Annotated in this window: 370 protein-coding genes, 1 tRNA gene, 29 pseudogenes and 1 other annotated feature (2 of these 401 running past the window's edge); of the genes and pseudogenes, 194 read left to right on the forward strand and 206 right to left on the reverse strand. The window is 42.7% G+C overall.

Annotation, left to right across the window (positions count from 1 at the left end):
• The 3 genes and pseudogenes from AC5JQI_RS07835 to AC5JQI_RS07845 all read left to right on the forward strand — a co-directional run.
• Window positions 1-155, forward strand: a pseudogene (locus tag AC5JQI_RS07835) (phage terminase large subunit family protein); its annotated part reaches 952 nt to the left of the window's first position; the annotation flags it as partial.
• A complete protein-coding gene (locus tag AC5JQI_RS07840; RefSeq protein WP_013184818.1) occupies window positions 155-1,183 on the forward strand; it encodes a phage portal protein in 1,029 nt (342 codons plus the stop codon). The pseudogene AC5JQI_RS07835 and the gene AC5JQI_RS07840, both read left to right, overlap by 1 nt.
• 527 nt (window positions 1,184-1,710) lie before the next feature.
• A complete protein-coding gene (locus AC5JQI_RS07845) occupies window positions 1,711-2,214 on the forward strand; it encodes a DUF4760 domain-containing protein (protein ID WP_493914294.1) in 504 nt (167 codons plus the stop codon).
• Between the two features lie 56 nt (window positions 2,215-2,270).
• Here AC5JQI_RS07845 and AC5JQI_RS07850 read toward each other — a convergent pair whose 3' ends face one another.
• From AC5JQI_RS07850 to AC5JQI_RS07875, 6 genes and pseudogenes are all read right to left on the reverse strand, one after another.
• Window positions 2,271-2,603, reverse strand: a complete 333-nt coding sequence (locus AC5JQI_RS07850) for a hypothetical protein (RefSeq protein WP_493914295.1) — start codon at window positions 2,601-2,603, stop codon at window positions 2,271-2,273.
• Between the two features lie 17 nt (window positions 2,604-2,620).
• The gene (locus AC5JQI_RS07855; protein WP_493914296.1) at window positions 2,621-3,316 is read right to left on the reverse strand and encodes a terminase large subunit domain-containing protein; all 696 of its coding nucleotides are present in this window, start codon (window positions 3,314-3,316) and stop codon (window positions 2,621-2,623) included.
• 5 nt (window positions 3,317-3,321) lie between these two features.
• Window positions 3,322-3,522 (reverse strand): DUF7301 family protein, encoded by a 201-nt coding sequence (locus AC5JQI_RS07860; RefSeq protein WP_493914297.1) that lies wholly within the window; start codon window positions 3,520-3,522, stop codon window positions 3,322-3,324.
• Window positions 3,523-3,542: 20 nt separating this feature from the next.
• Window positions 3,543-4,688, reverse strand: a pseudogene (locus tag AC5JQI_RS07865) (DNA cytosine methyltransferase); the annotation flags it as partial.
• A complete protein-coding gene (locus AC5JQI_RS07870) occupies window positions 4,682-4,942 on the reverse strand; it encodes a hypothetical protein (RefSeq protein ID WP_493914298.1) in 261 nt (86 codons plus the stop codon). The gene AC5JQI_RS07870 and the pseudogene AC5JQI_RS07865, both read right to left, overlap by 7 nt.
• The gene (locus tag AC5JQI_RS07875; protein WP_493914299.1) at window positions 4,939-5,499 is read right to left on the reverse strand and encodes a hypothetical protein; all 561 of its coding nucleotides are present in this window, start codon (window positions 5,497-5,499) and stop codon (window positions 4,939-4,941) included. The genes AC5JQI_RS07870 and AC5JQI_RS07875 overlap by 4 nt, the downstream gene beginning before the upstream one ends.
• Before the next feature lie 130 nt (window positions 5,500-5,629).
• Between AC5JQI_RS07875 and AC5JQI_RS07880 the strand changes: the two genes are divergently transcribed.
• Both AC5JQI_RS07880 and AC5JQI_RS07885 read left to right on the forward strand, forming a co-directional pair.
• Window positions 5,630-6,040, forward strand: coding sequence for a hypothetical protein (locus AC5JQI_RS07880; RefSeq protein ID WP_493914300.1), 411 nt, complete (start codon window positions 5,630-5,632; stop codon window positions 6,038-6,040).
• Window positions 6,041-6,043: 3 nt separating this feature from the next.
• The gene (locus tag AC5JQI_RS07885; RefSeq protein WP_493914301.1) at window positions 6,044-8,458 is read left to right on the forward strand and encodes a primase-like DNA-binding domain-containing protein; all 2,415 of its coding nucleotides are present in this window, start codon (window positions 6,044-6,046) and stop codon (window positions 8,456-8,458) included.
• A gap of 352 nt (window positions 8,459-8,810) precedes the next feature.
• Here AC5JQI_RS07885 and AC5JQI_RS07890 read toward each other — a convergent pair whose 3' ends face one another.
• The gene (locus AC5JQI_RS07890; RefSeq protein ID WP_493914302.1) at window positions 8,811-9,500 is read right to left on the reverse strand and encodes a DarT1-associated NADAR antitoxin family protein; all 690 of its coding nucleotides are present in this window, start codon (window positions 9,498-9,500) and stop codon (window positions 8,811-8,813) included.
• Between the two features lie 3 nt (window positions 9,501-9,503).
• Entirely contained in the window at window positions 9,504-10,151 is a 648-nt protein-coding gene (locus AC5JQI_RS07895) for a DarT ssDNA thymidine ADP-ribosyltransferase family protein (protein WP_493914303.1), read from the reverse strand.
• 623 nt (window positions 10,152-10,774) lie between these two features.
• Here AC5JQI_RS07895 and AC5JQI_RS07900 point away from each other — a divergent pair.
• The 9 genes and pseudogenes from AC5JQI_RS07900 to AC5JQI_RS07940 all read left to right on the forward strand — a co-directional run bounded on the left by AC5JQI_RS07900 (window position 10,775) and on the right by AC5JQI_RS07940 (window position 16,937).
• Window positions 10,775-11,926: a phage major capsid protein gene (locus tag AC5JQI_RS07900; protein WP_493914304.1), complete on the forward strand. Its 1,152-nt coding sequence runs from the start codon at window positions 10,775-10,777 to the stop codon at window positions 11,924-11,926.
• Between the two features lie 44 nt (window positions 11,927-11,970).
• Window positions 11,971-12,366, forward strand: a pseudogene (locus AC5JQI_RS07905) (HK97 family phage prohead protease); the annotation flags it as partial.
• A pseudogene (locus tag AC5JQI_RS07910) lies at window positions 12,360-13,184 on the forward strand (phage portal protein); the annotation flags it as partial. The pseudogenes AC5JQI_RS07905 and AC5JQI_RS07910, both read left to right, overlap by 7 nt.
• Window positions 13,181-13,519, forward strand: a complete 339-nt coding sequence (locus AC5JQI_RS07915) for a phage head closure protein (protein WP_493914305.1) — start codon at window positions 13,181-13,183, stop codon at window positions 13,517-13,519. The pseudogene AC5JQI_RS07910 and the gene AC5JQI_RS07915, both read left to right, overlap by 4 nt.
• Window positions 13,512-13,814, forward strand: coding sequence for a head-tail connector protein (locus tag AC5JQI_RS07920; protein WP_493914306.1), 303 nt, complete (start codon window positions 13,512-13,514; stop codon window positions 13,812-13,814). Before AC5JQI_RS07915 ends, AC5JQI_RS07920 begins: the two co-directional genes overlap by 8 nt.
• Entirely contained in the window at window positions 13,814-14,248 is a 435-nt protein-coding gene (locus AC5JQI_RS07925; protein WP_493914307.1) for an HNH endonuclease signature motif containing protein, read from the forward strand. Before AC5JQI_RS07920 ends, AC5JQI_RS07925 begins: the two co-directional genes overlap by 1 nt.
• A gap of 125 nt (window positions 14,249-14,373) precedes the next feature.
• Entirely contained in the window at window positions 14,374-14,727 is a 354-nt protein-coding gene (locus AC5JQI_RS07930; protein ID WP_275383977.1) for a phage terminase small subunit P27 family, read from the forward strand.
• Complete coding sequence (locus AC5JQI_RS07935) at window positions 14,724-16,385, forward strand: terminase large subunit (RefSeq protein ID WP_493914308.1); 1,662 nt, start codon at window positions 14,724-14,726, stop codon at window positions 16,383-16,385. The genes AC5JQI_RS07930 and AC5JQI_RS07935 overlap by 4 nt, the downstream gene beginning before the upstream one ends.
• 279 nt (window positions 16,386-16,664) lie before the next feature.
• Window positions 16,665-16,937 carry a helix-turn-helix domain-containing protein gene (locus AC5JQI_RS07940; protein WP_493914309.1) on the forward strand — a complete coding sequence of 91 codons (273 nt, stop codon included), beginning with the start codon at window positions 16,665-16,667 and terminating at the stop codon, window positions 16,935-16,937.
• 66 nt (window positions 16,938-17,003) lie between these two features.
• On the opposite strand, the gene AC5JQI_RS07945 is transcribed toward AC5JQI_RS07940, so the two are convergent.
• The 17 genes from AC5JQI_RS07945 to AC5JQI_RS08025 form a co-directional block, all read right to left on the reverse strand.
• On the reverse strand, window positions 17,004-17,837 hold the full coding sequence (locus tag AC5JQI_RS07945) for an HNH endonuclease (RefSeq protein ID WP_493914310.1): 834 nt from the start codon (window positions 17,835-17,837) through the stop codon (window positions 17,004-17,006).
• A 604-nt stretch (window positions 17,838-18,441) separates the two neighbouring features.
• The gene (locus tag AC5JQI_RS07950; RefSeq protein ID WP_493914311.1) at window positions 18,442-19,458 is read right to left on the reverse strand and encodes a tyrosine-type recombinase/integrase; all 1,017 of its coding nucleotides are present in this window, start codon (window positions 19,456-19,458) and stop codon (window positions 18,442-18,444) included.
• A 2-nt stretch (window positions 19,459-19,460) separates the two neighbouring features.
• Window positions 19,461-19,682, reverse strand: a complete 222-nt coding sequence (locus AC5JQI_RS07955) for a DUF4224 domain-containing protein (RefSeq protein ID WP_275364624.1) — start codon at window positions 19,680-19,682, stop codon at window positions 19,461-19,463.
• Between the two features lie 307 nt (window positions 19,683-19,989).
• Window positions 19,990-20,169: a hypothetical protein gene (locus AC5JQI_RS07960; RefSeq protein ID WP_493914312.1), complete on the reverse strand. Its 180-nt coding sequence runs from the start codon at window positions 20,167-20,169 to the stop codon at window positions 19,990-19,992.
• The gene (locus tag AC5JQI_RS07965) at window positions 20,166-20,702 is read right to left on the reverse strand and encodes a phage N-6-adenine-methyltransferase (RefSeq protein ID WP_493914313.1); all 537 of its coding nucleotides are present in this window, start codon (window positions 20,700-20,702) and stop codon (window positions 20,166-20,168) included. The genes AC5JQI_RS07960 and AC5JQI_RS07965 overlap by 4 nt, the downstream gene beginning before the upstream one ends.
• Entirely contained in the window at window positions 20,680-20,865 is a 186-nt protein-coding gene (locus tag AC5JQI_RS07970) for a hypothetical protein (protein WP_493914314.1), read from the reverse strand. Before AC5JQI_RS07970 ends, AC5JQI_RS07965 begins: the two co-directional genes overlap by 23 nt.
• A 9-nt stretch (window positions 20,866-20,874) precedes the next feature.
• On the reverse strand, window positions 20,875-21,123 hold the full coding sequence (locus tag AC5JQI_RS07975; RefSeq protein WP_493914315.1) for a hypothetical protein: 249 nt from the start codon (window positions 21,121-21,123) through the stop codon (window positions 20,875-20,877).
• Between the two features lie 13 nt (window positions 21,124-21,136).
• On the reverse strand, window positions 21,137-21,430 hold the full coding sequence (locus AC5JQI_RS07980; RefSeq protein ID WP_493914316.1) for a hypothetical protein: 294 nt from the start codon (window positions 21,428-21,430) through the stop codon (window positions 21,137-21,139).
• Complete coding sequence (locus AC5JQI_RS07985) at window positions 21,420-21,644, reverse strand: hypothetical protein (RefSeq protein WP_493914317.1); 225 nt, start codon at window positions 21,642-21,644, stop codon at window positions 21,420-21,422. Before AC5JQI_RS07985 ends, AC5JQI_RS07980 begins: the two co-directional genes overlap by 11 nt.
• 161 nt (window positions 21,645-21,805) lie before the next feature.
• Window positions 21,806-22,237: a zinc-finger-containing protein gene (locus AC5JQI_RS07990; RefSeq protein ID WP_493914318.1), complete on the reverse strand. Its 432-nt coding sequence runs from the start codon at window positions 22,235-22,237 to the stop codon at window positions 21,806-21,808.
• A gap of 91 nt (window positions 22,238-22,328) precedes the next feature.
• Window positions 22,329-23,471, reverse strand: coding sequence for a phosphoadenosine phosphosulfate reductase domain-containing protein (locus tag AC5JQI_RS07995; protein ID WP_493914638.1), 1,143 nt, complete (start codon window positions 23,469-23,471; stop codon window positions 22,329-22,331).
• On the reverse strand, window positions 23,360-23,680 hold the full coding sequence (locus tag AC5JQI_RS08000; protein ID WP_493914319.1) for a hypothetical protein: 321 nt from the start codon (window positions 23,678-23,680) through the stop codon (window positions 23,360-23,362). Before AC5JQI_RS08000 ends, AC5JQI_RS07995 begins: the two co-directional genes overlap by 112 nt.
• 456 nt (window positions 23,681-24,136) lie before the next feature.
• Window positions 24,137-24,289, reverse strand: a complete 153-nt coding sequence (locus tag AC5JQI_RS08005; protein WP_493914320.1) for a hypothetical protein — start codon at window positions 24,287-24,289, stop codon at window positions 24,137-24,139.
• 2 nt (window positions 24,290-24,291) lie between these two features.
• Window positions 24,292-24,492: a DUF551 domain-containing protein gene (locus AC5JQI_RS08010; RefSeq protein ID WP_493914321.1), complete on the reverse strand. Its 201-nt coding sequence runs from the start codon at window positions 24,490-24,492 to the stop codon at window positions 24,292-24,294.
• A gap of 53 nt (window positions 24,493-24,545) precedes the next feature.
• A complete protein-coding gene (locus AC5JQI_RS08015; protein ID WP_493914322.1) occupies window positions 24,546-24,773 on the reverse strand; it encodes a hypothetical protein in 228 nt (75 codons plus the stop codon).
• A gap of 56 nt (window positions 24,774-24,829) precedes the next feature.
• Window positions 24,830-25,129 carry a regulator gene (locus AC5JQI_RS08020; RefSeq protein ID WP_493914323.1) on the reverse strand — a complete coding sequence of 100 codons (300 nt, stop codon included), beginning with the start codon at window positions 25,127-25,129 and terminating at the stop codon, window positions 24,830-24,832.
• Between the two features lies 1 nt (window position 25,130).
• Window positions 25,131-25,406 carry a hypothetical protein gene (locus tag AC5JQI_RS08025; RefSeq protein ID WP_493914324.1) on the reverse strand — a complete coding sequence of 92 codons (276 nt, stop codon included), beginning with the start codon at window positions 25,404-25,406 and terminating at the stop codon, window positions 25,131-25,133.
• A gap of 266 nt (window positions 25,407-25,672) precedes the next feature.
• On the opposite strand from AC5JQI_RS08025, the gene AC5JQI_RS08030 reads away from it, so the two are divergent.
• Window positions 25,673-25,927: a hypothetical protein gene (locus AC5JQI_RS08030; protein ID WP_493914325.1), complete on the forward strand. Its 255-nt coding sequence runs from the start codon at window positions 25,673-25,675 to the stop codon at window positions 25,925-25,927.
• A 375-nt stretch (window positions 25,928-26,302) separates the two neighbouring features.
• The gene (locus AC5JQI_RS08035; RefSeq protein WP_493914326.1) at window positions 26,303-26,551 is read left to right on the forward strand and encodes an Rrf2 family transcriptional regulator; all 249 of its coding nucleotides are present in this window, start codon (window positions 26,303-26,305) and stop codon (window positions 26,549-26,551) included.
• Here the strand turns inward: AC5JQI_RS08035 and AC5JQI_RS08040 are convergent.
• Window positions 26,511-26,780 carry a hypothetical protein gene (locus AC5JQI_RS08040; protein ID WP_493914327.1) on the reverse strand — a complete coding sequence of 90 codons (270 nt, stop codon included), beginning with the start codon at window positions 26,778-26,780 and terminating at the stop codon, window positions 26,511-26,513. The two genes, AC5JQI_RS08035 and AC5JQI_RS08040, sit on opposite strands and share 41 nt — an antisense overlap.
• 163 nt (window positions 26,781-26,943) lie before the next feature.
• Between AC5JQI_RS08040 and AC5JQI_RS08045 the strand changes: the two genes are divergently transcribed.
• The 4 genes from AC5JQI_RS08045 to AC5JQI_RS08060 are packed head-to-tail and all read left to right on the forward strand — an operon-like array spanning window position 26,944 to window position 28,418.
• Window positions 26,944-27,273, forward strand: a complete 330-nt coding sequence (locus tag AC5JQI_RS08045) for a phage holin, lambda family (RefSeq protein ID WP_275384524.1) — start codon at window positions 26,944-26,946, stop codon at window positions 27,271-27,273.
• Window positions 27,270-27,671, forward strand: coding sequence for a structural protein (locus AC5JQI_RS08050; protein ID WP_493914328.1), 402 nt, complete (start codon window positions 27,270-27,272; stop codon window positions 27,669-27,671). The genes AC5JQI_RS08045 and AC5JQI_RS08050 overlap by 4 nt, the downstream gene beginning before the upstream one ends.
• Window positions 27,668-28,135 carry a lysis protein gene (locus AC5JQI_RS08055; RefSeq protein WP_493914329.1) on the forward strand — a complete coding sequence of 156 codons (468 nt, stop codon included), beginning with the start codon at window positions 27,668-27,670 and terminating at the stop codon, window positions 28,133-28,135. Before AC5JQI_RS08050 ends, AC5JQI_RS08055 begins: the two co-directional genes overlap by 4 nt.
• The gene (locus AC5JQI_RS08060; protein WP_493914330.1) at window positions 28,119-28,418 is read left to right on the forward strand and encodes a hypothetical protein; all 300 of its coding nucleotides are present in this window, start codon (window positions 28,119-28,121) and stop codon (window positions 28,416-28,418) included. Before AC5JQI_RS08055 ends, AC5JQI_RS08060 begins: the two co-directional genes overlap by 17 nt.
• Window positions 28,419-28,447: 29 nt before the next feature.
• Here AC5JQI_RS08060 and AC5JQI_RS08065 read toward each other — a convergent pair whose 3' ends face one another.
• A complete protein-coding gene (locus tag AC5JQI_RS08065) occupies window positions 28,448-29,569 on the reverse strand; it encodes an ISAs1 family transposase (protein WP_493913926.1) in 1,122 nt (373 codons plus the stop codon).
• A 144-nt stretch (window positions 29,570-29,713) separates the two neighbouring features.
• Window positions 29,714-30,091, reverse strand: a complete 378-nt coding sequence (locus AC5JQI_RS08070; RefSeq protein WP_493914331.1) for a hypothetical protein — start codon at window positions 30,089-30,091, stop codon at window positions 29,714-29,716.
• A 484-nt stretch (window positions 30,092-30,575) separates the two neighbouring features.
• On the opposite strand from AC5JQI_RS08070, the gene AC5JQI_RS08075 reads away from it, so the two are divergent.
• From AC5JQI_RS08075 to AC5JQI_RS08170, 20 genes and pseudogenes are all read left to right on the forward strand, one after another.
• A complete protein-coding gene (locus tag AC5JQI_RS08075; protein WP_010848889.1) occupies window positions 30,576-31,595 on the forward strand; it encodes an IS110 family RNA-guided transposase in 1,020 nt (339 codons plus the stop codon).
• 283 nt (window positions 31,596-31,878) lie between these two features.
• Window positions 31,879-32,486 (forward strand): annotated as a pseudogene (locus tag AC5JQI_RS08080) (Rha family transcriptional regulator).
• The gene (locus tag AC5JQI_RS08085) at window positions 32,483-32,704 is read left to right on the forward strand and encodes a hypothetical protein (protein WP_493914332.1); all 222 of its coding nucleotides are present in this window, start codon (window positions 32,483-32,485) and stop codon (window positions 32,702-32,704) included. Before AC5JQI_RS08080 ends, AC5JQI_RS08085 begins: the two are co-directional and overlap by 4 nt.
• Window positions 32,704-33,051, forward strand: coding sequence for a hypothetical protein (locus AC5JQI_RS08090; RefSeq protein WP_493914333.1), 348 nt, complete (start codon window positions 32,704-32,706; stop codon window positions 33,049-33,051). The genes AC5JQI_RS08085 and AC5JQI_RS08090 overlap by 1 nt, the downstream gene beginning before the upstream one ends.
• Before the next feature lie 142 nt (window positions 33,052-33,193).
• Window positions 33,194-33,607: a DNA-packaging protein gene (locus AC5JQI_RS08095; RefSeq protein ID WP_493914334.1), complete on the forward strand. Its 414-nt coding sequence runs from the start codon at window positions 33,194-33,196 to the stop codon at window positions 33,605-33,607.
• On the forward strand, window positions 33,588-34,811 hold the full coding sequence (locus AC5JQI_RS08100; RefSeq protein ID WP_493914335.1) for a PBSX family phage terminase large subunit: 1,224 nt from the start codon (window positions 33,588-33,590) through the stop codon (window positions 34,809-34,811). Before AC5JQI_RS08095 ends, AC5JQI_RS08100 begins: the two co-directional genes overlap by 20 nt.
• 9 nt (window positions 34,812-34,820) lie before the next feature.
• Window positions 34,821-36,248 carry an anti-CBASS protein Acb1 family protein gene (locus AC5JQI_RS08105; RefSeq protein ID WP_493914336.1) on the forward strand — a complete coding sequence of 476 codons (1,428 nt, stop codon included), beginning with the start codon at window positions 34,821-34,823 and terminating at the stop codon, window positions 36,246-36,248.
• Window positions 36,205-37,188 carry a phage minor head protein gene (locus AC5JQI_RS08110; protein ID WP_493914337.1) on the forward strand — a complete coding sequence of 328 codons (984 nt, stop codon included), beginning with the start codon at window positions 36,205-36,207 and terminating at the stop codon, window positions 37,186-37,188. The genes AC5JQI_RS08105 and AC5JQI_RS08110 overlap by 44 nt, the downstream gene beginning before the upstream one ends.
• Window positions 37,189-37,208: 20 nt before the next feature.
• On the forward strand, window positions 37,209-38,594 hold the full coding sequence (locus tag AC5JQI_RS08115; protein WP_493914338.1) for a DUF2213 domain-containing protein: 1,386 nt from the start codon (window positions 37,209-37,211) through the stop codon (window positions 38,592-38,594).
• A 5-nt stretch (window positions 38,595-38,599) separates the two neighbouring features.
• On the forward strand, window positions 38,600-39,034 hold the full coding sequence (locus AC5JQI_RS08120; RefSeq protein WP_493914339.1) for a hypothetical protein: 435 nt from the start codon (window positions 38,600-38,602) through the stop codon (window positions 39,032-39,034).
• Window positions 39,035-39,044: 10 nt separating this feature from the next.
• Entirely contained in the window at window positions 39,045-40,121 is a 1,077-nt protein-coding gene (locus AC5JQI_RS08125; protein ID WP_493914340.1) for a major capsid protein, read from the forward strand.
• 9 nt (window positions 40,122-40,130) lie between these two features.
• Window positions 40,131-40,343: a hypothetical protein gene (locus AC5JQI_RS08130; RefSeq protein WP_493914341.1), complete on the forward strand. Its 213-nt coding sequence runs from the start codon at window positions 40,131-40,133 to the stop codon at window positions 40,341-40,343.
• On the forward strand, window positions 40,324-40,500 hold the full coding sequence (locus tag AC5JQI_RS08135; RefSeq protein ID WP_493914342.1) for a DUF7370 family protein: 177 nt from the start codon (window positions 40,324-40,326) through the stop codon (window positions 40,498-40,500). Before AC5JQI_RS08130 ends, AC5JQI_RS08135 begins: the two co-directional genes overlap by 20 nt.
• Window positions 40,501-40,724: 224 nt before the next feature.
• Window positions 40,725-41,096 (forward strand): Ig-like domain-containing protein, encoded by a 372-nt coding sequence (locus AC5JQI_RS08140; protein ID WP_493914343.1) that lies wholly within the window; start codon window positions 40,725-40,727, stop codon window positions 41,094-41,096.
• A gap of 45 nt (window positions 41,097-41,141) precedes the next feature.
• Window positions 41,142-41,831 carry a DUF6246 family protein gene (locus AC5JQI_RS08145; protein WP_493914344.1) on the forward strand — a complete coding sequence of 230 codons (690 nt, stop codon included), beginning with the start codon at window positions 41,142-41,144 and terminating at the stop codon, window positions 41,829-41,831.
• Window positions 41,832-41,972: 141 nt separating this feature from the next.
• Entirely contained in the window at window positions 41,973-42,605 is a 633-nt protein-coding gene (locus tag AC5JQI_RS08150) for a hypothetical protein (RefSeq protein WP_493914345.1), read from the forward strand.
• A gap of 116 nt (window positions 42,606-42,721) precedes the next feature.
• Window positions 42,722-43,114, forward strand: coding sequence for a hypothetical protein (locus tag AC5JQI_RS08155; RefSeq protein ID WP_493914346.1), 393 nt, complete (start codon window positions 42,722-42,724; stop codon window positions 43,112-43,114).
• Between the two features lie 11 nt (window positions 43,115-43,125).
• Window positions 43,126-43,674 (forward strand): hypothetical protein, encoded by a 549-nt coding sequence (locus AC5JQI_RS08160; protein ID WP_493914347.1) that lies wholly within the window; start codon window positions 43,126-43,128, stop codon window positions 43,672-43,674.
• A gap of 97 nt (window positions 43,675-43,771) precedes the next feature.
• Complete coding sequence (locus AC5JQI_RS08165) at window positions 43,772-44,437, forward strand: tape measure protein (protein WP_493914348.1); 666 nt, start codon at window positions 43,772-43,774, stop codon at window positions 44,435-44,437.
• The gene (locus AC5JQI_RS08170) at window positions 44,424-44,819 is read left to right on the forward strand and encodes a hypothetical protein (protein ID WP_493914349.1); all 396 of its coding nucleotides are present in this window, start codon (window positions 44,424-44,426) and stop codon (window positions 44,817-44,819) included. Before AC5JQI_RS08165 ends, AC5JQI_RS08170 begins: the two co-directional genes overlap by 14 nt.
• Here AC5JQI_RS08170 and AC5JQI_RS08175 read toward each other — a convergent pair.
• The 4 genes from AC5JQI_RS08175 to AC5JQI_RS08190 form a co-directional block, all read right to left on the reverse strand.
• Window positions 44,734-45,267 (reverse strand): IS3 family transposase, encoded by a 534-nt coding sequence (locus tag AC5JQI_RS08175; protein WP_493914639.1) that lies wholly within the window; start codon window positions 45,265-45,267, stop codon window positions 44,734-44,736. The genes AC5JQI_RS08170 and AC5JQI_RS08175 overlap by 86 nt on opposite strands.
• Window positions 45,267-45,425: a hypothetical protein gene (locus AC5JQI_RS08180; RefSeq protein WP_493914350.1), complete on the reverse strand. Its 159-nt coding sequence runs from the start codon at window positions 45,423-45,425 to the stop codon at window positions 45,267-45,269. Before AC5JQI_RS08180 ends, AC5JQI_RS08175 begins: the two co-directional genes overlap by 1 nt.
• 12 nt (window positions 45,426-45,437) lie before the next feature.
• A complete protein-coding gene (locus tag AC5JQI_RS08185; RefSeq protein WP_493914351.1) occupies window positions 45,438-45,773 on the reverse strand; it encodes a helix-turn-helix domain-containing protein in 336 nt (111 codons plus the stop codon).
• 139 nt (window positions 45,774-45,912) lie between these two features.
• Entirely contained in the window at window positions 45,913-46,824 is a 912-nt protein-coding gene (locus tag AC5JQI_RS08190; RefSeq protein WP_493914640.1) for a tyrosine-type recombinase/integrase, read from the reverse strand.
• A 206-nt stretch (window positions 46,825-47,030) separates the two neighbouring features.
• On the opposite strand from AC5JQI_RS08190, the gene AC5JQI_RS08195 reads away from it, so the two are divergent.
• A complete protein-coding gene (locus AC5JQI_RS08195) occupies window positions 47,031-48,119 on the forward strand; it encodes a DNA-methyltransferase (RefSeq protein ID WP_493914352.1) in 1,089 nt (362 codons plus the stop codon).
• A 115-nt stretch (window positions 48,120-48,234) separates the two neighbouring features.
• Here AC5JQI_RS08195 and AC5JQI_RS08200 read toward each other — a convergent pair whose 3' ends face one another.
• Complete coding sequence (locus AC5JQI_RS08200; protein ID WP_493914353.1) at window positions 48,235-48,645, reverse strand: hypothetical protein; 411 nt, start codon at window positions 48,643-48,645, stop codon at window positions 48,235-48,237.
• A 303-nt stretch (window positions 48,646-48,948) separates the two neighbouring features.
• Between AC5JQI_RS08200 and AC5JQI_RS08205 the strand changes: the two genes are divergently transcribed.
• A complete protein-coding gene (locus AC5JQI_RS08205) occupies window positions 48,949-49,122 on the forward strand; it encodes an Rrf2 family transcriptional regulator (protein ID WP_493914354.1) in 174 nt (57 codons plus the stop codon).
• Here the strand turns inward: AC5JQI_RS08205 and AC5JQI_RS08210 are convergent.
• Window positions 49,105-49,371 carry a DUF1883 domain-containing protein gene (locus tag AC5JQI_RS08210; protein WP_275384523.1) on the reverse strand — a complete coding sequence of 89 codons (267 nt, stop codon included), beginning with the start codon at window positions 49,369-49,371 and terminating at the stop codon, window positions 49,105-49,107. The genes AC5JQI_RS08205 and AC5JQI_RS08210 overlap by 18 nt on opposite strands.
• A gap of 164 nt (window positions 49,372-49,535) precedes the next feature.
• On the opposite strand from AC5JQI_RS08210, the gene AC5JQI_RS08215 reads away from it, so the two are divergent.
• The 13 genes and pseudogenes from AC5JQI_RS08215 to AC5JQI_RS08275 all read left to right on the forward strand — a co-directional run.
• Entirely contained in the window at window positions 49,536-49,865 is a 330-nt protein-coding gene (locus tag AC5JQI_RS08215) for a phage holin, lambda family (protein WP_275384524.1), read from the forward strand.
• Entirely contained in the window at window positions 49,862-50,194 is a 333-nt protein-coding gene (locus AC5JQI_RS08220; protein ID WP_493914355.1) for a hypothetical protein, read from the forward strand. The genes AC5JQI_RS08215 and AC5JQI_RS08220 overlap by 4 nt, the downstream gene beginning before the upstream one ends.
• Complete coding sequence (locus AC5JQI_RS08225) at window positions 50,191-50,394, forward strand: hypothetical protein (protein ID WP_493914356.1); 204 nt, start codon at window positions 50,191-50,193, stop codon at window positions 50,392-50,394. Before AC5JQI_RS08220 ends, AC5JQI_RS08225 begins: the two co-directional genes overlap by 4 nt.
• Window positions 50,394-50,540 (forward strand): annotated as a pseudogene (locus AC5JQI_RS08230) (structural protein); the annotation flags it as partial. The gene AC5JQI_RS08225 and the pseudogene AC5JQI_RS08230, both read left to right, overlap by 1 nt.
• Before the next feature lie 43 nt (window positions 50,541-50,583).
• Window positions 50,584-51,018, forward strand: a complete 435-nt coding sequence (locus AC5JQI_RS08235; protein ID WP_493914357.1) for a lysozyme — start codon at window positions 50,584-50,586, stop codon at window positions 51,016-51,018.
• A complete protein-coding gene (locus AC5JQI_RS08240) occupies window positions 51,015-51,470 on the forward strand; it encodes a lysis protein (RefSeq protein ID WP_493914358.1) in 456 nt (151 codons plus the stop codon). Before AC5JQI_RS08235 ends, AC5JQI_RS08240 begins: the two co-directional genes overlap by 4 nt.
• A 95-nt stretch (window positions 51,471-51,565) precedes the next feature.
• Window positions 51,566-52,339, forward strand: coding sequence for a protein kinase domain-containing protein (locus AC5JQI_RS08245; RefSeq protein WP_493914359.1), 774 nt, complete (start codon window positions 51,566-51,568; stop codon window positions 52,337-52,339).
• On the forward strand, window positions 52,336-53,073 hold the full coding sequence (locus tag AC5JQI_RS08250) for a PP2C family protein-serine/threonine phosphatase (RefSeq protein ID WP_493914360.1): 738 nt from the start codon (window positions 52,336-52,338) through the stop codon (window positions 53,071-53,073). Before AC5JQI_RS08245 ends, AC5JQI_RS08250 begins: the two co-directional genes overlap by 4 nt.
• 912 nt (window positions 53,074-53,985) lie before the next feature.
• Window positions 53,986-55,005 (forward strand): IS110 family RNA-guided transposase, encoded by a 1,020-nt coding sequence (locus AC5JQI_RS08255; protein ID WP_010848889.1) that lies wholly within the window; start codon window positions 53,986-53,988, stop codon window positions 55,003-55,005.
• Between the two features lie 283 nt (window positions 55,006-55,288).
• Window positions 55,289-55,870 carry a Rha family transcriptional regulator gene (locus tag AC5JQI_RS08260; protein WP_493914641.1) on the forward strand — a complete coding sequence of 194 codons (582 nt, stop codon included), beginning with the start codon at window positions 55,289-55,291 and terminating at the stop codon, window positions 55,868-55,870.
• 150 nt (window positions 55,871-56,020) lie between these two features.
• On the forward strand, window positions 56,021-56,371 hold the full coding sequence (locus tag AC5JQI_RS08265; RefSeq protein WP_493914361.1) for an HNH endonuclease: 351 nt from the start codon (window positions 56,021-56,023) through the stop codon (window positions 56,369-56,371).
• A complete protein-coding gene (locus tag AC5JQI_RS08270) occupies window positions 56,368-56,574 on the forward strand; it encodes a hypothetical protein (protein WP_493914362.1) in 207 nt (68 codons plus the stop codon). Before AC5JQI_RS08265 ends, AC5JQI_RS08270 begins: the two co-directional genes overlap by 4 nt.
• Before the next feature lie 233 nt (window positions 56,575-56,807).
• A pseudogene (locus AC5JQI_RS08275) lies at window positions 56,808-57,218 on the forward strand (phage terminase small subunit P27 family); the annotation flags it as partial.
• A gap of 17 nt (window positions 57,219-57,235) precedes the next feature.
• On the opposite strand, the gene AC5JQI_RS08280 reads toward AC5JQI_RS08275, so the two are convergent.
• Window positions 57,236-57,415 (reverse strand): YlcI/YnfO family protein, encoded by a 180-nt coding sequence (locus AC5JQI_RS08280; protein WP_038190434.1) that lies wholly within the window; start codon window positions 57,413-57,415, stop codon window positions 57,236-57,238.
• A 132-nt stretch (window positions 57,416-57,547) separates the two neighbouring features.
• On the opposite strand from AC5JQI_RS08280, the gene AC5JQI_RS08285 reads away from it, so the two are divergent.
• Together AC5JQI_RS08285 and AC5JQI_RS08290 are read left to right on the forward strand one after the other, a co-directional pair.
• A complete protein-coding gene (locus tag AC5JQI_RS08285; protein WP_493914363.1) occupies window positions 57,548-58,066 on the forward strand; it encodes a hypothetical protein in 519 nt (172 codons plus the stop codon).
• Window positions 58,002-59,162: an IS30 family transposase gene (locus AC5JQI_RS08290; protein WP_493914364.1), complete on the forward strand. Its 1,161-nt coding sequence runs from the start codon at window positions 58,002-58,004 to the stop codon at window positions 59,160-59,162. Before AC5JQI_RS08285 ends, AC5JQI_RS08290 begins: the two co-directional genes overlap by 65 nt.
• Window positions 59,163-59,172: 10 nt before the next feature.
• Here AC5JQI_RS08290 and AC5JQI_RS08295 read toward each other — a convergent pair.
• Window positions 59,173-59,833: pseudogene (locus AC5JQI_RS08295) on the reverse strand (IS630 family transposase); the annotation flags it as partial.
• Between the two features lie 42 nt (window positions 59,834-59,875).
• Complete coding sequence (locus AC5JQI_RS08300; protein WP_493914365.1) at window positions 59,876-60,775, reverse strand: IS982 family transposase; 900 nt, start codon at window positions 60,773-60,775, stop codon at window positions 59,876-59,878.
• Between the two features lie 417 nt (window positions 60,776-61,192).
• Here AC5JQI_RS08300 and AC5JQI_RS08305 point away from each other — a divergent pair, with 417 nt between their 5' ends.
• The 6 genes from AC5JQI_RS08305 to AC5JQI_RS08330 all read left to right on the forward strand — a co-directional run bounded on the left by AC5JQI_RS08305 (window position 61,193) and on the right by AC5JQI_RS08330 (window position 68,783).
• Window positions 61,193-62,890 (forward strand): ShlB/FhaC/HecB family hemolysin secretion/activation protein, encoded by a 1,698-nt coding sequence (locus AC5JQI_RS08305; protein WP_493914366.1) that lies wholly within the window; start codon window positions 61,193-61,195, stop codon window positions 62,888-62,890.
• A gap of 48 nt (window positions 62,891-62,938) precedes the next feature.
• The gene (locus AC5JQI_RS08310) at window positions 62,939-63,856 is read left to right on the forward strand and encodes a filamentous hemagglutinin N-terminal domain-containing protein (RefSeq protein WP_493914367.1); all 918 of its coding nucleotides are present in this window, start codon (window positions 62,939-62,941) and stop codon (window positions 63,854-63,856) included.
• Window positions 63,857-63,925: 69 nt separating this feature from the next.
• The gene (locus AC5JQI_RS08315) at window positions 63,926-64,585 is read left to right on the forward strand and encodes a hypothetical protein (RefSeq protein ID WP_493914368.1); all 660 of its coding nucleotides are present in this window, start codon (window positions 63,926-63,928) and stop codon (window positions 64,583-64,585) included.
• On the forward strand, window positions 64,528-67,626 hold the full coding sequence (locus AC5JQI_RS08320) for a DUF637 domain-containing protein (RefSeq protein WP_493914369.1): 3,099 nt from the start codon (window positions 64,528-64,530) through the stop codon (window positions 67,624-67,626). Before AC5JQI_RS08315 ends, AC5JQI_RS08320 begins: the two co-directional genes overlap by 58 nt.
• A gap of 39 nt (window positions 67,627-67,665) precedes the next feature.
• A complete protein-coding gene (locus AC5JQI_RS08325; protein WP_493914370.1) occupies window positions 67,666-68,451 on the forward strand; it encodes a DNA/RNA non-specific endonuclease in 786 nt (261 codons plus the stop codon).
• Between the two features lie 2 nt (window positions 68,452-68,453).
• Window positions 68,454-68,783, forward strand: coding sequence for a hypothetical protein (locus AC5JQI_RS08330; protein ID WP_493914371.1), 330 nt, complete (start codon window positions 68,454-68,456; stop codon window positions 68,781-68,783).
• Between the two features lie 86 nt (window positions 68,784-68,869).
• On the opposite strand, the gene AC5JQI_RS08335 is transcribed toward AC5JQI_RS08330, so the two are convergent.
• The 3 genes from AC5JQI_RS08335 to AC5JQI_RS08345 all read right to left on the reverse strand — a co-directional run bounded on the left by AC5JQI_RS08335 (window position 68,870) and on the right by AC5JQI_RS08345 (window position 71,389).
• The gene (locus AC5JQI_RS08335) at window positions 68,870-69,688 is read right to left on the reverse strand and encodes an IS5 family transposase (protein ID WP_493914372.1); all 819 of its coding nucleotides are present in this window, start codon (window positions 69,686-69,688) and stop codon (window positions 68,870-68,872) included.
• Between the two features lie 727 nt (window positions 69,689-70,415).
• A complete protein-coding gene (locus AC5JQI_RS08340; RefSeq protein WP_493914373.1) occupies window positions 70,416-71,015 on the reverse strand; it encodes a DDE-type integrase/transposase/recombinase in 600 nt (199 codons plus the stop codon).
• A 167-nt stretch (window positions 71,016-71,182) separates the two neighbouring features.
• The gene (locus AC5JQI_RS08345; protein WP_493914374.1) at window positions 71,183-71,389 is read right to left on the reverse strand and encodes a transposase; all 207 of its coding nucleotides are present in this window, start codon (window positions 71,387-71,389) and stop codon (window positions 71,183-71,185) included.
• A gap of 59 nt (window positions 71,390-71,448) precedes the next feature.
• Here AC5JQI_RS08345 and AC5JQI_RS08350 point away from each other — a divergent pair.
• Window positions 71,449-71,963, forward strand: a pseudogene (locus AC5JQI_RS08350) (transposase family protein); the annotation flags it as partial.
• Between the two features lie 222 nt (window positions 71,964-72,185).
• Here the strand turns inward: AC5JQI_RS08350 and AC5JQI_RS08355 are convergent.
• Window positions 72,186-72,839 carry a Crp/Fnr family transcriptional regulator gene (locus tag AC5JQI_RS08355; protein ID WP_493914375.1) on the reverse strand — a complete coding sequence of 218 codons (654 nt, stop codon included), beginning with the start codon at window positions 72,837-72,839 and terminating at the stop codon, window positions 72,186-72,188.
• 948 nt (window positions 72,840-73,787) lie between these two features.
• Here AC5JQI_RS08355 and AC5JQI_RS08360 point away from each other — a divergent pair.
• From AC5JQI_RS08360 to AC5JQI_RS08440, 17 genes are all read left to right on the forward strand, one after another.
• A complete protein-coding gene (locus tag AC5JQI_RS08360; RefSeq protein ID WP_493914376.1) occupies window positions 73,788-78,908 on the forward strand; it encodes an SDR family NAD(P)-dependent oxidoreductase in 5,121 nt (1,706 codons plus the stop codon).
• A gap of 54 nt (window positions 78,909-78,962) precedes the next feature.
• Window positions 78,963-79,226: a hypothetical protein gene (locus AC5JQI_RS08365; protein WP_493914377.1), complete on the forward strand. Its 264-nt coding sequence runs from the start codon at window positions 78,963-78,965 to the stop codon at window positions 79,224-79,226.
• A gap of 1 nt (window position 79,227) precedes the next feature.
• On the forward strand, window positions 79,228-79,482 hold the full coding sequence (locus tag AC5JQI_RS08370; RefSeq protein WP_493914378.1) for an acyl carrier protein: 255 nt from the start codon (window positions 79,228-79,230) through the stop codon (window positions 79,480-79,482).
• Complete coding sequence (locus tag AC5JQI_RS08375) at window positions 79,479-80,546, forward strand: cupin-like domain-containing protein (RefSeq protein ID WP_493914379.1); 1,068 nt, start codon at window positions 79,479-79,481, stop codon at window positions 80,544-80,546. The genes AC5JQI_RS08370 and AC5JQI_RS08375 overlap by 4 nt, the downstream gene beginning before the upstream one ends.
• A 172-nt stretch (window positions 80,547-80,718) precedes the next feature.
• A complete protein-coding gene (locus AC5JQI_RS08380) occupies window positions 80,719-81,135 on the forward strand; it encodes a DUF1801 domain-containing protein (RefSeq protein ID WP_493914380.1) in 417 nt (138 codons plus the stop codon).
• Between the two features lie 17 nt (window positions 81,136-81,152).
• Window positions 81,153-82,028, forward strand: a complete 876-nt coding sequence (locus AC5JQI_RS08385; RefSeq protein WP_493914381.1) for an ACP S-malonyltransferase — start codon at window positions 81,153-81,155, stop codon at window positions 82,026-82,028.
• A 250-nt stretch (window positions 82,029-82,278) separates the two neighbouring features.
• Window positions 82,279-92,409, forward strand: coding sequence for an SDR family NAD(P)-dependent oxidoreductase (locus AC5JQI_RS08390; protein ID WP_493914382.1), 10,131 nt, complete (start codon window positions 82,279-82,281; stop codon window positions 92,407-92,409).
• 23 nt (window positions 92,410-92,432) lie between these two features.
• Entirely contained in the window at window positions 92,433-94,151 is a 1,719-nt protein-coding gene (locus AC5JQI_RS08395; protein ID WP_493914383.1) for a phosphopantetheine-binding protein, read from the forward strand.
• A gap of 21 nt (window positions 94,152-94,172) precedes the next feature.
• Window positions 94,173-103,208 (forward strand): beta-ketoacyl synthase N-terminal-like domain-containing protein, encoded by a 9,036-nt coding sequence (locus tag AC5JQI_RS08400; protein ID WP_493914384.1) that lies wholly within the window; start codon window positions 94,173-94,175, stop codon window positions 103,206-103,208.
• Between the two features lie 106 nt (window positions 103,209-103,314).
• Window positions 103,315-110,673: an amino acid adenylation domain-containing protein gene (locus AC5JQI_RS08405; RefSeq protein ID WP_493914385.1), complete on the forward strand. Its 7,359-nt coding sequence runs from the start codon at window positions 103,315-103,317 to the stop codon at window positions 110,671-110,673.
• Between the two features lie 36 nt (window positions 110,674-110,709).
• Window positions 110,710-111,447, forward strand: coding sequence for a DUF2306 domain-containing protein (locus tag AC5JQI_RS08410; RefSeq protein ID WP_493914386.1), 738 nt, complete (start codon window positions 110,710-110,712; stop codon window positions 111,445-111,447).
• 107 nt (window positions 111,448-111,554) lie between these two features.
• A complete protein-coding gene (locus AC5JQI_RS08415) occupies window positions 111,555-113,912 on the forward strand; it encodes an efflux RND transporter permease subunit (RefSeq protein ID WP_493914387.1) in 2,358 nt (785 codons plus the stop codon).
• Window positions 113,913-113,967: 55 nt separating this feature from the next.
• Entirely contained in the window at window positions 113,968-114,780 is an 813-nt protein-coding gene (locus AC5JQI_RS08420) for an outer membrane lipoprotein-sorting protein (RefSeq protein WP_493914388.1), read from the forward strand.
• Between the two features lie 18 nt (window positions 114,781-114,798).
• Complete coding sequence (locus AC5JQI_RS08425; RefSeq protein ID WP_493914389.1) at window positions 114,799-116,028, forward strand: hypothetical protein; 1,230 nt, start codon at window positions 114,799-114,801, stop codon at window positions 116,026-116,028.
• A gap of 20 nt (window positions 116,029-116,048) precedes the next feature.
• A complete protein-coding gene (locus AC5JQI_RS08430) occupies window positions 116,049-117,746 on the forward strand; it encodes an amino acid adenylation domain-containing protein (protein WP_493914390.1) in 1,698 nt (565 codons plus the stop codon).
• 157 nt (window positions 117,747-117,903) lie between these two features.
• Window positions 117,904-118,281: a VOC family protein gene (locus AC5JQI_RS08435; RefSeq protein ID WP_493914391.1), complete on the forward strand. Its 378-nt coding sequence runs from the start codon at window positions 117,904-117,906 to the stop codon at window positions 118,279-118,281.
• Window positions 118,282-118,765: 484 nt separating this feature from the next.
• A complete protein-coding gene (locus AC5JQI_RS08440) occupies window positions 118,766-120,067 on the forward strand; it encodes a cation:proton antiporter (RefSeq protein WP_493914392.1) in 1,302 nt (433 codons plus the stop codon).
• Between the two features lie 506 nt (window positions 120,068-120,573).
• Here the strand turns inward: AC5JQI_RS08440 and AC5JQI_RS08445 are convergent.
• Window positions 120,574-121,482 carry a LysR family transcriptional regulator gene (locus AC5JQI_RS08445; protein WP_493914393.1) on the reverse strand — a complete coding sequence of 303 codons (909 nt, stop codon included), beginning with the start codon at window positions 121,480-121,482 and terminating at the stop codon, window positions 120,574-120,576.
• A 100-nt stretch (window positions 121,483-121,582) separates the two neighbouring features.
• Here AC5JQI_RS08445 and AC5JQI_RS08450 point away from each other — a divergent pair, with 100 nt between their 5' ends.
• The 5 genes from AC5JQI_RS08450 (at window position 121,583) to AC5JQI_RS08470 (ending at window position 125,750) form a co-directional block, all read left to right on the forward strand.
• Window positions 121,583-122,581 carry an aldo/keto reductase gene (locus AC5JQI_RS08450; RefSeq protein ID WP_493914394.1) on the forward strand — a complete coding sequence of 333 codons (999 nt, stop codon included), beginning with the start codon at window positions 121,583-121,585 and terminating at the stop codon, window positions 122,579-122,581.
• A 53-nt stretch (window positions 122,582-122,634) separates the two neighbouring features.
• Window positions 122,635-123,624 (forward strand): MFS transporter, encoded by a 990-nt coding sequence (locus tag AC5JQI_RS08455; RefSeq protein WP_493914395.1) that lies wholly within the window; start codon window positions 122,635-122,637, stop codon window positions 123,622-123,624.
• 209 nt (window positions 123,625-123,833) lie between these two features.
• Window positions 123,834-124,646 (forward strand): aldo/keto reductase, encoded by an 813-nt coding sequence (locus AC5JQI_RS08460; protein ID WP_493914396.1) that lies wholly within the window; start codon window positions 123,834-123,836, stop codon window positions 124,644-124,646.
• Between the two features lie 39 nt (window positions 124,647-124,685).
• Complete coding sequence (locus AC5JQI_RS08465; protein ID WP_493914397.1) at window positions 124,686-125,438, forward strand: AfsA-related hotdog domain-containing protein; 753 nt, start codon at window positions 124,686-124,688, stop codon at window positions 125,436-125,438.
• Between the two features lie 15 nt (window positions 125,439-125,453).
• Window positions 125,454-125,750 (forward strand): HAD family hydrolase, encoded by a 297-nt coding sequence (locus AC5JQI_RS08470; protein ID WP_493914398.1) that lies wholly within the window; start codon window positions 125,454-125,456, stop codon window positions 125,748-125,750.
• A 171-nt stretch (window positions 125,751-125,921) separates the two neighbouring features.
• Here the strand turns inward: AC5JQI_RS08470 and AC5JQI_RS08475 are convergent.
• Both AC5JQI_RS08475 and AC5JQI_RS08480 read right to left on the reverse strand, forming a co-directional pair.
• Window positions 125,922-126,401, reverse strand: a pseudogene (locus AC5JQI_RS08475) (IS630 family transposase); the annotation flags it as partial.
• A gap of 28 nt (window positions 126,402-126,429) precedes the next feature.
• Window positions 126,430-126,627: pseudogene (locus tag AC5JQI_RS08480) on the reverse strand (IS630 transposase-related protein); the annotation flags it as partial.
• A gap of 427 nt (window positions 126,628-127,054) precedes the next feature.
• Here AC5JQI_RS08480 and AC5JQI_RS08485 point away from each other — a divergent pair.
• Window positions 127,055-127,447, forward strand: a complete 393-nt coding sequence (locus AC5JQI_RS08485; RefSeq protein ID WP_493914399.1) for a MarR family transcriptional regulator — start codon at window positions 127,055-127,057, stop codon at window positions 127,445-127,447.
• A 22-nt stretch (window positions 127,448-127,469) separates the two neighbouring features.
• Here AC5JQI_RS08485 and AC5JQI_RS08490 read toward each other — a convergent pair.
• Window positions 127,470-129,310, reverse strand: a pseudogene (locus AC5JQI_RS08490) (Tn3 family transposase); the annotation flags it as partial.
• Between the two features lie 111 nt (window positions 129,311-129,421).
• Here AC5JQI_RS08490 and AC5JQI_RS08495 point away from each other — a divergent pair.
• From AC5JQI_RS08495 to AC5JQI_RS08510, 4 genes and pseudogenes are all read left to right on the forward strand, one after another.
• Window positions 129,422-129,502: pseudogene (locus tag AC5JQI_RS08495) on the forward strand (CopG family transcriptional regulator); the annotation flags it as partial.
• Window positions 129,502-129,777: a type II toxin-antitoxin system RelE/ParE family toxin gene (locus AC5JQI_RS08500; RefSeq protein WP_493914400.1), complete on the forward strand. Its 276-nt coding sequence runs from the start codon at window positions 129,502-129,504 to the stop codon at window positions 129,775-129,777. The pseudogene AC5JQI_RS08495 and the gene AC5JQI_RS08500, both read left to right, overlap by 1 nt.
• Window positions 129,778-129,860: 83 nt before the next feature.
• Window positions 129,861-130,583: a Tn3 family transposase gene (locus AC5JQI_RS08505; protein WP_493914642.1), complete on the forward strand. Its 723-nt coding sequence runs from the start codon at window positions 129,861-129,863 to the stop codon at window positions 130,581-130,583.
• A gap of 308 nt (window positions 130,584-130,891) precedes the next feature.
• Window positions 130,892-131,770, forward strand: a complete 879-nt coding sequence (locus AC5JQI_RS08510; RefSeq protein ID WP_493914401.1) for a hypothetical protein — start codon at window positions 130,892-130,894, stop codon at window positions 131,768-131,770.
• Window positions 131,771-131,943: 173 nt separating this feature from the next.
• Here the strand turns inward: AC5JQI_RS08510 and AC5JQI_RS08515 are convergent, their stop codons facing one another.
• Window positions 131,944-132,252: a hypothetical protein gene (locus AC5JQI_RS08515; protein WP_493914402.1), complete on the reverse strand. Its 309-nt coding sequence runs from the start codon at window positions 132,250-132,252 to the stop codon at window positions 131,944-131,946.
• Between the two features lie 245 nt (window positions 132,253-132,497).
• Here AC5JQI_RS08515 and AC5JQI_RS08520 point away from each other — a divergent pair, with 245 nt between their 5' ends.
• From AC5JQI_RS08520 to AC5JQI_RS08530, 3 genes are all read left to right on the forward strand, one after another.
• A complete protein-coding gene (locus AC5JQI_RS08520) occupies window positions 132,498-132,764 on the forward strand; it encodes an IS1096 element passenger TnpR family protein (protein ID WP_493914403.1) in 267 nt (88 codons plus the stop codon).
• The gene (locus AC5JQI_RS08525; RefSeq protein ID WP_493914404.1) at window positions 132,761-133,231 is read left to right on the forward strand and encodes a hypothetical protein; all 471 of its coding nucleotides are present in this window, start codon (window positions 132,761-132,763) and stop codon (window positions 133,229-133,231) included. The genes AC5JQI_RS08520 and AC5JQI_RS08525 overlap by 4 nt, the downstream gene beginning before the upstream one ends.
• Before the next feature lie 152 nt (window positions 133,232-133,383).
• A complete protein-coding gene (locus AC5JQI_RS08530; protein WP_493914643.1) occupies window positions 133,384-134,184 on the forward strand; it encodes a S1 family peptidase in 801 nt (266 codons plus the stop codon).
• A gap of 377 nt (window positions 134,185-134,561) precedes the next feature.
• Here AC5JQI_RS08530 and AC5JQI_RS08535 read toward each other — a convergent pair whose 3' ends face one another.
• Window positions 134,562-134,855: a hypothetical protein gene (locus AC5JQI_RS08535; protein WP_493914405.1), complete on the reverse strand. Its 294-nt coding sequence runs from the start codon at window positions 134,853-134,855 to the stop codon at window positions 134,562-134,564.
• A 62-nt stretch (window positions 134,856-134,917) separates the two neighbouring features.
• Complete coding sequence (locus AC5JQI_RS08540; protein WP_493914406.1) at window positions 134,918-135,193, reverse strand: hypothetical protein; 276 nt, start codon at window positions 135,191-135,193, stop codon at window positions 134,918-134,920.
• Window positions 135,194-135,417: 224 nt separating this feature from the next.
• On the opposite strand from AC5JQI_RS08540, the gene AC5JQI_RS08545 reads away from it, so the two are divergent.
• Window positions 135,418-135,807 carry a helix-turn-helix domain-containing protein gene (locus AC5JQI_RS08545; RefSeq protein ID WP_493914407.1) on the forward strand — a complete coding sequence of 130 codons (390 nt, stop codon included), beginning with the start codon at window positions 135,418-135,420 and terminating at the stop codon, window positions 135,805-135,807.
• 151 nt (window positions 135,808-135,958) lie between these two features.
• Here AC5JQI_RS08545 and AC5JQI_RS08550 read toward each other — a convergent pair.
• The 5 genes and pseudogenes from AC5JQI_RS08550 to AC5JQI_RS08570 form a co-directional block, all read right to left on the reverse strand.
• Window positions 135,959-136,258 (reverse strand): annotated as a pseudogene (locus tag AC5JQI_RS08550) (IS3 family transposase); the annotation flags it as partial.
• Between the two features lie 4 nt (window positions 136,259-136,262).
• A complete protein-coding gene (locus tag AC5JQI_RS08555; RefSeq protein WP_493914093.1) occupies window positions 136,263-136,547 on the reverse strand; it encodes a transposase in 285 nt (94 codons plus the stop codon).
• Between the two features lie 156 nt (window positions 136,548-136,703).
• Window positions 136,704-138,092, reverse strand: coding sequence for an ISKra4 family transposase (locus AC5JQI_RS08560; RefSeq protein WP_493914644.1), 1,389 nt, complete (start codon window positions 138,090-138,092; stop codon window positions 136,704-136,706).
• A gap of 24 nt (window positions 138,093-138,116) precedes the next feature.
• On the reverse strand, window positions 138,117-138,455 hold the full coding sequence (locus AC5JQI_RS08565; RefSeq protein WP_493914408.1) for a recombinase family protein: 339 nt from the start codon (window positions 138,453-138,455) through the stop codon (window positions 138,117-138,119).
• Complete coding sequence (locus tag AC5JQI_RS08570; RefSeq protein WP_493914409.1) at window positions 138,436-138,627, reverse strand: IS1096 element passenger TnpR family protein; 192 nt, start codon at window positions 138,625-138,627, stop codon at window positions 138,436-138,438. The genes AC5JQI_RS08565 and AC5JQI_RS08570 overlap by 20 nt, the downstream gene beginning before the upstream one ends.
• Window positions 138,628-138,701: 74 nt before the next feature.
• Here AC5JQI_RS08570 and AC5JQI_RS08575 point away from each other — a divergent pair, with 74 nt between their 5' ends.
• Complete coding sequence (locus tag AC5JQI_RS08575; protein ID WP_493914410.1) at window positions 138,702-139,211, forward strand: contact-dependent growth inhibition system immunity protein; 510 nt, start codon at window positions 138,702-138,704, stop codon at window positions 139,209-139,211.
• 111 nt (window positions 139,212-139,322) lie between these two features.
• Here AC5JQI_RS08575 and AC5JQI_RS08580 read toward each other — a convergent pair whose 3' ends face one another.
• Window positions 139,323-139,460 (reverse strand): hypothetical protein, encoded by a 138-nt coding sequence (locus tag AC5JQI_RS08580; protein ID WP_323856139.1) that lies wholly within the window; start codon window positions 139,458-139,460, stop codon window positions 139,323-139,325.
• Window positions 139,461-139,588: 128 nt separating this feature from the next.
• Between AC5JQI_RS08580 and AC5JQI_RS08585 the strand changes: the two are divergent.
• A pseudogene (locus tag AC5JQI_RS08585) lies at window positions 139,589-140,140 on the forward strand (helix-turn-helix domain-containing protein); the annotation flags it as partial.
• On the opposite strand, the gene AC5JQI_RS08590 reads toward AC5JQI_RS08585, so the two are convergent.
• On the reverse strand, window positions 140,104-140,511 hold the full coding sequence (locus tag AC5JQI_RS08590; RefSeq protein WP_493914411.1) for a plasmid pRiA4b ORF-3 family protein: 408 nt from the start codon (window positions 140,509-140,511) through the stop codon (window positions 140,104-140,106). The pseudogene AC5JQI_RS08585 and the gene AC5JQI_RS08590 sit on opposite strands and share 37 nt — an antisense overlap.
• 88 nt (window positions 140,512-140,599) lie before the next feature.
• On the opposite strand from AC5JQI_RS08590, the pseudogene AC5JQI_RS08595 reads away from it, so the two are divergent.
• Window positions 140,600-140,773, forward strand: a pseudogene (locus AC5JQI_RS08595) (ISKra4 family transposase); the annotation flags it as partial.
• A 293-nt stretch (window positions 140,774-141,066) separates the two neighbouring features.
• Here AC5JQI_RS08595 and AC5JQI_RS08600 read toward each other — a convergent pair.
• Window positions 141,067-142,087: pseudogene (locus tag AC5JQI_RS08600) on the reverse strand (IS110 family RNA-guided transposase).
• 673 nt (window positions 142,088-142,760) lie between these two features.
• On the opposite strand from AC5JQI_RS08600, the gene AC5JQI_RS08605 reads away from it, so the two are divergent.
• The 9 genes from AC5JQI_RS08605 (at window position 142,761) to AC5JQI_RS08645 (ending at window position 148,661) form a co-directional block, all read left to right on the forward strand.
• Window positions 142,761-143,102: a carbapenam-3-carboxylate synthase domain-containing protein gene (locus tag AC5JQI_RS08605; RefSeq protein ID WP_493914412.1), complete on the forward strand. Its 342-nt coding sequence runs from the start codon at window positions 142,761-142,763 to the stop codon at window positions 143,100-143,102.
• On the forward strand, window positions 143,098-143,391 hold the full coding sequence (locus AC5JQI_RS08610; RefSeq protein ID WP_493914645.1) for a carbapenam-3-carboxylate synthase domain-containing protein: 294 nt from the start codon (window positions 143,098-143,100) through the stop codon (window positions 143,389-143,391). Before AC5JQI_RS08605 ends, AC5JQI_RS08610 begins: the two co-directional genes overlap by 5 nt.
• A 4-nt stretch (window positions 143,392-143,395) precedes the next feature.
• Complete coding sequence (locus tag AC5JQI_RS08615; protein ID WP_493914646.1) at window positions 143,396-143,728, forward strand: proline dehydrogenase family protein; 333 nt, start codon at window positions 143,396-143,398, stop codon at window positions 143,726-143,728.
• A gap of 2 nt (window positions 143,729-143,730) precedes the next feature.
• Entirely contained in the window at window positions 143,731-144,834 is a 1,104-nt protein-coding gene (locus AC5JQI_RS08620) for an SUMF1/EgtB/PvdO family nonheme iron enzyme (protein ID WP_493914413.1), read from the forward strand.
• On the forward strand, window positions 144,824-145,360 hold the full coding sequence (locus tag AC5JQI_RS08625) for a carbapenem self-resistance protein CarG family protein (protein ID WP_493914414.1): 537 nt from the start codon (window positions 144,824-144,826) through the stop codon (window positions 145,358-145,360). Before AC5JQI_RS08620 ends, AC5JQI_RS08625 begins: the two co-directional genes overlap by 11 nt.
• Window positions 145,357-145,905, forward strand: a complete 549-nt coding sequence (locus AC5JQI_RS08630) for a carbapenem biosynthesis protein CpmH (protein ID WP_493914415.1) — start codon at window positions 145,357-145,359, stop codon at window positions 145,903-145,905. The genes AC5JQI_RS08625 and AC5JQI_RS08630 overlap by 4 nt, the downstream gene beginning before the upstream one ends.
• An 87-nt stretch (window positions 145,906-145,992) precedes the next feature.
• Window positions 145,993-146,574, forward strand: coding sequence for a plasmid pRiA4b ORF-3 family protein (locus tag AC5JQI_RS08635; RefSeq protein WP_493914416.1), 582 nt, complete (start codon window positions 145,993-145,995; stop codon window positions 146,572-146,574).
• A 113-nt stretch (window positions 146,575-146,687) separates the two neighbouring features.
• Window positions 146,688-147,248, forward strand: coding sequence for a recombinase family protein (locus AC5JQI_RS08640; RefSeq protein WP_493914417.1), 561 nt, complete (start codon window positions 146,688-146,690; stop codon window positions 147,246-147,248).
• 24 nt (window positions 147,249-147,272) lie between these two features.
• On the forward strand, window positions 147,273-148,661 hold the full coding sequence (locus tag AC5JQI_RS08645) for an ISKra4 family transposase (RefSeq protein ID WP_493914644.1): 1,389 nt from the start codon (window positions 147,273-147,275) through the stop codon (window positions 148,659-148,661).
• A 28-nt stretch (window positions 148,662-148,689) separates the two neighbouring features.
• On the opposite strand, the pseudogene AC5JQI_RS08650 reads toward AC5JQI_RS08645, so the two are convergent.
• Window positions 148,690-148,818 (reverse strand): annotated as a pseudogene (locus AC5JQI_RS08650) (IS1 family transposase); the annotation flags it as partial.
• 70 nt (window positions 148,819-148,888) lie between these two features.
• Here AC5JQI_RS08650 and AC5JQI_RS08655 point away from each other — a divergent pair.
• Window positions 148,889-149,002 (forward strand): annotated as a pseudogene (locus tag AC5JQI_RS08655) (IS982 family transposase); the annotation flags it as partial.
• Between the two features lie 610 nt (window positions 149,003-149,612).
• Here the strand turns inward: AC5JQI_RS08655 and AC5JQI_RS08660 are convergent.
• Both AC5JQI_RS08660 and AC5JQI_RS08665 read right to left on the reverse strand, forming a co-directional pair.
• Window positions 149,613-150,080 carry an alpha/beta hydrolase gene (locus tag AC5JQI_RS08660; RefSeq protein ID WP_493914418.1) on the reverse strand — a complete coding sequence of 156 codons (468 nt, stop codon included), beginning with the start codon at window positions 150,078-150,080 and terminating at the stop codon, window positions 149,613-149,615.
• 120 nt (window positions 150,081-150,200) lie between these two features.
• On the reverse strand, window positions 150,201-152,105 hold the full coding sequence (locus AC5JQI_RS08665; RefSeq protein WP_493914419.1) for a beta-ketoacyl synthase: 1,905 nt from the start codon (window positions 152,103-152,105) through the stop codon (window positions 150,201-150,203).
• Window positions 152,106-152,226: 121 nt separating this feature from the next.
• Here AC5JQI_RS08665 and AC5JQI_RS08670 point away from each other — a divergent pair, with 121 nt between their 5' ends.
• Entirely contained in the window at window positions 152,227-153,213 is a 987-nt protein-coding gene (locus AC5JQI_RS08670) for a GlxA family transcriptional regulator (RefSeq protein ID WP_493914420.1), read from the forward strand.
• 313 nt (window positions 153,214-153,526) lie between these two features.
• Here the strand turns inward: AC5JQI_RS08670 and AC5JQI_RS08675 are convergent, their stop codons facing one another.
• On the reverse strand, window positions 153,527-154,117 hold the full coding sequence (locus AC5JQI_RS08675; protein ID WP_493914421.1) for a recombinase family protein: 591 nt from the start codon (window positions 154,115-154,117) through the stop codon (window positions 153,527-153,529).
• Window positions 154,118-154,275: 158 nt separating this feature from the next.
• Between AC5JQI_RS08675 and AC5JQI_RS08680 the strand changes: the two are divergent.
• A pseudogene (locus AC5JQI_RS08680) lies at window positions 154,276-155,622 on the forward strand (DUF4158 domain-containing protein); the annotation flags it as partial.
• Window positions 155,623-155,626: 4 nt separating this feature from the next.
• Here the strand turns inward: AC5JQI_RS08680 and AC5JQI_RS08685 are convergent.
• Window positions 155,627-156,748, reverse strand: coding sequence for an ISAs1 family transposase (locus tag AC5JQI_RS08685; protein WP_493912134.1), 1,122 nt, complete (start codon window positions 156,746-156,748; stop codon window positions 155,627-155,629).
• 321 nt (window positions 156,749-157,069) lie between these two features.
• On the opposite strand from AC5JQI_RS08685, the gene AC5JQI_RS08690 reads away from it, so the two are divergent.
• From AC5JQI_RS08690 to AC5JQI_RS08705, 4 genes are all read left to right on the forward strand, one after another.
• Window positions 157,070-157,444, forward strand: a complete 375-nt coding sequence (locus AC5JQI_RS08690) for a hypothetical protein (protein WP_493914422.1) — start codon at window positions 157,070-157,072, stop codon at window positions 157,442-157,444.
• A gap of 81 nt (window positions 157,445-157,525) precedes the next feature.
• Window positions 157,526-157,897 carry a hypothetical protein gene (locus tag AC5JQI_RS08695; protein WP_493914423.1) on the forward strand — a complete coding sequence of 124 codons (372 nt, stop codon included), beginning with the start codon at window positions 157,526-157,528 and terminating at the stop codon, window positions 157,895-157,897.
• Window positions 157,894-158,301 (forward strand): hypothetical protein, encoded by a 408-nt coding sequence (locus AC5JQI_RS08700; RefSeq protein WP_493914424.1) that lies wholly within the window; start codon window positions 157,894-157,896, stop codon window positions 158,299-158,301. Before AC5JQI_RS08695 ends, AC5JQI_RS08700 begins: the two co-directional genes overlap by 4 nt.
• Window positions 158,295-158,771, forward strand: a complete 477-nt coding sequence (locus AC5JQI_RS08705) for a hypothetical protein (protein WP_493914425.1) — start codon at window positions 158,295-158,297, stop codon at window positions 158,769-158,771. The genes AC5JQI_RS08700 and AC5JQI_RS08705 overlap by 7 nt, the downstream gene beginning before the upstream one ends.
• Before the next feature lie 308 nt (window positions 158,772-159,079).
• On the opposite strand, the gene AC5JQI_RS08710 is transcribed toward AC5JQI_RS08705, so the two are convergent.
• From AC5JQI_RS08710 to AC5JQI_RS08830, 25 genes are all read right to left on the reverse strand, one after another.
• Window positions 159,080-159,634, reverse strand: coding sequence for a hypothetical protein (locus AC5JQI_RS08710; protein WP_493914426.1), 555 nt, complete (start codon window positions 159,632-159,634; stop codon window positions 159,080-159,082).
• On the reverse strand, window positions 159,627-162,578 hold the full coding sequence (locus AC5JQI_RS08715) for a DUF927 domain-containing protein (RefSeq protein ID WP_493914427.1): 2,952 nt from the start codon (window positions 162,576-162,578) through the stop codon (window positions 159,627-159,629). The genes AC5JQI_RS08710 and AC5JQI_RS08715 overlap by 8 nt, the downstream gene beginning before the upstream one ends.
• A gap of 8 nt (window positions 162,579-162,586) precedes the next feature.
• On the reverse strand, window positions 162,587-163,021 hold the full coding sequence (locus tag AC5JQI_RS08720; protein WP_493914428.1) for a hypothetical protein: 435 nt from the start codon (window positions 163,019-163,021) through the stop codon (window positions 162,587-162,589).
• 39 nt (window positions 163,022-163,060) lie between these two features.
• Complete coding sequence (locus AC5JQI_RS08725; protein ID WP_493914429.1) at window positions 163,061-164,752, reverse strand: hypothetical protein; 1,692 nt, start codon at window positions 164,750-164,752, stop codon at window positions 163,061-163,063.
• A 10-nt stretch (window positions 164,753-164,762) separates the two neighbouring features.
• Entirely contained in the window at window positions 164,763-165,182 is a 420-nt protein-coding gene (locus AC5JQI_RS08730) for a hypothetical protein (protein WP_493914430.1), read from the reverse strand.
• A gap of 10 nt (window positions 165,183-165,192) precedes the next feature.
• On the reverse strand, window positions 165,193-166,773 hold the full coding sequence (locus AC5JQI_RS08735) for a helicase-related protein (protein ID WP_493914431.1): 1,581 nt from the start codon (window positions 166,771-166,773) through the stop codon (window positions 165,193-165,195).
• Between the two features lie 6 nt (window positions 166,774-166,779).
• The gene (locus AC5JQI_RS08740; RefSeq protein WP_493914432.1) at window positions 166,780-167,352 is read right to left on the reverse strand and encodes a hypothetical protein; all 573 of its coding nucleotides are present in this window, start codon (window positions 167,350-167,352) and stop codon (window positions 166,780-166,782) included.
• Window positions 167,336-167,632 (reverse strand): hypothetical protein, encoded by a 297-nt coding sequence (locus tag AC5JQI_RS08745; protein WP_493914433.1) that lies wholly within the window; start codon window positions 167,630-167,632, stop codon window positions 167,336-167,338. The genes AC5JQI_RS08740 and AC5JQI_RS08745 overlap by 17 nt, the downstream gene beginning before the upstream one ends.
• A gap of 29 nt (window positions 167,633-167,661) precedes the next feature.
• Entirely contained in the window at window positions 167,662-168,489 is an 828-nt protein-coding gene (locus tag AC5JQI_RS08750; RefSeq protein WP_493914434.1) for a PD-(D/E)XK nuclease family protein, read from the reverse strand.
• Window positions 168,482-168,724, reverse strand: coding sequence for a hypothetical protein (locus tag AC5JQI_RS08755; protein ID WP_493914435.1), 243 nt, complete (start codon window positions 168,722-168,724; stop codon window positions 168,482-168,484). The genes AC5JQI_RS08750 and AC5JQI_RS08755 overlap by 8 nt, the downstream gene beginning before the upstream one ends.
• 1 nt (window position 168,725) lies before the next feature.
• On the reverse strand, window positions 168,726-169,634 hold the full coding sequence (locus AC5JQI_RS08760; RefSeq protein ID WP_493914436.1) for a 3'-5' exoribonuclease domain-containing protein: 909 nt from the start codon (window positions 169,632-169,634) through the stop codon (window positions 168,726-168,728).
• An 8-nt stretch (window positions 169,635-169,642) separates the two neighbouring features.
• The gene (locus AC5JQI_RS08765) at window positions 169,643-171,730 is read right to left on the reverse strand and encodes a DNA polymerase (protein ID WP_493914437.1); all 2,088 of its coding nucleotides are present in this window, start codon (window positions 171,728-171,730) and stop codon (window positions 169,643-169,645) included.
• Window positions 171,731-171,734: 4 nt separating this feature from the next.
• On the reverse strand, window positions 171,735-172,064 hold the full coding sequence (locus AC5JQI_RS08770) for a hypothetical protein (RefSeq protein WP_493914438.1): 330 nt from the start codon (window positions 172,062-172,064) through the stop codon (window positions 171,735-171,737).
• Window positions 172,065-172,135: 71 nt separating this feature from the next.
• The gene (locus AC5JQI_RS08775) at window positions 172,136-173,482 is read right to left on the reverse strand and encodes a DNA cytosine methyltransferase (protein ID WP_493914439.1); all 1,347 of its coding nucleotides are present in this window, start codon (window positions 173,480-173,482) and stop codon (window positions 172,136-172,138) included.
• 60 nt (window positions 173,483-173,542) lie between these two features.
• On the reverse strand, window positions 173,543-173,929 hold the full coding sequence (locus tag AC5JQI_RS08780) for a hypothetical protein (RefSeq protein WP_493914440.1): 387 nt from the start codon (window positions 173,927-173,929) through the stop codon (window positions 173,543-173,545).
• A complete protein-coding gene (locus AC5JQI_RS08785; RefSeq protein WP_493914441.1) occupies window positions 173,878-174,489 on the reverse strand; it encodes a hypothetical protein in 612 nt (203 codons plus the stop codon). Before AC5JQI_RS08785 ends, AC5JQI_RS08780 begins: the two co-directional genes overlap by 52 nt.
• 335 nt (window positions 174,490-174,824) lie before the next feature.
• Complete coding sequence (locus AC5JQI_RS08790) at window positions 174,825-175,196, reverse strand: DUF5983 family protein (RefSeq protein WP_493914442.1); 372 nt, start codon at window positions 175,194-175,196, stop codon at window positions 174,825-174,827.
• A gap of 11 nt (window positions 175,197-175,207) precedes the next feature.
• Window positions 175,208-175,483, reverse strand: a complete 276-nt coding sequence (locus AC5JQI_RS08795; protein ID WP_493914443.1) for a hypothetical protein — start codon at window positions 175,481-175,483, stop codon at window positions 175,208-175,210.
• A 27-nt stretch (window positions 175,484-175,510) separates the two neighbouring features.
• Window positions 175,511-176,020, reverse strand: a complete 510-nt coding sequence (locus AC5JQI_RS08800; RefSeq protein ID WP_493914444.1) for an antirestriction protein ArdA — start codon at window positions 176,018-176,020, stop codon at window positions 175,511-175,513.
• Between the two features lie 157 nt (window positions 176,021-176,177).
• Complete coding sequence (locus AC5JQI_RS08805) at window positions 176,178-176,609, reverse strand: antirestriction protein (protein WP_493914445.1); 432 nt, start codon at window positions 176,607-176,609, stop codon at window positions 176,178-176,180.
• 165 nt (window positions 176,610-176,774) lie between these two features.
• Entirely contained in the window at window positions 176,775-177,176 is a 402-nt protein-coding gene (locus AC5JQI_RS08810; RefSeq protein WP_493914446.1) for a hypothetical protein, read from the reverse strand.
• A gap of 2 nt (window positions 177,177-177,178) precedes the next feature.
• The gene (locus tag AC5JQI_RS08815) at window positions 177,179-177,538 is read right to left on the reverse strand and encodes a tlde1 domain-containing protein (protein ID WP_493914447.1); all 360 of its coding nucleotides are present in this window, start codon (window positions 177,536-177,538) and stop codon (window positions 177,179-177,181) included.
• Between the two features lie 331 nt (window positions 177,539-177,869).
• On the reverse strand, window positions 177,870-178,997 hold the full coding sequence (locus tag AC5JQI_RS08820; RefSeq protein WP_493914448.1) for a hypothetical protein: 1,128 nt from the start codon (window positions 178,995-178,997) through the stop codon (window positions 177,870-177,872).
• 71 nt (window positions 178,998-179,068) lie between these two features.
• Window positions 179,069-179,350, reverse strand: a complete 282-nt coding sequence (locus AC5JQI_RS08825; protein WP_493914449.1) for a type II toxin-antitoxin system RelE/ParE family toxin — start codon at window positions 179,348-179,350, stop codon at window positions 179,069-179,071.
• Entirely contained in the window at window positions 179,350-179,790 is a 441-nt protein-coding gene (locus AC5JQI_RS08830) for an antitoxin PaaA2 family protein (RefSeq protein ID WP_493914450.1), read from the reverse strand. Before AC5JQI_RS08830 ends, AC5JQI_RS08825 begins: the two co-directional genes overlap by 1 nt.
• Before the next feature lie 153 nt (window positions 179,791-179,943).
• Between AC5JQI_RS08830 and AC5JQI_RS08835 the strand changes: the two genes are divergently transcribed.
• A complete protein-coding gene (locus tag AC5JQI_RS08835) occupies window positions 179,944-180,180 on the forward strand; it encodes a type II toxin-antitoxin system CcdA family antitoxin (RefSeq protein WP_493914451.1) in 237 nt (78 codons plus the stop codon).
• Window positions 180,181-180,182: 2 nt separating this feature from the next.
• Window positions 180,183-180,497, forward strand: a complete 315-nt coding sequence (locus AC5JQI_RS08840) for a CcdB family protein (RefSeq protein WP_493914452.1) — start codon at window positions 180,183-180,185, stop codon at window positions 180,495-180,497.
• A gap of 45 nt (window positions 180,498-180,542) precedes the next feature.
• Here AC5JQI_RS08840 and AC5JQI_RS08845 read toward each other — a convergent pair whose 3' ends face one another.
• The 3 genes and pseudogenes from AC5JQI_RS08845 to AC5JQI_RS08855 form a co-directional block, all read right to left on the reverse strand.
• On the reverse strand, window positions 180,543-180,899 hold the full coding sequence (locus AC5JQI_RS08845; protein ID WP_493914453.1) for a hypothetical protein: 357 nt from the start codon (window positions 180,897-180,899) through the stop codon (window positions 180,543-180,545).
• 107 nt (window positions 180,900-181,006) lie between these two features.
• A pseudogene (locus AC5JQI_RS08850) lies at window positions 181,007-182,184 on the reverse strand (RNA-guided endonuclease TnpB family protein).
• A gap of 30 nt (window positions 182,185-182,214) precedes the next feature.
• The gene (locus tag AC5JQI_RS08855; protein WP_493914454.1) at window positions 182,215-182,424 is read right to left on the reverse strand and encodes a hypothetical protein; all 210 of its coding nucleotides are present in this window, start codon (window positions 182,422-182,424) and stop codon (window positions 182,215-182,217) included.
• 1,204 nt (window positions 182,425-183,628) lie between these two features.
• On the opposite strand from AC5JQI_RS08855, the gene AC5JQI_RS08860 reads away from it, so the two are divergent.
• On the forward strand, window positions 183,629-184,339 hold the full coding sequence (locus AC5JQI_RS08860; protein ID WP_493914455.1) for a hypothetical protein: 711 nt from the start codon (window positions 183,629-183,631) through the stop codon (window positions 184,337-184,339).
• Between the two features lie 880 nt (window positions 184,340-185,219).
• On the opposite strand, the gene AC5JQI_RS08865 is transcribed toward AC5JQI_RS08860, so the two are convergent.
• On the reverse strand, window positions 185,220-186,341 hold the full coding sequence (locus AC5JQI_RS08865) for an ISAs1 family transposase (protein WP_493912134.1): 1,122 nt from the start codon (window positions 186,339-186,341) through the stop codon (window positions 185,220-185,222).
• A gap of 143 nt (window positions 186,342-186,484) precedes the next feature.
• Here AC5JQI_RS08865 and AC5JQI_RS08870 point away from each other — a divergent pair, with 143 nt between their 5' ends.
• On the forward strand, window positions 186,485-186,766 hold the full coding sequence (locus tag AC5JQI_RS08870; RefSeq protein ID WP_493914456.1) for a CopG family ribbon-helix-helix protein: 282 nt from the start codon (window positions 186,485-186,487) through the stop codon (window positions 186,764-186,766).
• On the forward strand, window positions 186,766-187,041 hold the full coding sequence (locus AC5JQI_RS08875) for a type II toxin-antitoxin system RelE/ParE family toxin (RefSeq protein WP_493914457.1): 276 nt from the start codon (window positions 186,766-186,768) through the stop codon (window positions 187,039-187,041). The genes AC5JQI_RS08870 and AC5JQI_RS08875 overlap by 1 nt, the downstream gene beginning before the upstream one ends.
• Window positions 187,042-187,206: 165 nt before the next feature.
• On the opposite strand, the pseudogene AC5JQI_RS08880 reads toward AC5JQI_RS08875, so the two are convergent.
• Window positions 187,207-187,483: pseudogene (locus AC5JQI_RS08880) on the reverse strand (transposase); the annotation flags it as partial.
• A 422-nt stretch (window positions 187,484-187,905) separates the two neighbouring features.
• Here AC5JQI_RS08880 and AC5JQI_RS08885 point away from each other — a divergent pair.
• Together AC5JQI_RS08885 and AC5JQI_RS08890 are read left to right on the forward strand one after the other, a co-directional pair.
• Window positions 187,906-188,214 (forward strand): hypothetical protein, encoded by a 309-nt coding sequence (locus AC5JQI_RS08885; RefSeq protein WP_493914458.1) that lies wholly within the window; start codon window positions 187,906-187,908, stop codon window positions 188,212-188,214.
• A 683-nt stretch (window positions 188,215-188,897) separates the two neighbouring features.
• Window positions 188,898-190,649: an ABC-F family ATP-binding cassette domain-containing protein gene (locus tag AC5JQI_RS08890; protein ID WP_493914459.1), complete on the forward strand. Its 1,752-nt coding sequence runs from the start codon at window positions 188,898-188,900 to the stop codon at window positions 190,647-190,649.
• Window positions 190,650-191,131: 482 nt separating this feature from the next.
• Here AC5JQI_RS08890 and AC5JQI_RS08895 read toward each other — a convergent pair whose 3' ends face one another.
• From AC5JQI_RS08895 to AC5JQI_RS08910, 4 genes and pseudogenes are all read right to left on the reverse strand, one after another.
• Entirely contained in the window at window positions 191,132-199,777 is an 8,646-nt protein-coding gene (locus AC5JQI_RS08895) for an amino acid adenylation domain-containing protein (protein WP_493914460.1), read from the reverse strand.
• A 9-nt stretch (window positions 199,778-199,786) separates the two neighbouring features.
• On the reverse strand, window positions 199,787-213,967 hold the full coding sequence (locus AC5JQI_RS08900) for an amino acid adenylation domain-containing protein (RefSeq protein ID WP_493914461.1): 14,181 nt from the start codon (window positions 213,965-213,967) through the stop codon (window positions 199,787-199,789).
• Window positions 213,968-215,006: 1,039 nt separating this feature from the next.
• Complete coding sequence (locus tag AC5JQI_RS08905; RefSeq protein ID WP_493914462.1) at window positions 215,007-215,762, reverse strand: CDP-diacylglycerol diphosphatase; 756 nt, start codon at window positions 215,760-215,762, stop codon at window positions 215,007-215,009.
• A 327-nt stretch (window positions 215,763-216,089) separates the two neighbouring features.
• Window positions 216,090-216,272: pseudogene (locus tag AC5JQI_RS08910) on the reverse strand (hypothetical protein); the annotation flags it as partial.
• 69 nt (window positions 216,273-216,341) lie between these two features.
• Between AC5JQI_RS08910 and pdxY the strand changes: the two are divergent.
• Window positions 216,342-217,220 carry a pyridoxal kinase PdxY gene (gene pdxY / locus AC5JQI_RS08915; protein ID WP_493914463.1) on the forward strand — a complete coding sequence of 293 codons (879 nt, stop codon included), beginning with the start codon at window positions 216,342-216,344 and terminating at the stop codon, window positions 217,218-217,220.
• 223 nt (window positions 217,221-217,443) lie between these two features.
• On the opposite strand, the gene gstA is transcribed toward pdxY, so the two are convergent.
• The 8 genes from gstA to pspF form a co-directional block, all read right to left on the reverse strand.
• Window positions 217,444-218,052 carry a glutathione transferase GstA gene (gene gstA, locus AC5JQI_RS08920; RefSeq protein ID WP_493914464.1) on the reverse strand — a complete coding sequence of 203 codons (609 nt, stop codon included), beginning with the start codon at window positions 218,050-218,052 and terminating at the stop codon, window positions 217,444-217,446.
• 308 nt (window positions 218,053-218,360) lie between these two features.
• A complete protein-coding gene (gene fabI, locus AC5JQI_RS08925; RefSeq protein WP_493914465.1) occupies window positions 218,361-219,149 on the reverse strand; it encodes an enoyl-ACP reductase FabI in 789 nt (262 codons plus the stop codon).
• A 190-nt stretch (window positions 219,150-219,339) separates the two neighbouring features.
• Window positions 219,340-220,149 carry a putrescine export ABC transporter ATP-binding protein SapF gene (sapF, locus tag AC5JQI_RS08930; RefSeq protein WP_493914466.1) on the reverse strand — a complete coding sequence of 270 codons (810 nt, stop codon included), beginning with the start codon at window positions 220,147-220,149 and terminating at the stop codon, window positions 219,340-219,342.
• Complete coding sequence (gene sapD, locus AC5JQI_RS08935; protein ID WP_237386342.1) at window positions 220,150-221,142, reverse strand: putrescine export ABC transporter ATP-binding protein SapD; 993 nt, start codon at window positions 221,140-221,142, stop codon at window positions 220,150-220,152.
• A complete protein-coding gene (gene sapC / locus AC5JQI_RS08940; RefSeq protein WP_493914467.1) occupies window positions 221,142-222,029 on the reverse strand; it encodes a putrescine export ABC transporter permease SapC in 888 nt (295 codons plus the stop codon). Before sapC ends, sapD begins: the two co-directional genes overlap by 1 nt.
• A complete protein-coding gene (gene sapB, locus AC5JQI_RS08945; RefSeq protein WP_493914468.1) occupies window positions 222,016-222,981 on the reverse strand; it encodes a putrescine export ABC transporter permease SapB in 966 nt (321 codons plus the stop codon). Before sapB ends, sapC begins: the two co-directional genes overlap by 14 nt.
• On the reverse strand, window positions 222,978-224,690 hold the full coding sequence (gene sapA / locus AC5JQI_RS08950; RefSeq protein ID WP_493914469.1) for an ABC transporter substrate-binding protein SapA: 1,713 nt from the start codon (window positions 224,688-224,690) through the stop codon (window positions 222,978-222,980). Before sapA ends, sapB begins: the two co-directional genes overlap by 4 nt.
• A 287-nt stretch (window positions 224,691-224,977) precedes the next feature.
• Window positions 224,978-225,994 (reverse strand): phage shock protein operon transcriptional activator, encoded by a 1,017-nt coding sequence (gene pspF, locus AC5JQI_RS08955; RefSeq protein WP_493914470.1) that lies wholly within the window; start codon window positions 225,992-225,994, stop codon window positions 224,978-224,980.
• A 216-nt stretch (window positions 225,995-226,210) separates the two neighbouring features.
• On the opposite strand from pspF, the gene pspA reads away from it, so the two are divergent.
• The 6 genes from pspA to tyrR all read left to right on the forward strand — a co-directional run bounded on the left by pspA (window position 226,211) and on the right by tyrR (window position 231,841).
• Entirely contained in the window at window positions 226,211-226,882 is a 672-nt protein-coding gene (gene pspA / locus AC5JQI_RS08960; RefSeq protein WP_493914647.1) for a phage shock protein PspA, read from the forward strand.
• 103 nt (window positions 226,883-226,985) lie between these two features.
• Window positions 226,986-227,213, forward strand: coding sequence for an envelope stress response membrane protein PspB (pspB, locus tag AC5JQI_RS08965; RefSeq protein ID WP_092550366.1), 228 nt, complete (start codon window positions 226,986-226,988; stop codon window positions 227,211-227,213).
• Entirely contained in the window at window positions 227,213-227,575 is a 363-nt protein-coding gene (gene pspC / locus AC5JQI_RS08970; protein ID WP_237386304.1) for an envelope stress response membrane protein PspC, read from the forward strand. The genes pspB and pspC overlap by 1 nt, the downstream gene beginning before the upstream one ends.
• Window positions 227,576-227,643: 68 nt before the next feature.
• Window positions 227,644-229,041: a YcjX family GTP-binding protein gene (locus tag AC5JQI_RS08975; protein ID WP_493914471.1), complete on the forward strand. Its 1,398-nt coding sequence runs from the start codon at window positions 227,644-227,646 to the stop codon at window positions 229,039-229,041.
• Complete coding sequence (locus AC5JQI_RS08980) at window positions 229,038-230,141, forward strand: YcjF family protein (RefSeq protein ID WP_493914472.1); 1,104 nt, start codon at window positions 229,038-229,040, stop codon at window positions 230,139-230,141. Before AC5JQI_RS08975 ends, AC5JQI_RS08980 begins: the two co-directional genes overlap by 4 nt.
• Before the next feature lie 128 nt (window positions 230,142-230,269).
• Window positions 230,270-231,841: a transcriptional regulator TyrR gene (gene tyrR, locus AC5JQI_RS08985; RefSeq protein WP_493914473.1), complete on the forward strand. Its 1,572-nt coding sequence runs from the start codon at window positions 230,270-230,272 to the stop codon at window positions 231,839-231,841.
• Window positions 231,842-231,856: 15 nt separating this feature from the next.
• Here tyrR and AC5JQI_RS08990 read toward each other — a convergent pair.
• Window positions 231,857-232,937: pseudogene (locus AC5JQI_RS08990) on the reverse strand (IS1634 family transposase); the annotation flags it as partial.
• Window positions 232,938-233,127: 190 nt separating this feature from the next.
• Between AC5JQI_RS08990 and AC5JQI_RS08995 the strand changes: the two are divergent.
• A pseudogene (locus AC5JQI_RS08995) lies at window positions 233,128-233,343 on the forward strand (hypothetical protein); the annotation flags it as partial.
• Between the two features lie 55 nt (window positions 233,344-233,398).
• Here the strand turns inward: AC5JQI_RS08995 and tssH (AC5JQI_RS09000) are convergent.
• The 19 genes from tssH (AC5JQI_RS09000) to tpx form a co-directional block, all read right to left on the reverse strand.
• Entirely contained in the window at window positions 233,399-236,029 is a 2,631-nt protein-coding gene (tssH, locus tag AC5JQI_RS09000; protein ID WP_493914474.1) for a type VI secretion system ATPase TssH, read from the reverse strand.
• Window positions 236,030-236,069: 40 nt separating this feature from the next.
• A complete protein-coding gene (gene tssG / locus AC5JQI_RS09005) occupies window positions 236,070-237,134 on the reverse strand; it encodes a type VI secretion system baseplate subunit TssG (protein WP_493914475.1) in 1,065 nt (354 codons plus the stop codon).
• A gap of 9 nt (window positions 237,135-237,143) precedes the next feature.
• Entirely contained in the window at window positions 237,144-239,018 is a 1,875-nt protein-coding gene (gene tssF / locus AC5JQI_RS09010; RefSeq protein ID WP_493914476.1) for a type VI secretion system baseplate subunit TssF, read from the reverse strand.
• Window positions 239,019-239,033: 15 nt separating this feature from the next.
• A complete protein-coding gene (tssE, locus tag AC5JQI_RS09015; protein WP_493914477.1) occupies window positions 239,034-239,588 on the reverse strand; it encodes a type VI secretion system baseplate subunit TssE in 555 nt (184 codons plus the stop codon).
• A 75-nt stretch (window positions 239,589-239,663) separates the two neighbouring features.
• On the reverse strand, window positions 239,664-241,385 hold the full coding sequence (gene tagH, locus AC5JQI_RS09020) for a type VI secretion system-associated FHA domain protein TagH (RefSeq protein ID WP_493914478.1): 1,722 nt from the start codon (window positions 241,383-241,385) through the stop codon (window positions 239,664-239,666).
• Window positions 241,386-241,485: 100 nt separating this feature from the next.
• Entirely contained in the window at window positions 241,486-241,974 is a 489-nt protein-coding gene (locus AC5JQI_RS09025) for a type VI secretion system tube protein Hcp (protein ID WP_493914479.1), read from the reverse strand.
• 137 nt (window positions 241,975-242,111) lie between these two features.
• Entirely contained in the window at window positions 242,112-243,572 is a 1,461-nt protein-coding gene (tssC, locus tag AC5JQI_RS09030) for a type VI secretion system contractile sheath large subunit (protein WP_493914648.1), read from the reverse strand.
• Window positions 243,573-243,617: 45 nt separating this feature from the next.
• The gene (tssB, locus tag AC5JQI_RS09035) at window positions 243,618-244,166 is read right to left on the reverse strand and encodes a type VI secretion system contractile sheath small subunit (RefSeq protein ID WP_493914480.1); all 549 of its coding nucleotides are present in this window, start codon (window positions 244,164-244,166) and stop codon (window positions 243,618-243,620) included.
• An 88-nt stretch (window positions 244,167-244,254) separates the two neighbouring features.
• A complete protein-coding gene (gene tssA, locus AC5JQI_RS09040; RefSeq protein WP_493914481.1) occupies window positions 244,255-245,364 on the reverse strand; it encodes a type VI secretion system protein TssA in 1,110 nt (369 codons plus the stop codon).
• 44 nt (window positions 245,365-245,408) lie between these two features.
• Window positions 245,409-249,107, reverse strand: a complete 3,699-nt coding sequence (tssM, locus tag AC5JQI_RS09045; protein ID WP_493914482.1) for a type VI secretion system membrane subunit TssM — start codon at window positions 249,105-249,107, stop codon at window positions 245,409-245,411.
• Between the two features lie 12 nt (window positions 249,108-249,119).
• Window positions 249,120-250,334, reverse strand: a complete 1,215-nt coding sequence (locus AC5JQI_RS09050) for a DotU family type VI secretion system protein (protein WP_493914483.1) — start codon at window positions 250,332-250,334, stop codon at window positions 249,120-249,122.
• A 14-nt stretch (window positions 250,335-250,348) separates the two neighbouring features.
• Complete coding sequence (gene tssK, locus AC5JQI_RS09055) at window positions 250,349-251,689, reverse strand: type VI secretion system baseplate subunit TssK (RefSeq protein WP_493914484.1); 1,341 nt, start codon at window positions 251,687-251,689, stop codon at window positions 250,349-250,351.
• A 34-nt stretch (window positions 251,690-251,723) separates the two neighbouring features.
• Complete coding sequence (gene tssJ, locus AC5JQI_RS09060) at window positions 251,724-252,257, reverse strand: type VI secretion system lipoprotein TssJ (protein ID WP_493914485.1); 534 nt, start codon at window positions 252,255-252,257, stop codon at window positions 251,724-251,726.
• Window positions 252,258-252,264: 7 nt separating this feature from the next.
• Window positions 252,265-252,666, reverse strand: coding sequence for a DUF4150 domain-containing protein (locus AC5JQI_RS09065; protein ID WP_493914486.1), 402 nt, complete (start codon window positions 252,664-252,666; stop codon window positions 252,265-252,267).
• Between the two features lie 29 nt (window positions 252,667-252,695).
• Window positions 252,696-253,313 carry a DUF3540 domain-containing protein gene (locus tag AC5JQI_RS09070; RefSeq protein ID WP_493914487.1) on the reverse strand — a complete coding sequence of 206 codons (618 nt, stop codon included), beginning with the start codon at window positions 253,311-253,313 and terminating at the stop codon, window positions 252,696-252,698.
• 14 nt (window positions 253,314-253,327) lie between these two features.
• Window positions 253,328-254,401, reverse strand: a complete 1,074-nt coding sequence (locus tag AC5JQI_RS09075; RefSeq protein ID WP_493914488.1) for a pentapeptide repeat-containing protein — start codon at window positions 254,399-254,401, stop codon at window positions 253,328-253,330.
• The gene (locus AC5JQI_RS09080; RefSeq protein WP_493914489.1) at window positions 254,398-256,977 is read right to left on the reverse strand and encodes a DUF2169 family type VI secretion system accessory protein; all 2,580 of its coding nucleotides are present in this window, start codon (window positions 256,975-256,977) and stop codon (window positions 254,398-254,400) included. The genes AC5JQI_RS09075 and AC5JQI_RS09080 overlap by 4 nt, the downstream gene beginning before the upstream one ends.
• A 181-nt stretch (window positions 256,978-257,158) precedes the next feature.
• Window positions 257,159-259,117: a type VI secretion system Vgr family protein gene (locus AC5JQI_RS09085; protein WP_493914490.1), complete on the reverse strand. Its 1,959-nt coding sequence runs from the start codon at window positions 259,115-259,117 to the stop codon at window positions 257,159-257,161.
• Window positions 259,118-259,585: 468 nt separating this feature from the next.
• A complete protein-coding gene (gene tpx, locus AC5JQI_RS09090; protein WP_493914491.1) occupies window positions 259,586-260,089 on the reverse strand; it encodes a thiol peroxidase in 504 nt (167 codons plus the stop codon).
• 164 nt (window positions 260,090-260,253) lie between these two features.
• Between tpx and AC5JQI_RS09095 the strand changes: the two genes are divergently transcribed.
• Together AC5JQI_RS09095 and zntB are read left to right on the forward strand one after the other, a co-directional pair.
• Window positions 260,254-261,885, forward strand: coding sequence for a peptide ABC transporter substrate-binding protein (locus AC5JQI_RS09095; protein ID WP_493914492.1), 1,632 nt, complete (start codon window positions 260,254-260,256; stop codon window positions 261,883-261,885).
• Between the two features lie 31 nt (window positions 261,886-261,916).
• On the forward strand, window positions 261,917-262,900 hold the full coding sequence (zntB, locus tag AC5JQI_RS09100; RefSeq protein WP_336885673.1) for a zinc transporter ZntB: 984 nt from the start codon (window positions 261,917-261,919) through the stop codon (window positions 262,898-262,900).
• A 308-nt stretch (window positions 262,901-263,208) separates the two neighbouring features.
• Here the strand turns inward: zntB and ttcA are convergent, their stop codons facing one another.
• Window positions 263,209-264,102: a tRNA 2-thiocytidine(32) synthetase TtcA gene (gene ttcA, locus AC5JQI_RS09105; protein WP_493914493.1), complete on the reverse strand. Its 894-nt coding sequence runs from the start codon at window positions 264,100-264,102 to the stop codon at window positions 263,209-263,211.
• A gap of 392 nt (window positions 264,103-264,494) precedes the next feature.
• Here ttcA and AC5JQI_RS09110 point away from each other — a divergent pair, with 392 nt between their 5' ends.
• Together AC5JQI_RS09110 and AC5JQI_RS09115 are read left to right on the forward strand one after the other, a co-directional pair.
• Window positions 264,495-265,082, forward strand: a complete 588-nt coding sequence (locus AC5JQI_RS09110) for a hypothetical protein (RefSeq protein WP_493914494.1) — start codon at window positions 264,495-264,497, stop codon at window positions 265,080-265,082.
• A gap of 209 nt (window positions 265,083-265,291) precedes the next feature.
• Window positions 265,292-265,441 carry a DUF333 domain-containing protein gene (locus tag AC5JQI_RS09115; protein ID WP_493914495.1) on the forward strand — a complete coding sequence of 50 codons (150 nt, stop codon included), beginning with the start codon at window positions 265,292-265,294 and terminating at the stop codon, window positions 265,439-265,441.
• 258 nt (window positions 265,442-265,699) lie between these two features.
• Here the strand turns inward: AC5JQI_RS09115 and AC5JQI_RS09120 are convergent, their stop codons facing one another.
• From AC5JQI_RS09120 to AC5JQI_RS09160, 9 genes are all read right to left on the reverse strand, one after another.
• Window positions 265,700-268,618: a salicylate synthase gene (locus AC5JQI_RS09120; RefSeq protein ID WP_493914649.1), complete on the reverse strand. Its 2,919-nt coding sequence runs from the start codon at window positions 268,616-268,618 to the stop codon at window positions 265,700-265,702.
• Between the two features lie 35 nt (window positions 268,619-268,653).
• Window positions 268,654-269,430: a thioesterase II family protein gene (locus tag AC5JQI_RS09125; protein WP_493914650.1), complete on the reverse strand. Its 777-nt coding sequence runs from the start codon at window positions 269,428-269,430 to the stop codon at window positions 268,654-268,656.
• Between the two features lie 26 nt (window positions 269,431-269,456).
• Window positions 269,457-270,554 (reverse strand): Gfo/Idh/MocA family oxidoreductase, encoded by a 1,098-nt coding sequence (locus AC5JQI_RS09130; RefSeq protein ID WP_493914496.1) that lies wholly within the window; start codon window positions 270,552-270,554, stop codon window positions 269,457-269,459.
• Complete coding sequence (locus AC5JQI_RS09135) at window positions 270,551-282,361, reverse strand: amino acid adenylation domain-containing protein (protein ID WP_493914497.1); 11,811 nt, start codon at window positions 282,359-282,361, stop codon at window positions 270,551-270,553. Before AC5JQI_RS09135 ends, AC5JQI_RS09130 begins: the two co-directional genes overlap by 4 nt.
• Window positions 282,361-288,504 (reverse strand): amino acid adenylation domain-containing protein, encoded by a 6,144-nt coding sequence (locus AC5JQI_RS09140; protein ID WP_493914498.1) that lies wholly within the window; start codon window positions 288,502-288,504, stop codon window positions 282,361-282,363. The genes AC5JQI_RS09135 and AC5JQI_RS09140 overlap by 1 nt, the downstream gene beginning before the upstream one ends.
• Window positions 288,505-288,625: 121 nt before the next feature.
• Entirely contained in the window at window positions 288,626-290,398 is a 1,773-nt protein-coding gene (locus tag AC5JQI_RS09145; RefSeq protein ID WP_493914499.1) for an ABC transporter ATP-binding protein, read from the reverse strand.
• A gap of 1 nt (window position 290,399) precedes the next feature.
• Window positions 290,400-292,199 carry an ABC transporter ATP-binding protein gene (locus AC5JQI_RS09150; protein ID WP_493914500.1) on the reverse strand — a complete coding sequence of 600 codons (1,800 nt, stop codon included), beginning with the start codon at window positions 292,197-292,199 and terminating at the stop codon, window positions 290,400-290,402.
• Window positions 292,189-293,436, reverse strand: a complete 1,248-nt coding sequence (locus AC5JQI_RS09155; protein ID WP_493914501.1) for an MFS transporter — start codon at window positions 293,434-293,436, stop codon at window positions 292,189-292,191. The genes AC5JQI_RS09150 and AC5JQI_RS09155 overlap by 11 nt, the downstream gene beginning before the upstream one ends.
• Entirely contained in the window at window positions 293,433-295,439 is a 2,007-nt protein-coding gene (locus AC5JQI_RS09160) for a TonB-dependent receptor (protein WP_493914502.1), read from the reverse strand. The genes AC5JQI_RS09155 and AC5JQI_RS09160 overlap by 4 nt, the downstream gene beginning before the upstream one ends.
• A gap of 276 nt (window positions 295,440-295,715) precedes the next feature.
• Here AC5JQI_RS09160 and AC5JQI_RS09165 point away from each other — a divergent pair, with 276 nt between their 5' ends.
• Entirely contained in the window at window positions 295,716-296,696 is a 981-nt protein-coding gene (locus tag AC5JQI_RS09165) for a helix-turn-helix transcriptional regulator (RefSeq protein ID WP_493914503.1), read from the forward strand.
• Window positions 296,697-296,758: 62 nt separating this feature from the next.
• Here AC5JQI_RS09165 and dsbB read toward each other — a convergent pair whose 3' ends face one another.
• Together dsbB and nhaB are read right to left on the reverse strand one after the other, a co-directional pair.
• Window positions 296,759-297,271, reverse strand: coding sequence for a disulfide bond formation protein DsbB (dsbB, locus tag AC5JQI_RS09170; protein ID WP_323853914.1), 513 nt, complete (start codon window positions 297,269-297,271; stop codon window positions 296,759-296,761).
• A 172-nt stretch (window positions 297,272-297,443) separates the two neighbouring features.
• Entirely contained in the window at window positions 297,444-298,991 is a 1,548-nt protein-coding gene (gene nhaB / locus AC5JQI_RS09175; protein ID WP_493914504.1) for a sodium/proton antiporter NhaB, read from the reverse strand.
• Between the two features lie 379 nt (window positions 298,992-299,370).
• On the opposite strand from nhaB, the gene fadR reads away from it, so the two are divergent.
• From fadR to AC5JQI_RS09215, 8 genes are all read left to right on the forward strand, one after another.
• The gene (gene fadR / locus AC5JQI_RS09180; RefSeq protein WP_493914505.1) at window positions 299,371-300,093 is read left to right on the forward strand and encodes a fatty acid metabolism transcriptional regulator FadR; all 723 of its coding nucleotides are present in this window, start codon (window positions 299,371-299,373) and stop codon (window positions 300,091-300,093) included.
• Window positions 300,094-300,742: 649 nt separating this feature from the next.
• Window positions 300,743-303,778, forward strand: coding sequence for an inverse autotransporter beta domain-containing protein (locus AC5JQI_RS09185; protein WP_493914506.1), 3,036 nt, complete (start codon window positions 300,743-300,745; stop codon window positions 303,776-303,778).
• A gap of 21 nt (window positions 303,779-303,799) precedes the next feature.
• A complete protein-coding gene (locus tag AC5JQI_RS09190) occupies window positions 303,800-304,831 on the forward strand; it encodes a hypothetical protein (protein ID WP_493914507.1) in 1,032 nt (343 codons plus the stop codon).
• A 270-nt stretch (window positions 304,832-305,101) separates the two neighbouring features.
• Complete coding sequence (locus AC5JQI_RS09195) at window positions 305,102-306,664, forward strand: META domain-containing protein (protein WP_493914508.1); 1,563 nt, start codon at window positions 305,102-305,104, stop codon at window positions 306,662-306,664.
• A gap of 86 nt (window positions 306,665-306,750) precedes the next feature.
• Complete coding sequence (locus tag AC5JQI_RS09200; RefSeq protein WP_493914509.1) at window positions 306,751-308,253, forward strand: hypothetical protein; 1,503 nt, start codon at window positions 306,751-306,753, stop codon at window positions 308,251-308,253.
• A 128-nt stretch (window positions 308,254-308,381) separates the two neighbouring features.
• Entirely contained in the window at window positions 308,382-309,752 is a 1,371-nt protein-coding gene (locus tag AC5JQI_RS09205; protein ID WP_493914510.1) for a hypothetical protein, read from the forward strand.
• A gap of 10 nt (window positions 309,753-309,762) precedes the next feature.
• A complete protein-coding gene (locus AC5JQI_RS09210; protein WP_493914511.1) occupies window positions 309,763-311,169 on the forward strand; it encodes a hypothetical protein in 1,407 nt (468 codons plus the stop codon).
• A complete protein-coding gene (locus AC5JQI_RS09215; RefSeq protein WP_493914512.1) occupies window positions 311,153-311,347 on the forward strand; it encodes a hypothetical protein in 195 nt (64 codons plus the stop codon). The genes AC5JQI_RS09210 and AC5JQI_RS09215 overlap by 17 nt, the downstream gene beginning before the upstream one ends.
• 222 nt (window positions 311,348-311,569) lie before the next feature.
• Here the strand turns inward: AC5JQI_RS09215 and tssH (AC5JQI_RS09220) are convergent, their stop codons facing one another.
• From tssH (AC5JQI_RS09220) to AC5JQI_RS09305, 18 genes are all read right to left on the reverse strand, one after another.
• Complete coding sequence (gene tssH, locus AC5JQI_RS09220) at window positions 311,570-314,209, reverse strand: type VI secretion system ATPase TssH (RefSeq protein ID WP_493914513.1); 2,640 nt, start codon at window positions 314,207-314,209, stop codon at window positions 311,570-311,572.
• A gap of 269 nt (window positions 314,210-314,478) precedes the next feature.
• Window positions 314,479-315,510, reverse strand: a complete 1,032-nt coding sequence (gene tssG, locus AC5JQI_RS09225) for a type VI secretion system baseplate subunit TssG (RefSeq protein ID WP_493914514.1) — start codon at window positions 315,508-315,510, stop codon at window positions 314,479-314,481.
• 8 nt (window positions 315,511-315,518) lie between these two features.
• On the reverse strand, window positions 315,519-317,393 hold the full coding sequence (tssF, locus tag AC5JQI_RS09230; RefSeq protein WP_237387891.1) for a type VI secretion system baseplate subunit TssF: 1,875 nt from the start codon (window positions 317,391-317,393) through the stop codon (window positions 315,519-315,521).
• Between the two features lie 34 nt (window positions 317,394-317,427).
• A complete protein-coding gene (locus tag AC5JQI_RS09235; RefSeq protein ID WP_237387892.1) occupies window positions 317,428-317,982 on the reverse strand; it encodes a type VI secretion system baseplate subunit TssE in 555 nt (184 codons plus the stop codon).
• 199 nt (window positions 317,983-318,181) lie between these two features.
• The gene (gene tagH / locus AC5JQI_RS09240; RefSeq protein ID WP_493914515.1) at window positions 318,182-319,735 is read right to left on the reverse strand and encodes a type VI secretion system-associated FHA domain protein TagH; all 1,554 of its coding nucleotides are present in this window, start codon (window positions 319,733-319,735) and stop codon (window positions 318,182-318,184) included.
• A 68-nt stretch (window positions 319,736-319,803) separates the two neighbouring features.
• Complete coding sequence (locus AC5JQI_RS09245) at window positions 319,804-320,289, reverse strand: Hcp family type VI secretion system effector (RefSeq protein WP_493914516.1); 486 nt, start codon at window positions 320,287-320,289, stop codon at window positions 319,804-319,806.
• Window positions 320,290-320,443: 154 nt separating this feature from the next.
• The gene (tssC, locus tag AC5JQI_RS09250) at window positions 320,444-321,946 is read right to left on the reverse strand and encodes a type VI secretion system contractile sheath large subunit (RefSeq protein ID WP_493914517.1); all 1,503 of its coding nucleotides are present in this window, start codon (window positions 321,944-321,946) and stop codon (window positions 320,444-320,446) included.
• A 10-nt stretch (window positions 321,947-321,956) separates the two neighbouring features.
• Window positions 321,957-322,493 (reverse strand): type VI secretion system contractile sheath small subunit, encoded by a 537-nt coding sequence (gene tssB, locus AC5JQI_RS09255; protein WP_493914518.1) that lies wholly within the window; start codon window positions 322,491-322,493, stop codon window positions 321,957-321,959.
• A 164-nt stretch (window positions 322,494-322,657) separates the two neighbouring features.
• Complete coding sequence (gene tssA / locus AC5JQI_RS09260; protein WP_493914519.1) at window positions 322,658-323,755, reverse strand: type VI secretion system protein TssA; 1,098 nt, start codon at window positions 323,753-323,755, stop codon at window positions 322,658-322,660.
• A 30-nt stretch (window positions 323,756-323,785) separates the two neighbouring features.
• A complete protein-coding gene (gene tssM / locus AC5JQI_RS09265; RefSeq protein WP_493914520.1) occupies window positions 323,786-327,469 on the reverse strand; it encodes a type VI secretion system membrane subunit TssM in 3,684 nt (1,227 codons plus the stop codon).
• Window positions 327,470-327,481: 12 nt separating this feature from the next.
• Window positions 327,482-328,738: a DotU family type VI secretion system protein gene (locus AC5JQI_RS09270; RefSeq protein ID WP_493914521.1), complete on the reverse strand. Its 1,257-nt coding sequence runs from the start codon at window positions 328,736-328,738 to the stop codon at window positions 327,482-327,484.
• Window positions 328,739-328,751: 13 nt separating this feature from the next.
• Window positions 328,752-330,095, reverse strand: coding sequence for a type VI secretion system baseplate subunit TssK (tssK, locus tag AC5JQI_RS09275; RefSeq protein ID WP_493914522.1), 1,344 nt, complete (start codon window positions 330,093-330,095; stop codon window positions 328,752-328,754).
• Entirely contained in the window at window positions 330,092-330,676 is a 585-nt protein-coding gene (gene tssJ / locus AC5JQI_RS09280; RefSeq protein WP_493914523.1) for a type VI secretion system lipoprotein TssJ, read from the reverse strand. The genes tssK (AC5JQI_RS09275) and tssJ (AC5JQI_RS09280) overlap by 4 nt, the downstream gene beginning before the upstream one ends.
• Window positions 330,677-330,765: 89 nt before the next feature.
• Window positions 330,766-331,158: a DUF4150 domain-containing protein gene (locus AC5JQI_RS09285; protein WP_237386452.1), complete on the reverse strand. Its 393-nt coding sequence runs from the start codon at window positions 331,156-331,158 to the stop codon at window positions 330,766-330,768.
• A gap of 9 nt (window positions 331,159-331,167) precedes the next feature.
• Complete coding sequence (locus AC5JQI_RS09290) at window positions 331,168-331,788, reverse strand: DUF3540 domain-containing protein (RefSeq protein ID WP_493914524.1); 621 nt, start codon at window positions 331,786-331,788, stop codon at window positions 331,168-331,170.
• A 14-nt stretch (window positions 331,789-331,802) separates the two neighbouring features.
• Window positions 331,803-332,870, reverse strand: coding sequence for a pentapeptide repeat-containing protein (locus AC5JQI_RS09295; protein WP_493914525.1), 1,068 nt, complete (start codon window positions 332,868-332,870; stop codon window positions 331,803-331,805).
• Window positions 332,867-335,464 (reverse strand): DUF2169 family type VI secretion system accessory protein, encoded by a 2,598-nt coding sequence (locus AC5JQI_RS09300; protein ID WP_493914526.1) that lies wholly within the window; start codon window positions 335,462-335,464, stop codon window positions 332,867-332,869. The genes AC5JQI_RS09295 and AC5JQI_RS09300 overlap by 4 nt, the downstream gene beginning before the upstream one ends.
• Window positions 335,465-335,487: 23 nt before the next feature.
• Window positions 335,488-337,641 carry a type VI secretion system Vgr family protein gene (locus tag AC5JQI_RS09305; protein WP_493914527.1) on the reverse strand — a complete coding sequence of 718 codons (2,154 nt, stop codon included), beginning with the start codon at window positions 337,639-337,641 and terminating at the stop codon, window positions 335,488-335,490.
• Window positions 337,642-338,906: 1,265 nt separating this feature from the next.
• On the opposite strand from AC5JQI_RS09305, the gene AC5JQI_RS09310 reads away from it, so the two are divergent.
• Both AC5JQI_RS09310 and dadX read left to right on the forward strand, forming a co-directional pair.
• Entirely contained in the window at window positions 338,907-340,208 is a 1,302-nt protein-coding gene (locus AC5JQI_RS09310) for a D-amino acid dehydrogenase (RefSeq protein WP_493914528.1), read from the forward strand.
• Between the two features lie 17 nt (window positions 340,209-340,225).
• Complete coding sequence (dadX, locus tag AC5JQI_RS09315; protein ID WP_493914529.1) at window positions 340,226-341,293, forward strand: catabolic alanine racemase DadX; 1,068 nt, start codon at window positions 340,226-340,228, stop codon at window positions 341,291-341,293.
• A gap of 144 nt (window positions 341,294-341,437) precedes the next feature.
• Here dadX and AC5JQI_RS09320 read toward each other — a convergent pair whose 3' ends face one another.
• Complete coding sequence (locus tag AC5JQI_RS09320) at window positions 341,438-342,319, reverse strand: D-hexose-6-phosphate mutarotase (protein WP_493914530.1); 882 nt, start codon at window positions 342,317-342,319, stop codon at window positions 341,438-341,440.
• A gap of 166 nt (window positions 342,320-342,485) precedes the next feature.
• Window positions 342,486-343,481, reverse strand: a complete 996-nt coding sequence (gene gapA / locus AC5JQI_RS09325) for a glyceraldehyde-3-phosphate dehydrogenase (RefSeq protein WP_237386456.1) — start codon at window positions 343,479-343,481, stop codon at window positions 342,486-342,488.
• A gap of 341 nt (window positions 343,482-343,822) precedes the next feature.
• Here gapA and msrB point away from each other — a divergent pair, with 341 nt between their 5' ends.
• Together msrB and AC5JQI_RS09335 are read left to right on the forward strand one after the other, a co-directional pair.
• Complete coding sequence (msrB, locus tag AC5JQI_RS09330) at window positions 343,823-344,236, forward strand: peptide-methionine (R)-S-oxide reductase MsrB (RefSeq protein ID WP_493914531.1); 414 nt, start codon at window positions 343,823-343,825, stop codon at window positions 344,234-344,236.
• A gap of 319 nt (window positions 344,237-344,555) precedes the next feature.
• A complete protein-coding gene (locus AC5JQI_RS09335) occupies window positions 344,556-344,837 on the forward strand; it encodes a YeaC family protein (protein ID WP_493914532.1) in 282 nt (93 codons plus the stop codon).
• An 83-nt stretch (window positions 344,838-344,920) separates the two neighbouring features.
• Here the strand turns inward: AC5JQI_RS09335 and pncA are convergent, their stop codons facing one another.
• The 3 genes from pncA to sppA all read right to left on the reverse strand — a co-directional run bounded on the left by pncA (window position 344,921) and on the right by sppA (window position 348,618).
• Window positions 344,921-345,568: a bifunctional nicotinamidase/pyrazinamidase gene (gene pncA, locus AC5JQI_RS09340; protein ID WP_493914651.1), complete on the reverse strand. Its 648-nt coding sequence runs from the start codon at window positions 345,566-345,568 to the stop codon at window positions 344,921-344,923.
• A 25-nt stretch (window positions 345,569-345,593) separates the two neighbouring features.
• Window positions 345,594-346,613: an asparaginase gene (gene ansA, locus AC5JQI_RS09345; RefSeq protein WP_493914533.1), complete on the reverse strand. Its 1,020-nt coding sequence runs from the start codon at window positions 346,611-346,613 to the stop codon at window positions 345,594-345,596.
• Between the two features lie 115 nt (window positions 346,614-346,728).
• Window positions 346,729-348,618: a signal peptide peptidase SppA gene (gene sppA, locus AC5JQI_RS09350; protein WP_493914534.1), complete on the reverse strand. Its 1,890-nt coding sequence runs from the start codon at window positions 348,616-348,618 to the stop codon at window positions 346,729-346,731.
• Window positions 348,619-348,785: 167 nt separating this feature from the next.
• Here sppA and AC5JQI_RS09355 point away from each other — a divergent pair, with 167 nt between their 5' ends.
• From AC5JQI_RS09355 to AC5JQI_RS09365, 3 genes are read left to right on the forward strand one after another with little or no spacing between them, the layout of a single operon-like run.
• Entirely contained in the window at window positions 348,786-349,337 is a 552-nt protein-coding gene (locus AC5JQI_RS09355) for an NAD(P)H nitroreductase (RefSeq protein ID WP_493914535.1), read from the forward strand.
• Between the two features lie 12 nt (window positions 349,338-349,349).
• Window positions 349,350-350,393, forward strand: coding sequence for a selenide, water dikinase SelD (gene selD / locus AC5JQI_RS09360; protein WP_493914536.1), 1,044 nt, complete (start codon window positions 349,350-349,352; stop codon window positions 350,391-350,393).
• A gap of 5 nt (window positions 350,394-350,398) precedes the next feature.
• Window positions 350,399-352,333 (forward strand): DNA topoisomerase III, encoded by a 1,935-nt coding sequence (locus AC5JQI_RS09365; RefSeq protein ID WP_493914537.1) that lies wholly within the window; start codon window positions 350,399-350,401, stop codon window positions 352,331-352,333.
• Window positions 352,334-352,398: 65 nt separating this feature from the next.
• On the opposite strand, the gene xthA is transcribed toward AC5JQI_RS09365, so the two are convergent.
• Window positions 352,399-353,205, reverse strand: coding sequence for an exodeoxyribonuclease III (gene xthA, locus AC5JQI_RS09370; RefSeq protein ID WP_493914538.1), 807 nt, complete (start codon window positions 353,203-353,205; stop codon window positions 352,399-352,401).
• Window positions 353,206-353,857: 652 nt separating this feature from the next.
• Here xthA and AC5JQI_RS09375 point away from each other — a divergent pair.
• The gene (locus tag AC5JQI_RS09375) at window positions 353,858-354,721 is read left to right on the forward strand and encodes a helix-turn-helix domain-containing protein (RefSeq protein WP_092551643.1); all 864 of its coding nucleotides are present in this window, start codon (window positions 353,858-353,860) and stop codon (window positions 354,719-354,721) included.
• A gap of 433 nt (window positions 354,722-355,154) precedes the next feature.
• Here the strand turns inward: AC5JQI_RS09375 and AC5JQI_RS09380 are convergent.
• From AC5JQI_RS09380 to AC5JQI_RS09390, 3 genes are all read right to left on the reverse strand, one after another.
• A tRNA-Tyr gene (locus tag AC5JQI_RS09380) sits at window positions 355,155-355,239 on the reverse strand.
• Between the two features lie 304 nt (window positions 355,240-355,543).
• Window positions 355,544-356,392, reverse strand: a complete 849-nt coding sequence (gene purU, locus AC5JQI_RS09385; protein ID WP_323855474.1) for a formyltetrahydrofolate deformylase — start codon at window positions 356,390-356,392, stop codon at window positions 355,544-355,546.
• 67 nt (window positions 356,393-356,459) lie between these two features.
• Window positions 356,460-356,921 (reverse strand): YchJ family protein, encoded by a 462-nt coding sequence (locus tag AC5JQI_RS09390; RefSeq protein ID WP_493914539.1) that lies wholly within the window; start codon window positions 356,919-356,921, stop codon window positions 356,460-356,462.
• Between the two features lie 153 nt (window positions 356,922-357,074).
• Here AC5JQI_RS09390 and rssB point away from each other — a divergent pair, with 153 nt between their 5' ends.
• From rssB to AC5JQI_RS09410, 4 genes are all read left to right on the forward strand, one after another.
• Window positions 357,075-358,097 (forward strand): two-component system response regulator RssB, encoded by a 1,023-nt coding sequence (gene rssB, locus AC5JQI_RS09395; protein ID WP_493914540.1) that lies wholly within the window; start codon window positions 357,075-357,077, stop codon window positions 358,095-358,097.
• A 353-nt stretch (window positions 358,098-358,450) separates the two neighbouring features.
• The gene (gene galU, locus AC5JQI_RS09400; RefSeq protein ID WP_493914541.1) at window positions 358,451-359,368 is read left to right on the forward strand and encodes a UTP--glucose-1-phosphate uridylyltransferase GalU; all 918 of its coding nucleotides are present in this window, start codon (window positions 358,451-358,453) and stop codon (window positions 359,366-359,368) included.
• A gap of 24 nt (window positions 359,369-359,392) precedes the next feature.
• Entirely contained in the window at window positions 359,393-360,736 is a 1,344-nt protein-coding gene (locus tag AC5JQI_RS09405) for a UDP-glucose dehydrogenase family protein (protein ID WP_323855471.1), read from the forward strand.
• Window positions 360,737-360,744: 8 nt separating this feature from the next.
• Window positions 360,745-361,761, forward strand: a complete 1,017-nt coding sequence (locus tag AC5JQI_RS09410; protein WP_237386432.1) for an NAD-dependent epimerase — start codon at window positions 360,745-360,747, stop codon at window positions 361,759-361,761.
• A gap of 231 nt (window positions 361,762-361,992) precedes the next feature.
• Here AC5JQI_RS09410 and hns read toward each other — a convergent pair whose 3' ends face one another.
• Window positions 361,993-362,394 (reverse strand): histone-like nucleoid-structuring protein H-NS, encoded by a 402-nt coding sequence (hns, locus tag AC5JQI_RS09415; RefSeq protein ID WP_237386431.1) that lies wholly within the window; start codon window positions 362,392-362,394, stop codon window positions 361,993-361,995.
• 645 nt (window positions 362,395-363,039) lie between these two features.
• On the opposite strand from hns, the gene AC5JQI_RS09420 reads away from it, so the two are divergent.
• Window positions 363,040-363,660, forward strand: a complete 621-nt coding sequence (locus AC5JQI_RS09420) for a thymidine kinase (RefSeq protein ID WP_493914542.1) — start codon at window positions 363,040-363,042, stop codon at window positions 363,658-363,660.
• Window positions 363,661-363,755: 95 nt separating this feature from the next.
• On the opposite strand, the gene adhE is transcribed toward AC5JQI_RS09420, so the two are convergent.
• Entirely contained in the window at window positions 363,756-366,416 is a 2,661-nt protein-coding gene (adhE, locus tag AC5JQI_RS09425; RefSeq protein WP_493914543.1) for a bifunctional acetaldehyde-CoA/alcohol dehydrogenase, read from the reverse strand.
• A 493-nt stretch (window positions 366,417-366,909) separates the two neighbouring features.
• Here adhE and AC5JQI_RS09430 point away from each other — a divergent pair.
• From AC5JQI_RS09430 to AC5JQI_RS09465, 8 genes and pseudogenes are all read left to right on the forward strand, one after another.
• Window positions 366,910-367,283, forward strand: a pseudogene (locus AC5JQI_RS09430) (MarC family protein).
• Window positions 367,284-367,896: 613 nt separating this feature from the next.
• Window positions 367,897-369,537, forward strand: coding sequence for an ABC transporter substrate-binding protein (locus tag AC5JQI_RS09435; protein ID WP_493914544.1), 1,641 nt, complete (start codon window positions 367,897-367,899; stop codon window positions 369,535-369,537).
• A gap of 122 nt (window positions 369,538-369,659) precedes the next feature.
• Window positions 369,660-371,306 (forward strand): oligopeptide ABC transporter substrate-binding protein OppA, encoded by a 1,647-nt coding sequence (oppA, locus tag AC5JQI_RS09440; protein WP_493914545.1) that lies wholly within the window; start codon window positions 369,660-369,662, stop codon window positions 371,304-371,306.
• Window positions 371,307-371,392: 86 nt separating this feature from the next.
• Entirely contained in the window at window positions 371,393-372,313 is a 921-nt protein-coding gene (oppB, locus tag AC5JQI_RS09445; RefSeq protein WP_237386426.1) for an oligopeptide ABC transporter permease OppB, read from the forward strand.
• Between the two features lie 14 nt (window positions 372,314-372,327).
• The gene (oppC, locus tag AC5JQI_RS09450; protein WP_493914546.1) at window positions 372,328-373,236 is read left to right on the forward strand and encodes an oligopeptide ABC transporter permease OppC; all 909 of its coding nucleotides are present in this window, start codon (window positions 372,328-372,330) and stop codon (window positions 373,234-373,236) included.
• A gap of 9 nt (window positions 373,237-373,245) precedes the next feature.
• A complete protein-coding gene (locus AC5JQI_RS09455; protein ID WP_237386424.1) occupies window positions 373,246-374,244 on the forward strand; it encodes an ABC transporter ATP-binding protein in 999 nt (332 codons plus the stop codon).
• A complete protein-coding gene (oppF, locus tag AC5JQI_RS09460) occupies window positions 374,241-375,242 on the forward strand; it encodes a murein tripeptide/oligopeptide ABC transporter ATP binding protein OppF (protein ID WP_237386423.1) in 1,002 nt (333 codons plus the stop codon). The genes AC5JQI_RS09455 and oppF overlap by 4 nt, the downstream gene beginning before the upstream one ends.
• Before the next feature lie 268 nt (window positions 375,243-375,510).
• Complete coding sequence (locus tag AC5JQI_RS09465) at window positions 375,511-376,278, forward strand: Thoeris anti-defense Tad2 family protein (RefSeq protein WP_493914547.1); 768 nt, start codon at window positions 375,511-375,513, stop codon at window positions 376,276-376,278.
• A gap of 141 nt (window positions 376,279-376,419) precedes the next feature.
• On the opposite strand, the gene AC5JQI_RS09470 is transcribed toward AC5JQI_RS09465, so the two are convergent.
• Together AC5JQI_RS09470 and cls are read right to left on the reverse strand one after the other, a co-directional pair.
• On the reverse strand, window positions 376,420-376,749 hold the full coding sequence (locus tag AC5JQI_RS09470) for an HI1450 family dsDNA-mimic protein (protein WP_323855475.1): 330 nt from the start codon (window positions 376,747-376,749) through the stop codon (window positions 376,420-376,422).
• Between the two features lie 102 nt (window positions 376,750-376,851).
• Window positions 376,852-378,312, reverse strand: a complete 1,461-nt coding sequence (cls, locus tag AC5JQI_RS09475) for a cardiolipin synthase (protein ID WP_493914548.1) — start codon at window positions 378,310-378,312, stop codon at window positions 376,852-376,854.
• A gap of 323 nt (window positions 378,313-378,635) precedes the next feature.
• Here cls and AC5JQI_RS09480 point away from each other — a divergent pair, with 323 nt between their 5' ends.
• Complete coding sequence (locus tag AC5JQI_RS09480; protein WP_237386697.1) at window positions 378,636-378,815, forward strand: YciY family protein; 180 nt, start codon at window positions 378,636-378,638, stop codon at window positions 378,813-378,815.
• Window positions 378,816-378,952: 137 nt separating this feature from the next.
• Window positions 378,953-379,657: a TonB system transport protein TonB gene (gene tonB, locus AC5JQI_RS09485; protein WP_493914549.1), complete on the forward strand. Its 705-nt coding sequence runs from the start codon at window positions 378,953-378,955 to the stop codon at window positions 379,655-379,657.
• A gap of 290 nt (window positions 379,658-379,947) precedes the next feature.
• On the opposite strand, the gene yciA is transcribed toward tonB, so the two are convergent.
• Both yciA and AC5JQI_RS09495 read right to left on the reverse strand, forming a co-directional pair.
• Window positions 379,948-380,382 carry an acyl-CoA thioester hydrolase YciA gene (yciA, locus tag AC5JQI_RS09490; RefSeq protein WP_237386695.1) on the reverse strand — a complete coding sequence of 145 codons (435 nt, stop codon included), beginning with the start codon at window positions 380,380-380,382 and terminating at the stop codon, window positions 379,948-379,950.
• A gap of 78 nt (window positions 380,383-380,460) precedes the next feature.
• On the reverse strand, window positions 380,461-380,997 hold the full coding sequence (locus AC5JQI_RS09495) for a septation protein A (protein ID WP_323853584.1): 537 nt from the start codon (window positions 380,995-380,997) through the stop codon (window positions 380,461-380,463).
• Window positions 380,998-381,222: 225 nt separating this feature from the next.
• Here AC5JQI_RS09495 and AC5JQI_RS09500 point away from each other — a divergent pair, with 225 nt between their 5' ends.
• Window positions 381,223-382,929: a SulP family inorganic anion transporter gene (locus tag AC5JQI_RS09500; RefSeq protein WP_493914550.1), complete on the forward strand. Its 1,707-nt coding sequence runs from the start codon at window positions 381,223-381,225 to the stop codon at window positions 382,927-382,929.
• Between the two features lie 49 nt (window positions 382,930-382,978).
• Here the strand turns inward: AC5JQI_RS09500 and AC5JQI_RS09505 are convergent, their stop codons facing one another.
• Window positions 382,979-383,728 carry a YciC family protein gene (locus AC5JQI_RS09505; RefSeq protein ID WP_323853586.1) on the reverse strand — a complete coding sequence of 250 codons (750 nt, stop codon included), beginning with the start codon at window positions 383,726-383,728 and terminating at the stop codon, window positions 382,979-382,981.
• Between the two features lie 546 nt (window positions 383,729-384,274).
• Here AC5JQI_RS09505 and ompW point away from each other — a divergent pair.
• Window positions 384,275-384,916: an outer membrane protein OmpW gene (ompW, locus tag AC5JQI_RS09510; RefSeq protein WP_493914551.1), complete on the forward strand. Its 642-nt coding sequence runs from the start codon at window positions 384,275-384,277 to the stop codon at window positions 384,914-384,916.
• Window positions 384,917-385,072: 156 nt separating this feature from the next.
• Here the strand turns inward: ompW and trpA are convergent, their stop codons facing one another.
• From trpA to AC5JQI_RS09540, 6 genes are all read right to left on the reverse strand, one after another.
• The gene (gene trpA / locus AC5JQI_RS09515) at window positions 385,073-385,879 is read right to left on the reverse strand and encodes a tryptophan synthase subunit alpha (RefSeq protein ID WP_493914552.1); all 807 of its coding nucleotides are present in this window, start codon (window positions 385,877-385,879) and stop codon (window positions 385,073-385,075) included.
• Window positions 385,879-387,072, reverse strand: a complete 1,194-nt coding sequence (trpB, locus tag AC5JQI_RS09520; RefSeq protein ID WP_493914652.1) for a tryptophan synthase subunit beta — start codon at window positions 387,070-387,072, stop codon at window positions 385,879-385,881. The genes trpA and trpB overlap by 1 nt, the downstream gene beginning before the upstream one ends.
• 28 nt (window positions 387,073-387,100) lie before the next feature.
• Window positions 387,101-388,495 (reverse strand): bifunctional indole-3-glycerol-phosphate synthase TrpC/phosphoribosylanthranilate isomerase TrpF, encoded by a 1,395-nt coding sequence (gene trpCF / locus AC5JQI_RS09525; RefSeq protein WP_493914553.1) that lies wholly within the window; start codon window positions 388,493-388,495, stop codon window positions 387,101-387,103.
• Window positions 388,492-389,496, reverse strand: coding sequence for an anthranilate phosphoribosyltransferase (trpD, locus tag AC5JQI_RS09530; protein WP_493914554.1), 1,005 nt, complete (start codon window positions 389,494-389,496; stop codon window positions 388,492-388,494). Before trpD ends, trpCF begins: the two co-directional genes overlap by 4 nt.
• Window positions 389,497-389,574: 78 nt before the next feature.
• Window positions 389,575-390,153 carry a glutamine amidotransferase-related protein gene (locus tag AC5JQI_RS09535; protein WP_493914555.1) on the reverse strand — a complete coding sequence of 193 codons (579 nt, stop codon included), beginning with the start codon at window positions 390,151-390,153 and terminating at the stop codon, window positions 389,575-389,577.
• Complete coding sequence (locus AC5JQI_RS09540; RefSeq protein ID WP_493914556.1) at window positions 390,153-391,721, reverse strand: anthranilate synthase component 1; 1,569 nt, start codon at window positions 391,719-391,721, stop codon at window positions 390,153-390,155. The genes AC5JQI_RS09535 and AC5JQI_RS09540 overlap by 1 nt, the downstream gene beginning before the upstream one ends.
• A gap of 47 nt (window positions 391,722-391,768) precedes the next feature.
• Window positions 391,769-391,868: a sequence feature (Trp leader region), on the reverse strand.
• Window positions 391,869-392,322: 454 nt separating this feature from the next.
• Here AC5JQI_RS09540 and AC5JQI_RS09545 point away from each other — a divergent pair.
• The 5 genes from AC5JQI_RS09545 (at window position 392,323) to rluB (ending at window position 401,965) form a co-directional block, all read left to right on the forward strand.
• Complete coding sequence (locus AC5JQI_RS09545) at window positions 392,323-394,113, forward strand: hypothetical protein (RefSeq protein WP_493914557.1); 1,791 nt, start codon at window positions 392,323-392,325, stop codon at window positions 394,111-394,113.
• Between the two features lie 34 nt (window positions 394,114-394,147).
• Window positions 394,148-399,244, forward strand: a complete 5,097-nt coding sequence (locus AC5JQI_RS09550) for a trypsin-like serine protease (protein WP_493914558.1) — start codon at window positions 394,148-394,150, stop codon at window positions 399,242-399,244.
• A 224-nt stretch (window positions 399,245-399,468) separates the two neighbouring features.
• On the forward strand, window positions 399,469-400,341 hold the full coding sequence (gene rnm / locus AC5JQI_RS09555) for an RNase RNM (RefSeq protein ID WP_493914559.1): 873 nt from the start codon (window positions 399,469-399,471) through the stop codon (window positions 400,339-400,341).
• A gap of 16 nt (window positions 400,342-400,357) precedes the next feature.
• Window positions 400,358-400,978: an L-threonylcarbamoyladenylate synthase gene (locus AC5JQI_RS09560; protein ID WP_237386681.1), complete on the forward strand. Its 621-nt coding sequence runs from the start codon at window positions 400,358-400,360 to the stop codon at window positions 400,976-400,978.
• 63 nt (window positions 400,979-401,041) lie between these two features.
• Window positions 401,042-401,965: a 23S rRNA pseudouridine(2605) synthase RluB gene (gene rluB / locus AC5JQI_RS09565; RefSeq protein ID WP_323853596.1), complete on the forward strand. Its 924-nt coding sequence runs from the start codon at window positions 401,042-401,044 to the stop codon at window positions 401,963-401,965.
• A gap of 57 nt (window positions 401,966-402,022) precedes the next feature.
• Here the strand turns inward: rluB and cobO are convergent, their stop codons facing one another.
• Together cobO and AC5JQI_RS09575 are read right to left on the reverse strand one after the other, a co-directional pair.
• On the reverse strand, window positions 402,023-402,619 hold the full coding sequence (cobO, locus tag AC5JQI_RS09570) for a cob(I)yrinic acid a,c-diamide adenosyltransferase (RefSeq protein WP_493914560.1): 597 nt from the start codon (window positions 402,617-402,619) through the stop codon (window positions 402,023-402,025).
• Window positions 402,616-403,383 (reverse strand): YciK family oxidoreductase, encoded by a 768-nt coding sequence (locus AC5JQI_RS09575; RefSeq protein ID WP_493914561.1) that lies wholly within the window; start codon window positions 403,381-403,383, stop codon window positions 402,616-402,618. Before AC5JQI_RS09575 ends, cobO begins: the two co-directional genes overlap by 4 nt.
• A 226-nt stretch (window positions 403,384-403,609) precedes the next feature.
• Here AC5JQI_RS09575 and sohB point away from each other — a divergent pair, with 226 nt between their 5' ends.
• Window positions 403,610-404,656: a protease SohB gene (sohB, locus tag AC5JQI_RS09580; RefSeq protein ID WP_493914562.1), complete on the forward strand. Its 1,047-nt coding sequence runs from the start codon at window positions 403,610-403,612 to the stop codon at window positions 404,654-404,656.
• 135 nt (window positions 404,657-404,791) lie between these two features.
• Here sohB and AC5JQI_RS09585 read toward each other — a convergent pair.
• Window positions 404,792-405,068 (reverse strand): annotated as a pseudogene (locus AC5JQI_RS09585) (DUF2498 family protein).
• A gap of 307 nt (window positions 405,069-405,375) precedes the next feature.
• Between AC5JQI_RS09585 and topA the strand changes: the two are divergent.
• Both topA and cysB read left to right on the forward strand, forming a co-directional pair.
• Window positions 405,376-407,973 carry a type I DNA topoisomerase gene (topA, locus tag AC5JQI_RS09590; RefSeq protein WP_493914563.1) on the forward strand — a complete coding sequence of 866 codons (2,598 nt, stop codon included), beginning with the start codon at window positions 405,376-405,378 and terminating at the stop codon, window positions 407,971-407,973.
• A gap of 347 nt (window positions 407,974-408,320) precedes the next feature.
• Window positions 408,321-409,295: an HTH-type transcriptional regulator CysB gene (gene cysB / locus AC5JQI_RS09595; RefSeq protein WP_237386731.1), complete on the forward strand. Its 975-nt coding sequence runs from the start codon at window positions 408,321-408,323 to the stop codon at window positions 409,293-409,295.
• Between the two features lie 59 nt (window positions 409,296-409,354).
• On the opposite strand, the gene AC5JQI_RS09600 is transcribed toward cysB, so the two are convergent.
• A complete protein-coding gene (locus tag AC5JQI_RS09600; protein WP_493914564.1) occupies window positions 409,355-410,122 on the reverse strand; it encodes a hypothetical protein in 768 nt (255 codons plus the stop codon).
• Between the two features lie 227 nt (window positions 410,123-410,349).
• Window positions 410,350-411,171 carry a hypothetical protein gene (locus tag AC5JQI_RS09605; protein WP_493914565.1) on the reverse strand — a complete coding sequence of 274 codons (822 nt, stop codon included), beginning with the start codon at window positions 411,169-411,171 and terminating at the stop codon, window positions 410,350-410,352.
• A gap of 445 nt (window positions 411,172-411,616) precedes the next feature.
• Here AC5JQI_RS09605 and acnA point away from each other — a divergent pair, with 445 nt between their 5' ends.
• On the forward strand, window positions 411,617-414,325 hold the full coding sequence (gene acnA / locus AC5JQI_RS09610) for an aconitate hydratase AcnA (protein WP_493914566.1): 2,709 nt from the start codon (window positions 411,617-411,619) through the stop codon (window positions 414,323-414,325).
• A gap of 107 nt (window positions 414,326-414,432) precedes the next feature.
• Here the strand turns inward: acnA and ribA are convergent, their stop codons facing one another.
• Complete coding sequence (gene ribA / locus AC5JQI_RS09615) at window positions 414,433-415,029, reverse strand: GTP cyclohydrolase II (RefSeq protein WP_493914567.1); 597 nt, start codon at window positions 415,027-415,029, stop codon at window positions 414,433-414,435.
• A gap of 705 nt (window positions 415,030-415,734) precedes the next feature.
• Here ribA and AC5JQI_RS09620 point away from each other — a divergent pair.
• The 4 genes from AC5JQI_RS09620 to yciH all read left to right on the forward strand — a co-directional run bounded on the left by AC5JQI_RS09620 (window position 415,735) and on the right by yciH (window position 418,419).
• Window positions 415,735-416,049, forward strand: coding sequence for a LapA family protein (locus tag AC5JQI_RS09620; protein ID WP_323855878.1), 315 nt, complete (start codon window positions 415,735-415,737; stop codon window positions 416,047-416,049).
• A 6-nt stretch (window positions 416,050-416,055) separates the two neighbouring features.
• Window positions 416,056-417,225, forward strand: coding sequence for a lipopolysaccharide assembly protein LapB (lapB, locus tag AC5JQI_RS09625; RefSeq protein ID WP_493914568.1), 1,170 nt, complete (start codon window positions 416,056-416,058; stop codon window positions 417,223-417,225).
• 137 nt (window positions 417,226-417,362) lie between these two features.
• Window positions 417,363-418,103 (forward strand): orotidine-5'-phosphate decarboxylase, encoded by a 741-nt coding sequence (gene pyrF, locus AC5JQI_RS09630; RefSeq protein ID WP_493914569.1) that lies wholly within the window; start codon window positions 417,363-417,365, stop codon window positions 418,101-418,103.
• A complete protein-coding gene (yciH, locus tag AC5JQI_RS09635; RefSeq protein ID WP_237386739.1) occupies window positions 418,096-418,419 on the forward strand; it encodes a stress response translation initiation inhibitor YciH in 324 nt (107 codons plus the stop codon). The genes pyrF and yciH overlap by 8 nt, the downstream gene beginning before the upstream one ends.
• A 309-nt stretch (window positions 418,420-418,728) precedes the next feature.
• On the opposite strand, the gene AC5JQI_RS09640 is transcribed toward yciH, so the two are convergent.
• Window positions 418,729-420,669: an exoribonuclease II gene (locus AC5JQI_RS09640; RefSeq protein WP_493914570.1), complete on the reverse strand. Its 1,941-nt coding sequence runs from the start codon at window positions 420,667-420,669 to the stop codon at window positions 418,729-418,731.
• Window positions 420,670-421,403: 734 nt separating this feature from the next.
• On the opposite strand from AC5JQI_RS09640, the gene AC5JQI_RS09645 reads away from it, so the two are divergent.
• Genes AC5JQI_RS09645 through AC5JQI_RS09670 form a run of 6 tightly spaced genes read left to right on the forward strand, consistent with a single transcriptional unit; the run spans window position 421,404 to window position 431,385 of the window.
• Window positions 421,404-423,140, forward strand: coding sequence for a type VI secretion system baseplate subunit TssF (locus tag AC5JQI_RS09645; RefSeq protein ID WP_493914571.1), 1,737 nt, complete (start codon window positions 421,404-421,406; stop codon window positions 423,138-423,140).
• An 11-nt stretch (window positions 423,141-423,151) separates the two neighbouring features.
• Window positions 423,152-425,041: a type VI secretion system tip protein TssI/VgrG gene (gene tssI / locus AC5JQI_RS09650; RefSeq protein ID WP_493914572.1), complete on the forward strand. Its 1,890-nt coding sequence runs from the start codon at window positions 423,152-423,154 to the stop codon at window positions 425,039-425,041.
• Window positions 425,042-425,053: 12 nt separating this feature from the next.
• Window positions 425,054-426,274 (forward strand): DUF2169 family type VI secretion system accessory protein, encoded by a 1,221-nt coding sequence (locus AC5JQI_RS09655; RefSeq protein ID WP_493914573.1) that lies wholly within the window; start codon window positions 425,054-425,056, stop codon window positions 426,272-426,274.
• Window positions 426,264-426,620 carry a DUF4150 domain-containing protein gene (locus AC5JQI_RS09660; protein WP_493914574.1) on the forward strand — a complete coding sequence of 119 codons (357 nt, stop codon included), beginning with the start codon at window positions 426,264-426,266 and terminating at the stop codon, window positions 426,618-426,620. Before AC5JQI_RS09655 ends, AC5JQI_RS09660 begins: the two co-directional genes overlap by 11 nt.
• A gap of 10 nt (window positions 426,621-426,630) precedes the next feature.
• Window positions 426,631-430,959, forward strand: a complete 4,329-nt coding sequence (locus AC5JQI_RS09665) for an RHS repeat-associated core domain-containing protein (RefSeq protein WP_493914575.1) — start codon at window positions 426,631-426,633, stop codon at window positions 430,957-430,959.
• A 48-nt stretch (window positions 430,960-431,007) separates the two neighbouring features.
• Window positions 431,008-431,385: a hypothetical protein gene (locus tag AC5JQI_RS09670; protein ID WP_493911982.1), complete on the forward strand. Its 378-nt coding sequence runs from the start codon at window positions 431,008-431,010 to the stop codon at window positions 431,383-431,385.
• A gap of 149 nt (window positions 431,386-431,534) precedes the next feature.
• Here the strand turns inward: AC5JQI_RS09670 and nth are convergent, their stop codons facing one another.
• From nth to AC5JQI_RS09710, 8 genes are all read right to left on the reverse strand, one after another.
• A complete protein-coding gene (gene nth, locus AC5JQI_RS09675) occupies window positions 431,535-432,167 on the reverse strand; it encodes an endonuclease III (protein WP_493911983.1) in 633 nt (210 codons plus the stop codon).
• A 14-nt stretch (window positions 432,168-432,181) separates the two neighbouring features.
• On the reverse strand, window positions 432,182-432,901 hold the full coding sequence (locus AC5JQI_RS09680; protein ID WP_493911984.1) for an electron transport complex subunit E: 720 nt from the start codon (window positions 432,899-432,901) through the stop codon (window positions 432,182-432,184).
• Window positions 432,898-433,527, reverse strand: coding sequence for an electron transport complex subunit RsxG (gene rsxG / locus AC5JQI_RS09685; RefSeq protein WP_493911985.1), 630 nt, complete (start codon window positions 433,525-433,527; stop codon window positions 432,898-432,900). The genes AC5JQI_RS09680 and rsxG overlap by 4 nt, the downstream gene beginning before the upstream one ends.
• 17 nt (window positions 433,528-433,544) lie before the next feature.
• On the reverse strand, window positions 433,545-434,624 hold the full coding sequence (gene rsxD / locus AC5JQI_RS09690; RefSeq protein ID WP_493911986.1) for an electron transport complex subunit RsxD: 1,080 nt from the start codon (window positions 434,622-434,624) through the stop codon (window positions 433,545-433,547).
• Between the two features lie 12 nt (window positions 434,625-434,636).
• Window positions 434,637-436,763, reverse strand: coding sequence for an electron transport complex subunit RsxC (gene rsxC, locus AC5JQI_RS09695; RefSeq protein WP_493911987.1), 2,127 nt, complete (start codon window positions 436,761-436,763; stop codon window positions 434,637-434,639).
• Window positions 436,756-437,379, reverse strand: coding sequence for an electron transport complex subunit RsxB (gene rsxB, locus AC5JQI_RS09700; RefSeq protein WP_493911988.1), 624 nt, complete (start codon window positions 437,377-437,379; stop codon window positions 436,756-436,758). Before rsxB ends, rsxC begins: the two co-directional genes overlap by 8 nt.
• Window positions 437,379-437,960 carry an electron transport complex subunit RsxA gene (gene rsxA / locus AC5JQI_RS09705; protein WP_493911989.1) on the reverse strand — a complete coding sequence of 194 codons (582 nt, stop codon included), beginning with the start codon at window positions 437,958-437,960 and terminating at the stop codon, window positions 437,379-437,381. Before rsxA ends, rsxB begins: the two co-directional genes overlap by 1 nt.
• A 141-nt stretch (window positions 437,961-438,101) precedes the next feature.
• Window positions 438,102-438,530 carry a DUF2569 domain-containing protein gene (locus AC5JQI_RS09710; RefSeq protein ID WP_493911990.1) on the reverse strand — a complete coding sequence of 143 codons (429 nt, stop codon included), beginning with the start codon at window positions 438,528-438,530 and terminating at the stop codon, window positions 438,102-438,104.
• Window positions 438,531-438,716: 186 nt separating this feature from the next.
• Here AC5JQI_RS09710 and AC5JQI_RS09715 point away from each other — a divergent pair, with 186 nt between their 5' ends.
• Together AC5JQI_RS09715 and AC5JQI_RS09720 are read left to right on the forward strand one after the other, a co-directional pair.
• Complete coding sequence (locus AC5JQI_RS09715) at window positions 438,717-439,757, forward strand: oxidoreductase (RefSeq protein ID WP_493911991.1); 1,041 nt, start codon at window positions 438,717-438,719, stop codon at window positions 439,755-439,757.
• 132 nt (window positions 439,758-439,889) lie between these two features.
• Window positions 439,890-440,879: a bile acid:sodium symporter family protein gene (locus AC5JQI_RS09720; protein ID WP_493911992.1), complete on the forward strand. Its 990-nt coding sequence runs from the start codon at window positions 439,890-439,892 to the stop codon at window positions 440,877-440,879.
• 102 nt (window positions 440,880-440,981) lie between these two features.
• Here the strand turns inward: AC5JQI_RS09720 and add are convergent, their stop codons facing one another.
• The 3 genes from add to manA all read right to left on the reverse strand — a co-directional run bounded on the left by add (window position 440,982) and on the right by manA (window position 445,126).
• Complete coding sequence (add, locus tag AC5JQI_RS09725; protein WP_493911993.1) at window positions 440,982-441,983, reverse strand: adenosine deaminase; 1,002 nt, start codon at window positions 441,981-441,983, stop codon at window positions 440,982-440,984.
• Window positions 441,984-442,243: 260 nt separating this feature from the next.
• A complete protein-coding gene (locus AC5JQI_RS09730) occupies window positions 442,244-443,782 on the reverse strand; it encodes a YdgA family protein (RefSeq protein WP_493911994.1) in 1,539 nt (512 codons plus the stop codon).
• 171 nt (window positions 443,783-443,953) lie between these two features.
• Window positions 443,954-445,126 (reverse strand): mannose-6-phosphate isomerase, encoded by a 1,173-nt coding sequence (manA, locus tag AC5JQI_RS09735; protein ID WP_493911995.1) that lies wholly within the window; start codon window positions 445,124-445,126, stop codon window positions 443,954-443,956.
• A gap of 173 nt (window positions 445,127-445,299) precedes the next feature.
• Here manA and fumC point away from each other — a divergent pair, with 173 nt between their 5' ends.
• A complete protein-coding gene (fumC, locus tag AC5JQI_RS09740) occupies window positions 445,300-446,694 on the forward strand; it encodes a class II fumarate hydratase (protein ID WP_237386759.1) in 1,395 nt (464 codons plus the stop codon).
• A 77-nt stretch (window positions 446,695-446,771) separates the two neighbouring features.
• Here the strand turns inward: fumC and tus are convergent, their stop codons facing one another.
• Window positions 446,772-447,698, reverse strand: coding sequence for a DNA replication terminus site-binding protein (gene tus / locus AC5JQI_RS09745; RefSeq protein ID WP_493911996.1), 927 nt, complete (start codon window positions 447,696-447,698; stop codon window positions 446,772-446,774).
• Window positions 447,699-447,984: 286 nt separating this feature from the next.
• On the opposite strand from tus, the gene AC5JQI_RS09750 reads away from it, so the two are divergent.
• The gene (locus AC5JQI_RS09750) at window positions 447,985-448,617 is read left to right on the forward strand and encodes a helix-turn-helix domain-containing protein (RefSeq protein WP_493911997.1); all 633 of its coding nucleotides are present in this window, start codon (window positions 447,985-447,987) and stop codon (window positions 448,615-448,617) included.
• Window positions 448,618-448,714: 97 nt separating this feature from the next.
• Here the strand turns inward: AC5JQI_RS09750 and AC5JQI_RS09755 are convergent, their stop codons facing one another.
• Entirely contained in the window at window positions 448,715-448,978 is a 264-nt protein-coding gene (locus tag AC5JQI_RS09755; RefSeq protein WP_493911998.1) for a hypothetical protein, read from the reverse strand.
• 13 nt (window positions 448,979-448,991) lie between these two features.
• Between AC5JQI_RS09755 and AC5JQI_RS09760 the strand changes: the two are divergent.
• From AC5JQI_RS09760 to bioD, 3 genes and pseudogenes are all read left to right on the forward strand, one after another.
• A pseudogene (locus tag AC5JQI_RS09760) lies at window positions 448,992-449,267 on the forward strand (LysR substrate-binding domain-containing protein); the annotation flags it as partial.
• 28 nt (window positions 449,268-449,295) lie between these two features.
• Window positions 449,296-449,475: pseudogene (locus tag AC5JQI_RS09765) on the forward strand (sugar metabolism global transcriptional regulator Mlc); the annotation flags it as partial.
• Window positions 449,476-449,671: 196 nt separating this feature from the next.
• Window positions 449,672-450,334, forward strand: a complete 663-nt coding sequence (gene bioD, locus AC5JQI_RS09770) for a dethiobiotin synthase (protein WP_493911999.1) — start codon at window positions 449,672-449,674, stop codon at window positions 450,332-450,334.
• 78 nt (window positions 450,335-450,412) lie between these two features.
• Here the strand turns inward: bioD and AC5JQI_RS09775 are convergent, their stop codons facing one another.
• The 3 genes from AC5JQI_RS09775 to ydfG form a co-directional block, all read right to left on the reverse strand.
• Complete coding sequence (locus AC5JQI_RS09775) at window positions 450,413-450,709, reverse strand: DUF1161 domain-containing protein (protein ID WP_493912000.1); 297 nt, start codon at window positions 450,707-450,709, stop codon at window positions 450,413-450,415.
• A 36-nt stretch (window positions 450,710-450,745) separates the two neighbouring features.
• On the reverse strand, window positions 450,746-451,105 hold the full coding sequence (locus AC5JQI_RS09780) for a DUF1283 family protein (RefSeq protein ID WP_493912001.1): 360 nt from the start codon (window positions 451,103-451,105) through the stop codon (window positions 450,746-450,748).
• 136 nt (window positions 451,106-451,241) lie between these two features.
• Window positions 451,242-451,991 (reverse strand): bifunctional NADP-dependent 3-hydroxy acid dehydrogenase/3-hydroxypropionate dehydrogenase YdfG, encoded by a 750-nt coding sequence (gene ydfG / locus AC5JQI_RS09785; protein ID WP_237386765.1) that lies wholly within the window; start codon window positions 451,989-451,991, stop codon window positions 451,242-451,244.
• 493 nt (window positions 451,992-452,484) lie between these two features.
• On the opposite strand from ydfG, the gene trxA reads away from it, so the two are divergent.
• Entirely contained in the window at window positions 452,485-452,814 is a 330-nt protein-coding gene (gene trxA / locus AC5JQI_RS09790; RefSeq protein WP_237386766.1) for a thioredoxin, read from the forward strand.
• Window positions 452,815-452,937: 123 nt separating this feature from the next.
• Here the strand turns inward: trxA and AC5JQI_RS09795 are convergent, their stop codons facing one another.
• The 8 genes from AC5JQI_RS09795 to aptA form a co-directional block, all read right to left on the reverse strand.
• A complete protein-coding gene (locus AC5JQI_RS09795; protein ID WP_493912002.1) occupies window positions 452,938-453,597 on the reverse strand; it encodes a 50S ribosomal protein L11 methyltransferase in 660 nt (219 codons plus the stop codon).
• A gap of 737 nt (window positions 453,598-454,334) precedes the next feature.
• On the reverse strand, window positions 454,335-454,790 hold the full coding sequence (locus tag AC5JQI_RS09800) for a YaiI/YqxD family protein (RefSeq protein ID WP_493912003.1): 456 nt from the start codon (window positions 454,788-454,790) through the stop codon (window positions 454,335-454,337).
• A 245-nt stretch (window positions 454,791-455,035) separates the two neighbouring features.
• Entirely contained in the window at window positions 455,036-455,254 is a 219-nt protein-coding gene (locus AC5JQI_RS09805; RefSeq protein WP_493912004.1) for a hypothetical protein, read from the reverse strand.
• 152 nt (window positions 455,255-455,406) lie between these two features.
• Entirely contained in the window at window positions 455,407-455,859 is a 453-nt protein-coding gene (locus tag AC5JQI_RS09810) for a dioxygenase family protein (RefSeq protein ID WP_493912005.1), read from the reverse strand.
• 328 nt (window positions 455,860-456,187) lie between these two features.
• Window positions 456,188-457,372, reverse strand: a complete 1,185-nt coding sequence (locus AC5JQI_RS09815; RefSeq protein ID WP_493912006.1) for a DmpA family aminopeptidase — start codon at window positions 457,370-457,372, stop codon at window positions 456,188-456,190.
• Window positions 457,373-457,429: 57 nt separating this feature from the next.
• Window positions 457,430-458,536, reverse strand: coding sequence for an alkene reductase (locus AC5JQI_RS09820; RefSeq protein WP_493912007.1), 1,107 nt, complete (start codon window positions 458,534-458,536; stop codon window positions 457,430-457,432).
• Window positions 458,537-458,855: 319 nt separating this feature from the next.
• A complete protein-coding gene (locus AC5JQI_RS09825; RefSeq protein WP_493912008.1) occupies window positions 458,856-460,352 on the reverse strand; it encodes a CoA-acylating methylmalonate-semialdehyde dehydrogenase in 1,497 nt (498 codons plus the stop codon).
• A 15-nt stretch (window positions 460,353-460,367) separates the two neighbouring features.
• On the reverse strand, window positions 460,368-461,373 hold the 3' portion of the coding sequence (aptA, locus tag AC5JQI_RS09830; RefSeq protein ID WP_493912009.1) for an omega-aminotransferase AptA. Its footprint extends 326 nt past the window's final position; the window shows 1,006 of its 1,332 coding nt (coding positions 327-1,332); the start codon falls outside the window, past its right edge — the gene reads right to left on this strand; its stop codon occupies window positions 460,368-460,370.

Here is a 461,373-nt window from a genome sequence, read left to right on the forward strand (position 1 = left end):
CCACGACCGCCAGCGGCAACCGTCCAACCTATGAAGCCAGCCGCAGTGAAGAAGCGAGCCATGCCGATCTGGCGTGGGCGACCATGCACGCGCTGTTTAACGAACCGATCACCGGTGACACCCCCCAACACAGAAACATTGTCGAGGTTTACTAATGAGCCGCAAAAGCCGCAAACGTCAGCCGGTGCAAGCCACTGCGCCCGCCCAGTCCATGGAAGCCTTTACCTTTGGCGACCCGATCCCGGTGCTGGACCGGCGCGAGGTGTTTGATTATCTGGAGTGCGTACGGGTTGACAGTTGGTATGAACCCCCTATCAGTTTTAACGGGTTGGCGGTTTCCTTCCGTTCTGCCCCGCATCACAGCAGCGCGGTGTACGTGAAACGCAATATCCTGACCAGCACCTTTGTTCCCCATCATTTGCTCAGCCGACAAGTGTTTGATTCGTGGGCGCTGGATTTTATGCTGTTCGGCAATGCCTATCTGGAACTGCGCAAGAACCGCCTCGGCCAGCCTTTGAGCCTGCACCATTGCCCGGCCAAGTTTACCCGGCGTGGGGAGGACTTGACCACCTACTGGTTTGTGCGCTACGGCTACCAGAGCCAGCCGTACCCGTTTGAAACGGGACAGGTGTTTCACCTGATTGAACCCGACATCAATCAGGAACTGTACGGTTTGCCGGAATATCTGGCGGCGCTGCCGTCAGCGTTGCTGAATGAATCGGCGACGCTGTTTCGGCGCAAGTATTACCTGAACGGCAGCCATGCCGGGTATATCCTGTATATCAGCGATGCGTCGCAAAATATTTCAGATGTCAACAATATCCGCGAGGCGCTGAAGAATTCGAAAGGGCCGGGTAATTTCCGCAACCTGTTTTTGTATGCGCCCGGCGGCAAGAAAGACGGCATTCAGACTATCCCGCTGTCTGAAGCGGCGGCCAAGGATGAGTTTCTGAATATCAAGAACGCCAGCCGGGATGACATTCTGGCCGCACATCGTGTCCCGCCGCAGATGATGGGGATTATCCCGCAGAACACCGGCGGCTTTGGCGATGTGGAAAAGGCGGCCAAAGTGTTTGTGCGCAATGAACTGCTGCCATTGCAAAGCAAGATGAAACAACTGAATGACTGGCTCGGGGAAGAGGTGATCCGGTTTGAGCGGTATTCACTGGATGATGACAAATAGCGAATAATTCCCTCTGATGGCCGCCGGTATGGCGGTCTTTTTTTGCCTGAAGAAACGATAGTTTCACGTATCATGATTGCGGGCTGAAATTGGGGCTGGCATGGGCCCCAAACGCCGCCGCGCGCAGTTGTGACCCCGCCGCACCTGCCCACTAAATGTGTCGCTTTTTATGCACCTGCACGGGATCGTCGGAAGCGCGCCAGCGCTGGGGCTTAGCGGGGTGAGAGATCCTTGTTTGATCTTGCGGATTGGGGCGGGAAATGGGGGATTTTATGCAGACAAAATTATTCCGAAAAAACTGTACAGTTCCAGGCACGTTTGCATAATTAAAAAGCACCCTGTATATTGACGGCCGGTAATCGATGAGATAGATTTTTACTATAACTGCTTCACGATCCGTGAATCTGTACAGTCTTTAAGGGGGTTAACATGAAAAAACTGTTTGATGAATTTGACGGCTTCTAATCTGAAATTAACCTCTATGAGGCGGGGGATCTGACCCCGCCTTTTTTGTGGATGAAAGAAAAATGACATTAGACGCAACAACGCTGCAAATCATCAGTAATGCCATTGTCTTTCTGGGTGTTCTGGTGGCCATCGGTACAATCATCTATAACGTTCGCACCGCGAAGAAAACCCAGACCGCCCACTTTTTGTTTGAGAGCCGTCAGGATGCACAATACATAGAATCACTGCACGTTCTTAAGCAGGTACATCGCTCAGGAAAGTCCTTCCGTTCCTACGTCTTCCCTAGCGAGGGAAAATCAATCTCCGAAGAGGAAATGGTGGAACGTCGTAAATTCCAGTACATCCTTAATTTTTACGAAAGAGTGGCGGTCAGCATCCGGGAAGGGATCTATGACGAAAAGATGATCAAGCGAACCTCATTTACCACCGTGGTTGAAACTTACGATATCGCTGAACCCTTAATCAAAGCCATCAGGGAACACATCAACTCTGAAACCACTTACCAAGAATTCGAGTGGCTGGTTAAGCGCTGGAAAGCCAGTCCGCTAAAGAAAAATAAGTAGACTGCCACGATAAAAAAAGCCGCTCAACAGGCGGCATTTCGTGACATGTCACAACATTACAATTTCAACTCATGCCAGCCTGACGTATTCCAACACGCAGCCTCGCCAGAGAAACAGCATTCCGTCACCGGAAGCGTATTACCACATTTTCCGCATTGCTGCGCTGATAACGCCTGCATTTTCTGTCGTAACGCCGCATCATCTTTGCGAATAAGCAACGTCAGGTATTCAACCACCTCATACGGTTCGCGCCCCGGCCGTCTCAGTGAGCAATTGCGTTTCAACATCGCCAGCTCCTGACTATCGAGCAGCACCTCTATTTTGGTCACGCCAGAATCTTTCTGGCGTTGACGCTGGGCGGCTTTACGTTCTGCGGGAGATTTAGCCATTGGGTTTATCCTCCTTTTCACCAACGTGGATGAGGCAAACGACACAAATACAGCTCTTCAAACGCCTGCGGTGTTAAACCCCAGGCAATTTTTTCTTTATCCAATCGATTTTCAGTATCATCAAACAAGGTGACTGTATCGAAAAAAGCGCATTCACCTTTGATACGATTCAGGATAAAGAACCGCTTATAAACCTCCTCGCCGTTATCCCCTGAACCTCTGGAGGAATAAAACGTTCTCTTCCATTGCTTATGCATTGATAGATCCAGCGCTAATTGCACCAACCGAATGGGGTTATCTGACCAAGCCCACTCAGACACATAGACATCACCACAGAGGGCAGCAACATGGCTGTTTTCATGCGCAAAGCGGATTTCAGCGCCATTACTGAGCGTTAATAACCGGATTTCTTCGGCATGTTCGATTAACGTTACTTGCTGTTTCGGGAAATGCTGAGCAAGGTAGTGAACAAAAATCGGCAATAATTCCTTATTGGACATAAAAAACTTATTCCGACCCGTCCGGCAGGCATCACTTAACGCTTCCAGCACGAAATAATAATCAGCACCCGCCTGTCTGCATTTATGCAAAAAGCGATTACGGTGATGTTGATTAGCTTTCCAGCGTTTCTGCCAGACAAATAAGTCTAAAACAAATTTCCGGTGAATGTCGTAAACGATGTTGGTATCTAACTTTAAGGTGATGTTATTCATTTTATTTATCCTCTCAGAATAAGAATGCCTGCCGCTAAGTCACGTTTAATGATTTGTCGCAACACCTTATCCCGACGGGACTTGATTGTTTTAAAAGCACGTTGATAAGGTTTAGTTCGGGTGTTTTTCCACCATTTTCTACGGCGGGCAAAGTACGTATCTAAATCGCTCTTCAATAATTCACTGGCTGTGGTGAGTTTTTTCATTGTTGCCTCATCTGCATTAAAATCCGTTTCCCAATCCATGCCATCACAGGCACGGCCATTGAATTACCGATTGCCCGGTAACGATGGCCATCGGGACAATCTGCCGCGGATTTACCGTTCCACGGAATTTGGGTGTGATTATCAGGAAAACCCTGTAACCGCTCGCACTCCACGGGGGTTAATCGCCGCACAGCGTCATGAGTAGCTATCAGATCAGCAGCGCTTTTATCATCCCGTGATCTGAGCGTTGATGAGATATCATCTGTTTTGTATTCCCCAAACGACAGCAGGCGATAGGTGGATATCAACCCGCTGCCGCGCTGAGAAAATATTTCCTGATTGCTCATCCCGATCCCACCTGTGTTATGGCTCTGGTTTAAGGTTGGGTGTGGGTTTAACTCTGAATCCCAGTGACTACCGATAACAGCACGGTTTCCAGCATGGGCGGCAACGGTTTGCCCCGCCGTTCCGCGCGTCTCAGGATGCCGGTGCACGCTGTCCGGCTCAAAAAGTACCGTGGCGGGACAAAAGTTTTTTCGAGCACTTGCGACAACAAACACACGGCGTCGTCGTTGGGCCACGCCGAAATATTGAGCGTCGAGCACCCGCCAGGCGACGGCTCTTTGTGGTCCAGACACATAACCTGCGTTCGTCCACCGTTTCCCTGACGGCTGCAACGGCACATCTTCGCCGGCAAGGCCTGCAAGAAAACAGCCGAAGGCGTTATCTCGGCTGGATAAGACGCCGGGGACGTTTTCCCAGACGATAATCGCGGGTTGTTTTCCGTTTGCTGTTCTGACTGAATCAATGACATTGGCCAACTCCACGAATGATAATGTTAGTTTTCCCCGCTCATCGCCCAGACCATTGCGCAAACCCGCAATGCTGAACGCCTGACAGGGTGTCCCGCCGACCAGAATATCCGGCGCATCAGCCTGATTTTCGGCAATCAGGGCAGGGATTTGGGTCATATCCCCCAGATTTCGGACATAGGGCCAGTGATAGCGCAGTACCTCACCGGGGAATTTTTCAATTTCACTGAACCACGCCGGGGAGAGTCCCAGCGGTTCCCACGCCACACTGGCGGCCTCAATCCCGGAACAAACCGAGCCGAATGTACACGTAATGTTATTAACGATTTCGGCATCTAATTTTAAGGTCAGCATCCGGCTTCCCTTGCTGCAAAATTTTCCACAATTTCCTCAATTCGCTCACTCAGTTGCTGCAAGGTTTTTATATCATTGCCATCAACTCCCAGTCTGATCACACAGCGGACTAATTCCCGCAAATTTGTGTAATATCTAAATGGTGTCAAATATTCGCGGCTTGCATTTTTACCTCTCAGCGATACTGTTTTTTTATTCAGCGTGTATGCTCTGCTATCTGAAGTAATGACATATTGACCTAAATCGATTCTCATGATTTCCTCATTTCACCCAGATTCTTAATCCGCTGCCGCAGCACATCGCGGTGCGCCTCTTTTTGCCGTTCCGTTTCCACCGGAATAAAACTGCCGTCCGTCCATAACCGGAAAGATTGTTCACTGAGGTTAATTTTTCCCCCGATAATTAATGACTGCGCCATCAGCCGGCTAAAATCCATCCCGATTGACCGGGCGTAATCGACCACTTTTTCAACTAACTGATCCTTCTCGCTGATCGTACGCTGACCCCCCGTACAGTTATTGACAGAACTCCAAGGGGCGGCGTTGCCGCCAGATAAAGGCAAAACCCCACTGCTGACCGTGCCGTTATCGGCCGTTAACTTCGGCACTATCTGCCAGCGGTGTTCACGGGTTGAAATAAAGGGATCATTGATAAGGTAAGGGGAGGTGATCCCCTGAATGCGTTGCGTGTCCTCACCGTAAGGGCTGCCACCTTCCACACGCTCATAAGAAAGACGCGCGGTCAGATCACGGCGGGAAACCAGCGGGCCACCCTGCGCCTCGGTGTATTTAGCCCAGTTGCCGGTACCCAAACTCACCCTAAATTTACATGTCTAATTGCGTCAGGTAATCAACATCTAATAGATATTCATCTCCAGCGTTTTATCACTGTTCTGGCGGGTATTTCCTTCCTGAGATCCGTTTCCCGTCAGGAGGTGCGCCGTGGGTAAAAAAACTCTTTCATTAAAACAGGCAGAGTATCGCACTCAGTTAGCAGCTTCTGTTTTCACGTTTATTCTCGAAAAGTCACCGGAAGAATGCAGCATTGAACTCAATAACCTGATTTTGCTGGCGCGTGATATCAGTCAGGAAATACAGCAAGCATTGTTGAAACATACACCACAGCCCTTGTTGATGACATTGTTAGGTTATGTGGTGAACAAACATCAGAAAGCGATACCGCTGGATCAAGCCATGTATCGAGCAGGGTTAGCCATGTCGTTATTTGAGGTGATTCTTGACAAAATTGGCAGGGATTGCTCCGAAGAACTGCGCGATCTGCTGGCGCTGGCCTGTGATTTTAACCAAGACGTCTATTACGCACTGGGTGCGGCTGTCTATGGGGAGGAATAAATTATGGGTTATTCCTCTTCAAAACATATGAAGAACCGCCCGATAGACGTTATCCGAAACGTGAAACAATCCGCCATGAATCACTGGCAAAGCTTGTTGCCAGCCTGTGGCGTTGATGTTCCGGCAAAGGGGAAGCATGGCGCTTGCCCGATATGCGGTGGCACTGACCGTTTTCACTTTATAGATGATAACCATCACGGCGACTGGCATTGTCGCCAGTGTGATCAGCCCAATCATGGCGATGGGCTGGATTTAGTGGCAAGAGCTAAGGGTATCACTATTCTGACCGCCGCTAAGCAGGTTGCTGATGTGCTGGCAATGCCGTTACCTGAATCCAAGCCAGCGAAAGAACAACCCCGAACAGTGAAAACCATTGCGGAACGGATCGCGGTACTGGTGGCAAAATCGATAAGGGGAGAATCTCAGTATTTGGCGAAAAAGGGGCTGCAATGCCCCAATCAACGGTTATTGCAGGATTCACTATTGCTGGTAACTCAGACTCTGGATGGCACTATCACGGGTGCTCAGACCATCAAGCCGAACGGTGAAAAGCACCTTGTTTCCGGCACACAGAAAAAAGGGAGTATTATTCCGGTGTCTGAGATAACCGAAACACCGGACACCATCATAATTACCGAAGGTTACGCGACCGCGCTGACTGTCACCCAGTTACATAATGGCGTGGTACTGGCTGCCATTGATGAAAGTAATTTACTGAATGTTGCCGAATTGGTCAGAAAGCAGTGGCCTGAATCGAGAATTATCCTTGCCGCCGATAATGATTGGCACTCACAAGGAGAACGGGACAAAAACGGCAAGCTCAAAAAGAATGTAGGCAAAATAGCGGCAGAAAAGACCGCTAAAGCGATTAATGGCTGGGTAACGTTACCGCCAACGGAATATAAAGCCGACTGGGACGATTATCGTCAGCATCACGGAATAGAGGCAGCAAAGCAGGCATTCAGTAACGGGTTATATCAGATTGGGGAGAAAAAACTCATGGAAGCAGAAGCGGGAGTGATCCACGAAACTAAGCTCAAAAAGGCCAATAATAATCTGGCACAAATGGCAGCCAGTCAACGCGGGGCATTATTGGTTGAGCATTACCAAAAAATCGCGGTACATGCTGAAAGCGAAGCCGTTTATTACTATAACGGTACGACATGGGAAACCCTATCAGATAACGAGCTGCGTCGTGCAATGGTGGCAATCTTTGACCAGCACGACACCCCGTACAGCCCAAACGGGATAAATAACGCTATCTGCGCCCTGAAATTACAGATTCCAGTTATTGGAGAACAACGGTCGGATTTAATCGGGTTCAGCAATGGCGTGTATGCGTTATCGACACAGCAATTTACCCCGCACCAACCGGAACACTGGTTAATGAATCATAACGGCATTGAGTTTACCCAGCCTGCTATCGGTGAAAACTTGTCGGATCATGCTTCTGACTTTTACCGCTGGTTATCCCATGCAGCGGGTCAGAATGAAAATAAGATGAATCGTATCAAAGCTGCCCTGTTTATGATTCTGGCAAACCGTTATGACTGGCAGCTATTTATTGAAGTGACAGGAGAAGGCGGCAGCGGTAAAAGTGTCTTTACGTATATCGCTACCTTACTGGCGGGAGAACACAATACTGCCAGTGGCAATATGAGAGCGCTGGATGAAGCAAGAGGCCGTTATCAGTTTGTTGGCAAGAGTTTAATCACGCTGCCCGATCAGGTTAAATATGTCGGTGAAGGGGCAGGCATTAAGGCCATTACAGGCGGTGATCTAATCGAAGTTGACGGAAAATACGAGAAACAGTTTTCTACCATCATTAAAGCCGTGGTATTAGCCACCAATAATGAACCGATGAGCTTTACCGAACGCAATGGCGGTATTGCACGGCGACGGGTGATATTTCCGTTTAATATTCCGGTCAAAGAATCCGAGAAAGATCCGCAATTGCCGGAGAAAATCAGTCGGGAATTACCAGTGATTATTCGTCATTTATTAAACGAATTTGCCGACCAGAATAAGGCTAAAAAACTGCTACAGGCGCAACGCGACTCTAACGAGGCGTTAACGGTAAAGAGTCATTCCGATCCGTTGTATCGCTTTTGCGGTTATCTGGTGTCAGTCAATGATGTGAGCGGAATGAAGATGGGGAATAAGAATATCAGCCCACGCGCACCAAGATTGTACTTGTATCACGCCTATCTCTCTTTTATGGAGGCACACGGTTTTGAACGCCCACTAACGCTAACCAAGTTTGGTGAATCCATCCCCAAAATTATGCTGGAATACCGGAAGGAATATCGGAAAGTACGAACCAAGAAAGGTTACTCTTATAACGTTGAGTTATCGGAAGAGGCTGAAGAATGGCTACCGTCAGTGCCTGAGTGTCGAGACTTTACATCACCTATATAAAACTTTTGGCTTTATGTCTACATTCCATACACCATTTCAAGCATCTAACTGTATTTAAAAGAAAATAATAGATGTATAGTTATTTTTTAGCTATACATCAACTGTACATTCTCTTCATTAATCTAAAAAGTGGGTGAACAGATGATACAGTCAGTGAATATCATATTAATTACCGTGAACCCAGATGTAGCAAGGCTTTCAGGGTATTGTGCAGAGGGTGCACAACTGAGAGGGTGAAAAAGATTTTTAGGGGGTAGGAAATAAAAGCTCTTATTTAATAACCTGAAAAGTACCTTAGTTGTATTAGTCATCACCTGATCTGGCAGATTGAAATGGCCTTATAGGCCATTGCTTATATTAATTGATGCTGTATGGAATAATTATTAACACCGTAATGAGGTGATAAAATAGATAAAAAATTATCTTGAGAGGTTAATACTTCCTCCAGCATGTTTCTCTTCATCAATGAGACAAATAAAGCAGCAGCTCTAGCCTGGCAGTTTATTGATTTTGCTGGATTAAACTCAATATCAGTAAATCCATCAAAATTTAATAAATGCTGAGCTAGTTTTTTATTTTGATTAAGAGCACTTAAATATAACCAATCATAAAAAGCGGTACGAGGAATAAGTGACCAAACTGTATTATAAAATTTAAAACCCACAAGATTTCCTGACTCTTTCAATCTTATATCTTTTTTGGATATTACTGATTCTTTATATAATAAATCGACATAAGGGCCGCCGTACTCGAAAACTTTACTTGCCTGAAATGCTGATTCAACAGTGAATTCTTTGGCGAGTCTCTTTGTCTTGATTCTAAGATTAAATGCACTAAGAGCAATACCTAACTCATCCTCTGATTTGCTAGAAATCTCGAGTAAGGCACCTACTCCTTGGGTATTAGCGGCTGCATGCAATGCCCTAATTGACTTTTGTTTTTGCACCTTTGCCATCCCTGAAGCCCAAGGGAAATCTAAATTTTTTGTAATAGACAATACACTTCCAGAAAATGAGGGGATAAAAACAGGTCTGACAGCCATAACTTATCCTAAAAAATAGGGCCTATGAGAGTATAAGGTTTTACCATTAAGATTAGCATAATATCTATGTTTCATTGTTGGATGCAACTTGTAAAAATGAGTAGCGGAGTCCTTGTTTGGATGAAAAATATTCAATATATAGGACGGTTCGATTTTATTGAAGACAAGGACTTCAGCTTGCACATCTGTGGTATATTCACTCGGAAGAGTGTTACATCTTGACTCTGAAAATACATTTTTAGCAAACATAGAGTTGAAAGCGTCAACATCTTTCATTAATGACAGATTATTGAATCTGACATTGTTTGAGGCTGCGTTCGTTGGATAAAAGGCACAATCTTTCTCCCACAAAACGGCAGGATCAATGGCTAACAATATCCAATTTCCTTTTGTTAACTGCCTACATTTGAATAACATTTTTGCATTAGGATAACTGATAGACAAACAGATAGCATCTAAATGCCCCTCAATTCTTTCTTCATCATTATAGTTATACGCAATTTTATTTTCGTCCAATGCTTTTCTATCTATGAGTCCACTCTCAATAATGGAAGAAAGATTATCGCAATGAGTAAAGTGGAAGAGTCTGGTAATATTACGCTTCTGAACTATTTCCTGTATAGTTATTGTTTCATTATGATGTATGGTCATTATTATATCCGATTATTATTTCATTAGAAAACAATTGGCACTTTTAAATTCTTGTAGTACAAGATAAAACACCCATAAAGAATACGCACGTGATCTACGTCAAATAAAAATAATAAATAACAACATATTACGAATGCTAGGATCTGTTCAATTCCCGCCAGCTCCAAATTTAATTCCAAAGCAATCCCGGTAAAAATAAAGTTCAGTAATAACAAATAATTATGAGATTTTTATGTCCTAGGTAATCTGATAGCTTCCCATTAAACCCAACAATATTAGGCACCTTGATAGATACTGGACTGATCCTGCCAAGGTTGAAGCTCCAGTTCTATATTAAAAAATGATAGGCGACACTATACATTTCAGAGTCTTCTAATATTTCTAATTATCTCGATTGCAATATCCAATGATGAATATGTTTTTATTTTAATAAAACCCAACATAAAAAATAAATATAATATCTTTGTTTTTTTGCGGGATTATATAGCCAAATAAGTAGAGTTAATTCTTCTGTAAAAAACGTTATTGTGTAACCAAGCATCATAAATAGATGACTTCATATTATTTTTCATGGTGTTAAAAATTATAGCTAATTTAACCCAACATATTTTATGTAAAACACTATGAAAAAATTACTCGAATTACGCCAACAAAAAACCGATTTAACTCATCAAATGCGCTCGCTTCTCATCCAAGCCGAAAACGAAAAACGCTCACTCAATACCGATGAAGCTAAACAGTTCGACGAACTGCGCAGCCAGTCCGACACACTGAATACTGAAATTGCCCGTTATGAATCTTTGGCTGACGAAGAACGCACTCAGGCAAGAACTCAACCGACCAGCAAAAAACTCAGTAATGATGAACTGCGCCACTATGTTCTGACTGGTGAAACTCGTTCCCTATCTACGGGGGTTCCGTCAGACGGTGGCTACACAGTTATCCCCGAACTGAACAAACAAATCATGCAGCAACTGACTGATGAGTCAGTTATGCGCCGGATTTGTACAGTGAAAAACACCCGCAGCAATGAATATAAACAGCTTGTTTCGGTCGGTGGCTCAGCCGTGGCACACGGCGAAGAAGGCAAGGCACGCAATGAAACCACAACGCCGAAAATGGAAGAAGTCAGCATTAAGCTGTTCCCCATCTACGCCTACCCTAAAACAACCCAAGAGATTATCGATTTTAGCGATGTCGATATCTTAGGTTGGCTGACTTCCGAAATTGCTGACACCTTTGTTGATACCGAAGAAACCGATCTTGTGAGCGGTGACGGCAGTAAAAAAGCTAAAGGTTTTCTAACCTATCCCCGTGATACTCAAAGCGACAAAACGCGCGCTTTCGGCACATTGCAAAAGATGGAAGTTACCGCGCTTTCTGCTGATAGCTTGATTGACCTGAAATTCTTACTCAAGAACAAATACCGCAAAAATGCCGTCTGGGTGATGAATTCCGGTTCAGCCGCTCAGGTACAAAAGCTGAAAAACGTCAATGGTGATTATATCTGGCGGGAACGTTTACAGGCAGGTGATCCTGATATGCTGCTGGGCTTGCCTGTCCACTATCTTGAATTTATGCCGGAAGGTGTGATCAGTCTGGGAGACTTCAAGCGCGGCTATTTTATCGTTGACCATGAAACGGGCATTCGTACCCGCCCTGATAATATCACCGAGCCGGGATTTTATAAGGTACATACCGATAAATATTTGGGTGGCGGGCTGGTGGATTCCAACGCAATTAAGGTACTGGAAGTGAAAGCATCCGGCAACTAAGCAGAAGGGGTATCGCGCCCCTTTCCAAGTCTTGGAGTCCATTAATGAAGAATGATTTTGAAATTCGAACAGCTTCACTGTCTGCCAGCAATAAAAAACTGACAGGCTATGTGATTAAGTGGAACAGCCGATCCCATGTATTATGGGATGAGTTTATCGAACAATTCGCGCCGAATGCGTTTAACACCAGTTTAGCAACGGGAGTTGATATCAGGGCGTTGTACGAGCACGACCCGATGAACCTGTTAGGCCGTACCACGTCCGGCACATTGCAACTTGTCGAAAATGCCACCGGATTACGTTTCGAATTAACGCCGCCAGATACCCAATTGGGGCACGATGTATTAACACTGGTTGAACGCGGGGATATACAAGGCATGTCCTTTGGTTTTCGTGCCATAAAAGATCAGTGGGATACCAGTCAGACCCCCTATACCCGCCGTCAGCAGTCGTACCACAACGATTATCCGATCATCGGTTCGCATATGTCATCACCGAACCTTATAGCGGTAAGGTGAAAACCTATCTACAGGAAGAAGTGTTGCATCTACGCTATGCCACTGAAGATGGTTTTCTTGGGCGCTCACCTGTCACCGTTTGCCGTGAAACACTGGGTTTGGGGCTGGCACAACAGCGCCACGGCGCAAGCATTATGAAAGATGGCATGATGGCGGCAGGCGTGATTAAAGCCGCTGACTGGCTGGACGGGATCAAGGGAAGTAAGGCACTGGAAGCCCTCGAACGTTACAAAGGCGCTCGTAATGCAGGGAAAACGCCTATTCTTGAAGGCGGGATGGAATACCAACAATTGGGGATGAGTAACCAAGATGCCGAATGGCTGGCTTCCCGCCGTTTCACGATTGACGATATCGCCCGTATGTTCAATGTCAGCCCGATCTTTCTGCAAGAATATTCGAACAGTACCTACAGCAATTTTAGCGAAGCGTCTCGCGCTTTTCTGACCATTACTATGCGCCCGTGGCTTGCCAATTTTGAACAACAAATCAAAGCGGCCTTGCTGATGACCTCGCCAAAACGGGGGATTCGTTATCAGGTCGAATTTGATACTGCCGACTTGCTGCGGGCCAATCCGAAAGAACGTTTCCAGAGTTACGAAACTGCCATTAAATCCGGTGTTATGTCACCGAATGAAGCCCGCGAACGCGAGGGATTATCGCCCCGTGAAGGTGGTGATGAATTTAGTCAGGCATGGAAGCAAACCGTAGAAGTGAAAAAGCAAACGGAGAACAAGGCATGAGAGCAGGCAGATTACGACACCGGATCACGCTTCAAAAAAACGAATCAAGCCGCTCGCCGATGGGGTCGGTGATAAACAAATGGGTGGATGTCGCTGAGGTGTGGGCGGAAGTACAACCGATCAGCGGGCGGGAGCTGGTGGCCTCCGGTGCTGTGTTATCCGAAGCTACCGTGCGTATCTGGCTGCGTTACCGTGATGATATCACCACAACAAATCGCATTGTTTATCAAGGTGCCAGCACCCACGGCAAGACCTTTGCCATCGTTGCCGTTATCCCTGACCCGAAACATACCCGCTTAGAACTGCTCTGCAAGGGAGGCGTGAAATATGCCTGATATTGACATTCCACTGAATGAAATCAAACAACACTGCCGGATTGATGAAAGCGATGTTCTTGATGATGCGTTATTAATGGCTTATGCCGAAGCCGCGCTGGAAGTCTGCCAGCAACATATCGACAAGCGATTTGATAATGGTTTGGCCTTTACGCCAGCAATCAAGGTGGGCTGCCTGCTTTATATCGGGTTGCTGTATGAAAATCGGGAAATGGCAACGGACATTGCGCTGAAAGAAGTCCCGTTCACCATTAAATCACTGTGGTCAGTCTATCGTGATGTGAGAGTCTACTAATGCCGTGGCAGCCCTTAAAGCGATGTAGCTACCCACACTGCCGCGAGCGGGTGAAATCAGGCCGATGCGAGCAACACCAGCGAGAAGCCAGACGCCAGCAGGACAAGCAACGCGGCACCCGAACCCAGCGAGGCTACAGCAATCAATGGGGACGCTATCGGCTGCACTACCTGAAAGCTAATCCGTTATGTGTCCGCTGCTTACAGCAAGATGTATACACACCTGCAAGCATTGTAGATCACATCATCCCGATACAGGGTGATACTGATGTGCTGTTCTGGCCTGCATCGAACCATCAAGCGTTATGCCAGACCTGCCATAACCGCAAGACCGTACAGACCGATCCCATCACCAAAGCGAAGCGCAAACAGGGGATCTATCGACAGCAGGAAACCGAAGCAGCAAGGTATCGTGATTGGCTATCAGATGAATAATAATTAAACAAAATAACGAGGTGGGGGTATCAAAAATGACAAGAGTCCTTCCCAGCGGAACCGCCCCCTCCTCAAATTTTTATGCACGGCAGTTTTTTGAAAATAAAACAATAAGGAAAAAAATCATGTCAAGAGCACCAAAACCGCCAACCTACCTTAATGATATTGCTGCCAGTCAATGGAAGGCCAAAGGTAAAATATTAAGCGAACGGGAAGACTTGAACGCCGCTGACTGGAACAACTTAGAACTGTATTGCGTGAACTATGCCATTTACCGAAAAGCGGTGGCAGACCTTGATATCAGGGGCTTTAGCATTGTTAACAGTCAGGGCAGTGAGAGCCGAAATCCATCATTGAGCGCTAAAGCCGATGCTGAAAAAATCATGATAAAAATGTCGTCGTTGCTGGGTTTTGACCCCGTATCACGGCGTAAAAATCCGGTGGAAACTGAGGAAGAAGATGAGCTGGATCGTCTATGAACGCATGGGAGCAATACGCTTTTCATATCGAAAACGGTAAAATTCCGGCCTGTAAACGCGTAAAACAGGCCGTAAAACGCTACTATAGCGACCTGAATAACCCGCTTTATCTGTTTGATTCGGAGGCTGTGGCGCGTTTTATTGCCTTTTCCCGTGTCTGCCCGCATGTCAAAGGCCATTTACGCGGCAAACCCATCATGCTTGAGCCGTGGCAGCAGTTCGCTTTTGCGAACCTGTTCGGCTTCAAAGTAAAAGCGACCGGACGCAGAAAATACCGGAGCGCTTATATTCAGGTGCCGCGCAAAAATGCCAAATCCACCGTTGCCGCTATACTGGCTAACTGGTTTCTGGTGATGGAGCAAGGGCAGCAGGATATTTACACCGCCGCCGTGAGTCGGGATCAGGCGCGTATCGTGTTTGATGATGCCCGCCAGATGAGCCTGTTATCAAAGCCCCTGAAAAAACGGGTCGCTATCCAGCAACATAAAGTCACTTATCCTAAAACCAACAGCCTGTTAAAACCGCTGGCAGCCAAAGCCGCCACGATTGAGGGGACTAACCCCAGTCTGGCGATTGTCGATGAGTACCATTTACACCCCGATAACGCCGTGTACTCTGCGCTTGAATTGGGCATGGGTGCCCGTTCCGAAGGACTTCTGTTCGCCATTACCACCGCGGGCAGTAACGTGATATCAGCCTGTAAACAGCACTATGATTATTGCTGTCAGATACTGGATGGCGAAGAACAGAACGAATCGCTGTTTGCCCTGATTTACGAACTGGACGATGAGAGCGAGATTGATGATGAAGCACTTTGGATAAAAGCCAATCCCAATCTGGATGTATCGGTAGACAGTGCCGCCTTGCATGACACCATCCAGAAAGCACGGGGTATTCCCTCACAATGGACGGAAATGTTAACCAAACGCTTTAATATCTGGTGTCAGGGTGAAACTCCGTGGATGGGCGAAGGTGCGTGGAAAGCCTGCCAACTCAATTATAATGAAAACGACCTTAAAGGGCTGGAGTGTTACGCCGGACTGGATTTATCCTCAACAGGCGATATCACCAGCATTTGTTACACCTTCCCCGTGGATAACGAACTGTTATTACTGACCCGCCATTATCTACCCGAAGCCCAATTGCAGAACCCCGCCAACAAGAATAGGGCTGTGTATCGACAATGGGTGCAAGCAGGTTGGATACACACCACCGCAGGCGATTGCATTGATTATGACCGTATTCGTGATGATATTCTAAACGACAGCCAGAACTTTGATATCAAGTTGGTCGGCTTTGACACATGGAACGCTACGCATCTACGTACACAATTACAGGGGGTTGGGCTGGATGTTGAGCCGTTCCCGCAAACCTATATGCGCTTTAGTCCGGTGGCGAAATCTGCCGAGGTGTTCGTAAATCGAAAGGTCATTCGTCACAATGGCGATCCTGTGCTCGCGTGGGCAATGTCCAATGTGGTGATGGAAACCGACGCGAACGCCAATATCAAACCGAATAAAAAGAAATCGGCGAATAAAATCGACCCCGCAATCGCGTTCCTGATGAGCTTTGGCACATGGCAGAGTGAGCATGAAGAGTTCGCATTTAGGTTAAGTGAAGAGCAACAAGAGCGCCTTAAAGTGTTTAATGGGATATAACGCAAAAAGTTAAGTGGTTTTACTGATTCGCTTATTGAACCAGATAAAACAATTCGTTAAAGTGGCTCCGCCATTAGCAAAATCTAGTGGTAAGGTTTCGCAGCCTTGAATATAACGTCCCACTGGTAGGAAATTTCTACCAGTGTGCTTGCTATCACCTATTCAATGGTGGTTCAAGCAGGGGAGGCTTCGGCCTCGCCGGTTGGACGTTACCGGTACTGCGAACCCTGTTTGAATCACCACCATCAATTTTATCAATTAATGGAAGGGGTAGCAGGAATGAATAACGTTAAAAATGACTGGCATCAAGCCGATATTATTGCTGCATTACGCAAGAGGGGGACAACCCTAGCGGCTGTTTCTCGTGAAGCGGGGCTTAGTTCATCTACACTGGCAAATACTCTCAGTCGGCCTTGGCCTAAAGGCGAATGGATTATTGCTAACTATCTCGAAGTACATCCTTCTGAAATTTGGCCTAGTCGCTATTTTGATATGTACGGTCAGCTTATCGAACGCAATGTCAGGAAAACTTCAAATTTAACAAAAACCTAACTTGTATTTAATAAGATATCTACGTGGGGTTATTACTTACCCCACAAATACAAAAAATTTGCAATGCTACTTCTGATTTCCACTATCCCATATCATGGCATTACCGGGAACTTTTTGAGAAATAAAGCCATATTTCCTTTGTGCCCAAATAATAAATGAGTTATCAGACTGTCCACATTCAGGGCAATGAAGAGTTCCAGAATTGTGTAATCCTTCATGCCAAGTGTAAATTGAAAAATGCAACCCACATTTTAAACACTTAATTTTTTTTTCAATGTATTTTGAGGTTTTTTCAATAATGCTTTGAACATATGTAACTCCTTGGATGGTAATTTCAGCCATATTTCCAGTTAATGTTATATATCCATTTTCAATTAACTCCAATATTACATCAGGGTATTGCATGTTTTCTTTTGTAATTTTAGAGGGTAAAACAATATCATCAGTAGCCAAGTAAAAATGGTTTTCTATTCTATCTATCTTTATAATTGATGAATTACTGACTGCGGAAAGCAATAATTCAATTGCAATATTTGATAACTTTACTTCTTGTTTTTTATATTTTAATGCTTCAATAATAGCTGCCGAAATAGATTGTAATTCTCCAGTTATAACCTGATTTTTTATCGGGAGCAGCCCTTTTTCTACCATCTCATAAACTTTATCTCTATGTCCTTTTAATTCTCTTTTGCTAAAATTTTTAGTCATCCCCATCCTTGTGTGTATTGCTGTATGACAATTAGCACACACTGGAATCAAATTATCTTCTTCGTGAGTTCCTCCATTACACTGCTCAACAATATGATGAACTTGAATATTCAAGGGAACAAACTGTCGACAAAGGCTACAATGCCTTGCACAGTTAACTAAAATTTTTGCCGAAACTATTTCTGGTATCATTGGCTACTATTCCTAAGATAAAAAAACCGACCTTAATTTTTAACCATTGAATATATACCATTATTTGATTAAAAAAATACAATGTTCATCATGAAATAATTACTTATAAATATAATAACGGCGGGTGTAAATGATTTTTAAGTATTTGCATAAATACAGTTATATGTGATTTAAAAATTCTTACCTAAACAGATAACTCTAGAGCAGGAAATCTATGAAAATATCTCTTTTTAAGCTACTTTCTTACTCATTAAAAATTTTGTTATCTTCTTATATAATCAGAAATCTTAATACTAAAATAGACATACCGAGTCACATTTATTTATAGTAAAATCAGAATCTTAAGTTAAATTAAAAACAAAATATTTGAGGGGCACAAAAAGGGGCATAAAATCAATAAATAAAAATAAATTCAACTAATTCAATTAACTAACTTATTTTACTAGTCCCGCCCTGGCACCATATAAAAACTTGCTTAAGTATCAGCAAGTTAGCGTTAAGAAAGAGCCACCGTAAAGGTGGCTTTTTTTATGACTTAAATCACCTTTCAGAACATTTTCAGAAGATACCTTCATAAGATAATTTTCCTATTTTGAATTAATAATCACTTTTTCTGATTACCTACCACGGGAACAATTTCAGTTTTTCTGTCATATCGGGCTGTTTGACCGATATCTTTGTGGCCTGAAATAGCTTGTTTTTCTTGTAGAGTTCCTTCCAGATCAGAGATGCCTTTTGCTTTCAAATCGTGAAAGGTAAAGTTGAAATGTAATTCAGGATATTTCTGTGCGGCAATTTCTTTGGCTTTGAGCCATCGGCTATTAAATCCATCTCTGGAATATATCTTACCGTTGGCTTGGTGGATGACATACAGGCTGTGCAGGCCTTCTTTCAGTGGCAAAGAATTAGCCAGCTTGATAGCTTTCCTTAATCGTTCAGACCAGCCCTTTATCTGACTTTTTCCTGTCTTGTGTTGTTTGATATAAATTCCTGCTTCCATGAGTTGAGATTTACTCAGTGCTAAAATATCTTTTTGCCTTGCGCAACAAAGGTAAGCGATCTCCATTGCAACCTGAATAACAGTAGGGGATACTTCATAAAGTGCTTGATACTCTGCATCTGTGATATAGCGTTCCCGTGAGTTTTCTCGGTACTGTTTAACACCCTGACATGGGTTTTTCTTCACCAATCCGCGTTCGTATCCCCAACGGAACACCCTCGACATAAAAGATTTTTCCCTGTTAGCCTGTGTCCTGCTCTGTAATCCTCTCTTATCCATGTATTTTCGGATATGATCGGGTCTAATGTTGTTTGGATTCATCTTGCCGAAAACCGGAACGATCTTTTTTGAATACTTCCGATAGTCACTCTGCGTATCTTTTGCCAGCTCGATAAAATCCGCTGAATGTAAAAAATCATCTACCAGTGATCCGTAAGTAAAAGTATTTTTTTCCTCGTTCACTAACTGTTCATAATGGTTCCATACAACGGATTTATCGACGCTCAGAGCACATAGACGTATTGTGCGGCCATCTGGGTGCTTGAATTCGTACGCAGACCTCCCACGAAACACCCGGGGAGGCATCCAGTTATCTGCGGGGTTCTTCCTTTTTCCTGCCATAGCTACATTGCTCCGAAATCAGGTTCTTCAATGAATACGGGGTGAGATAATTTGGAGAGTGGTTTATTGAAATGCCCCCATGTGGTACGAGGGCGACCATCCGGCCGTTTAAGGAAGAATATACCAGCATCCTCCAAAGCCTTGCACTGTTTAGATGGTTTTTGATACCCGGTCAGCTCTATCATTTCTGTATCGGTAATGACCGCACAATCATGATTTACCATGTTTTTCTTCCTCTTTCGGACGTAACAGCACCGCGAATGATGAATCTCATGATCCGCTCCGGTTGGCTTTTGGTTTATCTAAATCGATTAATAATCTTCCTGAAATACAACCTAAACCTCATCCTGATTAATTTAATCCTACTGTTTCTACTCTGTGCTAACTCGAAATGCCGTTCGCATTGTTCGCAGGAATTTTCATAGTAATACGCCTCTTCGAAATCGAGTTCTTTATTGCAATGGGTGCACCTCATTTATTTCCCCTTGTTGGCACTCCCTTGCCACCTGTCGTCGTCCGTTTTCGAGTACGTTAGGCATTAGTAATATTGACGGTGATATCGTCCATTGTTATTGTCTGAAATCCTGCGTTTTCCAAAATAATTTTAATGTCATTTTGGATAATTTCTTGATATTCACTTTCTGGTACAGTATCTAGAAAACCGCCGTATTCACAAATTTCACCATGACTAATACTGATTTCTACTTTCATGCTATTTTCCTCAATTGTTCATTACCAATATTAAATAGATAGTTTTTATCCACTGTGGTTATTGATTTTCGTGGGGTAATAAATGGACGCCAAATTAATAAGAGGCTGCCTTTATTATTTCCGTTTACTGTTTTTTGTGTTTCTGCATTAATAAATGAAATTCGGCCACCTGTTATTAATCTCACCTCATCCACGGTTTCCAGTGCCAATTTAAACCAGCCGACCGAGGTATCAGAGGGGACTAACATAACAATAGACTGGCATTGTTTCCGGCACTCAATCGCTGCTTTCTCTACCCACGGCGTAATATTTGAATACGGCGGATTGCAGAATATAGAGCCGTAACTCACCCAGTCACACTCCAGTGCATTATCTCGTTCCGTGAGATAATGGGTGCACAGAGTGTTATTATCTGAGGCGGCGGCATCTAAATAAAAATCAAACTCTAAATTGAGTGCTGTAAATAATGGGCGTGGAGTTTGCCAGAGGTCGCGAAATTCTTTGGGGGTGTTACTGCCTCCGTAATCGCTCATAATCCTCCCCGCACTCCCGGCTACAGAATGCTCCGTGTTCCGCTGGCTCTGTCTCACACCATCGGCACATCCCGTTGATACTGGTTAATGGTGGCGTCCGGTTCTGGAGTGCATGGGATAGATTCAGCTCGGTTAAATCATTCGCTGCGTCGATAATATCCATGAGGGTTCTCTATTTGTTGGGGTGGTAGTACAGGAGGGCTAGATATTGAGTTTTATTTGATTCGGGATATTCTGTATATATTTCCCCAGTCATTATATCCCGCCACGCCACAGGTTCCATGTTTTCATATTTGGCCAGACGTTTTAATATTGTAATATAGACATCCAAATCTAATGTTATTGTACTGACACCTCCCGATTTAAATTCCTCGGCTGATTCCAATGTTGTATTTATTTTCTCAATCAAATTATTGCTCATTTCTGATTCTCCTTTAATAAACAGTGATATATTGCCCACAGTCGTTGCAACAATATTCGTTAATATAACGTCCATCCTCCCCCCAATCATTAGAACCGCATCTACAGCGCAGAATGCGGATATGTTTCTCAGGAATGGTTATTGGAGCAAATTTCTCAACTGACATCTCATTATCAAAATGATAGCCATTGATTTTTATTTTATTTATATTTCCATTTCTGGTTACATAACAGAAATATATGTCGCTAGTGGTTTTCATTGCAGTTGATTGGTATACATCTGAATTAGTCATAACATCATTGTTCATTTTTGCTATCCTCTAATTCACCACGGGAGCATGATTCAAAAACAACTCTGGCTATTTCAATGCAAAAAGGGCAATCCGCCCGTCCGGTTTTTAATTTCCCATCCTGAATGTATTCATGCGAAATGCCACACAAGGTGACGTAATCGCTGCTTTGAGAATTTGGCAGGTGATTATATTTAATGCTGAATGCACCCCCATAAATTATTTTAGCCATTATTATCACCTGATTTAATTTTCTTCACTGGATAATTGCACCCAATCATTTGATGAAATACCCACGGGCAAAATGGCCTAAACCTATTCCGCTCCATTCTGATAAATTCCAGGCTTGCAACCACATCCATTGCCACAAATTAAAACGACGTTTATTTCTCATTATTTAAACCCCCTGCATATATTCGCTGCTTTATTACACATATCAGTATCAAACCAGCCGAAATGACATTTGGCGGAACTGATACCCAGCCTCCATGCTAACCAGCGGTACGCGTCCGTGCGTTCCATGTTCAGGGCATTGCACATCGCTTCGAAATGTTGCTTACTGTTCCGTCTGGCGAACCGTGTCCGGCAGTCTGCTAATTGCCCCAGTGGTATATCAGTGCCCGGATGCATACCGACACGGGCACCGCATGAGTTGCAGATATAGAGCCACGGCCAGCGGCTATCATTCAGAATGCGCTCGAATATTTCCTGATGATGGGCCGTGCGAACTGTGCCGCAACAATAGTGGCAGTGGGTCGGAATAGGGAGGGGATCATTGACGCGTTGTATTGCTCTGGGGTCGGGGTTCTCCGGTGTATGTTGCATAATACTATCCTCCCGCCGCATAGCAGCGTAGTTAGTTATTCGCATAGCCCGTATTTAGACGAGCAAACGTTGGTATCGAGACTGGCAACAACTAAATCGTAAACCTGCCCCCCCTGCCTGTTTTCGCCCATTCCACAACATCATCAACACTGGGTGCACCCATACCGCCGCGAGTGCCATAGAATGCCGACCAGTCAATGTGCTGCACATTTGGCGTCAATCCGTAGAACTGAACAGCGGAGCCGAGTTTGCTATGAGTGAATTTACGCATCCATTGCTGACTGAATGTGCCAACGCTCATCCAATGCACCCAGCGAGAGGTCAGTCTGACCATCAGCTCCCACGCCCGATGTTTATCGATATATTCAGGCCAACGAGCGGCTGTTTCTGCAATTTCTGATTTTGAACAGAGCACGCAATTCATGCAGCCCACTCTATCTGCTCCCTGTAAATAGAGTGGATTGGGGTTGATACCCAAATATTTATGCAGGGCAAAAACATCCGTTGCTGTCCATGAATGAATGGGGAGAAAATTATAGAGATATCCATCATTGCGTCGGTCTGGCTCAAATCTGTTGTAGCCCGCTCGCTTGGTCGATTCGTCAGCACGGACGCCCGACCACTGAACGATAACCTCACCCTCATTAATGAGAGGTGTGAGTACCTTGTCGTAAACAATCTGGATTTTCAGCTCATCCGTGCAGAACCTGTCACGTAACATTGGAAATTTCCCGTGCAACAGACAGGCATCCAGAAATGAGTTACCGCTCGGTTTCATGACTGATAATGCTGCATCTAATGGCGTTTCGTACTCAATTCCCCAACGTGCCGCCGTTTGCCTCCATGCAGAGGCAAATTTCGTATCCGTACGTGCCAGTGACGGCATTGTTATTCCTCTGTATGCCCCCATTTTGATAACCTGACGTTTACGCCAGTTTTTATTAATAGCTGCCCGGCGCTTATCAAAATTTACCTGTGTGTAAATCCGTTTCACTACCTCCACGGGAGCGCATCCAATTTGCTCGTGTATGTTGCGGGCATATTCAATTGTTGATGTGTGTTCATTGTCCGTGTCTGCCATGACACCGCGTACTCGGTCACCGAACAGGTGAGAGGCAACGGCTAATGTGGCGGTCGAATCTTTCCCCGCTGAGAAATTGACGATAATTTGATGATCATCTGGAATACGATATTCATTGATATAGTGTTGATATGCCCGTTCAATTTCGCGTATGGTCGAACTGTCTCATGCGACCTCCCGTAATGGTCATTGAGAACTGAAATAATGTCCTCGCGTTCTAAACCAGGGGTATTGAGCATAATATCCCTGCCGTTGCCTACCAATTGGTATTTGGTATCATCATCAACGATTATGATGGTTCCGCCTCGTCCGTTAGATTTAGTGCTGAACCGACCATCATTGAGATCAATTTCTAATGCCATAATTACCTCCCGTAACTTCGTTTGAGTATTTCCATAGCCAGCCACCAGACATCGTCACAATGTAGGCGACAGGCCATCCCTGCCAGTGACTGCGCCTGACAGAGAAGGTGTCTGTTGATTTGCATGGTTGTTATCTTGCGATGAGTAAAATAAAAATGACTGTAAGAATGGTGAGTGAGTAATAATAGAAACTATTTGGAATCATTTTTTTGCGGTCAGAGCAATCAGTGCCATGGCGTGCAGTTCGGCGGATTCGCTGTCGAGGTGGATTAGGCCGCGTTTTAATCTGGTGTCATCACACGAATCTCCCGCCCAATCGCAACGTCCATATAAAACTTCAGATAATGATAAAAAAATGCGTGGCCAAAAATACTTCTGGCCGATACTCAACGGTTCCCGCACTGGCTCAGGAACGTCGAAATTACCTATCCGAACAGTGCAGGGCTTGAGGCGGTATTAAATATCAGGCACGAAACTCAGCTCATATTGACAATCTCGCCACGCTTTGAGCGTTTTTCCCCGGCATTGGAAATGCTCCCACCAATTTTCATTTTCCTGCGCAATCTCCGCCGCTTTCATCATTAAATCGGCGTGAATATGTTTAGTCATTGTTATTCTCCTGTCGGGGGTTCGGGTAATTCCATCCAGTGGGTTATGCATTCAATATCGAATAATCCATCGTCAGAATATGAATAAAAAACATCAAGAGTATCTGAGAGATAACCAATATGAACATCATTACAGCCGTTTCTAATAAACAGGATATCTGCATAAATATCAGGCAACCTGTCAGAACATTTAATCCAATCCATAATTTCTCCTATTATTCAGCTAATAAAAAGCCCCGCATTGGCGAGGCTGTTAATTACTCATCTTCATTACAATCACAATTAATGATGCTTTCCTCTAACCCTGCTATTTTCGCTGAAAGCTCCCCGTGAGACGGCAAACCATTTTGCACTAAGTCCTGAAATGCCAGTATAAATCTAGCAAAGTAAATTGATGGCTTTCCTTCTAAATTGCTTTCTGTACTTAATTTGACATCCCTATTACCATCGGATATTAATTTTATTTTTAATGTATATTCCAGCATTATTAGACTCCTATTATTAACTCACCACAGCCCACTCGGAAATGAGCTGGAGTTAGTTAATTGGTGTGCGGCTCTCTTGGTTTGTGCGTAAATCTATGCCAGCCATCAGTTAATTCAATTTCATCATATTTTTCTCGATAATCCGCAAATCCTAACTCTACTGCCAGAGCATGTAATTCATGTCGCCTCTTGATATTATCCATCCCAATCCAATCAGCGTCAGTGGCTCTTTTCTGAGCCTGTTTAGGTGACAGGTCTCTATAATCCATTGCACTCAGTTTTTTGAGTCTCTTCAAATCCGTTTTCAGATTTCGCAGTATTGCGATCATTGAATCAATCCGTTCTATGTCTTTCATATCACCCCCTCGCCGTCACCCCGCCTGACTCCAGTATCCGATTACTAGCTCTTTGCTTGGTTGAGTAAAGGGCTGCTTCACTCATGCAGCAAGAGCCGCCGTTATTGTCGTCCTTGATATCTTTCTTCAATCCAATCATCAGTTGCGTCAGTACGTCAATTTCGTCTACTGGTTTAATGATTGAGTCCCAGATTTCCTCGGTCGTTCTGGGAGCAGTAGCCCGAGCTTCCATACGGTTTTGCTTCCGTCTCAATTTATAACGTTGTCGTGAATTCATAATTTCCTCCGCAAATTGATTTTGGTGGTGTGGTGGCCGGTACTGATTTCCGGCTTGTCTATTCAGGTGTTAGTCGCCACCGCCTGAGCGGGATATACGTTAATATTTCACCTGCGTTAAACGAACAGTTGTCAGCGTTGAGTTTACAACCATTTCGAGCAACACCTCGGATTGGTATAGAGAGCATCCATGAAAGATGAATTTGATATCAGCAAAAGGTCACTTAGGTGGCCTTTTTTATTACCGACGCAATGAGGAAATTAACCATGTACGCATTAAAACTAATCACAGAAAGAAACGGTCGTTCAGTAGAAGAGTCATGGATCTTGGGGGACATGTACCGTCTGGAGTTTTACCCGAAAGATGTCGCTGAGGGTGTCATTGCCCGTGTCGAGAATAGCCAGAACGGCAACCTGATTAATCACGACATCAAAAAAACAGATCAAGCTTACATAACCACTCTGACGGGTGACACTGTTCGCACGGTCTGTCGAGGTCAATCAGTAAGTCAGGCCGGATGATCAATACAGAGCGTCTATATTTGGGCGCTCGATATTGGTTATTAGTCCAATTCACCATCCTAACTACTTGAAATTAATCCGATATCGGAACTAATTCAATCAGTTAAACGGAGGTTGTTATGATAAATTGTTCAAAAATTATGATATTAACACTATCAGATAAAGGAGTATCTATAACTTTAAATGGAACGATAGGTCATTACAGTAATAAAGGGTGTCTTGACTTATGTGTAGGTGATGAATCAGATATCCCTTCATACATTACGATTACAGATAAGCGCTCTTCAATTACTACCAAATCAGATAATAATTAATTGCCGCTCAAATTGAGCGAACTCCTTCTTCTAATAACCTATTAACTCACTCGTGAGGTGAATGATGAAAATATCAGTAGAATTTAACGGCGAAACAATCTGGTATCGCGATGAGGATAAAGGGGAAGGAATGGCATCGACCGGGTACATAAAGGACGGTACACAGCAAAAAATTATTACCGCCCTTGAGCATGCTCTGGTTCAAGCTAAAACTGAAAAGCAATGTTGGGATTATTTATTACAAGAATCAATAAATATTAACGCCAATGCTATTCTTCAGAATGCGGAATTAATATCCCGCCTGCTTTAAGCATTTTGCAGATTTGATCATGAATTAGATTTAAAGTATGTAGCTGGTCGTCAGGGATACCACGTTTGATAGCTTCCTGTTTTGTAGAGTTTATGGATGTGGTGAGGCTATGCTTTATAGCTTCTTTATCCTTTTCTCCTGTTATATTTAGCATAGCAGTGACTATAGATTCTAGTGCACCGATTTTGGCTAGAAGATGTAATTCAGGCAATATTTTTTCGGAGTTCATTTTTTTCCTTTTACAGAGGTAATCAGCCATCCCCCCGTTTGGTTAATATTTGGCTGATCTAACAACATACCTTAAGTATCGATGAATTACTTTTAACCTACTCACAGGGGCGAACCTATTTCACCCCACGGACGCCCATTGCTCAATGGGGTGGAATATGCGCATGACTGAAAAAGACGCGGAATTCTGGTCTCACGTTTGGGACTGGTTAATTATCAATGCGCCCTTTCTTGGCGGGATGTTTCTGGCGGCATCGACCGCCCTTGCCCGAGAGAAAAGGGACGGTTCAAGCTGGACAGCCTCGTTAGTAGAAGCCTTTATTTGTGCGGCGATCAGTGTCGGGATTATTAACGCGCTGGAATATGCGCAACTGCCCCTGAGTCTCGCCCAGTTCTTCGGTGTCCTCATTGGCTTTTTGGGCACCAAGAAGATTGGCTCTATTTTTGATGCTGTCTTTACCTTCTTCAAAAACAAATTCGGGGTGAACAGATGACCAGAGGCCTACGCAATAACAACCCCGGCAACATTGACCATAACCCCGCGAATAAGTGGCAGGGTCAGTTGCCGCATGACCTAAGTATTGAAAAGCGGTTCTGTCGGTTTGAATCGCCTGAATATGGTATCCGGGCACTGATAAAACTGCTTATCAATTACCACGGTAACGGTTACAAGAGTGTAGCCAAGATGATAAATCGTTGGGCACCCACCAATGAAAACAACACCTCAGCCTATATTAAGGGTGTTGCTCAGTCTCTGGGGGTTGATCCTCACCAAGTCATTGAAGTGAACAAAACGACGCTGATTGCCCTGGCTAAATCTATTATCTACCACGAGAACGGCGAGCAACCTTATTCTGAGGCAACGTTTGAAAAAGCGTTTGAGATGTTATGAAGTGGCTAAACCCGCACTTTTTGTCTCTCGGTTTGGCGATATTGAGTGTCTGGCTAATTTTTTACTACCAAGGTAAGTATCAGCAAAAGGCCAAAGATTACGATGACCTGAACACTAAATACCAAACGCAGGTTATCGCAATAAATCAGCAGCAAGAACGCATCCAGCACCTTGCAGAACTGGACAAGACTCACACACAGGAACTCGCCCATGCCAAGACTGAAATCGATATTCTTCGGGCTGATGTTGCCGCTGGTCGTCGCAAGCTGCGCATCAAAGCCATCTGTCCCGTGTCTGAAACCGTTGCCTCCAGCGGCATGGTCGATGCAACCCCCGTCGAACTCACTGGAGAAACTGGATCAACTGTTCTCGATATCCGAGAAGGCATCATTAACGACCGGGCAAAATTAAGGTATTTGCAGGAGTATGTGAGCAGCGAAGTGAGGCATGGCTATGGGAATTAGGGATATTAAATACAAAACAGCGTCATGGGGTGAAGTAAAAGCAGACGTTTATGCCAGTGATGAACACAAGTCGTTTATTGAAATTTCTTGCGATGGCGATATGGAATCTGACACTGCAGACAAAATTACGTTTGACGTTAAGCGCTGGCCGGTAGGAACAAAAATAACAGTTGAAGTACCTTGCTGTCCGACATGTGGCCTGGATGCTGAATTTCAGGATAGCGCTGGTAAATGTGAATGTGACTTTGACTGGAAAAACTGGGCTGAGGAACAGTATTCATAAACGACCCCCACCTCACAAGGCAATCGCATCTAAATTTGATGCGCTTTGCCCAGTACTGTAAGTAGATATTCACCATCCCAACCAGCCCGTTTACGGCGTGCTTTAATTCCCGCTTTGGTGGGAGCTAAGCGCAGTAAATTCAACGCGATTTTATTGAGTAATGCCATATTGGCGGCTGCATTGCCTTCCCGCATCCGCTGCTGATCTTCATTAAAAGCAATATCCAGACACCAATGGAGTTGCGTTTCTATTTGCCAGTGACTGCGGATCGCTGTCGCTGCCCGTTGAGCCTCTGTCGGACGTAAAGTGCTGATAAAATAACAGCTCTCCCGGCTCACTTCATTTCCTACATAGCGTTCGCGGATCACCCGTATTATGCTGTGTAAACCACACCAGCACGCCTTTTCCGGCAACCAATCAACATGGGTCATTTGTACTGTGCGTCGCTCAATGCGGCCATGTCCGGCATCCACGTCTTCATATTCGCTCAGGCGCTCCGGTTGGGATGAGACATAATCGAAATAATGGCTGACATCATTATACAGGCCGGGATGATTTTCTTTCAGGCTCAGTACGTAATCCGCGCCCGCTTCATGTAATTGATGAGCAATCGCTTTCTGGCATCCCATGGCATCGATAGTCACCAGACTTCCAGACAAAACCAATCGTCGAAGTAACTCAGGAATAGCGGTGATTTCATTGGATTTACTCTCCACTTTCACTTGTCCCAGAACTAAGCGATTGGTACAGGCAAAGGCGCTGACCAGATGGATTGCCGCCTTGCCGTTGGCTTTATCGAGTGACCGGCGCATGGTTTTGCCATCAATAGCGATGATATCCTGATCAACTCCTTGTGGCAGCGTAGATATCCAGGAGGTGAAACAGTCGGCAAAAGCCTGCGCATCAAGTGCAGCAAAGACACGACCAAAGGTATCGTGAGAGGGAATGCCATTAGTGAGATCAAGCAGTTGGGTAAAGAAATCCTGTTTAGATTCGCCAAACTCTTCAATTTCGACCCAACCTTCAGCGCCACAAATCACAGCGCAGATGGCGATAGTCAGGATATTTTCCAAACTATGCAACTGAGTTCGTTGAACTCGGGGATCTTCAAGTGAGGCAAAATGCTGTAACAAAGGGCTGACAGAGGACATAAGGATGGATTTAAAAGCTGCATAACGACATGAAATTAAACCATTGTCAATGAATTTTAGATGCGATTGCCCTGCCCCACCTCAGAGCAAATGAGACTGGGGTTGCAGGAATATGTCAGGGGGCAGTGTCTAACCCCCTGAGTTTTAGGGGGTAGGTGGCAAGTGGCGATACAAAGCTGCATAAGCATTAACTTGCTCATGAACATCCTGAGTTCTTTGTACGATAAAGGCAAAATTTAATCTGCCAGTATTATCAGCAGATAAGGGTCTGATTACATTCCGCTCATAATAAACCATGTCTATATCAAAGGGATGTGGAAGCAAGACAATTTGACCATGAATTACAGTGAATCCCAATTCATGCATCATCTGGCCCATATTCTGAATGCCCACATGGTTACCCATTGCCATTATAATAGCCGCAGTACCTTGTACCTGTAATGACATAACTCCATCTGGCCGTTGATACCGCCTGATACGCGGCCTTAGCAAATTAAAACAATCTTGATGTTGTTGGGACATAATAACCACCTCCAACAAAAGCCACATATTCATAACAACACATAAACTCATCTTTCCCCAATAACAAGCGAATAATGCTTAACAATTAGTTACCCTTTGAAACTAAACACAATATTCCTTTACCCATTCCCTTGAGTGGTTAAAGCAATAACCCCTGCCATCATTTCCGTTCTCATCGCGTACCCAACGCATACGGTCTGGTGGCTTCTTATCTCTACCTTTCACCGCGTCACGCTCGACGCACGACCAAAGAACCTTTCAGGGTAAGCCTTGAGGAATGCCAGTAACGGTCTGGTTAACCTTCTTTGGGCTGGCAACTCCTGAGCGCAAGGTTTATCACTAAAAGGAAATGTAATGAACGCGCCCCATTCATTTAATCTGGAGCACGACGATGAAGGGGGAGGTGTGAAGCCTCACAGATTTCCGGCATCATTGTGCTCAATACGGGATGCGTAGTGCTCCCAGTGACTGGAGACTCCACGACATGAAATATACACCGATTGGCGTTGATATCGCAAAACATCTGATTCAGCTCCACTTCATCAATGAGCACACTGGCGAAGTGATTGATAAGCAGGTACGTAGCCAGGATTTTCTGACTTTCTTCAGTAACCGGGAACCTTGCCTGATTGGTATGGAGGCCTGTGGTGGCTCTCAGCACTGGGCACGAGAACTGACAAAACAGGGGCATAAGGTACGACTGATGCAGGCCCGGTTTGTTAAGGCGTTCCTGATGGGCAACAAAAATGACGTGATGGATGCCCGCGCTATCTGGATGGCGGTACAACAGCCCGGTAAGGCGATAGCCGTCAAAACAGAAGAACAACAGTCAGTACTGGTTCTGCATCGTTCACGCAGGCAACTGGTCAAGTTCAGAACCGCACAAATTAATGCCCTGCACGGTACGCTCCTGGAATTTGGTGAAACCCTCCACAAAGGCCGGGCAGCGTTGGACAAAGAGTTACCGGCAGCACTGGAACGACTGAAGATACGTCTTCCTCCGTACCTTATCACCGTGCTGGAGGACCAGTACAACAGGCTGGGTGAGTTGGATTCACAGATAAATAGCATCGAAAAACAGCTTGTCAGCGTGGCCAGGCAGAATGAAACCTGTCAGCGGCTGCTGAAAATACCCGGCGTGGGGCCGCTAATTGCCACGGCTGCGGTGGCCACAATGGGAGAAGCCTCCGCGTTTAAATCGGGACGAGAGTTTTCTGCTTATATCGGACTTGTTCCGAAACAGACAGGTTCAGGCGGAAAAATCCGCCTGCTGGGGATAAGTAAACGCGGAGATACCTATATGAGGACCCTGTTTATCCATGGTGCTCGTGCGGCTGCATTACTGACAAAAGAACCTTTGCCCTGGATCACGGAACTCAAAAAACGATGCCCGACCAGTGTGGCCATCGTGGCGATGGCGAACAAACTGGCCCGGACAGTCTGGGCGATAGCGGCTCACCAGTGTGAATACGACAAGGCGCACGTCAGTGTCAGGCCAGACTAAAAGCGGCCACTGACAAACATTAACTTTTAACAAAAGGATGAATGCAGAAAGGTTACTCTGGCAACCAGCGTGATGACAAAAACAGGTAAGACCGGGACTCACTAAACCTGAATGGTTTTATGAGCTTAAAGCTCGCGGAGGAAATGAGGTGTGAGTCGGCGAATGACATAGGGGCTCGCAGCTTTAAAGGCTGCAAAAAAGCCGGATATAAAGCTGCAACCTATCTGTCAGAGTTAGAACAATGGAAGCCGTTGCAAACGGGACGCGTTCATATAAACTAACCATGTCTTTAGTTGAAATTAATAAAGCATCTCTTCGTGTAACAGAAGCACCCACCATGACCAGTCTGGAAATGATCGATTACATCAATGCTGACCGCAAAGCGAAAGCCAAAGCGGAGGGAATGAGTTTTCCGTGTAAAAAATACAGGAAGCTTGAGCATCGTAGCTTTATGAAAAAAGTACCAAAAGTTCTTGGGGAGGCAGCTGAAAAATTTTTTGCAGTTGATACTTTCATAAATGGCACAGGTGGGGAAGTTGAAAGAGATATATATCGATTCCCTAAGCGTGAAGCCTGTCTGTGGCAATGAGCTACAGCTATGAGTTGCAAGCTCGAGTGTTCGATCACATGACAGAACTGGAAGGCAGCAAAGATATTAACCTGATGGATTTATCAGGATTGACTGAACTCACCATCAGGCAAATGCAAGACCGAGTGGCTCAGGCTGAGAAGTTCTCTTTTGCCGAGCATGGGCAGAAAGGCAGCAGCCTGATGACTCTTCGTAAGAAAGAGAAGAAAGCTATCAAGAAAGCCGAGCAATTGGTCAAAGACCTCATTCAGTTCAAGTTGTGTGATCTCGGTGATTTTCCCGATGAAGGCGAACCTGCATGAACAATGAACAATTTATCAAGAAGAACGTACAGGCCGAGTTAACCAAGCTCGGCTTTTCTTCCTCTATCGCGGGGATGGCAAGTGACAGGGCGGTAGAGCATTACCGGCGTTCTGGTTCAGCGAGCAGAAAGGGTAAGAAGTTTGATGACTGTATGAGTGTTGCTAAGACATGGGCAAGTAAGTATTCAGTCGAGAAGCCAAAGAACAAGAGAGTCTGATGATGAAATACATATACTCAATCATTCTGGACGCAATTATCGCGTCCTTTTTATTTATTGGGATCACGCAAGATATAGCTGGTTTTGTGAATGTGGGTTACTTCGCTGGCTGGCTCTTTGGCACGGTTAAGTTCTTGGCGTACTTATTTGGCAGGGATTCACTGGCTAAGGATTACAAGCATGTTCCAATGGCATTCCGGTATTACGACCTGCTAACAGATGCAGTGTTTGTCATTTTTGTTGTGTATCAGGGATGGTTCGTTCTGGGTGCTATCTATGCAATAGGGGCTATGGCGAGAGCTGAGTTCCAGAGTAAGCAAGAAGATCGATTGAAAGAGCAAGGATAGCAATTTACAAAATTCTGCAAAGCATCCGAAAAGGGGTGCTTGACAGAGGTTTGTGTAAGTTTTGAGTGAATATGGTCTCGCTGAGATAGCGGGTTATATAAACCGAGGCAGTGATTTATTCTAATTTATGGGGAAATGGAACATGGGACAACAAACAAATCAGGTTGGTTGCCCTAGCAAGCTGAATGATGAGCTAATCGCTAAGGCAAAGACATATCTGTACGGCGGTTATACTGAACATGAAGCTGTCATTCCCAGCGTGGCGGGGCTGGCGTGTTATTTAGGCATTGCCCGCTCTACAGTCTATGAATATGCCAAGCTCAATGCTGAATTTTCGGACACGTTAGAAGGGATTTTGGCGCTACAGGAAAGCCGGTTGATTAACAAAGGGTTGTCGGGAGAATTCAACGCAACCATCACTAAGCTGATGCTGTCCAATCACGGCTATTCCGATAAGCAGGAAGTCAATCACCAATCCCTTGACGGCTCTATGTCCCCGCAACCGTCCAAAATAGTACTGGTTGCCGGAGGTCAACATGACAACAGCGAGAATTGAACTCCCGCCTAAACTCATTCCGGTATTCAGCGGCAATTATCGTTATCGAGGCTCATATGGTGGGCGTGGTTCAGCTAAAACACGAACATTTGCATTAATGACAGCTATTCGCGGCTATATGTTTGCTGAGGCTGGTGTGGAAGGCGTTATTCTCTGCGGGCGCGAGTTCATGAACTCGTTGTCTGAATCCTCAATGGAAGAAGTCAAGCAGGCCATCAAGTCAGAACCGTGGCTAGACAACTATTACGAAATGGGCGAGAACTATATCAGAACCCGTAACCGCAGAGTCTGGTATGTGTTCGCAGGGCTACGGCATAACCTTGACAGCATCAAGTCAAAGGCGCGCATTCTGATAGCGTGGATTGATGAGGCGGAGTCAGTTTCAGAAACCGCATGGCGAAAGCTGATCCCAACCGTGCGTGAAGAAGGCTCAGAGATCTGGGTGACGTGGAACCCTGAAATTGACGGCAGTTCAACGGATAAACGCTTTCGCAAAACGCCGCCTGATAATGCCTGCATTGCTGAAATGAACTACAACGATAACCCGTGGTTTCCTGATGTACTGGAACAGGAACGTGTTAACGATCAGGAAAGACTAGACAGCTCCACTTACGCGTGGATATGGGAAGGTGCGTATCTGGAGAACTCCGACAAGCAGGTGTTGGCGAACAAGTACGTTATCAAAGAATTTCCTGATAACCTGTGGCAACAAGCGGACAGGTTACTATTTGGCGGGGATTTCGGCTTTGCAAAAGACCCCAGCACCCTGCTGCGCATGTTCATTTTAGATAACTGTCTGTATATCGACCGTGAGGCTTACGGTGTTGGGGTGGAACTCGATCATATGCCAGCGTTTTATGACCAAGTGCCGGAGTCTCGCAAATGGCCCATTAAAGCTGACTCTGCCAGACCAGAGACAATCAGCTATCTCAGGCGGCAGGGGTTCAACATATCCGCCGCCAAGAAGTGGCAGGGCAGCGTAGAGGATGGCATTACTTTCTTGCGCGGCTTCAAACAAATCATTATCCATCCCCGTTGCAAAGAGACCGCCAAAGAAGCCCGGCTCTACTCGTACAAAACCGATCGCATTACGGGTGAGGTTCTGCCTGTTATCGAGGATGCCAATAACCATTGCTGGGATGCGGCACGATATGGGCTGGATGGGTATATCAAACAAAAAACCAATGGCGCATTTTTCTTTTAAGGGGAAGTCGTGAGTGAAGATAAGCAAGAATTGCTCGTGAACAGTCTGGCTGACACTATCGCCAAAAGGATGCTCTATGCGGCGGGTGGCATTAGCGGCAATACGAAGCGAACCAATATCTATTCGGAGTTCGGTTATCCCGAGCGGCTCCAGTTCAGAGAGTATTACAACGCGTATGAACGCAATGCGGTGGCGCATGCTGCGGTACATCGTTTACTGGATGGATGCTGGCAGGATAACCCCACTATCATTGATGGTGAGGAAAAGAAAGAGTCAGATGCTACCAGCGCATGGGAAACAAAAGTTACGAAGCTGATCAAGCCGTTCTGGTCAAAAATTAAAGACGCTGACCGCCGCAATATGATTGGTCACTATTCGGCGCTACTGATTCAGGTTCGGGATAGCAGGGCATGGAGTGAGCCTGTTGATACTACCGTGTTATCACGTCTGAAAGATGAGGCATTGGTAAACCTGATACCTGTCTGGGAGCTGCAACTGACTGTTGCCGAATGGGACACGGACATCAATTCAGATGCTTACGGACAGCCCAAGATGTTCAACTTTGATGAGCGTCCGGTGGGGCAGGTTGAGATGCAGGGGCCAGCAAAACAACTGGCTATTCATCCATCACGAGTGATCACTTTGTGCGAAGGGGCAGAAAGTGGCGATATTTTCTCTGGTACACCTTTGCTCAGGGCTGGCTATAACAAATTATTGGATGTTGAGAAGGTGAGTGGTGGCAGTTCCGAAGGCTTCCTAAAGAATGCTTCCCGCCAGATTGGGGTGGAGTTTGATAAAGAAACCAGTATGCAAGATATCAGCGCAGCAGCGATTAAGGCTGGATATAAAGACATCGGGGCGGCACTGGAAGACAAAATCAGCAAGTTGAATCGTGGGACGGATTCTGCTGCTGTCATGCAGGCGGGTAAATTGAATGTGTTGTCAGTGACTCCGGGCGATCCGACTCCGACATGGGAAGTGACGGCCCGTGAATTCTGCGCTTCTGTACAAGTACCGTTCACCATTCTGTTTGGTACTCAAACGGGAAAATTAGCTGGTGACAAAGACGATGCCACATGGAAGGTTCGTCTGAATGGGCGGCGCTGGGGCTTTTTGACGCAGTATGTCACACGACTGATAACGCGATTGTGGAAAATTGGCATTATCGAACCGCCACCATCAGGAGAGGTCACTATTGCATGGTCTGACATGCTGGCGTCCAGTGAGCAGGAGAAGATCGACAATATGATTAAAATGGCTGAGGCGGCACTCAAGACCCAACAGGCATACGGGACACCAGTATTTACCCCTAATGAGATCCGCACGGTGGGTGAGCTGGAGCCGCTGGAAGAAGAGCCAGAGCCGCAGGGGGAAACCGGAGATCCGTTAACTGATGACCAAGACCAAAATCGGCACCCCGATAATACCGAGAAATAAGCAAGACCCCACGCAATCATACCGATCTGTTAACAAAATGTTTCATGATATCGAGCAACGGTATTACGGTATCAAGAAAGCCCTCAGGCAGCTATTCGACGATGCTTTAACCGGGTATCAAAAAGAGGGGCAATCCAGTTATTTGTTGGCGAAAAACGAAGCGGGTGAACCGGACTGGTTATTTCGTGTTAATAAAGGCGCGTTCATCTATGACATGTCAGCGGATGCCTTGGCGTTGTTGTTGGAACGGACTCAGGCCATTCTTGATGAGTATTTACTGACTGGTGGAAAAACGCAGTTATGGGCATTTGATTATGTGGCTAATGAATATCAGCGCGGAACCCTGAACGCCTATACCAACCTGTCTATGCAATCAGAAATCTACGCACAGCAAACCACATTGCCTTTCCTGTTATCGACGCCAGCCTATCAAAATCAGGTGGCGGCGGCTTTTGTTTTAACCTACAGCGATTGGAAGGGCATCTCTGATGCAGCCCGCGCCGATCTTTCCAATGTCATAGCTGAGGCGATTGCTCGTGGCATCAATCCCAAAGAAACCGCCAGAGTGATTAGCCAGCGTCTAAATGTGTCGATGAGCAGGGCGAAAACCATCGCCCAGACTGAGCAGGTCGGAGCATTACGCGAGGCGCAATGGAGCGAGTCAGAATGGGCTAAGGAACGGCTGGGGTTGAATACTGCATTACTCTGGTTATCAGCCCTAAAGCCCACTACACGGCAATGGCACGCAATAAGACACGGGAAAATCTACACCAAAGAGGAAGTTGAGGAATTCTATTCCAGAAACGGTAATCGTTATCGCTGTTACTGCGCGCAACAGCCTGTGGTACTGAATGATAACGGGAAGCTGTATAACACGGGATTAACTGAACGTCTGACGAAAGAACGTCAAGCGTGGCAGGAACACAGTTTATCTGAGTAACAATTCAAAGAGGTCACGGCATGAAGCTATCCAGCGTTCATGTTAAATCACTGGCCTTAAACTCCTCCAATATCTCAACTGAAACTATCGATGGTGATAAGCATATCGTCATTCGTGGCGTTGTACCTGTCGTAGATGATGTTGTGATGAACGGGGGGCTTTATCCGGCTGGTGAAATTAACAAGAGCTATAAATCAATCGAAGGTAAACAAATGCCCTTGGGTCATCCCAGCATTGACGGTCAGTATGTCTCTGCGGATGTTCCCCGTGCGGTCAATCAGTTTCATGTTGGTGCATGGGCTGAGAATGTCCGCAAGGATGGCGATCGGGTTGTCATGGACATGAAGATCAACCGTCGCTATGCGGAGTCTACGGAAAAGGGACGGGTTTTATTACAGCGTCTGGATGACATGATCGCCAACAAAGACGCTGAGCCTATACACATTTCCACTGGGCTATTGCTACAGCGTGAGCAGAACGGCGGGAAGTCAAAGGGGAAAAAGTACACATGGATTGCACGAAACATGCAGTTCGACCATGTGGCTATTCTCCCTCCCGATGAGCCGGGAGCCGCGACACCAAAAGAGGGTGTCGGAATTTTTGTTAATTCTGACGGGCAGAAATTAGAGGTTGAAGCAGTCAATCTTTCTGATGCGTCCGATTGCACAAACGAGGGGCTGATTGATAAAGCGAGATTCTTCTTTTCCAACGCCTCTCATTTTTCATTCGATGACATTTATTCAGCACTCAGGGCAAAGCTCAGGACTGTATATCCCGATGATGACTGGCCTTACCCTGAAACGGTCTGGCCTGACAAATTTATCTATTACCTGTCCGGCAAAACTTACCAACAAAAATATCTCATGAACGATGACGGTACAGCCGAAATCGTCGGGGAGTCTGTCGAAGTTGTGCGCAAGCCAACTGAATACGAAATTAAAACCAACGGAGCTAATAACCCGATGAAAGACATGATTATTAATGCACTGAAAGCGAAAGGTAAGCCAACCGACGGCAAGACCGAAGCTGAGCTGCTTGAAGCATACAACCAAATGAATGCAGAAGAAGCGAAAACTGAAACACCGGAAGAAAAAGCGGCGCGCGAGAAAAAGGAGAAAGAGGCCGTAACTAATACTGATGCGATCACCGCAGTAATAAACGCAGCCATGAAACCACTGACTGACAAAATCACCACGCTGGAATCTCAGTTGACCGCGAACGCTGACAAAGAGAAAGCCGACAAACGTGCTGCGGTGAAAACGAAGTTTGGTCTGGACGATATCGCGGTTAACGCTCTGGATGGCGCGGCACTTGATGGCTTCTATGCCCAGTGTCACACCTCAGCGGGCTTGAACCCATCATTCACAAGCAATTCTTCTGAATCATTCACATCTATGCCGGAGTAAGAGAAATGGCTAAAGACGGAAAACACGTAATTCATGCGGGTGGTATTTTTGCTAACCCCATGTTGCACCGGGAAGGCGCCGCAGCGGCAGTAATTATGCCGGGGGCTATCGGTAGTTATGCTGATGGTAAATTCACTGCGTCAGTAGATGGCAAAGAGTCAGCGATCCTTTATGTGGCTAACTTTGATTATCTGCGCTGCAAAACGGTGGATGATGAAATTAAAGCCGGGGATTGGGTGGTGGCGATTCAGCCTCAATCTGGCATGTTCCTGAATGTTCGCGCTGAGGCCGGAACATATAAAAAAGGTCAGCCTGTCATTGTTACTGGTGGGCAGATTAAGGCGGCGGCTGGTGGTGAAGGTGAATTAATTTTCGCCTATACCGAAGAAGACAATATTACAGCCAAAGCGGGCGATCTGGTTCGCGTGGTGATTAAGTAAGGAGAACTGAATGTTTTATTTTTCAACCAAAAAGGCGACCGAAACCGGAAACCTGGAGGCTAATCAGGCTCAGTTTAGCGAGCTGACGTTAGCACGTAATTCATCTGCTCAGGCGGTGGCGGCTTTTATTTCTCGCGCCCGCTTTCGTGGTGAAGATGCTCCGCGCCTTGATGCGGTTAATGCTATCGATGATATCAAGCGCCTGTATCGTGCGTATGACCAGACTGTGCTGGCAGAGTTTGAGCCTAACACTGAATTCACTCTGTTAAATGATCTGGCGGGATTATCTCGCTCAGTGCGTTTAGAGGAATCAGTGTATGAGTATGCCCGCACAGGCGGCACGGGTTGGGCACATACGTCGATGTCCGGTCAGATTGGTGCTGCACTGGATGCACGTTCTTACAGCTTTGACGGCACGATGGTGCCCATTCATGACACCGGCTTTAAATTTAACTGGCGCGATCCGGTATTTAACAAAGGCTCTGCTCTGGCTTCATTGTCTGATGCACAGGCCGACTCTGTAAAAGTTGTCCGCCGTAAGTATCTCGATTTTATCTGGAATGGTTTCCGCGACAGTGAAGGCAATTTCATTAAGTTTGATGACAAGACGTGGAAAGGCTTACGCGCTGATGAGCGTGTCGCACAAGTCACACTGAACGTTGATCACACCATGAGTACAGATGGTCAGGCAATGCGCAGTGAAGTTATAAAAGTGCGTGACGTGCTGAAATTACAAAACTACCAATATGGCGCTCAAACTTGGTATGTGTCAGGTGAAATCTTGTCTAACTGGGAAAAGCTGTATTACGACGTTAACCAGACGCGCACGGTTCTTGAAGAAATCAAGAAAATCACTGGCATTGCTGGCATCAAAGAAGACTTTGAGTTGAAAGGCAATGAAATCATGATTATCCCTCTGGGTGCGGGTGTTCTCGCTCCGATTGTCGGTCAGGCATTCGGTACAGTTGCTGATCCGCGTCAGTTCTATAACTCTGACTATGTATGGCGTACATGGGGTGCGGCTGGTCTGATGGTTAAGCAGGATATTAACGGTCATTTCTCAGTTATTCACGCTAAAGGCGCATAAGGGGGATTCATGGCACTGGTAAAAGTTGTTTCAAGTAACTTCTTTGCTGGTGCCGACCTCAAAAAGCTAGAGGTTGGTGCTCAGCTAGATGTGTCGGAAGAAAACGCCACAGCATGGATTAAGGCAGGATTAGTCGAGCTGATAGAAAAAAAAGAGCTTGAAGTAGCAACTCCGACAAAACAAAAAAGCAAAGGTAAAAAAGATGGTGATAACGCTGAGTGACATTAAGCCGATGATCGCCGAGCTGGGGTTTACGTTGCCTGATTCAGTTCTTGAGTTGTTGTTGAATCAGGTCAATGAAAAATCTGAGTGTCTGGTAGCTCATGGCTATGATGAAAATTTACAGAAGTTATTGCTTATCTATCCCCCAATACATTGACCTCAGAGGCGGATGATTCTAAGGGGCTGGTGGAAAGCATTGTGACCAGCATGGACTTAACCATTTCATTTGACGGCGAATACCGTAAACAGGATAAGAACGAAGATTTTGGCCCATTGCGTCTATTGCGGTAGATACCGAAAGAAGTTCAGGCCGGTCGTCAGCCCTCGTATTGGGTACAGATGGATTTTACCGGTGAAGATGCTTTTGTATTACAAGGTTACATGGTCTTCACGTCCTGGTCATCCCAGTTCGGCTCCAATGAGGTTGCCACCTATTCCGGCGAATTAAAGGTGTCTGATGCTGATACGGTTGATTGGCTGATCGAAGAGGTGACGGTGCAGTCGGTTGCGGTTAATCCGCCTTCCTTATCTGTTCCGGTCGGAAAGACAGACTCATTCAGTGTTAACGTCACGCCGGCTAACGCCACCAATAAAAACTACACAGTGATATCGGATAAAACCAGCGTTGCTGCGGTAAGTAAGATCGGCAATGTAGTGACAGTGAAAGGCATTGCAGAAGGTTCTGCGAACATCACAGTTACTATGGAAGATGGCAGAAAAGCAGCAAAATGCTCGGTTACGGTCACGGCTTAATATTACAAAGGGTGCTGGTAAGTGCCCTTGATAATAGGAGGCTTTATGACACCCATTCTTGATATTGGTGAGATGGTTATCTCCACTGATAAATCAGACTTTTTACTTAGCCCTTCGTTGTCTGCCATGACACGCATTGGCACACCCAAACAAATTGTTGACGCATACACGCTGCTCAATGGTGCAGAGACACAATCGTTAATTAATCGCGCAGTACTGGCTTATGGTTCGGTTCCCGACTGGCTGATTAGGCTGATGCGTAAGCCAGCATTTGGCCGTGTCATTCTGTCAACTTCAATGAGGGTGATACAGGCGTGCTGTGAAGACGATGTAGATGAACTGATTGGCGAATGGCGTCCGGGGCGAAGAGGGATTATCTATCGTCCGGGGAAAGCCCCCATTAATGACATCATCGTGATTGCTCAGGAACTGGTGACGCATGGTGTTATTGGTAAGGTGCAGATCAGGAAGCTCCAGCGTCATGAAGGAACAGACGCCTATTCCAACCAGTTTAAAGCCATTGAGTACATCAATGCCGCCCGTGCTCACTTTAATATGTCACGCGGGGAAGCCGAACAGTTAACCATGACCGAGTTTCAGATGATGCTGAAAGCCAAGTTCCCTGATGAGAAAGGTTTCACCCGTGAAGAATATGATGCGGTGATTGATGCGGATGATAAGCGCACCAATGAGCTGATGAGCGGCCAGCGCAGACTGGTGAGTATGAAGAAGTGAAGCATCTTGATACATTTTAATCATCAACGAAACAATAAAGAAGCTAGGTTCTTATTGAATTTAAGCTAGCTTAACTCTATTATTACCTCAAGGTACATTTATCAATGAGCTGAATATTGAAACTTTTGGTAAGGGGGGTGTATGCCGTTACATCTTGAAAATATAGATAAAATTGCTGCTGATTTCAGTTACCTGAATGAGTCTAAGCGCAATGGTGCTCTATATGATGCTCTTAACCCATTAGCTCATGAAATGACAAAAGATGTTGACGAATTAATCCTACCTCCGGGATATCGATTTGTTCGGATCGATAATAGACTGGACTTAAATAAAACTCATTTTGAATTAGCTTTACTATGTGATATTACTCATGAGGTTATTTACTACAATAAAGTAATAATCACCAATGATGTAGAACTAAATTGCAGACCTGTATCTCAAGTGTTGCTTTGGCGCACAAAGAAACCTCAACACAATGCAGTGCTGAACGGCTTAGCTTCAAAAATATTTTTTCATTATCTTATTAAGAGTTATGACGTAATAATCTCTGATGTAAACCAGACGACGGAGGGTATGTCCTTCTGGCAAGGCAGAATGTATGAGGCTTTGCTATATGGATTATACGTCTACGGCTATGATGTAATGAGTGGTGAAGTTAGACAAATATCTAATCAGGATGAAGTTGGTGATTATCAGTCTTGGTTATGGGGCAATAAAGATCATCACCCACACCGATTAGCCATAATCTCAAAAATAATACTACCGAACAAATAAGACCCGCCTCGCGCGGGTTTCTCACATCTGCCGCCCTGTGCGGCCTTTTTCATATCTACCATTCCCACATTTTGCATTGCTTTGCACTATGCTGTTGGTATTATGAGCAAAATTTAATGATGAGGGATGTGATGAGGAAGTTATTAATAGCCGGAATTTCTTTTTCAGCATTGATGTTGTCTGGATGTCTGGCAACGCCTAATGAAGCTAGAAGCGAAGCCCCGCGGTTTGAAGGAAATAGTAATAAGACTGCAAAAGAGCTTGCAGGATGTATATATAACGGATGGACGAATACCCGAGTATTGCTGGAAAGAGACAATACTGTTCACACAGAGTCTTTTAATGACACGATTACGATATTTACTATAAACGATGTCATATTTGCAGATGTAAAAAGTACTGCTAATGGGTCGAATGTAAAATTCTACAAAACGACATCTGGGGGTTTTCCTGTTGAGTGGAATAGAAAAGAAATCGTAGAAAAGTGTTTAGTTGATAATGGTAAATAATTGAGGTAAGTATGTCAGATATTTCAATACAGGGTGCGCCAAGAGATTATTATAAAATTCTCATAAAGAGTGACGATAGCGAATGTTATCAGGCCAATAGGCGCGTAATAAGAGAAATAATGAAAGTTATAAATGGAGCTACGGAAAAATATCAAGAGAACGGTGATTATGAGACTGTTATTCGAATGCATCAAGATTATTATGATGCTTTTGATGTTTTCATTCTTAATGAGCCTGACGATGCAAAGATAGCTATGCGTAGTGTGTTGGCAGAAGAAATGAAAGCCAAAGAGTGTGAGCTTAATGTTGACGGCGGATCTACACCGAAAACAATAGGTATTATATTAACACTTATTGGTATTGGTATTGGTATTTGTATTTATGCTTTCGCTATGAATATCTCAGTTGGGTATGATGATAAGTTTTATAATGCTGGCTTGATTGCAGATAGGCAGATTTATATGACGGCTGGAGTAGCAATAACTATCATTGGCTCGTTGGCAATTCTATTTTCTTTGCTTTTGGGTAAAACGGGAAAACGTTTTATAGCAAGACAATAAAATCATCAATCTGTCACACCTTGAAAATATATTCCCTTATATAACACCAAATAACCCTGCCATCTGGCGGGGTTTTCTTTTTTAAGGGGCCAGCAAAATGGCAGATCATCAAGTAGGTAACATTGTTTATCAAGTATCAATGGATGTAGCTCAATTGTTGACCGCACAACGGCAATTAGATTCGCGCTTGGGACAGGTAGAGCAACGCTTTAATCAAACTGGGCGTTCAGTGCAGGGAGCAGAGAAAGCATTACTAAGTCTTTCAAGAGCTGCTACTGCGGTAACGGCGGCGTTGTCCGTCGAGAAAATAGCCGGTTATGCGGATGCATGGGTTGTTGCGAATAACAAATTGGTTAACGCCGTTAAAGCAAATGAAACGCTAGCAGAAGTGACTGAACGTGTTTTTAACATCGCCCAGAACTCCCGAGCAGGTTTGGATGCTACGGCTGCGCTATATGGTCGTCTTGAAAGAACTACACGTAACTATGGTATGTCAGCTAATGATGTGGCGAAATTAACTGAAACTGTAGCAAAAGGGCTGGTGGTCTCAGGTGCAACTGCTGCGGAATCTTCAAGTGTTATGATTCAGTTCTTGCAAGCTATGGCTTCGGGTGTTCTGCGTGGCGAAGAGTTTAACTCCATGTCTGAGAACGGCAGCCGCTTAATTGCAGCATTAAGTGATCACCTTGGCGTTAATATTGGTCAGTTAAGAAAGATGGCAGCAGAGGGAAAATTAACGGCTGGAATTGTTGCTAAGGCTTGAGGCCCTTGGGCAACGCTCCGCCAATGCCATCACCGGACTATTAACCGGCACACAGAGCGCCAACGATGCCATGCGTAATCTTGCACTGACCATCACAAACGAGGCAGTTAGCGCATTGGTTCAGATGGGAATTCAGCAAGTTAAAAACATGGTTATGGGAACGGCGGCTAACAAAGCTGCGGCTGCATCGTCTGTTGCGACAGGAGCCACGATTACAGCGGCTATGGCTCCTGCTGCTGCGGCTACCAGTGTGGCAACTATGGGATCGGCTGCAACTTTCGGCATGATGGCAATGGCTACTGCTGTAGCCTCTCTAATGCCTCTTTTAGCATTTCAGTCACTAAAGGCAGACTCGCCTTTTTCGCCACGTTGTAAGCGATAACCTCTTGATTAAATAAATCAATAATAGGTGATAGATAAACTTTTTGTTCATTCACTTTAAACTCCGTCACATCCGTTACCCATTTCTCATTCGGTTTTGTCGCGTGAAAATCTCTTGCTAACCAATTCGGTGCTGTTTTACCCACTTCTCCACGATACGAACGATATTTCTTCGGCCTTACCGTGGATTTTAGGTTTAATTGTCCCATTAATCGTTGTACTGTCTTGTGATTGATTTTAAAGCCATTTTTTCTCAATGCTAAATGAATGCGACGATAGCCATAACGACCTTTATGCTCATGATAAATAGTCTTAATCATCTCTATTTCTTGTTCATAAGCACGCGTTTTTTTAAGCGCTTGACACTGATAGTAAAACACGCTTCTTGCAAGATTAATGGCACAAAGTAAGTGCTTTAATGGATATTTCTTTTTAAGAGCTAAAACAATTAACGCTTTTTCTTTGCTCGTTGGCGTTTCTTCTGTTCCAGCCCCTCTAACTTTTTTAGGACAGCATTTTCTGCACGTAAATAAGCTAATTCTTCTTTAAGTTCCTCAACTGTCATTTCGTCATCAGACTTCGGCGGAATTTTAGGTCGTGATTTCATTGGGGGTCTTCCTCACTGAGGACTTTCAAGCCCTTTGATACCTGTTTCATTATACTTATCAAGCCAGACTGATAAGGTACCCGGGGTCGTTAAATTGAGAACTGCGCTAGTGTGAGTGAGAGACCAATCATTTGTCCACATTAATTTCAAAGCATGGAGTTTTGTTGCAGCACAAAGAGAGTGAGGCGTTGGCAAAAAAGCGTTATCACCATGAATGGCAACAACTTGAGACCAGTATCGAATTTGTCGAGAAGAGATTGAATATTCCGCTGATAGCTTATCCGATGCGTTACCTGCTAGACATCGTTTAGCAATCATGATTTTTAGTTCACGACTATATTTAGACATAAAAAACCCCCAGTCATTGGTTGTCCAACTATTGGGGGTCACTTCACTTCGGGTGGCTTTTTTCTTTGATGAAAATCACGTTTCAGAACATTTTCAGAAGATGCCTTCATAAGATAATTTTCTTGTTTTGAATCATTAGTCACTTTTTCTGATTACCTACCACCGGCACAATTTCTGTTTTTCTGTCATATCGAGCGGTTTGTCCAATATTTTTATGGCCTGAAATGACTTGTTTTTCTTGTAACGTTCCTTCCAAATCGGAGATGCCTTTTGCTTTCAGGTCGTGAAATGTAAAATTGAAATCCAGTTCAGGATATTTTTGAGAGGCAATTTCTTTGGCTTTGAGCCATCGACTGTTAAAACCATCTCTGGAATAGGGCTTTCCGTTAGACTGGTGGAGAATAAACAGGCTGTGAAAACCTTCTTTCAGCGGGAGGGCGTTAGCCATCTTTACGGATTTCCTTAATCGTTCTGACCAACCCTTTATCTGGCTTTTGCCTGTCTTATGCTGTTTTATGTAGATGCCTGCTTCCATGAGTTGAGATTTGCACAATGCTAAAATGTCTTTCTGTCTGGCACAGCAAAGATAAGCCAACTCCATGGCAACTTGAATAACAGGAGGGGATACTTCATAAAGCGCCTGATACTCTGAATCTGTGATATAGCGCTCCCGAGAATTCTCTCTATATTGCTTAACACCCTGACATGGATTTATCTTCACTAGCCCGCGCTCGTATCCCCACCGGAACACTCTCGACATGAAAGATTTTTCCCTATTAGCCTGCGTTTTACTGCTCAAGCCTCTTTTATCCATGTACTTTCTGATATGTTCAGGTTTTACATTGTCCGGTGACATTTTTCCAAAGACTGGGACGACTTTTTTTGAATATTTTCGATAGTCACTTTGAGTATCTCTTGAGAGTTCGATGAAGTCCGCTGAACGTAAAAAATCATTCACCAGTGATCCGTAAGTGAAGGTGTCTTTTTTCTCGTTAACTAATTGTTCATAATGATTCCATACAACGGACTTATCGACGCTCAGAGCACACAGACGGCAGTAAAACCGAAAAGCAGTTAAGCCTCACTAGCCAAGTGGGGCTTTTTCATTTCTACCCGTCGTAAATCCAACTACCAAAAGATTTTTGGTAGTTCGAAATCCCGCAAGTCCGGGATGTTTAGATGAATATTTCAAGGCTACGCTCCGGCGTGGTTTTTTTGTTTTTAATTCCCCCACCTTCGTCGATTCAGGAAACTATTGTGAATTTAAATGATCTCACATTAATTAACGACGACGCGCTAAACTTTATCAGAACATTACCGGATAACTGCATTGATCTGATCGCCACTGACCCGCCCTATTATCAGATGAAAGAGCACCAATGGGATAACCAGTGGAAAGATGTCACGGCATACCTTGCGTGGCTGGATGAAGCACTGGCCGAGTTCTGGCGGGTACTGAAACCCAACGGCAGTCTGTATATGTTCTGTGGGTCGCGTCTGGCGTCTGATACGGAACTGCTCGTGCGCGAACGGTTCAATGTGTTGAACCATATTATCTGGGCAAAATCGTATGGCCCGTGGCTAAGACAAAATAAAGAAATCCTCAGAACCTATTTTCCAGCGACGGAACGAATAATTTTCGCTGAACATTATCAGCGGTTTGATCACCCGAAATCTGACGGACGTTACCGGCAATATCAGGCACTGAGTGCGCAGGTTTTTAAACCCCTGATAGATTATTTCCGTGATGCCCTGAAATCATCAGGTATCAGGCTGAAAGAAATTAACCAAGCAACGGGTAAGCAGATGTCCCGCCACTGGTTCAGCGAGAGCCAATGGTCATTACCCAATGAAACGGACTATCAAAAATTACAGGTATTGTTTCGCGGGAAACTGAACCGGCCACATCATGAGCTGGTGGCAGAACATCAATTTTTATCACGGCAATATAAAGAGTCGCTGACACAGCAAAATTACACGTCATTGCGCCGCCCGTTCTCGGTCACACCCGATGTCCCCTATACCGATGTCTGGCAGTTTGCGCCTGTTCAGTATTATCCGGGCAAACATTCCTGTGAAAAACCCCTTGATCTGATGACGCACATTATCCAGTCCAGCAGCCGGGCAGGGGATGTGGTAGCTGATTTCTTTATGGGTTCAGGTGCAACACTGAAAGCGGCGTTAAAACTCAATCGTCGGGTGCTGGGGGTTGAACTGGAAGAGGCAAGGTTTAGGCAGACTGAGCAGGAGATAAACGAGCAGTTGTCAGTTGTCAACTCTGAGTTTGCAATTCAACTCGATCATGGTCGGACAGCACCTTGTAATTTTTATAAATCAATAGGTTAAATGTGATTTTGGGTGATGCGGTCAACACCCCGATCCCTATGGATAATCCAACTCTCCGGTCATTCCGGATAGTTCAATCAAGGCTGCGCATGGCGTGGTTTTTTCTCATTGCGGATTAAAATTTTTTCAGAAATTTTCTTAATGGCTCCAAATCTTTGATGGTTTCTTTTGGATTAATAACATCAAAAGCATTAAGAATAAATAAGTGATCGGATGGATGAGTGTCGTGATAGTGTTGAATTTTGACAGTTTCATTATAAGCCCGTTCGTAGGAATTAATGGCAGACTTAAGTTTCTTCATTTTCCTTTCTGGAGCCAGAGCGAGCAACTTATCAAAATCGCGCTGGCTTAGTCTTGTGAATGGGTAACTACCAGATTCTATGAAGGTAATCTCTTTTATGAGTTTTACCAGTATTTCATTCGATACTTTCCTACGTTCCTTTTTGTTTTGATCCTGCTTGTTTGCAAAATAAAGGGCAACGGGGATCAATACACCTATCACAGCAATAACGATTTCAAGTGTCATGAGGTATGCCTATGGAATTATCCATTATCACGTTAATTTCGCTTAGTGTATCAATGTTCAGTTTTGGTTGCGTAGTTGGTTTTATCCTGAAACGTGACTGAATAGCCATTAATACCCTTTATTCAATACAGGGATTCCCATATTTGCCACCGCAATCACTCCCAGCACCTCCGTATCTCCTATTGCGGCTGGCATCCTTGATTTGTAAGCCTGATATTACAAGTGGTAGTAGTTAAAACCGATTCTGAATCCATTTAAAGTTGACCTGAGTTCACAACCATATATCAAATCTGAGGTATGCAAATGAAAGTATTAATAGAACTTAACGGCGAAACAATCTGGTATCGCGATGAGGATAAAGGGGAAGGAATGGCATCGACCGGGTACATAAAGGACGGTACACAGCAAAAAATTATTACCGCCCTTAACGCTGCACTATCTCAGGCTAAAGCTGAATACTTATGCTGGAATAACTGAGATTGAATGGCGAATATTAGCTCTATGTCCGGGCGGAAGAGCTAAAACAACATTCCAATAACCAGAATGTGGAGCGGCAATATTGGCAGGAAATTGTTTGTAAAACCCGCCGTAATAGGTATACCGCCTGCCATTTCTATAATTGCTGTAATGATTATCATCCATGATCAATACATTTATTTGGTGGCTACATTGAACAGAAACAATATCGCCACTTTGCAGATACTTTCTGCTGTGGATATAGGACATTTTACATCCTCATACCGAAGCTAATCAGCCCTCGCTTCGGTTGGTTAATATTTGGCTGATCTAACAACAGACCTTAAGTATCACCTTATTACTTTTAACCAACTCACGGGGGCGACTCTCTCACCCCACGGACGCCCATTGTCTTAATGGGGTGGAATATGCGCATGACTGAAAAAGACGCGGAATTCTGGTCTCACGTTTGGGACTGGTTAATTATCAATGCGCCCTTTCTTGGCGGGATGTTTCTGGCGGCATCGACCGCCCTTGCCCGAGAGAAAAGGGACGGTTCAAGCTGGACAGCCTCGCTAGTAGAAGCCTTTATTTGTGCGGCGATCAGTGTCGGGATTATTAACGCGCTGGAATATGCGCAACTGCCCCTGAGTCTCGCCCAGTTCTTCGGTGTCCTCATTGGCTTTTTGGGCACCAAGAAGATTGGCTCTATTTTTGATGCTGTCTTTACCTTCTTCAAAAACAAATTTGGGGTGAACAGATGACCAGAGGCCAAGATTACGTAGACGCCGTTCTGTCATTTTACTTATTCGAGGGTGATTTTGGCGATGGTTCTGACCGTTGCCTGAAAGACAAAATTGGCGTGACCCGCAAAGAATCTCGCTGTCATATCTGTGATGAAATCATTCCTCCTAAATCTACTGTCCGGCTGTCTACGCGGGTGTTCGATGGCGAGATTATGCATTATCGCTGCTGTACTGCCTGTTGCGATGCGATGGCGAAAAGTGTTAACGGAGATGATGACGAATTCATTCTCATTGAAGAACGATATGAAATTGGTGAAACATCCCGCCTGAATAGGAGAGCATCATGAGTACGTATGATTTTCCACCGTATGGCGTCAGTAGCCGAATGTATCCGACAACTGTTGTTCTGGAGCGCATTACTCATTTTCATCCTATTGATTATAACGGTAATAGCGGTACAGCTATTTTTCTGGATACGGGCGCAGAAATTAGCACCAGCATGCACAGTTGGGAAGTAAGGAAATTACTGAATGAAGGGAAAATATGATGACCAGAGGCCTACGCAATAACAACCCCGGCAACATTGACCATAACCCCGCGAATAAGTGGCAGGGTCAGTTGCCGCATGATCGGAGTATCGAAAAGCGGTTCTGTCGTTTCGAATCGCCTGAATATGGTATCCGGGCTTTGATGCTGTCTTTACCTTCTTCAAAAACAAATTCGGGGTGAACAGATAATGAAAATCAGCGAGAACGGCTTGAAATTCATTCAGCAATGGGAAGGGCTAAAGTTGAAAGCCTATCCGGATCCCGCAACGGGTGGTCTTCCGTGGACAATTGGTTACGGTCACACAAAAGACGTCAAGCCAGGACAGGTCATTACAGAACAGCAAGCTGAAGCATTCTTGCATGATGACCTAACACCCATTTACATCACCATTGAATCGGCGGTAAAGGTGCCAATGACTCAAGGTCAGTTCGATGCGTTGTGCTCGTTTACCTTCAATTGTGGTGGCGGTAGCTTTTCTGGCTCTACGCTACTGAAGAAACTCAATGCCGGTGACAATAAAGGCGCAGCCGATGAATTTCTGAGATGGAACAAAGCAGCAGGTAAGGTCATGCGTGGACTGGACAACCGCCACGCATCTGAACGTCAGATGTTCTTATCATGAAGTTCAATTTCACCTACGGCGTTATCGTTGCCTTGATTATTGCTTCCAGCGCTGCTCTCTTATACCGCTATGGATACAAGGAACAGCTTAAAACCAACGAAGATCAAGCAACCGAAATCCAGCAACTGACCGACACTATCAACTACCAAAACACGCACATTGAAATGCTGCATGAGATGGACACCCGTCACACACAGGAACTCGCCAATGCCAAGACTGAAATTGACACTCTTCGGGCTGATGTTGCCGCTGGCCGTCGCAAGCTGCGCATCCAAGCCATCTGTCCCGTGCGTGAAACCCCTTCCTCCGGCAGCGTGGGCGATGCAACCACCGTCGAACTCACTGGAGAAACTGGATCAACTGTTCTCGATATCCGAGAAGGCATCATCAACGACCGGGCAAAACTGAGATATTTGCAGGATTATGTGAAGACTGAGTGTATAGCCCCCTAAAACTATAATAGTTTCAATAAGAAAACATGGTGAACATTACCCTTTGCTTGTAGATTCTGGTTTACAGAAAAGTAAAACATGCAAAGGACATAAATATGGAAAGGCGTAGTAATTATTTTATAAATCCGGTACGAGTAATAAGTGAAGAAGGTAGTTTCGGGTATGTAGAAGAAGTGGAACTGTATAGTCTTGATGGTAATAAATGTGGTAACTACGCCAGAAAAACATTATCAATTACCAACGGAAAGCTACTTGAAATTTTTACACTCGAAGAGTGGAAGCGTAGGTTTCGAAGGGAAGCTATATACCAGGCCTCTTGTTGTCACTCGAATGTAGCCCCAATTTACATTCACCATTTATCTGCTAATAGCCCTTGGTTCATTACTGATCTTGCGGAGAATCATTTAGGCACGGAGCTTGGGAAAGACGGGCTTCAAACGGATGAAAAAATAAGAATTATCAACATGATACTTAATGGAATTAAGTATATGCACGAGATAAAAAGATATTTACACCGCGATCTAAAACTAGAAAATATTCTTAAATTCCCAGATGGTATCTACAAAGTTTCTGATTTTGGTCTAGTAAAGAACACAAATAAAGAATCAGAATCTGAAGTATTAACTAATATTGCAGTCGAGATGGGCACGGAGGGTTACAAGGCTCCCGAGGTTAAACAAGGATTTTATGATGAAAAAACAGACATATTTGCACTTGGTGTAATTATCAATGAGTTTGAGATCAGTCAATTGAAAGGAATAGATGATTTCATTCATAGAAGCACAGCTCATAAGCCAGCAATGAGATATAACTCAGTTTCAGATATGCTAATAGATTTTGATAAAATCATTAAGGAGAACAACCAATGATTACCTTACTGAACTGCGGACTATTCTCATTGGGGAAAAGTGCTACACGGGGTAATCAAGACTCTGTTATGCCTCCCAAGATTGCAGGCAGTGGATACATTATGGCTGTAGCAGATGGTGTCGGGTCGTATGATGGGGCGTATGAAGCCTCTCAGGCGGCCATAAAGAACCTATCAAATAACGCCATTGAAGACGACTTAAATATTGGCAGTATGTTGGCTGCAATAAAAAAGGATATATGTAATCTTTCTGAAGATAATGCTAGTTTTCATCGAGCGGCGACCACTCTGACATTTTGTTATATCAACCAGAATAATTTGTATATAGGGCATGTTGGGGATACCAGATTTTATGTAAGAAAAGAAAAGAAACTTATCCAATTATCAGTAGACCATACTCAGCATCAAGAGCTGCTCAATGAAGGTTTATTCAGCAAGAAAGAACTACAAGGAATGAAAGGGAAAAACACCCTGACGTCAGCTCTTTCAAAAGTCATTGATTTGAAATATCAGGCAATTTGCCAGCCTATCTCTGATCTCACTGATGATGAGGGCGTATTAGATTTATACATCATGTCTGATGGCGCTCATCATTTCTGGGAAAAGCGTCCAAGATTTTCAGATAACACTCTGCGCAATCCAATTAGATTTGCTTCAAGTTTGCAAAAACGAATCGAAAAAGCCACTCCGATTGATGATTACTCATTAGTGGCTGCCAGCTTTAAAGTATTTTAAATGATGCTTTTGATTACAACCCCAGAGCAAATGATTCTGGGGTGATGGGGATGACGTGGTGTAATTGAATTATTGAAAGTTATAATTTCCCGAACGCCTCAAATAAGTCATTACCCCAGCAGCTACAATATCAGAGTGACGGTTTCGGATAACAATAGAAAAGTCATCACGATTATTGACTATGTATGGAAGTATTTCCTGCTCGTAGATGCGTTGGCTAATGTCACAATGGTGAGCGCTTAAGATGTATCCAGGAGCACTGCGGTATTCCACAAACCCTAGATCACTAAGTAGTCTTGTTAATTGGATTGGAGTGGGGAAAATATTAGGAGATTGTCTCCTTAAGATAGTTGAATGCACTGGTAACCTTAATGATACAGCCCTATTATCAGGTCGTATGCCCTGAATAACCTGCGTTCTTATTGCGTTATAAGCGAGTTGATGATTATAAGGCATGATAATTATCTCCGTGAATGTGTATTTTTATGATATTTACCCCTCTTTTCCCCAACAACAAACGAATAATGTTTAACTATTAGTTACCCACTGAAACTAAACCAATTATTTCTTTACCCATTCCCTTGAGTAGTTAAAGCAATAACCCCGGCCATCACCTCTTCGGATGTGGTGGCTTTTTTATCTCTGCATTTCACTGCGTCACGCTCGACGCACGACCAAAGAACCTTTCAGGATAAGCCTTGAGGAATGACAGTAACGGTCTGGTTAACCTTCTTTGGGCTGGCAACTCCTGAGCGCAAGGTTTATCACTAAAAGGAAATGTAATGAACGCGCCCCATTCATTTAATCTGGAGCACGACGATGAAGGGGGAGGTGTGAAGCCTCACAGATTTCCGGCATCATTGTGCTCAATACGGGATGCGTAGTGCTCCCAGTGACTGGAGACTCCACGACATGAAATATACACCGATTGGCGTTGATATCGCAAAACATCTGATTCAGCTCCACTTCATCAATGAGCACACTGGCGAAGTGATTGATAAGCAGGTACGTAGCCAGGATTTTCTGACTTTCTTCAGTAACCGGGAACCTTGCCTGATTGGTATGGAGGCCTGTGGTGGCTCTCAGCACTGGGCACGAGAACTGACAAAACAGGGGCATAAGGTACGACTGATGCAGGCCCGGTTTGTTAAGGCGTTCCTGATGGGCAACAAAAATGACGTGATGGATGCCCGCGCTATCTGGATGGCGGTACAACAGCCCGGTAAGGCGATAGCCGTCAAAACAGAAGAACAACAGTCAGTACTGGTTCTGCATCGTTCACGCAGGCAACTGGTCAAGTTCAGAACCGCACAAATTAATGCCCTGCACGGTACGCTCCTGGAATTTGGTGAAACCCTCCACAAAGGCCGGGCAGCGTTGGACAAAGAGTTACCGGCAGCACTGGAACGACTGAAGATACGTCTTCCTCCGTACCTTATCACCGTGCTGGAGGACCAGTACAACAGGCTGGGTGAGTTGGATTCACAGATAAATAGCATCGAAAAACAGCTTGTCAGCGTGGCCAGGCAGAATGAAACCTGTCAGCGGCTGCTGAAAATACCCGGCGTGGGGCCGCTAATTGCCACGGCTGCGGTGGCCACAATGGGAGAAGCCTCCGCGTTTAAATCGGGACGAGAGTTTTCTGCTTATATCGGACTTGTTCCGAAACAGACAGGTTCAGGCGGAAAAATCCGCCTGCTGGGGATAAGTAAACGCGGAGATACCTATATGAGGACCCTGTTTATCCATGGTGCTCGTGCGGCTGCATTACTGACAAAAGAACCTTTGCCCTGGATCACGGAACTCAAAAAACGATGCCCGACCAGTGTGGCCATCGTGGCGATGGCGAACAAACTGGCCCGGACAGTCTGGGCGATAGCGGCTCACCAGTGTGAATACGACAAGGCGCACGTCAGTGTCAGGCCAGACTAAAAGCGGCCACTGACAAACATTAACTTTTAACAAAAGGATGAATGCAGAAAGGTTACTCTGGCAACCAGCGTGATGACAAAAACAGGTAAGACCGGGACTCACTAAACCTGAATGGTTTTATGAGCTTAAAGCTCGCGGAGGAAATGAGGTGTGAGTCGGCGAATGACATAGGGGCTCGCAGCTTTAAAGGCTGCAAAAAAGCCGGATATAAAGCTGCAACCTATCTGTCAGAGTTAGAACAATGGAAGCCGTTGCAAACGGGACGCGTTCATATAAACTAACCATGTCTTTAGTTGAAATTAATAAAGCATCTCTTCGTGTAACAGAAGCACCCACCATGACCAGTCTGGAAATGGTGGATTACATCAACGCTGACAGAAAAGCGAAGGCCGAAGTTGAAGGCATGACGTTCCCTTGTAAGAAATACAGGAAGTTGGAGCATCGTAGCTTCATGGCAAAAGTGCCAAAAGTGTTAGGGAAGGCAGCTGAAAAATTTCTTGCAGTTGATGTTTTCATTAACGGTACGGGTGGACGGGTTGAGCGAGATATTTACCGCTTCTTTAAGCGTGAGTCCTGCTTGATGGCAATGAGCTACAGCTATGAATTACAGGCTCAGGTGTTCGATCACATGACGGAGCTTGAAGCTAAATCAGGGTTTGGATTCACCATCCAACAATTACAAAACATGCTGAGTCTGGCAAAAAAAGCCTCTGATGAAGATTCATCTGATGCAGGCCGCAGACTGAGAAAGCGACAAGATGATCTGGCCACCCTCAATAAAGCTGAAAGGCTGATTGATGATATCGGTCAGATGGCACTTGGATTGATTGGAGGTGGTAAACGAGAGTTTACACATAAGTCGTGATCGCCATGCGGTAGACCTAAAGTCTATCGGACATTACCCCTATTTAAGGCGGTAACAGACGACTTACGCAGAACTTTATACAGTCCCGACTAAAAAATGACGGGGTTATATCCAACACATCAGTTGAATATGCTAAATGGAGGCCAGAACATGCCACCGCGTATACCCCGAGCCTGCCGTAAGCAAGGCTGCCCCAAGACCACGACTGATCGCTCAGGCTACTGCACTGATCACCTGCACACGGGCTGGCAGAACCATCAGCAGGGCAAGAGCCGGCACGAGCGCGGCTATGGCAGACCGTGGGACAAACTACGAACCCCAGTGAAGCAACGGGATAAGCATTTATGCCAGCAGTGTCTACGCAATGGCCGTGCAGTCACAGGCACCACAGTAGACCATATCAAACCCAAGGCACATGGCGGGACGGATGCATTATCGAATCTGGAATTATTATGCTTTGCCTGCCATCACCGTAAGACTGCCACGGAGAGACTACGATGAATAAGAAACAAGTCAAACTATCCCGCCTGTTCAAGCAGGGTCACTTCAAGGGTTATGTCTTAAGTGTTGATGGACTGTTGCTATCGAACCAGCAATCCGTGAGTGTGGAGACGCAGGCGAAAGAGGCTCATGTCACTGTCACCTTTGCCGTTACGGATGAGATAGTTGCTGATGCCCCGATATTCACATTTAGTTTCAGGTGAGATGATATCAGCCGAGACAGTCATCCACATTGAGCCTGATAATATTTTAATTTCACATTGTAAACATATCTCTGGGAACAGTCACTCAGGGGAAGGGGCGGGTGAAATCCCTGCCACTCTCGCCCCCGGGGACCGCCGCCTTAAGTCAATTTTTATACCCGCGAAAAATGAAATTTAAATCGGGTGCCTTTTTACCCCTCTTTCACTGTTTTTGAGCACGGGAGGTGCTGCATATGGCCGGAACGGCGGGGAAGTCAGGTCGTCGCCCCAAGCCGACGGCACGAAAGGAACTGGCCGGTAATCCGGGTAAGCGCAAGCTTAACCGTGATGAACCTAACTTTACACCGCTGACCGGGGTTTCCGCGCCGGACTGGTTTGTTGAAAATGACCTGTCATTGGCCGTGGTCATGTGGGAACTGACCGCGAAAGAGCTTTGTGGTCAGGGGATTTTATGTCTTACCGATTTAGCGGTTCTTGAGCGCTGGTGTGTGGCTTATCAGTTTTGGCGGCAATTGGTTGTTGATATAAAACGTGATGGTACCCGACTGATTGGCGCGACGGGCGGACCGGTAAAAAATCCAGATTTAACAGCCAAAAAAGAGCAGGAGTCTGAGATGGACAGAGCGGGTGCGATGCTGGGGTTACCCTCAACTTGCTTTTTTCAGGGATTAGATTCAATGCCTCTTGATTGTAACTCCCTACGGACAATGCGCTTAATCCATGCAGCTAAAGATTCATCGCCATCTTGTGCCTGGGCTATCTCCATTAATGCTCTCAATTCAGGATCAAGCCTGAATTGGAATGGTGGATTGCCCCGACGGGTATTTTTGTGTGTTGACATGTCAATTACACTCACTGTAATGTGTTTATGTGTCATTACACATTACCTATATCAATATGAAAAAACAACGCCCCAGTGTGCTGGAACACATCTGAGGCGTCTGACCAAAAACCGTTAATTGGAGTAACGATAATGGCTGATACACAGCATAACCAAACTCGCCTTAAATTTACATCGTTGGATAAATCAGGCAGCCAAAAACCGCTCGAATTTAGCCTGCCAGAAGAAGCCTCAGCTCAGGTAAAACGTGTTGCTGTGCGTTTTGCTTTACTGGATGCAACCGGTGAACTGGCGACCCTTATCACAGGCTGGAGCAGGGAAGAGTGTCACGCCGCGATAAAACAAAGTTTTGATGATTGGTTAGCCGATTTTGGTATCGGGAATCGGGAAAAATATCAGGTTATTACCCGTGCCCGTGACTTTATCCAGAAATACGGGCTTTCACGCTTTCAGCCTTACACCTATGGCAGACTAAACGGCGATATTGATACAGCACACGCTATGAGAATTAACGGCCTTGCCGGGTATCTGGTTGTGATTTCAACAGGTCGATGCAACGCTATCCTTAAACAAGGAGGGCGTGACTATGAAAAAAAGAAAACACATTTACTACACACCAGAACAGAAAGCGGTTATCTGGGACAGGTATAAGCAAGGTGATTCTTTACATGATATCGCCAGGATGTTTGACAGATATCATTCTTCTATTATGCCCACTATTTACCAAACCGGTGGATATCGTCCTCCTGTCCGAAAACGGCACCGGTTATCTCTTTCGCTTGATGAAAGAGAGGAGATTTCCAGAGGACTGGTAGCGAAACTCAGTATCAGGGAAATAGCCAGCAAATTATCAAGAGCCCCATCGACTATCAGTCGTGAGATTCAAAGGCACGGGGGAGCAAAGCAATACCGTGCAGCAAAAGCTGACAAAGCAGCATGGGAGAATACCCTGAGACCTAAACCTTGCAAGTTAATTGAATGCCCTGCATTGTGCAAAATCATCGCAGCAAAAATGCATCGGGGCTGGTCGCCAGAACAAATCTCCGGCTGGCTGAAACGATATTATCCCGATAATCAGGAAATGTATGTGTCGCACGAAACGATTTATAAAACGCTTTTTATACAAACTCGGGGAGCATTAAAAAAAGAGCTACAACAGTGCCTCAGAAGCAGAAGAACAGTACGCAAATCCAGAACCTCATCGCTTAAAGGGAAAGGGTTAGGCTCAATCCCTAATGCGATACCCATCAGCGAAAGGCCACCCAATGTTGCAGACAGAGCCATACCCGGTCACTGGGAGGGAGACCTGATACAAGGTTCCAAAAACTCCTATATCGTCACACTGGTAGAACGCCATTCTCGCTTTGTTATGCTTGCCAAAATCAGTGATAACAAGACGGCTACCGTAATATCTGCACTCATCAATCAAGCCCAAAAATTACCTATTGAACTCTATAAAACATTAACCTGGGACAGGGGATCTGAAATGACCAACCACATTGCATTTACTATAGCCACTGACATTCAGGTGTATTTTTGTGACCCTCAGTCCCCTTGGCAACGTGGATCTAATGAAAACACGAACAGATTGCTCAGGCAATATTTCCCAAAAGGAACTGATTTATCAGTTCACAACCAACAAAAATTAGACAGTGTTGCCCGACAACTTAATGAGAGGCCGAGAAAAACGTTAGACTATGAATCACCCGCAGAGAGATTTAACCAGTGTGTTGCATCCATCAATTGAACTCACAACGAATAACGGTCTCTTCAATCCGTTGCAAATTGAGCGCCCCCATGAGATTGAGGCGAGTACGGCTTCCTGTCGTTTCAACCACTTTGACCTGCTCTCTTCCGCGTTTCATCCAACCGTAACTTAATTTTGTGGACTGGGTAGGATGCGTGGCATCAATAAACAAAATCGGCTCATGCTGACCACATTTCGCTTTCAGCGCGTTGTAGGTCTCAATAAATTGTTGCTGTTTATCCGCGTCGAATTTATGCGGCGTTCCCATCGGCTTTTTGTCACTGAACCCTTGACGGTGGAGCCATTTTGTCATCCCGGCGACAGTGAAAGTCACCTGCCAGCGTGCCCAGACATAGTCCACAATTTGTGCGGTGGTGTGCATCAAATTTGCCGCCAAATATTCAACGAGTTCTGCCGTTTGTTCGGCAGATAAACGCCTTTCAGACAGAGCCGCCATTTTCAGGGGCAAGTTTTTCTTCAGAAAAGTAATCTTTCAGATGACGGCTTACCGTACTTTCATGAATACGCAAAGCCTGGGCAATCATTTGGGCAGTCCAGCCTTCCGATGCCAAAAGCACAGCCTTAATGCGATCACGCACGCGTCCATCACGAGTCGTATCGTGCATCAATTCGAGGGCTTGTTTTTGGGCATTTGTCAGGGTAATTTTCATGGACACAATCTTGATCTGATATGAATGAAAAATCAAGCACCTTCAATTACGATTGGTATAAGCCGCTGCTGGGAAATCGTCATCTGAGTAGAACATCTTTGGTGACGGTTTCTTTTCTTTAATGCAGTAAGCAATCAATCCACATAAAACGGTCAACTGAAATCCTTTTATACTTCGGTGGCGAGAATGCTCTATTTGAGAAATGAGTTTCAATTGACCATTAATTGTTTCGATAATAAACCGCTTTAATAACATTATCCTATCCCACTCTGCCTGCGCTTGTGCTTTCATGTTCCGGCGCTTCCTTGTGATAAAAGTGATACCGTTTTGGGCTAAATCGTCCGCCAGTGCTTTGCTGAGATAACCTTTGTCACCGTAAAGAGAACCCGTTAATTCTTGTGATAATTCACGAACAGGTTCTCGATCGTCCACATTACCCGGTGTCACTTTAAGCGCCAAAATTTCTCCCTGATGGTTCACAATCAAGTGTAATTTGAAACCATAAAACCAACCCATTGACGTTTTCCCTCGTGCGGCGACCCCGTCAAACACTTTATGGCGGGGAATGCGGATGTTATGACACACTCGCAAGCTCGTGGAATCAATAAACGCAATGCCTGTGGGTTTTCCTTTTAATCGGGTCAGATAGCTGCACAGCGGAGTCAAAACGGAAGGCGCGACACTGACAAAACGGGTATAACTCAGTAAGGTTGGAAAATCGTTATGGTGATATTTCCAAATATGCTCCAGATAAAAAAGTTTAAAACTACGGTAATTCGACCTGTGGAAGAGGATCAAAATAGTCATGATTTCACTGGGATACATATGACCTTGTCTGCGACGAAGACGGTATCCATTATCGAGACAAAATCGTGTCCACTGTGGGATAAAAAAACGGCAAAAATCATCGACATCACAAAAGATTTCAACTAATTTGTTCATGGTCTGTTCCTCCTCGGAGCTGTTTCGGCGAGCACCAAAACATTGTTCCTGGAACAGGCTTCTCGTCAATTTCTTATCCAGAATTCGGGTTAATAAAAGACTATACAATTTTAAAAAGCACATATTTTTATATTTACTAACCTACAATTATTTTTACGTAATTAATTATTTTTAATAAAATTAATAACCTAATTATAAGAATAACTAATAATTTCTAACTAAAAAATTAATATATTAATATTAAGCATGAGAATTGATTTCAATACAAACAACACAATTGGTTAAATATAGACCAAATGAAGGTTTATTTTCACATTGAGATTAAAAAAACAGCCCAGAAAAATACAAAACTATAAGAATATTGTTTTAAATTTACATATAATGCAACGCCATTCTTACCCTGCATGTAATTTAATTATGCCTCTTTATTCTTTAAGCAGAATTTCTGCTTATTTTTCAGGTTTATTGATCTTTGCTCTGTTAATTATTTCAGGGAAATCAGTGGCGGCATCGTTTGTCAGCCCTGTAGATCAAGATACCATTACTCAGCAACAAAAAGACCTGTTACAACAAGCGCAACAACAACGTGATGAGATCCGTAACAGCATTACGTTATCACCGCTCACAGCACCGACATCTGATGATGAGGGATCGTTTTGCCATTCTGTTCATCACATTCAGTTTGAAGGTGCTGAAAGTCTTTCCTTATCAGTGCAACAGGCATTATCCGAACCTTACATATCCCGTTGCCTGACTGCCGGTAAAATTAATGAATTGGTCCGTAAGGTATCCAATGCTTACATAGAAAGAGGTTATGTCACTTCTCTCGCAGGATTAAAAGCACAGGATTTATCCGGTGGTATCCTGACCATTATCGTTACAGAAGGAAAAGTGGGTTCTATCTTGCTTGACGGTGAGGCTCCCCTTGCCTTGAAAATGGCTTTTCCGAATATGGCAGGCAAAATCCTTAATCTGCGGGATATTGAACAGGGCATGGAGCAGTTAAACCGCCTGCCTTCCCAACAGATCACCATTGATATTCAGCCGGCAGAACAACCCGGTTATTCTGACATTATTTTGAAGCGGGTTGTTGCTCAGTTACCCATTCATGCCAGTCTGGGCATGGATAACAGCGGGCAAAAAAATACCGGAACAGAACAAATTAATGCCACTTTAGGACTGGATAATCCCCTGCAACTTGCTGACCAGTGGTCAATCTCCGCCAGCCGTAACAGTGACTTCCGCAATAACCACCAGAGCTGGAGTGTAACGTCAGGGGTCACCATCCCTTATGGCTATTGGTCATTAGATTACCAGTATGCCAGAAACAGCTCATTTCAAATAATACCGGTGGGTACCGGCAGTTACCGCCATAAAGGCAAAGGGCAAACCCATCAGTTAAAAGTCAACCGGACGTTATACCGTGATGGTAAACAAAAACTGGCCCTGAATATGGGGATAACCCGTCGCCAGACCTCCAACGTCGCGGCGGGGGTAAAGTTCGCTATCAGCAGCCCGACGTTAAACGCTGTCAGTCTGGGCACCAGCTACAGCACCGTACTGGCAGGGGGCTATCTTACATTCAACCCAACGCTCAGCCACGGCCTGACTCTCTGGGGAGCGACTAAAGATGACGCCAACGACCGCAATACACCCAGAAGTCAGTTTCGTAAATTCAGCCTGAGCAGCAGTTATTTTATGCCGGTTACGGAGGATATTTATTACCTGACTTCCCTGTACGGACAATTTACACCGGATAACCTGTATGCCGGTGAACGCCTTTCATTGGGCGGGCAATACTCCGTCCGAGGGTTCAAGGAGCAGAATCTGATGGGAAATAACGGCGGGTATTGGCGTCATGAACTCAACTGGAAATTAATCAAACTTCCTTTATTAGGTGAACTGTCTTTAAACAGTGCACTGGATACCGGCTGGCTGGAAAACAACAAAAAAAGGAAAATTGAAGGAGGTAATGTCACAGGCACATTGCTGGGTATTTCACTCAATAACAACCGGATGAATCAGACGGTCACCGTCGGAAAACCCCTGGTTTATCCCGCCCATCTTAAACCAGACCACTGGGTCGTTTATTGGTCTGCTTCACTCAATTTTTAATAAAACCATACCAACACATTTGGACTTAATGTAATCAAAGGACACAACATGGATAAATTTAACAGCCCGGTAGCAAGGGGAACCTGTTATTTTTTGATTTACCTGACAGGCATCTATCCGCTGAACTCAGCAATAGCAGGCGGTATTACCCCTGACAATCCGAAGACACAGGTACACAACAATGGCAATGTACCGGTGGTGAATATTGCTGCGCCCAATAATGCCGGCATCTCTCACAATACCTATAAAGAATTTAATACTGGTATTCAGGGTGCCGTATTAAATAACGCCACCCAAGCGGTTAAATCTCAACTGGCCGGTCAAATCAGTGCCAATGCCAATCTGCAGGGAAAAGCGGCCGAACTTATCATCAACGAAGTCATCGGCAGCAGCCGTTCTGAACTGCTGGGGCAACTGGAAGTGGCTGGTCAGAAAGCCAACGTTATGATAGCCAACCCGAATGGCATTACCTGTAACGGATGTGGGTTTATCAATACCTCAGGTGCAATAATAACGACGGGTAAACCGCAATTTGATAAACAGGGTGCACTGGAAGCCCTGAAAGTGACCAAAGGCCAAATCACGATTGGTGGTAAAGGGTTAAATGGTCAGTCAACCGATTATGTCGATATTATCAGCCGGGCCACCGAGCTGAATGGAAAAATTCAGGCCAGGAATCTTGCACTGACTCAGGGGGCTAATCAGATTTCCTTCAAAGACGGCACGGCAAAGACCATTGCCGGAGAAGGGAACCGTCCACAATTGGCTGTCGATACTAAAGCGCTGGGTGGGATGTATGCCAATAAAATCCGCCTGATTGCAATGGAGAATGGGGTCGGGGTTAACCTGAAAGATATCACCAGCCATCAACACGACATCACATTAAGTGCGAATGGCAAAATGGAACTTGGCAATATTAAGGCTAAAACCGACTTAAATGTAGGTGCTACAGAAATTAATATCTGACCAAATTCTCCTGTTCAGGCAGAACGGGATATCGTTCTTGCCAGCAGCAAGCTGAGTAATAAAGGTAGTGTGACTGCCGGGCAAGATATGCGGGCATATGTAAGTGAATTGCATAATATTGGTAGCAATGCTCTTTTACAAGCTGACAATAACATGTGGATTCAAAAAAATTCCGCAGGAGATAAGAATAAATATATTGAAAATAAATCAGCGACTATAAAAACCAATAAGGGTGATTTGATTATTAGAACTGAAAAGTTAGATAATATTCAAGATTTTTCTTTTAAAGATGACATGAAAGTTGAAGCAACTTCGACTAGTAAGAATAATCGACTAGGAATATATGAATATAATGACTTAGAAATTTTCTCAAAAAACAAAAAAGAAACAAGTGGAGATATAAAGAAATTAGATTATTCCAAATGGTTCAATATGATAGAATTTTATAAGAGTAACGCTGTCAATGTAAAAAGATTTTTAACTCAGTACAATGTTAATTCCACCAAAGCATCTATAAACTCCGGAAATAACTTGTATATTAACGCAACTAATTTAAATAATATAAACTCTGACATGAAATCCAAGAAGGATTTAATCCTAACAGGAGAAAATTTAAATATAACAAGTAATCAGAATGGTGAGAAAATATATTCCACACTTTTGACTATGCAATGGCTTGTTGGAATTTTTTTGGGGAATGTAGTATTGAACACTCATTTTTCAACTTAGGAGAAACTCATTCTTGGAAAGATATTAATCCTCAATCTAATTCTCTTTTATTCTCTGAAGGGAATTTAGTTGCTGATTTTTCAAATAATATAAATATTGAAAAGAAAAGGCCTTATGATGCTAAAAAGACAAGTGAAATCACTATTGATAACGATAATTCAGAATCGTTAGTTAGTATGAAAAACATGGTATTATCTTCTAATTCAATAAACAGTGAGAGTAATATACGATCAAATAGAGATATTTCAATAATAGCAAATGATTCTATTAATATAAATCAATCAAAAATCTTGGCTAACAAGGGTTTATCCTTTAATTCTGTCAATAACATTGAAATAACTCAAAGTGATCTTAAAGGTAACGATATCTCTTTATTAAGTAAAGAGGGGAACATAAACGTTATTACTGACAATCGCATAGGTTATTTTTTATTGAATGGAATTCGTTGGTTAGGTGGAATTGAAGCTACAAATGATCTTACAATCTCAGCTGGAAATAACACTAAATTATCTAATTTAAGATTTAAGCCTCAAAGCGGTAATATAAGTATAGTTTCCAATCAAGGAATTACCGTAAACTATGATGATTCTATCTTAAAAAATAATAAAAGAATGTCTGAATTCTTTAATAAAGATAAGGAATTAAAAACATTTGAAGAAGCATTGTCAATTGAAAAATTAAACACAAAAGGTTCTGTATATATAAACTCTGTAAATCAATCTCTTAATTTACGAGGAATCGGTATTGAAGCTGGAAAAGATATTACTTTACTTTCCGAAAAAGATATAGATTTAGATCCTAGAATTATTTCAAAAGATTTTGGGTATAGATACTGGATAGGTTCTCAAGGTGTGCGCTGGACAGAGGATAAAGATACTCTTTGGATGTATAATTCTCCTAATTTCTCTTTAGTAGATGATGCGCTTAAAGGAGGTCATAAAAATACTTCTGCAGAAATAACTTCAGCTATAGACCCATTTGAGTTTTGGATTTCCACAAAGTTGATTGATAAAATTTCAAGCAAAGTTAAGGCAGGAGGAGATCTTTTAGTTCAATCAGGAGCAGATCTCCGTGGACAAAGTGCTACATTATCTTCGAATGGTCATACATTATTATTTTCTGGCCGAAATATAACTCTTAATTCATTTCCATATTCAACAGCTCCTGACCCTATAGGCTATGATTGGGAACAGCGAGGGTATCAGTTAAACTCCAAATTAGTTGGCCAAAAAAAATTAACTTTAATCGCTAATAATACTTTAACCACTCAAGGAAGTTCTCTTCAATCCAAGGGAGATATAAATATTACTAGTGGTGGAAATATACGTTTTGAATCTAGTCGTAATGGTATTCATAAAGTAACTAGAAACAGTAACTTAACCAATGTAACTCATAAAAGTACAGAGATAAATAGTGCTGGTAATTTAAACATTGCAACTAACGGTAGTCTTTTGTTTCAAGCTACTAAATTAAACTCTGGGAATAAATTAAACGTAGCTGCTAAAGGTGGATACTTATATGCTCAAGCTCAAGAAGAGGTTCTTAATGAAACAAATGCAAGCTCAAAAACTAGTTGGGGTGGATTTGGTAAAACAAAAACTTCTACACAAAATCGTCATGATGTAACAAATAAAGTAACTGAGTTTAAATCTACTGGAGATATCAATTTACTAAGTAGAGATGATAGTACTTATGAGGCTAGTAAATTTGAAGCTGGTAAGAATGCTACTTTAACTAGTACTCACGGTAAAGTAAATTTTATAGCTGTTAAAGACACGAAATTTGATCAAACTATCACCCACTCTAGAGGTTTTTATATTAAAAACCAAGATAAAGGTTATTCAAAAGAAACGTGGATATTACCTTCTGTTCATATTGGCGGTGCATTAAGTATTGATGCAGCAAATGGAATTAGTGCTGATATTAAAACTCAGAAAGGACAATCTTTACAAGCTGTACTAACTGCTCTTGGCAATAATCCTGAAACAGCTTGGTTAAAAGAGTTAAGTCATCGAAAAGACGTACATTGGACAGAAGTTCAGGATGCTTATGAACAATGGGATTATAAACAGGAACAGTTAAATCCTGTTGTTTCAGCAGTAATTGCAATAGCTGTTGCAGCTGTTACTGCAGGATCTGGTTTAGCTGTTGCGGCTGGTGCATCTACTGCTTCCACAGCTACTGGTGTTGGTGCAGCCACCGCAGCTACTGCGACTACGACAGGAGCTGTTGTTTCTGGCGCAACTATTGCTGGTATATCATCTTTAGCTTCTAAAGCAGCAGTGACCCTGGTTAATAATCAAGGAAACTTATCTAAAACGTTTAGAGAGCTAGGCAATAGTGATACGGTAAAATCCACCATTACTTCCATGGCCATTGGTGGTGCGTTGGCCGGATTCGATCAAGCCATGGGCTGGAGTGCGGCGAAAGATGGGGCTAACGCTGCTGCTTCATCAACCCACTCAAATATCCCGCTATTAAGTAAAGGTGCAGATTGGAGCAAAGTCGCCCAACGTGTTGCTGGACAATCCATTATCAGCTCCAGTTTAAGTACCGGAATTAATGGCGGTAGTTTTAAAGATAAATTTGCCACTGCATTACTTGCCAATGTCGGTAATCAAATTAATGCGGAAGGAGCCAACATTATCGGAGACTACCGGGTTGCATTAGGCGACACCGGAAAAGCACTTAGTCATGCTGCAGTATCGGCTATTGCCGCACACATTGGTGGCGGAGATGCCAGAGGCGCAGCCGCTGGCGCACTCGCAGCTGAACTTGGTGCACTGACACTGGCTAAGACATTTAATGATCCCGCACAAATTCTGGCAGGTGGCAAAATCATCGGTGGTATTGCCGGTGCATTTGCTACAAACAGTGCACAAGGCGCTAACAGTGGTGCAAATGCCAGTGAAATCGTTCTTGAACATAATTTCTTTGCACATGAGTTGATTGAATTAGATGAAGCAATCAAAGCAGCAAAGAAAAAAGGAGAAAACACTACTCCTATCTTTGAAAGAACGCGCAATAAACTGGCAGAATAGCGAGAATCTGTCAAAGCCGAGTGCCAGGCCAATCCGACTATGTGTGCTGTTACACTTAGCGAATATGCCAATCAGGCACTGGAATCCGTCGAGACCTTTATCGGCAGATTGTATTTTGATAATAGCGTTATTGCATTCACACATGAAGAATCGGCTAAAGATAACGCCGTTATTGAAAATTATACCAATGGAGCCGGTCAAGCACTGGCGTATGCACTTAACGGCGCGAAATTTTTGAGTGGCGAAGACACTAAATTTTCGATGACCGGAAAAAGCATCAGGACGCGGATCCACAATCAACAGGCCAATCAGTCGGGGTCTTCACCAGAGGTCGTTGTAATAAACACAAACTCAGGTAAAAAGAGGGGTTGGACTACAGAACTGAATAAACCTCAACCAAATACCCTTTACCATGTGGATGGAAATAAAACGTTCCAAACTGATTCGCTAGGCCGTACTATCCTTGCTGAAGGCACTCTGTCTTTGTCTAAAAAAGATCGTAATACTTATCAACAGTGCAAAGCAGGTAAATGTGGTAATCCAGGAGATGAAGGTGGTCATCTATTTGCCAGTATCTTTAATGGCCCGGGTGAGAAAATAAATATTCTCCCAATGAATGGAAATCTGAATAAAGGTGAATGGAAAAAGATGGAGAATTCATGGGCTAATGCTCAAAAAGACGGCAAACAAGTTCATGTTAAAATTGTACCTGTCTATAATAGCAACAATAATAGTGGACGCCCAGATAAATACAATGTCAAATATTCTATTAATGGAGAAAGGCCAGTGATCGTTAACTTTAATAATTCTGAGGGCGGAAAATAGCAATGGATGATCAAGAGCTATACCAGAAAATCGGACAGTTATTGGTAGATGCGGGACCAGCAGATGCAAAAAAAATTATTGTCCGAGCTGACCTTTTCTCAGAAAGAAATGGCTGTAAGTATGAATTTGATTATATAGATGAAAGTGAGGAGTTAGGGTGGTTTGATCCTGATGCTCAAGCTGTGAGCGATCTGACAGACCTACTCGAAGAACTTAGGAACTTTTTTATTGAGAATATACAATCTCAAGAAACTCCATTCTGGCATGGATGTACAATCACTCTTGATGTAGAAAAAATGAAGTTTAGTGTAGAATTTAAATACGAAGGCTAACCTGAATGCGATCCCAGCCATAGTGCTGGGATCTTTCTTTAAAGACCAAAAAATCATTAATAATAATGAAATTACACACTAAGAGCCTATCCCAAAAGGATTGTATTCCACACGAGCAATCCACAACAAAAATACAGCATGCCTTTATAATTGCTTATTTTCTTTTCCCAACGGATTAATATCCGCCGATAACGATTCATCCAACTATGCGTTCTTTCTACAACCCAACGGCTCGTTTTAAAATAAACGTCCTTTATCATCGCATCATGTTCTTCTTTCCTCGATTGAATACAGGGAATATATCGCTGCTTTATCAGCGCTTCTTTTAACCATCCAGCCTCATAGGCTTTATCCAAATGAAGCGGCAACGCCTGCCCCGGCCTTCCCGTTTCAAGATGTTCCAGTGTTTCTATAACCAGCTTGATGTCATGCGTATTTGCAGGCGCGGCTATCACCGCTAAAGGCAAACCGTGACCATCAGTCAGAAGGCTTCTTTTGATACCTTGTTTTCCCCTGTCTGTTGGGTTGCGGCCTGTTTTTTTTGTCCCGGCAAGCGGGGCTTTCGTCGGGCAACCATCCAACGATAACTGGCTCCAATCAATGGTGCCCACTTTTTCACTGGCCAGTAAGCCACTTTGCCAAAATCGTTCAAACACACCCGCCACCTGCCATTCCTGAAAACGGCGGTGAGCACTGCTTGAAGAACAAATTCCGGTGGCATTGAGGGCATTCCACTGACATCCGGTTTTCAGGACAAAAAAGATAGCATTCATGGCGGCACGGTTATCGACACGATGACGATGGCACCCTAAAGGATGATGGGTTTTATGTTCAGGCAGTAACGGTTCCATTTTTTGCCAAAGCTCATCAGAAATGAGCCATTGTGATGTCGTTTTCTTACTCATCATCATCACCAAATGGAGGTTAATAAAAAGACTAAATCGCTATACTACAAAATACCTTTTGGGATAGGCTCTTAGTCAAAAACAGATGATTCATTATTTGAACCAGAGCAATCAGGAGTAGATACTAAGACCAAAGCTATCATAACCTTTCTAGAAGGTATGATTGTCAGAGCGGAATTCGGGGAGGTCGTAGGATATGAGGAAATTTATCGATTAGGCATAAAAACCCTTGCTTTTACCGATTTTTCAGGAAGCAAAGAATGTAACCATTCACCAGCAGAGCAAACGAGTCTAAATTAAACAGCAAGATCAACCGTGTAATTTTCGTATATAAAAATAAAGGGTTAGCGGTAGTTAATCCTTTATAATCAACTTATCTTCAATGATAACTGTAGAAACTATCATGAAAACCACCGCTATCTTGGATACCTCACTAATCCTTGGATTAATTGGACTACGTAGCATTCTCTTATCAGCATTTGCTCTTGTGGCGAAGCTGAATTTATGATGGCGGAGATTTCGGCGGTTCAGGCTTAGTACTACAGCCGTAACTGCTATGTAATCATAAGGTTATCCCGTCTCCGATAATGACATTGTTGTGCAGAGTATTGGTGTCGTCGTCGCCAGGATGACCAGTGTAAAACCTGCTCGACGGTCTCTCCGGCCTTTTCCATCAATTTTGACAACAGATTACGCAGTTCCGCCACACTGAGGGCTATCAGCCCCGTCAGCGTTTTTTCTCCCGTCTCCGTAAGACCGCCAGAACCGCATGGTCCAGTAGCGATAAGGTAATATGCCGATACCCGCTGTGCCATTGCCGCACTGCATAATGGCGTGTTTCCAGCGCATTGTTCAGTGCCCGGCAGACCCGTTCAGCATCCGGTGAAGATGATATGGCTATGCCGACCACACGGCGGGAAAACAAATCCATCACTACAGCGACCATCACTACAGCGAGATAGCACCAGCCCGCTTTTGTTCGGATGTAGGTGATATCTCCGCACCACCGGGTATTCGAACATGCCGGGATAAAATCTTGTTGCAAAAGGGTCGGTGAGGCAACGCTCTCTTTCCCCACAGGGCGATCACGGTGAACCCCCCGTTGACGACTTTGCAGACTCCATTCTTGTATTAACCGCCGGGCCTTCCAGCGCCCAACCGGGTAGCCTTCATTGGTCAGCAACTGACTCAGGGTGCGGCTGCCTATCGCGCCCCGATTTTGGGTATACAGCTCGCGGGTACGGGCACGTAACTGCAGACGTTCCGTATCAACGGGACGTTGCCGCCCGTCATAATAGGCACCGTCATAATAGGCACTGCGCGACACCTGAAGCGTCTGGCATAAATCCTTAACTGGCCACTGAGCGCTCAGCCGTGTGATCAGCGAAGAAGTCCGGTCCGCAGTTCGCTCATCAGCACGGCCGTCTGCTTTAGGATTGCTTTTTCCATTTCCAGGCGTCTGACCTGTTTTTCCAGCGCTTGTAGACGGCGTTGTTAGGGAGTCAAAGCCTGACCCGCTGGGGTCATCCCCTGTTGTTCAGCTTTATATTGACGTACCCACTTTCCGAGTGTGCTGGTCTCTATCCCCAAAGCGCGAACCACAACAACAACACGTTGCTGATGAAGAATGACTTGCTGAACCGCTTCCAACTTGAATTCAGCGGAATAATGGCATCTTGGCTGTTTCAATTTCATCATCATACCTCACTTTCATTGTTAATCAGATTAGCAGGCTTGTAAGGTGTCCGGAATTCTTATACCACTACAGAGCGGACAACATTGTGGACAGCCTGACGCCTCAACAAGGGGAAACCCATTCGGCGGGGCTGGGAGCGAAAAGCGAACGTCAGTATGACTGGGTTCGGATGCCACTCTGGCGTTTACAACTCACGGAGAAAGAACGGGAATATGGCCATTATCTGCTGGCCCGGCGCAGCCGGGATGAAAAACAGGAACGGGCTTACTATATCGTGGATGCGCGCAGAGAACAGGCGGATCTGAAACCCTGGCTCAGGTGGCAGGCTGTCGCTGGGAAATAGAAAAGGGTTTTGAGGAAACGAAGGGAGAATGCGGTCTGGATCATTACGAAGTGCGGCAATGGCACCGTGGGTATCGACACATCACCTTATCGCACCTGTCCCATGCGGTGCTGGCAGTCTTGCGAATACAGGAGAAAAAAACGCCGGAGAGACTGTCGAGCAGGTTTACACTGGTCATCCTGGCGGCGACGACACCAATACTCTGCACAACAATGTCATTATCGGAACCGGGATAACATTATGATTACAGAGAGATTACGGCTGTAGTACTAGCAGAAAGCAGTGTAAAAGCCAGCATCCGACGTAAAACCAACATGGCCAATATGAGTAGTGAGTATTTGGATAAGGTCTTAATTGCAGGCTTTCATGTATTGGGTAAGAAATGAACATTCATGCTCTCACCCTGCTTGAAAAGGTTAATCATTAAGTTCCAGAATATGAATTTAATATAAGAATTATTATTCTGTTAAATACTCTTCAATTCTCTTTTTATCAACAATAAGAAAATAATCTTTAGACTCTTTAATGAGTCCTTTCCTAAGAAAAAACTTCATAAAATATCCGACCCGGGATCGGGTTGTACCTACCATATAAGATAGATCCTGATAAGAAATTTTATTTTTAATTGACGATATTTTGTCATGTCTAATTTCTGAAGCCATCCTCATTAATGAATAGGCTAATCTTTTTTCGCTATTAAGAATAACAAAGCTAGAAATTGTCTTCTGGTGCTCTATGATTTCACTTGACATGTAAAGAAAAAAGAAATAAAGTAATTCCTTGTTTCTTATTTCTTCCAAAAATAAAGGGAAATTTATTTTTTTTATTACGCAATCAGCTAAGGCAATTGCCGTTTCAGGGATAACTATATTAGATAGACCACTTTGACCAAAAAAATCTCCTTCCTTATAAAAACCAATATTACATACTCTGCCATCTTCAGTTTGAAAAGTTACTTTAACATGGCCTTTTTCTATAAAATAGAAGTTTCCTCTTCCCCCACCAATATATATATATTCATTTTTGTAAAACTTTATCTTCTTAGCAGAAGAACTATTAACACGAATAAAGTCAATAACACTACTATTGAAATTGCCAGCACTATTGCTCATTACTATAACTCCTAGGTTTAATTAAATAGATAAATAATTTATGAAAAAATGTAATCATTCACATGCCCCATTGATAAATAGAAATTAAATCGTTAACTATTTTTTGTGGATGGATATTTCTTAATTTGACCAATAAAAGTAAAAATTGGTGGCTCATGTTGGTAAAAATTTAAATCCCACTCCTAATTCACATGTCAAGTTGGGATTGGCGAAAGGTTACAAAAAATCATTATCATCTTCAATTGCCATACAGGTCGTTATCTTTATTTAAATTTTATATAAACGTAACTTATAAGTTGGGGGTAGGATGCTCAATATTGAGCGCCTTGTTCTTAACCTCAACTTTGTTTAAGTACTGAGACTTCTGATAGTTAGACTTTGAAATTAGAATGTATAACTAATTAAGTTCAGAGTGCGAGCCTACTTTGATTGGTATTCGAACTAGATACGTCAGTATTGCTCTGTAACTCAACTTTCTTTTTCTATAAAAGGCACAATAATTGTGGGTACGGCTAAATTTAATTTTATTTAAATTAAATTAACACCATGAATTATAATATAATTATATGTAAAATTGGATGAAATAGTGTATTCTAACTGTGAATTCAGCACGATGCTACCTCCAACAAAGAGTCGATAATATTTCGATGTATTGTTGGATATATTTTTTGTTTGGTTATTAATAATTTTTATTATACAAACTATGCTAGAGATATTGTTATCCCTACAGGATTGCATGAATTCAACATATCCTTACACCAGAATTCTGGTTAATTATTAGAAGCATGATAAAAACGTCAAAATTATCTAATGACGCTATGTCTATCATTGATAATTAATTTCTAAATGTGCTTAATTTTGAGCATTTTTCTTTGGGATAGCACTTATATTTTTATAGGTAACTGGGGGTCTATGATTAAAGATAAAAAATAGAAGAGGGACACGTGCATGCATGACAGAAAACAAATTGCTATTGTGGGGATATCTTGCCGTTTCCCTGGAAGCTATAATCAAGAGTCATTTTGGGAGTTATATCAAGAAAAAAAATCTGCTATTGTTGAAATTCCTGAATCCAGATGGTCGGTTAGTCAATATTACTCTCCACATTTTGAGAAAAATAAATCTTCAAGTCGTTGGGCAGGCCTGGTAGAAAATTTTGATCGTTTTGATGCCCCTTATTTTAATATCACGCCTCGTGAAGCCGAATTGATGGATCCTCAGCAGCGCATCTCTTTGGAATTAGCGGTTGAATGTTTAGAGGACGCGGGTTATGGCGTTTCTGATATAAAATCTGCGGATATAGGTGTTTTTCTTGGTGTATGTAATTTTGATTATAAGGAACGCCTGGAAAAATCAATAACGAATATTCAGGGACACCTTTCGACCGGAACTTATACTACTTTCATTCCCAATAGAATTTCTTTCTATTTGGATCTGAAAGGCCCCAGTATCCCTGTTGATACGGCCTGTTCAAGCTCTTTGGTCGCCCTTTCTTACGCAGTGCAATCTATTCAGGCTGGCGATTGTGAAGCGGCTTTTGTCGGGGGAGTGAGTTACCTGTTCAGCCACACCTATTTTGTTGCTTTTTCTCAGGCTGGGATGTTATCCCGAACCGGAAGTTGTAAAACGTTTGATAAACAAGCGGATGGTTATGTTCGTGGAGAAGGCGCAGGTATGCTCCTGATAAAACCGCTTGAAAAGGCGTTGGCAGATAACGACCGGATCTATGGCATCGTTGATGCTGTGGCAATCAATCATGGTGGTCATGTTGCTACAATCACGTCTCCCAGTGCCTATGCTCAGGCGAATGTAATAAAAAAAGCACTTCAGAAAGCCAATATTTCTGCAAATTCAATTTCCTATATTGAATCTCATGGTACCGGAACACCAAAAGGAGATCCCATTGAGGTTAACGGATTGAAACGTGCATTCCGTGCCCATGCCAAAGAATGCGGAGAAACATTAGGAACGGCTTATTGTGTGCTATCCGGCTCCAAGGCAAATATTGGGCACCTTGAATCGGCTTCGGGGATGGTGGGCTTGATCAAAGGGCTGCTTTCCATTCAGAAGAAACGCTTGTTACCCCTGTTTCAATTCAATGAATTGAACCCCAAAATTTCTTTGGAAGACACTCCTTTTCATATCCTTACTGAGGAGTGCGATTGGCAGCCATCGAATGGCGAGATACGACGCTTTGGCGTGAGTAGTTTTGGGTTTGGGGGAGTCAATGGCCATGCAATTATTTCTGAATATCAGGATAAAAGGCGTTCCAAACTTGAATCGACGACCCGTCTATTGGCATTTTCAGCATCTTCAGATAAGGCATTGCGAGCCTATGCTTTGTTGATTTCGACATTCCTTCAGAATACGCCGTTAGCGTCAGTGGGTGATTGCGCTTACACGTTAGCCAGAAGAACAAACCTGTCATATCGTGTCGCTTTTACCTATCAGACTCATCAGGAATTGTTAGGAAAGATGATTGCTTTTTCCAATGGATTAGCCGCTGAAGCATTCCTTGCCGGCCAACATCCCGATAATGAAAAAGTGACGGCTTGGTTGACGGGAGAGCGGGATAGTCTGAAAGATTTATTTGCAGAAGAACATCATCGGATCATTTATGTTCCTCCTTACCCTTTTCAGCAAAATACCTATTTTCCCAATGAGCTTGAAGCGAAAAAAGATGAAATGGTCGGGCAGGAAAAACGCCATGACGCCAACGAATTGTGCAAAATTGAGCCATTATTTTCCCCCGTTCCATCCTTTTATGATGAGCTGAATCATGATCATGAAGGAAATAAGCCACCCATTATCTTTTCTATGTTGGGGGAAGAACAATCCTCAGTATTGAAAAGACATGTCTCACATGAGCGCTATTTTGAACTGCCCAAATTATCGAATGAGGCATCAGGGAGTGACTGGATTAACTGGTATTTAAGTTTTCTGAAACAACTTATCAGTGCCATTGAATCAACAAGGCCGGATTCCTGGATCTTGCTGTCTGACCAAGAAGACATCTGGGGAAATACGCTGTATGCACATGCACTCTCACTTGAAAAAGAGTTTGGGCTCCCTTGTGGTTGGTATCAACTCTATCATGTTCCTTTGTCACGTCATATAGAGCCATTCCTCAAGTTATTGCAAATGCCTGTAACCGGTTCTTTCTGCTGGCGCTTGAATAATGCAACAGAATCAAGGGTTCTCACGCGAGAAACCTTACGCTATCACGTCAGCGCATTTTCTGAATCAGCGCAACACAGAGAAATCTTCTCCGGTTTTAAACCCACGGTATTGATCAGTGGGGGAGCCGGTGGTCTGGGACAAGTATTTGCTAAATATTTAGCAAATACGTTTGAAGCCAATGTGGTGATAATCGGGCGTCGGGAAAAGGATGCACTGCCTGCAAATTGCATGACATCCGAGAAAGGAACGATTGAGTATATTCAGGCGGATTGCTGCCACCGTCAGGCATTGACCGTCGCCGTTGAACAGATAGTCACCAAGTATAAAAACATCGATCTCATCATTCACAGTGCAGGAAGTATTGATGATAGGAGCATGTTTTTAAAGACAGAACAGCACGTCAGAAACATTGTTGAAAGCAAAGTGATTGGGTGTGAATTGCTGGATGAACTCACCCGTTCACTGTCTGTTAAACAATTTATTGTGTTCTCTTCAATAACGGCCATGTTAGGGAATCCCGGGCAAACGGATTATGCAGCGGCTAACCATTACCTCGTCGAGTTTGCCCATAACCGTAATAAGAAACTATCGCAAGGGCTGCGGGCCGGGCGAACAACCGCGATCTACTGGCCTTACTGGTTGGATGGCGGCATGAGAATCAATGAATCAGCCTTGTCTATGTTACAGGAAACAACAAGGACTGAACCTCTGCGAACCGATGACGGCATCAGGATTTTTCATCATGCACTTATTCATCAACCGGCAGAACTCTGTGTTGTGGCGGGAGTGGGCAATAAAATTGATCATGTGCTTAATCGTCAGCATGTTGGTCAACCGATATTGAATGACGGAAAATCGTTGGTTTCTGCCATCCTGTCGGTGATTACGGAGATAACAGGATTACGGCCAGAGGATATTGATTTAAAAACACGCTTCTCTGATATGGGCATTGATTCCATTGCGATGAGAGGGATCTCGCGGGAACTGAGTCAGACAATGGGATTTCCGATCAGCAACATGGTGTTGGCAAAAAATCCCAGCATACATGCCTTGGTGGAATACCTGAGTCAATCTTCTGAGCAACCCTATCGTGAAGCGGTTTTCCAACATCAGACGCCTGAATTGCCGGCACCATCGCACAATGAAATTGATGAAGGGGATGTTGGTGTGATTGGCATTGATTTACGCATGTGTGGTTCTAAACAGTGGCGTAATGCCTGGCCTTTGTTGAGCGAAAAGGTATTGGCACCGGAAATTTATCCGGAATCGCGCTGGCAGCTATTGCCGGATGAGCTGACCAGAGACATCGAAAGAGAAAAGATAAAGGGATATTTTATTCAGGACAGTCTGGCGTTCGACCATAAATTTTTTGGTATGTCGCGTCGGGAAGCTATGTTGATGGACCCCCAGCATAGGGCCTTGATAGAAAGCGTCTGGTCTGCAATCACTGATGCGGGTTATTCGCCTGCACAATTTAATCAAAAGCGCACTGCCGTATTTGTCTGTATTGATGCCAATGATTACGCATTAATCACTGAATTTGATGCATCAATTGATGAGTTCTCAATTGGTTCATCGACACCTTATTTATCAGCTAACCGCTTATCCCATTTGTTCGATTTTAAAGGGCCGAGTGAGATTGTTAACGTTGCTTGTGCCAGTGTTTATTCCGCAGTTGAAAAAGCCAAGGCGTTAATCAACTCAGGTGTCGTGGAACAAGCTGTCATTGCCGCTGCGCAAATCAACTTATTGCCATCCCGATTTAAAGCGTTGCAGAAAAGAAATCTGCTGAGTGCGGATGGCAGGGTTAAACCTTTTGATAAGGATGCACACGGATTTGTTCGTGGCGAAGGGGTCGGCTGCATTCTGTTAAAAAATCTGAAATTGGCGATTGCTGATGGCGATGAGATTTTGGTCAACGTCAAAAGTGCGGCGAGTTGGCATGGAGGGCAGGGCTATTCCTTTACTGCACCCGATGCCTCTGCGCATGTGAATGTCATGGAAACCGCTTTCCGGAGAGCACATGCGGATGTCGAAAAATTACACTATGTTGAAGCTCATGGAATTGCTTCTCATGTGGGTGACCTCAGTGAAGCAGAAGCCATTGCCACATTTTTATCAGCGTCAGAACAGGCATCTTGTGTGGTCAGCTCAATGAAATCGAATGTGGGACACCTTGAAGTCTGTTCCGGCATTGCCGGATTTGTGCGGGCAATACTGGCGATTAGACATCAACAGGCCCCCGGTATTGCCGGATTGCATGAGCTCAATGAAGGGATCGATACCAACCGGCTGCGCATCAAAAGCATCAGCCAGCCATTGAATGCACTGACCGGAACCCTTGGTTTGCTTTCATATGGATTGGGTGGAGTGTCTGCATTTGTCCTTTTGGAACCCTTTGTCAATCAAACTGATGAATCTAGAAAAGATCGCATTCTTGAAGAGCAAGAATACGGGTTCTGTCTTTCAGCCAATAGTGTTGAATCACTAAAACGGTATGTTGCTTCGGTAATAGAACAGATTCACCAATATCGCCATATCACACCTTTATCTCAGTTGATATTGACATTGCGTTTTTATCGCAAGCATTTAGATGTTCGTTTGGCGGTAAACGTCAGAAGTTATGAAGAACTGCTCAGTAAATTGGAGATATTTTTGGCAGGGCGCGCCGTTGAGGGATTACAGACGTCTGTGGGCGGTCAGGATGGTGACGTCATGCTGGCAACCCTGCCAGAAACATTACGCATGTGGTTAGAGAAAAAAGGAGATGATAAAGAAACAGCCTCTTCCGTGGAGAAACGGAGTTTCTGGCCGAAATACCCGTTTGACCATTCTTCACTGCTTTATGCTGTGCCAAAGAAGAAAAATACCGAACTGAATGAGTCATAAAATACATCAGGATTACAGATTATTCGCGAGAAATAACGATGGAGAATACACGTTATGGAAAGTAAAGTTGAAGATTCAGTCATAAATGCACTTAAAGAGATGATGGCAAAAGCCGTGATGCTGGGTCTATCGTGTTATGAAGATAAAATGCAGGGCAGCATTTTGCAGGAGAAAAATACCGATATAGTGTCAAAATTAACTTCGCTATATCAATCGACAAATAACTTTCTGGCAGTGGCGGGAATCGATAAATCAGCCGATGAAATACTCCCGCTGTATATCGAAATCATATCTCAACTTCCGGAGGGGAAATGCTGATATGGATAAGTTAGAAGAAATTAAAGATTTTCTTAGCAAAGAAATCATGACGGCGATGTATATGACACCGGATGAATTAGACCAAGATACGTTATTTTCAAGTTATGGTTTGGAGTCAATAACGTTGGAAAAGATCGTCGCCAACATCAATAAACGATTTCTTATGAGACTCTCGGTACAGGAAATTCTGCCGTACCAGAGCGTTAATAAAGCCGCCAACTTTATTCATTCTGTACTTGAGGGAAAAGCATCATGACAACATCCTATTCAAATTATGATTATGTGGCTCTCCCTGAAAAAGAGCGGCTGGAGTATGAGCGTATCTTTTTCCTCAGGAATTTATTTTTAAAGCCGGATTTGTTTCAGAATGAATTGAAGCAAGTTGAACAGAGTATGGTCTCTGAATTGCCCGCTTTAGAATCGGGATATTCAGAAATAGAAACGTATGAAGTCGGAGAATTGACTTGGCAGAAACTGGCAAAGATCTACGCTGAAGATATTCGTCCCATTGTCATTAAAGGATTCGCGTCCTCTTTCCCCTGTGGTAAGTTGTGGACACCAGAGTATTTCAGGGATAACTTCGGCGACTTCCAGCTTTGGTATTCGACGACAGAAAAACTGTTTGAAGAAAACGGTACATCACTGCGTAATTATATTAATGCCGTATTAAACGGTGATGTCAGTCGGGCATACCTTGAAAATTTAAGTGATATTTTTAATAAATACCCCATTTTGCATCAACAAATTGGCATTGATCGCATTGATAACTTTTTAGGTGATTTTGCTTCATACCATAAAATTGCCCAGCTCTTCATTGGGGGGCCGGGTACGGGTGCGGTTTACCATTGTGCGAATGAACTGAATTGCTTCCTGAATATTTATGGCCGTAAAGAGTGGATATTTGTTCATCCCAAATATTCAGCGGCTATGTATAGTTCTATGTTCAATAAAGGAATATTTGTAGGTTCATTTGTCAAGCATAATGCACCGGTCAAATATTTAGAAGAACATCAACCCCTTTATAACCGGATACCAAAATTAAGAATTATGCTGGAACCGGGAGATATGTTAATTAATCCCCCTTGGTGGTGGCATGCAATTAATAATCAGCCGCCTGTGTCAATTGCGATTGCTTCGCGCTGGAAGATTGAAATGCCTTACCAGCACCAGAATCCGTTATATGAATTTGTACAATCCCAAAGAGCGGAAAGGCTCACGTTGGAAGGGAAGAAAATGTCTGAGAACGATGTTGTTGTCCCTGACAGTGAATTACGCAAAAAATATGTCTCTTATAAAGAAATGGGATGGGTAGGGAATTGATTGCTGAACGTGGTCTGTCTTTTGGATAAAACTCAGAAACCGTAATATCATAAAGTTTGTTTTTTTAATCCAGAAGCTGACCTCCGATGAATAAGCATCGCCAACAAAAAGGCAACGCGAAAGACAAAGGAGATAGTCACAATGCACAAATCAACGATAAGGTAGCCATCTTATGAAAGAATTTAAAGATGATGAAGTTTACTCGGTATTTAATCATTATCCTGAACAGTATCAAAAAATATTATTGACGTTAAGAACATTAATATTTGATACCGCATCAAAAACGGCAGGCGTTGGTTCAATTACTGAGACTTTGAAATGGGGACAACCCAGCTACCTTACGCTTGAAACGGGATCGGGAACCACAATCCGGTTAGATCGTTTCGGTCATTCGCATGTGGCTATCTTTTTTCATTGCCAGACCACATTGGTTGATACGTTCAGGACACTGTTCCCTGAACTGACTTATTCAAAAAATCGGGCAGTTGTTTTAGATCCAAAGACTGATTTGCCAATAGATGAGTTGAATATATGTATTGAGATGGCACTCACTTATAAGTTGAGAAAAAGAGATAACAATTTCATTTAGCAAACGGGATGTTAACGATGAAAACATGTACTGTCGCAATGTTTCCCGGACAGGGCGCCCAGTTTCAAGGCATGGGGCGGGATCTGTTCGATAAGTACCAATATCATATGAGAATGGCACAACAGGTATTGGGATATTCACTCGCTGAAGTGTGTAAAAGTGAAACCGATATTCTTGACAGAACTGAAGTGACGCAACCCGCCCTGTTTGTCATTAACATTCTTCATTACTTAGAAAGTTTGGAAAAACAGGGCACAAGGGCTGAAATATTTGTGGGTCATAGTCTGGGAGAATATTGTGCGTTGTTTGTAGCCGGCGCGTTCAGTTTCGAAACAGCCTTATCTGTCGTTCAGGAACGGGGAAGATGCATGGCGCTTTGTTCTGAAGGCGCGATGGCAGCTGTTATTGGGCTGAAACGAGAACAGGTGGAGGATTTATTATCAGCGTCCAATTTCAGTGACTTAACTATAGCCAATTTTAATTCGCCAAAACAATTTGTTATTTCGGGTGATAAAGTTGAATTGTCTCAATTTAAAGAGAGTGTATTAAAGGCGAAAGGTGTTTATCACCCTTTGCAGGTTAGGGGCGCTTTCCACTCGAAAAGAATGGCAAGTATTGCAGGAAGATTCAAAAAATTCCTTGAAAATATTCATATCTACCCACTGAACGCCCCTGTATTATCTAATGTAACAGCAGATTTTTATCCATTGGATAATCGTGAGCAATTAATCGATTTATTGGTCAAGCAATTATCGTCCCCCGTACGCTGGCAACAATGTATAGAGAAATTACCGTCAGATAAAAATATTATTGGTTTTGAATATGGGCCCAAAAATGTCGTTGGCCCGCTGGCTAAACAAATATTAGGTGAACGTATTACGCTGATGAAATAATGGCATCATTATTGAGATAAATGGGATTTGATAATATTTGTGATAACAAATTAAAAGTTTATCACCCTAACTTATTCTTTAATTATCGAGTTTATCTATATATTCATTTTATTATCATTCAAAGATTGTATTTATTTCTTTGAAATAACTCATTGTTATTGCTTGCCAGAATATACCCGATGAATTTCAAAGGGACACCAATAAAGCGGTAATTTGAAAGACGGGGTATATAAAAATAGGAGTGTTATTGATGGAGTATTCTATTATCGGCGTCGCTGCACGTTTCGGTGGCGGCGTGTCATTATCTCGTTATTGGCAAACATTGATTGAGGGCGGATCTTTGATTGATGTGATCGGGGAAAAGCGCTATCAACTTAATAATCGTCAAACGCCGGTTAAATGGGGGCACAGGGAAAAGATACGCGGCATGTTTATCGAGGATATTGACATGTTCGACAGACATATCTTTCCCCTTTCAGGTTCTGCCATTATGTTTGCTGATCCCAGACAGAGATTATTTCTGCAAACATGTTGGCAACTGCTTGAAGATGCAGGGTTACCGCCTTCAACGCTGTCAGGCAAGAAGGTAGGCGTTTTTGTTGCGCAGGATGGCTGGTATTTAGACGCTTACGTAAACAGAATTCCTGACGAACATCGGCGAAGTCAGGAGTTTATTGTTCCGGGAAATGATCCTTGTTTTCTGGCAAATCGGGTTTCTTTCTTTTTCAACTTCACAGGTCCATCAATTGTTGTTGATACAACCTGTTCAAGCGCTTTTGTTGCTTTGGATACGGCATGTCAGGCACTTGAGTCCGGTGATTGTGATTACGCTATCGTGGGCGGGGTTTCACTGTTTCTGAACCCTTGGAAAAAGGGAGAAACGACCGCAACCCCCTTTGAAACCAGTGCGGAGGGCATTCACAGTTTTTCTGAGAAGGCTTCTGGATATCGGACCTCAGAAGGATGCGCCGCTTTACTTTTGCAAAAAAACGGCGAGGCATTGAACCGGCATCACCATGTTTATGGTGTGGTACAAGCCACGGGCCATAATTCAGGCGGTAAAACCAATTCATTTTCCCAACCAAATCAAGAGCAGCAAGTCAGGCTGTTCCAGACGGTATTAAAACGGGCGGATCTTTTGCCTGGGCAGATTCAATATGTGGAAGCGCACGGCGTTGCTTCTCAAATGGGAGATGCGATTGAGGCGAATGCGTTGGTGGATGTTTTTGGCCGTTCGCAGGATGTTTCGCCCTGCTATGTGAGTACGGTAAAACCCAATATTGGCCATAACCATGCAAGCTCAGGGTTTTACGCCATCATCAAGGGGCTTCTGGCTTTCAGGTTTAACCAGATCCCCTTTATTCGCGGCTTGGACAAAACCGGATTGAATGCGGGCATCCCGGCAGATACCAAGGGAATTCATTTCCTGACCGAAACGGTGAATTGGTCAAAATCTCAGGAAAACACCCCCCGGCATATTTTTTTCAGCAGTTATGGGTTCAGTAATGTGAATGCGGCTATCATCCTGCGGGAAGCTGATAACAAACCTGCCATCAGCATAAATCCTCTTGGGGAAACCGCAACAGAGACGCCGGTAGTGGTTTGCCTGTCCGCAAAGAGCAATGAACAGCTCCGTCAACAGGTATTAAACCTGTATGAAGCCGTGAATGAGCCGGATTTTGCCCAGCATTTCAATCTGTACGATCTTGCCTGGACGCTGAGCACAGGAAGAGAAGCGTTCACGCATCGTTGGGCAACGATAGTGTCGTCAATGGAACAACTACAGGGTGTATTAAAGGCATTTATCGAATATCCGGAAACAGAGCATCCGGCAATATATCTGGGAACGCGGGCACAAAACACACACGGGGAGACTGTAGCGGCGCCGTGTGCAGAACCGGAAGCGGTGATAAACAACGGGATTCAGGCCGCGCCATTAGAGGTTGTTGCACAAAGTTGGGTCGCAGAGGCTGATATTGACTGGATGCAGTATTGGGAATCTTGGAATAGTGCTGAATGGCGCGCCATTCCTTTACCTACTTACCCGTTTGCCAGGGATAGTTATTGGATACCTCAAGGCGAAGTCAGCACGCCATCGTCTCAGGAGCTATTGCATCAGGAAAGTACCCGCCCGTTCATTCATCCATTTGTCCATCAAAACACCTCTGATTTTGCGGAACAACGTTTTAGCACAACATTTTCTGGTGAAGAATTCTGCCTGAAAGGCCATGTGATTCATGGCATCCGCGTGTTGCCGGGAGTGGGGCATTTAGAGCTGGCCCGCGTTGCCGCCCACCATTCATTTGGATCAAAACCGGGGGCGTTATCAGCAGAACGGGAAAATACAGGACTCACGTTAAAAAATGTTGTCTGGGCGCAGATTATCGGTGTAATTAATGAGCCTCAGACAACCCATATTCGTTTTATCAATCATGGAAAGGGGGAAGCGGGGTATCAGTTATACAGCCGCGCAGAAGAGGAAATCATCCATAATTCCGGTGTCGCTGTACGCAGGGCGCTCACTCCTCCCCCTGTCTATGACATTGACAACCTGAAATCCCGATACCGGCAAAACGCGTATCCCCCTAAACGGTACTATGAAATGTACCATGTGCTTGGCTTGTATATGGCGCCTGACTATCAGGGCATTGAAGCGCTTTATGTTGGGATGGACCACGTATTGGCAAAACTGTCGCTGCCTCCATCTCTGGAGCCGACCAGAGAGCAGTTTGTTTTGCACCCTTGCTTGATGGATGGCGCTCTCCTTTCATCCGTCGGGCTATTGATGCGTTTTGGCGATCTCGACAGACCCATTCCGCCTAAGTGCTTAATTCCTTTTGCCCTTGATGAAATCGAATTCCATGACGAAAGCACCCAATTGCACTGGGCATGGATCAGTTACAGTGCTGACAGCAGTGCCTCAGATCCCTTCCCAAAAGTAGATGTCGATTGTTGTGATATCAACGGCAAGGTCTGTATCCGTTTTAAAGGTTTTAGCTGTCGTGGGCTTGGGGCGCAATCGGCCCAACCCGCAGAGGTTGAACCTTACTTATTGCAGCCTCAGTGGAAAAGCCAGGCGTTGCCTTCCGACAGACCCTTGCGGCCTTTTACAAAACGCCTCGTGTTCTTGTGTGAACTGGAGAACCTTCAACATGCGCCGTTCACATCGGATACGGACACCTGTGAATATATTGTGTTGCCAAAACCTCACCGTGATGAAGGTCTGCTGGCGAGGCAGCAAAACGTCATAACACTGTGCCAAAAAATTAACGGCCTGATTAACTCTCCTCCCGCAACCCCTGTTTTGATTCAGCTTGTATTACCGGAAGCCGAGGTATTACCAGAATATGCCATGGTGACGGCGCTATTAAAAACCGCCTATCAGGGCAATGCCAATTTGCTGAGTCAGACGATTTATTGTGATGATACAGAAGGGCTGGCGGAAATACTGTCAGGAGAAACTGCGCAGATAAAACATGACGCCATACTGTGGCAATCCGGGGAGCGTTGGATACCTCATTGGACTGCCTGGTCACCTGAAAACGGAGCACCTGAAAATCAGTCAGAGACGTTAACATCCCCTTGGAAAGAACAGGTAGTTTATCTCATTGTTGATGAAGATGGCGGTATGGGGCGCTTTATTGCCAACGATATCACCGCGCAGACAGATTCAGCCATTGCCATTGTTTTGAAAGAAATAGTCTTAAAAGAAATTACCCCGGAAGAAAGTGCATCGGAAGAAAGTGCTCCAAGCACATCTGAAAAGCATCAATACCAGATCACGATAGCGTCAAAAACGGCGACCACTGACGGCGGGGCAATAACGCTTGATGCACCTGCATTGGCCGCCTTCATCAGCAGAATTGAGCAAAAATTTGGCGCACTGCGGGGCGTATTTTTCTGTGTGGGTAAACGCTTCGCTGTGACTTCGCAGCGCGTAGAGAAAGAAACGGTAAATTCAGTACTTGAACGTTATCAGGGCCTGTCACAGCTGGAAAAGGCCACCCATGGCCTGTCACTTGATTTCTTTGCGGTACTGACTTGCAGGGATGGGGTATTGGGGCACGCGGGGCAGCCCATGTTCTCAGCTTATTGTGCGGCGGTGAACAGCTTTGCGCGTGGCGTGCAGCCGCGTTATGCGTCAGCACAGCGTCAACGACAAACACTTGCCTTGATCCTTCCCCAACATAACGCTGTGGATGGGGAGGCGCTCATCAGCCATATGGCACTTCGCGCCTTGTATCAGGCTCTGCATGAGAAATTCAGTGGTGAATTAATGCTGATGGAAGGGGGCGCAATAGAACGTTTCAGAACAGAAATGCTGGGGGTTCGCCCGTATTATGAACCGCTATCTTCATCATCTTCATCAAATCCAGAAAATCATATCAATCCAATTTCCGTGCCGGAGAATCCGCCAACGCAAGGGAAAATGCAAGCCTCGTCCGACCTTGAAGCTACGGCAGTGGATGTGATCAAACGGGTTGTGTGCAAAGCGGTCAGCCTGCCTTTGGCCGAAATTGATGCAGAAGCCGGCATGGAGCAATACGGAATAGATTCCATTCTTTCCATCCGCATGACGGAAACACTGGAACAGTATTTCGGGGTACTTCCCAAAACCCTGTTTTTTGAATATCTCACCATTCAGGAACTGGCAGCTTATTTTGTTGAGCATCACCACCCTGTTTTAGCGGGATGGGGTCACAACGAGCAACAAAATATCCAACCGGAACCAACGCAACTGGACTCCCGCCTGCCAGTGCAACAGGTTGCTGACAGAACCAAACAACTTGCTCTCTCCCCGGCGAATTTTCCGGTGAATGAGAAGAGCAATACCACAAATACCACAACAGATGCAGGTGACATTGCTATTGTCGGTTTAGCCGGACGTTTTCCCAAGGCAAGGAACATGCGTGACTTTTGGAAGCTCTTGAGGGAAGGGCAGGATTGTATTACCGAGATCCCGTTTGAGCGCTGGGATCACGCCCGCTATTTCGACACAGATAAAACCAAGCGAGGCAAAACCTACGGCAAATGGGGAGGATTCATTGATGGTGTTGATGAATTCGATCCGCTGTTTTTTAACCTGTCGCCGCGCGATGCCCGCGTAATGAGTCCGCAGGAGCGATTATTTTTACAATGCGCCTACGAAACCATTGAGGATGCGGGATATAGCCACAGGGCATTAGGTTCCCGTGACTGGACACGGTTGCCTAAAAAGATGGGCGTGTATGTGGGTGTCATGTATGGGGAATATGAGTTTTACAGTATAGAAGCATTGGCAAAAGGACATGTTCTCGAACAATCCATCGTGACCGGCAGTTTTGGTTCAATAGCAAACCGGGTATCGCATTTCTTTAATATCAACGGCCCCAGCCTTGCCGTTGATACCATGTGCTCTTCCTCACTGACTTCAATTTACCTTGCCTGTCAGGCTCTCAGACAGGGTGACATTGAAATGGCCCTTGCGGGCGGAGTCAATGTTTCCATTCATCCCAATAAGTATTTGATCCTCGGTCAGTCGAAGTTTTTATCTGATGAGGGACGATGCCAGAGCTTTGGCGAGGGAGGAACGGGATATGTTCCGGCGGAAGGAGTAGGTGCTGTTTTACTGAAACCTTTGGCGAAAGCCATTGAGGATGGCGACCCTATTTATGGGGTTATCAAGGGAATAGCGGTCAACCACGGCGGCAAGACCAACGGCTATACAGTGCCTAATCCGATCGCGCAGGCCGAAGTCATTTCTCAGGCAATCCGGTCCGCTAACGTGCATCCGCGAGCCGTCAGCTATATTGAAACGCATGGCACAGGAACGTCACTTGGCGATCCCATTGAGGTATCCGGCCTTAACCGGGCATTCCAGCCGTATTTGCAACAGAATGATTTGCCAAAGGATGGCACACAAGAGAACGCATTTTGTGCAATCGGATCGGTAAAATCCAATATTGGTCACTGTGAAAGTGCGGCAGGGATTGCAGGGGTTGCCAAAGTCCTCATGCAAATTAAGCACGGGCAGTTAGTACCTTCTTTGCACAGCCGTGAACTCAACGCCAACATCAATTTTGACGTCACCCCGTTTTATGTACAGCGCGAACTTACCGACTGGAAAAGGCCGCTGTTGGGTGAAATATCGCAAGGCGGGCATGGACAGCAGATAACCCCATCGGAACACCCCAGAACGGCAGGCATTTCATCATTCGGTGCTGGAGGAACAAATGCGCACCTGATTGTCCAAGAATACATTCAGGATAACGGATTGCCTCCCACCCATAATGACGATTGGCCAAAATGGGCGGTGATACCACTCTCCGCAAAAACGCATGAACAGCATCGTGAATTAGCACAATCCCTATCACAGTATGTCAGGGAGCAGGCAAAATGGCATCCGGAAACCGCCAGGGCGGCGTACTTGCACAGTATTGCCTATACCTTGCAGACAGGGCGGGAAGAGATGGAGGAAAGGGTCGTCTTTATTGTGGATTCCCTGTCTGCCCTGATTGATGACCTGAAGGCCTTCTCACTGTCTTGTTTACCGCCAGAACATGGCTGGATGGAACGGGTAGACAAATTTAAATACGCCAGACAATCCATCATTCCCGTTTATACCGGAAAGGGCAGGCATAAAGAAGACTATGCGCAGTTAAGACAGATCGCGGATGCCTGGATCCAAGGGCATGACATTGATTGGCAGTCGTATTATCAATCCCTTCCCAGACGGCCAAACCGCTTAAGTTTACCGACTTATCCTTTTGCCCGGGAAAGATACTGGATACCGGCGTCTGAAGTTCAGGCTGAGACGTTCTCAGAATCAACGGAAGATACCGATTCGGTGGTGTTCTATACCTTGGGCTGGGAGCGGTGTGATATCCGCCAAGGGACATCAGGTGCAGCGGCATTGAGTGGCACGGACGTATTTGTCATTGGGCATCTGGATACAGCTTCATTGACTGAATTGGCCTCGTTATCGGGTGTGGAAAACATCCATTATCTTCATGCTGAAAATGGGACACATACAGATAGCCCGTATTCCGCTGCTTTGTCGGATCTTGTTCTGCGATTGGTTGATTATTGTCAGCAGCGAATTCGCTCCGGTCAAACATTGCCATCGCGGATAGTGATTTTTGCGCCGTGGAAAGAGAGCGGCTTGCCTTACCGCGCTTTGCTGGGGGCACTGCGAACGATCAACATGGAGTTTCCTTCGGTACAGACGAAACTGATTCTGGATGCCGCATTGGAAAGCGCAGACAGCGAAATGGAAAATGCAGACAGCGAAACTTTCTGCCGACATGCAGAACAAGAACTCCTTTCTTTAAACTCCGTGTTGTCAAACAAAGATAAAGCGAGTGCCGTGCTCTATCAGAAACAAGGAGATCGTTTTGTCTGGCGTCCAAAAGTGGTAGAGCCGGCATCCTTAATGCATCTTCCCTCTTTGTTTCATCGTGAATGTCGGGTGGTGTGGATTACGGGGGGCTTGGGCGGATTGGGATACCAGATTGCACAGTATATCGGGGCAAAAACAGGGGCATCCCTTGTGCTGTCAGGGCGTACTGCGATTGATGCCGATAAAGAAGCCCGACTGAATGCGCTGAGAAAGCGCGGCATAAAAGCAGAATACATGCAGTGCGATGTCAGCAACCGTGAAGCACTGGAAAAAAACCTGATGCAGATCCGCCAGCGCTTCGGCGCCTTGCACGGTGTCATCCATTGTGCGGGGGTGATCCACGATGCGTTGATTATCAATAAAACCGGGGAAGAGATTGACCGGGTGATCGCCACGAAAGCCTCGGCGGCCTGTCTGATTGATGATGTGACTCAACATGAATCTCTGGCGTTTTTTGTCATGTTCTCTTCACTGGCCTCTCTGGGGAATATCGGTCAGATAGATTACGCGGCGGCAAACGCCTTTCTGGATAATTTTGCGGAGTATCGTGGGGAGTTGGTTCGGCAAAATAAAAGAAGCGGAAAAAGCCTGTCAATTAACTGGCCGCTTTGGCAGGAAGGCGGCATGAACGTAACCCAAAGGGTACAAAAGCAGATGTTTGATACCTTTGGGATTGTGCCTCTGGACACGAAAACCGCGCTGGAAACACTGGAAATCGCACTTCGTTCACCTTTCTCTCAATTTGGCGTGATGAAGGGGGACGTTCAAAAGATCACAGATTATCTGGGATCCACCGCTGACTCTTCATCTGATGCATTTTTGCCAGAACCGGAAACGGCGTCATCAAACCATGAGCAGCAGACGGGCAATTCCAATTTAGTGGCTCTGGAATCGGTGAAAGCCATTGCGGACATTGTTGTCGATAAACTCGCTGAACTCTTGGGGATGCGCGGTGAGACGATCGATATCCACCGGCAGTTTGGTGACTATGGCATGGATTCTGTCGGGCTGATTGAGTTGGCGGAGTACATTAACGCCCGTTTTGAGGTTACGTTGTCGCAGGCGAATTTGTTAGAGTTCAACACACTGAACCGTGTGACAGAACATCTGGCTCAGCTTTTGCCACCGCAATCCCGTTTAATCCCTTCTGCCACACCCTCACCGGCAATGCCCGTTTCTGCCACGTTAACCCCGTTTGCCATTGTGGGATATGACTGCATGTTTCCCGGCGCCAGGAATGCGGAAGAATACTGGCAGAACATCGTGCAGAAAACGATTTCTATTCAGGGCATCACGCCGGAAGCGTGGAAACGGCGTCACATTATCACACCATCCGCTAAGGAAGAGGCGGTAAAGCGTATGCAATCCTCCGGCTTTTTGCAGGATATCGACCAGTTTGATGCCAAATTCTGGGGTATTGATGCAGAAACGGCAAAACAAATGGATCCACAGCAACGCCTGTTGATGCAGTGTATCTGGCGATGCATTGAGCATGGGGGCTATGATCTGGAAGACCTCACCCAGCGCAAGGTCGGATTATTTGTTGCTGTTGACTCCACCGACTACAAATCCCTCATCAAGAATCATTCTCTGATCAACCCTGTCGAAGAATGTGGCGGATTACAGGCTGGTCTCAGTCTGGGCATGATGGTGAATCAGCTCTCTTATTTCTTCAACTTTACCGGACCCAGTGAAGTTGTCGATAACGCCTGCGCCAGTGTGTTTGTTGCTTTGCAAAAAGCCCGACAGGCAATTTTACAGGGAGATTGCGACGTCGCCATTGTTGCGGGAGTGAAAGTCATCCTTGATTTTATGGAGTTTTATATTCGGGATCAGGGCGGCATTCTCAGCCAGTCCAGCAAAATGGCGCCTTTTGACCACATGGCCGATGGTTATATCCGGGGCGAGGGCGTAGGCGCTGTCATGATTAAGCCCTTGGAGCAGGCCCGCCTTGCACATGATCCTGTTCGGGCAATCATCAGGGGGGTGGGTATTTCCCACAATGGCCGGAGCGCTTTCTCGTCAATGGCGCCGAGTATTGAAAAGCAAGAAGAGAACATCAGAAATACCTATCAGTCAGCGGGTATCGATCCCCATTCTGTTGACTACATTGAAGCCCACGGCTCTGCGACCCAATTTAATGACATCAGTGAACTTGCTGTGTTCAAAAAGGTTTTTTCAACCCAAAAGGCGACGTCACACCGTTGTGTCATCAGTGCGGTGAAAGGCAATATTGGCCATTTGGAAGCCGCTTCGGGTATGGCCTCCCTGATTAAAGTGATATTGGCAATGAAACATGGTGTCATCCCGCCCATTGCTTCTTTCTCTCAATTGCACCCGTCGATTTTTATTGAAAATACGCCCTTATTTTTGCCGCGTGAGCCGGTTCCTTGGCAACACGTGGAGTCAGGCACAACCGAGCCAAGACGCGCCGGATTGAACTCCATCGGGATCACGGGGGTAAATGCGCACGTCATTCTGGAAGAGTCCTATCCGTATCCGTCAGGCGCGTCGGTTCCTTCCCAAGGGGACGAATATTTTTTAATTCCTGTCTCGGCGAAATCCCCGGAAACCTTAACTGTTTATCTGAATCAGTGGCTGGATTATGTGCGTCAGCAAAAATTATCCCGCACTGATAACGCACTGACGCTAAGGCACTTGGCATACAGCGCCCAGACCGGCCGCTCGGATATGCCATTTCGCACTGCCATCATCGTTAATGATTTAGAAAAACTTATCACAACGCTGGAATGGATCCTCACAGAGAAAAAGGGGGCAGCAATAGAGGATGTGAGTGCGGTGGGTGAAGTTTCTCCCAAAAGCCGTCCTCCCAAAAAGTACGTGGAATTTTCCACCGCATTACCGGTGTTGAAACAACTGGCAGGCGATTGGGTTGCTGGCGCCTGCATAGATTGGCAAGGGTTTGCCCGCGATCAGGGGGTATACGTTGATATTCCCGGTTATCCGTTTGATGAACAGAAGTATTGGTTTTTTGCAGAGTAGTGCATTGAAAAAGGAATAAAGCAATGAATGAGAAAAACATGTTACTGGAATCACTGAAAACCATAGCGAAAGCCGTCTTGCAACAAAGCGGTGATATTCGCACTGATGTGCATATTCAGGAGCTGGGATTTGATTCTAAATCACTGGTCATCTTTACGGATAAGATCTCCGCTGTTCTGGATGCAGAAATCCACCCCGGTGTTTTGTTTGAGTTCACAACGCTGGAGAAATTTGCGGATTACCTGATTAAATATCAGGCGACAGCCGTTGAGCAATTGCAGGTGGCCTCATATGACACTTACATGGCCAGCATGGGACGGGACATCAAACAACACCTTCCTGTCATCATTGGCGGCGGCATAGCCGGTATGCTAATCAGCCACCAGCTTACTCAGGATAAGATCCCCCATCTCATCATAGGTAAACCGGAAATTGGTGATACCCCCAAATTGGGTGAATCCATGACAGAAGTGGTGAGCCTTGAATTTGCCCGGCGCTTTAAAGCGCTGTCCCGCTATTTCTATTCCAAAGAGTTCACCCCGTTTTATATGGGAGAGCTGGTTGCCGGATTGCGATTCCACTTTTTCGAATCTCTGGCTTCTCTTTTCATGGAAGAAGATATGCCGAAGCATTTCATTCACATTGACAGGCTGGGGTTTGATAAGGCCCTTTATGATGAAGTGATTGCCGCGCCGGAATGCACCTGGGTTGAAGCCTTCGTCGAACATATTGAATATGCAGAGGACAATGACAGGGTGGAGTTGCTTCACCTCTCAGACGGGCAGATTATTCAACCCTCTTATGTCTGGGATTGTACCAACCACATTCGCCTGTTGGGCCGCAAAATCGGGCTGCCATACACTGAACTCGACAGCCGCAGGCAAGTGATTTTTACCCATTATTATCAAAAAGCGGGAAGCACACGGTGTGATGCAGACTCACTTCCCTGGCTTCATGCAACATCATTATTGAGTGCGGATGAAGAGTTTGATCAGTTAAAGGGGGTTTCCTGGCTGATACCCGTGGGCAGTTATGTCTCTGTTGGCATCAGTATGTTGCCGGAAGATATCCGGGATCGCACGGCGGAAGAAATTATTGCCTTGCTGACAAAAGCCTATCAGAGACGGGGAACCGATTATGCAAAACATTTCAGCTGCCGGCGGGAAATCGTCAGCCTGCCGACACAGCATTTCATACATGAGCGATTCAGCGGAAAGAACTGGGCGCTGGTGGGCGGAAGCGGGATCAGTACGTGGTTCACTTCCGGCTCCAATTTAAGTATCGCAACCTTTATGTCCTCCATTGCATCAAAAATCATCCAGTCACCTGAAATCTATGGTGAATATTACGAAACCCATGTCCGTGGCTTTGTGAAAACCCAGACGATTTATGACACCTTCATGGAATCGAATATTGGTGCAGTAGACGCCCTCAAGTTTTTGAGCGGGGTTGTTGAACAGGCCAGAAGCCGTATTACCTCTTTCTTCCTGCTTGATGAGATCGATGGGAAAAACAGCGGTCACGTTGCCCGTGAGCTTTGGCAGGAGGATATCGCCATTGACAAAGAATACTTCGATTTTCTCAGGCAGATAGCAACACATGCCCGCCCCGAAGATCGCCAACAGCAGACCGCGCTGATATTTCAGAAACTCATGCAATTGAAATCAACCGAACAGCAGGTGCGGCTGCCTTACTTGAAAGACAGCAGAGTAAGACAGGAAAAACCGCAATTATTCATATAATTATGTGATGGATGGCATGCTATGATCGATAAAACGACTTGGCTACTGCAACACCCGTATCCGGCATTTGTTCTGGGATTGAAAGCGGCATGGGAAGGTGGCTTGTCTTCTGATGCTTTTGATCAGCTGTTTGCTCAAACCTGTGTTTGTCACATGCAGGGTCATGAGTTGAATGGCGCTCAGGCGTTACAGGCATTCATTCAGTCTGTCAGGCTGAATATTGCCAATTTAACCCTGATCCCAGAAAGCGTTATTGTTCAGGAAGATATCCTGTATCTCTTTCACCGCTGGAAAGCCGACAGCTGGCATGAGGATGTGATTTCGGGTGGGGAATACGCTAACTTTTGTCTGGTTACCATTCGCCTGCGTGACGGAAAAATAGCGGAGCTATGGCAACAAACCCAGAACTTTCTTTTTTTGCAGGGTAGCGCTCTTTCTGAAGAGCGCTTGCTTTACCCTGTCTGGCAACATTCTTTGCTGGTTAAAGAAAACGGGAACCTGCATGTTGCCCGTGATGAACAGTCCGTGCGCATGAGCGAACGGGCCAGGCAGCTTATTGATTGTGTCTTTGGTCATGGTGCCTTGCGGCGGATTGACAGCCTGCTGCACCCAGAACTGACATTTCATAATGGTGATGTCACCGGTCATGGAATTGCTGAGTGGAAAAATTTCATTTATGCATTGCGGACAGCGATAGGGGAGGAAGGAGTAGAACTCTTCGACGAATTATTTATTCGTGATGGCAATTCGATAACCCTATTCGTCCGCATAGGATTGCCGCACGCCTCTCCCTTTGTGCTGTCCAGCTTGAATGGCATGTGGTGCATGTTGCAGCTGGAGATGGATGATAGCCGCATTACAAAAATTCAAACTTATCCTGAAAACTACCTGTTTTTTCTGGGGCTTGATTTCTCTCAGCATGAAACGCGCCTGAAACAGCTCTTTCGCGGACACAGGCCGGAATTGGAGACAAAATCCCGACTGAAAGACCACGCAGGGGTAAAGACATCATCATCACCCGAACCTGTGCAGAATGAACAAGTTGCAGTGGTTGGGATAGCCGGGCGTTTTCCGCAGGCAGATTCGGTGGCGCAGTTCTGGCAGAACCTGATGGCAGGGAAGACCGCTTTCTCGGCGTTTCCGCAGGAACGTCCGTGGTTGTCTGCGGGAACGGTCATCCGTTCCGGCGGGTTTATTAATGACATTTTCCGGTTTGATGAACAATACTTCCAGATCCCGCCTGCGGTGGCACAGTATATGGATCCGCAGCATCGTCAGTTGCTTGAAGTCATTGTCCAAAGTATTGAAGACAGCGGCCACCCCAATCAGGATGTGAGCGGGGATCGTACCGCGCTCTTTGTTGCAGCCTTATCCAATGACTATGAAAAGTTGCTCAGGGATAAGGGGGTCGAGGAGAACTTCTATTATTGGGCCGGTAATGAACCGGCCATGTCATCAGGCCGGATAGCCCGTTTTCTGGATATTCAGGGACCCACCCAATTCATTAATACCGAATGTACGGGCGGGAGCACGGCATTGCTTGGGGCGTATGAGTTGATTCGCTCAGGGCAGGTCGATCAGGCCATTGTCAGTGCAACCAGTCTTTTCCTGCATCCTTATGGTTTTATTGCCCGTGAGGAGGGGATTTTGTCACCACTGGCCGCCCCTGAGTTATTCAGCCCGCGCAGCAAGGGGCAACTGAGGGGGGAAGCGGTCGTCTCTGTGGTCCTTAAATCGCTGTCAAAAGCACAACAAGATGGCGATGATATTTATGCCATCATTGCCGGTGGCGCGGCAAATAATAGCGGGCGAACCTTTTCCCTCATTTCTGCCAATGTTGAACAGCAGGCGAAAACCCTGCTGAAAGCCTGGCAGAACGCGGGAGTATCCGCGGATGATTTCTCTGTCATTGAATGCAATGCCTCTGGTGTCAGGGCGGGAGATTTCACTGAAATTACCGCGTTAAAAAAAGTTTTCCGGCCCGAACAACATATTCATTTATCCACCGTAAAAGGGGCTATTGGGCACACTGAGGCCGCTTCTGGTCTGGTGGCGCTGGTGAAAGTTTTGCTGCAACTGCGTTATCAGACCATTATCGGGATTCAGGGACTCAGCGAAATTGATCGTGGTCTGGGGATAGAAGGTTCCGGGTTATCTCTGAATCATCAAAATAGAAAATGGGGATTATCCCAGACGGAAGGGGCGTTATCCAGAATCGCAGGTATCAATTCATTTGCCGGAGGCGGGTACAACACTCACGTCGTCGTTAAGGAGTTTATCAGTCACCCCGATGTTGCGTGGGCGACAACGCCAGTATTGATACCGTTGTCGTCGCATTCGGAAGCTTCGTTGCACGATCATGTTGTTCAGCTAAAACGATATTTGCAGGAACACGATTTACAGGATAGGCATGTTGATTTAGCACGCTTGGCATTCACATTGCAGTCCCGTGAAGCGCGGCAATATCGGGTGATGCTGGGCGTATCCCATCGGCCTGAGCTGATATTGCAACTGGATCGTGTACTGAGTGGCGATATCCGTATTCAAAATACCGGGGAACCCCAACAGGAAGAAGCGTTAAGCGCGGTATTGCAGGGGCAACAATCGCACTGTTCATTCCTGACAGATCCAAAGCTCACTGAATTGACACTCCGCTGGTTACGGGGCGAAGAGCCGGATTGGTCACGCTTATGGGGAAACGCACACCCGCACCGTTTGTCAGGTTTACCCGTCCGGGCATTTTTAGGGGCTGTCCATCTCCCGCCATTTTCCGCCGATGAACCGATGACGTCATTAGACGTGAATGATGGACAAAAATTCTGCCAATTCCGTATCAGCGCGTCTGCGCATTATTTACGTGAACATAGGGTCAATGGGCAAACAGTGCTTCCCGGTGTCGTCCATCTTGAGTTTGTAAGACATGCGGCCATGCTGTTGCAGCCAGACAGCCCGGACAACAATGAAGGGAGCGCGGGCCTCCCTTCGGCAATCAATCCATTGGTTTTACGCAAATTGATTTTACGCAATGTGGGTTGGGTGAAGCCCATCATCATGGCAGAAACCGGGCAAGCACTGGATCTGACGGTAAATATTAAACCGGAATCTTCGTCGGCAGAAGAACGGGTTTTTGGTTTTGATCTCGCGTTGGGGACAGGGCAGGGTGAAGGCGCCGATGACCAGCCTTCCGGCTATTTTACTGGCGGAAGCATTGTTTTCTCACCGTTGCAACTTTTCTCACCGTTGCAGCACCCGCCTTCTCTGGATATCACACAATGCCGGCAATATTGTCAGGAACGCCGATTAACCACCGGACAATGCTATGACGTGCTCACGCTGCTAGGCATTCAAATCGGAGCGAAACATCAGGCTATTCAGGCGGTGATGATAGGGAAAGACGGTAACGGGAGTACCGCTGCACTGGCAAGACTGGTATCGCCATCCGATACCCCTCCTGTCTATGAATCGGCCCATCAATCCATTCCTTTCATGCTCTGCCCCGCCATCATGGATGGTGCACTACAGGCGGCATATTTGGGGTTATTGACCCCAGAAGATCTCAAGGATGGGGCCGTCACCCCCATTCCTTTTGCCGTTGATGAAGTGATAATCATTCGGCCGGTTAAAGATGAAGCATGGGCATGGGTGACGGCGTCGGTATCGCAAGCACAGGTCAGGAAAACGGATATTGTCATTTGTGACAATGACGGAACCGTTTGTGTGGCTATCAAGGGGTTTTCAACGCGAGAACAACAGCCCGTCTCCGAGCCTCAGACCGTGTCGCAAACGGAGGAGCATCTGATTCCAGCACAAGATCAGCCCGTGCCGGACACCATCGTCAAGCAACTGAAAACCATGATAGGCAAGGAACTGGGTATACGGCCAACACAGTTGCGCGCTTCTGATTCTTTGGATAAATACGGCATTGATTCGGCCATTGCCGTGCAACTGGTGGCGGTATTGGAAAAAACGTTTGGCTCTCTGCCCAAAACGTTATTTTATGAATATAAATGTATTGCGGATATCGCCCGATATCTGGCAAGGACGGTGATTCATCATTCAGAGAAGTCCCCGATGGCTACGTTGGTGACGGTTCTTGAAAATACCGAACGGGGAAAAGGGCGGGAACGTTGCAGGCCATCGGCAAAACCTCGGCATTCTCCGTCTGATCAGCTGTTGGACATCGCCATCATCGGGGTCAGTGCAAAGTATCCCCGGTCAGAGAATATGGCTCAGGTTTGGGACAATTTGAAACAAGGCAAACGCTGCATCAGCGAAATTCCCCAAGATCGCTGGGATTGGCAACGTTATTACTGCGAAAATGACCACGAAAGCAATCAAGCGCCCCGTGCGGGAGAACACCTGAGTAAGTGGGGTGGCTTTCTGAACGGTGTTGATGAATTTGATTTTGCGTTTTTTGACACTTCTGAAAGTGAGGCTGCGGCGATGGATCCTCAGGAGCGGTTATTCTTACAGGAAGCATGGAAAGCGATTGAAGATGCAGGCTATACACCCGACACCCTTGCGGCGGGCGACAAGCAAGAAAAGGATGGCATAAACGCGGTCGGGGTTTATGCAGGCTCAATGTACAGTGAATATCAACTGCATGACGTGGCTTCCGGTGAGCGGGAACAACCGATCGGATTGGTGGGTAGTCAGGCCAGCATCGCCAACAGGATTTCTTACTTCATGGATTTTCATGGGCCAAGCGTCACACTGGATGCCATGTGTACCTCTTCAATGGTAGCGATTCAACTCGCGTGTCAGGATCTGAAACAAGGACGTATCCACGCCGCCATTGTCGGTGGTGTTAACCTGACGCTTCATCCCAATAAATATTTAACCCTCAGCCGCAGGAAAATGCTCTCTTCATATCCAGAACTCAACAGCTTCGGAGAAGGTGGCAATGGCTATATTCCGGGGGAAGGCATTGGTGTTCTGGTATTAAAACGCTTAGAAGATGCATTAAACGAAGGGGCACACATTTACGGTGTTATTCAAGGCTGCGCGATCAACCAAAATGGCAGATCGAATGGATTTGGCGCGCCCGACCCGAAGGCACAGCAAGCGGTTATTAGGCAGGCGATGGCAGAAGCCGGTGTCAACGTAGCTGACATCAGCTACGTGGAAGCACACAGTACCGGTACGCGCTATGGCGATCTGATTGAAGTGGATGCATTGACAAAAGTCTTTCAGCAACACGCCAGCCACCGTCATTTTGCGTGCCTGATTGGGTCAGGAAAGCCGAATTTCGGCCATTGTGAAGCGGCGGCCGGTATTGGCAGTGTCATTAAAGTCTTGCTCCAGATGCAGCATAAAGCGATTGCACCGACACTGTATGGTGAAAGACTGAATCCCGACATCAACTTTGAACAAACGCCTTTCTCCGTTAATGCCGCCTTAATGGAATGGAAACCACCCAACAAGGCAGGTATCGACATGCCAAGAATAGCGGGCATTTCCTGTTTTGGTGCGGGCGGAACAAATGCGCACCTTATTCTGAAAGAGGCAGAGCCGCCTGCACTGTCAGCGTCTGGGATAAATCTTCCCTGCGTCATTCTGCTTTCTGCGAAAACTGTCACGGCATTGCAAGGGCGCGTGAAACAGCTAATGGCATTTTTATCGCGGTATCCGTCCGAAAAGGGGGATCACGGTGAAGCGGCTGATCCCGTGCTGGCGCGGTTGGCATATACCCTACAGGTCGGGAGAGAACATATGCCGATTCGGGTCGGTTTTCTTGTCCAAAATCGGGATGACTTATGCCAGCAGCTGACACAATTTGAATATACCCGTGAGCACCACAGCGAGGACATCCCAGCGTTAGAGGGCGTCGATCAATTTGAAGAGGGGGCATGGCAAGAGAGAATTCAGGGCTGGCTGGCGGACAATAACCGCCATGAGTTACTCAATGTCTGGAAAAAAGGGGCAAATGTCGAATGGCACAGGCTCTATCGTCATAAGCTGCCTGTGCGTATGCCACTGCCTGCCTATCCGTTTGCGCGCCGCAAAATCGGATTACCAACGGTTACCGCCGCCTCATTATTGTCAGCCAGTGGCAAGGAGACGCGCTTATCCGATGACCCATCCGGTGGCAATGCATTCGCTGATCACCCATTCGATTTCCTTGCTGATGGGGCGATGACCTTGTGGGAAAAAGCGGCACGATTTGTCGTCAGGACGCTGGAAAATATCGTCGGCCATGAAATTCCGGCACTCAATGCGCCATTTTCGGCACTGCATCTGACATCGTTGCATATTGTCCGTTTTCTGGATTTTTGGCAGGTTGTTTTCGGTACTTCCCTTCAATTCACGATTTTTTATGAACACCGAAATGTGAAGACTCTGGTTGAGGATGTAATTGCCCGTGGGCTTCTTGCGGAAGAACACATGGCCGCAGCGGCCGCGTTTTTGACCCCTGCCGCTGAGGAACATACAGAGCCTGCGTTCCCGCTTTCTGAACTCCAAGAGTCATTTGTGATTGGCCGCCAGCTATCCACCTATGGTCAACGTGTGGGTAGCACCCTGTATTTTGAACTGCATATTGCAAAATCAATTGCTCTGAAACAAATAGAATCAGCCTGGAATCATTTGGTTGATCACCATGAGGCGCTGCACACGGTTATCACCCCCCATTTTCAGCAACAGGTGCTGGAAAATTATGACTATTACTCATTTCCGGTCGCTGACTTAACGGAATATTCAGATTCAGGGAAAGCCGATTATCTGAAAAACAGCCGGGCAGCACTGAACTGTAAAGTCTTTGATTTAGCACATTGGCCCTATTTCGACATCAGGGCCGCTATTCTGAGCGCTAAACAGGCTGTTGTGCAGATTGCACTGGATGAAGTGATTGCGGATGCTGCCAGCCTCTTCGTGCTGGTGGAACAGTTGCGCCATCTGTCAGAAAATCCTGATTATCCATTGCCGGCAACCTACTCCTTAAGGAAATACCTCTCCTTAGTTGAGCAGATCCGCACAGGCGAGCATTTTCAGAGCAGTATGCAGTATTGGATTGATAAACTCAGGGATATGCCGGCCGGTCCTGATTTGAAATATCATCTTGCCCAGCACCCTGTGCAGCAGACGGTTCACTGTTTAAGTGCAGAAATGGGCAGTGAATTATGGTCAGCGATAAAAACACAGGCCGACATGTTGTCCTGTTCAACAGGGACGATATTGCTCACGGTATTTTGTGAAGTGCTTCATCAGTTTACCGGGCAAGCGCGGTTCAGTCTCAATCTGACTAACTTAAATAGACTGGCCATCAATCAGCAGATAAGCGGGCTGGTTGGATTGTTGGCCAACAGCAATATTTTTGTCTCCGAATGGGCGCCGGAACACCCCTTTCAGTCGCGCGTCATGACTTGCCAGCAACAACTCGATAGCGACGCCAGCCACAGCTTTGTGGGTGCGGTTAATGTACTCAGGAAATTGCGCCAGAACCCGGCTAAGCGTACAGACTTACACTTACCGGTGGTTTTTACGCATTTAATCTCCTCTGAGTTTCAACAGCCGAACCCTGAGCATGGCTGGTCCATTCAGCACATGATGAATACGACACCTCAGGTCGCGTTGGATCATCATGTCTTCGAAGTGAATGGACTACTGGTTTACCGTTGGTATGTCGCGGATGCCTTGCTGGAACAAGGCGATGTCATTGCTCTGTTTGAAACTTACCGTCAAAAACTCATTGATCGGGCGCAATCTTTTTCCGGGCCGCTTTTTTCCGAACCCTCTGTTTCAGATCAATTTGTTTCAGGCAGTCAACCGTGGCATGGGCCAGAGAGAGAACGGGACGCCTTTTTCCCCCTGCTTGGCATTCAAAAAGCCTTGTACGCGGGGCAAATGATGCCGGCAAAACGGGGAGGGAAAGCCTGCTGTTGCCATCTTGAGTTTGATATTGATGTGCTTGATATCCCCCGATTAACCAGAGCGTGGAATGACCTTGTTGCTGTTCATCCGGTGCTGAGGACACGTTATCTGACGTCATTGTATCAGGAAGTGCTGGATGCCGTGCCTGAATACCCCATTCTGACCGAAAAGGTGATCGGGACTGAAAATGTATTTGATCAGCGGTGCAATGACATCCGCAATGAGATGTTGCGGGCGCATTATTCTGCGGGAGAATATCCGGGGTATCGCCTGCGAGTGTGTGAGTTTGACGGGCAGAAAAGCCGTTTGTTTGTGAATTTTGATTTTATCCTGATTGATGGAAAAAGTATTTTTCTGATACTGAGCCAGTTGTTCAACAGATATAAATCAGAAAGTTATGGATTACCGCGACAAGAGATCACATTTCAGCATTTTGTCGGCCATTACCCGCGTCAGCAGAATACGTTAGCCGGTTCAACGGCAAGGGATTATTGGCATGATAAATTTTCCCGAATGCGACAGGGGCTTGGCGGGCTAACCTCACTGGCCCATCAGACGTCACTTCCGGCGCAGCTGACCAAGAGAGTGCCTTATTACCGCCAGCTGCGGGCGTTGGCTGAAAGGCTAGGGGTTTCTGTTGACAGTATCCTGTTGGCGGCTTTCGGGTTGACGCTTTTCAATTGGAACAGGTTGAAAACGGGGAACGATGAGCCTGTGACCATCGCCGTTGTGTCCTGGGACCGATATGCTGAACTGCCCGAAACCACAACGGGTATCTTTACCCGCCTCAGTTGGGTGAGTTTTTCAGAGACATTGCCCGCAACTCTGTCAGCAACAACCTTGTCGGCAACAACTCAAGTGCCCGAATCACTTATCCTTCAGGTTCAGGCTCAGTTGGATAACGATCGCCACCACGGCTCCGTTGATGAGCTGGAGGTGGCAGCGCACTATCCTGATTTGCATTTCCCTGTTGTCTACACCTGCTTATTGGCCTACGACGCCGATTTCCCTGAACCCCTCTATAGCGTTTCTCAAACGCCGGGTGTTGCCCTTGATAATATTTCCACCGTGCTCGATTCCTCATCCCTGCGACTCCAGTGGGACATGCTGGCGTGTGGCCGGACGGAATGGTCAGCGGTATTTGAACAATATTGTTCTTGTCTCAAAAAATGGTTTTTTCAGGAATGAATTGCTCAATTTTGCTCACCAGGCAAAACGTCTTGCTGACATTATGTGTGGAACTCTGCAACGGTGGATGGAATGCCAAAAGATGAGGATAAACAGGGGAACGGCTATGGGCGGAAAATCTAAGATGAACAATATCAATGAATTAATTAAGGTGTTTATGACTGAACATGCGGTTGATTTCAACGGTGATCTGTTTGATCAGGGAATGACATCGAAATCAATCATGCAGTTGCTGATTCGTATTCGGGAACGTTTTGACGTTGATATTGATCTTGATGAGTTTTTGCATACCCCCACGATGGAACGCCTGAATCATTTAATTATCAGGCAAATTGAGAACAATAAGCAGGATACCGGCGAGTCTGCAATAACCAACTACCAACATTCAGGGATCTTACAACGGCTCGGGCAATTGATGTCAGGCAAGGGGCTGAAACCCGATCAGGATTTTTTTGAACAGGGTTTCAGTTCGCTCAATGTGATGGAGCTTGTCCTGACCGTGAAAAAAGAGTTTGGTGTAGAGCTTGAGCTTGAAACGCTTTTGTCAAAGCCGACGCTGAATACGTTGGCAATGCTGATTGATCAACAACAAGCGGATCAACAACAAGCCGGCCTTACTCAACCCCCCATTTTTCCGGTGGACAATGAACTATCAGTACTTTCATCGTTATCAGAAAAACAGGCATTCAAAGAAAAACAATTCAACATCCGTCAGTTGAATAGCAGCTATGACACGGTGCGTGCCAAATGCCTCTCGCCTGAGCAGTTTCAGCGTCAATACAACGCTCGCCGTACTTTCAGATCATTTGATGAAGCACCGATGCAAAGAGAGAGCGTACTGGGATGGCTGAGCGCACTGAATGCCATGCTGATTGATGGCAGCCATCGATATCTCTATCCGTCGGCGGGTGGCACATACAGCGTTCAGATTTATGCAGAGATAAAATCCGGCAGGGTCGGGGGATTTTCAGCCGGATTTTATTACTATAATCCGGTTGAACATAAGCTCGATAGGATTTCATCAGCAGAACTGCCCCAAAACAGCCATTTTTACTATAACCGCGCCTACTATGAGCATGCACATTGTTGCTTATATTTTGTCGTTGAGTACGACGGCATTGCCCCGCTGTATAAAGATAAAAGTGATTTTTTTGCGGCAATTGAAATAGGGGCGATTGTCCAGCTGCTTTCACAAAAACAGGCGCACTACCATATTGGTTCTTGCCCGTTATCCGGCGTTGATGAAGCGTCTTTAGCAGAAGTCCTGAAACTGAAAGAGAGCCAGCGAACCCTTTTGGGGATGGCGTTCGGGCTGGTGGCGCAGGCACAACCCTGGGAAGAGGAGAGCTGCATCGGGACGCTGGAGCAGGATATCGCCATTATTGGCGTACAGGGAAAATACCCCGGTGCACCGGACTTCGGGACATTCTGGAATAACCTCAAAGAGCAGAAATGTTGTTTCTCCCGAGTGCCGGATAACCGTTGGGGGGCGAAGGAACATTTCGAACATTGGGGCGGGTTTGTCAATGCCATTACGGATTTTGATTCTGATTTTTTTGGCATTCCCGCGGCTGAACTGGAACGGGTGTCCGCTCAGGAGGCCTGTTTTTTAACCGGTGTTTATGAGTTGTTGGATTGTGCTGGCTATAACGGGGAAAATTTGCAGAGTCTGGGGCAACGTGTCGGCGTCTTCACTGGTGTGATGTGGAATGATCCGGCCAACCCGACAGAGGGAACTGAGACGGCTCTGGTATCAGACAGCCATGCTCCCTTTTCATCAATCGCGAACAGGGCATCCTGGTTTTTCAATTGGACAGGACCCAGTGTTGCCATTGATACGAGTTGTTCATCGTCATTAACCTCTGTCTATCTTGCCTGTCAGGCGATTGTGCAAGGCGATTGCGATGTGGCTGTGGCGGGCGGGATCAATCTTTTTGCCCACGCATCCCATTTTACTAACCTCAAGCGGTTTAACATGATTTCTGAACGTTCAGATGCACAGGCATTTGGCGAGGAAGCGGCCGGTATTATTCCGGGAGAAGGGGTGGGTGTTGTCCTGTTGAAGCCGCTTTCTCAGGCGGAAGCAGACAAAGATCATATCTGGGGGGTGATAAAGGGAGGCAGTATTGCCCATAGCGGCAGGGTATCGGGCTATGGGGTGCCTTCCACGCAACAGCAAAGTGAACTGATCAAAAAGACATTACAGAAAACAGGCTATGACGCTGATTCTGTCGATTATATCGAAGCCGCCGCCGCAGGCACCGTATTCGGGGATGCATCCGAGATCCTCGCCATACAGACCGCCTTTGCAGAACGCCACTCTCCACTGTTTGTTGGCACGCTTAAACCGAATATCGGGCATCTTGAATCCGCCTCAGGGATATCGCAATTAACGAAAGTGCTGCTGCAAATGAAGCACGGCTGTTTATTGCCCGTCATGCCCTATAACACCCTTAATCCGTTGATAAAACTGGATGGAAATCCGGTCAACATTGTGGCTGAACAACGTCAGTGGCAGGGTACACGGCAACATCCCGGGCTGGCGATGGTGAACAGTTTTGGCAGTACGGGTTCCTGTGCGAATCTCTTGCTGCAAAGCTATCATCCACCCGCGCACGCTTTGCAGGAAAGCCTGAATATCACCCTGCCTGAATTGTTTGTTTTATCAGCGAAGTCACCGGACGGTTTGCGGCGCTATGCAGAGCGCTGGGTGCATTTTTTTGCATCGGAATCGGGATCGGAAAATGCCGGGAAAATCTGCCTGAAACAGGTGTTTGCTGTCACTCAGGCCGGACGGGAGCATTTTGAACAACGCTTGGCTATTCCCGCCAGCGCATTATCAGAACTTCTCACTAAGTTGAAACACTGGATTGCAGAAGGCGCTGGGGTGGGTATTTATCAAGGTTGTTGTCAGGATCGTATTGCTGCCGCCAATGCAGACGGGCAACCTCATCTGGCTTTCAATGTGGATCAGAGCCATGAGATTGCAGAGGCTTGGGTAAGGGACCAATGGCAGGATTGGCGGTCTTTTTACAGGGATGAGCCGCTACCCAAAATTCCACTGCCTGTTTATCCGTTTTATGAATCTCATCAGGCACCATCACTCATACATACGGATAGCCCAGCTGAGCCTGCTATCAGCAATCGCACATTGATGGACAGTATTTCACATGCACAAGTGGCTGGAGAAAAGTCGCTCAGCATAAAAGAATTTCTGCTTTCTCTGATTGCCCGCATCTTGCAACAACCTTTAGCGCAAATAAATAGCAGCGTAAGTCTGTTTGCTTTGGGAATGTCATCATCTCAGGCGATCAAACTGGTACGGATGGTGGATCAATATACGGGGATTAGCCTGCCGATCGCCATTTTGCTGGAGAAGAATTCAGTGACTGAACTGGCAGATTATCTGATGGAACAGCATGGCGAAATACAGATCAATGCTATCGCGATACCTGAACATCAGGCGCCGGCCCGGACCATGAATGCCAATGTTGTCGTGGAACAGACGAGAAGGCCCGAAACATATCGGTTATCAGAAGGCCAGAAGGGATTGTGGGTGCTGCATAAACATGCTTCCCAAAACAGAGCTTACAACTGTCCGGTATGTTTCCGGGTGAACGGCCTGATAGATCAACAGATATTCCAACAAGCGCTGGATCTACTGGTCAGGCGCTATCCGATACTGGCGGCAACGATTTTTGAAGAAGAAGGGCTTCCCTATCTGTTTAATAATCCCAACAGTACCATCACGGTGAATGTTGAAACTGGGAGGTCATTGAGCGGGCCGGAACTTGAAACTTATTTGTCTGAGAAGATAAATAAACCTTTTGATTTCGATCGCGATGCTTTGTTACGGGTGCATTTGCTGCCTCTCTCTGAAAAAGAGACCCTCATTTTACTGTGTGCACACCATATTATTGTGGATGCCGTTTCCATTAACCCAATGATTTCGGCGTTATTCCACTTTTATCACCTGTTGTCGGTGCATCAGAAACCGGTTTTTGACGCAGGGAAGGACAGTTGGTACGACTTTGTTCAGCAAGAACAAGCGCTGTTGCAAAGTGACGAAGGAAAACGCCGGCTGGAATATTGGGTTGATGCACTGGCAGATGCGCCGGTTTCAACAAAATTGCTTGCGGACAATTCATACCTGAACGTTGAGAAATATCAGGGAGAAACATTGACACGGACGTTATCCGCGCATTTTTCAGAGAAACTCAAGGTATTTGCCAGCACACTATCTGTTTACCTGCCCTCCGTTTTCTTAAGTGTGTTTCAGTTAGTGGTCCACCGTTTTACCGGACAGAACGATATTGTCATTGGTATGCCGACCGATGCCAGAACAGAAGAGCATCAGCGGGAAGAAGTTGGCTACTATGTTTATCCGCTCCCTATCCGCAGCCAGCTCTCAAAAGAGATGCCTTACCCGCTGTACCTGAAAGCGTTGCAACAGAGGGTGCTGGATGGTTTAGCCCATGCCCTGCCTTTTCCGGTCGTGGTAAGAGCCTTAAATCTGTCTCAGGGTATGGATGACGCCCCCCTGTTCCAGATGGCCTTTGTTTACCAGCAATCCATTGATCATCCATCAATGCCGCAAGGGGAATTTCAGGCTTCAGGCACGCAGGCACCGACAGAACATTTAACCCAGTACTCTCAGAGTGGAGAGTATGAGTTTATGTTAGAAGTCGTTGAGGCGGCAGACACATTCACATTGAACGTGAAATACAACCCTTCCGTATATCGCCAGTCAACCGCGTTGAGAGTCATAGCACACGTAGAGAGGTTGTTGCAGGAGGTCGTTGAACAGCCAGACCGGAGGCTGATTGATTTCCCACTGACGGATCAAAAAGAGTCTGTCCAAATCCTTGAGGAATGGAATCGTACCGCCGTCAATCTGGGGGAAGCGTGTTGCGTGCATGAACTGTTTGAGCAGCAGACCGCAAAAACGCCGGACGCCGTGGCCGTGGTATTTGAAGAGGTGACACTGACGTATCAGCAACTCAATGTGAAAGCAAATCAACTGGCGTCCTGTTTGCAGGAGCTTGGGGTTCAGCAGGGAACATTGGTCGGTATTTGTATGCAGCGTTCAGTGGAAATGATTGTTGGCTTATTGGGTATTTTGAAAGCGGGTGGGGCTTATGTTCCCCTTGAACCCGGCTATCCTTCCCAGCGCATTGCCTATATTTTGCAAGATTCGGGGATTTCCGTTGTCTTAACGCAGAAGCCGCATCAGTCTATTTTTACCCACTTTAACGGGAAGCTTGTTTTTCTGAATGCCCAGAGTACCGAGTTGCAGTCTCAGAAAGCCTTGTCCAACCCGATAGGGAGGAGCACGCCAGACAACCTTTGCTACGTGCTGTATACGTCAGGTTCAACTGGTGCGCCAAAGGGGTGTATGTTGCCTCATTCCGCCATCGTCAACCGCCTGCGTTGGATGCAGGATAAGTATCGGCTAAATGTCACGGATAATGTCCTGCAAAAAACGCCCTATAGTTTTGATGTCTCCGCCTGGGAATTTTTCTGGCCATTGATGTCAGGTGCGACGCTGGTTTTTGCCGCACCGGAAGGACATAAAAACCCTGATTATCTTATCCGGCTGATTTGTGAGAAGCAGATCACCACCTGCCATTTTGTCCCTTCCATGCTGGATGTGTTCATCAATACCCGTGAAAGCGAAAAATGCGTTTCATTAACGCGTATTTTTACCAGCGGTGAGGCATTGCCCTATAGCGTGCTGGAGTGTGTAAATCAAAAATTGCAGGTAAAACTCCATAATTTATATGGTCCGACAGAAGCCGCCATTGATGTCAGTTATTGGGAAGGAGAAAAACGGGAAGATAAAAAGACACTGATAGGAAAACCCATTGCGAATACGCAGCTGTATATCGTGGATGATCGCATGAATCTTTTGCCTGTTGGCGCCCCGGGAGAATTATTAATCGGCGGAGCAGGTCTGGCGAAAGGGTATTTAAATTTACCGGAACGGACTGCGCAGAGCTTTATTTCCAACCCGTTTGCCGACGATCCGGCAGAAAAAGTCTACCGCACAGGCGACCTTGTCAGATGGTTGGCGGATGGCAATATTGAGTTTCTGGGCAGAATGGATAATCAGGTCAAGATCAGAGGATTCCGCATTGAATTAGGTGAGATTGAAACGTGCCTGAAACATTGCAAGGATGTTAAGACGTGTGCGGTTCTGTTAACGGAAGATGGGCATTCAGGCAATTTCATTACGGCTTATGTGGTGTTGCACCCGAATGTGACTCTCTCTGTCAAGGCGCTCAGGGCTTTTCTGAGACAGCGCTTGCCGGATTTTATGGTTCCTGCGCAACTGGTGCTATTGGATGCACTGCCGGTCACGAGCAACGGAAAGCTTGATCGGAAGGCGCTGTCTGCATTACAGGCAACCCCCCTGTCTGAGACAGCGTTGGTTGCTCCCTCTTCTGCTATCGAACGACAATTGGCGAATATCTGGCAAGACGTTCTCAATCTGAAGCAGATTGGCATTAACGATAATTTCTTTGAATCAGGGGGGCACTCGCTAACCGCAATCACACTCCTGTCCCGCATTCAGGAGGCATTTCCTGAAAACAATATTTCTTTAATCCAGTTTTATCAGGCACCGACTATTGCCGGCATGATCCCCTATTTCAGCGGCACCGAAAGCGCAGAAAAAGGGCTTTTGTCATTGTTGCATCGCAGTCAGGAAGAGACCCGGATGACATTGGTATGCGTGCCTTATGCCGGGGCAGCAGCAACGGTATACCAGCCACTGGCACATGCACTAGCGAAAAAGAACACCGGATGTTCAGTCTATGGTGTCACGATCCCCGGCAATGCATTTGGCAGCAGGTATAAAGAAGTTGACATGGACTATGACATGGTGGCTGAACTCTGTGCCAGAGAAATAGTAGAACAGATCCCAGGAAAAGTGGCCATTTATGGTCACTGTGTTGGAAGTTATCTGGCACTGGAAATTACCCGCAGGCTTGAATTAAAAGGAAAATCTGTCGAATTTTTAGTTGCTGCGGCTGCTTTCCCGTTACCCCGCATTATCCGTTATCTGCCGTTCAATGATCGATGGAAGCATAAAAGCGATAAATCTTTATTACAGTTACTCAAGAAATGGGGAATTCCCGTCAATAAAGCGCTGGAGGATTCTGTCGCCCGCTTTTTAGTCTCCCGTTTCAGGAAAGATGCAAAACTGGCCTATCAATATGAAAAGAAACGGGGTGATTGGCGGATAAACGCGCCATTGATGAGTTTAGTCAGCAAGCAGGATCCTTTAACCAAAAAGTATGCATCTCAGTACCTGAAATGGAAGCAGTGTGCTCATGAAGTCAGTTTGATCACATTAGAAGAGGGGCATCACTATTTCATTGCAACCCATCCAGAACAGGTAGCCGGTGCTATTGAGCAATTTAAACTTAATCCATTGACTTTCGTTGATCCTAACGTCCTGTAGTAATGGATGATTGGCAAAACGTAAGAGGGAATAGAGATGAAATTACAGAACAAGATATTGGTTCGATTTTTCTGGTCATGGGTCGCGGTGATGTGTCTGGGCACGATAATCCACGGCATTTACCGGATCTGGTGGGTAATGGAAGGGGCAAGCGGCAATATACAGCCCAATCTGTTAAACCCTAATCAGAGTAACGATATGGGATATATAAAACATCACTATATGTCCTATTTCCATTTGATTACCGGCATTGTGCTTTATGTATTGGGACCTGTTCAGTTCGTTGATCGCATCAGGCGCACATGGCCGAAAATCCATAAATGGTCGGGGTATTGTTTCTTTATCACCATTTTGGTGGTGGGTGTCACCGGGATTTTAATGGCAATTTTATTTCCGGTCGGAGGCACCTCAGAAACGGTTTCATCAGTTTTATTTTCTCTGATCATGGTCTTCTGCGTCCTGAGAGCGATTACCATGATTTTGAAAAGGAAAGTTGAGCTTCATCGTCAGTGGATGATCCGCAGTTATATGATTTCACTCGGCCCCGCCACCATGCACGCTTTTATTCCGCTTTTTATCCAGATTGGCGGAAAAGACATTGGTGAAGCCCTTGCACTGTCTTTATGGATTGGATTCACCATCCATCTCATTTTGGCAGAGGTTTGGATCAATAACTCACGGCCATCAGAAAAAAGGCAATTTCCTGAATCAAAAAAACAGAAGTATGAAACTTCGGCCTCAGTCTCTCAGGAAAGATACGAAATTACGCTTTAGGTTGTTTTGAGAGATAGCTTTCCCCTGTTGCACCTTGCTGGCAGGAAAAAAGCAGGATGTCGTTGTGTGACGAGTGATCAATCTTTGCATTTATATAAGGACTGGGCATGAAATCTTCTAACTGGATAGATAACGCAGCGTCGGGTTATGCACGTTGGGTTGTGAAAAGGCGTTATCTCAATCTTATTTTGGTTTGCATTGTATTATTCTTTACTTTCAAGGGGATGGAAAATCTGGCATTTACCAGTAGTTATAAGGTCTTCTTCAGTCGGGAAAACCCATTTTTGAATGCGTATGAATCAATGCAGAAAACCTACAGTAATGGTGATAGCGCTTTGATTGTACTGGCACCGAAGGATGGCAGTGTTTTCAGTAAAAAGTTTCTTTCCGTAGTGGAAAAGTTAACCGAAGAAGCCTGGCAGGTTCCGAATGCATATCGTGTTGATTCTATAACTAATTTTCAGAACACCAAAGCGGATGATGACAATCTGGAAATCAAGAAATTGGTTCCTGATGCGGCAAGATTAACAGAACGGGACTTAGTGGAAATCAAGAAAACAGCACTGAATGAACCTCTGTTAGTTAAACGTATCATTTCTGAAAATGGGGATGTGACGGCGGTAAATGTATCTGTACGCTTGCCGGACGGAGACGACAAAATTGTTGCTGAAGTCGCCGCATATGTTCGCCAACTAAAAAACCAGTACATGCAGATGTATCCAGACGTTGATATCTATCTGACGGGTGTGGCGATGATGTCAAATGCCTTCCCCGAAATCAGTATTAAGGAGATGTCAACGACAATCCCTATTGTGTTTCTGATAGTTCTTGTTTTGTCTTTCCTGGTGCTGCGATCGTTCAGCGCAACTTTTGTCGTCTGTCTGGTGATTGTTTTTTCCATTATTGCGGCATTGGGCGCAGCCGGATACATGGGAATCAAACTCACTCAGGTTTCCGCCAATGTACCTGTCATTGTCATGACACTGGCGGTTGTTGACAGTATCCACGTTCTGGTAACCATCATTCATCGTATGAAGCAAGGCGACAGCAAGCATGATGCGATAGTGGAGAGCTTAAGGACAAATTTCTCTCCGGTTGTCATTACCAGTGTGACCACCGCAGTGGGATTCCTGGGTCTGAATCTGAGTGATGCACCACCATTTCACGATTTGGGCAATATGACGGCAATAGGGATGGGAGCCGCATTGTTTTATGCCTTATTTTTACTGCCCGCGTTGCTGGCTGTGTTACCTGTCAGAGTGAAACCCAGCGTACAGAAAAAGCCGTTTTTCATTGAATTTCTGGCGAATTGGATTATCGACAACAGAAGAAAACTCCAGTTTGGCACGGTGGCGTTTGGACTCATCATGCTTGCCTTTATACCCAGGCTGACGGTGGATGAAAATTTTGTCAAAAATTTTGCCGAGGGCCTTGAAATCAGGGACGACTCTGATTTTACCCAAGATCATTTAACCGGACTTTTCAATATGGAGTTTTCGTTAGGTGCAGGGAAAGAAGGCGGAATAAATGAACCTGAATATATGGCGAAAGTGGACGAGTTTGCGAATTGGTCACGTGCTCAGCCGGGAGTGATGAATGTCAATGTTATCACTGACACAGTAAAACGCATCAACCGAAGCATGAATGGCGATAATAGGGATGACTACAGATTGCCAACAGACAGAGAAGCAATCGCTCAATATCTTTTGCTATATGAAATGTCCCTTCCTTTGGGTTTAGATCTTAATGATCAGATTGATGTCAGTCGTTCAGCAACCAAAATGACCGTCACGTTCTCTGATTTAAGTACCTTTGAAATGCAAAGGGCAAAAGAGGCACATGAACAGTGGCTGATCAATAATGCACCTTCATCAATGCATGTACATGCAGCCAGCGCATCTTTAATGTACACCTACTTGATGAACACCAATATCAAAGGATTATTAGTCGGTACGGCTATCTCGTTTCTGATTATTACTCTTTGTCTGGGGATCGTTTTCCGTAGTGTGAAATATGCATTGATTAGCATGTTGCCTAATATATTGCCCATTTTTATGGCGTTCGGTTTATGGAGCATCATTGATGGGGTTGTGGGAATTGCAGCTGCAACAATTGCTACCATGACTTTAGGGATTGTTGTCGATGATACCGTCTATTTTGTTTACAAATATCTTCGTGCACGCCGTGAACACAAAATGGAACCCGAAGATGCCGTGCGTTATTCCTTCTCAACCGTTGGTATCGCTCTGTTATCAACCAGCATCATTTTTATCTGCGGTTTTGGCTCTATGGTGCATTCAGATTTTTTAATGAATACCCAAATGGGGATTTTTACCGTCATGACAGTAACTTTTGCACTTTTGCTTGATTTCTTTTTATTGCCAACATTGCTGATAGCAATAGATGGCAAGGCTAAGAAAGATAAGCCCTCCGTTCCAGATAAGCCATTAATGATAAAAATATGACACTGATTATGAAGGCACTAAATAAATAATTAGGATATTTTTAGGAGAAAACATAATGAGAAAACACTTTGTTCGGATTTTGGGAATAAAAGGAATTTCACTGGTATGTCTATTTATTTCAGGGTTATTTAGTTTCTCCACATTCGCTTCAGAAGCGCGAGGAAGAGAAATTCTACAGGAGGCCATCGCCAGAGATAACGGATTCGGTGATACAGTCACTGATATTAAAATGACTCTGCTGAATGTAGAAGGCCAAGAAAGCCATCGTTTTTTAAAGATTAATACACTGGAAGTGGCCGGAGATGGTGACAAACTATTAACTTTTTTCGAACAACCCAGAGATATAAAAGGTACGGCCTTATTAGCCTTTACTCATTTAGACAAGGATGATGAGCAGTGGATATATTTGCCTGCCACAAGGCGTGTAAAGCGTATCTCTTCCGGCAATAAATCGGGATCTTTTATGGGCAGCGAATTTGCTTATGAAGATTTGGCTTCCGAAGAAATTGAAAAATATAAAATATACACCTATCTGGGTGAAAAGCCTTGTGGAAAACAAAGTTGTTTTATTGTTGAGAGAAAACCCGTTGATAAAGAATCAGGGTATGCTCGGCAGATTGTGTGGATAGACAAAGATTTTTACCGATTTATCAGAATTGATTATTACGATCGCCGTAATGCATTGTTGAAAACAAGAACATTCGATGACTACCAACTTTATATGGATAAGTATTGGCGTTCTTCCGAAATAACCATGAAGAACCATCAATCGAAAAAAACAACGAAATTGGTCGTAAGAAACATTCAATTTCAGGTTGGCTTAACGGATCGGGATTTTGATATTGCCGCCTTGAAAAGATCGAGATAACACCCGGGGGTACAGACGATGAGGTCAAAAATAAGTACTAAAGGGAATTTTATTTCACCATTGGTCAGTGCATTGGCAATGTTCGTTTGTTGGAATGTATCAGCAGGAAAACTTGATGTGTCTTTAGGATGGGAACAACGGTTTTTTTTTGAAAAAGGCGTGTCTGATGGACAGGAAACTGAAAGCCATTCGTTTCAGGCTGGAGGAAAGTACTTTACTGAATGGGATGATGATAAACAACATGTAGTTATCGATGCGTTATATCGAAAAGATTCCAGCAGTAATAACAGAGAGCCTTTTGAACCACGGGATTTGTATTGGGGATATATTTATGATTCGTGGGAACTTTATGCTGGTTTCAGGAAAGTCTTTTGGGGGGTCACGGAGTTTAGTCATCCTGTGGATATTATTAATCAGTCAGATTTGGTTGATGATCCTTTTGGAAATGAAAAACTCGGTCAGCCGATGATTAATTTAACTAAAGTTAATGACTGGGGTATCTTTGATCTGTTTCTTCTTACCGGATTCAGAGAGAGAACTTTTCCTGGTCATAAAGCAAGGTTACGTACTGAACTGGATATTGACAGCCGAAATGCGGTTTATCAACATGCTGATAAGAAATCAAAGCTGGACTTTGCCGTGCGTAGTCATCATACATTAGGTAACGTCGATTTAGGATTATCCTATTTTAATGGCACTGAACGCACCCCGGAGTTTGTTCTGAACAGTAATAACCAGCTTGTTCCTTATTATGGTCAAATTCAGCAGCTCGGATTGGAATATCAATGGAACATTAATAATTGGATCGTCAAATGGGAAGGGGCTTACAGGAAAAAAGACGGCCATTTTTCGACAAGCCCTAAAACATCATTTTTAGTTTATTCCGGCGGATTGGAATATACACATTATGGTGTTTTTGGAAGTGGGGCTAATTTGACTTTTTTCCTCGAGTATATGAAAGATACGCGTAATAAATTTTCAGACACGCCTTTTGAAAATGATGTTTTTGCTGGTGTTCAGTTTTCTGCAAATGATCAACAAGACATGATTTTGTTTTTAGGTGTGACTCAGGATGTTCATCATGGCACCAGAGCATGGACATTTAATGGCAGCAGACGCTTTGGCGATAATTTCAAATTATCATTGAATGGTGCCATTTTTGAAAACTTAAGTTCTGGCGATCTCTTATATAGCTTCCGTAATGAAAGTTATATTGGCATGAAGTTTATCTATTTCTTTGGTGTCTAAAACGTATTAAAGGGTTAAAAATGAAAAAGGAAAACTTTCTGAGTCTGTCTGAAAGACATCAACAGGAAGTATTATCAGAATTACTGGGTCTAAGTCCTGTTCAGTCTTCCTCTGGAACGCTTAATGAACAGCTAGCCAAGCATAATTTGGATAATATTTCGCTGGTTTCATTGTTTGAATCAATAGTCGAAAACTATTCTGAAAAAACAGCCGTGGTATTAAATAATGAGAAAATGAGTTATGACGAGCTGAATAAACGAGCAAACCAAGTTGCACACTATTTAATTGGAAAAACACCTGAAAGCAAATGCATAGGTATCTTTTTAGAGCCATCTTTTGAAATGGTTATCAGCATTATAGGAATATTGAAAGCGGGTTATGCTTATTTACCAATAGATATTAATAATGCGGATGAAAGAATAAAAACGATTCTTAACGATGCAAAACCGGACATTATCATCACAAAAAGTGTACATTTGAATTCGCTATCTGGATTTTCGGGTGAGGTTTTCTGTCTTGATAGTCACTATTTGGCACTTTTACATTCATTAGCATTAAACCCCAAGAAAGATATCAAGGGCACGCAATGGGCTTATGTCATCTATACCTCGGGTTCAACAGGAATACCAAAAGGGGTGCCAATCGCACATTATAATGTGGTTCATCTTTTCCGTGCGACAGAAAGACTCTTTAATTTTTCCGATAAAGATATTTGGACCTGTTTTCACTCAATAGCATTTGATTTCTCCGTTTGGGAAATTTGGGGTGCGCTTTTAAAAGGAGGAATACTGGTATTAGTTCCTTATAATATCAGTCGCAATCCTCCCAAGTTTTATGAGTTATTGGTACGTGAAAAAGTAACAGTATTAAATCAAACCCCGACAGCATTTAGATTACTGATGCAAACAGATGACTATATATCAAACAAAACAGAACCTCTTAGCCTGCGATACGTTATTTTTGGTGGGGAAATGTTGAATATGTCAAGTCTTCGTCAATGGACAGACAAGTATGGATATCAACAACCTGAATTAATCAATATGTACGGTATTACAGAAACAACAGTACATGTTACTTTTCATAAGATTAGCCCAGATGATTTAGTCAATAATGTAAGCTCGATCGGGTTACCTTTACCAGGAGTGACAATTTACTTATTAAATGAGGCAGGTCAGCCAGTAAAAGAAAATCAGGCTGGAGAGATGTATATTGCAGGCTTAGGTGTTGCCAATAGTTATTTAAATCGTCCGGAGTTAAGCCGTAAGAAATTCATTACTAACCCCTTTGAAGAATTATCGTCAAATTTGTACCGTACTGGTGACCTTGCCCGGTATATGGAAAATGGTAAGTTGTGTTATCTGGGACGTATCGATAATCAGATTCAGATTAGAGGATTTCGGGTTGAACTGGGTGAGATTGAATCTGCAATGAGGAAATTAAGTTTTGTAAAGGATGCTATTGCTACTATATATGGACAAGAACAAAACTATGGACAAGAACAAAACGACTTGAAAATTATTGTGGTATATCAATCTAATACAGCTAATAAGATTAAGCATAAAGAGATCAGGCAGCGATTAAAAGAGTATCTTCCTGATTATATGCTGCCGGATTTTACGGCAAGGGTTGTGGAATTTCCAATGAATAAAAATGGCAAGTTAGATCTAAGCCAGATTGGATGGGATAAAAAGGGCATGGCTGATGAGAATGTGATATGAACAAATAGTGATTATACTAATTCAGTATTATATTAAACTTAGCCTGGTTCTATTTTGTTAAGCAATCTATCAAATTTAAGCAATTAATTGCGGTTTTTGTTTATCTCCAATAAACTCATTTTTGATATTTGTGAAAATAGAACATAGGGGAGTGACAATGATTGGTTATATCACATTGGGTACAAATGATTTTTCCCGTGCAGCTAAATTCTATGATGAACTGCTTGCTGAATTAGGTGCCCTGCGTGTCATGGAAACACCGGATTTTATCGCCTGGGGGCCGGATTTTAATGTGACAAATCTGTGCATTATTAAACCGTTTGATGGTAATCCGGCAACAGTGAGTAATGGGGGAATGATCGCACTCAATGTTGACAGTCAAGAAAAGGTCGATCAAGTGTATAACAAAGCTATTGCCCTTGGAGCAACGGATGAAGGAACACCAGGTCCTCGTGGCGAGCATGGTTTTTATGCTGCTTACTTCAGAGATCTTGACGGCAATAAATTGAATATCTTCTGTATGTTACAGGGATAATCTCTATTATTAGGATCCACACAGGCAACTATTATAAAGTTGCCTGTACACTCCCTAACATGCATTTTTATGAATAAGTTAAGTTTATTAGAAAAGGAGATGTTTATTATTAAATGACGCGATATTTGATGTCATTATATAAATGAAGCTGATAATGATAAAATTAATTTCAATACATGTTTAAATACTTCGTATTTTTTCAATGCTAAATAAAATTCATTTGGCATTGATATGTACTTTAATCTCTGTTTTCTAAAATGAGAGGTGAATAATCAAAGTTGCAAAATATGAATGTCTTTTTTATATAAAAATTTATTGCCACTATTTTTAGTGAAAAATAGTTATACCCTATGGATTTCAAGGTGCAACTTGAAATAAGACGGGTATATATGTGTTTATTATGTATATCTTCAATAATGGTCTATGTATGAACGAATATCTATAGGTCTTTCATTACATTTAACATTAAATGGAATTTATTGATATGAGTGAAAAAAATAATATGCTAATTGCCTCATTGGCAAATGAAGGTATGTCGGCTGTTGGTTCTTCGGCTGAGGAAATTTTATTAAGGTTGTTATATCAGTTAATTATTATTCTTATTGTTACACGGCTTTTTGTTTGGATTAGTCGCTCTTTTTTAGGGCAAACTGCCGTTGCAGGAGAAATATTGGCAGGCTTGGTTTTAGGACCAAGTATAGCAGGCGCATTATTTCCGGAATTAATGGAAAATATTTTTCCAATAGAAAGCTCAACGATTTTCATAGGAATTTCTCAGATTGGGCTCATTTTATTAATGTTTGAGATAGGGCTTGAATTTGAGTTCGGAGAGAAACTAAAGAAGAGTCGATTTGCGGTCGCTGTGATAAGTATTACGGGGGTTTTTCTGCCTTTTACGGTAGGTTTCTTTTCTGCTGAATGGATATGGAACTCTATTACAGCCCCACGTCCTGATAAGAATACTTTCCAATTATTTTTTGCTTTAGCGCTATCGATTACGGCTATCCCCGTTTTGGGAAGGATTTTTATGGAATTGGGGCTGGCTCAGACGCGAACAGCGGCTTTAATAATCGGCGCTGCCGCAATTGATGATATAGTTGGTTGGATATTATTGGGTGCTATCTTGACACTCTTTGTTTCTAATTATCAGTTTGATCAATTTATATTTAACATATTTGGTATAGTTATTTATATCATACTAATATCTTTGATTGTCAGACCACTTCTGAGTCGTTGGCTTACTTCGAGATTAAGAAAAGAAAAACGACTTAGCCATACCACTATGGCCTGCATTATTATTGTTCTGTTTTTGTCTGCTTCTGTAACGAGTTATCTGGGGATTTTTGCCCTAATCGGTAGCTTTGCTATTGGGGTAGTGTTACATGAAAATAGAGAGTTTGTCATACGCTGGAAAGAAAGTATGGGTAGTTTGGTACATGTATTTTTTCTCCCCATATTTTTTACGTATACGGGGCTTCGTACAGATATTGGTAGCCTGAGTGGACCCGATGAATGGATGATGTGTTTACTAGTATGTTTGTTGGCGTTTGTTACAAAGTTTGGGGGTACCTACATTGCAAGTCGATTATTAGGTGAAAATCGCCGTATTGCTGCGACTATTGGTATTTCCATGAACACAAGGGCATTAATGGAACTTATTGTTCTCAATATTGGCTATGATTTGGGAATTTTGCCGCCTAATATCTTTACTATGTTAGTTATTATGGCTATTTTGAGTACGTTCATTACAACGCCTCTGATCCGCCGACTAATGAGGGCATCATAGAGTAACCCTTTCTTTAAGATGGAAAAAGGATTCATTTGTGATTGGATGATGTTCGCTAAACAAATTGTATCGGATAAGAATACCGGCAGGGCAAGAACGTGAACGTTTTTCGAACTTAAATTGTATGAAATAACACCTAATGTTGTGAGGTAATCACGCGACTTGGTCTTGTTTGCAACTGAAGAGGGGGACGTCTATCACATCACTACACTTTCAACATTGTTATTTATATGACAGATGGATGAAAAGAATGTTTGCCGAGATCAATACCAATAAGCGAGATATTATTTATGATGCTGGCCTCTTAATAAGACATCACCCCTGTTAATACACTGCTGTCAGGGGAGAGGGGAACCATTTCATTATCCATAGAAATGCATGACAGAATTATAGGATATTATCTGAACATTCATCACTATCAATAAATTAGAGTCACGACCAAAAATTGAAGGATTACCGTATCACTGAGCACGTTGAAAATAGGACAAATATTTCTTCCAACTGCGTCAAAAAATGCTTTTATTTATGTTTATAATCCATGTAATTAAAGTTCTTAGCGGTATAGGGATATACTTACAGCTAGGATAATAAAGACAGAAGTTAGCCGCAGGATAATTATTATCAGGCAATAAATGAATTAATTTTCCTTCCCTTAAATGTTTAAGGACAAGATGTTCATAAACAAAAGCAATACCCAAACCGGCTTCAGCGGCCTGAATCATGGCAACATCAGAATCCATGACTAAATCCCTTTTGACATGTATTTCAGTGATATTGCCTTTTGTGTCAAGAAACTCCCAGCGGTAAATTTCTCCGGTAGGAAAACATCGGTTAATACACCGGAAATTTACCAAATCTTTTACTGAAACAGGTGCCCCGTTATTTTTTATAAATTCTGGACTGGCGACTGGCACAAGATTCAGCTTAGACCCAAAAGGGATCGCAATCATATCTACAGGAATATCATAAGCATAACGTATGCATGCATCGAATCCAGATTCAATAATGTTTACCTTTCTGTCTGTTGTGTATAGCTCTAGGGTAATATCCGGATATACTTTTTTGAACTCTAAAAAATAGCCCCGAAAGAATAAGTCAAGTACTACCCTCGGCATGTTTATTCGAATAATACCTTCTGGCATTTCCTTATGGTAATTAAGGCGGTCAATAACATTTTTGAAATCATCAAATACCGGAATGATCTGGTTCAGGAATTCCTCCCCTACAGCAGTTAAAGAAAGACTTCGTGTTGATCTGTTTAACAACCTGACCCCAAGTTTTTCTTCAAGATTATTTATTGCACTGGTAAGAGAGGGAGGAGAAAGGTTCAATTCTTTTGCTGCTTTCCGGAAACTTCCGTGTTTTACAATAAGAATTAATATATTTATTTGTTGAAGATCAGGGATATTATTCATTATTAGTTTCTCTTTAATACTGCATTTTTTACATATTAATTGTTGTGAATGTAAAAGGAGAATATAACGTTAATTAAATTTAACAGATGAGGAAAGGAAGATGAAAAAACGTTATCTCGGAAAAGATAAATTTTCCGTATCTGTATTGGGATTGGGCTGTATGGGAATGAGTTTTGCTTATGGCGGAGCAGAAGAATCGCTGGCAGTTAAAACGATTCACACAGCAATCGATATGGGAATAACCTTCCTTGATACCGCAGAAGTTTATGGCCCTTTTGAAAATGAAATACTGGTTGGAAAAGCCATTAAAGGACTTCGTGATAAAGTACAGGTTGCGACAAAATTTGGTTTCCGTATTTTGCCCACAGGAAATGGGCTTGAGCGAATGGCCGGTGTTGACAGTCGACCAGAACATATTCGTGAAGCCGTGGAAGGTTCTCTTAAACGACTCAACATTGACACTATTGATTTGCTTTATCAGCATAGAGTAGATCCTTCCGTACCTATTGAAGACGTTGTGGGTATCATGTCCTCTCTGGTCAGAGAAGGTAAAGTACGACATCTTGGTTTGTCGGAGGTTTCAGCAGACACCTTGCGCCGGGCCAGTAAAGTGCATCACATTACCGCTGTACAAAGTGAATACTCCCTTTGGTCTCGTGAAGCTGAAAAAAATATACTTCCTGCCTGCCGTGAACTTGGCGTGGGCTTCGTTCCTTATAGCCCGCTGGGACGCGGTTTCCTTACTGGAAAAATCACAGATAAGTCTGATTTTGCCAGCGATGATTTTCGCCGTAATCTCCCTCGTTTTCAGCAGGAGGCCATGCAAAAAAACCAGCAATTACTCAGTAAACTGCAATTTATAACTGAAAAATATCAATGCTCTTTAGCGCAGCTCGCCCTCGCTTGGATGATGAGCAAAAAAAACGATATTGTTCCGATCCCGGGAGCAAGAAAAATTGAACATCTTAAGGATAACGCTGGGGCTGCTAATCTACTGATCTCAAAAGATGATATTAAAGCAATTGAGACTATTTTTATGCCGGAAAATATTCATGGCCTGAGATATAACCAGGGTGATTTCGATCTCATTGACAAATAACTATTTGTAATAAATTCATCTCCTTTGTTCTGGCAAGAAATGGGGCTTATCTCATGACTTTATCTACATCCCGTGGATCAGACATGCCTACCGCAGTGTACGCATTGTCTGTTGGCTCATTCGGTATTGGTACTACAGAATTCGTGATTATGGGCGTATTGCTTGATATTGCCCGGGATTTTAATATTTCCATTACACTTGCCGCTTATTCGATCACCGCATACGCCTTTGGCGTTGTTATTGGGGCACCTCTAATTACCTCGTTTCTTAGTCGATATAATAAGAAATATTCGCTTATTCTTCTTATGGTTATTTTCACTGCTGGGAACTTTTGGTGTGGTGTATCAGGAAATATTACCACGCTTATTATAGCCAGAATCATAACGGCTTTTGCTCATGCTTCATTTTTTGGCATTAGTTCTGTTTACGCATCAGAGTTGTCAGTACCAGATAAAAGAGCCTCTGCTGTGTCAGCCGTATTTCTTGGCGCTACACTAGCCAATATTATGGGTGTTCCCCTCGGGGCGTGGGTAGGTCAGTCTTTTGGCTGGCGTTATACATTCTTCATGGTAACAGTCATTGGACTATTGTCTGCATTGTCAGTGCTGTTTTTTGTGCCAAATCGTCAGACAAATAGCGTGAATAAAAAAACAAGAATCATTGATGAATTGAAAATTATTACCCAGAAAAAAGTTTTCAGAAGTATGTTAATTACCACTCTGGGTTTTTCTGGCGTATTTTCTGCATTCACCTATATCTCGCCAATGCTGAAGAATGTTACACGGATAAATGAAAAATTAATTCCCCCGGTGTTGGTACTGTTTGGCATCGGTATGATTGTGGGAAATCACATCGGTGGAAAACTAACTGATAAAGAGACGCGTAAGGCACTTATCATTACGTTGTCTTTCCTTATTACAGTGCTTTGTTTGTTTCCAGTAGCCATGTTGAATTCAGCATCTGCTTGTGTCGCTGTATTTTTACTGGGAATGGCTATGTTTTCTACTATTCCACCCTTCCACCCTTACAAATCCAAGCGTTAGATAGTAGTGAAACATCAAAAAGTATGGTCTCTTCTTGTAATATTGCTGCATTTAATCTCGGCAATGTAATCGGTGCCTGGTTTGGCGGTTTGTTACTTGCATGCGGGGTGTCTCTTTCTCATATCCCTCTGGCGGGTGCCTTTATGACGGCTATTGGGCTAATAATTGCATGTATCACATTATGATTCCTTTAAGGTAAGTGAGTAAATATGAATTATCGATATTTAGGTTCTACGGGATTATCCGTATCTGAATTGTGCTTTGGTGCAATGACTTTTGGTGAAAGAGGTGCCTTTCTCGGTGCCCCAAATCGTAACTGGGCTGAATTTGGTGTTGTTCCTGAAAATACAGCTTATGAACTCGTGTATAAGGCACTGGATGCTGGGATTAATTTCTTTGATACCGCCGACTGTTACAAAAATGGTCAAGGCGAAGAGTTACTGGGCAATGCACTGAAAGGGAAACGGCATCAAGTTATTATTGGCACCAAAGGCCGCTGGCAGACCGATCCTAATCCGAACTCACTTGGTGCATCCCGTTATCACATCATCAATGCAGTTGAGCTGAGTCTCAAACGTCTTAAAACTGATTATATCGATATTTATCATTTACACGGTTTTGATCCCAGAACGGCATTGGAAGATACACTTCGGTCACTGGATAATTTGATCCGTGACGGGAAAATTCGCTATATCGGCGTTTCAAACTATTCAGCCTGGCAACTGATGAAAGCCCTAGGAATTTCTGAGCATCTTGGCCTAGAAAAGTTTTGTGTATATCAGGGATACTACAACATAGCTGCACGGGAATTGGAGCATGAAATTATCCCATTGGGCATCGATCAGAATGTCGGGATCACAGTCTGGAGTCCACTCGCCGGTGGTTTTCTGACGGGCTATTATTGTATTTTTTCCTCTTGGATGTTCAGGAAGCAGAATAAATTATTGTCTCTTCTGGTTTACCTGATGCTCTGTAATAAAAATATCTTGAGCAGGCGTCATAGTGTATCGATGGAGAAATAGAGTGAATTGGTTTTAAAAATAATCTGAAAGGTAACGAATATGAACAAACTCATTGTTGTCGGCAAAAAATTTACAGTATTTGCCGAAAAAAATGAAAATGTCCTGACAGTTAATGAATTTGAGCGTTTTGTCTGGACGGGTAAAATCAACAAAGTAGGAAAAATTATCTTGGGACAAGGGGTACAGCTGGATGATATTTCCAGAACTATTGATATTATTCGTCAAAATTATCCTAATAAAATACGTGAAATAATTAACTTAAATGATATTTATTACCAGAATAATAGGGATCACCAGAAACAGGTACATAAGTGTAGAAAAGAAAATATCTTTATCACCAGCCCACAAAAAAAAGGCAATGATAATTATCACGCCAGATTAATCCTTCAGGACTCTTCAGAATTGTTATGTGATCACCAGATGGGTCAACATATACAGGGAATGATTCTGATTGAAGCAGCAAGACAGGCTATAATTGCCACAACGGAGAAATATTTTTTCAGGGAAGTAGGAATAAACATAGCCGAGAAGTATTTTACCCTGACATCCTTGAATGTTATAATTTTATCGTTTGTATTTCCGCTACCCGTGGCAGTGTCGCTTAGGGTTTTATCCTTGGAGATCACAAAATACGGTAAATTAACATGCGAATGCTATATAACGTTCAAGCAAAACAAAACAAAAGCCGCCGAAATTTGTTTCATATTCAGTGTGTATGACTTTAACTATATTACCGAAGTAGAGAATAAACTGGCCTCATTGTGTCACCATTGCTATTTAAACAGTATGTGAGCGAGGTTTACCGTTATGGGGATTGCCTTTTTTGACTTTGATAAAACTGTTATTACAGGTAAAAGTATGTTTATCTTTCTGAAAAAATACTCAGAACTTGGAGCACTACAGTGTGGATTATCGTTTACCCGTATAATTCATGAAATAAAAAAACTGAGTGATGAAGGAAAAACAAGAGAAGATATTAACTGTTATTATTACTCTTTGTTCAAAAATGAATCACAACATAAGGTAAGAACAACGGCCAGAAAAATATTCAGTGAAGGCGGTTATGATTTTAATTCCATTTTCTGTATGTTATGCTTATGGTGATCACATATCAGACCTTAGTCTGTTGCAACTGGTTGGTCATCCTTGTGCTGTTAATCCTTCATCGGAACTCGTAGCTGAGTGCCAGAAAAATGGCTGGCCGATCCTGCTTGAGCCTAGATAGGACAGTGATCTAACAAAATAACTATTACATATATAGCAGAATCAATATAATTAGACATAGGTCACATGCTCTGTAAACAGTTCATCAATAGAGCATCTTTCTCGTCTTCTTGTTGTTTTTGTTTCAGCCCATTTGTTTTCGATAGGATTTAAATCTGGGCTGTAAGGGGGAAGCCATTCTAACTGGCACCCGTGATCGGCTATCGCTTGTCGCGTGTCACACCGTTTATGGAAAGGGGCATTATCCATTACAATCACTGCACCCTTTGGGAGCTTTGGCAACAAATCTTGTGTCAGACAGGCATGAAACACATTCGCATTAATGGTTCCGGCAAACAAACTTAAGGTCACAAAGGTATTTTTAATGATGGCACCAATGGCATTAAGGCGGCCTTTGTGCTGCCAGTCATGTAAACCAAAACAGCGGGACCCTTTTAACGAATAGCCATGCGTACGTGGCATGGACTGCTCAACGCCGCTTTCATCCAGATAAACAATCTGTTTGCCCGCCTGCTCATGATGGCGGATACGCTCGCCAAATACCTGACGCGCGTGTTCGTCAGCGGCGGGGTGTTTGTGCGTTTTTTTTGACGGTTATTTTGAGTCGTTTCAGGGCGTAATGGATAGCCGATTGTGAGACACCCAGACGTTTTGCTCTTTCCCATTGATAATCATCGGGATAATTTTTGACATCGGCGATAAGTGTCTCATCACTGATTTTCGTGGGCGGCTTATCACGTGTCATACAGGGTTCTAACCCATCTCAATTCTACCTTGTCATTGGGATTTAGGTATTATGACACAGTATTATGATTCTGCTATATATCTTTGATGAACCAACAACTGGCCTTCATCCTTCAGATGTCGCTGGGCTTATCGAGCTTTTTCGCCGTTTTGTCGAGAAGGGTAACTCAGTTCTGATCATTGAGCATAACATGGACGTTATTGCAGCAGCGGACTGGATTATTGATTTAGGAGAGCGTGCGGGAACTAAGGGGGGGGGCAGATCATGTTCAGCGGCACACCACAGGCGATGGTTGAGCAGGGTAATTCGCTAACTGCAGAATATTTACGACAACACTGTAAAGATACACGAACCGAAGAGAAGGTAGTATGAAAACGGATAACCAGAATATTTATGATGTTGCAATAACACCTTTTGAAGAGGCATTAAGCAGGCTCCAGTGTGTTCTGTTGCAAGAAGGACTGCGACAAATCCAGAAGGTATTTCTTGGGAACAATACGATACCTTGTATTTAATTCGGCAGTATCAATCGATCAAACCCAGTGTTATTGGTGAAAAACTGGGCTTTGCCCGTTCGAAAACATCTAAGATCCTGCGGACGCTAAAAGATAAGGCATTAATTGAACAGGAGGCAGGAGAAAGCGATAAGCGTGAACTGGTCACTCAATTAAGTCAGAAGGGACTCATGTTTTTGCAGCGGGCGGAATCCAGTAATCACAATATGGCTGATATTATCGCGGCTGATATGTCTCAGGGGGAAATCGTCATATTTACAGAATTGTGTAATCGTGTCGCAGCTCTTCTCTATGCGCAAACACCAATGTTAGATTAGGGGGCGTTTGGCGAAAGGGAAATTAAAGTACGCTAAGACACTTAGGGAGCGGCAATAATGGTCTGAATTCCCCTTTTTCTACCCGTCTGTGCTGTTTCCAGGCGTAATCCCCTGTCAGGTTGATATGCCCCCAGTGAATAGGGGGGCAACGTGCCTGAGTAACGTTTCATCAACGGGGTATCCCTGAGCGCGCATCTCATTGACTGCCCGTTCCAGATAAACCATGTTCCACAGGATGATTGCTGCTACTACCAGGTTCAGACCGCTCGCCCGATGCCGCTGCAATTCGTATGTACGATCCCTGATTTCGCCAAGCCGGTTGAAACATACGGCACGGGCTAGGGTGTTTTTCGCCTCACCCTTATTCAATCCGGCTGTCACCCGTTGTCTCAGACTAGAGTCTAGAAGCCAGTCCAGCGCAAAAATCGTCCTCTCGATACGCCCTATTTCGCGTAAGGCTAGCGCCAGTCCGTTTTGTCGTGGGTAGCTGGCGAGTTTCCGCAGCATCAACGAAGCCGTCACAGTACCCTGTTTGATTGATGTTGCCAGGCGAAGATATTCAGACCATTGTGTCAGAATGATTCTCTGATTGATGCTTTTATCGCCTAAAAAATGTGATAACGCCGGGTAATTTTTGGGGTCATCAGGCACATACAAGTTTTTTTCCTTTAGATCACGTATTCGCGGCGCGAAGCGGAAGCCTAGCGGTGGGCACAATGCAAATATGTGATCGGTAAAACCATTGGTATCAGTATAGTGTTCCTCAATACACAGCTCAGATTCGTGGTATAACAAACCATCCAGGACATGTGTTGCATCACGTATTGTCGAAGTGATGGCCTTGATGTGGTAGGGGGCGTATTGATCTGAAATATGCGTATAGAAGTTAATTCCGGGATCAGAACCGTAGCGCAAATTGACCTGCCCGGTTTGTTTCCCTCGCCCGCCGACTTTGTAGTTTTGCCCGTCCGATGAGGATGTCCTGCCCGTGCCCCAGTGCAATGCGAATGGCAATCGGTGCTGGTAATTAACCAGTTCAGCCAGCCCCTTAGAATATGATTCATCGCGAACGTGCCAGACACGAACCGTATCAAGTTTGTAAAAAGTCGTTCCCGGGCAGGCTTCCGCCATTTTTGACAGCCCCAGATTAATTGCATCCGATAGGATCACGGTCAGCAATGCTGATCTGTTCTTTGGCTGTTCATTGGTTCGCAAGTGCGTGAAATGCTGGGTAAAGTCAGTCCATTGATCGACCTCAAGCAGCAAATCTGTAATTTTGGGATGAGGCATCATGGCAAAGATGTCTTCTTCCAGTTTACTGGCTTCTTCCGGCACGCTTTTAGCTAGCGGTTTAATCTTCAACAATTCATCGGATATTTCCGCATCAGGCAGTTCGCCTGTGGAGGCCAGGCGATTCACTTCAGTCAATTTCCCCCTGAGTAGAGCCAGCCGATCCCGTAAATAACGCTCTCCATCGATATCAATTGCCAGGGGTAAATCATCTGCATCGCGCAATACCACAAAATGTTCCGGTGCCAGCAGGTATTCCTCAAAGTCTTTGAACTGCCGTGAACCCGGCACCCAGATATCGCCCGATCGCACCGCATTTTTCAGTTCGGACAATGCGCACAATTCATAAAAATGTCGGTCTATCCCGCCATCTTTTACCACATATTGTTTCCAGCGCGGTTTAATAAATCCGGTCGGCACCCCTTTGGGTATTGAGCGGGCATTGGCCGCATTCATGCCCTTGATGGCATTAATGCCATCAAGCACTCGTTGTGCGACAGGCGCCGCTCTGAACGCGAATGCTTCCAGCAACCGCGGCATATAGCGCTTTATCTGGCGATAACTCTCATCGATAAATTGCTGCCAGCGTTGCATGTCGCCTCGTTTCTTCAAGATCGCGCAGGTGCTGAATGCTCATTTGCATTCCTTCGCGAGCCAGTTGAGTCAGACGACCCAGGGGTTACGGGTCGGGTTATTGATCATCTGGCCGTGCAGGCTTGGGCTGACAGCCTCGGTACCGACATGCAACTGCCGGTGCCGCGTTGATGGAACTGAAGTGGACCAGTAAGGCGCTCTCTGATTTGGCGCGCTTGTATGAATTTCTGTCTCTGGCTAACAAGCCAGCTGCTGCTAGAACCGGGCAGGCACTGACTCAGGCACCGACCATTTTGCTAACCAACCCTCGTATTGGAGAACAACTGTTCCAGTTCGAGCCACGGGAGGTTAGGGGGATTTTGGTTGGAGAGTACGAGATTCGTTACGAGGTTATTGATTCAATCATTTACGTGCTGCGGTTATGGCATACCCGAGAAAACCGTTGAGATGGCAACGTCGTCCCTAAGCCATGAGCAACCTGGCATTTTTTGCTTAGCGTACTTTAATTTCCCTTTCGCCAAACGCCCCCATAAATAACGTTAATTTTGCCATCCTGGATTTATTTGGTTATCAGTTTTCTCCCCGTTATGCCCGGTTTAAACAGGCTTTTGCTGAGCAATTTGAGGTCAATTCAGGTACGAATGTGGAAATAAGGCTGAAAAAACCCATCAACCGTAAATTAATCGAGCAGGAATGGGGAAATATTCAGCATATTATCTGTTCACTCAGCCGTAAAGCGACCCAACAAAGTACCGTTATCAAAAAACTGTCCAACGACAAACGAAATAACCGAACGTTGTTAGCCCTTCATGAATATGACCGGCTGATTAAGTGCCTATATCTATTGGAGTATATTGATAACAAAACGCTGAGGCAGTTTGTACAACAAGCCCTGAATAGAGGTGAAGATTATCATCAGCTGCGTAGGGCTATTGCGTCAGTTAATGGCAATCAGTTCCGGGGCGGAAATGATTATCAAATCGAACAGTGGAATGACTGCGCCAGACTCATTGCCAACTGTATTATTTATTACAACTCTGCGTTGTTATCTGCATTAATTGAAAAGTGTCAGGATGAGGACAATCAGAAAGCCGTCAACCAAATCGCTGGTTTTTCACCAGTCGCCTGGCGTCACATCCAATTGTCAGGAAACTATGTTTTTGGAAATCGTGATGGTTTGTTGAATCTGTACAATATGCTGGAACGCGTTGATCCGCTGGTCAATATTGAAACTGAAGAACTTACCGCTTAATCATGAATCAGGGGGGAGTGAACTTTCCGAGGGAATGGTCACAAACCCCCTAGAAGGAGCACATTATCTTTTACAAACTCGAGTGGCCGTTTTAAATGATGAATTAGAAAGTATCTTTCACTGTTGGTATCCTAAATTGGCAAGCTCAGGGCTGAATGCAATGGCAGCATAAATACCCCACAGTTTTTCATGCTCTCCTGATAGCGCTGCCATTTATGATGCTTGAGCCAATCCCTATCTAAATGAGGTTTAATTCATTGCTAAATATATTAATATGTTATTAAAAGTTCAGATAAGTAGGATTTTCTATGCCAACACTATTCATTGATTTCTTGATAAAACCACGTAAGAGATTCACTATAAAAACAGAGCAACAAGAGGCTTTAGTTCAGAACTTAGTTCTATATGTTCAGAATAACTATTCTTCTCAATCTGATTGGTCTTTATACAAATATGGTAAAAGTTTCGGGTGCTTGTGTTTGGTAGATATTTTGTCTTTTATCGATTGGCTAGAAAATTTAGAAAAAAATAACCGCGTTGACGAGATTCTAAAAGTTATTAAACCTTATCTAGAATTAAATGAAAGCATACCTCAACTGGCAGTTTATATTCCGCTAAACTGGTATTGCATTGCACTTAATCCAGTCAGGGAACAGATTCGTGAACTATGGCTGAGCAGGACTACAAACACTGTTCTAGCGGAAACTTCACCTCCCTTATCTGTCCTAACACTGTTACCGTCTGATTATTATATCTTATGTGAAGGTAGAGCCATTCCTAATTCTTGGCAACATCACTTTGAAAAATGCTTAAAAATAGGAATTCCATTTATTGTGTTATGGCACTATCGACCTAAGCAAAAAAGCTATGCTCATCGATATGATATTTTGTTTTCATGGGAACCATTTATTAATAGTCACCCTCATATATTTGATAACCAAAAATATTCTGATATGGAAAAAATTATTACTCGCCGTATTTACCAAATGTTAAAAGAGTACCAAAATAAGAAAGGTTTTGAAAAGACGATGCTTCAAGGAAGGGTAGTCAGCGGTCAGGTTAATATTCTAAAATTAAGTTTGGATGCAGCTCAAAAACTGATGTTTGAGCTTGTAGAAATGTTACAACAACTGGTTATAGATATGGAAAAAAAAGTAGGAATAGATGATAAAAGTCATTTTTTTTAATTTGTTTTGGATTTTTTAAATCCAATGATCCTACCATATATAATGGATGTTTTTTATCTGCATGATTTTTCTGATATGACAGTATTATCGTCGGTGTGTATGTTTGTTTCGAATAAACCTTCTAAATATACACTATAGCTTCATTGGATATTTATAATAAAATATATTGTTTTTTAATTTAAATTAAAAGTTTTAAAATCTTTAACTTTATCTATCAAACATACTGCTGTTCCTTCATATTTGAATTTTATTTTTTCTGATGTTTCATTTTCTTGTAGTTCTTTAAATAATAGATAAACAGATTTCATTCCAGCCCCTGTGTAATTTGGATGTAAATAAATAATATCATGTAATTGCTTTGTTAGAGATTGAATAGAGCCATACTCCCACGGTAACTCTAGCAGGCGATCCTTTATATCAATGTCCCCAAATTTAGTTATTACATATAAAGCAGTATTTTCATATTTAAATATGATACCCATTGAGTTTTTTTATCCGGCAACTTATTTAATAATATCATGATGCAGCTGATTCCTGCTTCTGTATCATTTGGGTAGGGGTTTTCTGACCATAGCCCCGATTTGTTCCCTTGCTTCCCCTTAGCCTTTGTTACGTCTGGCTTTCAACGGAAAATCTGATTTTGAATAGCACTTGATAAAAAATGATAACCCGTTGAATATAGTTTTTTTATTTTTTAAAAAAATTCATGTAATCTGTTTGGCTACATTTGGCATCATTCCTGTTTATTCTTTCTGTCTTAACCTATACGATTCAATGTATCAATGAAGGTTGTTCTTTTTACACCAAAATTACGCTTGATGACTTTGAATTTGATGCCGGTGACCATTTTACCTACGAGTACAACTTTTTCGAGCACTGGTTTCACGACATCCGTATTGAAGCTATTTTCGGTAATTCTGACCTGAAGTCCCCTTTTTGTTTGCGAGCCGTTGCACTTAATCTACCAAAATTTAATAAGGAAATTTTGATATGAAACGTAATGTACCCGATGGTCTGTTCGAGAATACTAAGCCTGGCAGCATGCTTCATTCGCTTGACAAACCCCAATCTGCTCCCGAATTAGAGAGCTTAGTTAGCTCGCAGGCGGTATACATATACGCGCAGGAATCTAAGCAATATATGAATATTAATGGATCCGGCTGGGCAATACTGCAACATTCCCAAAGTACGGCATACTTTCTCGTTCCGTATTACAAGGGAAATTACATCGTTATCGCAAATGGATCATACAAAGGTTACTACCTGAGCTATAGCGATAACTCTTACATAGGTGCTTATTCTAGCTGGATTAATGCCAGTTACTGGGACTTCGATCCTATCAATAGCTTGTACTATGCAGGGCTGTATCCGTACACTAAGAGTGGTGTCAAATACCTCTGCGTCAATGGACTCGTGGACGCAATTGATAGCATTGAGACGGTCGTCTCCATGAATGTGTGAGGCTTCTATTCGAGTAAGAAACCTCAATACATAAAAAGGAGTATTCTATGTTTTCGATCCTACCTACCGGAGCTAAGTCACTCTTTCTTGTTTGTCTGGTTTTAATCTCTACATCAGTAAGAGCGCAGCAAATTGTCAAGACTGATACTGAGATGAAAGAGTCTGCTACTCTGCTACAGCCCACTCTCGAGGCAAAAAAACACAAGCCTCTCTTGATTGTTGGGGGCACAATTGCTGGCCCCAATGACAACCCATTCCAAGTGGCACTGTTGCAAAAGAACGAAGATCACAGTATTTACCTCTGCGGAGGCTCGCTCGTTGCACCAAATGTCGTCGTCACGGCGGCACACTGTGGCTTTATAAACACGGAAAAAGGCCCAAATCAGTACACATTATCCCCCAGCGAGATGACAGTTCTCGCCGGTACACGTGATCTGAATAGTGGAGGCGTGTACCACGACGTCACGGACATTTTTTTACATCCGAAATATAGTATGGGTAAGTCAGGCTACGATGTTGCTGTCTTGAAGCTCAAAACGCGGGTAGAAGGCATTCCGTTTGCCCAGTTGGCAACCAGCGACGGTATTATTGGCAATAAACTCCTGGTTACTGGTTGGGGGGTGACGGGTCATGGTAATAATGGTTATGACAACTCACATCTGCTACTCAAGGTCTCGGTGCCCATCGTTTCTCATGCAACTTGTAAGGCAGCCGCTGACAACCCCAGTCAGATTACTTCTGACGTGCTTTGTGCTGGATTTTCCACGGGTAGAAGGGGGCACTGTTATGGCGATTCTGGTGGACCTGCTACGCGGGGTCCAAGCAATATGATCCTAGCCGGCATCGTTGCCTTCATCCTTCGTGATGAATGTACTGAGCCAGAGGCTTATAACGTCTATACCCGTGTGTCAGATCCAGAGATCCGAGATTTTATCCGGAAATACCTTGATTGATGCATTATGGGAAAAACTCTCGGGAATATTTTAATCGGATAAATAGTTGTAACGGCTCTCACAAGAGAGCATAAATGCCCCACGGTTCTTTATGCTCTCCAATTAACATCAGCAATAGCAAAGATTAGTGGCGGTAAAGTGTTAAATGGAAAAGATGAAATAGACTTGGGTATCAATGAAGAATCCACTCGCCTTAATTGCAACAATAGTTATTTTTTACAATGCACAGTTGCTATGTCGACTATATGAGTATTTTTTAAAGAAAGATAAACAAAAAGCGATAGCTCAAATGTCCCCCGTTGCAATCAGTAAAAATCCTCCCAAATAAACGAATAAGGGGAGGGGCTGTCTTAATTTAAGGTAGCGCCTTGTTTTTCTTATTGCGGATCTTCTTTTTTTGACGGGCAAAGAACAGCAAGGGCTATTTTGATATTTTCAATCGGTTTTGAAAAGTCGCCGGTAACGTATTCATTATCAGCTTTATCCTTTCGGTCTTTTAATGCCTTAAAATGTCCCAAAACTATAACTAAATCATAGACAGAAACGGAATCAGAAACTAACTGGCAGATTTCCGCTGGAGATCTTTCTAATACTAGCGTTTTAACCCTAGTGATATGCTGGTCGATATCAGATTGAACAACTTTATTAAATATGTTTTCTGGTATTGTCATCAAAAACCCCTCCTGATAGTGGTTATTTGAACAAATTTCTGCAATCTATAATGATATGAGAGCTATCGTAATTTCGGAGTAAAAGCGATATTAAAATCAAACCCTTCTATTACTTCTCCAACCACGACTTCATATTTGTATAGCAAATCATTTGGATGACCTTCATCGCGAAATTCTTTTAACAAGATAAAGATACAAGACATCCCTATCAAAACTGGATTTTGAGAGCGTAAAATGCGCTTAGAAATTTGGTCGGACAATGCCTGAATACTTTCAGACTGCCAATGCAATCTTCTCAAAAATTCAATTTCCTGAAAATAAGAGTCTTTCTTTTTCAATACAAACCTCTCGATATAACCAAAATATTTAGCTAAAAATAGTTTCATTTGTTATTGTTTTTTTGTTTAAATTTTAAAAGTCCCTGGTGAATAGAAAAACCCCTTACCTATTTGTTATCTCTATATGATAACGGTAATCACATTAAGACAACTGTTACGCATTCTCTAACAATGGTAAAAAAGAATCAAGATACAACCATAAATAAGGTTAATATTTTTTATACATGAATCCACAAAGATTAGTAGACGCAAGAAAAGCCAAAAAGCTCTCACAACGAGAAGTTGGAGAAGCATTGGGGGCAATAAGTAAAGAGCAAGCAAAATTAAAAATAAGTCGATATGAAAGAGGAGTTTTAACACCTCCATACAATGTTGCCTGTCAGATTGCTGCTATTTTAGATGTGCCAACCTGTTATTTTTATATCGATGATGACTGTTTCGCAGAGCAGGTTTTAATCCTGTACAGAAAGAATTTGTGTCATGGTGATGAATTCGAAAACGAACTCATTACTACATTGACAAAGAAAACAAGGGAATACGAAAAAGCCTTCAAAGACTTCAAAAATACAGTGGAGTCCATCAAATCGACTCACGGAGGAGACCAGACAGCATAACTTGATGAAAAATAAGTATATCTCTGGCACAAATCGCCTTTTTACTGATATCCTTGATTCTATAATTCAGCAAAAACACCTTGTTTTGGTTGGATTTGTGCTTAAAGAGCCGGTGTTTACTGAACTGACCCCAAAAAGTTGGACATTTTAGTTAAGCGGCATGTAAGGCCTGATTTCGATATTCTATCGGAGTTAGGCCTTTTAATTTCACCTTAATCCGTTTTGTATTGTAATATTCGATGTATTCTTCTATCTTTTCAATCAGTTCATCAGCATCTTTAAAGTACTGTCGGTGATACATTTCTGTTTTGAGTAAGGCAAAAAAGTTTTCGGCCATCGCATTATCCAAACAGTTCCCTTTCCTCGACATACTTTGCTTAATATCTTTATCAGCAAGTTGTTTTTGATAAGCCCTATGTCGATATTGCCAACCTTGATCACTGTGAATGAGTGGCTTAGCGTGAGCATCTACCCGGGGTCGTTAAATTGAGAACTGCGCTAGTGTGAGTGAGAGACCAATCATTTGTCCACATTAATTTCAAAGCATGGAGTTTTGTTGTAGCACAAAGAGAGTGAGGCGTTGGCAAAAAAGCGTTATCACCATGAATGGCAACAACTTGAGACCAGTATCGAATTTGTCGAGAAGAGATTGAATATTCCGCTGATAGCTTATCCGATGCGTTACCTGCTAGACATCGTTTAGCAATCATGATTTTTAGTTCACGACTATATTTAGACATAAAAAAACCCCCAGTCATTGGTTGTCCAACTATTGGGGGTCACTTCATTACGCGCCGGCTTTTCTTATTGGGCCCAAACTTCTTCCGTATCTTCACATATCATCCCATGACAAACTCGGCCATAGAAGAAGGAGAGCATGAAAAATTGTGGGGTATTTATGCTGCCATTGCATTCAGCCCTGAGCTTGCCAATTTAGGATACCAACAGTGAAAGATACTTTCTAATTCATCATTTAAAACGGCCACTCGAGTTTGTAAAAGATAATGTGCTCCTTCTTGGCTCCATTGCATTTGCTGTTTTTTCGCCATCCGTTTTGCGATAACTTCATTCACGGTTGATTCCACAAATGCCGTTGAGATTGGCTCGCCATAACGATGCCGTTCTCCATAATTGGGGAGCATCGCTTGGTTATTACCAATGTAAGTCATCATTTCATCTAAATACCGCCCCATTTTTTTACTGTGTTTATAGACTTGGTTATCTTCTTCATTGTCACAAGTATATAAACAGCTATCGAGCTGATCTAATGCCTCATCGACATTACCATGCCATAAGTACCATTTTGTTTTTTCGAGTAAATTTTGTAGTATTGAACCAATATCAGTTGATTGTGTGATGAGAGCTTTAGCGCACTGATTAAGCACGGTTAGGCGCATACTAATATGAAACCAATCTAAAATATGCTCAGCTTCTGGGTAAATACCGATTTGCATCATCCTCAGATTATCAGCCCCATCTGATAAAAAAGATATCTGCTGGTTAGTTTGCATCCCTTGGGCATGGAGTACAGAAAGCAAGCGTTTCCTTGGGTTATTTTCAAACATGTGAACATAACCAAACCGTTTCGCTTGAATATTTTCGGCATACGCTTTTCCTGTAATGATTTCAAAATTGTTTTTCCGGTTATGGCAATCCCTGACATAGCCACCGTCAAATCCTATCACCATCGGTTTTCCTGGGCGGGGCAAATTATCATTGTCATAAGCCGTTTTATCGAGAAAATCTGGCTTCTCGGCTAACTCAGCCTCTTGCCGTCTAGCGACACTGATTAAGTGATTACGCACCGTGGAGGCATTTAACGCTTTATTGATTGGTAAAATATCTTTCAATCTATCCACAGTAAGATTGTAAGACATCAAGGAGGCCCATTTGGCTTCAATATATTTTAGTTCGGGATGGATATTTTCGGGGAGCCACTCACTGAGTAAGCTGACTGATTGGGTATTATTTCTCTCACAGTTACAGCGATAAAGCCGAAGCCCTTTAATAGGAATGACCCCAAATAAAGTATGATAATGACGTGTTTGATGATCTTTTATTTGACGACGTTGATGACAGTGTGGGCATTCTCGATGCGTTTGCATGTAAGCTTGGGTTTGAGATTGTATGATTGACAATTGTGCGTGATTGAGTAATTTTTTTGATTCGTTGAGAGATAATCCCAAAAGTTCATCTTGTTCGGCGGTTTTCTGTAACGTCAATAAGGTTTCTTGAGTGGTGAAGCCATCATCGTGTATAACTATTGCTGTCATTACGATTTTCATCATACGATCTCCGAAGTTAATGAGCTATCGTTTCCTTAACTTATAGTAAGTTGAAACGCCTATACCGACATTATCACAGGCTAATTTCAGGCGAACGCCTTTGGCTTTTAATTCATCAACCATAGCAACCTTGCGTTTATCGGCCGGAGGGCGACCCGTCTTTTCCCCTCGATGTTTCTTCGCTGCAATACCCTCAGCTTGGCGTTCCCTAATGAGTGCCCGTTCAAATTGACTAAATGCCGACATCATATGCAATTGGAGTTCTTGTAGTGGGTTATTTTCATGCGCAGAAAAACAAATATTTTCTTTGAGAAAAATGAGCGAAATCCCTCTTTGTTTCAGATCAAGCGTTAAATAACACATATCCATCATAACCGTGAATATGAAAGGTATGAAGATGGTCGTTATCCCATCCAAAAGCAAACTGCAGAAGAAAATGGAAAGCACCAAGTGACATGTTACTGTGAAGACGAAAACGTCGCCAAACCATCGGACTAATATCTCTAATAGCCACTTTGATCTTATAGACAGGCATTGTTTTCTCCCTTTGTCACAATGATGATGAGGACGATCATATTAATTGATTAAAGGGATACCCCACAGTTTTTCATGCTCTCTATTGGCCAGGGACTGAACGCATTCGTTAATTTTAACGGGGATTTTTATTATGTGAAAACCATGTCTGGTTATCGTTTATTGGTAGCAGACAGCGAAGCAAAAACGCTTTATTTGCCCAAAGATGTTTCTGATAAAGAATTAGGTTGTTCTGTCCGGCAGGCATTGTCTCAAAGCCGCCTTGTTGATCCAGAAGATAATGATTTTTTTCACCGTGATATGATTGATGCCCGCTATAAAAGCTGGATGGCGGAAACAATGAAAAAAGAGGGATATAAAACCAAGCGGGCGTTATTTAAAAAAATGAACAAATGTAACGTGCAATTATTGAATGGCAGGATCACGATTTCACCACAAGCACATCAAAAACTGGAGACATGGGGAGAACAAGGGATGCCTGATGATTGTAAGCTCATTCTTTCAGAGAATGTCACGGATGAGGAGCTGGGTAAAGCAATAAAAGAAGCCTTTTCCCGATGCAAGAGCTTTGTTTATTTGCCGTAACGCCCATCAATTTATTGAAGTATAAAGTTTAGGAAATTGATAGGCTCAGTTAGCGGTGGTGGAGTCCTGGCGGGAAGAGCAGGGAAAACCCGAGAGTTATGAGAGACGTGACTACATCACCAACCACGGTGATAAGCCGCCGACTTTATCGCGTATGCGATACGCAGTCATTGGCACATTGAAACACAGCGGCACTGGCAGTTGGACGTCAGTTTTAGTGAAGACAAACAACGTATGAGGAGTGGTCATGCCACTGAAAACATCGCATTAATTGTATTAGTTCAGACTAGATCTGACACTTCGGTTTGAAAAGAAGAGAGTTACCGACTTTGATTAAAGGTGATGAACCCATAATCAAAGACTAAGAGGTCACTCTCATGCTTTATACTAGCAATCCCATCATCAAACACAAGGCGGGTCTGCTTAATCTCGCTGAAGAACTCAATAATGTCTCAAGAGCGTGTAAAGTGATGGGCGTATCCAGAGATACGTTTTATCGTTATCAGGAACTTGTTGAAACGGGCGGGATTGACGCGTTAATCAACCAAAGCAGAAAAACCCCTAATCTCAAAAACCGGGTGGATGAGGAGACAGAACGCGCCGTTGTCAACTCTGCCATCGAATTCCCGGCCTATGGGCAGGCCAGAACGAGTAATGAACTCAGAAAGGCAGGCATCTTCGTGTCTGCCAGTGGCGTCCGTTCTATCTGGCTCAGACACCATCTTGAGAACGTCAAAAAGCGTCTGGCAGCCCTTGAAAAGAAAGTGGCTGACGAAGGCATTATCCTGACTGACGAGCAGGTTGCCGCCCTTGAACGTAAGCAGCATGATGACGAAGCTTGTGGCGAAATTGAAACCGCTCATCCTGGCTATTTAGGGTCGCAAGATACCTTTTATGTCGGTAATCTTAAAGGCGTGGGACGCTTGTACGGGTCCAGCGGAAGAACCCTCGAAAATGGCGTGTTTTTATTTAGATCTGATTCAATCGCTTCAATACGGATATCTAACAACCAGTGGCGGAAAAAATTATACTCATAAGTAAACTTATCGCGATTTTCAAACTGAAATGAGGCAAGCGAAATTGTCCAAGGATTATCATAGAAAACCAGTCCGCCTTCATAGCGAATACCATAGTCTTTACCGTGAATATGAAAGGTATGAAGATGGTCGTTATCCCATCCAAAAGCAAACTGCAGAAGAAAATGGAAAGCCCCAAGTGACATGTTACTGTGAAGACGAAAACGTCGCCAAACCATCGGACTAATATCTCTAATAGCCACTTTGATCTTATAGACAGGCATTGTTTTCTCCCTTTGTCACAATGATGATGAGGACGATCATATTAATTGATTAAAGGGATACCCCACAGTTTTTCATGCTCTCCATAACGGTATGGTGAAGAAACAGCAAATGCAATGGGGTCAACAGGGTGCACATTACTTACTCAAGACACGAACAGCAGTACTCAATAATGATTTAAAAACTCGATTTGAGAACTGGTATCCGGGGAGCAAATTAAGCGAGGAACTGGAGCACTATTTGTCGGAGGCTGTTGCGGCATGAGTGCCCTACACAATTTTATGCTCTATATGAACGCATCCCGTTTGCAAGACAAAAATCACGTTGACATCGACGGTAGGTTGCAGCTCTATATCCGGCCTTATTGCAGCTGAGCTGCGGGCCTCAATGTAATCCGCTGACTGGCTCCTCACTCTCCTAACGAGCTTTACGCTCAGAGCATAAATCAGGTTTAGCAAGTCACGGTCTTACCTGTTTCTGTCATCATTATCATTGCCTCAGCAATCTTTCTGCATTCATCCTTGTAGTTAAATGTTAAAGTTGACCAGTGAAACGCCTTAATAAGGCCTGACACTGACGTAATCTTTTTGGTATTCCCGCTGATGGGCTACCAATGCCCAAACGGTGCGAGCCAGCTTATTGGCCATTCCTACAATCGCCACACAGACCGGGGCGTCGTTTTTTCAGCTCCGTCACCCATGGCAGCGGGGTTTTCGTCAGTAAGGCGGCCACTCTTGCACCGTGAATAAACAGGGTTCTCATGTAGACATCCCCCCGCTTGCTAATGCCCAGTAACTTGACCCGGCCTCCTGTTCCCGTCTGCTTCGGCACCAGACCCAGATAAGCGGAAAACTCTCTGCCTGACCGGAACGCGTGAGGGTCACCCATCGTGGCAAGGGCTGTCGTGGCAATCAGAACACCGACACCGGGGATTTTCATAATTCGTTGGCAATCGGCATTCTGTTTTGCCCACGCATTCAGCTGGTCTTCCACCTGCGCAATTTGCGCATCAATTTCGCTCAAGCGATGGTACTGCTCTTCAAGAAGACTGAGCAGAAAAGGTGCCAGTTTTTCCCTTAGCCGCTCAAGCGCTTCGGGCATTGCTTTATCCAAAGCGGTTCTCCCTTTATGCACGGTTTCACCAAACTCCAGTAACAAACCATGTAATGCATTGATTTGGGCGGTTCGGAATTTCACTAATTGGTAGCGCATCCGGTGTAATGACAGGATGGCTTGTTGTTCTTCATTTTTGATAGCTACCGATTTACCCGGTTGTTGAACCGCCATCCAAATAGCTCGTGCATCCTGAACATCGTTTTTATTACCCATCCGGAATGCCTGGACAAACCGGGCCTGAAGCAAACGGACTTCATGTCCCTGTTTTCTCAGTTCCCGTGCCCAATAATGCGCCCCACCACAGGCTTCCATACCAATCAGGCAAGGTTGCCGATTACTGAAGAAAGTTAAAAAATCACGCCGTCGCAACTGCTTATCAATAAGTTCACCGGTAGATTCCTCAACAAAATGAATCTGCATCAGATGTTTTGCAATATCGACACCAACAGGAGTATATTTCATGAGTGGATCCTCCAGTCATCGGGAAGCTACAGGCTTCCACTTTTAGGCACTATAAGGCCGGAAATCTGAGAGGATCCACGCCTCATCTCTCAATTCCATCACAATGCCGGGAGCTAAGTGGTTGGGATGCGTTCATTACATTCTCCGAGTACCACCTCCAGATCAAGCAGACTTAGACTTAAATTTCATTGATGTTTTCATGGGCAGAAGGCAGAACAGGCTGACTTCTGAGCCGTTTCCTGTTTCAACAGGCAGTTTTTTGAGGAAAAAGGAGATATTATTCAAATTGTTGGGAGTGTTAAGATTTTTAGTCAGAACTTGTAACTTTTATCGATCGTATTTTAACCTGTTTTAGTTAATAAATTAAACACACTATATAAGCATAAATAATGCTACGAATGAAAATAATTATATTACAGGGTAACTACATATAAATGAAAATATATAATTTTTAATTATTATAAAAGAAATAAATTTAAATTAATATCATTACATGATTAACTAGATTTTTAAAATTATTAAAAAACAATAAGTTAAAGAAATCATGTTAAATGTATTTAATTATTTTAATTAAAAATGTTGATTATATCATTCTTGTTTGTTAGCCTTTTTAAAGCCAAACTTTTTGTTAAAAACCTGTTTTTAATATTATAAAAATAAAAGGAGTTTTGAATTGGGCTCTGAATTTTGCTTTATCAAATATGGTACTGATAAAAAATCGAATAAACTAATAAACTATTTTGAAATTCATGAGTTATTCACTGGAATCATATTATTTCGTGATAAAACGAATGTGTCAAAATTTAAAAATGAAAAATATAATGCTTTTTTAATTGGTAATATATATAACATATCCACCATTAGATCTATTCTTGGAACATTAGATGGAAGATCAAGTGTGTTAAGTGATGTTGAGGTTGTGTTATCAATTAGAGAAAAATTTGGCGATTCTATTCTTTCTATAGCAGGATTCTATTCTTTCTATAGTAGAAGGAGACTACTGTCTTTTTATTGAAGATAAAAAAGGAAATCTAGAAGTAATTACAGAATCTCGAGGATTAAATTTAGTACAAACTGATTCTATTTGGATTACTAACAGTTTAAAAATTGTTGGTATAGTAGAAGAAGAAAAAGCTTTTGACTTCAAGCCTGAAATAGAAGTTGTTAGAAAATCATTAAAGTCAGATGATTTTTCACCAATAAGAAATGTATCCAGATTAAAACCTGGAACAATAAATAAATTAGCATTTGATACACAGGGATATCCTTATTTAGAAGTAAAATACATTACATCTTCTGTGTAGTTGAATATATTTCAAAAGAAATAGATTTTTTTATCCTTTCTTTGCAACCCATAATGAAAAAAGCATATCGACTATATTAAATGAAAAAAAATTAAAAAATAGATCATTTTGGATAGGTCAGTTATATGGAATTAGAGATGATATCTCATCAGAACTAGCTTTTAATGGTATTAAAACATGCAAATATTTACCATATGGTCCAATTGATAAGTCATTACCATACCTATTAATAAAAATTAACGAAAACGCAGTTGCTACTGATACTTTCGTTAAAGAAAATAAAAATATGAAAAAAGAAATAATTTCAAGATTAAAAAATAAATTAAAATGGCAATGAATATGTTTAAACTAAAAATAGGAAATGATGTTCTCGATATCTCATCTGATGAAACAATTTTAAAATGCGCTTATAAGAATGATATAAAATTAAAGTATCATTGTGCCTCTGGATATTGTGGAAAATGTAGAGTTAAACTTGTTTCTGGTGAAGTTAACTTAGAGCATTCAGGAGGTATATCTAGAGAAAAAATATCAGAAGGATATATTTTGACCTGCTGTTCATATCCCATTAGTAATATAGAAATTGGAAATAATAAAATGAAGTTTATTGTTTTTTTATCTATAGTTATGTCAGTGAAATCATATTCGTTTAATGATATTAAATTTAGTTTTGTTGAAGGAGGTGATTTTTATGTAGGTAATGTATTTGGTGTTCAAGATTATGAGTCTAATGTTAACGTTAAATTAGATTCATTTTATATAATGAAAAATGAAGTAACATATTCACTATATAAAGAAATATATGAATGGGCAATATTAAATGGTTATGAATTTGATGATGGCTGTAATGGTGCATCTTATGAAGATTGTCTTCCTCCTGAGCAAGATAATGGGAAACATCCTGTAACTAATATTGAATGGTTAGATACCATTATATTTTCAAATGCATTAAGTGAAAAATCAAATCTCAATCCTGTATATTTACAAAAAGGAAATAAAATTATTAAGAAAAAAAACAAAGAATTAAACATTTATATAAATGAAAAAGCTAATGGTTATCGTTTACCTACACTAAATGAATGGCATGTTGCAGCAAGAGGTGGAAAACCTGCATTACGATTAGGAAGATATGGATATTATCATTCAGGGAGTAATGACCCAAAAAAAGTAGCATGGTATCCTGATTTTAATTTAAATCATTTTGGTACACAGATAGTAGGTAAATTATCTCCAAATGATTTAGGTTTATATGATATGAGTGGAAATGTTTCTGAGTGGATTTACCATATTTATGATTTTAATGGAATTAAAATGTATTATTTTTGTGGGGGTAGTTATCTTTCTCACTCAAAAAGTTTATCAAGCTGTGATATGCATAGTTCAAATTACTTTCTTCCTGATGTTGGATTTAGATTAGTAAGGAATCACTTAAATGAGAATTAAATATTATTTTATTTTTATTTTTATTTTGTCATTTGACACATTATCTTGTAACGGAAGTAAAGTAAACCTAAAAAATGGTGCTAATTTTTTAGATTTAAATGGAGATGGAAAAAAAGATGTGTTTTTTTATGCGGAATTTGAAAATAACACATCACATCCAAGCAACACTTTAACAATTTTTATAAAAAATAAAGATAATATATTTAATATAATCCCTGTCCCAAATGATAATAGTTTTACTTGGTTTGATTTTAAATTATCTTCATCTGAAATAAAAATACAAGATTATGAACTAAGAGTCAAGAATGGCACTTATTATATGATACTATCAAAGAAAAAAATCAATAAAGAAGATGTATTTGGAGAATCCCCCGTTGAATTCATTACATATGAGATAAAATATAATGATGAAGATGCTGGTGTTTCTGATTATTATTGGGATTATGTCAATGAATTTATAACAAAAATTAAATACAAAAGTGTTAGTGATGCTATTTCAGAATTCGATGAGGAATGTAACTCATGAAAATGTTTTTTTGTTTTTTTTGTTTTTTTTGTTTTTCTTTTTCTTGCCATTCAGAAGAACTCAAACTTTATATAAACAAAGTGCAGGAAAAAATCGATGAAAAAATTTATTTATGTTTAGGGGAAACTGAATGGCCAGCTTCAAATGTTGATAATTCTATATTTGTCAATGCTAGAATGGAGTCTCTTGTTTATTCTGGTTTGGTTAAATCAAATTTAAAAGGAAAAAATAAGATATGGATACTTACTGATTTAGGAAAAAAAGAATTTAATAGAAATGGTGATTTCTGTTACGGTAGAATGATGGTAAAAGATATTTTGAATATCATTTACGTGAATAAAGAAAAAGGTTTCATAGTTTTTAACTATTACATAGACTCACTGCCAAGTTGGGCTAAAAATAAATCAATAAGATTCGCGTATACTTATCTAGATAATATTATCACAGGCATTAATACTGAAAAATATCAAGTCGAATTTGAAAAAACTAACACTGAGATTATTAAAATAATAAGTGATCCTGTGCAAGTTGAAATTCTTTACTAATTAAGGAGAGCATGAAAAACTGTGGGGTATCCCTTTAATCAATTAATATGATCGTCCTCATCATCATTGTGACAAAGGGAGAAAACAATGCCTGTCTATAAGATCAAAGTGGCTATTAGAGATATTAGTCCGATGGTTTGGCGACGTTTTCGTCTTCACAGTAACATGTCACTTGGGGCTTTCCATTTTCTTCTGCAGTTTGCTTTTGGATGGGATAACGACCATCTTCATACCTTTCATATTCACGGTAAAGACTATGGTATTCGCTATGAAGGCGGACTGGTTTTCTATGATAATCCTTGGACAATTTCGCTTGCCTCATTTCAGTTTGAAAATCGCGATAAGTTTACTTATGAGTATAATTTTTTCCGCCACTGGTTGTTAGATATCCGTATTGAAGCGATTGAATCAGATCTAAATAAAAACACGCCATTTTGTCTTAGTGGTCAAGGAATGCCTGATGCGACTGAATATGATGAAACCGAAGCAACGATTAAACTCTTGGAAGCTATTGCAGAAAGTGATGACAAAACGACTTGGGGTGATATTCAGGAGTTTATTGACGAGTACAACCGCGTCAAGTTTAACCGCCGACGACTCAATCAGTTATTAAAGCGTTATGATTTTGACACGCCGAATTATTCGCAGGGCTTGGACTGGGATCCCTAAAGGTATACTTTTACGTAAATAGTGATCACAGCCCTTAAATTGTCTCTAAAGGGGGTATAAATTGAGGTTTAGAGAGTATTATAAAAACCTCTATAACCTTTATGGATTACTCTATGATTTATGCTTATATTCGTATCAGCTCTGCTGAACAAAATTCTGCGCGACAAAAAATTGCGATTCAAAATTCAGGTTATGAGATCAAAACAGTTTTTACCGATATTGCCAGTGGCAAAGATACGCATCGACCCAATTTACAACAATTATTATCCACACTTATATCTGGGGATACGCTGATTGTTCACTCAATCGATCGCTTATGCCGCAATATGATGGATATGTGTTATTTAACGCTTGATCTGAAACAAAGAGGGATTTCGCTCATTTTTCTCAAAGAAAATATTTGTTTTTCTGCGCATGAAAATAACCCACTACAAGAACTCCAATTGCATATGATGTCGGCATTTAGTCAATTTGAACGGGCACTCATTAGGGAACGCCAAGCTGAGGGTATTGCAGCGAAGAAACATCGAGGGGAAAAGACGGGTCGCCCTCCGGCCGATAAACGCAAGGTTGCTATGGTTGATGAATTAAAAGCCAAAGGCGTTCGCCTGAAATTAGCCTGTGATAATGTCGGTATAGGCGTTTCAACTTACTATAAGTTAAGGAAACGATAGCTCATTAACTTCGGAGATCGTATGATGAAAATCGTAATGACAGCAATAGTTATACACGATGATGGCTTCACCACTCAAGAAACCTTATTGACGTTACAGAAAACCGCCGAACAAGATGAACTTTTGGGATTATCTCTCAACGAATCAAAAAAATTACTCAATCACGCACAATTGTCAATCATACAATCTCAAACCCAAGCTTACATGCAAACGCATCGAGAATGCCCACACTGTCATCAACGTCGTCAAATAAAAGATCATCAAACACGTCATTATCATACTTTATTTGGGGTCATTCCTATTAAAGGGCTTCGGCTTTATCGCTGTAACTGTGAGAGAAATAATACCCAATCAGTCAGCTTACTCAGTGAGTGGCTCCCCGAAAATATCCATCCCGAACTAAAATATATTGAAGCCAAATGGGCCTCCTTGATGTCTTACAATCTTACTGTGGATAGATTGAAAGATATTTTACCAATCAATAAAGCGTTAAATGCCTCCACGGTGCGTAATCACTTAATCAGTGTCGCTAGACGGCAAGAGGCTGAGTTAGCCGAGAAGCCAGATTTTCTCGATAAAACGGCTTATGACAATGATAATTTGCCCCGCCCAGGAAAACCGATGGTGATAGGATTTGACGGTGGCTATGTCAGGGATTGCCATAACCGGAAAAACAATTTTGAAATCATTACAGGAAAAGCGTATGCCGAAAATATTCAAGCGAAACGGTTTGGTTATGTTCACATGTTTGAAAATAACCCAAGGAAACGCTTGCTTTCTGTACTCCATGCCCAAGGGATGCAAACTAACCAGCAGATATCTTTTTTATCAGATGGGGCTGATAATCTGAGGATGATGCAAATCGGTATTTACCCAGAAGCTGAGCATATTTTAGATTGGTTTCATATTAGTATGCGCCTAACCGTGCTTAATCAGTGCGCTAAAGCTCTCATCACACAATCAACTGATATTGGTTCAATACTACAAAATTTACTCGAAAAAACAAAATGGTACTTATGGCATGGTAATGTCGATGAGGCATTAGATCAGCTCGATAGCTGTTTATATACTTGTGACAATGAAGAAGATAACCAAGTCTATAAACACAGTAAAAAAATGGGGCGGTATTTAGATGAAATGATGACTTACATTGGTAATAACCAAGCGATGCTCCCCAATTATGGAGAACGGCATCGTTATGGCGAGCCAATCTCAACGGCATTTGTGGAATCAACCGTGAATGAAGTTATCGCAAAACGGATGGCGAAAAAACAGCAAATGCAATGGAGCCAAGAAGGAGCACATTATCTTTTACAAACTCGAGTGGCCGTTTTAAATGATGAATTAGAAAGTATCTTTCACTGTTGGTATCCTAAATTGGCAAGCTCAGGGCTGAATGCAATGGCAGCATAAATACCCCACAGTTTTTCATGCTCTCGGTGTATTCCAACTGAAAGACCTTACGACAGGCATAGCAGCGATAACGGGAATGCCCGCCATTTCCTTTTCCATGTCCTTTGACCGATTCTGATTGGTGACAATAACGGCAATAGACGTCAACTTTAGCCATACTTCATCCTTAAAAAGCCGGAAGCATATCACAGCAACTAACCATTTAATACATGACCACAATGGGGCTAATAGTCGGCTTTTTTCTGGAGGTCGCATCAGGATTAATTGCTTATACATTCCAGCCGAAAAAGCCGAGCTTAGGTTTATGTGATCATGAAATTGTGATGCTTAAACAAAACTGAGGTTAATTTAGTTCCATCGAATTACGCAACCAAGCCTATTCACGTGCATTTTCAGACATAAACATTCGTAGAAAATACAATATTTACTGTGTAATGAAAACATTGGCCCGAATCTTACACTAATTCCTGTTACATAAATCAAGCTATTAAATTCATGAAGGGAGTCCTCAGTAAAAAAGCGTTTACCAACATATGAGAATTTTGTAACCTATGATTGATATTTAATTTCCTGAAAACATTAGTGACAATATATCTTTCATATCTGAATCATTAATTTCTCTTAATACATATTTCACAACACTGTCTTCTGATAAAATCTTAAAATGACCTAAGCCTTCTGTAGATATCATCTTTGAATCTTTAACAGCATCGTTTATTTTTTTAGATTGAGAATAGTCTACATAATAATCAAATCTATCATGAATAATTATAATTTTTGAACCTACATCATCGATTTTATTATCAGCTGAAAAATCAGTCCATATAGTCTTTGACCTGAAAATTTTCTCGAGCTTACTATATAATGCATTGATAGTTTTATCTTTTAAATTAACAAATGATGATGCTCTATAAGTAGCATACTTGAACTCACATACACTAGAGATTGAGATTATTTTTTAGCAAAAAGACCATTTTTAAGTGCATAGAAACTGAAAAGAGCCCCCAATGAATGGCAAACAATTGCTTCAAATGGGCCAAACTTATTCTGTAGCTCTTTTAGAATAAAGTTTACGTCTAATATAGTCGCCCCATTACCTTCAGACTCACCATGTCCCGGCATATCAAATACAATAACTCGATAGTTCGCATCGACAAGTTTTTCTATTACTTTATAAAACCTAGAGGCTCGGGAACTCCAACCATGAACAATCATTATATTCTTTTTCCCGCTACCCCAGCTATAACATTTGACCTTTTTAGAATTAACAGTCAACGAACTTCGCTTTGACTTTGACATTATACTCTCTTCATTACGATATAGTTTGGCCTCTTTTGGCCTATGAATCAAAGAAAGTACAATACTTGCAGTCAGTGATTTGGAAAAAAACTCTATAAAACTAATCAAAATCTGAAACATTATTGGCCTAATAATTTTGTTAAAAGATACCTAGATATATCAAGCAGTAAATTTACATGATATAATTCAAATAATATAACATAACATTATAAAAACAAAACATAGTTAAAATATCATTTATTAACACATATCTTTAAAAGGGTTATTATTTGACAAAACAATAGGTAATTCGTAGCCTGTAAAATAAATTTCCTCTTCATTTATATTAATATTTTCTTCATTTATCACATCCTCGCCAAATCTATATATTAAATCAAACTCACCCGAGTTAACTTTTTTACTATAGTTAGCTTGGTTAGCTTTAATCTTAAGATTTTTATCATAATAAGATTCAACAGCTTCGATACCATGACGTTTAGCAATCATGCTAAGTACCACGCTTGGAGACAAAAGTGGAGCAGTTGCATTATTGCCACCAAACCCTTTCGAGTTGACAAATGCTATGTCAATTGCCTCGGTATGATAGTTCGATGTTCTAATGTCAAGGTGCTCTGCATAAACGTCATCGGCGACTTTTTCTATAGTAGAGATACCAGGAACTATATTGTGGCTAAATATACCAAGCGCGACTGCTAGCTGATCACCGCTTGACGCTGCTAAAGTATGACCAAGATAAGCTTTTGGAGCAGTTACTTTCCAATTTGAAATACGAAACGCTTTTGCTACATAGTCAAATACTTGCGATTCAGTCACTCGATTTTGCGGTGTACTTGAACCGTGTGCAATAATACAGCTCCGATTTCGAACAGAATCTTTGCTGGTGATGTTGGCTGCCAATGATACAGCCTTAGTCATGGTAATATAATTACCCGCACCTGGGGCAGTAATGGACTTTTTAATCCCGTCCGCATTTACAAAAACGTCAGGGACAGCAGCCATGATATGTGCTCCCAAAGAAATAGCTAAAGCATCGTCCATTAGCACAATAAATTGAGCACTTTCACCTATTGTAAAGCCGCAATTATTTCCAAATGGCCGGCTCACTCGACTTAAATCTATATTTGCTTCATCCACACCGTCTAACTTTTTAAGACTATCAAGGTCAGCCAAAGCACCCATATTCGCAAAGCCCTCGACAATTTCTGGCGTAATTGCACAGTCTGCACTTCCCACAATAGCGACGCGAGTACGCCCTCCTTGTATATCGTTTACTGCAGCTTTCAAATTATAAAGAAATGTTGCACATGCACCAGTCGTTGAAAAAGTTGTGCCTACACTTCCAATAACGTAAGCATTTATAAAGTCTGTAGACATAGAATTTAGCCCTAATGCCAAATTCTTACTATTACTTCTCTCACCTCTGAGACGATTTCCCATTATCCCGCCAAACCCTTCCTTTTGCATTTGACCAGTTAAAGAAGCTGAGTAAGTACCAATTTTGTCTGGCTCTACCAAAGATAGAACTTCGTCCCAATCTAACCCACATGATTTTATAGCATCGGTAGCTGCAAAAATAGTCGCTTGTAATCCTCGAGGGTGGCTACGACTTTTATATAATTTTTCGAGTTCAAACCCCTTAGGTAATTGACCTGCAGCTTTAATTCTATTGTCAAAATAGGCATCATGCTTGACACAAAGATCGCCATGTACTGTAACTTCCACTCGATTATTTTCGAGCGAGGTAACTTCCCAATTTCGAGGTACCGGAGTAGGCAAAGAAGATTTTTCAGTTTCAAAAACCAATCTATCCCCTTTTTTCGCACTTAGTGTCATCTTCTTCTGCCAGTGTGTGGCATCTACATCAAAATGAGACTTATCTATTTTACGAATCAACGTCCCTTGCAATATTTCTTCACCATACTTGGATTCAATCTCATGCAACATGATTGGTTGACCTTCGTGATCGATAAAGCCATTTTTACCAATTGAAACTAAGTTCATTAACGTCGCGAGACTCCAAAAAGTCTCTTGGCGCGCTTCTTGGCTTAATTTATCAATAACAATACGACGAAATCCTTGATGAAATGACGTTCTCCCTGCAGCGTTTATACCACCAGAGCCAACGATAACGGGCAAAGCAAGCATATGATTTTAATTCCTATGAAAAATAATTAGTTGATGAAGATTCTAATTCAATTTAAAATGTTTCATTATGAAAAAAAAGCCAAGATTTTATATTTTTCGGCCAATCAATAACTGATAATATATGAAGATAAAAAATGTACACATTGTTATTTTTCCTAATCTCCTGACTAGCAGCATTACCTTACCTATTGAAATGCTTCATGCTGGTTTAGCCTCATCACAGATAGAAAATAAAAGCAATAATATCAGTATCAATTATATCTCAGACAAGGGTTATGATATTTCGTTGTATGAAAATTTTAAGATTAAGCCAGATTCATCTGCTAATTCTGCCCCCTGCGCAGATTTAATAATTGTTCCTAGTATTTGGCGAAACCCAAGGCCTATTATAAAAAAAAGTAGGGATATCTTGAGCTATTTATTAAATCAGTGGAAAAATGGAGCAACAATAGTTGCTGTTGGTACTGGAGTATGCTTGTTAGCGGAGTCAGGTCTATTAGATGGCCTTGCTGCAACGACTCATTGGCATTACTCCAAACAATTTAAAAAAGACTATCCCAAGGTAAACTTAAAGTCAGAATTTTTCATTACTCAATCAAATAGAATCTACTGTGCAGCTAGCCTCAATGCACTAGCAGATATTATGGTTCATTTAGTTTCCCTCCTTTATGGCAGGAAATCGGCTAAAAATGTACAACGCAATTTTTCTCATGAAATACGACGGCCATACGAAGAACAACGGTACCTCGACGGTGCAGTAGATCGACACCCAGATGAGTTAATAAGCGATATTCAATCTTGGTTAAAAGATAACATTAATGAAAACATGAATCTTAATAGATTAGCCGCTTACTTTTCTATTTCACCACGGACATTGACCCGACGATTCAAAAGCTCTACAGGATTATCTACTAAAAAATATATACAAGGGATACGTTTAAATATGGCAAAAGATCTTCTTGCAAAGACTAATTTAACTGTACATGAAATATCTGTAGCAGCCGGATATGAGAGCCAGGCTTACCTTAGTAAAGTGTTCAAGCAACATTTTGATTTAAGCCCGACAGAATATCGACAAATGGTCCGAAAGAAGCTCTTTACACTTTAATTGTAGCCAGATTTTCTATTAGTATCTAAATTTCAGCTAGGTATTAGATTAAAGAATCTCTAGTCATTGCCTCTTGACTTTGTCAAATCATTTTTAGGATCTGCGAATGCGTAAAGTGATTCAGCTATATCCTCATCAAAGAGCCTTCCATATTTGATCACTTTCTCACGCATATGTTTAACTTTCGGGTCAGTGATCCGTAAGAAATTAAACGCCGGTGAGTATAAATTCGGTTCGGAAACTGTTCTAAACGACAGTGATATAGATGGGGTCCGCTTGGAAAACGGAAAATATCCCACGCTAAGACCATTTTTTAAACAGTAGGTATTTGCTGTTTTGCTTTAACTCTCAGAATTGTTTGCCGTGTGGTTCTGAATTCCCTGGCAATTGCACTTATGCTTACACCAGACTGAATTCGTTCGAGTACCCTCTGTTTTTGTTCTTCATTTAATACCGGTGGGCGTCCAAAGCGTTTTCCTGCATCCCTCGCTATCGCTATCCCCGAATAAGTGCGCTCGAGTAAAAGATCACGTTCAAATTCAGCGACCGCTGAAATCACCTGCATCGTCATTTTTCCTGCTGGACTGGTCAAATCAACGCCACCCAATGCCAAACAATGCACCCGAATGCCTAATTCGGCCAGTTGCTCCACTGTTTTCCTGATATCCATCGCATTACGACCGAGACGATCCAATTTTGTGACAATCAATACATCACCATTTTCCAGACGGTCAAGCAACCGGTTAAAACTTGGACGTTCACTGGCCGCTACCGAGCCACTGATTTGTTCTTCGATTATTCGCTGGGATCTGACGCTAAAACCCGCGGTTTCGATTTCCCGACGTTGATTTTCGGTGGTCTGCTCCAGAGTAGAGACCCGACAATAGGCAAAAATTCGTGACATAATGAAATTTTCTGTACGAAATAGGTGTACACATTATAATGCATATCCGAAATTAATTTCACTCACTTTCGTACATATTTGTTAGGCAATGTACGAAACCGGTCGATTTTGGTCACTGTAAATCTACAACGCATGGAACTATATGGGAGCTAAACATTATGCCACGGAGACAGATACTGAGTAATGAAGAACAGGATCGCTTACTGGTTATTCCGGATGATGAGATTATTCTGACCAGAATGTGTTTTTTGAATGCAAATGATATTGCACTCATTAATAAACACCGCCGGCCAGCAAACCGCCTGGGCTTTGCTGTATTACTTTGTTATCTACGTGGCCCCGGGTTTCTGCCGGACAAAAACAATGCTCCTCACAATGGTGTTGTATCCAGAATAGCTTCCCAACTTAAAGTTTCGTCTGATTTATGGCATGAATATGCATCGAGAGAACAAACCCGCTGGGAACACTTAACCGAGCTTTATCGCTACCTAAAATTATCTCCGTTCAATCAAACACGACAAAAAGATTGCATCCGACATCTGCATTCCTATGCCATGCGTACAGATAAAGGATTTATGCTTGCCGAAGAAATGCTCAGCTGGTTGCATAGCAATAATGTTATTTTTCCCTCTGTTGAGGTGATAGAACGAACGCTTGCTGAAGTTGTCACACTCGCTGACAGATCTGTATTTTCCACACTCACTGCATCGCTTGAAGAAAAACATAAATTAGCATTGGACAGCCTGCTTATATCTGAGGGGGAACAACCTTCCCGTCTGGCCTGGCTGCTTCAGCCGCCGGGTAAAATCAACGGTAAAAACGTCCTGCAACATATAGACCGGCTTAATGCTATCTCAGCGCTGGGATTACCTGAAGGTATTACACTTTCCGTTCACCAAAACCGGCTGCTTAAACTGGCACGTGAGGGCCGGAAAATGAGCAGCAGAGACCTGACAAAATTTGCCGATACTAGACGTTACGCCACGCTGGTTTGTGTTATTCAGGAAGCTCGGGCTACATTGACTGACGAGATTATTGAGCTGCACGAACGCATTATTGGCAGTCTGTTCAGCCGGGCAAAACGCACTCAGGCCGAAAAGCTTCAGCTGACTGGAAAACTCATTCAAAACAAGCTGAAGCAATATGTTACTGTCGGTCAGGCACTGCTTCAGGCCAGAGAGTCCGGTGAAGACCCCTGGGCGGCGTGGCAGGAATTCATTAATAGCCTAGAAGAAACGCGGTTTCTGTCCCGTAAGGATAATTTCGACCCGCTTCACCTGATCACTGAAAAATACAGTACGCTGCGAAAATATGCACCGCGTATGCTGTCGGCATTACAGTTCATAGCGGCGCCTGCTGCACAGGCTCTCAGTGATGCCTTGGATACCATAAGGGAAATGTACCGTAAACAGCTTCGCAAAGTTCCGGCAGCAGCACCAACTGGATTTATTCCTGAAAGCTGGCGTAAACTGGTACTGACGCAGGGGTTACGCATGAAATTTTGGTAGGCTAAAATTGATTAAATAACAGGGCTTCCATGTAGCCATTATCCCACCCGGCTGATTTCCTTCGGGCACTCAAACTCAACTTATTGTTGGTATCCCGTTTAACGATATTGAGCGCCATTTTACGTAATTGGGCAAATATTCTTGTGGCGATCTGCTCTCTCATCCGTGAATCATCTTCCCGAAAAGTGACATCCAGCACCCAGTGTAAGCTATTTTCAATAGCCCAATGTTTCCGAATGGCTGCTAACTGAAAGGCAGGAGCGTCCTGACAACTACTTAAATAATAACGAAAATAAGAGGTGACTGTTTCAGAATATTGTTCTTGCCGTATTGTTTCTGTGACCAGAAGAGCCTGAATATCTGGCCAGGAGCCTAAGTGTTTTGTTTCTGGTGTCAGCGGTAGAACCCATCCGCGTCGTCTGACGGTACGCCCATGGCTATCTTCAAATTCATCATGGTCAGGTTTCAGATAAGGTTTTTGTGTTGCCCGTTGTTGTTGAAAATAGTTAACCGCTTCCGAAAAGGTTTTTCCCTGATTGCCTTTAAGGGACAAAATATAATCGGCTCCGCTCTCGCGTAATTGCTGGGCAATCGTGCGTTGACAGCCCATCGCATCAAGCGTCACGAGATGGCCTTTCAAGGAAAGCATCGATAATAATGTGGGGATGGCCTTAATTTCGTTTGATTTTCCGTCTACAGCACACTGACATAAGCTAAGCCCTTTCTCAACGGAGAATGCACTTACCACATGTAATGGGCTTTGTTCAATTTTCTTGTCAAACGAATGGCGTAAACTTTTACCATCAATCGCAATGATCGCCCGCTTTTCTGAAGAAACATCATGAGAAACCCACTGATAAAAATGGCGTTCAAAGAGGCGGGGATTTAATAAACTGAAACAGCGCCGGAAAGTATCATGTGACGGAATACCGCCTTTGAGCGGAAGAAATGAACCCAGCCAATCCTTTTTTAGTTGACCATACTGTTCAATATCGGTCCAGGCGTTAGCGCCGGCAATGACAGCACATACCGCAATCACTAAGATATCAATAAAACGGTGCCTGATCTTTCCCTGACAACGCGGGTCTGGAAAATCAGAAAAGACATCCACTAATTTTTTCATCTGCATTCCCTCTAAAAATGAGGGAATTATCCACTAAATATTTTCATGCGTAACCCCTGCCGTATACGGAACCGTACGTACGGTGGCGTGAGAGGACGGCGGGAGTGATCCCGCTTCCTACTCGATTAGGGCTAAAAACACAAACAAAAAACATCACTTACAGAATTCTCTAAGCAAGGGTGAACAAAAAATAATCCATTCATGCTTTGTTTATTTTTTCTATAAAAAATATATGCAAAATTAGCAAATGAAATATAACTAACTGTGTTATTTTTCAGAAAATAAAAAAATATTAATTACTATTATATAAAGGGATAAGTTATGGAATTAAAACATCTTAGCATAGGTATAATTATAGCAACGTCAATATTAACATTAACTCCAACAATATCAGCAGCAAATGTAGTAAAAACATTATATAAACAACCCATAAAAACATTATCAATACAGCAAAAAGACACAAAATTACCTTATATCCTAGTTGATGGTGATGGTGATGGTGATGGTGATGGTGATGCCAATGGTGCACCAGGAGGTAATGGCGGTAACGGCGGTAACGGTAATAATTCTCCTGGTGGTAACGGTGCACCAGGTGGAGATGGTGGTCACAACGGAGGTGGAAGTGGTAATGGAAATGGAAATGGTAATGGAAGTGGTAATGGTAATGGAAGTGGTAATGGAAACGCTGTAGCATAATTAAAGAATAACGCAGCTTATTATTAAGTCTTATAAGTTGCGTTATTTTAATTTAAAAAAAACATATCACAGGAGAATAAAATGAAAAAAATCTCAACAATAATTTTTGCATCTATAATAATTGTCCCTTTTTTATTACATGCTGAAGATAAAAACAAAATAAATATATTAAAAGACCCTGACTGCAATTTATTAAATGGGCAGCCAGGACAAAATGGTAAAGATGGAATACCTAATAGTAATTGTAAAAATGGAGGCAAAGGCGGAGACGGAAAATCACCAGGACAATCAGGCGGAAATGGTGGTAACGGTGCATCAGGCGGGAATGGTGGTGATGGCGGTAATGGCGCACCTGGTGGTGGTAATGGCGGTAATGGCGGTAATGGCGGTAATGGAGATGATAGCGGTGATGCTAATGGTGGGCGCGGTGGTAATGGAGCAAATGGAATATGACTAATTCAAAATCATTACTCTTAATTCTTATTCCATTACTTACATCAATATCATATGCCTCAAGTCACTCATCTGAAATTCGGCACTATGAACCCCACTATGTCCTTATTTCAGATGGTGATCATGGGAACGGAGGAAATGGAGGTAATGGAGTAGGCAATTCCAATGGAGGAAACGGCGGAAACGGCGGAAACGGTACTCAGGGAGGTAACGGAGGTCACGGCGGAAATGGAGGAAAAGGTGGTAATTCCCACGGAGGAAATGGAGGAAAAGGTGGTAATAGCGGCGGAAATTCTCACGCCTCTGGTGCAAATGGTGGTCATGGCGGTGATGGAGGGAATGGTAATAACTCTCCTGGTGGTAATGGTGGCAATGGTGGCAAAGGAGGTCACAACATATGCTAAATAAAAATAATTTATTGTTATCAAAAATATTTTTTTTATTTATTCTATCAACATCTGTATTTATTTATGCCTGTTCAATTTCAATCATATTGCCAACAACGGCTTATGCAGAGCAACTACATGGAGGCAAGGGAGGTAATGGCGGAAAAGGGGGAGACGCCGGCAGAGGGAGCAACGGAAATGGAGGAAATGGTGGAGTAGGAAGCAAAAATGGAGGGAATGGAGGTAATGGAGATGGTTCTGGAAATGGTGGAAACGGTGGAAACGCTTCAGGAGGTAACGGAAATGGTGGTAATGGAGGACATGGTGGTTCCAATGGAGGAAATGGTGGTAAGGGAGGGCATGGTAGCGGTTCTGGAAATGGTGGAAATGGTGGTGATGCAGGAAAAGGAGGAAAAGGCGGAAAAGGCGGAAAAGGCGGTTCAAATGGTGGACATAATGGACATAACGGCAAAGATGGATATTTATAATATATTAATAAAAATCCCGTATAATTGCGGGATTTTTAATAATCATAACCATACATTATTTATTACACGCCAGGTTTTAATATAGAAATTGCGCTGGAATTTGGGTATCCAAAATTGTCCGTGTACTGCGAGTCAAGGCTGGACATCGACGACAGAAAATATTCGCCTGAAGTAAAACGCGGGATCGTCACTTTTTGGGGTTCTTCGGCGGAACCCGTCCTGGGCGTCGTAGAGCACAACCTCATCGGGGTTTATCCTTTTTTATATGCCGCCCCTCACCACAAACGGTGAGAAGTGGCATGAATTCATCATTTCGCACGGGGCCACAGTTCAGTAAATTCCTGATAAATATGCATAGCCAGCGTCATATTTTGCAGGCGTTTGGCATTTTCACTTCGGGCGCTCGCGCGGGCCTGTAGCATGGCATAGAGATCATCCAGTTTCTGATCAAACTCAACCGCATCAATATCTTTCAATACGTGCATATAGTTCACGACGCCAGAAGTCACAAGACGCGGTGCCTTTAATGGCTGCTGTTGTGCTAACGCCGCCACGAGTTGTGACATTATCTGAGCATCAAACGCGGGTTCGGGTTGGATGACAGGATCAGGGATCACCGACGGTGTTATCAATGCCTCTGGTGCGGGTGACGGCGGATTGCTTACCGCAACCGCAACGTCTTCCGTGGCAGAACGTAAGATAGCCGCCTGTGTTGCTAACTGTGCTGACTTCTGCAACGTATCCGGCGAGACATACGGTTGTTTATTCCGGGGCGCTTTGCTTTGTTTCGGCTCAATGGGGATCTCCTGCAAGGTATCGGCAGACGGGATCACCGATTTTTTTCGTGTCGATGGTTTAGTCATTGGTTTCTCCTCTCAGATCAAGTTCCCAAACATTGGGCCTTTTTGATTTTGACGGAATACTGGTAACGCCTTCCAGCATATGCTTACGGGTATCACGTGCACGCAGTATCTTCATGTGCTCTTTAAATAGGTCAAAAGGATAGTTATTACTTTCACACCAACGTCGAGCAAAACCTTTATTAATAAATAATTTATGGCTGTAATTTTCCTGACGTAAACCGAGTTCTTTCGAAGGGAGCTGGTTCGACAGAATCGGGGTGTTTGCTGCCCGGATTTCCAGCCGGTTCTCAAAGGTAGCAGAAATAAAGTGCTCAAAGATACTTGCCGGTGTAATTTTATCTTGCTCGACGTTGACTCGTATCCGCTCTAATTGTGCTTTGACTGCGGTCATCACGCGCCCTACATCAAAATCCCATACACCCAGCTCTTTACCGATAATTAATCCGGCAATCCCCAGTGAGACTGTCCATGTCCAGTAACGTTCTTTTTGTGTAAAATCAAAAAATTCCTGACATTCTCGACTCACGTCTTCACAGAGTTTTTTCACCAGATCAAGATTACGCATGAGGTTTCGTAACCAGAATCGCCCTGCGGCCCCTGCATGGAGGGTACGGGCTAACATAAACGTTTGTTCAACGAATTCTTTGTTCTCGTTGTTGCGCCCCCACAGGCTTGGTAGATTGCTCATGTCAAGTTCGATGACACGGGCGTTCAACGCCTCAGACAGTGCGTTCATATTTACCAATTGTTGGGTCAGTGATAAGTTTCCTGTTGATAAAACCGCCATTGTCCAGGAACCATTATTCTCCTGCAAACGATTCGTATTCGGTAACCCTCTGTCCTTGTCGCGTCCCTGTGTGACGGAATAAACAAAATCCGTGAGTTCTTTGCCCCTACGTTCCGTGATTTCGTCAATGCACATCGTGATCGCATTTAATTCACCGAGCCGTCGATACAGTGCAACCGCTGTGTCACGTGTCAGACCTTCAATGCCACTGCCGCCATCGACTTGGGGACGGCCCCAAATCGATATCGCCAGACGTGCAGACGTTGTTTTTCCGACACCCGATCGCGTTGCATAACTATGGACAAGGCATCCCTGTACCCCCATGAGTTTAAATAAGGGAGCGGCAAAACTGACACCCATTAAAAATTGTGTCAGCTCCATATCCGGCACATTAATTAAATCCATCGCTTTACGAAAACCGGCGACTGACGCATCCTCACTCATGCGAAAGGCTTTATCCATACTGCCCCCATTATTCGCCAGTATCATTGGGCGTACCGAACCATCCCCACGAAACTCGGTATTACCCAACAAAAACGCAGACATATCGTCTGTCCAGCCATAATGTTGGTGCTGCTTATCCGCCGCGCGGATATCGGCTGCCTGCTCTGCGGTTCGACGTAAAAAGGTCATAAGATTTTCCCACTGTCCTTTTGAAGTGACGGTGACCCCATGTTTACTTAATAAGCCCTGTAAACTATAGTCTTTGGGTAATTCTGATACGGGTAATTCAAAGACCCGTGCCGGATCGTGCGGCATGGAAACCTGCATCACAAATGACTCACCGTTTTGTGGTGAATAGACCCGGTTAAGAAACAAAAGCGGGTATTTATAGATTAATGTTTCTTTTTCCTCTGTGCCTTTTGCCCGCTTCCAGATCCCCGATCCCATCTCGCTTGACGCAATTTTATAATCACGATGAAAGGGTAACGGTTGCTCGGTTATCTCCGCAACTTGTCTGCTCAGTAACGTAATTGAGGGAAGTTGCCCTTCGTGTATCGTGACCGGGCGTGCTTGTGGGATATGGTTAATAATGGCCTTTAATTCTTCCTCGGAGGCTTCTTCGACTATCTTACCCAGTACAATAGGGGAACGAATTTTGCCCCAGTGAGGACAATCACCGCACACATCGGGATTAAGACGGCTGAACATGTCACAGGTGTAAGGTTTATCTATCACGGATTGTGCTTTAAATTCCGTCTCTGTGATGGAGTACGTCGGATATTGGTCTGAAATTTTATGTATCCATTCTTCCCCATCAAAACAATTTACCGCAATAGATAACGCCCCGCGCCATGTGGGTTCGTCGGTGGTACTTTGTTGTTCATAACACAAGGCGAGCTGGTCACAGCCGCCCGGTTTCGGTTTTGCACTGCCGATATCACAGTGAGCCATAATCTGAGCAAACGAAAAAGACTTTTTTTGGACGCCCCAAACAGCCTCCTGAAAACCTATCTCATCTTGAAGAAAATCGGGAACTGCGCCCAACTCATTCGATTGCAGCGGAACATAGGGCAAAACTTCCCGCATTTCGGCAAGCGAATACGGTTGTGGCTCAGAGGCGATAATACGGACGGCATTCCCACTTTTGGTATGCAGGGTGCCCGGAACGCGTAAAATACCGCTGATCCGCATACTGGCACCGGCATCCATTTTTAAACCGTGGGTACGGACGAGCTGTTCTAAACCCCCATGAAGCACCCGCCATTGTTCCGGTGATACGGGTTTATCCAATACCCAATAGATATGTAATCCTTCACCACTGGCAATGATGTAGTTTGGTTGCCACATATCTGCGTCAACCAGCCATTGGGAAAATGCCGTATGGGCCATTTCAAAACTGGGATAGGCCCATTTTGGATGTTTCGCAAACTTTTCCTTCCCTGCATCAATATCGAGCCATAGGGATTTAACGTCCTGTACCTGATCATCCCGACGCCCAGCATATTCCGTTCCTTTTGTGTTAAAGGAAGACATGGCAAAGTATAAGTCCGTCTCTCCTGACTCATGCTGCTGAATAAATCGGGCAGCATTACCATTTCGGATATTGACCCAGTAGTTACGAACTTCTTTACCTGTCGCTGTCCGGAGGTTTTTTTTAATGGTGACAAGAACCGTTTCACCCTCCGGCGGCACAACTGACGTTAAGAAGTCCATACGGTGCCTTATAGGTTGATACTATTTTTAATCGAGGATTGAATGTTTTTTAAGCCGATAACATCCCAGTCCCGTTTTGAATCATTGAAGGGAAGTTCACCGTCGTCACTGAGATCATTAACCCAGGCGCTGTCATTTTTCAGTTCTTCTAACGTGTACTGGTATTTCAATGCGGTCTGTACTTTTTCAGCAAAAGCCAAAAGAATATGGGGATAAACCGTCTTAGGACTGCACGGTAATGCGCCAATGGCATCGATTTCCTTTAACACCATAATGGCTAAACGCACTTCATCCGTATATTTCGCCTGATAGGCTGACGCATTAACAAGGCGTCCTATCTGAGACGCCGACATATTGGGTAAGAGGTAACCCAACGTTTTATTATTGATACCCAGCTTGACGGCCAATTCGGTCAGTTCTAAAGATAATGTAGTCTCTGACATTTTCTTCTCCTTAATGCCATTATTGAGTCATTGATACCCTTAATCATTATTTTGTAACAACGCCGCGTCCAAAGCGGCCGCCATTTCAGGGGTTAATACGCTGTCTTTACCTCTCTTCTTGGGTTGTTCATCATCCGGAGCTTTTGCCGCTTGTTGTTGTGCTGCACGTAAGTTCTCTGGAACATGCGAAAAAATTTCTTCGGCTTCGGGTGCTTTGACGGCAGAAGCACGCCGACTGACACGTTGTTGTGCGGGAGCTGGCACGGCAGCAGAACGTTGTGCTGTGGGGGCTGATACAACGGGGGCACCGCGTGTCCGTGTCACTTCTGTTGCACTGGTTTGTGTCGGTGCAGCATGACGACGACGGCCTAATACGGCGGCGGCATCGGCGACGGTATTTCGGGTACGTGTCTGAGCTGGCTCATCTTGATGTGAAACGGCATCCTGTGATGTGGACTCGTTACGCCTACTGCGTGTGCGTACAGTATTATCTTGTGTTTCTTGTGTATTCTGTAGTGTATTCACCGCACTTCGGCTACGCGTGCGCACACCACTTTCCTGAACGTCTTCGGACGTCTTTTGTCTTTCTGTCACCGATGTTCTGTTACGTGTACGACCTGCGATAGCACCATTTGTCTGCCGATTAGCTTCCGCCGCACGTCTTGCCTGAGCCTCTGACTGACGGCGTTCTTCCGCTAATCGCGCTTCATACTGCTGATAATCGGCTAACTCCACTTCTTCTATGCCCTGCGTGTCAACGGGTAAGTTTGTCCCCGGCTGTAACATGACAATGGTTTTCGTCTCAGTATTTTGCCAGTACGTAGGGATATTATCGGTGATGGGAGTATCATAGAAAATAATTTCACCGGTAAAGGGATCGACGGTTTCCTGTCCGGTATTCACCGATTCGGTATTGCGCACCGGTGCATGAGCGGCGGGTGTTTGCAGATGATCAGGCATCTGCCCGAATCCTTCGGCACTCATCTGTTCTGCCTGTTCCGTATCTAACACACCCAGTCGCAGTACACGGTCTAGTTCGTCAGATTCAATCAGTTTTCGTACCTGTTGATACTCGTCGGGATCGTTGATGTACCCTTCGGGTTTCATCACAATACGTTTATGTTCTGAGTAAGGATCGACAGCAAGCTGAATCCAGGCTTTCGAGGGATCTAATTTTTGTCGCCTAAACCAGTTTACCAGGGCATTCAGTCCCATATAACCATCCGGATTCGGTTTATCGCCAAAGATAGCGGTGGACGATAAATTTACCTGAAAAATGGTATCCCACGTGCTGTCACCTTCTCCTGGTGTCCAGACGGCAATAGATTGTCGATAACGACAGGCCCGTGATTCGCCATTGATGCCAGAACCGGGTAGATTCTGTGGACATAAATCACAGCGGGTACACTGTTTATGTTTTGCATCCGCAGCGGGCGTAATATTGTCGTTAGAATAACAATCGGGGGCTTCTTTGCTGCCTTCAACATAGATGCCATGATAAAAGGTGCGGCCAACCTTTGATGGCCGTAACATGACGACGGTCATCGGTTGCAGCGGTTGTGACTGTGCAACCAGTTCCGGGCCAATAAACGCCTGTAAGCTGTTTCCTTTCATTTTGATACGGGCAAAGCTGGACAGACCCACCTCATCCCAGTGAGCACTCAGCCCGTCCTGCTCATCGCGCAAATGCGCCGGTAAATTATGATCAAAGGTCACGATAGAATTAGTCATCAGGAATTCCTTATTTCACGGGTTTGAATTGTATGTGTTGTCGTGTAAATGCCTTTAATCCCGGTGGCAACGCATCACCATGTTGTTTTCTGTACGCTTCCACGCGTGGTTTTGAAATGCTCTTACTGAAAAAAGATAAGTCCTGACTGGTGACAATAAAATCGCCCCAGACATTCAAATCCTGCACACTGTATTCTACAGTTGTTTTTAAGAGAACCTTACCGACGTCCGTATCTAATGCATGAATTTTCTCTTGTTGCATCCGTTTTTGAATTTCGTAATACAGGACGCGTAACTGATCCGCAATGTCTTTTGTTTCCTCCTCCATTGCGGCCTTGTGCATGGATTCAATCGTTTCTTTCTGCTGCATCAATTGAATATGCGCTGCGGCCAATTGCGCGGTTGAGATACCGATAAAAGGATCACTCATTATTGTCCCCCTAGTTGTCTTTTGCGAGACTCCTGTAAATATTCAGCAACGTTAATTGCGCATCGGCGCGTCCTGCGATGATGTCATAAAGTTGTTTTTCCCGTTGATCACCCCACATTTCGGTGACTGTCATATGGTGTTTCTGTCCGTTACGTTCCATGCGGGCCGTTGCCTGTAAATACACTTCGGTACTGGCATAGGGTGCGTACCAAATGGCATGACTCGCTGCCGTTAACGTGACACCGTGTGCAAATGCCGAGGGGACTCCCACAATCACTTGCATCAGTCCCTTTGGGGCTTCCTGAAAACTGTCGAAGACTTTTTGGCGTGCCGTCTTACTGATGCCGCCGTGTATGATCCCCACGGCAATACTTTTATTTCGTAGATAAAGGGCAATCATGTCTACGGCGGCACGGAATGGAGCAAAAATAAGCACTTTACCCTCCTCACTGTGAATAATTTCCAGACATTCATTCAACCGTTTCGTGGGTTTCATTTCGACCACTTCACCACTTTCAGAAAGGACTGCACCACAGCAAATCTGTACCACTTTATCCAATAAGATGGCCTGATTATCGCCCGTGATATTTTCGCCCGCCAAATTAACCGTCTGCTGCGCACGTAACATTTTAATCGCGGCATTCTGTACCGCTGTTAATGGCAAATAACGCGACTCATACACAATCGGTGGCAAATCAATACAATCCCGTGTGCGAATGCGGATCGCCGGTTTCATGTACTTGGCGACGGTATCCTGCCAACCGTCGAGCGGAAATCGTTTGAAATCGTTGACTTTCCACGTTGTTAAATTTTCCCACCAGTAGAAATTCGGCACGGTATTGCCAAAACCATCAAACATACAAATCTGGCCGAACGCATCTTTTGGCCCCATTGGTGTGGGCGTCCCAGTCATTTGCCATGCATACGCAGCCTTACGCACAAGGGGATAAACGAGTGCCCATAAATCCGTTTCTCTGTTCTTTATTTTAGTACTTTCATCCAGAATAATCAGGTCATAATGATTCTGAATAAATTCCTTATGAAGTCCTTTCAATGCTTCGTAATTCGTCATATGAAACGGTGCGGTAGAGGTAACCTGCTCTTGTTTCTTTTTTACCGTTCCTTCAATGACCGTAAAATCAGCCTCACCAAACAACAATTTTGCGGCGGTAGGCAGCCACGCATCCAATAATACGGAAGACGGACACAGTATCAGGATCTTTTTGACCAAGCCGAGGGTATACAAATAATGCGCGGCCCAGATGCCGATAGCAGTTTTACCTGTTCCTGTCCCCGCGAAACAATAGGCTTTTTTCCGGAGACATAAAAAATCAGCACAAACAATCTGGTGCTGATACGGACGAAAATCACTGGGGCCGGGCCAATGATAGTCCCGATAAATAGGACTCACAGCGGGTAAATTGGCCACCGCCAGAAGTGCTGCATTATAATAATTCCACTTATAGGCCACCGTATTGTCGCCCAGGTCAATCTGTCCGCCCGGATTCAACACACGTGCCCGTGCCAGCTCTTGCTCTGATCCTTGAATGACGAGCGCCCGTTGCTGATAGAGTTGCAACGTTGCCATCATTGCGCCTTATGAATATACATCATTCAGTAATGTTTCCTGCCATAAACCTAATTCTTTGAGTTTATTATCACGAGCCACGCGAGCCTCTTGAATGGTCTGATAGCCACCTTGCTGATCAAGTTCTTTGCCCCGATAAATACGCCAGTAAAAGGTTTTTTCTTCACGGTTACGGTAAATACCCGCACGAGGATTACGAAAGAGCTGTGCGATATGCGGGGAAAGACACACAATATTGTCCACGGTACGCGCACAATTATCATCCAGTAACCGAACAAGGCCATAGGGTTCTTTGCCTGTCACGACAACCCAAATCAGATCCAGAATGTTTTTTCGGATGTTTCCCGACCCACTGCCAATCGCGATCCGAACATACGTGTTACTGCCATTCATTGTGATACCCACGTGTTCACCCGCATAGCGTTGGTTAAACCAGGTACAGGAACGCTCTGCCATACTCTGATTTGCCTGACTGTATTTCTGATAGAGTTCCGGTGTCCGTGCTTTCCAAAAAAGCCCACCCGTATCCGGATTATAGGTCATTAATGCCCGTAAATCTTTCGCCTTAAGAATGTGTTTCATTCCATTGTCCTCCGACAAGTTTCATTATCTCTTCGTCAGATAGCCCTGCGGTTTCTTTGGGTTTCAGTTGTTTAAGGATACTGACCAATCGGACATTCGCATTCGCGGCACCTTCGCCCGTAAACTGAACGCTGCTGTCTAATGCGTCCATCATTGACAGAATGGTTTCCAACATGGCCTGTTCTTCTTTCCGTCGCTCATATAAATTGCGAAGTAACACCAGTAGGGCGTCACCTCTGACCGTCAGAAATGTAATGTCTGGATTTTCTTTCGTTGTCATGAGTATATCTGCTTATATGTCAACAGTCGTCACTTCTGACCCGTGGCATTAAAGGGACAGCTCATCACCGGACAATAGGCACACAACGGTGATGTCTGTTCCGGCCAATAATCCCGCTCATAAGAGTCAATAATACGTAAAGACTCCCGCAAAAACTTCCGCATCTGTATCTCATGCCCTTCGTCATGAAGATGCGTTGTATGCGTCTTAACACTGCCTGCTTCTAAGAATATCAGGGCACTATCAAATTGCGTATAACGTTGCATTGTCGGCTGCGCTTTCGCCATGACACTCATTAAATCCAACTGATCAGTTTTTGGATAACGATCTTTGCCCGTTTTATAATCATACAGGTACATTTTTTTGAGACTGCCCATACCGACATCGGTTTTTCCCCGCATAAAAACGGTGGACGTATCAAACCAACTGGCGACCTGACCATTGGCTTTGATCGCCCATTCCTGTTCACCAAAAAGCGGGATACCCACACGCTGTTCAGTCACTAAAATATTAAATTTTTTCTTTAACATATCGGCCACACCCGTTCCGATTTTTTCCTTTACGACGGTATTCATGGGTTGGCCTTTTAGCACATAATCTTCATGTGCCTGATGTACCTGTGTGCCCCACAAGGTAGCGGGCGTATCGGTATAGGGAATACTATGAGTCAGGTGTTGTTCATAAAATCGCCTGGGGCATTGCTGGTACTGACTCAGTTTTGAAAAGGATAAGGCCAGCGACAACAGTTTGCCGCCGCCAATCGGCTTATGAATTTTATTCGGCCACTCAACATCATGACTCAGTGGATATGCGATTAAGTCGTCTTTTTCTTTTTCTGAAAATATTATCTTACCCATCGGTCTTCGCTCCGGGAACCCGTATCAGTGGTTGGGCGTCACTCTGTTTTCTGGCTTCCGAATCCAACACCCATCCCGTAATAAATTGCGTGATGAGAATACTGAACTGTTGCGCATCCGTCAGTTTTTCTAAATCGTCAGACGATTGGGGATCAATAAAGCCGTCGCCAAAATTGTAATGAATATCGACTTGACCATTCGGCAGATCGGTCACGGTAATAATGACTCTTGCCATTTCACATACCCTCCTTTTTACAGCGGGGACAGTGGCAGCGCATGAGATGCACACACGGTTCACCGTTGGGTTTTGCAAACAAGCCATGACAATCCGGGCAGTTTTGATGTAAACAGGGTTCATCGGTATAGTGATAAGCATCCGGTAAAGAGGTGCTGTCAGCACTATCGGATTTCGCATACAGCGTGAGGGGATTGTCGGTATCGTTCGACAGAATATTGCCTAATGGGGTGAGTTCTGTGTGTAGAGAAGATGTCGCCTGCTTGTCCATCTGATAACACGCCGCATTAATCTGACTTGCAAACTGCCAGTACACGGCGAGCTGTCGTGATAAGCATTGGGCTTCCCATAGGGCATCATGTTCCGCACAATGTTTTGTGCCGGTGTGAGCTGCGCGTATCGGGAAGATCATTTCAAAAGTTCGCAGACACGCGCCATTATAGAATAGCCACGGGAGGGGGGCTGGTTCACTATGCACTTCGCGGTATAGAACTTCCATAATCGGACAGTCAAACGCCGCACCCCGGCCCAATAAGTACAGATTACGAACAGGAAAAAAAATTTCCCCCTTGTTCATCTGCATACTGAGGGTGGTTTTAATCCAGTCGGTCATTTCGTGTATGACATTAATGAGTGTTGGGGTGTTAGATTCACACGCAAGTTGAAACCGGGCACGAACATCGGTGTCTTGGCTCATAAGCCATCCCAGCGTACTGGGTGTCTGCTTAAACCCCCGTGCCATCATATCCTGCACATTGACCAGTGACCCCCACGATCCCACTATCAGACCGTCCCCCCGCACTAAGGCCAGACCCACTTCCCACACTAAAGGTTTATCCCCGGCCAGATTCGATAATGTCTCAACATCAGCAATGAGAAATAAGGTATCGCGTTTTATTTTGGGCTGCATGTTTGTCCTTATTGCATTTGGTTGCGTTCTTTTAAAAGCGCTTCGGCATTAACTTGATTAAAGCCAGAAGCCACCCAGATATCTTCGTCATATTGATCACCATAATTGGGGCCAACCGTCAGCTCACAATCTATCGGTGTCCGTTGTGCCCAATCGGGGCGTTTTCTCATCCGGTATTGGATTTGTTCACAACAATCAGAAAGATCTTCGTTAGGCACGAGAAAAGCTAATTCATCGTGAACGGTTAAACACCAGAAAAGACCGTCATTTCGCAGGTTCATCATCATTCCCTGCAAAATCCGTGTCGAGCTGCCTTGTGTGACATTGTTCGCAATGATGCCACGATAAATTTTGCGGTTTTCCCGTTTCTCAGCATCGGTATACAAAATGATGTCGCGGTTCAGTTCATCTTTACCGGCAATACGAAGATCGTCATAACGTAATACCCAACCATCCGGCAAGATAAGTCTGTTTTTCATGGCGGTATAGTTATTTTCGTAACCAAAAGAATAAGAGCCGCCATACAGCATTACGTCTAAGGCATTCTGGCATTCTGTCCAGAACTGAACGATATGGGTATAACGGTCACGATACAGTAAAACTGCGTCGTGGCAGAACTCTTTGGTCACATCCAGATCGTAAGCCGTGCGAAGGCGTAAATAGAAGGATTCAAACCACGAACCATATTGCAGGGACAGAATGCCCTCTTTACCTACGTTACGTTCCTTTTTTCGCCCATTCGTTTTTGAAACTTCATAGCCGTACAATGTCGTGGCAAAGTCAGAATAAGGATCTTCATTGCGGGCAAACTGTAGCAGCAAATCGTTTTGTCCTGCATGGTCTGCCATACGTCGGGCTTCAATTTGTGCTAAGTCACAGGTCACGACCGAATAGCCTTTGGGTGCCCGCACAGATCTTCGCAAGGTCAGATCACCCCCACGTTTGGGAAAGTTTTGGACATTAATATCCTGATAGCCAACCCACCGTCCCGTCGTCGCACCAAAGGCTTTCAGGGGGATCGGCATCTTGCCCCGATGCGCAATATCTAATAGATTTTTGGCTCGTGTGATACCAATCGTGGATTTCTCGCCCATGCGTGCTTCACAGACTGCTTCCAGAAAGGGATCGCCTGACGTTAAGAGTGCCTTAAAACCCATATCCATTTTGGCAAAGGCATACGTCCTTTTGGGTGTTCCGTCCAGATTCTTGGCGGTCTTACTGTCTTTCATCGGCACTTCCACACCCAGTTGCATCAGTACCTCAGCAAATTGGGGATTTGACGATAAGCGTTTACGAAACGTCTCAACATCTTGTGAAAAAGCCGCCGAAATTTTTGCCAGTTTATCTTCCTGTAACTGTATCAGGCGCGGAATATATTCACGTAATAAGGCTTTATCCAAATCAAACTGACAGACACAACCCGCCCGTATCGTGTCGGACATCGTGACCATATCCATTTCAGAATAGTGCCACCGAAACAAACCGTAGAGGGGCGGTAAAATATCCACATCTCGCAGACCATACTCCCCGTACCGCTGCAAGCCCGCTGCGGTGAAATGCTCCAGACGCATCCCCATTACATGGTGAACGTCGTCTTTTTTCTCCGGCAGCGAATACCCTTTGGCTAATCGAGCCAGACTGTTTGCCGCTTTTGCACCGTGTAATGGCCGCGCCATCGTCAGGGTACAGGTAAATTCACGGGGTTCTATACCGTAGTAATCTGACAGAATAAAACCATCAAAGGGGGTGTTGTGTGCGAGGACATTACAGTCATGTAATTGGAGGGATTCCAGTTCTTTTCTCACGGCACCTTTATGATTGGGTATCCAGTACCGTTCGCCCGTATCCGGAATGATAATGGAGCACAGTATGACCTGAAAGCGGGGATCACGAACATACTTTTCATAGGTCATGCCTTTTGCGGATAACGAGTATTTATTGGCGGGATCATAAAACGTTTCAAAATCCAGAAAGACTTTCGGAATACGGTCAAAATCAGACGCGAGCGCATTGGCTAAGTTGTTGCAGGCGTGCTGCTTTTCCTTATCACTGAATATGCCCTGCTGCCTAATTCCATAATCGTATGCGTATAACATGATGTTATATTCCAATGCCAAGTAGTGACCGGATAATCAGATAAAACATCCCGATAAGACAGAACATCAACACCCAGTCACCTGCCTTTGACATAAAGGGGAGGCTTACGGTGTCTTGACGGCGGTCATGAAGCTCTTTTAAACATTGCAAATGATGCTCTGCCATTTGTAGCTTTTCTTTATCGTAATGTGCAGGCGGACGTTCATAATGGTGTTCTATTTTTTTCTGTAAATCAGCAATATAACGAATGAGTTGTTCTTCATTCAAATCCTCATCGGCATCATATGACCATTCTTGTTCTTCGCAGGAAAGAGTGACACGCACGTATTTCATTCAACCCCCTCGATTTATTTCATGACGGTTATGAAAGACATCTTTTATGACCAAAATGAATTCTCACCGTACTACTTCATTTGCAGTAAAATACGTTTTCCAAGCCATGCCATAACAGGTACAGCCATTGAATTGCCTATCGTCTGATAGCGAGAGCCATCAGGGCAATTTTCTGCTGATTTTCCGTTCCACGGGATCTGCGTATGATTATCAGGAAATCCCTGTAACCTTTCGCATTCAATCGGTGTCAGGCGACGAATAGCATAACCATAATTCACACTATGGACATCCGATGCCGTCAATGTGTAGGAGAGTTCAGTTTGGTAGCCGTCGCCACGACCACCATTGCCGGGAGTTCGGTTTATCGTATTGCCTGCCAGTGAAATTGCCACCAAATCCGTGGCGCTTTTATAGTCCCGCGACTTCAGTGTCGATGAAATATCGTCGGTGCGGTATTCACCGTATGAAAGCTGGCGATAGGTGGATACCAGACCGCTGCCACGCTGGGAAAATATCTCCTGATTACTCATGCCGATCCCTCCCGTATTATGGCTCTGGTTTAATGTTGGGTGCGGATTATCACCGGAATCCCAATGACTGCCGTTGGCAGGTGAGCATTTCACAATATGGAAGTCGCCTGAAAAAGCTGACTGGTTGTCTAAAAATTGTTTATTACCACAACTAGCTAATAACGCTCCAGTGGTGTTACGACCGCTTGCAAGGCACTGTGTAACAGCGTCGGCAACGGCTTTCCTCTCCGTTCTGCCCGGCGGAGTATTCCTTCGCACGCTGTAGGACTCAAAAAGTATTTCGGCGGGATCGACATCTCTTCTAGCACTTGCGACAACAAACACACGACGCCGACGTTGGGCGACGCCGAAATATTGCGCGTCCAACACTCGCCAGGCGATGGTTCGCTGTGGGCCAGACACCAAACCCGCGTTTGTCCATTTTTTCCCTGACGGCTGTAGGGGAATGCCTTCTCCGGCAAGTCCAGCAAGAAAGCATCCAAAAGCGTTATCTTTACTGGATAATACGCCTGGGACATTTTCCCAGACAATGATAATGGGGGATTCAGTGTTGGACACTCTGACGCGATCAAGGGCATTGGCTATCTCCACAAAAGATAAGGTTAATTGTCCCCGTTCATCTTTCAGACCCTGACGTAGACCAGACAAACTAAATGTCTGACAAGGTGTGCCACCGACTAGAATATCTGGTGCAGCAATCTGATTATCTACAATCATGGCCGAAAGCTGAGTCATATCACCCAAATTTTGAACATGGGGCCAATGGTATTGCAGTACCGCATTAGGGAATTTTTCAATTTCGCTGAACCATACCGGAGACATTCCCAGTGGTTCCCAGGCCACACTTGCAGCCTCGATACCTGAACATACTGATCCAAAACGCATCATCAATTCTCTTTTTAGCCGTCTTATTTGCTGACGTAAGCCATGCTCATAACACGTTGAGCTTCATCTTCCGACTTTTGTATTAACAGACAGCGTGATCCCTTTCGGTAACAGGTATCGTGGCCCGTCAAGCGTACCGTTATGAATGGCATCTAACCAGCTCTGAAATACAGACAGATTGGTTTCATTCACGACGGCGGCATAGGCACCGGCATTCAATGCTGAAAGTAAGCGTTTGCATTGAAGTGCTGTGGGTTTATTTTTCCCCGCTTTGACCTCAACGGCCAAAAATGATCCCTGTCCGCCCTGTTTATCGGGTACACAACATATTTTGTCAGCATGACCACTACGCCCAAAGCCACCTGTCGTGGGGGTAAGAACATAGGCACCGACATCCGCTAGTAAACTATCGACTTGTTCCTTAACTTTTGATTCGGGAGTACGTGCCATGATTCCTCCTGCGTTATACCAACTGGTGGTTTCCATAGCGCGTCATAAATCAACGCAGCGTTATACATCTTTGTTTTCAGCATATCCCAGTCTTTATCCGCAAGAACGATAAAGACACGAAAACCGACAGAACGGTATAAAACCTGATCTGTCAGGTAACGTCGTAAATAATACGTTACTTCTTTTGCCGTATTATCCTCGTCTGTCCGTGATATCACTAACAGGCTTCCTTGTGATAATAAATAGACTAGCGTATAAAGCGGGACGGCGGTAATCAGGTTGTCCACAAGCATATAATACTTTCCTGCATACAAACTGACATAGTGTATCGTAGGAATGTCGGTTCGTTTCCAGTACGTATAAATCGGATGCTTACGCCGGAATTCTTTTACTGACGGAATGATTGGCCTGTGTCCGTACAAATTTACTGTGCCACTGACAAACCACTTATGCTTGCGATGATAAATCCAAATGGGTACGCCTGCTGCACTTGCCATTCTTTGTGCAACATGACGAGCCTCTTCCTGTGTGGTATAGGCTTCTTTTAATGCGTGTTGCATAACAATACACCTTTACATAGGCTAACCAAAATAGGATATGTTCGGGACGTCTTAATGCCAATTAACCATATACTTTTATGTGACTGCTGAAAAGGTTTTAATGGTCATGCGTTTTCCCGTATTCTTTTCTTGTTTTATAATTATTTAATATGGCTATTATGTAAAATAAGCGAATAGGAAAACATTATTCCCCGTGTGAAAAATCCAGTTCCGTTACTATTTTTTAGTGCAGTAAATATATCTCTATTTTCTCAAGTATGGTTTGTATGTCAAATAACAGGTAAAAAAATAGCTCCATTGTAATGGAGCCGAACTGTCTGATTAGGAATGAGTGATTAATCATTCAATATTTTGTACTGCCAATCAAATTCGACTAAACCGGAAACTAAGAAGGCATCTTGATCGAAAACGATAGAATAAAGATCAGGGAAATTCTCTTTCACTCGTTGCAGATTATTGAGAAAACCATCTGATAAGTCAAGAGTATTTGCTATATCCTCCATACACTCTAAATGTTCGTCTGTTGCCAGACAGATTTCGATACCTTCCTTATAAAGACGTATTACTTTCTCAGGCATACGTATAACCATATCCCCTTCATCGTGGAAACGCTCAGTGTACTGTGTGAGTAATTCCATATCTGACTGTGATAAGTGTGCTGTAGAAATAACAGCAGACGTTCTCGTTTCGAGTTGAAGCTCTGGCATAAGAATTATTCCTAGTCGGTAGTTAATTGCGAGACAATACTATTTCGAATGCTCTCAGCGGATTGTTCAGATGTCGTATTCTGTCCGAATACCCAAATATGATAATCAATCATGTTTATGCGAAACGCATATCGTAACTGCTCTGGTATATCCTCAATCTCTTCTGGAGTCATTGTGATAATATTACCTGATGGGCCTTTCCGCACTTTCAGGACATTCGTTATATACACAATATTTGCCTGATTCACCACCTGTCCGGCTGGCAAAGTAATAAATTTTGCCATCATTTTTCTCCTGTTATCCGTCTGCGTGAATTATCTGTTATAAAAGATATGTTTTTCATAACATACATAGGTATCAGTAAACCGATCCTGTGTATAGGTATCCCAATCAAAATAAAGTCGGCATATCTCAGGGATCGCCTTATCATCTAAAAAATCACCTTCATACTCTATAACAAAATCGGATTCTGATTCCCCCTGATCCAGAGTGGTAATATAGGCATCTTCAAAGGTCGCTTTATCGACAATATAAAAAAGATTCGTACAATACGCATAATAGGCATCGTGACGATCATCATTTAACTGAGAGAGTACGTCTATATATTCCCAGCTCAGATGCCCTTCTTTGTTCAGTGCCTCTTTAGGAATGTCCATCCAATCGGGGAAAAAATAAGTATCGTCCTCATCTAGCTTTCCACAAGTCGTCTGTATGTCCTCTAAAAATTCCTCTTCATCTGTATACTCCAATAAATCGAACCATTCTCCGTAACCTGGATCGCGCTCGAAACGTTTTTTTGTCGTGACAAAAATAGAAGGTGTCATATTTATACCTCACATATAAATCCTATTTCTTTCTTGATGAATATTATTTTCTTTCTGTATGCATCTATGTCAAATGAGAATGGGCTATCCGCCATAAACGTAATGACATAGATGCTATTTTTATTTCATAACAGAAAAGTGTTGTCAGGCAGGGAAATTAATCAATTAAAGCTCGTATGGGTGTCCAAATTTCTTTTCCTAATTCTGCACCATAATCGAGCAATCCTTCGTATTTACGACTAAAGTCCACCGCCATTCTCTGTTCCTGTTCATAGGTCTTAAAAATGAAGTGATTCAGTAAAAAGAGTGTTGCCGTAATACCCACTTGTTCTGATGATAAATTGTCAAAAGACTCACCATTCTCTGACCAGAGTGAGTAGTTTTCACTAGGACAGATTAATATTGACCCGTTAGAAAGTTCATAAAATGAATAATGATCACCCTCATAATCTTTCGCGTATCTGTCCATCCAGTTATAAAGATATGTCTCAGCGTTCATAAAATAACACCCAAAATGACATGGCAAAAACCGCATTCTTTTGGCGTCGCTGACTTCTTTTTTCGTAATGGGTTCTCTCTCTGAAAACATAATTAATTCCTCAATGAAGGGGGTGATTAAAGATAAATAGCTGTCGTTCTAAATATTGCTATTTAATTAATTCAGTGAGGTTATTTTCTCAGGTGTGGTTTGTATGTCAAATGAGGGAGGTAAAAACAACCCATGCGATAATTAACATGGGCTATTTATTCATTTTTAATGGGAAATAGGATCACCCAACGTCATATCAATATAGGCTGGCTCTGTGAGGGAACATTCTTCAGCAGAAATAATTGACGAAACAATAAATCGAATCGGTTTTTTTTTATTATCAATGTAGGGCACAGAGACTTCAATTGTCTGCGTGTACAATTGTCCCCATTCACCGAGTTGGATCGCATTCTTTCCACTGACTAATTTCGTTCTATTAATCAAAGAAGCGGTAGCTTTCTCACGATCCAATTCTTTCCCTTTTCGCAATTCGGCATCAATGACTTTTTGTGCCGCCCAGGAATCAACGGTTGCACAATAATCTAACGCTTTTTGAGAGGGTGCTTTAGTGGCAGAGAGGGCTATGCCGGGAAAACATAATAATGCTAACAGGATAAACTTTTTCATACTCATTCCACAATTAGTTCTCTATCGACAGAACTGATGATTTCGCGCCTTGCGTCTGGCCCGACAATAATACAACCCTCAGACGCCTGTCCCGGATGCTCACGACTATCGCCATGAATACGGAACAGGTTTCTCCCATACATATTGTTGCCATTATGCGGCTCCAGAATGATAGTCATTGGCCCTTTACTGCTGGTATAGCCGCCAATACTGTACCGTCCTCGTGGGATCGGGCCTTCGCCTTTGACCGATTCTGAGGCAGGGTTATTTTTATGTGATCCTTTGCCACTATAACCCCCCCGATAAATTAATTTATCATTATGATATAAGTCACCCGAATATTGATGATAAATCCAAGCCATCTAAAACTCCTTTTTATATTTCGATGAATATTAAATGTGTTTGATTTAAAGCATTATATATGCCATTTACCACTTTATCATCGACGTATAAAAACGCGCAATAATTTCATCATCAATTATTATGTAAAAATATTAAAATATATTAAAACTTCAGCTTTATATTTTAAGTTTACATTAAGGCAATGGAAAGGGAAGTTATATTATTTTAGCCCGAATAATATTGGTTATTTTTTAAAGACTACGTTCTCATACATCCCCTGTATAGAAAATGAATATACAAAGCGTAGAACAGGTTGTGTAGCCAATAGCTACACAGCACGAATTCTTTCAATCATTCGGGAAAATATTCCTTATGCAAGACATCCCCCATTGGGGTTCCGGGCTGAGTCGTGCGTGACCATGCTTTTGCCGCCGGGAAGATTTGTATCCATTTTGATAGCGTTTCACGTCCATCTATCGTGCGGGGTTCGGGCAAACGGATATCCACATAGGAGAGAATACCTTCTGCACCGGCAAATTGTTCCGGTTTTGCCTCGATGCCATCGGGATTACCAAAAAAGGAGGAGATCAGGCGACTGAATGTGAATGATCCTTTCAGTTCGAGCACATCAAAGCGTGTTTCATAGAACCGGGCGCGATCAAAGAGGCCGTTGAGCAAGATTTGTGTTCCCTGACACTGGTAAAACTCGGCATCATAGAATTGCCCCACAAACTTGGCTTGATTAAAGATACAATTCACGAACACCGTTTCGTTGTACATCCCGTCTAATGTTGCGCCGGTAAAATCCTCATCGACAATCACACGGCGAGAATAATCCTTATTTAAACGGCGTTTATCAGCGGATTCCAGCCAATACACTTCCCGCGTTGGCCGCACTTTTCTGACCGCACTTTTCTCGTCCGCTTCCGCCACATTGCCGGGATCTGATAAACTCATGGGATATTGAGGACACATTGTCGCAATGGCTGCCTCTCGGAGCTGATCAATCACGTCGGGTTTGGCACCATGTTTCTTCGCGTTCACAATGGTATACCATATCTTGTCCAGCTCACCCTTTTTAACCAGCTCATCGAGTAAGCCCATCGCCGCATAATACTGAGGCGCATCGGGATGGTGTTTAAAATATCCCGTTAGCAACCCCGCCCGCAGTAAACGCGGTGCAGTCATACCCACCTGCTTCTCCAAATCCGGTTTCAGGTAGTTCGTCGCAACGCTTGTCCGCTGTACCCCTAATAAACGCGCAATACCCACCGTATTCAGATCCAGTATTGCCATCCATCCGCGCACATCGGACGCTCGCGGACACGCAGCATTATTCGGTACTAAACGTAATAGCTCCCGTGTGTGCGCCAGACTGCCCTTTATATAAAACCACAGTGTTTCTTTTAACTTCGGGTGCATCTCTTCTGTGGGTTCTTTTAAATAACTGTTCTCTACAAATCTCGCCCCTTGTGACATTTGTCCCCCTTTTAGACCCTTATGTCTTATCACTGTTGTAGAATTCTATGCCTAACTCGTCAAAAATTCTGTTATTTCGTTGGCGGCCATTGTTGCGCAGCATGAAGAATACGTAAAATCATCAGGATATCCCGTTCAACACGGTATATGAGTATATAGTGCGGCCTGACCACGGTTTCCCGCGTCCCTTTCAGCCGGCCACGCTTGTACATCTCAGGTTGCAGACAAGCCCGCTCTGCCGATGCTTCAAACTCATCATCAAGCACGATTGCGGCCTGTGGATTATCCTGAGCGATATAATCCATGATCTGCTCCCTGTCCGCCAAAGCCATAGGTTTCCACTCAAGGCGCATTATAATCCCTTACGTAGACTGTCTTTTTTGGACGCAAAATGACGTTTAACATCCTCATGGGCTATCGCAGGGCGCAGATCGTCAATGGACGCTTGCACCTGTGTCCTGAACCACTCATCGTAGGCAGCCGCTTCATATGCGCGTTTTAACGCGACGGCTCTATCGGGACGCGCATTCTTGCTCTGGTGTCCTGCGCTGTAGTTGGAGGCATCAACATTAAACTGGGCAATCCCAATGCTTTGCAGATAATTCACCAGCGTTTCCAATTTTTTAAACAGACGTACCTGACCACTGCGGGTAGCCGTGAGCGCACACTCTACCACGCCATATTTTACGGTCACTACCCAGCCATCAAGTGTACTCACAACCTGTGCATCACGCACCACACCCGCGTCAACCAAGCGGTATAGAGTAGAGTGATTTATCGTTTCTGTTGTCATAAGTTACCTCCAAGAGTTGCTGTGCAAGTTACAAAATAAAGTATTGCAACTAATGATAATTTGCACAATGAAAAAGAATAAAAAAAGCACTCTAATTGTGTTTGTGCATATTTACGTGTAAACTACACGACATATTAATGGAGGAAATCAATCATGACAGTAAAACAAAGAAATACCCAAAGTGTCACAATGACCATAGAAAGAAGTTTACTGAGTCGGGCACGTGAGGCAGGTATCAATTTTAGCGCAACATTTTCCGCTGCTCTGGATGCCGAATTACGTCATTATGAGGCAAAGAAATGGCAAGAAGATAACGCAGAAGCGCTAGAGGCATTAAACCGTTTTCACGATGAACATGGCTGTTTCAGTGATGAATACAGGACATTTTAATTATGCAATTCACCGTTTATTGTAATACCGGAAGAACCTCTGTTTATCCTCTGTTACTGGATGTCACCAGCGACATTATCGGGCAATTAAACCGCAGAATTGTTATTCCATTGCTGCCTATTGAAAAATATCCGGATAACAGTCACCCAGATCGCATGATCCCGCTTGTCAGACTGATAGACGACAAAGAATATGCGGTCATGACGCATGAATTGGCAAGTATACCTGTTCGCGCTTTGGGTGCGGAATTTTGTGATGCAACTCAGTACCGTGACAGAATTAAGGCAGCAATGGATTTTATCTTTGATGGCATTTAGAAATTTATAAAGGAGTGTGCTCTATGACTGAGACGGCTGCGATAGTCATTTCTTTAACGCGGATAAGATACCCTCAACAACAAGGAGGATCGCAGTAAACTTCATCGTCTCAGGCCACTCCAGCACAATATGCTCGATCACCGTTTCATTATGCCTAATGCCTACCTGCTCGTAATATTTTTTCACGGCATCAGATACTGCATCCGGCGTATCCCTACTACCACGATAATAACTTGCACGCGGTGCATCACGGCAGCGTACTTCGATGCATGGCGGGTGTATATCAGTTGCAGGTATAAATTCCCCTTCGAGTACATATACTCTCGATAACGTTCCCTCTTTCGATAAATCCAGTAAAACATATTCTGGTAGCATCTTTTCAATCAGTTTTGTCATATTCATTTTTAAATTCTCCGCTTAATTGGGTAAAGAAATAAAAAGAATGTCCACTGTGGGTTCATTGATAAATTCAAAATGTGACTTCTCACCGCCCTATCGGGCGATGCTTCTTATTTCGTTAGCCATTGCTCGATAGTATCGAGACTTACGCAGCTTCCATAAGCAGAGACGACCGTCCAGCCGCCTTTAATTCCAGAATGCCTTTATCACGGATATTGAGAGCCGCGTTTAAGTCGCGGTCTATATCCGTAGTGCCACAAGATGGACAATCCCACTGACGAACCGACAAAGGCATATCTTCCGTTTTATGACCGCAACAATGACAAGTTTTAGAGCTGGCGTACCACTGATCGAGTTTTACCAGGTGCTTACCTTGCTCTTTGGCTTTGTACTCCAGCTTTACAACAAAGCCATGCCATGAGGCATCTGCTATGTGTTTAGCCAGTTTGCGGTTTTTCATCATATTGGCTGATTTCAGTGTCTCGACTATCACCGCTTGGTTTTCGTCAACGAGAGTTCGAGAGAGTTTGTGCTGAAAATCAGCGCGAGCGTTCGCTACTTTTTCATGGCATTTGGCGACCAGCAATCTAGCTTTCGCCCGATTAGCACTGCCTTTTGCTTTTCTAGATAGCTGACGCTGCTTACGTCTGAGGTTTTTCTCAGCCCGTTTTACAAATCTTGGATTGGCTGTCTTTCTGCCATTAGATTCAATGGCAAAGTGGGACAGACCGAGATCGATACCTGTTACCTTGCTTACAGTGTGAGGTAAATCAGGCGCTTCTACTCCATCATCAACAAGAATTGATGCGTAAAATTTACCTGTTTTACTCAAACTGACTGTGATGCTTTTTACTATGCCACTGATCTCACGGTGAATATTTGCCTTAACAAGCTGCATCTTCGGGAGTTTGATTGCACTATCAAACACCTTTACGCCCACACAGTGGTAACTCGATTGCTTGCCGTGTCTACGTTTGAATTGTGGGTACTTGGCTTTCAACTTTGGGTTAAAAAAGTTATCAAAAGCTTGGTGAAGATTGATTACGGACTGTTGTAAAGCAATTGAATCGTATTGCTTCAACCATTGATATTTCCGTGATTTCTTGGCAGCCGCAAGTAGTGGTTTTATGTCTTTCTTAGGGTTCAGTGTGACACCATGCTTGCGGTACATATGGGACTTTAAATGTAAAGCTTTGTTATACGCAAAACGCACAGCACCAAACTGAGCCATTAAAAAGTCAGCTTGTTCTTGTGTTGGATAAATGCGTACTTTTGTTGCTCTTAACATTTCAGTGCTCACCTGTATAATGGCTTTATATTATTGACTTAAAAAGGTTTTGTAAAGTGAACGCGCACAATAAAGAACTGTTTCAAGACTACCTAATATTTTGCGTGCGGTAATGACATCATTGTTCTCATAGGTCACAGTGCAATAACCATGATTTGGAAATATCACATCCACCATAAATGAATCACTGGTTTCAAAATCATTAACATCAAATGTCACAGAACGCGTATCATTTTTCATGAAATTAACCTTTTTAGAGTGCATGGGAATAATCTATTTTTTCAAGCAATGAATCTATGTCAAATAAAAAGGTTTCTATTTTGGTTTTGAATAAAAATGAAATAAAAGAGCAAAGTGTACTATTTGATTTTGCTCTAACACTTTCGAAAAATATATATTTTAATCAAAGTGTTACAATGTGCTTCTTTAAGCGTGGTAGCATTTTTTGTTGTTTTAAATCAATGTATTGACTTGAAAAACTGCACACTACATGACACTTGCTAAAAATCGAAAAAAAGATCTCCTTAAAAATGGAAATGCAAAAAAGGGGAAAACAGAAAAAAGATTTTTGACACCTCAAGTTTTTCATAGATGTTTTTTGCGAAAAACAGGGAAAAAATAGCACGATAGGTGGAGTAATACACAATACACTTATACATATATTTATAATTAATTAATAATATTATATACATACCTCTTTTTTCTTTCTCTATGCCGATTATATGACGATTTTTCTATGAAAAAATCGCTCTGTACGAAGCGCAGGCAGAGATAGTACGTGACATGCCGTGCGCCAGTACGTTTAGCAAACGTTAGCTCAGTTTTTATTTGCTGCGCACCCTTTAAAAACAATGAGTTACTGGCGACGCGACATAACAACATCCGGTGCGCCTGTTATGTCGTATGATTAAGTGTTTGATAATAAACGAAATAGATAAAGCTAATTGTTAGCTGATCGTTAAAATATGTTAACAAAATGTTATTCGTGCTTCTGGCTCGTACAGAGCGGCGCGTTCCTCGACGCGCACAGAAAGAATCGCGTTACAGACTGCGCACAGCACGATTCTGCGTACAGATGGAACACACCCATGTCATAAACATAGTTGCCCCACATCGCTTATACAGCGATGTGGTAAAAAATTGAAGTGGAGTAGTAGCATTTCAAAATAATACTCGTGACTTATTATTCATTAATAATGAATTATTATGCAATTTTATTGCATATCACATACCCGCATTTTCTGTCGCTCAATAACGGCACCTTACCTGTGTGATCGTAAAAAAAGAAAAAGAGGTTAAAAAATAAAGGAACATGATTGCGTTTTTGAAATTGAATTTTTAAAAAATGAGATCGTTTTATCTTGTCTTATTGGTTAGGGGGTGTTTTTATATACAGTGTTTAAATATTGTTTAAAAGTATCTTTAATTTGACATAGGCGAATAAATGACCTATATTGATTGCATACTAGGCAATGTTGCCACTTATAGGAGAGGTTTTATCATGTTAACCAATACCGTTAAGACTCAAAAGAAAACAGCGGCAACGGCAACGATTGCCGCCGCCGCGATTGCGGATATGAAAAAAGCGAAAGAGACCGTAGAAAAACATGATCAATACAAACTGACTGGACTCGCCGAGCGTAAGACGTTAATTAATGAAGTCTATCGCGTTGCAAAAGCTGACCATAAATTAAAAGCGGAAGTATTTATTTTTTATGTCACGCAAATTGTGAAGAAAGGATCAGTGTTAGAAACGGTTCTACCCTTTTTTAAACAAGAAATTAAGAATATGTTTGATAGAGGCGAGCTGAAAGTAACCGCGATAGATAACAATACAGACGAATGCGTTAATGCTGATGTGGTATTTAATAATCTAAGGCGGTTATTTAATGCGGCAAAAAGTCGCTATGATACGGCGAAAAATGGCAGTAAAGGCGCAGACACGCGCGACGACGAGATCAAAGCAAAATCGTTTCTCGCGGTAACAAAGATGAGTGATATTGCGGAGGGGTTTACGATGCTTCCCCAAGCGCGCCAATATAAATTGATAAAGTCGCTCTTTTTGCAGCTTGATTTAACTAACCGCCTCGATTTATTGCTAGAACTGGAAGCGATGAAAGAGCAACCGATCCCCGAAATTGACGACATTAAATAATAATCAGTTGACGGTATTAACTGCCTCGCTACTAGCGGGGCTTTTTTGTGTCTATAAGTCGGCGTTAAAAGGAATAATGCTATCATTATTCCTAAGACTATGTGATAAACCACATATAATAGGACTTTTGATAGCGTAACTTTGTGCATCTCAAAAAGTATACTTTTTGATAGACTGAAAATGCGTCATTGATTAACAGCCTCGCGTTCTGCGGGGCTTTTTTGTGTCTGATAGTCTGAATAAAAAAGGGAACATTCGATTGAAACAAGGGTAATAGAAGCTATTACGCTGCGTTATGGTGTCATGTGATTATGATATTAAACTTTAATATCAATGGGTTATTTTGCGTTTTGTCTGACGGACAGAACACATTTTAGCCGCGTGGGAAGCCCCCCTTATGGGAAATTCGGTGGCCGGTACGCCCGTCGCGCGGTGGGGCAACCTCACAAGATCCTCATCGTTTTTCAAAATATACCGATGCCCCCTATGTCAACTAACACGCAGGGGTTACGCATGAAAATATTTAGTGGATAATTCCCTCATTTTTAGAGGGAATGCAGATGAAAAAATTAGTGGATGTCTTTTCTGATTTTCCAGACCCGCGTTGTCAGGGAAAGATCAGGCACAACGAGGAAAAATTACGGAGGCATTAAAGACGGTTGCTTTAGAGCCGGTATGGCATCGTTATGATAAGGAGTATGCACTGAAATATCAGGAAATATGCGTAGAATAGAATTAGTACGAAATTTATTAGGCTGCTGTGTAAAGACAATATCCTTCTCAACGATGATTTTACCCCCGATAACAAATCGACTATCAGGGAGTTTTTGCATCATAGTGGAAGAAGATAGGCAGGGGTTACGCATGAAATTTTGGTAGGCTAAAATTGATTAAATAACAGGGCTTCCATGTAGCCATTATCCCACCCGGCTGATTTCCTTCGGGCACTCAAACTCAACTTATTGTTGGTATCCCGTTTAACGATATTGAGCGCCATTTTACGTAATTGGGCAAATATTCTTGTGGCGATCTGCTCTCTCATCCGTGAATCATCTTCCCGAAAAGTGACATCCAGCACCCAGTGTAAGCTATTTTCAATAGCCCAATGTTTCCGAATGGCTGCTAACTGAAAGGCAGGAGCGTCCTGACAACTACTTAAATAATAACGAAAATAAGAGGTGACTGTTTCAGAATATTGTTCTTGCCGTATTGTTTCTGTGACCAGAAGAGCCTGAATATCTGGCCAGGAGCCTAAGTGTTTTGTTTCTGGTGTCAGCGGTAGAACCCATCCGCGTCGTCTGACGGTACGCCCATGGCTATCTTCAAATTCATCATGGTCAGGTTTCAGATAAGGTTTTTGTGTTGCCCGTTGTTGTTGAAAATAGTTAACCGCTTCCGAAAAGGTTTTTCCCTGATTGCCTTTAAGGGACAAAATATAATCGGCTCCGCTCTCGCGTAATTGCTGGGCAATCGTGCGTTGACAGCCCATCGCATCAAGCGTCACGAGATGGCCTTTCAAGGAAAGCATCGATAATAATGTGGGGATGGCCTTAATTTCGTTTGATTTTCCGTCTACAGCACACTGACATAAGCTAAGCCCTTTCTCAACGGAGAATGCACTTACCACATGTAATGGGCTTTGTTCAATTTTCTTGTCAAACGAATGGCGTAAACTTTTACCATCAATCGCAATGATCGCCCGCTTTTCTGAAGAAACATCATGAGAAACCCACTGATAAAAATGGCGTTCAAAGAGGCGGGGATTTAATAAACTGAAACAGCGCCGGAAAGTATCATGTGACGGAATACCGCCTTTGAGCGGAAGAAATGAACCCAGCCAATCCTTTTTTAGTTGACCATACTGTTCAATATCGGTCCAGGCGTTAGCGCCGGCAATGACAGCACATACCGCAATCACTAAGATATCAATAAAACGGTGCCTGATCTTTCCCTGACAACGCGGGTCTGGAAAATCAGAAAAGACATCCACTAATTTTTTCATCTGCATTCCCTCTAAAAATGAGGGAATTATCCACTAAATATTTTCATGCGTAACCCCTGTAGCCCAAACTGACACTATCTTGATTGATTTAAAATAAATCAGTATGATTAACTTTGAATCAAATAAAAATAAGGAGTCGGTAAATGAAGAGCAACATGACACAAGCAACAACCAAGGTACTGACCGCACACGTGCCACTGCCGATGGCCGACAAAGTTGACCAGATGGCAGCCCGACTTGAACGCTCACGTGGCTGGATCATGAAACAGGCACTTTCTGCATGGATCGCCCAGGAAGAGGATCGTGATCGCCTGACCCAAGAGGCGCTGGCAGACGTGGATACGGGTCGGGTTATTGATCACCTGGCGGTGCAGGCTTGGGCTGACAGCCTCGGTACCGACATGCAACTGCCGGTGCCGCGTTGATGGAACTGAAGTGGACCAGTAAGGCGCTCTCTGATTTGGCGCGCTTGTATGAATTTCTGTCTCTGGCTAACAAGCCAGCTGCTGCTAGAACCGTGCAGGCACTGACTCAGGCACCGACCATTTTGCTAACCAACCCTCGTATTGGAGAACAACTGTTCCAGTTCGAGCCACGGGAGGTTAGGGGGATTTTGGTTGGAGAGTACGAGATTCGTTACGAGGTTATTGATTCAATCATTTACGTGCTGCGGTTATGGCATACCCGAGAAAACCGTTGAGATGGCAACGTCGTCCCTAAGCCATGAGCAACCTGACGGAAATTTCGGCGGTTTTGGTGTACAACCCAACCTGGCATTTTTTGCTTAGCGTACTTTAATTTCCCTTTCGCCAAACGCCCCCGATTAGATGTGAGATCGTAGATATGCTACATCTTGCTCCCGATGCGAATAAAGCACCCTGAATTGTTCGATTAACGAGAACTGTTCAGGGAGTCGGACATCAAGAGTGTTGAAGCCTTTTTTAATACTTATTTTCCATTTCAATCCATTGCAGTTTCTTTTTTAATTCGCGAATTTCAATTTGCTCTGGCGTGATGGGCAGGGCTGTGGGGGCCTTGCCTTGCCGTTCCAGACTCAGCTGACGAACCCAGCTCCCCAAGGCCGATTTACTGACATTCATCGCTCTGGCAGCTTCTGCAATACTGTAGTTTTGAGCAAGCACTCATTGAGCTGACTCTAATTTGAATTCGGGGCTGAAACTTTTTTTTCATTATGTCATCTGTTGAATTGTCGAAGCGAGAGTATTACCTCTATTACAGTGACCAAAATTAGTGTGCCACTTCACTGTGTAGAGGTCTTTTTTTGCCCAAATGAAATAGTTTCAAATATAATTATTGAGGTATGAGATTTGAGCAGTACGCGACTATTATACGCCGCCGCGCCTGTTCAATAAATGCAGTTTTTTCATGCATTTGCAAGGGATCATCCAAGAGACGCCAGTACTGGTGCTTGGCGGGGAGTTGAGATCCTTGTTTGATCTTGCGAATTAGTGCATGGGGTGAAGTAATTTATGCAAGAGAAAAACTGCACCTTTTTGTTTATAAATTAATACTACTCTTAGACATCCTGCTTAAGGAAAATTTTATGGCTTATTCTTTGGGACGTATTGGGAGCTTTATTGAATATGAAAAAAGTCAGGGAAGGCAGTGGAGAAAAAAGGGAATAGGACAATTATATTATTCTAACTTTGTTACTGGAGGTTCACGCTATAATTACCCTATTTTATGGATTGTACTCGACTCACGGGGCAACCTAAAGAGTGTAAGTTATGAAACTGGCCACCATATGGGATACACCTTATATCTTAACGACATCTGGTTTGAATATAATGTTAATCACCATGCCAGAGATGTGCGCGCCGCTGTTGGTAGTATTCGCCAGTTTTGGCTTTAAAAAATGACGCTGATATTGACAGTATTTACTCATATCACATTCCCGCCGTTTAACGGCGGGATTGATCACTGCTTCGTGACATGTCACACCATCAAAATTATAATGTTACCTTATGCCAGCCCCACGTAGTCCAGCACGCAGCCTCACCATAGAAGCAACTTTCGGCCACGGAGAGGTTGTCACCACACTTTTCATACTGCCGCGTTGATAACGCCTGTATTTGGTTCTTTAATTCAGCATCATCTTTGCGAATAAGCAACGTCAGGTATTCAACCACTTGAAGGCTTTACTATCACAACCCTATTGCTTCAGTTAAATAAATTTACTGTAATTCATTCATATTACTTATAATCATTATTTCTAATGAAAGCTGATTTATTTATTACTCTGAATTCACACTTGTGTTTTACACAAACCTGTTCATTTATTGTTTGCCAAAAAATGAACAGGTTTGCTATGATGGCACCACCTTTAAACTTGGAAAATAAGGAGGCTAATTATGATGTTGTGTGATTTGATCGAATACTCACACTCCTTTGGTAATCGCCATAGCTCAGGCTTTCACAGTATTTCACTGCGATAATTCTGCCTGAGCGAAGCTATCCAAAAATTCCTTCCTCAGCTTACAGGGTTGTCGTCCTGACTTTACCCGGGTATTTTTATGCCTAAAAAATGAGTAAGCCATGAGCACATTATTATCTGTAAAATCAATTCATTATGAGACTCCAACTACAACTTTACTGAACGATGTCTCTTTCACTGTTCAGGTTGGCGACCATATCGGTTTGATTGGCCATAATGGAAGTGGAAAAAGTACGCTATTAAAGTTACTGACAACACAATTTTCTCCCAACAATGGCACAATTCACTATGCCGGTCACTGTGTGACTGCCTTTATCGAGCAACATTTATCAGAAGATCTGCAAAATTTGCCATTGATTGATGTGGTTCTGCAAAAATTACCTGCTGATGAACGTACAACAGAACGCTGGCGTGCGGAAGTTCTCCTGACACAGCTGGGTTTTGCTGAAACCCAGTGGGCACAGCCTGTTAGTCAGCTCAGTGGTGGGCAACACACACGTTTGCTACTGGGCAGAGCATTAATACAGGAACCAGACCTGCTATTACTGGATGAACCAAGTAATCATTTGGATTTACCTACCCTATTGTGGCTCGGCAATTTTCTTCAATCCTGGAAAGGGAGTTTTGTTTTGGTTTCCCACGATCAGGCTCTGCTTGATAAAGTCACCAATTGCACATGGATATTGCGCGACAAGACTCTTCATTTTTATCGCTTACCCTGTTCCAGGGCTCGTCAGGCTCTTGCAGAAAAAGATATGAGTGATGAGCATCGTCACCGGTCTGAACAGAAAGAAATTAATCGTATCGCAGCCAGTGCCAAACGCCTTGCAATCTGGGGGCGCGTTTATGATAACGAGGATCTGGCACGTAAAGCGAAACAGATGGAAAAACAGATTGAGCGTCTGAAAGATGTACAGACAGTGTTAACTGAAGGTTACCAGTGGCAGCTGACACTAACCGGCCAGCCTATTCAGGCTGATCGCGTTCTTGAACTTGACCATGCCACAGTCACGGTACAGGATAATCTGAACCCATTATTTACTACTCGTTTTCATCAGGTAAAGAGTGGTGATCGCATTGCTATCATCGGTGCCAATGGTTGCGGTAAATCAACCTTTTTACAATTGCTATGGCAACGTTATCTCTCAGAAATACGCCACAGTTCCGAGATCAAATTCCATCCAACCATTACAGCAGGCTATTATGATCAACAGTTACACCAATTGCATGATAATGACAGCCTGACAGATGCATTACGTCCATTTGCAGCACTGACAGACGAACAGCGCAAGATGGCTTTGATTGGTGCCGGTTTTGCTTACCCGCGCCATCAACAGAAAGTGATTACTCTCAGTGGGGGTGAACGTTCAAGGTTGCTGTTTGTAGGGCTGAGTCTGGCAAAGTATGAATTGCTTATAATGGATGAGCCGACCAACCACTTGGATATTGAGGGTAAAGAAGCTCTGTGCGAACAAATTGCGACATTTGGTGGTGCATTACTCGTTGTTAGCCATGATCGTTGGTTGATCGAAAACAGTTGTCAGCGTTTCTGGTTTATCAATAACAACCAGTTGGAAGAGTATCACGATGTTGAGGCTATTTATCAGCAAATTGAACAGATAAACCAGCAGCCAAGTAAACAGAATGAGTACATCGGCTATGCATCTCATATTGCCGACGGTGGGTTACAACCAGCCTTATTGTTACTGGAGGAACAATTACTGGAGCGACTGTTTCATCTTGAAGAAAAACTGGAAGCTGACAAGAATCGCAAGATGACTCATCAGAAACCACACCTTCAGCAACAATGGATAGAGGAGATACAGAAAATACAAGCTCAGTTGAACCTGTAATTCGTTATTCGTAACAGGTGTACGCTGACCTGAAAATGGTAATACTACGGTGATGCCTGACCTTTCTGCAAGGCTCGCATCACCTCATTAAAAATCCATTTTTCAACCCTTTCTATTGATGGGAGTCCACAACAGTAAGTAATCTTCCGGTGAGGCCGAAGCCCTCTCTGTATAGTATGACGGTCTTTTAGAAAAAATTTCCCGGCAATGTGGGCTTATTCAACGCGTCTTTATCCCAAAATGCATTCAAGACACCACAAAGAAAAATAATAAAAAAACAGTATATTGAATGAATGTTTTGAAAAAATTAATTATTAAGAACCCGTATATGAATTTTCCTATAAATATCATACAAGGGCTTAATAATCTTTGTTTTCCCATGATATTGGTGAATGATTCTGCCCTGGGATGTAGGACAATATGAAACCAGCTCTGTTGGCTTCATATTGTCATCAAATTAACTTGTATTTATTATCCTTAAGTTATGTGTTTATGATTTCTCTACGAATAATGGAAACTGCACTGACAATATTTTCGTGATAACAATCATCAACCACTCTGATAGTCAATGGAGCGTGTAACCAATGTGAAAGATTATTGTCCGGTATTTTCGCTACCAATTGATTTATCAATAATCCAACCCCTTCTTTATGGCCCGGATTTATTTTACCTGCTTTAAATAAAGTTATTTTCGAATGTGTTAATTTTCCACTTAAATCACAATTGACCATTTTGCATTCAATGGGTACGGTTTCTAACACTTTATTGATATAAGTGTCGCTTGCTCCCTTTTCATGCAATACGCGTGTAATTTCATTATAGGCATATGACATATTTAGGTTATTTCTTAGATCTTTTATCTCATCATTATTAATGATGGTATCCAATATAAATAACTGAATGTCTTTTGCACCGAGCTGTTCAAATTGGAATGCAATCTCCATCGCTAATTGCCCACCCAGTGACCATCCTAAAATCCGGATAGGTTCCTCAATAGACGTTTCGCTCAGAATTAACTTCATATAGATTTGGGCTATCTGCTGCAATGAGTCAATTTGATTGTCTGTACAGAGATTATAATTATCGATGCCTATGCAGTTATAGATATCAGATAAGGCATTCGCCAAAGGTTCATAGACTTCACTCCCGCAATTGGCTGCATGGATCATAAATAATTTGTTTCTCGCCGTTGATGTTGGCGTTAAAAAATTAAGCAGATTGGCTTGAGAACGGCCTGATTCCAGCCATTGGGATAACAAAGAAATACATTTATGGCTAAACAGGATATTTAAAGGAATATCAATACCTACTTTACTGCGCATGGCTCCGGTCAGTTTAATCGCCATCAGCGAGTTACCACCCATACGGAAGAAATTATCCGCGATACCAATGCGTTCTATACCCAGTATTTCTTGCCAGATAGCACATAGCTGAATTTCCAGTTGATTGCGGGGAGCAATATAGCTGTCCCTGTTTCCCCATTCGGGTTCTGGCAGGGCGCGACGATCCAGCTTGCCGTTCAGCGTTAATGGTACGGACTCAATTCGGGTAAAACTACTGGGTATCATGTATTCAGGCAAACAGAAGGAAAGGTGTTTAATCAGGTTCTCATCGGATAATTCGCCGTCCGTGACCTCTGTTACCAGATAAGCCGCAAGAATACTATTCCCTTTATGTTCACGGTCAATCACCACCGCTTGTTTCACCTGAGGATGGTCAGTGAGGGCGCTTTCGATTTCTCCCAGTTCAATACGGTAACCGCGGATCTTGACCTGAAAATCGTTGCGTCCAAGGTATTCCAGTTCACCGTTTGGCAACCAGCGCACGATATCACCTGTTTTATACAAGCGGGTGTAACCTTTGGCTCTATCTTCTGCTGTAGCAAATGGATTTGCCACAAAATATTCAGCGGTCAGTTCAGGCCGATTCCAGTATCCCCGGGTCAGGCCAGCACCGCCGATATGCAGCTCTCCTGGTGCTCCGATGGGAACTGGATTGCCATCACCATCAAGCACATACAGACGAGTATTGTCGATGCCTTTGCCGATAGCCCGATCTCCGTCCTGCAATAAATGCTGGGTTGCACAGACGGTAATTTCAGTCGGACCATATTGATTGAATACTGTAATTTCTGGGCGTAAATTCAGTGCATTCAAGGCTTCGCCACCAGTATGGATAATCTGCAAAGTAGATTGAAGCAATTGAGTGGAAAAATGGTTCATCAAAGCGGTTGGAATAAACGCCTTGGTAATTTCATGCGTATTGATAAATGCCAACAGTTGTTCACTGTCTTTTGTCACAGAGACAGGAGCAATAAACAGGGAACTGCCTGCCAGTAAGGCAGGGAAGATCTCAAAGACAGAAGCATCAAATACGTAATTGGAGAAAAACAGCGCCTTGGTTTGCGGGCACAGCAAATGTGTTCGGGCGATAAATTGGCTTAAATTATTGATGCTGAAATGCTCAATCATAACGCCTTTGGGCTGACCGGTGGTGCCAGAGGTATAGATGATATACGCCAGATCGTTGGGCTTGTTGATTGGCGTCAGATTTTCCATTGGCAGGTCTGCCGTAATAATCCGATCATCTGTCGATATCAGTGTTGGTTGCTCTGAAAGTGTTTGAGAATATTCCGCCAGTGCCGTCAGATGTCGTTGCTGGGTAATAACACAAGAAGCCGCAATATCGGACAGAATAAAGCGGATTCTTTCCGGTGGATATTCCGGTGAAATGGGCACATAAGCGCCGCCGGCTTTCAGTACGGCCAGAATACTGACCACCATCTCCAGACTGCGATCAAGATAAAGGGCTATTAGTGTATCTGCCTGCATAGGCGCATTAAGCCGTTGTTGGTAATATTCACGGATGACACAAGCCAATTGGTTTGCCCGCTCATTGAGCTGGCAGTAGGTTAGTGTTTCTCCTTCAAATACCAGTGCTACGCTATCAGGTGTTTTTTCTACCTGAGCCTCAAACAATTGTTGCAGGGTTTTGTCCTGCGGATAAGGCGTATCCGTCTGGTTCCAGTTGTGCAACAGGGTATGGCGATCTTCTTCACTGAGGAGCATGATTGATGTATGCGGTTGGTACGGATCGCAGGCGACGGCATGCAGAATACGTTCAACCTGATCAAGCAAACGTTGTGCTTGTTTATGGGTTATCCATTCTTCGCCATAATTCAATGTCACGATGAGACTGTTATCGGGTTCGTAGGCTATCAGCGATAATGGATAATCGGTTTTTTCGATCGCATTGCGGAACGTTAAGGTATTTTCGATACGGTCGCTGTCCGTGCCTTCACCAATTGAGGGCGCAGGATAATTTTCAAAAACCAACAAGGAGTGGAATAAACGCTCCCCGTCAGATTGTAAGTTGGTGAGTGGTACGGCACTGTAGCTGTTAAGCGCAGCGATATCTTGCTGTATGTCTTGTAATGTGCTGAGAATATTGTTTGTTTTGCTCCACTGCACTATCAATGGCAGGGTATTGATATACAAGCCGACACTGGACTCAATACCTTCTACCGGCACATCGCGTCCCGATACTGTGGTTCCCACAATGGTTTGTTCATCCCCGGTGTAACTGTGCAGTAATTTGTGCCAGGCAAATTGCAGCATGGCATTTAACGTAATACCTTGCTCACGGCACATTTTTTTAAGCTGCTGATAAACATCCCCCTGTAGGGTGATAGTTTGCTCCATTGGGTTTTCTATCGATTTTATCTGTGCCAAATCAACATCATGGCTTAACAACGCTGAGAGATCATTGATGACGTGGAATTGTGCCTTGCGTTCAGCCCAATACGCGTCAGCTTCTGATTTATGATCCAAATAGTATTGCTGGGTTGCCAGATAAGCTTTATCTGCCACTATTTGGGGATTACGGCCTTGTGTCAGTTGGTTGTAATACTCATGTACGGTTTGCAATAAAATCGGGTTACTCCAGCCGTCAATAATGCAGTGGTGTTGTGTGATCAGAACTGTTATCAGATGTTCATGCTGTTTAATTAAGGTAAAACGGATTAATCCGGGCTGACTGAAATCAAAAGGCAGGGTACGGTCATGCTGTTGGATCTCTTCAATCGCTTTGCTCCGTTCTTCTGCTGATAATTGGCTGATATCTTTGATCTCGAAATTTTCTGCACTGATACTCGCGTCTTTAGTTGCGATTTGCAAAATTTCTTCTTCCCAGTTAAATGCTGTTCTGAGGATGGGAAAACGCAGCGAAGCCAGAATCCAAGCTTGTTGGTAGACAGAAATGTCGAGTTGTGTGTGATAATCCAACAGGAGTTGCACACGGTAGGCATCATCTTGCGGCTGGGTCAAATGATGATAAATAAATCCCTGTTGCAAGCTGGTGGCTGGGTACAATGCTTCAATCTGGTATCTCTGTTGAAGATGGCGTAACAGCTTGATTGAAATCCCTTCAATACCGTAATCACTGGGGGTTTTTACTCCCCCGGATTTAGCTTGTTTCTGACCCGTTGTGATGACTGAATGAAGAGCTTGCTCAAAGGCTGTGATAAACATGTTTGTTTGCGCTTCTGACAAGCGGGAACTGACACTGAATTGCAGTTTGCCCGCTTGAATCAGGCCATTAATATTCAGCAACAAATGGCTATGATTATCGTCTGCCACTACCGTTCCGCAATCATCGCTGGTCAGTGACCAGTTTTGCCCGGTTTCTCCGCCTAATTGTCCGAGGTAGTTGAAACTGATCGCCGGCAAATCGCCGGTTAAATATCCGGCCTGCCGTAACGTTCCATAACCAATGCCTTTATTTGGCACCGCACGAAGCATTTCTTTGGTGTGAATAATGGTTTCTGCAATATCAGCCTGCATGACCAGACGAACAGGATATACAGTTGTAAACCAGCCAACGGTTTCGGAGACGTCGAGTGTGCTGTCGATGGTTTCCCGACCATGGCCTTCGAGTGTGATGTGATTGATCGGTTTTGAGAAAACGGCATGTAATGCCAGTGTGAGGGCACTGAGTAGTAAATCATTAATTTCGGTTTGATAACCTGCATTAGCTTCACGCAGCAGAACGTCAGTCAACTCAGTGGAGATGCCCAGCGTGTGATGACTGGCTTCTCCTGATGCAGAGTGGGTATTGTTTCCTGCGGTAACCTGCTGCCAGTAGGAAGTTTCTTGCTGATGGCATTCTGCATAGTGATGGACGGCATTAACCCATTGCCGATAGCTACTGGTTTTCGCCGGAAGGGTTTCGCCTTGCAACAATGTTTCGTTTTGTAAAAACCGACGGATATCTTCAGCAATAATTCGCCACGACACCACATCAATAATCAGGTGATGGAATGCGAAGAACAGACGGGCGCTGCCATCAGCGTATCCGGTCAGGTGACCCGCTTGCCATAATGGCCCGTTGTTGTAATCGAATCCACTTTGCCATCGGGTCAATTGTTGATGCAGTTCAGCTTTATTTAACTTGCTGATATCACAACGCAGTAATGTAGGCAGCCAAGACGGCATTTCTGCGAAATAACATTGGCGACGGGCTGATTTTGTGTCGGTATGCTTTGTACCAATAAAACAGGCACGTAACATATCATGTCGCTCAGTCAGGATAGTTAAAGCCTGTTCAATCGTGGCGTGATTGATATCGCCGGGCAACCGGATCATAAATGCCTGATTCCAATGGTGTGGACTCGATAAATTCCAGTTGAAGAAGTCCTGTTGGATAGGCAGCAGACCAAAACTTCCGTTTAATAGTCCCTGCTCTGCAACGACTTTTTCTGTAGCAGAAGTTTGTATTAACAATTGAGCTAACTGAGCCACGGTTGGTGCTTCAAAAATCGATTTAACCTGAAGGGAGAAGCCGGCCTGACGCAGTCTGGAAACCAGCTGGATACTGACAATTGAATCCCCGCCAATGCGGAAAAAGTTATCCTCAATGCCGATGTATTCCAGCCCCAATGCTTCTTTCCAGATAGCACATAGCTGGTTTTCCAGTGCATTGCGGGGCGCGACATGGTTATCCCTGTTTCCCCAACTTGGTTCAGGTAAGGCACGGCGATCCACTTTACCGTTTTGGGTCAGCGGCATGGATTCCATGCGGGTAAAACTGGCTGGCAGCATATATTCAGGCAGGCGTTCGGATAAGTGCCCAGTCAGCATTTCATCTGACAACGTTCCCTCTGTGACCAGATAAGCCGCCAGTACTTTATGCCCGTTATTTTCATGTACAGTGACTACCGCCTGCTTGACTTGTGGGTGGGAGGTCAGGGCATTTTCGATTTCGCCCAGCTCAATGCGGAAACCGCGCAGCTTGACCTGAAAATCATTGCGGGCAAGGTATTCGATATTGCCGTCCGGTAACCAGCGGGCGAGATCACCGGTTTTATACATTCTTGCCCCCGGCTCCGGGGAGAACGGATCGATGAGGAAACGCTCTGCCGTCAGTTCAGGGCGATTCAGATAACCGCGGGCAACGCCATCGCCCCCAATATGGATTTCCCCCGCTGCCCCGATGGGAACGGGCTGGCCCAGTTTGTTCAGGATATAAATGCGGGTATTACTGATAGGCTGCCCGATAGGGAGTGTTCCGTTTTCATCTTCGATCACTGGAATATTGTAGGCCGTGGCGAATGTGGTGGTTTCTGTCGGCCCGTAAACATGCAGCAGGTGGGTGGGCGCCTGTTCCGCTCTGAGGCGGATGGCGGCCCGGTGATCACTTTTTTCGCCCCCGAACAGGACATAACGCAGGCCTGACAATGACGGGGCAATTAAACGCGCATATTGGTTAAACAGGGCCGTGGTCAGGAACAGGGCGCTGACTTTTTCTGATGACAGGCACTGACCAAAATGGGTGGGTTGCAACAGAATTTTTTCCGGGATCAGCAGAAGACGGGCACCCTGTACTAAACCAGCCCACACTTCCCACGTGGCGGCATCGAATGAAATATTGGCACAATGGGCGATGCAGTCATCGGGACCGATATCGGCAAAGCCATTGTTGATAATCAGGCGCAGGACACTGCGGTGCTCGACCATCACGCCTTTCGGCTGTCCGGTGGAGCCGGAGGTGTAGATCACATAGGCCAGATGGCGTGATGTCAGCCCCAGTGCTTGCGTATCCGGATTATTGTCCGGCAGGGTTTCAAGGCACAGCGCCTGATTATCGAGCAATATTGTCGGGATGGTGCGGGTCAGTTTTTCAGCCAGAGTGGTCAGCGTCAATAAGGCCACGGGAGCGGCATCTTCAAGCATATAAGCCAGCCGTTCTGCCGGATAGGCCGGATCGAGCGGCACATAGGCTCCGCCCGCCTTGAGGATGGCGAGTATCCCCGCCACCATGTCCGGGCTGCGTTCGAGGCAAAGGGCAACCCGATCATCCGGCCGTACCCCCAGTGCCATCAGGTGATGAGCCAGACGGTTGGCACGCCGGTTGAGTTCACCATAGCTTATCCGTTGCTCTTCAAATATGACGGCGATGGTCTCGGGGCGTTGGGCGGCCTGCGCTTCAAACAGCTGTTGCAGGGTCTTGTCCTGCGGATAAGGCGCATCCGTCTGGTTCCAGCTGTGCAGCAGAGTATGATGTTCTTCATTACTGAGGAAAGTTATTGATGTATGTGGCTGGCCTGGGTTGTATGCTACCGCGTGCAGAACCCGCTCAAGCTGGCAAAGCAAACGTTGTGCCTGTTTTTCCGTCAGCCAGTCTTCACCATAACTGAATTTTATTGTTAAACAGTTATTGTGTTCGTAAGACATCAACAGAACCGGGTAATCTACTTTTTCGACAGCACGGCGGAATGTCAGGGTGTGCTCTATACCTTCCTTGTTTTCGTTCGCTTCTGGAAGAGGATAATTTTCAAAGACCAGCAGGCTATGGAATAACCGTTCTCCATTAGATTGCAAGTCAGATAGAGAGATATCACTGTGGCTGTTGAGTGCGGCAATATCTTTCTGGATATTTTGTAAAACAGCATCGATACTGTCTGCTTGATCCCATTGCACCATTAGTGGCAACGTATTGATATACAAGCCAACACTGGACTCAATTCCTTCCACTGGTACATCGCGTCCTGATACGGTGGTGCCGACAATGGTTTGCTCATCCCCGGTGTAACTGTGCAGAAGTTTATGCCAGGCGAATTGCAGTGCCACATTCAGAGTGATTCCCTGCGTCCGGCACGTATCTTTTAGTTGCTCATAAGTGTTTCCCTGTATCGTGAATATCTGTTCGGCAGGTTTTTCAACGGTTTTTATCTGCATTAAATCAACACGATGACTTAACAAGGATGAAAAATCATTCATTCTGCCGAATTGAGATTTGCGTTCAGCCCAATAAGCCTCGGATTCTGATTTATGATCCAGATAATATTGCTGGGTTGCCAGATAGGCTTTATCTGCCACTATTTTTGGTGTGCGTCCTTGCGTAAGTTCATTGTAATACTCATGCACGGTTTGCAATAAAATCGGGTAACTCCAGCCGTCAATAATGCAATGATGTAGCGTGACCAAAACAGTTGTGAGCTGTTCATCCTGTTTGATGAAAGTGAAACGGATTAATCCCGGCTGACTTAAATCAAAAGACAAGATACGGTCATTTTGTTGGATCGCATCAATCGCCTTGTTTCGCTCTTCTTCTGACAAGTGGCTGATATCTTTGGTCGTAAAATGCTTCGATCCAATACTGGAACCTTCTGTCACTATCTGTAATATTTTTCCTTCCCAATCAAATGCGGTTCTGAGGATAGGAAAACGCAGTGACGCCAGAGACCATGCTTGCTGATAGACGGCAAGATCCACATGAGTATGGTAATCCAACAGAAGTTGTACACGGTAAGCATCGTCCTCTGGTTGTGCCAGATGATGATAGATAAAACCCTGCTGCAAGCTGGTGGCAGAAAATATCGCTGCAATTTTATTTTTGGGCGAGATGGCAGAACCCGCCAAATCAGTGCGGTTTTCATTGGAAATGAAACGGTTAAATTCTTCTTCAGAGAAGATACTTTTTTCGTTTAAAAAATCTAATATGCTTTCTCTTCTCTGCTTAACTTCATCAATAAGTTGAACAGGGGGAGCTTCCCCTGTAAATGCCAGTTTTAATTTATTCTCACAGACCCATACTGATACATGATTTTTGTTAAGTTCTTTAAATAGCATCAACATTTTTTATACGTCCAAAATAGTTTTCTTTTCTGAGTTGCGGTGCGGGTTTTCATGACTTACATGATCAAAACGATGAGTAAGCTGGTTGAGTTGCTCCATCGAAACCCCCTTGATGCCGTAATCACTGGGGGTTTTTATGCTCCCGGATTGGGCCTGATTTTGACCAGTCTTAATGATGTTATTGAGTGCTTGTTCAAATGCCCTGATAAACACGGCTGTCTGAGTTTGCGGCAAGCGGGAATCCACACTGAATTGCAGTTTTCCGGCCAGCACCGCGCCATTGATGCTCAGCAGTAAATGGCTGCCGTTTTCTTTGGCTATCATATCGCCACTATCATCGCTGGTGATGGTCCAGTCTTGATGGCTGGCACCTCCTAACTGTCCGAGGTAGTTGAAACTGATCGCCGGCAAATCTCCTGTCAGATAGCCGGCTTGATGTAATGCGCTGTAACCAATGCCTTTGTTTGGTATGCCACGCAGCATCTCTTTGGTGTGAATAATGGTTTCTGCAATATCAGCCTGCATTTCCAGACGAACAGGATACATGGTTGTGAACCAGCCGACGGTTTCGGAAAGATCCAATAAGTTATCAATCGACTCCCGTCCATGGCCTTCCAGAATGATGTAGTTTGTGGCTCGTGAGAACGTCTCCTGCAAGGCCATTGTCAGTGCGCTCAGCAGTAAGTCGTTAATTTCAGTGTGATAACCGGCATTGGCTTCATGCAGCAGGATGTCCGTCATCCCAGCAGAAATGCTCAACGGGTGTTGAGTGATGTGATCCAGCGCGGGTTTGATACTGCTTCCTGTTATCACCCGTTGCCAGTAGGACACTTCACTTTGATGCTGTTGAGCATAATGGTGGACGGCGGCTACCCATTGCCGATAACTGCTGGTTTTCGGTGGCAAGGTCATGCCCTGTAATAACAAACGCATATCTTCAGCAATAATTCGCCACGATACAGCGTCAATAATCAGGTGGTGGAATGCGAAGAACAGACGGGCGCTGCCATCAACGTATCCGGTCAGATGCCCCGCTTGCCATAATGGCCCGTTGTTGTAATCGAACCCGCTTTGCCATCGGGTCAATTGTTGATGTAGTTCTGCCTTATTTAATCCACGAATATCGCAGTACTGTAAAAGGGGATATGAAGCGGATGTTTCCTTAGAATAATACTGACGGTAGCCGTTTTCGGTATCTAAAAAACGCGTACGCAGCATATCATGTCGCTCAGCCAGTGTTATCAGGGCCTGTTCAATCTGTGTGGATCTGATATTACCCGGGATCTGAATCATAAATGCTTGATTCCAATGATGCGGATTCGATAAATTCCAGTTGAGGAATGTTTGCTGGACAGGCAACAGGCCAAATTCCCCATTCAATAAACCCTGCTCTGCAACGACTTTTTCTGTAGCAGAAGTTTGTATTAACAATTGAGCTAACTGAGCCACGGTTGGTGCTTCAAAAATCGATTTAACCTGAAGGGAGAAGCCGGCCTGACGCAGTCTGGAAACCAGCTGGATACTGACAATTGAATCCCCGCCAATGCGGAAAAAGTTATCCTCAATGCCGATGTATTCCAGCCCCAATGCTTCTTTCCAGATAGCACATAGCTGGTTTTCCAGTGCATTGCGGGGCGCGACATGGTTATCCCTGTTTCCCCAACTTGGTTCAGGTAAGGCACGGCGATCCACTTTACCGTTTTGGGTCAGCGGCATGGACTCAATGCGGGTAAAACTGGCTGGCAGCATATATTCAGGCAGGCGTTCGGATAAGTGCCCAGTCAGCATTTCATCTGACAACGTTCCCTCTGTGACCAGATAAGCCGCCAGTACTTTATGCCCGTTATTTTCATGTACAGTGACTACCGCCTGCTTGACTTGTGGATGGGAGGTCAGGGCATTTTCGATTTCGCCCAGCTCAATGCGGAAACCGCGCAGCTTGACCTGAAAATCATTGCGGGCAAGGTATTCGATATTGCCGTCCGGTAACCATCGGGCGAGATCACCGGTTTTATACATTCTTGCCCCCGGCTCCGGGGAGAACGGATCGGTGAGGAAACGCTCTGCCGTCAGTTCAGGGCGATTCAGATAACCGCGGGCAACGCCATCGCCCCCAATATGGATTTCCCCCGCTGCCCCGATGGGAACGGGCTGGCCCAGTTTGTCCAGGATATAAATGCGGGTATTACTGATAGGCTGCCCGATAGGGAGTGTTCCGTTTTCATCTTCGATCACTGGAATATTGTAGGCCGTGGCGAATGTGGTGGTTTCTGTCGGCCCGTAAACATGCAGCAGGTGGGTGGGCGCCTGTTCCGCTCTGAGGCGGATGGCGGCCCGGTGATCACTTTTTTCGCCCCCGAACAGGACATAACGCAGGCCTGACAATGACGGGGCAATTAAACACGCATATTGGTTAAACAGGGCCGTGGTCAGGAACAGGGCCCTGACTTTTTCTGATGACAGGCACTGACCAAAATGGGTGGGTTGCAACAGAATTTTTTCCGGGATCAGCAGAAGACGGGCACCCTGTACTAAACCAGCCCACACTTCCCACGTGGCGGCATCGAATGAAATATTGGCACAATGGGCGATGCAGTCATCGGGACCGATATCGGCAAAGCCATTGTTGATAATCAGGCGCAGGATACTGCGGTGCTCGACCATCACGCCTTTCGGCTGTCCGGTGGAGCCGGAGGTGTAGATCACATAGGCCAGATGGCGTGATGTCAGCCCCAGTGCTTGCGTATCCGGATTATTGTCCGGCAGGGTTTCAAGGCACAGCGCCTGATTATCGAGCAATATTGTCGGGATGGTGCGGGTCAGTTTTTCAGCCAGAGTGGTCAGCGTCAATAAGGCCACGGGAGCAGCATCTTCAAGCATATAAGCCAGCCGTTCTGCCGGATAGGCCGGATCGAGCGGCACATAGGCTCCGCCCGCCTTGAGGATGGCGAGTATCCCCGCCACCATGTCCGGGCTGCGTTCGAGGCAAAGGGCAACCCGATCATCCGGCCGTACCCCCAGTGCCATCAGGTGATGAGCCAGACGGTTGGCACGCCGGTTGAGTTCACCATAGCTTATCCGTTGCTCTTCAAATATGACGGCGATGGCCTCGGGGCGTTGGGCGGCCTGCGCTTCAAACAGCTGTTGCAGGGTCTTGTCCTGCGGATAAGGCGCATCCGTCTGGTTCCAACGGTGCAGCAAATGGCGCTCCTGTGCAGACAGGATATCAAGCGCGGACAGCGGTTGTTTTTGGTTTGTCACGAAGGCGGCCAGTACTTGTTGATAGATGCCAGCCAGTCTCACGATGCTGGCTTCGTTAAACAGGCTGACGGCGTAATTCAGGCATCCGCTGATATTGGCTTGCCCGTCGGACAGGAACAGGCTCAGGTCAAATTTGGCCGGGCTGTATAAGTTTTCGCCCATCGTAACCGGACGGAACGGAAGATTGACTCCTTTTGGCTGGCTATCACCAAAATTTTGTAAACTGAACATCACCTGAAAAATCGGGTGACGGGAGGTGTCACGTTCGATATCCAGTGCTTCAACCAGTTGTTCAAACGGCATATCCTGATGGGCTTTGGATTCTATAACCAACTGATGAATCTGCTCAATCAGCGTTTCCACACTGGCGCTTTGTCGAAGCTGGGTTCTTAAGGCCATTGAGTTAACGAACATACCGATCAGGGGCTGGGTTTGGGCATGGTGTCGGTTATCGGTAGGTGTACCCAGCACAATGTCGTCCTGACCGGATAATTTTGCCAGCGTGACATAAAAACCACTGAGCAGCACGGTATACAGGGTGGTTTCCTGCGTTTTTGCCAGATCCCTTAACTGGTTTGATAAGCGGCTCTCCAGTGTAAAACCGAAGTCACGACCCTGATAATTCACCTGAGCCGGTCTGGGATGATCTGCTGGTAAATCCAGCGGATCATAATCGGCCAGAATTTGTCTCCAATAGGCAAGCTGGTATTCACCGGTATCACCCTGTAAATAATCCCGCTGCCATGCGGCATAGTCACCATAGGAGATATCCAGAGGCGGCAGTTGGCTGTCGCGGCCTTCTGACAGAGCATGATAAAGCTCTGCCAGTTCATCCATAAAAATATCGGCTGACCAGCCATCAAAGGCGATGTGGTGCCACAATATTAACAGGTAATGCTTATCACGGGTCTGATAATGACACAGACGCAGGCTGGGTTCGGTGGTCAGATCAAATGGAATGGCGATTTCATCCCGCACTGTGTCCATCAGCCTGTCAATATCGTCACAGGACAGTATTGGCTGTATGACCAAACGTTTGTCTAACTTATGCTGGTGGATTTGTCCATCATCACGATTGAGGTACACCATTTTTATCACCGTATGGCGTTCAGCCAATTGGTTAATGGCGGTCTCTAACAGAGGCAGCGAGTCATCGTTATCCAACTGAACCAGATAAGGAATATGGTAGGCAGAGCTGCCTTGCTCAAACTGCTCAATAAATAACATCCGCTCTTGGGCAAACGAGAGCGGGTAGTGTTCGGCATTCAGGTGAGGAATAACCGTACAGGTTTGTTGCCCCGGTTGTTCTCTATTTATAGCATCTGCCAGACCCGCGATGGTTTTCAGCTCAAACAACTGAGCCAGTGTGATATCTGTTGCCAAACGCTGGCGGATCGCGGCCGTCAGCTTAATGGCCATCAGGGAGTTGCCTCCCACACGGAAGAAATTGTCATTAATGCCAACTTCGTCCAGCCCCAGGATATCCTGCCAGATGAGGCAAAGCTGGATTTCCAGTGCATTGCGGGGCGCGACATAATTGTTTTGGTTTCCCCATACCGGCTCTGGCAGGGCACGGCGATCCAGTTTCCCGTTCAACGTTAATGGTATGGAGGCAATGCGGGTAAAACTGGCGGGGATCATGTATTCCGGCAATCGGTCGGAAAGGTAATTAATTAACGTTTCATCGGACAGTTTGCCGTCCGTGACCAGATAGGCTGCCAGTACATCATGGCCTTTGTGTTCACGGGCAATCACCACGGCCTGTTTCACCTGCGGATGGGAAGCCAAGATGTTTTCAACTTCCCCCAATTCAATGCGGTAGCCGCGGATCTTGACCTGAAAGTCATTGCGTCCCAGATATTCCAGCTCTCCGTTCGGTAACCAGCGTACCAAATCGCCGGTTTTATACAGGCGGGTATAACCGAGAGCTTTGTCTTCTGTACTGGCAAACGGATTCTCTATAAAACGTTCTGCCGTCAGTTCAGGCCGGTTTAAATAACCCCGTGCCAGTCCAGCACCACCGACATACAGCTCTCCGGGGGCGCCAATCGGGGCAAGATGACCGAAACTGTCCAACACATAGGCTGAGATGTCGCTTAGCGGCCGGCCAATCTTGGAAGCTGTTGCTGTATCGTCTTTTGTTAATTTTTTATAGGTAACATGAACCGTGGTTTCGGTGATCCCATACATGTTGACCAAAACGGGAGTGTGATCCCCATACTTCGCCCACCACGGATGCAACTGAACCTGATTCAGCTTATCGCCGCCAAAAATCACCAGCCGAAGACAGGGATAGGCCGCATTAGTCTTCAATGAGGTATCAACAAAGGCATAAAATGCCCCCGGAGTTTGGTTCAGGACAGTCACTTTCTGGTCTGAGCAGAACTGGCTGAATTGAATAAAATCTTTTGTGCACTCAATGGTAGGAATGACCAAGCGTCCACCATAGAGTAGTGCTCCCCACAACTCCCATACGCTGAAATCAAAAGTGTAGGCATGGTACAGCACCCAAGTATCATGGTGGTTAAATTGATATTGCTCTTGAGTGGCAGTAAATAAACGCACCACATTATGGTGGGTCTGCAATACGCCTTTAGGTTTTCCGGTCGTGCCTGAGGTGTAGATGACGTACACCAGATCATCCGCCCGGCTCATCGGTACAGGATTCTCTCCGGAGTAGCGGGTGGTCACGCTCTGGTCATCAGCTGCGATCAGGATGGGGCGATCAGACAGTGACCGGGTGTATTCTGCCAGTGCGGCCAGATAGCGTTGCTGGGTCAGTATGCACGGAGTCTGGCTATCTTGCAGAATAAAATCGACACGTTCTGGTGGGTATTCCGGCGAAATGGGTACATAAGCGCCGCCAGCTTTCAGCACTGCCAGAATACTGATGACCATTTCCAGACTGCGGTCGAGATACAAGGCAATGAGTGTATTGACTGGCATTGGTTTATGGTGCTGTTGCTGATAGTTTTCACGAAGCACTGAAGCCAGTTGATTTGCCCGTTCGTTAAGCTTGCGGTAGGTTAATGCTTCTCCTTCAAACACCAGTGCCACGTTATCCGGTGTAGCCGCAACTTGTGCTTCGAACCGTTGTTGCAAAGTCTGGTCTTGTGAATAGGGGGCAAAGTCAGTCGGGTTCCACGTGTGCAGCAGGGTATGGTGTTCTTGTGCGGAGAGGATATCAAGTTCAGAAAGCGCTTGTTTCTGGTCTGCCACGAAGTTGGTCAGCACCCGTTGGTAAATATCAGCCAGTCTTATGATGGAGGCTTCGTCAAACAGACTGATGGCATAATTCAGGTATCCGCTGATGTTGGCCTGTCCGTCAGACAGAATCAGGTTCAGGTCAAATTTGGCCGGACTGTATAAGGTTTCGTCCATCTCAACCGGACTGAACGGTAACTTGAGCCTGTTTGGCTGATTTTCATCAAAATTCTGTAGGGTAAACATCACCTGAAAAATCGGATGGCGGGAAGTATCACGTTCTGTTCCCAGCGCTTCAACCAGTTGCTCAAACGGCATGTCCTGATGGGTTTTAGATTCCGTAACCAACTGATGAATCTGTCCGATCAGTGTTTCCACACTGTTGGTTTGCTGGAGCTGTGCTCTCAATATCAGTGAATTGACAAACATACCAATCAGGGGCTGAGTCTGGGTATGATGGCGGTTGTCCGCAGGCGTACCCAGCACAATGTCATCCTGACCGGATAATTTTGCCAGCGTGACATAAAAACCACTGAGCAACACGGTATACAAGGTGGTTTCCTGTGCTTTTGCCAAATCCCTTAACTGGTTTGATAAGCGGCTTTCCAGTGTAAAATTGAAGTTCCGGCCTTGATAATCGACATGGGTGGGTCGAAGCCGATCGGTCGGCAGAGCCAGTGGCTCATAACCCGCCAGAGTTTGTTGCCAATAGGCAAGCTGGCATTCACCGGTATCACCCTGTAAATAATCCCGCTGCCATACAGCATAATCGCCATAGGAGATATCCAGAGGCGGCAGTTGGCTGGTACGGTTTTCTGACAAGGCATGGTAAAGTTCTGCCAGTTCATCCATAAAGATACCGGCTGACCAGCCATCAAAGGCGATATGGTGCCACATCATTAATAGGTAATGCTTATCGCGGGTCTGTTGTTTATTGTTGATCTGATAATGACGCAGGCGCAGGCTGGGTTCGGTCGTCAGATCAAATGGGATGGCGATTTCAGCACGTACTGTGTCCATCAGTCTGTCAATATCGTCACAGGGTGGTGTTTGCCGGATAACTAAACGGCTGTTCAGCCGCTGCTGGTGGATTTGTCCATCATCACGATTGAGGTACACCATTTTTATCACCGTATGGCGTTCAGCCAATTGGTTAATGGCGGTTTCTAACAGGGGCAGACAGGCATCGTTATCCAACTGAACCAGATAAGGAATATGGTAGGCGGAGCTGCCTTGTTCAAACTGCTCGATAAATAACATCCGCTCTTGGGCAAACGAGAGCGGATAGTGTTCGGCATTCAGGTGAGGTATAACTGTACAGGCTTGTTGCCCCGGTTGTTCTCTATTTATCGTTACAGCGTCTGCCAGACCCGCGATGGTTTTCAGTTCAAACAATTGAGCCAGTGTGACATCTGTTGCCAAACTTTGGCGGATCACTGCCATTAGTTTGATGGCTATCAGAGAGTTGCCGCCAATCCGGAAGAAATTATCGTCAATGCCAACAGATTCAAGCCCCAGAACATCCTGCCAAATGACACAAAGCTGAGTTTCCAGTGCATTGCGGGGGGCGGAATAACTGTTTTGATTTTCCCACATGGGTTCTGGAAGGGCACGGTGATCCAGCTTGCCGTTCAGCGTTAATGGTATGGAGGCAATGCGGGTAAAGCTGACGGGGATCATGTATTCCGGCAAACAGGCGGAAAGGTACTTAATCAGATTTTCATCGGGCAGTTCGCCGTCTGTGACCAGATAGGCTGCCAGTACGTCATTGTTTTTGCGCTGACGGGCAATCACCACGGCCTGTTTTACTTGCGGATGGGAAGTCAGAACGTTTTCAATTTCCCCCGACTCAATGCGGTAACCGCGGATCTTAACCTGAAAGTCATTGCGTCCCAGATATTCCAGTTCACCGTTTGGCAACCAGCGCACCAAATCGCCGGTTTTATACAGGCGGGTGTAACCACGGACTTTGTCTTCCGCACTGGCAAAAGGATTTTCTATAAAGCGTTCTGCCGTCAGTTCAGGCCGGTTTAAATAACCCCGTGCCAATCCTGCACCACCGACATACAGTTCTCCCGGTGTACCGATCGGAGATAGATTACCGTAACTATCAAGAACGTAGAGGCGGGCGTTATTAATAGCCTTACCAATATTGGTAGCAATATCCCCATGTTGATACAGTTTTTCGGTCGCACAAACGGTGACTTCTGTCGGACCATAAGAATTCAATATCTGGCTGTAACGGCTAAAGTGTTCAAGAAAATCCAGAGAAGGAGCTTCTCCCGCCGTAACCAATACCTGCAAGGAGGAAAATTCAGTTTCAGTTAATAATTTCAGTATGGCTGGCGGTAATGCAGCTATTTGAATGCCTTCTTGCTGAATGAGTTCTGCAATGGCAGGAAGGTGGCGCTCTTTTTCACTGCAAATGTAAATCGTCAGTCCATTAAATAAACTGGGGAATAATTCGAATACAGAACCATCAAAGATGTAATTGGCAAACATCAATGCCTTGTTTCTGTTTGGTGCATTAAAGAATTTGGCCTGTGCAGCCGCCATATGTATGACATTTCTGTGCTCTGTCATGACCCCTTTTGGCTGGCCTGTGGTTCCAGAGGTATAAATGATATAAGCCAGATCGGTCGGTTTGTTGATCTGTACCGGATTTTCCACAGGCTGGCTTGCGATGATTGTCTGATCATCTGCCGCTATCAGTGTGGGTTGTTCAGCGAATGCTTGAGTGTATTCCGCCAGTGTCGCCAGATATTGTTGTCGGGAAATGATACATAGCGTCTGGACATCTTGCAGAATGAAATTGACACGCTCTGCCGGATACTCCGGCAAAATGGGCACATAAGCGCCGCCTGCTTTCAGCACCGCAAGGATACTGACCACCATTTCCAGACTGCGGTCAAGATAGAGGGCGATAGGTGTATCTGCTTGCAAGGGTGCATCAAGCCGTTGCTGATAATGTTCACGAATAACCCCAGCCAGTTGGTTTGCCCGTTCGTTGAGTTGATGATAAGTGAGCGTTTTCCCCTCAAATACCAGTGCTACGTTATCGGGTGTCTTTTCTACCTGAGATTCAAACAATTGTTGCAGGGTTTTATCCTGCGGGTAAGGTGTATCAGTTTGGTTCCATGTATGCAGCAGGGTATGGCGTTCCTGTGCGGATAGGAGATCAAGTTCAGAAAGTGTTTGTTTCTGATTTGCGACGAATGCGATCAGCACCTGTTGGTAGATGTCGGTGAGCCGGATGATGGTGGTTTCATCAAACAGAGTGACGGCGTAATTGAGGCTGCCAATAAGGTTGGTTTGCCCATCGGAAATAAATAGGCTCAGATCAAACTTGGCCGGACTGTACAGAGGCGTATTGGGCTGAACCGGACTGAATGGCAGGCGGTTGTCTGACGGGTATTCTCCGAAGCTCTGTAACCCAAACATCACCTGAAAAATAGGGTGACGAGAGGTATCACGCTCAACCTGCAAGGTATCCACTAATTGCTCAAATGGAATATCCTGATGCCTCTTGGCTTCAATGATGGCTGAGTGGATTTGTCGAATCAGGACTTCTACGCTGGTGGTTTGTTGAAGCTGCGTTCTCAATACCAGTGAATTGACAAACATACCAATCAGGGGCTGGGTTTGGGCATGATGGCGGTTATCGGTAGGTGTACCCAGCACAATGTCATCCTGCCCGGATAATTTTGCCAGCGTGACATAAAAAGCACTGAGGAGTACGGTATACAGGGTGGTTTCCTGTGCTTTTGCCAGATCCCTCAACTGGTTTGATAGTGTACTCTCCAACGTAAAGTTGAAGTCACGGCCCTGATAGTCAACGTGGGTGGGTCGGGGGCGATCAGTTGGTAAATCCAGGGGTTCATAACCCGTCAATGTTTCCTGCCAATATGTCAGTTGGCGCTCCCTGATTTCACCCTGTAAATAATCCCGCTGCCATACAGCATAATCGCCATAAGTGATATCCAGAGGCGGTAATTGGCTGTCACGGCCTGCTTGTAAAGCTTGATAAGTCTCTGACAGTTCATCCATAAAAATATCAATAGACCAACCATCAAAGGCGATGTGGTGCCATAGGAACAACAGATAATGCTGATTTTTCACTTGCTGGCTTTCTACCTGATAGTGATACAGACGCAAGCCCGGCTCAGTTGTCAGATCAAACGGGGTAAGGAGATCAGTGTGTACTGTTTCCATCAGGATATTAATGCTATTACAAGACTGTGTTCTGAATGTGAGGTGACCATCTAACACATGTTGATATTCATGACCATCATCGTGAGTGCGGTATACCGTCTTCATCACGGAGTGGCGGTCAATCACCCGATTAATCGCCTTTTCCAGTAGTGGCAGTTTGGCACTGCTATTGAGTTGTACCAAATAGGGAATATGGTACATGTTGGCACCCTGTTCAAAACGTTCGATAAACAACATGCGCTCTTGGGCAAATGACAGGGGGTAATGTTCCAACTCAAGATGAGGAATAACAGTATGTATCTGCTGTCCCATATGGACAACCAGTCTGGAGATGGTTTTTAACTCGAATACTTGAGCCAGTGAAACTTCTCGTTCCAATACACGCCGGATGGCGGCGATAAGCTGAATTGCCATCAGGGAGTTACCCCCAACCCGGAAGAAATTATCGTCAATACCAATACGCTTCAGCCCCAAAACATCCTGCCAGATAACACAAAGCTGCGTTTCCAATACATTACGGGGAGCGATGTAATTGTCCTGATTTCCCCACACCGGTTCTGGCAGAGCGCGACGATCCACTTTGCCATTCAGTGTTAAGGGGATAGTTTCAATATAGGTAAAGCTGGCGGGTACCATATATTCCGGCAGACAGGCGGAGAGATACCCTATTAATATTTCATTGGACAGCTCATTCTCTGTGCCTTCTGTGATCAGATAGGCTGCCAGAACTTTGTTCCCTTTATGTTCATGGTCAATCACGACGGCCTGTTTTACTTGTGGATGTGAGGCGAGGGCGCTTTCAATTTCTCCCAGCTCAATGCGGTAACCGCGGATCTTGACCTGAAAGTCATTACGCCCCAGATATTCCAGTTCACCATTTGGCAACCAGCGCACCAAATCGCCGGTTTTATACAGGCGGGTATGACCCTTTACTCTATCTTCTGCGGTGGCGAAAGGATTTTCCACAAAACGTTCTGCGGTCAGTTCAGGTCGGTTTAAATAACCCGGAGCCAGACCGGCACCACCGATGTACAGTTCACCCGGTGCTCCGATAGGAACAAGATGACCGGAACCATTCAACACATAGGCATGCAGATCGTTTAACGGCAGACCAATGTTGGAGGTGGCTACTGTGTTGTCTTTTGTTAATTTTTTATAGGTAACATGGACAGTGGTTTCTGTTATCCCATACATATTGATTAAGCTTGGTGACTGATCGCCATAATTGTCCCACCAAGGCTTCAATTGCACAGGATTGAGTTTATCTCCGCCGAAAATTACATAGCGAAGATCGGGAAATTCAGTTCCCGTAATCAATGAGGCATCAGTAAAAGCATAAAATGCTCCCGGAGTTTGGTTCAGAACAGTGACCTTCTGATGCGAACAGAGTTGGCTAAATCTGGCAAAATCTTTTGTGCATTCTGCGGTTGGAATAATCAGCCGCCCGCCATAAAGCAGGGCACCCCATAGCTCCCAGACACTGAAATCAAAGGTATAGGTATGGTAAAGAACCCAAGTATCCTTCTGGTCAAATTGATAATGCTTTTGGGTAGTTGTAAATAAACGTGAAACATTATGGTGAGTCTGCAACACGCCTTTCGGCTGCCCGGTTGTTCCTGATGTGTAGATGACATAGGCAAGATCGGTAGACGTATTTATCTGAGCAAGGTTTTCGACTGGCTGGCTTTCCGTTAATAAATCATTATCCACAGCGAGCGATTTGGGTTGGGTAACCAGTGATTGTGTATACGCTTTCAGTGCCATTAAATACTGTTGTTGCGTTATTACATAGGGAGATTGTGTATCTTCCAGAATAAACTGCACTCGTTCGGTTGGGTATTCCGGTGAAATGGGCACATAAGCACCACCGGCTTTCAGCACCGCCAGAATACTGATAACCATCTCCAGACTGCGGTCAAGATAGAGGGCTATCAACGTACCTGCTTGCATTGGTGCCCCATTTTGTTGCTGACACTGTTCGCGGATAACACAAGCTAACTGATTCGCCCGTTCATTGAGCTGGCGGTAGGTCAGCGTTTCACCTTCAAATATCAACGCTACGTTATCGGGTGTACTTACCGCCTGTACTTCAAACTGTTGTTGCAAGGTGTCAAGTTGCAAGGTTTCATTTTGTGAATAGAGTGGGTCAGTTTGATTCCAAGTATGCAGCAGAGTCTGACGCTCTTGTTCTAATAAAATAGGGAGTTCATTCACTAAAGAGAAAGGTTTATCAATAAGAGCAATAAATAAACGCTCAAGTCGCTCAAGCATGTTATTTACATCTGAATCACTAAAATATTGCTGTGAATAATTAATCGTTATTTTTAATTCCTGATCATTCCCATAATCCTTTAACCGAAAAATGACCGGATGGTTACTGATTGTCGGATGTATGTGGTAATGATGAATACCGGCAAATTCAGTATCAGGCTCTGAAAACTTTTCATAAGCGATAAGGATATTAGGTAAAAAAAAACCTTGATTGTTGGCTATTCGGGCAAGATGAGACTGAGGGAATGAGCAATGTTGGTAACTACTTTTTATTGATGACTTTATGTGTTTAATTTGTTCTGCCACACTGGCTGTGTCGGAAATAGGGCAATGCACCGGATACACATTTGCCTGCATTCCGATGGTGGATTTTTCTGATTTTGTCTTTCTGCCGTGTGTAACAGTGTTAAAGGTCAATTCTTGTTGCCCTGTTAGTGCGGACATCATAATACTGACAAGACACGAAAAAACGGAGCTAAGATTACTTTTGTTTTTTTCACAAAAAGCATATAGGGATTTTTTAACGGAAAGCGGTAATGTAATCGTTTTGTTACTGAAGCCGGTGCTCTGATAATAAGGTGTTAATTGGTGCGATTCATTTTCTTTTAAGAAATTATACCAATAGTTATTATCTTTTTTGTAATTAGGTGAGTTTAAATACTCTCTTGCTTTGGTTACAGAGTCTAAATATTGAGGAATTTCGGATAACCAAGCTGTTGAAGTCCCATTTTTAAGGCATGAATGTAACTGATGGACATATTGATGCAGGCGGAATAAACCTAATGCATCAATGATGATATGATGAAATTTAGTGAAGAAATAATATTTCTCGTCGTTAATGGTGATCAATGAAGCGTGATATAGGGTTTCATTCGGAAAATTGATAGGAATATCAACTTGCTGCTGTAGCCAAAGTTTCACTTTTTCTTCAGTAGCTGACTGCATTGAAAAATCTTGAATTGTGATTATTCCTGCTTCCGCTTTATTCTCAATACATTGTAGGGCTTCATGATCTGAATTAATCGACATATGCAACCGTAGTACATCGATATGCTGGTACAAAAGATCCCATGCCTGTTGCAAAATCGCGATATCAACTTCACCTTCCATTAAGGTACACCAGCCAATATTGTGCAGGGCACTGCCTTTATAGAGTGTTTGTTCATAAAACACATCTTCTTGGGCAGGATGGAGGTTATATAAATTCGAATTTACTAAATATTCAGATTTTATCATAATAAATTATACGAATGCGTTCCGTTCACAAGTTAATTTCAATCCACAATACAACAAGTAGATAACGAGGTTTTAATAAATTTAATTAAATTTATTTTGGTGATAAAAAGATTGGAATTTTAACTTTCTTTGTATGAAGTGATAAATTACAGGGAGAATAATTCACTATGTTATTTAGACTAATTAATGCAGACCGAAAATGAATGACCTGAAATATGAAGAATATGGAGTTCATGTTCACGCTCATATTATATGGTTTTTCCTGCTATAATTATTTTTGGTTTATACACGTCGTCTTTCAAGTTGCAGCTTTGTTGGCTGCGCTCACTCACCCCAGTCACATAGTTAGCTATGCTCTTGGGGGTTCATTCCCTTGCCGTCGCGCTGCATCTTGAAATCTATTGGGTATAAAATCTACATTAATTAAGTTCAATTAATATGATTTTGTGTTATCTGCCGTTGTATCAATATGATTAACTTTGCAACCTTACAGCATTCTCCCTTATAAAAATAGTTAAAGGTTGTTTAATTTGGTGAGTAAACTGTTTCATTTTTTGATAGCTATTCTATATCATTTATTTGTTTGTAATTTTTGATGGTTATTATTTTCCTTGTATTTCCCTGTAAGTTATTCTTTGTCCTGCAATATTGATTGTTATTCGGATTTAAGTCTATATTATTTTTTGTTTAATACGCAGTGTTCTTTAATTATCTTTCAGTTTAAGATGTGTTTGTTTAATAAATCAATTAAGAAATATAGCTTAGCCGTGTGACTATTGTTATTACTCCTGTCCTGATAGTTGCTCCTGATATTGCTACACTTTTACTGTACCATGTTTATTTCTTGGGCATGGACTAACAGTATCCATCAAGCCACGAATTCGTCATTGCCAATCTTTCCGGTGCCAGAGACAATATCCGCTTGTGGCAGCTGTCGGTGTATCATTGGCTGGGTGTTATTGCCACTCTGCATCCTTTTATTGCTTCTTCTTTGTGACAATAACGACCAGAAAAAGTAAACTATCTTAAATACATGGATTTAATTCACATTGCATTTATAGTCCAGTATTTCACCAGCAGAACCAAGGTTTAATTCTAATAAATCAAATCTATTAGCAAGTAAAACCATTGAATCATCTTTCAGTTTTGATACAGCCAATCCATAATATTCGATGTCATCATCTATTCTAGAAATATAATTCTGTAATAGTTTGAAAGGATTTTCTTTGTATAGATCATTGCTTTCCAGTTTTTTAACTAAATAGGTATGGCCTTCTAATTTAGATGGCAACACTTTCCAATCATTGCTAATAGCGTCTTTGTCTTTTTCAAGCGCAACTGAAACTTCTTTTTTCAGACAAGATAGATGAATATGTAACTGATCTTGTGATCTACCATACTTAGAGTTCACTGCTAATGAAATTCTATTATCATCTATGTTTTTATTGTCTCCTTTAGTTAAATTAGTTCTTTCATCCCATGCATATGAAAAAAAAGAGGGTGAAGAATTTTTTTGTAACTCAGGAGATTCAATACCTGTCACTTTATATGTTGGCATGATTAAATCGTGTTTAGGACCTTTTTCATCTTTAAATAGGACATATTTTTTATCTAAATCGACTTTTAAACAAGGTGATGGATTAGCATTTTTAATTTGATTAGGTACACATTGTTGGTTGACTATTTCCCATAATGCATTAGGGTTACCTCTTTCCCAAATATAATAGATAAGGAAGGCAATAAGAAATAGAATAAAAACAATTATTTTTATCTTATTATTTTTTAACTTGATCATTTTAACCTCTTTATGTTTTTACATTTGCCGTATCTTGAAATCCATTGGGCATATGGCATATATAGTAGAAATAGGCGTTAAAAACCTATTCCAGTAGATGTTGTTATTGCTGTCAGCTTGCACATAAAAATCGGTGTCTATATGAAGTATATGAAAATTTTTAGTATTGGCTAAGTTCAAAATGATTCTAATACTAGTTGTTATTATATTCAATGAATTTCAAGATACAGAGTTTATAACCTAGCCTTTATTTTTTCATTTTTCTTCGCAATATTTAGTTACATCATAATGTTTGTAAAACAAATATTATGATGATATCACCAAATAATATTCTGTGCAGAAGGCCGTAAAATTACGATAATGTGACATGTGAAAGAGGATCTGCCGATGACCTTATTTGAGACAAAATTGTTTCTATTACGGAATCAAAAAATGGAAAAAATCATCGACATCACAGAAAATTTCGACTAATTTGTCCGTAGCCTGTTCCTTCTTAGATCGGTTTGTTATTCGTCTGATATTGAAACAGGCTTTTAGTTCAATTTCTTATCAAAAATTCGGGTTAAACTAAACCTTACCATGAAAAATATTCTTTCAATTCAATCTCATGTTGTCTTTGGTCATGCAGGAAATAGTGCGGCTGTTTTTCCGATGAATCGTATGGGAGTGAACGTATGGCCACTAAATACAGTTCAGTTTTCTAATCACACCCAATATCCTCAATGGCGTGGTTGTGTGATGCCACCTGAACATTTAGCTGAAATTGTGCAGGGAATTGGTGAAATTGATAAATTAACATCCTGCAATGCGGTATTGAGTGGTTATATTGGTTCAGCAGAGCAAGGCCGCTATATTCTTGATATCGTTAAACAGGTTAAGCAAGCTAATCCTGATGCATGGTATTTCTGTGATCCTGTAATGGGGCATCCCGAAAAAGGTTGTATTGTTGTTCCGGGAGTCGCTGAATTTTTTTGTGAAGAGGCATTACCCGTCAGTGATATTATTGCGCCTAATTTATTGGAGCTTGAAACACTGACTGGGCGGAAAATTGAAAATGTAGAACAGACTATATCCGCCTCACGTGAGTTATGTGAAAAAGGGCCTAAGATTGTGTTAGTTAAACACCTTAGTCGGGCAGGCTATCGGGCAGATTGTTTTGAAATGCTTTTGGTAACTAAAGAACATAGCTGGCATATTAGCCGCCCATTGATTGATACTGGTGAACGGCAACCTGTTGGTGTTGGTGATTTGACGAGCGGTTTATTGCTGGTCAATTTACTGAAAAGTCTATCTTTGACAGATGATGTATTAAAAGCAGCATTAGAACATGTTACTTCGGCGGTCTATGAAGTTATGTTGGAGACGCAAGCACGGGGAGAATATGAGCTACAACTCATTGCTGCTCAGGATAAGATGGTTGCACCAACACATCAATTCAATGCAATATCAATTGACTGATATATAGAGATTATATATCCAATGGATTTCGAGTTTCAGTACGATGATAAGGGGATGAATCTCCGGGAGTGTAAGTGAGCGTTTGTTTATAAAAATGGCAATCGGAGTGAATGAGAGTCACCAGAAAAGCTGCAACTTGAAAGACGAAGGGATTTAGTCTTCCTGAGCTTCCGGTAGTATATTACCGGAAGCATGTATTACCGGAAATTAAAAACTATCAGATTTAAATTAACCCTTCAGCTTTTAAAGCATCGCGAACGCTCGGACGTTGCTTAATCATGTCCATATATGCGTTTAAATGTACTAATTCAGAAATATCTAATTTAGTTCTAGGCATCCATTGACTGACGGCAAATAAATAAGAGTCCGCAATGGTGAAATTTTCTCCGGTAATATAAGGGAATTTTGCCAACACACTATCAATATATGTGAGGCGGAGCATTAATTTTTTCATTACGATAGCAACATATGCTTCCGGTGTAGCCATTATTGGAAATAATGGCATAAAGTTTTGATGTAATTCGCTGGAAATATAGCTTAGCCATTCGATTTGGTGGTAGTGCTCCATTGAACCGGTTGGTGCAATTAAATTTTTCTCGGGTTTTTGATCGGCAATATATTTAATAATGGCAGGTACTTCCGTTAGAATATGATTGTTATCAAGCTGAAGCGTGGGTACTTGGCCTTTGGGACTGATAGCGAGGAAGTTATCTCCACTTTCTGTTTTTTTATTCATTAAATCGACTTTTACGATACTGAAATCCAATCCAGCTTCGCGAAGCATGATATGGGGAGAAAGTGAACAAGCACCCGGCGAGTAATATAATTTCATATGTCGTTCCTTAATTATGTTTTCAATCTAGGGATACAATACAATGAAAGAACACCAGTCATTTATTATGCTATTAATTTATCTTGTTATTTTATATCAATTGCCCATAAGTTGAATGTAATATCTTATTGAACCGCATTTCAAGCACAAAGCGATATTTTAATTCAATAATGATTAAAAATAAGAAATTTTTAATCCAACAAAACTGCAACTGAAAGATGACGGGATAGAAGGGAAGAAAATAAGCCCAGCCATGAGATTATCTTGCCGGGCTTATTGATAGATCAATCAGCTATTGGAGTGTGAGATTATTTCAGTTCTAACTCATTCATAGCTGCGATGCTGAAACCGCCATCAACGTGCAGGATTTCACCTGTAATACCACCAGACAGATCAGAGCACAGGAATGCAGCCGCATTACCGACATCTTCTGTCGTTACAGTGCGGCGGATAGGCGTAACTGCTTCACAGTGTGCCAGCATTTTACGAAAGTCTTTGATACCAGATGCTGCCAAAGTACGGATTGGGCCAGCAGAAATACCGTTAACGCGGATACCTTCAACACCCATCGCATTTGCCATATAACGAACGTTCGCTTCGAGGGAAGCTTTAGCCAGACCCATTACGTTATAGTTAGGGATCGCACGTTCTGCACCCAGATAGCTCAAGGTGAGCAGGGCAGAATTAGGATTCAGCATATGGCGGCATGTTTTCGCCATCGCAACAAAGCTATATGCACTGATATCATGTGCAATTTTGAAGCCTTCACGGGTAACAGCGTTAACATAATCACCATCAAGCTGATCAGCCGGCGCATAGCCGATAGAGTGAACGAAACCATCGAATTTAGGCCATACTTTACCCAGTTCAACGAACAATGCATCGATACTTTTGTCTTCAGCCACATCACACGGTAGAACGATATTAGAATTCAGTGATGCGGCGAATTCTTCGACACGAGGTTTCAATTTGTCATTTTGGTAAGTAAAAGCCAGCTCTGCTCCTTGATCGTGCATTGCCTTGGCAATTCCATAAGCGATAGACAGTTTGCTGGCGACGCCAGTAATGAGAATGCGCTTGCCGGTCATGAAACCCATAGCAGTATCCTTATTGTTCTTTGTGAGCAAACACCAATAGTCATAGAGTGACAAAAATAATACCCATAATATAACTATGGTGTTTATTGTTAATAAACGGGGACGATTCTATCATGCCGGAAAGAAATGTGGTGAGTTTCACACGCTGTTCCGATCAGTGAATAAAATACATCCAGTCAAAATTACAATTTTAGATGATATCCTGTCGCCATGCTTCAGCGGGTAATGCTTCACCAAAATGGCTGGCTATCAATTTGCGTGTAATATTATGCAGCGGAGAAGCCAGTACTTCGGCTGTATTCCCACGTTCAACAACGTCTCCTTGATGCATCACCAGCACTTGGTCACTGATATGTTTCATCATACCTAGGTGTTGGGTTACATAGATATAAGAAATACCGTGTTTTTCCTGTAGCTCCAGCATTAAGTTGATGATTTGGGAGCGCATCGACATATCAAGGGAAGCCAATGCTTCATCTGCGACAATAATTTGTGGTTGTAATATCAGTGCCCGCGCCAGAGCTACCCGCTGTTTTTGCCCGGAGGCGAGCATATGTGGATAATAGTTGGCGTGATCCGGCAATAAACCAACTTGGCGCAACGTCTGGTTGATTCGCTTTTCCCGCTCGGCAGGGGATAATTCTGTATTGAGAATTAACGGCATATCCAGAATCTGACCAATGCGTTGGCGGGGATTCAACGATGTGCTGGGATCTTGAAAAATCATGCGAATACGCTGGCTGCGATAGCTGTAATCTCCATAAGTCAGCTTATGGCTGTTAATCAGAATCTCACCTGATGTCGGTTCAATGACCCCTGATAACATTCTCGCCAATGTGGATTTTCCGGAACCATTAGCACCAATGATAGCCAGTGTCTTTTTAGGCTGTAGGGTAAAACTCAAGGGTTTTACTGCATCAAGATGATGACGGCGGAATAGCCCGGTTTGATAGCGAAATGTTTTAGTCAGATTTTTGACTTCCAGCAATGTTTCAAACACTTACGGCTCCTCTATGTTCAAGGGGAAATGGCAGGCAAATGTATGGTTCTTAATCACCCGTAAGCGCGGGGTTTCAATACAGGTTTTCTGGGCATAGGGGCAACGCGGTCCCAAACGGCATCCCACCGGCAGATGCTCCAATGATGGAATGGCTCCGTGCAGCGTATTCAGCCGACTCTTATGTGGTAACGGGCTGCCAAAGTCAGGAATTGAGCGGATCAGTGCTTGTGTATAGGGATGATAAGGTTTCACCAGCAATTCATCCGGTGTCGCACTTTCTACCGTCTGGCCGCAATATAGTACATTAATGCGTTTAACCAGTTTACTCATCATTTGCAGATCATGACTGATTAACAGAATGGTCATGTTGTTATTCTGATTTAGGCTCGATAGCAAACGGAAGATCTGTGCTTGAGTGGTTGGCTCCATCGCATTAGTGGGTTCATCTGCAATTAGCAGCCTTGGTTGATTGGCAAGAGCAATGGCAATCATCACTTTTTGGCATTCCCCTTCTGTTAATTCATAAGGGTAACAGTGCATAATGTCATCGTGATCTTTGATGCCAACACGATGCAGCAATTCAATTGCACGACGTTTACGCCAATTGAATCTCTGCCACCAACGACCTTTATATGTCCATCCAGGAATAGATTGGATAAGCTGTTTGCCAACATTTTCTGATGGATCGAGACATGATTGCGGTTCTTGAAAGATCATTGAAATATTGTGACCAATCACTTTACGACGTTGCCGCGGTGTTAAGCGTAATAAATCAATGTCATTGAAGCGAAAACGATCTGCGGTAACTTTCAGATTATCTTTTGTAACACCACATATTGCTTTGGCAATCAAGCTTTTTCCTGAACCGGATTCACCCGCTAACCCGAGTATTTCACCTTCTATTAGTGAAATGCTCATTCTGTCAACGGCTTTGACGGGACCTTCTGCCGTCATAAATTCGATGGTGAGGTTTCGAATATCAAGCAATGGCATTATTCGACTCCTGCGTTAATAGCGCGATGCAAGCCGTCACCCAGTAAATTAACCAGCAGGACGCTAAGCATAATTGCGGCTCCGGGCAACATAACAGTCCATGGTGCAGCATAGATCAATTCCAATGAATCTCCCAGCATGGCTCCCCATTCAGGTGATGGCAGTTGCGCACCAAGATCGAGGAATCCCAATGCCGCAATATCAAGGATAGCAATAGAGAGCGCCCGGGTTAATTCACTTACTATCACTGCGGTGATATTGGGGAAAACAGCATAGCGCAGTATATGATAATTTGAAGCACCATCCAGACGTGCCGCAATAATATATTCTTTATCCAGCACATCATGCACGGCAGTATAAATAGTGCGCACTATTCTTGGCAGTAGTGCCAGACAGACTGCAATCATAGCATGTTGCAGGCTGGCCCCAACAAAAGCAACGACAATAATAGCCAGCAGCAGCGAAGGAATGGAGAGCAAAGTATCAAGAATATGGTTCAGGAAGGCAGATTTCAATCCATGAGTCATTCCGGCCAGACTACCGATAATTAAACCCACAATGGCAGCCACAGCGGTCACAATCAATGCAGATCCGAAGGTGGAAGAAGTTCCAATCAGAAGGCGGCTGAAGGTATCACGTCCCAAATCGTCAGTTCCGAGGAAAAAGGTGACATTGCCGTGGTGCGACCATGAAGGAGGCATAAGCTGATCTGAAAATTGCTGATCAAGCCGATACGGAGCAAGATAGTTTCCCAATAAGCTTAAGGCAATTAAAACCAGTACCCCATAAAAACCCGTCATTGCCAATATGTCAGAATAGAAAAATCGCCAGATGACTTTTAATGGCGAAGGCATTTTCTTTTCCCGGTAAACGTTATCTAAGGGCATACCATTCCTTATGCTTCAGGGGATTAGCCATTGCTCCAATAATATCTGTCAGTACATTAACTGAAATAACCAAAGTTCCTATCACCATTACACCCGCTGAAATTGCTGAATAATCCTGTTGGCGGATAGCACTGATTAGCCAATGCCCTAAACCGGGCCAGTTAAATATTTGTTCTGTCACCATAGCCAATGTAAGCATGGTTGAAAATTGTAGCCCCAGTTTGGGAATGATAGGAGGCAGCGCATTGTGCAATAAATGGCGGCGAATGATCGTCAGCCGTGATAACCCGCGTGTCGCTGCTGATTTCATATAATTTGAGGCTGATACTTCTTCAGTACTGTTGCGCATCAACCGAATGACCTCAGTCATGGGAGCAACGGCAAGAGTGATCACAGGCAGGATCATATGCAGAATAACGCTCATGATCATCTCATTACGATAAGGTGATTTTGACAACCATGCGTCAATCAGTGCAAAACCTGTCACTGATTCCATCCGGTAGAGTAAATCAAATCGTCCGGAAACGGGTAACCATCCCAGATGAAGTGAAAAGAGAAGGGTTAGTAGTAGAGCCAACCAGAATATAGGAATTGAAAAACCACACAGGGCGAACGTACTGATAATGGTATCCACTTTTTTCTTGCGCCAGACACCAGCGATAGTTCCCAAAGGGATACCTAGCAGCAACGCAATGGAAAAAGAGAGAATACAAAGCTCCATCGTTGCCGGGAGCACCCCGTATAACTGCGTAATAATCCGCTCACCATTAATGTTGGAAATGCCAAAATCCCACTGAAGCAGGCTGCGGAAATGGAATATATAGGCATCAGTCAGTGATGCACCACTTAAAGGACCATGCGGTGTAAAGTACATTAGGCTGAAACTGATTAATGAAAGAAAAAACAGCGTCACCATCAGAAGCAGCAAACGACGCAAGATATAGATGATCATTTGCTTCCTCTCTTATTTTCAGCAGGAGCAGTTGTTTCCTGTTCGCGGTAAACTCCACCAAAAGAGCTATTGCCAAAGGGACTCAGAACCAGTCCTTTAATGTTATAGCGAAATATTTGTAAGCGCATTGAGTAAGCTAGTGGTAGTACAGGTAACTGCTGTGCAAGGATTTCTTGGGCAATATGATAACTTTTAATGCGTGACGCGAGTTGTTGATTCAACAACGCCTGATGAATTGCATCATCAAAAGCCAAATTACACCAACGGCTCAAGTTCGTCTGGGAGGCAATGGCGGCGCAACTTAGTAATGGCCGGAAAAAACTATCGGGATCGTTGCTATCCGTAGACCAGCCTGCCAACGTCATATCATGGGTTTTATCCATCAGCTTCCTTTCCTGGAAACGCCCTTCAACGGGACGGATGGATATTTTAATCCCAACCTGTGCCAAATCCGCCTGAATAAGTTCTGCCATCTTCAGAGGGCTGGGATTATAGGATTGTGATGAAGTTGGCACCCATAATGTTAACTCCAAACCATTTAATCCCGACTCATTTAATATTTTGCGGGATTTTTCAGGATTATATTCGGTGATTTCGGCACGATTATCATATGCCCACGATGCGCGTGGCAGAATCGATGCTGCTGTTTCAGCCGTGCCATAATAAATGGATTTCATCAGGCGTTGGTTATTGATGGCATAAGCAATGGCCTGACGGACTTCCAATTTATCCAGCGGTGGTTTACTGGTGTTAAATGCAAGGTAGGCAATATTCATGCCTGACCGAAGAGTCTGACGCAGATTTGGATCATCATGTAAAATATTCCACTGATTGGCATCAGGATAGGCCAGTACATCACATTCCCCAGTGAGCAGTTTTGAAATTCGGCCTGTTCCTCCGCCGCCAGTATCTACGACAACTTGTTCCATGCTCGGTTTACCTCTCCAATATTTATCATGACGGACAAGGCGGATGAACTGTTCTGAATGATAATCTTCTAGCATAAATGGCCCGGTTCCAACAGGTTTCCAATCTATCTGTTCCTGCCGATTCATTTGGTGCAGTTTTTCAGCATACTCCTGAGATAGTATAGGTGCGTAATAGGTTGCCAAATGCCATATAAAAGAAGCGTCAGGGGCACGAAGGCGAAATTCGACAGTATAATCATCGATTTTTCGAATATCCTGAACAGCATTATCAAATTTCAAACTATCAAAATAGGGATAATGACCACCATTAACATAGTGATAATAATGTATTTTATCGAAAACGCGGCGGAAGCTGAAAACCACATCGTCAGCATTCATTGTGCGAGTCGGTGTAAACCAATCGGTTGACTGAAAAGCAACATTATGGCGCAAATAAAAGCGATAGGTCGCTCCATTGTCACGCACTTGCCAGTGAGTCGCCAGTTCTGGGGCTAAACGATAAGTGAGTGGATCCACCCCCAGCAGACGATTGTAAATCTGTGCAGCAAGAGTATCTACGATTAAGCCACTGATGGCCATTTGTGGATTAAACGTATTCAGATTACCGTTGACGCAATAAATGAAGCCATTTTGTCGTAGAGCTGCCGAGATATGAGACAGATTTCCTGCTGTGGTGTTTCTGGATTCTGGAATCAGCTTAATAGTTTCTGGAATTGCATCCTTAGCCGACAGAGTGGGAGAAGAAAGCAAGAATATTATCCAGTAAATCAAATAGCGCATATAAAACGTCAGTCATAAAAGAGAGTCTGGCTATTGTAACTTAATTAACGCTTTTTGCTCAAAAACAACGGTCAGATCACGATAGTGAGAGTTATTCTCAATTAAGTGTTTACAAATCGCATTGAGAAGTATTATCATTTGATTGTGCTTTCGGGGGAGACTCTCTTGTCATATCAAGTCTGTAATCTCAAGTAAAGCGCGACATTGCTCACATTGCTTCCAGTATTTTATTAGCCGGCTCGGGTGCCGGCTACTTTTTTATCTATCGTTTCCTGACAGATTCTCATTTATTCGCTGACATGAATATTGATATGGTGTTTTTTGATTAATCCACGTAGTTGGTGATAAGTCAAATTGAGTTTGTCAGCCGTTCTTTTCTGATTGAATTGACTTTCTGTCAATGCCTGCATAATCAAAAGCTTTTCACTGTCATTTTGCCATTGTCTTAAATCGAGCGGTAATTTGGGAAGGTCATTATCGGTCGCGCCATCAGTAGATAATGGGATAAAAGGGGAGGGAGTAAGCTTCTGTGATGGTAAAAAGGGATTGATAATAATAGTATTTAATTCATTTTCATTATCGCCATGCCGATAAATTGAACGTTCTATCACGTTTTTTAATTCGCGGACATTACCGGGCCAGTGATAAGACAGTAACTGTTTTTTGGCTTCGTTGGTAAACCCGGGAAAGAATGACAAATTTAATTCCTGACACATCTGAATCGCAAAATGTTGTGCCAATAACATAATATCTGGTTGCCGTTGACGTAAAGGTGGAATTTGTACTACATCAAATGCAATCCTATCGAGCAAATCAGCCCTGAAGGTTCCACGATTGGCCATTGCAGGCAAATTTTCATTAGTTGCACAAATCAGACGCACATCAACTTGTAGTGACTGACTGCCACCCACGCGTTCCAGATGCCCATATTCAATGACACGCAGCAATTTTTCCTGTACCTGCATAGGAGCTGTAGCCAGCTCATCAAGAAATAACGTTCCACCATCTGCTCGTTCAAAACGTCCTTGATGTTTTGAACGGGCACCAGTGAATGCACCGGCTTCATGCCCAAAGAGTTCTGAATCAAGTAAATTTTCATTGAGAGAAGCACAATTCAGGGAGATAAAAGGCCCTTGCCAACGAGGAGAAAGATAGTGTAAACGGCGTGCAATTAGTTCCTTGCCTGTTCCTCGTTCTCCTAAAACTAAAACAGGCTTATTCAACTTTGCCAGAGCGGAAACTTGTTCCAGAATTTCAATAAAACAGTTTGCTTCACCTAATAGGTTATCAATGAACTGAGACATGGTATTTTTCGCCAATAGTTGGTCAATTTAACCACATTAAACCATTGTGGTAAAAAAACAAATGGAAATTATTATATTTATTTCAATCAGATAATTAAAATATAAAAATTGGCATGTATCTTGTATTTAGTTAAATGCCTTACCGTGTATCTTGTATCCTTTTTAACAATACACAGGCATAACGTATATACATTCTAATGAAAGAGGTTTATGACTATGGGTATTTTTTCTCGCTTTGCTGATATCGTGAATGCAAATATCTCTTCTCTGCTGGATAAAGCAGAAGATCCTCAGAAAATGATCCGTTTGATGATTCAGGAGATGGAAGACACATTGGTGGAAATCCGCTCAACTTCAGCCCGTACTTTGGCAGAGAAAAAACAGCTTCTACGCCGCATCAGTATGGGTGAGAGTCAAATCGATGGCTGGCAGGAAAAAGCAGAATTGGCACTTAGCAAAGGCAAAGAAGACTTAGCCCGCGCGGCGCTGATTGAAAAACAGAAAGTTAGCAGTTTGGTTGAAACACTGACAAATGAGTTGGCGGTTTTGGACGAAACCCTTGAGCGCATTAAAGGTGAAGTGACTGAACTGGAAAATAAATTGACAGAAACACGAGCCAGGCAACAATCACTGGCTTTGCGTCATCAAGCCGCGGCATCTTCCCGTGAAGTCCGCCGCCAACTGGATAGTGGTAAAATAGATGAAGCAATGGCACGTTTTGAGCAGTTTGAGCGTCGTATAGACCATATGGAAGCGGAAGCAGAAGTCGTTGGATTGGGTAAACAAAAATCGCTTGATCAACAATTTGCAGAATTGAAAGCGGATGATGAAATCAGTGCGCAGCTTGCAGCCCTTAAAGCTAAAATGAGTATTAAAGACTCACAATAATGACATAGGTCATGCATGATGGAATGTCATGTACTATGTACTATATGTCATGATGTCATGATGTCATGCTCAATTAAATGTCATGCAAAACTAAGGAAAGCTAATGGGCTATATATTTCTTGGAATTCCGCTGATCATTTTTGTACTTTTTGTTTTACCTATCTGGTTGTGGCTGCATTATAGCAACCAGAATAGTCATCGAGGTCAGTTAGGGAGCAATGAAATTCAGCGGTTAGAACAATTGACAGAGAATGCTCAGCGTATGCAGGAAAGGATCAAAACGCTGGAAGATATCCTCGATACAGAGCATCCAAACTGGAGACAGTCATAATGTCGAATACATACAACCGGAAACTTTACCGTCTGCCAGAGCAGGGAATGGTTAAAGGGGTTTGTGCCGGGCTGGCAAACTATTTTGATGTGCCTGTTCCGCTTATCCGTACCATCACGGTATTGTCGCTGTTCTTTGGTCTATTTGGCATAACAGTACTGGCTTATATTATCTTGACCTTTGTTATGGATCCCGCGCCTGCGGGATATTCCGCAGAGGAAGGCAATAGAGGCCCGTCAGTACAGAACATGTTGGATGATATCGATTACCAATTGAGGGCAGGCGAAGCACGCTTGCGTCAAATGGAACGCTATATTACTTCTGATACTTATAATGTTCGCAGTCGTTTTCGCCAACTTTAGACCTTGCACAACGTTAAACCATCAATTCAATACGCTAGAAGCGTCACGGTATTCCATTTAGGAGAAACATGAAACGGTTGCAAAACGAACTGACGGCGCTTGTTAATCGTGGAATGGACCGCCACTTGCGGCTGGCGGTAACAGGGTTAAGCCACAGTGGGAAAACTGCGTTTATTACTTCTTTGGTTAATCAGCTACTTCATGTTCACAGTGGTGCCAGATTGCCACTGTTTTCTGCCACGAGAGATGGACGACTACTTGGTGTAAAGCGAGTGCCACAGCGTGATTTTGGTGTTCCCCGTTTTGCCTATGATGAGAACATCTCAGCTTTATACGATACTCCTCCATATTGGCCGACACCGACACGTGGAGTAAGTGAAATTCGCTTGGCATTGCGTTATCGATCGAAAGATTCCTTATTTCGTTATCTCAAAGAAACCTCCACTCTTTATCTGGAAATCATTGATTACCCGGGAGAGTGGTTGTTGGATTTGCCTATGCTGGAACAAAATTATTTGGCATGGTCACAGCAGATGGGCGGGCTACTCAAAGGAGAAAGAGCGAATTGGGCTAAAACTTGGTTGGAATTATGCAAACAATGCGACCCATTGGCCCCTGCCGATGAAAATTTGCTTGCCAGAATCGCTCAGGCTTATACAGATTACCTACACCAGTGCAAACAACAAGGTTTACATTTTATCCAACCCGGGCGATTTATATTGCCGGGCGATTTAGCGGGAGCGCCGGCATTGCAATTTTTCCCATGGCCAAATATTGACCATATAGGTGAGCCTCAATTAGCAAAAGCGGGTAAACATACCAATATTGGTATGTTGCGGGAACGTTTTGCCTATTACTGTGAGCATATTGTTAAAGGTTTCTATAAAGAACATTTTCTCCGTTTTGATCGGCAAATTGTTCTGGTGGATTGTTTACAGCCATTAAACAATGGTCCGCAGGTATTTAACGATATGCGACTGGCATTGACACAACTTATGCAGAGTTTCCACTATGGTAAGCGCACTTTATTCCGGCGTTTATTTTCACCTTGTATTGATAAATTGATGTTTGCTGCCAGCAAAGCTGATCATATTACGGTAGATCAGCATGCGAATCTTGTTTCTCTTTTACAGCAATTAGTTCAGGAAGCATGGCAGAACGCGGCATTTGAAGGGATTAGCATGGATTGTGTAGGTTTGGCGTCTGTTCAGGCAACAGAAAGTGGCCTTGTAATTCATAATGGTGAAAAAAACCCAGCCATTAAAGGTAACCGTTTGTCAGATGATAAATTACTGACGTTTTATCCGGGAGATATACCACAGCGTTTGCCGAGTAATGAATTTTGGCAGAAACAAGGGTTTAATTTTGAATCATTCCGGCCAAAACAAGTTAATGTTGACACTCCGTTACCCCATATTCGCATGGACAGTGCGATGGAATTTCTTCTGGGAGACAAATTAACATGACTGAGCCTTTGAAACCGAGAATTGATTTTGATGATTTTGTGCAAACATCGCCAGCACCATCATTAAAATCGAAAAAAGAGTTTAATGAGCAAGAAAAGAAATTTTATCCAGTCCAACCAGAGCTGGAAGCAGAGGAGCAGGAAGGGGAATTTGAAGGCGCAGTGAATGCAGCCCTGAAACCCCAACGTAGTTTTTGGCGAAAAATATTTTCCAGTGCAGTATTGTTACTGAGTGTCAGCGTTATCGCCCAGTTTATTCAATGGATATACCAATCGTGGCAGCAGCATGATTGGATTGAATTGGGTGTTGCTGCCGCAGGTAGCATGATTGTTTTTGCCGGAATAGGTACCGTGATACGGGAATGGCGACGTCTCTACTATTTACGCCAACGTACAGAAGAACGGGATACGGCGAAAATCTTATTGCAAAGTCATGGTATTGGCAAAGGACGCCAATTTTGTGAAAAACTGGCAGAACAAGCCGGAATTGAGCAGCACCCGGCATTACAGCGTTGGCAGGCATCTGTACATAACACACATAACGATCGTGAAATCATCATGTTATACAGCAGATTGGTTCAGCCTGTATTGGACGCACAAGCCAAGAAAGAGATTAGCCGTTCAGCAGCAGAATCTGCGTTGATGATTGCTGTCAGCCCTTTGGCTATTGTGGATATGGCCTTTATTGCGTGGAGAAATATTCGCCTTATTAATCGCATTGCGGCACTTTATGGGATTGAATTAGGTTATTTCAGCCGCATTCGTCTTTTTCGGTTAGTTTTGCTGAATATTGCCTTTGCGGGAGCGTCGGAATTAGCCCGGGAAGTTGGTATGGATTGGTTATCACAAGACATTACTGCTCGCCTTTCTACACGTGCGGCTCAAGGGATCGGTGCGGGGCTGCTTACGGCTCGTTTGGGTATTAAAGCGATGGAATTATGTCGTCCTTTGCCGTGGATTGATGGAGATAAACCAAAGTTGGGTGATTTTCGTCACCAATTACTCACTCAGCTTAAAAGTACGTTATCGATGAAAAACATATCCTCCACCAAGACTAAAAATTCAGTGGAAGAAACAGTTAATAGCGCAGTGGTTAAATAATGTCCGCTGTCATTTCTGCTTGACATTTTAATTTATTGTAAACTTTTACTGACAAGGGCTTCATCTATTGCACATTAACAGGTAATATTTCAGTCGGTTACGAACAGCATGTAAATAAGGTCAGAACAATGCGATTGGAAATTACTTGTCAGGATCGAATTGGGTTAACTCGCGAGTTACTTGATTTACTGTTTTTACGAAATATTGACCTGAAAGGAATTGAGATTTCTCCTGCACGTCGTATTTACCTTAATTTTACTCAAGTTGATTTCAACACTTTTCGTTTATTGATGGCAGAAATTCGCCGTATCAATGATGTGATTGATGTCAGGACGGTTGCTTTCATGCCGTCAGAGAAAGAACACAGGGCGATGTGGACACTATTGGAATCGGCTCCTGAGCCTATATTTTCTATTGATATGAAAGGCAATATTGAACTGGTCAACCCAGCCTCTTTGGTACTGTTTGATCTCAGCAAAGAAAAGATCAATCAAAAAAACATCAGCCACTTAATTAGCAATTATAATTTCCTCCACTGGCTTGAAAGTGAGCAACATCAACTGCATTCGACTCATTTATCCATTAAAGGACAGAATTATGAGATGGATATTATTCCCATGCAGTTAACGGATGAGAATCAGGTTGTCAGATGTGTGGGCGCTGTGATTATGCTGCGTCCTGCGACAGAGTCATCATCCAAAAAATTAATCGTCAGTGATGATGGTGCTTTTGAGCAAATTATTGCTGTCAGCCCGAAAATGGTTCATGTCGTTGAGCAGGCACGTAAAATGGCGATGCTCGACGCACCTTTATTACTTATCGGTGAAACAGGAACGGGAAAAGATGAATTTGCTAAAGCCTGCCATCTGAGAAGTGCAAGGGGAAATCAGCCTTTCCTTGGGTTAAATTGTGCATCTATGCCAGATGATGTTGTCGAAAGTGAACTGTTTGGTTATGCAGCGGGAGCTTATCCGAACGCTCTGGAAGGTAAAAAAGGTTTTTTTGAGCAGGCTAATGGCGGCACGGTTTTGTTGGATGAAATCGGCGAAATGTCGTCACAGATGCAGATTAAATTACTTCGTTTCTTAAGCGACGGAACCTTCCGGCGTGTTGGCGAAGATAATGAAGTTAAAGTTAACGTTCGGATTATTTGTGCGACCAAAAAGAACTTAATTGAGTTGGTACAAAAAGGGGAGTTTCGTGAAGATCTCTACTACCGATTGAATGTGTTAACCATCACATTGCCTCCTTTACGTGAACGTCAGGCAGACATCATGCCACTGACGGATCATTTTGTAGTACGTTTTGCAAAAGAACAAGGTTTGGTAAAACCTAAATATTCTCATGAACTAGAGCAATTTCTGTGTGGTTATCATTGGCCGGGTAATGTCAGACAACTGCGAAATGCTATTTACCATGCATTGACTCAATTTGAAGGTAACAAACTATGTCCGCAGGATATCCAGTTACCTGAATTAGAGACAGAAATGGCATTTAATGAAGATATTTTGGTCGGTTCTTTGGATGAAATCAGCAAACGTTTCGAACGTTCTGTATTGACCCGTCTTTATCGCCATTATCCCAGCACACGTAAACTGGCCAAGCGGCTTGGTATTTCTCACACAGCAATCGCCAATAAACTACGTGAATATGGCCTAAGTGGTAAAAAACATGTGGCTGAGCATGAAGATGATGAATAATTTAAGGTAGCAAAAAGGCTTCATTTGTGATTCATACGTGGTAATCGCCTGAATTTCCGGCGATGCGATGCCGATAAACTGGCATTGAGACTCAAAATCATGCAGCGCCTGTAAGGCATCTTCCCGGCAGGCAAAGGGCTTTTTGCCTAGTTTGCCGAACTGTTTATGCTCTTTTTCTGTCTCCTTAAGCGTATTTTTCCTGAAAGTCTGGCCTTCACGTTTTTCCGCCACCGTACTGTTTACCAGTAGCCAACGTTGAGGAACACCGCCATACGATGATGTCGCCCAGCAGCCTGAATAGCCTTCACTGAGGGGGCTGAATTGGTCAGCGGTCACGTTCCGGAGATGCTGTTTAGCTTCCTTGATCGTCAAGGGAACGCGCGTAATAAATCGTTGTTTTTGCTGATGAAGCGAGGAGATAGCGGCTTCAGTATAAAGTGCGGCATCGGCCAGTTGAACTCACAGCCGCTTTCAGACATTGAATATGCGTTTTGATAGTCTGGGCAAAGGCTTTGGCATCATTCGTATTCCCGCTCATGGCCTGCATGTAGACAGGGATACCCGCCTGATTTTCACAAATCAGTTCAAGGACAACCTGGTTCAGTTCAGGCCGGTGATCCCGGCTATAACCTGGCACCAACGCAATGCGTTTTGTGTTATCAGCCAACGCGCTGTCATAGTCACCATCAACATGAAAACTCGTGATATCCAAATGAACGGAATCGGGCTTCAGCCCTAATTTATCAATCAATTGCTCAGCAAGAATCTGATAAACTTCCGACACACCCGCTTTATATAAGGCATCCAGTGTACGGCCGAGTCCATCATCATTAAGGTGTTCAGCCTCAATGTCCGCGCCAATTAAACGCGTAATCGGCTTATGTTGAAAAAAGCCGGAAAACATGTGCAATGTCCGGCTGTGAAACCCCAGCCCGTTAAGGATCATTGCCAGAAAAGCATCGCCGTGAGAGACGGTATGCGCTGAATATTTTGGGATAATGGCATCAATCATGCGGGGCAAACCGATTTCATGACAAAAAGCGGCGATAAGACCAAGATGATCAAGACGTTTAATGATGGGTTCTGGTGTGGACATATTCGTTTTCCGGCAAATAAAAGTAATAGATCAAAATTGGCGGCCACCGTCAATCCAGCCCAATGTATTAAAGACCCCAAATAGGGGCAAGATCACACTATTTTTAAATCAGGAATGCGGTGCGGAATGGCGGGTTTAATATATAATTTAAGTTAATAAAAGTCATGTTTCCCCCAATAATTAATATTGTGATAAACACCTCTCTATTGATGTGCAAAATTACCCCGATGACGACCAATGGGAAAGAGCAAAACACCTGGGTGTCACGCAGTCAGATATCTGTCCAAGGCCCTTGCTGTTTTCTTCATTAGCCGTGTATTGTTCCATAGGTGTAAAGCCAGGTCTGATAATAATTTCAAATTCATTAAAACAGTATCCAGTGGGTAATGTATGGGAGAGACAATGACTGTCATTATTATGAGAATTTATCATGGTGGATGTTTCTCTTAATCCCACGTTTTTTATTCCGTGAATTGGAATTGAAACTCACCCTGTTTGAGAGATACCTGTAGCTGATGGTATTGTTGACCACTGGCGCTGGCAGAAAGCAGATGTTGACTGATTTGTGGCAGTAAAGTGTTGGTCAGAATAGCATCGACCATCCGACCTCCTGATTCGATTGCTGTACATCGACTAACAATATGTTTAATCATGGCCTCATCAAAAAAGGCTGTAATATCATGATTTTTAAGTAAGCGTTTTTTGATCCTTTCCAACTGCAAATGAACGATATTCGTCATTACTTCATCGCTCAATGGATAGTAAGGAATGACCAGTAACCGTCCCAATAAAGCGGCAGGAAAGGCTTTCAGTAATGGTTTCCGCAGCGTAACAGCGAGTGTTTCTGGATCGGGGATGGAGTCCTGTTGTATACATAGAGAACTCACTAAATCGGCACCAACATTGGATGTCAGGATAATGATAGTATTGCGAAAATCAATGTGGCGGCCCTCACCATCTTCCATCCAGCCCTTATCAAAAACCTGAAAGAAAATCTCATGGACATCTGGATGCGCTTTTTCAATCTCATCCAGTAATACCACACTATATGGGCGACGGCGAACTGCTTCGGTCAATACACCGCCTTCACCGTAACCAACATAACCTGGTGGAGCGCCTTTCAATGTGGATACGGTATGAGCTTCCTGAAATTCACTCATATTGATGGTAATTAAATTTTGTTCACCGCCGTATAATGTTTCAGCCAATGCCAGTGCTGTTTCAGTCTTACCGACTCCGGATGGCCCACATAGCATGAATACACCAACAGGCTTATTGGGGTCATCCAGTCTGGCCCGCGAAGTGCGTACCCGTTTCGCAATTAATTCCAAAGCATGATACTGACCGATAATACGCTGATTGAGTGTATCGGCTAATTGTAATACGGCATCAATTTCGTCTTTTACCATGCGACTGAGAGGTATTCCTGTCCAATCAGATACAACGGCGGAAACGACATTGCTGTCTACTGAGGCAAAGATGAGGGGATTGTCTTCTTGCAAGGCATGCAATTGCTGATGTAGTTCTGTCAGCTCTGCATGCAGCGCGTTGATATCACTGTGTTGCTGTTGTGAAGCCTCGTTGAGCTGGGTTTGCAGATGAATAATTCTGCCAATCAAAGCAAGCTCTTGCTGCCAGCGATTTTCAATCTGATTTCGCTTCTCTTCCAGCATTGAGAGTTGACTGAGAATGTTCTCTGCCCGCAGGTGATCGCTGATACCAATTTTAGATTCCCGTTCGGTAATTTCTAATTCAATCTTTAATGCATCTATTTGGTGACGGCAGATTTCCAATTGGGGTGGTTCGGCATGTTGGCTAATTGCAACTCTGGCGCAGGCGGTATCCAGCAATGCCACGGCTTTATCGGGCAATTGACGGGCCGGAATATAGCGATGAGAAAGACGCACAGCCGTTTTAACGGCTTCATCCAGTAAAAAAACATGATGATGTTCTTCAAGTGAATTCACCAGACTGCGCAGCATCAATAATGCTTTCTCTTCATCTGGCTCGTGGATTTGGACAACCTGGAAACGACGGGTGAGAGCCGGATCTTTTTCAATATATTTCTTATATTCTGACCATGTGGTGGCACCCAATGTCCGTAACTGACCCCGCGCTAAAGCAGGCTTTAACAAATTGGCCGCATCGCCGGTTCCTTGTTGCCCGCCTGCACCAATGAGGGTATGGATTTCATCAATAAATAGAATAATGGGAATTGGACTGGATTGGACTTCATCAATCACTTTGCGTAAGCGGGATTCAAATTCTCCCCGGACACCGGCACCCGCCTGTAACATACCAATATCCAATAACCAGAGTTGGACATTTTGCAAAGGAGGAGGAGTTTCGTTTGCCACAATTCGCAATGCCAGTCCTTCAATGACGGCAGTTTTGCCGACTCCGGCTTCCCCTGTCAGCAGGGGATTGTTTTGACGGCGGCGCATCAAAATATCGATAATCTGACGTATTTCCTCATCACGTCCAGAGACGGGATCAAGATCACCATTGCGCGCCCGGGCCGTCAGCTCTTGACCATATTGCCGCAAGGCACTGTTAGAGGAAGGTTGGATTGTTGACTGAATATTGTTGGGCAATGAATCACTATGCTTTGTTGCCTCGTCACTGCTACCGCAGATAGCATTGAAATTATCTATAAGAGTATCAACATTTATCCGGTCAAATTGTGGAGAAATGGCTTTCAACGTATTGCGCAGATTGAAGGTTTTTAACATTCCAATCAACCAATGTGAACTGCGGATTTTGTCAACGCCAAATTTTAATGAACCATATATCCAGGCACGTTCTACGGCACTGTCAATGTGTTCAGAGAGATCAGTAATTGTGCTGGCACCACGCGGCAGGCGATCCAGTGCCGCAATAATATCCTTTCTCAGTTTGGGGTCATCCAATGCAAAGTAACGGATAATCTGTTGTAGATCATTTCCTTGCTGTTGCATCAGTTGGTGTAACCAATGTACCAATTCGATATAAGGATTACCGCGCAATTTGCAAAATGCAGTGGCATTCTCCAATGAAGTGAATAATATCCGGTTTAGTTTACCAAAAAGCACAGAACGATTGATTTCTGACATAATATAACCCGCGCTAGTAGTTGTTTATGGAGTAATCTAACTAGAGACCAACCGTTTTGAATTCGTTCTGGGAGGATTCTGGTGCATAGATTAAATCAACATAATGAGTTCGTCGGGTAACTTTCCCAAGCCAGCTATTCAGACCCAACTTTATTTTTCCTGACAGGCGCATCTCTTTTATAGCTGTTTTATCAAGTATCAATTGAATATCCCAGGCGTACTGAATGCCCAGATATTGATGGACCCAATCACGCAATTGTTGTGATTTTGGTTGTCCGGGCAGAAATAAGTCATATTCTGTTTGGGTTAATGGCCCTATCTCAATACGGAATTTATATTGCATATCGTAGAACGCAATGCCCAAAAATGTAGATTGACCTAAGCGAGGCATGTGACGTCCTGCTGCTAATTGTGTCTGATCCTGCGCTTCGATTTGCAGCCATTGCGGAATATTCTGGATAATCTTTATGGGTACTCTGAAATAAAATCGCAGGATTTTTTCTAGTCCTTCCGCATTATGCGTTTGACGGGCAAGGTTACCGGCCAGTGCATAAAGACCATGACTGCTGATCGTATTGAGATTTTGTTGGGCTGGCAGCCCCATACCGATTAGGCTGGCTAAGTAATGGCAAAATTGCTGGTGGTCTGGTCGATCCAATGATGTTGTCGGCTGGGCATTAGCCCAAGCCCGGTAAAACAGAAGTATCAATCGGTGGTGAAATAAATTGGTAAAAGCCCCTAAAGTGGTGTCGTGAAAATTATATTCTCGTGAATGAGCATATTCAGTCAGATGCAGAGGCAATGGCCCATTAGGGCCGAATAATCCAAAACTATAAATAAGTATTTCATATAAATTCGAATTTTTTTGCTGTTGAACTTCTGAAATTGTAGAAGGGGCAAATACCATTGAAGCTTTTTGACCTAAACGCAAGGGTTCATATTTAGGTAATGGCGCAGTGCCCAGTTTGTAATACTCTCCATATTGGGCATCAATTCGGCGAATAGTCTGGAATAAATCAAATTTCCACGGAGTCTGAGTCAGTTGTTGCCAAAAGTTATCAGGTAAGCGACATACACGATGAATCTCAACGACATCTGTTTTCATGGGTATCTCTTATATTAATTTTTTGCTGCCCATGCGGGCAGGCCAAAAGCCAATCCTCCCACGTTGTTGGCTATGCAGAGTCATTTCAATAAATGAATTTATAGTTACGAGACGTGAGAATAATTTTTCCAGAACACTACCCAAAAGCCACGGGCTGATGCCTGCAAACTCTTGCTCATCCACTTCCAGATTTATACTGATGCCACGAGCAAAGGTGATTGGGCCTGGCGCGGGTGCCCTGCGATAGACTTCCTTTAATAAACAGTGGCGTATTCCATTGATTTGGCGTACTACTGCGGGGTCAGAAAGATCGGAATAGAGACTTAATAACTGCCGTAGGGACTTGATTCCTTCTTTTGAATTTTTATCCATCAAGTTCATATAGTTAATTTGAAGTAGGCTAATGAGCGTCCATGAAACCGGACCTTGTGCCAGAGAAGGATGTGGAATGGTTGGCTTTTTAAGGAATACAATTTGATTGATAGGAATGGAGTCCAACATAGCAAAATGGTTGATATCCTGTTGTCGCAACATCACAGGAAGATCGCGGTTAGTGCACATGACATCAGCACTCAGATACTTTAATGCATTAGGCCATGGAGAGTTATTTTCATCGACAATCGTGATGAATACTTCTGTTCCGATATAACTGGTACGGGTTCCATAGTGATGAGCATGTTCAGATGAAATACGGGGATCACGCCGCAGGGAGAAATAAGCACCATAATTTCCCTTATCGTCACTATTTGTTGACCAAAATGGACGAAATACATACTCTTCTTTGTTTTGTGCATCAATACCATGCAGGCATTGCACAGAAAAAATTTCATAATTCAGGGGTTGGATATTATCCACGACAAGATGATATTCGGTTGAACTTTCATCAATAGAGACACGTTCAGTTCGTGCTGGAAACAAATTAATCACGGGGGTACAGTTCAATGCCAGATAGGAGGCATCGACCAAATTTTCTAAGTTACTGTCAGTTTTATCTAAAAGTAAAATCAGTTCAAATTCATTATCTTTTTCAGTTTGCTCCAACAGGGATTGCATACCGCTAATACTGAAAAACCGGAAACGAGATGGAAAGGCAAAATATTCTTGGAGTTGACGAAAACCACTAAAATTGCGGGAATCATTTGGCAGCACCGCCTGATCGTCTTTAAACCCTTCATGATAGGGTGAAAGATCAGGTAATACTTGATATTGCGGATTTTTTCCCAAAGTTTGGCATACCATGCCAACAGAATGCTCCATCATCAATTCCAGTAATTTCAGGGATTGAAGATCTGGGCCTGAAAGAAAGAATGTCAATTTATTTAGGTTTAATTCATTGAGGAAAAACTTTCCGTTGCAGGTAAGGCGAATGCGCAATGCCCTGACAGCGCCATATTGATGAAGATTTAAACCCACAAGAGGAATATTGGCAGGGATTTTGCCTAGCTCGACTTTTTGTAGTTTCAGGGGTTGTAAAATCACATCTTGAGTAGTGGAATATTGAAAATCAATACCTTCTTTCTTTAGTGTTTGGCAGAACATAATAGTACCACGTGGCACTAAAAATCCATGGCTTATATCCCCTTTAGTCATATCAGGTCGGAGTTCGGCAATTGCCATTGAAGGTGTGGGGGAGAGATAATTGGGATACAGCATTTCCAGTAAGTGCTGAGAAAAATGTTGAAATTCTGAATCCATTTTTAATTGAATGCGAGACGTAAGGAAAGCAAAGCCTTCCATCAGGCGTTCAACATAAGGATCAGCAACATCTATGCCATGCATACCCAGACGGCTGGCAATCTTGGGATAGCGCTCAGCAAACTCTTTGCCCATTTCCCGCAAATACACCAGCTCACGGTTATAATATTCTAGTAGTTTATTATCCATAATATCCTTCACTTTTTATCCGGCATCTTTTATGTTGAAATGACTATTTTCTAGATCGATATCACTAAGGAACAGGAATTCAATAGGCCAGGGAACACACCATAAAAAACCTTTTATTTCGATGGATAATATATTGTATAGCGATATTGATACTTTATCAGAAATACAATTCACTTGAAGTTCATCGGGAATAATACGGGGTTCAAAGGTATGAATGGCCTTAATGATTTTCTCTTGGATATCATTCCACTCAATTTCAGACATATTCCTGCCTGCTAAAGGTGTCAGGCCAAAGTTATAAACGGAATGACATATTTCTGGAAAAAAGAGCATTTTATTATCAGGTTCTTTATTTAAACTGTTAAGTAACCACTCTAGATCTCGTAAAATATTTTTTCGCACTGCATTGTTTGATAATAGATAATTGCTGGATATTTCTCTTTTCTTATCAGGTTCTTTATCTGTGAGTTTGTCAAGTAAAGAAGGCTGCATTCTGTCTTGTGCTGTTATACGTGCTGGTGGCCTGCGTGAACGATAACCGCTATTCAGTAAAGTTATGTTGTCATTCATTGTTTATCCATAACAATTGTGATGAAAGATAATGTTGTTTAAAAATAAAAAATGACAGGAGTGGATTATACTTTTTTATTTCTCTGTTTTATTTTTAGAGTCCTTATATCGATTGATTTCTTCTTCATAAGTTTGCCGGAAATTTTCATCAAATAAGGAATCACTTTGTTCGAGTTCATCGACTGTTTTTTGATAATGTTGGATAAAGTAATCCCATAAAGCGGCTTTATAGGTTGATGATAATGACAAGCGGGGAAGCCCACTTTCGTCACGTGCTTTTTGTTCAAGAACAGAAGGCTCTAATGGTTGCAAAATATTTGCCTTGATGGTGCGTAATCCTGCAATCATACCTAATTGATGCGCTTGCAATTCTATTAAAATATCCCGCGTAGCCTGTTCTGGTGGCATAAAACCCGGCATATAATCACTAATTATTTGAATCAATACCGCTTGACCAGAAGGCAGGAGTTTAAAAGGATTATTGGCATCTGCCATAATTTGGGGCACATCCGCATTAACTTTGTGTCTCAGCAGAATACGTGAAGCGTTTAGAGCCATAATTCCTTGGGATAATTGACTGAGTAATTTTCCCAATTTATACATAACATGTTCATCAAATTCTGGTTTTTGGATATGGCTGAGTCCCATACCGTCTAATAAGGCTGTCAGTAATTTACCCTCTAATTTAATGCCTTCTGTTTGAGCGTGAGGAGAGGCGGTCGTATGTGTCATTGGGTCAATATCAAGGCGCCGTGGATCACCATTACTATGATGAGAAGGTAAATAACTGACACCATCTTGGTGATTAATTGGGTCTGTTGTACTTCTGGTTGTTTCTTCTGTTGCGAAGAGCGCAGGCAAGGACGAAGAAGAGGGTGGTACAGAATACAATGAATTATCCTGATTGGGAGTTTCTTTTGATTCATAATCCATTGATTTATAACCAGTCATATTATTCTGGGGTGTTATTGGCTCTGCTTTGTCCATTAGCTGACTCAAGGGATCATTAGTTTTAATTTTAATATCCTGAGTATGTTTATCGGAAAAATCATTATTTGAAAACAGCTTCAGGGGGTCAATTTCTTGCTTATCTCTTCCGTTTTCATATGGATAATTTTGTTCTAATAATGCACTGGGAGTGCTATCGCTCAGAATATTTCCTTGTTGAAAGTTATTGTCTGGCGTAAACATTGTGACGGGATCTGTAGCGCGTGATTGTAAAGTATCAAGGTTTATCTTAGTTTCCATTTGTTCGAGTGGATCAATGGGATTGCGCTCCTGATGCTGTTGGGGTTTTATTAGCGGGTTATTGTCATTTAATTCTTGACGATTTTGCAGGGGACTTTGTGCTGATCTTTCATCGGGTGTTGTGAAGATATTTTCCAGCCCCTCCCAAACTTCATTAGGGATATTTTCTGGTTGATTGGACGGTGGTTGAGTTGGATTGAGTGTGCGGGTTATAGCCAATGGTGGTACACTTTGTTTGATATTCACAACCTGGATTTGGTAATCGCCAATGCCTATTATATCACCATCTCGGACTTCAATCTGACGGTCTGGTGCCATAGGCATTGTATTCAGTAAAACCTCTGAAGCAGTACCGCGATTGGTAATATGGCAATTGCCGTCAGCAGAAACAGATACAATGGCCTGCAAATGGGCTATGGTCTGCTTTTCATCAGGTAGAACCCAGTTATTGTCTGTGCTGCAACCGATAGTGCCACCAGGAGGAATAAAATCATAACTGAGTTGTGGAGGCTGATTTGTCCCGATATTTTTAACAATGGTGAATCGCATAGTTATGGATACCTATTGTTGGTGGAATAGTTGTTGGTGAAATAATGGTTAGTGGAATAACCCCTCTGGAGTTCAGTGAGGTTATTCGATTAGGAGTTATTTAGGTTACTGTGCCTGTTGTAGCGTCCCATCCGTATTTGACGGCAGGGCTTGATTTACCATCTCCTTTTTGGCTGGAGTATTCTTCTTTATATGAGTTAAAGACAAGGGAGAGAGCGGAATAAAAATAACCACCCCCGAATGTCAGTTGGGATTGTGCAACAAAAACCTTTGTCATAGTTAATGTATACCAGGCTGCTCGTTCGCCTCCTTGGCGAAGTACAATAAGTGTACTCTTATCAATATGCTGTCCTTTTACGATAAATTTTCGCAGGGAGATAGCAGATTTATCGAATAGAATTTCTAAGGACAGACCCGAAACTTGTACTATACCGCCACCTAATCCGCTAACTTGAGGTTCATAATTAACACGGTTACTCAGTTCAAGTGAAAATGATCTGACGGCTGTCTGATTTTCATATGAAGTGGCTGTAGCTTCACCTTGGATGTCAGTAAAACTAATGAATGAATCAATACCTGTACTAGACATATTCTTTTACCTTAATAAAATTAAATAAACTGATGGAATTCAATAAATTTGTATTGAAATTTTGTGTAGAGATATATAGGCATTTAAATGTTAATAATTTAAATGTATTAATAAGGAAAACAGTATTTAATATTGAGTTAATTTTTTTTGAGTGAAGGAAGTTTAGATACTAGCCGCAGCGAAACAGTCAAACCTTCTAATTGATAGTGGGGGAGCAGGAAAAATTTAGCATGATAATGTCCTGGATTACTTTCGATTTCTTCTATATGAATTTCTGCCGCTGCTAATGGTTTTTCTGCTTTAATCGTTGTTGACGAGTTTATTGGATCACCGTCGACGTAATTTATAATCCAATTATTAAGCCAGCGTTCCATATCTTCACGTTTTTGGAATGATCCAATTTTATCGCGCGCAATACATTTCAAATAATGGGCAAAACGACAACAAGCAAATAAGTAGGGCAAACGGGCTGCAAGATTAGCATTGGCGGTGGCATCCGGATCGTAATATTCAGCCGGTTTCTGAAGTGATTGTGCACCAATAAATGCGGCCATATTTGTATTTTTACGATGTAATAATGGAATAAATCCATTTTTTGCTAATTCAGCTTCGCGGCGGTCGCTAATCGCAATTTCTGTGGGGCATTTCATATCCACTCCACCATCATCGGATGGGAAAGTATAACAGGGCAGATTTTCCACGCTTCCACCAGTTTGTACTCCTCGGATAGCAGTACACCAACCATACAGTTTATATGAACGGTTGATATTAACGGCCATGGCATAAGCAGAATTGGCCCAAGTATAGTTACTGTGGGTCGGGCCTTCGGTATCCTCTTCAAAATTGAAATTATCTACAGGGTTGGTTTTGTTGCCATAAGGTAGACGAGAGAGAAAGCGCGGTAACGCCAATCCCAGATAACGGACATCTTCTGATGAGCGTAAACTACGCCAAGGGGCATATTCAGTATTTTGGAAAACTTTGGTCAGATCTCGGGGATTAGACAACTCTTGCCAGGATCTCAATTGCAGAACACTTGGCGCAGCGCCTGTAATAAATGGACAATGTGCCGAGGCGCTAATTTGTGACATTTCACGTAAAACTTCAATATCGGGAGCCGTATGATCGAAATAATAATCACCAATCAGACAACCATAAGGTTCTCCGCCAAGCTGACCATACTCCGCCTCGTAAATTTTTTTAAAAATAGGACTTTGATCCCAACTGACACCTTTGAAACGTTTTAGGGTACTGCTCAACTCTTTTTTAGAAAGGCACATTAGCTTGATTTTCAGCATTTCATCAGTTTCTGTGTTGTTACACAGATAGTGCAGGCCACGCCAGGCTCCTTCCAGTGACTGAAATTCATCATGGTGTAAAATATGATTGATCTGTTGTGACAATTTTCTATCGATTTCAGCAATCAAGGACTGAATCGTGCTATAAGTGTCATCGGAAGTTGTAATTGTGTTTTCCAATGCTTGCTGTGCCAGCGTGGCTACGGCATTTTCGACAGCGTTGCGGGTCCACTCATTTTGTGGACGAAATTCTTTGTTCAGCAATGCACTCAGTTCATCAGGAGTATACTCTTTGGGCATCTGTTCTTGCTGGCGTTCTGCGTCGTGTTCGCTTGTGTTCATTGATTATTCCTTCTTCTCTGTTCCTTCTTTGGTAGGATTTTCTATTTCAGTAGAACTTTCTGTAGGATGTGGTGCTTCAGACAATGATTTAAGCAGGGCGGGATTTTGCAGGATCTCAGCAATCAACAATTCTGCACCATTTTTACCATCCATATAGGATAACAAATTTGTCAATTGAGTTCGTGCTTTCAGTAGGTTAGCCAATGGTTCCACTTTTCGGGCAATGGCATCAGGCTGAAAATCGTCCATTTGTTCAAATGTCATCTCAACATTGAGTTTTCCATCACCTGTCAACGTATTATCTACTTGAAAAGCCACGCGTGGCTTTATTGATTTCATATGTTCATCAAAGTTGTCAACATCAATTTCCATAAAATTGCGTTCGCCTACTTCAGGCAAATCTTCTGCGGGTTTACCTGCCAAATCGGCCATCACTCCCATAACGAATGGCAACTGAATTCTCTGCTCTGAACCATAAAGTTCAACATCATATTCAATCTGTATACGAGGAGGTCTATTTCGAGCAATAAATTTTTGTCCACTTGATTTCATGATAGCTTCCCCATTATTTGGCGAATTAGATTAATAAAAAATAAACAGCTAATTGCTAATTAAGGTTGGAGGTTAGGGTAAATAACGATTAATAAAAATTTGAATCATTTGAATCATTTGAATCATCCTGTTCATTTGGATGATTTGAATTATCCGAGCGCCCAAAAATGACTTCGAGTTGATTTAATCCATCTGGGGCAAGGTCATAAACAATATCAATAAAACCACGATCAATGAGACGTTGAATACGATCAATCATGATTGGAGCTGGATGGCTTGGTTCATGTACCAGAAAATAGTTTTTGGCTTTTTCTAACAACATGCGTGCATCATCACGGCTTCTGGCTTCAATGTTATACCAGTTAATAGGCGTTTCATTTTTTGGATATACTGAGGAGGGGAGATCTTTTTGCTCCAGGCCTGATATTGGCTTAACTGAATTGGGATCGATAGATTGTTCATCAATGTTAATTTCTGACTGAGATGAAGGGCAACATTCAATCACCTGCTCCAGATTTTTTAAAAATCGTGATATTTCAGGAATACTGTTTTCTGACATTTTTTGGCTAATAATATTGAGTATTGAAATAAGGTGATCATGAATATTCATTATTGCCATCATCTCAGGACTATTGGTATATTGCTTCAATTGTTCCAATAATCGAGGACGCCCGCCAGTATAACCACTGATTTGGGTTATTGAACCATTCAGTAATGAGTAAATTTCCTGTAAAGATAACTCTTCCGAAGTATTCTTATTTTTCAACAGAACGCAATGCTGTGCCTGCAATGTGAGGGGAGAGTTATCTTCAATTACGGACAATATATTAAGGCGAAATAAAGGGTCATATTCTCCTTCAAACTCTAATTTGGGCCAAACTTCATCCCAATAACGTTCTAACGTTTGCTTGAGTAAATTTAAGCCATCTGCGTAACCACATAATCCCCGCATTTCTAACCATGATTGTGTTAATGGAATGATGACACGAAGATCTTTGGTACGAGTTAACAGCTCAATGGCTTGTTTTTCCACCTGTAACCAGTTGGGAGGTTCCGCTGGAATAGTGATATCACCAAACTGCTGTTCTACTTTTCCGATTAAGGAGTTTTCTAATTCCATAAATTCGATATCGTATTCCAATTCTTCTCCGCAAGGAGACTCTTCACTGATTGGCTTGAGTAAGGCATCAATGTTCATGATAATTTTCTGCTCATTTTGATGATTAAATACGTGACCAATCTTTATAGTTTGGGGCAGGTGAAATCGGGTAGCTGAAACGGGCTGAAAATGCTGTTTGGCGTAAATTCCAATGAAACATGATGACCACTAATACTGAATGTTGCTCGGAAACTCACATTATCGCTGGAATTTGGGTTCTGCTTGGTGCGTTTTGCTTGATCCAGAAAATGGTTCAGTGCCCATGGGCTGCTAGGGTTGGTTAGATTAGCAGTTGTGCCATCTGCTAAATTTAATTGAATATGAACCTGATTTGTTCCGTTGGGACCGGGCCAGTTGAGTAAGCGTGAAACTGGAGGGCCGTGGCTATATTGTAATTGTTGGCCATCAACATCCAGTATCATACTCAATATGCTGTTATCCATATCAATTGTGCGGACAAGAACATGGAATGAAGGTGAGGGTTGCCCGTTGGTAAAAAAGGTATCACGAATAATCTGAGCCTGTTTAAATGGCTCTAGCAGATTTTTACTGTTCGGTAATGCTTTTCCATTTGCACCCAATATAAAGTGCCATTGGGGTTGGGTGGTATCGACTTTCCCGGCAAGATTTTTTAGGAAAAAACTGTCCATGATACCGGTTCCGGGAGCGAACATCCGAGCCATGTCATCAGGCTTTACCTCATTATGTGCACCTTGTGTCAGTGGGTAACGGTTGGCAATCGCTTGATGGCAAAAACTGCTAACTTCAGCAGCAAGGTGTCTGCTTAACTGCTTTATATCACTGGCCTGTGTATCTTTGCTGGCACCCATTGCCAATGCGTGAATTATGTTTTTAAAAGGGACAGGCAGGCTTTCAGCCGACTTTTGCAGTAGTGTGATGATTTTATCTGGCGGAATAGGCATACCCATATTGACAGCATCTTGCACTGAATTTAGGTATTTATTTAATTCATCGATTTTTGTTAGTACTTCATCAAAAGGAATTTGTTTATTTTTTCCATCAGGGCTTTTAGCCAGATCAATGATTGGAGCAAAGTGCTCTTTCAGTGTTTGTTCTGGCGTAGGCTGATTATTATCGGGTAGATGTTCTTTATCAGGTAAAAGTTCTTTGGGTGCTAATTTTGTCAATGAACCGTTTTTTGCCAGTAAACCGGGCTTACTGCTTAATATACTACTGCTGATTTGCTTGGTCTTATTACTGGTTATTCCTTCATCCAGGGTGACATTTTTGCTGATATTGATTAGCAGATTGCGCATGGGAGAACGATTAGAAGAAAGTAAGTGTGCCATGTTGGCACGCTGTTCAAGATTGTCGATATCATTCAGTTGAATATCGGACAGAAAAGTATCCCACTGATGAATATAATCTCTGATATAAAGTAATCGTACTAAAAGAGAGATAGCTTTAGCTGACTGCTTTCGTTCATAAATATCAAGTACCCAATTATCCTGATCGTAAAAGGTATCAATAAGAGTATTCAGCTCTTTACCAACACCTGCTTGATAACCAGCAGGAGTAAAAACTCCGGGTACACCATGGGTTATCGATACGCCACTAATACGTGAAAAAGTTAATTCAGCCTCAGAGCCAGCTAGTGTAACTAGATTTACAGAGGGAAAATTCCGATTGTTCAGAAAGTTACTTTTTAATTGAGTATAGATGAACTGTGCTGGTGGAATATTGTTGAATTGAGCTTGTTTTTTTACCACTAATTGCTCATCACGAACAAAGGGTGAAGTAACAACTTGGTTGTCCAGTAAATATTTTAGATGCTCATTAATTTCACGTAATTGTTCTTGGGAAATGCCTGATGGTAAATGTGTTTGCAAATATTGCATTACCCAATCATGTAAGAATTTACCGTCATAATGCCTGGGCTGATATAACATTTGATAAGCTTTCAATGTATTATAATTGTCGAGAATATAAGTGTTATCAGTATTATTATTGTTGCCTTGATTTAGTTGTAAGGTTATTAATTTTGCTATTTTCGGTAATAGTAATATTTGTAGAGATTTTTTGTATAGTGACCAACTTGCGTCATTGACTTGTTCACCACAATATAATCCCATTCGATAGGATAGAGGGGGATCATCAAGAGAAAAATGCTTGCTGGCTGCCAAATTTTCCAGATTATTCAAAATAGGTAGTAAAGCATAAATATCGACATCACTGCTGCTTTTTGTCAGCTTAGCACTTTTTATTAACTCAGCACTTTGGTTCATAATTGAGGGAATTTTGGCCTGTATCTCCATCAAGTAATGTTTGTTGTTGCTATAGCTGGCAAGAAACAAAGCAATAACAAAACCTAAAATCGCAGCCAGAACAATATAGCTTAGTCCACTCAGCAGTCGGTTACGATATATCCACCAACGGTTATAACTGGCAAGTCCGGCTTCTTTAAAGATACTCACCAGTAAATTTTTCAGAAAATAAATCTGATAAAGGGGAGGTTGAGCAGGAAAATTTTCATTGTTTTTATTTTTCCAAGACAGAGAGTCACTGTCATTATCGGTCGGTAATTGGAAACTGTGGTTAAATTTTTCCATTACACAATCAAATGGTACACCTTTCTGTGTTCCACTACTGAAGTAAAGCCCGCGAGGGAAATAAGGTATCTCAAATCCTGATTTAGCGAATGTGATTTCAAGATACTGCGCAATCAATGGACGCAATACGGCAAATTCCTGAGGAAACAGATAACTTTCAGCGCAATGTCGGGGAGCATTCTGGTGCAATAATATATTGGGTAATTCCGCATTTAATCGGTTTTGTAATAAATCATATTGTTGTTCAAAATATTCATTTAGGCTCCAGTCAATTTTATTCCATGGAAAGTTAAAACCCCAAATTTGCTCGTGTTGTGCTTTATTAAGATGGGAGAAATAAGCACTAAAACCTTTCAATAAATCGGTTTTAGTAATGATGACGTAAATTGGAAACTGAATTTTTAATCGTTTATGTAATTCTGATAAACGTCTGCGCAGCGTATAAGCTTGTTTATCACGTTCCTCCTTTGATGAATTGAGTAAATTTGCCACGCTGATGGTCATAATGACGCCATTGAGTGGTTGGCGTGTTCGATATTTTTTCAACAGATTGATAAAACATTTCCATTCACTGGCATCTTGTTCGTGCTGTATGGTATATCGTCCATGAGTATCGAGTATAACGGCTTCATTGGTGAACCACCAATTACAGCTATTACTTTCTCCTCTCATATTATAGCGCGCTGATTTTTCAAAATGATCTGACAATGGAAAATGCAAATCAGAATTTTCCAGAATAGTCGTTTTTCCTGATTGGGGAGCACCAATAACGACATACCAAGGTAATTGATATAAATATTGACGATTGAGAAAGCACCGCCAACTTGGTTTATATTTGATATTCAGACTATAGAAGTATGCATTTTTCAACAATCGTGCGGCATCAGAAAATCGTTCTGATAATGTTGCATATTGCTCATTTGGGGTTTGTTTGCTGTCAGAGTGTTTTTTTTCATCATTGTTCTTACTTAATTTATCGGAGAGTTTTTTATTCAACCATGCTTGATATAAGCGAGGGATTAACTGAATTAAAACCCAGATAAAGAATAATGAAATAATGATAATGATTCGTACTGTTGTTGATTCAAAAGGTATTGTATTGCCAATAGAGGTGATTGGGCCTATAAACCAGATAATGGAGGAAATAGCGGCTATTCCGATAAAACTCCACATTAACCGACTAGCAATGATAGAAATAATGGCGTTTAGCATATTTTAGTTTTCTCACTCCGACTGATTTATAGGAGAAACTAACAGTGTGATTTCTACTCGTCTGTTTTTAGCTCGATTATTTGGTGTATTGTTTGGTACTAAAGGGCTACTGTCTCCCCTTCCTTCTGTTCGGATCCGTTTTGGTTGATCCAGATATTTCTGGAGTTCTCTTTTTACTGATTTGGCTCTGGACAGTGATAATGCGTAATTAGATGGGAAGCTAACGCTGTGAATAGGAAAACTATCGGTGTAACCAATAACTAAGATTTCCCCCTTGAAATTATTCATTGCCTCAGCAATATGCTTGATAACATCCAGATAGTGGTTTTTAATTTGAGTGGAACCCATATTGAACAGACCATCACCGTTCAAAATCACGGTACTCCGGTCAGCGAGATCTGTCACAGTGAGCAATCCTGCATTACTTTCGTTTCTCAGCCTATATTGCAGATTCAAAGTGGGTGATATAGAAGGAGAAATGCGATCATCAACTGATACATTAGGTAAATTAGTTTGATAGATAGTTGTTAATATTGAACTGCTTATATCGTCTAATTGCCAATTTAGTCCAATATATAGGATAGATATAAGAAAACCCATAACTGCTATATAAGCCCATATGGGCAGAGAGGGTTTCCTGAATTTGTTCGGTGCTGTGATACTCTGTAACGTCGGAGATAATTCTGGTGCACAGTTACCACGCTCTGAATGGAGTAACTGAAACAGGCGTTGCTTGACGGTTTCTAGCTGTGAACGCCCGTTATCCATGACACGGTAGCGCCCTTCAAATCCAAGCTGGAGGCAAAAGTTAATGAGTTCCAACAAAAACAGATTTTCTTTGGGTTTTTGTGACAGCGTGGCTAACAATTGGAAAAATTTTTCACCGCCCCACGTTTCATTATGAAACGTCACCAGTAACCCACTGCCCGGCCAGACACTGCGAATTCCCCAAGGGGTCAGTGCGGCGGCTTCATCCAATGCGGTACATAAGCAATATCGTGCACCGATGATAACTTCATAAGGAAGTTCAGCATACTGGCATTTCACTTCAAAATTCCGAATTTCGTCGATCAATTTCTGGCGTAAATCCGCAGGGTTTGGATGAGTTATAGAATGGCGGATTTGAGGGATACTGTTTAACAAAGGATTAGCAGCTGTAACTAATGGATTATCATGAATATTACTGGAAAGCACCGCATTCTTCTTTGTGTTTTTTGTATATGTCATATGTACCACTGCCTCTATTTGGGCTGATTGCGAATAGCCCAAAACTCCATGTGAAGACCGGGAAAATCACCTGCCAAATGTAATGCAAAGCCAGAGGATTTCTCCATTTGATTCCATATCTCGCCATCTTTTTCTAATTCAAAGTATAAATAACCTGAATGCCAGGGAATTTGTCTGGGAACGGATGGCATTGCACGTATTGAAATACCGGGTAATTGTAACTGAACCAATTCACGTATGCGGCCGACGGGGGCGATTTTCATCTGTGTCGGAAAACGATTAACCAGTGTTTCGTTGGGAACATCGGCATAGACAGCCAGTACAAAGCTGAATGTATTCAGTATATCGGCGTCTGGTATAGTGGCAACGTTCAGACCATGAGAGTATTCGGTCAGGGGCAATAAAACCGTATTTTTTTCCAGAATGATTGATAACCCCTGACGCAGTTGGAGCATGAGAAGATTAAAACAGACCGTTAAATTGTCATGATCATAAACAGGGAGATTTTCTTCTGGTACTCGCATTTGAGAAAAACTTGCCAGTTCAGCGGAAAATTGCAGCCATTCACTGAACAATCGTTCTGGATGCAGCAATCGTACGTTTTGTATATGATTTATCTGGCCGCTATATCGGTTAAGCAGTGACAATAAAAGAAAATCCATGACTTCCGAATCGTTGCGCTGTCCGGGCTGTAATAGATGATGGTTTATCATCTTGCGGCGCTGTTCCAGCAAACCTTGTAAATCAGCAATAAAACCAATAATTTTCTGATGCGAATGGCAATTGAGCAGGGGAGGAATAAATTGTGGATCAAGATGTAATTCATTGTCCTGAGTTTTATTCACAATATGGATAACATTCAGTGAAGTCCACTCTGGTGTCAGCTCAGACTCCAGCATCAACCGCAGTCGCATCCGTCCAAATTGCACTGTAGCACTTCCGACTGACATGGCATTAAAATCATTGACTTCCGATTCAATACTGACAAAACGTGCTAAGGAATCTTTTTGCTCACTAGAAATGATTTCTTCTCTTCCTCCCCGGAAGACTGGCAACGCTAATACGACATTTTCTCCTGTTTGGTTTTCAGCAACCTGTAACGGTGCCGGAGCAGATGTTCCAGTAAAACTAAATGGTGTTCCATCGGGAAAAATCCCGCTAGCTGAGGAAACCATGACTTTACCTTGCTCAAGGAATGATTGCTCTAACTCGAGCGTCAAGAAGCCCCAATAATACGGAGTCTGAGCCATTCCCCAATCACGAGTATAAGCTTCCAGATAGTTTTCAGCTTGTTGAAAATGATGGGGACGTAAAAACATGCCTTCTGTCCAGATAACTTTTTCTGATCTTTTCATGCAGTTCCCTCTTTTCCTTCTTTGTTATCTAACGCTAGTTGCATTTATTATTGATGGCATTTAAGCCATTCGATGTAACTTGAATACATATACTCAATTCATCTGGCGATGAGGCCCAAAATTCGTAAAAAGAGGGTTGTTCAGGCACGGGAACCGGAAATGAGATGCGCCATTTTTTCCCGTTCAACTGTTTATATTCAGCAAAAAGGCCGATATAACCGACTCCCGGCATATTTTTTTCCAACAAAAAATACTTATGCTGGAAAGGGAGGAAAAAAAATTGGTCGTTATTGAGCAGCTTATCGCCCAGAATAGTTTGAGCATTACTCTGTAGGGAAAAAAAATCAGCTGACATAAATTCTATTTTTGATTTCAATAGAAAAACGCGTATTTTCAAAGGAGCTGAATCATTTACTTTATTTTTAGCTTCGAAAATCAATTTATAGGACGGCAATACTTCCTGTTTTGGTGACGAAGAACATCCTGTCAATGTTATTAAGGAGAATGTTATTAAAGTAAAAAACAGTAATACTATCCTTATCCATTGTGTTCTTGGAGAATATAACAAAGTGAGTTCAGGCCCCCAAAATATCGACTTTGATTTGACTGGGGGCTGTGCGTGACCCGACAGCATTGGTTGAATTCTGCATTGTAGAACTTGATACTCTGGTTGCTGGTGAGCCTTTAATAAGAACACTATTAGCGCCAACCGTATGGCGTGATGGACCCATCACTGTTCCTGAAGTGACACCAAGATTGACACCGGCGTTATCTCCGTTTGTCATAACAATGGTTGTTCCTATATTATGGGCCGGGCTGCCCATAAAAAGTATCGTGGACGTACTGGGACTGATACCACTCGTGCCCTGTGCGGTATTCACATACGTGACAGGCACTGGCGCACCGGGAGGAGCCGGGGTCAGGCAGATATCTGGTGTAGCCATATCTGTGCCACCGCCTTGAGTATTAGCATACATAACATTGCCTTCTTAATTGAGATAAAACTCTAGCCAATGTGAATCTGCTCGGCATCGATCTTGGTGATTGCTTTGGCGGAAATCACCGTGTTTTGAGCATGCAGGCGTACATAGTTTTCAGCCTGCATATCTAATTGCCCTGCCTGAACTTGTTCTGTTTGCCTTGTATGACGGAACAGGCGGTTGCTTAATTGGGTTATGGTTTGCCAAACAGATTCAAATTGATTGCCTACTATCCTTGTCATGGAGACCCAGGCGGATAAGGATTGACCGCTATATTGCATTTCATTGACGTGGCAGTTCCCATTGTCAGCGGTGATATTCAGCCCATTACTGTTCAGATCCAAATTTCCTTGTGCTGTAATGGATAAATCACCCGGAATATTGATCTCTGCTGCATTTTGTTGTTTTGCCCGCTCCAATATAGCCAGTACCCAGAGTTGTTCATCAGTCTTTATAATCAACACAGTGTCTCCCATCGCTGGCGTTAATAGGCAGCTAACAGCTCGTCGGCAGTGCCAACCACGGTTTTTGCTTTCAACCATTAAACTGCCGTCCTGAAGGATATTTATCACTTGGCCTGCAATCTGTTGTAGTGGTTCCGTGGCAAGAGTATATGAAGAAAGAGCATAAGAAGACTTCGTCATATCGATTCTCCAAATTAAGTCTTATATTGGTGTTGTTGTATATTCCATTCTTCAGCCGCAAATAGCTCAGGATCATTTTCCAATATACCCTGACGATCAGAAAATAATGCTTCAACCTGTTGAGTCCGATGAAAAAGAGTTCTCATGAATTGTGCAGAGCGAAAATCACTGTTGTTGACATTGGCATAGGAGAGGTCGGCATAGCTCATGTCGCAACCAGAAAATTGTGCACTGATTGCACGGGCTTTATGTATGATGGCCTGTTGTAACTGGCTTTGCCGAAAGTCAGTCTGTTCAAGACAAGCCCCGACAAAAATAGCCTGATTAAATAAACTATTACGGCAACATGCGCGGGTTAAATCAGCCTCGATAAATAATGCCTGAGTTGCATTGACATTCGATAATTGGGCGTTTTGTAATCCAGAACCCTTGAAATTGCAATTAGTCAGCTTTGCTCCATTGAAATTTGCAGCTTCAAGCTGATTATTCAGGAATTGGCATTCCTGAAATTGCTGCTTTTGATAATTTTGACCACGTTGGTTGCATTCGAAAAAAACAGTTTTAATGAATTCACTGATATAAAAATTTGTTTTCCTCAAATCTTGCCGGAAAAAAGTCACCAGGAAAAAACGATTATTATGCAGTCTCATGTGATCTAATGAAGAATTAATAAAGGTTAATCGATCAAGTTCGTTACCATTCAAATCAGCACATTGCAGGTCACAAGATGAATATTGACAACTATTTTGTTTTGTTGCTTTAAAAAGTGCTTTTTTTAAAGCACATTGAGTAAACATAACATCATTCAGTGTTCCTTCATTAAATTTGGTGCGTATCATATTGCATTGTTCAAATGAAGTGTGACTACATACGACTGAATTAAAGATGGCTTCTTCGAGCAGACATTCAGTAAAGGACGATTCCTTGAGAACAGAATGAGATAAATCGGTTTCTGAAAAATCTACCGCCTTGAATATTCCTCCTGATAAATTTTTCCCAACCAGTGAAATTCCCTGTAAATTAACTTTCTCAATAATGTCTCCCTGCCTGATTTTAATCATCAGTTCATCAGCCGTCAGTGTTCTCATATGATTTCCTGATTACGCTTGGGCAAAGTTTTTACACGCAATGTATAGGCATGGTCAATCAACGTTGAATCATCAATGATAGATTGAGATATATCAGCACGGAACAGATTAGCCTCTCGTAAATCAGCACCATTAAGAGTGCATTTCTGCATAAAGGCACCAATCAGGTTGGCATTATTCAACTGGGCTTTCCGAAAATCCGTTCTGATGAATACGCTTTTTGTTGTATTGATATACTGCATATTGGCCAATTGGCAGTTTGCTTCACTTAAATCGCTATTATTTAATGTAGCAGAATGAAAAGTTGATTGAATCAGAGTCATTTGGCGCAAATTACATTCTGTTAATATCGAGTCACTGAAATCAGCTTGATTAAGATCACTTTCCATATTAAACGAGCAGGTGATCAGTTTTGCTGATCGAAAACTAATTGCTTCTGCTTTTGTTTCTGTCCATGAACAACTATCAAGTGTAGCGTGATCAAAAATAGCGTTCTCCAACTGACATTTTATAAAAGAAACTTTATTTAAACTTGCGTAGTTGAATTTCAATGAAGGCAGAGCCATTTCCAGAAAAATGCAATTTTGCCATTGTGAATGCTGAAAGCGGCAGTGCGTAATAAAGGTTTTTTGCAGAAATAGTTCGGTGAAAATTGCATTATTAAATCGGCAGTGATCAAACAATGTTTCCTGCAATTGTGTTTCTTTGAAACTTGCTGCGGAAAAATCGCTTTGCTCACATTTGGCCTGTATCAGGTTGGCATTATCCAGCTTCGCGCCGTGCAGAGAAGCATGGCAGATTTCAGTTCTGGCCAGCATTGCTTCACTGAAATCTGCGCTATCCAATTGACTGTTATTGAAGCAGGCACTTTCCAGCAAAGTACGGGAGAAATTAGCCCCACGTAGATTCATGCCGGATAAATCGACGCCCGTAAAATCCATACCACGGAAATCACCGTCTTTGCGCATGATGCGTTGGACTTGCTTGCGGATAATTTGTGACAGATCACCTGTTAAACGCAAAGCGGGTCTTTGTGTTTGTATAGAAGCCAAATACATTTTATACAGTGATTGTTCAGTCTGCGTCAGAATATTATTGCTAAGTCCCATTTGTTGTTGTCGCTGATACAATATATCCCGTATCTGATTAAAATTCTGTGAGCCTGTTGGTTGCTTTTCCATCGCTGTCTGTTCAACATCAATGCCTTTTTCTTGGGCCTGTAAACGGATTTCATTACTTTGTTGTTTAGCTTTAGTGTATTTTTGAGCGGCATCTTGTTCTATTTTTTTTACAAATTCGGGTAATTCATCCGGTTTCGGATTAGAAGGTGGGTCCGTTTCTGTCGTCATCAACGGGATCAGTGTATTGATGTCTTTCCCGTATTTTTCCATACGCTCCCGTTGTTGCTCGCGCAGGCGTTTTTCACGGTTTTTCCAATTCTCTTTCAAAGGAGGGTTATTTTCGGGTTGCTCAGTATCCAACCACGGCGCAATGATCTCTTCAGGAATCAAATCTTTTTCCCGGAGAGCATATAATGCACCTTTTTCTTTATCCGTGCGCTGGCTGAGTATTTGGAGATAATGATGTTCAGGATGAGGTTTATCGTTCAACTCCATTGCGGAGAGAATGTGCAAGACATCCGCGGCATCATCTTCATTAATACGCGCACAACCGTGCCAGATAAGGATCATTTTTTCCAGATGGGGAAAAAACCACACTGTCGTCTTACGCATTATTATTTCTTCGAAAATTTCTTCTTCAACACGTAATCGTTTGATAAAACAACGCGCTTGCCATGATGGCAGCATTCCTTCTTGTATAGGTTTTTCAGGATGCATATTCCAGATACGCCATATTGCTTTTTCTGGCAGCGCATCATCTTGCTCCCACCATTGATCGCGGGGAGCTGCATTAAATAGCCGCCAGTCTATATCGCGGGAAAATCCGGGAAATTCGTTTTCTAGCCACTCTTTATCATATTTTTTACCTATGCGGGTAAAACGGCGTGGACACGTGAAATCCAGAGGACCAAAACTGGCAGGGTTTGTTGTATCCCGTGGCGATAATAGCTGTCTATGGGTGCCTTCAATATTGGGTAATCGGTGGATCTTTATACCATCTTCCCCAATTTCTGGAGTGAAACCGATACCGTGAGGATTTTCATCATAATTTCCTCCCCCGAAGGCTCGGCTCCAGTCTAATCTCATTTGCCCAAATTCTTGCGGTTTGGATGGTGTTTCATCAACCCAATGACGATCACCAAAAGCAATCAATGTCTTATCCAATTGATCTATTTGAATACGTGCAGAACAAGTTGTTTTGTCTGCCTGATGGTGAGTATAGGCATAACCTGTGGCAAGAAATTCGGCATAAGATTTTGGCATCGCGAAGTCAATAACACTATCGCAGGCTTTTAACTCAGTTTCTGCAAGTTGCCAGAGTTCCTGCTCTGGTCGCAAACGAGGGGAGCTACTCATATCAGTCAAAGTCATGATAGATACCCCAAGATAATTTTTTTGCAGCCAGCGATAAGGGCGATGAAGCATACTTAAGCGCAGAGGTTTAATTATTTTCATTGAGAGACCCGATTCAATCATTTTGAGAAAAGACGGAAGAATTCTGTTTATTTTTATCTGATTATCTTTGGGAATAAAATCGGTTATTCTCAAAATATGTAAGTAAGAATTTTTTATAAAATGGTTGTGGCGATAGATTATTAGAATAATAAGTACAATAAATTCAGATAAAAATAAAAAATCAACCCAATTGGATAAGTGCTGATTTTATACTAACTTGTACTGAACCCTTAATATCTACTTGAGTGTTAGACTTTACACTAACAGTGCTTGCTTGAACCTTGTAATTTCCTGTGATTTTTTCACTTTTATCAGCGGTGACATCCAGTTTATAACTCCCGGTGATACTTTGAGTTAAATCGCTTCCAACATTTAACTTATAAGAGGCGCTAATTTTTTCTGATTTATCTCCAGTTATATCTGCTTCATATCCATCAGTAATCGTATATTTAATTCCACCGCTTGTGACTTCTATTTCTTTTCCATTGGTAACGGTGGTTTTCTGTTTATTTTTGAAAGTAGCAGCTTCTTCTTTTTCTACTGTTGTATTACGTTTACCCTCAATTTTTAAAGTTTGGTCATTCTCCACAGAGACTGACATGTCCTTCTCAGCATGTATTTCGAAAGATTCTTTGCCTTGGGCATCATCAATAAACAAGTAGCTGGTGTTATCTTTTCCGCCTTCCAGGCTACGTGACATTATGCCTATTTTGGTGGCTTCCTTTGGTAAATCCCAAGGAGGCATTTTTTCTTTGTTAAAATTACGTCCGATTACGAGGGGATTGTCAGGATCGCCATTAAAAAAGCTGACGATGACTTCTTCTCCGACCCGGGGGATCTGTACCATACCGAACTTAGTCCCGGCCCAGTTGCTGGCTACGCGTACCCAGCAGGAACTTTTATCATCTTTTGTATCGCTCCGATCCCAGAAGAATCTGAGCTTAACCCGACCGTATTCATCTGTCCAAATCGTTTTTCCGCTGGGACCTACAACAGTCGCCCATTCAGTGCCAACTTGTGGCCTCTGCGTCAGGTAAGGTGCGCGCCAGTTCACTTTCGCTGGAATAGCTGTAAATTCAGTACTGATTATTTTGCCTTTTTTTGCAGAGAAATCTGCCGGAGAAAAATTCTCAGCTACGCGGGAAAAATAAGTCTCTTCGTGAAATTCATAGTTTGCGCTGATAATAAGATACTGCCCGTTATCTTTATCCCGTAATGCTTTAGCCAGTGTAAAGGTATAACCCGGAGCTATGCCTATTTCGGTACTTTTCGCTTTTATATATTGACTTTGTGCAGTATGGGATTGCTGTAGTACCTTAGCATAGAATTTCCCTTGTGAATTTTCGTTATAATTCAAAGACCATTCAAATATTTCTGTTTTTGGTACAGTAGAATCGGGGTTTTGTTGTGTCTCTTTTAATTTTGCGCTTGGCTTAAGAAAATTATAATCATCTACGGTATAGCTCAAAGGAGTAGTTGAATAACTTATTGTCCAGTCATATAAAAAATGTTTATCTTTGCTTCTTGGTGGGTGATGGTTTGGATAATATTCGATAGAAGAACTATTAGGTAAATCTGAATGAGATTGAGGAGAATCTGATAATATAAGGGTGTGCTCATTCTTACAATGTTGAAAATAATAATAAATTCCTTCTCGCTCCATTAATCGGCTTATAAAGTTGAAATCTGTTTCTTTGTATTGGGTACAATATTCTAGTGATTTATATTTTGATTGTAGTTCATTCTTAAATTTTACTTTATATTTATCCAGAACATCTTTAATGATTTCGGGAGCAGTTTTTTTTTGCCAGATTTTAAAATCTTTGTTCAGTGTTAGAGTAAATAGAGCGGGTTGGATGATCACTTTATACAGATAGAGATATCCGTCGTAATAGTCACAAATGATTGCTTCACGGACTAACCCACTTAGATATCGTGATTTTGCTGAAGTGTTTGCTGGATCTTTTATTTCTATTGATATCGGTTTGTTTCGTAATCCTTTAATATCGAGATCTTTTTTGTCACTAAAAAGCTCGACTTCAAAACTATAAATGGTTGATAGTTTTTCTTCTCCTTTTAATGACTTAACATGTAAGGCTTTCTCACCCAGTGAGGAATGCACAATAATGAATTTTTCCATTAAAAGCTCCTTTTAAAAAAGCTACCGCACGAGCCTTTGAATATACGGGACCGAATGATGGTTTCTTGAGTTATTATCACTTGTAATATAATTTAATAACGAAACTAATTCAATAGTAATATTTCATAAATAAAACTATAATGCAACATTATTGCAACCTGATTTTTTATTTTTTGTGAGGAATAATAATATTGTGAGAGTTAGTGGAAAAGTCACAAAATATGCCATTAAAAATTTAATATTTTGATTTTTAAATATTTTTTAATAAAACGTATGATTTATGACTTGATGGTGGATTTGGTTTTTATAGTTATTTTCAATAGAAAAACGATTTTTTATAATTAAAAAAATTAGCGGCGATGAATTCATAATTAATGAGTTCATCGCCGCTAAAAAATAAAACTAGTTATAAAATAACTAGTTTGCTGTATTTAAAAACAAAACTATATCATTATCAATAATAAAAAATTATTTTAACGCTGATAATGCGCTGTCATAATCAGGTTCATTGGTGATCTCATCAACCAATTGGCTGTAAATAACTTGGTCATTCTCATCCAGAACAACAACAGCCCGCGCAGTCAACCCACCCAGTGGGCCTTCATTTATTGCAACGCCATAATTTTCGTGAAATTCGCTACCACGAAGTGTGGAAAGAGTCACAACATTAGACAAACCTTCAGAACCGCAGAAACGAGACTGAGCGAAAGGCAAGTCCGCTGAAATGCACAGTACGATGGTATTGTTCAGTTCGCTGGTGAGTTGATTGAATTTACGGACAGAAGTCGCACAAACACCGGTATCAATGCTTGGGAAGATATTAAGTACTTTACGTTTACCTGCGTACTGGCTCAATGTTATATCAGCAAGATCTTTAGCAACCAGTGTAAATGCTTTTGCTTTCTGACCTGCTTGTGGGAAATCGCCGTTGACGATGATATCACTACCTTGAAACTTGACGGTTTGTGTCATGGTTTTATCCTTCTAAAAGTAAATTACGTCGTCAGTGTAAAGGAATAGTGCGATCTTGCCCACAAAAATAGATGCAGTATTTATGAAATACTCTGCCTCCCTTTAATTAACAATATTTCATAATTTATTTTAGGATAATTATTAGACTCATAAGGCAAAAGAATATGCATAATTTTACGTTGCTTCCCTCTGTATTGTTGGTGACTGGTCTCTCCCTTTCTTTTTCTGTTTCTGCTGCTCATGTTCCTGTGGGTACTGAATTGGACCCTTATCAGGAATTAGTGCGTCAATTGAAAGATGAGCCTGCATCATTAGACCCGATAAAGTCTTTCGGTTTGACGGAGGCGCAAGTACTACGTGATCTATTCGAGGGATTAGTTAATCAGGGTGCGGATGGGCAGACCATAGCGGGAGTTGCCACAGAGTGGAAAACGACAGATAACAAAACATGGATATTTACGTTGCGTAAGGATGCCCGCTGGTCTAATGGTGACGGCATTACGGCATCCGATTTTGTGTATAGCTGGCAGAGATTGGTCAGTCCCGTCAATGCCTCTTCTTTTTCTTGGTTTGCAGCCTTATCGGGCATTCAGAATGCACAAGAAATTATTGATGGGAAATTGCCGCCGGAAAAGCTGGGTGTGGAAGCTATCAATCCTTATACGCTAAAAGTGACTCTGGATCGGCCTGTACCTTATTTTCCCAGTATGACAGCCAACTTTAGTCTTTATCCGGTCAATAAGCAGATTATCAAAAAATATGGCAACCACTGGATTCGGGTAGGGCATTTGGTTGGTAATGGCGCGTTTATGTTAACGGAACGGGTCGTCAATGAAAAAATTGTCCTGACACCAAATCCGTACTATTGGGATAATAAAAACACGGTATTGAAAAAAGTAACTTTTATGCCCATCAGCCAAGAATCTCATGCAACCAAACGTTATCTGGCAGGTGATCTCGATATTACAGAGTCTTTCCCCAAAAATATGTACCAGAAATTGCTGCGTGAACTTCCGGGACAAGTTTTTACGCCGGATCAATTAGGGACATACTACTATGCTTTTAATACACAGCGGGCACCAACAAATGATATTCGGGTCAGGCAAGCACTGTCCATGACAATAGACAAAAGGCTGATTGCCGAAAAAGTAGTGGGGACAGGGGAAAAACCGGCTTGGCATTTCACTCCTGATGTGACAGCAGGCTTCCGGCCAGAGAAAACCCGGCAAGAAACATTGACTCAACAAGATCTGGATGAACAGGCCAAAAAGCTACTGAAAGCTGCGGGTTATGGCCCTGAACATCCTCTGAAAATATCATTGCTTTATAACAGCTTAGAGAATAATCAGCGGATTGCAATTGCGGTCAGTTCAGAATGGAAGAAAAAACTGGGTGTAGAGGTCAAATTAGTCAATCAAGAATGGAAAACTTACGTTGATAGCCGTAATACCGGTAATTTTGATGTGGTCAGAGCCTCTTGGACCGGAGACTATAACGAGCCATCAAGTTTTCTGTCTCTTCTGACATCTACCCACAGTGGCAACCTCTCAAAATTCCATAACGCTGACTATGATGCGTTGCTCAAAGCTGCCAGTTATGAAACGAATAATCTGGCCAGAAACCGCTATTACAATCAGACCGAAAAAATGATTGCAGAACAAGCACCAATTGTACCGATTTATCAATATACCAATGGACGATTAATCAAACCGTGGTTAAAAGGATACCCGATCACTAATCCTGAAGATGTCGCCTATAGTCATACCATGTATATCATCAAGCATTCTGATGACTAATTATAAGAAATAAGTACGAAAAGGAGCAGATGTGGAAACGATCTATGGCTCGGTATTTAAAGGTTCAAATGCAATTTACGCCTGCCAGATGAATGGTCAGGGAGGTATCAGGGCATTTGGTGAAGATTCACCCGCAACGGCAGAACAGCCATTTTGGCAACACCTTGATTATAAAAACCAAGGCAGCCACCAATGGATTATGAATACCCCTTTGCTGCCATCTCCGGCAAAGGAAGGATTGCTGGGTGAAAGTATTCGTCCGAAAGTGCTACGCACTGGTGAGGGCACTTTGATTACCCTGAGATCGGTAAATCGCAATGATAATGCGCGCCCTGATCACTTGGTTTCGTTCCGCATCTATATTAATGACAGAATAATCATCTCCAGCCGCCATCGGAAAATTCACTCCATCGATCAAGTTGTGGATGATTTACACAATGGAGTTGGTGCAAAAAGTACAGGACATTGGCTGATTGAAATAGCGGATGCCATTACTGATGAAGTGAGTGATTTTATTGAAGAGTTACATGACCAGCTGATTGGGTTTGAAGATGATATTCTGGAGCAAAAAGTACCCGGTCGCGGGGAATTGGTGTTATTACGTAAACAATTAATCGTTTTGCGCCGATACATGGCACCACAGCGTGATGTTTTTATCCGATTGGCCAGCGAGCGGTTACCTTGGATGAATGATGAAGAGCGGCGTTTAATGCAGGAAATTGCAGATCGTCTGGGGCGTGGATTGGATGATTTGGATGGTAGTATTGCCCGCACAGCAGTTCTTGCAGATGAAATAACCTCCATGATGGCAGATGCCATGAACCGCCGCACCTACATGATGTCACTATTGGCAATGATATTCTTGCCAACGTCCTTTTTGACGGGGCTATTTGGTGTCAATCTGGGCGGAATACCCGGTAATAAGTATCCGTTTGGCTTTGGCTTATTCTGCCTTTTGTTATCTATCTTGATAGTCATTTTTGCCCTGTGGCTAAAGCGAAGCAAATGGTTGTAACCGACAGAAAACATAAGGATGACGATATAATCGTCAGTTGACCCTGAAGACGTGATTAGTGCCATCAGATTTGAGATATATCAATAATCAGATCCTAAAATTAAGGCACTATCACTTACGCAGGTGAATGCAACGTTGAGCAATGAACGTTGTGCTCCATAATTGTAATTTTTCTCATATTGAGTTTGATACCTGATGAGGTATATACAGAATAATTGCCCATTTATTATGCCGATGCCAATTTAAGCATCGGCTATTTTTTTGTTGCTGTTGGGGAAATGCAACCGGTTCAATTTTAATGGATATTTTTAAATGTTCGTAACGTTAATAAACATGGATTCATCAATGTTAGTTGAGGATACGACAGCTTCGTTAAACGCGTATTCTTCCCTTTCCCCATCCCGATACAACGGCAAATTGGCAAAGTCGAAAAGTGTTTTATCAGCTAGTTGGCTTGGGCTGACATTTTGAATTGATTTGAAAATACTTTCTACTCTGCCCGGCGTTTTCTTATCCCATTCAACCAACATTGATTTGATAGCCTGCCGCTGTAAATTTTCTTGAGAACCGCACAGATTGCAAGGGATGATTGGAAATGCTTTGTGTTCCGCATACGCGATAAGGTCTGTCTCTCGGCAATATGCCAGTGGCCTAATGACGACATTACGACCATCATCAGAACGCAACTTCGGTGGCATTGCTTTCATGCGTGCGCCATGGAACATATTCAGGAACAGCGTTTCAACGATGTCATCAAGATGATGTCCGAGTGCAATTTTTGTGGCCCCGATTTTTTCTGCAAAAGAATAAAGTGTGCCACGGCGCAGGCGGGAACATAATCCACAGGTTGTTTTACCTTCAGGAACTTTCTCTTTAACAACTGAATAAGTATCTTTATCTACGATGTAGTATGGAATATTCAGACTTTCAAAGTATTGGGGCAAAACGTACTCAGGAAAACCCGGTTGCTTCTGATCAAGATTTACTGCAACTACATCAAATTTTATTGGAGCCGCCTTTTGCAGATTCAGCAGGATATCTAACATCGCAAATGAATCTTTGCCACCACTGATGCATGCCATTACAACATCATTTTCTTCAATCATATTGTAATCAATAATAGCATTACCAACGTTTCTCCTTAGGCGTTTCTGGAGCTTGTTGAATTCAAGTGTCTCTTTTCTCGTATCTTTCTGATTCATTGCGACTTCTCACATTGCCAATCGTATCGGCTATAGATTTTCTATTATGGATTCTTTGCAGGGAGTGGATTATACGGATTTTTATTTTCGTTTGAAATGTATCTGTCTCTAACCGGTTTTGGTCTGTACCCAATAGATTTCAAGATACAGCGCTTATGTCCCGGGAACTAATAGCAGAAGCACAGATAACCGCATGTTGATAAAACGGTAACTGGGAGTTTGCTTTTTTGCCATCATGTTTTCCTTTTTGATACTTGTCCTCCAAAATTATTCTTGCTTGTGTTGCTGTCTCTCTCTAATTTGTAACAAATAATATTGTTTAGCCAATATCAAGAATAGTGTCCAAAACACTTAGTCGAATCTGCATATGTTCAAATTGAAATGGAGAAAAAATGCACTTGATCGATCGCTATATGCCAAATCACCAGTTTTCTGAACAGCATTTCATCAATATTACCGCATCTTGTAATATAGTTATGCAGGCTATTCTTAATTATAAGCCGGAAGATGATGCTTTTTTCCGCTCCATGATTGCCATACGAGAGATGCCAACGAGAATAGCGGCGCATTTAAAAAGACGTTCTATCAGAAATGAGTATTTCGGAATCCATGATTTTTTTCTTCTCGGAAGAGACGGGAATAGTGAAATAACTTTTGGCCTGATTGGTAAATTATGGCAACCGGATTATGGAAAACTATTATTTGATAATACAGATTCATTTGTTGGCTTCCATGAACCAGGCTTTGCCAAACTAATTTTAAATTATAGAATTGATAAAATCAGCAGGGAAAAAATCCGACTTTCTACGGAAACTCGAGTATTTTGTACTGATAAGAAAGCAGTATATTGTTTTTTCCCTTACTGGTGTTTGATTCGCCCCGCTAGTGGATTGATTCGTCGTCGGATATTGTCTGCGATCAAAAAAACCTCTGAAGCACACCAAAAAGACAGAATACTGACGAATGCCAGTCATCCCTGACAAAATAACATAGATTGACAATCAAACCCCATTGCTCATTCAGTTCACAAATAACATATATACCCGCTTAACTTGAAGAGACGGGTTTCAAAGAAAGGGGAGAGATTTCCCGAATGGCGCCGAAAAAATAAGCCATATTCTCTGCGTTAATCTGGAGATATTCCCGAATTACCGTATCTTCAATCTGTTGCAAATTGAGGGCATCCCTGATGTTAAGACAGGTACTGCTGCCTATCGTTTCATCTCCTTCGGTTCTAACCAAGCAGCTCAATGGTAGTCATTTTCCTGTTTGCCAACTGGCAAACGGTCGGCGTTGTAATGAGCAGGCTTTATTGGACGGAGGGTGTACATCAATTTGATTTTTATGGTTTTCCCCTTGTTTCAGCAGCAACAAGGGGCAATCTTTTACTTTCAACTTAAAACTACGTCCTACGGGGGTGGTCATTAACAAATTGGCTTTGCCAATAATACTATTCATGGGAAATCATGGGAAATTTCTATCTGTTATCCCTATAACAGATAAGGAGTTAAGTGCAGGGGAAAACCAGAGTTATATCTGATTTTCCCTGAAGTATGATTACGATCTATTCCGATAAACTCTTAGTATTTTGCCATAATTAAGAACGTACATATTTCATAATGCACTCAAGTTTTTCGCAGGTTTCCTGCCATTCTCTTTCTGGTTTGGAATCTCTGACCAATCCGGCACCAGCCTGAAGCCAACAGCGTCCTTTATGCTGATAGAAAGAACGTAATATCAGCGCGGCATCCAATTTACCGGCACTATCCAGCAGCATAACACTACCGCTATAGAGTCGGCGTGGTTCACCTTCATAACGGGAAATGGCTTGTAAAGAGGGTTTCTTCGGTATCCCTGAAGCGGTGACTGCCGGAAATAGGGCGATGAACGCATCCCAGCGATTTTTGTCTGTTTGCAGTAATCCTTTTACCCTTGATGCCAAATGCTGTACTGAACCACGTTCACGAATAGCCATAAATTCTGACACACGAAGCGTGTCAGCCTGACAAATCGGTTCTAATTCTTCCAGTGCCAGTTTGACAGAAACAGCATGTTCAGCGATTTCTTTCGGATCAGAAAGCAAATCAGACCGCAGTTTGTGATCCTGCGCCTTGTCATGTGTCAATGCTCTGGTGCCTGCCAGCGGCTGGCTGTTAACCCAACCAGAGCCATCTGCCTCAACCACGGTTTCCGGACTGAAACCGTAAGCAGAAAATTCTTCATCATGCAGAAAGAAAGAACGGGCAGGTGTGTTGGCCTGACGACCCAGCCAGTAACTGTGAGTGGTATTAACATTGGCATTAAGTTCAACTTTGCGTGACAGGATCACTTTTTGGTAGTGGCCTGCGGCAATATCGTTAACTGCATTAGTTACATTGTCCTGATAGCGTTTTGCTGCGTCAGCGGTGCTGATAATTTCCGGTTCTTTTGTCTCAGGGAAAGTTGGGATGCCTGCTTGATCAGCCTGCCTGACTTTCTCGCTCAGAATAGGCATTTGGTTCTCTTCAAGGGTTCTTATCAGAATCTGCCCTTGAGTGATGCGTAATTCATGCTGTGGAACAGTGAGTTTTATTAGTGCCTCATTTAGGTGTTCTAATGATGGCTCTAAGGGTATTCCATATGCCATATGGGAAAACTCAAATAATGATCTGCCATAAGCACGCCACTCTTTGATAGGCAGGTCATTAAGCACCTGTTCCAGTTTCTGGCTTAGTGTATTGATATCATATGGATGGCAATTACCTTTTGAATCAATTAGTTGTCCTGATGAATCTGCACTTATGGTAGCGGCGTTTCCTATCCCCAGTGACCATTCCCCTTTGATTTCATAGAGTGTATAAGGTTGGGTATCATGATCAGCGAGGTCTGCAAGCAAATGGGTGACCAGATCTAACGGAGTGCTGGTAATAGCGATAGTGCATTCATGATATTGTTGCATTGGGCGGTTATTTTCTGAATTTGCTGTATGTTCTGCTTGCGCCATTTGTACCAACTTGCGTTTGTCGATTTTTCCCACTGTAGTTAATGGCCAATACGGCACAAATAACCACTGATCAGGGATTTTATGACGCTGAACGCCTTTCTGGTGCAAGAATTCTTGTATTTTCGTAGGTTCCGGTTGGTTGATTTTTTTTGGAATGCACGCGCAGATACGTTCACCCAAGAGTTCGTCAGGAACAGAAATAACAACTGCATCATCAATATCAGGATGTTGCAGCAGTAATGTTTCAACTTCTTGGGTTGAAATTTTTTCGCCACTGCGGTTGATCTGTTCTTTAATTCGCCCTTCAACAATCAGGTTACCATCTGATCTCATACGAACCAGATCGCCGGTACGATAGAATCCGTCAGGAGTAAAAGCGACGGTATTATGTTGTTCTGCACGATAATATCCCGTAATGGTGTAAGGGCCTCGTGTAATTAGTTCGCCTATCTCACCGGATGCGACAGGTTGCAGATTGGCATCAACAATTTTGATTTCATCATTTTCTGATAATGGACGTCCTTGGGTGTTAATGATGACTTCATAGGGATCGTTCAGTCGGGTATAGCAAAGCAAGCCTTCCGCAGTACCAAATACTTGCTGCAAAGGCCCAATGCGTGTCATGACCTGTTCTGCCAGTTCGGGTGTCAGCCGGCCTCCACCGATTTGTAAACAACGCAGGGATGAAAGATCGCTCTGTTCCCAGTCACGAGCCTGCTCCCAGAGCCGGGCAAGCGCCGGAACTAACGCTACATGAGTTACCTGATGTTGTTCAATCAATGGCATGGCTTCATCAAAACTGGCGGTGTCACTCAGAAGTACACATCCTCCCTGAGAAAGCGTACCCAGAATACCGGGGCTGCCTAAAGTGAAATTATGAGCAACAGGCAGTACCGCTAAATAAACACTTTCGGTATTGACTGAACACAGACGGGCTGAAAGCACAAAATCATAGGTATAGGCATCATGAGTACGTGGGATCAGTTTCGGTGTACCTGTTGTTCCCCCTGAAAGCAGGAGTACAGCAATGTCGCCATAACAGGGACCGGAGATATCAAGTGGCTCACCATCAATGGAAGATAAGGCAGTCAATTCTTCGGCTTCCCCGTCAACGATAATATGTTTTATCTCAGGGCAGGCTGATGCTACTTCCCGTGCCATTTCCCGATAATCAAAACCATGGATGTAGTCAGGGATAATATAAGCTACCGGACGGGCGATCTGGCAAAGTGCATGAACATCATGTGCCCGTTGTGTCGGCATCAATAATATCGGTTGAGCGCCCAGCCTGAACAGGGCAAAACAGGTGATAACAAAGGAGGTGCTGTTAGGCAGTTGCACCATGACGTTATCACCACGACGGATTCCCCGCCGGAAAAGCCCGCTTGCCAGCCTTTCCGCAGATTGATGGAGTTCTTGATAAGTCAGGTGCTGTTCCTGATAGATCAGTGCCGTTTTATCACCCCAGATTTTCGACCATCCGGCAAGCTGTTGGTCTATTGTTTTGCCATTCCAAAGATAGTCTGGCGTCATAGTCAGTTTTTTTTCTGGGATTGAATAAAGTGCCATTATGCGAACTCCTGTGGATAAACATATTGCATAAATTGAGTAACGTGACGAATAAAACTTTGCGGTTTTTGCGTGATATAAAAATGATCGCCGACAATCTCCTGACAGCAATGCGAAAGGTTTTGCCTGTCAATGGCAAGCCAGTGATGCCACTGCTGAACTTCCTGAGCGGAGGCCTCTTTGTCTTCGTTGCCATAAAGCAACAGAGTGGGCGTTTGCAGTTTGACTGAATCAGATTGAATCACATGGTGATAATGCTCCGTAGCCCAGAAATCAGCACGCAGCATGGGTAAAAACAGCGCCAGCAATCCGGGATCTTCCCGTAATACCGGGTTGCAACCGCCGATATCAACTAACTGTTCAATAAATTCATGATCAGGCAATCCGCTCAATTGGCGGCGGGATTGAAGATGGGGTGCATGACACCCCGAAAGTACCAGCGCTTTAGGGGAACAATCATGCTGTTCAAGGCGTAGGCAAGTTTCAAAAGCAACCTGGGCACCCATACTGTGACCGGCCAGTATCAGGTTTTCTCTTTGTGCTGGTGTCAATGACACCAACAGATCAGAAAGTGATTGCGCCAATGGTGCGATTCTGGTGATCGCAGGTTCATTCATGCGGCTATCACGTCCGGGGTAAAGCACCAGCGAAACCGCGATGTCTGGATTTTCCAGCGTGGACCATTGGCGAAATGCACTGCTGCTGCCCCCGGCAAAGGGGCAGATTAACAGGGTGTATCTGGGTTCACCACGGGGTATCAGACACGGGCGGATCATCGGATGTGCAGGGAGTGCCCGGTTCATCAACATCTTTCCTTCGTCAGCATCAATTGAGCCGGATCAATCCAGATAGGGGGCAGCAAATCCTGAGTCACAGGTTCTCCCATCATGCGCAAAATTTGTTGCCACACTTCTGCCAATCGTCGTTGATAGTCGTCACTCAAAGCAGGAGGACAGAGTGCGCCATTCAATACAGAACTTAAAGTATTGAGCAGATATGCCACGCCTCCGGCACCATCACATTCAAACGCCGTCATCCAGTCTTTAGTTGCCGGACAAAGAATTTGTGAGGTTGTCTGGTGTTGATAAGCACCATCCGGTTGACTGGCGGTCAGATAGAGACTCTGATCGTTATTCAGATGATTCGGGGCATGAAGAACCGGAGTCCAGATCACCGGCCCATAACTGGCTTCCTGAGTCAGATAACCGGTAGGCCAGAACAGAGTCATCTTGTGCATGGCAAGATTGTGCATGTCTGGATCTCTGGGATCGAGATAGGATTGAACGTTTAACGTTATGGTTGTTTCTGAAAGGCGCAGTTCAAAGCAGTGAAATGCGTTACTTCGTTTCCCCGCATAGGCTATCTCTATTTGTTTCGGGCAGTGGCAGGCTTGCAGTAAGAGATCAAGAGCGGAAAACAGCAACTGGCGACTGGTTGTCAGGCAGCCACTTACCGGATTCTGCTGTGACAGGTGGCTGATTTGATGCGCCGCATGTAACCAACTTCTGCCTGCATGACATTGGCTGTAAAAACTGTTTACCCAGAATACAACGCCCTGTTTATCAGCGGCTGACTGGTGCTTCCTGATGGCTTCTGCATCAAGGGGATGTTCCTGAATAACAGAAATACCCCGTGCCAATAATGCCTGAGTTAATTGATCGCCTTTACCACCAATAATATCTGCGCGTATCACCACGCAGGCAATATCAATGTCGTCCGGCAATTCATCCAATGAGCGGAACAGTGGCACATTGAAATCTCGTGCCAGTTGCTGCGAACGAGGGCTTCCCTGCGCCAGAATGCCGGCCAGTTCCAGATCTGGCTGGGGTTGCAGGAAGGCATTCAGATACAGTTCGCCGAATTTGGCACCGACAATCAGCACCCGCCGTGGCTTTATCATATGTTCTCCTTAACAGGCTCAATAGTCGGAACTGAACCCAGAATGTTTTTCAGGCACGTAACCAGAGAGCTGACATGTTTGTATTGGAATAGGCTGTAGTGATCACCCTCAAGTTGCGTCATCGTGACAGGCCCGAAAGCCTGCCAGCCGAGATCAACGGAGGTGATTGTTGTTGGATCGAGGTAATCCATAAAATCAGGTAGTGCCTGCGTAGCCCGGATAAGGCTGAAAGGCTGAGGGATCCGTGGTGGACAATAGTCGAGCAATGCACGCAGGTTATGGTGCCATACGTTATAAAGCTCAGTCAGTGAGCTATCAATTTGTGCAGATTGCGGTAGAGCTTCGTGCAGTGCCTGAAGGAATACTTCAGTATTGGCGGCGATTGCATTGTTATCTATTTCCAAATCAGGGAATTGCCCTTGTAAATCGAGCAGGAAATGACGGTGGCAGAATGTATCATCCAGCGTCAGATCGGTACGCACGTTTGGCGCGAAACTGTCAATCAGGATGCAATGAGAAACGCTTTCACCTCCAGCACGTAACTGATGAGCCATTTCATAAGCCACCAATCCACCGAAAGACCAGCCTGCCAGTGCATAAGGGCCTTCAGGCTGGAAGGTACGGATTTGATTGATATAGTCAGCCGCCAATGCTGCAACGGAAGGCTTATCGGTATTCAGGCTGTCTGGTGTAAATGCCAACCCAATCAGACGTTGATTACCGAAATTGGCGGCAAGATGCCGATATCCCAACAGATGCCCGCCAATAGGATGGACGATAAATAATGCCGGTTTTTCAGGGTTTCCTTCGTTTAAAATGACTCCCTGACAAGCGTTTTCCGGTTGATATTCAATAAATTCAGCCAATGAATGCACAGTATCGTAAGTTTGCAGCAGGCTGAGCGGGTATTGGCGGTTGAAAGTTTGATTAATTTTCACCATTAACCGTACTGCCGCCAGAGAATCTCCACCAAGGGTAAAGAAACTCTCGTGTACGTTGATACCTTGCTGCTCTAGCACGGATTCCCACAGGCTTAATACCGTGTGTCCTGTCGGACTGAGAACCGCTGAGGGTGCCGAATTAACTTCTTGCGCTTTTTCAACCAGAGTAATCAGTGTGCGTCTGTCGATTTTACCGTTGTCGGATACAGGTATCGTATCGAGAATGATAAATCGCTGCGGACACATCCAGATCGGCAGGGTCTGCTGCAACCAGTGAGGCAATATTGGTAACAGTTCAGCAGGTATGGGTGCGTTGTCAGTTACACGTAATCCAGCGACCAGTTGCAATGCACCGGTTGAGGTTGTATGGGCAAACACTAACGCTTGTTGTATTGCCGGGTGCTCACATAAACGATGTTCAATTTCGCCTAATTCAATGCGGTAGCCACGAATTTTTATCTGGTGATCATTGCGCCCCAGAAATTCGATATTTCCGTTCGGGAGCCAGCGTCCTAAATCACCTGTGCGGTAAAGCCGCTCACCAGTTTCAGGATGTGTGATAAATGCCTGTTCTGTTTTTTCAGTGTCAGCCCAGTAACCCAGTGCCAGCCCTTGTCCACCAATATACAGCTCGCCGGTGACCCAGACAGGACAAGGTGAAAGTGTTGCATTAAGCACATAGAAAGTCTGATTAGCCAGAGGCTTGCCATATGGAATACTGCGCCAATTCGGATTAACCTGCGCGATAGGATAGGCAACAGACCAGATTGAGGCTTCAGTGGCACCGCCTAAACTGAGGAGATTCAGTTCAGGATGAAGCGCATACAATTTGGCTGGTAAATGAGTGGGTATCCAGTCACCGCTCATCAATACCCACCGCAGACTGTGCAGGGAATGCGGATAGCTACGGGCATATTCCTCAAGCAGTTGCACAAATGCGGGAACCGAGTTCCAGACAGTCACCGATTCTTGTTGTAACCAAGTCAGCAATTTGTCCGGCTGCCGGGTGTCACCGGGAGCCGGCATGACCAGTTTTGCTCCACGGCTCAGTGTGCCGAACAGGTCATAAACGGAGAGATCGAAGGTTAACTCTGATATTGCCAGTACACTATCGTACTCATTGAGTGTAATGCGTTGGTTAATATCGAGAATGGTATTGACCGCACCCTGATGATTGATCATGACGCCTTTAGGTTTTCCGGTAGAACCGGAGGTGAAAATGACATAAGCCAGATCTTCAGGACGTACAGATAAACCCGGTTCGTTGGTGACAGGCAAGTTGTTAAGTAATGTTTCATCCAGAGGGATAATTTGTACATAGTCAGGCCAGTTTATCTGTCGGGCGAACTCAGGCTGAGTCAGTACAGTATCCACTTCTCCTGATGCCAATAATTGATGGATTCGTTGTTGAGGATAGCTGGCATCAATAGGCAGATATGCGCGTCCTGCCAACAAAATCGCAAGAACCGCAATAACTTGCTCCCAACCTTTTTCCATCACTACGCCAATCAGAGACGAAGAGTGGTTTTCCTGTGCTTGAAGATGAGCTGCCAGCGTCAGGCTTTGTGACCACAAAGTACGGTAGTCGATCTGGCGGCAGGCATCGACAACCGCAATGTGTTGGGGATAACGATTCACTGCCTGTTCAATCAGAGAACAAAGCGTATGGGGTGAAAAATCACTTTTTGTCGTATTACTGCTCTGGCACAGAGCACGATCATCTGTCGGGAGCCAGTCAGGAAGCGGGGTATTCCAGGCGTAATCCGGCTCAAGCAGGGCAGTGATACAGGATTGATAATGGGCAAACATGTTTTCTGCCACTTGGGGCTGGAACAGTTGCGGCAAGATCGCCCACTGTAGGGTGACACCCCCTTCTGCGCCTGAAATGAGCATACAGTCGAGATAAACATGAGGAGTTTGGGCACCAAAGAGATTCAGCGATCCTAATCCTGATGGCCCTTTGCCCGCCGTACCGGTGGTATCGTTGAATACGATCGGCATACCGGCGTTCAGGTTGTGGCGGTGCTGATTTTTTTCCCTGAGCACCAATTGCCCGTCAAACAGCGCGTGTTGAAGATCGGCGAGCCATTGTTTTTGAATCCGGTTTATGGCATCGCTGAATCCCAGAGTATTGCGCAAATCCACTTCCAATAAAGAAGTGGTGGAGAGATTACCGACCAGCATATCGCAATGTTGCGGCATTAGCAGGCGGTTGCCATGCAGGACATTGATAGTGAAATGCGCGTTGTTACTCCATACTGACAAAATATGGGCAAACAATGTGAGCATCACTTGTGATGGGGATACACGGTGTTCTGCCGCGCGTTGTTGCAGATGTTGCCACTGTTGCTGGCTGATATATCCGGTCAGGCACTGCTGATTAAGCTGCTGTGACTGGTGATCTTTCAGCGGCAGCACCGGCGCGTCAGGCAGCGAAGATAAACGATCAAGCCAGTATTGCCGGCTTTGTTGCCAGATTTCACCGGTTTTCTCATCCTCCAGTGCCTGAATATAGTCAGCAATGGTTGCTGTTTGTGGCTCTGGTTGCCAGTCAGATTTTTGATACCAATGGTGTAAATCGCGCAAGATTAAGGTCAGACTTTTCCCATCTGCCACCAGCAGATCAATGGTCAGATGCAATAAATGTGTCCGGTCATCGGTATGGTACAGAGTTAAATCAAACAGTGGCCAGTTGTTGCTGGGAACACCCTGAGTGCGCAGAGTATCGCGGGCATTGTTCAGCTGTGTCTCGCGCTCATCCTGTGTCATGTCACGGCAATCAATGATTGTCGGCGTATAGCAGGGCACTTCTGGCAGAATATGATATTGTCCCTCTTTCACGTAACCGCGTAATTGCCCATGATGGTTTATCACACGATTCCATGCGGTAGTGAAACGAGTCAGATCCAGTCCGTCGATAGACAGCTCAGCATAAAAGTGGGCAATGCCGTTACCAAACTGGAACAGTTGGCTTTCTCCCAACCAGTAAGCATATTGCAGGGCGGTGAGGGGCAGGATCTGCTCTGATGCCGGTTCTGCCTGATGTGGTGTAATTGGTGTCGCTGAATGTGTTTCGACGACCCGCAAGGTACGGCAAAATTCACTCAACTTAGGATGTTCAAACAGTTGTTGCAGATTGGCTTGTTCATACCCCTGACGACGTAGTTGCACCACCATGCGCGTGGCAATCAGGCTGTCGCCGCCACTCTGGAAAAAATCACTGTGACGCTGAATTGACTGGGGAAGAAGGGAATTCCAGAGTGCAATCACTTGTTGTTCAATATCATGAAATTGATCATCGGTTATTTCCGGCTGTCCGGTTGTCATGGCCAGAGGTTGCAGCATGTCCTCTTTTGCGGTCATTATCGGTAATGCCGCCAGCGGTAATTGCTCTTGCTGTAGGATATGCAATGAGTAAGGCAAGGCTGACAATTGTACCGCTATTTCACTGATATTCAGTCGTGCCTGCTGTTCAGAACGTGCCAGAATCAACTGTTGATGCAGTTCCGGCCCGTCTTGTCCCGGCCATTCCAGTGAAACCCGATAATCGGATTTCTCCAGACATCTGCGCCAGTCTGCAAGTTCGAGCAATGCGCTATTACCCTGATCATCACCGCGATCGTCAGCCCAGGCGTTGATGCCTTCAATAAACCCGACGCTGGCGAGTTGCATGGCACTTTCGCGCTTGGTTGATTCAATAATCAGCAACCACCCGCCGGATTTCAGTAAACGGGACAGTCGTTTCAGGGTATTCCTGAGATGAATCGCATCATGCAAGACGTTTACTGCCATGATCAGGTTATAACCCGATTCAGGGTGCTGACTAAAATCAATACGCTGGTTAATATCGAACAAGGCAAATTTTACAGTTTCGCCATAATGACCGAGTAACTGTCGCGCATCATCCAAAAATAGCGGTGAAACATCCGTAAAGTCGTAACTTTCAATGAACGGGGAATTATGTTTAAGGACTTTTTCTGATGTAGCCCCTGTTCCTGCACCCACTTCCAGCATAGTGAAATGTTCGGATGTCTGGCTCAATTGGCGGATAATTTCAGCGGCAGTCTGGTTCAGGCAACGTAGCGCAGGGTTTTCGCTGTAAAGGCTGGCGGTGGTTTGTTTATCGGCAAACAACAGTTCCAGTGCATTACCACGCCCGGCAAGCAGGGAATCATGCTGGTCAATACAGGTTGCAACATAACGGCTGATGGCCTGGCACCATACGGCATCATCCAGTTTCGCCGCAGGGGCAGGGATCTGGCTGAGTGGTTGCAGACAACGGTATCCGTCAGCGGTTTTTTCAATAAATCCTTGGTTGTTTAATAATGTCAGCCATTGGGTCAGAAGGCGTTGATACCGGGGAGCCAATTGTAAGCGTTGTTCAATTTCTTCACGAGAGTGGCATTCTTGCGCAGAGGCGAACAGGTGATGGCGCAGCAGAGTCTGGCCCAGCCCCCATGACGCCTGTTGCTCAATATATTGCCAGGAGCGTTCAAACGCTTGCTGTTCCGCTGATGTCGGTAGTGGCAGGACTTTGGTGTTTATCACCTGTGGTTCTGGTAATGATAAAGACGGATTATCTTCTGCCACCAGCCATACATTATAATTTTGGGTATTTTCCTGACGTGGCTGAATCTCCGCCAGTCGTATTTCAGGCTGAGAGCGCAGATACTGTTCGGCCTGATGCAATTCAGAATGCTGTTGCCAGAAGTCATAACGTGTATGACCGACAGGCGGTGTATGAAGATCATAATGTTCAATGCGTTCAGGCTGGCGGCAAATCTGTACAACTTGCATCAACAGCGCGTTATAAGCAGCAAACAGGGCTTCAATAACCCCCGGTTCCAGCACATCGTCCATGCAATACCAGTTAAACAGCAGATCACCATCCACTTCCATCACCTGATGATCCAGCCAGACCTGCGGCGTTTGGCTCAGGACAAAGACCGGATCGCCCAGTAGCTGAGTAATGGATTGTTTGATTGCCACCCCTTCTTGCGCCATCCCCAACATACTGGTGAAAACGACCGGTGTCAGCGGCTGCCTGTTCTGGGTTTCACCGGAGTGCTGGCGACCCAGTTCCCGCAGTACTTCAACCCCATTGACATGACTATGGCTCAGTCGTTGCCAGAGCAAGGCCTGGGTTTTTTCCATGCTGGCACGCAGGGAGGTTGTTTTACGTAAATCAAAATCCATCAGCATGACGGAGGTAAAATCACCAATCAGTTCCTGAACCTCTGGATGGAAAGGCTGCCGGTTAAAGAAGGTCAGATTGAGGGTAAACAGCGGATGACGGCTGTACCATTCAAGTGTGTGGGCAAACAGTGTCAACAGGCCCGCAGAAGGTGTGACACCCCATTTTTTCCAGTTTTGCTTGAGTATTCGCCAGTCAGATTGTGCCAGCCGGCCTTCATAAGTCGTGAATTGTGGCTGGCTGCGCTGAGGAAGTTGTGGATTCAGCGGTAATCTCGGCGCAGGAGGCAGTGAAAGCAACTGTTCCTGCCAGTATGCCCATGATGCCCGCCACTCTTTACTCTCACGTTGTGCCTGTTCTGCTATCACATAATCACGGAAAGTAAATGCTTGTGGAGCCAGTGGTTGTTGCTGGTGATAAGCCCGTTGTAAATCGTTCATCATGATCCGGAAACTCTGTACGTCAAACTGCAACAGATCCAGATTCATATGTAAGCGGCAACGCGCATCCGGCAGCAGTGAAACAGAGACGTCAAACAACGGCCACTGTTCCGCAGGCGGTACTTGATAAGAGAGGGTGTGACGACGCTGAGCCAACGCCTGTTCACGGGCGGCATCATTCAGGGTTCGCAGATCATCTTGCAATAAAACATACCAAGGCGTTTCAGGCAGAATTCTTTGTTGTCCATCTTCATCGACAATCATGCGTAACATACCATGACGCTGAATTAAAGCATTCCATGCCTTTTCAAAACGGGGAATATCAAAGCTATTCAGTGCCAGATCCCATTCAAACAAGACGTGGCAGGCCACGCCGCCAAAATCAATGGCCTGAGTACGACCAACCCAGTAAGCGTGCTGAATGGGTGTCAGAGGAAAGGGTTCATGATGTTGGGTACTGTTAATAACGATTTCAGGCTGAAGGGGGACAGGGGGTTGTTCAGGCAGTGCGTCACCGATAAGCGCATTAAGCCCCTCCAGAGTCATATTTTGGTAAGCCAGCTCTGCGGTTAATCTGAAACCAAACTGTTGGTGGATCACCGTATTAAGTTCAAGGAACAGTAAGGAATCCAGACCGCATTGTAATAAATCCTGTTGTGGCTCTAAACGTTCAGGCTGCTCTAAGCGCAATAACGTCGCAACCCTCTGACGCAGCCAGTTAAGCCGTGGCTGGCTATCCTGATAGAGCAGATTATCAGCAGGCAGAGAAGAGGCAGATGCTGTAGTTATTGTATGAGTTGTTGTATGGGCAGCAATGCCAGACTGCAAACGTCGCAAAATATCAGGGTGACGTTCATTTAACCGCATAGCCAGATAGCAGGGAGAAGTTGTACTCAGTGACTGAGTGAGATGCCAGATACCCTCATTGGCACTGAATGGTAACATGCCATCCTGTGCCAGTTTTTCCACTAATCTCCGGTCGCTGGCCATGCCAATGCCACCCCAAACACCCCAGACCCACGTTTTTACCACCAAAGGGCTGGATGCGGTCAGTGCCTGCGATTCCAGACAGGCGTTGGCGATTGCATAAGCACCTTGTCCCTGCGCGCCTAACATTGAGGCAGCAGAAGCATGAAGCAGCAGATATTGAGCATTGTGTTGATCAAGTGCAGTCTGCAAGGTTGCTGCACTGAATGCTTTTACGGATAGCATTTGCCCCAGATGCTGACGCTCAAGTTTTGCCAGCGGCGTGTGATCAGCAATACCGGTAGCATGGATCGCGCCAGCGATACCTTCTTCTTGTGCCAGTGTTTGCACCGCACTGAACAAGGCTGATGTGTCAGTAACATCAACATGAACCCAGCGGATTTCACATTCGCTACTCAGTGACAGCTTCTGGACAAAAGTATCCCAATCTGCATGTTTACGGCGGGCAAACACCGCGATTTTACGTGCACCCTGAGCCAGCAACCAACGAATGGAAATTTGTCCGATACCGCCCATACCGCCGGTAACGATGTGCCAACCCTGATGGGGAATCAATATAGGTTGTTGCGATAATGGTAATGGCTGACGTTGTAAAACAGGCACAGAGAGTTGATTTCCGCGCACTTTCAGCCAGCGATGCTGCTTATCCGGATAACCCAGTGCCAATGACAGGGCGTCAGTATCCTTGATATCCGCTATATCAATCGCCTGAATGCGACGATGGGGATACTCTTCAACCGCGACACGCAGCAATGCCCAGACAGCGTATTGAGCGGGATTGATCTGCTCTTTGGATAAGGTGCTTTCAGGTTGGGCGCCGCAAGTGATAACGGTCAATGACGTTGCTGTATGACGTTTTAATTCGCCAATAACCTGATCACATAATTCAACAACATCATGGCCTTGAAGCAGCAATAATGTATTTTCGCTTTCAGGCTGTAAATTAATACCTGCCTGACACCAATGTTGCGCAATCGCCTCACTTGCTGTTGACGAACGAAGGGTATATGCCGATGAAGATCTCTGTTTATCCGCAGTACTGATTGTGCGCCAATGCAGGGCATAGTGAGTATCAGGGCATGGCTGTGGTGCAGGGAGCCATGCTTTTGTCGCTATGGAATTAGTCGCCGGAGATGCCACTAATTGACGGGGTAGATCAACCCGATCACTCATCAGTGCGAATAAGCGTTCGCCAGCATAAATCAATGCAGGGAAAGCAGTAAGTAAATTGGCTTCCAATGAGCGGCGCTTGGTATATGGCAACACACGGTGAGGACGATACATTCTACTTACGGTTGGCCCGGAAACTTCTTGGTAGTAGCCTTGCTGAACACAATGATTCAATAATTGTTCCAGTAAAGGATGACAGCAAGGTTGCAGTCGGCCGGCCCGGATCGTGTCGGTGGCACTGAAACCTTGCTCCGCTTCGTGCCCATGACATTGATATACCAGAGCATCGGTATACAGCGCCCGGAGTATTGCCGCATCGGAATTGTGCTCAATGGCAGGATCGAGCAGGGAATTGACATCAAGCCCGGTATTGGTATTGGCTGAGTGTTGCGCAGATTTGGCGGCAGCGAAGCTATAATGTTGTTTGTCAAATGGATAGAGCGGAGCATGACATTTGATTCCGGCAAGCGAGAAAAGACGCTGCCAGTCAAGATGTGCACCGGCACAGTAAAGTTGCATGAGTGCCGTTTGCTGGGCGGTTTCAGGAGTGCTTTGACGATGCGCACCGGCAATCCACGTCTCCTGTGGCAGGTTGACACGTCGGCCGATCCCTGTTAACTGAGCATCAGCACCGAATTCTACAAATAATGCCACACCTTGCTGGCGGGCAAATTCAATGGCTTGATAATAACGTACCGTCTGGCGCATATGATTACGCCAGTAGTCTGGTGAACCTAATTGCTCAGTAGTCGCAATATCGGCTGTCAGGGTAGAAATCAGCGGAATTTCTCCCGATACAGGCTGTAACTGGCTACTGTACTGAGAAAAACGCTGGGAAAATTCCCCCAGAATAGGTTCAAGCATGGCAGAATGTGCTGCACAGGCAATATTAAGGTGCTGGCAACGGATCTGCTGCTGTTCCAGACGTTGTGCCAGTGTATTAATTTCTGTTTCTGTACCTGCCCAGACCCAGTGTTGCGGGCCATTGCAAACCGCCAGATCCAATGCCAGTGAACGGGTAAAAGGCAGAATATCTTCGTCGTTGGCAAAAACAGCCAACATTGCACCTCCCCGGGCGCATTTTTGCATCAATTTCCCCCGTACCGCGACCAATGGCATCACTTGTTCCGGTGTGAAAATCCCGGCAACAACGGCTGCGGCAAACTCTCCGACAGAATGTCCCAGTACGTAATCGGGTTTTAAGCCAAGTGAGCGCCAATGTGCAGCCAGTGCAATCTGGTGTGCGACAATGGCGGGTTGTGCATATTCGGTGGTGGCTAATGCCTCATCATGCTCTCCGAACATCACTGTTTTTAATGGCAGCACCAATTCGGATACACAGGCGGCACAACAACGATCTAACATAGCAGAGAAAACGGGAGAACTGGCATACATGGCTTTTCCCATGCCAGACCATTGGCAGCCCTGACCGCTGAATTGCCATAATTGTTTATTTTCATTCCTGGCCTGCCCGCTAAAAATGTCCGCTGTAGAGCCATGATCTGCAAAGGCCGCTAAGCTTGCAGCATTTTTGGCAGTATTTTGTGGCGTTAATGTCAGCGCTAAGCGCCAGGGCAATGTAAGATCACGCCCTTGTAATGCTGTTCGGGCCAGTTCTGCATAGTTTTCTGGCGTATTAGCAAGTGCCGTCGCGTAACGTTGTGCCAATTGATGCAATGAAGATTCAGAAGCCGCAGAGAGCAATAAAGGCACAGTTTGTGCCTGAGCCTGCGTATCATTGACAGGGTGGCGGCGTAATTCCTCCGGTAATGATTGCACCACGATATGGCAGTTGGTGCCGCCAATGCCGAATGAAGAAACGCCAGCGGTGCGCAATGCCTGTGTCCAGTGCTGGCCTTGTGTTGCCAGTCTGAATGGGCTTTCTTCCAGTCGCAATGCCGGATTGGGTTGCTGTACATTGATGGTCGGAGGAATATAACCATGCCAGACAGACAGAACCGTTTTAATCAAACTGGCAATCCCTGCGGCAGTATCGAGATGACCTATATTGCTTTTCACTGAGCCAAGATAACAAGGCGGTACCGCTACGCGACGATCGGAGAATATGTTGCGCAGCGCATCAACTTCTATCGGATCACCAAGCGGTGTACCGGTTCCGTGGGCTTCAATCATGCCAATATCATCAATGCTGACATCTGCCAGTTGCAATGCTTCGGTAATCACGTTGCGCTGCCCGTTCACCGAAGGGGCAGTAAACCCGACTTTCTCATTACCATCGTTATTAATGGCACTGCCCCGCAATACAGCCATGATGGGATCGCCATCGCGCAATGCATCGCTCAGACGTTTCAGTGTGACAACACCGACACCATTACCGCCATAAGTGCCGTTTGCCTGACTGTCAAAGGGGCGGCAATGTCCATCAGGTGAAAAAATCATCCCCGGTTGATACAAGTAACCGCTTTCTTGCGGGAAAGATACTGCCACACCGCCAGCCAGTGCCATATCACATTCACCGGAACGCAGATTTTCACAAGCCATATGCACGGCAACCAGTGAACTGGAGCAAGCTGTTTGTACTGTCAGTGCAGGGCCTTTCAGATTTAATTTGTAGGCGGTACGCGTCGCAAGATAATCTTTATCATTACTCATTAACGCCTGCAGGCCTTTCACTTTGCCAACGTCTGTCATCGTGAACTGTGACCACGAAGGCCAGGTGCTGACCCGGCTGCTGGCGAAAACACCGGTTTTCAGGCGCACATGACGTGGTGAATAGCCGGCATGTTCAAGAGCATGCCATGCTGTTTGCAGGAACAGACGCTGCTGAGGATCGAGCATTTCTGCTTCCTGACGAGAATAGCCAAACAGTGTGGCATCAAATTGTTCTGCATCCTCTAATATCGCCGCCTGATTGACAAAGTTGTCACTATCAATGATTTCAGGTGGAATTCCTGCATCCAATAAAGTTTGGCGGGAGAGTGTGGTTGTACACTCAACGCCATGTTGCAGGTTGTGCCAGAAAATATCGCTATCTGGTGCCTGTGGAAAACGGCAGGCAATGCCAATCACTGCGATAGGATCACAATTATCGTAGTGAGGCGTTAAATCAGTCATTATGCAGCTCCTTTATGACGTTTTTCCCGTTGTTGCAGACGCTTTTGTTGTTGGCGCTGACGAAGAGTCACTGACGTCTGATTTGCGTCTTGAGTGTCTTTCCGGCAACGCAAGCTAAGCGTTTCTGGTGTTGGATAAGCGAATAGATCAGTAACAGCAAGATGATGGAAACCGGCGTGTTGTAATTTGCTGTGCAATTGAATTAGCTGTAGCGAACTGGCGCCTGCTTCAAAAAAGTTCTGTTGGACATGAACAGGCTGGTTGGTGACAGACAAAAACAGGCACTGAATTTCGCTGCATATCTGCGAATCGAATCCTTCCGTACGTGGTAATGACGTATTAACAACGGGCGTGTTATCTGTAACTATCAGGCATTGCTGGCGCGGCATCAGTTGCTCCAGCGCTGAATGCCAGCTCTCTGGCTGTGCGGCAAGGGTGCGCAGAAACGCCATATAGTGGTTGAACATGGTTTGTAACTGATGTGGTTCAAATAACGCTTCGACCGCATCCCAGTTCAGGCAAAGTTCATCGTCAGATTCATAAACCTGATGATCCAGCCAGATTTGTGGCGTTTGTGAGATACCCCAAACGGGTTTCATCCATGATGAATGTGAAAGGAATTGTCCTTCATGCGTTCCCAGGGCGCTGGTGAAAACGATCGGCATACTGGCTGCATCCGACCCACGGTCCCGGGACAGCTCACGCATCACTCTGATTGCTGAAATATGGCGGTGATCCAGATCCTGCCATAACTGTTGTTGTAACCGGCGTGCGCTTGATAGCCAGTTCTTCTCTGGATGCCACGCGAGCAGTGACAATGAAGTAAAATCCCCCAGAATATGCTTGATGTCCTCATGCCAGCATGGGCGGTCGAAAAGGGTTAGATTAAGCGTCAATTCCGCTTTGGTACTGAATGCCGACAGAACAGCTGCATAAGCTGCCATTAACAGCGCGGAAGGGGTTATCTGATGAGGGGCAGCATGTTGTTTTAACTGTTTCCACTCATATGCGGATAAGCGATCGCTATAGCGTACAAAACGCGGGGATTGTATATTTTCCGGCGCAATACGTAAGGGGAGTTGCGGAGCAGGGGGCAACGTTTTTACCTGTTCCTGCCAATATTGCAGCGAACCCTGATGTACCGGCATTTTTTGCTGGCGTAACACACAATCCCGGAATGTGACGTTCAATGGTGGCAGTTCGTGTTGTTCGTCGAGATATAGCAGTTCTAATTCCGCCAGCAATATCTGCATGCTCAATCCGTCTAATAGCAGATTATCCAGACTGACAAATAGCCGTGAGACAGGGTTGTTGTTTTGCGCAAGCTGGAAATCGAACACCGGCCAGTGACCGGAATCCAATACCTGATGTGACAAACGTTCACGTAATGTATCTGCCTCAGTAATGTCAGCAAACTGGTGGTGTTTAACAGCGAAGATTGGGACATCTTTCAATACCTGCTGTTGCCCGTTAACAACAACCGTTCTGAGCACGGGATGGCGCTGGATAAGGCGGTTTAATACCCGATTCAGGCGCTGAACATCTAATTGTTCTATCCGGTATTCAATAAAGAAATGCGCGCCCACGCCACTCAGGGTAAAACCGGAATGGCGTCCAACCAGATAAGCCTGCTGAACTTCAGTCAGTGGGAAAGGCTGGTAGCTATCCTCATCTTGCCCTTTTGATATTGAGTAGGAGTCTGATGAAATGTCAGGCAGAGGTGCCGCCAAAGGGGTGAGTGTCGCGGTGAACGCCGCCAATTGCGGGTGACGGAAAAGATGACTCAGTTCAGCTTTTAAGCCTTGTTGTGCCAGTTCACCAATCAGGCGTGTAGCCAGAAGGCTATCGCCGCCAAGTTGGAAAAAGTCGCTGTCTGGGCTTAATTGTTCTGTATTCAGGAGGCTCTGCCAAATGGCGGCAACAGTTTGTTCCTGCGCATTCAACAGGAACATGTCATTCTGGTGCGGCTCAGTCTCGGCTTTTGGGGTGAGCTGCAAGCTTTGTGTCAGTGCCTTACGGTCGATTTTACCGTTGGGAGTCAGGGGCAGGCGGGGAATAACATGTAAGCGCTGTGGGATCATATATCCCGGCAAATATTGTGCCAGTACGGACTTAATTTTTCCCTGATCAGGGATAGTGACGTTGTCACTTGATTGCATCAACAAGACATTCAAGTCGCCAAGATTAATCGGGGCTTCTGTCTGTATTGGAAACTGTAGCGGAAGAAGCGATAACCACTGTGATGCAGAACGTAGCTGAATACCGTGAGGTGAGAGCAATTCTGTGGTAATCAGCGAGATAGGTGAGGCGTGATGCAGCTCTATTGCTAATATCAACGCCCCGGGTTGTGCCAAAGGCATCAACGCCTTGATGCAGTTTGCCGGATCTTCTTCCCGATGTAATACATTGTTCAGCAAGATGATATCTGCCTGATACTGTAGCGACTCAGGAATTTGCTCAGACCAGCGTTTTACGGATGTGTGATGATGACCATTTAATCGGGTTTGCATCTGGTTAATCAGGGCCTGAGAACGTTCAAAGCCAATATAGGACAGATGTTGGTCAGTAATGTGTTCTGCCAGCCACTGCGCACAGAGACCACTGCGGGCGTCAAATTCCATCACGCTGACAGGGCGCTGTAACCGTTGGGAAAGAGCAATAATGGTTTGTTTTAATCCTGCCAGCCATTGCTGGGTTTCTGGCAGCATAAAGAGCTGTTGCTCCGGAGCAAATTGCAGATCATCAAGTAATGTCACTGCCGCCTGCTGTCCGGTAAGAATATTACGCAGCGTAGAATGCCAGCGTTCAGGCATGCCGCCAGCCTGATTACTGCCCGCCGGGGATGACAATCCGGCCTGGTATACGTGATGTGCAGATTCAGCCAATAAATTGCATTGGCAAAGGTACGTCAGCATACGGGCAAACCAGTCATGATACTCCGGTTGGGGCTGGTACTGTTTCAGGCAATCGGCGAGTGATTGGGGTGAAGTAAACGTGATACTGTAACGGGACAGATGTTCCAGCAAAAATAGGGCGACCTGAGATTCAGCAATATATCCGGATTGGTTTAGCGCATCGGTTGTTTGTATTGCGGAAAACAGGTCACGGTAGGTGGTCGGCAACTGTGGGGCACGATTTATGCGCTGGCATAAAGTATCACCTTCAAGTTCAAGGAATGCCACCAGCGACTTCTCTTTTTCACCACGGGTTAAGGCAACGCCTTTACGGATACCGGTGACTTGATTAAGGGCGGCATCAATCTCCCCCAGTTCAATGCGGTAACCGCCAATTTTGACTTGACTATCGCGGCGCCCCATAAATTCAAGCCAGCCTTCGGGATGATAACAACCCAGATCGCCCGTACGATACCAGCGTTCTCCCTGATCGACGACGAATTGGGCCGCAGTTCGGTCTTCATCATTAAAATAGCCTAATGCAACACCGGCACCACCAATCCAAAGTTCACCAACAACCCAGTCAGGGCAATCCCGGCCATCTTCACCCACGACACGGTAATTCTGGTTAGTCAAAGGATAACCGTAAGGGATAGAACGCCAGCGGGCATCAACGTCTTTAACGATATATTCATTCGACCAGATAGCGGCTTCCGTTGCGCCTCCCATGGCACTCAATACACCCGCAGGATTAAAGGCACGGTAACGTTCAGGCAATGATAAACTGATCCAATCACCGGACAACATCACAGTACGAAGTGCTTTCGGCGCACCGGCTTCCATTCCTTCACAATAGGTCAGCAACATATCGAACAATGCCGGCACACTGTTCCACAACGTAATGTTATGCTGCCCGATCAGCATTTCCCAGGTTGATGGATCACGGCGTTGGGCTTCGTTAATTAATACCAGTGTCCCTCCGGCACTGAGAATGCCAAAAATATCATAAACAGAGAGGTCGAAATGCAGTGCAGAAAGTGCCAGCAACCGATCACTGCTTTGAACCTGATGACGGTGATTGATGTCCAGACAGGTATTCAGTGCGCTTTGATGGCTGATCACCACACCTTTGGGCATACCCGTTGAACCGGAGGTATAAATGATATAGGCCGGATCGGTGACCGCACGCTGAGCCATGCTGGTTAAAGGTGATAATTGTTCATCCTGATGCCAGGAAATGCAGCATACATTTTGCGGCCAGTCAGGCTGTTGCTGTTCGGGATCAATGATAACGACGCTGATACCGGCACTTTCATAGATAGCACGGCGTCGGTTTAATGGTTGATCCACCGGAACCGGAACATAAACCCCGCCGGCATAAAGAATGGCTAAAACAGCAACGATTTGTCCGCTGCCTTTTTCCATGCTAATCGCTACCCGATCACCCGGCATGACGGACATTTTCTGTAACACAGCGGCTAATCGGCGGGCTGCCAGACTGAGTTCGCCATAACTGATTTTTTCATTATGGTGAGTCACCAACGCAACAGCATGGGGGGTGTGTTCTGCTTGTGCAAACACGCTTTCATGCAGCAAGGTGCTTGGTAGTGGTTCAGCCGTATTATTGATTTGATGTCGCAGATGATATTGCGATTGAGGCATCAAATCCGGTAGTTTCTCGCCCCATTGCTCCGTGTTTTCCGTCAGGTTCTCAATAAGCCCCTGATAAGCCGTAAATAAGGTATCCATCAGGCCGTCAGGGAAGAGTTCATCATTACTGTCCCACTGAATGTTCAGCGTGTTTTCATGTTCAAAAGCGACAAAATCCAGCCAGACCTGAGGTGTCTGTGATATTCCCCAGCCTGGTTTTCCCAGAATATCGCGGGTATTTTCGCCATATAAAGGCCGGCCTAAATTGCTGGTAAACACGATGGGTGCGCCGTGTGGGTGAGTACCGCGTTTCTTCAGCTCCCGTAACACTTCCACACCAGACCAGTGACGATGTTCGTAGGCTTCGGCAAATGTTGCTTGTGCAGTCTGGGCCAGTTGGCAGAACGGTAAATCATCACCGGGGATATCCAACAACAGAATATTGGTAAAGTCCGCCAAAATATTGTCAACCGCAGGATGCAGGGAAGCTCTGTCAAATAGCGTCAGGTTAAACAATAAGCGCGTTGCATGGCTCCAGCGACACAATAAGGCGGCGAATGCGGTTGCCAGTGCCATGGTTGGTGTTACCCCATTCTGCTGTGCGAGGTGTTTAAAACGTTCCCAATGCTCAGGCGCTAAACCGAAATGTCTGCGCTGAATGCGGACATTTTTTATCAGGGCGGGATCTCTGGCCAGAGGAAGCTGAGGAGCAAGTGGTAACGTATCTAACCGGTTACGCCAGAATATCTCTGCTTCTTGCCTGACTTGCTTGAACTGAGTCTGATATTGCGTGAGATAACTGCAAAAATCGTAGTCAGAAGAAATAGCGGGCAGGCTGCGTTTGGCAATCAATGCGGCCAGTTCTGTAAAGAACAGACTGAAACTGGCCGCATCCATGATTAGCAGGTCGATATTCGTATGCAACCGATGTTGATTATCACCAAACAGGCTGAGTTGAATATCGAAAGTTTCCCCTTCTTCAACCCGCAATACCCGATGGCTTAATTGTTCCCGACTGTCAGCCAGCGCTTGTTGCTGTTCATTTGCTGTCAGGTGACGCAAATCGTGAACCGTTAATTTTTTCCAGTAAGCATTGATCATTCCTTGCTGGCGTCCATCTGGTAAAAAACGCACGCGCAACATCGGATGTCGTTCAATCAAGGTATGAATAGCCACCTCTAATTGTTCAGGCTCTAGTCGGGCACCATCAAATTCCTGATACAAATGGCAACCCACTCCCCCCAACGTTTGCTCCGGAGTGCGTCCCACAAAATAAGCATGTTGTACAGCCGTCAATGGAAATGGACGGGCATCGGCAATACGCAGCAGTGGTGTTGTATCCTGGGATACGGCTTGAGAGACCGGCGCATGGCGTTGCAGAAGCTGGCTCCATGCATGCAGTGTTGGATTTTGGTAAAGCTCGCGCAGCGTGACGCGGTGTCCCTGACGTCTCAACTGGTTTAGCAATGCCATTATTTGCATTGAATCCAGTCCATTGCGAATCAAATCGTCGTTATCACCCACCAAAATGTTTTTTTGATTAAACAGATCAGAGATGAGCTGGCGCAGCGAATCAGGGGAAAGAAAGTCCATGTGCATGAAGAAATCCTTAAAGGTGACAATCAATCTACTTAATAAATCAAAAAACGGAGTTGCACTTTATTCAGGTGAATATTTTGTATTCAGATGAATGTGTTAGTTATTCAGATGATTGTTTTGGTTATTCAGATGACGGCCTTGGGTGCAAATGCCAATGCTCTTCTGAACCAAGATGATTTTTCCAAAGGGATTGATAAAGGGAACAACGCATCAGTAATTCGTCATGAGTCCCGCTATCACAAAGGGTTCCATGATCCATGACCAATATTTGATCGGCGCGGGTTATCGTGCTCAGCCGATGAGCGATAACAAAGACGGTTTTGTTCTGGGTAAGAGAATCAAAGGCTTCTTGTATCAGCCGTTCATTTTCGGGGTCCAGTGAAGCCGTTGCTTCATCCAGAAATAACACGGGAGATTGTTTTAAAATCGCACGGGCAATGGCAAGACGCTGGCGTTCACCGCCGGATAATGTACCGCCATCCACACCTAACGGGGTGTCGTATCCTTGTGGCAGGGCCATAATTGTGTCATGAATATTGGCCAGGCGGGCAGCCTGTTCCAGTTCCGGCTGAGTTGCGTTTGCATCTCCCAAACGAAGATTATTGGCGACAGTATCCTGAAATAGGGCAGTTTCCTGAAACACCATGGTGACAGTGTCGTACAGCGCCTGAGTCTGGTAATGATGGACAGGGTTTCCACCCAGACGAATTTCACCTTTGTCCAGTTGGTAGAAAGAGAGTAATAAATAAGCCAGCGTAGATTTACCACTGCCGCTAGGTCCGACAATGGCGGTCATGCTGCCTTGTGGCGCATGGAATGAAACGTTCTGGATAGCGGGTTGGTTAGTACCCGGATAGCTGAATGTGATGTTGTTAACTTCAACATCGTATTTAGCAGGGGTGGCTAATGATCCGGATACTTGCGTTTCAACCGCTTCTATTTCTGCAATATGCGTTTCACCCAATTGTGTCAATGCAGTCACATTGATCAGAGGAATGATCCCGCGCAAAGGGGTAATAGTGGCAAACAGGAGCAGGATGGTGATAAGCATTTCAGAAAGCGTGAGTGCTTCTGGGGAATGAAAGCGCAGGGCGCCAGCCAGTATGCCCACAACAACGCTGGTATCAATAACGATGTAGAACAGACTCAATAGCGGTATGCTTCTGAATACTCCCCGGCGGAAGGCGACACGCAATTGTTCGATTTCTTGATCAAAACGTTGTTCTACCGTCGTGGTCGCTGATGCTGCGCGGATAAAGGCCATGCCCTGGGCATATTCTACAATTGCTTCAGATACGCCAGCCATCATAGCCGCCCGTCGGCGCAATATTTTATTGAGTCTTTGACGGATAGCGCCCAGAATGAGTAATCCAACCATCAAGACCAACAGCGCACTGCCAGCAACCACCCAATCAAACCAGAATAAGGCCAGATAAATAAGTGTGAGCATCATAACCTGACAAAGGATTTGGGGTGTGGTATAGGCTGACTGATTTTCCTGCCACTGCACATCCTCAGACAATGTCAGTGCGATTTTTCCGGCACTTAATCCCCGGATTGTGGCGACCGACATACTCACAAGCCGTTTTAGCAAGGAGCGGCGGATCTCTATGCCCAATCCATAAGCGGCAATGGTGAGTTTACGCAGTGCACGGGACATGAAAGCGAACCGCAATACCAACAGAACAACCAATAGCGCCAGAGTGACAAGCGGTAGCATACCGTTGCCACTTTCTTTCATATGAGTGTCTTCCAGATGAGTGATAGCCCAGGCTGCGATGGCAAGTTGAGCAATAATCGCAATGGTATCAAGCTGCTTATATAATACGCCCATGAACCAGACCCGTTGCAGCTTCGGGGACAGATGTTGCTGGAGACGATTAAATAACCCCATGTTAATTTACTCCTGTTCCGGTATTTTCTCCCCGCCATGCCGCCCACTGTTTGGCATATGCGCCTTGTTGTGCACTCAGCTCATCGTGGGTTCCTTGTTCAATGATTTCCCCTTTATCCAGAACCACTATTTGATCAAGATGGCGGATGGTTGGCAGGCGATGGGCAATGACAATCACTGTTTTATTGTGGCCCGTTTGGGTATGGCATAGTGCATTGAGGGCTTGTTGCATCTCTTTCTCACATTCCGGATCGGCATAGGCTGTTGCTTCATCCAAAACAAGAATTGGCGCGTTTTTCAGAATAGCAGCGGCAACGGCGATACGCTGTTTTTCGCCTACCGACAAGCTGATACCGTTGTTGAGTCGCGTGTTGTAGCCCTGCGGCAACTGTTGGATAAATTGATGTGCCTGTGCGGCGGCGGCGGCGGCTTCAACTTCAGCCTGTGACGCATCAGGACGGGCTAACCGTATGTTATTGGCTACCGTATCGTTGAACAGAAAGACCCGTTGGAAAACAAAAGAGATATTGTTACGCAGGGTGGGTTCATCCATATTGCGGATATCAACACCACCGACAGTAATTTTGCCCTGCTGCGGGTCCCACAAACGCGCGATCAGGCTGGCGACAGTAGATTTACCCGAACCACTGGCTCCTACCAGAGCCAGTGAGCTTCCGGCGGGTACGGAGAACGAGATATTATTTAATGCATTATCCTGTTCATCTTGGTAAGAGAAGCTGACATTATGCAAAATCACACTGTGATCGGCAGGGGTTTGGCTCTGGACGCAGGGCGCCAGTTCAGGTTGATTCATTAACCAGTGGTAACGTGTGATTAATGCCTCTTGTTGTTGCAAACGGGTCATTACAGCAAACATGGAGGAGGCAATATTGCCGAATGCCATGGCAGCCAGAATAAAGAAGGTAAATTCAAATACAGCGATTTCCTGTCGGTTAAATAACCAGACCGCTAACGGAAGTACAAACAGCAGATTGGCACTGGCCAGCACGAAAAATCGACTGGATTTGACCTGCACTTTTTCAACCCAAATATCAATAATACGCATCAGGGCAGTAAATGCTTCTTCGGCACGTTGTAGCGCAATATTGCCGCCTGAATAGGTTTTTACCACGGGGATTGCATTAATAACTTCCCCCATCGTCGAAGCAATGCGGTTTTGAGCTGCATAAAAACGCTGAGTTGTGGCCTGAACTTTCATCTGAATATAGATGAATAACAGACAAGCGCCCAGAGTTGGGGCGAATGCAGCCAGTGCCAGCCGCCAGTCAATAGCCAGCATGACACTCAATGCGATAAGTGGGCCGAACAGAGTTGCTGACATTTCTGGGATGATGTGAGCAATACCATCTTCAAGCTGCTCGACATCATCTAACATCATCTTTTTGATTTCGGTACTGTCGGTCTGCACGAAGAAGCCCAGGGGAACGGACTTCAATTTATTACTAATGTTGCGACGAACATCAGCCTGGACGTCGGCAGCGATCAGATGAGAAACAAACGTTGAACCACTGAAAGTCAGCATAGCGGCGAAAGTGGAGCCTAATAACATGACGCCGTAACTCAGTAGTGTGGCATATTGCCCGTCATGGATGGACTGAGTAATCAGACCGGCAACCGCAGCCGGCAGAATTTGCAGGCCCGCAGAAACAATGGCAAGCGCAATCGCAAAGTAACTCAGGGCGCGGTATGGGCGCATCATATTCCACAATGCCTTAAGGACACCGGCATCAGCGGCACGTTGCTCCGGCGAATTCTGGGCAGAAGAGTCGTTACTGGGCATAGGTGTTTTCCTTTTGGAAAGCGTGGTGTTTGCGTAATGTCCAGAACAGGCCAATGAGGGTGAAGAGAGATGCGAGGGCGAAAAGGGAAGCATAGCCAAATTTGGTAACAATCAGCCCGCCGAGCATTGAACAGATGATGGCAACACACATATCGGCGGATTGCATCAACGCAAAATCTACACCGGATTGGGCGCCTGCCGCCAAGGACATCATTTGGGTGTATAAGGCAACAAATTTAGCCGCAGTGATTAACATGATGGAGACGTATGCTGCTGAAAGCAGGGATACGGAAGATTCTGGTTGTTGGGCAAGCCAGAAAATCCCCAACAGCACCGTGCACTCAACCAGCATAAGACCCAATAATGTCTGAATGGCACCTAATTTACGTACAAGGATACCGCCAAACAGGACCCCGGATAATCCGGCTAATGCACCACCGCTGGCGGCAATAATGCCAAGCTGAGTTAAATCTACTCCATGATCGACCAAAAACGGGGAGAACATACCGAGTGACAGGCGTGTACTGGTCATACACAACAGTATTAAAACCAATGCCTGTTTAACCGGAGTACGGCGTAATGCATTCTTGAGGGATGGAGGAGAGACCGCCTTTGAAACGTCCGCTTCTTTCTTTCCCTGCGTTTTACGGATGAACAAGATAGGCAGAGACAGCAGGAGAACCATGATGGCTAATGCGACCGTACCAATGTGCCAGCCATACAGTGAGGTAAGATATAAGAACAGACCGCTGCCGACAATAGTGCCCAGATAGCCGCCCCCAACCTGCATGACATTACCCCAGGGACGCTGCTGCGGTGGCAATCGGTCGATGGCATGACCATCTGTGGTGGTATCGACTATGGTCAGGCAAAGTGTAATCAGAAACAGGGCCGCGAGGATCAGCGGCATATGTTCGGCAGGTGTAGCCAATGACATTAAGCAAAAAAGAAGAAAAATTAAAAAATTACCGCATAACATGAGGCGGCGGGAGGAGGCATCCTCCGATCCTGATTTACGATAACGCTCTACAATCGGCGCCCAAAGGAATTTGCATGCCCAGGGCAACATCAACAGATAAAGTAACCCGATCTTATCCGGAGTAACGCCGTGGCTGCGCAGAAATGCGGGCATGCTCTGTAGCGTTAACATGCCAATGGTACTTTGGATGGTGTAAACACCAGCCAAAGTCAGAAGCAGTAACGAGATATGACGAGAGTTTGAAATATTATGCGTCACAGTGCAATGCTCACATCCAGCCCAACATTCAAGCCCTTACTCAACATATTGAGCGTCTGGCCTTTCTCGAAACTAGAAACACGGTACTTTTTATTGCTCAGGTTTTCGCCATAAAGTTTAATGTTGACACCATGAGCCATCTCTAAATTCAATGAAGCGTCATAGAGAGTATATGCACCTTGTTCAAGGGTATTCGTTTCATTAAAGTAGCTTTTCGAATAGTGGCGGGCACCCATATTTACATAGAGATTTCCCGGTAAGAATGTCTGATTGATAAGATAATCAACACTTGCATTGAGCATGATATCGGGTGCATAAGGCAGACGTTTGCCGTTATAACTGACGCCAGTTGTAGTATCGGTCGCATTTGTAAAACTTGATTTACCCGCACTACCGCCAAGAGAGAACCGGAGTCCTTGCATTGGCTTAATTTGGCTACTCAGCTCAATACCTTTACTGTCTGCTTTTCCGGCGTTCCGAATGGACTGCATACCAATTATCGGGCCAACATAAATCTGTTTATCTTTGGAATGAATGTAATAAACAGCACTGCTTAATGTCATTGCGTCATTAAAGAACGATGTATGCCAACCAAATTCATAATTGTTTGAGGTTTCAGTATCGTAAGGTTTTCTATCACTGGCGTAGGAAACAATGTTATTGAATCCACCGGGTTTATAACCTTTGGTGGCAGAGACATAGAAGCGGGTTTCAGGTGTGAATTGCCAGCCCAAAGCCGCTTTAGGTGTAAACTCATTATTGGAAACTTGATTATCAAAGGCGCTGATTGGCATCGTGCCAGAACGGCCTGAGTAGGCTATCTGTGATTTTTCATGTGACAAACGCCCGCCAAGGGTTAGATCCCATTGAGCAGCAACCGGTAATTTAACCTCACCAAACAGCGCCAGTGATTTTGTTTTAATTGTATTCAGGGAATCACTGTAGTAAACAGGATAAGCACCAACCAGATGTTTATTGCTTTCATCTGAGAACCAGCCGCCGAGAACACTGGATATTCCATTTGAGTAGTCAGAATTTAAACGCAGCTCTTGGGTTGTTGCGTGGTGATTCTCTTTCCATTTACCTCCGATGAAGTTACGGAAAATAGTGCGATCCTGATAGGACGTTACGCTGGTTAATGCAGTGTTGCTGAAATCATATTCAGCTTTGAGTGCATAACTGTTAACGCGTCGTATCAGATCAGGGACATCTCCATGGTATTCTTTCCGGCGAAATTGTTCGTCGGTCAAATAAAGTTCTTCATGTGAATTGAGGTCTTCATGAGCAAAGCTGAGTTCAGCGCTGAAAGGAGAGTCTTCCGGCGCAAATGTCAGTTGTCCTTTACCCAGCCAGGTTTTGCTGGAATCAATGTTTTTGTCACCGCGGCTCGGGACATCAATTTGTCCGGGTTCTTTTACCCAGCGCAGACTCGTACTGCCATAAAGTATGCCTTCGATAAGAGGCGTTGATCCGCTGAAAGACCCGCCTTGCTTCAGCTTAGAATAATTACCGGAAAGGTTAAGCCAAGGACCTTCTTTTGGAGAGCGGGTGATAATGTTGATAACACCTGCCTGAGCGTTTCCGCCGTATAAGGTGCCTTGAGGACCACGTAATAATTCTACGCGTTCTACATTGATTAATTCTTGTGTCAGGAATTGATGGTCTTGAGGAACACCATCAACATAAATCCGGATAGAAGGGGAATAATAATCGGGTGAGCTGATCCCTCTGATTGTGGTTGCTGAATAGGTTCGGTTGCCACGAGAGCGAATTTGTAATCCCGGAAAAGCACGTTCAAGATCCTGTACTTGGGTAATACCCGCCTGCTCAAGCTCTTCGCCGGTTTTAACTAAAATGCTGCCGTTAATTTTAGTTAAGGCTTCTTCCCGTTTATTCGCCGTCACAATCAAAATGTCATCTGTGGTTTCAGGAACATGTTCCGCCCAAGCTATAGGTGAAATCAGGCAACATAAGACAGATGCTTTAGCATATCTTTTTTTCATATAAATACTCTTTGGTGCTCTTTCAAAGATTGTTTTACAGGGAGTAAAACAAAAACCGAAAAGAAGACTAGCGAGGCCCAAAAAGAATAACTAACGGGATAGGAACAAAAGTAGCGAGATGCGCACTATTGATAATGATTATCACTAATGATAAATTGCGTGATATTCACATTATTCATATATATATAAAATAAAAGAATAATATTCATAATATGCTGTTTTTGCCGTGGAACTGGTTTGTAAGTCGTGTCTGAAGTTAATTTTACAGGGGATCTGATGAAAACGATTTATAGTGAGAAATTGGGAATTTTCACTACTGGCCATGATAGTTGCATGAATTCACATGTAGATGAAAATAAAATGAATTTTCCTTTTCTAATTGAGGAGTTATCAGACGGAATTCATATAAACCGGGTTCGTTTCGAACTCAGCAAAGAATTCACTGAATATTGTGAAGGGCCGCCAACTGTATCGATTGCTTTTATTCTGAGCGGAAAGGGGAAAATGGCGATTGAAAATGGCGATGTTTTAGATATTAGTCCGGGAACAATGATATTTTTTTATTCTCCTAAAATAACGCGTGGCATGAATTTATTCGGCAGTGGAGCATGGCATATTCTTGATATCCGTTTTTCTCTGAACGAAATTAAGTCTCAGGAGCTGCCATCGTTTAACAAGTTAACAGCAGGTTTTGAAAAAAATGCGAGCTATAATGATGTCCTGATGATGGCCCGTCCTATCTATCCGCCATTTATGCAGATAGTCAATCAAATAGAAGAATGTCAATTAAATGGCAGTGTCAGAAAGATTTATTTAAAGGCAAAGTCGTTAGAAATACTCGCCTGTGTGGCTGCCCAAATTTATGATTACCAATATAATGCAATCAATGGATTGCAGCGTCGGGCTGTTTACAATGCGATAAAAATAATTAATAGCGACTATCATTACCCTTGGACAATAAAAACATTATCAAAAGCGGTGGGGTTGAATGAACGGAAATTAAAAGAGGGATTCCGTGCGGTTGTTTTTCGTACTTTTCATCAATATCTGGAAAATGTTCGTATGACTACGGCAGAAGATTTGTTGAAAAAAGGGATGAGTGTCATTGAGGTTGCTGTTGCAGTAGGCTATTCCAGCCCAAGTCACTTTTCTAAACGCTTCCGGCAACATTATTTGATCAATCCTAAAGCATGGCAAGTGAAATATGCCATGAATCATACACTCAGGACAGAATCGATTGCAGCAGAAAGTCAGTAGAAACTTTTAACGTGCTATCTATCCAGTGCCCCCTGCCATGCAGGCGGCACTATTCTGAATATCTATTTTTTCTTCCGGACAATCTGGCTTACCAGCACTAAGATGCCAATCAGAAAATAGGCAATGAAAACCCCAACCAACCATTGCGGCATATCCAGTGTTAAAAATTCCCACTGTTTTATTGAACAATCCCCGTATGCATTAAACACCGAAGGCAGCCAGCTGTTTAATGGCAACCAAGACGGGAAACTGACAAAAAATTCACAGGTATTAAACGGAGAAGGATATAATTGCATCATGGTGTGATCCCAGGCAAGCCGCAATCCTTGCCATGCGCTGTAAATCCACAGCAGGATTGCCAGCCAGCGCAGAGGGGTTTTAGGTGCGATTGCGCCCAGCAATGCCGCCCCTAAAATACCGAACAGCGCAACCCGCTCATAAATACACATCACACAAGGTTGCAACAACATCACATGTTGAAAATAAAGCGCCGTTGCTTCTAGGATAAGAACTGTCAACGCCATTAATAGCCAAATACCTCGCCCTTGAGAGCTTTGTTTTAAAAATTGAAACATTTTTTCTTTCCATTTTTCAAGATAGGTGATTGGCTTATTGTGCCGTTTCGCTGAGCATAAAAAAATAAAATTAAAATAAACCGGGCTATTCTTCAGGGAATAAATGAATAAAAAAGCCGGATGGTGTTGTTTTATATACTATCCGGCAGGGCGTAACTTTAAGTTTGGTCAATCAGTAAAGCGGGGTGATCAAACCGAGTTGGGTGAGATATTCAGTGGCAGGGACAAGCCAGAACTCGACGCACAGCAGACCCACTAACGTCATCACAATGGTATAAGGCAATGCCATCATCATCATCCGACCATAAGAGAGACGAATCAACGGAGAGAGGGCAGAGGTCAGCAGGAACAGAAACGCGGCTTGTCCGTTTGGTGTTGCCACGGATGGTAAGTTGGTACCGGTATTGATGGCAACGGCTAAATATTCATACTGTTGCTGCGAAATCAGACCACTTTTCAGGGCAGTCAGGGCTTCATTAATGTAAACCGTACCGACAAAGACGTTATCAGAAACCGCAGAAAGCAGCCCATTGAATAGATAGAATAAAGAAAGCTGTGAAGCGGGCGACGATTGCAGAACAAACTGAATCAATGGTGTAAACAATTGTTGATCAATAATGACGGCAACTACGGAAAAAAATACTGTTAATAATGCGGTAAACGGCAGGGCTTCTTCGAACGCTTTACCCAGTGCGTGTTCTTCATTAATACCACAAAATGCAGTTGCCAGAACAATCACTGACAGGCCAATCAAACCGACTTCAGCTAAATGGAAGGCCAGTGCGACGATCAGCCAAATACCGATCAATGCCTGAACAACAAGTTGGGCTTTCTCTTGGCGGGTACGTTTTTCACTGGCTTTTTTGTCGTAGTCTTCTAAAACAGAACGAACGCGTTCAGGCAATTCAGCACCGTATCCAAACAATTTAAAGTGTTCAACCAACAAACAAACCACCAGACCACAAAGAAATACTGGAATGGTCACGGGTGACATACGGATAAAGAAAGTGAAAAAATCCCAACCAACGTGTTTAGCGATTATTAGATTTTGTGGTTCACCTATCATGGTCATTACACCGCCCAACGCGGTACCAACACCTGCATGCATCATCAGGCTACGCAGGAATGCGCGGAACTGTTCCAGCGTCTGTTTTTTATCTTCGCTATCAATGAATTTATCATCACCCAGTTCAAAATTGCCATTTTGGGAAAGGAATTGGTGATAGATAGCGTAAAACCCGACTGAAACACTGATAACGACGGCAATGACCGTCAGAGCATCAAGGAAAGCGGATAGGAAAGCACTTGCCAGACAGAATGCCAGTGCCAGCATTTTTTTGGAGCGAATGTTCAACAGTAGCTTCGTGAAAACAAACAGTAGCAGTTGTTTCATGAAGTAAATGCCTGCAACCATGAATATCAGCAATAAAATAACTTCCAGATTGTTGCTGATTTCATGGCTTATTTGTTTTGGCGAAGTCATGCCGATGATAACCGCTTCAATAGCAAGTAATCCGCCGGGTTGCAAAGGATAGCACTTTAATGCCATTGCTAATGTGAAGATAAATTCAACAACTAGCATCCAGCCAGCAACAAAGGGGCTGACAAAAAAGTAGACCAGTGGATTAATGATAAGAAAGACGATGATCGCCAGTTTGTACCAATCCGGCGAATTGCCGAGAAAGTTTTTCACCACTGCACGTCGAATACTGATTTCCATTATTATTAATATTCCTCTTTGTGGGTATGTGGAACAAATCTAAACAGCCATAACTAAATATATTGATATATACCTGTCGTCTTTCAAGTTGCAGCTTTGTTGGCTGCGCTCACTCACCCCAGTCACATAGTTATCTATGCTCTAGGGGATTCGTTCCTTGCCGTCGCGCTGCATCTTGAAATCCAATGGGTATAGTAAGTTCAACAAGATATCAATTTAAGGGTATTAGCACATGATTGATCCATGAATGATTGCATTTTTTATGAACCCTTTCACTCTTTCGTGGTTTATTCATCAGGTAACTATGTCGAACAAGCACATTCTGGTATGATCAGTAGCTATTATTAGCCAGGAAAACTGCTTTGGAATAATTAAAATTATGGTAATTAAGGCTCAAAGTCCTGCGAGTTTCGCGGAAGAGTATATCATTGAAAGTATTTGGAATAATCGCTTTCCACCCGGTTCCATCCTGCCAGCAGAACGTGAATTATCTGAATTGATCGGTGTCACCCGTACGACTTTGCGTGAAGTGTTGCAGCGCCTTGCCCGTGATGGCTGGTTAACTATTCAGCATGGAAAACCAACAAAGGTAAATAACTTCTGGGAAACATCCGGTCTTAATATTCTGGAGACATTGGCGCGCCTTGACCATGATCGCGTTCCCCAGTTAATTGATAACCTATTGGCAGTACGTACCAATATTGCAGCTATCTTTATTCGTACTGCGTTCAGGAATAATCCTGAAAAATCATTGGAAGTTTTGGCGGAAAAGGAAAATGTGGAGGATACTGCGGAGTCTTTCAGCTCTGTGGATTATGATATTTTCCGTGGTTTGGCTTTTGCTTCAGGAAATCCAATTTATGGTTTGATTATCAATGGGTTGAAGGGGTTATACACCCGCGTTGGTCGTTATTACTTCTCAAGCCCTGAAGCACGTCATCTGGCATTGACTTTTTACCAGCAGTTGAGTTCACTGTGCCGGGAAAAATCTTATGACAACATCATGGATTGTGTGCGTAATTATGGCAAAGAGAGCGGGCTTATCTGGCACGGTATGCAGAGTGCTATGATCAATGACTTAACCGAAGCACGCCTCGGCTGATTGCACTCTTTATTTTTTTATTTGTGGTGTTGTTGATTGCGCTTTTTCCCTTGCTGCATAGTTAACTGTGTAGCAGGGTTTTATGTTTTATCTTTTCTTTGAAAATCCTTGAAGTCTGTTTCGTTCCCGGAAACAAGCATCTGTACCATTACAACATCAATAAAGTGCAGAGATTGGGTGACAAAACCATTATAATTAATTTTTTAACTTACTTAATCAGTTTGATGTGTGAATTAAAACATGATGAAGTCAGAAGAATTTTACTGTTTCATTGATGATTTTTATTAAAACTGATTCTTTTTAGATATCAATGATGAATTAAAAACAGGCTAAATTAACTTCATTTTCCTTAAATTACTCCATGCCATTATATAAGTTCCTGTGTTTATATTACTATTCTTATCAAGAACTAATCGTCAGTTGGTTTTCCTCAGTTAAGTCAAGAAAAAACAGTATCCTTCGCTGAGGATGTGATAACTATTTTGAATGATGCAAATTTAAATTTAGCACTACTATTTAATAAGAAACAAATAAGTTCTGTTAAATAAATTCTCAAAAATAGTGTGACATTACTTTAAACCTTATTTAATGAGATAAAGAATGAGTTAAAATTCATCATCTGATATAAAAATTCCTGAGGAGATTATTCATGTCATCCTACATAAGGAAAATGATCTGTTTTTTTATTTTTTTCTATGTGTTATTGATACCTTCTACAATAATTAACGCGCTAGCAGAAAATAATATAAAACCTGACATATTGTATGGTCATTTAAAAAAAACTGATGATACTTCAGAACTTGTCACGTCACATATCATTGGCAGCAGTGTCAAAACTGTAAGTCATATTTTATCTTCTTCACCTTCAGAACTTGCAAAACAAGCAACATCTTATGCTTTGGGGAAATTTAATGGTTCCTTATCTTCAGAGGCTCAAAAATGGTTATCGCAGTTTGGTACTGCCAGAATAAACTTTGGGTTAAATAGAGAATTTACACTGAAAAATAATTCCCTCGATATACTAATGCCTCTTTATGATAACAAGACCGATTGGCTGTTTTTTTCCCAATTGGGTTATCGCAACAGAGATAGCCGGAATACGATTAATCTGGGTTTAGGTAGCCGCTATTTTTATCAGAACTGGATGTATGGATTAAATACTTTTTATGATCATGACCTTACTGGAAAAAATCAGCGTTTGGGATTGGGGGGAGAAATCTGGGGGGATTATATTAAACTCTCCGCTAATACCTATTACCGTTTAAATGATTGGCAAAAATCACGAAACTTTCAAGATCATCACGAACGTCCTGCCAATGGTTATGACATTAATGGGGAATTTTTCTTGCCTGCTTATCCGAGTCTGGGGATGAAACTGACATATGAGAAATATTTTGGTGATAACGTAGCTTTATTTAATCGTGATACCAAGCAGAAAAACCCCAGCTTGGCTACATTTGGTTTGACTTATACTCCGGTACCATTATTTACAATGGGGGTGGATTATAAACAAGGAGAAAGTGGTCATACTGAAACACAGTTTTTGGCAAACTTAAATTACAAATTTGGAGTGCCTATTAGTACTCAACTATTACCGGCTAATATGGCTTCGATGCGGACATTGGCAGGTAGCCGTTACGATTTGGTGGAAAGAAATAATCATATTATTTTGGATCACCAAAAAATAAAAAAGGAAGAATTGATATCATTGGAACCTATTATCGGATACGGGCATCAAGATATAACAGTCAATGTACCCGTTCCCCCGGGTTCTGATATTAAACAAATTCGTTGGGATGTCACGGATAAAGCATTTCAGAATAATCGGGGTAAACTTTCTTCTGATTCAGGTAAAAGCAATATCATTACTCTCCCCAGCTATCAAGAAACGCATGAAAATGCTTACATGCTCGATATATTGCTGACAGATAGTCAGGGAAAAGAACAACTCGTTCAGGTTCCCATGAAAGTTTTGCCTTTTATGATAGATGGAAAAGTGAAGATTATTCCCCCTGAATCGCCACAATCAACAGGCAATAAAGAAAATGGGTATACCTTTGATTCACCTGTTATTACTTATAAGGGTTCACCATCAGGAAAAACGGTAAATAATGCCCGAATTGATAAAGTCACCTGGACAACGGAACCTGCTTTAGATAGTGATTCTGGTTTGGCGTTTATATGGAATAATCAATCCGCCAAAACAAATGAAAAGGGACAATTAACCGATGAAAAAGGGCAATTAATACCTAACATTTTATACAGCCAAAAACCGTATAACAACGTAGATGTTTATATGCAGCTGGATGGTGCTCCACGGCAAAAAATAGGTTCAGTGATGTTTAGCAAGAATAAGAATAAATCTCACGAATACCAGGTTAAAAATATCGTAGTGGATAATAATGGCCCGCTTATTGCCAACAGTAAAAATACTTATACCTATACGGCCTATATCGTCGACGGGAATGGCAAAGCGGCACCCGAAGGCCAGAAGATTACCAACATTCACTGGGATAAGAATAGTGATACCGCAGGGCTTACATTCACCTTCAAAAATGGTGAGGACAGCACAGGGCCTGACGGCACACTGACAGCTACACTGAGCAGTACGGCGGTTGTCGATGATGTCGTGGTTTCTCTTTCTGTAGAAGAACAGAAAACTCCCGTTTCAGCCAAGTCTGTCGCGTTTATTGCAGATAAATCAAGTTACCACATTGATGGTGGCCTGACTGTTAGCCCTGAAGGTCCTTTAACTGTGGGTGATGGAAAATCTTATACCTTTAAAGCGACTATTGTTGATCGTGAAAATAAGCGGGTAATCGGTCAACCAATTGATGGTGTTATTTGGAAAGCCAAAGATGACAAAGGGCAAGATGTTACATTAACCACACAAACAACGAAGACGAATGAAAAAGGAGAATTGATCGCAACACTGGATAGCAAAGTTCCATTAAATGGGGTGAAAGTTTCACTGGCTATTGAGAACCATGCTGCGGTTACAGCAGACCCGGTTTCGATTAAATCTGAAAATATTGATGTGACATGTAAGGCTAATGGTGAACTTCCTGTATTGGTTGATGAAAGTTATAGATGTACGGCAAAAGTGACTGATGCGGTTGGTCAAGGAATCCCGGGAAAGACAGTGAATTGGATGGTTAAAGACCATTCAGATTTTAAACCGGCACCCCCTTCAGATAAAACCAATGAGCATGGGGAAGTGATGGCAACATTAACGAGTAACATAGCTGTTTCAGATATTGTCGTTACGGCTTCTGTTGAGGGTCAGCCCGATCAAGGAGAATCAAAGGGACAAATTAATTTTATCTGGCCGGAAATTACCATCAATACATCACCAAAAGATCATGATGTTACTGTCGGTAGGCAAGAAAAATATTCCCTCATTGCAACCGTATGGCGTAAGAAAAATGAAACCGCATATAAAGGACAGGATATTAAATTCAAGTGGACTAAACCGCAACTTAGCGATGGTACAGATACACCGGATGTTATTTTATCACCATCACCGGATACTCTACAGTTTGTGAATCCCAATGATGGTACGTTGAAAGCGAATCTTACTGGCAGTAAGGCACAGCAGGTGAAAGCTTGCCTTGATATTGATGGCAGAACGCCCGCCTCGCCGGCGTGTTCAGTGTTGATGAATTTTATTGAACCACCGCCATAGTTTAAGATTGCCAGTGTTGAAGTGACCAATTTTGATAAAAATAAGCCGTTGCAAGGTGATGGAATATCCGAGTATGAATACAGGGCATTGATTGTGACAAAAGACAAGGAAGAAGCCATTCCTGGCTACACGTTCAAAGATGTGAAGTGGAAGCACTATCATGACCAGATTGAACCCGCAAAATTTCCTCAGCCTGAAGCTTATTCCCCTACCAATGAGGACAAATTTAAAACAGATGAGAAAGGATACTTATATGCAAAATTAAAGAGCCGTGTGGGGGTTAAAAATGTCAAGGTAACATTAAAAATACCTGAACCAGATGGTACTGAGGCGAAACTTGATGCAGATAAACAAGTGGCATTTAATCCTATTGTGCAATCTGCGGTGTTATATGTCTATAATGCTGATAAAAGCGAAAGTAGATACTTTGATAATACGAATGGTAAACGCCACCCGCATACTATTTTCGACACTTTACGGGGAGAATTAAGAGAATCCAGGAGTTCTGGTTCTTTCAACCAAGATGAAATTACTTATGGAATGCTTGATGTTGACTCACCACTATATAAAGATGAAATGTTATCATTTGGTACAGGAAGTGGTCCTATACTATTTCAAGCACCGGGTTCTGCCACAATAACTGCAACAATAAACAAAGAAAGTGGAGAAATACAATTTTATCAATATAAAATATCTGCTGTCAAAATGACAAAAATAAGTTCTAGCAGTAATGGGTATACAAATATAACTGATAATATTGACTGTAAAAGAGAATCTTTCCTAACTGGAATGTATAATGATCTATATTCAGATAAGGAAGCTTCTAATCCGACAGACATTTATGCTCTGCATAATGAATTTGGTAATTTATATAATTGGGGAGTGTTTAGTGGCTATCCTGAGATGGATAAAAACAAAGTCACTATTGTAGTAAAAAATACTAATCTTAATAATAGTGATGAGTTTAGAATTTATGATTCTAAAAATAATGTTTTCGATGATTATTCAGAGGGAATCGTTTTATGTTACTTAGCTTATGGAAAAAATAATTAATGAGACGTAAATGAACTATATAAGTAAGAATATATAACATTTTACAATGATAAAAAGTTATCAGTTGATAACTTTTTATCATTGGTTTTTTTGTTTCCGTGCCTTTATTCTAAAAATAACAAACTAACTTCTAAGGAATAGTAACATTGAGTTGTTATTTTGTAATCTTTAAGATATTAATATTAGAAGCAATTAATACAATAAATTTATTTTAAATCAGGCAAGATAAATCAAATAATTATGACTATTATTAAAATATGAGGTGATAAAATGCCGGATAAAAATAATAAAATGGAAATTTCAATTCTAACTAATGCTGATTTAGTTATAGGTCAGTATGTTAGTTTTGTTGTGACATTAAGTTCGGATAAGCTCATTCTACCAAACAAGAATATTATCATTAAGAATAATAACAGTAATAACATAAAATTCGATGAGATGATTATTCAGCTTGTTTACGATCCTGATTCATTAACAGCTTCTGAAAAGTTGGGATTTACAGTGCTTAAGGAAGTGAGTGGTCAGCCTATAAAAGATGGCTCTCCTATTACATTTGACGTAACTACTGATGCAACTGCTGGTGGGAATGGTTTTGCACCTGTACAATTTACAGGTAAAGCGAATGAAATTGATCCAAATACATTATCATTTTTTATTGAAAAACCTTATCTACAAGTATTACCAGATGGTAATCAACCAACATATACCGCAATACATACCACTTTGAGAAATAAAAATACTCATAAAAAATTAATTGGTACACCTGTATTTATTACTTCATTAGCTGGTCATAAAATGAAAGAGTTTATTTTTAAGGATTCTAAAAATACAAATGAAATCATTCCTGAAAAAGTTGGGCCGAATGAAGGATTAAATATTGCTTCAGATAATCAAGGGGTAGTGAGATTCTATCTTTACCCTAAATTATCTCTAGTGAACATACTTGAATTAAGAACTATTATTTTGAATACTATGTATGAAGCGTTCTCTAAGAAAATCTATGTAGTTAATTACAGTGATCCTGGCTATATGAATTCTATAGGGACACCAAGTATTCTTGGCTATGATCCCAGTGGTATATCTGCAAATGGCGGCGTGTCATATTTTCTAACTTCGGTAGACATTGACGATAATGAATTGGAAAAAGGTGATATGATTTTGTTTTTCGTTAATGGCCATTATATTGACCATGCGATACCTCTTGTGGATCCACAAAGCCAGTTAGATCAGTACACGATACAACTCCCTTATTCTATTTTTATACAAAATGAGCCGTCTCAATTTTCTTATACAGTGATTAAACCTAATGGGCATGCTCTATATTCGGATTTATTACCAGTGACTTATTTAGGGGGAATCCCTTATGAACCAGATCCGAAAGTTGAAAGAGGTTATAACACTTGCATAGTTCATACTAGTCTTGGAGTGGGTTCCAATAATATCATACCATCCAGTAATTGGATCAGTCCTGATAGTGTAATGCAATACCCTGAGTATAAGCATGATGGATTATTTATTGAGATTGTACGTTCTGATACTCATAATCCCAAGGCTACAGTAAATCCAGTTCCATTAAATATAACAGATATTACCCTAATTATGTATATAAACTCGGAAAATAAAAATTTCCAGAAACTTTACACTAAACAAATTACTTTAAATGAAATCGGTGGTACAGGTGGTAATGCAAATTCAATATTCTTCAATATTCCTTATAAAGATGTTACTGATATAAGAGGGAATGGTAGTATCAGCTTTGACTATCAATTTTATCTGAACGAAAATTTACAACATAGTGTAGCTTGGAATGGGCTAATTAATACTGTTAACTAGCTATTATATTGAGAAAATAGACAGTGGGCACTTATTATAAATGTGCCCATAAGTTACCAAGTTTATCTTTTAAAGAGAATATAACTATGTCTGGCACAATAGAATTTTCTTTACCTAATAATGGTGATTTAGTAATAGGGCAAAGTTTTTTATTTACTGTGACAGTATCATGTGATAAAGATATAGACGATAAAATCACTATCTCATTTTATAATAGTAAAAATATTACTGTACCATCTGATGACATCCTATTAATTTTAAAAGATAATAGGAAAAAGGCTATGGTAACAGTTACTCTTGTTGTATTTAACTCTTTGTCGGAAAATGAAGAGATTTATTTTTCTGTAAAAACATCATTAAATGATATTCAGCCAAAAACGCTAAAATATACTGCAAAAACAATTAATTCAAATTCATTAGAGTTAAATATCGATACTGTTTCTTTAGTAATGCCAGAATCATTTAATGATTCTCAAATAGGAGCTATATCAACTAAAGTTCATACTGTCTTAAGAGATAAAAAAGGTGTAGTACTATCAGGTGTTCCTGTATTCATAAAGAGTAATATCATTGATCAGTTAGAAGAAGTATGTATTTATTCTGATGATGGAAATCTAATAATAAATATACAGAAGTTTGGCATATATTATGGTTTTTTCGTCAATTCAGATAACAAAGGAAAAGTGAAATTCTTCATCACACCTAGAAAATCATTACCGCTAGTTATTGAATTTTTTTCTATAATACCAAATTCAACTGATTTTGTTTCTTCTAAAAATCCTATTTTTATCACTGTTGATGATATTCAAGATAATCGGCAACCCTTAAATATAATCACTGCTATTGATGGTAATTTAAAATCAGAGGGAGAAAGTAAGTTCTGGGTAGATATGTCACCGTGTGAAGATTATAAACTTGGTGATTTTTTATTTTTTTTTGTTAACAAAGAATATAAGTACTATACTAGAATTCTTGATGCAGATAAACTCAGTTCATGTTTAAGAGAATTATCTTATTTTATTTTTAAGCAGAATGAATTATCTAAGTTAAATTATATTTTAATTCAATCAGATGGACATGTATTGGTTAAATCCAGTCCTACAGATGTGACTTATAGAGGAAGGCCAAATAAACCGTGGAAAGATGTTGATAGAATATATGAACCTTGTAAGGTTTATTCCAGTTTTGATAAATTGATAAAACAGGGTGAAGGTATCAATAACAATAAGATATCTAATCATATTCATAACTCAAATGATGCAGGTTTGTTTGTCAGAATAACAGGCACTAATGATAATAGTGATGCTACTAAAATAAAACTGGGTTCAAAAATTATTCTGACCTTATATATTAATTCGAATACCCAAACAATAAATCATGTTTTTAACGGCAATATGCCGTATCAACCAGATAGCGTAGGCGGAAAAACAGCGACCTTGAAATTTGATATACCCTATAATTTATTGAATAATAATCTGGCTTTTCCGTATCATGATGGTGAAATTTTCTTTGATTATCAAATCGGTGATGATAATGAGCGTGATATGACATATGGTGGTATCTGGTCAGGTCATATTGTTACTTTTTAAAAGACAAAAACAAAAAAGATTAAAATAATATTTCTTTAATGACTTAGTAAGACTTAACATTTGAATTATTTATTTTTCCATTAATTTGGAATATATTTTTTTGGAAAATTTTATCAAAAAGGTAGTTTATGAGCCCAAAAAATAAAAATTCTTTGTTGCCGCCCAAGTTTCGTCAAGCTAATTCTGATGGTGTAATTAATATCCCTGAAATAATAGCTATGGGTGTTAAGTATATAGTGATGCAGGTAGATAAATATCAACAGGTGGAACTATTAGATAAGATAGAAGGGGAGATTTATTTAAAAGATAATATCAATGATAAAGTAAAGAGTATTCCTTACTATGTAACACCAGATAAATTAGATGATGATTTTTATTTTTTATTTTTTTATGTAAGTGAGCTAAATGTATTTGGCTTATGCAAGGCAAAATATACAGTAAAAGATTTTGATGACAATTATCTTTATTCACTAACTTCAAATATTACTATTCTAGGAGGTAATGATATGGGTAATTCAGATTATGAGCTTGTTTTTAAAGATGCTAAGAAATCCATATTGAATTTACATTTAATTATTAAATATCATGGAGTTAGGGTTCGTGCTAAATTTAAAAATTTGGCGGTTTCTGATACTATCGTTATTACAGCATCTATTTTCGATGAAAATGGTGGAGAATTAAATTCTCTTAAATATGAAAGTATAGTATTGATACAAGAACAAATAAATTCTGGTTATGTAGATTGTATATTGAAAACAGATAAAGTGAATATTTCAGAAGTAAAATACATTGTCGCAAATTTTTCTGTTCTCAATAAAAATATAGCTTCCGGTTGTTCAAAAATTTCCATCTTTAATGATTTTGATAATGTCAATGTTAAAGTGCAAATAACCAAAAATATTGGTGCCAGACCTAGCAGTGATCAAGATATAAAACCTTTTTTAACAGCAGTAATATATACAGATTTAAATAATATCAGTAGTAGTAAGCTTATTAATGCTCAGCTAACAAACGCCCACTTTAGTGATGATTCTAATAATACATTGCTGAGTGATATAGATGAGAATGGTGTGGGTTATCTTAATATCTATAGTGATGATATTACTAAAAACAGTATGTTAATACTTAACTATACAGATCCTGTTATTGCTTATAAGATCCCGCTCGATTTCTCAAATTGGTTGACACCTCCAGATGGAAAACTGATCTATACTTATAGTTCTTATGGTGTTGCAGATGGCGTTTGTCAATGTTTTCTTCTTATTAAAATTCTTTCAAATAAAATTACTGATATTATAGTGAAATTCGATGATTCCAATATTAGTATTAATGAATCTACTAATGTTTCACAAATATCTAATCCTGATAGTAATAAGATGCTCATTTATGCGTTGACATCTAATAAAGCGGTTCGATCTCAGTTCACTATTAATGTTGGTGGCATTTCGATGCAGCAAATTAATAATACTATTGTTTTTGTCGATCCACTTACATTTTGAGTAGAATAATATGAATATCTTAGTCAGTTTTTCTCAAAGTTATGACCTTATCCAAGGAAGGTCTGCTACTAATTTTCAGGCTACGGTCTATGAAGAGTTTATTACATTGGTTGATTTAGGATTAATTTTTGAATGTTCTTTGGGTAGCTTTGTCGTGAATGGCAAGGACACAGGTCAAAGAAAATTTTCTTGTCATACAGATAGTACAGGGGAAGCCTCTGTAGTGATCATAGGCCCGGATGTCGGTGGTGATGGTCAGTTAACTGTTTTTCTTCAGGAAAGTGGTCAAAAGATTGGTGTACAACCTTATCATTTCAAGGCGACGGCACATTACACACTTAATTTTAATGTCATTAATGACTATGCAATGGCTGATGGTGTGCAGAGTAATAAAGTGAATGCGATTCTTACTGGGACAGGTTCAGGAGTGAATCTTTCCAAACGTAAATTGGATTTAAGTGTTACAGGTTCTGCTTCTTTTGAGAAAAGTCAGTTAGTGCAGTCCACTTCTGTGGATACTGATGCAGCAGGAAATGCAAGTTTTGAACTTTATAATACAAATAAAGAGGGGGAAATTGTAACACTCACTGGTTTCTTGAATATTGATGTAACAGTTTATGCAACTGAACCACTCCATTTTCAGCGTAATTTAAATTGCGACGCTTTTCCTCCTGACAATGGAAAGTATATTAGAACAATATTTACTTATTCTCTCAATAATCAGCAATATCTCTTCCGTCAGCGTGAATGTGACCACTTGGTGACTGTACATAAGCTGATTGCAGGCGGGCAGCAGGGTGAACAAACTTCCACCGGACAGAAGTGGATAAATTTTTATGATCTAATATTCCCTTTTGTACTTGAGGAAGAGCAGTATATTTTTGGGCTGGCTAAGAATTTTATTAATACGTCAGGAAATACATATAAAACTTATTGGATAATTGCAAAATTAGATGGAAATGGTAACAAAGAAATCGTTGATTATGGTTATTTTGGCAGTGATTACGATGTAGGGTTTGCATATCAGGCGGGGTCGGGGAAGTTTATTTATCTTCATAGTAAAGATAAAAATGTCAATGATAAGTATCCTTATATTATATATGAAATTCTTCCGAGCGGAAAAATGGGAAAATCAACAACACAAAACGATTGGGATAATTTCTATGGAGCGACATTTTTCTTTTCAATCGAAGGGAAAGAATATATTTATCTCCATGCGAAAACTGATCTTAGTGCGCTTACTTACGAATTGAGTAAAGATGGAAAAGTCGGTGAGCAGAATAGTTCTAATATTTGGGCGTATTATTATTATCCGCAGTTTCCATATTTTATTAAAGGTATGTATTATTACTCAGGGCAAAGATTCAACGATAATTATTGGTTTACTGGTTACATATACAGTGGGGGGGAAACCTGATCCTATCAATGAACATCAAGATCCGTGGGATACGAGTTATCAATATCAGGTTCCATTCTCTATTGGTGAACACCAATATTTTTTGAGGCAGGATCAGAGTAAAGATCATTGGTATATTACAGAAATTCTTGCTGATACCGAAATGGGAAGTAATACCGATTCCAGTGCTAATCACTAATTTCTGTAATATTGCGATCCAATTACCTATTATCAATGTGTTTGAAAATTATCTATGTGAAAAGAAAGTAATATACATATTTATCACTGTATGAGAGAAGCCTAAAAATCGGTGTTTTTAGGCTGATTAAATCACTAACTTTAAATTGTGTTTCGAAAAGTTTTTAAGAGAATATACTTTTCTTCCTCAGACATTTTTTGAGATTTTTGAAAATGCACAAATCTAATCCATAAACTCAAATTGAAATTCACCTTGGTCAAGAAATACTTTCAATTGGCGATATTGTTTATCACGGGCGGAGGCAAAAAGCAGTTGCTGGCTGATTTGTGGCAGTAGGGTATTTGTCAGGATAGCATCAACCATGCGCCCGCCCGATTCAATTTCGGTGCAGCGGTTGACGATGTGTTCTACCATGGCATCATCAAATGTTGCTGTGATGCCATGATTTTCTGACAAACGTTTTTGAATCCTTTCCAATTGCAGGTAGACAATTTTTGTCATCACTTCGTGACTTAATGGATAGTAAGGAATAACCAGTAAACGCCCCAATAGAGCAGCAGGAAATATGTTCAATAATGGCCTGCGCAATGCAGTGCTGAGTTTTTCTGGTTCTGGCATGGCCTCTTCCTGAGTGCAGAGTGAACTGACCAGATCAGCACCTACATTGGATGTCAGGATAATAATCGTATTCCGGAAATCAATGTGACGACCTTCTCCATCTTCCATCCAGCCCTTATCGAAGACCTGAAAGAAAATCTCATGGACATCAGGATGGGCTTTTTCTATTTCATCCAACAGAACGACACTGTAAGGCCGGCGTCGGACAGCTTCGGTCAATACACCGCCTTCACCGTAACCAACATAGCCTGGTGGAGCGCCTTTCAGAGTGGATACGGTATGTGCTTCCTGAAATTCACTCATATTGATGGTGATTAGGTTTTGTTCTCCACCATACAGAATCTCAGCGAGGGCGAGCGCTGTTTCAGTTTTACCGACCCCGGATGGGCCGCATAGCATGAAAACACCAACCGGTTTATTGGGATCATCCAGTTTTGCCCGTGAGGTTCGTACCCGTTTTGCGATTAATTCTAATCCGTGATACTGGCCGATAACACGTTGGCTGAGTGTGTCAGACAATTGCAATACTGCGTCAATTTCGTCTTTTACCATGCGGTTGAGAGGAATGCCTGTCCAGTCTGAAACTACCGAAGAAACCACATTGCTGTCTACGGCAGCAAAAATAAGGGGTTCTTCTCCCTGCAATACTTTTAATTGTCCTTGTAATTCTGACAGCTCGGTGTGCTTTTTTTCGGCATTGTCATGCTGTTCCTCATTTAATTGAGTTCTCAAGGAAATAATATTATCGATCAAGGAAAGTTCCTGTTCCCAACGTTCTTGTAACCGGGTTTTTTGTTCTTCCAGCGTTGATAGTTCATCCAGAATAATTTCTGAACGTTTTGTATCACTGACGCCCAGCTTGGATTCCCGCTTGGTGATTTCCAGTTCAATTTTCAAAGCATCTATCTGGTGGCGACAATTTTCCAGTTGCGGTGGCTCTGCATGTTGGCTGACTGCAACTCTGGCACAGGCGGTATCAAGCAGCGCTATTGCCTTGTCCGGCAATTGACGAGCCGGGATATAGCGATGTGAAAGCCGTACGGCAGCTTCGACGGCTTCATCCAGCAAGAGCACATGGTGGTGCTGTTCCAGCACATTGACCAGACTGCGTAGCATCAACAATGCTTTGGTTTCATCGGGTTCATGAACTTGGACAACTTGAAAACGGCGGGTCAGGGCAGGATCTTTCTCGATATATTTTTTGTATTCAGACCAGGTAGTGGCGCCCAGAGTGCGTAATAGACCACGTGCCAGAGCGGGTTTCAACAAATTCGCAGCATCTCCGGTTCCTTGTTGTCCGCCTGCGCCAATCAAGGTGTGAATTTCATCAATAAATAGAATTATCGGGATAGGACTGGATTGCACTTCATCAATCACTTTACGTAAACGAGATTCAAATTCTCCTTTGACGCCAGCGCCGGCCTGTAACATCCCTATGTCCAATAACCAGAGCTGGACATTGCGCAAAGGTGGGGGAACCTCTCCTGCAATAATTTTTAACGCTAGTCCTTCAATAACTGCGGTTTTTCCAACGCCAGCCTCACCAGTGAGTAGTGGGTTGTTTTGACGGCGGCGCATCAGGATATCAACAATCTGGCGGATTTCTTCATCACGTCCTGATACAGGATCAATTTCACCGTTGCGCGCACGGGCTGTCAATTCTTGTCCATATAGTTGCAGTGCGGATAGTTGCAATGCGGAATGTGTCGCTGTCTGTTGGGCTGCGGGCTGGGTACTGTTTTCTAAGAGCAGGGTACTTTCTTGGGCTTCATCGCTGTGACTGCAAATCTCATTGAAGTTGTCGAGTAAGGTATCTGCATTAATACGGTCAAATTGGGTTGAAATGGTTTTTAGTACATTGCGTAAATTAAATGTTTTTAATATACCGATTAACAAATATGCACTGCGAATTTTATCAACACCAAATTTTAGTGAGCAGTATGTCCAGGCGCGTTCTACCGAATTATCAATATGCTCTGAAAGATCAGAAATAGCGCTGGCTCCACGTGGTAAGCGATCTAGCGCCGCAACAATGTCTTTAGTCAGTGTGGGTTCATCTAACGCAAAATGATGGATGATTTGCTGTAAGTCACTGTTTTGTTGCTGCATAAGTTGATGTAACCAGTGAACTAATTCGACATAAGGATTACCACGTAATTTACAAAAGCTGGTAGCACTCTCCAAAGAAGTGAACAGAACGCGATTGAGTTTACTAAAGAGTACAGAACGATTGATTTCTGACATAGAGTATCATCCGTAGTGCTATCGTTATTCGTGATGCTGTAATTACCTTATACACTTCGTTTTTCAAACTGCCTCTTTGTTGGCTGCGCTCGCTCACCCCGGTCACATAGTTATCTATGCTCCCGGGGATTTGCTCTCTTGCCGTCGCGATGCAACTTGAAATCCATTGTGTATAGTAATTACATCGTAAGCCACTAAATTGGCAGGAATGGCGCTTGTGAAGATGTTGGGTATAAACAGTAAATTAAAACTGACTGGGTATGCAGAACTTATTGGGTATAGAGTAAATCGCCACGGTGGGTAGGGTGTTCAATTTTGCCAAGCCAACTGTTCAGACCCAACTTTATCGGTTCTGATAGATGAATTCCTTTTATATCTGACTGATGGAGTATCAATTGAATATCCCAGGCATATTCGATCCCCAGATATTGATGAATCCAGTCACTCAATTGTTGTGATTTAGGCTCTCCGGGAAGGAATGTTTCATATTCAGCCATTCTTAATGGGCCTAATTCAATGCGAAATTTATGTTGAACATCATATAGTGCAATTCCTAAAAAGGCGGAGTGCCCTAAGCGAGGCATATTGCGGCCTGCTTTTAATTGAGCTTGATCCTGTGTTTCGATTTGCAGCCATTGAGGAATATTTTGATTAATTTTTAATGGAATGCCGAAGTAACTGAACAGTATTTTTTCCAGTCCTTCCGCACTGTGTCCTTGGCGGGATAGATGACCAGATAACGAATAGCGGGCATGGTCACTAATTGTGTCGGGACTCTTTTGGGCGGGTAATCCCATCCCCACCAGACAGGCCAGATAATGGCAAAAACGTTGATTATCCTGCCGATCAAGTGAAACGGTTGGTTGGGCATTAGCCCAGGCTCTATAGAATAGTAATATCAGTCTATGGTGAAATAAATTGATAAATATGCCCAGAGTAGGATCTTGATAATTATACTGCCGCGCATAGGCGTATTCTGTGATATGTAATGGCATGGGACCATTGGGACCGAATAATCCAAAACTGTAAATCAGGATGTCATACAGTTTTGAATTTTCTCTCTGCCTGACTTCAGAAATAGTCGATGGAGCGAAAATCATGGAGGGTTTTTGCCCTAACCGCAGGAGGTCATATTTCGGTAACGGGGCGGAACCGAGCATGTAATATTCTCCGGCTTGAGCATCTATACGGCGTAATGTCTGAAATAAATCGAATTGCCACGGTGCCTGCATGAGTTTCTGCCAAAAATCTTCTGGCAGGCGGCATATACGATGAATGGAAATCGGGTTTGTTTGATTCATATTCACTTTTATATCAATTTTTTGTTACCCATACGGGCAGGCCAAAAACCGATATCCCCGCGTTGTTGGCTGTACAGAGTCATTTCGGTAAATGAATTCATGGTGACCAGATGCGAGAATAGTTTATCCAGTACACTGCCCAGCAGCCAAGGAGTGGTTCCTGCAAATTCCTGTTCATTCACTTCAAGCCTGATGTTGACTCCACGGGCAAACATTATCGGCCCGGGTTCAGGAACCCGTCGGTAGACCGTTTTTAATGAACAGTGGCGAATGCCATTAATCTGGCGGACGATGGCAGGTTCTGCCAGATTAGCGTACAGGCTCAGTAATTGCCGTAATGACTGAGTTCCCTGCTCATCATCTTTATCCATAAAATTCAAATAATTAAGTTGAAGTTGGCTGATTAATTTCCAAGGGGTGGAACCTTGTGCCAAAGCAGGATGCGGGATAGTAGGTCTTTTGAGAAATACAATTTTGTCGATGGGGATAGAATCCAGCATGGCAAAATTGTCGAGGTCTTGCTGACGCAGCATTGTAGATAAATCACGGTTAGTGCACATAACATCAGCAGTCAGGAATTTTAGTTGATTAGGCCACGGAGAGTGTTGTTCATCAACGATGGAGACAAACGCTTCTGTGCCGATATAGCTGGATCGCGTTCCATAATGATGGGCATTTTCAGATAAGACGCGGAGATCACGATGCAAAGAAAAATAAGCACCATAATTGCCCTTGTCATTGCTGAAAGTAGACCAGAAGGGCCTGAATATTTGCGTCTCTTTGTTTTTGATATCAGTACCGTGCAGGCGTTGTACCGAAAAAATTTCGTAATCCAGGGGGCGTGAGTTATCGACAACTAAATGATATTCATTGCTGCTTTCTTTTACGGTGATACGTTCAGTGACTTTGGGAAATAAATTAATTACAGGTGTACAGTTTAGAGTCAGGTAAGAAATATCCACCAGACTTTCCAGATCGTGATCAGCTTTATTTAAAAGCAAGATCAGCTCAAACTCACTCTTTTCTGTTGTTTGTTTCAGTAAAGAGTCCATGCCACTGATACTGAAGAATTGAAAACGGGCTGGAAATGCAAAATATTCCTGAAGTTGTCGATACCCACTGAAATTACGCGGATCGTTAGGAAACAACGATTGATCATCATCAAATCCTTCATGATGTGGGGAAATATCAGGTAAGACTTGATATTGGGGCTGATTACCGAGAGTCCGGCACACAATGCCAACAGAGTGCTCCATAATCAGTTCCAGTAATTGTTGAGACTGAATATCTGGCCCTGAAAGAAAAAACACTAATTTGCTGAGATTTAACTCATTGAGGAAAAATTTCTCCTTGCAGCTAAAATGTATGCGTAATGCACTGACGGCACCATGTTGGTTAAGGTTTAATGCCACCAGTGGAAGATTGGCGGGGATTTTGCCAAGCTCAACATTTTTCAGATGCAAGGGCTGTAAGACAACATTCTGTGTTGTAGCATATTGAAAAGTAATGCCATCCTTTTTTAAGGTTTGGCAGTGCATGAGCATTCCACGTGGTACTAAAAATCCGTGGCTGATGTCTCCCTTGCTGGTGTCAGGCTGGAGTTCGACAATTGCCATTGAAGGTGTCGGAGACAGATAATTAGGATACAGCATCTCCAGCAATTGCTCAGAAAAACGTGGGAACTCAGCATCCATTTTCAATTGAATGCGGGATGTCAGAAAAGCGAACCCTTCCATCAGTCGTTCAACATAGGGATCTGCAACATCGATACCATGCATACCCAGACGATTGGCAACTTTAGGGTAACGTTCGGCAAACTCTTTACCCATTTCACGTAGGTATACCAATTCGCGGTTATAATATTCAAGCAGTTTACTGTCCATGCTCCCCCCTTAATGCCAGCTTTTTACCTTGACATTAACTGGCTTCTTTTAGTGTGAAATAACCGTTTTCCAGATCGATATCGCTGTAGAATAGAAATTCAAGTGGCCAAGGGACGCACCACAAAAAACCTTTTATCTCTATGGGTAAGGTGTTGTATAAAATCAGCGCATTTTTATCAGTCATGCAGTTCACTTCGAGTCCATCAGGAATGATACGTGGTTCGAATATGTGGATAGTGGTCATGATTCTATGCTGTATATCTTCCCACTCTATTTCTGAGGTACATCTTCCCGCCAAAGGAATCAGGCCAAAGTTATAAACGGATCTGTAAATTTCAGGAAATGGAGTGAGGTCTTGCTCTGATTCACTATTAATACTATTGAGCAACCACTGTAAATCTCTCAGGACATTTTTACGCAATGCACTGTGTGACAATAGGTAGTTGTTGATGCTCTCTTGTTTTTTGCCTGGTTCATTATCGGTGAGTTTATCCAATAAAGAAGGCTGCATTTTATCTTTGGTAGTGATACGAGTCGTGTTACTTCGGCTACGGTAACCGCCATGCAGCAAAGAGATATTGTCATTCATGGAGCACCTATTAATCATTATGACTATGGAAAATGTAATGAAAAGTTATTAGGAATGTCTCTGTCGTCTTTCAAGTTGCCGCTTGCTGGCAGTATTCATTCACCCCAGACACTGTGTTGATAATATACGGTTAGCTATGTTTCCGGGGAATCACTCCTTTGTCCGACACGCTGCATCTCGAAATCCATTGGTATAAATATTATTTTTGGGGCGAATTCTGGGTGTTTTTATATCGGCTGATTTCTGCTTCATAGGCTTGCAGGAAACTTTCGCCAAACAATGCCGATTTTTTTTCAATTTGTCCGGCCATGTTTTGGTAATATTTAGTGAAATAATCCCACATTGATGCTTTGTATGCTGACGATAATGACAAACGTGGTAAATAACTTTTATCTCCTGCTGTTTGTTCAAGAATAACAGGATTAAATGAGTGTAATAGATCTGCTGCAATAGCATGTATTCCCGCAATCATGCCCAATTGGTGTGCCTGCAATTCAGTCAAAATATCCTGAGTAGCTTCCTCAGGTGACATAAATCCCGGCACATAACCACCAAATATCAGTGCCAGAACAGACTGACCAGAAGGCAGAATCTTAAATGGATTATACACATCTGACAGAGCCTCATTCATGTCTGAATCTGATTTGCGTTTGAACTGATTACGTGAAGTATTGAGGGTGATGACGCCTTGGGACAACTGGCTGGTGAATCGACCTAACTGATACATGAGCTGTTCATCAAGTTGCAGTCTCTGGAGATCTTTTAGCCCCATACCATCCAGTAAGGCTGCCAGTAATTTTTCCTCTGATTGGGTTCCGGTAGCTTGATAGTTATGGGGTTTATGATAGTGGTTAGTTTTCGACCCCGGTGTCCTGCTGGCTACGGATTCAATAGACACGGGTTCAGTCAGTGTAGATTGTGGTTCAGGTGTAAACAGAAGTTCAGAAACAGTTGGGTCATTCAGAGGCGTTGGTGGTACAGCATTATCCAGCATTTGGTTTAACGGATCATCATCCTTGACATATTGTGTATGCTTTTCAGAAAACAAGACTAGCGGGTCAATTTCCTTTTTATCATCATATTGATTTTCATGTTTTTTATCGCATTGTAGTAATGTTGTGGGGGTATGATCATGCAAGATATTCTCTTGCTGGAAAGTGGTATCTGAATTGAACATGGTCATGGGATCTGTTGACCGTAATTGCAGGGTCTCAAGATCAGTTTCTGGCTTAATTTGTGCCAATGGATCAATGGGATTTCGTTCTTTATTTTGTTGCTCTTTCACCAGAGGGTTATTGTCGTCTAATTTCTGGGATGAATGATGCCTTTCTTGAGGAGAGAGGGTATTGGGAACTGCGAAAATCTGTTCAAGATCATCCCAAATCCCATTGGGAATTTCCGATTTTTTGTCGTTAGACTGTGGGAGTGAATTTTTTTCTATATCAGTTATTTTAATCTGATAGTTGCTAATATTCAGCATATCACCATCACGGATTTCAACCTGACGTTCAGGTGCCAGCGGTATCATATTCAGCAAAACCTCAGATGCATAACCTTGATTGTTAATCTGACATCCTCCATCAGAAGAGATAGACACAACGATTTGTAGCCGAGCAATAGCTAATTCTTCATCGGGTAGCACCCAATTATTGTCCGTACTTCGACCGATAGTGCCACCAGGAGGGGAAAAATCATAACTCAGTTGCGATGGCTGGTTTGTGCCAGAGTTTTTAACAATGGAGAATCGCATCATTACGGATACCTATTGTTGACGGAATAACCTCTCTGAATTTCAGAGAGGTTATTGAATAAGAAGTTATGTTATTTATCGTGGGTGTAACCATCCCATTCATAGCTGACTTCAGCGCCTTTACCACCTGACTTATAGTCTTGAGGGAAGTAGCTTTCTTTATGTTTCTGGAAGGCTAAGACGATAGCCGAATAGAAAAGACCACCTCCATATGTCAGCTGGGACTGTGCAACCAGGGCATTTGTCAACACTAATGAATACCAATTCTCTTGTGAGCCTCCTTGTCGGCGTACATTGAGTGTAGTGGTATTAATATGTGTTCCCTGAACGATATATTGGCGTAGAGTAATAGCTGCTTTATCGAACGAAAGTTCCAGGCTCAGTCCAGAAACCTCGACTATACCAGCGCCTAATCCGGGAGTTTGACTATTGAAATTAACACGATTATTCAGTTCAATTGAAAATGATCTGACAGCTGTCCAATCTTTAAACGTTTTGTCACCTGTCTCGCCTTTTATATTAGTAAAATTAATATATGCATCAATACCTGAAGACATAACCTTCCACCTTAATAGAATTAAGTAATTTGATTGAACCCAATAAGTAGATATTGGAATTTTGTGTAGAGGAAATAGAGATGTATTGCTATCTAGAGATTAATGAATTGATAAGAGTGGTGAGAAGAATAGTGTTTAATTGTTTAATATTGAGTTAAGCTCCTTTTAGTGAGGGGAGTTTCGAAACCAGACGTAGAGAAACAGTTAAACCTTCCAGCTGATAATGAGGGCGCAGGAAGAATTTAGCTTGATAATATCCCGGGTTGCTCTCTGTTTCTTCTACCTTAACCTCTGCTGCTGCCAGCGGTTTTCTTGCCTTAGTTGACAGTGATGAGTTGACGGGATCACCATCAACATAATTCATAATCCAATCATTAAGCCAACGTTCCATATCAGCGCGTTCTTGGAAAGTCCCTATTTTGTCGCGCACAATACATTTCAGATAGTGTGCGAAACGGCAACAGGCAAATAAGTAAGGCAGACGCGCTGCAAGGTTGGCATTGGCAGTAGCATCCGGATCGTAATATTCCGTTGGTTTTTGAAGGGATTGAGCACCGATAAAGGCTGCCATGTCGGTGTTTTTGCGATGCAATAACGGAATGAAGCCATTTTTTGCCAATTCTGCCTCACGGCGGTCGCTAATCGCAATTTCAGTCGGGCACTTCATATCCACTCCGCCATCATCGGAGGGGAATGTATAACAAGGCAGGTTTTCTACAATACCCCCGGATTCCACACCGCGAATCGAAGTACTCCAGCCATAGAGTTTAAATGAACGGTTAACATTGACCGCCATGGCATAGGCGGAATTCGACCAAGTGTAGTTGTCGTGAGTCGGGCCTTCGGTATCCTCCTCGAAATTGAAATTATCAACGGGATTCGTAAGCGCGCCATAAGGTAAACGAGAAAGGAAACGCGGAAGTGTTAACCCGATATAACGCACGTCCTCTGATTCGCGTAAACTGCGCCAGGGGGCATATTCAGTATTTTGGAAAATTTTTGTGAGATCCCGGGGATTGGCCAATTCCTGCCAGGATTCCATTTGCATGACACTTGGCGAAGTACCAGCAATAAACGGGCAATGTGCTGCTGCGCTGATTTGAGCCATTTGACGTAAGAGTTCAACATCCGGTGCGGTATGGTCGAAATAATAATCACCCACCAGACAACCGAATGGTTCTCCACCAAACTGGCCATACTCAGCTTCATAGATTTTTTTGAAAAGCGGGCTTTGATCCCAACTGATTCCTTTGAAACGTTTTAGTGTGCTGCTCAATTCCCTTTTGGAAAGACACATCACACGGATTTTCAGCATTTCATCGGTTTCTGTATTGCTGATCAGATGATGCAAACCACGCCAGGCTCCTTCCAGAGTCTGGAATTCTTTATTGTGCAAGATATGATTCATCTGTTGGGATATTTTAGTATCAATTTCAGCAATTAATGACTGGATGGTGCGATAGGTATCGGCGGAGATAGTGAGGGTATTTTCCAATGCCTGTTGTGCCAGCGTTTTCACCGCATTTTCAACAGCATGGCGTGTATGATCACTTTGAGGACGAAACTCCTTATTCAACAATGTGCTGAGTTCATCAGGGGTATATTCTTTAGATGCCTGCTCTTGTTGAAGAAAAACGTCTTGTTCAGGTGTACTCATCAATTACTCCTTATTCTTCGGTGCTATCTTCAGTACTATCTTCTGAGGCGCTATTTTCAGGATTCGGAGTTTCTGCCAATGATTGCAGCAGGGCGGGGTTTTGCAATATCTCGGAAATCAGTTTCTCTGCCCCGTTTTTTCCGTCCATATAAGACAATAAATTTGCCAGTTGTATACGGGCTTCTAGTAGCTTGGCCAGAGGTTCTACCTTTTTGGCTATAGCATCGGGTTGAAAATCATCCATACTTTTAAATGATAAATCGATATTCAATTTACCTTCACCTGTCAGAGTATTTTCAACCTGAAAGGCGGCACGGGGGTTAATTGAACTCATGCGTTCATTAAAGTTATCAATATCAATTTCCAAAAACTTACGTTCACTGACATCTGGCAAGGCTTCTATAGGTTTTCCTGCCAAATCAGCGATAACACCCATGATAAAAGGCAATTGAACAGACTTTTCTGAGCCGTAAAGTTCAACATCGTATTCAATTTGTACGCGGGGGGCTCTGTTACGGGATATAAATTTTTGTCCGCTGGATTTCATGGCAAGTTCTCCATTATTGGTTATATACCTTTCGTTTTTTAAGTTTGGGCACTCAAAAATCTACAGGTAAATTAATATCTCCTTTATCTTTTAGGTTAGGATTATCCGAACAAATATAAGGAAATATACGGGTAAAGAATCAAATAGATAAAAATAAGAAATAATTAATCCATATCATAATCAGTATCCATGTCATAATTTGGATTAGAAAACAGGTTGGAATTGTCTGAACGACCAAAAATGATTTCCAGTTGTCTCAATCCTTCTGGTGCAAGATCGTGAATGATTTTCATAAAATCACAATCAATCAGTCGTTGAATGCGTTCAATCATTATCGGAGCAGGATGACTTGGTTCGTATGTGAGAAAATAGATCCTGGCCTTTTCCAATAACATGCGTGCTTCATCCCGATTACTGGCTTCAATCGCTTGCCAATAGGACGATGGCTTTCTTTCCAAGGTTGCCATTGCCTGTTCCATCGAAGTGTCCTGTGTGGTCAGCGATGCCGGATCAAGGCGTTTTGCGTTGTCTGCATACCCTGTTTTTGAGTCAGGTACTGAACAATATTTAATAATGGTATCCAACTGTTTCAGAAATTGCGGCAGTTCTGGCATATTACCGTTGGGTAAATGATGACGTATGATCTCAATCAGGGCAGTAAGATGATCACGAATAGTTATTACTGCCAGAATTTCAGGATGATCTGGCTTTTGTGTTAATTCGTTGATTAATCGGGTTCGCCCACCGGTATAACTACTCATTTCTGTTACCGTACCACTAAGGAGTGAGTAGGCTTCTTGAAATGTCACTTCGTCCGAACCACTTCTTAACAGGACAGAATTCTGAACCTTTATTGTACAAGGCGAGCCATCTTCGATAGCTGCCAGCGTGTTTAAACGTTGTACATAATCGTATTCACCATCAAATTCCAGTTTTGGCCACACATCTGCCCAATAATTTTCCAGAGTCTGGCGGAGTAAATTCAATCCATCAGCATAACCACATAATCCACGTAGGTTTAGCCAGGATTGCATAAGCGCTATGATGATATTCAGATTTTTAGTGCGGGAGAGTAAGTGAATAGCCCGCTTTTCTATTTCCCTCCAATTCGGGGGTTCGGCTGGGATGATGACATCACCAAACTGTTGTTCTGGCTTTTCAATTAATATTTGCTCCAATGTCAGAAATTCATCATCGTATTCCAGATTTTCTCCACAGACAGATTCTGCACTGATTGGGGTAAGTAATTCATCAATATTCATGATATTTTCAGTTTATATTGAAGTTAGTGATTATGCGGCCAAGTTCTGCGAACGCGGACACGAAAAAACCGGGAGTTTAAATGGGTTGAACACACTGTTAGGAATAAAGTCGAGAGAGAAAGTGTAGCCTTTGATATTGAATATTGCCCGCAAGCTCATGTCATCAGTATAAGAGGGCTCATCTCTGTTGCTATTGTGGGGCTGTTTTGCAAGATCCAGCAGTCGATTCAGTGCCCAGAAACCTGAAATTGAGAAATTTGCGGTTGTACCATTGCTCAAATTCAACTGGATGTGAATGTGATTTTTTTTAGCCGGGCCAGGCCAACTGATGAGCTGCGAAAATTGTGGCCCGTGGCTGTATTCTAATTTCTGTCCATCTATATCCAGTATCATGCTTAATATATTGTTATCCATACTGACCGGGCGAACCATGACTTTGAATAATGGTGTCGGGGTTCCGCTGGTAAATAATGCATTACGGATAATCTGGGCTTGCTGGAAAGGCCTGAGCAATGCTTCTCCTCCGGGCAGTGGCTTGCCATTGACGCCTGGCATGAAACGCCATCTTTGCAGAGTCGTATCTACTTTCCCCATTAAATTTTTCTGGAAAAAACTGTCCATTAAACCTGTTTCTGGGGCGAACATTCTGGCCATGTCATCAGGTCTGATATCATAGGATGTGTTAGGTGTTAACGGATATCGGTTAGCAATTGCCTGGTTGCAAAAAGTGCCGACTTCTGCACCGAGGTGTCTGGCAACATTTTTCATTTCGTTGAGCTGGGTATCGTTACTGGCACCAACAGCCAGTGAATAAACCATGCTTCTAAACGGTACCGGCAGGCGTTCAGATGCCGCTTGTAGCTGAGTGATAATATCATTGGGCGGAAAAGGCATATCGGTTTTGATGGCACTTTGCACAGAAGTAAGGTATTGATATAACTCACCGATATTTTTCAACGTATCATCAAAAGGTATTTTCTGATTATTTTTTGCATCTGGGTTTTTTACCAAAGCAGTAATTTGTGCAAAATGATTTTCTAGTTCCTGTTCTGGCGTGTCTTGCTGGTTATCTGGCAATATTTGTTTGGGAACGAGTTGTGATTCAGATGCCAATGGTTGTTTAGAGGCTAATTGAGTGAGTTTATCCGATTGTCTCTTTACTATTTTATTCAGCTGCTTAGCCGCAATGTTATCTTTATTGAGCAGGGTCTTATTTAGCTCGACATTTTTATTGATATTAATAACGAGATTACGCAGTGGTGAATCAGAAGAGGACAGTAATCGGGCAGTGTTAGTTCGTTGCTCCAGACTATTGATATTGCTCAAACGGATATCAGCCAGAAATTGATCCCAATGGAATATGTAATCATTGATATAAAGCTGTTTAACAAAGGACTTAATTTCTTTTATTGCCAGTGTCCTTGCATAAGTACCAAGTACCCAATTGTCTTGTGAGTGCAAAGTCTTAAGAAAAAAATCAAGATCTTTATCCACGCCTTTTTGATAACCTACAGGAGTAAACATTCCCGGTATATAGTCGGTGGATGATGTTCCATTGCCGCTTGAGAAAACCAACCTGGCTTGAGGGCCGGCAAGTGTATCCAGATTCACTGGAGCTAAATCTGGGTCATCCAGCAATTTACTCTTTAAATAATTGTAGGCACGTTGGGCTGGTGGAATTTTGCTGATTAGCGCCTGTTTTTGCTTGACCAGATTGCTATCAAACATAAATGGTGATGTAACAACCTGATTATCCAATAATTGACTGAGATGCTCATTAATTTGTTTTAACTGTTTTTGAGTGACATCTACATCTAAATGGGTTTCCAGATACTGCATTACCCAGTTACGGAGAAACTTGCCATTATAATATTTAGTCTGATACAACATTTGATATGCTTTTAGCGTATTGTAGGTTCTCTCTATATCATCGCCGTCTTCATTATGCAGTTGGTTAGTGATTAGTTTTGCTACTTGTGGCAGCAACAAAGTTTGTAATGCATTATTGTACAGAGAGAGGCTGGCTTCACTGACTTGTTCACCGCTGTATAACCCCATACGATAGGATAATGGAGGGTCATCCAAAGAAAAGTTCTGGCTTTTATCTAAATGTGCCAAGCTGTCCAAAAGCGGAAGTAGAGCGTAAATATTATCGGGGTTTTTCTTTAATTCACTGCCTTGATTTAAAATGACCGGAATTTTTGATTGTATTTCCATCAAATAATTATTGTTGTTGTGGTAGCTGGTTAAAAATAATTTGCTTATAAATGCCAATATCGCTATCAGGATAATATATCCTATTCCATCCAATAGGCGTTTCCGGTATATCCACCAACGGTTATAACCAGCGATTCCGGCTTCCTGAAAAATATTTTCCAATAAACTTTTCAGGAAATAAGTTTGGCGGGCAGGGAGGGGATGTATAATTCCGTTATCATTTCCCCATGACATTAAGTTGCTGTCATTATCTATGGGTAATTTAAGTTTCTGGTTAAACTGCGCCATAACATTGTCAAGGGGAGTTCCTTCTTGTGTTCCACTAGTGAAATACAACCCCCGCGGATAACAGGGTATTTCAAATCCTGATTTTGCGAATATTATTTCAAGATATTGCGCAATGAGTGGCCGTAAGGAGGCAACTTCTTGTGGAAACAAATAACTTTCAGTACATTGCCGTAAATTATGTCCGTTTAAGAGTACATAGGGCAATTCAGCATCTAACCGCAATTGCAATTCATTATATTGTTGTTCAAAAACTTTATTCAAATCACATCCCTGCTTATTTTTCCACGGGAAATTAAATCCCCAAATTTGTTCTCGTGATGCTTTGTCAAAGTGGGTGAAATAAGCGGAAAATCCTTTTAGTAAATCGCTTTTGGTGATGAAAATATAAATAGGAATCTGTATCTTAAATTTTTCATTCAACTCTGACAGCCGCTTACTGAGTACATATGCTTGTTTATTTCGTGCTTCGGTTGATGGATTGAGTAAATCTTCCACACTGATTGTTACTATTATTCCATTGATTGGTTGACGAGTACGGTATTTTTTCAACAGCAGGATAAAATTTTTCCACTCATTGGCATCTTGATTATGTGAATTAGTCTGATTGGTGTACCGTCCTGCGGTATCGAGAAAAACGGCATTATTGGTAAACCACCAATTAAAGTCATCCATCCCGTGTATATTGTACTGAGTTGATTTTCCAAGATAATCCGTCAATGAAAAATGTAAGCCAGAATTTGCCAGAACAGTTGTTTTACCTGAATTCGGGAAACCGATAACAAGATACCAAGGTAATTGATATATATACTGGCGACTGAAAAGGTTTGTCCAATGGGGTTTATTCTTATCATACAAGCCGGAAAAATAAGCTTTCTTCAATAATTTTGCAGCATCAGAAAAACGCTCTGCTAAAGTAATGTATTTCTCATTCTGTTTCGTTTCCGTTTTTTTATCTTGATTGACTTTTAATTGATTTTCCAGTTTTTTATTGAACCATAATCGGTACAATCTGGGAATTAGTCTGCTTAAAATCCATACTAGAAAAAGAGAGGCAATAGTCATTATTCGGATTGTAATAGACTTAAAGGGTGCGATGTTTCCGACAGAAATAATGGGACCAAAAAACCAGAGAAGCGTCGAAATAGCCGTTGTTCCAAGAAAACTCCACGTCAATCGGCTGGTGAAGATAGAAATGAGAGCATTCAGCATGTGTTCGTTTCCTTACATTGTTTGATTTAAAGGAGTAACAAACAGTGTGATTTCAACTCGTCTGTTTTTGGCTCGATTGCGCCGGGTATTATTTGGTGCTATCGGATCTTTGGCACCTTTTCCTTCTATGTTGATCCTTTCTGGTTGATTTAGATAACGTTGCAACTCTCTTTGTACAGATTTGGCTCTGGCCAGCGATAAAGCATGGTTAGATGAAAAACGAGAACGATGGGAATAAAAAGGTACATTATCGGTATACCCTACGATTAAAATCTTTCCCTGAATATTATTCATTGCTTCTGCAATATTCCTGATGATGTCTAAATAACTACGTTTGATCTGAATAGAATTGGTTTTGAATAAACCATCACCTTTTAACGTAATTACATTTCTATCAGGCATATCGGTTACATTTAATAATCCAGCTTCTATTTCGTTCTTTAGCATTTCTTGCAGATTTAACACAGGAGGTGGCGGTATTGGTGTCGGGGTCAATACTTTATTATTGACTGACAGATCCGGTAAGTTAGCCTGATAAATATTTGGTAAATTGGTCTGGTAAATTTTTGTCAAAGTAGGATTGAGTCTATTACTCAATCTCGAATTCAGGCTTATATACAGAACACACACCAAAAAACTTAATAATGCGGCAATGATCCATATAGGCAAGGAAAACCGCCAAGATTTATTTGGCATTGAAATAACTTGTACGTTTGGTGACAGCTCAACGGAGTAACTTCCCCGAATTGAACGTATTAATTGATACAGGCGTTGTTTTATGGTTTCCAACTGGGAACGTCCGTTATCTATAACACGGTAGCGTCCTTCAAATCCAAGTTGTAGGCAGAAGTAAATGAGTTCTAACAGAAATAGATTCTCTTTGGGATTTTGTGATAATTTAGCTAACAGTTGGAAGAATTTTTCACCTCCCCATGTTTCATTATGAAAAGTCACCAGTAACCCACTGCCGGGCCAGACACTGCGGACCCCCCAGGGGGTGAGTGCGGCAGCTTCGTCCAATGCAGTGCATAAGCAGTAGCGAGCCCCAATGATCACTTCATAAGGTAGCTTTTCATGTTGACATGCCACTTCAAAATGCCGGATTTCGTTGATAAGTTGTTGTCGTAAATTTGTTGGATCAGAATGAGCAGTGGAATGCCGGATTTGAGGGATAGTATTCAGTAATCGATTTGCAGCAGAAACCAATGGATTGTAAATAACATCACCAGAAAGCACACTATGTGCAGCTTTTTGTTGTTCTTGCCTCATCAGCTACGTTACCTTACTTTTTGTCCTGATTGCGGACAGCCCAGAATTCTATATTCAGACCGGGAAAGTCACCTGCCAGATGTAATGCAAAACCACCGGATTTGTCCATTTGCTTCCACAGCTCACCCTCTCTTTCCAATTCGAAATAGACATAACCTGAATGCCAAGGAATTTGTCTGGGAACAGATGGCATGGCTCTCAGTGGAATGCCCGGTAATTGCAGTTGAACTAATTCACGTATGCGGTCAACAGGGGAAATTTTCATTTGGGCTGGGAAATTGCTCATCAGAACATCATGAGCAACATCAGCATGGACAGCCAGAATAAAGCTGAATATATGTATCATGTTCGAATCAGGTAATGTAGCTATGTTCAGACCATGAGAATATTCTGTTAATGGCAACTGAATCGCATGTTCTTCCAGAATGATTGATAACCCCTGACGCAATTGGAACATGAGCTGGTTGAAACAGCGTGTCAAATTGTCATGGTCATAAAGCGGTAAGCTGTCTTCGGGGACACGATTTGAAGAAAACGTTGCCAGTTCCGTGGCAAATTGCAGCCAGTCGCTGAATAACCGTTCAGGATGAAGTAATGACAGATTCTGTATATGGCTCACTTGGCCGCTATAGCGATTCAAAAGTGACAGTAAAAGAAAATCCATGATTTCAGAATCATTATAGCGCCCCAACTGTAACAAACGTTGACTGATTTGCTGGCGGCGCTGTTCCAGCAAACCCTGCATGTCAGTCATAAAACCGACTACTTGCGAACTTGCACGACAGTTGAGCAGGGGAGGAATAAATAACGGGTCAAGGTGGATTTTATTGTCACTCGTTTTATTGACAATATGTGCGATGCTCAATGCAGTCCATTCTGGCGTTAAATCTGATTCCAGCATCAGGCGTAAACGCATTTTGCCAAATTGTATTGCGGCATTACCGACTGACATAGCGTTAAAGTCATTGACTTCAACTTCGAAGCTGACAAAACGTGCCAGAGAATCCTTTTGTTCACTGAAAATGACTTCTTCTTTCCCTCGTTGAAAAACAGGCAGAGCCAGGACAACATTAATATTGGTCTGGCTTTCAGCAAGCTGTAAAGGAGTGGGGGCATGAGTTACATTAAAACTGAAAGGGGTTCCGTCAGGAAAAATACCGCTGGCTGAGGAAAGTTTTATTTTATTTTGATTGAGTAGTGCTTGATCTAATTCGAGCGTCAAAAAACCCCAGTAGTAAGGTATTTGTGCTATTCCCCAATTACGAGTATAGGTTTCTAAATAGTTTTCTGTCTGTTGAAAGTGATGAGGACGTAAAAACATACCTTCTGTCCAGATAACTTTTTCTGATCTATTCATTGTTTTTCTTCCGCTCCTGCTGGACAACTTAAATAACATTCTTTGATGAGACTTAAGCCGTTGTTAGTCACTTTAACGCACACATGTAGTTCGTCAGGGGAAGAACGCCAGAATTCATAAAAAGCGGGTTTTTCAGGTATAGGAACAGGAAATGAAATCCGCCATCTCTTACCGCTAACATGATGATACTCTGCAATAATGCCTATATAGTTAGCTTCCGGTAGATTTTCTTTCAATAAGCAATAGGTAGATTGCGCAGGACGGATAAAAAACTGGTCTTCATTAACTAATTTGTCGCCTAATGAATCCTGAGCGTTCTCCTGCAATGAAAAGAAATCAGCAGACATAAATTTTTCACGCGATTTTAATAAAATAATGTGCATTTTTAGTGGGGCGGAATTATTCACACCAGATGTCGTATCGAAGATGATTTTATAAGGCGGCAATTTTTTGGCTGATGATGAACAACCTGCTACAGCTATCAGAAACGTTGACAGGAATATCCCCTTAAGCAACCATCCGATTGAATGTAACTTATTTATCGAGATTTTCTTTCTCCGAACAAGATGTATTGTCATCATATTCGCCGAATTAATTGAGATATTGCGGGTTATTTAATATGGCGGAAGTTTAATATGGTGAAAGTTTAATATGGCGAAAATAAAAAACTTCAGGATGCGGCGATAAGTACTTTTGTTTGGCTCGGCACAATGCGAGAACCCACCGCATTAGTTGAGTTTTGCATAGTCATTCCCGAAAGCCGTGTTGCAGGGCTACCTTTAAGTAAAACAGTATTGGCTCCCATTGAATGACGGGATGGTCCCATTACCGTGCCGGAAGCTATGCCAAGATTAGTGCCGGCATTATCGCCGGTTGTCAAAGGAATGATTGTTGCCAAGTTGTGAGCCGGACAACCCATAAATAGAATATTTAACGCATTGCTGACACCGGTCGTTCCTTGCGCCGTGTTGGGGTAAGCAATGGGTACTGGTGTAAGCATGGGGGTTAAGCAAATATCGGGAGCCGCCATATCCATACCGCCACCTTGAGTATTGGCAAACATAATTTCCCCTTAGCCGATATGGATCTGTTCAGCATCTATTTTGGTGATAGCTTTTGCTGTCACGATCGTCTGTTGAGCATGTAATCGCGCATAGTTTTCAGCTTGCATATCTAACTGTCCCGCATGAACTTTCTCTGTTTGTGTCGTATGGCGAAATAACCGGTTGCTCAGTTGTGTCACTGTCTGCCAGAGAGATTCAAATTGATTGCCAACTAAGCGGGTAATTGACACCCATGCAGACAATGACTCTCCACTGTATTGCATTTCACTGATATGGCAGTTCCCGCTGTTGGCTGTGATATTTAATCCATTACTATTCATATTCAGATTACCGTGGGACGTGATAGTCAGATCGCCGGGAACGCTGATCTCTGCGGGTTGTTGCTGTTCAGCCCGTTCTAATATGGCTAAAATCCAGAGTTGATTCTCGACCTGCGTAATGAGTACGCTATCTCCTATATCTGGTGCCAATAGGCAACTGGCAGCGCGCCGACAGTGCCAGCCGCGGTTGTGCTGGCTTTCCGCCATAAAACTTCCATCCTGATGAATGCTGATGATTTGTCCGGTCATCTGTTGCAATGGCTCGGTCGTAAAGGTATATGAGGAAAGTGCATAAGACGGTTTTGTCATGTTGATTCTCCCGATTAAATCTTATTGTGTTGCATACTCCACTCTTCAGCAGCGAATAACTCAGGATCATTTTCTAGAATGCCTTGCCGGTCAGAAAATAATGTTCCGGCCTGTTGGGTACGATGAAAAAGTGTTCTCATAAAATGGGCTGTACGAAAATCACTGTTGTTGATGTTCGCATAAGAGAAATCCGCATAAGGCATATTACAGCCTGTAAACTGAGTATTCTCTGCATGAACTTTGTGCATTATTGCCATTGATAGTTGGCTGTGCCGGAAATCGGCAGATTCGAGACATGCACTGACAAAAATGGCTTGTTTAAATACACTGTTTTTGCAACAGGCCCGGGTTAAATTAGCTTCGATAAATAATGCTTGAGTTGCGTTGACATTTGATATTAAGGCATCTTGTAAAAAGGCACCTTTGAAATTGCAATTAGTTAATACTGCGTGGCTGAAATTGACTTTTTCAAGCTGGCTATTGGTGAATTGGCACATTTTAAATTGTTGTTTGTGATAATTCTGGCCACGGAGATCACATTCAAAAAAAACCACCCGGGTAAATTCGCTGGCAGAAAAATCAGCTTTCCGTAAGTCCTGCCGAAAAAAAGTAACCAGAAAAAAGTGGTTGTCACGAAATTTGATTCGATCCATGGGGGTATCAATAAATGTGACGCGTTCAAAATGACTGTGGCTGAAATCCGCATATTGCAGTGAGCTAGATAAGAACTGGGTATTATTCTGTTTTGTCGCGGAAAATTGTGTTTTATTTAAAACAGACTGATTGAATATGTTGTCTGTTAATGTGCTTTTGTTAAAGATTGTGTGAGCGAGATTACATTTCTCAAAAACACTTTTTTCAAGCGTAGCTGCATTGAAAACAGCCTCTTCTATTTGACATTCGGTAAAAACGGTTTCTTTTATGAGAGCCTGAGAAAAATCGGCACTTGATAAATTGACTTCTTTAAAAATTCCTCCGGATAAATCACGTCCGGTTAGTGATATGTTCTGTAAACTGATTTTTTCAATAATCTCACCCTGTTTTATTTTATCTACTAACTCATCAGCTGTGAGTGAACTCATATCACTTCCTTATCACGTTTGGGGAAGGTTTTGGTTCGATTAATGTAAGCATTGGTGATTGAGGTTGAATCATCAATAATCGATTGGGACATATCTGTGCGGAATAAGTTGGCTTCCTGCAATTCTGCGTTGTTGAAACTGCATTTTTGCATAAGTGCGCCTGCCAGATTGGCATGATTCAGTAAGGCACCCCGAAAATCGGTTCTGGTAAAGATACTGTTTGTTGCGTTCAAATACTGCATATCGGATGACTGACAGTTGGACTCACTAAGGTCACTGTTATTCAGGGTTGCTGCGTAGAAATTTGAATTGATCAGTGGCATCTGACGCAAATTACATTCTGTCAATGTGGCATGGCTGAAATCTGTCTGATTAACCTCACTGCTCATAGCAAATGCGCAGGTCAATAGTTTAGCTGAACGAAACCGGTTCCCGTTTGCTTTTGTTTCTACCCATGAACAGCTTTCTAATTCCGCGTTATCAAAAATCGCTTGCTCTAGATTACATTTGATAAATGAAATTTTATCCAGATTTGCATGATGGAAATTGAGTGCAGGAAGTTCAAGTTCCATAAACGTACACTCTTTCCATTGTGAATATGAGAAGTCGCAATGTGTAATAAAGATCGGTTGCAAGAATAGGCCTGTGAATATGGCATGATTAAAGCAACAGCGATCAAACCGTGTTTCCTGTAATTGGGTTTTATTGAAACTTGCAGCAGAAAAATCACTTTGCTCACATTTAGCCAGTGTCAGACTGGCTGAATCCAATTTGGCTCCCCGCAGTGAAGCATGGCAGATCTCTGTTCTGGCCAACATAGCTTCACTGAAATTGGCTTCATCCAGTTGGCAATGATTTAAACAGGCGTTTTCCAATAATGTTTGAGAAAAGTTGGCTCCCCGCAGATCCAGATCGGATAAATCCGCGCCGGTAAAATCCATGCCACTGAAATTCCCCCCTTGCTGCATGATATTCTGTACTCGTTTCCGAATAATCTGTGAAAGATTGCCGGTTAAACGTAGGGCTGGAGATTGTGATTGTACTGACGAGAGGTACATTGTGTGTATTGATTGTTCTATTTGAGCCAGAGCTTTATCACTGAGTTCCATTCTATTTTGCTGCTGGCGCAACATATCCCGCATTCGATGAAGAGTTTCCGGCCCTCGAGCCTGAGATTCTTGGGTCAATGTTTCGGTGTCTATGCCTTGTTCTTTAGCTTTGGCAATCATTTCTGTCCGTTTCAATTCAGCTTTAGCATGCTTCTGGGCAATATCCTGTTCGATTTTCTCCACAAACTCCGGTAACTCATCCAGTTTAGTCAGCTTGGAATGAGTGGTTTGCTCTGTTTCAACGGGAAGCAGTGTATTGATATCTTTACCATATTCAGCCAATCGCTCTTGTTGCTGCTCACGCAGGCGTTTTTCCCGATTTTGGAAAATTTTCTGCAACGGAGAGTCAATTTGTGGAAGCTCTGTATCCAACCATGAACCAATTGCTTCTTCAGGAATGAGATCCTTTTCCCGAAAAGAGTATAAGGCACCTTTTTCTTTATCCATCCGTTGTTCAAGAACCTGTAGATAATGATTCTCCGAACGGGGCTTATCGCTCAATTCCAGTGCCGATATCATTTGCAAGACATCTTTGGCATCATCTTCATTAACTTGTATGGTTCCATGCCAAATTAAAATCATTTGTTCTAAATGGGGAAAGAACCACACTGTTGTATTGCGCATGACGACTTCTTCAACAATTTCTTCGTCAAGGCGCAGTCGTTTGATAAAACACCGTGCTTTCCATGATGGCAAACGACCTTCCTGTACAGGTTTTTCCGGGTGCATGTTCCAAATCCGCCATGCTGCTTGTTCCGGCAGGGTAGTATTTTCTTCCCACCATTGATCTTCTGGTGCTGCATTGAATAACCGCCAATCAATATCATGAGAAAAGCCAGGGAATTGGTTTTCTAACCACGCTTTGTCGTACTTTTTTCCTATGCGGGTAAAACGATTCGGCCAGATAAAATCCAGGGGACAAAAACTTGCCGGAGCAGGTATTTCCTGTTGTGACAATAAATGCTGTTTTGATTTCAATCGATTGTGCATCATTTCGATATTGGGCAGTCGATGAATTTTCATCCCATCTTCCAGAACTTCTGGCTCGAAACCGATACCGTTTGGATTATCAGTATAGTTTTTACCACCAAAAGACCGATCCCAATCCAAGCGCATTTGTTCAAAAGGTTGGGGTTTTGAAGGAATATCATCAACCCAATAACGGTCACCAAAAGCAACTAAGTTTTTTTCTAACTTCTCTATCTGAATACGCGCAGTACACGCAGTTTTATCTGTCTGATGGTGAGTGTAGACATATCCTGTTGCCAGAAATTCAGCACAGGGTTTAGGTATAGCGAGATCAATAATGCCGTTACAGGTTTTCAACTCATTTTCCGCCAGTTGCCAAAGTTCTGCTTCTGGACGCAAGCGTGGAGTGGAACTCATATCGACCAGCGCCATAGCAGAAATCCCAAGATGATTTTTTTGTAACCAACGATAGGGTCGATAAAGCATGCTCAAACGCAAGGGCTTAATAATTTTCATTGAAATCCTGAGATAAATATTTTTTAACTGATGATATGTAAAGCGCTGTTTAAAATATTGGTGTTTGATTTCTTTATTGATACATCTGAATTGTTTAATGACATCGTTGCTTTATCTATTTTTGTATTTGCTTTACTGATAGACGTATTAGAATCGTTAACATCAAACACTATTGATGATAAGTTCGTTCCTGTTATATTGGTATTATGTCCTGTCTGGGTGGTTGATGTTCCGGTAATAAATATGTTGGTTGCTATGAAGGAAATAGATAAAACTTTAGCTGACCAAAAAGTTTGAGGGCAATCTATTACTACGTTTGTGTCGCTTTTTATTGTAATAAGATTAGGGCTTGAAATCGTTGTAACTCCTGTAATATTTTGTACCCAATTCCCATCAATTTTTGCATTCAGATTTCCATTAAGTTTATAAGTGTCTCCACCATCTATTTCTGTTTTTCGCCCATTCTGGATGGTTTCTTGCTGGCCACCTTTGATGGTTAATGTATCTTTTTCTTCAATAGTTGTTTCATGGGTTTTTTTATAAATAAAGCTGGCACTATCTTGCACAGTGTCTTTTTGTTGTTTTTTTATCTCAGTTGTGCGATTGCCATCAATTGTGACGTTTTTATCATTTTCCACTGAGATATTCATATCCCGTTCGGCATGCAAATCAAATAACTCTTTGTTTGGTTCATCATCTAAAAACAGATAGTTTGCCTGCTCATGTTTACCCCCTTTTGTATTTGACATAATACCGACACGGGTTTCATATTTAGGCAGTTCCCAGGGAGGCATATTCTCATTATTGTAAGTACTGCCGATGACTAAAGGTTTGTCAGGATCACCATTGACGAAACTGACAACGACTTCTTCACCTACACGGGGAACATATATGCTGCCATACCGCCAGCCGGCCCAATGGCTGGCAACACGTACCCAGCAAGAGCTGGTATCATCTTGTTTGTCGTCTTTATCCCAACGAAATTTCACTTTTATTCTGCCATATTTATCAGTCCATATTTTCTTATTCTTGGGACCGGTAACGACAGCAGTTTCAAGGCCGTTTGCTTTTGGCCAGGGGGTAATAGCCAAAGGTTTCCAGTGAGTGTTAGCAGGAATAGCGTTAAAATCGACAACAATGTTGTCTTCAAGAGTCCCTGATTTTTTCTTAGAAAAATCCGGGGAGGACATGTCGGAGGATTCATAAAAATCGTAGTGCGCAGCTGTAATTAAATAGTCATTGTGGTTATCACCCTTAATTCCATTAGGCAGTGATAGTGTAAAAGTATGGCCCGGAGCTATTCCCACGATACTTCCTTTTCCATCAATCAGTTCACTTTGTGCTTCGTGAGCCTGTTGGCGTACACGGGCGTAAAATTGACCTTGAGCATGTTCTGTATAGTGTCCCGGCCAAATAAATATTTCGGTATTATCAATAGAACTGGCAGGTGTTTGGATGGCTGTATATAATTTAGCGCGTGGTTTGCGAAAATTATAGTCATCTATACTATAAGTGTTCGGGATGGTGACACTACAGACGTCCCATTCATAGATATATCCCTGAAAATGCTTATCTAATGAATTATTATATTCCAGTTTATTATATCCGGGCATAGGCTCATGTGATTGGGGTGAATCCACCAAAACCATGGTATGGCTTCCCATATCATGTTTAAAATAGTAATAAATCCCTTCATGCTCCATCAGGCGATGAATAAAATCGAAGTCAGTTTCATTATGTTTAACGCAATATTCCCATGTGCGATATTTTTCAATGAGTTGATTTTTGAAGAGAACTCCTGATTTATTTAATAATGCTGAAATAATATCTGGCACTGTTTTATTTTGCCAAATTCCATAACCAACTTTTTTTTTCAATTCCGATAACTTAGGTCTGATTGTGGTAGTGTATAAATAAAATCCGCTGTCATTTTTATAAAACGGTGAATAAACTATTTTTTCTATATAACCGCTTAAATATCTTGTTGGTAATGATTTGTTTTTTATTTCTAAAGTCAGTACTGTATTACGCAGAGAAATTGGGTTATCTAATCTTTTTTCACTCAATAATTGAACTTCGAATTCATAGGCTTCTGATAATCTTTCAATTCCTTTAAGCGACTTGAAAGACAGGGATTTTTCAGATACTGCGGCGTGGACGATGAAGTTTCTCTTCATAATATTTCCCTTGCGCTTATTTAAGCTACCGTGTAGTCCTTGCAAACTAAGAAATTCACAGGAATTGGAGATAAAGCTACCGCATATTTCTTGCAAACCAAGAAATTCACAGGAATTAAAGATATAGCTACCGCATATTTCTTGGATACCAAGAAACTCACAAAAATTAAAGGTAAAATCACTGTATATTCCTTGCAGAACAAGAAATTTATATAAATTGGGGATAACATACAGAGTGATTAGTTTCCCAATAATATTGATTTAAGCATAAAGCTTGCTATTTTCAATTAATGAATGCTGTTTTGTTTAATTTACATATAACATTGGTTTGTTGTTTTTTCTAAAAATGCAATTATATATTTGTTAAATAAGGATTTTAATGTAAGGAATCTATACTGTGGTCAGAAACGTGTTTTCAATAACGGTTCTCTCTGGTTTTTTAGGATGATAATGTAATCAATTAACTTGTTGATTATTAAATACATTGAATTTTGATGAGGCCTTTTGCTTTCATTTATCTATTATAGGTTGGATTCTGTTTAATATAGTATATTGATTTAATTATCGTGTTAGTAATTTATCATATTTATTTTCTATTTTAGATTGTGAATTTAATGGTTTGATTTGATATTTATGATTATTGTATGAGCCTTGATATTGAGGTAAAAATAGCTTCTGATACTGAATGTAAATTGAATCTATACTCAAAGGATTTAGAAATATAGTCAGCAAGGTGTAGTCAGCAAAGATGCAATTTGAAAGACGACAGTATATAAATAATTTTCTAAGATAGTGCTGTGCCTTAACATACGTTACATGACGTATAACAATGAGTTGAAGAAAACCACTCGTCGCCAATTGTCGTTGTAATTTCATGTAATCTGTATAATTCATTTTTTTAAATTATTATTCTAACCAATCCACGTCAGTAAAGAATATTATTCTTTAAAATATTTATTTTTTGGTTTTTATTGCAATTATTAATTGTGAATATAATGTCTATTATTCGCCGTCATAATCACTTTAATAGTAGGGTTTAAGTGGGTTAACAGTATTTAATTTTTCTTTAATTTGTTGATTTTAATTGAATTTAATGTATTCCTCCATTTTTTAAAATAAAATAGGTGTTTGTGTTTTGTGATGAAAATGTGATTCAAGTCCTAAATATTGACTAATTGTGTTACAGGCTATTATTCTGTATTGGATTTTTATATTCAGCATATTATGCTTGCGGATATTTTTCACCGATATGGATAGGGGGCAGAATGAAGGTCCTTATTTTAGGCAGTGGTGTTATTGGTGTAACTAGCGCATGGTATCTTGCACAGGAAGGGCACGAAGTTATCGTAATTGATCGCCAGAATAGTGCTGCTGAAGAAACCAGTGCCGGTAATGCTGGTCAAATCTCTCCGGGTTATGCAACACCTTGGGGGGCACCGGGTATTCCGCTGAAAGCAATAAAGTGGATGTTCCAGCGCCATGCACCTCTGGCTATTCGTCCAGATGGTTCGCTGTTTCAAATCCGCTGGATGTGGCAGATGCTGCGCAATTGTGATGCAAGCCACTATGCCATGAATAAAAGCAGAATGGTTCGATTGGCAGAATATAGTCGGGATTGCATGAAACAATTAAGGACAGATACGGGGATTGAATACGAGGGTCGCCAGGGAGGAACCCTGCAACTATTCAGGACAGCCAAGCAGTTTGATAATGCTGCCAATGATATTGAAGTGCTGGAGCAGGAAGGTGTTCCTTACCGGTTATTGACTGCTGAGCAGTTGGCGACAGTGGAACCGGCTCTTGCTCATGTCTCCCATAAATTGACTGGCGGGTTACAACTCCCGAATGATGAAACGGGTGATTGCCAGATTTTTACCAAGGAACTGGCAAAAATGGCAGAAAATATCGGTGTGAAGTTTATATTCAACAAGCAGGTTGAGCAGATTTTAGTGGATGGAGACAAGATCACAGGTATCCAATGTAATGGTGGTGTCATGACTGCGGATAGTTATGTGGTAGCGATGGGCGCTTATTCGACAAATATCTTGAAAGATTACGTCAACATTCCGGTTTATCCAATGAAAGGTTATTCATTGACCATGCCAATTGCCGATGAGTCAAGAGCACCTGCTTCAACTGTGCTGGATGAAACTTACAAGATTGCGATTACCCGTTTTGATAACCGAATTCGTGTTGGTGGTATGGCTGAAGTGGTCGGCTTTAACCTGAATGTTCCTCAGAACCGCTGTGAAACACTGAAAATGGTTGTGCAAGATCTTTACCACAGTGGTGGCAATATTACCGAGGCTTCGTTCTGGACAGGCTTACGCCCTATGACGCCAGATGGGACTCCTATTGTTGGCCCGACCAAATATCCGAATCTCTATTTAAATACGGGTCATGGAACACTGGGCTGGACAATGGCTTGTGGTTCAGGAAAGTTGTTGTCGGATTTAATTTCTGGCAAAAAAACGGATATTGCGGCAGATGATCTTTCTGTATTCAGATATATCGATGGATTCAATATAAAAGTGCTTCCAATGAAGCCTTATTTACATACTGCGTAAACTAAGAAGAGGTCGTCATGCCACGTCCTATTTTGGCAACGATCCATCTCAATGCGCTCCGCCATAATTTGGCTGTTATTCGCCAAAAAACCGGTAAGAGTAAAGTCTGGTCGGTGGTAAAGGCGAACGCATATGGGCATGGATTGGACAGAGTATGGCAATCACTCATGCAGACAGATGGGTTTGCACTGCTCGACATGAATGAAGCTATTTATTTAAGGGAACAGGGATGGCAGGGACCAATCCTCCTATTGGAAGGGTTTTTCAAATCAAGCGATTTGCAGATCCTTAATCAGCATTGCCTGACAACCGCAGTACATAGCCATTGGCAGCTTGAGGTGATAGAAAAAGTCAAATTGGACAGGCCCATTGATATCTATCTAAAGCTTAATAGCGGAATGAATCGGTTGGGATTCACTCCCGAAGAATATCCACAGGTAGTTTCAATGGCGAAAGGGATTAAAAATATCAATTCAGTGACTTTAATGACCCATTTTTCCAATTCGGATAATGAAATCGGTGTTAAAGAACAATTAGCGGTTATTGAACGTTTGCAGATGAATTCTCTTTCTCATTGTCTGGCAAACTCTGGTGCTGTTTTGTGGCATCCTGAGACGCATGGGGATTGGATCCGACCGGGCATTGTCCTTTATGGTGCTTCTCCCAGCGGAAAGTGGCGTGATATTGCGAATGTAGGGTTGAAAGCAGCCATGACATTACAAAGTGAAATTATTGCAGTTCACGAGCTTCCCAGCGGGAACAAAATTGGTTATGGCAGCCGTTATATGACTCAGCAGACCATGCGCGTAGGTACAGTAGCATGTGGTTATGCAGACGGATATCCACGGCATGCCCCGACAGGTACTCCCGTTATGGTTGATGGCGTTCGTACTCAGTTATTGGGTGCTATATCAATGGATATGCTGACAGTGGATTTGACCCCATGTCCACAGGCAGACATAGGCAGCATTGTCGAGCTGTGGGGGGAAAACTTACCAGTGGATGAAGTTGCAGAATCCTCAGGAACCATAGGTTATGAACTCTTATGTGCATTAGCAAGGCGTGTCCCTGTTATCGTTGATTGACAGCCTTCTTATGAGTTTTTTCAGGCATTTCTCTTGATTGTTTTTAGGATAAGTGCCTGTCTTATCTACACCTAATGGGTATCAAGATGCAGCGCTTATGTCTTGGGAGGAGATATCCAGAAGCATAGACAACCAAAATTCAGGTTAGCCAGCATCAGCGATTTTTCGGCAGCGGATAACAACAGAAAGTCTGTCAGGGTTGCCATTCTTAGGTAGTAATGGGCTATTGATGCGTGCAGTTTCAATGCAAGCCATATTCTTATAACCTTCTTTACTCATGTCTTTCATGCTACTGGAAAGAGCAGCTCCGGGGTTCCAGCACACCACATCGCTATGATGATAATGATGAATTTCAATCGTTCTTTTCCACTGTGGATCTCTGAGCAGACTAAAATCTTCTGGCTCTGTATAAATCAGATCAGTTCGTCCTTTGAAAAATAAATCTTCATGAACATATTGCTCTTTATCTGCGACGGTATCAATAAAATGACCACCAAGCCCACTGACCCGGATTTGGCTGATATCGCTGATATTGAAGTAAGAGTGAAGGGCACAGGTTGCTTGATATTCACCATGAGACTCTAACTCTATTTCACAGGTTTCCCCTAATTTAAAGCGAGCAATCAGTGTGAATTCATGTGGCCATAATTGATGGGTATAGGCGCTATCCTGTAGTGTGAATGTTAAAATAACTCCATTATTATTTTCATTATGTGCTTTGAGTTCCCAGGGCAATAGCCGTGCAAACCCGTGACTGGGGGCAGCAGACGGTCCAAACCAGGGCCAGCAGATGGGAATACCGCCACGAATGGCGCTTCCGGCACTGAAAGCAGTTTTATCGCTTACCCATAATACCGGTTTTTCACCGCTAGGTTGCCATGTGATGAGGTGCGCACCCTGAATACTGATAGCGCCACGAGCTTTGGGATGGGAAACGACAATCAATGGAAAACCATCAATATTCCGTTGGCTGATATAAGGGGATATCTGCTCTACAACCGGTAATGAGAAAATTTTATCGTGCATCTGTCATGACCTTATGTAAATCTGAATTGGTAGTTGAACCAAGGTTCAAGAATAGCTCAATCTTTTGAAAATATAAATTTTGTAGAGATAAACATAAAAGCCATCTGTTCACAGATGGCTTTTGAACGTGGACCATCCCTTAAAATCTATTGGGTATAAAACTCAATTAATTAGAGATATGAGCGATCAGATCCAGAACTTTGTTAGAGTAACCTGTTTCGTTGTCATACCAAGAAACCAGTTTGACAAAGTTGTCGTTCAGGGCAATACCTGCTTTTGCATCAAATACAGAAGTCAGTTTTTCGCCGTTGAAATCAGTGGAAACAACATCATCTTCAGTGTAACCCAGGATACCTTTCAGCTCGCCTTCTGCCGCTTCTTTGATTACGTCACAGATTTGTGCGTAAGTTGCAGGTTTTTCGAGACGTACAGTCAGGTCAACAACAGAAACGTTAGGAGTAGGAACACGGAAAGACATACCAGTCAGTTTGCCGTTCAGTTCTGGAATAACTTTACCTACTGCTTTTGCTGCACCAGTAGAAGATGGGATGATGTTTTGTGCTGCACCACGACCACCACGCCAGTCTTTAGCGGAAGGACCGTCAACGGTTTTCTGAGTAGCAGTTGTTGCATGAACAGTAGTCATCAGACCTTCGATGATGCCGAATTTGTCATTGATAACTTTAGCCAGTGGAGCAAGGCAGTTAGTAGTACAGGATGCGTTGGAAACGATTTCCTGACCTGCATAGGCGTTATGGTTTACACCCATGACAAACATTGGTGTGTCGTCTTTGGATGGGCCGGTCAGAACCACTTTTTTCGCGCCCGCAGCAATGTGTTTACGTGCAGTTTCGTCGGTCAGGAAGATACCAGTTGCTTCAGCAACTACATCAACACCCACTTCGTTCCACTTCAGGTTAGCTGGATCTCTTTCAGATGTAACGCGGATGGTTTTGCCGTTAACAACCAGCTGACCGTCTTTAACTTCAACAGAACCGTTAAAGCGGCCGTGGGTTGAATCGTATTTCAGCATGTAAGCCATGTACTCTGCATCCAACAGATCGTTGATAGCAACGATTTCAATATCTGAACGCTCTTGTGCAGCACGGAAAACAATACGGCCAATACGACCAAAACCGTTAATACCTACTTTGATAGTCATAGTATTCCACCAGCTATTTTTTAGTGAATTAAAAGTTGTTTCTAAAGTTACCAAAATCTTGCCAGCCGTCAAGCGGAATCGTGTCAACAATTGAAAAAGATCAATCATAATCACTGCCTGAACGCTTGCTGTGCAGTCGTGACAAGCTTTACGCGCACTATTATCGGGGTATAGGGATATATTTAAAGTTACCATAGATTAGATATGTGAGAGTTATCACAATTAGTAAACTAAATTGCTGTGTTGAATGGGTTAGAATGCATTTTGACATCATGATGTTACTTTTTTGTTGTTTTTGATGATTTTTTTATTGAAAATATTGGTCTTCAAAGGTGGTCATTATGGCTAAAAGTCAAAATATTTCTCTTTCCATAGAAAAACTTAATGCAATGCAGCGCCATGTTACTCAGGAAGCAGGCACTGAGCCGCCATTTTCAGGAAAACTACTGCACAACAAAAAAAGTGGTACTTACCATTGCCTGTGTTGCCGTCAAGCCTTATTCGTTTCTGATACTAAATTTGATTCTGGTTGCGGGTGGCCGAGTTTTTACCAGTCGATTAATGATGAATCCATCACTTATCTTGATGATTATTCTCATAATATGCATCGAATAGAGGTGCGTTGCAGCTATTGTCAGGCTCATTTGGGGCATGTTTTTCCTGATGGGCCTAAACCAACGGGAGAACGCTTTTGCATTAATTCAGCATCATTGCGTTTTGTTGATGAAGAAACTGGTGATGAAACAGCAGGTTAATGTTATTACTGAAGAGAATTGGCTTATATGAAATGCTGACTTTAACAGTTAAGTGTAAATACTCATAAAGAAACGATTCAGCTTGACGTCAATTTATAGCTTATACCAATAGATTTTGAGTTGCAGCGCAGCGGTAAGAATGCAAATTCAACACAGCGGCAACTTGAAGGAAGGCAGGTATATATCAATTTGTAAAAGTATTAATCAATAACAATATTAATGTGTAATAGTGTCAGTTTGTAGTAGTGTGAATAGTACATGCATTACCGTTTCGTATTACAAATGTTTCAGCGCAAATATAGCCGTTAAGGAAATATCGATGAAGTTGGATGATTTACTCTCTGCTATGACGCCGGAAATTTATCAGCGATTAGTTCAGGCTGTTGAATTAGGAAAATGGCAGGATGGTGTACCACTTACGCCAGAACAGAAAGAACACAGTTTACAGGTAGTGATGCTTTGGCAAGCTAAACATAATCATGATCCTGAACATATGACGATTGGCACAAATGGTGAAATTACCATAAAAAGCAAACAAGAGTTAAAAGCAACGTTCCAATCTGAAATGGTTGCTAAATTAAAACCTCAGGCAGAAGATTGAATTAAACTGTAATGAAAGCCTCTCCCTGGCAGAAATGGGGATAGATAATGTCTAGAGCCTAATAGGATAGGCTCTTGGCTTGTTTATAAAAGCGTTATTACTTCACTTTGTGAGATTAATTTAGCGCCTTTTGCGGCCATATCTTCGAGTGCGTGCTTGCTGTCATCGGCATGAATATTGACACCACGGCAACCATCGACAATCACATAGGTTTCATAGCCCAGTATTAAAGCATCAAGCACAGTAAATTTGATACAGTAATCGGTGGCGATGCCCAATACAAATAGACGCTGTATATTCTGTTCCTTTAACCACCCATGTAAACGGGTTTTGCTTTTATGATCATTATCAAAGAAGGCACTGTAGCTGTCTATCTGAGGATTCTCACCTTTTCGGAAAACTTCTTGGATCGCGGATTGATTTAATGTGGGGTGGAATTCTGCGCCAAATTGCCCTTGTACACAATGAATAGGCCACCACACTTGAGGAATGCCATTGAGTTCGCCCAATTCACCGATTTTCTGCCCGGAATTTGCCGCGAAACTCATATGGCCGGCTGGATGCCAGTCCTGACTTGCGATGATAGCGATGTTTTCCTGATTAGTGTCTCTCTGACATAGCGCAATGATTTCATTTGCAACCTTAATGACAGTGTCACTCTCCTTGACTGCCAGTGCTCCTCCGGTACAGAAGTCATTTTGTAGATCGATAAGCAATAATGCTGTTTTCATCATATCTCTCGATTTACCTAATTTATTATTCATCGGAATAGCTCAATTCCCCACGCAGATTTTGTTGCATCAGGTGGCGTATTTTTTCAGGTGTATAGGGTTGACTCAATAAATAGTGCAGTTTAGTTAAGGCTGCTTCAAAAGTCATATCATAACCACTGATGATACCCGATGTCGCCAAAAAGTGACCAGTAGCATAACCTTCCATATTGACCCGACCAGAAATACATTGTGTCAGATTTACGACGATGATCCCTCGTTCGGTTGCTTCTTTCAATGTTTTCAGCAACGCAGAACACTGGGGCGCATTGCCAACACCATATGATCGTAAAATTAATGCTTTGACGGGCTGCATAAGGATATTTTCAACAACCTGATTGGATAATCCAGGATAAATGGTCACAACACCAATTGGTTGGGACGTGATTGGTTTTACAACAAATTCGCTGTGGTTGGTTGGTATGGGGGTTGTTTTGAAGGTGCGGATATTGATTCCTGCTTCCATCAGTGGTGAGTAATTAGGGGATGAGAAAGCATCAAAACCGTCCGCGTGAGCTTTGATCGTTCTGTTACCACGAAACAATTTATTGTTGAAAAAAAGACTGACTTCATTGATAGGATAATTGGCTGCAAGATAGAGCGCATTAAGTAGATTGGTCTGCCCATCAGAACGCAGAGCTTCCAGAGGAATTTGTGACCCTGTCACAATGACCGGTTTATTCAGATTTTCAAACATAAAAGAGAGTGCTGAAGCAGTGAAAGCCATGGTATCTGTGCCATGCAGGATAACAAAACCATCATAATCGTGATAATTCTGACAGATATCATCTGCGATGATACCCCAGTCATCAGGACTCATATCAGAAGAATCAATCAGGGTTTGATGCTCACGGATCGTAAATGTTGGCATTTCTGGGCGGTGAAATTCGGGCATTTTGGTGAGCTGTTGTTGCAAATGGCCAGAAACGGGAATGTACCCATTGGGGGAATGCTGCATCCCGATTGTGCCGCCAGTGTAAACAACATAGATGGATTTCTTCTGCATGATAATGCCTCGATAAACATATTTAACCGGATTGGATTATAGGGTGTGTGCAGAATAAAAAAAGCCTGATGGTGAGATCAGGCTTCATTTTTGGTAAAAACGTTGTCAGCTATTTTTAATGAATATCTGCGCAATTCAGGCAGAATATATAAATGTTTTGCGGATCATTCATATTCTTATAAAAAATAGCCTGCTTTTTCAAGCCTTGGGTCATTTTGGGAAGTGACACCGGAAGCGCGGATTGCAACATATTTGGCAGTAGAGCCTGCGTTGATGCAGTTAGTTCAAACATCATTTTTTCAGAGAACGATAATTCAGGCTGCATCCAGTCCAGTGAGACATTTTTTATGCCTGCTAATTCAGCGGCTTTTTTGACAGCATCATCAAAATCACCTAATTGATCGACTAAACCATGTTTTTTAGCATCAAGACCGCTCCAAACACGCCCTTGAGCAATACTATTGATTTCATCTACAGATTTATTGCGGGCTTTAGCAACCAGTTTAATAAACTTATTGTAGCCGTTCTCAGTAGACAGCTGTATTACGTCTGAGTAATCTGAATTCAATCCCTTGATTGAAGAAGAATCTGCCAGTGAAGAGGTTGAAATCCCGTCTGAGTTTACGCCAATATAATTCAGAGTTTTTTCAAAGGAATGGATAATACTAAAAACACCGATCGAACCCGTTAATGTGTTTGGATCAGCAATGATAGCGTTAGCAGGGGTCGAAATCCAGTAACCGCCAGATGCTGCCGCTCCGCCCATTGAAACAACAATAGGTTTTGTATTCTTACCATTATTTTCTTTATCGTCACGAATGGCGACAAGTTCGGCGCGGATAATTTCAGATGCGCTAATACTGCCGCCAGGGCTATTTACCCGTAATATAACCGCTTTTATGTCGGGGTTAAGGTGTGCTTCACGCAGCTGTTCTGTGATGGTATCGCTGCCCACAGTGCCAGATAGTTGTTTACCGTCTAAAATCGGGCCTTCCACAATGATGACGGCAATGTTGCCCTTGTTATTGCCTGGGTCTTGTATAGGGTTTTTGGCAATGTAGTCATTAATACTGATATAATTGAAATGTTTTTGTTCTTTATCCCAACCAAAGATATCCTTCATTTTCTTTTCAACTGCACCGCGCGGCTCAATATGGCTCACCAGTTTGTTTTGATATGCATACAGTGCAAAATCACCACCAGCTTTACGGAGTTTTTCAATAAAATTGGCGGTGCCAGGGAAAACTTGGTCGGCAGGAATATGTCTATTGACAGCAATGGTATTTAAGTAATTGTTCCAAGACTCGTAGACCCAAAGGCTGTCGGCTTCACGTGCTTCTTCTGACATATTATTCCGCAATACAGGTTCTACTGCTGATTTATAGGTGCCTACACGGAAAACATGTGTGGAAATTTTCAGCGAGTCTAACAATGACTTGTAGTATAAATGGTCGGTTGAAAAACCATGGATATCTACTATTCCTTGTGGGGACAAGTATATTTCATTCGCGAAGCTGGCTAAATAATATTGTGATTGTGAGTAACTATCATTGATTGCAAAAACAGGTTTACCTGTTGCTTTAAATTCGTTAATGGCCTTACCAATATATTTCATTGAAGGCCAGTCTGCTCCTGCGAACTCATTCAGCTTTAATACCATGCCGCTAATTTTAGGATCATCTTTGGCTCGGCGAATACTGTCAACAACGTCAAATAAAGAGGTTTCTTGAGGATTGCTGTTGTAAGAGCCAAAAATATCTTTGCCTAATTGTTCAAATGGATTGCGAGCGGATACGCGATCAAGAACAATCCCTGATAAATTGACATATAACGCCCCATGATAACTATTATCGCGTTTAGATTGTTGTTTATAAACGATTAAGCTAATAGCAACAATAACAATCAGCAGGATAAAAATAAGGTTAGAAATGAGTTGGCGAACAAAATTTAGCAGTTTCCAACACCATTTAAATAGCGCTGCTATAAAATTCCATAAAGTACGCATATTATCTCCAATGATGGGGTCAAATGAGGGTATCCTAATCAGCTCATTTGTAAATGTCAGCTGAAAATCATGTGAATGATGGAAAAAGTGGTTTCTGTGCTTTCATTCGTTAACAAATAAACAGAGAATGTTGAGCCGTGACAGATTATCTTATTCAGGAGAAGAAAATGAATGCTTTGGAACTTTTGTTGAATCGTCGTTCAGCTTCACGTTTAACGACACCAGCTCCAGAAGGCCATGAACTACAAAATATTTTGGCAGCAGGGATGAGAGCGCCCGATCATGGGGCATTGCGTCCTTGGCATTTTATCGTGATGTACGGAGAAGGCATTAATAAATTCAGCCAGTTACTTGAGAAAGCGGCAATTGAGGGTGAGTTAGGAGAAGAGGTAGAAGAAAAAGCGAAAAATGCACCTTACCGTGCACCTATGATTATCACAGTTATCGCCAAAGTGGTTGAACATGCAAAAGTACCTGCATGGGAACAAGTCGTTGCAGCAGGTTGTGCGGTTCATGCCATGCAGATGGCCGCGGTGGTTCAAGGGTTTAATGGTATATGGCGTTCAGGCTCATGGACGGAAGATCCAATCGTCAGAGCAGGTCTGGGATGTGAGGAAAATGATAAAATTGTAGGATTCCTCTATTTAGGAACGCCAAAACTTAAAGCACCTGCAAAAGTAGAAACGCCAGATTTGACGAACTTTGTCAGTTATTTTTAACTGGAGTGAGCAATGTCAACTGAAATCCGTCTGACTCAATATAGCCATGGTGCCGGATGTGGCTGCAAAATTTCCCCCAAAGTATTGGAAACTATCCTGCATAGTGAGCAGGCAAAATTTTTCGATCCTAATTTGCTGGTGGGTAATGAAACCCGTGACGATGCTGCCGTTTATGATATTGGTAATGGTACAGGCATCATTAGCACTACAGACTTCTTTATGCCGATTGTTGATGACCCGTTTGATTTTGGTCGTATTGCTGCGACTAATGCCATCAGCGATATTTACGCGATGGGAGGAAAACCAATAATGGCGATTGCGATTCTCGGCTGGCCAATTGCTAAGTTGTCACCAGAAATCGCTCAAAAAGTCATTGAGGGTGGTCGGGCCGTTTGCAAAGAAGCGGGTATTTCCCTTGCCGGGGGGCACTCTATTGATGCTCCCGAACCTATCTTCGGTCTGGCAGTGACTGGTATCATCGATATTGAGCGAGTGAAACGTAATAATCAGGCAAAAGCAGGGAGCTTTCTGTTCCTGACTAAACCTTTAGGCGTCGGTGTATTAACTACGGCTGAAAAGAAAGGATTGCTTGAATCTGAACATCAAGGTATTGCAAAAGAAATCATGTGCCAATTGAATAAGTCGGGAACGGATTTTGCAAGAATTGATGGTATTACGGCGATGACGGATGTAACAGGTTTTGGCCTGTTAGGACATTTGAGTGAAGTTTGTGCAGGCTCGGGCGTTCAAGCAACGGTCAGATTTTCACAGATTCCAAGATTGCCTGATGTTGATATTTATATTGAAAAAGGTTGCGTACCCGGCGGCACAGGACGCAATTTTGATAGTTATGGGCATTTAATTGGAAAAATGACTGCCCGCCAGCGTCATCTTCTGTGTGATCCACAAACCTCGGGTGGTTTATTACTGGCGATTTTGCCGGAAGCCGTGGAAGAGGCGGAAGCCATTGCGCGGAGCCACAATATCGATTTGGTTGCCATTGGTGAACTGACTGTATCATGTTTAGACAGAGCACTTATTGAAGTTATTGAATAAATTCCATGCGTCTTTTTATTGCAGAAAAACCTAGCCTCGCGAGAGCCATAGCGGATGTTTTACCGAAACCCCATCGACGTGGGGACGGGTTTATCGAATGTGGGAATAACCAGTTTGTTACTTGGTGTGTCGGTCATCTATTGGAGCAGGCTGAGCCAGATGCTTACGATAGCCGCTATGCCCGCTGGGTATTGGCTGATCTACCTATCATTCCTGAAAAATGGCAGTTAAAGCCACGGGCTGCTGTGGCGAAACAACTCAATACGATTAAATCCCTGTTGGAAAAGGCGAGTGAAATTGTCCATGCAGGAGATCCCGATCGTGAAGGGCAATTACTGGTGGATGAGGTACTGGATTTTTTGGATCTGGATGCCGAAAAAAAACAGAATGTTCAGCGTTGTCTGATAAATGACCTGAATCCTCAGGCGGTCATAAAGGCAGTTGAACGCCTGAGGAGTAACCGAGAATTTGTTCCTTTGTGTGTTTCTGCATTGGCCAGAGCCAGAGCTGATTGGCTTTATGGCATCAATATGACCCGTGCCTATACGTTATTGGGACGGAATGCAGGCTATCAGGGCGTATTATCAGTTGGACGTGTTCAGACCCCGATTCTGGGGTTGGTCGTTCGTCGTGATGAAGAAATAGAGCATTTTGTGCCGAAAGATTTCTTTGAAGTCAAAGCGCATATCGTTACACCAAGTGAAGAACGATTTACGGCTGTATGGCAACCAAGTGAGTCTTGCATTGATTTTCAGGATGAAGAAGGGAGAATTATTCACCAGCCACTAGCAGAACACGTCGTAGCACGAATCACTGGACAACCGGCCATTGTCACTGCATATCAGGATAAGCGCGAATCCGAAACAGCACCGCTGCCATTTTCGCTCTCTTCTTTGCAGATTGAAGCGGCTAAGCGTTTTGGCTTGAGTGCTCAGGATGTGCTTGATATTTGTCAACGACTCTATGAAACCCACAAATTGATCACTTATCCACGTTCCGATTGCCGTTATTTGCCGGAAGAGCATTTTGCGGGACGTCATGCGGTTTTGAAGGCTATTTCGGTTCATTCAGCACATTTATTGCCACAAAATGCATTGGATACGGAGAAAAAGAATCGTTGTTGGGATGATAAGAAAGTTGATGCACATCATGCGATTGTCCCTACTGCGCGTAGCAGTCAATCCAATCTGACACAGAATGAAAGCCACATTTATAGCCTGATTGCCAGGCAATATCTGATGCAATTTTTCCCTGATGCAATATTTCGGAAGTGTACGATTGAGCTTGATATTGCAGGTGGAAAATTCATTGCCAAAGCACGCTTTCTGGCAGAAGCGGGTTGGAGAACCTTGCTTGGCAATAAGGAACGTGATGAAGAAAATGAAGGTACTCCATTACCTGTTGTCGCTAAGGGAAATGAGCTGTTGTGTGAGAAAGGGGAAATGGTGGAAAGGCAGACGCAACCACCACGACCTTTTACTGATGCAACATTATTGTCTGCCATGACAGGAATAGCGCGATTTGTGCAGGATAAGGCATTGAAAAAGGTGTTGCGGGCAACTGATGGGCTGGGGACCGAAGCAACCCGAGCAGGAATTATTGAACTGCTATTCAAGAGAGAGTTTTTGTACAAAAAAGGGCGTTATATCCATGCCACACCTGCGGGTCGAGCTTTGATCCATGTATTGCCGGATATGGCTGTATTACCCGATATGACGGCTCATTGGGAATCTCGTTTGACGCAAATCAGCGAAAAGCAATTTCGTTATCAGGATTTTATGTTGCCTCTTCAGGAAATATTGCAACAATTAATCTGGCAGGCAAAACAGTATCGTAATCTAAAAGCGTTTAGAGATTTACCCCCTGTTCCAGCAAAAGTAAAAAAGGGAAAACAGGCAAAATCCAGTAAGAATAAGTCGAAGACAGCTAAAACCGATTAGTTAGATATAACCGAAATGAGAAACACAGCACTGTCATTGACGGTACTGTGTTTCTTGTCTGGTAATTATATTTCAAATGTTGTCCAAACAGGGGCATGATCAGACGGTTTTTCCATGCTGCGGATAGCATAATCGATACCAGAAGAGATACACTTTTTAGCCAATGGCTGACTGGCAAGCAGTAAATCAATGCGTAATCCACGATTATCATCAAAACCTTTTGAGCGATAATCAAACCAAGAAAACTGATCATTGGTTTCAGGATATTGAGTCCGGAAAGTATCGATGAAGCCCCAGTTTTTAAGGCGTGCCATCCATTCTCTCTCTTCAGGTAAGAAGGAACACTTTCCAGTTTTTAACCAGCGTTTTTGATTATTTTCTCCGATCCCAATATCAAGATCGGTTGGGCTGATATTCATATCCCCCATAATCAAAATGTTTGATTCTGGAGAGTGATTATTTTCTAGGTAGGATTGTAGATCCTGATAGAACTTCTCTTTTGCAGGAAATTTAATCGGATGATCACGGCTTTCACCTTGTGGAAAATAACCGTTGATAACAGTTAATAAACCGAGCGGTGTTTCGAAATCAGCCATAATAATACGGCGTTGAGCATCACCATCGTCAGTAGGGAAGCCTTTACGAACATCGATCGGTTTTTCGCGGGTAAGCAGGGCGACACCATAGTGCGATTTTTGACCATGATAGAAGACGTGATAACCCAGCTTGTTTACCTCTTCTAGGGGAAACATTTCATCATGGACTTTTATTTCTTGTAATCCGATAACATCTGGTTGGTGTTGTTCGACAATGGCAGCAAGTTGATGAGGACGTGCTCGCAACCCATTAATATTGAATGAGACAAATTTCATATCGTTATAATCACCTTTAGAATATGCTATATTTTAATGTTAACAGATATAAGTAAAGCTGTAACTATTTATTAAATAATAAATTTCACCTAATTATCTTGATATCTAGCTATTTTACTCTTATATGTAATACTATATTGAGTATAATACGCTAGTTATCCAAAATTTTAAGTGTCGAATCGTTTTTTAAACAATAAAAATCACAAAATAAATAAGTGATAAATTAATGAATATATAACAATTCACTAGTCATAATCTGTTATATTAAATTCCTGATATTATAATTATATGTAAGGATTTTTATCCTTTTAATTTATTTTATGTCATGTATTACAAAAATTAATTAATGAAAAAGTAGAAGAGTTAATCAATCTCTGATAGAAATTTGAACTTGTAGGCCAAGGTTATATTTACTAATGGTTTGCAATCACGGTGGAATATTCATCATGATATAGGTGGATAATATAAGTCCATCTAAACCGCATTATTGCATCAGGGACTGGCATTTTATATAAATGTCATTTGAAAAATATCTATTTTTATTGTACAAAATTATACCTTCACAATATCAAGTTTGATTTAGCGGTTACCTGATGAGAAGGCCATTTCAAGGATATTATTTTAGCCACAAGTTACATAGGAACGGTGAATTATGTTTTTTTCTCGTAAATTAGAAGCATTCATGGCGGTGGTGGAAATGGGTTCTTTAAGCAAGGCGGCAAGAGTGATGAACCGTACGACTCCCCCAGTCGCTAAATCAATTAAAGACTTTGAGGCGACGTTAGGAAAGCGTTTATTTAAAAGGGAGAAGTTTGGGATGATTCTGACCAAAGACGGAGTGGAGTTATATAATGACCTAAAAGAGCTATATTTGAAAGAGAAAGAAATTACAAAGAAACACATTAGCGGGAGTATTTGTAATGTTGTAAATATATACCATGATTGGGGTAAGAAAAAGCATCTGATTTCGCTTTATAAAGCAGCGGACCGAAATAATGCTCAGGTTAATATATTACGCTTCAGTTATGATAACATCGATGAAATAGTTGATTATGAGGGTAATACGATAATTTTAAGTTCAGAAAAAATACTTAGTGACCGATTCAGTCTTGTACGGAAAATTGATGGACCAAATTTGGGGATCTGCTGCCGTAAAGAATTATTGGGTGAAGTGAATGGAGACTTTATTCAATTGCTGAAAAAGAGAACATGGTTATGTGATCCAGTGCTCTATAAAGGCAATTTGATAAAGAGCCTGGAAGAGGAAATGGTAAAAAATGGGGAGAAAGTTAATATCCGACAGATGGATAATATAGAGTGTTGCCTTAATTTCATTCAGTCATCTGATTATATTTTTATTACTGATTCCCACTCCGGAGCATTGGAAGAGGGAGAGAGTTTAGGCTTTATGCCAATCCCACGACCTGATGCCATTAATCAGTGTTATGTCTACAAATCAAAATCTCATTCAAGCGTGTTAAACCGTTTTATCGACTCTGTCAGCGATATGGAGTAACCGGTTGCATAAGCGGAGCAAACTGTCAGGTCTCCCGAGCTCCGCTATTGGTACGTGTTCAAGTGCATTAATTTTGAAACATTAAGTTAGTCGTGAATCAAAAGGAAATTGTTTTCCTTTTGAACATATGGTGATTAGTTTCGACAATTGATGTGAGCAATGGATTGTTATTATATTCGTAATGCATTGAGAGCTTTGAATAGATTTTTGATGGTGGTGAGGAAAAATGACTTGTCATTTTATTCCTCACCTTGGCATAAATAATATACCATTCTTCTTCGATATTTCACTCTGCTCCTTACTCCGACAGCTTCACCCCGCGCGCATTATTATCTAGCTGTGCCCAATTCGAACCTTGGTCGAAGGTTTTCGTTCTTCCCCAAGAGGGGTAGGTTGGTTTGGTTATTTCTTTGAATTTGGAAGAATGCTTTGATGGTGGTGGGGGAAGGATTCGAACCTTCGAAGTCTGTGACGGCAGATTTACAGTCTGCTCCCTTTGGCCGCTCGGGAACCCCACCAAATTTTGAGTTGTACGCTGTCGTTAGCAGCGGATGGCATAATATCAAATAAGCCGCCGCTGTAAAGTAGTTAATTGAAAATAAAGTATCAAGCGATGTTTTTTTGAACTTAACGATCGAGTTACAGCCTATTTAAATGTATTATCAATAGGGTTCTTGCCATAAAATATTTTAACTGTTTATACCAGTGGATTCGAATTGTAGCACGATGGCAAGGTAGCGAGTTCCCAGGATCATAGTTACCTATGCTCCTGGGTGCGCGAGTGAAGCCAACAAAACTGCAACTTAAAAGACGACGGGGATATCAAAGAATAACGGTGCGGTTACCATATACAAAAACTCGCTGGGAAAAGACCCAGTGCAATGCTTGACTCAATACATTCTTTTCAACATCTCGTCCTGCCCGCATCATCTCTTCGGCAGTATATGTATGATCTACATTTATTACGTCCTGAGTGATAATTGGGCCTTCATCCAAATTATCATTTACATAATGTGCAGTAGCACCAATGATCTTCACTCCTCGCTCATAAGCCTGATGATAAGGGCGTGCACCTATGAATGCAGGCAAAAATGAGTGGTGAATGTTGATTATCTGATTTGGATAATGTTGAACAAATGCTGGTGTCAGGACACGCATATATTTGGCGAGTACAACATAATCTGGTTTATACTGTTCAATCTGAGCCATCAATGCTTCATCATGCTGTTCACGAGTTAAACCTTCATGGCTGATGTAATGGAAAGGAATGCCGAATTGTTCAACTAATTGTTGCAGGATCGTATGGTTTCCAATAACAGCTGCAATTTCGACATCTAATCCACCATAGGCACTTTTTACCAAAATATCACCAATACAATGTGCTTCTTTCGTCACCATGAGAACGATACGGCGACGACCCGCCGCATTGAGTTCACGGCTAGAACCTACGGGTAAAGCATCGTCCAAATCGGCCAGAAGTGTTTCATCATTGAAAATACCTTCCAGCTCTGTACGCATAAAAAAACGTCCAGTGCGGTGATCTACAAATTCATTATTTTGAACGATATTTAATTGATGCTTGTAGCAGATGTTTGTGATCTTTGCGATTAATCCTTTGGAGTCAGGACAAATTGTACGCAAGATTTTTTTTTGTATGTTTGCGTTTTGCATGGATTGCGAGATCCTCAAATTTTCTTAACTGTGTGTGAATTGTTATATTTGATATTCAGATACTGATTTAACCACAGCACTTCTTGTATTTTTTGCCTGAACCACACGGGCAAGGGTAATTATGACCTATCTGAGGACGAATACCATCAATATAAAACCAGTGTTGGTCAATGCGCAAAAAACGTGAGCGCTCATGAATCAATTGATTATCTTGCTTTCCCTGTTCAATAAAGCAAGCTGAAAATTCGACATAGGCTTCATTATTATGTTTGCCTTGATTTGTTTCTAAGACACTTAATCCCAGCCATTGTACACCAGCAAAACTTTGTTCTATTTCTGAACGCCAATTTTCGGCCTGACAATCAGGATGCCAGGTTGCGATTAGATAATCTACATCGTGTATGACATAAGCACTATATCTGGAACGCATCAAAGATTCGGCATTTGGAGCAGGATAATGATTTTCGAGATAGGGACCACAACAATGAGCAAAAAGCAAGTCACTGCCGCAGGGACACATTTTTGTCAAAATAACTCCGATTATTTAAGGTGGTTGCTGTTAATATGAGCGATATTGCAAAGATATGTAGAGTATAAAATAGTATAGGCCTGTTGAGGTATCATCGACTGATGATACTCGAATATAGGCAATGGTCGCAATGCTTGGTAAGAGGCCTCTGTTATGGAAAAGGTATTGAGAGGAAAGAAAATATTAGTTGTAGAAGATGAACCAGTTTGTTGCTCCTTATTAGTAAATTATTTGAATTCTTTGGGAGCAGTAACGATGTGTGCATCGAATGGAGAAATAGCATTACAGAAGATAGCGACGGAGATAGAGCCCGAACTTATCTTTTGTGATTTGAATATGCCGTTCATGAATGGCCTTGAGTTTATTAGCCATATGGCGAAGAAAGGGTTGACTATACCCGTTATTATTGTTTCTGCAACAAAGAATATGATGAAAATAGATGACGCGCTGCGCCTGGGAGCTAAAGATATCTTGTTAAAACCGATACTGAATCTTAATGAGATTAAGAAAGTTGCATTGAATTACTTGTATCCTCAATTATTTTCTTCTGAGGCTATAGAACGCAGTAGCTTGGTTCAGGAATTAACAATATTAAAACAAAATACCATCGCTACATGGAGGGTATTAAAACAGCTACAGCCGCCGGTTTCCCAGATTATTGCTAACTGTAGGGTAAATTATCGTTTGTTGAATACTGCGGGTAAAACAGGATTGGTCTTCGATATTGCCGCAATTTCTGAGAAAGAAATGATGTTCTACTGTTTTGATGTCAGTCATTCAAAAGATAGGAGTGCTATTTCCGCACTATTATTGAAAGTCGCCTTTAATAATATCTTGAAAAAAAGATATTTTTATAAAAAAAAGGGCTTACCCGGCATGCAGAATATTATGAATTGGTTGAAACAGGTAGTGAGTAACGGGAAGGAGACTGAACCACTTTCGTTGTTGTTGGGGTATTATGATACACATAATAAGACAATTTTATTGTCATCAGCTGGATTAGATGCACATGTTAAATCCGACGATTATCAGAAACAGCTAGATAACGGGATACCATTTCGAACATTGGAAGTTATTCATGCTGATCATGACAGTAAACGCAGCGCATTTTGGCAATGCAGAATATGGAATAATAGAAATCAAATAAAATTGATGTTTTCTCCATCATTTAATTAATAATTTTATAACATTTATGTATCATTTCACTGCCGTGTTCAACATAAGATCATATAAATATGAGCAAAAAATAGCGCACTTATACCCAATGAATTTCGACTTGCAGTACGATAGCAAGGAAATGAGTCCTTGAGCATAGACAATTATGCGACTGGGGTGAGCGAGCGAAGCGAACAAAGTTGCAATTGGAAAGACGACGAGTATATATCAGGTTGAATTAACTGGTATACTCGTGCGCGTTATTGTTTATGAATACGATTTTCTTCATACATGCGATTTTTTAGAGAGTTAGCGCTATTTAAGCTAACTGTAAAGGATTTTTCAGTGACAACATGGCAGTAGGAGACAATGTAATGTCAGCAATAAACAAAAAGGTAAAAAAAGCTGTTATCCCTGTAGCTGGCTTGGGAACAAGAATGTTACCAGCCACTAAAGCTATCCCTAAAGAAATGCTCCCTTTGGTGGATAAACCGCTTATTCAGTATGTTGTCAATGAATGTATTAAAGCTGGCATTAATGAAATTATTCTGGTCACACATTCATCCAAAAATTCTATAGAAAATCATTTTGATACCAGTTTTGAGCTGGAAGCAATCCTTGAGAAAAGGGTCAAACGTCAGTTATTGGATGAGGTACAGTCTATCTGTCCGAGCCATGTGACGATAATGCAAACTCGGCAAGGAATAGCAAAAGGATTGGGGCATGCGGTCTTATGTGCTAAGCCACTTATTGGTGATGAGCCGTTTGCTGTTATTTTGCCAGATGTCATTTTAGATGAGTATAGTACCGACCTGTCAAAATATAATCTGAGTGAAATGCTATCGCGTTTTGATAGCAATGGAACCAGTCAGATTCTGGTAGAACCTGTTCCTAAAGAAAGTGTCTCGGATTATGGCATTGTAGATTGCTTAGGTGAAGTACTGCAACCCGGTGACAGTAAACCTATTGTCCGTGTTGTTGAGAAACCGAAACCAGAAGAAGCGCCATCCAATCTTTCTATTGTTGGGCGTTATGTATTATCTGAAAAAATTTGGCCATTGCTGGCAAAAACGGCACCAGGGGCAGGTGATGAAATTCAATTAACAGATGCCATTGCCATGCTGATGGAAAAAGAACCAGTAGAGGCTTATCACTTGCAGGGCCGTAGCCATGATTGCGGTAATAAATTGGGCTATATGCAGGCATTTGTAGAATATGGCATGAAACACAAGGAACTGGGTAAATCATTCATGGATTGGATCATGACCTTGCAAAACCAGATTGAAAAATAATCTATTAGTTATTTAAGGTGTGATATGAAAGTTACTGTATTTGGTATTGGCTATGTAGGCTTAGTTCAAGCGACCGTATTTGCGGAAGTTGGGCATGATGTACTTTGTGTTGATATTGATGCAAAAAAGGTAGAAAACCTAAAAAATGGTCAGATCCCTATTTTTGAACCGGGATTGGCGCCTCTGGTAAAGAAAAATCATGTTGAAGGGCGTCTTAATTTTACAACAGATGCCAAAGCCGGTATTGCTCATGGCAAATTACAGTTTATTGCAGTAGGAACACCACCTGATGAAGACGGCTCAGCAGATCTTCAGTATGTCACTGCCGTAGCGCGAACCATAGCAGAAAATATGGATGGCTACAAAGTCGTTGTTGACAAATCAACCGTGCCAGTAGGTACGGCTGATAAAGTTAGGGCAGTGATGCAGGCAACACTGGCACAACGTAATGTTGAGTTTCCGTTCGACGTTGTTTCCAATCCTGAGTTTTTGAAAGAGGGAGCAGCTGTTGCTGATTGCATGCGTCCAGAGCGTATTATTATTGGCTGTGATAATGACGGTGTAGTTGATGTAATGCGCGAGCTGTATGAGCCATTCAATCGTAATCATGATCGTATGATAGTCATGGACATCCGTAGTGCGGAGCTAACTAAATATGCAGCTAACTGTATGTTGGCAACGAAAATCAGTTTTATGAATGAAATTGCTAACCTGGCAGAAATGTTGGGAGCAGATATTGAAAATGTACGTCAGGGAATTGGCTCTGATTCACGAATCGGATATCACTTTATTTACCCCGGGTGTGGATATGGCGGTTCATGTTTCCCGAAAGATGTTCAGGCATTGATTCGTACGGCTGAGCAGATTGGATATATTCCCAAAATTCTTCAGGCAGTCGAACAAGTTAACGAAAAACAAAAAGGTAAATTGCCTACTTTTGTTAAACATCATTTTGGTAATGACTTATCCGGCAAAACATTCGCTATTTGGGGATTATCATTTAAACCCAATACAGATGATATGCGTGAAGCATCAAGCCTTGTATTGATGGAAACATTATGGAAATGTGGTGCTAAAGTGCAGGCATATGATCCAGAAGCGATGCAAGAAGCTCAGCGTATTTATGGGCAGCGTGATGATCTGTCCTTAATGGGGACAAAAGAGTCTGCATTAAAAGGAGCTGATGCTTTAATCATCTGTACAGAGTGGCAAAACTTCAGAGCACCTGATTTTGATGTGATTAAAAATTCATTAAAAACTCCAGTGATTTTTGATGGCCGCAATCTTTATGATCCTGAACGTATGCAATCGCGTGGGTTTACTTATTATGGTATTGGTCGTGGTTCCTCTATCAATCCAGTTATTTGAGTTATGATATGAAATTTTTAGTTACAGGTTCTGCTGGTTTTATTGGTTTTCATGTCAGTCAGCGGTTATTGAATATGGGTCATGAGGTTGTCGGTATCGATAACCTCAATGGTTATTATGATATTAATTTGAAGCAGGCAAGATTAAATTTATTACTTCCTTTTTCAAATTTTAAATTTGAAAAATTAGATCTAGCTGACAGAATTGCTATCCCGGAATTGTTTGCTAAACACCAATTTCAGCGAGTTATCCATTTGGGAGCTCAGCCGGGTGTCCGCTATTCAATACAAAACCCAATGGCATATATTGATGCTAATATCATCGGTCATATCAATATTCTTGAAGGATGTCGCCATAATCATGTAGAACATTTATTATATGCATCTTCCAGTTCAGTATATGGATTAAATAAAAAGCAGCCTTTTTCCACGGATGATTCCGTTGATCATCCTGTCTCTTTATATGCGGCAACGAAAAAAGCTGATGAGTTAATGTCTCACAGTTATTCTCATCTTTATCAGCTTCCTACTACTGGACTGAGATTTTTTACCGTATATGGGCCGTGGGGCCGTCCTGATATGGCTTTATTTAGATTTACCAAAGCTATGTCAGAAGGCAAGTCAATTGATGTTTATAATCATGGCAATATGGTGAGGGATTTCACATATATTGATGACATTGTTGAATCTATAATCAGATTGCAGGATATAATTCCTACTTCCAATAAAGACTGGTCAGTTGAAAATGGACAGATATCTGCCAGCTCTGCGCCATACTGTATTTACAATATAGGTAATGGGCAGCCGACAAAACTGGGTGATTTTATTGAAGCGATTGAAGTTTCACTGGGAATAGAGGCGAAGAAAAACTTTATGGAAATTCAGGACGGTGATGTATTGTCAACGTGTGCGGATTCCAGCGCCCTTTACGATAAGATTGGGTTTCTGCCCAATACTCCGGTAAAAGAAGGCGTGAAACGGTTTATTGATTGGTATTTGGATTTTTATCAGAAGCCAGTACAATAAAAACAAAGAAAAAGGAGCGTGTAGCTCCTTTTTTATAAAAGGATGTTAATAAAAAACTAAGTTGGTGTTAAATTCTTCTTTAGCACGTTGAGAATATGAAGGCATTTTCGCCATTAATATAACTCTCAGTGTCTCTACATCAGCTCGTAATTAACCTAGCTAGTTATATTAATCATAAAACAAAAATACCCTTGATAGGGTACTTTTGTTATTGAGGTTACAAAAAACTGATTAGATCAGAAAATCTTCCAGTTTTTTGCCTTCTTCTTCAATTGCTTTCTTGATTACAGCAGGTGTACGGCCTTGACCAGTCCAGGTTTTAGTTTCACCTTCATCAGTGTATGAATATTTAGCTGGACGTGCAGCACGTTTAGATTTACTAGTAGCTTTACCACTTAAAGCATCCACTAAATCGCTTAATTCAATACCGTCTTTCTCCAGCATTTCGCGGTATTCTTGAAGCTTACGTGTACGCTCTTCTATTTGCGCGCGAGCTTGGCTTTCTTCTTCACGACGTTCTTCAACAACAGTTGTAAGTTTTTCCAGCATTTCTTCTAAAGTGGTAAGTTCACATTCTCTTGCTTGTGCGCGCAAGGTACGGATGTTATTTAAGGATTTTAAATTTTCGCTCATTGTCCTGGTCTCAAATTATAATGATGATAGCTGATGTAGGGATAATAATAGAATGCTATTTTATTTTCTGCAATAGTGAATTTACTTTCTCAGGCTAAAATAGGTCATTTTAAAATGCAATTTTTTTGATAATCGATATATTGCGTTTTAATCCTGCTATTGATTTTGTCATTTCACAATAAGCATTGAGGTTGATTACTGTAAAGTTGAGTAAGGGATAAACTGTGATGTATAAAACTAATTTATGGTCAATTTGTAAGGAATGTTAACTGTTTTTATAGAAATAAGTTGAAGAGCAAGTGCGAGATGAAAGTTTTTTTATGGGTAATCGATTAGTTATGATTATAGAGAGATAAATTGAACAAAAGTAAACCGCTATGATTATTAATATGCAAAGGATGGAAAGGAAATAACTATTTCTTTTGTTGTTGAGTTCGTTCATTTGTCATGCAGTAAGCGCTTTCGGTGTTGATTTTATATGCACAAATGTGATGATTATCATGAAAATAACCTTCTTATATTCGTTCTAATTTGTTTCTGCCACACCACATTAGTCAATAACAGGAAGTAAACTCGGTCAGAGTTTGTGATAAACTTACCGCGATATATCACCTGATTAAATTTGACTAGAGGATGGACGGGCCAATGGCTCAGCTTTATTTTTATTATTCTGCCATGAATGCAGGGAAATCAACTTCTTTATTACAATCTTCCTATAACTATAACGAAAGAGGAATGAGAACGCTGATTTTTACAGCAGAAATTGATACTCGTTTTGGTAAAGGAAAGGTGAGTTCTCGTATTGGCTTATGTGCTGAAGCTTTGTTATTTTCACCAGAAACAGATATTGCTGAGCTTATCAGAAGTGAAAATGAGTCTGAAAAAGTCCATTGTGTTTTGATTGATGAATGTCAATTCTTATCAAAAGAACACGTCGAGCAGCTTTGTGAAATTGTAGATTATGATGATATCCCTGTTCTTTGTTATGGATTAAGAACGGATTTTCAGGGGGAGTTATTTAGTGGAAGTAAATATCTTCTCGCTTGGGCAGATAAATTGGTGGAGTTGAAAACAATCTGTCATTGTGGGAGAAAGGCCAGCCATGTCCTGCGTTTTGGAAGTAATGGTAACGTTGTCTACGATGGTGCCCAGGTTGACATTGGTGGCAATGAAAAATACGTTTCTGTGTGCCGTAGACACTATACTGATGTTATTTGTGACGCCAAGGCAAAAAAGTTTAACGGACTTCAACCTGAAGTAGAGTGAGTATAAAACCATTAGTGCAGGAAAATAAAATAATAAAAAAGGTGTCAGCGGTATTCTGACACCTTTTTTAAGTTACATCAGCAGATCATTTATTATTATTTCTTATTATTCTTTCTATTTGATTGCAATGTCTCCTGTAATATGGCTTGTTCAGTAAATTCACGGCCATAGAAAGAATCTAACAACAATTGTTTCAATTCGGAAATTAACGGATAACGTGGATTGGCGCCGGTACATTGGTCATCAAATGCGTCTTCTGCCAGTTTGTCAATTTTTGCTAAAAAGTCAGCTTCCTGAACACCTGTTTCACGAATTGACGCTGGAATACTTAATTGAGATTTCATTTCTTCTAACCACGCCAGTAGTTTCTCAATCTTATTAGCAGTACGATCTCCTGATTCAGTTAATCCTAAATGGTCAGCTATTTCTGCATAGCGACGTCGTGCCTGAGGGCGGTCGTATTGGCTGAATGCTGTTTGTTTTGTCGGATTGTCATTAGCGTTGTAGCGAATTACGTTACAGATCAACAATGCATTTGCTAAACCATGTGGAATATGGAATTCAGAGCCAAGCTTATGGGCCATGGAATGACACACTCCCAAGAAAGCATTGGCAAAAGCGATACCTGCAATGGTTGCTGCATTATGAACCCGCTCGCGGGCAACAGGATTTTTGGCACCTTCATGGTAACTGGCGGGCAGGAAATCTTTCAGCAACTTCAGAGCTTGCAGCGCTTGTCCATCAGAATATTCATTAGCTAATACGGAAACATAGGCTTCCAGTGCGTGAGTGACTGCATCAAGGCCACCAAAGGCACACAGCGATTTTGGCATCTCCATAACTAAGTTTGCATCGACAATTGCCATATCCGGAGTCAACGCATAATCTGCCAGAGGATATTTCTGTCCGGTGATATCATCGGTAACAACTGCAAAAGGTGTGACTTCCGAACCTGTGCCTGAAGTTGTGCTAATGGCGACCATTCTGGCTTTCACGCCCATTTTGGGGAATTTATAAATGCGTTTGCGAATATCCATAAAACGCAGAGCCAATTCTTCGAAATGTGTTTCTGGATGTTCATACATGACCCACATAATTTTGGCTGCATCCATTGGGGAACCGCCGCCAAAGGCAATAATGACATCTGGCTTGAACAGATGCATTTGTTCAGCACCTTTGCGAACAATATGTAAAGTAGGGTCTGCTTCTACCTCAAAGAAAACTTCGGTTTCTATGCCATACGATTTCAAGACATTGATCACCTGATCGGTATAGCCGTTATTAAATAAGAAGCGGTCAGTAACAATGAATGCGCGTTTTGCTCCGTCAGTAGCGACTTCTTCCAATGCTATGGGGAGAGAACCGCGTCGGAAATAGATTGATTTTGGAAGTTTATGCCACAACATATTTTCGGCTCTTTTTGCGACAGTTTTCGTATTGATCAGATGTTTTGGCCCTACATTTTCGGAAATGGAGTTACCTCCCCAAGAGCCACATCCCAAAGTTAGGGAAGGGGACAATTTAAAGTTATATAAATCCCCGATTCCACCTTGGGAAGCTGGAGTGTTGATCAAAATACGGGCTGTTTTCATTGTATTGCCGAAATATTTAATGCGCCAGGCTTGGTTATCCTGTTCGGTATAAAGACACGAAGTGTGACCAATACCGCCCATTTCAACCAGTTTCTCCGCTTTTTCAACTGCATCTTCAAAATTTCTACTGCGATACATGGCGAGCAATGGTGATAATTTTTCATGGGCAAAAGGCTCGGATTCATCTGCTAAAGTGACTTCACCGATAAGGATCTTAGTATTATCAGGAACACTGATACCGGCCATTTCAGCGATTTTTGTTGCTGGCTGACCAACAATGGCAGCATTCAAGTTACCATTTTTCAAAATAATATCTTGGATGGCTTTCAGTTCTTTTCCTTGAAGGAGATAACCTCCGTGGGTTGAAAAACGCTCACGAACTTGCTCATAAATAACGTCAACGACAATGACTGATTGCTCTGAGGCACAAATCACACCATTATCGAACGTTTTGGACATAAGAATGGATGCTACGGCACGTTTGATATCAGCGGATTCATCGATCACGACAGGAGTATTGCCGGCACCAACACCAATCGCAGGTTTACCTGAACTATAAGCAGCTTTTACCATTCCCGGACCACCTGTGGCTAAAATCAGATTAATATCAGGGTGATGCATTAAGGTATTTGAAAGCTCAACAGAAGGCTCATCGATCCAGCCGATAATATCTTCGGGTGCCCCTGCTTCTATTGCTGCTTTTAAAACGATTTCTGCTGCTTTATTCGTTGCCTTTTTGGCGCGTGGATGAGGAGAGAAAATAATACCATTTCGAGTTTTCAGACTGATGAGAGCCTTAAAAATCGCGGTAGATGTTGGATTTGTTGTCGGAACAATACCACAGATCAGGCCAATAGGCTCTGCAATAGTGATGGTGCCGAAAGTATGATCTTCAGATAAAATCCCGCAAGTTTTATCATCTTTATAAGCGTTATAAATATACTCAGAAGCGAAGTGGTTTTTGATCACTTTATCTTCCACAATTCCCATACCTGATTCAGACACCGCTAATTTTGCCAATGGAATACGAGCATCTGCGGCAGCGAGAGCTGCGGCACGGAAAATGCGGTCAACTTGTTCCTGAGAAAAATTAGCAAATTCATGCTGGGCTTTTTTTACACGAGCAACTAATTCATTGAGTTCTGAAACCTGAGTGACAGCCATAAAAATTACTCCAAATAAAGGTTAAATTTTTTAAGGGAATTAGCGGTGGGATTATTAATTCATTAAATAATGTCATGAAATTTATTGTTGATTGAATTCATTATTCATTACCGTCAATTGCCTTAGAAAATCACTTAATAAAATCATTAATATAGTAATATTTGATTTTCTTGAAATTCTATGTTGAGAACAGCTTACCAGTTATCGCTTTTCTTATAGTGATTTAGATCATAAAAACATTAAGCTGACACCATTCAGCTCGCGGTTTAATCGGAATGGATATTCGTTAATACTTTAAAGTGAATTTAAATATTTATTTAACTAATTTGATACATTTTACCAACTTACTTTGTTATATTACCTATTACAGAATTGGTCTTTTTGGTAAGAATTATCCAATTAATTGATTTAAAGTAACGAAAAAATCCCTATTTACTGTATTTTTTTAGATGTTGTCATAAGTTTTATTTATTTAAGTAGAAAGAGTCTAATCGTGGATGAATCATTGCTGGGGATATCTGGATATATTAAGTTTTTTATGGGATTGTTTGCGTTAGTTAACCCGATTGGGGTCTTGCCTGTTTTCATTAGTATGACTAATTGTCAAACAGCTCAAGGGCGTAATAAAACCAATCTTATCGCAAATTTATCGGTTGCTATTATCTTATGTATTTCATTATCGGTCGTAGATTCCATCCTTATGTATTTGGTATTTCTATCGATTCATTTCGCTTAGCATCTTTATTAGTAAAATTTCTTGGACAAACCGGTATCAATGTAATCACTCGCATAATGGGGTTGTTATTAATGTCGCTGGGCGTTGAATTTATAGTTACAGGAACAGCCCTGTTTACAGGATTGTGGTGATATTGCATAGGTAATATCACCAATGTATTTATCTATAGCGTTAATGTAAAAATATGAAATTTTCTACTTAATAAGATGAGTTAATTAGCTCAAATTCAGCCAATAAATAGCCAATCAAAAAATGGTTGGGTATTAACACCATTTCTGAGTAATTCTTTTAAAAACGATTAATTATGTTTTATTCTTACTTAGTCTACTACTCCCTCAAAATCATACTGTAATTTTTCACACTATTTTCCTTTCCATAATTTTAACAGATTGTTGTCTTGCTTTGGCATTTTGTGATGGAGGTGGATTTTTACTCTGTGGTGATTGCATTTTGTTAAAATAATGTTTATTTTCTTTTTCAATGGCATCTTATGATTTTTATATTGAAAGAGTAAAATAAAATCTATAATTTTCAGTTTGTTGTGTTTATTTCATAGTGAGGTTTATACAAAAATAACAGATTTCTTTTAATTCCTTAATAAATCGATTATGGATATTGTATAACAATTATTATGTGAGCGTTATTTTTTAACATATTAAATACTATGTGTTAATGAAATAAATAAATTATCAGAGTTAACAGATTAAAAACGATCCATTTGCGGTTGATAATTTGGAGCAAAAAATGAAGAAAAAATCATCAAAATTGGGGAAAATAGTTTCGAGTATCGTTTTATTATCATTACCTGCTGCCCAAAGCGTTGCTGCGGTTATTCCTGCGGGAGTCACATTAGCCGAAAAACAAGAAATAACCATTAATAATGGAGTTGAGGTGACTTCATTAGATCCTCATAAAGTAGAAGGTCATCCAGAAACTGTTGTGATTCGTAACTTACTGGAAGGACTGGTAACGACAGGGCCAAATGGTGAAACGGTGCCCGGAGTAGCAGAAAGATGGGAAAATGAAGGTCACAAGATTTGGACATTCTATTTACGTGAAGATGCTAAATGGCGTGATGGAAAACCGGTAACTGCACAGGATTTTGTCTATAGCTGGCGTCGTCTTGCTGATCCGAACACCGGTTCTCCTTATACCAGTTATTTACAATATACCCATGTGCAGAATGCCGATGATATTTTGAACGGAACAAAAGCACCGGATCAATTGGGTGTCAAGGCTTTGGATGAACGTCGTTTCCAGGTAACACTCAGCCTGCCTGTGCCTTATCTGGTTGATATGTTAAGTCATACAGCAATGAAACCTGTCAGGCAAGATGTGGTAGAAAAATGGGGCAATAAGTGGACATTGCCGGCAAACTATATTGGCAATGGTGCTTATATATTGAAAGACTGGGTAGTCAATGAGCGACTTGTTTTAACGCGTAATTCACAGTATTGGAACAATAAAGAGACCATCATTGAAAATGGCACTTTCCTGCCTGTCGTTTCGGGGATCAGTGATGTTAACCGCTATCGTAGTGGGGAAATAGATATTACTGACAGCGCTATTCCCCCTGATCTGTACCAAAAAATGAAACGGGATATTCCCGATCAATTGCAAGTTTCACCTTTTCTGTGCACGTTTTATTACGAAATTAATAACCAAAAACCATTGTTTAAAGATGAACGAGTACGTGAGGCCATAAAACTGAGTCTTGATCGCAATATCATTACTGAAAGAATTATGGGGCAGGGGCAGATTCCAGCGTATGGTTTTACGCCAACCTATATTGGTGGTGGTTTGTCCATTAATCCGGAATGGGCGAATTGGACACAGGAACTACGTAATCAGCGGGCAAGGGAATTGTTAAAAGAAGCCGGTTTTGATGCCCGCAATCCTCTAAAGTTTACTTTGTTGTACAACACGTCAGAACAGAATAAACAACAAGCCATTGCTGCGGTTTCTATGTGGCAAAAAAATATTGGTGCAAAAGTCACATTGCAAAATCAGGAATGGAAAACCTCTCTCCAGAACCGTCATGAAGGACATTATGATGTTGCGAGAGCAACATGGTGCGGTGATTACAATGAACCTTCCTCTTTTTTGAATATGTTATTGTCAACTAGCAGTAATAATACTGGTTTCTATCAAAGTGAGGCGTTTGATAACTATCTTCGTCAGGCACTTGTCGCAAAAGATGACGTCACCCGCCAGGAATTTTATCAACAGGCTGAGGCTCAACTTGATAAGGATTCAGGAATGGTCCCTGTTTATTACCGTGTCAGTGTACGCCTTATTCGTCCTACTGTTGGTGGAATGATAGGTAAAGATCCTCTTGATTATGTCGATCTAAAGAATTTATACATCAAAAAAGTTGATAAGTGATCTTTTAACAAAATATTGTCTTGCTTTAAGCAAAATAGTTCCTTTGAATGCATATAATAACCATCCCAATATGTATATATAGCTCTAACGAGTCAGATGATATTAATTGGAGTAACAATAAGATGATAAACACAACAAAGAAAAAACTGGCTGCCGGAATTACGGTAGCCTTGGGTATGATGATGGGCTGGCAGGCCTTTGCTGCGCAAGTACCCGCGGGTGTGCAACTCGCAGACTCTGCAAAACAGGTGCTGGTTCGTAACAATGGCTCGGAACCCCAATCGTTGGACCCGCATAAAATTGAAGGTGTGCCGGAATCCAACATTGCCCGTGATTTATTTGAAACGTTGGTTATTAATGACCCTGACGGCAAAATTATCCCCGGTGTAGCAGTGAGTTGGGGCAGTCAGCAGGATTTCAAAGTTTGGACATTCCATTTACGCAAAGATGCAAAGTGGTCCAATGGTGACCCTGTCACTGCGCAGGATTTTGTTTATAGCTTTCGCCGATTGGTAGATCCAAATACTGCATCCCCTTACGCAAGTTTTATGCAATATGCTCATATTGTTAATGTTGATGATGTCATTAGCGGTAAACAAAAACCCGAAACTTTGGGTGTGAAGGCATTAGATGATCATACATTACAATTAACGTTGAGTGAGCCTGTTCCTTATCTAGTCAGGTTGTTTGTCCATACAAGTACATCACCAGCCCATCGTGCAACTGTAGAAAAATATGGTGATAGATGGACACAACCACAGAATTTTGTGGGTAATGGCGCTTATAAAGTGAAAAGCTGGGTGATCAATGAACGCCTTGTTTTTGAGCGAAATCCGTTCTATTGGGATGATAAAAATACAGTTATCAATCAAGTCACTATTTTACCAATTTCTTCTGAAATCACGGATGTTAACCGTTATCGTGCTGGCGAAATTGAGATGAGTTATGACAACTTACCGGTTGAATTGTTCCAAAAGCTGAAAAAAGAGATCCCCGAACAGTTGCGTATAAATCCGAAATTGTGCACTTACTACTATGAAATTAATAACGAAAGGGTGCCATTTAACGATCCAAGAGTACGTACCGCACTGAAATTGGGAATGGATCAAGCTCTTTTAACTAATAAGGTAAAAAATCAGGGAGATATACCTGCTTATGGTTATACCCCACCCTATATTGCTGATTTTAAAGATGAGAAACCAGATTGGTACGTTAAATTAAATCAGCAACAACGTAACGAAGAAGCGAAAAAACTTTTGGCAGAAGCTGGATTTACCAAAGATAATCCTTTGAAAGTAAAATTACTGTACAACACTTCTGACCTACACAAAAAATTAGCTATTGCTGCTGCTTCCGTTTGGAAAAAGAATATCGGTGTTGACATTTCTCTTGAAAACCAAGAGTGGAAAACGTTCCTCGACTCCCGTCATCAGGGCAATTATGATGTAGCCCGCGCCGGATGGTGCGCTGATTATAATGAAGCTTCTACTTTCTTGAATCCTATGTTATCCCACAGTAGTAACAACACTTCTCATTATAAGAGTAAAGCATTCGACGAGTTAATGAAGCAATCTCTTCAAGCAAAAACTGATGAAGAACGGGCTGAAATTTATGCTAAAGCTAATGCTCAATTAGATAAAGATTCCGCTATCGTCCCAATCTATTACTACACAAATTCTCGTTTATTAAAACCCTATGTGGGTGGTTATACCGGAAAAGATCCATTGGATAACTACCACACCAAAGATCTATACATAATAAAACACTAGGAATCAGTAGGTGGTGTCATTAATGGCACCACCTAAATGTCAGATTATTTTAAGGCCACGGTTTGGCTAAACAATAGGAACGGGCAATGCTAAAATTTATTTTACGCCGCTGCTTAGAGGCGATCCCGACACTTTTTATTCTCATCACAATTTCGTTTTTTATGATGCGGCTTGCACCGGGTAGCCCATTTACAGGAGAAAGGAAGCTACCGCCGGAAGTGATGGCAAATATTGAAGCGAAATACCACCTGAATGACCCTATCTATAAACAATATTTCAATTATTTAATCCAACTTTCCAAAGGGGATTTTGGCCCTTCATTTAAGTATAAAGACTACAGTGTAAATGATCTGGTTGCAGAAGCTTTGCCTGTTTCTGCTAAATTGGGTTTCGCTGCCTTTATTATGGCAGTGATATTGGGTGTCAGTGCGGGGGTTATTGCAGCATTAAATCAGAATACAAAATGGGACTACACGGTCATGGGGTTTGCCATGACGGGGGTTGTCATCCCCAGCTTCGTAGTTGCTCCTTTATTGGTTCTGATATTCGCCATTACATTAAAATGGCTGCCGGGAGGAGGCTGGAATGGCGGGGCGCCTAAATATATGCTCTTGCCAATGGTTGCACTTTCCCTCTCTTATATTGCCAGCATATCCCGTATTACCCGCGGTTCCATGATAGAAGTTTTACATTCCAACTTTATTCGTACTGCCCGGGCCAAGGGATTACCACTGCGAAAAATTATCCTGCGTCATGCGTTAAAACCCGCCTTATTACCCGTAATCTCTTATATGGGACCCGCATTCGTCGGCATCATCACGGGTTCAATGGTTATTGAAACCATCTTCGGTTTACCCGGATTGGGCCAGTTATTTGTTAATGGCGCATTAAACCGAGATTACTCATTGGTACTCAGTCTGACGATTCTGGTAGGTGGATTGACCATTATGTTTAACGCCATTGTTGACGTCTTGTATGCCGTCATTGATCCGAAAATTCGTTACTAAGACTGGAGCACGCAATGTTACTGAATAAAAAAAATAGCGAAGCTCTGGAAAGTTTCTCCGAGCAATTGGAAATTGAAGGTCGTAGTTTGTGGCAGGATGCACGCCGTCGTTTTATACATAACAAGGCGGCGATTACGAGTTTATGTATTCTGCTTGTAATTACATTATTTGTCATTCTGGCTCCAATACTGTCGCAATTTGCTTACGATGATACCGATTGGAACATGATGACGATGCCGCCGGATTCTGAATCCGGCCACTATTTTGGTACTGATTCATCAGGACGGGATCTGTTGGTACGTGTTGCCATTGGCGGGCGTATTTCATTGATGGTTGGGGTCGCCGCAGCTTTGATTGCCGTGTTGTTTGGTACTTTGTACGGTGCGACGTCAGGCTATCTTGGTGGCAAAGTTGATATGCTCATGATGCGCTTGTTGGAAATTCTCAACTCTTTCCCATTCATGTTCTTCGTTATCCTTCTGGTCACTTTCTTCGGTCAAAACATCCTGCTGATTTTCGTTGCGATAGGCATGGTATCGTGGCTAGACATGGCGCGTATTGTCCGAGGACAGACATTGAGCTTAAAACGCAAGGAATTCATTGAAGCAGCATTGGTTAGTGGGGTTTCTACCCGTCATATCGTTCTACGCCATATCGTGCCAAACGTTTTGGGTGTTGTGGTGGTTTATGCTTCATTACTTGTACCCAGTATGATCCTGTTTGAATCTTTCTTAAGCTTTCTGGGTTTGGGAACTCAGGAGCCGCTCAGTAGTTGGGGTGCTTTACTAAGTGATGGTGCCAACTCAATGGAAGTGGCTCCTTGGTTACTGTTATTTCCGGCAGGCTTTCTGGTGATGACCCTGTTTTGTTTTAACTTTATTGGTGACGGCCTGCGAGATGCCCTCGATCCAAAAGACCGTTAAGGAGAGCCTATGAATAGCCTAGAAACTTCAAAAAATGATGAATCTCTATTATCAGTCAAAGATCTGAATGTCGTGTTCAGCACTCCTGATGGTAACGTAACTGCCGTAAATAAACTGAATTTTGATTTACAGGCGGGAGAAACGCTGGGGATCGTGGGAGAATCTGGTTCTGGTAAATCACAGACAGCATTTGCATTAATGGGATTACTGGCCAGTAATGGTTCTGTCAGCGGTTCTGCTACCTTTAACCGTAGAGAAATTCTCAATCTGAAAGAAAAAGAGTTAAACCAGATGCGGGCGGAAGAGATCTCGATGATATTTCAAGATCCCATGACGTCCCTGAATCCTTATATGCGGGTGGGGGAGCAATTAACTGAAGTGCTGATGCTGCATAAAAATATGGGCAAAGGAGAAGCTCTTGAAGAGTCTATCCGAATGCTGGATGCAGTTAAAATGCCAGAAGCCCGTAAACGTATGAGAATGTATCCGCACGAATTTTCTGGTGGTATGCGCCAGCGTGTCATGATTGCAATGGCACTATTGTGCCAGCCTAAACTGCTGATTGCTGATGAACCGACAACTGCACTGGACGTAACGGTTCAGGCACAGATCATGACATTACTCAACGAATTGAAAAAAGAGTTTAACACTGCCATTATCATGATCACCCATGACTTGGGTGTGGTGGCCGGTATTTGCGACAAAGTGTTGGTCATGTATGCTGGAAGAACAATGGAATACGGTACTGCACGTGACGTGTTTTACCACCCTACGCATCCATACTCCATCGGATTACTGAATGCGGTTCCTCGTTTGGATGGTGATGAAGAGATATTGACGACCATTCAAGGCAACCCTCCTAATTTATTGCGTTTACCGAAAGGATGTCCATTCCAGCCGCGTTGTCAGTTTGCTATTGAGCGTTGTGCTCAGCAGGAACCGCAGTTGGAAAGTTTTGACCTTGGGCGCTTGCGTGCCTGCTTTAAATGCCAGGAGGAATTAGTATGAGCGAAATAGCTGAAAAACGTGTCCTGTTGGAAGTCAATGACCTCAAGGTTTATTTTGATATCAAAGATGGGAAACGGTGGTTCTGGCAGCCGTCGAAAACTTTAAAAGCGGTGGACGGAGTCACACTCAGGCTCTACGAAGGAGAAACTCTGGGGGTTGTAGGAGAGTCTGGCTGCGGAAAATCAACATTCGCCAGAGCAGTGATTGGATTGGTGAAGGCTTCTGGTGGCTCGGTCACTTGGCTCGGACAAAATCTACTGGAGGTAAATGATAAACAGTGGCGGGATATTCGTAACGATATCCAAATGATTTTCCAAGACCCTTTGGCATCACTGAATCCGCGTATGACCATCGGTGACATCATTGCAGAACCGTTAAGAACTTATTACCCCAAAATGAAAGTCATGGAGATCAAAGAAAAAGTTAAAAAAATGATGATGCGGGTAGGGTTATTGCCTAACCTGATAAACCGTTATCCCCATGAATTTTCAGGCGGACAGTGTCAACGTATTGGCATTGCCCGGGCTTTGATTTTGGAGCCTAAATTAGTTATCTGTGATGAACCTGTTTCAGCGCTGGATGTTTCCATTCAGGCGCAGGTTGTTAACTTGTTGCAGGAGTTACAACGTGAAATGGGGCTTTCCCTGATATTTATCGCTCATGACCTGTCGATAGTGAAACACATATCAGATCGCGTATTGGTGATGTATTTGGGACATTCGGTGGAACTGGGAACTTACGATGAGGTTTATCATAACCCGCTGCATCCTTATACTCGTGCACTCATGTCTGCTGTACCCATTCCTGATCCGGACAAAGAACGTAACAAGCATATTGAATTGTTGGAAGGAGAACTCCCTTCACCGATTGACCCTCCGTCTGGCTGTGTATTCCGCACTCGTTGCCCAATGGCCGATGCTGAATGTGCCAAAACCCGGCCATTGCTAGAAGGCAGCTTTAAACATGCGGTATCTTGTCTTAAAGTTGATCCGCTATAACCACTAGCATAGAAAGAACCATTAGTGTAGAAAAGTTCTAATGTGACACTGTCACCAAATATAAGCTTAAATGCCCTCATGATGAGGGCATTAGCAAACTTTGAATATACAATTAAACAAACAAATCACCTACCCTATATCAAATTATGTTGATAATTACATAAGGGTCTTGATTGAGCCAATAGCCTAGCTTAAGTAAAATTTTTTGGTAGTTTAGCCGCAGGATTAAATGATCTTGAACTTTAATAAAATAATAAGTGAGGGATTTATGTCTGAAGTTAATCAGCCAGAAAGTAAAAAACCTGAATATGAATGCCAGATTAACCCCGATCAATACAAAATTGACACCGTAACCGCCCCGACTGGCTCTTGCCCGTGGGCAATCATTCAGGTTTATTTGGGGAATAAATTACATCGTAGTCATTGGGATACCCCGAATGAATATATACGTCTTACTCTTGAGCCAACTTCTGAGGAAGAATGTAATAGCTTCATTCATATTGAGAAGGGTGATAAACGCGGAGTTTGGTTTCCTTGGCAGCCAACGCCAGAAGATTTGATGGCTTGTGACTGGAAATTGCTACAGTCGGATAACCATAAGCCAGAAGATTGTATGTTGGTTTTTGAGCTTGAATTAGGAGCTGGTAAATTTAATTACGGCCAAGATTGGGGATATATTAGTGAAAGTGGGCAATGGCTCAGTGGAGGTACAGCTACTTTTGGTAGCTTAAGTCCAATCTCAAATAAGACAACAATTCCCAATGTGTTAGCATTTTATTGGAGTACGTATAATTGGTTTTATTTGATAGTTTCTTCTGATAAAGATAAAGATCGGAAGATAGTAGAGTTGCTGACGAAAAATCTTTATGTAACTGTTGATAATACAATCTATTCTCTTGGAACCATGCCGCTTTTAGGCGATACAGATGGCAGATATACCATTTCATATGGAAATTATGAAGCACAGAAGTTAGGTGGAATATTAAAACAAACCGGTGAAAAAAAGACGTTCTGTCTTAATTGGCGTGATAAATAAGTTATTCAAATTTATATCCTGAATTCAGGGGTTCGCTCAGGTGTAGAATTATAAAATCAGCCTCCGAATGGGAGGCTGTGTGTACATTATTTGATGATTTCAACTGGCGACTAGATGTAACATTTTATTTTTAATAATATGTTATTTCTTCCAGATAATATGGTAGATAGGGTGAGCTTTTTCCCGACAAATCAAAATACGGGCAAAAATATCATCAATTTCGGCATCTTCCGATTCCGCCAAGCCAATAATGACTTCTGAAAAAAAATCCGGTTCTAAATTAAAATCAACATGCTCAAACCAAATCTCTGATGGTTTTAATACTTCAGCGCCACCTCGTTCTTCAAATTGCAAATTAAACAATAAACTATCAGCCGGATCGAGATTAGAGAGCGCCTGTTCCAGAAAAATGTCATAGGCTTTCTCAAGCGCCTCATCTTCTGTCATTCGGTTGTTAATATCCAATTGCATAGTATGTGTCGGTTGATTTTCCATAATGGCATTGTCCGAAATTAGTAACAGAATAAAATTAAAACATGTTCTACATTGAATGAATACTTTTTCTGGCACGAATTATAAAAGGGGGCTGAAAAAGTAGCATACCCGTTCAAGGATGCGATGCCAAACTGGTCGTTTTTCCCATTCATTATTTGCAAGTAGCGTTGAGCGCACAATATAGCCTTGCTGAACTTGCGTTAAATCATTGCCGAAGTGTTCATCGTCAATCACAACTGTAATTTCAAAATTCAGCCACAAGCTGCGCATATCCAAATTGACGGAACCTACCATGCTGAGTTGTCCATCGACTAAAACACTCTTGCTATGTAATAGGCCATCCTCAAATAGATAGATTTTTACGCCTGCTTCCAATAATTCCGCAAAAAACGCACGGCTGGCCCAGCGGACTAGAAATGAATTGTTCTGGCTTGGAATTATGATACTAACATCAACACCCCGCATCGCTGCTGTACAAATTGCATGCATTAAATCATCACTGGGCACAAAGTAAGGTGTGGTAAGAATAAGTTGATTGCGAGCGGAAAAAATAGCTGTCATCAAGGATTGCTGGATCAATTCATCAGGGAATCCCGGCCCGGAAGCAATGACTTGAGCGGTATGTCCACTGGCTTGCTCGAAAGGCATAATGGTACTGTCAGGCGGTGGGGGAAGATGGCGTTTTCCTGTTTCCATTTCCCAGTCGAAAGCATAAACAATTCCCAGTGTTGTGGTGACAGGGCCTTCCATTCTCACCATGATGTCGACCCATTGTCCCACTCCCGCATCTTGTTTAAAAAAACGGGGGTCAACCATATTCATGCTGCCGGTGTATGAAATATGATTATCGATCAGGATAATTTTTCTGTGCTGGCGTAAATCCATACGGCGTAAGAACAGACGGAAAATATTAACCTTTAGCGATTCGACGAATTCAATGCCTGCCTTACGCATAATATCAGGGTAAGGGCTGCGGAAAAATTGCCAGCTTCCTGCTGAATCTACCATAATCCGGCATTTAACACTGCGTTTGGCTGCCCGTATCAGAGCATCGGTAACTTGATCAACCAAGCCTCCTGACTGCCATATATAGAACACCATTTCGATATTGTATTTAGCATTTTCAATATCATTGATAATGCTTTTCAGGGAATCATCATAAGATGTCATTAGCTGCATTTTATTGCCTCTGACACCCTTGATTTTTTGGCGGCGTTCGCACAATTGAAATAATGGTGTAGCAACTTCACTATTTTCATTGGTAAAAATGAAGGGTGATTTCCTTAATTCTGCAAGCCACTTGGCCACAGATGAACGCATTTGTTTGGCCTGTTCCACTCTGCGTTTGCCAAGATGCAATTCGCCGAATGACAAATAAGCAACAATTCCTACTAAAGGAAGAATATAAATAATGAGTACCCAAGTCATTGCTGATGTCACAGGGCGACGTTTCATCAAAACTCGAATGGTGATACCAGCAATAATCAGCCAGTATAAGAAAATCGCCAGCCAGCTCAGTACAGAATAAAAAGTTGTCATATATGGCAATTAATCCTATTTATTTAAGAGCCTATCCATTAGGCTATTTTATTTGTCATGTTAATCTAGAGTTTGTTCAAAAGATATGTACTGCGCATATACTTCGATGTTTGCCCATAACTGTGTTCAAACTGTTTGCGACAATGAACTCCTGTTTGAGTTGACTGTAAGTATTTCATACTGTCATTTCCACAAGTTTCTAGAAATTTAGACAAACTATCAACCTAATCTGTGCCAGACAAGTATTGGTTGACATCTCTGATAGTGAGGATTAAGAATAATACAAATTATCCCCATGAGAGAATGAATCTGGAAAGTATCTGATGAAACACTGTCGAAATGAAGTAGGGCGCTGGAGAATGCTCCGTCAAAGCATCCGTCGTCGCCGTCGTTGGTTGGAAGATCAGTCACGTCGTAATTTTCGTATCTATAAATTGCGTAAAACAGATGCTTGCAAGAGCCGCAGGTCGATTCTGTTCATTCAAAATATAGAATGCCTGTAGCATAATATGTACCCAGTAGATTTGAAATTATCGTATCACGACAAAACAGCAGCTTAAAAGTGTAGATGTTTTTGAATCGTTATTGAATATGATAGTCATTTGCATTTAAACTAATGGCTATCTGAAAACTGACTATCATGCTGCTGAGCAAGAATTCTCTTATGCGTTGGATACCTTGGGCGATACTACTTTCTGTTTGTTTACATATTTCTATTGCTGCGGCGCTTTTTCATGGTATTAAACCTGAAAAACCAGAAGCCGCTCCTATGTCTGTTGCCATGGTTCAATTGGCCGCTGAAGAGGCATCAATCTCTGAGCCTATCATGTCTGAATCAGTTCCTGAGCCTGAATCACTTGAACCTGAACCTATCGCGAAAATTGCCCTCCCTAAGCCGGAAAAGAAACCGGAAGTGAAAAAGAGAGAAGAGAGAAAAATTGTTAAGAAAGAATCTAAGCCGGTGGAGAAAAAGACTCAAAAAATCTCAGAACAACCACTGAAATCTGTTTCTGATCAAGATTCCCAGATAGTAAAAAATCTGAGTGATCAAAAACCGGTTAATGGTGCACCGAAAGCACAAAATGGGCCAAGGGCGTTAAATAGACCAAATCCTGTTTATCCATCCAGAGCGCAGCAGTTGGGTACCGAAGGGACAGTGAAGGTAAGGTATGATATTGATGAAGAGGGTAGAGTGAGGAACATCGAAATCCTTTCCTCAACTCCCAAGAATGTTTTTGAGCGTGAAGTGAAGAAAGTGATGAGAAAATGGCGTTACGAAAAAATGCCTGCAACCGGGTATGTTACTACTATTGAGTTTAAAGTGACCGGTATTTCACAATCCTAGCCTATCAAGATACTCCCTACTAGAGTTAAAGTACGCAATACAGCCTTTAACTCTAGTAACTCTAGCAAATAATTGAGAAGATATGATTGAAAAGCTTTTGAGTGATACAGTCGCTTATTCCAGAGAAATGATAACAACGAAAGCGGGAAATTTGTATTTCATTATTTAATATGAACACGTATTTATATTATGCCCATAAACTGTAACCTAAATTTACTATTTTCAGAAAAAAAGGCGCACAAATTTAATTGTGCGCCTTTAATTCACGAATTATTATTCCCAGTAAATCGTTACTCTGAATCACTGCCTTCCAGTTTGAAGTGTCTTTTATCTTCAGGCAAAGGACGAGAAGAATTATTCTCATCAACAGCAACATAGGTGAAAACCGCCTCTGTTGCACGGTAACGTTGCCCAACGGGTTCAGAAGCCACCTTTTTCACCCAAACTTCAATATGAATTGTGATAGATGAATTCCCCGTTCTAAGGCAACGGGCATAACAGCATACGACGTCACCTACCGCAACTGGTTTCAGAAAACTGATGCCATTTACGCTAACAGTTACTACGCGCCCCAGTGCAATTTCTTTTGCCAGAATTGCGCCGCCAATATCCATTTGAGACATCAGCCAGCCACCGAAAATATCCCCATTGGCATTGGTATCGGCAGGCATGGCCAGTGTACGGAGAACCAATTCTCCGTTTGGTAAGGGTTGTTGTTGTGTCATTAGAAAACTTGCTTTATTTGGTGAATATAACAATACCTGTCGGTGTATCGACAGGTATCCATCTGATGGGTCATTACATTATTTTTGTTCGCGAGGCAGATGTCGGTAGATATATACCACACTCAATACAGTAAAGACCAGTGTCAATGCTGTTAACCCGAACACTTTAAAGTTTACCCAAATATCCTGAGGTAGCCAGAAAGCGACATAAATATTTGCCAAGGCACAGGTGATAAAGAAGATCGCCCAAGCCATATTCAATTTATTCCAGACGAAATCAGGCAGCTCCAACTCTTTACCCAACATCCTCTGAATAAGCGGTTTTTTCATAATCCATTGGCTGACAAGCAGAACTAAGGCAAAAATGGCATAAATGGCAGTTACTTTCCATTTAATGAATAAATCGCTGTGGAAAACGAGTGTAAGTGTACCGAAAACGGTAACCATGACAAATGTAATCAAGGAAGACTTTTCGACTTTACGATAAATCAGGTAAGTGATGACAACAGCCAACCCTGTTGCAGCAATCAGGGCGCCCGATGCATAGAAAATGTCATACATTTTATAGACGATGAAGAAAACGACTAGTGGTAAAAAGTCTAAAAGTTGTTTCATAAATTGGACCCATTGTGACGCCAATGAAGGCATGTTCTTGAATTTATGCCAGAGTGTATCAGATCTCAATGAAATGATTTATTTATCAAGGAAAAACATTTTTCATTTATTCGGATAATTTTATCACAATGAATGAAAAGTCGGGCTGGTAATGAGGAACTTGAGAGTTTCCATTGAACACCGCATTATAGTGGACTCCGTTTTCACGAAAGGGCATAAAAAGTCATGTTGTGGGAAAGATTGCATCGTTGGATGCCAGGCTTGGGAAATCTCTGTCATTATCGTAAAGAATATCTTAGCCATGATATACGGGCAGGTCTTTCTGTTACTGCGGTCGCATTGCCGGTTGCGATTGCTTATGCTGAATTAATGGGCATTAGCGCAATTATTGGTTTGTATGCCTGTATTTTACCTATGTTCGCTTATGCTCTGTTTGGGACTTCCCGACAGTTAATTGTTGGGCCAGATGCAGCAACTTGTGCCGTTATCGCCGCCGCTGTGACACCGTTGGCGCTGGGAAATGAACATATACGTTGGCAGCTTGCCATTGTCATGACATTAATGATGGGGTTTTGGTGTATACTGGCCAGCCATTTTCGGCTGGGGGCATTTGCCGACTTTCTGTCCCGCCCCATTCTGAAAGGTTTTATGAATGGTGTGGCGATCACTATTATCGCAGATCAGATTTCTAAGGTTTTCGGACTTTCTGGATTGCCTGCCGAATTGATTGAGCGATTAATTGCACTGCCTCATAAGTTGTTGGAATCTGACTGGCCGACGGTGGGAATGTCTGCAATAACGTTGTTGGTATTGCTTTGTGTGCGTGTTATTAGACCGAGCTGGCCGGCACCATTGATGGCAATGGTAGTGGCGACTTATATCAGTTGGCAGTTTGAACTCAATCAATATGGTATCCAAATTGTTGGTAATATGGGGACGGGTTTACCTATTGTACCTATGCCTGAATTTGAATTTGGTATCTTGCGTGATTTAGTTGTTCCATCCATTAACCTTGCAGTTATTAGTTTTGTCAGTTTTATGATGACAGCTCGTAGCTTTGCCAGTAAAAACGGCTATCAGGTTGATGCAGATTTAGAACTCAGGGCACTGGGTATAGCCAATATCGCTTCATCGTTGTCACAAGGGTTTGCGGTCAGCGCTGCCAGTAGCCGTACTGCTGTCAATGACTCCATTGGCGGGAAAACGCAAATGGTATCAATGATTGCGGCTATCGCCATTCTATTGGTGCTGTTGTTTATGACAACATTTCTAACCTATATTCCTTTGTCATCACTGGGAATTGTGCTGATTTTTTCCACATGGTCACTATTGGGTTTAAAGAATATCTGGGCATACCGAAAACGTAATCGTCAGGCTTTTATACTCTCGATTTTCACGCTGGTTGCAGTTTTACTGGTGGGGGTTATTGATGGTGTCGGTTTTGCTGTTTTGTTGGGGTTGTTGCAATTTTTGCGGATTATTTTCCGACCTTCAGATCAATTGCTGGGTGTAAATGAGCACGGTATGGTTCGTTCTATCCATCAAGATAGTGATATTAAGCCAGTAGATAGCATCATGATGTATCGTTTTAACTCTCCTTTGACTTATTTTAATGTCGGATACTTCAAAAAACGGGCATTACAGCATGTAGAAAGGGCATCTAATCGTCCTGCATGGTTGGTGGTAGATGCGACAGTCAGTTTTACCTATGATGATGTTAGTGTTTTTGCAGTGTTGGATGAGTTGATTACGGAATTAAAAGAGAAAGGCGTGACATTGGTTTTGGCAGGGCGCAGGACAGAACTGAATTACTGGATTAAACAAAATAAACTGAGCCGCAGTGATGAAGATCTGATTGTGGTGCCCGATCTCTATTTTGCCATTCGTATGATTCAAAGTAAGTTACAACTTGAGGAAAAACAAGCCGAATAATTGCAATCCACCTTGCTAGAATGCAGCGAGGTGGATTATTCAGTGTTTATTACATACCGTTTGTAGTTTTATTTTGTGCCAGCATATACAAGCGGAACAGGTAAACCAGCAGCAGGGCTGATAGTAGGTTATTCAAGACAGACAGTACCAAATAGGGAGTTTTTGACAATAAAAGCTCCAGTATCAGTTTGGCAGCAATCCACAACAGCATCGCAGGTATTAGCAGGCGCATATTCTCAAATGCTAACTTCCAACTTGCCTGCATGGCAGCAAAAACATTCTTGCCTTTTTCAAATAGAAAAATAGGGGCAAGTGCAAATGCAATAGAGAACAGAACTCCTGGTAATAACATCAAAACGTAGCCAATTTGAACCAGCAGGGTGCAGATAAACATTAGCAAAAACATTCTTGGCAGAAGTGTGATCGATAATGTGCTGGCATGAATGGCATTAGTTTGCTGCCCATTGGAAACAGCATTGATGAGTATTAACACACTGGCAGTAAGTAAGGTATTGCCGAATATGTTGGTAAATAAGATCCCAAATGCTGTGCGCAAGAACATGAACTGCTCATCTGGTGTTAATTGAGCCACAAAATCTTTGACTCCTGCATTACCGGATTCTTTAAAAGCATTTTGTATCCCGACCAATAAGTTGAGTTGTTCACCATTCGGCATGAGAAAATGTTCGAGCAGTGTTGTCACCAACGCGGCCAAGACAGAGAGTATGACAATATTCAACAGTTGGTTCTTCAAAAAGTTGATGCTGTCACGATACAGGGTATTTGCCGTGATGGGCATGAAAGTGGCTCCTATCAAATAAAACGACGATGATAATGTTCAATTGTACCTTGTTAGGGGGATTATTGGATACCCAAGATTTGCCTTCTTGCTGATGTCTTGCAACTTGAAATCCAAGGTTCATGGGGTACGGAAAACGAGTTCCTATTAGATGATAGAATCGGTATCCTTTATCAAAAAGGGTAAAAACATTAATTTTATGTTAAGAAATTTATTGATTGATGTTATTTTATAATAAAATATTTCTATTCGTAATTGTTTTTTGATAACTAAAAATTGATATAAAAAATAAATAAAAGACAGCAATGAAATTATTAATCAGATAATTTTGATTTGGATCAATTTAAAATATTCATCAAGTGAAATAATAAAGTTGTAAATACCTTATTTTGCCAAAAATCTTTAAAAGATATGATCTGTCTTATATCCAGTATATTTCGAGAGGTAATCAAGGAATCTACAACTTGAGAAACGACAGGTATAGATCATAACAGTAAACAAATGGGTATATTTCTGACTATTTTAAAACGATAAATGGGATGGATAATGAAAAAGATTTCTGCGCTCGTATTGGCTGCGGCTACGTTAGCTCCGTCATTTACCTTCGCCCATGAAGCGGGGGACTTCCTGTTCCGTGCAGGTACAGCAACGGTAAGGCCAAATGCTGGTTCTGAGAATGTATTAGGTTTGGGATCTTTTGATGTCAATAATAATACTCAGTTGGGTTTAACTTTTGGTTATATGATCACTGATAACATAGGTGTTGAATTACTGGCCGCAACACCATTCCAGCACAGAGTGAGTTTGCCGATAGCAGGTGAAATCGCCGAAGTTAAACATCTTCCACCAACATTGATGGCACAATATTATTTTAGCTCCACAGAAAATAAATTACGCCCTTATGTTGGGATTGGTGTTAACTACACGAAATTCTTTAGCGAAAAATTTAATAATAATGAAACCGTAAGTGGGGCTAATTTAAATAGCCTAGATCTAAAAGACTCTTGGGGAATAGCAGGTCAGGTTGGTCTGGATTATAAACTGGATAAACACTGGATGCTGAATACCTCACTTTGGTGGATGAACATCGAAACTGATGTGAAGTTCAAAGTCGGGGATGTAGATAAAAAATATAAAACCCGCCTTGATCCATGGGTCTTTATGTTCGGTGTTGGTTATAGTTTCTGACTGTTTAAATGATGACAGGTTTAAAAACTGATAAAAAGTAAGTTACGTGCGTGTTTGGCATAAGAGAGAACCAATGGGGCCTAATCAGCCCCATTTTTATACTTTTCAGATGTGTTAAAGACATCGTAGGATCACACGTAAATCACAGTAGTGGGATCATAATAGAGTCGCGTTTTTCATAGAACGAACAAAATCCGTTAAATTTTCCAGCATGATATTGGGTTGATGCAGGTTATCTTCAATAATTTTTACGATGGCAGAACCAGAAATCGCGCCTGTAGCTCCGCTATTGAGTGCCGCTGTAATCTGTTCAGGTTCTGAAATACCAAAACCTTGTAGAGCAGGTGCGGCATGATACTCGTTGAGTTTATTGACAAGATGAGTTAACGGTTGTGTCGCTCGATTCTCACTCCCAGTTACGCCTGCTCTTGACAGTAGATAAGTATATCCGCGCCCAAATGAAGCGATTTCACGCAGTAAATCGTCATCTGCGTTAGGAGGACAAATAAAAATCGGGGCAATGCCATATTTCATAGCGGCTGAGCGGAATGGGGATGATTCAGATAACGGTACATCAGCCACCAGAACTGAATCAACTCCAGCATCTTTGCACCGGCGGTAAAAATCATCAATTCCATTATGGAAAACTAGATTGGCGTAGAGCAACAGGCCAATGGGGGTATCGGGATATTTAGTCCGAATTTTTCCCAACAGTTCAAAACACAATGTTGGTGTAACGTTGGATGACAATGCCCGCAAGTTGGCATTTTGGATAGTAGGGCCATCGGCAAGAGGATCTGAAAACGGAATGCCTAATTCAAGTGCATCTGCCCCACCAGCGATTAAAGCATCAATAATTTCCAATGACAAATCAGGATTGGGATCACCGAGGGTGACAAAAGGGACAAATGCACCCTGATTTTGGTTTTGCAGCTTCTTAAATAGTTGTTCATAACGTTCCATCAGATTTCCCCCCTTGATTTTAAAATATCGTGAACAGTAAAGATGTCTTTGTCGCCGCGACCAGATAAATTAACAATGAGTAATTGTTCCTTATCTGGATTCTGGTGGATCATTTTCAACGCATGAGCCAGAGCATGGGACGATTCTAATGCCGGAATAATACCTTCATTACGTGATAACGCCTGAAAAGCTTCGAGTGCTTCATTATCAGTAATTGAGACATAATCAGCTCTGCCGATACTGTTCAAATAAGCGTGTTGAGGACCAACGGAAGGAAAATCTAATCCGGCTGAGATGGAATAAGATTCTTCAATTTGCCCATCTTCCGTTTGCATAATCGGGGCTTTCATACCGAAATAGATGCCCAATTTACCGTGTTTCAACGGAGCGCCGTGCTTTCCGGTTTCGATGCCATGCCCGGCAGGTTCGACCCCGATTAGGCGAACATTATTTTCTGGTATAAATTCAGCGAACAGGCCAATGGCATTTGAGCCACCACCAACACAGGCAATCACTGCATCAGGCAGACATCCTTCTTTTTCCAGAATTTGCGCTTTGGCTTCTTCACCAATCATGCGCTGGAATTCTCGTACTATTGTTGGGTATGGGTGAGGGCCTGCGGCGGTACCCAATAAGTAATGTGCTTTGTCATAACAACCAGACCAGTCACGCATCGCTTCATTACAAGCATCCTTCAAGGTTGCTGAACCACTGTGAACAGGGATCACTTCAGCTCCCATCAATTGCATGCGGAAGACATTAGGAGATTGGCGTTCAATATCTTTTGCTCCCATATAAATACGACATTTTAGTCCCAACAAAGCACAAGCCAAGGCAGTCGCTACACCGTGCTGACCAGCCCCGGTTTCAGCAATGATCTCATGCTTTCCCATTCGCTTTGCCAGCAATGCCTGCCCCAATACTTGATTGGTTTTGTGAGCACCGCCGTGGAGTAAATCTTCGCGTTTCAGGTACAAACGTGTTTTTGTGCCTTTAGTCAGATTCTGACACAATGTTAAGGCAGTAGGACGGCCTGCATAGTTTTTCAATAACGTCTCGAATTCACGCTGAAATTCAGGATCTCTCTGGGCATCGATAAAAGCGTCTTCTAACTGATTAAGTGCGGGGAACAAGCTTTGGGGAACAAATTGTCCGCCAAAATCGCCAAAATAAGGATTCAATTTACTCATTATTTTATTCATCCACTTTCTGTCTGAAAAATTAGTGATAACAGCGTAATTGTTGGAATACTTGTTTGATTTTTTGACTGCTTTTGATTCCCGGAGAAATTTCGACTCCTGAGTTAAAATCCAGCCCATAGCAGCCAAAAGTTGCTGCTTGTTGGCAATTTTCAGTGTTTAGCCCGCCAGCCAAAATGCTATTATTTAAAAAACTATTGTTAAAAAAACTATTATGCTGAAAACGAGAGTCGATTAATTGCCAGTCAAATGGTGTGCCTGTTCCTCCTGACCCATTATCCAGCAATAAATGATCGACATTGGGCATTGCGGAAAAATCCGCAGATTTGGACATATTAATGGCTTTCCAAATGTCACAGTATTCAGGTAAGAGAGGGCGCAATGTATTGATGTAATGCTCATTTTCATCACCATGTAGCTGAACTGCACTTAGAGAAAGTCTTCGGGCAATGTGACTGACAAAATCAACCGATTGATTTTGAAATACACCAACATATTGCAGAGAGGCTTCATTGATAATTTGCTGCGCTTTTTGCAGGTCGATTTTACGTGGTGATTTTTCGGCAAAAATTAAACCACCGTAGACAGCACCCGCCTGTAATGCAATTTTTGCATCTTGTGGACGAGTCAATCCGCAAATTTTGTTATCACCAAAAATTAAACGCCGTAATGCGAGATCTAAATTATTCTGTGCCATTAAAGCACTACCGATGAGAAAACCGTGAGTAAATTGACTTAACTCCCGCACTTGACGATGCTGGTGGATGCCAGATTCACTGATGATGATAGTCCCTTCAGGTAAATCAACAGCCAGTTTGCGTGTACGATCTAAATCAATAGACAGGTCTCGCAGATCCCGATTGTTGATACCAATAACTTTTGCTCCCAATGCAATTGCCCGTTGTCGTTCCTCTTTATTACTGACCTCGGTCAGTACGCCCATATTAAGTTTGTGTGCCAGTGCGGAAAGTTCACGATACGTTTCATCATCAAGCACAGATAGCATGAGTAAAATAGCATCGGCTTGATAGTAACGGGCAAGATAAACCTGATAAGCATCAATAATAAAGTCTTTGCACAAAACAGGTTGATGCACGGCATTGCTGACCATTGTGAGAAAATCGTAACTACCCTGAAAATATTTTTCATCGGTCAATACTGAGATTGAGGCAGCATAGGGCTGATAATTTTTGGCGATGCGTACAGGATCGAAATCTTCGCGAATTAACCCTTTTGAAGGTGATGCTTTTTTGCATTCCAAAATAAAAACAGTTTGTGTATGGGTTAACGCCTGATAAAACCGACGGTGACTCGGGACAATGGAATCGATAAAACTGTCCAACGGCTGCTTTGCCTTACGATTAATTAAGTAGTCCGCTTTATCATCAACAATTTTCTGTAATACGCTGGTCTTCATGATTTAATCCTTGCCGCTAATGCAGTCACTTTTTCATATGCCTGACCGCTGTAAATAGTATTGAGTGCTAATTGGGTACTTTCTCGCAGATCTTCTTGCCCATGAATTTTCATTAATAGAGCGACATTTGCTGCTACGGCATCAGCGTGGGCTTTGTTGCCATGGCCTTGCAATAGCATCGCCAACATATCGCGATTTTCTTCGGGAGTGCCACCTTTCAGTGAAGATATTGGATGATTTGGCAAACCGAAATCTGCTGCTGTCAACTGATACTGATTAATCTCGCCGTGAATGAGTTCTGCAACATAAGTTGGTGTATGCAAGGCTACTTCATCCATACCTCCGCTGTGTACAACAGCGGCACGTTGATAACCCAAGACTTGTAAAGTGCGGGCTACAGGCGCTATCAATTCAGGGCTGTAAACACCGATTAATGCCAGAGGAGGGCGGGCAGGATTAATCAATGGGCCAAGTATATTGAATAGTGTCCGGGTTTTTAATTGCTGGCGAACCTGGACAGCATGACGGAACCCACTGTGATATTGAGGAGCAAACAGGAAGCAGACACCAATATCATCTAAAGCCTTGCGAGAGTCTTCGGCGCTGCTATCCAATGCAATACCGAATGCGGACAGTAAATCGGATGAACCGGAACGGCTGGAAATACTGCGGTTTCCATGTTTTGCCACTTTAAGGCCACAAGCGGCAGCGATAAAGGCACTGGCTGTTGAAATATTGATGCTATTTGTATTATCTCCGCCTGTCCCGACGATATCACAAAACGCATAGTCGGGGCGGGGAAAGTAAGTTGCATTAGCTAAAAATGCTTGAGCTGCACCCGCTATTTCCTGGGGATGTTCGCCACGCAATTTCAGGCTAATTAATACAGCAGACAGTTGCACATCGCTTAACTCGCCATGGATTATTGCGGTGAATAGTCTCTGGCTTTCTTGCTGTGTCAGTGTTTGGGCACTGAATAATTTGTCAAAAATCAACTGCATTTTACCATTCCTTCCCATTTAATGTTTTTTTAGTCTGATGCCCTTAAATGCGATACACCCAAATTCAATTCAATATTTTTAATTAAATGTCCATGCCAGCGTTTGCTCAAGCAGCTTGGCACCCTGTGTAGTCAGAATAGATTCGGGGTGAAACTGGAATCCACAAACTTTGTGCGTATCATGGCGAACAGCCATCACTGTGCCACAACATGAGGCAGAGACAGTCAGTGTTACAGGGATCTGTACACCGGTAAGTGAATGATAACGGGCAACAGTCAGGGGATTTGGCAGACCTGCAAACATACCGTGTCCATCATGAGTAGCTGGTGTTGCTTTGCCATGCAGAATTTCTTGGGCAGCAGAGACTTTTCCTCCATAGGCTTCAATAATTGCCTGGTGCCCAAGACAGATGCCGATTACCGGGATCTGTCCTATCATTTGTTTGAGTAATTCAGGCATACAGCCAGCATCTGACGGTTTCCCGGGACCGGGGGATAACATCAGAAGTGGTGATTCCATCTCGTCGAGTTTGGCAATGATTATGTCTGCTGACACTGTATTGCGGTAAATAATGACACGATGACCATGAGTACGCAGTTGATCCACGAGGTTATATGTAAAGGAATCAACATTATCGAGTAAAAGAATATCGGCCATCAGAATGTCACCTCCACATGATGTGCTTGGGCAATCGCGCGAATAACAGCTCTGGCTTTACTGTGAGTTTCATCCACTTCGGATTGGGGGATAGAATCCAAAACAACACCAGCACCGACCTGAACTGTGGCTTGACCGTTTTCCACATAAGCAGAACGAATCACAATGCAGGTATCAAAATCCCCTTTACCAGTGAAATAACCGACAGCTCCGCCATAACTGCCACGCTGCTCACCTTCATATTCAGCAATAAGTTGCATAGCACGAACCTTAGGTGCTCCCGTCAGCGTCCCCATGTTCATGCAGGCCTGATAGGCATGAAAGATGTCCAGATCGTGCCGGAGTGTGCCAACAACCCGAGAAACGAGATGCATAACAAACGAATAGCGATCGACTTTGGTTAAATCAGCCACATAGCGGCTGCCCGGCTCACAAATACGGGCCAAGTCGTTTCGGGCAAGATCAACCAACATCACGTGTTCAGACATTTCCTTGGCATCAGTACGCATTTCCAGTTCAAGACGACTATCGAAATCAGTATCCGGTTCTCCATTGGCATGGAGTCCACGCGGGCGTGTACCAGCTATCGGATAGATCTCTATCTGTCGGTTGCGGGAATCATATTTAAGAGCACTTTCTGGCGAGGCTCCGAACAGGTAAAAGTCTTGATCCTGCATAAAAAACATGTAGGGGCTTGGGTTCTGTTTTTTCAGAACGTGGTAAGCATTGAGTGGAGAAGGGCAAGGCAGAGTAAAACGTCGTGATGGGACTACCTGAAAAATGTCCCCTTGACGGATAGATTGCTGTAATTGTAGCACGATATTTGCGTATTGTTCGTCGCTCAGGTTGCAGTCAATAGTGATATCAGACAATAACGTAGTAGGCAAAAGTGAGGGAATAGGTTCTGAAATCGCGGAGGCCAATATTGTCATACGCTCGTTGAGGCGTTGCCTTTCAGAATCGGATTCTCCAAACAGCGAAGTTTGTAGAAATGAATGTTTATTCTGATGATCTATTGTCAATAGTGTTTCTGCGAGATAAAAACAAAAATCAGGGCAACGTTGGTGGTTTTTTACTGTGGGTAATGGTTCAAATCCGGCTACTAAATTGTAAGCAAACAATCCACCAACGAAAATGGCATCGGGAGATTCTGAGAAAGATGCCAAAGTTGTTATAGCACGCAATGCATCGAAAACTGAATCGGATTTTAGTCGGTTGTCTTCATCCAAATTATGCCTGGTAGCAGGAAACTGTGCTCGCATAACCTGTGACTCCACATTCAATTGAGCTTTTTCTGAAAGTAGAGTAGCGAGTATAGGGAGCAAATTTTGGCCATTGACTGTAAGTGCTTCAAAAGTGACCTGACGCTCGTTGGCTGTAATGCGCATGGCACTATCAATGATCAAGATGCTTTTGAGATTCTTTTTACTGTGAACTTCAGCAGACTCCAGCAATAACGTTGCTGGACGATTACTACAAAGCTGATGAAAAAGCAGTGTTGGATCTGTTTTATAAACAGTATCAATCTGATTTATAGAGATATTAAATTCTTTTCCGATCATGTTCATACCCCATTACTACCTTCATTCACAAAATTTTTTTATAAAAAACAGGTATAAAAAAACCCGCTTTTTAGGGCGGGTTTTGGCACTTGTGTATCGTACTTATGTGCGTAAGCCAACCGCCCGGAATGGGAAGTACTGCCACCAACGATTTACTTGTATAGTTTGCATAAATACGATCATTTTCGAGTGCCTCATGTTTTCTCAATGGTGTTTTGGTAAAGAAGCTCACCTGATCCTTGTACTAGTAGACTGGTTCGAGGTTTGCTTGTCAATAGTTTTTTTAAAATTTTTAGCAAAATGATGATGTAAGGAAGACAACTGATTATTTGAAATCTATGTAACATGTATTCACTCATTATAAGTATTTTGTCAGACCTGATAAAAAATAATTAAAACGAATTTTTTATAAAAACTCGGGTTTTATTTATGTTCTATATATGAATGTCTTAGGTTTCATTTTTAATTTAACATAATAAGATTAATTAAAATTGTTTCTTTTTTATAATAATGGCTCGATTGTAAATCTGTTCTAATGAATATGATGATTTAAAAATTTAATTTTGTTTTTCATGATAATATCACTTTTTAACTGAGGGTTATCATTATGAGTATAAGTAAAATAAGATTGCTTTCCATGTTATTTTTTATTGCTATGGTTTATTTTACTAATGCCAGTGCAATTGAATTAATGAATAATGATACTATTTCAAGTGGGAAATATGATGAGTCAAAAAAAAGAAATAATTTCTATGCGGATTATAATCTAACCTTTGAAAATGACAGTAAGAATGATGACTTACAAATAAAAATTTCAGATCATTCATGTATGTATAATGTTGGAGATAATGATATTTATTTAAAACCAGGAGGAAAACATCAAGAACATCTTAGAGATAATAATGGTTTTTTTCAAGGATGCTCGGGTGAAAATAAATTTGTTACATGGAAAGCTACTACCTATAAGGAAGGGAATGCATATAAGTCATGTACTTTTAGGTTGGAAACCTATTTTTCAATTACAGGATGGAATACGATAGTAGAAACAGATGATAGTTCATTATTTAACTCCATTAATGATACTTGTTATCTTGCAGTAACTGCTATGTGTGATGGAGTGAATTGTGGCAACAAGAGTGTTAGTAGTAATACAAGTTATAACCCTAGCAATATTGTTATTACTATTAAAGACGATAACAATTCGGAACGACCACAAATCACATCACCTAAGCCTAATTCAACAGTTGAAAATAACTTCATTACCTTTTTAGGGAAAGGAGTTATGGAAAATGGCTATTCTATTATTATTAGAACAAGTTTCAATCCTTATGTATATTCTGTTAAGGCTATAGAAGGTACAGAAAACTGGGAAGGACAGCTCTGGATAGATTGTGGTATCACCGGAACAATTTACATTGATGGCGTGGAAAATTCTGATGTAAGTTTTAACGGGCCTCCATGTGGAGCAACAATTACCTCCATTCAGGACGGGCAAACTATTCCTACAGGAAAGTATAACTTATCAGGCCAAGTGAATAGCGATACAGCTGATAATGACAGACGTATTCAGGTGCAAATAACAGGTTACCAAAAAGATGGGACTATTTATGCACCGACGATGAATTATACTCCAGATGTTGATACTGGAACGGGTAAATGGAATCTGGAGGGTTTAGAAGCCGTTTGCTTTATTCATTATAAGGCTTCTGTATCTAGTAATTTTGAACTACAGAGCACTAATCAATCTCTTTTACCTGAGATCTCGGGGAAAAAAGAAATCAGCTATAGCACATCACCGTGCTCAATTGAATTAACTGAACCAAAAAATCATGAAGTAGTTTCTTCAACAACGGTTAATGAACAGAATATTTTTATTGGTGGTAAAGCCACTGATGGAACCATTATTGTTAATGTGAAATCTGCAGATTATCAAGGTAACTTCGAACAGTCCTTTCGTGAAAATGTTGTGGATAATAAGTGGAGTGTTGAAGCTGAAAACGTACCTATAGGTATTATGGAAATTCAGGCTAAGAATAGTGAATCGACAGAATTTCCTAGTAAAAACGATAATGCTGAAGTGACTATACTGAGTTCTAAAATTTTTTCTGTAGAAGCTAACAACATCAATGTATTCACCAAATTTTCTGGAACATCTATGCCAGAAGTTGAGGATGAGGATCTCATGCCAGAAGTCAACATATTGCTTTATGAAAATCAGTTGGAAGAAGCATTTACAAATGAGTATGGTGATTGGGTAACAAAGAATAAATATTATGCTAAAAGAGGTGAATATAATTTCACTTTTCAGGAAGAATCAAATAGTGAAATTTATAAAGCGCGAGATAAAAAAATACTAAAATGCACTGGTAGCGATCGTGGAATGATTTGTGTTAAATAAAAATAACTATTACTCCATATTCAAGGAGAATACCATGATTTTTTTTAGAAAGATATTTATATTGTTTCTTTTATTTTATTGCGGAAATTTGTTTTCTGATACTGAATTGAGATCTCAACCTTTAGAGGCTATTGTAGGGGGAGAAAAAAGTTGTGATACTGATGATAAATGTAAGCCTTGGGTTGTTAGTATTTTTTATAAGAATAATGATGGTGATGAGAAATTTATGTGCAGTGGATCTTTGATATCTGAAAAATATGTTCTTACCGCTGCACATTGTGAAATGGATGATAAAGAAATAAAGGAAACAAAATTCAAAGAATATCTCATTAAAAATTATAAAAAAGAGCAAATAGGCACTGCATCACGTTATGGTTTTATAAAACATTATTTTAACGATAACTCTTATAATGATTTTGCTCTTATACAGTTAGAAAAACCAATAATAAAAGAATGTTGTGGCCATATTCGTCGATTCTTTAATTACGATGAAGCTTATGAAAAGTTGGACAGTAATTATTACCAAGCTTCTGTTTATGGTTATGGACTTAGGGGTATTGATGAAGATACAGGTGAGCAACAAATAAATGACGGCTCTCAATATAGAGCCGATGTGAAAATTTTAGCCCCTGCTTTAGATGCTAATGGGAAACAGGGAATTATTATAGAAGCAAATAAAAATAAAGGGTTCAGTTCAGGTATTACACAACCCGGAGATTCTGGAGGCCCAGTTATTTGGGATGATACCATTATTGGGGTTACTTCTGCTGGGCTTCAAATGGCTAAAGGGAAATCAGGAGAAATTAATTATCTTCCTGTCTTAATTTCAGATATAACTAATAAGTATTCAGATTCCTCTTTAAATCTTATAAAGTGGTTTTCCAGTACTATGAAACATATTTGGATTTATACTCCAGATTGGAATTCTGAGTTAACAAAACGAGAAGAAAATATTACTGTTAAAGGGTTTGGAAGAGCGTTAAGTAAAATTAAGCTTACTTACACTATCGACAATATTTTACAAGACTCAGTTGAATGTAAAGATAAAGTCAGCTCCTTTCTGGAATGGAAATGCACTATTCCCCGTGAAAAAATTTTTAAAGATTTAGATGAAACAAAAAATTATAAGATAACTATTATTGCCAGTGAAATTTCAGACTCTTTATCGAAAAATGAAACATGGACAAAAGATTCGATACAAGCAGAAATACCTTCTGTTTCGAAAGAATTTGGAATTGTTTATCCAACTGATGGAGTAACTATTTATACTGAGGATATTAGATTACGTGGTTATGCTGATTCTCATTCAGAAGTTCAAGTAACATTGCAAGTTGACTCAGATGATTATGTCTATAAAGAAAAAGAATTATGTCAAGAAAGAGGGGGAAATGGAACAATAAAAACCAATGAATATGGTGAGTGGCTATGTAATATGCAAGTTGATTTAATCAGGGAGATTAAAGAAGATTTGAATGAGGAAGGTATAAATATTAAAATAACGGCGAATCAGAATACAAAAGATATAAATATTTATGATCAGGTTAATATAACTCTCTCGGAAGAAAAAACCGTTACAGAGGTAGCATTATCTCTAAATGAAGAAAACTCAGGTTATAAATATAAAAAACTTTTGAATCTTAACGTTTCTCATGATGAAGATGCTAAGATTGTTTGTATTTTTAAAGAAGGGTATGTGGATTGTCAAGATAAAAGAATCAATGACAAGGGATTTTATTTGATAAATGCTTCAGGAGAAACTGAAAGTTCCATTTTTAGATTATCAGATATTCAAGCAGCAGCAATACAGAAAGTTGAAGGTGTTGATCCGCTTGATAATAAAAAATTGCTAAAGGAAAAAAATTTAAAAGGAAGATATTTTAAACCTATATTTATCGATAAATATGATCTTTATAATCCGAAAGAAATTTTATCTGCTGAAATTGAAAGTCATAAATTCTCTGGTTATGGTAGTGATAACAGTGGATATACTCTTCCGAATAATGATGTGATCTTACCGTCAGAATATTTTATATGTATGAAGAAAAAAGATAATACACCTTTGCCGCCAGAAGATAATTTATGCTCTAAAGAAGGTAATGATATCTATTTAAAAGTTAAACTAAAAAACAATCAATATTTTGATATTATTCCAACAGAATACACCAAATATCGGGAAAGTCATGATTTTCCAAATTGGGGTATTTCTCTCCCTTCTACACTGGAAGATGGGTTTTATTATATTGAAGTGGCAGATAGGTATCATCCGGTAGGGTTGAAAAAGTTTAAACGTACCTGGATGGGTTTAACGCCTGACAGAACCTACTTTAGTATAGTAAACCCTGAAGTTCAATTCACAGCCCCTTCTGTAGGAGAAACAAATACTGTAGGCAGCCCAAGCTTTTTGTCAGGGAGTTCTAATATACCAGGAGATGAGGTCGCTATTAAAAGACGCAGGATTGATCTTTCATCAGAGCTAAAAGAAAACAATCAAGACCTTGGTAAGGAAACGTTGATTTGCACAGGTGCTGTGGTCAGCGATAATGGTAACTGGCAATGTGGCAGGCCAATCATTTTCCCGGTAGGCACTTATGAATTAACCGCTGAGTTAATAAAAGAAGGAAAAGTAGTTGCCACAGATGTTACACAACTTACCATTAAAGATAAGAATAATGATGATGAACCCGAAAAGAAAAAATTTGAAATAAATAACCCCAAGAATAATTCAACGGTTGATCCTGATAACCCTATTACCTTTTCTGGCACGTTTAATGGCCCTGCCGGAGGAGGAGGTGGTGGTGGATTTGGCGGTTTTCTAAGTAGTTTGATTGGTGGTGTTTGGGGTGCAATTGAAGGAATTGCTTCTGCATTCAGTGGTGCTCTGGGTTTCTTTTGGGAGTTCACGATTCATCCGGGAGATATCTTCGGTGGAGATACCTATACGATGACATTACAGGAAACCCAAAATGGCGTGAACGTCGGTGATCCGATTAAATGGACTTTTACTGTCCCGATGCGTATTACCGAGCCTAAACAGGGAGCACAGTACAGATTAAATGACAACATTTCCATTAAAGGTCAGGGAAGCCCCGATCAACTGATCTTTGTTACAGCCTCTGAATATATTCTACCGCCAGAAAAAGTAACTTTACCGATTTCAAGTGAAGGAATTATTTGCACTGCAACAGTGGATAAAGGAGGAAAATGGTCATGTCCTGATAACTCTGCCATGGTTGCAACCAACGAAGGGAAGTTTTTCCTTTATGCGGCTCAGTATCAAAAAACAGGTTCGGCTCAATTGGGTGAATTAGGTGATACTTACGAAAGAACCTCACAAGTTACGCGTAAGTACGAGGTCACCAAAACAAAAATAAACATCACTGCTCCTAATCATGGCGCAAAAGTAATAAAACTGCCTTTTACTGTTTCAGGCACGGGAGAAAAGGGTGCTCAGGTATATATCGAAGGCTTTGGTGGTATTGAGGATTGTAATACCACTATTGATGCATCATCAGGTCAATGGTCCTGCGGGCCTTATCAGCCTGAAGAAGGGAAATACACTATTTCTGCTGATCAATTTATCAATAATCAGATAGTTTCAACCACGCAAATATCTTTTGAAGTCCAAACCAAAACTGTCAAATCTGTGGTGATCACACAACCTCATAATGGCGAGATATATCAGCGTCTTGATAATGTCTTACCGAAGGGAACAGGTGAGCCGGGAACAACAGTTTGCTTAGATAAAAAAGTTCTTTCTCAGGTTTGTAAGAATGGTGTCACTGTGGATAAACAGGGCAATTGGGAATGGATTGATGGTCTGGATACCGCAGTTAAAGGTGAACAAAAATTGGTGGCAACGGCCTTTTTGGATAACGTGCGTCAATCAACAGCAAAGATTACATTTGATATAGCTCCCGACCCTGGTGAAACCACGTTAACGGTGAAATTACCCAAAGAAAATGAAGTGATCAAAACACCTTCATATAACTTTAGCGGCACAATGCCAAGTAATGCCAAAAATGTCACAGTAAAAGCGTTCGGCGATCATGATGATTGTCATGCGAAGCTCAACATGAAGGATTACACATGGACATGCGGGCCTTACAGTTCTATACCCGGAGATTATGATGTCATGATTGTGGATGATGTCGGTTCTCAGATTAATAGAAATTTCAAAGTACGCTATGGGAATAATTTGCAAATGAGTGTGCTTAAACCAGAGGAAGGGGAACAAATTGCAACTCCGACGTATACAATTAGTGGTAAGGGGCAAGTGGGTGCCCGTGTCACCGTTTCTATTACAGGTAAGCAGATCTGCGAGGTTGATGTCGATGATAATCAAAATTGGGTTTGTCCGAATCCCATAGAGTCAGTTGCGGGCGTATATAGGCTTTTGGCGCAGCAATGGGTAGATAATGTGCCTTTGGGAAAACCAGTAACACGTAATTTTGACGTGGTCTATATGCCGGATATTACTATTACTCCTACGGTTGAACCAATTTGTACAGTTCCAAGTGCAAGTGAAATTACAAAAACACCAGTGAAATATATTCCTATTATGGAGAGTAATGGAACTATTTCTATTCCAATTACGGGAACAGCGACAAAAGGTGCTTATATTTCCCTGAAAGCGAAATCTGCAAATGGAAATCATTGGAACTGTGGTCCCGTACAGGCTTCAAAGATGGATGGTAAATGGAGTTGTAGTCTATATAATGCTCAGATGGGAACATATCAGATAGAAGCTACACAATCCCTTATGATTAATGGCCATGTTTTCAAAAATACTAAAGAGAGTAAGGTTGATGTGGCTGTTTTAGACATTTTCTATCCAGAAGAAAATGGAATCATTGTTTCATATCGCCGTCCAATGTCTATTAAAGTGACGGGGAAAGCGAAACCGGAAATGGTAGCTTTATACAAAGTTCAGAGTACAGGTATGTTTCATAGTGGAGTTGGTTCACCTACAGATATAAAACAAGGAAGTACAACTGCTGATGCTCTGGGGAATTGGAATTTTGAAGTACAGCGTAATCAATTCGGAGCACAAAATATAAATATTTCTGCTCAATTTTGTGGGCAATTAACTCACTATGAAAGGAAATTTTATTATAGACCTTATATGAAGTAAGTATTTCATCTTTTATTTATAAATGAAAAAATTAATGCATTGATAATGCTTAAAGTGCGGCTGAAATGACAGCCGCCTTACATTATTCTAAAGAATAGAGTCAACTAATAATCACTTTCCTTCAATTCAATCTCCTATGTTATTATTGTCACTTAGTGCTTGATAGCAGCACTTGATAGATAGTTTTCTTGTTTCACATCCCACAAAAACAGGTAAAAAAAACAATGACTGAAGCTGCCAGTGAAATGACAAAACGCTATGACTTACATAGCCATACGACCGCTTCAGATGGGGTTTTATCACCTGAGCAACTCGTGGACAGAGCTATCGCCATGGGTATTCATGTATTGGCAATTACCGATCATGATACGACGGAAGGAATTCAACCTGCTTTAAATCATATCCAGCAAAATAATCTGCCGCTGATATTAGTATCTGGCGCTGAAATTTCAACGTCATGGGAGAACTTTGAAATCCATATTGTGGGTTTAAATATTGATATCAATTCTATTACCTTAAGGGAACTCTTGGCCAAGCAGGTTGATTTAAGAAATCAGCGTGGTATTGAAATTGGACTTCGTCTAGCTAAAGCTGGCATTCCTGATGCTTGGGAAGGCGCATCTCGATTAGCCAATGGCGGGCAGATTACTCGTGGGCATTTCGCCCGTTACTTGATAGAGGCAGGAGTTGAACCGACGATCCCGAAAGTTTTTAAGAAATATCTGGCAAAGGGAAAAATCGGTTATGTCCCTCCGCAATGGTGTACAATTGAGCAGGCTATTGAAACCATTCACCAAGCAGGAGGACAAGCTGTAATTGCCCATCCGGGCAGATATGATTTGTCGATGAAATGGCTGAAACGGTTAATAGTTTGGTTTAAACACCATGGTGGTGATGCAATGGAAGTTGCACAGTGCCAGCAAGCACCTAATGAAAGGCAACAACTTGGTCAACTAGCAAGAGAATATGGGCTGAAAGTATCATTGGGATCAGATTTTCACCAACCCTGTTCATGGATAGAACTTGGGCGCAATTTGTGGTTACCTGGTGATGTTGTACCGATATGGCACGACTGGTCACGGATTGGGGCTGCATAGAAGTAGAGGTTATATTATGAGCCAGTTTTTTTATATCCACCCTGACAATCCACAAGCCCGTCTTATTGATCAAAGTGTGGAAGTGCTGAAAAAGGGAGGAGTTGTCATTTATCCTACTGATTCAGGTTATGCCATCGGTTGCTGTCTTGAAAATAAGGATGCCATGACCCGCATATGCCGCATCCGCCAATTGGAAGGACGCCATAATTTTACATTGATATGTCGTGATCTTTCCGAGATCTCGACTTACGCTCATGTGGATAATCAGGCGTTCAGGTTGATCAAAAATAACACACCGGGAAATTACACCTTTATTTTGCAGGCGACAAAAGAAGTTCCCCGCCGTTTGATGAACGAAAAACGTAAAACCATCGGTCTGCGTGTTTCCTCCAATCCTATCGCTTTAGCGTTGCTGGAGAAAATGGGCGAACCATTGATGTCATGTAGTTTGATTTTGCCCGGAAATGATTTTGCGGAGTCCGATCCTGAAGAGATTAAAGATACATTGGGTAAACAAGTTGATTTAATTATTCACGGTGGTTATCTTGGGCAGCAACCAACAACGGTAGTGGATTTAACTGGTGATTCAGCAGTCATTCTTCGCAAAGGCGAAGGTGATATAACACCGTTTTTGTAAGATGTACGATTTAATTTTATTTAATGATACGACGCCTGTGAAGGCGACAATAGAGGTTGCTCAATGAGCGATAAAACAGAAAAGTTACAAAAAGTTCTTGCGCGTTCTGGCCATGGTTCCCGTCGCGAAATTGAAGGGTATATCCAACAAGGGCGCATCAGCATCGATGGCAAAACCGCAACGTTGGGTGATCGAATTGAAGTTAAACCTTCAGTAAAAATTCGTCTGGATGGACGGATTTTAAATATCAAAGAGCCACAGAAATCAGTTTGCCGTGTTCTGGCTTACTATAAACCGGAAGGTGAGCTATGTACCCGCCATGATCCCGAAGGTCGTCCGACCGTATTTGATCGTCTGCCAAGAATGCAGGATGCGCGATGGATAGCGGTGGGGCGTTTGGATATCAATACTTGCGGGTTACTGTTGTTTACAACCGATGGTGAATTAGCAAACCGTCTGATGCATCCGAGCCGTGAAGTAGAACGTGAATATGCTGTCCGTGTTTTCGGTGAAGTTGATAATGCAAAACTTCGTCAGTTGACCCAAGGCGTTCAATTGGAAGATGGCCCTGCATCATTCAAAACCATTACATTTAAAGGCGGCGAAGGTATCAACCAGTGGTACAACGTCACATTGACGGAAGGCCGTAACCGTGAAGTCAGAAGGTTGTGGGAATCTGTCGGCGTGCAGGTCAGCCGCCTGATCCGTGTACGTTATGGCGATATCGACCTGCCAAAAGGTTTGCCACGTGCTGGTTGGACTGAGTTGGGGCTGGAACAGACTAACTATTTACGTCAATTGGTTGGTTTGAGCGATGAAATGGTGACGAAAGTAGCTGTTGAGCGTGATCAACGCCGCATTAAGGCTAACCAGATCCGTCGTGCAGTGAAACGACATGCTAAGGTTGCATCCCGTCCGGCGGGAAAACGTCCTGCAAGTAGCTCTCGTCAGAATGCAGGAAGAAAAACGACACCTAAAGGTCGTTAATATCTTCAACCCGCTGTTTCAATTATAGCAACATATTATTGAAACAGCGGGTTTACTTTACCAATCAACGCCTTTCTGTGCTTTGATGCCGGCATCAAAAGCGTGCTTTACCGGTCGCATCTCTGTAATCGTATCAGCATATTCCAGTAACTTTCTGTGACATCCCCGGCCAGTGATTATCACACTCTGGTGTGAAGGACGCTGTTTGAGTGTAGTTAGAACATCCGCCAGTTCCAGATAACCGTAGCTGACCATATAAGTCAGTTCATCCAAAACCACAAGATGCAATGAAGGATCGGACAACATCGTCACGGCATGTTTCCATGCAGTCTGGCAAGCTTCGGTGTCTGTTTCACGGTTTTGTGTTTCCCACGTGAAACCTGTTGCCATTACATGAAATTCAACCCCTTGCTGTGCCAGAAAATTTCTTTCACCGCTTTCCCATGTCCCTTTGATAAATTGGATAACGCCAACGCGCTGAGCATGCCCGATTGCACGAGTGACGGTGCCAAATGCAGCGGTGGTTTTTCCTTTTCCGTTTCCGGTGAATACAATGACGATCCCGCGTTCTTGCTGTGCTGCTTCAATACGGGCATCGATTTTCTCTTTCAGACGTTGTTGTCTTTTGTGGTACTGGTTGTTATCTCTCGTCATGATTCAGCAGGCCCCGCTTTGCGACCGGGTTGAGCATCAAAACTGATGCCAGAATCATTCAGGCTATCATCACCCATAACATAAAGATAGACAGGCATAATATCCGCTGGTGTTTTTAGTTTGGCTGAGTTCTCATCAGGAAATGCACTGGCACGCATACTGGTACGGGTTCCACCCGGATTGATACAATTAATACGCAGGGTAGTGTCTTGATATTCTTGCGCCAAAATCTGCATAAAACCTTCTGTGGCAAATTTGGAAACAGAATAGGCACCCCAGCCACTTCGCCCTTCACGTCCTACGCTGGAACTGGTAAATATTAAAGCGCCGCTGGGCGCTTTTAGCAACAGAGGAATCAATGCCTGAGTCAGCATGAAAGTTGCATTGACATTTACTTGCATTACATCATGCCAAAGTTGTGCGGGTTGCTCTATGATAGGTGCGACGACGCCGAGAAGCCCTGCATTGTGTAAAACGCCATCCAGACGGGAATAATGCTGTGCCAGCTTTCTGGAGAAATCCTGGCATTCTTGTGCGGTTACCGTCAAAAGATCTATTGTATAAATGCTGACAGGTAAGCCCCCATCATTTTCAATTTGCTGTTTCACTGCTTCAAGCTTTGCAGTAGTTCGCCCCAGCAGAATAACTTGTGCACCGTGGCGGGCATAAGTCAGAGCGGCTTCACGCCCAATACCATCGCCAGCACCGGTTACTAAAATAATTTTGTGTTGCAGCAGATCATGATTGGGTTGGTAGTTGAACATCAAACAATCTTCCTATAATTCTTGTAAATCTGATATTTGCCATTTCAGGATGGCACACGCAGGCCATCATCAAAACAAAACTTAAAGCCCTCGTCAAATTTGTCTAAATCAGTGAATGAGAGTAAACCTTAATTAAAAAAGAGTTAAGTAAACTGTTAGAGCGCTGCCTCCAGTTTTTAGTTAAAATGAAGCATATTGTTCATCAGAAGATAATAAAGGTGGATCTGTGGAATATTTGTCTCTATACGGATTATTCTTGGCCAAAGTGCTTACTGTAGTATTAGCGATCGTCGTTCTGGCGGTATTTAGTATTGGATTGGGTGTACGTAAAACCATTCAGAAAGGAGAGTTAAGGCTGACTAATCTTGGTGAGTCATATAAGAAGAAACAACGCCAGATGCAGCAAGCCCGAATGAGTGAGGCAGAACGAAAAATCTGGCAAAAAGCATTAAAAAAGCAGCAAAAAGATGATGCCAAACAGAAGAAAACGGCAGCTAAAACGGGTCAAAAAGGCTTACAGAAACCGAGTCTTTATGTTCTGGATTTTAAAGGCAGTATGGATGCCCATGAGGTTGATTCCCTTCGTGAGGAAATCAGCGCTGTATTGGCGGTAGCAGATAAAAAAGATGAAGTTTTGCTACGGCTGGAAAGTCCGGGAGGCATGGTGCATGGCTATGGACTGGCCGCATCTCAATTAGCCCGTTTGCGGCAGAAAGAGGTACGTCTGACAGTAGTTGTGGATAAAGTGGCGGCAAGTGGTGGCTATATGATGGCCTGTGTGGCCGATCGCATCATAGCTGCACCTTTTGCGATTATTGGCTCGATTGGTGTTGTGGCTCAATTGCCGAATTTCCATCGATTATTGAAGAAAAATGATATTGATGTAGAACTGCATACTGCTGGCGAATACAAGCGTACCTTGACTGTTCTGGGTGAAAATACTGAACAGGGCCGCCAGAAATTTCAGGAAGATTTAAATGAAACGCATAAATTATTTAAATCATTTATTCATCAGCACCGTCCTTCTTTGGATGTGGAAAATGTGGCTACGGGTGAATATTGGTATGGTACGCAAGCAAAAGAACACGGGCTGATTGATGAAGTGGGTGTCAGCGATGATTTTCTGATTGAACAAATCGAGCATTGTGAAGTTATTGGTGTCAGCTATTCCCGCCGTAAACGCATGGTAGAACGCGTTATGGGTGGAGCAATGGAAAATATTGATAAACTGTTTATGCGCTGGTGGCAAAGGGGCGAAAAGCCACTGTTATGATTATGATAATGTGGATTATGGCGATAATTGATAAAATACAATTGCAATAATTAACCATTAAAATCATTGCTAGTATCATGCGGGTAAATAGAGGGCAGTTATGCCTTTTATTACCCGCATAATCATTGCTAACTGTTACGGAGTGATAGAGTACATTATTTGATCAGCTAAATGATGCTTTTCGGACAATATATGCGCTAAATGTTTAAACATATTAAACACAGCTGTACTACTTTACAGTAGGTAAATCGTATTCATCTGAAAAGTATGCACCACGAAATACTAACACTCCGCCTTTTTACTCAACACTCCCTGCATACATCCTTTGTATAAAATCTTCGTGTGTCCTGATGATTTCATTTGCTTTTTTCAGTAATTGTTCTTGCCTAATAGGTATTGTTTCAGTTTGCATCTATTGTACTCCTTCGATAAATAAGTTGTTGCGCATCGTTTTTTATCAGGTAGAGTGTGGGCTTTTCGTCATGCAGATGGAAGATTTTGTTTACAACTGTTAAATCATACAATTGCATGGTTTGTGTTGGTATATAAAATACCTTAAATATTTCAAAGGTTTTTGCGCTTAAACAAAAGCACAAGATAAAAATTAGTTGATATCTTGTAAATCTATCGCAATATAAAAAGAGATTTTATTTTATATATCGCAACATAACGCCGTGATTTTCGCCATCTGAAAAGAAGATAATTAGGTAAAGGTAACTATGGCTAAAGCTCTTGTTATAGTGGAGTCCCCGGCAAAAGCCAAAACAATCAATAAATATCTGGGGAATGACTACGTTGTGAAATCCAGTGTGGGTCATATCCGTGATTTGCCGACAAGTGGGGCAGCGAGTCAAAAGAGTTCAAGCTCATCTACCGATAAGAATAAAAAGAAAGCAAAAAAAGATGAGAAAACAGCACTGGTAAGTCGTATGGGGGTCGATCCCTATCACGATTGGGAAGCAAATTACCAGATTTTACCCGGCAAGGAAAAAGTTGTCGCGGAGCTGAAAACGTTGGCTGAAAAAGCCGAGCATGTCTACCTTGCAACGGATCTTGACCGCGAAGGGGAAGCCATTGCATGGCACCTGCGGGAAGTGATTGGTGGGGATGATACACGTTTCAGTCGTGTTGTGTTCAATGAAATTACCAAGAATGCAATCACACACGCTTTTGATAAACCGGGTGAATTGAATATTGACCGTGTTAATGCACAGCAAGCGCGCCGTTTTATGGATCGCGTTGTCGGTTATATGGTTTCACCCCTGCTGTGGAAAAAAGTTGCCAGAGGGTTATCTGCTGGGCGGGTTCAATCTGTCGCGGTTCGTCTCGTGGTTGAGCGGGAGCGTGAAATCAAGGCATTTGTGCCGGAAGAGTATTGGCAACTGCACGTGGATTTAGTGGCTAAGGGAGATATCGCTCTCCGTATGGAAGTGACCCACGAGAAGGGAAAATCTTTCGAGCCAGTAAATGCTCAACAAACACAGGCGGCGGTATCTCTGCTTGAGAAAGCAAAGTATAAGATCGTTGACCGTGAAGATCGCCCGACATCCAGCAAACCCAGCGCGCCGTTCATTACCTCAACATTGCAACAGGCTGCAAGCACGCGCCTTGGGTTTGGTGTCAAGAAAACTATGATGATGGCGCAACGCTTATATGAAGCGGGCCATATCACTTATATGCGTACTGACTCGACTAATTTGAGTCAGGATGCGTTGGACATGGTTCGCGGTTATATCAGTTCGTATTTTGGTGACAAATATTTGCCAAAAAGCGCCAATGTCTATAGCAGCAAAGAAAATTCTCAGGAAGCCCATGAGGCGATCCGTCCTTCTAATGTTGAAGTGATGGCGGAACAGTTGAAAGATATGGAAGCTGATGCTCAGAAACTGTATCAGCTTATCTGGCGTCAGTTTATCGCTTGCCAGATGATGCCAGCGAAATATGATTCCACCACACTGACTGTTAAGGCTGGTGATTTTGAACTGCGGGCTAAAGGGCGTACGCTGCGTTTTGATGGTTGGACGAAAGTGATGCCGGCATTGCGCAAAGGAGATGAAGATAATACCTTGCCAGTTATTGAGGCGGGTACGAAACTTGATTTGCAGCAGTTGCTTCCAAGTCAGCACTTTACAAAACCACCAGCGCGTTTCAGCGAAGCATCTCTGGTCAGAGAGCTGGAAAAACGTGGTATTGGTCGTCCGTCAACTTATGCCTCGATTATTTCAACCATTCAGGATCGCGGTTATGTTCGAGTTGAAAACCGCCGCTTCTATGCAGAAAAAATGGGTGAAATCGTCAATGATCGCCTGGAAGAGAATTTCAATGAATTGATGAGCTATGATTTCACTGCAAGAATGGAAGACCAGCTCGATCATGTTGCTAATAACGAAGCGGATTGGAAAGGTGTGTTGGATGAATTTTTCTCCAACTTCAGTGAACAACTTGATGTCGCCAATAAAGAGCCTGATGAAGGTGGCATGCGTACAAATCCGATGGTAATTACTTCCATTGAATGTCCGACCTGTAATCGTTCAATGGGAATTCGCACGGCAACGACGGGGGTATTTCTGGGTTGCTCGGGTTATGCGTTATCACTCAAAGAACGATGCAAGCAGACAATTAACCTGATCCCTGAAAATGAAATTCTGAATATTTTGGAAGGGGAGGATGCGGAAACTAATGCTTTACGTGCTCGCTGCCGCTGTAAGAAATGTGGTACAGCGATGGATAGCTATTTGATTGATAACCAGCGCAAGTTGCATGTATGTGGTAATAACCCTGCGTGTGACGGTTATGAAGTTGAAGAGGGTGAGTTCCGCATCAAAGGTTATGATGGCCCTATTGTCGAGTGTGATAAATGTGGTTCGGAAATGCACCTGAAAATGGGACGTTTCGGAAAATATATGGGCTGTACAAACGAAGAGTGTAAAAACACCCGTAAAATCTTACGTAATGGGGAAGTTGCGCCCCCGAAAGAAGATCCCGTGCCACTCCCTGAATTAGCATGTGAAAAATCGGATGCTTATTTTGTTTTGCGTGATGGTGCAGCGGGGGTATTTTTAGCCGCCAATACATTCCCAAAATCACGAGAAACACGTGCGCCTCTGGTTGAGGAGCTTGTCCGGTTCAAAGACCGTTTGTCGGAAAAATTATTCTACTTGGCAGAAGCGCCAGTTACTGATCCTGAAGGAAATAAAACAGTTGTACGTTTTAGCCGCAAAACTAAGCAACAGTATGTTTCTTCTGAAAAAAATGGCAAAGCTACCGGATGGGCTGCCTTTTTTGTTGAGGGTGCTTGGGTGGTGAAAGAGAAATAATAGTATGATGATTGAATATACCCATTATTGGGTATTACTCGATGAAATGTATTCAGACAGATATTTCTTTTTTTGCTAAAAATATAACTTTTCTTTCTAAAAAGTCAGTCCTAAGGGCTGGCTTTTTTGTATTTAAAGAGAATTTAAACACAATATATCTATAATGAGAGTTTGATAATCGTTACTCAACCTAATTATTTGTTATATAAATATACAGCTAATGTTATAGTGGTTATATGCCTACAAAAAGATATTCTATATAGTTATATGTGAATAACCATTAGCAATATAGAAGTTAATTAGACTACGAAACATTCGTCAATATTATTATTAGGGACAGTGCTGATATGAAACTACAGCAATTGCGTTATATTGTAGAGGTGGTTAATCACAATCTGAATGTATCTTCTACGGCGGAAGGATTGTACACCTCTCAACCAGGGATCAGCAAACAAGTCAGAATGCTTGAAGATGAGTTGGGTATTCAAATATTTGCCCGTAGTGGCAAACATCTGACGCATGTGACTCCTGCTGGTGAAGAAATTGTCCGTATTTCACGTGAGGTCCTGTCAAAAATCGATTCAATTCGATCTGTTGCTAGTGAGCATACCTATCCTGATCGCGGTTCTTTATATATTGCGACAACCCATACACAGGCAAGATATGCTCTGCCTCCTGTGATTAAAGGCTTTATTGAACGTTATCCCAACGTATCATTGCATATGCATCAAGGTTCACCCACTCAGATTGCAGAAGAAGTATGTAAAGGGAACAGTGACTTTGCTATAGCAACAGAAGCACTTCATCTTTATAACGATTTGATCATGTTGCCTTGTTATCACTGGAACCGCTCTGTTGTTGTAACGAAAGATCATCCCCTCGCCAATAGGCAGAATGTGACGATAGAAGAATTGGCAGAGTATCCGATAGTAACCTACACTTTTGGCTTTACCGGTCGCTCTGAACTGGATGTTGCTTTTGACCGAGCGGGCCTGAAACCTAAAATCGTATTTACGGCAACAGATGCCGATGTGATTAAAACTTATGTACGGTTGGGGCTGGGGGTTGGTGTGATTGCCAGTATGGCTGTAGAACCTGTTCAGGACAGTGATCTTGTACGTATTGATATGCGTGATAAATTTAGTTACAGCACAACTAAAATTGGCTTCCGACGCAGTAGTTTTCTACGTAGTTATATGTATGATTTTATTTGGCGTTTCGCTCCGCATTTAACCCGTGATGTTGTAGATAAAGCCATTGCATTGCGTTCCAATGAAGAGATCGAAGAGATGTTTAAAGACATTGAACTGCCGATTGTATAAAGGAAAAGCATCATAAAGAAGATTAAACCACCTCCAAAAAGTAGGGAGGTGGTTGGTCTTTATCTTCTTCCCCTTCTTCCTCCTCTTTGAAAACGAGGGGGCTGTACAGAGCCTCTGGGACCCGCTTGTGATAAATGAGATGGACCTGCTATATCCCCTCTGGACCTCATTGTTGGATCTTGAGTAATTGACTCATAGGCCGGAGGCGCCTCATAAGGGGGTGGTGAATCATAAGAAGGAGGCGAGTCATAGGGTGGTGGTGCTTCATAGGGAGGAGGACTATTATTATAAGAGGAGGTAGAAGGTACACTATGTTGAGGTTGAGGAGGGGATTCGGGTGGCTGTCTCCTAGAATCTCTATGTCTTCTGTGGGATTGTGGGCGTACATTATATGAATCAGCGAAGCTGGTGTTTCTTATAGATTCATAATATTCCGTTGTTGGATTTATCCTTAACGAGCCGATTGGTGATGTAGTACCAAATTGACTGAGTATAGATTGAGCATGTCCCGCTGCATGAGACTCATTAGCACTATATGATAATTGGGGTAAAATAGCGCTTTGATATGTAATATGGTTTATGTCATAAAGATGCCCATTCCATAATATGTATCTTCTATTATTATTTTCTATAAATCCCATGCTTACCAGTCTAGTGCGGGTAATATCATCTGGTTCTTGTTTTTGAGTTAACGGCTTTAATTCATTTAACATATTGAATTTTATTTCTAGTGATTTTTTCCCATTAGGCATCCTATATTCTGTTACGAGACCTTTGTTTTTCAAAAAATCAAAATAATTAATTAATGGAAAATTCTCATAATTCATATTATTCCCCTGTAAAAATGATCAAACATTGATGTACAACGAATGTACAAGAGATAGACCTTTATCCCCCTATTTTCATCAAACAACAAGCGAATAATTCTTAACAATTCCCTGTTTGTTTTAGATATGTCATTTACTAATACCTATACATTGAGGTAAAGATTGCTAATGTGAATTTAATAATAATATTTTAAAAGTGTTAAGTTTATAATTATTTATGGTTTTTTTCAGACATTAAATTCACCACTGAAAAAACTGACAGAATTCTCTATTGATGATTTTTTGTGTTTAAGAATAAAACTATCAAAAGCTGTCTTTATTTCTGGATCTTCTAATGATTGATAGTCAAATAACGAGATGCAGGATGAGTAAGTAAATTCGATATTTACATTTTCATTAGAGGCGCAATTAGATGTCACTTCTGAATTGGTTCGGTCGAAATCTATTTTATAAAGTTTCATTTTAGGGATATACATGATCTGCTCTTCAATGCCAACTGCTTCAATGACACTAGCCAGTGTCAGAGTAGAATAGTGATCTTTATTCCGTTTTAACCCTAACCTTATGGCATCCCCCTGTTTTTGCAGGAAATTAGCAAAGCTTTTAATGGACGGAGAATAAGTGTTGATCACGATATCCATAATGAGTTGGAGTAAGTTGGTTGCAATGGAAACGCCTTTCATTTCATGATGATAAGTTTGTGTTTCTATATTTTTAATGCTCATCAATGGCAATTTCTCTATGACATCACCCCAAAATTGAATATCGGTTTTATACTGTTTTCCATGAAAATCAGAATATTTTGTTATATAGTCAGTTGCTATTGAAGAAAGGTCTATCTGTGTTTTTTTGATGTTATTCAATTGTTGTATGACACGGGTTTTGTCGGCAATCTGCGAGGCTATAACAAATTGGAGAAGGCCATCTGTATCATTGAACCGATAATCTGACAAAGAAAATGGATTCTTAATTTCAGTAGAAAAGAATTGGTTAGCTTGCTGTATATGATTTAAATGATTTTGGCGTATAGTATCCGTTTTTATATTCATTATTCATTCTCCCATCTTTAAAAATTAATTGAATATCATGGATATACCCTTTGGTTTTCAATCTATTTTTATATGTCTTTCGTTTCTCAAGCTGTAGTTTTGCTGAATCCTCATATTCACCCCAGATCACTGTTTTTATAAAAGTACGATGATCTGGGATTCCGAGTAACCGTTCTTGCAGTTGTCCTGCATCTTGAAATTCACTGAATATAAGTATAGTTATGTTTCTAGGATTCGGTTCTTACCGTCCCGTAGAAACTCGAAACCCATTGGTATATGGCAGAATAAAACACATCTACTTTCTATATGTCATCACTAAAGTTTATCAATAATTGAGAATTTACAGCTGGTTAGCAAAATATGTGGTCTCTGAATAACAAATGTCTACTTATATGTTATGTTTAATAGGGGTAGCTAGCCATAAAATAATAAGAAAGGAGAAGTTATGTCGTTTAAATTGAAAACGGACTGTGCTTCAACACTATTGATCGAAGGTAAATCATTGATCGATGGCAAATTAACTGACAGTCAAATCTATCACTATTACAGTTTACCTCTGTTATCTGAGCAATTAGGTGAAATCTCCCGCTTACCAAAATCCCTTAAAGTTCTGCTTGAAAATCTCCTGCGCAATATTGATGGTGAATCTGTCGTGGAGGATGATTTAAAGGCGCTGGTGGCATGGCAGAAAAACGGTCATGCAGATAGAGAGATTGCTTATCGTCCAGCCCGTGTACTCATGCAGGATTTTACTGGCGTTCCGGCGGTGGTGGATCTTGCTGCCATGCGGGAAGCTGTGTTGAGGCTTGGTGGAAATGTAGAACAAGTCAATCCGTTGTCTCCGGTTGATCTCGTCATTGACCACTCGGTGATGGTAGATAAATTTGGCACGGAGCAGGCATTTGCGGAAAACGTTCAGATTGAAATGGAACGTAACTATGAACGTTATCTGTTCTTGCGTTGGGGACAGAAGGCTTTTAATCGTTTCCGGGTTGTACCGCCGGGAACGGGGATCTGCCATCAGGTTAACCTTGAATATCTGGGGAAAGCTGTTTGGTATGAAAATCAGAATGGAAAGCATTTTGCCTACCCTGATACGCTGGTCGGAACGGATTCTCACACAACGATGATTAATGGCTTGGGTGTACTGGGTTGGGGAGTCGGGGGCATTGAAGCTGAGGCTGCAATGTTGGGGCAACCCGTTTCTATGCTCATCCCAGATGTTGTTGGTTTTAAATTAACAGGAAAATTGGCGGAAGGGATCACGGCTACTGACCTTGTTCTGACGGTGACGCAAATGCTGCGTAAGCATGGTGTTGTAGGCAAATTTGTTGAATTTTATGGAGATGGATTGTCTGATTTACCATTGGCAGATAGAGCGACCATTGCCAATATGTCACCTGAATATGGTGCAACCTGCGGTTTCTTCCCTGTTGATGACATAACATTGGGTTATATGCGTTTAACCGGGCGCAATGAAGACGAAATCGCTTTGGTTGAATCCTATTGTAAAACGCAGGGTTTATGGCGCAATACAGGAGATGAACCCATTTTCACCAGCAGTCTTGAGTTGGATATGTCGACGGTTGAGGCAAGTCTGGCAGGGCCGAAACGTCCTCAGGATAGAGTTGCGCTGGGGAATGTACCGCAGGCTTTCCAATCTGCCATGGAACTTGATATCCATAAAAATCTGGAGCGTTCATCAACGGTATCTGTTGTCTTAGATAACCAGACTTTTTCATTGCAAGATGGTGCAGTAGTTATTGCTGCCATTACGTCCTGTACCAATACCTCTAATCCTAGTGTATTAATGACGGCCGCTTTACTTGCTAAAAAGGCAGTGGAGAAAGGATTACAGCGCCAACCATGGGTTAAGACTTCATTGGCACCCGGCTCCAAAGTCGTGACTGATTATCTGGAGTTGGCGGGTTTTATGCCATATCTGGAAAAACTGGGCTTCAATCTGGTGGGATACGGTTGTACAACTTGTATCGGCAACTCTGGCCCACTTCCAGAACCGATTGAAGCTGCCATTAAGCAATTTGACCTAACGGTGGGCGCGGTGCTTTCGGGAAACCGAAATTTTGAAGGGCGCATCCATCCATTGGTAAAAACAAACTGGCTGGCATCGCCACCGTTGGTGGTTGCTTATGCACTTTCTGGCAGCATGACAAAAGATCTGACTCGTGAGCCTATCGGAAAAGATCAACGAGGCAATGATGTTTACTTGAAAGATATCTGGCCCAATAGCCGGGAAGTTGCGGAAGCGGTTGGGAAAGTCAGAACTGAAATGTTCCATAAAGAATATAATGCTGTATTTGATGGTGATGAAAGTTGGCAGGCTTTGAATGTCGAGGGTTCAGCAACTTATCCTTGGCAGCTAGATTCCACCTACATTCGTCATCCACCGTTCTTTAGTGATATGACTGCCGAACCTAAACCAGTGACGGACATCCATCAGGCACATATATTGGCGATATTGGGAGATTCGGTCACAACAGATCATATTTCCCCCGCAGGAAATATCAAAGCCGATAGTCCAGCAGGCTACTATTTACAAGAGCACGGCGTGAAGCCAAAGGATTTTAACTCTTATGGTTCAAGGCGCGGTAACCATGAAGTCATGATGCGAGGGACATTTGCCAATATTCGTATTCGCAATGAAATGGTACCGGATATTGAAGGAGGGTACACCCGCCATATCCCGTCACAGTCTCAACTTGCGATTTATGATGCAGCCATGCGTTATCAGGAAGAAAAGATACCACTGACCATCATTGCAGGTAAAGAATATGGTTCAGGTTCAAGTCGCGACTGGGCAGCAAAAGGGACAAGACTGTTGGGAGTCAGGGCTGTGATTGCAGAGTCTTTTGAGCGCATTCACCGTTCTAACCTAATTGGTATGGGGGTATTGCCTCTTGAATTTCCTCAGGGCGTCAGTCGTAAAACATTAAATTTAATTGGCGATGAAAAGATTGATATTGCAGGATTGGGGAATCTTAAGCCAGGACAGATAATCGGGATAAAAATTACTTATGCCAATGGGCTGGAAACTGTGATTGATACTCGTTGCCGCATTGATACCGGTACAGAACTGGCTTATTTCTATAACGATGGTATTTTGCATTATGTAATTCGTAATATGTTGAAATAATTGCAAAGTAAAATATCAGTGTTTGTATAAAAGAGAATCATAAAGAAAAACTGCGCCCACACCGACGCAGTTTTTCTTTTTTAGCTCTTGCAAAAGATAAATAACTTTTATTTCGCTTGGAATAGCAAATGCCCCATCCTGCTGGCCTTGGTATCCAGATAGTAAGCATTTTTGGGATTGCGCCCGACAATCAGCGGTACCCGTTCGACAATATTAATGCCAGCTTCTACCATGATCTCAACTTTTTTAGGATTGTTAGTCAGAAGACGGATTGCATGAATATCCAACAACTTATACATGTCTGAACAAAGGGTGAAATCTCTCTCATCGGCAGCGAACCCTAACTGATGATTGGCTTCAACGGTATCAATACCCTGATCTTGTAAAGCATAGGCCCGGATTTTATTCAGCAAGCCAATATTGCGGCCTTCCTGACGGTGGTACAGAAGAACACCACGACCTTCTGTACTAATTTGTGACATTGCAGCTTCCAATTGGAAACCGCAGTCACATCTTAGGCTAAATAAAGCATCTCCGGTGAGACATTCTGAATGGATCCTTGATAATACTGGCTCATCACCAGAAATATCACCGAAAACTAAGGCAACATGATCGCGGCCTGTTTCGATTTCCTCAAATCCAATCATCAAAAACTCACCCCATGGCGTAGGTAACTGCGCTTCAGCTACTCGTTTTAGCTGCATTTTAGTATTCATATATTGATTTGACTCGTTATAAATATTGCGATACTCAGAACAAGATCGGTTCAGATATCAGTTAAAACTACGCAAAAATTTTCTCTGATCACAACGCATGTACGCCATCGCATTATAACAGAGCTTATTAATATGTATGAATATAAACCTAATAGATTTCAAAAGGTCTTCTATAACCAAATGTACGTTAACAGGGAAATGCAGCTAACAAAGTAGTAAATTCATAGGCAAAGGGGATAAAGCAGAATGTTCTTCAATGATAAGAATATTAGCATGCTAAACTATAAACGGATTTTTGTAGCTTTAATTGAATAAAATTATTTCAGAGAAAAAGTAGGGTTAAGAACAGACAAGTAGAATAACATCACAAAAAGAAGCAAATCAGCGCTTGTTGCAATAAATTGCTTCCTTTGCGTAGACGAGAAATGCTAATTTAGCACGCCACTATGTCTGTTATTTGGCATAACTATACCCATTGGATTTCAAGATGCAGCGCGATGGCAAGGGAATGACAAATTAGTCGGGAACGAATTTGCCCAGCCAAAGGCTGGCCTCCGGTGAAAGGCAGGAGCCTTTCATTAATCCCCTGGAGTATAGATAACTATGTGACCGGAGTGAGTGAACGCAGCCAACAAGGCGGCAACTTGAAAGACGACAGGTATAAATCAGTAACAATAGATAACAGGAAGAAATGTGAAATACTTTTTGATTTTATTACTGGCACTGGTTGTTTTTGTAATCTCAGTCACGCTGGGAGCAAATAATAATCAAATAGTGACATTTAATTATTTGATTGCCAAAGGCGATTATTCTATATCCACACTATTAGCCGCGTTGTTTGCTATCGGTTTTACCCTTGGTTGGGGGATTTGTGGGGCCTTTTACCTACGCACTCGTATTTCTCTGCAACGTGCAAAACGTAAAATTAAGCGTTTGGAAACTCAGTTGGATCAACCATCTGATTCATCTGTAAAAGCCGTTTCTACCGTAGCATTAAACAAGGAATAATACTCCATGTTAGAGCTGTTGTTTCTGCTGCTTCCTATTGCTGCCGCCTATGGTTGGTATATGGGGCGCAGAAGTGCTCAACAAGACAAACAGCAATCGGCTGACCGTCTCTCGCGTGAATATGTTGATGGTGTTAACTTTTTACTCTCCAATCAACAGGATAAGGCGGTAGATCTATTTCTTGATATGCTGAAAGAGGATAGTTCTGCATTTGAGGCTCATCTGACGTTAGGCAATCTGTTCCGTTCCCGTGGTGAAGTTGAGAGAGCTATCCGGATTCACCAATCCCTGATGGAAAGTGCTTCTTTGACATTCGAGCAGCGTTTGCTTGCGATCCAGCAACTTGGCCGGGATTATATGGCCGCTGGAGTCTATGATCGAGCCGAAAATATGTTCATTCAGTTGGTTGATGAAACTGACTTCCGCGAAAATGCCTTCAACTCTTTGTTAACCATCTATCAATCAATCAGTGATTGGAATAAAGCTATTGAAGTAGCTGAAAAGCTAGTGAAACTGGGGAAACATCATTTTAGAGAAGAAATTTCCCATTTTTACTGTGAATTGGCACTGCAATGTATGGGTAATGATGATTTTAGTGATGCGAATAGTCATTTGCATAAAGCGGCTCAGGCAGATAAAAATTGTGCCCGGGTTTCAATTATGCTTGGTCGTGTTTATATGGCGCAGGCAGAATATTTGAAAGCAGCTGACGCATTGAAATGTATCCTTGAACAAGATAAGCAACTGATCAGTGAAGCTCTGCCGATGTTGCAAGAATGTTATCAGCACCTGTCCCAGCCGGATGAATGGGAAGCTTTTGTACAGCGCTGTGTGGAAGAAAAATGTGGTGCAATTGCCGAACTGCATATGGCTGACATTATTGAGAAGAGAGAAGGGCGTGATGTTGCCCAAAATTACATTAATCGTCAGTTGGAATTCCATCCAACAATGCGGTTATTTTATCGCTTGATGGACTACCATTTGACGGATGCAGAAGAAGGGCGTGCTAAAGAAAGCCTCATTCTTTTGCGTAGTATGGTAGGTGAACAAATCCGCACGAAACCTGATTATCGATGCCACAAATGTGGCTTCACCTCCCGCGCGTTATATTGGCATTGCCCATCGTGTCGCTCATGGGATTCGATTAAACCGATTCGAGGTTTAGATGGTCAGTGACACCGTCACTTATTATCAAGTTATTATAAATGCATGTTTGACTACAGACATGTTTATCTTCATTAGTATTAGTGAGTAACATTCACTAACAGTTCTTGAACAGTTCAAGTTCATTGGTAAATGAAAAGGGCCTAAAAATGACTTCCCACATAGCTCAAACAATAGATAAACAGATTAACCCGCCTGTGATCGTTGCGTTGGATTATGATAATCAGAATTCGGCATTGGAATTTGTCGATAAGATTGACCCACAATCCTGCCGTCTGAAGGTAGGCAAAGAAATGTTTACACTGTACGGCCCACAATTTGTTCAGACATTGCATCAGCGCGGTTTTGATATATTTTTGGATCTTAAATTCCACGATATCCCTAATACAACGGCAAAAGCGGTAGCGGCTGCCGCTGAAATGGGCGTTTGGATGGTTAATGTTCACGCGAGTGGCGGTGCAAGAATGATGACCGCAGCTAAAGAGGCTCTGTTGCCCTATGGTAAAGAGGCGCCATTGCTGATCGCCGTTACCGTGTTGACCAGTATGGAACAGTCTGATCTGTCAGAGATTGGGATTGATGTGACTCCGGCACAGCACGCAGAGCGTTTGGCTTTGTTGGCTCAGCAGTGTGGTCTGGATGGTGTGGTTTGTTCTGCTCATGAAGCACAACAACTGAAAACAGTATGTGGTAAAGCGTTCCAGCTTGTAACTCCGGGTATCCGTCCTGAAGGTGCGGATGCTGGCGATCAGCGTCGTATTATGACACCCTTTCAGGCTGTTCAGGCCGGAGTGGATTATATGGTGATCGGGCGTCCTGTTACACGTGCAGAACATCCAGCACTGGCATTGAAGAATATTAATCAATCTATTGGAATCGTTCATGGGTAATGACTCTCGTTTGGTTTATTCGACGGATAGCGGCCGTATCCAAGAAGAAAATATCAAACCAGCGCGTCCGAAAGGTGATGGTATTGTACGTATCCAGCGTCAAACGAGTGGGCGCAAAGGTAAAGGTGTTTGTGTAATCACGGGCATTGATGCTGATGATCAAACGTTAGCCAAGCTGGCAGCGGAATTGAAGAAAAAATGTGGCTGCGGCGGCTCTGTCAAAGATGGAGAAATTGAGATTCAGGGTGATAAACGTGATTTACTGAAACAGTTGTTGGAAGCGAAAGGAATGAAAGTGAAACTGGCAGGAGGCTAAATTTTATTTCTTATTAACAAGCTATGTAGAAAATAAGTCACATAGCTTGTTAATTGAATTTATTTCTAACAACTTTCGTCAGGCATTCCGCTTTGAGTCACTATACGTGCGGCCGCAGCCAGCACATCGGGACGGGCGCGGGCTATTTCGTTATCTGGCTGAGTAAAATAAGTAACTAAAACCAATGGCGCGCGTTTAGTATCTGGCCAGATTACCGCGATATCATTTGTTGAACCATAATATTACAAAACTGCCGCCCATAAATGGCGGCAGTTATACATATATAGAAATATTACTTGAGGGGCTAACTTAACCTACAGGGCGGGCTACGATATTGCGGGTTTCCATTCTGACTTCTTCAATACGGACATTGATGATGTCATTTAAGCGGTGAACAGTTTCACCTTTGATTAATACGGAACCTGTTTCTTGGCTACATTGTAGTTCGTCACGAACGGCATGCAGGAATGGCCCGGGTACAAAAGCGATGGCACCATTATCAACCAGACGAACACGCAGGCCGCCACGCGTAATATCAATAATTTCTGCCGGGAATTTTTTGTCTGTACCGGCATGAACGTGTAAGAAACGTGCATAGAGCCAGTCACCGACATCGCGCTCAGCCAAGCGATTTGCTCGTCGGCGATCTGTCAATTGCAAGCAAATTTCTTCGGTTGGTTTTTCCACTTCAACCTGCTGGATAATCGCTTTTAACAGTCGATGGTTAATAATATCGCTATATTTCCGGATAGGGGATGTCCAAGTAGCGTAAGCATCAAAACCCAGTCCAAAATGTGGGCCTGGTTCTGTTTTAATTTCTGCGAAAGTCTGGAAACGACGGATGCGGCTATCTAAGAATTGTGTAGGTTGATTATCCAACTCACGACGCAATTTGCAGAAACCTTCTAATTGCAATAATGCTTCGGCATTAGCTTCAATACCATTTTCTTTAATTACTTCAACGACTTGGTCAATCTGAGTGGATTCAAAGCCTGTGTGGACGTTATAAATACCAAAACCTAACTTATCACGTAAAATCTTGGCTGCGCACAGATTCGCAGTGATCATGGCTTCTTCAACAATGCGGTTAGCCGAACGGCGTTGCTCAATAACGATATCAACAACATTGCCGCCTTCATCCAGAATAAAGCGATAATCTGGTCGTTCTTTGAAAACCAGGGCATGTTGCTGACGCCAGTTATTTCGGCGGTCACACATTTCTTTCAACAGAGTGATTTGAGTAGTCACAGCCGCAGATTCGGGTTTCCAGCTTTCTTGACCGTCTAACCAATCAGAAACTTCGTCATAAACCAATTTGAATTTAGATTCTACCCAAGCCGCGAAAAATTGAATGTCATCACCCAATTGACCATCTTCCAGAATAGAAACCTGGCAAACCAGAGCAGGACGGTGAACATTGGGGCGCAGCGAACATAAATCATCTGATAGTTCACGCGGGAGCATTGGGATATTAAAGCCGGGCAGGTAGTTAGTGAAACTACGCTGATAGGCAATCTTATCCAATTCACTGCCAGCTTGGATATAAGCTGTTGGGTCAGCAATAGCGATAGACAATTTCAGGCTGCCATCATCATTTTTGGAGATATGCAGAGCATCGTCCATATCTTCAGTTGTTGCACTGTCGATAGTAACAAAATCGAAAGAAGTAAGATCAATGCGTTCGATAGAATCGTCATCCAACTGACAATCTGTCATAGCCGGAGCCTGACGCTCCAGACTATGGCGGGTCAGTGTTACCCACCACGGAGCATAATGGTCATCGCCTTTAGTAATGTAACCCGTAACTTCGGCATAAAACCCGCGATCACCTTTCAGTGGGTGGCGGCGCATCTCAGCAACAGCCCAATCGCCATTTTCGAAAGTATGGGTAACTTGGCTGGCAGGGCGGCACAGAATAGAGTCTTTTAATAATGGATGGTCAGGAACGATCCATAGTCGATTATCGTTTTCTTTCTTCTGGATTCTTCCAACAAAGCGGGTCAGGAATGGCTCAATCAGGGTTTCTGGTTCAGCGATTTCTTTTTCTTTATCTGTATGGATAGCAGCGGTAATTCGGTCACCGTGCATGACTTTTTTCATATGGGGAGGCGGAATGAAATAACTTTTCTGGCCATCGACTTCTAAAAATCCAAAGCCTTTTTCAGTTCCTTTGACTAAACCTTCTACGCGGGTGGTCTGTGCGTAAAGTTGCTGTTTTAGCTGCGCAAGCAGCGGATTATTTTGAAACATAATATCTGGAGAGTATGGAGTTATTATCAATAATTTTAGGTAACAGTTTTACGCGAATCGAGGGTATGGAGCAAGTAACATCTTATCAAAACAGGAAAAACTGTGGAATGAGATCAATAATTCGACATTTATCGTGGTGAACGCTATCTTCCTCTTGCCGGGTATGAATATGATTGACCAATTGGTGTATTAAATTTATATCAATCGTTTTTAAAGTTTCTGATTTGTTGGTGGACTGACTTATGGAAATAATCATTTCCAATTATTGTTATTTGATTTTCTTTAATGATGGGGGCGGATATCAATCAAAATTAATTGCCGTAATTAATTTTGATTATTGTATTTTTTCTGATGACGAACAAAACATAAAATGATTGTGATAAAATTTTTATTTGTATTAGTTACAACATACTTTTTATAACCAACCTAAACATCTTCTCAGCAACATTTAAAATAACAAAACAATCAACACTATAATTTACACTCAGTCAGATAAATAGCAGGGATAAAGTAAAATAACTTAACTATTATAATAAGTGTTAACAATATGTTTATATTTGTTGTTTTATTGATCTTTGATGTTATGTAACTTCATACGATCTTTTAAAATAAAAAATAATTCACCTTATTATAGTGATTACATTTAAATAATAACTATAAAAATCTTTTAAATAAAAAATAACTTGAAATTTAAGCATAATATTCCGTCTGGTGTGGGTTTATTGGAGGGAAGTATGGATTTTTTTCAATATTATTATCAGTGGGAATTGGACTACCTGAAGCAACTTGGAAAATTGTCTGGTGAAGAAAAACCTCATTTGGCCAAAATTCTGGGAGAATATGATCCTGATATCGAAAGAGTCAATCAGGGCTTTTCAGCATTAATGGCCCGCGTGCATCAAAAAGTGGATGATGCCTTTCCCGAAATGACACTGCCTTTGCTGCAACGATTAAAGGCACTGCCTATCAAAGGTATTCCCGCGACGAGCGTCATTCAATTTAACGTCATGGAAGGGGGGAAAGAGGCTTTTACGTTGCCGAAGTATTCAGAGGTTTCAGCTAATACAGGTGCGACATTTATAACAAGCAGAGCCTGTGATATCGAACCTCTGGCATTGGTCGCGCGAAATATAACTTATCAGGCAGAAACCTGCTGTATTACGTTGACTTTTCACTATACAGGCAGGGATGAATATTGGTCCATACACCCTGTCAGTCTGTTCCTCAGTCCTGATGAAGTCGTCGCGGATACTTTAATGCTGGCGTTGTGCCGCAGTTTGATTGGTGCGGAATTGCATCACAACGGATTGACTTATCCCGCCGAACCGCTCTGGTTTGAACCCTTGTCAGGAACTTCGCGCTTAATTTTATCATCACCAATGTCGGTAGCGGGTCACTGGGCACCCCAAATGCTGATGGAATCGCTTTACTTGCCCCATGTTCACCATTTTCTGACCTTGGATCTGCCTACAACGATGTGCAACCGTTTATCCATGACGGAAAACCGGCAGTTCAGTGTGACGCTGAGACTCAGTGAGGTGCTTTCCTTGTCTGAATCACAACTGGCCGATGCCTTCCAGCTTCATTGTGTCCCTGTGATGAACTTTGAACGTGAGTCACAGGTAACTTTTTCCTTTGCGCCAGATACAGCCCGTTATCCACTACCTTTGCCAGAAGGGCAAGGGATATGGCACTTGACTGATCTGGAGTTAAAAGATGAGCCGGGTAAAGAACGCGGTAAACGATGTCAGTTTTATCCTATGAGTGAATTCACGCATTTTTTTCGCCATGCTGATGAAGAAATCTGGTTTTATGCGTTGGATATTACCCGCGATTCACTGGGGCGTTTGGAATATGCCCTGATTTTTTATGATCGTTATGCCCGACCGATGGAACAGGCTCCAGATCAAGATCTTACCTGCCATTTTGTAGCTTTTGATACCCGTTTGCCAACATTGGCAGCGGGAGCTATCTGTGACGCGAGTGAAGATATTCCTGATAGTTTGCAAGTCAAAAATCTTACGCCGACTGCTCCCAGCTATCCACCCGTGACCGATTCTTCACGATATTGGCCATTATTGTCTCACTACGGTGCAAATGGTTTCTGGCTGAACTCAGTCTCTTCACTAAAGCAACTATTACTCGATTACGATTTTTACGCTGATCTTGACCGCCATATCCACCGTAATATCAAGCGAATGGCTGCGGGTATTTTAGCCATTCAATCTGAGCCGGGGGACTGGCTTATCCGTGGTGTTCCTCACCGTTGTGTACATATTGAATTGACACTGGATGAATCTGTTTATACCAGTCAGGGAGAAATGTTCCGTTTTGCCAATGCGTTATATCAGTTTTTTCCGTTTTGTCTGACCGAAAATATGCGGGTGCGAATGAGTGTTATCGGAAATGTTTCCAATCTCCGCTGGCGTTTATCGCCTTGTCCACTTCAAGGGTATCGCCCCATTATGTGAGGAGTTGCAAAATGGGTGGATTAGTCTTTACGTGTCAAATCGGTGCGTTATCGAGCACAACTTTTCAGGTAGTCAATTTCAACTTACAAGAAGGATTATCACAGCTTTATCATTTGTCTCTGACGGTAGTCAGTCAGCTTGATAATGTGGTACTTAACGATCAACTGGGCACCTATGCCTCTTTGACCGTAACCCGCAATGGCAAGGCAGAACGTACCGTTAAAGGTATCGTGGCAGGGGCTTCGCAGGGTAATACCGACGGAAGGCAAACTTACTATTCTTTTACTGTCCGGCCTGAAATGTGGCGAATGACGCTTCATCAGGATAGCCGCCTGTTTCAGCGCCAATCTGTGCCGGATATTCTCAAACAGTTGTTAAAAGAGCACCGTATTAAATCGGATAACAAATTTTATGAAGACAGTCAGCTTCATCCGGTACGGGAATACACGACGCAAAAACGCGAATCTGCCTATGACTTCTGGTCCCGGCTGGCGGCGGAAGAGGGGATTGCTTTCTGGTTTGAAGAAGAACAACTCTTTTTCAGTGATTCTCATCTGGGGATGACGGCCGATCTTAACCTGATTTATAACAATCAGCCCAATACTGATGATAAAGATACGACTGCATGGCAGTGGCAATATGGGGAATACCTCCGTGTAGATGAGTATATCCACAAAGATTATAACTATCTGCGTCCTTCACAACCTTTGCAGTCTCAGGCCACTTTGCCCCAAGGCGGGCGTCATGCGGTATTTGAAAGTTATGGCCGTTTCCCGTGGAGCAAGGAAGGCAAACCCTTGGGCGATGTGCGCCTTAATCAACTGAATAACGAAAGTAAATCGGGTTCGGCACACACCAATTGTATCCAGTTGCGTCCCGGTAAAATTTTTAGCCTGCAATCCCATCCCATTGCGACCATGAATAATCGTTGGCAGATTGTCACGGTGAGTCATTATGGTTCCCAACCCCAAGCCGCAGGCATTGCTGGTGAAGGGACAACATTGACGAACGATATTACGTTTATTCCGGGGAAAAATGACTGGCGCCCGCCGTACCGTTATAAGCCGCTGGCGGATGGTGATGAGCTGGCGACGGTCGTTGGACCACCCGGGGAAGAAATTTTTGTCAATGAACATGGTGCCATTAAAGTGCATTTCCATTGGAATCGTCATGATCCAGCGGGAGATGGCTCATCATGCTGGGTACGTGTAGCACAGGGCTGGAACGGTAATGGATTTGGTTTTATGGCGATCCCCCGCATTGGTCAGGAGGTAATTGTTTCTTATCTTAATGGCGATATTGATCGTCCCATCGTGACAGGCTGTACTTATAACGGCCGTAACCGACCTCCCCTTAATTTACCTGCCGAGAAAACCCGTACCACGTTCAAAACGCATACCCACAAAGGTGAAGGGTTCAACGAACTGCGGTTTGAAGATGCCAAAGGCAGTGAAGAAGTGTTTATTCATGCCCAGAAGGATATGAATACCAAAGTGTTGAATAACCGTACAACGCAGGTGCTGGGTAATCATACTGAAACGATTGACGGTAATCAGGCCGTTATTGTGAAAAAAAATAAACAGGAAGTTGTGCAACAGACCAGCACCGAAGTGGTCGGGCTGGCCAAAACCCTGACAGTGGGACAGGCTTATACCATTACCGTTGGTGCCAGTATGAATACCACGGTTTCCATGAGTCAAAATGAATCGGTCGGTATGCAGAAAAAAGTATCTGTGGGACAAACTCTGTCTATTTCGGCAGGTAAGGTGATTGAACTGAAATGCGGTAACAGCACATTGCGTATGGACAAAGACGGCAAAATTACCATCAAAGGGAAAGAGTTCCTGTTCGAAGCCAGCGGCCCTGTGCAAATCCACGGCAAAGACATTGATTTGAACTAAGGAGACAGGGCGATGGAATTCAGGAATTTGACCCCCTTTTCGGTGATGAACTACCGAATGCTGGATACAGAAGATCAGGAATACGATGTGATTGCCATGAAAGTGGGTTATCAGCTATTGCCCGCAGGGAAGGGTGAATATCTGGCTGAACTGCTGCCGATTATGTCCTTATGTGTACAGGATCAATATCGGGGCGCATTGAACATCTCACAGGTATTGCAGGAAAGTGATCTGGCGCCGTTTAAGCCCAAATGTGACGTCATTGTCAATGGCACTGCCTATGCACCGGAAGGGAAACCCTGCTCATCTTTTCCTGTTCGTTTGTCAGTCATGGATGCCAATGGCGATATGTTGCTTGATAAAACTCTGAATATCACAGGTGAACGGGAATTTTTCCGCCCCGATAACGGGCAATGGCAGCTTTCTGATCCCAAACCATTTAACCATTTACCCCTTGATTATCGTTATGCCTTTGGCGGGGGATGCCGGATTGAAGCCGAAGATGATAAAGCGGCGAAGGCATTAACAGAGGAAGACAAGCTCTCTCCTGAACAACGCAGCCAGCACTCCGATGGTGAAAAGGCTCCCATAGCTCATGCAGTTTATGAATACAATCCCATCGGTACAGGGTTTGTTTTGCCGTGGTATGCGAAGGCGAAAGATCTGCCTCGTTATCCGGCACCGCGCATTACCCATCCGAATGCACCGATAACCGCCCACCATTTTACTGATATGCTGGCAGGCCGTTTTTCAGACACTGAGCCAGCCTGTCAACCGCAGGGTATGGGCGTTATCGGGCGGGCGTGGCTGCCACGGCGAACACTGGCCGGCACTTATGACCAGACGTGGCTGGACGAGCGCCATCCTTACTTGCCACAGGATTTTGACTTTGGTTACTGGAATGGTGCACCACAAGATCAACAGATTGACTGGCCGTCCACCGATATCACGCTGCAACTGACCAATCTGACACCGGATGGCTCCTTACAAACCGAACTGCCGGGACATCGTCCTTTTATCCTGTTCCGCATGGAAGATGGCACTCTTTTCCCGATACTTATGAATCTTGACACTGTGATCGTTGATACGGATGCGATGACATTAGCGCTGACTTTTCGCCTGAATTTCAGCATTGATCTGCCTGTCAGAGTGACAGAAGCCCGGTTTGAAATAAACCCCAAAGCCCCCTTAATCACATTTGCACCTGAACAGGAGCAGGATCATGGCGGATAACTATGTTGCCCGTAAAGATACTCAATGGTTGATTATCAGTCTGGTTCCCGATGTATGTAAAACCCCGCTGGGACCGGCCACGCCTCCGATTCCTTATCCCGTAATAGCAAAGCTGGAAGATGCCTCTGCACCGGTCTCATCGGTGCGGGCAAACGGGCAACCGGTGGTGGTATTCGGGCAAAGTTTTGTCCCGCAGACATTGGGGGATGAGGCGGGAACGGCGATGGGGGTGAAAAGTGGCACGGTGGGGGGAAAGTGTCACCCGAAAGAACACACTCAAACGGTGCGGGCGGATGGCAAATTGACATTGCGCCATACAGATAAGTTCTGGATGAATGGGGCATAAGGGAGGATATATGGCGAAAGGAGCAAAGAACGATAGTCCGACGGGAACAGGGAATACGGTGGGAACTATTGTTGGTCAGCCAAAGCGGTCAAAAAGAAGTCCGCCAGAGGCGAATCCGCCTGTTAAGTCGGAAACATCGCAAGAATTACAATCTCAGAGCCATATCAGAAATAAAAGAAGTTGGTTAGATGACTTTACTAACTGGCGCCATGATGAGGGACACAAGATAGAACATATACTAGGTGCAGCAATCGACCACCCTGGGGAAGCGGCAATAGGGGTGGTGAAAGCAGCTTGGAATGAAGTGGTTGATAATTTCGAGTATGTCGGTAATTCATCTATTCCCGAAGCTGGTGATCCTCTAAATCCAATGAATATTGCCCCCCCTCCTGCTAGTTTAGAATTCCTCAAACTTCCTATGAGTAATGATGCCCAAAAAGGCGGGGAATTTCTTTTTGAGACAGCGACTATTGTTAATCCTGCTACAAAACTGCCAAAAATAACTGGAATGGAAAAGGCTATTAAAGCAGCAAAAATTGAAGCTAAAGCTGAAACTAGAGCAGAAGAACTATCAACTAAGGCTGCCAAAACAAAGCAGGCTGGCATCCAAGTCGAAGGAAAGGAGAAAAAAAGCACGTCGACTAACTCTAAAGAATCCAAAGAAAAGAAAAAAGAAGAAAACGATCCTGCCAAGAAATCTGATCAAGAACATCCTAAATGCACAGGGGATAGCTGTGGAAAAGGCGAACCTGTCGATATCACCTCTGGCGATTACCTACAAACATTCTCAGTGATTGCCATCCCCGGCCTGTTGCCGATTACCTTAAACCGAACCTATCGCTTTACCACCTGCCTAAATGGGTTATTGGGACCTAAATGGGTCGATGGCTGGTCACGTCAGTTAGTGCTGGACGGTGAAAAAGTCCATTTTACCGATGCTGACGGGCAGGTTTATGCTTTTTTGACCCCGGAAAATCGGGTGCTGGCACGTAATCGCCATCTTCTCCACTGTTTGCTGACAGGGGAGCTGGAGGGTGAACTCTGTATCATCAACAAACAAAACCAGCAAACTCTCCATTTTAACTATATTGTGGGTAACCGGCGTCGGCTGTCTGCCATCACAGATCGCCATCAGAATCATATTCAGTTTATCTATAACGACCAGCATCAGTTGATTGAAGTGGTGCGCAATGACGGTTTCCGCTTAACCCTTCACTATCAGGATAATCAGCTCCGGGCAGTGGATTACCATTTCCAGCAGATCCAGCAACGGTTGCTCACCTGCCATTATGACCAATACGGCTATCTGGCCGAATGTGATGCCTTTCAGCAAAATCATCTGTGGCATGAATACACTGCGCAAGGCTATATGACCCGCTGGCACGATACGGATAAGACCGATTTTTATATTCACTATGATGAACGTGGCCGGGTCGTTTCCACCCATTCCTCCGAAGGTTATTGGGCAGATCGTTTTATCTATGACGATGAGGCCTGTGTGACCACTTATCTGGATGCCGAAGGCGGAAAAACCCTTTCCTATTACAATCAGAATAATCAGGTGATCCGTGAGGTTGACCCATTAGGGCGCGAAACTCGGACGCAATGGCGTTACAACCAGAAGATGTGGGAAATTGATCCGCTGGGTGGTTACACCACGTTTGATTACAACCATGACGGGGCACTGACCGAAATTGTACTGCCCACGGGGGACGCTTTTTATTATGACTATAATGAACATGGTCAGCTTACCGAAGCGATTTTACCCACGGGGGATATCTGGCGCTTCCTGCATGATGAGCAAGGCAATCTGACCGCAGTCACTGACCCACAAGGGCATACAGAAGCATATCAGTACGGTATTCATGGCGAATTGCGGCAACGGCTTTTGCCGGATGGCCGGCAGTGGCACTACGCGTATGATGAGCATCAGCGGCTGGCGGCAATCATGACACCCGATGGTCAGACAACCGGTCTGGAACTGGATGAACTGGGGCGTCTGCGCCGTACTACCGATGCGCTTAAGCAAGAAACCCGCTATCGCTACAATGCTGTTCATGCCAGTCTCGATAAGGGCAGCCTGACCGAAATTGAATTACCGGATGGGGTGACTCAACAGCTTGAATATGACAGCGAACGGCGTGTGGTCGCGGTGACTGATGGGGAAGGCCGTACGACGCGTTACCGCTATGGGGCGTTTGATTTGCTGACCCACATGACCCGTCCGGATGGTACGACACTGCACTTTGGTTATGATCGTCTCACCCGCTTTTGTTCCGTCACTGCGTCTACAGGGGAAACTTACCGCTATGAGCGGGATGCTGCCGGTCAGATTATCCGTGAAATTGATTTTACCGGCCGTATCATCGACTATCAGTATGATGCGCTGGGGCGTCGTATTCAGGCCTGCTATCCGGATAACCACGTTCTGCGTTGGCATTACTCGTCGGCAGGATTATTGACCCGACAGGAAAGCGGGCATCAGCAGGAAGACCAGTACGAACTGCACGCCACCACCACTTACGAATATAACGCGCGCCGCCAGCTTATCAGGGCAACCAATGACGATGCCGTAGTGGAATACGAATATGATGCGGTGGGTTTACCTGTGTGTGAACGCATTAATGGGCGTGAAATCACCCGTGAGTGGAACAGCCTGACCGGGCAACTCACCACCGAGACTGTTGGTGATCATGCTCTGCACTTTGGTTACTCCGTGATGGGAGGGCTGAACCACTTTCAGTTTAACCAGCATACGCCACTAACGCTGAGTCATGATGCCTTAGGGCGGGAAACTGTACGGGAAAGTGCGGAGGGATTTATCCTTGCCAGCCGTTATACTGCCACGGGACTGTTGGCACACCAATCCGCAGGACGCGCCACGGCGCTGTTCCGTGAAACGTTGGCGCAGAACGATCCCCATTTTCCACCGCAAGCCACGGCGGTTAACCGTAGCTGGCAGTATGACCGCGCCTACAGTGTCAGAATGATCGATGACGGCATCTGGGGACAGACCCGTTACCGTTATAACCAGAATGACCAGATTGTTAACGCCGAATTCAATGGCCGGTTGCCCTATGAAGAGCAGTTTCGTTATGACCCCAATGGTAATTTGAGTCAACATGTGCTGGTGGATGCAAAAGGGGCGATTGAGCAGATTGAACAGCACCAGCAGGCCGGGCGGGTTATTAAACGCGGCAATGTGACTTACCGCTATGACGACAATGGCCGGCAGGTGGAAAAAACCGAACACCGTGACGGTTTTCGTCCACAGGTATGGCGTTATCGTTGGGATACGCACAATCAGCTAACCCATTGTGAAACGCCGGACGGTTCCCGCTGGCACTATCGCTATGATGCCTTTGGGCGGCGTATCCGCAAGCTGAAAGTGCACGATGGCAAACTGGCCGCCGCTAACTTGCAACGCTGGCTGGAAGGTAAGCCAGATTTGACGGCGAAACCGGATACCACTACGGGCTATGACTACTTGTGGAGCGGCAACCAGTTGGTGGAAGAAACTCCGTTATATGCAGATGGCATACCCGCCTATGATTGCAGTATTTGCTGGCTGTATCAGCCGGGTGCATTCACCCCGTCAGCGCGTTATGAAAAAGGCAAACTGCACTATATTGTCAGTGACCATCAGGGCACACCGCGGGAAATATTGAGTGAATCCGGTAAGCTGGTCTGGGCAAGTCGGTTGACAACGTGGGGCAAAGCTGAACGGATGCCGCTATTGGCTGCCAATGATGAAGATTATTATGTTAGCTGTAATTTGCGTTTTGCGGGGCAGTATGAAGATGAGGAAAGCGGGTTATATTATAATCGGTTTCGGTATTATTCGCAGGAAACAGGACAGTATTTGACTTTTGATCCATTGGGGCTGGTTGGAGGATTTAATCTCTATGGGTATGTGCATAACCCGATAGGGTGGATTGACCCTCTGGGATTGATGGATTGTCCGAGATCTATCCCTGAAAAAGGAACAGAGACGGAAAAGCCTATAGGGAATCCAGTTACACCTGAAAATATGGAGAGTAAATGGAAAGAATTTCTTGGCCCAGAACCATATTCACACAACCATCCTAGAACAGGGGAACAGGATCTAACTCGAATAGTATCTGCTGATGGTCAAAGAAGTATTCGCTACGGTATGCACGAGACAACGGGCAAACAAACTAAGCACCATTACCATGCAGAAACATGGACATATGATCATGTTAATAACAAAATGGATGTTCATAACGATTTGTACCGGGTGCCGATTCAGAAGAAGGGGCAGAGCATTCCGGGACAAGAATTGATTGATAGGGTCATGGGTGGTAGCATAAACAATTAGTCTTTTTTTTGTTCAACTGAGTTCTGGCTATGAGACACTAATATTAAAATGACAAGTGTAACTATTACTGAATTTAACGACGCCTATGTGATATTTAACTCTCCATTAGGTAATGGAATCGCCCGTTGGATCGGTTCTGAACCAAACATTGGTGGCATCTATCATGTAGAATTAGATATAGATGATTATTTTGAATGGGGAGTAAATATAGCTTTCGTGAGTGAAACTGAGCCTAATATAATGCTTGAAGGCAATAATTTAGTATTTACTGCAAAAGTAATCAGTTATGAAACTGATGGCATTTTAATTGTCTCACTTGGTGGGGATATTATTTTTTTAGAAGCTGGATTGGTATCTAATATGGATACTTATGTATCTTTTTTTACTTCAAAAAACAATGTATCCCTATATCCAGTTAAGCTTTGATAAATAATCTTTATAGGGACATTATCGTTTGCTGGCTATTTTCCACACAGTCCAGGTTTTTTTGTTCAGTCTGCCTCCTATTATGATTGATCGGAGACAGACTGTTGGAGGAGATAGAGTGGGAAAAGATTCAATTTATAAAATTACACTCACTCAGTCTTATCTTCAAACTCACACAGATCCTCAATAATACAAGATCCACAACGCGGTTTACGGGCAATACAGGTATAACGCCCGTGCAGGATCAGCCAATGGTGGCAATCAACCTTGAATTCAGTTGGTACGACTTTCAACAGTTTCTTTTCAACCTCATCAACATTTTTTCCCGGTGCAAACTGAGTTCGATTACTGACGCGAAAAATATGCGTATCGACGGCAATCGTCGGCCAACCAAAAGCAGTGTTCAATACAACATTGGCCGTTTTGCGACCAACACCCGGCAGCGCTTCCAGTGCTGCACGATCTTCCGGCACTTCGCCTTGATGTTTTTCCAGTAAAAGCCGGCAGGTTTTAATCACGTTTTCAGCTTTGGTGTTATATAACCCGATGGTTTTTATATACTCTTTTAAACCATCCACGCCGAGATTGAGAATGGTTTGTGGGGTATTGGCAACAGGATAGAGTTTTGCCGTCGCTTTATTCACGCTGACATCGGTGGCCTGTGCAGACAGCAATACGGAGATCAGCAATTCAAAAGGCGAATTGAAAACCAATTCCGTTGTCGGATGCGGATTGTTATCCCGTAAGCGGGCGAGAATTTCGACCCGTTTTTGTTGATTCATATCTGATTACACCCTCAGCTTCTTGTGATATGGCTGCCGCAGCCTTTTTCTACATTGTCTTTTTCTATATTGTATTGGCGTTCTTTATTTTCTGAACGATTTTTCAGGCGTTCATCAATAATATATTTTCCAGCCAGCATCAAACCTAATCCAATAAAGGCGCCGGGTGGCAGGATGGCAAGCAGGAAGGGGGAATCCATATGAACAATTTCAATCCGCAATGATTTGGCCCAGCTACCCAGCAGTAAATCCGCACCATCAAACAGTGTGCCATTACCCAAAATTTCACGTATCGCTCCCAGTACAAACAGGGCGAAAGTTGCACCAAAGCCCATCGCAAGGCCATCAATCATTGAATTATAAATGGAATTCTTTGATGCGTAAGCTTCCGCCCGGCCAATCACGATACAGTTAGTGACAATCAGCGGAATAAAAATCCCCAATGATTCATATAGCCCGAACGCAAATGCGTTGATTAGCATCTGGACAGCACTAACAACGGACGCAATAATCATTACGTAAATGGGAATGCGAATTTCATGGGGAACCCAACGACGCAAGGCGGATACGGCAATATTGGTGCTCAATAAAACCAGTGTGGTGGCTAACCCTAATCCCAGAGCATTGGTTGCGGTGGAGGAAACCGCCAGCAGGGGACAAAGCCCCAAAAGCTGTACCAATGCAGAGTTGTTTTTCCAGAGTCCCTGAATAAAGAGGTTTTTGGTTTCGCTCATGGTTTTTCTCCACACGTTGGCAGCGAAGAAAGCTGCTCCGGTATTGTTTCCAGATAAAGGGCGGTGCGTTTTACGGCATTGACGACAGCACGTGGTGTAATGGTTGCTCCGGTGAATTGGTCAAATTCACCGCCATCTTTTTTGACAGCCCAATTGGGGTCATCTTTTGACATAACTTTTTTGCCAGAAAAAGCATAGATCCAATCGGCAATGCGGGTATCAATTTTATCTCCCAATCCGGGGGTTTCATGGTGTTCAGTCACGCGAACGCCCAGAACTTGGCCGGAAAAATCAGCACCTACCAGTAATTGAATGGCACCTGAATAACCATCAGGAGCAGTGCTTTCCAAAGCGGCGGCGGCAGGAATGCCATTTTTACGGGCAAGATAAAGGCGATGAGCCTGTTTGTTACCCAGCGCATTGTCTGTCACCAAATAACATTCATCCTGCATTTGATTATCATATAAGGCAGGGGGAACCACTTGATCCAGCAACGTCTTGTGTTGTATTGCCGCTTGTTCTGCAATCCGGTCTTTTGTCAATGAATAAACAATAGCTGTTAACCCTGTCGTACAGGCGGCAAAGATTGCAAGAGTAATCCCGTGACGTCGCATAGTTTCTAACATGCCAGTTCTCCCTTTCCCTATTTATGGCCGTAAGCACGAGGCTGTGTGTAATGGTCAATCAACGGTACGCAAATATTTGCCAGCAAGACGGCAAATGCGACGGCATCAGGATAGCCACCGTAAACGCGGATAACCCAAATCAGAACCCCGATAATCGCGCCGTAAATCAGGCGGCCTTTTGGTGTGGTTGAAGCGCTGACCGGATCGGTTGCAATGAAAAATGCCCCTAGCATGGTCGCGCCGGAAAAGAGTTGCAATAAAGGGGGGGAATAGCGGGTAGGATCTATCAACCAACTGAGTAATGCACAAACGCCCAGCGATAAAAGAAATGCGGTCGGGATCTGCCAATAAATGACTTTTCGGTTCAGCATAATCAATCCACCTGCCAGATAAGCAATATTGACCCATTGCCAGCCAATACCGGCCACAACACCTTGCAATATAGGCTGCTGTAATACGTCATTGATATTGTGGGTTAGCAAGCCAGTTTTGAAGCTGTCCAATGGCGTTGCCTGGCTTAGTCCATCAATGCCCAGTTTCAGTTGCAATAAAGTTGAACCATCAGGCGTATGCCCTGAGAAGATAACCATCAGAGTATCCCAGGGGGTTAACGTGAATGCTTGTAAAGAAGCTAGTGGCATCCAACTGGTCATCTGTACAGGGAATGAGATCAGCAAGACAACATAGCCAACCATAGCAGGATTAAATGGATTCTGTCCAAGCCCACCGTACAGGTGTTTGGCAATGATAATGGCGAAAAATGTTCCGAGCACAATCAACCACCACGGTGCCAGTGGTGGCAAGCTAATCCCCAAAAGTAACCCTGTCACCAGAGCAGAGTTATCCTTGAGATATGGCATGACCAGTTGCTTTTTAAGTGCAATGGCTGCGGATTCAGCTAACAATGCGGTGATAATTGCCAACAGGATTTGGAACAAGGTGCCATAACCAAATAAATAGGTTTGTACGGCAATACCCGGAATGGTGGCTAAAACCACCCAAAACATAATTTGGCGGGTACTTTGTTGATTGTGCGTAAAAGGCGAACTGGCGACTTTTAGCAGATTATTGTCAGTGTTTACTGGCCTAAATTTCATCGATAAACATCACTATTCTGTTGGAACTGTTTGTTTTTCTTGAGCCGCTTTCTTGGCTTTAGCCCGTGCAATTGCAGCAGCTACGGCGGCTTTACGCGGGTCGGTTTCTTCCGGCTCAGCGGCAACGGTGGGTTGCATAGCTGGCTCAGTCTGACTCTGCGCGGCTTTCTTGGCCTTAGCCCGGGCAATTGCAGCAGCTACAGCGGCTTTGCGTGGATCGGTGTCTTCCGGTTCAGCGACTACGGCAGGTTGCGTTGTAGGTTCGGCCGGGCTTTGTGCTGATTTCTTAGCCTTGGCGCGCGCAATTGCTGCGGCAACTGCCGCTTTGCGCGGGTCGGGCGTCTCAGCCGCACTATTTTGTTGAGGCTCTTCTGGTGACGTTGTCACGTCGCCGTTTTGGGCGGCCTTTTTCGCTTTTGCTCTGGCGATTGCGGCGGCTAAAGTGGCTTTATGTGGGTCCTCATTTTCAATGGCGGAAGCAGGTGTTTCCGTATTCAAATGTGTAGCCATTTGTTTTTCGGCCTGATGAGCCCGCAATTGTTCTTTTCTGGCTTTGCGTGCTGCAATGACTGCTGCATTATCAGGAGATTGCCCGGCTTGCACTGTGATAGTTTCACCGGCATTGACCTGTTTTTCCTTCATGCGAGAAAGGGCTGCTTGTACAGTATCTTTATCCGCATTATCAATTTGAACTGCGGCTTTTTTGTGGCGTTCTTCACGCGCTGATTTTTCTCGTTCCATACGGGATTGTTTAGCTTCAAAACGAAGCTTGGCTTCGGCTGAGCGGCGTGTTTCTGAATCTATAGCCCGTATTTCTGCTTTTTCCTGCCGATAGTATTGAACCAGCGGAATATTGCTTGGGCATACATAAGCGCAGGCTCCACATTCAATACAGTCGAATAAATGATGATTCTTGGCTTTTTCGTGTTCTTGCCCGCGGCTGAACCAATAAAGTTGCTGGGGTAATAATCCGGCAGGGCATGCTTCAACGCACAAGCCACAACGAATACATGCCTCTTCAATCTCTTTGGGTCCCATTTCCTGTGCCGAAGGCGCAAGAATGCAGTTACTGATTTTAACGATGGGGACATTGAGATCAGGCAGAGTAAAGCCCATTAATGGCCCGCCCATAATCACCATTTGTTCTGTTTTGGGTTTAAATCCGACTTGTTGTAACAAAAATTGAACAGGTGTACCGAGGCGTGCCCAGAAGTTACCCGGAGAGGCGATGGCTTCTCCTGTCAGGGTCACAATACGTTCAATAAGGGGTTCTCCATTAATGATGGCGCGCTTAATTGCCACCACTGTACCGACGTTTTGCATAAGCACACCGATATCAGAAGAACGTCCGCCAGATGGTACTTCTTTACCTGTCAGGATTTTTGTCAGTTGCTTGGCACCGCCAGAAGGGTATTTTGTCGGGATCACCCGTACAATAATCGATTTATCACCATTGAGCGCTTTATTGAGTGCTTTAACGGCTTCAGGTTTATTATCCTCAACCCCGATCAGCACCTGTTCTGGATTGAGTAAATGCATCAAAATCCGAATGCCTTCGATAACCTCTTGCGCATGCTCCTGCATTAAACGGTCGTCAGCCGTTATATAGGGTTCACACTCAGCAGCGTTGATAATCAATGTCTTGAGATCGTGTTTCCCGCCATTGAGCTTGGTTGCAGTAGGGAAACCCGCCCCCCCTAATCCTGCAATACCTGCCTGATGAATGCGTTGTAATAGTTCATTGGCATCAAGCTGTGTGTAATCAGGAGATTGAATTCGTTCACACCATTGATCTCTGCCATCAGGATGCAATCGGATACATAATTCGTTCAGCCCGGAAGGATGTGCGGTAACACAAGGTTCGATTGCTGTAATCGTCCCTGATGTCGAGGCATGAACGGGGACGGTTCGGCCTGTACCGATAGTCAATGGCTGGCCTTTCAGTACCTTATCTCCAACCTTAACCAACAATTCACCTTCCGGTCCTAAATGCTGTTGCAAGGGAATAATGAATTCATCTGGTAATGGTGCATGCCGCAGCGGTGTGTGGCTGGATTGTAATTTCATTTCCGGTGGATGGATGCCTCCATCAAAATCCCAGATTTTATTCTTGTTGAGCAAGTTAAATAGATTAAACATGGGTTTTAACCTCAACTGGCTTAACAGAAGAGAACAAAGCGGATTCTGGAGTTACGGGGATGTTTTTTACTGGAATGGTGTTTAAATCCCATTTCCAATTTGAGGTAGTCGTGGCAACGGGGATCATCGTAATACAATCTGTTGGGCAAGGTGCGACGCACAGGTCACATCCTGTGCAGAGATCTTCAACAACGGTGTGCATAGCGCGGTTTGCACCAATAATGGCATCGACAGGACATGCCTGAATGCATTTTGTGCAGCCTATGCAGTTTTCTTCATCAATGAAAGCGACTTTTCTGGCCGGATTTTGTACGCTGTTATCACCATCCAGTGGTTGTGGATCAACACCCAGCAATTCGGACATTTTGAGCATAACCTGCTCTCCGCCTGGGGCGCATTTATTGATCATCTCACCATTATTGGCGACCGCTTCTGCATAAGGGCGACAGCCGGGATAGCTACATTGTCCACATTGACTCTGAGGTAACAGATCATCAATTTTCTCAACAATCGGATCTTCTTCGACTTTAAAACGGCGGGCGGCGAAGCCAAGAATCAGACCAAAGGTTAATCCGAGTACGCCTAATACGCTAATAGCAATCCACAATGATATCATCAGAATTTCACCAAACCACTAAAGCCCATAAATGCGAGGGACATTAATCCCGCCGTAATAAGGCCTATCGATGAACCACGAAAAGGAGCTGGAATATTGGCAACAGCCAGACGTTCACGAATGGCGGCAAACAGCACCATAACAAGGGAAAACCCGGTGGCAGCGCTAAAACCGTATACCGCGGACTGTAAAAAACCGTGAGATTGATTGACATTCAGTAAGGCGACACCGAGTACAGCGCAGTTGGTTGTAATCAGTGGCAGGAAAATACCTAAGAGCCTGTAAAGTGTTGGACTGGTTTTACGGACGACCAGTTCGGTAAATTGAACGACAACCGCAATAACAAGAATAAAGCTTAGAGTACGCAAATAAACTAAATCAAGAGGTACGAGAATAAAGGTGTTTATCAACCATGAACTAATGGAAGCTAAGGTTAGAACAAATGTTGTTGCTAACCCCATTCCGATGGCTGTTTCGAGTTTTTTAGATACACCCATAAAAGGACATAGGCCTAAAAACTTTACTAAAACAAAGTTATTGACCAATACTGTGCCAATAAATAACAGAAGGTATTCAGTCATTGCTATACCTGAAAATAAGATGCTGGAAAGTAAAACACTGTTATACCCGTCATTCTATTGGGTATATATAGTCTGAATAGAAATTCCCCACCTTATGGTGGGGTAAGCGGAGGCAATAATAACAATCAATTGTAGGGTATGTTATCGATCTTGTGTGAAAGTCATTTTTACGCGATGCGAACGCTTAATATAAGGAACGAAAATAGCGGCAGCCAGTAATGGCCATAGTAATGAACGTGTTGCCATCTCATCAGTAATAGGGGAAAAAGCGAAGGTTTTTATGGAAATTAAAATGGAAACCATAAGCCAAATAATAAAAATACGCGGAAAACGTTTTGAACGCATAAAAAGCAATCGCAATACCCATACAGTAAAACACCACATCATTGCCGTGGTTAATGCAGAGATATACCACATAAAGATGAAACCATTATCGAATTGGTGGATTTCCTGATTTTTCATGGCATATAGCAACAACATCAAACTGGCGGTGATTAATGTCATGATTAGATAAGCGGCAGGAGCCAATAACCAACCGTTAATACGATAATAATCATTAGATTGATACATAAAAAATTTTCATTCCATAATGAGTATCTTGAGATAAGGAAAAGATAGTAGCACAGGAATCGTGATTATTTGCTAACGTGTGATAGGTGGTGATATTTTCTGATGTTTTGTTACTAATCCACTGTCTTGTGACTGAATTTGTTGTGTTACAGGCTAGGGTATTACTATCATTTTTTAGGGGCTGTTATGAGTGATTTTCTGAAAGTGGGTTTGGTGGGCTATGGTTATGCAAGTAAAACCTTCCATGCGCCACTGATTGCAGGAACACCGAATGTTGAATTGGCTGCAATTTCCAGCAGTGATGCAGAAAAAGTCAAAAAAGATTGGCCAGCGGTGTCAGTCGTTTCTTCGCCGGAAATTCTGTTCAATGATCCAGTTATCGATCTTATTGTAATCCCAACCCCCAATGATACTCACTATCCGCTGGCACAAAAGGCATTGGCGGTGGGTAAGCATGTTATTGTTGATAAGCCTTTTACCATTACTGTGGAACAGGCAGAATCGCTGAAAAAGCAAGCGGAAGAAAAAGGTTTGCTGTTGTCTGTATTCCATAATCGTCGTTGGGACTCTGGTTTTTTGACAGTGAAATCAATTATTAAAGAGAATAAATTGGGTGAGTTGAAATACTATGAATCCCACTTTGATCGTTATCGTCCTGCTGTTCGTCAACGTTGGCGGGAAGCTGCCGGTGCGGGTAGTGGAATTTGGTATGATTTGGGACCACACTTGTTAGATCAGGCTGTTCAGCTTTTCGGTAAGCCACAAGCCATTACGACTGATTTAGGTATGATCCGCCCGAATGCAGAGACAGCGGATTATTTTCATACACAGCTTCATTATCCTGATTTGAAAGTCGTGTTACATGCAACAATGCTTGCAGCGGCGGAATCGCCTATTTATACATTGCACGGAATGGCAGGTAGTTATATGAAATATGGATTGGATCCTCAGGAAGAATGTCTGAAAGCAGGTGAAAAGCTGCCACGGGCAGAGTGGGGTTACGATGCACGCGATGGATCAGTGACGTTGTCACAAGGAGATGACTTGATTACGCAGGTTGTCCCCACGATACCGGGTAATTACAGTGCGTATTATGCTGCTGTTCGTGATGCTATTTTGTTTGGGAAACCTAATCCTGTTACAGCCAGTGAAGCTATTCTGATTATGAAACTGATTGAAGCTGGTGAAAAATCAGCAAAAGAACAGCGCGCTATTCTGATTGATTAGTTTCGATTCTGGACACATCAATCAATTCAATCGGTGCGCAGTGAATTATCCCCTTTGGTCAGAAGATTGTTCAGTAGTCAATGGGGGTATTGATAGTTCAACTCGTTCCTTGTGGGCAAAGGAAGCATTTTGATGAATTTGTTGCAAAAGTTAAAGATTGACTCTTTTTTGGTGACGCTGATTACTGTGGTCATCATTGCTTCATTTTTTCCCAGTGAAGGAGAGGTGAAAAAATGGTTTCAGTATTTAACCACTGCTGCCATTGCGTTGCTGTTCTTTATGCATGGTGCCAAATTGTCCCGTGACGCTATTTTAGCGGGGATCGGACATTGGCGGCTGCATTTGGTTATTTTCAGTAGTACTTTTTTTTTATTCCCGATACTGGGGATGGGGCTTCATTTCATTGTTCCGGAATGGATATCACCCACCGTCTATATGGGTTTCCTATATCTTTGTGCTTTACCTGCTACTGTACAGTCTGCTATTGCATTTACTTCTGTTGCTGGTGGAAATGTTGCAGCGGCGATATGTAGTGCTTCTGCTTCAAGTTTGTTAGGTGTCTTCGTTTCCCCTTTATTGGTGGGTTTTTTGATCCAGACTCATGATAGTGGCGCTCATGGTGATACATGGAAAGCGATAAAAGATATCATTTTGCAACTAATGGTGCCTTTTATTGTTGGGCATTTATCGCGGCCCTTGATTGCCGGCTGGGTGGAGAAACATAAAAAACTGATCAATATGACAGACCGTTCTTCTATTTTGCTGGTGGTGTACGTTGCATTCAGTGAAGCGGTGGTAGAAGGTATTTGGCATAAAATTGATGCCTACTCGCTCTTTATGATCGGTCTTGTATGCTGTGTTTTATTGGCTGTGGTGTTAATTATAAACGTATATAGTTCACGTCTCTTGGGTTTCAGTCAGGAAGATGAAATTACAATTGTTTTTTGTGGTTCAAAGAAAAGTCTTGCGAATGGTGTACCGATGGCCAATGTGCTGTTTCCTGCTTCAATGGTAGGAGTAATGCTGTTACCGCTAATGATTTTCCACCAGATCCAACTGATGGTCTGCGCCGTGCTTGCTCAACGTTATGCGCGGCGTTTAAAAAGGAAGTCAATCAGTTAATCAAGGCATGGCGCGGTGATATCTTTCTCTATCTTTCTGAAACAAAAAAGGCAGATTTATGTCTGCCTTCAAGATTAAATGGATTGGAATAAGTAGCATTTCTTAGCGTTTGGCTACTTTAGCTTTCAGTGCCTGTTTTTCCGCTTCGCTGAGGAACGCGGTTGCCAATCCGTTAATCTGTGCCTGTCTAATCTGTTCTGGTGACAATCCTGCCGCAGGTGCGGCAACATGATACTCATGATGGATTTCAATACCTTCTACTGCTGGGTCATCGGTATTGATTGAAGCCAGAACTCCATGCTCAAGGAATTGTTTCAGTGGGTGAGCTTGCAAGGAGCTGACGGTGCTGGTTTGTAGGTTAGATGTCAGGCAGGATTCAATGCCAATACCATGTTTTGCCAAATAATCCATCAGCGCTGGGTCATTGATGGCTTTAACACCATGTCCAATACGGGTTGCTCCCAATTCACGGATAGCATGCCAGATACTCTCTGAACCAGCGGCTTCACCGGCATGTACGCTAATATTCCAGCCTGCATCGCGTGCTTGAATAAAATGTGGTTCAAAGAGATGTCCAGGGAATCCCAGTTCATCACCCGCGAGATCTAATGCTGTAATGTGTTTTTTATGAGCAAGAAGCCCAGATAGTTCTTGAGAACAGGCTATTTCACCAAATGTTCTGCTCAGAATACCAATCAAACGGATCTGAATATCATGTTGTTGGCTTGCTGAATGAATACCATCAATAACGGCTTCAACGACTCCCTCAACAGGCAACTGGTGTTTCATGGACATATAGTAAGGGGAGAAACGTAGTTCAGCATAATCAAGGCCGGCATTGACGGCATCTTCAACGTTTTCAATGGCTACTCTGCGGCAGGCATCTAAATCAGCCAGAACCGCGACTCCCCAGTCCAGTTTCTGGAGAAAACTGATAAGGTCAGGTTCGTTTTCAATAATCTGGACATGGGGACGTAATGCTTCCAGTTCATAAGCGGGCAGAGGAATATTGTGCTGACGTGCGAGAGACAGAATGGTTTCAGGGCGAATATTACCATCAAGGTGACGGTGCAAATCGGTCAGTGGAAGCCGTGTATCAATCATTTGTTTATCCTTCTTATTAAATTTATATCTATACCCGTCGTCTTTCAAGTTGCAGCTTTGTTGGCTGCGCTCACTCACCCCAGTCACATAGTTAGCTATGCTCCTGGGGGTTCATTCCCTTGCCGTCGTGCTGCATCTTGAAATCCATTGGGTATACAAAAAAGCCAGTCAACATGTTGACTGGCAAGAAAATTAAAGCGCTATCTTGTAGAATAAATCGGTTCGGGTTCTGTTTATTCGTTATGGTGACTGTTGTTCACTTATTTAACTGTAGGAATTTCAGTCTCATTGTCTTGCTCACCATCTGTACCATCATAGGACCCGCCCAGTCCATTATCAAGCAGGAATTGATTCAGGCTGGATTCTTTGTTGTTTAATTCCACTTTATCTTTGGCATAGTGGAGGTTAAGTCCAATAACACCGTTTTCATCAGTAATGATCTTATATTTAAGGCCTTCCTGAGTCAGTTTCTGGACTTGTTTTTCCGCTTTAACTTCTGCGGCTGTTTTATCTTTACCCTCTAATATCTCTGTTTTTGTCAAAGATTCAATCAACATAGCTTTGGGGATGTTGATTTGTAATGACAACTCTTGGATCAGATTACGGATCATCTCTTCTGGTTCCATAGAGAACAGCGTGTTTTTATCTTCTGGAATGTTCTGTAAGGCAAGTTTGAAATTGACAGAACTCTCACCTTTACTGTTTTTCCAGCTAAAAGGAGAGATACTGAATTGAGGATTTTTATTAAAGAGCAGATGCAAATTATTGAAGATACCATAGGAAACTGCATCAGAATCTAATTCATCATTGGTTAAAGCATTCGCTACGGTATCATTATAGGCCTGAGTAAACTTGCGAACAGATTCACCATCCAGTTTTTCCATGTCCAGAACAAACTTACCTGAACCTAATTCCATATCTTTGATTTTTATGCCATCAATGCTGTAACCGACTTTAATGTTCAGATTATCTTTATCATCAGTCAGGTTAGATGTGATTTTAATTCCTTTGAAAGAGACATCATTGAAGTCTTCAGCTTTGGGTTTACCTTCATCTCCATGAATAGAAATTTCGCCGATGCTATAGTTTTGATCCCCAACATAGATATCAAAATTACCTTTTTTGTTCTCGCCGGTAAAATGAATACCTTTCAGGATAATTGCTTCTTTTTTGGTCTGGCTACTGAAAGACAGCCCATCACTATTGATGTCAAATGAGAATGCGCTTAAGTCATGATTTGTGTCAGCAACGATCTTTGCTCCTGAAAAAGAGAAAACATATTTTTCTCCATTCTCTTTGGTTTCTGTGTGATTAATCGGGATCAAATCAATATTGGCTGAAAGACTGCGGTTATAACCAACATTGGCATTTAAGTTAAACAGCGATTTTTCTTGCGTAAAATTAAACAGTTCTTTCAGTGCATCGCTTTTTTCAAGCTCTGCATGGATGGATGCCATTTTTGGCAATAGGTTAAATTTTTTCAGGTTTGCAATAGGGAATGGCCCATGTTCGATGGTGGATTTGAAAACAATCTCTTCATTTGGCTGGATACCCGCATTTTCCACACCATTTTTGACATTCAGAATTAAACGGACATCAGAACTGAAAATACCACGATTAAAATCTTTTGCTTGCCATTCTGCGCCACTTTCAGGAAATGCTTTTTCTATCTCAGTGTTTGCCTTATTGACGATATGATTTAAATGCTCTTCAAGTTTCTTACCTGTATACCATGATGCACCTGTCCATATCGCACCTAGAGCAACAATAACGCTTACAGCGACTAACGATTTTTTCATGTGTGAATCTCACCCTTTTAACGCATACAACATAATAGATTTTTGCGTTCTGTATTTATGCCAATTGTGGTTGTTAAGTGTATAGTCTAGTTAAAAAATTTTTAATTAATTTTCATTAAAAATGTGACTGACAACCGATGGGGACTCATATAACTAAATGAATATAAAAAATTAATTAAATACTTTGGCTAATTTACCATCACCATGAACAGTCACGGTTCTTTCTATAGCAGATAAGAAAATTGATTCACCTGAGAATAATCTCAATTGCTGCTCATCAGTGCTAATAACTATTTGACCTTCAACACAAAATAGAACTGATGCGGAATCATTTTCCAATGTTATCGGTTGTTCTTGGATAGTATAAACAGAAAAACGAAAATCATTGACGGGAACAGGGTAGTCCAGCGCGTCTTTTTTCTGTTCTGGAATAGTCAGCAAGGTATTGGCAGGTTTTGGAATAAAGTCTAGATTAGCCATTAATTCTGGGACGTCGATATGTTTGCTGGTTAAACCGGCTCGTAGAACATTGTCAGAATTAGCCATAACTTCCAAAGCCACACCTTCAAGATAAGCGTGAGGAGTACGGGCATAAAGAAACATTGCTTGACTTGGTTTCAGTTCGACTACATTAAGCAGAAGGGGAGAAAATAGGCCATTATCATCAGGATAGAAGGTTGTCATCTTTCTGATGGTATCCCACGGTTCTCCTTGATGACTATTTAAAGCAGACTTCAAGACCGCAATGGCCAAACGTTTTTGCTTACCTTGCATATTCAATAACTGAGAAAAGAGAAATGATAGATTTTTCTCAGTCGGTTGCTGGATGAATGTCTGAATATCAGGGTGTGCGGCAGAAACATAACCCAGTAATTGCGCGCTCTCAGATAAAGGCCGAAAAGCATTCATCGCTTTAAATGGGGTGAGTGCATATACCAATTCAGGTTTATGATTATCGTCTTTATAGTTGCGTTGTGCTGAATCTAAAGGTAACCCTGCCATATTTTCTTTGGCGAATCCTTGTTCTGCTGATGTTTTGTCAGGATGAACCTGGATTGAAAGTGGCTGGGCTGCGCACAATACTTTGAACAAGAAAGGTAATCGTTGGAATTGCTGGGCCACTTTATCCCCAAGGTATTTTGTCGGCTCCTTGGCAATCAGAGTATTCAAGGTGATGGTTTCACCTGTTTGAGGATCGGCTACAAGTGAACTACATTTCGGGTGTGCTCCCATCCATAATTCTGCCATTGGCTGATTATCGGGGTTTCTGATACCATAAATATCCGTCAGAGCGGTTTTACTCCCCCAATCATAATATTGGATATTGTTGGTCATTTTCAGCATGGTGTAATTTCCTGTTGTAAAAAATAAATTTATTTATATGACTACAATACAATAAACACGATTAGGTCGCATTATCGATAATAAGTTTATGGCATTATAATGAGATGCCGACTAATTTATCTGCAAATTTTGTTCCGGCGTATTCAATTATTCTGTGTGCTAAGGAGATAGTAATGGCAGCCACTCGCATTGAAAAAGACTCAATGGGACCTATCGAAGTACCTGCTGACCAATTATGGGGAGCGCAAACCCAGCGCTCACTGGAGCATTTCCGCATTTCTCAGGAAAAAATGCCTGTTGCGCTGATTGATGCTCTTGCATTGACTAAACAAGCAGCAGCCAGCGTTAACATGGATTTGGGCCTCCTACCTAAAGAACGTGGTGACGCAATTATCGCTGCGGCGAAAGAGGTGTTGGAAGGTAAACACCCAACAGAATTCCCTCTTGCTATTTGGCAGACCGGTTCGGGAACTCAAAGCAACATGAACATGAATGAAGTGTTGGCGAACCGTGGTAGTGAGATCCTTGGCGGTCAAAGGGGCAACGAACGTTTGATTCACCCTAATGATGATGTCAACAAAAGTCAAAGTTCCAATGACGTTTTCCCAACCGCAATGCATGTCGCGGCTGTTGTTGCGTTACGCGAACATCTGTTGCCGGAGTTAAAAGTATTACAAAAAACGTTGTCAGATAAAGCGGAAGCGTTCAAAAACATCGTAAAAATTGGCCGTACTCACTTACAAGATGCTACTCCTCTGACTTTAGGTCAGGAGGTTTCTGGTTGGGCGGCCATGTTGACACATAACCTGAAACACATTGAAGACAGTATTCCTCATGTATGTGAATTGGCTCTGGGTGGTACAGCGGTAGGAACGGGCCTGAATACTCATCCTGAATATGCTGTCCGTGTTGCAAAGAAAATTGCAGAGTTATCCGGTCAGCCTTTCGTAACTTCTCCTAATAAATTTGAGGCGTTGGCAACTTGTGATGCACTGGTTCACTCACATGGCGCACTAAAAGGTTTATCGGCATCGTTGATGAAAATTGCTAACGACGTTCGTTGGCTGGCTTCTGGCCCTCGTTGTGGTATTGGTGAAATTTCCATTCCAGAAAATGAGCCTGGCAGTTCCATTATGCCAGGTAAAGTCAATCCAACTCAGTGTGAAGCACTGACAATGTTGTGTGCTCAGGTTATGGGTAACGACGTTGCTATCAATATTGGCGGGGCATCTGGTAATTTTGAACTGAACGTGTTCCGACCAATGGTGATTGATAACTTCCTGCAATCTGTTCGTCTGCTGGCGGATGGTATGCGTAGTTTCAATGAGCATTGTGCTGTTGGTATTGAGCCTAATCATAGCCGTATCACTCAATTGTTGAATGAATCACTGATGCTGGTAACTGCACTGAATACTCATATCGGCTACGATAAAGCGGCTGAAATTGCCAAGAAAGCCCATAAAGAAGGTCTGACTTTGAAACAGTCAGCGATGCAGTTAGGGTATTTGACTGAAGCTGAGTTTGATGAGTGGGTTCGCCCAGAGGAAATGGTAGGTAGCATGAAATAATGCTTGCTACTGAATGACCTATCTACGTCACTAACTAAAAAGGCCGGAGCTGATTATAGTTCCGGCCTTTTTAGATCTTAGATTTCTCTGTAGAGATGTAGACGAGGAATAATAAGTTCAAGTGGTTTTGCTTTAGGCTTGTATCTATGTTTTATGGTATTGGCATTATAGTCAGGTAATGCACCGATTTTCGGTTTGATCTCACTATCTTCTGTATAGAAAACAATAACGGGAAGAGGGCATGCATATTGAACTTGTTTCTGTAACTCTGAATACCACACTCGGGTAATGGGTTGAACTTTCACTGGCCGTTTGATTTTCAGTACTGCATCATCCGGGAGTTTTTTGATATCTGTAATTTCTAATTCGACTAATGCAGCCCATTGTTCACTGGAGTAGGGAGGGACTGCCCGTCCTGCGTTATGACTTTTCTCCAACCGTTCCAGAATTTGTTGCTTAGTAACTTTATTAATAATATTTTTATTGGCCCAACCAAAATTGATGGAATCAGGGTTTAATAGGGGAGTAATGGTGCGATAAGCATTCAGAGTAATTAACCCTCTTAAATGATCATGAACAAATTCAAATCTCTGTTCTTTACTGATACCGGATTCTTTGGTAACAATATTTTCTAGTTCAGCTTTAAATTGATTCACTTCATTGATTACATTCACCGCTTTTTTGTACTGCTGGTGGCTTACAGAAAAACATAGCGCTCCTGGAAGCCGGCTTGCGGCTTTGCTACTGATATTGGGATTGTTATGGTGTATGAATAGCTTCTGATAGAAGCGTAATCCTAAGTTGAGGGCTTCATTACCCTTCAGTGGGTTAACTTGAATTTCAGTTATTTGCTCATGTTCTTCACCTTTTTCGATTTGAGGTAATTCAAATACCCGGGCATCAATAAGTGGATAGTCAATTAACAGTCCAATCAGTTCAGATAACTTTTCTTCTTGTCTTTTGAAGCAAGCTGTAAGCGATTCTATTGAAAGGTATTTATTCATAATTATTCTCTACGGTTACACATCATAGCTTTTTGAATGCACTTAGTTACAACATACTATTAATTCAAAAACAACTTTCTCAAACATCAGCAATAAAATCAAACAAAAAATTCAATCATAAGTAGGAGATAAAAAGCATTTATTGCATAGTATTTCTATGTTGTGATAAAAATTTAACAGGAGGTATTTTATTCATTAATAGGGGTATTGGTGCTTCATTCTAAGTATTGATGCAATACTATTTATTTTTCCAAGTGGAATGAGTAAGGATCTAAGGTTGTTAAATATGAAAAAATTACTCAAGCCTGTGAATTCGTTTAAAAAGGTTATCGATACATTATTACCATATTCAGAGTTAATTACGTCTGATTTACCGACACAAGGATTATTAATCAGAATCGAAGATGAATTCGCTAAGTTTTTTTTATTGGAGCAAGGATACGTCAATATGCATAGAATAAATGACGATCTAATCATTGCTACTTTTTTTTCGCCTCACATCATTGGCTTGTCTTTCTATTCTGGTTCTGAAATCTACTACTCACTTGAACTAGGGCCAAATTGTAAAGTACACCAAATTCCTAGGATTAGTGCGTTAAATGCCATAAAGAAGCATGATCTTTATAGGGAATGGATGAGAATAATTTCGTATAAGATCTCCTTTCTTTATGCCAGAGATATCAGTATCTACCGCCATGACAACAAAGAAATTGTATATAGTCTATTATCTCGTTTGATGGATCTACCTGACGAATTTCGGGAAAATATCTCCGCCATCAAGTATATAGAAAAACGATGTACACTTTCTCGAAGTTGTATACAAAGAATATTGCTCTCATTGAAGAAGGAAGGGAATATAGAAATTATTGAGGGATATTTAACAAAGATTATTGCATTACCTAGCCAGTCTTATTATTGAAGGTTAGGGCGGAAAAGAAACATAAACAAATAAGGCTATTTAAAGTGTCTCGTTTAAAAATTGCCGGTATTAAATGAATGCCGGCAATTTTATTTTATCATCTATCCAATTGATTAAGTTTTAAGCTCAAAGAAAGAGCGACTATCATTAATAATGAAATAAATGCGGCGACACCGTTCCAACCAAAATGGAACCAAAATATGCCACCTAATGTCCCTGCAATGCTTGATCCTGCATAATAACCGAATAGATAAAGCGATGATGCTTGTGCTCTGGCACGCTTGGTTCTTTGTCCAACCCATCCACTAGCAACAGCATGAGCAGCGAAGAAGCCTGTCGTTAGTATCATCATTCCAAGCATTACAGTCCAGATTTTACTGGCGAATGTGGGAGTAACCCCGAAGATTTCACAAGAGGCGGGGGAAGCAATGACAATACTTGGATTAGTTGCAGCAGGATTGGGGGTAAGTATTATCACTGAATCATTTACCCGAATGAAACTGGATGGTGTCCAATATCTGCCTTTAGCAAATAATATTGCTTATTCTGAAGTCTGGTTGGTCAAACATAAAAATCGTAACAATAGTACTGCGGCAGATAGACTAACCAATCTCTTAATTTCAAACGTTCTTGATTTCAGACATGGCTGATAAAAATTTTTAATAAAAAAAGTGATATTTGGTTTATCGGTTAATTGATCAATATAGTCCTATCTCACGTATCGCACTTTCCAAAAGAGCGCAGTTGGCACCGGCCAGCATCACGAAAATCACTCGGGAACTGATTGATGCCCACTTAATGAAAGAAACCGAATTTTCCGAATTAGGTTTTCGTGGTCGTCCTGCTATTGGCTTGATTAAACAATCGCTATACGACGGTGAGTTGTTAACTGAACTCATGCGAGGATAAAGATAATAGATAACGCGTATAACAGGAAAAACATTGAGCTAACGCAATCCCTATCTCAAACACATCTCCTACACTCTAAACTTGCTCGTTAAAAGAGTAACCGATCTATCTGTACTATTATTACGGAAAACGGAAAAATGAATTTATGTTAACGCGCTTATTTGTTACAGGCACGGATACCAACATCGGTAAAACAGTTGTTACCCGCGCATTACTGCAAGTTTTTAATCGTGAAGGAGCCACCGCAGTTGGGTATAAACCCATTGCGACAGAAAAACAAGAAACACCGGAGGGAATACGTAATCATGATGCCTTAGTCATACATAAATCTTCATCGGTTCAAGTAGATTATGAAGAGATCAATCCTGTTATCTGGGAAAGCAATTACGGAGAAAAAAATCGGGCTGATTTTATTCAAATGACAAAGGGCCTGAAAAATTTAGGGGACAAAGCTGATCGCGTGATCATCGAAGGTAACGGTGGTTGGCGTATGTTACTAGACGATGAGACGTTTTATTCTGATTGGGTTGTACAAGAAAAAATTCCAGTTATTTTAGTTGTGGGAATTCAAGCTGGATGTGTCAATCATGCTATTCTGACTGTTCAGTCAATTATTAATGATAATGTACCTTTAATTGGCTGGATTGCTAATCGCATTAATCCTGGATTAGCTCACTATGCTAAAATACTGGATAGGTTACGTTGTCACATGCCAGCCCCGCAGTTGGGGGAAATTCCTTATCTTTTCAGGCCAGAAGAACGTGATTTATCCTGTTATTTAGATGTTTCTGTTATTAGCGGGCTTTGATAAGTAAATAAAAAAGGGAGCATTACTTGCTCCCTTTTTTATTTTTATGTTCACACTGAACTGATCTCGATAAGAAAGTTACATCTGATCTTTCTTTTTGTCGGTAGTGGCACTGGATACATCTGTGTGGGAAAGACGGATATAAACTATTTTTTGCTCGCCGAGATCACAGTGACCAACAACTTTTCCACCGTTTGCTACAGTATCGTCTTTAGGAACGACATCAAGCCTAAAATTCGTTTCGGAAACACCATTTTTAATGATTTTTTGCGTAATTTCCTCTTTCAGACTTTCACATGTCGTTTTCTGTGAAGCTTGCACTGTAAGAGGAGAAAGTACAAAAAACAAAGCACCAGTCAGTAGGATCTTTTTCACCCTCATCTCCTTATATTGATGTTGGTGTTGAGTCTATCAAAGTTTGATCGGACGACCTGTATTGATATCCAGACAACGTTTTGTATTTGGTTCCCAATAAGCGTTAATATTGGCGCTTTTTAAACAGTCGTCACGATTATCAACTTCTGCGTCATACTTATCAAATTCTTTCTCTTTCCTGTTGCCTATTTTTTGACGCAATCCTTTTTGTTCATTCCATTCTTCTTTACTTTGACGAGCCTTTTCTTTATTCAACGAAGTCTCACCCCCATTGATAATCACGCAAGTACTATCTGATGTACAGGACGCAGAAAATGCCGATGATTGCCAAAATAGCGATAACATTAATGCAATAGCGGAAATGCTTTTAACAATCAAAGAACTATGAATGCGCATGTTTAAACCTCTTTCATGGAGCTATTTACTAAATAGATTATTATAAGACTAGGGCATTTATTGAAACTACTAAAAAAGATTAACGGACTACCTAGTTTTCAAGTTAGATAAAAAAGCTGACAATTTGTAAAAATAACTATTGGTTCCTATGTACACTTAAACCTGCAAATGACTGACAAACTGGCATCATTTCTAATGTATTAATATTGACACGAGAAGGGAGGTTCGCAACCCAAAATACTGCTTCTGCAATATCATCGGCAGTGAGAGCATCAACTCCTTCGTAAGTTTTATTAACCTTTCCCCCATCACCTTTAAAGCGAACATGAGAAAATTCTGTTCCGCTAACAAGCCCAGGTTCAATATCAGTAACTCGAATATTCTTCCCTTGTAAATCAGCTCGCAATCCTAGACTAAATTGTTTGACGAAAGCTTTGGTAGCACCGTATACGTTGCCACCGGCATAAGGCCAGCTCGCTGCGGTGGAACTAATATTAATAATATGTCCGTGATTAGCTTGTACCATATCAGGCAGCAGGACACGTGTCATATTCACCAGTCCTTTGGTATTAGTGTCAATCATTGTATCCCAATCATCCGGGTTAGTTTGATGAGCTGGTTCTAACCCTAGTGCAAGCCCTGCATTATTCACAAGAACATCTATACTACGCAGCGAGTCGGGTAATTGCTGAGCTACTTGCTCAATAGCGGTACGATCTCTTACATCAAGCTGGATGGGGTGGAAGTTTTCTCCTAACTCTTTTTTCAACGCATCTAATCTATCCTTACGACGTCCTGTAGCAATAACTATGGAACCATGTTTGATAAATTTTTTAGCGATAGCTTCACCAAAACCGGAAGTTGCTCCTGTAACAAAAACAATCATAATTAGACTCTTATCTGTGATGATTAATTGTATGGCTGGGGAATTATTTAAAAAATAAATAACATACCAGAATTGTAGATCACTTCCTTACTCCTCATGATGCGAGGGGAAACGATTTTTACCACATTTTGACCAATTTTTTACGTAACCAAAAGTCATTTTTCTTGATGATTCCTTAAATAAATCAACTAACAATATATTTGACGGAATAGGGGGCTGATATTTTGTTTCAACTCTGTCAAAAGCAGGTAGTGTAAACCCAGTGCTTTTCTTCAGTCTTTAAAATATAGTTTCTCAATAATAACTAAAAAATTTTCGCGGAAAGAGTGAAAAATTCGAACGATCAATGGTTGATATTATCCTGATATTCAATAGAATAATTGAATAAAGTTCGTTTGAGATAACACCAGTCTAGACGGATAAACTCTATGACTGATTTATCATACTGAACTAAAAGGATTTTTAGGCATAAATGACATTATGTGGAGAAATAATGAGTAATCTAATTGAACTGTTTGAAAATAATTTTGATGATGTAGTGACCTCAAACACAGAAATTTCTGTTGTCCGGTTTTGGGCACCTTGGTGTGGCCCATGTCGTATGGTTGCTCCAATATTTGAGAAACTATCCGAAGATATGGGCAAAAGTGCAACGTTCGGAGAGGTGGATATTGATGAAGCACCTTCCATTGCTGCACGTTATGGGATTCGTAGTATCCCAACCACTGTTGTATTCAAAAATGGCAAGCCCGTTGATGCATTGGTTGGTGTAGCTTCACTTTCTCAGTTTAAAGAGATGCTTTCAAAAGTATTGGATTCTTAAATTTGTTAAGGTTGTATAAAGTGAAAGTGGTTGTATTGAATTAGTGAGTACAACCACTGATTCTTGATAGAACATTCAAGACATCGGAACATAGCCGGCTTTTTGTTGGAGGTTGTATCGAGTTTATTTTTTTATTTCATGAAAGCTCCACCATACCCCAAACTTTTTCTCTCTTTTTTCTTTGTGCATAACGGAATACTTTTGAAGTGTTTTGTAGAATACCTCTATTGGGCCAAATTCTGCGAATGTCATAAACATTATCCCTTCATCTGTCAGATAATTACGATATTGGCTAAAAAGGGTTTCTCCATAACTTGATATAGTATGCCCTGAAAGGCTTTTTTCTGACCAAGATTCAGGAGAAATTGGTCCATTAGCAAATATGTAATCATATTTACCTTCGACAGACTCAAAGAGATTACTATTTATAAAATGAATATCAGTAATTTTATTCAGATAAGCATTATTTTTAGCATGGTATAATATATGGTCATCGATATCTGTTGCTGTTATCAAAGATGCACCATTAAGGGCAGAATAAATGGCAAGAACACCACTGCCAGTTCCTATATCAAGAATTTTTTTCCCCGTAATATCATGATGTATAATGTTTTTTATGAGTAATGGCGTAGAATACGTTTGTAATGGGGATGGAAGGAATGCTTGAGGAATAACAGATAATTTAATTCCTGCCAGTGTTATTTTTACAGGAATTCCATTATTAGTTCTTAATCTTTCCTTTTCCAACCACCATTTTACATAATTTTTGCTATTTTTATTCATGGCAAACTCCTTTTGTTAGGATTATTCTCAATTATTAAAAATAGAGATAGTCGAGTGTTTTTTATTTAACGTACTCAACCATACAAAAATTGATGTTTATTTCATCATTAGAATAAAGGCTCGATAAAAATCTGCAAAGGTCAAAACAGTTTCATTTCAGATAGTGGGAATAATGCTGAAAATTTCTTTCAATCTCTGAATATTGTTGCCACCAAGTCTATCAACATGCTGTTAATTTACGCTATTACAGATTTTGTTACGGGAGTTTTTTTTGATGGACATTTAATTACTATTCCTCAGGCGATTCTGTGTTAATAAAAATGAAATCGAAAGGTGAAGTTGAATGTATGCATATTTTTACTAACTGTGGTCAGGACAAACCTCAGTACTTTTTTAAAAGCTACGTTGGTTCGCATAATGTATATTATGTTAAATTAATGAGAATAGATAATAACTTTATTGGCATAAGTCCCAACACACATTGATTCAGTCTGATGATATAATGATGTTACCTGTTCTTTTCGGTTCCATTCATTCAATTGAAGACTTAACTTACAATGCACTTTGCATCGTAGTATTTATAGTTAGTAGCCGCTTTTTCGTCTTCGTAGCGTTCGACCGCAAACGGAAATAATGGTCAAATTTATTGATGACCACTACAAATATAAGAGGCCGAAACTGTCATCCTTTTAATTAAAAATTATGTTTTTTTACTCACAGAATAGTTGCATTTTCTTTCAAGATACATTTTTTTGTTGCAATAACCATTTATCTAGTTCATTTGCGAACCGTTGGCGATCGCGTTGGTTTAAAGCAGCAGGCCCTCCGGTTTGAACTCCACTCGCTCGCATCGTATCCATAAAATCACGCATAGTCAGACGTTCACGTATTGTCGCTTCACTATAACGTTCCCCGCGCGGATTGAGTGCTATTGCACCTTTTTCGATCACTTCAGCAGCAAGAGGGATATCTGCTGTAATCACTAAATCACCGATTTCTGAGTGACGAACAATTTCATTGTCAGCGACATCAAACCCGGCTGGGACTTGTAACGTACGTAAAAAAGCGGACGCAGGTATACTTAATCGTTGATTTGCCACGAATGTAACTCGTACTTTTTCACGTTCCGCTGCACGATATAATACTTCTTTTATAACCTTAGGACATGCATCAGCATCTACCCATATAGGCATAACAGATTCCTCCTAGTTTCAAATTTTTAGTAATATCTAAGATATTCCCACGATTTTCAAGATAATGAAACTGTTGTGGCATGCTAATTATTCATGTCTAACGGATTTGGAATGTCGGCATGACTCAAACAGAATAGTCTCCGACGTTTAGGCTAGGTTTAATCCGACAGATACATCGGTATCTGTCAGATCCGGTCTGAACTTTAAACTCCGGTTATGGAGTGTTTTTTCTAAATCAGACTCACTTATACAGTGTGTTTAGCCAAGTCTTTAGGGACTATTTTCTTGGATACATGATCTTTATTAATAGATAACACTATCTTTCCATGTAATCCATCCAATGGATTATCACCTATTTTTCCTATTGTCAAAATTGCAGCCCTATTTTTAACTCCAGAAAAAATAGAATCGTTTTCATTTTTTAGCCTATTAATATCTCTTGGAGAATACATATCATTAGTCATTACTTCTTCAGATATACCCTCAGGGAAATAGAGCTGGCCTACAAAATAGAATTTATCTTCCTGTCTGTTTTGTACATTCGCATTCCTTGCTGATAAATGGATATGTATAGCTCTTCCAGCATAAAATCCAGGGAAGATTGTAGTGAATCTGACTATATACCTTCTTTGTCTGTCCTTTGTGCCCCACGGAGAAATGTACTTTCATCAGTTCTTGAAATCGACCCTATATTATCAGATGGAGCTTCTAGATCTGGATTTATGTATTTCCAACCTGAGTATTTACCCATTGCATTACAATGCCATATATCAATAAAGATATCATCTAAAGGTTTACAAGTTACAGAGTCAATTATTTTCATTGTCAATAAAAGAGGTATCCCGGGTTCATCCTCTGTTATATTCCTTCTAAGCAATTTGTTATTTATAAAATATGGACCAGACATTTCCTCTGGAGTCATCTCGCAAACGCCTATATCAATACCATCTCCTTTCTTTGGTTGACCCTGTGAAGAAGCGATAGCTCCTGCTGACATCAGAGGTAATAATGAAAATGCTGCACCAGTAACACTCGCCTGTTTCAGAAAAAGTCTTCTTCCATTCTTCATAACGTGGCTCCTTATATGCCATTGAATAATATCATTTGTTGTATAGTAAACAGGTAAGCTATAGTTTAATGTGCGGATTCAGATAAGTGTAGTGGCTAGCGTTTGAAATATGACACGGGTATCCAAACGTGTACCAATCAATATTCATAAAGAGGTAATAAGAAGACAATAAACCAAGCTCGCCAGTTTTTCACCTATAACCTGACGCCATATATAGTTGGCTGTCAATTCCATTTTGGGGAACCAAATTAATTTACTGAACCTGTAAGATTTTGATCCGCTGGCAAGCTCTGAAGTCGGGTAGTAAAGTGAAAAAGTCCGACCTTAACTAATTATCCAAAAGTATATTATGTTCTTTTAATAGTTCCTTGACTTTCTCTTTAGGGATAGGGAACGAAGTATTACCATTTCTTCCAACCATTTTTTTAGCTGCGAACATAGCATTAATGATTGCTTCTTCTGTTGCATTTATTGTTGCTTCATACAAAGGGTCTAGTTTGTCATTTGGCAATATTTTTATGGTGCTTATATCTTTTCGGGAGAAAGCATCATCATTTGCGGTTGAAAAAGCAATAAATATCTCACCGCTAGTATTTCTGGCAACCCCCCCTACCCTTGAAAGCCCGAGAGATACCCTTTTTGCTATTTTATCCAGTTGATGAGGCGCTAATGGTGCATCTGTGGCAACCACAACGATTATCGATCCTGCATCCTTTATTTTTTTCTTATCTCCATGATATATAGAATGGAAGTCCTTTATTTTTTTACCAACCGGAATGCCTGCGATGATCAAATCATCCCTATCGCCAAAATTGCCTTGGACAAGAACACCGACAGTGTACCCCCCATCTTTTTTGTCTAAAATTCGTGATGAAGTACCTGTACCTCCTTTAAAATTAAAAAGGTTCATGCCCGTTCCACCACCCACATTACCTTCTTCTATTGCACCTGATTTAGCACTATTCAACGCATGATATACATGTTCTTTTTTTACATGCATACCATTTATATCATTTAATATTCCATCCCATGTTTCTGTAACCACAGGCAATAACCAAAACAAATCATCTTTTAGTGGTGAAGTCAGATTATTATCAATCATCCAGCTAATTGTTGAGTCTCTGACAACGCCAACACTATGGGTATTAGTTATTAATATTGGCGTTTCCAAGAAGCCACTTTCGTCAACCCATTGACTACCCGTCATATCTCCATTTCCATTTAAAGAAAATATACTGGAAAATACAGGACTGAATTTCTTTCCTCTCGGTAATATAGCTGTGACACCTGTTCTTATTGAGCCTTTTCCGATTTTTAACTTTCCATCGTCTTTGATTATGGTTGAGTAACCTACTTTTACCCCACCAACATCTGTAATTGCATTATTTTTCCCCGTTACGCCAGAGAAAGGAATGCCTAAATTTCTTGCTCTAATTTCATCTGCCAAAGAATTTGAAGTTATCATTGTCATTATAGATAGAATGATAATATTTAATATCTTCATGTTTCGCATAAGTATCTTCTTTTATACCAAATCAAAATGGAGGTTTAGGATTTAAAACATGAAGATTCAAAGTGAATTCGCTTTTGGCCAGTCAATATAACCCTTTGCCCCATTACCGTAATAGGCATCATTAGTAACATCAGCCAGTTCAATATCATAGCGTAGACGCTCGACTAAATCGGGATTGGAAATAAATGGACGGCCGAATGCAACTGCGTCAACTTTACCTTCTGTATGACGGGAAATTGCCATTTCAAGATCATAGTTGTTATTACCGATATAAGCCCCGTCAAACAGAGATCTCAATGCATCTAGATCAACATTCTCAGGAACTGTACGATCTTGCCCTGTCGTTCCTTCAACAAAGTGAAGATACGCTAGTCTGAATTTATTTAGCTGCTGAATCAGATAGCCATAAGTTGCCATCACATTGCTATCAAGCGGTGTGTTACCGACTTTTGTTGAGACAGGTGAAAGTCTAATGCCAATTTGTCCACTACTCCAAACACGGGTTACAGTTTCAACAATTTCTAAAACCAGACGAGCACGATTTTCAATAGAACCACCATATTGATCAGTGCGGTGATTAGTCGAATCTCGCAAGAATTGCTCAAGAAGATAGTTATTGGCTGAATGAATTTCAATACCATCAAATCCTGCCCGCTTGGCGCATTCAGCCGCATGCTTATATTGTTCGATAATCTTAGAAATCTCATCAGTTTTTAATGCGCGTGGCATTGAAGCTTCTTGAGGGCCATCATAGGTGTAAACGTTACAATCTGCTTTGACTGCTGATGGTGCAACGGGGGCTTCTTGATTAGGTTGAAGGGTAACATGTGAACATCGACCAACATGCCACAATTGAATAACAATTTTTCCACCAGCATCATGAACAGCATCCGTAACTTTTTTCCATCCAGCCACCTGTTCTTTTGTCCAGATGCCGGGAGTCATGGCATAACCGCGTCCCTGTGCTGAGATGTTAGTAGCTTCTGAAATGATTAAACCGGCACTTGCTCGCTGAACATAATATGTCACATTAAGTTCATTGGGAACGCCTTCTTGATTCACGCGACTGCGTGTCAAAGGTGCCATGACAATACGGTTGGCAAGTTCAATTTCTCCTAATCTTGTAGGTGAGAAAAGTTTAGTACGAATACTATTGTCGGTCATAAAATTTCCTTTTTTAACAGTTAACTTGTCGTCTACAAAAAATCTAGAAATATGCTTACCATAGTTAAAAACTGACCAACCGTCTATGATTTGTTTAATAAATAATCTGCTTGGGTTAAAATGATAGTTTCTTCTATTGTATGTAGACATAACTTCACCAATAAATTTTTATCAAATACTGTGAGTCTGTGGTGGGCACTTAATTGGCAGATCTTTACTATTGAAGACAATATAGTGATTATCAACGGTGATTTTTTGAATGTTTTGACTGATAAATATGAGCGGTAGTTTTACCGCTCATTTAATAAGTTAATAAAAATCAGTGATTGCTTGGGAAGGCGAATTGGGCAGTTCCATGAGTGTCACGTTTAATCCAACGCTGGGTAATAGTTTTACGACGTGTATAAAAACGTACACCATCCGGGCCATAAGCGTACAGATCACCGAACAATGAGCGCTTCCAACCGCCAAAGCTGTGATAAGCGACAGGCACAGGCAATGGAACGTTGATTCCCACCATACCTACTTCAATTTCATTGGCAAACAATCGGGCAATTTCACCGTCATTAGTAAAGACACAAGTTCCATTGCCATATTCGTGAGCATTAATCAGCGCTATCGCTTCTTCCAGGCTGGATACTCTCACTATACATAATACTGGCCCGAAAATTTCCTCTTGGTAAATGCGCATATCTGGTGTGACATGGTCAAACAGACAACCACCAATAAAGAAACCATTTTCGTGACCATCGACTGATAAATTTCTACCATCAACAATCAATTTAGCTCCTGCTTTAACACCGCCCGTGACATAGTCAGACACATTTTCCAAATGAACTTTGGTCACTAGTGGTCCCATATCCAGACCTTGTTCTGTTCCCGCACCGATTTTGAGAGCCTGAATTTGAGGTATTAATTTCTTAATCAAGTCATCTGCAACTTGATCGCCGACACATACAGCAACAGAAATAGCCATACATCGCTCACCACACGAACCGTACGCCGCCCCCATAAGTGCGCTGGCAGCATTGTTCAAATCTGCATCAGGCATTAGTACAGCATGGTTTTTTGCTCCACCAAGTGCCTGAACTCGTTTACCGCGTCGTGTTCCTTCACTGTAAATATAATCTGCTGTTGGTGTTGAGCCGACAAAACTCAGTGCCTTTACATCAGGAGATTCAATTAAACAATCAACGGCTTCTTTATCTCCATTGACAACATTCAGTACACCTTTTGGCAATCCGGCCTGATGGAATAGTTCTGCGATATATAATGCGGAACTGGGCGTGCGCTCAGAGGGTTTAAGGATAAAAGTATTGCCACAAGCAATGGCCAGCGGATACATCCATAAAGGCACCATTGCAGGGAAGTTAAATGGCGTTATTCCAGCTACAACACCCACTGCGTGAAAATCGCTCCATGAATCAATTTCAGGCCCAACATTGCGATTGAATTCACCTTTCAGTAATTCCGGTGCGGCGGTGGCAAAATCGACATTTTCAATGCCCCTTTTTAGTTCTCCGGCTGAATCTTCCAACGTTTTTCCATGTTCTTCGCTGATCAGCGTAATTATCTGTTCTTCGTGTTGTTCAAGTAATTGTTTAAAGCGAAACAATATTTGGGTACGTTTTGCCGGAGGAGTGTTACGCCAAGCCGGAAGTGCAGCTTTTGCCGCAGCAATCGCGTGTTGTACAGTTTTTGCATTTGCCATTTCAACCTGGCGTATCACATTCCCTGTGGAGGGATTAAATACGGCGGCTGTTCTACAGTCAGCTGTAATTGTTTCACCATTAATTAAATGTGTAATTGTTTTCATACTTCTTCATTCCCTTTATTTAATTTGATGTAAAACATTACCCACAGCATTGAACAAACGATCAAGATCATCCATTTTGGCATTGAACATGGGGCCAAATTGCAATGTATCTCCACTAAAACGCACATAAAAACCCGCTTTCCATAACGCAATACCTGCTTCAAAAGCCCGGATAGACAAATCGCCATCCCGTGGTGCCATCTGAATTGCACCCACCAGCCCACAATTTCGAATATCTATTACGTTTGGGGAATGCTGAAGTTCATGTAATGCTTGTTCGAAATGAGGAACCAAGTCAGCAGACTGTTGCACTAGATTTTCTTTTTCCAATAGCTCCAATGTTGCCAATCCCGCAGCACAGGAAACTGGATGGGCTGAATAAGTATAACCGTGGCTGAACTCAATCATATGTTCAGGCAGCGGTTGTAACATAAAGGTATCGTAGATTTTGCTGGAGGTAACAACACCACCAAGCGGAATGACGCCATTGGTAACTTGTTTGGCGAAATTGAGAATGTCCGGTGTTACGCCGAACATTTCAGCCGCGCTCCAATGCCCCAAGCGCCCGAAACCGGTAATCACTTCGTCAAAAATCAGTAATATGTTGTGTTGTGTACATATTTCCCGCAGGCGCTGCAAATAGCCTTGTGGCGGGACAATCGCACCGGCAGAACCCGCAACGGGTTCAACGATAACTGCGGCAATGTTACTGGCATCATGCAATTCAATCAGTTTTAGCAACTCGTCGGCAAGCTCACGACCACCAGTAGCCGGTATACCTTTAGTAAAGGCCATATTGGGTTGTAATGTATGTGACAGATGATCCACATCCATAAACTGACCAAACATTTTACGATTACCACCAATACCACCAAGACTGGTTCCGGCGATATTGACACCATGATAGCCACTGACGCGACCAATAAATTTAGTTTTTGCAGGTTGTCCTTGAATGCGCCAGTAAGCGCGGGCTATTTTCACCGCAGTATCGGCAGCTTCTGAACCAGAGTTGGTAAAAAAT

This window comes from Xenorhabdus sp. XBWT, assembly GCF_059072735.1.

Excerpts from the sequence above, each read along its gene's own strand:
- AC5JQI_RS08575 (WP_493914410.1), top strand. The coding sequence starts at position 138,702 with ATGCTCTCTATTGGCCAGGGACTGAACGCATTCGTTAATTTTAACGGG.
- AC5JQI_RS08270 (WP_493914362.1), top strand. The coding sequence starts at position 56,368 with ATGAATAAGAAACAAGTCAAACTATCCCGCCTGTTCAAGCAGGGTCAC.
- AC5JQI_RS08095 (WP_493914334.1), top strand. The coding sequence starts at position 33,194 with ATGGGACAACAAACAAATCAGGTTGGTTGCCCTAGCAAGCTGAATGAT.
- AC5JQI_RS08220 (WP_493914355.1), top strand. The coding sequence starts at position 49,862 with ATGACCAGAGGCCAAGATTACGTAGACGCCGTTCTGTCATTTTACTTA.
- rnm (WP_493914559.1), top strand. The coding sequence starts at position 399,469 with ATGACTGAAGCTGCCAGTGAAATGACAAAACGCTATGACTTACATAGC.
- AC5JQI_RS07980 (WP_493914316.1), bottom strand. The coding sequence starts at position 21,430 with ATGAACAATGATGTTATGACTAATTCAGATGTATACCAATCAACTGCA.
- pspA (WP_493914647.1), top strand. The coding sequence starts at position 226,211 with ATGGGTATTTTTTCTCGCTTTGCTGATATCGTGAATGCAAATATCTCT.
- AC5JQI_RS07860 (WP_493914297.1), bottom strand. The coding sequence starts at position 3,522 with ATGAAAAAACTCACCACAGCCAGTGAATTATTGAAGAGCGATTTAGAT.
- pdxY (WP_493914463.1), top strand. The coding sequence starts at position 216,342 with ATGAAAAATATTCTTTCAATTCAATCTCATGTTGTCTTTGGTCATGCA.
- AC5JQI_RS08240 (WP_493914358.1), top strand. The coding sequence starts at position 51,015 with ATGAAGTTCAATTTCACCTACGGCGTTATCGTTGCCTTGATTATTGCT.
- AC5JQI_RS09730 (WP_493911994.1), bottom strand. The coding sequence starts at position 443,782 with ATGAAAAAATCGTTAGTCGCTGTAAGCGTTATTGTTGCTCTAGGTGCG.
- AC5JQI_RS07840 (WP_013184818.1), top strand. The coding sequence starts at position 155 with ATGAGCCGCAAAAGCCGCAAACGTCAGCCGGTGCAAGCCACTGCGCCC.
- gstA (WP_493914464.1), bottom strand. The coding sequence starts at position 218,052 with ATGAAATTATATTACTCGCCGGGTGCTTGTTCACTTTCTCCCCATATC.
- AC5JQI_RS08690 (WP_493914422.1), top strand. The coding sequence starts at position 157,070 with ATGGAATTAAAACATCTTAGCATAGGTATAATTATAGCAACGTCAATA.
- AC5JQI_RS08045 (WP_275384524.1), top strand. The coding sequence starts at position 26,944 with ATGACTGAAAAAGACGCGGAATTCTGGTCTCACGTTTGGGACTGGTTA.
- AC5JQI_RS08205 (WP_493914354.1), top strand. The coding sequence starts at position 48,949 with ATGAAAGTATTAATAGAACTTAACGGCGAAACAATCTGGTATCGCGAT.
- AC5JQI_RS08805 (WP_493914445.1), bottom strand. The coding sequence starts at position 176,609 with ATGTTTTCAGAGAGAGAACCCATTACGAAAAAAGAAGTCAGCGACGCC.
- AC5JQI_RS08030 (WP_493914325.1), top strand. The coding sequence starts at position 25,673 with ATGTACGCATTAAAACTAATCACAGAAAGAAACGGTCGTTCAGTAGAA.
- AC5JQI_RS08440 (WP_493914392.1), top strand. The coding sequence starts at position 118,766 with ATGAGTGAAAAAAATAATATGCTAATTGCCTCATTGGCAAATGAAGGT.
- AC5JQI_RS09640 (WP_493914570.1), bottom strand. The coding sequence starts at position 420,669 with ATGTTTCAAAATAATCCGCTGCTTGCGCAGCTAAAACAGCAACTTTAC.
- AC5JQI_RS09205 (WP_493914510.1), top strand. The coding sequence starts at position 308,382 with ATGAGCCCAAAAAATAAAAATTCTTTGTTGCCGCCCAAGTTTCGTCAA.
- tssI (WP_493914572.1), top strand. The coding sequence starts at position 423,152 with ATGGGTGGATTAGTCTTTACGTGTCAAATCGGTGCGTTATCGAGCACA.
- AC5JQI_RS08055 (WP_493914329.1), top strand. The coding sequence starts at position 27,668 with ATGAAGTGGCTAAACCCGCACTTTTTGTCTCTCGGTTTGGCGATATTG.
- lapB (WP_493914568.1), top strand. The coding sequence starts at position 416,056 with ATGTTAGAGCTGTTGTTTCTGCTGCTTCCTATTGCTGCCGCCTATGGT.
- AC5JQI_RS08180 (WP_493914350.1), bottom strand. The coding sequence starts at position 45,425 with ATGAAATCACGACCTAAAATTCCGCCGAAGTCTGATGACGAAATGACA.
- AC5JQI_RS09285 (WP_237386452.1), bottom strand. The coding sequence starts at position 331,158 with ATGTTTGCCAATACTCAAGGTGGCGGTATGGATATGGCGGCTCCCGAT.
- AC5JQI_RS09145 (WP_493914499.1), bottom strand. The coding sequence starts at position 290,398 with ATGGGGTTATTTAATCGTCTCCAGCAACATCTGTCCCCGAAGCTGCAA.
- AC5JQI_RS09135 (WP_493914497.1), bottom strand. The coding sequence starts at position 282,361 with ATGACTGATTTAACGCCTCACTACGATAATTGTGATCCTATCGCAGTG.
- AC5JQI_RS09805 (WP_493912004.1), bottom strand. The coding sequence starts at position 455,254 with ATGACTAATGATATGTATTCTCCAAGAGATATTAATAGGCTAAAAAAT.
- AC5JQI_RS09210 (WP_493914511.1), top strand. The coding sequence starts at position 309,763 with ATGAATATCTTAGTCAGTTTTTCTCAAAGTTATGACCTTATCCAAGGA.
- AC5JQI_RS08365 (WP_493914377.1), top strand. The coding sequence starts at position 78,963 with ATGGAAAGTAAAGTTGAAGATTCAGTCATAAATGCACTTAAAGAGATG.
- AC5JQI_RS08245 (WP_493914359.1), top strand. The coding sequence starts at position 51,566 with ATGGAAAGGCGTAGTAATTATTTTATAAATCCGGTACGAGTAATAAGT.
- AC5JQI_RS09075 (WP_493914488.1), bottom strand. The coding sequence starts at position 254,401 with ATGAGAACACTGACGGCTGATGAACTGATGATTAAAATCAGGCAGGGA.
- AC5JQI_RS09080 (WP_493914489.1), bottom strand. The coding sequence starts at position 256,977 with ATGAAAATAATTAAACCTCTGCGCTTAAGTATGCTTCATCGCCCTTAT.
- AC5JQI_RS09335 (WP_493914532.1), top strand. The coding sequence starts at position 344,556 with ATGAAGTTGGATGATTTACTCTCTGCTATGACGCCGGAAATTTATCAG.
- tssB (WP_493914518.1), bottom strand. The coding sequence starts at position 322,493 with ATGAAATCCAGCGGACAAAAATTTATATCCCGTAACAGAGCCCCCCGC.
- gapA (WP_237386456.1), bottom strand. The coding sequence starts at position 343,481 with ATGACTATCAAAGTAGGTATTAACGGTTTTGGTCGTATTGGCCGTATT.
- AC5JQI_RS08360 (WP_493914376.1), top strand. The coding sequence starts at position 73,788 with ATGCATGACAGAAAACAAATTGCTATTGTGGGGATATCTTGCCGTTTC.
- AC5JQI_RS08330 (WP_493914371.1), top strand. The coding sequence starts at position 68,454 with ATGGATGATCAAGAGCTATACCAGAAAATCGGACAGTTATTGGTAGAT.
- AC5JQI_RS07895 (WP_493914303.1), bottom strand. The coding sequence starts at position 10,151 with ATGACCATACATCATAATGAAACAATAACTATACAGGAAATAGTTCAG.
- msrB (WP_493914531.1), top strand. The coding sequence starts at position 343,823 with ATGGCTAAAAGTCAAAATATTTCTCTTTCCATAGAAAAACTTAATGCA.
- AC5JQI_RS08820 (WP_493914448.1), bottom strand. The coding sequence starts at position 178,997 with ATGTCACAAGGGGCGAGATTTGTAGAGAACAGTTATTTAAAAGAACCC.
- AC5JQI_RS08810 (WP_493914446.1), bottom strand. The coding sequence starts at position 177,176 with ATGAAAAAGTTTATCCTGTTAGCATTATTATGTTTTCCCGGCATAGCC.
- AC5JQI_RS09375 (WP_092551643.1), top strand. The coding sequence starts at position 353,858 with ATGTTTTTTTCTCGTAAATTAGAAGCATTCATGGCGGTGGTGGAAATG.
- AC5JQI_RS08215 (WP_275384524.1), top strand. The coding sequence starts at position 49,536 with ATGACTGAAAAAGACGCGGAATTCTGGTCTCACGTTTGGGACTGGTTA.
- AC5JQI_RS08320 (WP_493914369.1), top strand. The coding sequence starts at position 64,528 with ATGGCTTGTTGGAATTTTTTTGGGGAATGTAGTATTGAACACTCATTT.
- AC5JQI_RS09505 (WP_323853586.1), bottom strand. The coding sequence starts at position 383,728 with ATGCCCATCACGGCAAATACCCTGTATCGTGACAGCATCAACTTTTTG.
- AC5JQI_RS08645 (WP_493914644.1), top strand. The coding sequence starts at position 147,273 with ATGAAAATCGTAATGACAGCAATAGTTATACACGATGATGGCTTCACC.
- oppB (WP_237386426.1), top strand. The coding sequence starts at position 371,393 with ATGCTAAAATTTATTTTACGCCGCTGCTTAGAGGCGATCCCGACACTT.
- AC5JQI_RS08065 (WP_493913926.1), bottom strand. The coding sequence starts at position 29,569 with ATGTCCTCTGTCAGCCCTTTGTTACAGCATTTTGCCTCACTTGAAGAT.
- AC5JQI_RS08445 (WP_493914393.1), bottom strand. The coding sequence starts at position 121,482 with ATGAATAATATCCCTGATCTTCAACAAATAAATATATTAATTCTTATT.
- AC5JQI_RS09140 (WP_493914498.1), bottom strand. The coding sequence starts at position 288,504 with ATGCACATGGACTTTCTTTCCCCTGATTCGCTGCGCCAGCTCATCTCT.
- AC5JQI_RS09500 (WP_493914550.1), top strand. The coding sequence starts at position 381,223 with ATGTTGTGGGAAAGATTGCATCGTTGGATGCCAGGCTTGGGAAATCTC.
- AC5JQI_RS09125 (WP_493914650.1), bottom strand. The coding sequence starts at position 269,430 with ATGATCCGCCCGTGTCTGATACCCCGTGGTGAACCCAGATACACCCTG.
- sapA (WP_493914469.1), bottom strand. The coding sequence starts at position 224,690 with ATGCGCTATTTGATTTACTGGATAATATTCTTGCTTTCTTCTCCCACT.
- AC5JQI_RS08885 (WP_493914458.1), top strand. The coding sequence starts at position 187,906 with ATGGCTTATTCTTTGGGACGTATTGGGAGCTTTATTGAATATGAAAAA.
- AC5JQI_RS08375 (WP_493914379.1), top strand. The coding sequence starts at position 79,479 with ATGACAACATCCTATTCAAATTATGATTATGTGGCTCTCCCTGAAAAA.
- rsxC (WP_493911987.1), bottom strand. The coding sequence starts at position 436,763 with ATGTTTAATCTATTTAACTTGCTCAACAAGAATAAAATCTGGGATTTT.
- AC5JQI_RS08760 (WP_493914436.1), bottom strand. The coding sequence starts at position 169,634 with ATGCAGCCCAAAATAAAACGCGATACCTTATTTCTCATTGCTGATGTT.
- AC5JQI_RS09550 (WP_493914558.1), top strand. The coding sequence starts at position 394,148 with ATGATTTTTTTTAGAAAGATATTTATATTGTTTCTTTTATTTTATTGC.
- tus (WP_493911996.1), bottom strand. The coding sequence starts at position 447,698 with ATGAATAAATACCTTTCAATAGAATCGCTTACAGCTTGCTTCAAAAGA.
- AC5JQI_RS08460 (WP_493914396.1), top strand. The coding sequence starts at position 123,834 with ATGAATTATCGATATTTAGGTTCTACGGGATTATCCGTATCTGAATTG.
- ansA (WP_493914533.1), bottom strand. The coding sequence starts at position 346,613 with ATGCAGAAGAAATCCATCTATGTTGTTTACACTGGCGGCACAATCGGG.
- tpx (WP_493914491.1), bottom strand. The coding sequence starts at position 260,089 with ATGACACAAACCGTCAAGTTTCAAGGTAGTGATATCATCGTCAACGGC.
- AC5JQI_RS08720 (WP_493914428.1), bottom strand. The coding sequence starts at position 163,021 with ATGTCAGAGACTACATTATCTTTAGAACTGACCGAATTGGCCGTCAAG.
- AC5JQI_RS08450 (WP_493914394.1), top strand. The coding sequence starts at position 121,583 with ATGAAAAAACGTTATCTCGGAAAAGATAAATTTTCCGTATCTGTATTG.
- AC5JQI_RS07985 (WP_493914317.1), bottom strand. The coding sequence starts at position 21,644 with ATGGCTAAAATAATTTATGGGGGTGCATTCAGCATTAAATATAATCAC.
- fumC (WP_237386759.1), top strand. The coding sequence starts at position 445,300 with ATGGCAGCCACTCGCATTGAAAAAGACTCAATGGGACCTATCGAAGTA.
- AC5JQI_RS08400 (WP_493914384.1), top strand. The coding sequence starts at position 94,173 with ATGATCGATAAAACGACTTGGCTACTGCAACACCCGTATCCGGCATTT.
- AC5JQI_RS08110 (WP_493914337.1), top strand. The coding sequence starts at position 36,205 with ATGACCAAGACCAAAATCGGCACCCCGATAATACCGAGAAATAAGCAA.
- AC5JQI_RS08660 (WP_493914418.1), bottom strand. The coding sequence starts at position 150,080 with ATGTTTCAGATTTTGATTAGTTTTATAGAGTTTTTTTCCAAATCACTG.
- AC5JQI_RS07920 (WP_493914306.1), top strand. The coding sequence starts at position 13,512 with ATGCCTGATATTGACATTCCACTGAATGAAATCAAACAACACTGCCGG.
- trpCF (WP_493914553.1), bottom strand. The coding sequence starts at position 388,495 with ATGAAGACCAGCGTATTACAGAAAATTGTTGATGATAAAGCGGACTAC.
- bioD (WP_493911999.1), top strand. The coding sequence starts at position 449,672 with ATGTTAACGCGCTTATTTGTTACAGGCACGGATACCAACATCGGTAAA.
- AC5JQI_RS08500 (WP_493914400.1), top strand. The coding sequence starts at position 129,502 with ATGGAACTGAAGTGGACCAGTAAGGCGCTCTCTGATTTGGCGCGCTTG.
- tyrR (WP_493914473.1), top strand. The coding sequence starts at position 230,270 with ATGCGATTGGAAATTACTTGTCAGGATCGAATTGGGTTAACTCGCGAG.
- AC5JQI_RS09825 (WP_493912008.1), bottom strand. The coding sequence starts at position 460,352 with ATGAAAACAATTACACATTTAATTAATGGTGAAACAATTACAGCTGAC.
- AC5JQI_RS08150 (WP_493914345.1), top strand. The coding sequence starts at position 41,973 with ATGCCGTTACATCTTGAAAATATAGATAAAATTGCTGCTGATTTCAGT.
- nth (WP_493911983.1), bottom strand. The coding sequence starts at position 432,167 with ATGAATCAACAAAAACGGGTCGAAATTCTCGCCCGCTTACGGGATAAC.
- AC5JQI_RS08160 (WP_493914347.1), top strand. The coding sequence starts at position 43,126 with ATGTCAGATATTTCAATACAGGGTGCGCCAAGAGATTATTATAAAATT.
- rssB (WP_493914540.1), top strand. The coding sequence starts at position 357,075 with ATGGAAAAGGTATTGAGAGGAAAGAAAATATTAGTTGTAGAAGATGAA.
- AC5JQI_RS08770 (WP_493914438.1), bottom strand. The coding sequence starts at position 172,064 with ATGAAATACGTGCGTGTCACTCTTTCCTGCGAAGAACAAGAATGGTCA.
- AC5JQI_RS08020 (WP_493914323.1), bottom strand. The coding sequence starts at position 25,129 with ATGAAAGACATAGAACGGATTGATTCAATGATCGCAATACTGCGAAAT.
- AC5JQI_RS09480 (WP_237386697.1), top strand. The coding sequence starts at position 378,636 with ATGAAACACTGTCGAAATGAAGTAGGGCGCTGGAGAATGCTCCGTCAA.
- AC5JQI_RS08455 (WP_493914395.1), top strand. The coding sequence starts at position 122,635 with ATGACTTTATCTACATCCCGTGGATCAGACATGCCTACCGCAGTGTAC.
- AC5JQI_RS09310 (WP_493914528.1), top strand. The coding sequence starts at position 338,907 with ATGAAGGTCCTTATTTTAGGCAGTGGTGTTATTGGTGTAACTAGCGCA.
- AC5JQI_RS08870 (WP_493914456.1), top strand. The coding sequence starts at position 186,485 with ATGAAGAGCAACATGACACAAGCAACAACCAAGGTACTGACCGCACAC.
- AC5JQI_RS08535 (WP_493914405.1), bottom strand. The coding sequence starts at position 134,855 with ATGACAATACCAGAAAACATATTTAATAAAGTTGTTCAATCTGATATC.
- AC5JQI_RS08625 (WP_493914414.1), top strand. The coding sequence starts at position 144,824 with ATGAGAATTAAATATTATTTTATTTTTATTTTTATTTTGTCATTTGAC.
- yciA (WP_237386695.1), bottom strand. The coding sequence starts at position 380,382 with ATGACACAACAACAACCCTTACCAAACGGAGAATTGGTTCTCCGTACA.
- AC5JQI_RS07970 (WP_493914314.1), bottom strand. The coding sequence starts at position 20,865 with ATGGATATTATCGACGCAGCGAATGATTTAACCGAGCTGAATCTATCC.
- AC5JQI_RS09455 (WP_237386424.1), top strand. The coding sequence starts at position 373,246 with ATGAATAGCCTAGAAACTTCAAAAAATGATGAATCTCTATTATCAGTC.
- AC5JQI_RS09665 (WP_493914575.1), top strand. The coding sequence starts at position 426,631 with ATGGCGAAAGGAGCAAAGAACGATAGTCCGACGGGAACAGGGAATACG.
- AC5JQI_RS09605 (WP_493914565.1), bottom strand. The coding sequence starts at position 411,171 with ATGAATATAAAAACGGATACTATACGCCAAAATCATTTAAATCATATA.
- AC5JQI_RS08470 (WP_493914398.1), top strand. The coding sequence starts at position 125,454 with ATGGGGATTGCCTTTTTTGACTTTGATAAAACTGTTATTACAGGTAAA.
- rsxG (WP_493911985.1), bottom strand. The coding sequence starts at position 433,527 with ATGTTAGAAACTATGCGACGTCACGGGATTACTCTTGCAATCTTTGCC.
- AC5JQI_RS08775 (WP_493914439.1), bottom strand. The coding sequence starts at position 173,482 with ATGATGCGTTTTGGATCAGTATGTTCAGGTATCGAGGCTGCAAGTGTG.
- AC5JQI_RS09320 (WP_493914530.1), bottom strand. The coding sequence starts at position 342,319 with ATGCACGATAAAATTTTCTCATTACCGGTTGTAGAGCAGATATCCCCT.
- tagH (WP_493914515.1), bottom strand. The coding sequence starts at position 319,735 with ATGATGCGATTCTCCATTGTTAAAAACTCTGGCACAAACCAGCCATCG.
- AC5JQI_RS07990 (WP_493914318.1), bottom strand. The coding sequence starts at position 22,237 with ATGCAACATACACCGGAGAACCCCGACCCCAGAGCAATACAACGCGTC.
- AC5JQI_RS08525 (WP_493914404.1), top strand. The coding sequence starts at position 132,761 with ATGAAACGTAATGTACCCGATGGTCTGTTCGAGAATACTAAGCCTGGC.
- AC5JQI_RS08785 (WP_493914441.1), bottom strand. The coding sequence starts at position 174,489 with ATGCAACACGCATTAAAAGAAGCCTATACCACACAGGAAGAGGCTCGT.
- sapC (WP_493914467.1), bottom strand. The coding sequence starts at position 222,029 with ATGCCCTTAGATAACGTTTACCGGGAAAAGAAAATGCCTTCGCCATTA.
- AC5JQI_RS08255 (WP_010848889.1), top strand. The coding sequence starts at position 53,986 with ATGAAATATACACCGATTGGCGTTGATATCGCAAAACATCTGATTCAG.
- AC5JQI_RS08710 (WP_493914426.1), bottom strand. The coding sequence starts at position 159,634 with ATGACTAAACCATCGACACGAAAAAAATCGGTGATCCCGTCTGCCGAT.
- tssF (WP_493914476.1), bottom strand. The coding sequence starts at position 239,018 with ATGGATAATAAACTACTAGAATATTATAACCGTGAGCTGGTGTATTTG.
- AC5JQI_RS09115 (WP_493914495.1), top strand. The coding sequence starts at position 265,292 with ATGTTAAGACAGGTACTGCTGCCTATCGTTTCATCTCCTTCGGTTCTA.
- AC5JQI_RS08900 (WP_493914461.1), bottom strand. The coding sequence starts at position 213,967 with ATGATAAAATCTGAATATTTAGTAAATTCGAATTTATATAACCTCCAT.
- galU (WP_493914541.1), top strand. The coding sequence starts at position 358,451 with ATGTCAGCAATAAACAAAAAGGTAAAAAAAGCTGTTATCCCTGTAGCT.
- AC5JQI_RS09815 (WP_493912006.1), bottom strand. The coding sequence starts at position 457,372 with ATGCGAAACATGAAGATATTAAATATTATCATTCTATCTATAATGACA.
- AC5JQI_RS09095 (WP_493914492.1), top strand. The coding sequence starts at position 260,254 with ATGCATAATTTTACGTTGCTTCCCTCTGTATTGTTGGTGACTGGTCTC.
- rsxD (WP_493911986.1), bottom strand. The coding sequence starts at position 434,624 with ATGAAATTTAGGCCAGTAAACACTGACAATAATCTGCTAAAAGTCGCC.
- AC5JQI_RS09680 (WP_493911984.1), bottom strand. The coding sequence starts at position 432,901 with ATGAGCGAAACCAAAAACCTCTTTATTCAGGGACTCTGGAAAAACAAC.
- AC5JQI_RS09435 (WP_493914544.1), top strand. The coding sequence starts at position 367,897 with ATGAAGAAAAAATCATCAAAATTGGGGAAAATAGTTTCGAGTATCGTT.
- tssK (WP_493914522.1), bottom strand. The coding sequence starts at position 330,095 with ATGAATAGATCAGAAAAAGTTATCTGGACAGAAGGTATGTTTTTACGT.
- AC5JQI_RS09710 (WP_493911990.1), bottom strand. The coding sequence starts at position 438,530 with ATGTATCAATCTAATGATTATTATCGTATTAACGGTTGGTTATTGGCT.
- AC5JQI_RS09540 (WP_493914556.1), bottom strand. The coding sequence starts at position 391,721 with ATGAACATGATCGGAAAAGAATTTAATATCTCTATAAATCAGATTGAT.
- AC5JQI_RS07940 (WP_493914309.1), top strand. The coding sequence starts at position 16,665 with ATGAATAACGTTAAAAATGACTGGCATCAAGCCGATATTATTGCTGCA.
- AC5JQI_RS07925 (WP_493914307.1), top strand. The coding sequence starts at position 13,814 with ATGCCGTGGCAGCCCTTAAAGCGATGTAGCTACCCACACTGCCGCGAG.
- AC5JQI_RS09235 (WP_237387892.1), bottom strand. The coding sequence starts at position 317,982 with ATGAATGACAATATCTCTTTGCTGCATGGCGGTTACCGTAGCCGAAGT.
- yciH (WP_237386739.1), top strand. The coding sequence starts at position 418,096 with ATGGGTAATGACTCTCGTTTGGTTTATTCGACGGATAGCGGCCGTATC.
- dadX (WP_493914529.1), top strand. The coding sequence starts at position 340,226 with ATGCCACGTCCTATTTTGGCAACGATCCATCTCAATGCGCTCCGCCAT.
- AC5JQI_RS09575 (WP_493914561.1), bottom strand. The coding sequence starts at position 403,383 with ATGTTCAACTACCAACCCAATCATGATCTGCTGCAACACAAAATTATT.
- AC5JQI_RS08305 (WP_493914366.1), top strand. The coding sequence starts at position 61,193 with ATGCCTCTTTATTCTTTAAGCAGAATTTCTGCTTATTTTTCAGGTTTA.
- AC5JQI_RS09465 (WP_493914547.1), top strand. The coding sequence starts at position 375,511 with ATGTCTGAAGTTAATCAGCCAGAAAGTAAAAAACCTGAATATGAATGC.
- AC5JQI_RS08635 (WP_493914416.1), top strand. The coding sequence starts at position 145,993 with ATGCCTGTCTATAAGATCAAAGTGGCTATTAGAGATATTAGTCCGATG.
- hns (WP_237386431.1), bottom strand. The coding sequence starts at position 362,394 with ATGAGCGAAAATTTAAAATCCTTAAATAACATCCGTACCTTGCGCGCA.
- AC5JQI_RS08675 (WP_493914421.1), bottom strand. The coding sequence starts at position 154,117 with ATGTCACGAATTTTTGCCTATTGTCGGGTCTCTACTCTGGAGCAGACC.
- trxA (WP_237386766.1), top strand. The coding sequence starts at position 452,485 with ATGAGTAATCTAATTGAACTGTTTGAAAATAATTTTGATGATGTAGTG.
- AC5JQI_RS09085 (WP_493914490.1), bottom strand. The coding sequence starts at position 259,117 with ATGGAAAAATTCATTATTGTGCATTCCTCACTGGGTGAGAAAGCCTTA.
- tssC (WP_493914517.1), bottom strand. The coding sequence starts at position 321,946 with ATGAGTACACCTGAACAAGACGTTTTTCTTCAACAAGAGCAGGCATCT.
- tssH (WP_493914513.1), bottom strand. The coding sequence starts at position 314,209 with ATGTCAGAAATCAATCGTTCTGTACTCTTTAGTAAACTCAATCGCGTT.
- AC5JQI_RS08565 (WP_493914408.1), bottom strand. The coding sequence starts at position 138,455 with ATGTGTTATTTAACGCTTGATCTGAAACAAAGAGGGATTTCGCTCATT.
- adhE (WP_493914543.1), bottom strand. The coding sequence starts at position 366,416 with ATGGCTGTCACTCAGGTTTCAGAACTCAATGAATTAGTTGCTCGTGTA.
- AC5JQI_RS08530 (WP_493914643.1), top strand. The coding sequence starts at position 133,384 with ATGAAAGAGTCTGCTACTCTGCTACAGCCCACTCTCGAGGCAAAAAAA.
- AC5JQI_RS08465 (WP_493914397.1), top strand. The coding sequence starts at position 124,686 with ATGAACAAACTCATTGTTGTCGGCAAAAAATTTACAGTATTTGCCGAA.
- AC5JQI_RS09755 (WP_493911998.1), bottom strand. The coding sequence starts at position 448,978 with ATGCTTGGAATGATGATACTAACGACAGGCTTCTTCGCTGCTCATGCT.
- AC5JQI_RS08895 (WP_493914460.1), bottom strand. The coding sequence starts at position 199,777 with ATGCTATTTAAAGAACTTAACAAAAATCATGTATCAGTATGGGTCTGT.
- tssA (WP_493914481.1), bottom strand. The coding sequence starts at position 245,364 with ATGAACATTGATGCCTTACTCAAGCCAATCAGTGAAGAGTCTCCTTGC.
- tssA (WP_493914519.1), bottom strand. The coding sequence starts at position 323,755 with ATGAATATTGATGAATTACTTACCCCAATCAGTGCAGAATCTGTCTGT.
- AC5JQI_RS08385 (WP_493914381.1), top strand. The coding sequence starts at position 81,153 with ATGAAAACATGTACTGTCGCAATGTTTCCCGGACAGGGCGCCCAGTTT.
- AC5JQI_RS08380 (WP_493914380.1), top strand. The coding sequence starts at position 80,719 with ATGAAAGAATTTAAAGATGATGAAGTTTACTCGGTATTTAATCATTAT.
- trpA (WP_493914552.1), bottom strand. The coding sequence starts at position 385,879 with ATGGAACGTTATGAACAACTATTTAAGAAGCTGCAAAACCAAAATCAG.
- AC5JQI_RS07845 (WP_493914294.1), top strand. The coding sequence starts at position 1,711 with ATGACATTAGACGCAACAACGCTGCAAATCATCAGTAATGCCATTGTC.
- AC5JQI_RS07930 (WP_275383977.1), top strand. The coding sequence starts at position 14,374 with ATGTCAAGAGCACCAAAACCGCCAACCTACCTTAATGATATTGCTGCC.
- AC5JQI_RS09820 (WP_493912007.1), bottom strand. The coding sequence starts at position 458,536 with ATGACCGACAATAGTATTCGTACTAAACTTTTCTCACCTACAAGATTA.
- sapB (WP_493914468.1), bottom strand. The coding sequence starts at position 222,981 with ATGATCATCTATATCTTGCGTCGTTTGCTGCTTCTGATGGTGACGCTG.
- AC5JQI_RS09245 (WP_493914516.1), bottom strand. The coding sequence starts at position 320,289 with ATGTCTTCAGGTATTGATGCATATATTAATTTTACTAATATAAAAGGC.
- topA (WP_493914563.1), top strand. The coding sequence starts at position 405,376 with ATGGCTAAAGCTCTTGTTATAGTGGAGTCCCCGGCAAAAGCCAAAACA.
- AC5JQI_RS08290 (WP_493914364.1), top strand. The coding sequence starts at position 58,002 with ATGAAAAAAAGAAAACACATTTACTACACACCAGAACAGAAAGCGGTT.
- AC5JQI_RS08750 (WP_493914434.1), bottom strand. The coding sequence starts at position 168,489 with ATGGGTAAGATAATATTTTCAGAAAAAGAAAAAGACGACTTAATCGCA.
- AC5JQI_RS08755 (WP_493914435.1), bottom strand. The coding sequence starts at position 168,724 with ATGGCAAGAGTCATTATTACCGTGACCGATCTGCCGAATGGTCAAGTC.
- AC5JQI_RS08090 (WP_493914333.1), top strand. The coding sequence starts at position 32,704 with ATGATGAAATACATATACTCAATCATTCTGGACGCAATTATCGCGTCC.
- AC5JQI_RS09200 (WP_493914509.1), top strand. The coding sequence starts at position 306,751 with ATGTCTGGCACAATAGAATTTTCTTTACCTAATAATGGTGATTTAGTA.
- AC5JQI_RS09300 (WP_493914526.1), bottom strand. The coding sequence starts at position 335,464 with ATGAAAATTATTAAGCCCTTGCGTTTGAGCATGCTTTATCGACCCTAT.
- AC5JQI_RS08335 (WP_493914372.1), bottom strand. The coding sequence starts at position 69,688 with ATGAGTAAGAAAACGACATCACAATGGCTCATTTCTGATGAGCTTTGG.
- AC5JQI_RS08210 (WP_275384523.1), bottom strand. The coding sequence starts at position 49,371 with ATGTCCTATATCCACAGCAGAAAGTATCTGCAAAGTGGCGATATTGTT.
- AC5JQI_RS08310 (WP_493914367.1), top strand. The coding sequence starts at position 62,939 with ATGGATAAATTTAACAGCCCGGTAGCAAGGGGAACCTGTTATTTTTTG.
- AC5JQI_RS08135 (WP_493914342.1), top strand. The coding sequence starts at position 40,324 with ATGGTGATAACGCTGAGTGACATTAAGCCGATGATCGCCGAGCTGGGG.
- AC5JQI_RS09120 (WP_493914649.1), bottom strand. The coding sequence starts at position 268,618 with ATGACGCCAGACTATCTTTGGAATGGCAAAACAATAGACCAACAGCTT.
- ydfG (WP_237386765.1), bottom strand. The coding sequence starts at position 451,991 with ATGATTGTTTTTGTTACAGGAGCAACTTCCGGTTTTGGTGAAGCTATC.
- AC5JQI_RS08145 (WP_493914344.1), top strand. The coding sequence starts at position 41,142 with ATGACACCCATTCTTGATATTGGTGAGATGGTTATCTCCACTGATAAA.
- AC5JQI_RS07950 (WP_493914311.1), bottom strand. The coding sequence starts at position 19,458 with ATGGCAGGAAAAAGGAAGAACCCCGCAGATAACTGGATGCCTCCCCGG.
- AC5JQI_RS07935 (WP_493914308.1), top strand. The coding sequence starts at position 14,724 with ATGAACGCATGGGAGCAATACGCTTTTCATATCGAAAACGGTAAAATT.
- AC5JQI_RS08815 (WP_493914447.1), bottom strand. The coding sequence starts at position 177,538 with ATGGCTTGGATTTATCATCAATATTCGGGTGACTTATATCATAATGAT.
- AC5JQI_RS09660 (WP_493914574.1), top strand. The coding sequence starts at position 426,264 with ATGGCGGATAACTATGTTGCCCGTAAAGATACTCAATGGTTGATTATC.
- AC5JQI_RS08700 (WP_493914424.1), top strand. The coding sequence starts at position 157,894 with ATGACTAATTCAAAATCATTACTCTTAATTCTTATTCCATTACTTACA.
- AC5JQI_RS08130 (WP_493914341.1), top strand. The coding sequence starts at position 40,131 with ATGGCACTGGTAAAAGTTGTTTCAAGTAACTTCTTTGCTGGTGCCGAC.
- AC5JQI_RS08835 (WP_493914451.1), top strand. The coding sequence starts at position 179,944 with ATGACAGTAAAACAAAGAAATACCCAAAGTGTCACAATGACCATAGAA.
- AC5JQI_RS07885 (WP_493914301.1), top strand. The coding sequence starts at position 6,044 with ATGGGTTATTCCTCTTCAAAACATATGAAGAACCGCCCGATAGACGTT.
- fabI (WP_493914465.1), bottom strand. The coding sequence starts at position 219,149 with ATGGGTTTCATGACCGGCAAGCGCATTCTCATTACTGGCGTCGCCAGC.
- AC5JQI_RS08395 (WP_493914383.1), top strand. The coding sequence starts at position 92,433 with ATGAATGAGAAAAACATGTTACTGGAATCACTGAAAACCATAGCGAAA.
- rsxA (WP_493911989.1), bottom strand. The coding sequence starts at position 437,960 with ATGACTGAATACCTTCTGTTATTTATTGGCACAGTATTGGTCAATAAC.
- AC5JQI_RS08075 (WP_010848889.1), top strand. The coding sequence starts at position 30,576 with ATGAAATATACACCGATTGGCGTTGATATCGCAAAACATCTGATTCAG.
- AC5JQI_RS08040 (WP_493914327.1), bottom strand. The coding sequence starts at position 26,780 with ATGAACTCCGAAAAAATATTGCCTGAATTACATCTTCTAGCCAAAATC.
- AC5JQI_RS09295 (WP_493914525.1), bottom strand. The coding sequence starts at position 332,870 with ATGAGTTCACTCACAGCTGATGAGTTAGTAGATAAAATAAAACAGGGT.
- AC5JQI_RS08890 (WP_493914459.1), top strand. The coding sequence starts at position 188,898 with ATGAGCACATTATTATCTGTAAAATCAATTCATTATGAGACTCCAACT.
- pncA (WP_493914651.1), bottom strand. The coding sequence starts at position 345,568 with ATGAAAACAGCATTATTGCTTATCGATCTACAAAATGACTTCTGTACC.
- sppA (WP_493914534.1), bottom strand. The coding sequence starts at position 348,618 with ATGCGTACTTTATGGAATTTTATAGCAGCGCTATTTAAATGGTGTTGG.
- AC5JQI_RS08015 (WP_493914322.1), bottom strand. The coding sequence starts at position 24,773 with ATGCTGGAATATACATTAAAAATAAAATTAATATCCGATGGTAATAGG.
- AC5JQI_RS09470 (WP_323855475.1), bottom strand. The coding sequence starts at position 376,749 with ATGCAATTGGATATTAACAACCGAATGACAGAAGATGAGGCGCTTGAG.
- AC5JQI_RS08165 (WP_493914348.1), top strand. The coding sequence starts at position 43,772 with ATGGCAGATCATCAAGTAGGTAACATTGTTTATCAAGTATCAATGGAT.
- AC5JQI_RS09600 (WP_493914564.1), bottom strand. The coding sequence starts at position 410,122 with ATGAATTATGAGAATTTTCCATTAATTAATTATTTTGATTTTTTGAAA.
- ribA (WP_493914567.1), bottom strand. The coding sequence starts at position 415,029 with ATGCAGCTAAAACGAGTAGCTGAAGCGCAGTTACCTACGCCATGGGGT.
- AC5JQI_RS08125 (WP_493914340.1), top strand. The coding sequence starts at position 39,045 with ATGTTTTATTTTTCAACCAAAAAGGCGACCGAAACCGGAAACCTGGAG.
- tssM (WP_493914482.1), bottom strand. The coding sequence starts at position 249,107 with ATGCTAAACGCCATTATTTCTATCATTGCTAGTCGGTTAATGTGGAGT.
- sapD (WP_237386342.1), bottom strand. The coding sequence starts at position 221,142 with ATGCCATTGCTTGATATTCGAAACCTCACCATCGAATTTATGACGGCA.
- AC5JQI_RS08555 (WP_493914093.1), bottom strand. The coding sequence starts at position 136,547 with ATGTCTAAATATAGTCGTGAACTAAAAATCATGATTGCTAAACGATGT.
- AC5JQI_RS08745 (WP_493914433.1), bottom strand. The coding sequence starts at position 167,632 with ATGACAACGAAAGAAAATCCAGACATTACATTTCTGACGGTCAGAGGT.
- AC5JQI_RS08085 (WP_493914332.1), top strand. The coding sequence starts at position 32,483 with ATGAACAATGAACAATTTATCAAGAAGAACGTACAGGCCGAGTTAACC.
- tonB (WP_493914549.1), top strand. The coding sequence starts at position 378,953 with ATGCTGCTGAGCAAGAATTCTCTTATGCGTTGGATACCTTGGGCGATA.
- acnA (WP_493914566.1), top strand. The coding sequence starts at position 411,617 with ATGTCGTTTAAATTGAAAACGGACTGTGCTTCAACACTATTGATCGAA.
- AC5JQI_RS09800 (WP_493912003.1), bottom strand. The coding sequence starts at position 454,790 with ATGCCTATATGGGTAGATGCTGATGCATGTCCTAAGGTTATAAAAGAA.
- AC5JQI_RS08510 (WP_493914401.1), top strand. The coding sequence starts at position 130,892 with ATGCCAACACTATTCATTGATTTCTTGATAAAACCACGTAAGAGATTC.
- AC5JQI_RS09130 (WP_493914496.1), bottom strand. The coding sequence starts at position 270,554 with ATGATAAAGCCACGGCGGGTGCTGATTGTCGGTGCCAAATTCGGCGAA.
- AC5JQI_RS08980 (WP_493914472.1), top strand. The coding sequence starts at position 229,038 with ATGACTGAGCCTTTGAAACCGAGAATTGATTTTGATGATTTTGTGCAA.
- AC5JQI_RS08000 (WP_493914319.1), bottom strand. The coding sequence starts at position 23,680 with ATGGCATTAGAAATTGATCTCAATGATGGTCGGTTCAGCACTAAATCT.
- AC5JQI_RS08840 (WP_493914452.1), top strand. The coding sequence starts at position 180,183 with ATGCAATTCACCGTTTATTGTAATACCGGAAGAACCTCTGTTTATCCT.
- AC5JQI_RS08590 (WP_493914411.1), bottom strand. The coding sequence starts at position 140,511 with ATGCCTGTCTATAAGATCAAAGTGGCTATTAGAGATATTAGTCCGATG.
- AC5JQI_RS08200 (WP_493914353.1), bottom strand. The coding sequence starts at position 48,645 with ATGACACTTGAAATCGTTATTGCTGTGATAGGTGTATTGATCCCCGTT.
- tssC (WP_493914648.1), bottom strand. The coding sequence starts at position 243,572 with ATGCCCAAAGAGTATACTCCTGATGAACTGAGTGCATTGCTGAACAAA.
- AC5JQI_RS08370 (WP_493914378.1), top strand. The coding sequence starts at position 79,228 with ATGGATAAGTTAGAAGAAATTAAAGATTTTCTTAGCAAAGAAATCATG.
- AC5JQI_RS09070 (WP_493914487.1), bottom strand. The coding sequence starts at position 253,313 with ATGACGAAGTCTTCTTATGCTCTTTCTTCATATACTCTTGCCACGGAA.
- purU (WP_323855474.1), bottom strand. The coding sequence starts at position 356,392 with ATGCAAAACGCAAACATACAAAAAAAAATCTTGCGTACAATTTGTCCT.
- tssF (WP_237387891.1), bottom strand. The coding sequence starts at position 317,393 with ATGGACAGTAAACTGCTTGAATATTATAACCGCGAATTGGTATACCTA.
- AC5JQI_RS08975 (WP_493914471.1), top strand. The coding sequence starts at position 227,644 with ATGAAACGGTTGCAAAACGAACTGACGGCGCTTGTTAATCGTGGAATG.
- AC5JQI_RS08685 (WP_493912134.1), bottom strand. The coding sequence starts at position 156,748 with ATGAAAAAATTAGTGGATGTCTTTTCTGATTTTCCAGACCCGCGTTGT.
- AC5JQI_RS07890 (WP_493914302.1), bottom strand. The coding sequence starts at position 9,500 with ATGGCTGTCAGACCTGTTTTTATCCCCTCATTTTCTGGAAGTGTATTG.
- AC5JQI_RS09810 (WP_493912005.1), bottom strand. The coding sequence starts at position 455,859 with ATGAAGAATGGAAGAAGACTTTTTCTGAAACAGGCGAGTGTTACTGGT.
- AC5JQI_RS08715 (WP_493914427.1), bottom strand. The coding sequence starts at position 162,578 with ATGGACTTCTTAACGTCAGTTGTGCCGCCGGAGGGTGAAACGGTTCTT.
- AC5JQI_RS09065 (WP_493914486.1), bottom strand. The coding sequence starts at position 252,666 with ATGTATGCTAATACTCAAGGCGGTGGCACAGATATGGCTACACCAGAT.
- selD (WP_493914536.1), top strand. The coding sequence starts at position 349,350 with ATGTCAACTGAAATCCGTCTGACTCAATATAGCCATGGTGCCGGATGT.
- AC5JQI_RS08435 (WP_493914391.1), top strand. The coding sequence starts at position 117,904 with ATGATTGGTTATATCACATTGGGTACAAATGATTTTTCCCGTGCAGCT.
- tssM (WP_493914520.1), bottom strand. The coding sequence starts at position 327,469 with ATGCTGAATGCTCTCATTTCTATCTTCACCAGCCGATTGACGTGGAGT.
- AC5JQI_RS09495 (WP_323853584.1), bottom strand. The coding sequence starts at position 380,997 with ATGAAACAACTTTTAGACTTTTTACCACTAGTCGTTTTCTTCATCGTC.
- AC5JQI_RS08025 (WP_493914324.1), bottom strand. The coding sequence starts at position 25,406 with ATGAATTCACGACAACGTTATAAATTGAGACGGAAGCAAAACCGTATG.
- AC5JQI_RS08420 (WP_493914388.1), top strand. The coding sequence starts at position 113,968 with ATGAGAAAACACTTTGTTCGGATTTTGGGAATAAAAGGAATTTCACTG.
- AC5JQI_RS08740 (WP_493914432.1), bottom strand. The coding sequence starts at position 167,352 with ATGAAACACATTCTTAAGGCGAAAGATTTACGGGCATTAATGACCTAT.
- AC5JQI_RS07900 (WP_493914304.1), top strand. The coding sequence starts at position 10,775 with ATGAAAAAATTACTCGAATTACGCCAACAAAAAACCGATTTAACTCAT.
- AC5JQI_RS08790 (WP_493914442.1), bottom strand. The coding sequence starts at position 175,196 with ATGCCAGAGCTTCAACTCGAAACGAGAACGTCTGCTGTTATTTCTACA.
- pyrF (WP_493914569.1), top strand. The coding sequence starts at position 417,363 with ATGACTTCCCACATAGCTCAAACAATAGATAAACAGATTAACCCGCCT.
- rluB (WP_323853596.1), top strand. The coding sequence starts at position 401,042 with ATGAGCGATAAAACAGAAAAGTTACAAAAAGTTCTTGCGCGTTCTGGC.
- AC5JQI_RS08865 (WP_493912134.1), bottom strand. The coding sequence starts at position 186,341 with ATGAAAAAATTAGTGGATGTCTTTTCTGATTTTCCAGACCCGCGTTGT.
- AC5JQI_RS09420 (WP_493914542.1), top strand. The coding sequence starts at position 363,040 with ATGGCTCAGCTTTATTTTTATTATTCTGCCATGAATGCAGGGAAATCA.
- tagH (WP_493914478.1), bottom strand. The coding sequence starts at position 241,385 with ATGCGATTCACCATTGTTAAAAATATCGGGACAAATCAGCCTCCACAA.
- AC5JQI_RS09185 (WP_493914506.1), top strand. The coding sequence starts at position 300,743 with ATGTCATCCTACATAAGGAAAATGATCTGTTTTTTTATTTTTTTCTAT.
- cysB (WP_237386731.1), top strand. The coding sequence starts at position 408,321 with ATGAAACTACAGCAATTGCGTTATATTGTAGAGGTGGTTAATCACAAT.
- AC5JQI_RS09670 (WP_493911982.1), top strand. The coding sequence starts at position 431,008 with ATGACAAGTGTAACTATTACTGAATTTAACGACGCCTATGTGATATTT.
- AC5JQI_RS09355 (WP_493914535.1), top strand. The coding sequence starts at position 348,786 with ATGAATGCTTTGGAACTTTTGTTGAATCGTCGTTCAGCTTCACGTTTA.
- AC5JQI_RS08260 (WP_493914641.1), top strand. The coding sequence starts at position 55,289 with ATGTCTTTAGTTGAAATTAATAAAGCATCTCTTCGTGTAACAGAAGCA.
- AC5JQI_RS09305 (WP_493914527.1), bottom strand. The coding sequence starts at position 337,641 with ATGAAGAGAAACTTCATCGTCCACGCCGCAGTATCTGAAAAATCCCTG.
- AC5JQI_RS07870 (WP_493914298.1), bottom strand. The coding sequence starts at position 4,942 with ATGAGAATCGATTTAGGTCAATATGTCATTACTTCAGATAGCAGAGCA.
- dsbB (WP_323853914.1), bottom strand. The coding sequence starts at position 297,271 with ATGTTTCAATTTTTAAAACAAAGCTCTCAAGGGCGAGGTATTTGGCTA.
- AC5JQI_RS08800 (WP_493914444.1), bottom strand. The coding sequence starts at position 176,020 with ATGACACCTTCTATTTTTGTCACGACAAAAAAACGTTTCGAGCGCGAT.
- AC5JQI_RS08730 (WP_493914430.1), bottom strand. The coding sequence starts at position 165,182 with ATGAGTGATCCTTTTATCGGTATCTCAACCGCGCAATTGGCCGCAGCG.
- AC5JQI_RS08570 (WP_493914409.1), bottom strand. The coding sequence starts at position 138,627 with ATGCCTGTCTATAAGATCAAAGTGGCTATTAGAGATATTAGTCCGATG.
- AC5JQI_RS07965 (WP_493914313.1), bottom strand. The coding sequence starts at position 20,702 with ATGAGCGATTACGGAGGCAGTAACACCCCCAAAGAATTTCGCGACCTC.
- AC5JQI_RS08070 (WP_493914331.1), bottom strand. The coding sequence starts at position 30,091 with ATGTCCCAACAACATCAAGATTGTTTTAATTTGCTAAGGCCGCGTATC.
- AC5JQI_RS08185 (WP_493914351.1), bottom strand. The coding sequence starts at position 45,773 with ATGTCTAAATATAGTCGTGAACTAAAAATCATGATTGCTAAACGATGT.
- AC5JQI_RS09160 (WP_493914502.1), bottom strand. The coding sequence starts at position 295,439 with ATGAAAAAAAGATATGCTAAAGCATCTGTCTTATGTTGCCTGATTTCA.
- AC5JQI_RS08050 (WP_493914328.1), top strand. The coding sequence starts at position 27,270 with ATGACCAGAGGCCTACGCAATAACAACCCCGGCAACATTGACCATAAC.
- AC5JQI_RS08415 (WP_493914387.1), top strand. The coding sequence starts at position 111,555 with ATGAAATCTTCTAACTGGATAGATAACGCAGCGTCGGGTTATGCACGT.
- AC5JQI_RS08765 (WP_493914437.1), bottom strand. The coding sequence starts at position 171,730 with ATGTTATACGCATACGATTATGGAATTAGGCAGCAGGGCATATTCAGT.
- AC5JQI_RS08705 (WP_493914425.1), top strand. The coding sequence starts at position 158,295 with ATGCTAAATAAAAATAATTTATTGTTATCAAAAATATTTTTTTTATTT.
- AC5JQI_RS09795 (WP_493912002.1), bottom strand. The coding sequence starts at position 453,597 with ATGAATAAAAATAGCAAAAATTATGTAAAATGGTGGTTGGAAAAGGAA.
- pspC (WP_237386304.1), top strand. The coding sequence starts at position 227,213 with ATGTCGAATACATACAACCGGAAACTTTACCGTCTGCCAGAGCAGGGA.
- add (WP_493911993.1), bottom strand. The coding sequence starts at position 441,983 with ATGATTGATACACGGCTTCCACTGACCGATTTGCACCGTCACCTTGAT.
- AC5JQI_RS09110 (WP_493914494.1), top strand. The coding sequence starts at position 264,495 with ATGCACTTGATCGATCGCTATATGCCAAATCACCAGTTTTCTGAACAG.
- AC5JQI_RS08855 (WP_493914454.1), bottom strand. The coding sequence starts at position 182,424 with ATGAAAAATGATACGCGTTCTGTGACATTTGATGTTAATGATTTTGAA.
- AC5JQI_RS09290 (WP_493914524.1), bottom strand. The coding sequence starts at position 331,788 with ATGACAAAACCGTCTTATGCACTTTCCTCATATACCTTTACGACCGAG.
- pspB (WP_092550366.1), top strand. The coding sequence starts at position 226,986 with ATGGGCTATATATTTCTTGGAATTCCGCTGATCATTTTTGTACTTTTT.
- cobO (WP_493914560.1), bottom strand. The coding sequence starts at position 402,619 with ATGACGAGAGATAACAACCAGTACCACAAAAGACAACAACGTCTGAAA.
- AC5JQI_RS07955 (WP_275364624.1), bottom strand. The coding sequence starts at position 19,682 with ATGGTAAATCATGATTGTGCGGTCATTACCGATACAGAAATGATAGAG.
- AC5JQI_RS08630 (WP_493914415.1), top strand. The coding sequence starts at position 145,357 with ATGAAAATGTTTTTTTGTTTTTTTTGTTTTTTTTGTTTTTCTTTTTCT.
- AC5JQI_RS08355 (WP_493914375.1), bottom strand. The coding sequence starts at position 72,839 with ATGAGCAATAGTGCTGGCAATTTCAATAGTAGTGTTATTGACTTTATT.
- AC5JQI_RS08120 (WP_493914339.1), top strand. The coding sequence starts at position 38,600 with ATGGCTAAAGACGGAAAACACGTAATTCATGCGGGTGGTATTTTTGCT.
- AC5JQI_RS08155 (WP_493914346.1), top strand. The coding sequence starts at position 42,722 with ATGATGAGGGATGTGATGAGGAAGTTATTAATAGCCGGAATTTCTTTT.
- AC5JQI_RS07855 (WP_493914296.1), bottom strand. The coding sequence starts at position 3,316 with ATGAATAACATCACCTTAAAGTTAGATACCAACATCGTTTACGACATT.
- AC5JQI_RS08060 (WP_493914330.1), top strand. The coding sequence starts at position 28,119 with ATGGCTATGGGAATTAGGGATATTAAATACAAAACAGCGTCATGGGGT.
- AC5JQI_RS08390 (WP_493914382.1), top strand. The coding sequence starts at position 82,279 with ATGGAGTATTCTATTATCGGCGTCGCTGCACGTTTCGGTGGCGGCGTG.
- AC5JQI_RS07960 (WP_493914312.1), bottom strand. The coding sequence starts at position 20,169 with ATGAAAGTAGAAATCAGTATTAGTCATGGTGAAATTTGTGAATACGGC.
- AC5JQI_RS08780 (WP_493914440.1), bottom strand. The coding sequence starts at position 173,929 with ATGGCACGTACTCCCGAATCAAAAGTTAAGGAACAAGTCGATAGTTTA.
- AC5JQI_RS08620 (WP_493914413.1), top strand. The coding sequence starts at position 143,731 with ATGTTTAAACTAAAAATAGGAAATGATGTTCTCGATATCTCATCTGAT.
- AC5JQI_RS08035 (WP_493914326.1), top strand. The coding sequence starts at position 26,303 with ATGATGAAAATATCAGTAGAATTTAACGGCGAAACAATCTGGTATCGC.
- AC5JQI_RS09715 (WP_493911991.1), top strand. The coding sequence starts at position 438,717 with ATGAGTGATTTTCTGAAAGTGGGTTTGGTGGGCTATGGTTATGCAAGT.
- tssB (WP_493914480.1), bottom strand. The coding sequence starts at position 244,166 with ATGAAATCAAGTGGACAAAAATTTATTGCTCGAAATAGACCTCCTCGT.
- AC5JQI_RS08795 (WP_493914443.1), bottom strand. The coding sequence starts at position 175,483 with ATGATGGCAAAATTTATTACTTTGCCAGCCGGACAGGTGGTGAATCAG.
- AC5JQI_RS08640 (WP_493914417.1), top strand. The coding sequence starts at position 146,688 with ATGATTTATGCTTATATTCGTATCAGCTCTGCTGAACAAAATTCTGCG.
- tssJ (WP_493914523.1), bottom strand. The coding sequence starts at position 330,676 with ATGATGACAATACATCTTGTTCGGAGAAAGAAAATCTCGATAAATAAG.
- AC5JQI_RS09365 (WP_493914537.1), top strand. The coding sequence starts at position 350,399 with ATGCGTCTTTTTATTGCAGAAAAACCTAGCCTCGCGAGAGCCATAGCG.
- AC5JQI_RS08830 (WP_493914450.1), bottom strand. The coding sequence starts at position 179,790 with ATGACAACAGAAACGATAAATCACTCTACTCTATACCGCTTGGTTGAC.
- AC5JQI_RS08430 (WP_493914390.1), top strand. The coding sequence starts at position 116,049 with ATGAAAAAGGAAAACTTTCTGAGTCTGTCTGAAAGACATCAACAGGAA.
- AC5JQI_RS07945 (WP_493914310.1), bottom strand. The coding sequence starts at position 17,837 with ATGATACCAGAAATAGTTTCGGCAAAAATTTTAGTTAACTGTGCAAGG.
- AC5JQI_RS09560 (WP_237386681.1), top strand. The coding sequence starts at position 400,358 with ATGAGCCAGTTTTTTTATATCCACCCTGACAATCCACAAGCCCGTCTT.
- AC5JQI_RS08845 (WP_493914453.1), bottom strand. The coding sequence starts at position 180,899 with ATGAATATGACAAAACTGATTGAAAAGATGCTACCAGAATATGTTTTA.
- oppA (WP_493914545.1), top strand. The coding sequence starts at position 369,660 with ATGATAAACACAACAAAGAAAAAACTGGCTGCCGGAATTACGGTAGCC.
- AC5JQI_RS08735 (WP_493914431.1), bottom strand. The coding sequence starts at position 166,773 with ATGATGGCAACGTTGCAACTCTATCAGCAACGGGCGCTCGTCATTCAA.
- AC5JQI_RS09195 (WP_493914508.1), top strand. The coding sequence starts at position 305,102 with ATGCCGGATAAAAATAATAAAATGGAAATTTCAATTCTAACTAATGCT.
- AC5JQI_RS09050 (WP_493914483.1), bottom strand. The coding sequence starts at position 250,334 with ATGACATATACAAAAAACACAAAGAAGAATGCGGTGCTTTCCAGTAAT.
- AC5JQI_RS08560 (WP_493914644.1), bottom strand. The coding sequence starts at position 138,092 with ATGAAAATCGTAATGACAGCAATAGTTATACACGATGATGGCTTCACC.
- nhaB (WP_493914504.1), bottom strand. The coding sequence starts at position 298,991 with ATGGAAATCAGTATTCGACGTGCAGTGGTGAAAAACTTTCTCGGCAAT.
- ompW (WP_493914551.1), top strand. The coding sequence starts at position 384,275 with ATGAAAAAGATTTCTGCGCTCGTATTGGCTGCGGCTACGTTAGCTCCG.
- AC5JQI_RS09720 (WP_493911992.1), top strand. The coding sequence starts at position 439,890 with ATGAATTTGTTGCAAAAGTTAAAGATTGACTCTTTTTTGGTGACGCTG.
- AC5JQI_RS09780 (WP_493912001.1), bottom strand. The coding sequence starts at position 451,105 with ATGCGCATTCATAGTTCTTTGATTGTTAAAAGCATTTCCGCTATTGCA.
- tssE (WP_493914477.1), bottom strand. The coding sequence starts at position 239,588 with ATGAATGACAACATAACTTTACTGAATAGCGGTTATCGTTCACGCAGG.
- AC5JQI_RS08300 (WP_493914365.1), bottom strand. The coding sequence starts at position 60,775 with ATGAACAAATTAGTTGAAATCTTTTGTGATGTCGATGATTTTTGCCGT.
- AC5JQI_RS09410 (WP_237386432.1), top strand. The coding sequence starts at position 360,745 with ATGAAATTTTTAGTTACAGGTTCTGCTGGTTTTATTGGTTTTCATGTC.
- xthA (WP_493914538.1), bottom strand. The coding sequence starts at position 353,205 with ATGAAATTTGTCTCATTCAATATTAATGGGTTGCGAGCACGTCCTCAT.
- AC5JQI_RS07915 (WP_493914305.1), top strand. The coding sequence starts at position 13,181 with ATGAGAGCAGGCAGATTACGACACCGGATCACGCTTCAAAAAAACGAA.
- AC5JQI_RS09655 (WP_493914573.1), top strand. The coding sequence starts at position 425,054 with ATGGAATTCAGGAATTTGACCCCCTTTTCGGTGATGAACTACCGAATG.
- AC5JQI_RS08005 (WP_493914320.1), bottom strand. The coding sequence starts at position 24,289 with ATGACTAAACATATTCACGCCGATTTAATGATGAAAGCGGCGGAGATT.
- trpD (WP_493914554.1), bottom strand. The coding sequence starts at position 389,496 with ATGCAGTTGATTTTTGACAAATTATTCAGTGCCCAAACACTGACACAG.
- AC5JQI_RS08580 (WP_323856139.1), bottom strand. The coding sequence starts at position 139,460 with ATGACCACTCCTCATACGTTGTTTGTCTTCACTAAAACTGACGTCCAA.
- AC5JQI_RS08410 (WP_493914386.1), top strand. The coding sequence starts at position 110,710 with ATGAAATTACAGAACAAGATATTGGTTCGATTTTTCTGGTCATGGGTC.
- AC5JQI_RS08875 (WP_493914457.1), top strand. The coding sequence starts at position 186,766 with ATGGAACTGAAGTGGACCAGTAAGGCGCTCTCTGATTTGGCGCGCTTG.
- AC5JQI_RS08140 (WP_493914343.1), top strand. The coding sequence starts at position 40,725 with ATGGTCTTCACGTCCTGGTCATCCCAGTTCGGCTCCAATGAGGTTGCC.
- AC5JQI_RS08100 (WP_493914335.1), top strand. The coding sequence starts at position 33,588 with ATGACAACAGCGAGAATTGAACTCCCGCCTAAACTCATTCCGGTATTC.
- AC5JQI_RS09750 (WP_493911997.1), top strand. The coding sequence starts at position 447,985 with ATGAAAAAATTACTCAAGCCTGTGAATTCGTTTAAAAAGGTTATCGAT.
- AC5JQI_RS09165 (WP_493914503.1), top strand. The coding sequence starts at position 295,716 with ATGAAAACGATTTATAGTGAGAAATTGGGAATTTTCACTACTGGCCAT.
- tssG (WP_493914514.1), bottom strand. The coding sequence starts at position 315,510 with ATGAATCAAACAAACCCGATTTCCATTCATCGTATATGCCGCCTGCCA.
- AC5JQI_RS09405 (WP_323855471.1), top strand. The coding sequence starts at position 359,393 with ATGAAAGTTACTGTATTTGGTATTGGCTATGTAGGCTTAGTTCAAGCG.
- ttcA (WP_493914493.1), bottom strand. The coding sequence starts at position 264,102 with ATGAATCAGAAAGATACGAGAAAAGAGACACTTGAATTCAACAAGCTC.
- tssG (WP_493914475.1), bottom strand. The coding sequence starts at position 237,134 with ATGAAAACAGATGTCGTTGAGATTCATCGTGTATGTCGCTTACCTGAT.
- AC5JQI_RS08280 (WP_038190434.1), bottom strand. The coding sequence starts at position 57,415 with ATGTCAACACACAAAAATACCCGTCGGGGCAATCCACCATTCCAATTC.
- AC5JQI_RS08235 (WP_493914357.1), top strand. The coding sequence starts at position 50,584 with ATGAAAATCAGCGAGAACGGCTTGAAATTCATTCAGCAATGGGAAGGG.
- AC5JQI_RS08545 (WP_493914407.1), top strand. The coding sequence starts at position 135,418 with ATGAATCCACAAAGATTAGTAGACGCAAGAAAAGCCAAAAAGCTCTCA.
- AC5JQI_RS08665 (WP_493914419.1), bottom strand. The coding sequence starts at position 152,105 with ATGCTTGCTTTGCCCGTTATCGTTGGCTCTGGTGGTATAAACGCTGCA.
- AC5JQI_RS09645 (WP_493914571.1), top strand. The coding sequence starts at position 421,404 with ATGGATTTTTTTCAATATTATTATCAGTGGGAATTGGACTACCTGAAG.
- oppC (WP_493914546.1), top strand. The coding sequence starts at position 372,328 with ATGTTACTGAATAAAAAAAATAGCGAAGCTCTGGAAAGTTTCTCCGAG.
- AC5JQI_RS09545 (WP_493914557.1), top strand. The coding sequence starts at position 392,323 with ATGAGTATAAGTAAAATAAGATTGCTTTCCATGTTATTTTTTATTGCT.
- AC5JQI_RS08115 (WP_493914338.1), top strand. The coding sequence starts at position 37,209 with ATGAAGCTATCCAGCGTTCATGTTAAATCACTGGCCTTAAACTCCTCC.
- AC5JQI_RS08695 (WP_493914423.1), top strand. The coding sequence starts at position 157,526 with ATGAAAAAAATCTCAACAATAATTTTTGCATCTATAATAATTGTCCCT.
- AC5JQI_RS08425 (WP_493914389.1), top strand. The coding sequence starts at position 114,799 with ATGAGGTCAAAAATAAGTACTAAAGGGAATTTTATTTCACCATTGGTC.
- AC5JQI_RS07850 (WP_493914295.1), bottom strand. The coding sequence starts at position 2,603 with ATGGCTAAATCTCCCGCAGAACGTAAAGCCGCCCAGCGTCAACGCCAG.
- AC5JQI_RS08825 (WP_493914449.1), bottom strand. The coding sequence starts at position 179,350 with ATGCGCCTTGAGTGGAAACCTATGGCTTTGGCGGACAGGGAGCAGATC.
- pspF (WP_493914470.1), bottom strand. The coding sequence starts at position 225,994 with ATGTCTCAGTTCATTGATAACCTATTAGGTGAAGCAAACTGTTTTATT.
- AC5JQI_RS08670 (WP_493914420.1), top strand. The coding sequence starts at position 152,227 with ATGAAGATAAAAAATGTACACATTGTTATTTTTCCTAATCTCCTGACT.
- AC5JQI_RS08010 (WP_493914321.1), bottom strand. The coding sequence starts at position 24,492 with ATGGATTGGATTAAATGTTCTGACAGGTTGCCTGATATTTATGCAGAT.
- AC5JQI_RS08905 (WP_493914462.1), bottom strand. The coding sequence starts at position 215,762 with ATGATCAAGTTAAAAAATAATAAGATAAAAATAATTGTTTTTATTCTA.
- AC5JQI_RS09535 (WP_493914555.1), bottom strand. The coding sequence starts at position 390,153 with ATGGCCGATATTCTTTTACTCGATAATGTTGATTCCTTTACATATAAC.
- AC5JQI_RS08515 (WP_493914402.1), bottom strand. The coding sequence starts at position 132,252 with ATGGGTATCATATTTAAATATGAAAATACTGCTTTATATGTAATAACT.
- AC5JQI_RS08405 (WP_493914385.1), top strand. The coding sequence starts at position 103,315 with ATGGGCGGAAAATCTAAGATGAACAATATCAATGAATTAATTAAGGTG.
- AC5JQI_RS09270 (WP_493914521.1), bottom strand. The coding sequence starts at position 328,738 with ATGAGGCAAGAACAACAAAAAGCTGCACATAGTGTGCTTTCTGGTGAT.
- AC5JQI_RS08285 (WP_493914363.1), top strand. The coding sequence starts at position 57,548 with ATGGCTGATACACAGCATAACCAAACTCGCCTTAAATTTACATCGTTG.
- manA (WP_493911995.1), bottom strand. The coding sequence starts at position 445,126 with ATGCTGAAAATGACCAACAATATCCAATATTATGATTGGGGGAGTAAA.
- AC5JQI_RS08345 (WP_493914374.1), bottom strand. The coding sequence starts at position 71,389 with ATGATGATGAAATTGAAACAGCCAAGATGCCATTATTCCGCTGAATTC.
- fadR (WP_493914505.1), top strand. The coding sequence starts at position 299,371 with ATGGTAATTAAGGCTCAAAGTCCTGCGAGTTTCGCGGAAGAGTATATC.
- tssH (WP_493914474.1), bottom strand. The coding sequence starts at position 236,029 with ATGTCAGAAATCAATCGTTCTGTGCTTTTTGGTAAACTAAACCGGATA.
- rsxB (WP_493911988.1), bottom strand. The coding sequence starts at position 437,379 with ATGATATCATTGTGGATTGCTATTAGCGTATTAGGCGTACTCGGATTA.
- AC5JQI_RS08265 (WP_493914361.1), top strand. The coding sequence starts at position 56,021 with ATGCCACCGCGTATACCCCGAGCCTGCCGTAAGCAAGGCTGCCCCAAG.
- AC5JQI_RS08225 (WP_493914356.1), top strand. The coding sequence starts at position 50,191 with ATGAGTACGTATGATTTTCCACCGTATGGCGTCAGTAGCCGAATGTAT.
- cls (WP_493914548.1), bottom strand. The coding sequence starts at position 378,312 with ATGACAACTTTTTATTCTGTACTGAGCTGGCTGGCGATTTTCTTATAC.
- AC5JQI_RS07975 (WP_493914315.1), bottom strand. The coding sequence starts at position 21,123 with ATGAGCAATAATTTGATTGAGAAAATAAATACAACATTGGAATCAGCC.
- oppF (WP_237386423.1), top strand. The coding sequence starts at position 374,241 with ATGAGCGAAATAGCTGAAAAACGTGTCCTGTTGGAAGTCAATGACCTC.
- AC5JQI_RS08325 (WP_493914370.1), top strand. The coding sequence starts at position 67,666 with ATGTGTGCTGTTACACTTAGCGAATATGCCAATCAGGCACTGGAATCC.
- AC5JQI_RS09150 (WP_493914500.1), bottom strand. The coding sequence starts at position 292,199 with ATGCCCAGTAACGACTCTTCTGCCCAGAATTCGCCGGAGCAACGTGCC.
- AC5JQI_RS08250 (WP_493914360.1), top strand. The coding sequence starts at position 52,336 with ATGATTACCTTACTGAACTGCGGACTATTCTCATTGGGGAAAAGTGCT.
- AC5JQI_RS08725 (WP_493914429.1), bottom strand. The coding sequence starts at position 164,752 with ATGACTAATTCTATCGTGACCTTTGATCATAATTTACCGGCGCATTTG.
- tssK (WP_493914484.1), bottom strand. The coding sequence starts at position 251,689 with ATGAAAAGATCAGAAAAAGTTATCTGGACAGAAGGCATGTTTTTACGT.
- AC5JQI_RS08860 (WP_493914455.1), top strand. The coding sequence starts at position 183,629 with ATGACCTATATTGATTGCATACTAGGCAATGTTGCCACTTATAGGAGA.
- AC5JQI_RS09025 (WP_493914479.1), bottom strand. The coding sequence starts at position 241,974 with ATGTCTAGTACAGGTATTGATTCATTCATTAGTTTTACTGACATCCAA.